The sequence below is a fragment of the Methylobacterium sp. Leaf108 genome (genome assembly GCF_001423265.1).
Lineage (GTDB): Bacteria > Pseudomonadota > Alphaproteobacteria > Rhizobiales > Beijerinckiaceae > Methylobacterium.
On record NZ_LMND01000001.1, the window covers coordinates 1 to 449,357 of the forward strand.

Annotated in this window: 422 protein-coding genes, 6 tRNA genes and 1 riboswitch (1 of these 429 running past the window's edge); of the genes, 240 read left to right on the plus strand and 188 right to left on the minus strand. The window is 70.3% G+C overall.

The window, feature by feature from the left end:
* The first annotated feature begins 58 nt into the window (after positions 1-58).
* The 7 genes from dxs to ASF39_RS00035 all read left to right on the plus strand — a co-directional run bounded on the left by dxs (position 59) and on the right by ASF39_RS00035 (position 9,427).
* Positions 59-2,053: a 1-deoxy-D-xylulose-5-phosphate synthase gene (dxs, locus tag ASF39_RS00005; RefSeq protein WP_056280071.1), complete on the plus strand. Its 1,995-nt coding sequence runs from the start codon at positions 59-61 to the stop codon at positions 2,051-2,053.
* A 351-nt stretch (positions 2,054-2,404) separates the two neighbouring features.
* On the plus strand, positions 2,405-3,430 hold the full coding sequence (gene hpnA, locus ASF39_RS00010; RefSeq protein WP_056280074.1) for a hopanoid-associated sugar epimerase: 1,026 nt from the start codon (positions 2,405-2,407) through the stop codon (positions 3,428-3,430).
* Entirely contained in the window at positions 3,427-4,341 is a 915-nt protein-coding gene (hpnC, locus tag ASF39_RS00015; RefSeq protein ID WP_056280077.1) for a squalene synthase HpnC, read from the plus strand. Before hpnA ends, hpnC begins: the two co-directional genes overlap by 4 nt.
* Positions 4,338-5,189 (plus strand): presqualene diphosphate synthase HpnD, encoded by an 852-nt coding sequence (gene hpnD / locus ASF39_RS00020; RefSeq protein WP_056280079.1) that lies wholly within the window; start codon positions 4,338-4,340, stop codon positions 5,187-5,189. The genes hpnC and hpnD overlap by 4 nt, the downstream gene beginning before the upstream one ends.
* A complete protein-coding gene (hpnE, locus tag ASF39_RS00025) occupies positions 5,190-6,464 on the plus strand; it encodes a hydroxysqualene dehydroxylase HpnE (RefSeq protein WP_055878547.1) in 1,275 nt (424 codons plus the stop codon). It begins immediately after the preceding gene.
* A gap of 230 nt (positions 6,465-6,694) precedes the next feature.
* Entirely contained in the window at positions 6,695-8,692 is a 1,998-nt protein-coding gene (gene shc / locus ASF39_RS00030) for a squalene--hopene cyclase (RefSeq protein ID WP_055878552.1), read from the plus strand.
* A 24-nt stretch (positions 8,693-8,716) separates the two neighbouring features.
* The gene (locus tag ASF39_RS00035; protein ID WP_055878555.1) at positions 8,717-9,427 is read left to right on the plus strand and encodes a phosphorylase; all 711 of its coding nucleotides are present in this window, start codon (positions 8,717-8,719) and stop codon (positions 9,425-9,427) included.
* A gap of 58 nt (positions 9,428-9,485) precedes the next feature.
* Here the strand turns inward: ASF39_RS00035 and ASF39_RS00040 are convergent, their stop codons facing one another.
* Positions 9,486-10,217, minus strand: coding sequence for a superoxide dismutase (locus tag ASF39_RS00040; RefSeq protein WP_056280082.1), 732 nt, complete (start codon positions 10,215-10,217; stop codon positions 9,486-9,488).
* A 203-nt stretch (positions 10,218-10,420) separates the two neighbouring features.
* Positions 10,421-11,656 carry a hypothetical protein gene (locus ASF39_RS00045; protein ID WP_056280085.1) on the minus strand — a complete coding sequence of 412 codons (1,236 nt, stop codon included), beginning with the start codon at positions 11,654-11,656 and terminating at the stop codon, positions 10,421-10,423.
* Between the two features lie 95 nt (positions 11,657-11,751).
* Here ASF39_RS00045 and ASF39_RS00050 point away from each other — a divergent pair, with 95 nt between their 5' ends.
* The 3 genes from ASF39_RS00050 (at position 11,752) to der (ending at position 14,675) form a co-directional block, all read left to right on the plus strand.
* Positions 11,752-12,360, plus strand: coding sequence for an NnrU family protein (locus ASF39_RS00050; protein WP_055880973.1), 609 nt, complete (start codon positions 11,752-11,754; stop codon positions 12,358-12,360).
* Between the two features lie 119 nt (positions 12,361-12,479).
* Positions 12,480-13,190: a tetratricopeptide repeat protein gene (locus tag ASF39_RS00055; RefSeq protein WP_055878565.1), complete on the plus strand. Its 711-nt coding sequence runs from the start codon at positions 12,480-12,482 to the stop codon at positions 13,188-13,190.
* A 135-nt stretch (positions 13,191-13,325) separates the two neighbouring features.
* The gene (gene der, locus ASF39_RS00060) at positions 13,326-14,675 is read left to right on the plus strand and encodes a ribosome biogenesis GTPase Der (protein WP_056280087.1); all 1,350 of its coding nucleotides are present in this window, start codon (positions 13,326-13,328) and stop codon (positions 14,673-14,675) included.
* A gap of 9 nt (positions 14,676-14,684) precedes the next feature.
* Here the strand turns inward: der and ASF39_RS00065 are convergent, their stop codons facing one another.
* The 7 genes from ASF39_RS00065 to alr form a co-directional block, all read right to left on the minus strand.
* Positions 14,685-15,818 (minus strand): carboxylate-amine ligase, encoded by a 1,134-nt coding sequence (locus ASF39_RS00065; protein WP_056280090.1) that lies wholly within the window; start codon positions 15,816-15,818, stop codon positions 14,685-14,687.
* Between the two features lie 194 nt (positions 15,819-16,012).
* The gene (locus ASF39_RS00070) at positions 16,013-16,423 is read right to left on the minus strand and encodes a dihydrofolate reductase (protein ID WP_055878573.1); all 411 of its coding nucleotides are present in this window, start codon (positions 16,421-16,423) and stop codon (positions 16,013-16,015) included.
* Positions 16,424-16,464: 41 nt separating this feature from the next.
* Positions 16,465-17,217: an SDR family NAD(P)-dependent oxidoreductase gene (locus ASF39_RS00075; RefSeq protein WP_056280094.1), complete on the minus strand. Its 753-nt coding sequence runs from the start codon at positions 17,215-17,217 to the stop codon at positions 16,465-16,467.
* A gap of 7 nt (positions 17,218-17,224) precedes the next feature.
* Positions 17,225-18,715, minus strand: coding sequence for an amidophosphoribosyltransferase (gene purF, locus ASF39_RS00080; RefSeq protein WP_055878580.1), 1,491 nt, complete (start codon positions 18,713-18,715; stop codon positions 17,225-17,227).
* A 130-nt stretch (positions 18,716-18,845) separates the two neighbouring features.
* The gene (locus tag ASF39_RS00085) at positions 18,846-19,466 is read right to left on the minus strand and encodes a CvpA family protein (RefSeq protein ID WP_056280097.1); all 621 of its coding nucleotides are present in this window, start codon (positions 19,464-19,466) and stop codon (positions 18,846-18,848) included.
* A gap of 153 nt (positions 19,467-19,619) precedes the next feature.
* Entirely contained in the window at positions 19,620-21,047 is a 1,428-nt protein-coding gene (radA, locus tag ASF39_RS00090) for a DNA repair protein RadA (protein ID WP_056280100.1), read from the minus strand.
* Between the two features lie 34 nt (positions 21,048-21,081).
* The gene (gene alr / locus ASF39_RS00095; RefSeq protein ID WP_082494258.1) at positions 21,082-22,173 is read right to left on the minus strand and encodes an alanine racemase; all 1,092 of its coding nucleotides are present in this window, start codon (positions 22,171-22,173) and stop codon (positions 21,082-21,084) included.
* A gap of 201 nt (positions 22,174-22,374) precedes the next feature.
* Between alr and ASF39_RS00100 the strand changes: the two genes are divergently transcribed.
* Positions 22,375-23,517, plus strand: a complete 1,143-nt coding sequence (locus ASF39_RS00100; RefSeq protein WP_056280103.1) for a hypothetical protein — start codon at positions 22,375-22,377, stop codon at positions 23,515-23,517.
* A gap of 24 nt (positions 23,518-23,541) precedes the next feature.
* Here the strand turns inward: ASF39_RS00100 and ASF39_RS00105 are convergent, their stop codons facing one another.
* The 5 genes from ASF39_RS00105 to rpsF form a co-directional block, all read right to left on the minus strand.
* The gene (locus ASF39_RS00105; RefSeq protein WP_055878593.1) at positions 23,542-25,029 is read right to left on the minus strand and encodes a replicative DNA helicase; all 1,488 of its coding nucleotides are present in this window, start codon (positions 25,027-25,029) and stop codon (positions 23,542-23,544) included.
* Between the two features lie 286 nt (positions 25,030-25,315).
* Entirely contained in the window at positions 25,316-25,879 is a 564-nt protein-coding gene (gene rplI, locus ASF39_RS00110; protein ID WP_055878596.1) for a 50S ribosomal protein L9, read from the minus strand.
* 77 nt (positions 25,880-25,956) lie between these two features.
* Positions 25,957-26,994 (minus strand): DUF2232 domain-containing protein, encoded by a 1,038-nt coding sequence (locus tag ASF39_RS00115; protein ID WP_055878598.1) that lies wholly within the window; start codon positions 26,992-26,994, stop codon positions 25,957-25,959.
* A gap of 195 nt (positions 26,995-27,189) precedes the next feature.
* Positions 27,190-27,483, minus strand: a complete 294-nt coding sequence (gene rpsR / locus ASF39_RS00120) for a 30S ribosomal protein S18 (RefSeq protein WP_055878603.1) — start codon at positions 27,481-27,483, stop codon at positions 27,190-27,192.
* Between the two features lie 3 nt (positions 27,484-27,486).
* A complete protein-coding gene (gene rpsF, locus ASF39_RS00125) occupies positions 27,487-27,969 on the minus strand; it encodes a 30S ribosomal protein S6 (RefSeq protein WP_055878607.1) in 483 nt (160 codons plus the stop codon).
* A 471-nt stretch (positions 27,970-28,440) separates the two neighbouring features.
* Between rpsF and ASF39_RS00130 the strand changes: the two genes are divergently transcribed.
* Both ASF39_RS00130 and ASF39_RS00135 read left to right on the plus strand, forming a co-directional pair.
* On the plus strand, positions 28,441-29,364 hold the full coding sequence (locus ASF39_RS00130) for an ABC transporter permease subunit (protein ID WP_056280106.1): 924 nt from the start codon (positions 28,441-28,443) through the stop codon (positions 29,362-29,364).
* Positions 29,361-30,470, plus strand: coding sequence for an ABC transporter permease subunit (locus ASF39_RS00135; protein WP_056280110.1), 1,110 nt, complete (start codon positions 29,361-29,363; stop codon positions 30,468-30,470). The genes ASF39_RS00130 and ASF39_RS00135 overlap by 4 nt, the downstream gene beginning before the upstream one ends.
* Before the next feature lie 50 nt (positions 30,471-30,520).
* Here ASF39_RS00135 and ASF39_RS00140 read toward each other — a convergent pair whose 3' ends face one another.
* Entirely contained in the window at positions 30,521-30,712 is a 192-nt protein-coding gene (locus ASF39_RS00140; protein WP_056280113.1) for a hypothetical protein, read from the minus strand.
* Positions 30,713-30,831: 119 nt separating this feature from the next.
* On the opposite strand from ASF39_RS00140, the gene ASF39_RS00145 reads away from it, so the two are divergent.
* Positions 30,832-32,301, plus strand: coding sequence for an MFS transporter (locus ASF39_RS00145; RefSeq protein WP_056280115.1), 1,470 nt, complete (start codon positions 30,832-30,834; stop codon positions 32,299-32,301).
* A 37-nt stretch (positions 32,302-32,338) separates the two neighbouring features.
* Here the strand turns inward: ASF39_RS00145 and ASF39_RS00150 are convergent, their stop codons facing one another.
* The gene (locus ASF39_RS00150) at positions 32,339-32,812 is read right to left on the minus strand and encodes a nucleoside deaminase (RefSeq protein WP_055878621.1); all 474 of its coding nucleotides are present in this window, start codon (positions 32,810-32,812) and stop codon (positions 32,339-32,341) included.
* 191 nt (positions 32,813-33,003) lie between these two features.
* Here ASF39_RS00150 and ASF39_RS00155 point away from each other — a divergent pair, with 191 nt between their 5' ends.
* From ASF39_RS00155 to rsmD, 4 genes are all read left to right on the plus strand, one after another.
* The gene (locus ASF39_RS00155; protein WP_056280119.1) at positions 33,004-33,207 is read left to right on the plus strand and encodes a CsbD family protein; all 204 of its coding nucleotides are present in this window, start codon (positions 33,004-33,006) and stop codon (positions 33,205-33,207) included.
* Positions 33,208-33,321: 114 nt separating this feature from the next.
* Entirely contained in the window at positions 33,322-33,498 is a 177-nt protein-coding gene (locus ASF39_RS20110; RefSeq protein ID WP_082494260.1) for a DUF1328 domain-containing protein, read from the plus strand.
* 124 nt (positions 33,499-33,622) lie between these two features.
* Positions 33,623-35,797, plus strand: a complete 2,175-nt coding sequence (locus ASF39_RS00160) for a pseudouridine synthase (protein WP_082494261.1) — start codon at positions 33,623-33,625, stop codon at positions 35,795-35,797.
* Positions 35,794-36,354: a 16S rRNA (guanine(966)-N(2))-methyltransferase RsmD gene (gene rsmD, locus ASF39_RS00165; RefSeq protein WP_056280121.1), complete on the plus strand. Its 561-nt coding sequence runs from the start codon at positions 35,794-35,796 to the stop codon at positions 36,352-36,354. The genes ASF39_RS00160 and rsmD overlap by 4 nt, the downstream gene beginning before the upstream one ends.
* Before the next feature lie 6 nt (positions 36,355-36,360).
* Here rsmD and ASF39_RS00170 read toward each other — a convergent pair whose 3' ends face one another.
* Complete coding sequence (locus tag ASF39_RS00170; RefSeq protein WP_056280123.1) at positions 36,361-36,759, minus strand: phage holin family protein; 399 nt, start codon at positions 36,757-36,759, stop codon at positions 36,361-36,363.
* 267 nt (positions 36,760-37,026) lie between these two features.
* Here ASF39_RS00170 and dnaN point away from each other — a divergent pair, with 267 nt between their 5' ends.
* Positions 37,027-38,148, plus strand: a complete 1,122-nt coding sequence (gene dnaN / locus ASF39_RS00175) for a DNA polymerase III subunit beta (RefSeq protein ID WP_055878633.1) — start codon at positions 37,027-37,029, stop codon at positions 38,146-38,148.
* 17 nt (positions 38,149-38,165) lie between these two features.
* On the plus strand, positions 38,166-39,341 hold the full coding sequence (recF, locus tag ASF39_RS00180; RefSeq protein ID WP_056281064.1) for a DNA replication/repair protein RecF: 1,176 nt from the start codon (positions 38,166-38,168) through the stop codon (positions 39,339-39,341).
* A gap of 31 nt (positions 39,342-39,372) precedes the next feature.
* Here the strand turns inward: recF and pbpC are convergent, their stop codons facing one another.
* The 4 genes from pbpC to ASF39_RS00200 all read right to left on the minus strand — a co-directional run bounded on the left by pbpC (position 39,373) and on the right by ASF39_RS00200 (position 48,780).
* Positions 39,373-41,439: a penicillin-binding protein 1C gene (gene pbpC, locus ASF39_RS00185; RefSeq protein WP_244472215.1), complete on the minus strand. Its 2,067-nt coding sequence runs from the start codon at positions 41,437-41,439 to the stop codon at positions 39,373-39,375.
* Positions 41,440-41,544: 105 nt separating this feature from the next.
* Positions 41,545-46,857: an alpha-2-macroglobulin gene (locus ASF39_RS00190; protein WP_056280129.1), complete on the minus strand. Its 5,313-nt coding sequence runs from the start codon at positions 46,855-46,857 to the stop codon at positions 41,545-41,547.
* Positions 46,858-46,978: 121 nt separating this feature from the next.
* Positions 46,979-47,638 (minus strand): methyltransferase, encoded by a 660-nt coding sequence (locus ASF39_RS00195; RefSeq protein ID WP_156648234.1) that lies wholly within the window; start codon positions 47,636-47,638, stop codon positions 46,979-46,981.
* Positions 47,635-48,780 (minus strand): glycosyltransferase family 4 protein, encoded by a 1,146-nt coding sequence (locus tag ASF39_RS00200; RefSeq protein ID WP_056280131.1) that lies wholly within the window; start codon positions 48,778-48,780, stop codon positions 47,635-47,637. Before ASF39_RS00200 ends, ASF39_RS00195 begins: the two co-directional genes overlap by 4 nt.
* A gap of 84 nt (positions 48,781-48,864) precedes the next feature.
* On the opposite strand from ASF39_RS00200, the gene ASF39_RS00205 reads away from it, so the two are divergent.
* Positions 48,865-50,019: a DNA topoisomerase IB gene (locus tag ASF39_RS00205; protein WP_055878651.1), complete on the plus strand. Its 1,155-nt coding sequence runs from the start codon at positions 48,865-48,867 to the stop codon at positions 50,017-50,019.
* 13 nt (positions 50,020-50,032) lie between these two features.
* On the opposite strand, the gene ASF39_RS00210 is transcribed toward ASF39_RS00205, so the two are convergent.
* Positions 50,033-50,707: a response regulator transcription factor gene (locus ASF39_RS00210; RefSeq protein ID WP_055878656.1), complete on the minus strand. Its 675-nt coding sequence runs from the start codon at positions 50,705-50,707 to the stop codon at positions 50,033-50,035.
* Positions 50,708-51,322: 615 nt separating this feature from the next.
* Here ASF39_RS00210 and ASF39_RS00215 point away from each other — a divergent pair.
* Together ASF39_RS00215 and ASF39_RS00220 are read left to right on the plus strand one after the other, a co-directional pair.
* Positions 51,323-52,051, plus strand: a complete 729-nt coding sequence (locus tag ASF39_RS00215) for a response regulator transcription factor (RefSeq protein WP_056280134.1) — start codon at positions 51,323-51,325, stop codon at positions 52,049-52,051.
* A gap of 97 nt (positions 52,052-52,148) precedes the next feature.
* Positions 52,149-52,225, plus strand: a tRNA-Arg gene (locus tag ASF39_RS00220).
* Positions 52,226-52,238: 13 nt separating this feature from the next.
* Here ASF39_RS00220 and ASF39_RS00225 read toward each other — a convergent pair.
* Positions 52,239-53,117, minus strand: coding sequence for an SDR family oxidoreductase (locus tag ASF39_RS00225; RefSeq protein WP_056280136.1), 879 nt, complete (start codon positions 53,115-53,117; stop codon positions 52,239-52,241).
* A 110-nt stretch (positions 53,118-53,227) separates the two neighbouring features.
* Between ASF39_RS00225 and ASF39_RS00230 the strand changes: the two genes are divergently transcribed.
* Both ASF39_RS00230 and ASF39_RS00235 read left to right on the plus strand, forming a co-directional pair.
* Positions 53,228-53,878 carry an SOS response-associated peptidase family protein gene (locus tag ASF39_RS00230; RefSeq protein WP_056280141.1) on the plus strand — a complete coding sequence of 217 codons (651 nt, stop codon included), beginning with the start codon at positions 53,228-53,230 and terminating at the stop codon, positions 53,876-53,878.
* A 94-nt stretch (positions 53,879-53,972) separates the two neighbouring features.
* A complete protein-coding gene (locus ASF39_RS00235; RefSeq protein WP_056280146.1) occupies positions 53,973-54,248 on the plus strand; it encodes a hypothetical protein in 276 nt (91 codons plus the stop codon).
* 156 nt (positions 54,249-54,404) lie between these two features.
* On the opposite strand, the gene ASF39_RS00240 is transcribed toward ASF39_RS00235, so the two are convergent.
* The 10 genes from ASF39_RS00240 to ASF39_RS00285 form a co-directional block, all read right to left on the minus strand.
* A complete protein-coding gene (locus ASF39_RS00240; RefSeq protein ID WP_056280149.1) occupies positions 54,405-54,815 on the minus strand; it encodes a DUF1236 domain-containing protein in 411 nt (136 codons plus the stop codon).
* A 158-nt stretch (positions 54,816-54,973) separates the two neighbouring features.
* Positions 54,974-55,273 (minus strand): hypothetical protein, encoded by a 300-nt coding sequence (locus tag ASF39_RS00245; protein ID WP_056280152.1) that lies wholly within the window; start codon positions 55,271-55,273, stop codon positions 54,974-54,976.
* A gap of 53 nt (positions 55,274-55,326) precedes the next feature.
* Entirely contained in the window at positions 55,327-55,656 is a 330-nt protein-coding gene (locus ASF39_RS00250) for a hypothetical protein (RefSeq protein ID WP_055878683.1), read from the minus strand.
* 71 nt (positions 55,657-55,727) lie between these two features.
* Positions 55,728-57,125 (minus strand): dicarboxylate/amino acid:cation symporter, encoded by a 1,398-nt coding sequence (locus ASF39_RS00255; RefSeq protein WP_056280155.1) that lies wholly within the window; start codon positions 57,123-57,125, stop codon positions 55,728-55,730.
* Between the two features lie 252 nt (positions 57,126-57,377).
* Positions 57,378-58,253: a hypothetical protein gene (locus ASF39_RS00260; protein ID WP_056280159.1), complete on the minus strand. Its 876-nt coding sequence runs from the start codon at positions 58,251-58,253 to the stop codon at positions 57,378-57,380.
* Between the two features lie 289 nt (positions 58,254-58,542).
* Entirely contained in the window at positions 58,543-58,968 is a 426-nt protein-coding gene (msrB, locus tag ASF39_RS00265) for a peptide-methionine (R)-S-oxide reductase MsrB (RefSeq protein WP_056280162.1), read from the minus strand.
* A 76-nt stretch (positions 58,969-59,044) separates the two neighbouring features.
* Entirely contained in the window at positions 59,045-60,136 is a 1,092-nt protein-coding gene (locus ASF39_RS00270; protein WP_082494262.1) for a YihY/virulence factor BrkB family protein, read from the minus strand.
* A 169-nt stretch (positions 60,137-60,305) separates the two neighbouring features.
* Complete coding sequence (locus ASF39_RS00275) at positions 60,306-61,826, minus strand: malonyl-CoA synthase (protein WP_056280170.1); 1,521 nt, start codon at positions 61,824-61,826, stop codon at positions 60,306-60,308.
* 48 nt (positions 61,827-61,874) lie between these two features.
* A complete protein-coding gene (locus tag ASF39_RS00280) occupies positions 61,875-63,281 on the minus strand; it encodes a malonyl-CoA decarboxylase (protein WP_055878709.1) in 1,407 nt (468 codons plus the stop codon).
* Positions 63,282-63,417: 136 nt separating this feature from the next.
* Positions 63,418-63,621 (minus strand): hypothetical protein, encoded by a 204-nt coding sequence (locus tag ASF39_RS00285; RefSeq protein ID WP_055880989.1) that lies wholly within the window; start codon positions 63,619-63,621, stop codon positions 63,418-63,420.
* A gap of 349 nt (positions 63,622-63,970) precedes the next feature.
* Between ASF39_RS00285 and ASF39_RS00290 the strand changes: the two genes are divergently transcribed.
* Entirely contained in the window at positions 63,971-65,194 is a 1,224-nt protein-coding gene (locus tag ASF39_RS00290; RefSeq protein ID WP_082494263.1) for an MFS transporter, read from the plus strand.
* 6 nt (positions 65,195-65,200) lie between these two features.
* Here ASF39_RS00290 and cobD read toward each other — a convergent pair whose 3' ends face one another.
* A complete protein-coding gene (gene cobD, locus ASF39_RS00295) occupies positions 65,201-66,190 on the minus strand; it encodes a threonine-phosphate decarboxylase CobD (RefSeq protein ID WP_055878712.1) in 990 nt (329 codons plus the stop codon).
* Positions 66,191-66,211: 21 nt separating this feature from the next.
* Between cobD and cbiB the strand changes: the two genes are divergently transcribed.
* Positions 66,212-67,204, plus strand: coding sequence for an adenosylcobinamide-phosphate synthase CbiB (cbiB, locus tag ASF39_RS00300; protein WP_056280173.1), 993 nt, complete (start codon positions 66,212-66,214; stop codon positions 67,202-67,204).
* Positions 67,205-67,214: 10 nt separating this feature from the next.
* Here cbiB and ASF39_RS00305 read toward each other — a convergent pair whose 3' ends face one another.
* The 5 genes from ASF39_RS00305 to cobU form a co-directional block, all read right to left on the minus strand.
* Entirely contained in the window at positions 67,215-67,685 is a 471-nt protein-coding gene (locus ASF39_RS00305) for a hypothetical protein (RefSeq protein WP_156648236.1), read from the minus strand.
* Between the two features lie 13 nt (positions 67,686-67,698).
* Positions 67,699-69,147: a cobyric acid synthase gene (locus tag ASF39_RS00310; RefSeq protein ID WP_055878720.1), complete on the minus strand. Its 1,449-nt coding sequence runs from the start codon at positions 69,145-69,147 to the stop codon at positions 67,699-67,701.
* Positions 69,148-69,238: 91 nt separating this feature from the next.
* Positions 69,239-69,943, minus strand: a complete 705-nt coding sequence (locus ASF39_RS00315) for a hypothetical protein (RefSeq protein ID WP_082494264.1) — start codon at positions 69,941-69,943, stop codon at positions 69,239-69,241.
* Complete coding sequence (gene cobO / locus ASF39_RS00320) at positions 69,944-70,546, minus strand: cob(I)yrinic acid a,c-diamide adenosyltransferase (RefSeq protein ID WP_055878723.1); 603 nt, start codon at positions 70,544-70,546, stop codon at positions 69,944-69,946.
* Positions 70,543-71,076 carry a bifunctional adenosylcobinamide kinase/adenosylcobinamide-phosphate guanylyltransferase gene (gene cobU / locus ASF39_RS00325; protein ID WP_244472216.1) on the minus strand — a complete coding sequence of 178 codons (534 nt, stop codon included), beginning with the start codon at positions 71,074-71,076 and terminating at the stop codon, positions 70,543-70,545. The genes cobO and cobU overlap by 4 nt, the downstream gene beginning before the upstream one ends.
* An 86-nt stretch (positions 71,077-71,162) precedes the next feature.
* Positions 71,163-71,359, plus strand: a riboswitch (cobalamin riboswitch).
* A gap of 37 nt (positions 71,360-71,396) precedes the next feature.
* On the opposite strand from cobU, the gene ASF39_RS00330 reads away from it, so the two are divergent.
* From ASF39_RS00330 to cobJ, 10 genes are all read left to right on the plus strand, one after another.
* Positions 71,397-71,573, plus strand: coding sequence for a CbtB-domain containing protein (locus tag ASF39_RS00330; protein WP_055878730.1), 177 nt, complete (start codon positions 71,397-71,399; stop codon positions 71,571-71,573).
* A 36-nt stretch (positions 71,574-71,609) separates the two neighbouring features.
* A complete protein-coding gene (locus tag ASF39_RS00335) occupies positions 71,610-72,344 on the plus strand; it encodes a CbtA family protein (protein WP_056280184.1) in 735 nt (244 codons plus the stop codon).
* A complete protein-coding gene (locus tag ASF39_RS00340) occupies positions 72,337-72,726 on the plus strand; it encodes a DUF1636 domain-containing protein (protein ID WP_055878736.1) in 390 nt (129 codons plus the stop codon). Before ASF39_RS00335 ends, ASF39_RS00340 begins: the two co-directional genes overlap by 8 nt.
* Positions 72,723-73,757, plus strand: coding sequence for a cobalamin biosynthesis protein CobW (cobW, locus tag ASF39_RS00345; RefSeq protein ID WP_056280187.1), 1,035 nt, complete (start codon positions 72,723-72,725; stop codon positions 73,755-73,757). The genes ASF39_RS00340 and cobW overlap by 4 nt, the downstream gene beginning before the upstream one ends.
* 173 nt (positions 73,758-73,930) lie before the next feature.
* Positions 73,931-74,374: a hypothetical protein gene (locus ASF39_RS00350; RefSeq protein WP_156648238.1), complete on the plus strand. Its 444-nt coding sequence runs from the start codon at positions 73,931-73,933 to the stop codon at positions 74,372-74,374.
* On the plus strand, positions 74,365-77,769 hold the full coding sequence (gene cobN, locus ASF39_RS00355) for a cobaltochelatase subunit CobN (protein ID WP_056281070.1): 3,405 nt from the start codon (positions 74,365-74,367) through the stop codon (positions 77,767-77,769). Before ASF39_RS00350 ends, cobN begins: the two co-directional genes overlap by 10 nt.
* Positions 77,766-79,049, plus strand: coding sequence for a hypothetical protein (locus ASF39_RS00360; protein WP_056280192.1), 1,284 nt, complete (start codon positions 77,766-77,768; stop codon positions 79,047-79,049). Before cobN ends, ASF39_RS00360 begins: the two co-directional genes overlap by 4 nt.
* A complete protein-coding gene (locus ASF39_RS00365; RefSeq protein ID WP_055878748.1) occupies positions 79,046-79,690 on the plus strand; it encodes a precorrin-8X methylmutase in 645 nt (214 codons plus the stop codon). Before ASF39_RS00360 ends, ASF39_RS00365 begins: the two co-directional genes overlap by 4 nt.
* Positions 79,690-80,478, plus strand: a complete 789-nt coding sequence (locus ASF39_RS00370; RefSeq protein WP_056280195.1) for a precorrin-2 C(20)-methyltransferase — start codon at positions 79,690-79,692, stop codon at positions 80,476-80,478. The genes ASF39_RS00365 and ASF39_RS00370 overlap by 1 nt, the downstream gene beginning before the upstream one ends.
* Positions 80,475-81,233 (plus strand): precorrin-3B C(17)-methyltransferase, encoded by a 759-nt coding sequence (gene cobJ, locus ASF39_RS00375; RefSeq protein WP_056280199.1) that lies wholly within the window; start codon positions 80,475-80,477, stop codon positions 81,231-81,233. The genes ASF39_RS00370 and cobJ overlap by 4 nt, the downstream gene beginning before the upstream one ends.
* A 182-nt stretch (positions 81,234-81,415) precedes the next feature.
* On the opposite strand, the gene ASF39_RS00380 is transcribed toward cobJ, so the two are convergent.
* Positions 81,416-82,156 (minus strand): cobalt-precorrin-6A reductase, encoded by a 741-nt coding sequence (locus ASF39_RS00380; protein WP_056280202.1) that lies wholly within the window; start codon positions 82,154-82,156, stop codon positions 81,416-81,418.
* Positions 82,157-82,170: 14 nt separating this feature from the next.
* Between ASF39_RS00380 and ASF39_RS00385 the strand changes: the two genes are divergently transcribed.
* From ASF39_RS00385 to ASF39_RS00400, 4 genes are read left to right on the plus strand one after another with little or no spacing between them, the layout of a single operon-like run.
* Positions 82,171-83,400 (plus strand): bifunctional cobalt-precorrin-7 (C(5))-methyltransferase/cobalt-precorrin-6B (C(15))-methyltransferase, encoded by a 1,230-nt coding sequence (locus tag ASF39_RS00385; RefSeq protein ID WP_056280205.1) that lies wholly within the window; start codon positions 82,171-82,173, stop codon positions 83,398-83,400.
* Entirely contained in the window at positions 83,379-83,804 is a 426-nt protein-coding gene (locus tag ASF39_RS00390; protein ID WP_056280208.1) for a cobalamin biosynthesis protein, read from the plus strand. The genes ASF39_RS00385 and ASF39_RS00390 overlap by 22 nt, the downstream gene beginning before the upstream one ends.
* Positions 83,801-84,583, plus strand: coding sequence for a precorrin-4 C(11)-methyltransferase (gene cobM, locus ASF39_RS00395; RefSeq protein WP_056280211.1), 783 nt, complete (start codon positions 83,801-83,803; stop codon positions 84,581-84,583). Before ASF39_RS00390 ends, cobM begins: the two co-directional genes overlap by 4 nt.
* Positions 84,580-85,890 (plus strand): cobyrinate a,c-diamide synthase, encoded by a 1,311-nt coding sequence (locus tag ASF39_RS00400; protein ID WP_056280217.1) that lies wholly within the window; start codon positions 84,580-84,582, stop codon positions 85,888-85,890. The genes cobM and ASF39_RS00400 overlap by 4 nt, the downstream gene beginning before the upstream one ends.
* A 131-nt stretch (positions 85,891-86,021) precedes the next feature.
* Here ASF39_RS00400 and ASF39_RS00405 read toward each other — a convergent pair whose 3' ends face one another.
* Positions 86,022-86,480, minus strand: a complete 459-nt coding sequence (locus ASF39_RS00405; RefSeq protein WP_055878769.1) for a helix-turn-helix transcriptional regulator — start codon at positions 86,478-86,480, stop codon at positions 86,022-86,024.
* Positions 86,481-86,973: 493 nt separating this feature from the next.
* On the opposite strand from ASF39_RS00405, the gene ASF39_RS00410 reads away from it, so the two are divergent.
* The 5 genes from ASF39_RS00410 (at position 86,974) to ASF39_RS00430 (ending at position 91,512) form a co-directional block, all read left to right on the plus strand.
* Entirely contained in the window at positions 86,974-87,309 is a 336-nt protein-coding gene (locus ASF39_RS00410; protein WP_055878772.1) for an antibiotic biosynthesis monooxygenase, read from the plus strand.
* A gap of 224 nt (positions 87,310-87,533) precedes the next feature.
* The gene (locus ASF39_RS00415) at positions 87,534-89,039 is read left to right on the plus strand and encodes an exopolysaccharide biosynthesis polyprenyl glycosylphosphotransferase (protein WP_055878775.1); all 1,506 of its coding nucleotides are present in this window, start codon (positions 87,534-87,536) and stop codon (positions 89,037-89,039) included.
* A gap of 321 nt (positions 89,040-89,360) precedes the next feature.
* Positions 89,361-90,953, plus strand: a complete 1,593-nt coding sequence (serA, locus tag ASF39_RS00420; RefSeq protein ID WP_056280221.1) for a phosphoglycerate dehydrogenase — start codon at positions 89,361-89,363, stop codon at positions 90,951-90,953.
* Between the two features lie 32 nt (positions 90,954-90,985).
* Positions 90,986-91,240, plus strand: a complete 255-nt coding sequence (locus tag ASF39_RS00425) for a DUF1902 domain-containing protein (protein WP_244472217.1) — start codon at positions 90,986-90,988, stop codon at positions 91,238-91,240.
* A 77-nt stretch (positions 91,241-91,317) separates the two neighbouring features.
* On the plus strand, positions 91,318-91,512 hold the full coding sequence (locus tag ASF39_RS00430) for a type II toxin-antitoxin system HicA family toxin (protein WP_055878780.1): 195 nt from the start codon (positions 91,318-91,320) through the stop codon (positions 91,510-91,512).
* Positions 91,513-91,541: 29 nt separating this feature from the next.
* Here ASF39_RS00430 and ASF39_RS00435 read toward each other — a convergent pair whose 3' ends face one another.
* The gene (locus tag ASF39_RS00435; protein ID WP_055878782.1) at positions 91,542-91,856 is read right to left on the minus strand and encodes a DUF2853 family protein; all 315 of its coding nucleotides are present in this window, start codon (positions 91,854-91,856) and stop codon (positions 91,542-91,544) included.
* 144 nt (positions 91,857-92,000) lie between these two features.
* On the opposite strand from ASF39_RS00435, the gene mtnA reads away from it, so the two are divergent.
* On the plus strand, positions 92,001-93,098 hold the full coding sequence (gene mtnA / locus ASF39_RS00440; protein ID WP_056280224.1) for an S-methyl-5-thioribose-1-phosphate isomerase: 1,098 nt from the start codon (positions 92,001-92,003) through the stop codon (positions 93,096-93,098).
* A 3-nt stretch (positions 93,099-93,101) separates the two neighbouring features.
* Here mtnA and ASF39_RS00445 read toward each other — a convergent pair whose 3' ends face one another.
* Positions 93,102-93,626, minus strand: a complete 525-nt coding sequence (locus ASF39_RS00445; RefSeq protein ID WP_055878788.1) for a TIGR02281 family clan AA aspartic protease — start codon at positions 93,624-93,626, stop codon at positions 93,102-93,104.
* A 383-nt stretch (positions 93,627-94,009) separates the two neighbouring features.
* Here ASF39_RS00445 and ASF39_RS00450 point away from each other — a divergent pair, with 383 nt between their 5' ends.
* From ASF39_RS00450 to ASF39_RS00475, 6 genes are all read left to right on the plus strand, one after another.
* Positions 94,010-94,705 carry a 50S ribosomal protein L25/general stress protein Ctc gene (locus tag ASF39_RS00450; protein WP_055878790.1) on the plus strand — a complete coding sequence of 232 codons (696 nt, stop codon included), beginning with the start codon at positions 94,010-94,012 and terminating at the stop codon, positions 94,703-94,705.
* Between the two features lie 116 nt (positions 94,706-94,821).
* On the plus strand, positions 94,822-95,430 hold the full coding sequence (gene pth / locus ASF39_RS00455) for an aminoacyl-tRNA hydrolase (protein WP_056280226.1): 609 nt from the start codon (positions 94,822-94,824) through the stop codon (positions 95,428-95,430).
* Between the two features lie 45 nt (positions 95,431-95,475).
* The gene (locus ASF39_RS00460; protein WP_056280231.1) at positions 95,476-95,709 is read left to right on the plus strand and encodes a hypothetical protein; all 234 of its coding nucleotides are present in this window, start codon (positions 95,476-95,478) and stop codon (positions 95,707-95,709) included.
* Entirely contained in the window at positions 95,702-96,148 is a 447-nt protein-coding gene (locus tag ASF39_RS00465; protein ID WP_210168647.1) for a PIN domain-containing protein, read from the plus strand. Before ASF39_RS00460 ends, ASF39_RS00465 begins: the two co-directional genes overlap by 8 nt.
* A gap of 8 nt (positions 96,149-96,156) precedes the next feature.
* Complete coding sequence (gene ychF, locus ASF39_RS00470) at positions 96,157-97,254, plus strand: redox-regulated ATPase YchF (protein WP_055878804.1); 1,098 nt, start codon at positions 96,157-96,159, stop codon at positions 97,252-97,254.
* A 142-nt stretch (positions 97,255-97,396) separates the two neighbouring features.
* On the plus strand, positions 97,397-98,386 hold the full coding sequence (locus tag ASF39_RS00475; protein WP_056280237.1) for a MaoC family dehydratase: 990 nt from the start codon (positions 97,397-97,399) through the stop codon (positions 98,384-98,386).
* Between the two features lie 36 nt (positions 98,387-98,422).
* Here ASF39_RS00475 and glp read toward each other — a convergent pair whose 3' ends face one another.
* The 6 genes from glp to ASF39_RS00505 all read right to left on the minus strand — a co-directional run bounded on the left by glp (position 98,423) and on the right by ASF39_RS00505 (position 104,852).
* Complete coding sequence (glp, locus tag ASF39_RS00480; RefSeq protein ID WP_056280241.1) at positions 98,423-99,652, minus strand: gephyrin-like molybdotransferase Glp; 1,230 nt, start codon at positions 99,650-99,652, stop codon at positions 98,423-98,425.
* Positions 99,649-100,146 carry a cyclic pyranopterin monophosphate synthase MoaC gene (gene moaC / locus ASF39_RS00485; protein ID WP_056280244.1) on the minus strand — a complete coding sequence of 166 codons (498 nt, stop codon included), beginning with the start codon at positions 100,144-100,146 and terminating at the stop codon, positions 99,649-99,651. Before moaC ends, glp begins: the two co-directional genes overlap by 4 nt.
* A 2-nt stretch (positions 100,147-100,148) precedes the next feature.
* Positions 100,149-100,979 carry an indole-3-glycerol phosphate synthase TrpC gene (trpC, locus tag ASF39_RS00490; protein ID WP_056280247.1) on the minus strand — a complete coding sequence of 277 codons (831 nt, stop codon included), beginning with the start codon at positions 100,977-100,979 and terminating at the stop codon, positions 100,149-100,151.
* A gap of 10 nt (positions 100,980-100,989) precedes the next feature.
* The gene (gene trpD, locus ASF39_RS00495; RefSeq protein WP_056280252.1) at positions 100,990-102,003 is read right to left on the minus strand and encodes an anthranilate phosphoribosyltransferase; all 1,014 of its coding nucleotides are present in this window, start codon (positions 102,001-102,003) and stop codon (positions 100,990-100,992) included.
* 51 nt (positions 102,004-102,054) lie between these two features.
* Complete coding sequence (locus ASF39_RS00500; RefSeq protein ID WP_056280254.1) at positions 102,055-102,669, minus strand: aminodeoxychorismate/anthranilate synthase component II; 615 nt, start codon at positions 102,667-102,669, stop codon at positions 102,055-102,057.
* Positions 102,670-102,758: 89 nt separating this feature from the next.
* Complete coding sequence (locus ASF39_RS00505; RefSeq protein ID WP_056281072.1) at positions 102,759-104,852, minus strand: ATP-binding protein; 2,094 nt, start codon at positions 104,850-104,852, stop codon at positions 102,759-102,761.
* Between the two features lie 253 nt (positions 104,853-105,105).
* Between ASF39_RS00505 and ASF39_RS00510 the strand changes: the two genes are divergently transcribed.
* The 7 genes from ASF39_RS00510 to ASF39_RS00535 all read left to right on the plus strand — a co-directional run bounded on the left by ASF39_RS00510 (position 105,106) and on the right by ASF39_RS00535 (position 109,116).
* Positions 105,106-106,377: a pilus assembly protein TadG-related protein gene (locus ASF39_RS00510; RefSeq protein ID WP_056280257.1), complete on the plus strand. Its 1,272-nt coding sequence runs from the start codon at positions 105,106-105,108 to the stop codon at positions 106,375-106,377.
* 362 nt (positions 106,378-106,739) lie between these two features.
* Positions 106,740-107,369 carry a TadE family protein gene (locus ASF39_RS00515; protein WP_056280261.1) on the plus strand — a complete coding sequence of 210 codons (630 nt, stop codon included), beginning with the start codon at positions 106,740-106,742 and terminating at the stop codon, positions 107,367-107,369.
* Positions 107,366-108,004 carry a TadE/TadG family type IV pilus assembly protein gene (locus ASF39_RS00520; protein WP_162240564.1) on the plus strand — a complete coding sequence of 213 codons (639 nt, stop codon included), beginning with the start codon at positions 107,366-107,368 and terminating at the stop codon, positions 108,002-108,004. The genes ASF39_RS00515 and ASF39_RS00520 overlap by 4 nt, the downstream gene beginning before the upstream one ends.
* Before the next feature lie 163 nt (positions 108,005-108,167).
* Entirely contained in the window at positions 108,168-108,488 is a 321-nt protein-coding gene (locus tag ASF39_RS00525; protein WP_156648240.1) for a hypothetical protein, read from the plus strand.
* 74 nt (positions 108,489-108,562) lie between these two features.
* Positions 108,563-108,736: a hypothetical protein gene (locus tag ASF39_RS21705; RefSeq protein ID WP_165700230.1), complete on the plus strand. Its 174-nt coding sequence runs from the start codon at positions 108,563-108,565 to the stop codon at positions 108,734-108,736.
* Positions 108,736-108,915: a ribosome modulation factor gene (locus ASF39_RS00530; RefSeq protein ID WP_082494265.1), complete on the plus strand. Its 180-nt coding sequence runs from the start codon at positions 108,736-108,738 to the stop codon at positions 108,913-108,915. Before ASF39_RS21705 ends, ASF39_RS00530 begins: the two co-directional genes overlap by 1 nt.
* A 15-nt stretch (positions 108,916-108,930) precedes the next feature.
* A complete protein-coding gene (locus tag ASF39_RS00535; RefSeq protein ID WP_055878843.1) occupies positions 108,931-109,116 on the plus strand; it encodes a hypothetical protein in 186 nt (61 codons plus the stop codon).
* A 46-nt stretch (positions 109,117-109,162) separates the two neighbouring features.
* Here the strand turns inward: ASF39_RS00535 and ASF39_RS00540 are convergent, their stop codons facing one another.
* From ASF39_RS00540 to ASF39_RS00560, 5 genes are all read right to left on the minus strand, one after another.
* Positions 109,163-109,327: a hypothetical protein gene (locus ASF39_RS00540; protein WP_244472218.1), complete on the minus strand. Its 165-nt coding sequence runs from the start codon at positions 109,325-109,327 to the stop codon at positions 109,163-109,165.
* 128 nt (positions 109,328-109,455) lie between these two features.
* Complete coding sequence (locus ASF39_RS00545; protein WP_244472219.1) at positions 109,456-109,890, minus strand: hypothetical protein; 435 nt, start codon at positions 109,888-109,890, stop codon at positions 109,456-109,458.
* 114 nt (positions 109,891-110,004) lie between these two features.
* Positions 110,005-110,256, minus strand: a complete 252-nt coding sequence (locus ASF39_RS00550; RefSeq protein WP_056280278.1) for a hypothetical protein — start codon at positions 110,254-110,256, stop codon at positions 110,005-110,007.
* Between the two features lie 226 nt (positions 110,257-110,482).
* A tRNA-Arg gene (locus tag ASF39_RS00555) sits at positions 110,483-110,559 on the minus strand.
* Between the two features lie 58 nt (positions 110,560-110,617).
* Positions 110,618-111,985, minus strand: a complete 1,368-nt coding sequence (locus ASF39_RS00560) for an O-antigen ligase (RefSeq protein WP_082494266.1) — start codon at positions 111,983-111,985, stop codon at positions 110,618-110,620.
* Between the two features lie 409 nt (positions 111,986-112,394).
* Between ASF39_RS00560 and ASF39_RS00565 the strand changes: the two genes are divergently transcribed.
* The gene (locus ASF39_RS00565; RefSeq protein ID WP_056280281.1) at positions 112,395-113,711 is read left to right on the plus strand and encodes a lipopolysaccharide biosynthesis protein; all 1,317 of its coding nucleotides are present in this window, start codon (positions 112,395-112,397) and stop codon (positions 113,709-113,711) included.
* Between the two features lie 280 nt (positions 113,712-113,991).
* Entirely contained in the window at positions 113,992-115,125 is a 1,134-nt protein-coding gene (locus ASF39_RS00570; protein ID WP_056280285.1) for a GNAT family N-acetyltransferase, read from the plus strand.
* Between the two features lie 544 nt (positions 115,126-115,669).
* On the opposite strand, the gene ASF39_RS00575 is transcribed toward ASF39_RS00570, so the two are convergent.
* From ASF39_RS00575 to ASF39_RS00605, 7 genes are all read right to left on the minus strand, one after another.
* Positions 115,670-116,869 carry a glycosyltransferase family 4 protein gene (locus ASF39_RS00575; RefSeq protein ID WP_056280288.1) on the minus strand — a complete coding sequence of 400 codons (1,200 nt, stop codon included), beginning with the start codon at positions 116,867-116,869 and terminating at the stop codon, positions 115,670-115,672.
* Between the two features lie 5 nt (positions 116,870-116,874).
* The gene (locus ASF39_RS00580; RefSeq protein ID WP_244472220.1) at positions 116,875-118,158 is read right to left on the minus strand and encodes a glycosyltransferase family 4 protein; all 1,284 of its coding nucleotides are present in this window, start codon (positions 118,156-118,158) and stop codon (positions 116,875-116,877) included.
* Entirely contained in the window at positions 118,155-118,982 is an 828-nt protein-coding gene (locus tag ASF39_RS00585; RefSeq protein ID WP_082494269.1) for a polysaccharide deacetylase family protein, read from the minus strand. The genes ASF39_RS00580 and ASF39_RS00585 overlap by 4 nt, the downstream gene beginning before the upstream one ends.
* Positions 118,983-119,263: 281 nt before the next feature.
* Complete coding sequence (locus tag ASF39_RS00590) at positions 119,264-120,784, minus strand: GumC family protein (protein ID WP_162240565.1); 1,521 nt, start codon at positions 120,782-120,784, stop codon at positions 119,264-119,266.
* Positions 120,777-122,120, minus strand: coding sequence for a glycosyltransferase (locus ASF39_RS00595; RefSeq protein ID WP_348271502.1), 1,344 nt, complete (start codon positions 122,118-122,120; stop codon positions 120,777-120,779). Before ASF39_RS00595 ends, ASF39_RS00590 begins: the two co-directional genes overlap by 8 nt.
* A gap of 313 nt (positions 122,121-122,433) precedes the next feature.
* A complete protein-coding gene (locus tag ASF39_RS00600; RefSeq protein ID WP_056280296.1) occupies positions 122,434-123,327 on the minus strand; it encodes a class I SAM-dependent methyltransferase in 894 nt (297 codons plus the stop codon).
* 198 nt (positions 123,328-123,525) lie between these two features.
* Positions 123,526-124,830 (minus strand): cellulase family glycosylhydrolase, encoded by a 1,305-nt coding sequence (locus ASF39_RS00605; RefSeq protein WP_056280299.1) that lies wholly within the window; start codon positions 124,828-124,830, stop codon positions 123,526-123,528.
* 187 nt (positions 124,831-125,017) lie between these two features.
* Between ASF39_RS00605 and ASF39_RS00610 the strand changes: the two genes are divergently transcribed.
* A complete protein-coding gene (locus tag ASF39_RS00610; RefSeq protein WP_348271506.1) occupies positions 125,018-125,479 on the plus strand; it encodes a GNAT family N-acetyltransferase in 462 nt (153 codons plus the stop codon).
* 258 nt (positions 125,480-125,737) lie between these two features.
* Positions 125,738-126,193, plus strand: coding sequence for a DUF3280 domain-containing protein (locus tag ASF39_RS00615; RefSeq protein ID WP_244472250.1), 456 nt, complete (start codon positions 125,738-125,740; stop codon positions 126,191-126,193).
* A 33-nt stretch (positions 126,194-126,226) separates the two neighbouring features.
* Here the strand turns inward: ASF39_RS00615 and ASF39_RS00620 are convergent, their stop codons facing one another.
* The 3 genes from ASF39_RS00620 to hmpA form a co-directional block, all read right to left on the minus strand.
* The gene (locus ASF39_RS00620) at positions 126,227-128,779 is read right to left on the minus strand and encodes a PAS domain-containing sensor histidine kinase (RefSeq protein ID WP_055878893.1); all 2,553 of its coding nucleotides are present in this window, start codon (positions 128,777-128,779) and stop codon (positions 126,227-126,229) included.
* 314 nt (positions 128,780-129,093) lie between these two features.
* On the minus strand, positions 129,094-130,500 hold the full coding sequence (ahcY, locus tag ASF39_RS00625; RefSeq protein ID WP_156387538.1) for an adenosylhomocysteinase: 1,407 nt from the start codon (positions 130,498-130,500) through the stop codon (positions 129,094-129,096).
* 271 nt (positions 130,501-130,771) lie between these two features.
* Positions 130,772-132,013, minus strand: coding sequence for an NO-inducible flavohemoprotein (hmpA, locus tag ASF39_RS00630; RefSeq protein ID WP_056281082.1), 1,242 nt, complete (start codon positions 132,011-132,013; stop codon positions 130,772-130,774).
* Positions 132,014-132,108: 95 nt separating this feature from the next.
* Here hmpA and ASF39_RS00635 point away from each other — a divergent pair, with 95 nt between their 5' ends.
* On the plus strand, positions 132,109-132,633 hold the full coding sequence (locus ASF39_RS00635) for an Rrf2 family transcriptional regulator (RefSeq protein WP_082494271.1): 525 nt from the start codon (positions 132,109-132,111) through the stop codon (positions 132,631-132,633).
* 76 nt (positions 132,634-132,709) lie between these two features.
* Here the strand turns inward: ASF39_RS00635 and ASF39_RS00640 are convergent, their stop codons facing one another.
* A complete protein-coding gene (locus ASF39_RS00640; RefSeq protein WP_056280301.1) occupies positions 132,710-134,329 on the minus strand; it encodes an AMP-binding protein in 1,620 nt (539 codons plus the stop codon).
* A gap of 11 nt (positions 134,330-134,340) precedes the next feature.
* Positions 134,341-134,940 (minus strand): nitroreductase family protein, encoded by a 600-nt coding sequence (locus tag ASF39_RS00645; protein ID WP_055878904.1) that lies wholly within the window; start codon positions 134,938-134,940, stop codon positions 134,341-134,343.
* 176 nt (positions 134,941-135,116) lie between these two features.
* Here ASF39_RS00645 and ASF39_RS00650 point away from each other — a divergent pair, with 176 nt between their 5' ends.
* Positions 135,117-136,409 carry a sensor domain-containing diguanylate cyclase gene (locus ASF39_RS00650; RefSeq protein WP_056280304.1) on the plus strand — a complete coding sequence of 431 codons (1,293 nt, stop codon included), beginning with the start codon at positions 135,117-135,119 and terminating at the stop codon, positions 136,407-136,409.
* 29 nt (positions 136,410-136,438) lie between these two features.
* On the opposite strand, the gene ASF39_RS00655 is transcribed toward ASF39_RS00650, so the two are convergent.
* From ASF39_RS00655 to ASF39_RS00665, 3 genes are all read right to left on the minus strand, one after another.
* Positions 136,439-136,759 (minus strand): YnfA family protein, encoded by a 321-nt coding sequence (locus ASF39_RS00655; protein WP_055878909.1) that lies wholly within the window; start codon positions 136,757-136,759, stop codon positions 136,439-136,441.
* 162 nt (positions 136,760-136,921) lie between these two features.
* Positions 136,922-137,161: a DUF2188 domain-containing protein gene (locus ASF39_RS00660; RefSeq protein WP_055878913.1), complete on the minus strand. Its 240-nt coding sequence runs from the start codon at positions 137,159-137,161 to the stop codon at positions 136,922-136,924.
* A gap of 63 nt (positions 137,162-137,224) precedes the next feature.
* Complete coding sequence (locus ASF39_RS00665; protein WP_244472221.1) at positions 137,225-137,467, minus strand: hypothetical protein; 243 nt, start codon at positions 137,465-137,467, stop codon at positions 137,225-137,227.
* 64 nt (positions 137,468-137,531) lie between these two features.
* Here ASF39_RS00665 and ASF39_RS20890 point away from each other — a divergent pair, with 64 nt between their 5' ends.
* Both ASF39_RS20890 and ASF39_RS00670 read left to right on the plus strand, forming a co-directional pair.
* Positions 137,532-137,696 carry a hypothetical protein gene (locus ASF39_RS20890; protein ID WP_156387489.1) on the plus strand — a complete coding sequence of 55 codons (165 nt, stop codon included), beginning with the start codon at positions 137,532-137,534 and terminating at the stop codon, positions 137,694-137,696.
* A 327-nt stretch (positions 137,697-138,023) separates the two neighbouring features.
* Positions 138,024-139,817, plus strand: a complete 1,794-nt coding sequence (locus ASF39_RS00670; RefSeq protein ID WP_210168648.1) for an AsmA-like C-terminal region-containing protein — start codon at positions 138,024-138,026, stop codon at positions 139,815-139,817.
* Here the strand turns inward: ASF39_RS00670 and ASF39_RS00675 are convergent.
* From ASF39_RS00675 to ASF39_RS00690, 4 genes are read right to left on the minus strand one after another with little or no spacing between them, the layout of a single operon-like run.
* Positions 139,805-140,590, minus strand: coding sequence for an ABC transporter permease subunit (locus ASF39_RS00675; protein WP_056280310.1), 786 nt, complete (start codon positions 140,588-140,590; stop codon positions 139,805-139,807). The two genes, ASF39_RS00670 and ASF39_RS00675, sit on opposite strands and share 13 nt — an antisense overlap.
* Positions 140,587-141,492 (minus strand): ABC transporter permease subunit, encoded by a 906-nt coding sequence (locus ASF39_RS00680; RefSeq protein ID WP_056280314.1) that lies wholly within the window; start codon positions 141,490-141,492, stop codon positions 140,587-140,589. The genes ASF39_RS00675 and ASF39_RS00680 overlap by 4 nt, the downstream gene beginning before the upstream one ends.
* Entirely contained in the window at positions 141,489-142,556 is a 1,068-nt protein-coding gene (locus tag ASF39_RS00685) for an ABC transporter ATP-binding protein (protein WP_244472251.1), read from the minus strand. The genes ASF39_RS00680 and ASF39_RS00685 overlap by 4 nt, the downstream gene beginning before the upstream one ends.
* Positions 142,557-142,575: 19 nt before the next feature.
* Complete coding sequence (locus ASF39_RS00690; protein WP_055881017.1) at positions 142,576-143,268, minus strand: Crp/Fnr family transcriptional regulator; 693 nt, start codon at positions 143,266-143,268, stop codon at positions 142,576-142,578.
* Positions 143,269-143,580: 312 nt separating this feature from the next.
* Between ASF39_RS00690 and ASF39_RS00695 the strand changes: the two genes are divergently transcribed.
* The 6 genes from ASF39_RS00695 (at position 143,581) to ASF39_RS00720 (ending at position 150,053) form a co-directional block, all read left to right on the plus strand.
* Positions 143,581-144,150 (plus strand): BA14K family protein, encoded by a 570-nt coding sequence (locus tag ASF39_RS00695; RefSeq protein WP_082494322.1) that lies wholly within the window; start codon positions 143,581-143,583, stop codon positions 144,148-144,150.
* A gap of 128 nt (positions 144,151-144,278) precedes the next feature.
* Positions 144,279-146,150 (plus strand): ABC-F family ATP-binding cassette domain-containing protein, encoded by a 1,872-nt coding sequence (locus ASF39_RS00700; RefSeq protein WP_056280324.1) that lies wholly within the window; start codon positions 144,279-144,281, stop codon positions 146,148-146,150.
* 251 nt (positions 146,151-146,401) lie between these two features.
* Positions 146,402-147,412: an alpha/beta fold hydrolase gene (locus ASF39_RS00705; RefSeq protein ID WP_056280327.1), complete on the plus strand. Its 1,011-nt coding sequence runs from the start codon at positions 146,402-146,404 to the stop codon at positions 147,410-147,412.
* A gap of 80 nt (positions 147,413-147,492) precedes the next feature.
* Positions 147,493-147,927 (plus strand): heme-binding protein, encoded by a 435-nt coding sequence (locus tag ASF39_RS00710; RefSeq protein WP_055878941.1) that lies wholly within the window; start codon positions 147,493-147,495, stop codon positions 147,925-147,927.
* A 13-nt stretch (positions 147,928-147,940) separates the two neighbouring features.
* On the plus strand, positions 147,941-149,539 hold the full coding sequence (locus ASF39_RS00715) for a peptide ABC transporter substrate-binding protein (RefSeq protein WP_056280330.1): 1,599 nt from the start codon (positions 147,941-147,943) through the stop codon (positions 149,537-149,539).
* Positions 149,540-149,756: 217 nt separating this feature from the next.
* The gene (locus ASF39_RS00720) at positions 149,757-150,053 is read left to right on the plus strand and encodes a hypothetical protein (protein WP_055878948.1); all 297 of its coding nucleotides are present in this window, start codon (positions 149,757-149,759) and stop codon (positions 150,051-150,053) included.
* A 62-nt stretch (positions 150,054-150,115) separates the two neighbouring features.
* On the opposite strand, the gene ASF39_RS00725 is transcribed toward ASF39_RS00720, so the two are convergent.
* The gene (locus ASF39_RS00725) at positions 150,116-150,490 is read right to left on the minus strand and encodes a PH domain-containing protein (RefSeq protein ID WP_055878952.1); all 375 of its coding nucleotides are present in this window, start codon (positions 150,488-150,490) and stop codon (positions 150,116-150,118) included.
* Between the two features lie 107 nt (positions 150,491-150,597).
* Between ASF39_RS00725 and ASF39_RS00730 the strand changes: the two genes are divergently transcribed.
* The 22 genes from ASF39_RS00730 (at position 150,598) to lpxB (ending at position 173,425) form a co-directional block, all read left to right on the plus strand.
* Positions 150,598-151,344 carry a pyridoxine 5'-phosphate synthase gene (locus ASF39_RS00730; protein WP_056280335.1) on the plus strand — a complete coding sequence of 249 codons (747 nt, stop codon included), beginning with the start codon at positions 150,598-150,600 and terminating at the stop codon, positions 151,342-151,344.
* A complete protein-coding gene (gene acpS, locus ASF39_RS00735; protein ID WP_056280338.1) occupies positions 151,341-151,769 on the plus strand; it encodes a holo-ACP synthase in 429 nt (142 codons plus the stop codon). Before ASF39_RS00730 ends, acpS begins: the two co-directional genes overlap by 4 nt.
* Positions 151,770-151,922: 153 nt before the next feature.
* On the plus strand, positions 151,923-152,723 hold the full coding sequence (gene lepB, locus ASF39_RS00740) for a signal peptidase I (RefSeq protein ID WP_055878963.1): 801 nt from the start codon (positions 151,923-151,925) through the stop codon (positions 152,721-152,723).
* Between the two features lie 13 nt (positions 152,724-152,736).
* The gene (gene rnc, locus ASF39_RS00745) at positions 152,737-153,543 is read left to right on the plus strand and encodes a ribonuclease III (protein WP_156648246.1); all 807 of its coding nucleotides are present in this window, start codon (positions 152,737-152,739) and stop codon (positions 153,541-153,543) included.
* Positions 153,536-154,549 carry a GTPase Era gene (gene era / locus ASF39_RS00750; RefSeq protein ID WP_055878966.1) on the plus strand — a complete coding sequence of 338 codons (1,014 nt, stop codon included), beginning with the start codon at positions 153,536-153,538 and terminating at the stop codon, positions 154,547-154,549. The genes rnc and era overlap by 8 nt, the downstream gene beginning before the upstream one ends.
* A 355-nt stretch (positions 154,550-154,904) precedes the next feature.
* Positions 154,905-155,831, plus strand: coding sequence for a class I SAM-dependent methyltransferase (locus tag ASF39_RS00755; protein ID WP_156648248.1), 927 nt, complete (start codon positions 154,905-154,907; stop codon positions 155,829-155,831).
* Between the two features lie 16 nt (positions 155,832-155,847).
* Positions 155,848-156,606, plus strand: coding sequence for a pseudouridine synthase (locus ASF39_RS00760; RefSeq protein ID WP_056280343.1), 759 nt, complete (start codon positions 155,848-155,850; stop codon positions 156,604-156,606).
* Positions 156,607-156,857: 251 nt separating this feature from the next.
* Positions 156,858-157,925 carry a 30S ribosomal protein S2 gene (locus ASF39_RS00765; protein WP_055878972.1) on the plus strand — a complete coding sequence of 356 codons (1,068 nt, stop codon included), beginning with the start codon at positions 156,858-156,860 and terminating at the stop codon, positions 157,923-157,925.
* A 128-nt stretch (positions 157,926-158,053) separates the two neighbouring features.
* Positions 158,054-158,974, plus strand: coding sequence for a translation elongation factor Ts (tsf, locus tag ASF39_RS00770; protein WP_055878976.1), 921 nt, complete (start codon positions 158,054-158,056; stop codon positions 158,972-158,974).
* 389 nt (positions 158,975-159,363) lie between these two features.
* A complete protein-coding gene (pyrH, locus tag ASF39_RS00775; protein WP_055878979.1) occupies positions 159,364-160,086 on the plus strand; it encodes a UMP kinase in 723 nt (240 codons plus the stop codon).
* A 96-nt stretch (positions 160,087-160,182) separates the two neighbouring features.
* On the plus strand, positions 160,183-160,677 hold the full coding sequence (locus tag ASF39_RS00780) for a BLUF domain-containing protein (protein WP_055878983.1): 495 nt from the start codon (positions 160,183-160,185) through the stop codon (positions 160,675-160,677).
* Positions 160,678-160,807: 130 nt separating this feature from the next.
* Positions 160,808-161,371, plus strand: a complete 564-nt coding sequence (gene frr / locus ASF39_RS00785) for a ribosome recycling factor (RefSeq protein ID WP_055878987.1) — start codon at positions 160,808-160,810, stop codon at positions 161,369-161,371.
* A gap of 207 nt (positions 161,372-161,578) precedes the next feature.
* On the plus strand, positions 161,579-162,394 hold the full coding sequence (locus ASF39_RS00790; RefSeq protein WP_244472222.1) for an isoprenyl transferase: 816 nt from the start codon (positions 161,579-161,581) through the stop codon (positions 162,392-162,394).
* The gene (locus tag ASF39_RS00795; RefSeq protein ID WP_056280346.1) at positions 162,394-163,266 is read left to right on the plus strand and encodes a phosphatidate cytidylyltransferase; all 873 of its coding nucleotides are present in this window, start codon (positions 162,394-162,396) and stop codon (positions 163,264-163,266) included. The genes ASF39_RS00790 and ASF39_RS00795 overlap by 1 nt, the downstream gene beginning before the upstream one ends.
* Positions 163,267-163,279: 13 nt before the next feature.
* Positions 163,280-164,443, plus strand: coding sequence for a 1-deoxy-D-xylulose-5-phosphate reductoisomerase (dxr, locus tag ASF39_RS00800; protein ID WP_056280349.1), 1,164 nt, complete (start codon positions 163,280-163,282; stop codon positions 164,441-164,443).
* Between the two features lie 228 nt (positions 164,444-164,671).
* The gene (gene rseP / locus ASF39_RS00805; RefSeq protein ID WP_056280352.1) at positions 164,672-165,829 is read left to right on the plus strand and encodes an RIP metalloprotease RseP; all 1,158 of its coding nucleotides are present in this window, start codon (positions 164,672-164,674) and stop codon (positions 165,827-165,829) included.
* Between the two features lie 312 nt (positions 165,830-166,141).
* Positions 166,142-168,724, plus strand: coding sequence for an outer membrane protein assembly factor BamA (bamA, locus tag ASF39_RS00810; RefSeq protein ID WP_055879001.1), 2,583 nt, complete (start codon positions 166,142-166,144; stop codon positions 168,722-168,724).
* A gap of 46 nt (positions 168,725-168,770) precedes the next feature.
* Positions 168,771-169,862 (plus strand): UDP-3-O-(3-hydroxymyristoyl)glucosamine N-acyltransferase, encoded by a 1,092-nt coding sequence (lpxD, locus tag ASF39_RS00815; RefSeq protein WP_056280355.1) that lies wholly within the window; start codon positions 168,771-168,773, stop codon positions 169,860-169,862.
* A 204-nt stretch (positions 169,863-170,066) separates the two neighbouring features.
* Positions 170,067-170,549: a 3-hydroxyacyl-ACP dehydratase FabZ gene (fabZ, locus tag ASF39_RS00820; protein ID WP_055881024.1), complete on the plus strand. Its 483-nt coding sequence runs from the start codon at positions 170,067-170,069 to the stop codon at positions 170,547-170,549.
* Positions 170,546-171,352, plus strand: a complete 807-nt coding sequence (gene lpxA / locus ASF39_RS00825) for an acyl-ACP--UDP-N-acetylglucosamine O-acyltransferase (RefSeq protein ID WP_055879007.1) — start codon at positions 170,546-170,548, stop codon at positions 171,350-171,352. Before fabZ ends, lpxA begins: the two co-directional genes overlap by 4 nt.
* A 16-nt stretch (positions 171,353-171,368) precedes the next feature.
* On the plus strand, positions 171,369-172,262 hold the full coding sequence (lpxI, locus tag ASF39_RS00830) for a UDP-2,3-diacylglucosamine diphosphatase LpxI (protein WP_056280358.1): 894 nt from the start codon (positions 171,369-171,371) through the stop codon (positions 172,260-172,262).
* Positions 172,259-173,425, plus strand: coding sequence for a lipid-A-disaccharide synthase (gene lpxB / locus ASF39_RS00835; RefSeq protein ID WP_056280361.1), 1,167 nt, complete (start codon positions 172,259-172,261; stop codon positions 173,423-173,425). The genes lpxI and lpxB overlap by 4 nt, the downstream gene beginning before the upstream one ends.
* 19 nt (positions 173,426-173,444) lie before the next feature.
* On the opposite strand, the gene ASF39_RS00840 is transcribed toward lpxB, so the two are convergent.
* From ASF39_RS00840 to ASF39_RS00855, 4 genes are all read right to left on the minus strand, one after another.
* Entirely contained in the window at positions 173,445-173,753 is a 309-nt protein-coding gene (locus tag ASF39_RS00840) for a hypothetical protein (RefSeq protein WP_156648250.1), read from the minus strand.
* Between the two features lie 20 nt (positions 173,754-173,773).
* Complete coding sequence (gene ptsN, locus ASF39_RS00845) at positions 173,774-174,241, minus strand: PTS IIA-like nitrogen regulatory protein PtsN (RefSeq protein WP_055879022.1); 468 nt, start codon at positions 174,239-174,241, stop codon at positions 173,774-173,776.
* A 134-nt stretch (positions 174,242-174,375) separates the two neighbouring features.
* Positions 174,376-174,978 carry a ribosome-associated translation inhibitor RaiA gene (raiA, locus tag ASF39_RS00850; protein ID WP_055879025.1) on the minus strand — a complete coding sequence of 201 codons (603 nt, stop codon included), beginning with the start codon at positions 174,976-174,978 and terminating at the stop codon, positions 174,376-174,378.
* 111 nt (positions 174,979-175,089) lie between these two features.
* Positions 175,090-175,464, minus strand: coding sequence for a hypothetical protein (locus ASF39_RS00855; RefSeq protein WP_156387493.1), 375 nt, complete (start codon positions 175,462-175,464; stop codon positions 175,090-175,092).
* 323 nt (positions 175,465-175,787) lie between these two features.
* Between ASF39_RS00855 and ASF39_RS00860 the strand changes: the two genes are divergently transcribed.
* From ASF39_RS00860 to ASF39_RS00880, 5 genes are read left to right on the plus strand one after another with little or no spacing between them, the layout of a single operon-like run.
* On the plus strand, positions 175,788-177,161 hold the full coding sequence (locus ASF39_RS00860) for an SWIM zinc finger family protein (protein WP_056280369.1): 1,374 nt from the start codon (positions 175,788-175,790) through the stop codon (positions 177,159-177,161).
* Positions 177,161-178,723, plus strand: a complete 1,563-nt coding sequence (locus tag ASF39_RS00865; RefSeq protein WP_056280371.1) for a DUF5691 domain-containing protein — start codon at positions 177,161-177,163, stop codon at positions 178,721-178,723. The genes ASF39_RS00860 and ASF39_RS00865 overlap by 1 nt, the downstream gene beginning before the upstream one ends.
* Positions 178,720-179,814, plus strand: coding sequence for an AAA family ATPase (locus tag ASF39_RS00870; protein ID WP_055879034.1), 1,095 nt, complete (start codon positions 178,720-178,722; stop codon positions 179,812-179,814). The genes ASF39_RS00865 and ASF39_RS00870 overlap by 4 nt, the downstream gene beginning before the upstream one ends.
* 10 nt (positions 179,815-179,824) lie before the next feature.
* On the plus strand, positions 179,825-182,146 hold the full coding sequence (locus ASF39_RS00875; RefSeq protein WP_056280374.1) for a DUF5682 family protein: 2,322 nt from the start codon (positions 179,825-179,827) through the stop codon (positions 182,144-182,146).
* Positions 182,143-183,300: a VWA domain-containing protein gene (locus ASF39_RS00880; protein ID WP_056280376.1), complete on the plus strand. Its 1,158-nt coding sequence runs from the start codon at positions 182,143-182,145 to the stop codon at positions 183,298-183,300. Before ASF39_RS00875 ends, ASF39_RS00880 begins: the two co-directional genes overlap by 4 nt.
* 21 nt (positions 183,301-183,321) lie before the next feature.
* On the opposite strand, the gene rpoN is transcribed toward ASF39_RS00880, so the two are convergent.
* Positions 183,322-184,890 carry an RNA polymerase factor sigma-54 gene (gene rpoN, locus ASF39_RS00885; protein WP_082494274.1) on the minus strand — a complete coding sequence of 523 codons (1,569 nt, stop codon included), beginning with the start codon at positions 184,888-184,890 and terminating at the stop codon, positions 183,322-183,324.
* Between the two features lie 655 nt (positions 184,891-185,545).
* On the opposite strand from rpoN, the gene ASF39_RS00890 reads away from it, so the two are divergent.
* A complete protein-coding gene (locus ASF39_RS00890; RefSeq protein ID WP_082494275.1) occupies positions 185,546-186,502 on the plus strand; it encodes a CatB-related O-acetyltransferase in 957 nt (318 codons plus the stop codon).
* Between the two features lie 149 nt (positions 186,503-186,651).
* Here ASF39_RS00890 and lptB read toward each other — a convergent pair whose 3' ends face one another.
* The 5 genes from lptB to ASF39_RS00915 all read right to left on the minus strand — a co-directional run bounded on the left by lptB (position 186,652) and on the right by ASF39_RS00915 (position 190,303).
* Entirely contained in the window at positions 186,652-187,497 is an 846-nt protein-coding gene (gene lptB, locus ASF39_RS00895; RefSeq protein WP_056281088.1) for an LPS export ABC transporter ATP-binding protein, read from the minus strand.
* A 47-nt stretch (positions 187,498-187,544) separates the two neighbouring features.
* Positions 187,545-188,252, minus strand: coding sequence for an LptA/OstA family protein (locus ASF39_RS00900; protein WP_056280386.1), 708 nt, complete (start codon positions 188,250-188,252; stop codon positions 187,545-187,547).
* Positions 188,249-188,995, minus strand: coding sequence for a hypothetical protein (locus tag ASF39_RS00905; RefSeq protein ID WP_056280394.1), 747 nt, complete (start codon positions 188,993-188,995; stop codon positions 188,249-188,251). Before ASF39_RS00905 ends, ASF39_RS00900 begins: the two co-directional genes overlap by 4 nt.
* A 198-nt stretch (positions 188,996-189,193) precedes the next feature.
* Positions 189,194-189,820, minus strand: coding sequence for a ribonuclease D (locus ASF39_RS00910; protein ID WP_056280397.1), 627 nt, complete (start codon positions 189,818-189,820; stop codon positions 189,194-189,196).
* 102 nt (positions 189,821-189,922) lie between these two features.
* Positions 189,923-190,303: a helix-hairpin-helix domain-containing protein gene (locus tag ASF39_RS00915; RefSeq protein ID WP_056280400.1), complete on the minus strand. Its 381-nt coding sequence runs from the start codon at positions 190,301-190,303 to the stop codon at positions 189,923-189,925.
* A gap of 273 nt (positions 190,304-190,576) precedes the next feature.
* Here ASF39_RS00915 and rpmF point away from each other — a divergent pair, with 273 nt between their 5' ends.
* Complete coding sequence (gene rpmF / locus ASF39_RS00920) at positions 190,577-190,765, plus strand: 50S ribosomal protein L32 (RefSeq protein ID WP_003601373.1); 189 nt, start codon at positions 190,577-190,579, stop codon at positions 190,763-190,765.
* Between the two features lie 398 nt (positions 190,766-191,163).
* Here the strand turns inward: rpmF and phaR are convergent, their stop codons facing one another.
* From phaR to ASF39_RS00935, 3 genes are all read right to left on the minus strand, one after another.
* Positions 191,164-191,811, minus strand: a complete 648-nt coding sequence (phaR, locus tag ASF39_RS00925) for a polyhydroxyalkanoate synthesis repressor PhaR (protein ID WP_055879064.1) — start codon at positions 191,809-191,811, stop codon at positions 191,164-191,166.
* A gap of 157 nt (positions 191,812-191,968) precedes the next feature.
* Entirely contained in the window at positions 191,969-192,685 is a 717-nt protein-coding gene (locus ASF39_RS00930) for a cytochrome c biogenesis protein CcdA (RefSeq protein ID WP_055879067.1), read from the minus strand.
* Positions 192,686-192,800: 115 nt separating this feature from the next.
* A complete protein-coding gene (locus tag ASF39_RS00935; RefSeq protein ID WP_244472223.1) occupies positions 192,801-193,205 on the minus strand; it encodes a thioredoxin family protein in 405 nt (134 codons plus the stop codon).
* Positions 193,206-193,497: 292 nt separating this feature from the next.
* Between ASF39_RS00935 and ASF39_RS00940 the strand changes: the two genes are divergently transcribed.
* Positions 193,498-193,698, plus strand: a complete 201-nt coding sequence (locus ASF39_RS00940; protein WP_156648254.1) for a hypothetical protein — start codon at positions 193,498-193,500, stop codon at positions 193,696-193,698.
* A 115-nt stretch (positions 193,699-193,813) separates the two neighbouring features.
* On the opposite strand, the gene ASF39_RS00945 is transcribed toward ASF39_RS00940, so the two are convergent.
* From ASF39_RS00945 to ASF39_RS00965, 5 genes are all read right to left on the minus strand, one after another.
* Positions 193,814-194,404, minus strand: coding sequence for a DNA-3-methyladenine glycosylase (locus ASF39_RS00945; RefSeq protein ID WP_056280403.1), 591 nt, complete (start codon positions 194,402-194,404; stop codon positions 193,814-193,816).
* Complete coding sequence (gene rnhA, locus ASF39_RS00950; RefSeq protein ID WP_056280408.1) at positions 194,401-195,075, minus strand: ribonuclease HI; 675 nt, start codon at positions 195,073-195,075, stop codon at positions 194,401-194,403. The genes ASF39_RS00945 and rnhA overlap by 4 nt, the downstream gene beginning before the upstream one ends.
* Before the next feature lie 100 nt (positions 195,076-195,175).
* A complete protein-coding gene (locus tag ASF39_RS00955) occupies positions 195,176-195,781 on the minus strand; it encodes an urea carboxylase-associated family protein (RefSeq protein WP_056280411.1) in 606 nt (201 codons plus the stop codon).
* Positions 195,771-196,508, minus strand: coding sequence for a guanitoxin biosynthesis heme-dependent pre-guanitoxin N-hydroxylase GntA (gntA, locus tag ASF39_RS00960; RefSeq protein WP_056280414.1), 738 nt, complete (start codon positions 196,506-196,508; stop codon positions 195,771-195,773). Before gntA ends, ASF39_RS00955 begins: the two co-directional genes overlap by 11 nt.
* A 152-nt stretch (positions 196,509-196,660) precedes the next feature.
* Positions 196,661-198,088: a PLP-dependent aminotransferase family protein gene (locus ASF39_RS00965; protein WP_156648262.1), complete on the minus strand. Its 1,428-nt coding sequence runs from the start codon at positions 198,086-198,088 to the stop codon at positions 196,661-196,663.
* 356 nt (positions 198,089-198,444) lie between these two features.
* On the opposite strand from ASF39_RS00965, the gene ASF39_RS00970 reads away from it, so the two are divergent.
* The 8 genes from ASF39_RS00970 to ASF39_RS01005 all read left to right on the plus strand — a co-directional run bounded on the left by ASF39_RS00970 (position 198,445) and on the right by ASF39_RS01005 (position 205,515).
* Complete coding sequence (locus tag ASF39_RS00970) at positions 198,445-198,927, plus strand: MSMEG_0572/Sll0783 family nitrogen starvation response protein (protein ID WP_055881039.1); 483 nt, start codon at positions 198,445-198,447, stop codon at positions 198,925-198,927.
* A gap of 76 nt (positions 198,928-199,003) precedes the next feature.
* On the plus strand, positions 199,004-200,122 hold the full coding sequence (locus tag ASF39_RS00975; RefSeq protein WP_056280417.1) for a Nit6803 family nitrilase: 1,119 nt from the start codon (positions 199,004-199,006) through the stop codon (positions 200,120-200,122).
* Positions 200,067-201,155, plus strand: coding sequence for an MSMEG_0568 family radical SAM protein (locus ASF39_RS00980; protein WP_056281091.1), 1,089 nt, complete (start codon positions 200,067-200,069; stop codon positions 201,153-201,155). The genes ASF39_RS00975 and ASF39_RS00980 overlap by 56 nt, the downstream gene beginning before the upstream one ends.
* Positions 201,156-201,160: 5 nt before the next feature.
* Positions 201,161-201,721, plus strand: coding sequence for an MSMEG_0567/Sll0786 family nitrogen starvation N-acetyltransferase (locus tag ASF39_RS00985; RefSeq protein WP_056280421.1), 561 nt, complete (start codon positions 201,161-201,163; stop codon positions 201,719-201,721).
* Complete coding sequence (locus ASF39_RS00990) at positions 201,718-202,701, plus strand: sll0787 family AIR synthase-like protein (protein ID WP_056280424.1); 984 nt, start codon at positions 201,718-201,720, stop codon at positions 202,699-202,701. Before ASF39_RS00985 ends, ASF39_RS00990 begins: the two co-directional genes overlap by 4 nt.
* 18 nt (positions 202,702-202,719) lie before the next feature.
* The gene (locus ASF39_RS00995; protein WP_056280427.1) at positions 202,720-203,901 is read left to right on the plus strand and encodes an MSMEG_0565 family glycosyltransferase; all 1,182 of its coding nucleotides are present in this window, start codon (positions 202,720-202,722) and stop codon (positions 203,899-203,901) included.
* Between the two features lie 11 nt (positions 203,902-203,912).
* The gene (locus tag ASF39_RS01000) at positions 203,913-204,194 is read left to right on the plus strand and encodes an MSMEG_0570 family nitrogen starvation response protein (protein ID WP_056280431.1); all 282 of its coding nucleotides are present in this window, start codon (positions 203,913-203,915) and stop codon (positions 204,192-204,194) included.
* 37 nt (positions 204,195-204,231) lie between these two features.
* Positions 204,232-205,515 carry an MSMEG_0569 family flavin-dependent oxidoreductase gene (locus ASF39_RS01005; protein ID WP_056280434.1) on the plus strand — a complete coding sequence of 428 codons (1,284 nt, stop codon included), beginning with the start codon at positions 204,232-204,234 and terminating at the stop codon, positions 205,513-205,515.
* Between the two features lie 109 nt (positions 205,516-205,624).
* Here ASF39_RS01005 and ASF39_RS01010 read toward each other — a convergent pair whose 3' ends face one another.
* The 5 genes from ASF39_RS01010 to ASF39_RS21800 all read right to left on the minus strand — a co-directional run bounded on the left by ASF39_RS01010 (position 205,625) and on the right by ASF39_RS21800 (position 209,120).
* Positions 205,625-206,194 carry a hypothetical protein gene (locus ASF39_RS01010; RefSeq protein WP_056280438.1) on the minus strand — a complete coding sequence of 190 codons (570 nt, stop codon included), beginning with the start codon at positions 206,192-206,194 and terminating at the stop codon, positions 205,625-205,627.
* Between the two features lie 80 nt (positions 206,195-206,274).
* On the minus strand, positions 206,275-207,393 hold the full coding sequence (locus tag ASF39_RS01015) for a hypothetical protein (protein WP_056280441.1): 1,119 nt from the start codon (positions 207,391-207,393) through the stop codon (positions 206,275-206,277).
* Between the two features lie 133 nt (positions 207,394-207,526).
* Positions 207,527-208,150 carry an adenylyl-sulfate kinase gene (gene cysC / locus ASF39_RS01020; protein WP_055879108.1) on the minus strand — a complete coding sequence of 208 codons (624 nt, stop codon included), beginning with the start codon at positions 208,148-208,150 and terminating at the stop codon, positions 207,527-207,529.
* A 165-nt stretch (positions 208,151-208,315) separates the two neighbouring features.
* Complete coding sequence (locus ASF39_RS21795) at positions 208,316-208,699, minus strand: hypothetical protein (RefSeq protein ID WP_200938128.1); 384 nt, start codon at positions 208,697-208,699, stop codon at positions 208,316-208,318.
* Positions 208,700-208,781: 82 nt separating this feature from the next.
* Positions 208,782-209,120 (minus strand): hypothetical protein, encoded by a 339-nt coding sequence (locus tag ASF39_RS21800; RefSeq protein ID WP_200938130.1) that lies wholly within the window; start codon positions 209,118-209,120, stop codon positions 208,782-208,784.
* A 186-nt stretch (positions 209,121-209,306) separates the two neighbouring features.
* Here ASF39_RS21800 and ASF39_RS01035 point away from each other — a divergent pair, with 186 nt between their 5' ends.
* The gene (locus ASF39_RS01035; RefSeq protein ID WP_055879111.1) at positions 209,307-209,585 is read left to right on the plus strand and encodes a hypothetical protein; all 279 of its coding nucleotides are present in this window, start codon (positions 209,307-209,309) and stop codon (positions 209,583-209,585) included.
* A gap of 55 nt (positions 209,586-209,640) precedes the next feature.
* On the opposite strand, the gene ASF39_RS01040 is transcribed toward ASF39_RS01035, so the two are convergent.
* Both ASF39_RS01040 and ASF39_RS01045 read right to left on the minus strand, forming a co-directional pair.
* Entirely contained in the window at positions 209,641-209,823 is a 183-nt protein-coding gene (locus ASF39_RS01040; protein ID WP_055879114.1) for a DUF3606 domain-containing protein, read from the minus strand.
* Positions 209,823-210,026 carry a hypothetical protein gene (locus ASF39_RS01045; RefSeq protein WP_055879117.1) on the minus strand — a complete coding sequence of 68 codons (204 nt, stop codon included), beginning with the start codon at positions 210,024-210,026 and terminating at the stop codon, positions 209,823-209,825. The genes ASF39_RS01040 and ASF39_RS01045 overlap by 1 nt, the downstream gene beginning before the upstream one ends.
* Positions 210,027-210,132: 106 nt before the next feature.
* Between ASF39_RS01045 and ASF39_RS01050 the strand changes: the two genes are divergently transcribed.
* Both ASF39_RS01050 and ASF39_RS01055 read left to right on the plus strand, forming a co-directional pair.
* A tRNA-Val gene (locus ASF39_RS01050) sits at positions 210,133-210,208 on the plus strand.
* An 89-nt stretch (positions 210,209-210,297) separates the two neighbouring features.
* Positions 210,298-211,413: an NAD(P)/FAD-dependent oxidoreductase gene (locus ASF39_RS01055; protein ID WP_056280444.1), complete on the plus strand. Its 1,116-nt coding sequence runs from the start codon at positions 210,298-210,300 to the stop codon at positions 211,411-211,413.
* 23 nt (positions 211,414-211,436) lie between these two features.
* Here the strand turns inward: ASF39_RS01055 and ASF39_RS01060 are convergent, their stop codons facing one another.
* Together ASF39_RS01060 and ASF39_RS01065 are read right to left on the minus strand one after the other, a co-directional pair.
* On the minus strand, positions 211,437-211,937 hold the full coding sequence (locus ASF39_RS01060) for a CAP domain-containing protein (protein ID WP_056281093.1): 501 nt from the start codon (positions 211,935-211,937) through the stop codon (positions 211,437-211,439).
* A gap of 135 nt (positions 211,938-212,072) precedes the next feature.
* Positions 212,073-212,149: transfer RNA gene (locus ASF39_RS01065), tRNA-Asp, on the minus strand.
* 393 nt (positions 212,150-212,542) lie between these two features.
* On the opposite strand from ASF39_RS01065, the gene ASF39_RS01070 reads away from it, so the two are divergent.
* The 20 genes from ASF39_RS01070 to ASF39_RS20120 all read left to right on the plus strand — a co-directional run bounded on the left by ASF39_RS01070 (position 212,543) and on the right by ASF39_RS20120 (position 232,124).
* The gene (locus ASF39_RS01070; RefSeq protein WP_055879124.1) at positions 212,543-212,908 is read left to right on the plus strand and encodes an NADH-quinone oxidoreductase subunit A; all 366 of its coding nucleotides are present in this window, start codon (positions 212,543-212,545) and stop codon (positions 212,906-212,908) included.
* 51 nt (positions 212,909-212,959) lie between these two features.
* Positions 212,960-213,547, plus strand: coding sequence for an NADH-quinone oxidoreductase subunit B (locus ASF39_RS01075; RefSeq protein WP_055879127.1), 588 nt, complete (start codon positions 212,960-212,962; stop codon positions 213,545-213,547).
* 20 nt (positions 213,548-213,567) lie between these two features.
* Positions 213,568-214,215, plus strand: coding sequence for an NADH-quinone oxidoreductase subunit C (locus tag ASF39_RS01080; protein ID WP_055879131.1), 648 nt, complete (start codon positions 213,568-213,570; stop codon positions 214,213-214,215).
* Between the two features lie 7 nt (positions 214,216-214,222).
* Positions 214,223-214,642, plus strand: a complete 420-nt coding sequence (locus tag ASF39_RS01085) for a four helix bundle protein (RefSeq protein ID WP_244472224.1) — start codon at positions 214,223-214,225, stop codon at positions 214,640-214,642.
* A gap of 64 nt (positions 214,643-214,706) precedes the next feature.
* A complete protein-coding gene (locus tag ASF39_RS01090) occupies positions 214,707-215,897 on the plus strand; it encodes an NADH-quinone oxidoreductase subunit D (RefSeq protein ID WP_056280452.1) in 1,191 nt (396 codons plus the stop codon).
* Between the two features lie 19 nt (positions 215,898-215,916).
* Positions 215,917-217,206 (plus strand): NADH-quinone oxidoreductase subunit NuoE, encoded by a 1,290-nt coding sequence (nuoE, locus tag ASF39_RS01095; RefSeq protein ID WP_056280455.1) that lies wholly within the window; start codon positions 215,917-215,919, stop codon positions 217,204-217,206.
* A gap of 9 nt (positions 217,207-217,215) precedes the next feature.
* Entirely contained in the window at positions 217,216-218,517 is a 1,302-nt protein-coding gene (nuoF, locus tag ASF39_RS01100; RefSeq protein WP_055879141.1) for an NADH-quinone oxidoreductase subunit NuoF, read from the plus strand.
* Positions 218,518-218,561: 44 nt separating this feature from the next.
* The gene (gene nuoG, locus ASF39_RS01105) at positions 218,562-220,643 is read left to right on the plus strand and encodes an NADH-quinone oxidoreductase subunit NuoG (RefSeq protein ID WP_056280458.1); all 2,082 of its coding nucleotides are present in this window, start codon (positions 218,562-218,564) and stop codon (positions 220,641-220,643) included.
* Between the two features lie 12 nt (positions 220,644-220,655).
* On the plus strand, positions 220,656-221,684 hold the full coding sequence (gene nuoH, locus ASF39_RS01110; protein ID WP_055879148.1) for an NADH-quinone oxidoreductase subunit NuoH: 1,029 nt from the start codon (positions 220,656-220,658) through the stop codon (positions 221,682-221,684).
* Between the two features lie 76 nt (positions 221,685-221,760).
* Complete coding sequence (nuoI, locus tag ASF39_RS01115) at positions 221,761-222,249, plus strand: NADH-quinone oxidoreductase subunit NuoI (RefSeq protein WP_055879150.1); 489 nt, start codon at positions 221,761-221,763, stop codon at positions 222,247-222,249.
* A 209-nt stretch (positions 222,250-222,458) separates the two neighbouring features.
* Complete coding sequence (locus ASF39_RS01120; RefSeq protein WP_056280462.1) at positions 222,459-223,079, plus strand: NADH-quinone oxidoreductase subunit J; 621 nt, start codon at positions 222,459-222,461, stop codon at positions 223,077-223,079.
* A gap of 58 nt (positions 223,080-223,137) precedes the next feature.
* Entirely contained in the window at positions 223,138-223,443 is a 306-nt protein-coding gene (gene nuoK / locus ASF39_RS01125; RefSeq protein ID WP_055879157.1) for an NADH-quinone oxidoreductase subunit NuoK, read from the plus strand.
* A 72-nt stretch (positions 223,444-223,515) separates the two neighbouring features.
* Positions 223,516-225,597 carry an NADH-quinone oxidoreductase subunit L gene (nuoL, locus tag ASF39_RS01130; RefSeq protein ID WP_056280464.1) on the plus strand — a complete coding sequence of 694 codons (2,082 nt, stop codon included), beginning with the start codon at positions 223,516-223,518 and terminating at the stop codon, positions 225,595-225,597.
* A gap of 38 nt (positions 225,598-225,635) precedes the next feature.
* The gene (locus ASF39_RS01135) at positions 225,636-227,156 is read left to right on the plus strand and encodes an NADH-quinone oxidoreductase subunit M (protein ID WP_055879163.1); all 1,521 of its coding nucleotides are present in this window, start codon (positions 225,636-225,638) and stop codon (positions 227,154-227,156) included.
* 10 nt (positions 227,157-227,166) lie between these two features.
* Positions 227,167-228,609, plus strand: a complete 1,443-nt coding sequence (gene nuoN / locus ASF39_RS01140; protein WP_055879167.1) for an NADH-quinone oxidoreductase subunit NuoN — start codon at positions 227,167-227,169, stop codon at positions 228,607-228,609.
* Positions 228,610-228,616: 7 nt separating this feature from the next.
* On the plus strand, positions 228,617-229,465 hold the full coding sequence (locus ASF39_RS01145; protein WP_056280469.1) for a biotin--[acetyl-CoA-carboxylase] ligase: 849 nt from the start codon (positions 228,617-228,619) through the stop codon (positions 229,463-229,465).
* Between the two features lie 13 nt (positions 229,466-229,478).
* Positions 229,479-231,152 (plus strand): ribonuclease J, encoded by a 1,674-nt coding sequence (locus ASF39_RS01150; protein ID WP_055879175.1) that lies wholly within the window; start codon positions 229,479-229,481, stop codon positions 231,150-231,152.
* A 68-nt stretch (positions 231,153-231,220) separates the two neighbouring features.
* Positions 231,221-231,625 (plus strand): methylmalonyl-CoA epimerase, encoded by a 405-nt coding sequence (gene mce, locus ASF39_RS01155; protein WP_055879178.1) that lies wholly within the window; start codon positions 231,221-231,223, stop codon positions 231,623-231,625.
* Positions 231,622-231,957: a DUF1467 family protein gene (locus tag ASF39_RS01160; RefSeq protein ID WP_055879181.1), complete on the plus strand. Its 336-nt coding sequence runs from the start codon at positions 231,622-231,624 to the stop codon at positions 231,955-231,957. The genes mce and ASF39_RS01160 overlap by 4 nt, the downstream gene beginning before the upstream one ends.
* A 14-nt stretch (positions 231,958-231,971) precedes the next feature.
* Positions 231,972-232,124, plus strand: a complete 153-nt coding sequence (locus ASF39_RS20120; protein ID WP_200938132.1) for a DUF2256 domain-containing protein — start codon at positions 231,972-231,974, stop codon at positions 232,122-232,124.
* Positions 232,125-232,134: 10 nt separating this feature from the next.
* Here ASF39_RS20120 and ASF39_RS01165 read toward each other — a convergent pair whose 3' ends face one another.
* From ASF39_RS01165 to ASF39_RS01180, 4 genes are read right to left on the minus strand one after another with little or no spacing between them, the layout of a single operon-like run.
* Entirely contained in the window at positions 232,135-232,722 is a 588-nt protein-coding gene (locus ASF39_RS01165; protein ID WP_056281095.1) for a nucleotidyltransferase family protein, read from the minus strand.
* Positions 232,715-233,740 carry a molybdopterin-binding protein gene (locus tag ASF39_RS01170; protein ID WP_056280472.1) on the minus strand — a complete coding sequence of 342 codons (1,026 nt, stop codon included), beginning with the start codon at positions 233,738-233,740 and terminating at the stop codon, positions 232,715-232,717. Before ASF39_RS01170 ends, ASF39_RS01165 begins: the two co-directional genes overlap by 8 nt.
* A complete protein-coding gene (locus tag ASF39_RS01175) occupies positions 233,737-234,489 on the minus strand; it encodes an XdhC family protein (protein WP_056280474.1) in 753 nt (250 codons plus the stop codon). Before ASF39_RS01175 ends, ASF39_RS01170 begins: the two co-directional genes overlap by 4 nt.
* A 12-nt stretch (positions 234,490-234,501) precedes the next feature.
* Positions 234,502-234,825: an XdhC family protein gene (locus ASF39_RS01180; RefSeq protein WP_055879188.1), complete on the minus strand. Its 324-nt coding sequence runs from the start codon at positions 234,823-234,825 to the stop codon at positions 234,502-234,504.
* A gap of 186 nt (positions 234,826-235,011) precedes the next feature.
* Here ASF39_RS01180 and ASF39_RS01185 point away from each other — a divergent pair, with 186 nt between their 5' ends.
* Together ASF39_RS01185 and infA are read left to right on the plus strand one after the other, a co-directional pair.
* On the plus strand, positions 235,012-236,172 hold the full coding sequence (locus tag ASF39_RS01185; protein ID WP_056280477.1) for a branched-chain amino acid ABC transporter substrate-binding protein: 1,161 nt from the start codon (positions 235,012-235,014) through the stop codon (positions 236,170-236,172).
* Positions 236,173-236,426: 254 nt separating this feature from the next.
* On the plus strand, positions 236,427-236,699 hold the full coding sequence (infA, locus tag ASF39_RS01190; protein WP_055879197.1) for a translation initiation factor IF-1: 273 nt from the start codon (positions 236,427-236,429) through the stop codon (positions 236,697-236,699).
* Positions 236,700-237,025: 326 nt separating this feature from the next.
* Here the strand turns inward: infA and ASF39_RS01195 are convergent, their stop codons facing one another.
* The 6 genes from ASF39_RS01195 to ASF39_RS01220 all read right to left on the minus strand — a co-directional run bounded on the left by ASF39_RS01195 (position 237,026) and on the right by ASF39_RS01220 (position 243,175).
* A complete protein-coding gene (locus ASF39_RS01195) occupies positions 237,026-237,337 on the minus strand; it encodes a hypothetical protein (RefSeq protein ID WP_056280481.1) in 312 nt (103 codons plus the stop codon).
* A gap of 230 nt (positions 237,338-237,567) precedes the next feature.
* Positions 237,568-238,770 carry a pyridoxal phosphate-dependent aminotransferase gene (locus ASF39_RS01200; protein WP_056280484.1) on the minus strand — a complete coding sequence of 401 codons (1,203 nt, stop codon included), beginning with the start codon at positions 238,768-238,770 and terminating at the stop codon, positions 237,568-237,570.
* 158 nt (positions 238,771-238,928) lie between these two features.
* Positions 238,929-239,870, minus strand: a complete 942-nt coding sequence (locus ASF39_RS01205; RefSeq protein WP_056280485.1) for a class I SAM-dependent methyltransferase — start codon at positions 239,868-239,870, stop codon at positions 238,929-238,931.
* Positions 239,871-240,009: 139 nt separating this feature from the next.
* Positions 240,010-241,407, minus strand: a complete 1,398-nt coding sequence (cysN, locus tag ASF39_RS01210) for a sulfate adenylyltransferase subunit CysN (protein WP_056280488.1) — start codon at positions 241,405-241,407, stop codon at positions 240,010-240,012.
* A 2-nt stretch (positions 241,408-241,409) separates the two neighbouring features.
* Positions 241,410-242,348: a sulfate adenylyltransferase subunit CysD gene (gene cysD, locus ASF39_RS01215; RefSeq protein ID WP_055879212.1), complete on the minus strand. Its 939-nt coding sequence runs from the start codon at positions 242,346-242,348 to the stop codon at positions 241,410-241,412.
* Positions 242,345-243,175: a phosphoadenylyl-sulfate reductase gene (locus ASF39_RS01220; protein WP_056280491.1), complete on the minus strand. Its 831-nt coding sequence runs from the start codon at positions 243,173-243,175 to the stop codon at positions 242,345-242,347. The genes cysD and ASF39_RS01220 overlap by 4 nt, the downstream gene beginning before the upstream one ends.
* 233 nt (positions 243,176-243,408) lie before the next feature.
* Here ASF39_RS01220 and ASF39_RS01225 point away from each other — a divergent pair, with 233 nt between their 5' ends.
* The 5 genes from ASF39_RS01225 to ASF39_RS01245 all read left to right on the plus strand — a co-directional run bounded on the left by ASF39_RS01225 (position 243,409) and on the right by ASF39_RS01245 (position 249,107).
* A complete protein-coding gene (locus ASF39_RS01225; protein ID WP_056280494.1) occupies positions 243,409-243,915 on the plus strand; it encodes an Lrp/AsnC family transcriptional regulator in 507 nt (168 codons plus the stop codon).
* 122 nt (positions 243,916-244,037) lie between these two features.
* A complete protein-coding gene (locus tag ASF39_RS01230) occupies positions 244,038-245,822 on the plus strand; it encodes a flavodoxin domain-containing protein (protein ID WP_056281097.1) in 1,785 nt (594 codons plus the stop codon).
* Positions 245,823-245,904: 82 nt separating this feature from the next.
* Entirely contained in the window at positions 245,905-247,698 is a 1,794-nt protein-coding gene (locus ASF39_RS01235) for an NADPH-dependent assimilatory sulfite reductase hemoprotein subunit (protein WP_056280498.1), read from the plus strand.
* A 322-nt stretch (positions 247,699-248,020) separates the two neighbouring features.
* Positions 248,021-248,218 carry a hypothetical protein gene (locus ASF39_RS01240; RefSeq protein ID WP_055879226.1) on the plus strand — a complete coding sequence of 66 codons (198 nt, stop codon included), beginning with the start codon at positions 248,021-248,023 and terminating at the stop codon, positions 248,216-248,218.
* A 262-nt stretch (positions 248,219-248,480) separates the two neighbouring features.
* The gene (locus ASF39_RS01245) at positions 248,481-249,107 is read left to right on the plus strand and encodes a TetR/AcrR family transcriptional regulator (protein ID WP_055879230.1); all 627 of its coding nucleotides are present in this window, start codon (positions 248,481-248,483) and stop codon (positions 249,105-249,107) included.
* Here ASF39_RS01245 and pyrF read toward each other — a convergent pair whose 3' ends face one another.
* The 5 genes from pyrF to dapA form a co-directional block, all read right to left on the minus strand.
* Positions 249,108-249,806: an orotidine-5'-phosphate decarboxylase gene (gene pyrF, locus ASF39_RS01250; protein ID WP_056280503.1), complete on the minus strand. Its 699-nt coding sequence runs from the start codon at positions 249,804-249,806 to the stop codon at positions 249,108-249,110.
* Between the two features lie 55 nt (positions 249,807-249,861).
* Positions 249,862-250,500 carry a uracil-DNA glycosylase family protein gene (locus tag ASF39_RS01255; protein WP_056280508.1) on the minus strand — a complete coding sequence of 213 codons (639 nt, stop codon included), beginning with the start codon at positions 250,498-250,500 and terminating at the stop codon, positions 249,862-249,864.
* 57 nt (positions 250,501-250,557) lie between these two features.
* Positions 250,558-251,136 carry a peroxiredoxin gene (locus ASF39_RS01260; protein WP_056280512.1) on the minus strand — a complete coding sequence of 193 codons (579 nt, stop codon included), beginning with the start codon at positions 251,134-251,136 and terminating at the stop codon, positions 250,558-250,560.
* Positions 251,137-251,179: 43 nt separating this feature from the next.
* Positions 251,180-251,653: an SsrA-binding protein SmpB gene (smpB, locus tag ASF39_RS01265; protein ID WP_056280514.1), complete on the minus strand. Its 474-nt coding sequence runs from the start codon at positions 251,651-251,653 to the stop codon at positions 251,180-251,182.
* A 115-nt stretch (positions 251,654-251,768) separates the two neighbouring features.
* On the minus strand, positions 251,769-252,665 hold the full coding sequence (gene dapA / locus ASF39_RS01270; RefSeq protein ID WP_055879246.1) for a 4-hydroxy-tetrahydrodipicolinate synthase: 897 nt from the start codon (positions 252,663-252,665) through the stop codon (positions 251,769-251,771).
* 200 nt (positions 252,666-252,865) lie between these two features.
* Between dapA and ASF39_RS01275 the strand changes: the two genes are divergently transcribed.
* On the plus strand, positions 252,866-255,151 hold the full coding sequence (locus ASF39_RS01275) for a lytic transglycosylase domain-containing protein (protein WP_056280517.1): 2,286 nt from the start codon (positions 252,866-252,868) through the stop codon (positions 255,149-255,151).
* A gap of 151 nt (positions 255,152-255,302) precedes the next feature.
* Here ASF39_RS01275 and ASF39_RS01280 read toward each other — a convergent pair.
* A tRNA-Glu gene (locus tag ASF39_RS01280) sits at positions 255,303-255,377 on the minus strand.
* Between the two features lie 164 nt (positions 255,378-255,541).
* Here ASF39_RS01280 and ASF39_RS01285 point away from each other — a divergent pair.
* Both ASF39_RS01285 and rpoH read left to right on the plus strand, forming a co-directional pair.
* Positions 255,542-256,537: an RluA family pseudouridine synthase gene (locus ASF39_RS01285; protein WP_056280520.1), complete on the plus strand. Its 996-nt coding sequence runs from the start codon at positions 255,542-255,544 to the stop codon at positions 256,535-256,537.
* A 259-nt stretch (positions 256,538-256,796) separates the two neighbouring features.
* Positions 256,797-257,687 (plus strand): RNA polymerase sigma factor RpoH, encoded by an 891-nt coding sequence (rpoH, locus tag ASF39_RS01290; RefSeq protein WP_055879259.1) that lies wholly within the window; start codon positions 256,797-256,799, stop codon positions 257,685-257,687.
* A gap of 70 nt (positions 257,688-257,757) precedes the next feature.
* Here the strand turns inward: rpoH and ASF39_RS01295 are convergent, their stop codons facing one another.
* The 4 genes from ASF39_RS01295 to ASF39_RS01310 all read right to left on the minus strand — a co-directional run bounded on the left by ASF39_RS01295 (position 257,758) and on the right by ASF39_RS01310 (position 261,761).
* Positions 257,758-259,155, minus strand: coding sequence for a hypothetical protein (locus ASF39_RS01295; RefSeq protein ID WP_056280525.1), 1,398 nt, complete (start codon positions 259,153-259,155; stop codon positions 257,758-257,760).
* A 237-nt stretch (positions 259,156-259,392) separates the two neighbouring features.
* Positions 259,393-260,685, minus strand: coding sequence for an adenylosuccinate synthase (locus ASF39_RS01300; protein WP_056280527.1), 1,293 nt, complete (start codon positions 260,683-260,685; stop codon positions 259,393-259,395).
* Positions 260,686-260,828: 143 nt separating this feature from the next.
* Positions 260,829-261,158, minus strand: a complete 330-nt coding sequence (locus tag ASF39_RS01305; RefSeq protein WP_056280530.1) for a hypothetical protein — start codon at positions 261,156-261,158, stop codon at positions 260,829-260,831.
* Between the two features lie 87 nt (positions 261,159-261,245).
* Entirely contained in the window at positions 261,246-261,761 is a 516-nt protein-coding gene (locus ASF39_RS01310; RefSeq protein WP_082494278.1) for a pilus assembly protein N-terminal domain-containing protein, read from the minus strand.
* Positions 261,762-262,272: 511 nt separating this feature from the next.
* On the opposite strand from ASF39_RS01310, the gene ASF39_RS20125 reads away from it, so the two are divergent.
* The 12 genes from ASF39_RS20125 to ASF39_RS01365 all read left to right on the plus strand — a co-directional run bounded on the left by ASF39_RS20125 (position 262,273) and on the right by ASF39_RS01365 (position 275,632).
* On the plus strand, positions 262,273-262,443 hold the full coding sequence (locus ASF39_RS20125; protein ID WP_082494279.1) for a Flp family type IVb pilin: 171 nt from the start codon (positions 262,273-262,275) through the stop codon (positions 262,441-262,443).
* Positions 262,444-262,591: 148 nt separating this feature from the next.
* Positions 262,592-263,098 carry a prepilin peptidase gene (locus ASF39_RS01315; protein ID WP_056280533.1) on the plus strand — a complete coding sequence of 169 codons (507 nt, stop codon included), beginning with the start codon at positions 262,592-262,594 and terminating at the stop codon, positions 263,096-263,098.
* A 287-nt stretch (positions 263,099-263,385) separates the two neighbouring features.
* Positions 263,386-264,192: a Flp pilus assembly protein CpaB gene (gene cpaB / locus ASF39_RS01320; RefSeq protein WP_055879276.1), complete on the plus strand. Its 807-nt coding sequence runs from the start codon at positions 263,386-263,388 to the stop codon at positions 264,190-264,192.
* 54 nt (positions 264,193-264,246) lie between these two features.
* A complete protein-coding gene (locus ASF39_RS01325) occupies positions 264,247-265,797 on the plus strand; it encodes a type II and III secretion system protein family protein (RefSeq protein WP_082494280.1) in 1,551 nt (516 codons plus the stop codon).
* Positions 265,798-265,871: 74 nt separating this feature from the next.
* Positions 265,872-266,606, plus strand: coding sequence for a CpaD family pilus assembly protein (locus ASF39_RS01330; protein ID WP_055879278.1), 735 nt, complete (start codon positions 265,872-265,874; stop codon positions 266,604-266,606).
* An 80-nt stretch (positions 266,607-266,686) separates the two neighbouring features.
* Positions 266,687-267,931: an AAA family ATPase gene (locus ASF39_RS01335; RefSeq protein ID WP_055879283.1), complete on the plus strand. Its 1,245-nt coding sequence runs from the start codon at positions 266,687-266,689 to the stop codon at positions 267,929-267,931.
* A 123-nt stretch (positions 267,932-268,054) separates the two neighbouring features.
* A complete protein-coding gene (locus ASF39_RS01340; RefSeq protein ID WP_055879286.1) occupies positions 268,055-269,554 on the plus strand; it encodes a CpaF family protein in 1,500 nt (499 codons plus the stop codon).
* Between the two features lie 48 nt (positions 269,555-269,602).
* Positions 269,603-270,571, plus strand: a complete 969-nt coding sequence (locus ASF39_RS01345; protein ID WP_056280537.1) for a type II secretion system F family protein — start codon at positions 269,603-269,605, stop codon at positions 270,569-270,571.
* 95 nt (positions 270,572-270,666) lie between these two features.
* Positions 270,667-271,629: a type II secretion system F family protein gene (locus ASF39_RS01350; RefSeq protein ID WP_055879292.1), complete on the plus strand. Its 963-nt coding sequence runs from the start codon at positions 270,667-270,669 to the stop codon at positions 271,627-271,629.
* 62 nt (positions 271,630-271,691) lie between these two features.
* Complete coding sequence (gene uvrB / locus ASF39_RS01355; protein ID WP_056280541.1) at positions 271,692-274,445, plus strand: excinuclease ABC subunit UvrB; 2,754 nt, start codon at positions 271,692-271,694, stop codon at positions 274,443-274,445.
* Between the two features lie 69 nt (positions 274,446-274,514).
* Positions 274,515-274,847: a hypothetical protein gene (locus tag ASF39_RS01360; protein WP_156387496.1), complete on the plus strand. Its 333-nt coding sequence runs from the start codon at positions 274,515-274,517 to the stop codon at positions 274,845-274,847.
* A 68-nt stretch (positions 274,848-274,915) separates the two neighbouring features.
* Entirely contained in the window at positions 274,916-275,632 is a 717-nt protein-coding gene (locus ASF39_RS01365) for a YidB family protein (RefSeq protein WP_056280543.1), read from the plus strand.
* Between the two features lie 4 nt (positions 275,633-275,636).
* On the opposite strand, the gene mgtE is transcribed toward ASF39_RS01365, so the two are convergent.
* Positions 275,637-277,013 carry a magnesium transporter gene (mgtE, locus tag ASF39_RS01370; protein ID WP_056280546.1) on the minus strand — a complete coding sequence of 459 codons (1,377 nt, stop codon included), beginning with the start codon at positions 277,011-277,013 and terminating at the stop codon, positions 275,637-275,639.
* Between the two features lie 505 nt (positions 277,014-277,518).
* Between mgtE and ASF39_RS01375 the strand changes: the two genes are divergently transcribed.
* The 4 genes from ASF39_RS01375 (at position 277,519) to pqqA (ASF39_RS01390) (ending at position 278,834) form a co-directional block, all read left to right on the plus strand.
* Positions 277,519-278,151 (plus strand): CatB-related O-acetyltransferase, encoded by a 633-nt coding sequence (locus tag ASF39_RS01375; protein ID WP_055881063.1) that lies wholly within the window; start codon positions 277,519-277,521, stop codon positions 278,149-278,151.
* A 255-nt stretch (positions 278,152-278,406) separates the two neighbouring features.
* Positions 278,407-278,496: a pyrroloquinoline quinone precursor peptide PqqA gene (pqqA, locus tag ASF39_RS01380; protein WP_018042171.1), complete on the plus strand. Its 90-nt coding sequence runs from the start codon at positions 278,407-278,409 to the stop codon at positions 278,494-278,496.
* 86 nt (positions 278,497-278,582) lie between these two features.
* Positions 278,583-278,672 carry a pyrroloquinoline quinone precursor peptide PqqA gene (gene pqqA, locus ASF39_RS01385; RefSeq protein WP_055879303.1) on the plus strand — a complete coding sequence of 30 codons (90 nt, stop codon included), beginning with the start codon at positions 278,583-278,585 and terminating at the stop codon, positions 278,670-278,672.
* Between the two features lie 72 nt (positions 278,673-278,744).
* The gene (gene pqqA / locus ASF39_RS01390) at positions 278,745-278,834 is read left to right on the plus strand and encodes a pyrroloquinoline quinone precursor peptide PqqA (protein WP_055879306.1); all 90 of its coding nucleotides are present in this window, start codon (positions 278,745-278,747) and stop codon (positions 278,832-278,834) included.
* A gap of 141 nt (positions 278,835-278,975) precedes the next feature.
* Here the strand turns inward: pqqA (ASF39_RS01390) and ASF39_RS01395 are convergent, their stop codons facing one another.
* The 3 genes from ASF39_RS01395 to ASF39_RS01405 form a co-directional block, all read right to left on the minus strand.
* On the minus strand, positions 278,976-279,488 hold the full coding sequence (locus ASF39_RS01395; protein ID WP_055879309.1) for a winged helix DNA-binding protein: 513 nt from the start codon (positions 279,486-279,488) through the stop codon (positions 278,976-278,978).
* 162 nt (positions 279,489-279,650) lie between these two features.
* Positions 279,651-280,112 (minus strand): DUF6163 family protein, encoded by a 462-nt coding sequence (locus ASF39_RS01400; RefSeq protein WP_055879314.1) that lies wholly within the window; start codon positions 280,110-280,112, stop codon positions 279,651-279,653.
* The gene (locus ASF39_RS01405; RefSeq protein WP_056280547.1) at positions 280,109-281,233 is read right to left on the minus strand and encodes an enoyl-CoA hydratase/isomerase family protein; all 1,125 of its coding nucleotides are present in this window, start codon (positions 281,231-281,233) and stop codon (positions 280,109-280,111) included. The genes ASF39_RS01400 and ASF39_RS01405 overlap by 4 nt, the downstream gene beginning before the upstream one ends.
* A gap of 186 nt (positions 281,234-281,419) precedes the next feature.
* Between ASF39_RS01405 and hemB the strand changes: the two genes are divergently transcribed.
* The 4 genes from hemB (at position 281,420) to ASF39_RS01425 (ending at position 284,251) form a co-directional block, all read left to right on the plus strand.
* Positions 281,420-282,478, plus strand: a complete 1,059-nt coding sequence (gene hemB / locus ASF39_RS01410; protein ID WP_055879320.1) for a porphobilinogen synthase — start codon at positions 281,420-281,422, stop codon at positions 282,476-282,478.
* Positions 282,475-282,834, plus strand: coding sequence for a hypothetical protein (locus tag ASF39_RS01415; RefSeq protein WP_055879324.1), 360 nt, complete (start codon positions 282,475-282,477; stop codon positions 282,832-282,834). The genes hemB and ASF39_RS01415 overlap by 4 nt, the downstream gene beginning before the upstream one ends.
* A 73-nt stretch (positions 282,835-282,907) precedes the next feature.
* Entirely contained in the window at positions 282,908-283,396 is a 489-nt protein-coding gene (locus ASF39_RS01420) for an RDD family protein (protein WP_056280551.1), read from the plus strand.
* A 108-nt stretch (positions 283,397-283,504) separates the two neighbouring features.
* Positions 283,505-284,251, plus strand: a complete 747-nt coding sequence (locus ASF39_RS01425; protein WP_055879329.1) for an arginyltransferase — start codon at positions 283,505-283,507, stop codon at positions 284,249-284,251.
* Positions 284,252-284,254: 3 nt separating this feature from the next.
* Here ASF39_RS01425 and ybgC read toward each other — a convergent pair whose 3' ends face one another.
* The 3 genes from ybgC to ruvB are packed head-to-tail and all read right to left on the minus strand — an operon-like array spanning position 284,255 to position 286,594.
* Complete coding sequence (gene ybgC, locus ASF39_RS01430) at positions 284,255-284,659, minus strand: tol-pal system-associated acyl-CoA thioesterase (RefSeq protein ID WP_056280555.1); 405 nt, start codon at positions 284,657-284,659, stop codon at positions 284,255-284,257.
* Entirely contained in the window at positions 284,656-285,588 is a 933-nt protein-coding gene (locus tag ASF39_RS01435) for a metallophosphoesterase (protein WP_056280557.1), read from the minus strand. The genes ybgC and ASF39_RS01435 overlap by 4 nt, the downstream gene beginning before the upstream one ends.
* Positions 285,581-286,594 (minus strand): Holliday junction branch migration DNA helicase RuvB, encoded by a 1,014-nt coding sequence (ruvB, locus tag ASF39_RS01440; protein ID WP_156387539.1) that lies wholly within the window; start codon positions 286,592-286,594, stop codon positions 285,581-285,583. The genes ASF39_RS01435 and ruvB overlap by 8 nt, the downstream gene beginning before the upstream one ends.
* A 180-nt stretch (positions 286,595-286,774) precedes the next feature.
* Between ruvB and ASF39_RS01445 the strand changes: the two genes are divergently transcribed.
* Positions 286,775-287,359 carry a Uma2 family endonuclease gene (locus ASF39_RS01445; RefSeq protein WP_056280560.1) on the plus strand — a complete coding sequence of 195 codons (585 nt, stop codon included), beginning with the start codon at positions 286,775-286,777 and terminating at the stop codon, positions 287,357-287,359.
* 40 nt (positions 287,360-287,399) lie between these two features.
* Here the strand turns inward: ASF39_RS01445 and bfr are convergent, their stop codons facing one another.
* The 3 genes from bfr to ruvA form a co-directional block, all read right to left on the minus strand.
* Positions 287,400-287,897, minus strand: a complete 498-nt coding sequence (gene bfr, locus ASF39_RS01450) for a bacterioferritin (RefSeq protein WP_055879346.1) — start codon at positions 287,895-287,897, stop codon at positions 287,400-287,402.
* 63 nt (positions 287,898-287,960) lie between these two features.
* Positions 287,961-288,218, minus strand: coding sequence for a (2Fe-2S)-binding protein (locus tag ASF39_RS01455; protein WP_055879349.1), 258 nt, complete (start codon positions 288,216-288,218; stop codon positions 287,961-287,963).
* Positions 288,219-288,486: 268 nt separating this feature from the next.
* Entirely contained in the window at positions 288,487-289,104 is a 618-nt protein-coding gene (gene ruvA, locus ASF39_RS01460) for a Holliday junction branch migration protein RuvA (protein ID WP_056280564.1), read from the minus strand.
* A 90-nt stretch (positions 289,105-289,194) separates the two neighbouring features.
* On the opposite strand from ruvA, the gene ASF39_RS01465 reads away from it, so the two are divergent.
* Positions 289,195-289,815, plus strand: coding sequence for a YceI family protein (locus tag ASF39_RS01465; protein WP_056280567.1), 621 nt, complete (start codon positions 289,195-289,197; stop codon positions 289,813-289,815).
* A gap of 12 nt (positions 289,816-289,827) precedes the next feature.
* Here the strand turns inward: ASF39_RS01465 and ruvC are convergent, their stop codons facing one another.
* On the minus strand, positions 289,828-290,409 hold the full coding sequence (gene ruvC, locus ASF39_RS01470) for a crossover junction endodeoxyribonuclease RuvC (RefSeq protein WP_056280571.1): 582 nt from the start codon (positions 290,407-290,409) through the stop codon (positions 289,828-289,830).
* 278 nt (positions 290,410-290,687) lie between these two features.
* Here ruvC and ASF39_RS01475 point away from each other — a divergent pair, with 278 nt between their 5' ends.
* The 3 genes from ASF39_RS01475 to ASF39_RS21710 all read left to right on the plus strand — a co-directional run bounded on the left by ASF39_RS01475 (position 290,688) and on the right by ASF39_RS21710 (position 294,325).
* The gene (locus ASF39_RS01475; RefSeq protein WP_056281101.1) at positions 290,688-292,928 is read left to right on the plus strand and encodes a TonB-dependent siderophore receptor; all 2,241 of its coding nucleotides are present in this window, start codon (positions 290,688-290,690) and stop codon (positions 292,926-292,928) included.
* Between the two features lie 111 nt (positions 292,929-293,039).
* Positions 293,040-294,152 (plus strand): PepSY-associated TM helix domain-containing protein, encoded by a 1,113-nt coding sequence (locus tag ASF39_RS01480; RefSeq protein ID WP_056280574.1) that lies wholly within the window; start codon positions 293,040-293,042, stop codon positions 294,150-294,152.
* Positions 294,149-294,325, plus strand: coding sequence for a hypothetical protein (locus tag ASF39_RS21710; protein ID WP_165700231.1), 177 nt, complete (start codon positions 294,149-294,151; stop codon positions 294,323-294,325). The genes ASF39_RS01480 and ASF39_RS21710 overlap by 4 nt, the downstream gene beginning before the upstream one ends.
* Before the next feature lie 8 nt (positions 294,326-294,333).
* Here ASF39_RS21710 and ssuD read toward each other — a convergent pair whose 3' ends face one another.
* The 7 genes from ssuD to ASF39_RS01515 all read right to left on the minus strand — a co-directional run bounded on the left by ssuD (position 294,334) and on the right by ASF39_RS01515 (position 300,604).
* Positions 294,334-295,497, minus strand: a complete 1,164-nt coding sequence (ssuD, locus tag ASF39_RS01485; protein WP_055879364.1) for an FMNH2-dependent alkanesulfonate monooxygenase — start codon at positions 295,495-295,497, stop codon at positions 294,334-294,336.
* 40 nt (positions 295,498-295,537) lie between these two features.
* Positions 295,538-296,371, minus strand: coding sequence for an ATP-binding cassette domain-containing protein (locus ASF39_RS01490; RefSeq protein WP_056280577.1), 834 nt, complete (start codon positions 296,369-296,371; stop codon positions 295,538-295,540).
* 84 nt (positions 296,372-296,455) lie between these two features.
* Positions 296,456-297,247, minus strand: a complete 792-nt coding sequence (ssuC, locus tag ASF39_RS01495) for an aliphatic sulfonate ABC transporter permease SsuC (protein ID WP_056280580.1) — start codon at positions 297,245-297,247, stop codon at positions 296,456-296,458.
* Positions 297,244-298,203, minus strand: a complete 960-nt coding sequence (locus tag ASF39_RS01500; protein ID WP_056280583.1) for a sulfonate ABC transporter substrate-binding protein — start codon at positions 298,201-298,203, stop codon at positions 297,244-297,246. Before ASF39_RS01500 ends, ssuC begins: the two co-directional genes overlap by 4 nt.
* On the minus strand, positions 298,200-298,781 hold the full coding sequence (gene msuE / locus ASF39_RS01505; protein WP_056280586.1) for an FMN reductase: 582 nt from the start codon (positions 298,779-298,781) through the stop codon (positions 298,200-298,202). Before msuE ends, ASF39_RS01500 begins: the two co-directional genes overlap by 4 nt.
* Positions 298,782-299,109: 328 nt before the next feature.
* Positions 299,110-300,156, minus strand: a complete 1,047-nt coding sequence (locus ASF39_RS01510; protein ID WP_056281102.1) for a putative sulfate exporter family transporter — start codon at positions 300,154-300,156, stop codon at positions 299,110-299,112.
* Positions 300,157-300,286: 130 nt separating this feature from the next.
* A complete protein-coding gene (locus tag ASF39_RS01515) occupies positions 300,287-300,604 on the minus strand; it encodes a hypothetical protein (protein ID WP_055879378.1) in 318 nt (105 codons plus the stop codon).
* 202 nt (positions 300,605-300,806) lie between these two features.
* Between ASF39_RS01515 and ASF39_RS01520 the strand changes: the two genes are divergently transcribed.
* From ASF39_RS01520 to ASF39_RS20895, 3 genes are all read left to right on the plus strand, one after another.
* On the plus strand, positions 300,807-301,061 hold the full coding sequence (locus ASF39_RS01520; protein ID WP_055879381.1) for a PilZ domain-containing protein: 255 nt from the start codon (positions 300,807-300,809) through the stop codon (positions 301,059-301,061).
* 217 nt (positions 301,062-301,278) lie between these two features.
* Positions 301,279-303,447: a transglycosylase domain-containing protein gene (locus ASF39_RS01525; RefSeq protein WP_056280589.1), complete on the plus strand. Its 2,169-nt coding sequence runs from the start codon at positions 301,279-301,281 to the stop codon at positions 303,445-303,447.
* Positions 303,448-303,754: 307 nt separating this feature from the next.
* Positions 303,755-304,060 carry a hypothetical protein gene (locus ASF39_RS20895; protein ID WP_156648264.1) on the plus strand — a complete coding sequence of 102 codons (306 nt, stop codon included), beginning with the start codon at positions 303,755-303,757 and terminating at the stop codon, positions 304,058-304,060.
* A 675-nt stretch (positions 304,061-304,735) separates the two neighbouring features.
* Here the strand turns inward: ASF39_RS20895 and ASF39_RS01530 are convergent.
* Positions 304,736-305,575, minus strand: a complete 840-nt coding sequence (locus ASF39_RS01530; protein ID WP_056280592.1) for an aldo/keto reductase — start codon at positions 305,573-305,575, stop codon at positions 304,736-304,738.
* Between the two features lie 221 nt (positions 305,576-305,796).
* Here ASF39_RS01530 and ASF39_RS01535 point away from each other — a divergent pair, with 221 nt between their 5' ends.
* The 6 genes from ASF39_RS01535 (at position 305,797) to ASF39_RS01560 (ending at position 314,325) form a co-directional block, all read left to right on the plus strand.
* The gene (locus ASF39_RS01535) at positions 305,797-306,894 is read left to right on the plus strand and encodes an adenylate/guanylate cyclase domain-containing protein (RefSeq protein WP_055879394.1); all 1,098 of its coding nucleotides are present in this window, start codon (positions 305,797-305,799) and stop codon (positions 306,892-306,894) included.
* Positions 306,891-307,355 carry a YaiI/YqxD family protein gene (locus ASF39_RS01540; RefSeq protein WP_056280595.1) on the plus strand — a complete coding sequence of 155 codons (465 nt, stop codon included), beginning with the start codon at positions 306,891-306,893 and terminating at the stop codon, positions 307,353-307,355. Before ASF39_RS01535 ends, ASF39_RS01540 begins: the two co-directional genes overlap by 4 nt.
* A gap of 2 nt (positions 307,356-307,357) precedes the next feature.
* A complete protein-coding gene (gene recO, locus ASF39_RS01545) occupies positions 307,358-308,098 on the plus strand; it encodes a DNA repair protein RecO (RefSeq protein ID WP_055879401.1) in 741 nt (246 codons plus the stop codon).
* Positions 308,099-308,143: 45 nt separating this feature from the next.
* Positions 308,144-310,393 carry a DNA topoisomerase IV subunit A gene (gene parC, locus ASF39_RS01550; protein WP_056280598.1) on the plus strand — a complete coding sequence of 750 codons (2,250 nt, stop codon included), beginning with the start codon at positions 308,144-308,146 and terminating at the stop codon, positions 310,391-310,393.
* Between the two features lie 900 nt (positions 310,394-311,293).
* A complete protein-coding gene (locus ASF39_RS01555; protein ID WP_056280601.1) occupies positions 311,294-312,595 on the plus strand; it encodes a Gfo/Idh/MocA family oxidoreductase in 1,302 nt (433 codons plus the stop codon).
* 203 nt (positions 312,596-312,798) lie between these two features.
* The gene (locus ASF39_RS01560; RefSeq protein WP_056280605.1) at positions 312,799-314,325 is read left to right on the plus strand and encodes a carbohydrate porin; all 1,527 of its coding nucleotides are present in this window, start codon (positions 312,799-312,801) and stop codon (positions 314,323-314,325) included.
* Between the two features lie 121 nt (positions 314,326-314,446).
* Here ASF39_RS01560 and ASF39_RS01565 read toward each other — a convergent pair whose 3' ends face one another.
* Positions 314,447-315,847: a TAXI family TRAP transporter solute-binding subunit gene (locus ASF39_RS01565; protein WP_056281104.1), complete on the minus strand. Its 1,401-nt coding sequence runs from the start codon at positions 315,845-315,847 to the stop codon at positions 314,447-314,449.
* A gap of 98 nt (positions 315,848-315,945) precedes the next feature.
* Between ASF39_RS01565 and ASF39_RS01570 the strand changes: the two genes are divergently transcribed.
* The 4 genes from ASF39_RS01570 to ASF39_RS01585 all read left to right on the plus strand — a co-directional run bounded on the left by ASF39_RS01570 (position 315,946) and on the right by ASF39_RS01585 (position 320,709).
* A complete protein-coding gene (locus ASF39_RS01570; protein ID WP_056280608.1) occupies positions 315,946-316,515 on the plus strand; it encodes a regulatory protein RecX in 570 nt (189 codons plus the stop codon).
* 90 nt (positions 316,516-316,605) lie between these two features.
* Complete coding sequence (locus ASF39_RS01575; protein WP_055879420.1) at positions 316,606-317,817, plus strand: putative DNA modification/repair radical SAM protein; 1,212 nt, start codon at positions 316,606-316,608, stop codon at positions 317,815-317,817.
* A gap of 152 nt (positions 317,818-317,969) precedes the next feature.
* Positions 317,970-319,367 (plus strand): UdgX family uracil-DNA binding protein, encoded by a 1,398-nt coding sequence (locus tag ASF39_RS01580; protein WP_056281106.1) that lies wholly within the window; start codon positions 317,970-317,972, stop codon positions 319,365-319,367.
* A gap of 190 nt (positions 319,368-319,557) precedes the next feature.
* A complete protein-coding gene (locus ASF39_RS01585) occupies positions 319,558-320,709 on the plus strand; it encodes a YihY/virulence factor BrkB family protein (RefSeq protein WP_055879423.1) in 1,152 nt (383 codons plus the stop codon).
* 12 nt (positions 320,710-320,721) lie between these two features.
* On the opposite strand, the gene ASF39_RS01590 is transcribed toward ASF39_RS01585, so the two are convergent.
* On the minus strand, positions 320,722-321,912 hold the full coding sequence (locus ASF39_RS01590) for a PQQ-dependent sugar dehydrogenase (RefSeq protein ID WP_056280612.1): 1,191 nt from the start codon (positions 321,910-321,912) through the stop codon (positions 320,722-320,724).
* 147 nt (positions 321,913-322,059) lie between these two features.
* Between ASF39_RS01590 and ASF39_RS01595 the strand changes: the two genes are divergently transcribed.
* Genes ASF39_RS01595 through polA form a run of 3 tightly spaced genes read left to right on the plus strand, consistent with a single transcriptional unit; the run spans position 322,060 to position 325,766 of the window.
* Positions 322,060-322,374, plus strand: a complete 315-nt coding sequence (locus tag ASF39_RS01595) for a nucleotidyltransferase domain-containing protein (RefSeq protein WP_244472225.1) — start codon at positions 322,060-322,062, stop codon at positions 322,372-322,374.
* Complete coding sequence (locus ASF39_RS01600) at positions 322,364-322,714, plus strand: HepT-like ribonuclease domain-containing protein (protein ID WP_056280617.1); 351 nt, start codon at positions 322,364-322,366, stop codon at positions 322,712-322,714. Before ASF39_RS01595 ends, ASF39_RS01600 begins: the two co-directional genes overlap by 11 nt.
* A gap of 43 nt (positions 322,715-322,757) precedes the next feature.
* Complete coding sequence (gene polA, locus ASF39_RS01605; RefSeq protein WP_056280619.1) at positions 322,758-325,766, plus strand: DNA polymerase I; 3,009 nt, start codon at positions 322,758-322,760, stop codon at positions 325,764-325,766.
* Between the two features lie 360 nt (positions 325,767-326,126).
* On the opposite strand, the gene ASF39_RS01610 is transcribed toward polA, so the two are convergent.
* Complete coding sequence (locus tag ASF39_RS01610) at positions 326,127-326,540, minus strand: NADH:ubiquinone oxidoreductase subunit NDUFA12 (RefSeq protein ID WP_056280622.1); 414 nt, start codon at positions 326,538-326,540, stop codon at positions 326,127-326,129.
* Between the two features lie 511 nt (positions 326,541-327,051).
* Here ASF39_RS01610 and ASF39_RS01615 point away from each other — a divergent pair.
* Together ASF39_RS01615 and ASF39_RS01620 are read left to right on the plus strand one after the other, a co-directional pair.
* The gene (locus ASF39_RS01615) at positions 327,052-330,783 is read left to right on the plus strand and encodes a vitamin B12-dependent ribonucleotide reductase (RefSeq protein ID WP_056280625.1); all 3,732 of its coding nucleotides are present in this window, start codon (positions 327,052-327,054) and stop codon (positions 330,781-330,783) included.
* Positions 330,784-331,188: 405 nt separating this feature from the next.
* Positions 331,189-334,443, plus strand: coding sequence for a glycosyltransferase (locus tag ASF39_RS01620; RefSeq protein WP_162240566.1), 3,255 nt, complete (start codon positions 331,189-331,191; stop codon positions 334,441-334,443).
* Between the two features lie 186 nt (positions 334,444-334,629).
* On the opposite strand, the gene ASF39_RS01625 is transcribed toward ASF39_RS01620, so the two are convergent.
* The 3 genes from ASF39_RS01625 to ASF39_RS01635 form a co-directional block, all read right to left on the minus strand.
* Complete coding sequence (locus tag ASF39_RS01625) at positions 334,630-335,586, minus strand: MBL fold metallo-hydrolase (RefSeq protein ID WP_082494284.1); 957 nt, start codon at positions 335,584-335,586, stop codon at positions 334,630-334,632.
* A gap of 234 nt (positions 335,587-335,820) precedes the next feature.
* On the minus strand, positions 335,821-337,029 hold the full coding sequence (locus ASF39_RS01630) for a murein L,D-transpeptidase family protein (RefSeq protein WP_056280630.1): 1,209 nt from the start codon (positions 337,027-337,029) through the stop codon (positions 335,821-335,823).
* A gap of 273 nt (positions 337,030-337,302) precedes the next feature.
* Positions 337,303-339,846, minus strand: a complete 2,544-nt coding sequence (locus ASF39_RS01635) for an ATP-binding cassette domain-containing protein (RefSeq protein WP_056280633.1) — start codon at positions 339,844-339,846, stop codon at positions 337,303-337,305.
* Between the two features lie 137 nt (positions 339,847-339,983).
* Here ASF39_RS01635 and ASF39_RS01640 point away from each other — a divergent pair, with 137 nt between their 5' ends.
* Positions 339,984-340,400 (plus strand): HIT domain-containing protein, encoded by a 417-nt coding sequence (locus ASF39_RS01640; RefSeq protein WP_056281110.1) that lies wholly within the window; start codon positions 339,984-339,986, stop codon positions 340,398-340,400.
* A 4-nt stretch (positions 340,401-340,404) separates the two neighbouring features.
* On the plus strand, positions 340,405-341,331 hold the full coding sequence (nudC, locus tag ASF39_RS01645; protein ID WP_056280636.1) for an NAD(+) diphosphatase: 927 nt from the start codon (positions 340,405-340,407) through the stop codon (positions 341,329-341,331).
* On the opposite strand, the gene ASF39_RS01650 is transcribed toward nudC, so the two are convergent.
* The 4 genes from ASF39_RS01650 to ASF39_RS01665 all read right to left on the minus strand — a co-directional run bounded on the left by ASF39_RS01650 (position 341,301) and on the right by ASF39_RS01665 (position 347,125).
* Positions 341,301-341,927, minus strand: coding sequence for a thioredoxin family protein (locus ASF39_RS01650; protein ID WP_056280639.1), 627 nt, complete (start codon positions 341,925-341,927; stop codon positions 341,301-341,303). The two genes, nudC and ASF39_RS01650, sit on opposite strands and share 31 nt — an antisense overlap.
* A gap of 5 nt (positions 341,928-341,932) precedes the next feature.
* Entirely contained in the window at positions 341,933-344,104 is a 2,172-nt protein-coding gene (locus ASF39_RS01655) for a protein-disulfide reductase DsbD domain-containing protein (protein ID WP_056280641.1), read from the minus strand.
* A 221-nt stretch (positions 344,105-344,325) separates the two neighbouring features.
* Positions 344,326-346,155, minus strand: coding sequence for an aminopeptidase P family protein (locus ASF39_RS01660; RefSeq protein ID WP_056280644.1), 1,830 nt, complete (start codon positions 346,153-346,155; stop codon positions 344,326-344,328).
* 52 nt (positions 346,156-346,207) lie between these two features.
* Positions 346,208-347,125 (minus strand): 50S ribosomal protein L11 methyltransferase, encoded by a 918-nt coding sequence (locus ASF39_RS01665; protein WP_056280646.1) that lies wholly within the window; start codon positions 347,123-347,125, stop codon positions 346,208-346,210.
* 156 nt (positions 347,126-347,281) lie between these two features.
* Between ASF39_RS01665 and ASF39_RS01670 the strand changes: the two genes are divergently transcribed.
* From ASF39_RS01670 to ASF39_RS01690, 5 genes are all read left to right on the plus strand, one after another.
* Positions 347,282-347,515 carry a hypothetical protein gene (locus ASF39_RS01670; protein ID WP_056280649.1) on the plus strand — a complete coding sequence of 78 codons (234 nt, stop codon included), beginning with the start codon at positions 347,282-347,284 and terminating at the stop codon, positions 347,513-347,515.
* 37 nt (positions 347,516-347,552) lie between these two features.
* Positions 347,553-348,341 carry a molybdate ABC transporter substrate-binding protein gene (modA, locus tag ASF39_RS01675; RefSeq protein WP_056280651.1) on the plus strand — a complete coding sequence of 263 codons (789 nt, stop codon included), beginning with the start codon at positions 347,553-347,555 and terminating at the stop codon, positions 348,339-348,341.
* Positions 348,342-348,378: 37 nt separating this feature from the next.
* Positions 348,379-349,077 (plus strand): molybdate ABC transporter permease subunit, encoded by a 699-nt coding sequence (gene modB / locus ASF39_RS01680; RefSeq protein WP_056280655.1) that lies wholly within the window; start codon positions 348,379-348,381, stop codon positions 349,075-349,077.
* Positions 349,074-350,189, plus strand: coding sequence for a molybdenum ABC transporter ATP-binding protein (gene modC, locus ASF39_RS01685; protein ID WP_056280657.1), 1,116 nt, complete (start codon positions 349,074-349,076; stop codon positions 350,187-350,189). The genes modB and modC overlap by 4 nt, the downstream gene beginning before the upstream one ends.
* Before the next feature lie 173 nt (positions 350,190-350,362).
* Positions 350,363-351,427 (plus strand): nucleotidyltransferase domain-containing protein, encoded by a 1,065-nt coding sequence (locus tag ASF39_RS01690; protein WP_244472226.1) that lies wholly within the window; start codon positions 350,363-350,365, stop codon positions 351,425-351,427.
* Positions 351,428-351,431: 4 nt separating this feature from the next.
* Here the strand turns inward: ASF39_RS01690 and tolB are convergent, their stop codons facing one another.
* From tolB to ASF39_RS20130, 6 genes are all read right to left on the minus strand, one after another.
* On the minus strand, positions 351,432-352,763 hold the full coding sequence (gene tolB / locus ASF39_RS01695; protein ID WP_055881084.1) for a Tol-Pal system beta propeller repeat protein TolB: 1,332 nt from the start codon (positions 352,761-352,763) through the stop codon (positions 351,432-351,434).
* A gap of 185 nt (positions 352,764-352,948) precedes the next feature.
* Entirely contained in the window at positions 352,949-354,331 is a 1,383-nt protein-coding gene (gene tolA / locus ASF39_RS01700; protein ID WP_056280663.1) for a cell envelope integrity protein TolA, read from the minus strand.
* A 14-nt stretch (positions 354,332-354,345) separates the two neighbouring features.
* The gene (locus ASF39_RS01705) at positions 354,346-354,786 is read right to left on the minus strand and encodes a biopolymer transporter ExbD (RefSeq protein ID WP_055879494.1); all 441 of its coding nucleotides are present in this window, start codon (positions 354,784-354,786) and stop codon (positions 354,346-354,348) included.
* A gap of 28 nt (positions 354,787-354,814) precedes the next feature.
* A complete protein-coding gene (tolQ, locus tag ASF39_RS01710) occupies positions 354,815-355,531 on the minus strand; it encodes a protein TolQ (protein WP_055879495.1) in 717 nt (238 codons plus the stop codon).
* 320 nt (positions 355,532-355,851) lie between these two features.
* Complete coding sequence (gene murA, locus ASF39_RS01715) at positions 355,852-357,141, minus strand: UDP-N-acetylglucosamine 1-carboxyvinyltransferase (RefSeq protein WP_055879498.1); 1,290 nt, start codon at positions 357,139-357,141, stop codon at positions 355,852-355,854.
* Positions 357,142-357,211: 70 nt separating this feature from the next.
* Positions 357,212-357,400: a hypothetical protein gene (locus tag ASF39_RS20130; protein WP_082494285.1), complete on the minus strand. Its 189-nt coding sequence runs from the start codon at positions 357,398-357,400 to the stop codon at positions 357,212-357,214.
* Positions 357,401-357,783: 383 nt separating this feature from the next.
* On the opposite strand from ASF39_RS20130, the gene hemA reads away from it, so the two are divergent.
* Positions 357,784-359,073, plus strand: a complete 1,290-nt coding sequence (gene hemA, locus ASF39_RS01720; protein ID WP_244472227.1) for a 5-aminolevulinate synthase — start codon at positions 357,784-357,786, stop codon at positions 359,071-359,073.
* Between the two features lie 139 nt (positions 359,074-359,212).
* Here hemA and ASF39_RS01725 read toward each other — a convergent pair whose 3' ends face one another.
* Positions 359,213-360,394 carry a type II asparaginase gene (locus ASF39_RS01725; protein ID WP_082494286.1) on the minus strand — a complete coding sequence of 394 codons (1,182 nt, stop codon included), beginning with the start codon at positions 360,392-360,394 and terminating at the stop codon, positions 359,213-359,215.
* 387 nt (positions 360,395-360,781) lie between these two features.
* Here ASF39_RS01725 and ASF39_RS01730 point away from each other — a divergent pair, with 387 nt between their 5' ends.
* Positions 360,782-362,758 carry a CoA-transferase gene (locus ASF39_RS01730; RefSeq protein ID WP_055879500.1) on the plus strand — a complete coding sequence of 659 codons (1,977 nt, stop codon included), beginning with the start codon at positions 360,782-360,784 and terminating at the stop codon, positions 362,756-362,758.
* A gap of 75 nt (positions 362,759-362,833) precedes the next feature.
* Here ASF39_RS01730 and thrB read toward each other — a convergent pair whose 3' ends face one another.
* Both thrB and ispH read right to left on the minus strand, forming a co-directional pair.
* The gene (gene thrB, locus ASF39_RS01735) at positions 362,834-363,799 is read right to left on the minus strand and encodes a homoserine kinase (RefSeq protein WP_056280666.1); all 966 of its coding nucleotides are present in this window, start codon (positions 363,797-363,799) and stop codon (positions 362,834-362,836) included.
* 100 nt (positions 363,800-363,899) lie between these two features.
* Positions 363,900-364,898, minus strand: a complete 999-nt coding sequence (gene ispH, locus ASF39_RS01740; protein WP_055879505.1) for a 4-hydroxy-3-methylbut-2-enyl diphosphate reductase — start codon at positions 364,896-364,898, stop codon at positions 363,900-363,902.
* A gap of 189 nt (positions 364,899-365,087) precedes the next feature.
* Here ispH and ASF39_RS01745 point away from each other — a divergent pair, with 189 nt between their 5' ends.
* The 3 genes from ASF39_RS01745 to ASF39_RS01755 are packed head-to-tail and all read left to right on the plus strand — an operon-like array spanning position 365,088 to position 367,693.
* Positions 365,088-366,245 (plus strand): acyl-CoA dehydrogenase family protein, encoded by a 1,158-nt coding sequence (locus ASF39_RS01745; protein ID WP_056280669.1) that lies wholly within the window; start codon positions 365,088-365,090, stop codon positions 366,243-366,245.
* 16 nt (positions 366,246-366,261) lie between these two features.
* Positions 366,262-366,954 (plus strand): cytochrome b/b6 domain-containing protein, encoded by a 693-nt coding sequence (locus ASF39_RS01750; protein WP_244472228.1) that lies wholly within the window; start codon positions 366,262-366,264, stop codon positions 366,952-366,954.
* The gene (locus ASF39_RS01755) at positions 366,947-367,693 is read left to right on the plus strand and encodes a molybdopterin-dependent oxidoreductase (protein WP_056280673.1); all 747 of its coding nucleotides are present in this window, start codon (positions 366,947-366,949) and stop codon (positions 367,691-367,693) included. The genes ASF39_RS01750 and ASF39_RS01755 overlap by 8 nt, the downstream gene beginning before the upstream one ends.
* 272 nt (positions 367,694-367,965) lie before the next feature.
* On the opposite strand, the gene ASF39_RS21805 is transcribed toward ASF39_RS01755, so the two are convergent.
* From ASF39_RS21805 to ASF39_RS01780, 7 genes are all read right to left on the minus strand, one after another.
* Complete coding sequence (locus tag ASF39_RS21805; RefSeq protein WP_200938135.1) at positions 367,966-368,643, minus strand: hypothetical protein; 678 nt, start codon at positions 368,641-368,643, stop codon at positions 367,966-367,968.
* 2 nt (positions 368,644-368,645) lie between these two features.
* Positions 368,646-369,689, minus strand: a complete 1,044-nt coding sequence (locus ASF39_RS21810; RefSeq protein WP_200938137.1) for a DUF262 domain-containing protein — start codon at positions 369,687-369,689, stop codon at positions 368,646-368,648.
* Between the two features lie 464 nt (positions 369,690-370,153).
* Positions 370,154-371,380 carry an acyl-CoA dehydrogenase family protein gene (locus ASF39_RS01760; RefSeq protein ID WP_056280675.1) on the minus strand — a complete coding sequence of 409 codons (1,227 nt, stop codon included), beginning with the start codon at positions 371,378-371,380 and terminating at the stop codon, positions 370,154-370,156.
* 65 nt (positions 371,381-371,445) lie between these two features.
* Positions 371,446-372,102, minus strand: a complete 657-nt coding sequence (locus tag ASF39_RS01765) for a haloacid dehalogenase type II (protein WP_056280677.1) — start codon at positions 372,100-372,102, stop codon at positions 371,446-371,448.
* Positions 372,102-373,631, minus strand: a complete 1,530-nt coding sequence (gene murJ / locus ASF39_RS01770; protein WP_056280680.1) for a murein biosynthesis integral membrane protein MurJ — start codon at positions 373,629-373,631, stop codon at positions 372,102-372,104. Before murJ ends, ASF39_RS01765 begins: the two co-directional genes overlap by 1 nt.
* Positions 373,632-373,811: 180 nt before the next feature.
* A complete protein-coding gene (locus tag ASF39_RS01775) occupies positions 373,812-377,588 on the minus strand; it encodes a glycosyltransferase (protein ID WP_082494287.1) in 3,777 nt (1,258 codons plus the stop codon).
* 588 nt (positions 377,589-378,176) lie between these two features.
* Complete coding sequence (locus tag ASF39_RS01780) at positions 378,177-379,298, minus strand: ATP-dependent RecD-like DNA helicase (protein WP_056280686.1); 1,122 nt, start codon at positions 379,296-379,298, stop codon at positions 378,177-378,179.
* 152 nt (positions 379,299-379,450) lie between these two features.
* Here ASF39_RS01780 and ASF39_RS01785 point away from each other — a divergent pair, with 152 nt between their 5' ends.
* Positions 379,451-379,690, plus strand: a complete 240-nt coding sequence (locus ASF39_RS01785) for a hypothetical protein (protein ID WP_056280688.1) — start codon at positions 379,451-379,453, stop codon at positions 379,688-379,690.
* Positions 379,691-379,797: 107 nt separating this feature from the next.
* On the opposite strand, the gene hemF is transcribed toward ASF39_RS01785, so the two are convergent.
* From hemF to ASF39_RS01800, 3 genes are read right to left on the minus strand one after another with little or no spacing between them, the layout of a single operon-like run.
* Entirely contained in the window at positions 379,798-380,724 is a 927-nt protein-coding gene (gene hemF, locus ASF39_RS01790; protein ID WP_055879536.1) for an oxygen-dependent coproporphyrinogen oxidase, read from the minus strand.
* A gap of 32 nt (positions 380,725-380,756) precedes the next feature.
* Positions 380,757-381,479: an aspartate/glutamate racemase family protein gene (locus tag ASF39_RS01795; RefSeq protein WP_056280689.1), complete on the minus strand. Its 723-nt coding sequence runs from the start codon at positions 381,477-381,479 to the stop codon at positions 380,757-380,759.
* Positions 381,480-381,538: 59 nt separating this feature from the next.
* Positions 381,539-382,006 carry a tRNA (cytidine(34)-2'-O)-methyltransferase gene (locus ASF39_RS01800; RefSeq protein ID WP_056280691.1) on the minus strand — a complete coding sequence of 156 codons (468 nt, stop codon included), beginning with the start codon at positions 382,004-382,006 and terminating at the stop codon, positions 381,539-381,541.
* Positions 382,007-382,108: 102 nt separating this feature from the next.
* Here ASF39_RS01800 and ASF39_RS01805 point away from each other — a divergent pair, with 102 nt between their 5' ends.
* The 14 genes from ASF39_RS01805 (at position 382,109) to coaA (ending at position 395,593) form a co-directional block, all read left to right on the plus strand.
* On the plus strand, positions 382,109-383,974 hold the full coding sequence (locus ASF39_RS01805) for an ABC transporter ATP-binding protein (RefSeq protein WP_055879546.1): 1,866 nt from the start codon (positions 382,109-382,111) through the stop codon (positions 383,972-383,974).
* Between the two features lie 172 nt (positions 383,975-384,146).
* Positions 384,147-386,096, plus strand: a complete 1,950-nt coding sequence (locus ASF39_RS01810) for a PAS domain S-box protein (protein WP_056280693.1) — start codon at positions 384,147-384,149, stop codon at positions 386,094-386,096.
* 221 nt (positions 386,097-386,317) lie between these two features.
* Positions 386,318-386,893 carry a ubiquinol-cytochrome c reductase iron-sulfur subunit gene (gene petA / locus ASF39_RS01815; RefSeq protein WP_244472229.1) on the plus strand — a complete coding sequence of 192 codons (576 nt, stop codon included), beginning with the start codon at positions 386,318-386,320 and terminating at the stop codon, positions 386,891-386,893.
* 52 nt (positions 386,894-386,945) lie between these two features.
* On the plus strand, positions 386,946-388,235 hold the full coding sequence (locus ASF39_RS01820; RefSeq protein ID WP_055879554.1) for a cytochrome b N-terminal domain-containing protein: 1,290 nt from the start codon (positions 386,946-386,948) through the stop codon (positions 388,233-388,235).
* Positions 388,236-388,256: 21 nt separating this feature from the next.
* A complete protein-coding gene (locus ASF39_RS01825; RefSeq protein WP_056280694.1) occupies positions 388,257-389,150 on the plus strand; it encodes a cytochrome c1 in 894 nt (297 codons plus the stop codon).
* 153 nt (positions 389,151-389,303) lie between these two features.
* Positions 389,304-390,179 (plus strand): S-methyl-5'-thioadenosine phosphorylase, encoded by an 876-nt coding sequence (locus ASF39_RS01830; RefSeq protein WP_056280695.1) that lies wholly within the window; start codon positions 389,304-389,306, stop codon positions 390,177-390,179.
* 123 nt (positions 390,180-390,302) lie between these two features.
* On the plus strand, positions 390,303-390,890 hold the full coding sequence (gene hisB / locus ASF39_RS01835; protein ID WP_056280697.1) for an imidazoleglycerol-phosphate dehydratase HisB: 588 nt from the start codon (positions 390,303-390,305) through the stop codon (positions 390,888-390,890).
* A 33-nt stretch (positions 390,891-390,923) separates the two neighbouring features.
* Positions 390,924-391,409, plus strand: a complete 486-nt coding sequence (locus ASF39_RS01840) for a DUF2628 domain-containing protein (protein WP_056280698.1) — start codon at positions 390,924-390,926, stop codon at positions 391,407-391,409.
* Entirely contained in the window at positions 391,406-392,068 is a 663-nt protein-coding gene (hisH, locus tag ASF39_RS01845; protein ID WP_056280700.1) for an imidazole glycerol phosphate synthase subunit HisH, read from the plus strand. The genes ASF39_RS01840 and hisH overlap by 4 nt, the downstream gene beginning before the upstream one ends.
* Positions 392,069-392,113: 45 nt before the next feature.
* A complete protein-coding gene (hisA, locus tag ASF39_RS01850) occupies positions 392,114-392,857 on the plus strand; it encodes a 1-(5-phosphoribosyl)-5-[(5-phosphoribosylamino)methylideneamino]imidazole-4-carboxamide isomerase (protein WP_056280701.1) in 744 nt (247 codons plus the stop codon).
* Between the two features lie 49 nt (positions 392,858-392,906).
* Positions 392,907-393,380: a DUF29 domain-containing protein gene (locus tag ASF39_RS01855; RefSeq protein ID WP_244472230.1), complete on the plus strand. Its 474-nt coding sequence runs from the start codon at positions 392,907-392,909 to the stop codon at positions 393,378-393,380.
* A gap of 62 nt (positions 393,381-393,442) precedes the next feature.
* Positions 393,443-394,234, plus strand: coding sequence for an imidazole glycerol phosphate synthase subunit HisF (hisF, locus tag ASF39_RS01860; RefSeq protein ID WP_056280705.1), 792 nt, complete (start codon positions 393,443-393,445; stop codon positions 394,232-394,234).
* A 19-nt stretch (positions 394,235-394,253) separates the two neighbouring features.
* A complete protein-coding gene (locus tag ASF39_RS01865; protein ID WP_055879585.1) occupies positions 394,254-394,577 on the plus strand; it encodes a phosphoribosyl-ATP diphosphatase in 324 nt (107 codons plus the stop codon).
* Positions 394,578-394,609: 32 nt separating this feature from the next.
* The gene (coaA, locus tag ASF39_RS01870) at positions 394,610-395,593 is read left to right on the plus strand and encodes a type I pantothenate kinase (RefSeq protein ID WP_055881099.1); all 984 of its coding nucleotides are present in this window, start codon (positions 394,610-394,612) and stop codon (positions 395,591-395,593) included.
* Between the two features lie 15 nt (positions 395,594-395,608).
* Here coaA and thpR read toward each other — a convergent pair whose 3' ends face one another.
* Together thpR and ASF39_RS01880 are read right to left on the minus strand one after the other, a co-directional pair.
* Entirely contained in the window at positions 395,609-396,166 is a 558-nt protein-coding gene (gene thpR, locus ASF39_RS01875) for an RNA 2',3'-cyclic phosphodiesterase (protein ID WP_056280707.1), read from the minus strand.
* Between the two features lie 37 nt (positions 396,167-396,203).
* Complete coding sequence (locus ASF39_RS01880) at positions 396,204-398,042, minus strand: chloride channel protein (RefSeq protein ID WP_055879591.1); 1,839 nt, start codon at positions 398,040-398,042, stop codon at positions 396,204-396,206.
* Between the two features lie 162 nt (positions 398,043-398,204).
* Between ASF39_RS01880 and ASF39_RS01885 the strand changes: the two genes are divergently transcribed.
* Positions 398,205-398,281 (plus strand) — tRNA-His (locus ASF39_RS01885).
* A gap of 247 nt (positions 398,282-398,528) precedes the next feature.
* Here the strand turns inward: ASF39_RS01885 and ASF39_RS01890 are convergent.
* The gene (locus ASF39_RS01890) at positions 398,529-400,487 is read right to left on the minus strand and encodes a polysaccharide deacetylase family protein (RefSeq protein ID WP_056280710.1); all 1,959 of its coding nucleotides are present in this window, start codon (positions 400,485-400,487) and stop codon (positions 398,529-398,531) included.
* A 270-nt stretch (positions 400,488-400,757) separates the two neighbouring features.
* Between ASF39_RS01890 and ASF39_RS01895 the strand changes: the two genes are divergently transcribed.
* The 6 genes from ASF39_RS01895 (at position 400,758) to ASF39_RS01920 (ending at position 411,153) form a co-directional block, all read left to right on the plus strand.
* Positions 400,758-402,359: a hypothetical protein gene (locus tag ASF39_RS01895; RefSeq protein ID WP_156648271.1), complete on the plus strand. Its 1,602-nt coding sequence runs from the start codon at positions 400,758-400,760 to the stop codon at positions 402,357-402,359.
* Positions 402,360-402,556: 197 nt separating this feature from the next.
* On the plus strand, positions 402,557-404,782 hold the full coding sequence (locus ASF39_RS01900) for a tetratricopeptide repeat protein (protein ID WP_056280713.1): 2,226 nt from the start codon (positions 402,557-402,559) through the stop codon (positions 404,780-404,782).
* A gap of 106 nt (positions 404,783-404,888) precedes the next feature.
* Entirely contained in the window at positions 404,889-405,941 is a 1,053-nt protein-coding gene (locus ASF39_RS01905) for a HEAT repeat domain-containing protein (RefSeq protein ID WP_055879604.1), read from the plus strand.
* A gap of 19 nt (positions 405,942-405,960) precedes the next feature.
* Positions 405,961-407,397: a glycosyltransferase gene (locus ASF39_RS01910; protein WP_244472231.1), complete on the plus strand. Its 1,437-nt coding sequence runs from the start codon at positions 405,961-405,963 to the stop codon at positions 407,395-407,397.
* Positions 407,398-407,763: 366 nt separating this feature from the next.
* Positions 407,764-409,839, plus strand: a complete 2,076-nt coding sequence (locus ASF39_RS01915) for an EAL domain-containing protein (protein ID WP_056280714.1) — start codon at positions 407,764-407,766, stop codon at positions 409,837-409,839.
* Between the two features lie 162 nt (positions 409,840-410,001).
* A complete protein-coding gene (locus ASF39_RS01920; RefSeq protein ID WP_055879616.1) occupies positions 410,002-411,153 on the plus strand; it encodes a diguanylate cyclase in 1,152 nt (383 codons plus the stop codon).
* Positions 411,154-411,189: 36 nt separating this feature from the next.
* On the opposite strand, the gene ASF39_RS01925 is transcribed toward ASF39_RS01920, so the two are convergent.
* Positions 411,190-414,333: an ATP-binding protein gene (locus tag ASF39_RS01925; RefSeq protein ID WP_162240567.1), complete on the minus strand. Its 3,144-nt coding sequence runs from the start codon at positions 414,331-414,333 to the stop codon at positions 411,190-411,192.
* 353 nt (positions 414,334-414,686) lie between these two features.
* On the opposite strand from ASF39_RS01925, the gene ASF39_RS01930 reads away from it, so the two are divergent.
* Complete coding sequence (locus tag ASF39_RS01930) at positions 414,687-415,073, plus strand: response regulator (protein WP_055879619.1); 387 nt, start codon at positions 414,687-414,689, stop codon at positions 415,071-415,073.
* Here the strand turns inward: ASF39_RS01930 and ASF39_RS01935 are convergent.
* Positions 414,995-415,561, minus strand: coding sequence for a VCBS repeat-containing protein (locus tag ASF39_RS01935; protein WP_055879623.1), 567 nt, complete (start codon positions 415,559-415,561; stop codon positions 414,995-414,997). The two genes, ASF39_RS01930 and ASF39_RS01935, sit on opposite strands and share 79 nt — an antisense overlap.
* 642 nt (positions 415,562-416,203) lie before the next feature.
* Between ASF39_RS01935 and ASF39_RS01940 the strand changes: the two genes are divergently transcribed.
* From ASF39_RS01940 to ASF39_RS01965, 6 genes are all read left to right on the plus strand, one after another.
* The gene (locus ASF39_RS01940; protein WP_055881106.1) at positions 416,204-416,953 is read left to right on the plus strand and encodes an FkbM family methyltransferase; all 750 of its coding nucleotides are present in this window, start codon (positions 416,204-416,206) and stop codon (positions 416,951-416,953) included.
* 141 nt (positions 416,954-417,094) lie between these two features.
* Positions 417,095-418,234, plus strand: a complete 1,140-nt coding sequence (locus ASF39_RS01945) for a transglycosylase SLT domain-containing protein (RefSeq protein ID WP_055879628.1) — start codon at positions 417,095-417,097, stop codon at positions 418,232-418,234.
* A 327-nt stretch (positions 418,235-418,561) separates the two neighbouring features.
* Complete coding sequence (locus ASF39_RS01950; RefSeq protein ID WP_055879631.1) at positions 418,562-419,107, plus strand: response regulator; 546 nt, start codon at positions 418,562-418,564, stop codon at positions 419,105-419,107.
* 196 nt (positions 419,108-419,303) lie between these two features.
* Positions 419,304-420,224 carry a transglutaminase family protein gene (locus ASF39_RS01955; RefSeq protein WP_055879634.1) on the plus strand — a complete coding sequence of 307 codons (921 nt, stop codon included), beginning with the start codon at positions 419,304-419,306 and terminating at the stop codon, positions 420,222-420,224.
* Positions 420,225-420,299: 75 nt separating this feature from the next.
* Positions 420,300-421,106, plus strand: coding sequence for a transglutaminase family protein (locus ASF39_RS01960; RefSeq protein WP_055879639.1), 807 nt, complete (start codon positions 420,300-420,302; stop codon positions 421,104-421,106).
* A gap of 183 nt (positions 421,107-421,289) precedes the next feature.
* The gene (locus tag ASF39_RS01965; protein ID WP_082494291.1) at positions 421,290-422,801 is read left to right on the plus strand and encodes an aspartate ammonia-lyase; all 1,512 of its coding nucleotides are present in this window, start codon (positions 421,290-421,292) and stop codon (positions 422,799-422,801) included.
* A 66-nt stretch (positions 422,802-422,867) separates the two neighbouring features.
* Here ASF39_RS01965 and ASF39_RS01970 read toward each other — a convergent pair whose 3' ends face one another.
* Both ASF39_RS01970 and ASF39_RS01975 read right to left on the minus strand, forming a co-directional pair.
* On the minus strand, positions 422,868-425,195 hold the full coding sequence (locus ASF39_RS01970; protein WP_056280716.1) for a glycogen debranching N-terminal domain-containing protein: 2,328 nt from the start codon (positions 425,193-425,195) through the stop codon (positions 422,868-422,870).
* 210 nt (positions 425,196-425,405) lie between these two features.
* A complete protein-coding gene (locus ASF39_RS01975; protein ID WP_055879644.1) occupies positions 425,406-426,545 on the minus strand; it encodes a glycosyltransferase family 4 protein in 1,140 nt (379 codons plus the stop codon).
* Positions 426,546-426,919: 374 nt separating this feature from the next.
* Between ASF39_RS01975 and rpmI the strand changes: the two genes are divergently transcribed.
* The 7 genes from rpmI to ASF39_RS02010 all read left to right on the plus strand — a co-directional run bounded on the left by rpmI (position 426,920) and on the right by ASF39_RS02010 (position 433,024).
* On the plus strand, positions 426,920-427,120 hold the full coding sequence (rpmI, locus tag ASF39_RS01980) for a 50S ribosomal protein L35 (RefSeq protein WP_055879647.1): 201 nt from the start codon (positions 426,920-426,922) through the stop codon (positions 427,118-427,120).
* A gap of 45 nt (positions 427,121-427,165) precedes the next feature.
* Entirely contained in the window at positions 427,166-427,549 is a 384-nt protein-coding gene (rplT, locus tag ASF39_RS01985) for a 50S ribosomal protein L20 (protein ID WP_055879650.1), read from the plus strand.
* 148 nt (positions 427,550-427,697) lie between these two features.
* Complete coding sequence (gene pheS, locus ASF39_RS01990; protein WP_055879653.1) at positions 427,698-428,780, plus strand: phenylalanine--tRNA ligase subunit alpha; 1,083 nt, start codon at positions 427,698-427,700, stop codon at positions 428,778-428,780.
* Between the two features lie 207 nt (positions 428,781-428,987).
* On the plus strand, positions 428,988-429,272 hold the full coding sequence (locus ASF39_RS01995) for a hypothetical protein (RefSeq protein WP_156387506.1): 285 nt from the start codon (positions 428,988-428,990) through the stop codon (positions 429,270-429,272).
* Positions 429,273-429,276: 4 nt separating this feature from the next.
* A complete protein-coding gene (locus tag ASF39_RS02000) occupies positions 429,277-429,750 on the plus strand; it encodes a hypothetical protein (RefSeq protein WP_055879661.1) in 474 nt (157 codons plus the stop codon).
* Positions 429,747-432,167 (plus strand): phenylalanine--tRNA ligase subunit beta, encoded by a 2,421-nt coding sequence (pheT, locus tag ASF39_RS02005; protein WP_056280718.1) that lies wholly within the window; start codon positions 429,747-429,749, stop codon positions 432,165-432,167. The genes ASF39_RS02000 and pheT overlap by 4 nt, the downstream gene beginning before the upstream one ends.
* A 14-nt stretch (positions 432,168-432,181) precedes the next feature.
* Complete coding sequence (locus ASF39_RS02010) at positions 432,182-433,024, plus strand: DUF1186 domain-containing protein (protein WP_055881113.1); 843 nt, start codon at positions 432,182-432,184, stop codon at positions 433,022-433,024.
* Positions 433,025-433,031: 7 nt separating this feature from the next.
* Here the strand turns inward: ASF39_RS02010 and ASF39_RS02015 are convergent, their stop codons facing one another.
* Positions 433,032-434,345 (minus strand): leucine-rich repeat-containing protein kinase family protein, encoded by a 1,314-nt coding sequence (locus ASF39_RS02015; protein ID WP_056280719.1) that lies wholly within the window; start codon positions 434,343-434,345, stop codon positions 433,032-433,034.
* Positions 434,342-435,118 (minus strand): molybdopterin-synthase adenylyltransferase MoeB, encoded by a 777-nt coding sequence (gene moeB, locus ASF39_RS02020; RefSeq protein WP_055879672.1) that lies wholly within the window; start codon positions 435,116-435,118, stop codon positions 434,342-434,344. Before moeB ends, ASF39_RS02015 begins: the two co-directional genes overlap by 4 nt.
* Positions 435,119-435,186: 68 nt before the next feature.
* Here moeB and dapE point away from each other — a divergent pair, with 68 nt between their 5' ends.
* Positions 435,187-436,407 (plus strand): succinyl-diaminopimelate desuccinylase, encoded by a 1,221-nt coding sequence (gene dapE, locus ASF39_RS02025; protein ID WP_056280721.1) that lies wholly within the window; start codon positions 435,187-435,189, stop codon positions 436,405-436,407.
* On the opposite strand, the gene truA is transcribed toward dapE, so the two are convergent.
* The 7 genes from truA to ASF39_RS02060 all read right to left on the minus strand — a co-directional run bounded on the left by truA (position 436,380) and on the right by ASF39_RS02060 (position 443,664).
* Positions 436,380-437,150: a tRNA pseudouridine(38-40) synthase TruA gene (truA, locus tag ASF39_RS02030; RefSeq protein ID WP_056281115.1), complete on the minus strand. Its 771-nt coding sequence runs from the start codon at positions 437,148-437,150 to the stop codon at positions 436,380-436,382. The two genes, dapE and truA, sit on opposite strands and share 28 nt — an antisense overlap.
* 34 nt (positions 437,151-437,184) lie before the next feature.
* Complete coding sequence (gene fmt, locus ASF39_RS02035) at positions 437,185-438,099, minus strand: methionyl-tRNA formyltransferase (protein WP_200938147.1); 915 nt, start codon at positions 438,097-438,099, stop codon at positions 437,185-437,187.
* 46 nt (positions 438,100-438,145) lie between these two features.
* On the minus strand, positions 438,146-438,664 hold the full coding sequence (def, locus tag ASF39_RS02040; RefSeq protein ID WP_056280725.1) for a peptide deformylase: 519 nt from the start codon (positions 438,662-438,664) through the stop codon (positions 438,146-438,148).
* Positions 438,665-438,792: 128 nt separating this feature from the next.
* Positions 438,793-439,506, minus strand: a complete 714-nt coding sequence (locus tag ASF39_RS02045) for an ABC transporter ATP-binding protein (protein ID WP_055879688.1) — start codon at positions 439,504-439,506, stop codon at positions 438,793-438,795.
* A gap of 123 nt (positions 439,507-439,629) precedes the next feature.
* Positions 439,630-440,934 carry a lipoprotein-releasing ABC transporter permease subunit gene (locus ASF39_RS02050; RefSeq protein ID WP_082494292.1) on the minus strand — a complete coding sequence of 435 codons (1,305 nt, stop codon included), beginning with the start codon at positions 440,932-440,934 and terminating at the stop codon, positions 439,630-439,632.
* A gap of 121 nt (positions 440,935-441,055) precedes the next feature.
* Entirely contained in the window at positions 441,056-442,381 is a 1,326-nt protein-coding gene (proS, locus tag ASF39_RS02055) for a proline--tRNA ligase (protein ID WP_055879692.1), read from the minus strand.
* A gap of 416 nt (positions 442,382-442,797) precedes the next feature.
* Positions 442,798-443,664: a formyltransferase family protein gene (locus ASF39_RS02060; RefSeq protein WP_055879696.1), complete on the minus strand. Its 867-nt coding sequence runs from the start codon at positions 443,662-443,664 to the stop codon at positions 442,798-442,800.
* 132 nt (positions 443,665-443,796) lie between these two features.
* Here ASF39_RS02060 and ASF39_RS02065 point away from each other — a divergent pair, with 132 nt between their 5' ends.
* Positions 443,797-444,531: an SDR family oxidoreductase gene (locus tag ASF39_RS02065; protein ID WP_056280727.1), complete on the plus strand. Its 735-nt coding sequence runs from the start codon at positions 443,797-443,799 to the stop codon at positions 444,529-444,531.
* A 4-nt stretch (positions 444,532-444,535) separates the two neighbouring features.
* Complete coding sequence (locus ASF39_RS02070; RefSeq protein WP_056280729.1) at positions 444,536-446,143, plus strand: cryptochrome/photolyase family protein; 1,608 nt, start codon at positions 444,536-444,538, stop codon at positions 446,141-446,143.
* Here the strand turns inward: ASF39_RS02070 and bcsS are convergent.
* Positions 446,079-446,828 carry a cellulose biosynthesis protein BcsS gene (gene bcsS, locus ASF39_RS02075; protein WP_244472232.1) on the minus strand — a complete coding sequence of 250 codons (750 nt, stop codon included), beginning with the start codon at positions 446,826-446,828 and terminating at the stop codon, positions 446,079-446,081. The genes ASF39_RS02070 and bcsS overlap by 65 nt on opposite strands.
* A 331-nt stretch (positions 446,829-447,159) precedes the next feature.
* On the opposite strand from bcsS, the gene ASF39_RS02080 reads away from it, so the two are divergent.
* Positions 447,160-447,762, plus strand: a complete 603-nt coding sequence (locus ASF39_RS02080) for an exopolysaccharide biosynthesis protein (protein ID WP_055879706.1) — start codon at positions 447,160-447,162, stop codon at positions 447,760-447,762.
* 18 nt (positions 447,763-447,780) lie between these two features.
* Here ASF39_RS02080 and ASF39_RS02085 read toward each other — a convergent pair whose 3' ends face one another.
* Positions 447,781-448,605 carry a metal ABC transporter permease gene (locus tag ASF39_RS02085; protein ID WP_156387543.1) on the minus strand — a complete coding sequence of 275 codons (825 nt, stop codon included), beginning with the start codon at positions 448,603-448,605 and terminating at the stop codon, positions 447,781-447,783.
* A 38-nt stretch (positions 448,606-448,643) separates the two neighbouring features.
* A protein-coding gene (locus tag ASF39_RS02090; RefSeq protein ID WP_056281119.1) for an ABC transporter ATP-binding protein crosses the window boundary here: on the minus strand, positions 448,644-449,357 show its 3' portion. It continues 144 nt past the right edge of the window; the window shows 714 of its 858 coding nt (coding positions 145-858); the start codon falls outside the window, past its right edge; its stop codon occupies positions 448,644-448,646.

The following is a 449,357-nucleotide window of genomic DNA, read 5'->3' on the forward strand; positions in this document are numbered from 1 at the left end:
TGGACCCCTCGCGAACGAGCGAGGGACAAGCGAACGAGCGGATAGAGCATTGGTGGCGATGGATMCCTCGATTCTGGACGGTCTTGTCGAGACGTCGTCGCTGCGGGCCCTGCCCGAGGGCGAGTTGCAGGCTGTGGCCGATGCGGTGCGGCGGGAGATGATCGACGCGGTCTCGGTGACCGGCGGGCATCTCGGCTCGGGGCTCGGCGTGGTCGAGCTGACGGTGGCGCTGCACTACGTGTTCGACACGCCCGACGACAGGATCGTGTGGGACGTCGGCCACCAGGCCTATCCGCACAAGATCCTCACCGGGCGGCGCGACCGCATGCGCACCCTGCGCCAGGGCGGCGGCCTCTCGGGCTTCACCAAGCGCTCGGAGAGCGAATACGACCCCTTCGGCGCGGCCCATTCCTCGACCTCGATCTCGGCCGCACTCGGCATGGCGGTGGCCCGCGACCTCGACGTCGCCGCGGCCAAGGCCAAGGGCGAGGCCAAGGGGGGCGAGGGTAAAGGCGATGCAGGATCGAGCGCGGACCGGCTCCCGCGACGCAACTGCGTGGCGGTGATCGGCGACGGCTCGATGTCGGCGGGCATGGCCTACGAGGCCCTCAACAACGCCGGCGCGCTGCACTCGCGCCTGATCGTCATCCTCAACGACAACGACATGTCGATCGCGCCCCCGGTCGGCGCGATGTCGGCCTATCTCGCGCGGCTCGCCTCGGGCGATACCTACCGCTCCCTGCGCGAGACCGCCAAGCAGCTCGGCAAGCTCCTGCCCAAGGGCATCTACCAGCGCGCGGCCCAGGCCGAGGAGTTCGCCCGCGGCCTGATCGTGGGCGGCGGCACCATGTTCGAGGAGATGGGCTTCCACTACGTCGGCCCCGTCGACGGGCACAACCTCGACCACCTGCTGCCGGTGCTCAAGAACGTGCGCGACTCCGAGCAGGGCCCGATCCTGCTCCATGTCGTCACCCAGAAGGGCAAGGGCTACGCCCCGGCCGAGGCCAGCGCCGACCGCTACCACGGCGTCGTCAAGTTCGACGTGATCTCCGGCGTGCAGGCCAAGGCCAAGCCCAACGCCCCGGCCTACACCCGGGTGTTCGGCGAGAGCCTGATCAAGGCGGCGGACGCCGACCCCAAGGTGGTGGCGATCACCGCCGCCATGCCCGGCGGCACCGGCATCGACCTGTTCGGCAAGGCCCACCCCGACCGGACCTTCGACGTCGGCATCGCCGAGCAGCACGCGGTGACCTTCGCCGGCGGCCTGGCGACGGAGGGCTACAGGCCGTTCGTGGCGATCTACTCGACCTTCCTGCAGCGGGCCTACGACCAGGTCGTCCACGACGTGGCGCTGCAGAACCTGCCCGTGCGGTTCTGCCTCGACCGGGCCGGGCTGGTGGGGGCCGACGGGGCGACCCACGCGGGCGCCTTCGATCTGGCCTACCTGTGCTGCCTGCCGAACATGACGGTGATGGCGGCGGCCGACGAGGCCGAGCTCGTCCACATGGTGGCGACGGCCCATGCCCACGATTCCGGGCCGATCGCGCTGCGCTATCCGCGCGGCGAGGGCGTCGGCATCGACCTGCCCGAGCGGGGACAGGCGCTGCCCATCGGCAAGGGCCGGATCGTGCGCCGGCCCGAGGGGGCGCGGGTGGCGCTGCTGTCGCTGGGCACGCGCCTGGCGGAAGCGCTCAAGGCCGCCGACCAGCTCGAGGCGGCCGGCGTCGGCGTCAGCGTGGCCGACGCCCGCTTCGCCAAGCCGCTGGACGAGGCGATGATCCTCGACCTGGCCGCGACCCACGAGGTCCTGATCACGATGGAGGAGGGGTCGGTGGGCGGCTTCGGGGCGATGGTGCTGCATCTCCTGGCCGAGAAGGGCGCCCTCGACGAGGGCCGGGTGCGGGTGCGCACCCTGACCCTGCCCGACGTCTACCAGGACCACGACACCCCCGAGCGCATGTACGCCCAGGCCGGCCTCGACACCGACGGCATCGTCAAGGCCGTCACCGGCGCCCTGCCCGAGCGGAAGTCCGGCCGCCTCCGGCTCGCCTGACCCGCGCCGCGAGATCGCGCGGGGGTGTGCCCGTGCGATCCTTGTCGGCGGCGGTTTTCGATGACATGAGGCCNGTCTACCAGGACCACGACACCCCCGAGCGCATGTACGCCCAGGCCGGCCTCGACACCGACGGCATCGTCAAGGCCGTCACCGGCGCCCTGCCCGAGCGGAAGTCCGGCCGCCTCCGGCTCGCCTGACCCGCGCCGCGAGATCGCGCGGGGGTGTGCCCGTGCGATCCTTGTCGGCGGCGGTTTTCGATGACATGAGGCCGGGCCGCGGCGGACGCGCCCCGGCGTTTTTCCTGCGGTCCCCCGGCCGCCACCGATCGTCCTGACGATTAAGAGAGACATGGCTGAGGCTGATCCATCCGCCCCCTGGGGCGTCGGTCCGGTCCTGATCACCGGCGCCAGCGGTTTCCTCGGGGCCGCCCTCGTCGACGTGTTCCGCAAGGCGGGCTTTCCCGTACGGATCATGGTGCGTTCGACGAGCCCGCGCACCAACCTCGTCTGGACCGACGTCGAAGTGGTGGAAGGCGACATGCGCGACCGGGACGCCGTCGCCGCCGCCTTGCAGGGCCAGCGCTACCTCGTCCACGCCGCGGCCGACTACCGGCTGTGGGCACCGGACATGGAGGAGATCGTCCGGACCAACCGCGACGGCACCCTCATCATGATGGAAGAGGCGTTGCGCGCCGGGATCGAGCGGATCGTCTACACCTCCAGCGTCGCCACCATCAAACCGCACGACGACGGGACGCCCGCCGACGAGAGCCGGCCGCTCACCCCGGGCACCGCCATCGGCGCCTACAAGCGCAGCAAGGTCGTGGCCGAACGCGTCGTCGAGGAGATGGCCGCCCGCAACGGCCTGCCCGTGGTCATCGTCAACCCCTCGACGCCGATCGGCCCGCGCGACGTCAAGCCGACGCCCACCGGCCGCATCATCCTGGAAGCGGCGCTGGGGCGGATGCCGGCGTTCGTCGACACCGGCCTCAACCTCGCCCACGTCGACGACGTCGCCGCCGGGCATCTCCTCGCCCTGCGCAAGGGCCGCACCGGGGAACGCTACATCCTGGGCGGCGAGAACGTGTTGCTGTCGCAGATGCTGGCCGACATCGCTGGCCTGATCGGGCGCAAGCCCCCCACCGTCAACCTGCCGCGCGCCGCGGTGTATCCGATCGCTTATCTCTCCGAGCAGATCGCGCGGGTGACCGGCAAGGCCCCCTTCGCGACGATCGACGGCATCCGGATGTCGCGCTACCGCATGTTCTTCACCGACGCCAAGGCGCGGGCCGAACTCGGCTACACCGCCCGCCCCTACCGAGAGGGCCTGTCCGACGCGATCGCGTGGTTTCGCCAGGCGGGGCTGATCCGATGAGCGCGACCCTGGACAACGCCACGCAGGCCCGCTCCGGCAAGGGCCACAAGGACGAGAACTTCCCCGTCGCCTCGCACCTGATCCATCCCAGGAATCGCGGGGCGATCCTCGCCTTCTACGATTTCGTGCGGGCGGGCGACGATGTCGCCGACCATGCCGAGCTGTCGCCCGAGCGCAAGATCGCGCTCCTCGACCGGCTCGCCGACGCCCTGACCGGCGAGGGCCCGCCCGACCCGGAGGCCGAGCCGCTGAAACGCGAACTCGCGACGCGCGGCCTGACCCCGACCCATGCCCTCGAGCTCCTCGACGCCTTCCGCTTCGATGCCCGCAAGACCCGCTACGACGACTGGGAGGACCTCATCGCCTATTGCCGGCTCTCGGCGATGCCGGTGGGGCGCTACGTCCTCGACGTCCACGGCGAGGATCCGGCCGTGGTCTGGGGACCGTCCGATGCGATCTGCGCGGCCCTCCAGATCGTCAACCACCTCCAGGATTGCGCGAAGGACTATCGCCGCAACGACCGAGTCTACCTACCCCGGGACGTGCTCGCTCGCCACGGCGTCACCGTCGAGGCCCTGGCCGCCGACAGGGCGTCTCCTGCCCTACGCGCCGTGATCCGGGAGCTGGCCGAACGGACCATGGGGCTCCTCGACGAGGGTGCGGTACTGCCCGACCTCATCGCGGACCTGCGCCTGAGCCTCGAGATCGCCGCGATCCATCGCCTGGCGGTGGTGCTCTGCCGCGGCCTGATGGAGCGCGACCCGCTCAGCGAGTCGGTACATCACGGCAAGGCCGGCTTCGCCCTCACCGCGCTCGGCGGCATCATTGCGACCCTGGCGCGGCGTCCGTTGCGAGGCCGGGTGCTTCGGGCGCAGGCGCTGCGCGTCGCCAACCAGGAGGGACGCCGATGAGCGCCACCGCCACGCCGCTGCCGGCGGACGCCGCCGAAGCCCCTGCCCTACCCGCGAAATCCTCCTCGTTCTACACCGCCATGCGGCTGCTGCCGAAGGATCGGCGCGAGGCGATGTATGCGGTCTACGCCTTCTGTCGGGCGGTGGACGACGTCGCCGACGACGGCGGGGCGGCCGAGGTCCGTGCGGCCGAACTCGACCGCTGGCGCGCCGACATCGACGACCTCTACGCCGGCCGGCCGGCGGCCCGGGTGCGCGACCTCGTGGTCCCGATCGCGCGCTACGCCTTGCGCCGCGAGGATTTCCAGGCGGTCATCGACGGCATGGCGATGGATGCCTTCGAGGATATCGTCGCCCCCGACGAGGACACCCTCGACCTCTATTGCGACCGCGTCGCCAGCGCCGTCGGCCGCCTCTCGGTCCGCATCTTCGGCCTGCCCGAGGATCTCGGCATCCGGCTGGCCCATCACGAGGGCCGGGCGCTGCAGCTCACCAACATCCTGCGCGACATCGACGAGGACGCGGAACGCGGCCGCCTCTACCTGCCGCGCGAGCGGCTGGCCGCCATCGGCCTGCCGACGCCGACGCCGCAGGCAGCGATGGCGCATCCGCGCATCGGCGAGGTCTGCGCGGCGGTGGCCGCCCAGGCCGAGGCGCATTACCGCGAGACCTGGGCGATCATCGCCAAAAGCCCGAGGGCGGCCACCAAGGCCCCCCGGCTGATGGCGGCCGCCTACCGGCTCTATCTCGACGAGCTCCTGAAGCGGGGGTGGTCGCCCCCACGCGCCCGCGTCAAGCCCGGCAAGCTCGCCCTGCTGTCCGTCGCCCTGCGCCACGGGATCGTCTGAATGGCGGGAACCGTCCATGTGGTCGGAGCGGGCCTCGCCGGGCTCTCCGCGGCGGTGTCGCTGGTGGAACGCGGCGCCCGCGTGGTGTTGCACGAGGCCGCCAAGCAGGCGGGCGGACGCTGCCGCTCGTACTACGACCCGAGCCTCGGGCTCACCCTCGACAACGGCAACCATCTCCTCCTGTCGGGCAACGCCTCGACGCTCGGCTTCATGCGCACCATCGGCGCTCCGGCCGACGCCCTGCAAGGACCGGCCGAGGCGGCCTTCGACTTCGCCGACCTCGCCACGGGCGAGCGCTGGCGCCTGCGCCCGAACCGCGGCCGGTTGCCGTGGTGGGTGATGAGCCCGTCGCGGCGGGTGCCGGGTACCCGGGCGATCGACTACCTCGCCCCCCTCGGCATCATCCGGGCGGCGGCCGGCAAGGGGCCGGGCCTCGGCGGCACCATCGGGCAGAGCATGACCTGCTCCGGCACGCTCTATGAGCGCCTGTGGCACCCGGTGCTGCTGGCCGCGCTCAACACCGAGCCGGCCGAGAGCGACAACGGCCTGGCCGCCAAGATCCTGCTCGAGACCCTGGGGGCGGGTGGCGAGGCCTGCCGGCCACTGGTGGCGGTGGCCGGCCTCTCCTACGCCTTCGTCGACCCGGCCGTGGCCCATCTCACCGCACGGGGGGGCGAGATCCGGTTCGGGCGCCGCCTGCGCGGCCTCGGTTTCGGTGCCGGGCGGATCGACAGCCTCGACTTCGGCGACGGCCCCCTCGCCCTCGGGCCGGACGATGCCGTGGTTCTGGCCCTGCCACCCTGGGTGGCCGCCGACGTCCTGCCCGGCGTCGCGAGCCCGCAGGCCTACCGATCCATCGTGAACGCCCATTTCGCGATCGTTCCTCCACCGGGATCGCCTCTTCTTCTGGGTGTGGTGAACGGACTGACGGAGTGGCTGTTTGCGTATCCGGATCGTCTATCGGTGACCATCAGCGGTGCCGATCGGCTGCTCGATACACCACGGGAAGACTTGAGTGCCCGGATCTGGGCGGAGCTCTCGACTTTGACGGGACTTGCGCCCGAAAGGCCAAGCTGGCAGATCGTCAAGGAGAAGCGGGCGACCTTCGCAGCGACGCCGGCCGAGGCCGCGCGGCGCGCAAGCGCCGTGACCGACCACAAGAACCTCGTCCTGGCGGGCGATTGGACTGCCACCGGCCTGCCATCGACGATCGAGGGGGCGATCCGCTCTGGAACCACGGCTGCGCACGCGCTCCTCGACGGAGCGCGGGCCTAGGGCATCGGACCGAAAGGCGGCTGCCGCCTTTGGGTCCGATGCCAGGACGAGAGATGGGCGCATCGTCCTGGAGCCAGATCCAGGACGGTGCGCTCGCAGAAACCTGCGCGGCGTCGGCCCATCCGGGCCGCTCGCCGCGCAGCCGAGACGTGTGATCGGTCACGGATGCGGCGGACGGGACGGTCTAGTCCCGACGCACCGTGGTCGCGGATGGTTCAAGGCGGAGATCGATGCGCGAGGCATTCAAGAAGGTCGAGACGCTGCAGCGTCCCAAGACACAGGAAATCTCTCTCTCCGACGTGGAGCGCGGCATCGTCCGGGCGACGCAAGGATTGACGGCCCTGTCGCATGCCGACGGGCACCTGTGCTTCGAGCTCGAAGCCGATGCCACGATCCCATCCGAATACATCCTGTTCCACAACTTTCGCGCCACGCCGATTCCCAACGGTCTCGGGCCGAAGATCGGCAACTACCTGCGCCGGACGCAGGGCAAGCACGGCGGCTGGTCGCTGGTCCATGAGGGGCCGTTCGACATCAGCTGCAGCGTGAAGGCGTATTTCGCCTTGAAGCTCATCGGCGACTCGATCGAGGCGCCCCACATGCGCAAGGCCCGCGAGGCCATCCTCTCGCGCGGCGGGGCGGCCAATTCCAACGTGTTCACCCGCTTCTTCCTCGCCCTCTACGGCGAGGTGCCCTGGCGTGCCATCCCGGTGATGCCGGTGGAGGTGATGCACCTGCCGCGCTGGTTCCCGTTCCACCTCGACAAGGTGTCGTACTGGGCGCGCTGCGTGATGGTGCCCCTATTCGTCCTCCAGGCCAAGAAGCCGCGCGCCCGCAACCCCCTCGGCATCGGCATCCCCGAGCTGTTCGTGACGCCGCCCGAGCACGTGCGCAACTGGCCCGGCAGCCCGCATGCGACCTGGCCGTGGACGCCGATCTTCGGCGGCATCGACCGGATCCTCCAGCTGACGGAGAACTGGTTTCCCAAGAAGCGCCGCCAGCGCGCCATCGACAAGGCGGTGGCCTGGGTGAGCGAGCGCCTCAACGGCGAGGACGGCCTCGGGGCGATCTACCCGGCCATGGTCAACTCCGTGCTGATGTACGAGGTGCTGGGCTACCCGGCCGACCATCCGCAGATGCGCATCGCCTGCGAGGCGATCGAGAAGCTGGTGGTCGACAAGGGTTACGAGGCCTACGTCCAGCCCTGCCTGTCGCCGGTGTGGGACACGGCGCTGGCGAGCCACGCGCTCCTCGAGGCCGGCGGCCCTCAGGCCGAGCATCAGGCCCGGCGCGGCCTCGACTGGCTGCGGCCCCTGCAGGTCCTCGACATCAAGGGCGACTGGGCGGCGGGCCGGCCGAACGTGCGGCCGGGCGGCTGGGCATTCCAATACGCCAACCCGCACTTCCCCGACCTCGACGACACCGCCGTGGTGGTGATGGCGATGGACCGGGCGATGCGCCAGCACGGCCTCGTCGCCGACATGCCCGACTACACCAACGCCATCGCCCGCGCGCGCGAATGGGTCGAGGGCCTGCAGTCGAGCGACGGCGGCTGGGCGGCCTTCGACGCCGACAACAACCACCACTACCTCAACCACATCCCGTTCTCGGACCACGGCGCGCTCCTCGATCCGCCCACCGCCGACGTCACGGCGCGGGTGGTCTCGATGCTGTCCCAGCTCGGCGAGACGCGCTCCAGCTCCAAGGCGCTCGACCGCGGCGTCACCTACCTCCTGGCCGACCAGGAGGACGACGGAAGCTGGTACGGCCGCTGGGGCATGAACTTCATCTACGGCACCTGGTCGGTGCTGTGCGCCCTCAACGCGGCGGGCGTCGATCCGGCCTCGCCGGAAATTCGCCGCGCCGTGGCCTGGCTCATCCGCATCCAGAACCCGGACGGCGGCTGGGGCGAGGACGCCTCGTCCTACAAGATCGATCCGGCGTTCGAGCCCGGCTATTCCACCGCCTCGCAGACCGCCTGGGCGCTGCTCGCCCTGATGGCGGTGGGCGAAGCCGACGACCCGGCGGTGACCCGCGGCATCAATTACCTGACCCGGACGCAGGGGGCCGACGGCTTCTGGGCCGAGGAGCGCTACACCGCCACCGGGTTCCCGCGGGTGTTCTACCTGCGCTACCACGGCTACCCGAAGTTCTTCCCGCTCTGGGCGATGGCGCGGTTCCGCAACCTCAAGCAGAGCAACACCCGCCAGGTGGCCTTCGGGATGTAGGCCGGTCCGGCGGAGCGCATCGCCATGTCGGCAGGGACCGAACGGTCCGTCCTCGCCGTGGTCGGCCTCTCCAAGGAGGCGCGCCTCGCGGCCGGTCCGGGGGTCGTCGTGGTGGGTGCCGGCGGCGATCCGCACCGCCTGCGCGCGGCACTCGCTCACCAGGCCCCCGGCGCCGTCCGCGCCGTGATCAGCTTCGGCATCGCCGGCGGTCTCGACCCGGCGCTCCTCCCCGGCGATGTCGTGGTGGCGACCGGCGTCCGGTCGGACGGCGAACGGTGGGACGCCGATCCCGGCATCGTCGCTTGCCTGAGAGACCGTCTGGAGCGCAGCGGACTGAGGATCACCGCGGCCGACCTCGCCGGGGTCGACGCCGCGGTCCTCGCCGTCGCAGATAAATCGGCGTTGCGCGGCCGGACCGGCGCGGCGGCGGTCGACATGGAATCGCATGTGGCGGCCGGCTTCGCGCGGGCGCACGGCCTGCCCTTCGCGGCGCTGCGCGTGGTCTGCGACCCGGCCGACCGGGCCCTGCCGGCCTTCGTGGCGAGCGCCCTCAAGCCAAACGGCGATCCCGACATCCTCGCCGTGCTACGCGCCCTCGTCCGTCGCCGGGCGAGCCCCGGCGACCTGATGAGGCTCGCCAGGGACTCGGGCGCCGCCTTCCGGAGTCTACGCCGCGCACGCGCCTGCCTGGGAGATGGGCTCGGCGTGCCGTCGTCCGCAGGCCCGAGGGCCTGACGGCTCGGGCTCCCCGGGCCGGAGACGAGCCTCCGGCCAGGGGACGAACGGCGAAGCCTCAGATCGCCAGCGTGCCGGCCTTGGCGGCCGCGTAGCGGTCGCTCACCTTCGACCAGTCGACCACGTTCCACCACGCCTTGAGGTAGTCGGCGCGGCGGTTACGGTAGGTCAGGTAGTAGGCGTGCTCCCAGACGTCGTTGCCGAACACCACCGGGGTGCCGTCCATCAGCGGCGAATCCTGGTTGGGGCGGCTGGTGAGGGCGAGCTTGCCGTCCTTGCCGAGCACCACGAACACCCAGCCGGAGCCGAACAGCTTGGTGCCGGCGGTGTTGAAATCGGTCTGCAGCTTGGCGAAGCCGCCCAGATCCTTGTCGATGGCCGCCTTGAGGTCGCCGGTGGGTTCGCCACCCTTGCCGCCCATGATCGTCCAGAACATCGTGTGGTTGGCGTGTCCGCCGCCGCTGTTGCGGATGGTCCCGCGCACCGCCTCGGGCAGCGACGACAGGTTGGCGAGCATCTCCGGCAACGGCTTCTTGGCGAGGTCCGGCTTGTCGGCCAGCGCCGTGTTCAGGTTCGTCACGAACGCGGCGTGATGCTTGCCGTGGTGCAGCTGCATCGTCTCGGCGTCGATGGTCGGGGCGTTGCGGTCGGCCGGATAGGGCAGCGGTGCGAGGGTGAAGGGACCCGACGGAGCCGGGGCCGGCGCTCCTTGCGCGACGCTCGCCTGCGCGCGAAGGGCGATGAGGCCTCCGCCGATGGCGGCCAGGGTGGTGCGACGGTTGAGGTTCATGGTGGCGTTCTCCCGTTGTCCGGAGCGATGGGTGCGAGCACCGTCATCGACACGACGGCTACGCTAGCGCTTGCGCGATGGTTTCAACCATAGCCGACTTGGACTCTGCGTCACCTTCGCCGGAACGGGCTCGGCCCATCGAAGGCCGTCGGGACGGATCGTCCGCTGGCGGCGCGCGAGCACTCTCGATTCGGCCGGCGACCCTACGGCCAGACCTTGATCGACAGGCGCTGGCTGAGGAGATCGCGGTCGGAGGTGACGGTGCAGCCCTCGGTCCTCAGAGTCACATAGGTGAGGAGCGCGGCGTCTCCGGCGTCGTCGAAGTTGCGGCCCTCGGCGGCCGGGTCGAGGAGCGATGGATAGGCGATGAGGCGTCCCGACGCGGTGCAGGCATCGTCGTAGAGGGTGGCACCCGCCATCAGCAACCGCGGCTGGTCCCAGGCCAGGAGATCGCGCGAGCTCGTCCAGTAGAAGCCGGATCGCGGGAAGACCGCACTCGCCTTGGCCATGAAGACGGCGATCCACGCCCCCGTAGCCCGGTGCCGCACCACCGCGCCGACCGGGGTCGGAAAGGGTGCGACCGGCTTGCAGGCATCCGGTCCCGGCCGGGCCTTGCCGTAGGGGCCGGGGAAGCGGGCCTCGAACCCGATTCCGGTCCAGGCGCGCCAGCGGGCCGGATCGGAGGGGTCGTCGCTGCGGAACAGGCAGACGCCGGCCTCCTGCGTCCGGCCGGGCTGCGACCAGCCGGTGGTCGAGGCGAAGACGTAGCGCCAGCGCCCGTCCGCGACGATGTTCGAAGGGTTGAAGAACCCGCGATGCCGGTCCTGGTCGACCTCCTGCGCGAAGGGCGCTGCGGCCACCACCACCGGCGGCGTGGCGCGCCGGATGGTGCGACCGCCGTCCGTGGAGGAGGCCGCCACGATGCTGTTGTACCAGCACGCGAGATAGGCCGGCAGCCGGCAGCGCCCGGCGTGGGTGTTCGCCTGATATTCGTGGTGGAGCAGCGCCGCCACCGCCGTTCCGTCCTCGGTCCAGGTGGCGGTGACCCAGGAGCGGTCGTCGTAGCGGGCCGGATCGGCGTCACCCGCCGAATCGAGGACGACGGCGCAATCGAGTTTCAGCCGGTCGAAGTCGGGGCCGCGCAGGGCGCGGTTGCGATAGTGCATGCCGAATAGCACGACCGTGCCGGCGGCATCGCGAAAGGCGCGGGCCGAGGCGTCGGGCACGTCGACCCCGTCGCAGGCGTCGCGCGTCGCGCGGAACAGGGGCTTGGGTGCGCCGATCAGGGTGAGGGCCGACAGCGGCGGGTCGCCCCTTGCCCATCCGGCATCGGGCCAGACGAGGTTTGCCAGGGCCACGACGAGGGCCGCGACGAGGGCCGCGACGATCCTCGGGGAACGACGAGCGCGCGCGGACGATCGGGGAAGCGGGCGCGTCATTCTTGACCTGGAGCGGTTCCAGCCTGGACTTGCGCCCGAGTTTGCGGTCTGAACCCTTAACCTTCCGATTGGCCGACCACCGCCCCGAGACCTCCATGACCTTCCTGATCCTCGGCCTCGTGCTGTTCCTGGGCACCCACGCCTTCACCATGCTGCGCTCCAAGCGCGCCAAGGTCATCGGCGAGGTCGGGGAGACCCGCTACAAGCTCGGGTACATGGTGCTGTCGCTGCTGGGCCTGGTGCTCGTCGGCTACGGTTTCGGCGTGTACCGGCAGGAGGGCATGATCCAGGTCTGGAACCCGCCTGTGTTCACCCGCCACCTCGCGCTGGTCCTCAACCTCCTGGCCTTCATCGCCCTCGCTTCGGCCTACCTGCCCGGCCACATCCGCGCCAAGGCCAAGCACCCGATGCTGCTGGCCGTGAAGATCTGGGCGACCGCCCATCTCCTCGCCAACGGCGACCTCGGCGGCATGCTCCTGTTCGGGGCCTTCCTCGCCTGGGCGGTGATCGCCCGCATCAGCGCCAAGCGCCGGGCCCGCAACCCCGCCGAGGCGGTGGCCCAGCACGGCGGCGCGGTGGCGGCACCGGCCGGCTGGCGCAACGATGCTATCGCCGTGGCGGTGGGCCTCGTGACCTGGTTCGTCTTCGCGAAGTACCTGCATCCGCTGCTCATCGGCGTCGCGGCCTGGCCGGGGATGGCCTGAGCGCGGCCGGCGTCGCGTCTGTCGCCAAGCCGCCCATGGTGTGCTAGGCGCAGGCCCCGACCATCGTGAGGTCGCCCGCCGCGGATGCCGCGGCAGGAGCTGACCTGTTATGAGACGACATGGCTGAGAACAACGAGTTCATCCGCGAGGTCAACGAGGACTATCGCCGCGATCAGGTCGCCGAGATCTGGCGCCGCTACAGTGCGCTGATCATCGCCCTGGCGGTGCTGGTGGTGGCCGGCGTCGGCGGCTGGCGCTACTGGCAGTCCGAGCAGCGGAGCCGGGCCGAGACGGCATCGGAATCGTTCGAGACCGCCAACCGGCTGGTGCGCGACGGCAAGGCCGAGGAGGCCGACAAGGCCTTCGCCGCGATCGAATCCCAGGCGCCGGCCGGCTATGCCCTGCTTGCACGCTTCCGCTCCGCCACCGAGACCGCCAAGCGCGACCAGGCCGCGGGTGCCGCCGAATACGAGGCGCTGGGCGCCGACGCCAAGCTGAGCAACGGGCTGCGCGACCTCGCACGCCTGCGGGCGGCCCTGATCCGCCTCGACCTGCCCAACCCCGATCCGGCGCTCGCCAGCCTGCAGGGATTGGCCGCCCCCACCGGCGCGTTCCGGCACACCGCCCGCGAGATGCTGGGCCTGTCCGCGCTCAAGCGCGGCGATTACGACGGGGCCGGCCGCTGGTTCGACCAGATCAGCGCCGATCCGCAGACGCCGCAGAACCTGCGCCAGCGCATCGAAGTCTATTCCGCCCTGGTGGCCGGCGGTCCGGTGACGGTGACCGAGGCGGTCCCGGCGCCGGCGGCCCCTCTCCCCGCGACGCGCTAGGGCACTCCGCCTCTCCCTTGAGCCGATTGGCAAAATCGGTTTACCTGCTCCGTCGGCGGTCGAGAACCGGTCGGTCCCGCACCGGCCGTTTTCGCGTTTCCCGACCGACCGCCCCAACCTGAACTGGCCCACCCCATGGATATGCCGACCGTCGCGATCATCGGACGGCCGAACGTCGGCAAGTCGACGCTGTTCAACCGGCTCGTCGGCAAGAAGCTCGCCCTCGTCGACGACCGGCCCGGCGTCACCCGCGACCGGCGCGAGGGCGACGTGAACTTCGGCGGCCTCGTGTTCCGGGTCATCGACACGGCCGGGCTCGAGGATGCGGATGCGGGCACGCTGCTCGGGCGCATGCGCGCCCAGACCGAGGCGGCGATCATGGAGGCGGACGTCGTCCTCTTCGTGATCGATTCCCGCGCGGGCGTGCTGCCCGCCGACCAGCCCTTCGCCGAACTCGTGCGCCGGGCCGGCTGCCCGGTCATCCTCATCGCCAACAAGGCGGAGGGCGGCGCCGGGCTCGGGGGCGCCTACGAGGCGTTCTCGCTGGGGCTCGGCGACCCGATCCCGTTCTCGGCCGAACACGGCGAAGGCATCGGCGAATTGCACGACGCCCTCATCGCCGCCCTCCCCGAACAGGACGAGGACTATGACGAGGAGGGATCGGAGAAGTCGCTCAAGGTCGCCATCGTCGGCCGGCCCAACGCCGGCAAGTCGACCCTCATCAACACCATGCTCGGTGAAGACCGGCTTCTGGTGGGGCCCGAGGCCGGCATCACCCGCGATTCGATCTCGCTGGACTGGGACTGGCGCGGCCGCCGGATCAAGCTCCACGACACCGCCGGGATGCGCCGGCGCGCCCGCATCGACGACAAGCTCGAGAAGCTCGCGGTCTCCGACGGCCTGCGTGCGGTGCGGTTCGCCGAGGTGGTGGTGGTGCTCCTGGACGCCACCATCCCGTTCGAGAAGCAGGACCTCACCATCGTCGACCTCGTCGAGAGCGAGGGCCGCTCCCTCGTCATCGGCCTCAACAAGTGGGATCTGGTGGCAGACCAGAACGGCCTGTTGAAGACCCTGCGCGAGGATTGCACCCGGCTGCTGCCGCAGGTGCGCGGCGTCTCCGTCATCCCGCTGTCGGGCCTCGCCGGCCAGGGCATCGACAAGCTGATGCAGGCGGTGGTGGACGCCGCCGATGTGTGGAGCCGGCGCATCTCGACCTCGCGGATCAACGACTGGCTCAACGAGGCGACCCAGCGAAACCCGCCCCCGGCCGTGGCGAGCCGGCGCATCAAGATCCGCTACGCCACCCAGGTGAAGGCGCGCCCGCCGCATTTCGCCCTGTTCGGCAACCAGCTCGACGGCCTGCCGAAATCCTACACCCGCTACCTCGTCAACAACTTGCGCGAGGCGTTCGACCTGCCCGGCACCCCGATCCGCCTGTCGCTACGGACGTCGAAGAACCCGTTCGACAAGGAGAACAAGGGCTAGACGGGCGGCTCAGGCGGCGGTCGCACCGGCCGTCGTCTTCGCCAGCCAGTCCACTACGGCGTCGAGGGCCTGCCGGTCGCTGCGGTCGCCCTTTCGGGCCGCCTCGAACACGCCGATCTGGTTCTCGGCGCTGGTGCCCTCGGTCAGGATCGCGCGGGTCCTTTCGATCTCCGGGCCGCAGCCCAAGGCGTCGGCGTCCGCATCGACGAGGGCGAGGACGCGGTCCAGGGCCTCGGCGAAGGGTAGGGCGTCCTCGCTCGCCTCGTCGATCAATTCGGCGTCGGTGCCGCTGCGCTGGGCCCGCCACAGGTTCTCCTCCGCCAGCGCCCGCGAGACCCCGTCGAGGGAGTCGTTGAGGTCGGGCCGGCGGATTACGAGGCGCACGAGGCAACGGAACAGGGCGGCGATGGCCAGCGCGTCCTCCAGCCGCGTGCAGGAATCGGCGATGCGCAGTTCCAGGGTCGGGAACTTGATCGAGGGGCGCAGGGACCACCACAGGAAGCTTGCGTCCGCGATCGACCCGGCCGCGGTCATGATGCGCAGATAGCGTTCGTAATCCTGCGGGGACCCGATCAGCGGCGGCAGCCCGGTGCGGGGCAACTCGCCGAAGGCGCTCAGGCGATAGGCGGTCAGCCCCGTCGGGGCCCCTTGCCAGAACGGCGAGGAGGCCGACAGCGCCAGCAACAGGGGCTGGAACGGCAGCAGCCGGTTCATGAGGTCGATGCGCGCCTTCGGGTCGGGCACCTCGACATGGACATGCATGCCGCAGATCAGGCTGCGCCGCCCGGCGAGCCCGACATCGCGCAGGATGCCGCGGTAGCGGTCGCCCTTCGTGGGCACCTGCCGCGCCCATTCGGCGACCGGGTGCGTGCCGGCGGCAAAGACCAGAAGGTCGTGCCTGCCAGCGAGGGCGGCGAGTGCGGAGCGCCGGCCGGCCAGGATCTCGCGTGCCTCTCCGAAATCCGTGGACGGCGGCGTGCAGACCTCGATCTGGCTCTGCAGCAGCTCCTGCCCGATCTCGGGCAGCCTGTCGCCGGCCTCCTCATGGAAGGCCGTCACCGACCGGCGCGGGGTGCCGCGGGTCTCGGCATCGGCCAGGAAATATTCCTCCTCGATGCCGAAGCGATAGCTGTGTGCGGTCATGGGGAACCTTCGCGTATGGCCTGAGCGTCAACTCGGGACGATGGCCATCGTGCCGCGCGGCACCGAAACCCAATTCAGTCGGACTGGCTCATGCAAAATCCGTTCGATTGCTTCGCAATGCGGATTTCGGCTTCGCTCAGGCGCCGCATGGGCTTGCCGATACGGTCACCGCTTTCATCAAGCGGCAGACCGCATCAGCCCTCCCGCAACGCCCCGCCCACCAGCCAGGCCGGGTCGAACCAGCGGTCGGCCTCGCCGTCGTACGGCAGGCGCGTGACGTCCCAGTGCTGGATGTAGCGCGCGTAGACGTTCCAGACCGCGATGCCGCCGCCCACGAAGATGCGCCGGCCGGGATAGCGGGCCAGCACCGCCTCGGGGTCTTCGTGGCTGCGGATCACGTCGATGGTGCGATCCTGAAAGGCGAAGGCCGGCACCGACGCGATGGTCTTGGGGCCGGCGATCAGCACATGGCCCATGGTGAGGGCGAAGAACCGCGTCACGTCCTCGACGAACAGCGGGTCGGTGTTGCCCTCCCAGGGCAACTGCCCGTTCAGGCCGAGCTGGCCCCGCAACCCGATGGCACAGATGCAGCGGACGTCGATCATCGTGGGGACCTGGCTAGCCTGTCGTCGTGGAACACCACCGGTCAGGCCGGCGGCTGGAACGCCACGACACGGTCGGTGGGAAAGTCGTAGATCTTGCCGGAGTCCGACCAATCGGGCCGCGCCAGCCGCACGAAGGCCGGGGCGAGGTCGTCGGGCGTCTTGAGGGTGGCGGCATCCTCGCCCGGCATCGCGGCCTTGCGCATGGCCGTGCGCAGGGGGCCGGGATTGAGGAGCATGGCCCGCACCGGCGTCGTCTCGGTCTCGGCGGCGTAGGTCCGCACCAGGGCGTCGAGGGCGGCCTTCGACACGGCATAAGCCCCCCAATAGGCGCGGCACTTGTGGGCCGCGCCGGAGGTCACGAACACCGCCCGCCCGGCATCGGAGGCCCGCAACAGGGGATCGAGCGAGCGGAGCAGGCGCCAGTTGGCCGTCACGTTGATGGCCATCACCTGGTCCCAGGCCTTGGGCGTCACATGGCCCAGCGGCGTCAGGTTGCCGAGGATGCCGGCGTTGCCGACCAGGATGTCGAGGCGCCGCCAGCGCTCGTAGATCGCCGCGCCCAGGCGGTCGATGCCGTCGTAATCGGTGAGGTCGAGCGGCACCAGGGTGGCGCTCGATCCCGCCGCCGTCACGGCGTCGTCGAGCTCCTCGAGGCCGCCATGCGTACGCGCCACGGCGACGACATGCGCGCCGGCCTGCGCCAGGGCCAGGGCCGCCGCACGGCCGATGCCGCGGGAGGCACCGGTGACGACGGCGACGCGGCCGGAGAGCGGCTTGTCGGAGGACGCGGTCATGGGGATCTCAATCGGCTTCGGCGAGCATGGCCAGGCGCCGCGGCCCGGCTACCGCCAGATCGGTCAGGGCGGTGGGATAGTCGCCGGTGAAGCAATGGTCGGTGTACTGCGGACAGGCGGGGTCGCGCGCCTCCTCCCCCATCGCCCGGTAGAGTCCGGCGATGGACAGGAAGGCCAGCGAATCGGCACCGATGTAGCGGCGCATGCCCTCGAGGTCGTGGGTGGCGGCGAGCAGCTTCTCGCGCTCGGGCGTGTCGATGCCGTAGAAGTCGGGGTAGGTGATCGGCGGCGAGGCGATGCGGAAATGCACCTCGCGGGCGCCGGCCTCGCGCATCATGCGCACGATCTTCACCGAGGTGGTCCCGCGCACGAGGCTGTCGTCGACGAGCACGATGCTCTTGCCCTCGACGGCGGCCCGGTTGGCCGAGTGCTTCATGCGCACGCCGAGCTCTCGCACCGACTGGGTCGGCTGGATGAAGGTCCGTCCGACGTAGTGGTTGCGGATGATGCCCATCTCGTAGGGCAGGCCGGTCTCCTGCGCGAAGCCCAGCGCCGCCGGCACGCCGGAATCCGGCACCGGGATGACGATGTCGGCATCCGCCGGCGACTCGCGGGCGAGTTCGACGCCGATGTTCTTGCGCACCGCGTAGACGCTCTTGCCGTTCACGACGGAATCGGGCCGCGCAAAATAGATGTACTCGAAGATGCACGGGCGCATCGGCTGGGGCGGAGCGAACCGGATCGACTCGATCCCCTCTTCGGAGATCACCACGATCTCGCCGTTCTCGATGTCGCGGATGAACTTGGCGCCGATGATGTCCAGCGCGCAGGTCTCGGAGGCGAGGATATAGCGGCCGTCGAGTTCGCCGAGCACCAGCGGACGGATGCCGAGGGGGTCGCGGGCACCGATGAGCTTCTTGTTGGTCAGCGCCACGATGGCATAGGCGCCTTCGATCCGACGCAGAGCCTCGGTGAAGCGCTCGACGATGCGCGGGGCGCGCGAGCGCGCGGCCAGATGCAGGATCACCTCGGTGTCGGAGGTCGACTGGGTGATGGCGCCCTCGCGGACCAGGTCGCGGCGGATGGTGAGGGCGTTGGTGAGGTTGCCGTTGTGCGCCACAGCCAGGCCGCCGCTGGCGAGTTCGGCGAAGAGCGGCTGCACGTTTCTGAGGATCGTGCCCCCTGTCGTCGAATAGCGGACGTGGCCGATGGCGGCCGAGCCCTCCAGGTGCTCGATGGTCGAGCGGTCTGAGAACGAGTCGCCGACGAGGCCGGGGCGCCGCTCGGAATGGAACACCGCCCCATCGAAGGAGACGATGCCCGCCGCCTCCTGGCCCCGGTGCTGCAGGGCATGCAGCCCCAGCGCCACGATGGCCGAGGCGTCCGGGTGCCCGAAGATGCCGAAGACGCCGCATTCCTCGCGCAGCGTGTCGCCGTCGCGGTCCATCCCGTCCACCGTCCGGTGGGAGGAACGGGAAGTGGCTGATCGATCGGACATGCTGTTGCCGTTTCCCCGTCGGCCGCGCGGCTCACCAGGACAGGCGGCCGGGCGCAGCCTCAAGACCTTGCGTCACGAAACCGTTATGTCGTCGATCGGTAGGGCGCAACCAAGCCCGGTTTCTTGCAGGTCAGCGTCGCGTCGCGGGCGCGGCTTGAGCCGGCTTCTCGGCATCGCTGCGGCGCTGGACCGGCGCCTCGCCCTCCGCAGCCGCATCGGCCGGCTCGGTCGCCCCATCGGCCTTGGGCTTCTTGAACTGCTTGAGGATCCCCTCCGGATTCTCCGGCAATTGCGCCACCAGCGCGTCGCCGGACCTCTCGAGGAGGGGGCGGCTCTTGGCGGTGGCGGCCCAGTCCGGCATCTTGCCCTGCACCAGCCAGGCCAGGAACACCCAGCCGATCACGCAGATCAGGAAGCCGCGGCCGGCGCCGAAGATCAGCCCCAGCGAGCGGTCGACCGCGCCGATCCGCGAATCGAGGATCATGTCCGAGATCTTCACGGTGATGATCGAGACGACGATCAGGGTGCCGAGGAAGATCGCGGCGATGGAGGCGACGAGGGCCACCGTGGCGTTGGTGACGTGCTGGCCGACCATCGGCAGGACGAGGGGGTAGAACTTCCAGGCCACGGCCGCCGCGGCGACCCAGGCGATGATCGCCAGGACCTCACGGGTGGCCCCCCGCACGGCCGCGAGGAGGGCGGAGATCGCGACGATCCCCAGAACGGCGAGGTCCAGAATGGAAAACGGCATCGACGACGCTGGTCACAAGGGGGCAGAGCGGCGACGATCGATGGCGTTGCGGCTGCCCCGTGCCGCGCCGACTGTATACCGTGCCGGATCAGGCCCGTCACCCTCCGCCGCGAAACGCAGGCGGGAGGGTCGTGGCCGAACGGTCGCGAAGGTTCAGTCGTCGTCGTACTCGTCCCGCCCACGCCCGCCCTTGCCGCGCCCAGGCGCTCCGCTGGCGATGCCGGCGACGAGGTCGGCGATATGGCGCAGGGCCTCGGTCTGGAGGGCACCGTCGCCGCCCTCCCCCCGGTTCTGCGGTGTCACGGCCTTGGCGAACCCGAGTTTCACCGCCTCCTTGATCCGGGCCGGCGCCTGCGCCACGGGGCGGATCGCCCCGGACAATCCGATTTCGCCGAAGTAGACGGTCTCCGGCGGGAGAGCGGCGCCCGACAGCGACGAGACCAGGGCCGCGGCGACCGCGAGGTCGGCCGCCGGCTCGGTGATGCGCAGGCCGCCGGCGACGTTGAGGTAGACGTCGTGGGTGCCGAGGCGGATGCCGCCGTGGGCCTCGAGCACCGCCAGCACCATCGACAGGCGGTTGGGGTCCCATCCCACCACGGCGCGGCGCGGCGTGCCGAGGGAGGACGGGGCGACGAGCGCCTGGATCTCCACGAGCAGCGGCCGCGTCCCCTCCATTCCGGCAAAGACCGCCGTACCCGGCGCGGCATGGTCGCGCCCGGCCAGGAACAGGGCGGAGGGGTTGGGCACCTCGGCCAACCCCATGTCGGTCATCTCGAACACCCCGATCTCGTCGGTGGGGCCGAACCGGTTCTTGACGGCGCGCAGGATGCGGAAATGATGGCCCTGGTCGCCCTCGAAGGACGCGACGCAATCGACCATGTGCTCGACCACGCGCGGGCCGGCGATCTGGCCGTCCTTAGTGACGTGGCCCACCAGGATCACCGCCGTGCCCGTGGTCTTGGCGAAGCGGATCAGGCTCTGGGCCGAGCCGCGCACCTGCGTGACCGTGCCGGGCGCCGATTCCACCGTCTCGGTCCACATGGTCTGGATCGAATCGATGATGGCGAGCGCCGGCGGGCGCCCCTGCGACAGGGTCTCGACGATGTCCTCGACGTTGGTCTCGGCGGCCAGCTCCACCGGCCGGCCGGCGAGGCCCAGGCGCTCCGCCCGCAGGCGCACCTGCGCCACCGCCTCCTCGCCGGAGATGTAGACGACGCGTTCGCCGGTGCCGGCCATGGCGGCGGTGGCCTGCATCAGGAGCGTCGACTTGCCGATGCCGGGATCGCCGCCGAGCAGGATCACCGAGCCGCGCACGAAGCCGCCTCCGGTGACCCGGTCGAGCTCGGCGATGCCGGAGGGGATGCGCGGCGCCTGCTTGGCCTCGCCGGTCAGCCCTTCGAGGGGAAACACCCGGCCGCGTGCCCGGCCCGGACGCGTCGCCACCGGGCCGGCCTGCGGGCCGCTCGCCCCCGTCTCCTCGGCGATGCAGTTCCAGCCGTTGCAGGCCTCGCAGCGCCCGCGCCAGCGGTTGTAGACCGCCCCGCAGGACTGGCAGACGAAGGTCTGGTGGATCTTGGCCATTCTGCTTCCGGGTCGGGCGCGGCGCTCCGCCCCGTCACACTACATAATGGCGAACATAGCGTGAACCCAGGCCCGTCAGGATTTCGTAGCCGATGGTGCCCGCCGCCTGCCCGACGGTGTCGACGTCGAGGCCGTCGCCGATCAGCACCGCCGGCGCACCGCGGCGGGCGGCCGGCGCATCGGTGACGTCGAGGATGATGAGGTCCATCGAGATCAGCCCGGCGATGGGACAGGCGACACCGCCCACGAGGGCATGGCCGCGCCCGCTCGCCGCGCGGGGATAGCCGTCGGCATAGCCGATCGAGAGGGTGGCGAGCCGGCGCCGGGACGGCGCGGTCCAGCGGGCGTTGTAGCCCGCACTCTCCCCCGCCTCGACGGTGCGGACCTGGGCGATGGCCGCCTCCAGGCGCACCACGGGGCGCATGGGGTTGGGCGAACCCGGCATGGGGTTGCCGCCGAACAGGGCGTAGCCCGGCCGCAGGAGATCGTTGGGAACGCCGTCCCCGAGAAAGCAGCCGGAGGAATTGGCGAGCGAGGCCGGGAGGCCGGGATAGGCCGCCCGCACCCGCGCGAAATCCGCGACCTGGCGGGCGTTGATCGCCTCGCCGGGCTGTTCCGCGCTGACGAGATGGCTCATCAGGAGGTCGAGTCCCGCCCCCGTCACGAGGGAATCGCCGGCGAGCGCCAGGGCCTCGGGCACCGACAGGCCGAGCCGGCTCATGCCGGTGTCCACATGCAGCGCCGCCGGCCCGCGACCGGCCCATTCGGCGAGTTCCTCCCGCGATCCGAGCACCGGCCGCAGGGCGTTGGCGATCAGGGCCTCGCCGGTTCCGGGCAGGAGCCCGTTGAGGATGTAGATGGCCGCCTCCGGCAGGAGCGCGCGGGCCGCGATGCCCTCGCTCAGGTGCGCCACGAAGAAAGTGCGGCAACTGGCCCGCCACAGGGCCGGGGCGACGGCGGCGAGGCCGCAGCCGTAGGCGTCGGCCTTCACCACAGCGGCGCAGGGGATGTGGGGCGCTTGCGCACCGAGCCGGCGCCAGTTCTCGACGATGGCGGAAAGGTCGATCGTGAGGCGGGCACCATGGCCGATCGAGGCCGCATCAACCGATCCGATGACATCCTCCATCCAACGACACAGCCACCGGCGGTTGCCGGCGCGGGCGAGGCCGGGAACCGGCCCGCGTCCTCGCCCTACCTATGCACGATCGCGGCCCAATGCGGCCACACCGCTCGCGAAAACCGCCGGCATGCGGCCGGGTGACCGGCATGGCCCGGGTGGTCTATCCCGCCCCCGAGCGGTCCGAAACGGGGCGGGCGAGGAGAGACCATGATCGTGAAGCTCGGCGGCAAGCGTCGACTGCGTCCCTCGCGCCAGGGGCCGACTACCGGGCTTTTGGGCGGTCTCGGCGTCTCCGACCGGATCGCGGCCTTCCGCAGCCTCGGCGGAAACTGCGAGTTCGGGTTCGTGCAGCGCTATTGCGGTGCCGAGCCCTCCGGGCTGTTCCGGTTCGCCTATGCGGATGTGGAACCGCTCACGCACGCGATCGCCGACAACCTGGACAAGTATGGCGCGCCGGGCGACCTGAGCCTCGAAGAGACCGAGAGCGGAACCTATTACTGCAGGAGCGGATGCTACAATTTCTGGTACAACACCCAGACGCATGCCGACGCGGTCGACAAGAGCGCCTTCCTCGAGCGGCAGTACGGCAAGGTGGCCCACCTCAAGCGGGCGCTCCTGAGCGACCTCGCAACCGGCGAGAAGATCCTCGTCCGCAAGCCGCAGCAGGGCGAGGACGATGCCGCCTTCATGGCCCTGGCGCAAGCGATCTGGCGGCACGGACCCTCGACGGTGCTGCGCGTCACCGAGGGCGAGCCGGGCCTCCGCCGTACCTCGGGGCGGCTGCTGGAGGGCACGGTCAGACGGATCTCGCAACCGGAGCGCAACTACGAGACCGACCTCGAATCGTGGATCGGGCTCTGCGACGCCGCCTATGCGGCTCACCATGGCTTGCGTCCCGCGCCCGCGGGGCCCCTCGCCCGCCCGACGAGGCTGGCCCGCCCGGCCCGGCGCCACGACACCGGACTGCCCGGTGAGGTGTTGAACTCCTACACGACGCTCCTCGACATCCGCGCCTTCGATCCCCGCACGGTCTACGTCTTCTCCGCCTGGGTCTGGATCCCGGCGGACTTTTCGGCCGCACGCATCCTCGCCGTGATGGGAACCGAGCGCCTGGGCTGGTGCGATGCGGACCTCGGCCTGCGGGACTGCTGGCAGCGGGTCTGGGCCGCCGGCCGTGTCGCGCCCGTGGACGGAGAGCGCCCGTGCGCGGGCCTCGGCATCGTCGGCGAGCCTGGCCAGCATGTCTGGTCCTGGGGATGGGAGCTTCGCCGAGGCCCGATCCCCGCCGCGGCCGGGACGCCGACGGTTCCGGTCGAGGGCTCGTTCCTCAAACGATTGCTCGGCCGCTGAGGGCCGGCCGGGCGCGGCGGCGTCCTACATCCGCGCCGGCGTCCGGTCCTCGGCCGCCAGGTTCGAGAACCGGGTGATGTTGGCGTCGAACTGCAGTTCCACCGTGCCGGTGGGGCCGTGGCGCTGCTTGCCCAGGATCACCTCGGCCTTGCCGTGGACGCGGTTCATCTCCGCCTCCCAGGCGAAGAACTCCTCGGTGCCCTCGCGAGGCTTCTTGTTGTTGACGTAATATTCCTCGCGGAACACGAACATCACCACGTCGGCGTCCTGCTCGATGGAGCCGGATTCGCGCAGGTCCGAGAGCTGCGGGCGCTTGTCGTCGCGGTTCTCCACCTGGCGCGAAAGCTGCGACAGGGCGATGATCGGCACCGAGAGCTCCTTGGCGAGCGCCTTCATGCCGGTGGTGATCTCGGTCATCTCCTGCACGCGGTTGTCGCTGCGCTTGCCCGAGCCCGAAAGCAGTTGCAGGTAGTCGACGATGAGCACGTCGAGGCCCTTCTGGCGCTTGAGGCGGCGCGCGCGGGCGGCGAGCTGGGCGATCGAGATGCCGCCGGTCTGGTCGATGTAGAACGGGATCGACTGCATGTCCCGGGCGGCGTCGGTGATCTTGTAGAAGTCCTCCGGGCGGATGTCGCCGCGGCGGATCTTGTAGGAAGGCACGCCCGACTGCTCGGCGATGATGCGGGTGGCGAGCTGCTCGGCCGACATTTCCAGCGAGAAGAACCCGACGATGCCGCCGTTCTTGGTCTCGATGCGGCCGTCGGGCTGCTTCTCGCCCTGGTAGGCCTTGGCGATGTTGAAGGCGATGTTGGTGACGAGCGAGGTCTTGCCCATCGCCGGGCGTCCGGCGAGGATGATGAGATCCGACGATTGCAGGCCGCCCATCTTGGCGTCGAGGTCGGTGAGGCCGGTGGCGATGCCGGAGAGCTTGCCTTCGCGCTGGTAGGCCTTGGCCGCCATGTCGACGGCGGTGGTGAGCGCGTCGGAGAACTTCTGGAAGCCGCCGTCGTACTTGCCCGATTCGGCGAGTTCGTAGAGCCGGCGCTCGGTGCCCTCGATCTGGTCGCGGGGCGAGGATTCCACCGGCGCCTCGTAGGCCCCGTTGACGAGATCCTCGCCGATGGTGATGAGCCGGCGGCGGATGGCGAGATCGTAGATGGTGCGGCCGTAGTCGCCCGCATTGATGACCGTCGTCGCCTCGGCCGCGAGGCGGGCGAGGTACTGCATCACCGTCTGGCCGCCGAGATCCGCATCGCCGAGGTAGGTCTTGAGCGTGATCGGGGTCGCGAGCTTGCCCGCCTTGATCAGGGAAGTCGCCACCTCGAAGATCTTGCGGTGCACGTCCTCCATGAAGTGCTCGGGCAGGAGGAAGTCCGAGATCCGGTAGTAGGCGTCGTTGTTGACCAGGATGGCGCCGAGCAGCGCCTGCTCCGCATCGATGTTGTGGGGCGCGACGCGGAATTCCTGGGTGACGGCCTGGAGGTTGGCCGTCAGGGCATTGGGCAGGGCCATGGGCTGACTCGACGCTCCAACTCGTCAAAACCGCGCGGTCGCCGCCGCGCATCGTCGCTACCCGAAGACCATGGCCCCGGCATGGTTAGCCGATCCTTAGCCGATGGGCGCGACACGCGCCTCGCGTCTCCGGCCCGGTCACCTCAGGATGAGGGATCGGGATAGGATCTAACGCAGGAACGCCCGCCGGCTCCTTCGAACCGGCGGGCGTCCATGCTGGAACAAATGCGGAACGTGTCAAGCCCGAAGGCCGACCGTCCCCGTTGTCCACCGGGGCGAGTGGGACCTACTCGCGGTCGTCGCCGGCCTCGGCGAGCGCCGCGCCGACCTCAAGACCGAGGTCGTCGAGGTTGAAGGCCTCGCGCTCGGTGGTCGATTCGCCACGCGCCTGACGCTCGGCCTCTTCCGGCGAACGGGCGACGTTGACGGTCACCGTCACTTCGACCTCGGGGTGCAGCACCACCGGGACGACATGGAGGCCCAGCGTCTTGATCGGCGCGTTCAGGGCGAACTGGTCACGGCCGACGGTGAAGCCCTCGGCGGTGACGACTTCGGCGAGATCGCGGGTGGAGACCGAGCCGTAAAGCACGCCGGTCTCGCCGGACTGGCGGATCAGCACGAAGCTCTTGCCCTCGAGGGTCTCGGCGACGCCCTGGGCCTCGGACTTGCGCTCGAGGTTGCGGGCCTCGAGCTGGGCGCGCTGGGTCTCGAAGTGCTTCTTGTTGTTGGAGGTGGCGCGCAGGGCCTTGCCGCGGGCCAGGAGGAAGTTGCGGGCGTAGCCGGGCTTGACGTTGACGGTCTCGCCCATCTGGCCGAGCTTGGCCACGCGCTCGAGGAGGATCACTTCCATGGTCTTTTGTCCTTGTCCGGTGGGTGGGAGATGGGCCGCCGTCCGGTGCCGGAGCGGCGGGGTTTGAGCGGGGTGTCTCAGGTCGGGCCCGCGCCTTCCTTGGGACGGCGGAGGTTGAGCGCGGAATCGGCGACGCCGAACAGGGTCAGCGCCACGAAGGCGACGCCCTGGGTCACGAACAGGATCATGTAGAGGCCGATCAGGAGCGCCCCCCGGCCCTTGCGGCCGCGGCTGCGGTCGTGGAAGGCGGCGAGCCCCTGCAGGGCGAAGGCGGCACTCAGGGCCCCCGCCAGCGCGATCCCGAGGACACCGAAGTAGCCCGGCATCAGCGCCAGGACGGCCCCCGCCCCGAGGAGGATCAGGACACGGCGCGGCATCGCCGTGGCGGGCAGGTCGGGCCACGGCCGCGGCAGGCGCCCCGAGATCTGGACGATCCGGGCCGCGGCCCAGAGGTAGAAGGTCAGCAGCAGCGCCAGTCCCTGCGCGGCCAGCCCCGGCGCGATCGCCGCCAGCGCATCGGCGACCTCGTCGGCCGAGACGGTGATCGGCGTCGTCCCGTCCGTGGCCGGGGTGGCGGGAGCATCCTGCGCCGGAGCGGAGCGATCCTGGGTCTCGGACGAACCGGGTGCGGCCGGGGCCGGGGCCGGCGTGATGCGCGCGTCGCCGCGCGTCTTCACGAGGGTGCGGGTCATCCCGCGCAGCTGGTTCTGGAAGGTCTCGTAGTTCGGAGACGCGATCACCGCGATGGCGACGAAAGCCAGGGCCGCCGTGCTCGCCGTCCAGGCCAAAAGGCGCCCGGTGGGATACCATTCCATGGTGCCGTCGGCACCGGGACGGCCGAGCAGCGTCAGATAGGCGAGCCACCAGGCCGGCAGGGCGAGATAGGCCAGGAACCCGAGGCCGAGGAACGGCGCGATCACGAGGGCGAGCGCCAGGCTGCCCGAGACGGCGGCGGCCAGGGCGGCCTTGTGGCTCCAGCCGAGCCCGACGATGAGGATCGGCAGCGGGGCCAGCAGATAGAGCAGGATGGAGAGGGCCGTCGCCTTCAGGAGCACGCCGAACAGGAGTGCCGAGACTAGGCCCGCGCCGATGCCGATACCGAGTGACTGTTTCATTGAATCCCGCTGTCCCGCTGTCCCGGATGGGGCAGGGTTAGAGGCGAACCGCGTCGCCCCAACGACTCCCGGCGTTCCACCATGAACGCCGGTACGAAAAACCCCTCGCCGCCCCTATGCGGCGCAAGCGTGACTACGCACCGCCGCGCGTGCGGCGGACGCCCTGGCTCGGCAAAGCCGGGCCAGGGCAGCCAACTATTTGATCACGTAGGGGAGGAAGCCGAGGAAGCGGGCGCGCTTGATCGCCTGGGCGAGCTCGCGCTGCTTCTTGGCCGACACCGCGGTGATGCGCGACGGCACGATCTTGCCGCGCTCCGAGACGTAGCGGGAGAGCAGCTTGACGTCCTTGTAGTCGATCTTGGGCGCATTCACGCCCGAGAAGGGGCAGGTCTTGCGACGACGGAAGAACGGACGACGTCCGCCGCCGGCTCCGCCAGCAGCAGCACCACCGGCCGCAGGGGCCGCACCAGGTCCAGCACCGAATGCCATGACTTAAGCCTCCCCGCCGAAGCTGCGCTCGGGCCGGTCGCCACGATCGCCACGGTCGCCGCGATCACCCCGATCGCGGTCGCCACCGAATCCACCACCACCGCCACCGAAGCCCTCGTCGTCACGACGACGGCCGCGCTCGCGGTCCTTGCGATCGTCGCGATCGCGCTTCTGCATCATCGCAGACGGCTCGGCCTCGAGGGCCTCGACGCGCACGGTCATGAACCGCAGCACGTCTTCGGAGATCTGCATCTGGCGCTCCATCTCCGTCAGCGCCGCCGGGGGGGCGTCGATGTTCAGGAGGGTGAAATGCGCCTTGCGGTTCTTCTTGATGCGGTAGGCGAGGGACTTGACGCCCCACATCTCGATCTTCTCGACCGTGCCGCCATTGGCTTCGATGACGCCCTTGTAGGTCTCGATCATGGTCTCGACCTGCTGGGATGTCACGTCCTGGCGCGCCAGGAAGACGTGTTCGTAAAGAGGCATTGTAACGGGCCCTTCATGTCCATAGGGACCCGACGGCACCAGAAGTGCTGGAAGACGCGTCGGGCCGGCTCACACGTTCACCCGGCGCCAAGCCCTTCGAGCCGTAATGGAGGCCCGAGCGGTTGATCGAAGGCGGAGACACGGGACGACGGGAACGACTCCGGTTCGGAACCACCCCCTGTTGCCGGCAAGCCGACACCGTCCGTTCAGCCCCCAGCCGGAGCGAACGCGAAACGGGCGGATAGACGGGTTCGAACGGAAAGGCAAGTTCTGGCAGGGCAGACGCGCGGCGGGACGCGTTCGAAGGGTGCTTGTGCGCGGATGGTGTTTGCGAGCGGATGGTGTTTGCGCGGGTCCGGCCGTGGCGTCATCATCGCGGGCGGCGGTGACGGAGAGCGATGACGTGAGGGGCCGGCGCGAGCCAACGGGGCGGCGACGGGCCGGCGCGATCCACTTGGGGCGACGGGCCCGGTGATCGGCCTCGTCCTGCACCGGCTCGTCCAGGCGGTCCCGACCCTGTTCCTCGTGGTGGCGGGCAGCTTCTTCCTGATGCGCCTGGCGCCCGGCGGTCCGTTCGACCTCGAACGCCCCCTCCCCCGCGCGGCGATGGAGAACCTGTCGCGCACCTACGGGCTCGACCAGCCGCTGGCGGTCCAGTTCCTGCGCTATTGCGCGGCGCTGCTGCGGGGCGACCTCGGGCCCTCGTTCTCGTTCCGCGACCTCACCGTGGCGGAACTGTTCGCCCGCGGCCTGCCGGTGTCGATGACCCTGGGCGCGCTGGCGCTGGTGCTCGCGGTCTGCGCCGGCCTCGGCCTCGGGTCGCTGGCCGCCTTGCGGCGCGGCAGCGGTTGGGACCGGGCCGTGGGTCTCATGGCCGGCACCGGCCTGTCGGTTCCCGGGTTCGTGGTGGCGCCGCTCCTGCAGATCGTGTTCGGGCTCGGGCTGGCCTGGCTGCCGGTGGGCGGCTGGGAGGGTGGCGCACCGAGCCATCTCGTCCTGCCGGCGATCACCCTGGCGCTGCCCCAGGCCGGGGCGATCGCCCGCCTCGTCCGCTCCGCCCTGGTCGAGACCCTCAACGCGCCGCACGTGCGCACCCAGCGCGCCATGGGCCTGTCGCCGGCGCGCATCGCCCGCCACGCGCTGCGCGCCGCCCTGATCCCGGTGGTGGCCACCCTCGGCCCCACCGCGGCGGCGCTGCTGACGGGGTCGGTGGTGGTCGAGACGATCTTCGGCCTGCCCGGCATCGGCCGCTACTTCGTCGACGGCGCGCTCAACCGCGACTACACGCTGGTGATGGGCACGGTGGTGCTGGTGGCGGTCTTCGTGATGGTCCTCAACCTCGTCGGCGACATCGCGGCGGCCATGCTCGACCCGCGCACGCGGTCGATGCGATGACGGCGGGCGGGTCCCTCGGGCGGCTGGCGGCCGGGCGCCTCCTGCGCCGGCCCGTCGCCGTCGCGGCGGTGGCGGTGCTGACCGCCGTGGCCCTGGCCTGCCTCGTCGGCCCGCTCCTCACCGGCCACGCGCCGGGGCGGATCTACCCCGACCTCGTGCGGGTGGCGCCCGGGCCGGCGGCACACCCGCGCGGCGACGACCTTCCGGACATCCTCGCACGCCTCGCCTTCCGCATGCGCGTGCGCCTCGAGGCCGTGGTGCGGGAACCGGGCACGGTGCGCCTGACGCTCGCCGCCGACCGGCCGATCGACCCGCGCGTGCTGACCGCGCTGCCGCGCTCGGACCTGTTCGGTACGCCCGTCGTCCTGTCGCGCGCGGAGGACGGGCGCGGCCTCGTCGTCTCGGTCCCCGTGCGCCGGCTCCACTTCCTCCTGGGCACCGATGCGCTCGGGCGCGACATCCTCTCCCGCAGCCTGGTCGCCGGCCGGGTCTCGCTGCTGATCGGCCTCGTCGCCACCGCCGTCGCGCTCATCGTGGGCGTCGTCTACGGCGCCGTGGCGGGGTTTTCCGGCGGCACGCTCGATGCGGTGATGATGCGGATCGTCGACATCCTCTACGCGCTGCCGTTCGTGTTCTTCGTGATCGTCCTGCTGGTATTCTTCCGGGCGAACCTCGTGCTCATCCTGGCGGCCATCGCGGCGGTGGAATGGCTCGACATGGCCCGGCTGGTGCGCGCCCAGACCCGAGCCCTGCGCCACCGCGACTTCGTGCGCGCCGCCGAGGCGCTCGGCCGGTCGCGGGCCGCGATCCTCGCCCGCCACGTCGTCCCCAACACCCTGGGGGTCGTGGTGGTGGCCGCGACCTCGCTGGTGCCGCGGGTGATCCTGCTGGAGAGCTTCCTCTCGTTCCTCGGGCTCGGGGTCCAGGAGCCCGAGACGAGCTGGGGCGCCCTCGTCGCCGACGGTGCCCGCTCCCTCGAGACGGCGCCCTGGATGCTGGCCGGTCCGACCGCCTTCCTGGTCGCGACGCTGGTCTCGCTCAACCTGATCGGCGACGCCCTGTCCGACGCCCTCGATCCGCGCCTGCGCGACCTCGGCGCGACGTGATCTCGGCGCGACGTGATCTCGGCGCGACGTGATCTCGGCGCGACGTGATCTCAGCGCGGTGTGACCAGGGGCTGGTAGACGATCCGCACGACGCGGCCGTCGGTGTTTCCCGGCACGGCGGTGGCGCCCGTCGCGGCGGGATCGTCGGGCGGCGGCTTCGCCTCGCCGCCCCTGAACGCGGCGGTGAAGAGAGCGGCCAGGACGACGACGAACAGGATTTCGGAGGAGCGTGGACGCGGCATGGGGCGGACCCGTGGGGATGCCGCCAGCATGAGCCGGACCGGTGAAGGCAAAAGCGGAACGAAAGCGATTCGCCTCGACTTCTCCACCCGTCTCTCACAGCAGCGTTAACGAGGTGTCGATGGCGACCAGGGCTGAAACGGCGGCGAGCCCGGAGCGCGTCCCGATGGGGACGGTGATCGACACCGACGTCTCGGCCCGTCTCGACCGGCTGCCCTGGGGCAGGTTCCACGTCCTCGTCATCGTGGCGCTCGGAATCACCTGGGTGCTCGACGGCCTCGAGGTGACGCTGGCCGGTTCGCTGGTGGGCGCGCTACGCAAGGAGCCGATGAGCTTCACCGAGTTCGACGTCGGGCTCGCGGCCAGCTCCTACCTCATCGGCGCCGTCACCGGCGCGCTCGGCTTCGGCTGGCTCACCGACCGGATCGGGCGCAAGAAGCTGTTCTTCATCACCCTCGCCCTCTACCTCGTGGCCACCGCCGCCACCGGCCTGTCGTGGGACATCTACAGCTTCTGCATCTTCCGCTTCCTCACCGGCGCCGGCATCGGCGGCGAGTACACCGCCATCAATTCCACCATCCAGGAGCTGGTGCCGGCCCGCGTGCGCGGCTGGACCGACCTCGTCATCAACGGCTCGTTCTGGATCGGTGCGGCGGGCGGCTCCGTCCTGTCGATCGTGCTGCTGCGCGCCGACGTGATCGACCCGAACTGGGGCTGGCGCGTCGCCTTCTTCATCGGCGGCGGCGTCGGACTCGCCATCCTTCTCCTGCGGTCGTGGATTCCCGAGAGCCCGCGCTGGCTCGCCACCCATGGCTACATCGCCGAGGCCGACCGGGTGGTGTCGGGCATCGAGAAGCGCTTCACCGACGAGGGCCACACCCTGCCCCCGATCGACGAGGCCAAGCGCTACAAGATCAAGACCCGCAGCCACACGCCCCTGTCGGAGGTGTTCGGCACCATGCTGGTGGGCCACCGCAAGCAGACCTTGGTCGGCCTCGCCCTGATGATCGCGCAGGCGTTCTTCTACAATGCCCTGTTCTTCACCTACGCGCTGGTGCTGCAGCGGTTCTACGGCGTGCCCGGCGAGCACGTCGGCTGGTACCTGCTGCCCTTCGCCCTCGGCTCCTTCCTCGGGCCGGTGCTGCTGGGGCGTCTGTTCGACACGATCGGGCGGCGGCAGATGATCGCCTTCACCTACGGCATCTCGGCGGTGTTGCTCGCCGTCACCGGCTACCTCTTCAAGATCGAGGTGTTCGGGCCGGTCGGCCAGACCGCGGCCTGGATGGTGGTGTTCTTCTTCGCCTCGGCCGCCGCGAGCGCGGCCTATCTCACCGTGGCCGAGACCTTCCCGCTGGAAATCCGGGCCCTGGCCATCGCGGTGTTCTATGCGCTGGGCACCGGCATCGGCGGGGTCTCGGGCCCGCTGCTGTTCGGCGCCCTGGTGGAGACCGGTTCGCGCGACAACGTGCTGATCGGCTACGGCATCGGCGCGGCGCTGATGCTGTTCGCGGCCATCGTCGGGGGAATCTGGGGCACGGCCGCCGAGGGCAAGTCCCTGGAGGAGGTCTCCAAGCCGCTGGCGGCGGCCTGATCCGCGCCGCCGGGGCCGGGCGGCCCGCCGTCCCGCCTCAGCGGTCGCGCCGGTGCGCGAAGAAGGTTCGCAGCAACGCCGCGCCCTCGGCCTCGCGAAAACCGCCGTAGACCTCCGGCGCGTGGTGGCAGGTCGGCTGGTTGAACACCCGCGGCCCGTGCTCGACGCCGCCGCCCTTGGGGTCGGACGCCGAGAAGTAGAGCCGGCGGATGCGCGCCAGCGAGATCGCGCCCGCGCACATCGGACACGGCTCCAGGGTCACGTAGAGGTCGCAGCCTACCAGGCGCTCGTCGCCGACGGCGGCGCAGGCCGCGCGGATCGCCAGGATCTCGGCGTGCGCGGTGGGATCGGCCAGGGCGCGGGGCCGGTTGCCCGCCACGGCCAGCACCGTGCCGCCGCGCAGCACGACGGCACCCACCGGCACCTCGCCGGCATCGGCGGCCGCGCGGGCGGCCGCGAAGGCCAGGTCGAACGGATCGTTGCCGGAGGAAAAAGGGATCGGATCGCTCACGGGCACGTTCCTAAGCCCCGGTCGGTGTCCGGGCAAACCCGCCGGCCGAACCGGCCATCGATCTGCGACAGGCAATGTTAATCCCCGGAACATTGCCGGCCCGACTGGGTTGACCCGACGACGCGGCCAAGTCTTCGACGACAGACGTCGACCAGGACCAGGGCCCGCCAACGACAGTTGAGGAGCGCATCATGAGCAGCACCACCGACAAGATCAAAGGTCTCGCCAACGAAGCCGTCGGCAACGTCAAGCAGGGCATCGGCAACGTCACAGACAACGACAAGCTGAAGGCCGAGGGCAAGGCCCAGGAACTCAAGGGCGAGACCCAGAAGACGGTCGGCGACGCCAAGGACGGCGTCAAGAACGCAGCCGACGCGGTCAAGAGCAAGATCTGATCGTACCTCGAACAGCCCGGCTCAAACGGTCCCATGCCCTGAGCCGGGCATCCTGATCCTCGGATCATCGCAGCGCCGTTCGTCAGCGACGGCACGAACCGAACGGAGAACACCATGATCGGTTGGGCAGTCACCTTCCTCGTCGTCGCGCTCGTCGCGGCACTCCTCGGCTTCGGTGGGATCGCCGGCACTGCGATGGAGGCCGCCAAGATCGTCTTCTTCGTGGCGATCGCGCTGTTCCTGATCTCGGCGGTGTTCGGCGTCATCCGCGGGCGCTCGCCCAGGATCTAGTGTCGGTCTTCGGCCGACGGAGTGGGACAGAGGCGGCTTCGGCCGCCTTTTTCTCGTCCGGCTCGGCCGTTCGTCGCGTCGTGGCCATCTCGCAACCGTGAACCCTCTCTGTTATGGGGCGGGGATGAGCGACGACACAGACGATACGACGGGCGGGTCCGACGACACGCGCGATCCCACCACGACGCCTCCGGCGGTCGAGCGCGAAGACGCTGGCCGCGAAACCGCGACGGCGCCTTGGGCCCCGACCACCGATGCCGGCGTGCCCGGCGATTCGGCCGAGGAGAAGCCCAAGCCCCGCAAGGCCGCAACCCCCGCCCGCGGCGGCGACGCGCCCCTGCGGCGCCGGACCGAGCCGGCGCCCAAGCCCAAGCCGGCCGCCTCCGACGAGCCGACGCCGGAGGGTGACCGCATCGCCAAGGTGGTCGCACGGGCCGGCATCGCCTCCCGCCGCGACGTCGAGGCCATGATCGAGCAAGGCCGCGTCAGCCTGAACGGCCGGGCCCTCGACTCGCCGGCGATCAACGTCACCGATGCGGACGTCATCACCGTCGACGGCGAGCCGCTGCCGATCCGCGAGCGCACCCGGCTCTGGATCTTCCACAAGCCGCGCGGCCTCGTCACCACGGCCCGCGACCCGGAAGGTCGCCAGACCGTGTTCGAATCGCTGCCCGAGGACCTGCCGCGGGTGGTGGCGATCGGCCGGCTCGACATCAACACCGAAGGGCTGCTGCTGCTCACCAACGACGGCGGCCTCGCCAAGGTCATCGCGCATCCCGACACCGGCTGGCTGCGGCGCTACCGGGTGCGGGCCCACGGCGACACCAGCCAGGCCGAACTCGACAAGCTGCGCAAGGGCGTCACCATCGACGGCATGGACTACGGCCCGGTCGATGCCGTGCTCGACCGCTCGTCGGGCGACAACCTCTGGATCACGTTGGGCCTGCGCGAGGGCAAGAACCGAGAGGTCAAGCGCATCCTCGAACACCTCGGGCTGGCCGTGAACCGGCTGATCCGGCTGTCGTTCGGGCCGTTCCAGCTCGGCGACCTCGAAGTCGGCCTCGTCGAGGAGATCAAGACCAAGGTCCTCAAGGAGCAGCTCGGCCCGGCGCTGTCCGAACAGGCCGGCGTCGATTTCGCGAGCCCGGTGCGCGAGCCGATCGCTCCGTTCGGATCGCCCAAGCCGCAGGCCAAGCAGCCCGCCCGTTCGGCCTCGGCCGCCCGGGGCGCCGAACGGCGCCAGTCCGACGACGAGGCACCGCGCCCGGCGCGATCCTACGGCGAGCGCGCGCCCTCCCGTGGCGGCGACCGCCCGGTCCGCGGCCCCGCCGCTCCCGCCAGGGTTCCCACCGGAGGCTCCGGTGCCGGGCCGCGCCGCTCGGTCTGGCGCTCCGAGGAGGAGGCACCGGCGCAGGACGGCCCCCGCCGCGTCAAGGTTCCCCGCCGCGGAGCGGACCCGAAGGTCGAGCGCGAGACGGCGGCCGCCCGCGGTCGCGAGCGCGTCGGCGCCATCCAGACCGGCGAACGCCGGGTGCTGGTGGAGCGCCTGAAGGCGACGCCCCAGGAAGCCGCGCCCGAGCCGCATCGCCGCGACCGTGGTGCGCGCCGCGATGCGCCGGAGGGCGATGCCCGCCCGCAGCGCGCGCGGACAGACGGTCACGAGCCGGCCCGCGCGCCGCGGGCTTTCACGCCCAAGCCGGCGTTCCGGCGGGACGACCGCGACGACCGTCCCGCCCGCCGATTCGAGGGCGACGCCCGCCCACCGCGGCGGGACGACCAGCCCCGAGGCGCCGGCCGACCGGAGGGCGACGCACGTCCGCCCCGCCGCGATGCCGGACCACGGCCGTTCGGCCGCGACGGTGCGCCGGGCGCCCCCCGCCAGGATCGCGGCGGGGAGCGTGGCGAACGCCGCGGCCCGCCGGCCGGCGAGCGTCCCCGCAGCTTCGCACCCTCGGGTGACCGCGACGGCGCCAGGGACCGTGGCGACCGTCCCGGTGGCGGCGATCGCGGCGGCTACAAGGGTGCCGGCGCCAAGCCCGGTGGTTTCAAGACCGGTGGATTCAAGGCGGGCGGCGAGCGACCGGGCGGGGACCGTGGCGGCTTCAAGGCCGGCGGCAAGCCGGGGGGCTTCAAGGCCGGCGGGGCCAAGCCGGGCGGCTTCGGCGCCAGGCCCGGGGGAGCCAAGCCCGGAGGTTTCGGGGCCAAGCCCGGAGGCTTCGGGGCCAAGCCCGGAGGCGCCAAGCCGGGTGGCCGTCCCGGCGGCGGGGCGGGTCGTCCGCCGCGCGGTGGTTCGCGGTGAGGATCGTCGGCGGCGCCCATCGCGGGCGCCGGCTCGCGACCCCGAAGACCGATGCGATCCGTCCCACGTCGGATCGCCTGCGCGAGGCCGTCTTCAACGTCCTGATGCATGCCTACGACGACCCCGTCACCGGCGCGCGGGTGCTCGACCTGTTCGCCGGCACCGGGGCACTCAGCTTCGAGGCTCTGTCACGCGGAGCCGCCTACGCCCTGCTGGTCGACGACGGCGCCGAGGCGCGCGGCCTGATCCGCGACAACATCGAGGCGTTCGGGGCTGAAGGCGTGACACGCCTGTTCCGGCGCGACGCGACCAAGCTCGGACCGGTGGGCACCAGCGGCACGTTCTCGCTCGCCTTTTGCGATCCGCCCTACGGCCGCGACCTCGCCCCTGCGGCCCTGGCGTCGGCGGCCGAGGGCGGCTGGCTGGCGCCGGGCGCCCTCGTGGTGGTGGAGGAGGCCGCCAGCGCCATGGTCGGACTACCCGCCGGCTTCACGGAACTCGAACGGCGCCTCTATGGAGAGACGGCGATCGCCGTCGTCCGGTTCGCGACAGGCTGACGGGCCTTAACGGGGCGCGTCGGTGCCCAGCACCACGCGGGCGTCAGCGGCCAGTTGCCGTTCGGTCCGTCGCGGTTCCAGGTTGTCGAGCGCCATGCGGCGCAGGCCGAGCCACAGCAGGACGAGCGAGGCCAGCAGGAAGGGACCGGCGACGATGACCGCCGCAAGCGGCTCCGACCCGACGAGGACGGAAAGCCCCTTCACCACGGCGGCGAGGACCAGGAAGAAGCTAACGATCACCAGGAGGACGGCCATGCCCAGGAGGGTGACGAGGCCGAGGATGGCGCGGATGTTCCCCGTGGTCTCGATCTGCGCCAGGGCCAGGGTCTGACGCAGATGCTCGGCGCCCAGGCGCAGCGCCTGCCCGAGGAGGGCAGGAAGGGACTCCGAGGGCCGCTCCGCCATGATCCGTCCCACCCTCGCCCGTCACCCACCGCCCGAATTGCGGCCACGCTCGCTCAACGAACCCCGGGCGTCGCCGTTCCCGGGTCGTCGTCATCCCGGACCCGTCTGCCACAAGCCTGTGCAAGGACGCGCGCCGTGGGCGCGGGCGGCGAAGACCGGGGCCTGTCCCGCCCTTGCCTTCCGGGGGGCGCTTCGCCAAGTTGAGTCCCCGTCCTCGGGCCCTCGCGGCTGCGGCGAGCTTTTTTTCAAAGACCACGAGTTTTCGAGATGAGAGTCACAGTCGAGCGTGCGGCCCTGCTTCGGTCGCTCGGCCACGTCCACCGGGTGGTGGAACGCCGCAACACGATTCCGATCCTCTCGAACGTGCTCCTGCGCAGCGGCCCCGAGGGCCTGCAACTCAAGGCGACCGACCTCGACATCGAGGTCACGGAAACGATCGCCGCGGACGTCGCCGATCCCGGTGCCACCACGGTTCCCGCTCACGTCATCTACGACATCGTCCGCAAGCTGCCCGACGGCGCACAGGTCTCCCTGGAGACGAGCGGCGAGACCGGGCAGATGACCATCCGCTCGGGCCGTTCGCGCTTCTCGCTCGGCGCCCTGCCCGAGGGCGACTTCCCCGACCTCGCGGCGGGCGAGCTCCCGCACGGCTTCGCGCTGGCGGCCTCCGACCTCAAGCGCCTGATCGAGAAGACGCAGTTCGCGATCTCGACGGAGGAGACGCGCTACTACCTGAACGGCATCTACCTCCATACCCTCGACGTTGACGGTGCGCTCAAGATGCGCGCCGTGGCCACCGACGGCCACCGCCTGGCGCGGGTCGAGATCGATGCGCCGGAGGGCAGCCGCGGCATGCCCGGCATCATCGTGCCGCGAAAGGCCGTGGCCGAGATCATCAAGCTCGTGGAGGACGGTGGCGAGGGCGTCGAGATCGACCTGTCGCCAGCCAAGATCCGCTTCCGCTTCGCCAGCGGCGTGGTGCTGATCTCCAAGCTCATCGACGGCACCTTCCCCGACTACCAGCGGGTGATCCCGGCCGGGAACGACAAGTTCCTCACCGTGGAGCGCGAGCCCTTCGCCCGCGCGGTCGACCGTGTCTCGACGATCTCCTCCGAGCGCGGGCGGGCGGTGAAGCTCAGCGTGCAGGAGGGGCGCCTGGCGCTGTCCGTCAACAACCCGGACTCGGGCAGCGCCACGGAGGAGCTCGACGTGGACTACGAGGCCGGGGCCCTCGATATCGGCTTCAACGCCCGCTACCTTCTCGACATCACGGGCCAGCTCGAAGGCGACACTGCCCTGTTCAAGCTCGCCGACCCCGGCTCGCCGACCCTGATCCAGGACCGCGAGGGCGCGGCCGCCCTCTACGTTCTGATGCCGATGCGGGTGTGAGGGGGAGCCAGCCGCCCATCGCGCCGGACCAGGATCGACCGACAGACCAGGGCGGGAAGCTTCGGCTCACCCGGCTGACCTGCCGGGACTTTCGCAACCACGCCGACCTCGAACTCGGGCTGAACCGCCGCTTCGTGGCGCTGGTCGGCGAGAACGGTGCGGGCAAGACCAACCTCTTGGAGGCGATCTCGCTGTTCTCGCCCGGCCGCGGCTTGCGCCGGGCCGAGTTCGCCGGCATGGCCCGCACCGGCGGCACCGGCGGCTTCGCCGTTTCGATGGGTCTCACGAGCGGCGAGGACGAGCACCGGGTCGGTACCGGCTACGAGCCGGCCGGGCTCGACACCCGCGCCACCCGGCTGTGCCGGGTCGACGGGGGAAGCGTGCCATCCCCCATCGCCTTCAGCGAGTTTCTGCGCGTGGTCTGGCTGACCCCCGACCTCGACGGGCTGTTCCGCGGGCCGGCCGGCGACCGCCGCCGCTTCCTGGACCGGCTGGTGCTCGCGGTCGATGCCAGTCACGGCGCCCGCGTCGGCGCTCTGGAACGGGCCCTGCGCTCGCGCAACCGCCTGCTCGACGAGCGCCCGGACGACGGGCGCTGGCTCGACGCGATCGAGCGGGAGGTAGCCGAACTCGCCGTCGCCGTGGCACTGGCCCGCCGCGAGACCGCCGAGCGCCTCGACCGCCTGATCGCGGAGGGCCGCGACGACGGCCAGCCCTTCCCCTGGGCGGGCGTGCGGTTGGAGGGCGACATGGACGACCTCGTCGCCGTCTGGTCGGCCATCGAGGCGGAGGACCGCTACCGGCAGACGCTCCGGCAGGGTCGCCAGCGTGACAGGGCCGCCGGCCGCACCCTCAACGGCCCCCAGACCACCGACCTCGTCGTCCGCCACGGCCCCAAGGACGTGCCGGCCGCCACCGCCTCCACCGGCGAGCAGAAGGCCCTGCTGATCGGCCTCGTGCTCGCCCATGCCCGGCTGGTCCAGGCGATGTGCGGCCTGGCGCCGGTCGTCCTCCTCGACGAGGTCGCCGCCCACCTCGACCCGCGCCGCCGCGCCGGCCTGTTCGACGCCCTCGACGCCCTGCCGGGCCAGGTCTGGATGACGGGGGCGGACCCCGCCCTGTTCGCGGATCTCGACGGCAGGGCGGACGTGATCCGGGTGGTGGACGGGCGCGTGGTGCAGGGCGGAGCCTGACGCGGCCGTTCGGGGTGTGGGCACCTCCGGGTCACTCCAACCGCACCACGACGCTGTCGCTGGCGCCCGCGGCATCCATCACCGAGATCCGGGCGAAGCCGGTACCGTCGGGCACCCAGGCGGATTGGCGCCGGGCGCTGTCGGCCACCGGCAGGCCGTTGGCCATCCAGGTCAGCGGCGGCACCCCGCCCAGCGCCTTGAGGGCCAGCGGCGCGGCAGCGGCCTCCGCCAGGCCGAGGTCGATCCGCGCCCCGTCGGGCGGGTAGGCGATGCGCAGGGCGGCGCCCTGGCTCGCCGCCAGGGTCTTGGGCACGTCCCTGCGGATGTGGCGCAGGGGCGGGGGCAGCGACAGCGTGGTGGCCACCAGCGCCTCGCGGGCGAGCGGCACCGGCTCGGGCTCGCCGCCGTAGCGGGAGAAGGCGTCGAACAGGATCGGTGCGGCCACGAGGCGCCCGACGAGGCCGGGCACGGCGTTGCCGTCCGGCCGCCCGACCCAGACGGCGATCGTCACGCGCCGGTCGAACCCCACCGCCACGGCATCGCGATAGCCGTAGGAGGTGCCGGTCTTGTAGGCGATGCGGTTGGGCAGGGCGTTCTCGGGCGGCGGCGCCCCGCGCAGGATGTCGGCGACATAGGAAGCCGCCACCGGCTCGGCGATCCGCGTCTCGGGGCCCGGCACCTCGCCGAGGCGGCGCAGGAGAGCCGGCACGCCGCCGCCGCGGGCGAGCCCGGAGAACAGCCGGGCGGTATCGGCGAGCGTGATGCCGAGACCGCCGAGCGCCACCGGCAGGCCGGGCGCGGTGTCGCGCGGCAGGTCGATCCGCGCGCCCGCCGCGCGCAGGCGGGCGACGAAGCGCGCCGCGCCCACCGCCTCCAGCAGGTCCACCGCCGGCACGTTGAGGGAGAGTTGCAGCGCGCGCCGGGCCGTGACCACGCCCTGGTAGCCGAGGTCGAAGTTCTCGGGGGCATAGGAACCGGCAAAGCGCACCGGCCGGTCTTCGAGCAGCGTCTCGGGATGGGCGATCCCCCCCTCGAAGGCGAGCGCGTAGATGAAGGGCTTGAGGGCGGACCCCGGCGAGCGGATGGCACCCGTCATGTCGATGGCGCCCATGCGCGAGGCATCGGTGTAGCCGGGGCTGCCGACCTGGGCGATCACCGCGCCGGTGGCGTTGTCGATGGCCAGGATCGCCGAAGAGATCCCCGGCCCGATCGCGGCGGCACGCTCGGTCGCCAGGGCTTCGAGGCTGGCCTGCAGGCGCCCGTCGAGGGTCAGGCGCACCACCGGTGCGGCGGGTTCGGCCGCGAGCGCCGCGTCGGCGGCATGGGCCGCGAGCATGGGAAACAGCCGTCGGCCGGCGGGCACCGGCTCGGCCTTGGCCGCCCGTGCTTCGGCCGTCGTGATGATCCCTTGGGCCGCGACCCGATCGAGGACGCGGTCGCGGGCGCGTCCGGCGCGCTCGGGGGATCGGTCGGGCCGGCGGGTCTCGGGAGATTGCGGCAGGCCGACCAGGAGGGCGGCTTCCGCGAAGGACAGGCGCGCCGGCTCGCGGCCGAAATAGGCCAGGCTCGCCGCCCGCAGGCCCTCCACCGGGCCGCCGTAGGGGGCGAGCGTGAGGTAGAGGTCGAGGACGCCGGCCTTGCCGAGTCGGCGCTCCAGTTGCACCGCGCGGACCATCTGCCGGAGCTTGGCCGACAGCGACCGCTCGGGTCGCGGCTCGACGAGGCGGGCCACCTGCATCGACAGGGTCGATCCCCCAGATACGATGCGGCCGGCGACGAGCCATTGCCAGGCCGCGCGCAGGGTCGCGGCCGGGTCGAGGCCGGGGTGGTCGGCAAAGCGCTTGTCCTCGTAGGCCACCAGCATGGCGAGCATGCGCGGATCGACCTCGGCGGCGGTCAGCGGCAGCCGCCAGCGTCCGTCGGCGGTGGCATAGGGGCGCAGCAACCGTCCGTCGCGGTCGAGGACGACGGTGGAGCGCTGCGCGGCTTGCGCGAGGTCGAGGGGCGGGAGGGTGGCGACGAAGCGCCAGAGGACGAGACCCGCCGCCATGGCGGCGACCACGACCAGCAGCGCCAGACCGTGGAGGATGCGGCGCATCCCTCCCCCCATCAGATCTCGGTCAGACTCGAAATCCGCGCGCCATCGCCCGAGTCGGGCAGGCCCGACTGGGGCGGGGGAAGGTTGCGGTGCCAAGCGCCCACCCTACTTCGCCGTCACCTCGACCGTGCCGAAGCCGGTGCGGCCGAAGCGGTCGGGGCGGTACATGTCCTCGATGGTGGCGGCCGGGTGCACGTAGGTGCCCGGCGAGACCACCCGCACCGTGTAGGCCGCGCCGAAGAAGGCCGATTGCTCCGGAGTGCGGTCGAAGGCGGCCACGAAGCGGTCGTCGCGGAACTCGGTGTGGGCCGGCGCCACCTCGCTCTTGGCGAAGCCGAGGCCGGTGAGGGTGTCGGCGTCGAGGAGCTTAGGATTGTCGATCTCGAGCCCCGCCGGCAGGCGGTCCACCAGCAGGAGGCGCCCGGCCGAGGCCTTGGCCTCCGTCACCTTCAGCACCACCACGAGGCGGTCGTTCTGGCGCAGTCCCTGGGCGAGGTCGACGGCCGTGCCGTCGAGGCGGTGGTAGGTGCGGGCGATGGCGTAGCCGCGCGATTCCGCAGGCTCCGGGCTGATCGGATGGCCCGAGACGCTCACCGACGCCTGCACCGCGCTGCGCCCGTCGTTGGTGATGGTGACGGGTTTCGCATCGAGGGCGGGGCCGCGATAGAGTCGTGTCAGCGCGCCGGTCTGGGGCACGTCGTCGACGCGAAAGCTCAGGGCCTCGGCGTCCTTGGCGAGGCCTTGCGCGGCCAGCACCATCCAGGCGTTCTCCTGGGTGCTGGTGGTGCGGCCGGTGGCGCGCTCCTGTGTGATCACGGCGCCGAGCGGCGCCAGGGTCTGGGCGGTCAGCCCGGTTTCGGCCGCGAGCGTGAGCAGGCCGGCGCCGTCGCGCAGGCGCGAGCCGTAATCGGACCGGTAGGTGCCGTCGTCGGCAGCGCCCTTGAGGGCGGTCACCGCCGAGTCGAAGGCCCTGGCCGCGCGGCCGCGGTCGCCGAGCAACGCCAGCGCCGCCGCGATCTGGCCGCGCCCCAGCGGTGTGGCGAAGGCGTCGAGCTTGGTGTCGGCGAGGTAGCGCAGGTCGCCCATCACCGGCCGGCCGTTGCGGGCGAGCACGTAGGCGGCATAGGCGATGTCCATGCCGCCGTCCTTGACTTCCGTGGTGTTGGCCACCGTGTTGCGCAGGCGGTCGAGGGCATTGGAGAAGGCCGTCTGCGGCACCGCGAAGCCGCGCTCGCGGGCCCGGGTGAGGAAGTCGGTGACATAGGCGTTGAGCCAGGTGTCGCTCGACCAGTCCGAGGTCCACAGGCCGAAGTCGCCGGAGGCGTTCTGGCGCGCCAGTACCCGGTCGATGGCCTCGCGCACCCGCTCGTCGGCCTTGTCGTCGAGACCGAGGCGGTCGAGGGCCGCCAGCTTGTTGACGTAGAGGAGCGGCATCGCCCGGCTCACGGTCTGCTCGGAGCAACCGTAGGGATAGCGGTCGAGGGCCTGCAGCAGCGCCGGCACGTCGAGGGCCGCCAGCGACGAGGCGGTGACCGAGACCGAGCCGGTGCCCGGCAGGATGTCGGCCAGGAGCGCGTTCGTCACCTGGAGGCTGGCGCCGGGCTCGAGGGAGCGGACCGTGCGCCGCACCAGCGGGCCGGTGCCGGGACCGATGGCCAGCGCGAAGCTCTGGCCGACGGGCGAGGCGAGGCCGGGCCCGCTGAGGTTCACGTCGAGGCGGGTGAGCCCCGGGCCGGCGGCGGTGATCGGGATCACGAAGGATCCCTTGGCCCCGGCCTCCAGCCGCATGGTGCGGTGCGCGGCCTCGGCCGAGACCAGGGCCGGCCCCGAGAGGTCGAGGTCGATGGTGTACTCGCCGGCCTGTCCCTCGACGTTGTCGACCGCCACGAAGAAGCGCGAGCGGTCGCCGACATTGAGGAAGCGCGGCAGGGTGCCGGTGAGCACCACCGGATCGCGGATGATCACGTCGGCCTGGGCGGCGCCGACCCTGGCCTTGCTCCAGGCGGTGACCATCACCCGGCCGGTGCCGTTGAAGGCCGGCAGCGGGAAGGTGACGCTGGCGCGCCCGTCCGGGCCGACCGTGACCGGCCCCGAATAGAGCGCCAGCGGGGCCTGGGTCGGGGGGGCGTCGGAGAGTTCGGTGCCGGCGCCGTCGCCGCCTGAGCGGATCGCGCCCACCGTCCCCTGCATGCCGTCGATGAGGTATCCGTAGAGGTCGCGGATCTCGGGCCCGAGCGCCTTCTGGCCGAAGAAGTAGCCGACCGGGTTGGGCGATTCGTAGCGGGTCAGGTTGAGGATGCCGACGTCCACGAGCGCCACCGTCACCCGGGCCTCCTCGCCCGCACCGAGGCCGGCGAGGCGGATCGGGAGGGTCAGGTTCTCGCGAGGCTTGGCCTTGGCGGGCGCCTCCACGGTCACGTCGATCTGGCGCCGGTCGCGGTCCACCGAGAACCAGGCGAGGCCGAGTGCCCGGCCGGGCAGGCGCTTGGCCGCCTGGTCGAGGGGCCGGTAGGCGGTGGCGACGAGGTAGGCGCCCGAGCCCCATTCGGCCTTGACCGGGATCGTCGCGTCGGTGCCCCCGGCCGAGACCGGGATGTCGAGGATGGCGTGGACCTTGTCGCTCACCACCGCCAGCGTCGCCATGCCCCTGAACTTCGGCTGCAGGCGCACGCGCAGGGTCTCCCCGGCGGCATAGGCCGCCTTGTCGAGGCGCAGGTCGAGGAGGTCTGGCACGTCCGCGGTCTCGCCCCCGCTCCAGCCGACGGTGAAGCTCACGCTCGCCGTTGCGGCGGGCCTGCCGGGCGCCTGCACCTCCAGGCGATAAGTGCCGTAGCTCACCGCCTGCGCGATCCGCGCGGGCGCGTCCGTGCCGAGGTCGATCCGCCCGTCGGCGATGCGGCGGGTCGCGGTCACCGGCTCGAACGCCCAGCGCCCGCCCTCGCGGTACCATTGGTAGCTCTTCTCGACCTTCGAGAGGGTCCAGGTCGCACCGCCCTGCGACAGCCGCGTCCCGTCCGGGGCTGCCATCACCACGTCGAAGCCGGCCGTGCCGCCCTCGGGGAGGTCCCCCGAGAAGGTCTTGCGGATCGCCACCACCGGCCCCTCGGGCAGGATCGGCAGGGTGAGGCTGCGGCTGAGCGCCCGCCCGCCGGGCTCGCCGACCTGCAGGGTGATCTTGGCTTCGAGGGGCCTGGGCGCCGCCACGACCGGGACCGGCACGTCGAGGACGGCGGCGCCCTTGGCGTCGGTGGTGGTCCGCGCCTCGATCTCGGTGGAGGAGGCCTCGACCCGCTCGTCGTCGAGGCCGATCGCATAGCCCTCCAACCCCTTGATGCCGCTGTCCGCGGCCGCCTGGACCAGGATGGTGCCCGAGACGTCGAGCCCGGCGCCCGGCGCGCCGTAGAGGTAGCGCGCCGCCACCGCGACCCGGGCCGGCTCGCCCCTGGTGAGCGCGGGCGTGGTGCTCGACAGGCTCACCTCCAGGCGCTCGGGCACGTAGTCCTCGACGAGGAAGCTCGCCTCGCCCACCGCCGGGGCCTTGGGGTCGGTGTAGGCGGCAACGCGCCAGGTGCCGTGGGCGGCGCCCGGCAGCAGCGCCACCGGCAGGGCGCGCCCGCCCAAGCCGGCGTCCGCCACCTGGACGCGGCGGTACTCGACGCCGTCCGGGCGCTTGACCACCAGGGTCAGCGGCAGGCCCGAGAGGGCCACGCCCTGCGCGTCGCGCAGGATGGCGGTGAGGTTCACGGTCTCGCCGGAGCGGTAGACCCCGCGCTCGGGGAAGACGTAGGCCTCCACCGCGCCGGGCGCCGGGCGCCCCTTCACGCCGCGGTCGGTGAGGTCGAAGGCCGATTGGGCGAGATCGAGGAAGCCGTAGTCGCCCCCCGCCTCGGCCACCACGAGGCCGGGCGCGATGCCGCCCTCCCCCCGCGCCAGGCCCGGATCGAAGGCGACGTGGCCCATCGCGTCGGTGCGGGCAGTGGCCAGCACCTCGTTGTTGCGCGCCACCAGGCGGATCTCGGCGTTCGCCACCGCCGCCGCGCTGGCGAGCGAGCGGGCGAAGACATGGACGCCGTCGCGGCCCTTGAACACGGTGAGCCCGAGATCCGAGACCACGAACCATTGCGTGGCCATGGCCTCGTAGCCGCCCTCCTCGTCGGCGGCCGGCGCGGTGCCGGTCGCCTGGGCGGTCATGACGTAGAGGCCGGGCTCGAGCTTGCCGACCGCCTGCATGACCGGGAAGGCGGTGATCGCCTCCTGGTTCAGTTCGGCCTTGGCGGTCTCGAGGCTGCCCTTCCAGACGCTGCGGCCCTTCTGGTCGGCGATGGTCCTGGCCGAGGCCCCGTTGAGCTGTCCCAGAAATTCCTCGGAACGCAGCGACGGCAGCAGGCTGCGGTCGCCGATGCGCAGCACCTCCACGTCGAGCTTGGCCGCGTTCACCGAGACCAGGGGCACCCCCGCCTGGCCGGTACGCGGCAGGACGTAGTTGCGACCGGTGAAGCGGACCTGGGGCGAGCGGTCGCGGACGTAGACCTCGTAGTCGGCGGCCTTCAGCAGGGCCTCGCCCACCGCCGAGGGCAGGCCCTGGCGCAGGACGAAGGCGTAGCGTTCGCCGTGGCGCAGGCCGTCGACGCAGAGCTGCTGGCCGGTGGCGGTGACGGCGGCGGTGGCGCTGCCGGAGACCGCCACGAAGGGCGTGAAATCGGTCTTGGCCGCCAGCCCTTCCGAGAACTGGAAGCACACCCGCGGGGCGGCGGCGTCCGAATCGACCTTGTAGTCGAGGATGCGGAAACCGTGCTCGGCGCGCAGGGCCTCGTAGGTCTCGCGCACGGCCTCGTCGTCGGCGAATGCCAGGCTGGCGCGATAGGCTTCGAGGGAGGAGCGCCAGTCCGAGGAGCCGGCATGGACCGCGCCGAGCTGGGCCAGCGCCTGCGCCTCCACCGCCGGGGTGCGGGCACGAAGATAGGCCTGGTAGGCGGCGGCCCTGGCATTGGCGCGCAGGCGACTGCGCAGGGTGTAGTCGCGGTTGTTCTCGTCCTGGCCGACGGCGGCGGCGGCCTGCGAATAGGCGATCCAGGCGGCGGGGTTGCCGGAGTCCCCGGCCACCGCTGCCGTGAGGGGCTTCAGGGCGTCAGCGGGTTTCTCCGCCTCGATCAGCGCCTCGCCCTCGGCGAGCCACTGCGCAGGTGTCCTGGCCACGCCCGCCGGCTTGGCCTCGGCCCGGAGGGCCGCTTCGAGGCGCACGGCGTCGCTCGCCAGGGTCTCGCGGACGAAGGTCTTCTGGGCCGCCGCCGGCTTGGCCGTCGCCGCTTTCGGCGCGGGCTTGGTGGCGGGCGCCTGGGCCGATGCCGGCGCACAGAACGCCGTCAGCATCACGGCGAGAAAGGTGGCCTGCCGCCCGAGCCGCGTCGATCCCGACATCACCCACCCCCGCCGTCGACGCCGACCGATCCGCCGCCGGCGCCGACACGGACCCTAGCAGGTCACCGGGTGGCCGCAACGGATCTCGCAGGGTCGTCCGGCACCGGCGCGGGCCCTCGCCTCACGCCACGAAGCGCCAGACGCCGCTGTGCTTGATCTCGGCATCCTCGAGAGCGCGGCTCACCGGAACCTCGTAGGTCGCCAGGTTGGTCAGGCGCTCGCGCGGCAGGTAGGTGCGGCCGGGGTCGCCTATGAGCACCACCGCCCCCCTGGCATGGAGGCCGCCGAGCCACTCCGTGACGCGGGCGGCGATGTCGCGCTCGTAGAAGATGTCGGCGGCCAGCACCACCGCATCGCCCGGATCGGTGCCGACGAGGTCGGCGCGCACCGCCGTGATCCGCTCGGCGACGCCGTTGGCGGCGGCGTTGAGGCCGATGGCGGGGATCGCAAAGGGATCGAGGTCGCTGGCCGTCACGCCTCGGGCCCCCGCCATGGCCGCGGCGATGGCGACGAGGCCCGAGCCGGAGGCGAAATCCAGCACCCGTCGCCCGGCCACCACCTCGGGGTTGTCGAGGACATAGCGGGCGAGCGCCTGGCCGCCGGCCCACGCGAAGGCCCAGAACGGCGGCGGCAGGCCGATCTCGGCGAGTTCGTCCTCGGTCTTCTGCCAGAGCACCGTGGCCTCGTCGGCCACATGCAGGACGATCTCGGGCGTGTAGGGCACCGGCAGCAGCCGGGTGTTGGCGCGGATGAAGGCCAGGGTCTCCTCGGGCGCGATCACGACCCGAGTTCCGCATAGAGCGCGCAGACCGCGTCGGTCACGGCGGCCTCGGTGTAGCCGCCGGTCTCGATGCGGGACCGGGCCGCCGCCCCCATCCGGGCGACGAGGGCAGGGTCGCCCGCGAGCCGCGCCAGGGCTTCGGCCAGCGCCGCCGGATCGCCGGGGGGGACGAGCAGGCCCTCGGTCCCGTCGCGCACGAGGTCGCGGCAGCCCGGCACGTCGGTGGTCACCAGCGCCCGGCCGCAGGCGGCGGCCTCCAGCAGCGTGCGAGGCAGGCCCTCGCCGCCGCGCGAGGGCAGGCAGCCGACGTGGTGGCCCGCCCAGACGCCCCGGACATCGTCGGTCGCGCCGTGCCAGGCGATCCCGTCGCCGGTCCACCCGCGCAGGGTCGCCTCGGGAATGGCTCGGCGGTTCGAGGGGTCGGGTGCCCCGTAGAGGGACAGCGCGACGGCGGCGCCTTCTGCGCGGGCGCGGCGCACGGCCTCGACGGCGGTGTCGACGCCCTTCGACCACAGCATCCGCGCCACGAGTGCCACCCGCAGCGGCGGGATCGCGACGAGGGGCGCGACCGGATAGGCCGCAGGATCGATGCCGGCCCCGCCGACGATGGTCACCCGCGTCTCCGACGGATCGAGGCCGAGGGCATGGGCGTCGTGCGCATTCTCGAACAGGAACCGCGTCTTCTTCGACGCCAGCGGCCCCCGGATGAGGTGGCGCAGGCCGAGCCGCGCCATGCGTCCGACCCGGTCCTCCCGAGCGCCGATGAGGCCGAGCCCCGTGAGCGCGTAGACCCGCGCCGGGATGCCTGCCATCGCCGCGGCGGTGCCGCCCACAAGGATGCCGCGCAGGGCGATGCAATGGACGATGTCGGCCCTCAAGGCCTTGAGGATGGCCGCGAGCTGGCCCGCGGCATAGCCCGCCGCCATCGGGTTCAGGCTCGACCGCTCGGCCTCGAGCGCCACCACGCGGGCACCGGTGGCCTCGATGACCGCCCGGTGGTCGCGCACCCGCGTGACCACCGCCACCGCCAAGCCCATGGCGACCGCCGCACGGGCCATCGGCAGGAAGTGCGAGGCGAAGAACCAATCCTCGGTGACGACGTAGACGAGGCAGGTCGGTTTGGGAGGAGCGGGCTGGTCCATGGGACGGCGTGTAGCACGGACGCCGCAGGAACAGCCCGCCGGACACCTCGGTTGAAGCTCGCAACGAACGAGGGGAGCCCGAGGATGGCCACGCCGCAGGAGTCAGACGCGCCCTCCGGCATCGCCGATCCCCGCGAGGCCGCCGAGGAAGCCGGCCTCGTCTACGTGGACGATGCGCGCCCCGGCTTCACGCGGCGCAAGAGCGGCAAGGGGTTCAATTACCGCGACACGAAGGGCGCCACGCTACGCGATGCCAAGACCCTGGCCCGCATCCGCTCCCTCGCGATCCCGCCGGCCTATACCGACGTTTGGATCTGCCCGCGCGCCAACGGCCACATCCAGGCCACGGGGCGCGACGCCAAGGGACGCAAGCAGTACCGCTACCATCCCGATTTCCGGCAGGCCCGCGACGCGACCAAGTTCTCCCGCATCATGGCCTTCGCCGACGCGCTGCCGGGCATCCGCACCCGGGTCGACCGTGACATGTCCCGGCGCGGCCTGCCCCGCGAAAAGGTGCTCGCCACCGTGGTCCATCTCCTCGAGACCACGCTGATCCGGGTCGGCAACGACGACTACGCCCGCACCAACGGCAGCTACGGCCTGACGACGCTCAAGGACCCGCACGTGCGGGTGGACGGCTCCGAGCTGACGTTCCGCTTCACCGGCAAGAGCGGCAAGGAGTGGAACCTCTCGCTCAAGGACAAGCGTGTCGCCAGGATCGTGAAGGCCTGCCAGGACCTGCCCGGCCAGGAGCTGTTTCAGTACCTCGACGACGACGGCGCGCGCCGGGACGTCACGTCGTCCGACGTCAACGCCTATCTGCGCGACATCACGGGGGACGACGTCACCGCCAAGGATTTCCGCACCTGGGCGGGCACGGTGCTGGCGGCCCTGGCATTGCGCGAGTTCGAGGCCTTCGACAGCCAGGCCAAGGCGAAGGCCAACCTACGCGCGGCGATCGAACGGGTGGCCGCGCGGCTCGGCAACACCCCGACGGTCTGCCGGTCCTGCTACATCCACCCTCGCATCCTCGACTGCTACGTGGAGGGTGCTCTCCTGCTCCAGATCAAGGACGCGGTGGAGGACGAACTGCGCGACGATCTCGCCCGCCTGAGGCCAGAGGAGGCGGCCGTGCTCGGGCTGCTGCAATCGCAACTCTCCGCGAACGCAGACGACGGTCCGGGGCGGCGCCGACCGGCGCGCGCCCGCACGACGGCCGGACGGACCACCGCAGGCTGACCCACGTGAGCGCTCACCAAGGGGCGGCGGCGTTCATGGTGGGCCGGGACACGGAGACGGCCCCATCGGTGCCACTGCGGCGCGTGTCGGCGTCCACCACCGGCTTGAGGCCGAGCTTACGTGCCAGGGCGACGAGGTCCTTCAGCCGGCCGGTCTGGGTCTTGCGGCGCAGGTTGAGGCGGTGGGTCTCGACGGTGCGCACGCTCAGGCTGAGGCGGCGGGCGACTTCCTTGTTGCTGAAGCCGGCGCTGAGGAACCGCAGGATCTCGGCTTCGCGCGGCGTCAGCCCCTCGGCGCCGTCGAGGCTTTCGGCGCCGTCGCGATCGTCGGCGACGGGCCGCTGCGCCGGCTGCATCAGCCCGAGCAGGGCGGCGCAGACCTCGCGGGGCGTCGAGTGGCGCGCCACCACCGCATCGGCCCCGGCGGCCAGGAGCGAGCTCAGGGTGGCACTGTCGAGGGACTGGAAGGCCAGCAGCACCTTCACGTCGGCCCGGGCGCGCTTGAGCGTGGCGAGTCGCTCCAGGGTCGGGGTGAAGCCGCTGTCGGGCAGGACGACCAGGGCGACGGCGGGCACGCTGCCGGTTTCCCCGACCGTATAGAGCGCCGGTTCATGCTCCAGGGCGGCCCGCAGGGACGGGTCCAGCGCCTCTGATTCGTCGATGATCACCACCCCAACCGCTGCGGTCATGCCGCTCCCCTTGATCGTGTCCCGTCGCGAGACGTCGCGACTGGGATAGGGGGACAGTGATCAAGACCCGTTCCAGGCTTTCCTTAACGAGGACTTGGCTGCACTTGCGATCTCGAATATGGTGAACTCGACAACACTCGCAGCCATTTCACCGGGTTCGGCGAGATCATCGAAAACGTCCCTCTCCCTCGAGTTCGTAGCCAAGCCCTTGATCGAGGCTCGTGTTTTTCGCCCGGGGACGGCGAGCGCCAGTCGGGCGGTGGAGGCACGAGGCCCGTCGCAGGCTCGCGACCGGTCGTCATACGGTCCGTCCCGTCCCCGAACCCGGGACGGGGCCGATCCCAAAACGATGCGGTCGGCAGGCGTGCGGGTGGCAGGCGCCCCTGGACGGCGTGCCGGTCGGGGACGGGCGTCGTCCCGATCGGCCGGGTCGCAGGTTCGGGGCCTGCCCCCTGACACGGAGAGCGTCGACCTCCCGCACAGCGGGGATGAACGGGCTCTGGCATCCGCTCGAACGTCACCGGCGTTCCGGCACGCAGCCAGCGGATCGAGGCTGGACATTCGGGCCGCCCGCCGCGATGGCGCTCCGCCGCGCCTTCCAATACGAAACCGACGATGACCTCACCTTCTTTGCAGCGTCGATGCGCAATCGTGGCCGACGACGACGAGTTCTTCCGGCTCGCCATGAGCGCCATCCTGTCGCGACGCCTGGGCTTTGCCGAGGTGATCGAGACGGGCTCCCTCGACGAAGCCCTGGCGCGGCTGGGCGAGCGCGACGGCGGGGTCGATCTGGCCTTGTTCGACCTCGACATGCCGGGAATGGCCGGCGCGAGATCGCTCGGCGCGGTGCGCGAGTGCTTCCCGGACGTCGTGGCGGCCATCGTCTCGGCATCGGCGCGGCGGCACGACATCCTCCTCGCCCTCGAAGCCGGTGCGCACGGCTACGTCCCCAAGGGGCTCGGCGCCGCCGAGATGACGCGGGTGATCGAGATGATCCTGTCGGGCGTCCTCTACGTGCCGCCGAGCCTCGCGCAGGCGCCGCCGTCCGGCCCGTCCTTTGACCGACCACCGCCGGCGTTCCGCCGCTGCGGCGAGGACGGCGGACCGGCCACGGTGCTCGCCAACCTCACCCGCCGCCAGCGTGACGTGCTCGCCCTCATCGTCGGCGGCAAGGCCAACAAGGAGATCGCCCGCGCCCTGTCGCTCAGCGAGGGCACCGTGAAGGTCCACGTGGCCGCACTCCTGCGCGCCCTCCACGTGAACAACCGGGCCGCGGCGGCGGTCCAGGGCGCCCGCCTGCTGGAGGCGCGCCGGGTGCACTCCGGCGCTTTCTCGGACGGATGAGGCGAACGCCTTCCGATAGGGGTTGCCAAGCCGAAACGGAGGCCTTAGACACCGCCTCCGACCGGCACGGCATCCAACAGCCCGCCCGTCGCACCGCGCGCCCGTAGCTCAGCTGGATAGAGCACCAGACTACGAATCTGGGGGTCAGGAGTTCGAATCTCTTCGGGCGCGCCATTCAAAATCAGCTTCAATACATCGGCGTCCCGCCCGTGACCGGGACGAGTGCTCCGGACATGTAGCTGCCCTCGCGGGAGGCCAGCAGCACGTAGGCGGGGGCGAGTTCCGCCGGCTGTCCGGCCCGGCCGAGAGGCGTGTCGGCGCCAAGCTGAGCGATTTCGTCGGGGCTCTTCACGATGGGCTGGATCGGCGTCCAGATCGGGCCGGGCGCCACGCAGTTCACGCGGATGCCCTTCGGAGCGAGGAGGTTGGACAGCCCGATGGTGAGGCTCGCGATGGCGCCCTTCGTGGCGGCGTAGATGAGCATGGTCCGGTCGGCGATCTTGGCCTGCTGACTCGTGGAATTGACGATCGCCGACCCCGGCTTCATGTGCGGCACGGCCGCCCGGGCGAGGTAGTACATCGCGAAGACGTTGGCGCGGAACGAGCCTTCCAGGTCTTCTGCCGTCACGTCGTCGAGGCCGTCGTTGACGGTCTGCGCGGCGGCGTTGTTCACGAGGATGTCGATGCCGCCGAGCCCCGTCACGGTCCGCGCGACGAGATCCCGGCAATGGGCCTCGTCGCGGATGTCGCCCGGCAGCAACAGGGCGCGGCGTCCGGCCTTCTCGATCCACCGGGCGGTGTCCTCGGCGTCGGATTGCTCGACCGCGAGATAGGAGATCGCCACGTCCGCCCCCTCGCGGGCATAGGCGATGGCCACCGCACGACCGATGCCGCTGTCGCCGCCGGTGATGAGGGCGACCTTGCCCTTGAGGAGGCCCTTGCCGACGTAGCTGTCCTCGCCGTGGTCCGGCGCGGGTGTCATCCGAGAGGTCAGGCCCGGCCGCTCCTGCTGCTGGTCTCCGGGAAACGGCGGGCGCGGGCCGGCGTCGCGTGGATCCGATGTCATCGTTGGTCCCTTTACCGAAGCGGGTCTCTTCCGAGGACTCGGGCTTGTCCCGCAACCTTGGGCCAACGTGGGCAGGGCCGGGTTCGTGGCTGCGACAGAATGGGGCCGGCATGTGCAACCTCTTCGGCCTCGTCACGCCGCAGGCTGAGATCCGCGCACTCTTCGGCGTCGCGCTCGACCGGGCCGGCAACCCGCCGGCGCTGCCGGGCATCTTCCCGGACCAGCGCGCGCCGATCGTTCGGCTCGAGGGTGACGAGCGGGTACTTGAGATGGTCCGGTGGGGCATTCCGAGCCCCAAGCAGTTCGGCGAACACCCGGTCACCAACGTGCGCAACGTGAAAAGCCCGCATTGGCGTCCCTGGCTCGAGCCGGAGTATCGCTGCCTCGTGCCGGTCTCCTCGTTCTCGGAATACGCCGATACCAAGCCCGGGAAGACGCCGACGTGGTTCGCCCTCAACGAGGACCGGCCGCGGTTCGCCTTCGCCGGCATCTGGCGGCCCTGGACGGGCGTTCGCGGCACCAGGGCGGAGAAGCCCGACCGCGAGGAGGCCGAACACCGGCTGTTCTCATTCCTCACCTGCGAGGCGAACGGGATCTTCGGCCCCGTCCATCCCAAGGCCATGCCGGTGCTGCTGACGACGCCCGAGGAGTGGCGCACCTGGCTGGAGGCCACGACCGAGGTCGCGCTGGAACTTCGGCGGCCGTTGCCCGATACCGCGATGACGATCGTAGCCGCAGGTGCGAGGCAGGACCCGGCGTGACGATCGCGAGCCGATGGCGTCTCCCGGGACGACCGCGGTCGATGCCTTGCGCGGACGTCGTGGCGGTCAACAGAGATCCGGTCGAGGAGATACGATGGCGTTCAAACCGAAGTCCGCATCCGAGACGAAGGCCGCGGACCTGGCCTCCGCCATCGTTCGGATCGCGGATCGCGACGGTGCACCCCTCACCATCGGCGTGGACCGGCTGCGGCAGGGCAATCCGCGGCTGACGCCCCTGGCGATCGGCCAGATGTTCCGCAAACACCGCGACACCCTCGACGCGGCCCTGGCCGAACGTGGGTACGCCCTCGTCGACTACTCCGACCAGGGACCGGGACGGGGGATGGCGTTCGAGATCGCCCCCGCCTGAGCGCGGGGGCCTCATCCCATTTCCGGGTGATCACTTCGTGATAAGGAAATGGGCTTCGCTCAGTCGCCGCGCGGGCTCGGTGAAACGGTTCCCGCTTGATCCAAGCGGAAACCGCATCACTCACAAAAGCCGCCGGGCGTCACGGCCGAACATCGTTCACTCGATGATCTCGACGATGCGACGCGTGCCGGGATCGACCAGGACCGGCCGCCCGTTGACGATGGTGTAGTTGAGGCCCTGCAGGGCGAACTCGGGCGGAACGTCGTAATAGACCACGCCCTCTCTGGGCAGGACTGTCCCGACGCGGACGGTGCCCTTCAGCGCGAACGACGGGCGCGGCTCGGCGAGGGTATAGATCCGGAAGCGCTCGCGCCGGTCGATGCCCAAAATCTCGTTCGCGGTCCCGACGGCCCCGCCGATCGCGCTCCCGACCGCCGCACCGAGGGGGCCGGCGATATTGCCGCCGCGCTCCGCGCCGTCTTGCGAACCGCGCGCGAGCCCCTGCCCCTGGGCGGCCGTGGCGAGGCCTACGGCCAGGGTGAGGGCGAGAGAGAACGTCGTTCGCATGGGGATTCCCGAAAGCTGGACCGAAACCGGCGCCCCCATCCGGCGGCCGGATTGGCCGAACCGCCGAGGAGGCCCACGGGTCTCCTAGACCCATCCGTGCCCGGCGGCAGCATCTTCGATCCGGATGCGGCTCGGCCGGCCCGCCGCCGGCAGGGGGCTCAGGACGCGATCTCGCCGTGATAGGTCTTCAGCGACGACACCACCGCCTCGACGCTCGCATCGTCGACCCGGACCGAGACCTCGACCTTTCCGGCCAGGGCCGGCTCGCCGTCGGTGCCGGTCTTGGGGTGCCCGTCCTCGATGTCGGCCCTGGCCGCTTCGGTCCCGGCGGTGTTCTCACCGGACGCAGCGCCGACCTCGACGGCGGTCCGGTCGACGCCGTGCTCCTGCACGATGTGCTCCACGGCCATCTCCGCGTCGCGGCGCGACTTGAACTGCGCTGAAATCGTCTTCGACATGATCGCTCCGGCCTGCGGGTGTGAGCGTCAAACCGGCCGCGTGCCCGAAAGGTTCAACCGTCACCGGAGCGGTGATCGGCCTCGTTTTCGTACCAGGCGGCGTAGCCGGTGTTCCCGACCAGTCTGCGGTTGAGGTCCGGCGCGCCGTCCGTCCACCACACCGGGCCGCGTTCGCCGAGGCCGTGCTTTGCGGCGTCGACGGCGGCCCGGGCCCGCGCGATGGCGGCCTCGTCGCCGGCGCGCCTACCCGCCTTCACGGCGCGGCGCGCATCCATGAGGTCGTGCACCAGGCGGTCGCGGACCGGGCCGGCGAGGTCCGGCCGCTGGCGGCGCCAGAGCCGGCCGCGCACGACGATGTAGCGGCCGTCCGGCGTCTCGAGCACCCGCTTGGCTGGATCCTCGCCCTGGACACCCGGCCGGTCGGCGGTCGGGCCCGACCGCGCTCGCGGCCCGGTCAGCGCGGGCCTGCCGCCGCCGTCGGCGACGGAGCGACCGCGTCGTCCATATTCGGCGCATGGTCCGAGATATCGGTGCCGATCGAGACCGGATGCGCCATGACCTGGGCGAGCTTCTCCTTGTCGAGTTCGCCCTCCCAGCGGGACACGACGATGGTGGCGACACCGTTGCCGATGAGGTTGGTGAGGGCGCGGCACTCCGACATGAACTTGTCGACGCCGAGCACCAGGGTCATCGCCGCGACCGGAACGGGATTGCCGGGGATGGCGGCGAGCGTCGCGGCCAGGGTGATGAAGCCCGCACCCGTCACGCCGGAGGCGCCCTTCGACGTCAGCATCGCGACGAGGAAGATCGTCGCGTACTGCCCGACCGTGAGGTCGGCGCCCACCGCCTGCGCCAGGAACAGCGTGGTGAGCGTCATGTAGATGTTGGTGCCGTCGAGGTTGAACGAGTAGCCGGTCGGGATCACGAGGCCCACCACCGAGTCCGAGGCGCCGAGGCGCTTCATCTTCGTCATCATGTGCGGCAGCACGGTCTCGGACGACGAGGTGCCGAGCACGATCAGCAACTCGTCCTTGATGTAGGCCAGGAACTTGATGATCGAGAAGCCGGCGAAGGCCGCGATGCCGCCGAGCACGACGAAGATGAACAGGAGCGAGGTGGCGTAGAAGGTGCCCACCAGCCACGCGAGGTCGATGACCTTGCCGATGCCGTACTGGCCCACCGTGAAGGCCATGGCGCCGAAGGCGCCGATCGGGGCGAGCTTCACGATGAGGCCGATGATGCGGAAGAACATCTGGCCGACCGCGTCGATGCCGCGCGTGATGCCGGCGCCCCGCTCGCCCATGCCGGTGAGCACGACGCCGGTCAGGATCGAGATCAGGAGCACCTGCAGCAGGTCTCCGGTGGCGAAGGCGTCGAAGAAGCTCTTGGGAATGATGCCGAGCAGATGGGCGACCGTGGAATCGGAGGCCGCCTTGCTGGCGTAGCCCTCCACCGCCTTGGCGTCGAGCTTGCTCACGTCCGCTCCGAAACCGGCGCCGGGCTGGACGATCTCGCCCACCAGGATGCCGACGAGCAGGGCCACGGAGGACACCACCTCGAAATAGATCAGCGCCTTCAGTCCGACCCGGCCGACCTTCTTGAGGTCGCCGATCGAGGCGATGCCATGGACGATGGTGCAGAAGATGATCGGCGCGATCATCATCTTGATCAGCGCGATGAAGCCGTCGCCCATCCATTTGAAGGACTTGCCCCACTCCGGGTACAGCCAGCCGACCAGGATGCCGAGGGCGATCGCGATCAGGACCTGGATGTAGAGGACCCGGTACCAGGGCTCCTTCGACGTCGGCGTGGCCACCGCTGGCGCGGCGGGGGAGGTGATCGTCTGGGCCATGTTTCCTCGCCTGCGCACGCTTGATCCGCGTGTCGCATCCCGTTCATCGGTCGCGTTGGTTGCAACGCTAGCGATTCTGGTGCGCCCGCTCAATCGCCGAAGACGGCGGTGGCGATTTTAATCCCGGCCCTTCGGGAGGACCGACGCCGGCGGCGGCACGCGGATCGCATGTCCCCGAGAGAACGAGCGCACCGCTACCCGCACGGGCCGTCCGGCTCGCGATACCGCGAGCCGGACGGCCCACGCTCGACCCTACTGCTGCGTGCGGCGCGGCCGGACGGTCCAGCGCTCGAAGGAGCCGTCCTCGTCGCGGGGCGGCTCCTGGGGCGGATGAACGGCGGCGCCGAGCGCCTGCGACAGGCTCTCGAACACGTCTTCCATCCGCGTGTCCGGCGGCGGCTGTGGCTGGTCGGACTCGTGATCCTCGGCCGGGGCGGGGTCCGTGAAGGGAATATGCGCGGGCGGCATCGGCGCAGCCGCCGCCGCGGCGACCGGCGCGGCCGCTGCGACCGGAGGAACGCTCCCGACGATGCGGCGCAGGGTGTTGGCGACGCTGCCGTCTTCGGAGGCCTTGGGCGCCGTGTTGTAGCGACCGAAGCCGAAGCGCGGCTCGACGAGGTCGAGCACGGCATCAAGGGCCGCGTTGCTCAGGGCGATCTCGCCGGGCTGGGGCGCGCCGTTGATGCCGACCGCGTGCCGGTCGAAGGCCGGGTCGGCCGTCACCTCCGGGCCGAACCACGACGGAACCGCGAAGGCCGCGGCCTCCTCGGCCCCGTCGAAGGCGACGCTGACCATGTCGAGGGTCGCAGGGGCGACGTAGCGGTCGAGCAGGATCTCCCGCCCCGCCGGAAGCGCGATCACCGTGCGGTCGTAGGCGGCCTTGCCCGAGCAGACGTCGAGCAGCGCCTCGCCGTGGGCGCGGGGCACCTCCGTGCGTTCCTCGCTGGTCCCGCCGTCGGGCGCCGCGGTCACGAGGACGAGGTGGCAGTTCTGACCGTCGACGCGAACGTAGGAGGTCCGTCCCCCCTGGGGAGGGAAATAGCCCTCCGAGATGCGAGACCCGCCCCGCTCCTTGCGGATCAGGCGGACCAGGGACGAGGCGACGAGGAACCGGCGGACGACGCTCATACTCACTCCTCACGGCACTATCGGCCGGCCTCGGGCGATGGTGGCGCCGGACGTCGCGCCCTCTCCCGTCCCTCCATCGATCCGCGGCCCTCGCGGGACCGCCGTCGACATCCGGGACGAAGACCGTCGTCCGATGCATAGCCTCGGAATCGCCCGCGGGCGGTCCCGCCGACCGTCGTCATGGCCTAAGGGAAAAGGCGTCGAAATCAAGACGCGGCTCCTCGGGGGAGCGGGACGGTGCTGCATTTGCTCCGCCACCGAGGGCCTTGGCGGTCTCCGATCCCCTGCGTCAGGCGTTGGGTTCGAAGCGCAGCGAGAGTCCGTTCATGCAATAGCGCAGGCCTGTCGGGGCCGGGCCGTCGTCGAATACGTGGCCGAGGTGGCCCTTGCAGCGGGCACAGTGGACTTCGGTCCGCGTCATCCAGTGGCTGCGGTCGACCTGCGTCTCGACGGCATCCTCGATCGGGTCGAAGAAACTCGGCCAGCCGCTGCCGGACTCGAACTTGGTGCCGGTCTGGAACAGGGGCAGGTCGCAGCCGGCGCAATGGAAGGTGCCGGGGCGCTTCTCCGCGTTGAGACAGCTCGTCCCGGCGCGCTCGGTGCCGTGCTCGCGCAGGACGCGGTACTGCTCCGGCGTCAGGATGCGACGCCATTCGGCGTCCGTCCGTTCGATGACCGTCGCGTCGGTGCCGGTCCCCTCGGCGGTATCGCTCATGGTGCCCTCCCCTCGTTGTCTCGCCCATGAGATGGGGCGCAGGGCCGTCTTCTTCGAGATGGCGCGGCCAAAACCGTCAGGTGGCGGCGCCCAAGGTATCGGCCATGCGAGCCTGGCGCAGCCCCATGGGCAGTTCCGGGCCGGTGGTGGTGTCGCGCGCGGTCTGGTGTTCCATCTCGGCGTTGATCTCGGCCCCGAGCAGGACGATCGTCACCGAAATCCAGATCCAGGTCATGAAGCCGATCACCGCTCCCAGCGAGCCGTAGGTCTCGTTGTAGTTCCCGAAGCCCGCCACGTACCAGGAGAACAGGATCGAGGCGACGAGCCAGAGGACGCCGGCCACCACGCTGCCGGTGCCGACCCAGCGCCAGCGTGCCCGCTCGCGGCTCGGGCCGTAGCGGTAGAGGAGGGAGAGGCCGCCCAGCAGCACCACCAGCATCGCCGGCCAGCGCAGCTGGGCGAGAAGCCAGGCGTTCTCGCCGAAGCCGACGAAGGTGAGGACGACGGGCAGCACCACCACCCCGGTGAGCGCCAGGATGACGAAGACGAGGGCGCCCACCGTGAAGGTCAGCGAGCGCAGGTTCAGCATCACGAAGGAGCGCTTCTCCTCTTCCTCGTAGACGATGTTGAGGGCGTCGAAGATCGCCTTCACCGCCGCGTTGGCGCTCCACACTGACAGAACGAGCGAGGTGAAGAAGGTCAGCCCGAGGGATTCGTTGCTCTTGCTGGCGATGCGCTTGATCTGCTCGCCGACGATCTCCACCGCCCCCGACGGCAACACGCCCTGCATCGCCGAGACGTGTTCGTTGATCACGTTGGCGTCGGCGAACAGGCCGTAGCAGCTCACCAGCGCCGCGATGGCCGGCACCAGCGACAGCAGGGTGTAGAAGGTCACGCCGCCGGCCACCGACAGCACCCGGTCCTTGTTGAACTCGACGAAGACCCGGTAGCCGATGTCCTTCCAGCCCGAGGCCGGGATCTCGGCGGGAGTGCTGGCAGCCCGTCCTCGATGGACCTCGGCGGCGGCCACGCTGCGCGCCTCGCTGCCGCTCAGGGACAGGGCGCCCTCCCCCTCGGGCTGCGGCGGCCCGGGCCTCGCACGCGCCGGATCGGCGCCGCCCCTGGCGCGGAGGGAGGCCGCAGCCAGGCCGATGAGGGCGACGCCCATCACGCCCGTCCAGAGCCACGCCGCGGCTGTCTCGGGGCGGGTTTCGGGTCGAGGGGGCGATGACATGGGGCAACCGGGATCGACGGGGGCATGCGCCCGCCCTGCCTCGGGGCAGAACGGTGCGGTGGGCAGGCCCGCATCCGCGCTCGAGGCAGATACCGGTTTTCGGTCAGCCCCGGTAGAGCCCCGCGTGGGTGTCGCGCAGGAGGTTCTTCTGGACCTTGCCCATGGCGTTGCGCGGCAGTTCGTCGGCGAACAGGATGCGCTTGGGGCATTTGAAGCGGGCGAGCCGCCCCTCCAGCGTGCGCAGGATCTCCGCCTCGCCGGGTGCATCGGGCCGGGCCACGACGACGGCGGTGACGCCCTCGCCGAAATCGGCGTGGGGCAGGCCGATCACGGCCGATTCGACGACGCCGGGCAGGGCGTCGATCTCGTTCTCGACCTCCTTCGGGTAGACGTTGTAGCCGCCGGTGATGATGAGGTCCTTGCCGCGCCCGACGATGTGGACGTAGCCGCGGGCGTCGATCTTGCCGAGATCGCCGGTGATGAAGAACCCGTCGGTCTTGAACTCGGCCGCCGTCTTCTCCGGCATGCGCCAGTAGCCCTTGAACACGTTGGGGCCCTTGACCTCGATCATGCCGACGGCGTCGGCCGGCAGGTGCGCCCCGGTCTCGGGGTCCACCACCCGCACGGCGACCCCGTCCAGGGGCAAGCCCACGGTGCCGGCGATGCGGTCGCCCTCGTAGGGGTTGGAGGTGTTCATGTTGGTCTCGGTCATGCCGTAGCGTTCGAGGATGGCGTGGCCGGTGCGCGCCTGCCAGTCGCGGTGCGTCTCGGCGAGGAGCGGCGCCGAGCCCGACACGAACAGGCGGATCGCGGCGGTCGCCTCGGGCGTCAGGCCCGGCTCCTTGAGGAGGCGGGTGTAGAAGGTCGGCACGCCCATCATCGTGGTGGCGCGCGGCATCAGGGCGAGGATCTGCTTGGCGTCGAACTTCGACAGGAAGATCATCCCGGCGCCGCTGGCGAGCACGACGTTGGTCGCCACGAACAAGCCGTGGGTGTGGAACACCGGCAGGGCGTGAATCAGCACGTCGTCGGCGTCGAAACGCCAGGTCTGCGCCAGGGTCACCGCGTTCGAGGCGAGGTTGGCATGGGTCAGCATCGCGCCCTTGGAGCGCCCGGTGGTGCCGGATGTGTAGAGGATGGCGGCCAGATCGTCGGGGTCGCGGGCGACGTCGGCGAAGTCGGGATCGGCCGCGTCCGCCGCCTCGGCGATGGCCCCGCGTCCGGAGGCGTCGAGGGTCGTCACGCGGCCGACGCCGGCGGCGGTGGCCACCGGCTCCAGGCTCTCGCGCCGGGCCGGATCGCAGACGAACAGGGCGGGTTCGGCGTCCGCGAGGAAATACGCCACCTCGGCGGCGGTGTAGGCTGTGTTCAAGGGCAGGAAGACCGCGCCGGCCCGCACGGCGCCGAGATAGAGGAACACGACCTCGGCGCTCTTCTCGACCTGCACCGCCACGCGGTCGCCGGGCCCCACGCCGAGACCGACCAGGGCGGCGGCATAGGCGCCGGACCGCGCGACGAGATCGGCATAGCTGTAGCGCGTGCCCTCGCCGGTCTCGATCACCGTCTTGGCGGCGGGATCGGCCGGCAGGTTCGCGCGGACGAGGTCGAACAGGGTCTGGCTCATGGGCGGCGATGCTGACTCGTTAAGACCGGCGGTCCCGACGCGGGGCACTCAGGCCTCCGCGAGGGCGACGGCGCGCGGCGGCGGCAGGTTGGCGCGCAACTCCCGGGTGACGGCGCTGGACGCCGAGACGGTGCCGAGGTTGGCGTAGGTTTCGTGGTTCTTCTCGATGGCGGCAAGGTCGTAGAGGTAGTTGACCATCAGGCCATAGGATTGCGCCAGCCCCTTGCCCGAGACGTCGCCGAGGAAGTTCATGCGTTCGAGCCGGGCGCCGTTGCCGAGGTGGAACCGGGCGACCGGATCGACGGGGCGGGCGCGATCGGTCTTGGCCCGCAGGAAGTAGGCGGCGGCTGCCGGCAGCAGCGCCTTGCGCACCGCCTCGGACTTGGTCTTGTCGGTGGCCCAATCCGGGGCGTCGAGCAGGCGCAGGGCCTCGACGTCCTCGCGGGTGAGGCTGAGCGGCGCCTCCGCCCGGCGCTCGCGGTCGAGCCATTTGGCGAAACCCGGCACCGGCGACAGGGTGACGAAGGTCTTGAGGCTCGGGATGTCGCGGGCCAGGTCCTCCACCACCTGCTTGATCAGGAAGTTGCCGAAGGTGACGCCGGCCAGGCCCTTCTGGCAGTTCGAGATCGAGTAGAAGATGGCGGTGTTGGCCGCCCGCAGCGGCAATGCCTGGCGGTCGTGCGCCAGGATCGGCGCGATCGCCGGGGCGATGCCGGCGGTCAGCGCCACCTCCACGAAGATCAGGGGCTCGTCGACCAGGGCCGGATGGAAGAAGGCGAAGCAGCGCCGGTCCTGCGGCTCGATCCGGCGGCGCAGGTCGTCCCAGCCGGCGATCTCGTGCACCGCCTCGTAGCGGATGATCTTCTCGAGGATGTGCGCCGGCGTCGTCCAGTCGATGTGCCGCAGGACGAGGAAGCCGCGGTTGAACCAGGACGCGAACAGGTGCTCGAAATCGTTGTCGAGACTGTCGGCCGCCTCGATCAGGGCGTGGTCGTCACCGGCCGCGCGCAGGTCGCGGCGTAGGGTCATCAGGTCCTCGCGCATCCGCACCAGGGCGAGCGTGCCGTCGCGGGCGAGGTTGAGGCGCCGGATCAGTTCCTGGCTGCGCGGCTCGGCGGACTTGTGGAGGACGCCGAGGGCCGCCCGCGTCGGATTGGCGCGGTACGTCGTGATCGCGTCCTCGATCCCGGTGTGATCGGCGCCGAACTCCATGGCCACGAGGCGCAGGAACGTCCCGCGCTCCTCGCGAGACAGGGAGGTGTAGCGTTCGAGGATCAGGCGCGCGAGCGCGACCCCGGATGCCTCGCCGCGCCGCGAGATCAGATCCTCGCACAAGCCGACGAGTTCGATGGCGTTGGCCCGGGCGGCAAGGTCGCCCCGCCCGAAGCCGATCAGGTCGCGCCCGCGATCGCTGATCGTTTGAATGAGGTCGCCGAAGAAGGAGATCGCCGCCATGCCGAGTCGCCTGAGCCTTCACCCCTGGAGCGATGCCGACCACGACGGAAGAGGGTGTCCGACCGGCATCGCACTCTAGGATGCCTCGCGTGCGAGGGCCAGTCTCAAGCCGCGGCGGCGACCGTGGCCGGCGGCGTCAGCGGTGCCCGCCCGCGAGGCCTTCGATGCGGGCGCAATCGGCCCGCAGGCGCCAATCATCGATGCCGTGCTGGCGGGCGAACCGGATTTCGGCCGCGCGCAACGCACGGCCCGCATCCCGCGCCCGGGCGATCTCCACGGATCCGATCGTGAACGGAACGCCCATGATCTCCCTGGCGAAAGCGACACGGTAGCTCGGCATGGCAAACTCCATGGTTCGGACGAACGGGACACGCGGTGACGCAAACCACACATCAGCGCGACACGACGTATCCCGTCCATCAAACGCGATGACCGGCCACCTGCCAAGCACTGGATGGCGGGGGCCGGGCCGTTCGATCAGTGATCGACAACACAACCTATATGGGTTGTGTCAAATCGATCGACAAGTCCGGCTCCATGGCGAGGCTTAGTTCATGGCGGGTCCGGCTCCATGGCGAGTCCGGCTCCATGAGCGGTCCGCAGCCTCGGCCCTCCGCGCGCGCGGGTTGTTCGTGCCGGCCAGGACGCGTACCCCGCCGCGACCGAACCAAGGCGGGCACCGACATCCCATGGACACCCCATCGCCCAAGGACGACCCCGGGCGGGCGCCGAGCGCCGCCCCGGTCCGGCACGGTTTCACCGCCAGGACGCGATTCGGCCTGACGCTGATCGCGGGCGGCGCCGTCGCCAACATCTACTACAATCAGCCGTTGCTGGCCCTCCTCGTGGCCGAGTTCGGCGAACGGGCGGCACTCCTGGTGCCCGCCGCCTCCCTGATCGGCTATGGCCTCGGCATCGTCGGGCTGGTGCCGTTGGGCGACAGCCTGCCACGGCGCAGCCTGATCATCTGGCAGTTGCTCGGCCTGAGCGTCGCCCTGCTGGCCGCGGCCCTGAGCACCTCCCTGGCGATGCTGGTGGGCGCCTGCCTCGTCATCGGCTTCCTCTCTTCCGCGGCGCAGCAGGCGGTGCCCTTCGCGGCGGAACTCGCCCCCGATGCCAGCCGCGGCCGCATCGTCGGCCAGGTCATGACCGGGCTCCTCAGCGGCATCCTGCTCGCCCGGACCATCAGCGGGTTCGTGGGGGCGCAGTTCGGCTGGCGCATCGTGTTCTTCGCCGCCTGCGGGGTCGCGCTCGCCATCGCGGCGGTGGCGGCGGCGACCCTGCCGAGGACACCCCAGACCGCCCCGCTGCGCTACCGCGCCCTGATGCTGTCGATCCTCGACCTCCTGCGCACCCAACCGGTGCTGCGCAGCGCGACCCTGTGCCAGGCGTTCCTGTTCGCCAGCTTCAACGCCTTCTGGGCGACCCTGGCCCTCCTGGTGGAGGCGCCGCCCTTCGACCTCACCGCCGCCGGGGCGGGCCTGTTCGGCGTGATCGGCGTGTGCGGGGCCGTGGTGGCGCCGTTGTCGGGCCGCTTCACCGACCGGCGCGGGGCGCGCCCGGTGGTGCTCGCCGGCGGCGTCTGCGTCATGGCCGCCTTCGCGGTGCTGTGGCTGGCCGGCACCGGGTCGCTCGTCGCGGTGGCGGTGGGCGTGCTGCTCATCGACATCGGCATCAACGCCGCCCTCATCGCCAACCAGACCCGGGCCTATGCCCTGGTGCCGGGCGCGCGCGGACGCATCAACACGGTGCTGTTCACGGGCATCTTCCTGTTCGGGGCGATCGGCGCCTTGGCCGGCTCGCAGGCCTTCCTCAGCTACGGCTGGTCCGGCGTCTGCGCCGTCGGGATCGCCCTGGCCGGGGCCGGACTGCTGGTGGCGATCGTCGAACCGCGGCGTCCGGTCGAGGCGTAGCGGTCCTCACCGCAGGATGCGCGAGAGCCGGCACCATTCGCCCCGGTCGGCCGGCAGGCCGAAGCGCAGACGATGGGGCATCGCCTCGAACCGGCGCACGTAGATGCCCGCCTCCCCGAGGCGCCGGAACACGCCGGGGCCGTCCTCGAAATCCGCCGTGCGGAACAGGCTGGTCCCGCCGACCACCCCCCCCCCGGCCCGGCCGATCATGCGGTCGAGGCGGGCGGCATCGGCCGCGCGCGCCGCTCGGGCCGCCTCGCGCCAGGACCTGTCGCGGAGCGCGGCGCGGCCGATGGCGAGCGCCGGGCCGGCCACCGCCCAGGGTCCGAGGGCCTCGGCGATCCGAAGGGCCAGCGCCGGCTCGGCGAGGGCGAAACCGAGGCGCAGGCCGGCGAGCCCATAGGTCTTGCCGAAGGAGCGCAGGACCACGAGCCCGGGGCCGACCTCTGCGCACAACGAGCCCGCGGGCTCGAAGTCGGCGAAGGCCTCGTCCACCACGAGGAGACCGCCACGGCGCCCCAGGGCATGGGCCGTGGCCACAAGATCGCCGGCGGGCACGATGCGTCCGTCGGGGTTGTTGGGATTGACGACGACGACGACATCGCAGCCCTCCGCACCGGACAGGTCGGCGACCGCGACGACGTGATGACCACCGCGGGTCCAGGCCGCCGCATGCTCGGCATAGGTCGGCGACAGCACCGCGACCCGCGATCGAGGGCGCAGCCGCGGCAAGGTCTCGATCAGGATCTGCGTGCCCGGCGCCGCCGCCACCGTCGCCGGATCGGCGCCGTAGGCGTCGGCCGCCGCGGTCCGCAAGGCGGTCAGGTCGGCCGGGGACGGCAGCCGCGTGAAGGCGCTGGCCTCCAGCGGTGGACACGGATAGGGCACCGGGTTGATGCCGGTGGACAGATCGACCCACGGCTCGGGGCCTGCGGGAAACAGGCGCCGGGCCGCGTCGAGATCGCCGCCGTGGGCGATTCGCGTGCCTTCCCCCATCAGAGAGTGTTCCGCCGCAGAATGCCCTGGACCGTCCTCGCCCATCCGCCCGACACGCTTCCGATCCTGGTCGTCGCCCTCGCCGTCGAGGCGGCCGCCGGCTATCCGGACGGGCTCTACAGGGCGCTCGGCCATCCTGTCACCTGGATCGGCCGGCTGATCGGCGCCCTCGACGTCGGCCTGAACCGGGGAAGCGCCCGCCGGCGGCGCCTGGCCGGCGTGCTCGGCCTCCTCGTGCTGATCGCCGTGGTCGGCGGCATCGCGCTGGCGGTCGGCGCGCTCCTCGGTCTCGCCGGTCCGGTCTCCGGGATCGTCCTCGCGGGAATCGCCTGCGCCGCCCTGCCGGCGCAGCGAAGCCTCCACGAGCACGTCGCACGGGTGGCGCAGGGAATCCGGCGGGAGGGGCTTCCCGGCGGGCGCGCAGCGGTGGCGATGATCGTCGGTCGCGATCCCGAGAGCCTCGACGAAGCCGGGGTCTGCCGCGCGGCCATCGAGAGCCTCGCCGAGAACTTTTCCGACGGGATCGTGGCGCCGGCGGTCTGGATCGGGGTCGGCGGCCTGCCCGGCGGCGCCCTCTACAAGGCGATCAACACCGCCGACAGCATGATCGGCCACCGCACCGAGCGCCACGAGGCCTTCGGCTGGGCTTCGGCCCGCCTCGACGACCTCGTCAACCTGCCGGCCTCGCGCCTCTCCGCCGGCCTGATCGTCGCCGCGGCGGCCTGCCACCGCGACGCCTCGGCGACCGGAGCCTGGCGTGCCCTGCACCGCGATGCCCGCCGCCACCGCTCGCCCAACGCCGGCTGGCCCGAGGCCGCCATGGCCGGCGCGCTCGGCCTGCGCCTGGCCGGACCGCGGGTCTACGGCGCCGTGAGGGTCGAGGACGCCTGGATGGGCGACGGCCGGGCCGAGGCGGGGCCGGCCGACGTGGAGCGGGCCCTCGCCCTCTACCGCAGCGCCTGCCTCATCCTGTTCGGCTTCGCCGTGCTCGCCGCCACCGCGGCCCTCGCCTGATTCGGCGCCGTCACAGGCAGGGGGTGAGAATGGTGCCGCCCCGGTCCTGCAGCGCATCCCTGACGCCGCCCAGCGAATAGGCCTCCGATACATTGAGGCTCGGATAGGCGATGGTGAAGCGCGCGGCCTTGCTCGCCAGCATCGCCTTGGCCATCGCCTCGAGGGCGAAGCGCCCACCCCGCGCGTCGACGGCGCCGTAGCCGTCCGTCACGGCGAAGGGAAAGGTCCGGCCGTCGACGACGACCCGGACGTCCAGGGGCCGTCCCTTCGGCGCCGTCTGCGCCAGGCCTTCGAGGACGACCCCCATCCGCCGCCCGCCGGTCCCGCCGCCGCAGAAGACCCGAAAGATGCTGCCGGTCCGGCTGCGGATGCTGGCCTCCGCGGTGCCCTGACCGAACCCAGCGGTCCAGCGATCGTCGACGGAAAGCGCCGGGGTCGCGATCAGGATCGCGACGACACCCGTCAGGACGGAGCGAGGCATGCGGGTCATCCCTTCAGGGTCGGGCGTTCGCGACGGCGAGCACGGCGTCGCAATCGACATGAGCCTCGATATGCGCGGCCAGCCGGTCGAGCACCGCCTCGATCCCGGCCTCGTAGCCCTCTCCGCTCGATACGGTGCCCAGGCGCGCGAGCCAGGCCGCGCGCTGGCGGTCGTCCGAAAACAGGCCGTGGACGTAGGTTCCGCAGACGCGTCCGTCACCCGAGACCGCGCCGTCCTGGCGCCCGTCCGCGAAGCGGATCAACGGCCGGATGGTGTCGGGGCCGGCGGTCTCACCCACATGCATCTCGTAGCCGCAGAACGGAACGCCATCGGGCAGGGTGACGCCCGTCACCCGCTCGAGACGCTTGAGCGGTGTCATCACCGTCTCGACGTCGAGGAGGCCGAGGCCGGGCACCGACCGCGGCGTCCCCTCGATCCCGTGCGGGTCGGCGATGGTGCGCCCGAGCATCTGATAGCCACCGCACAGGCCGAGCACCCGGCCGCCGCGCCGGACATGGGCGCGGATGTCGATGTCCCAGCCCTGCTCGCGCAGGACGTCGAGGTCGGCGATGGTGGTCTTCGACCCCGGAAGCAGGACGAGATCGGCATCTCCCGGAATGGCCTCGCCGGGCCGCACCAGCACCACGGCGAGGCTGGGCTCGGCGCGCAGGGGGTCGAGGTCGTCGAAATTGGCGAGCCGCGGCAGCACCGGCACCGCGACCACGCGCTTGCCCGCGCCCGGCGCCGAACCGGCCAGACCGAGGATGTCCTCGGCCGGGAGCCGGGCGGCGGCGGGAAAATGCGGCACGAGGCCGAAGGACGGCCAGCCGGTGCGCCGCGCGACGATGGCCATGCCGTCGGCGAACAGGCTCGGGTCGCCGCGAAACCGATTGACGATGAAGCCGCGGATCATCGCGGCGTCCTCGGGCGCGATCACCGCCTGGGTGCCGACGAGGCTGGCGATGACGCCGCCGCGGTCGATGTCCCCTAGCAGGATCACCGGCACGCCGGTGGCGCGGGCAAAGCCCATGTTGGCGATGTCGCCGGCGCGCAGGTTGACCTCCGAGGCCGATCCGGCGCCCTCGACGACGACGAGGTCGGCCTCGGCTCCCAGGCGCGCGAAGCTCTCCAGCACCGACGCGAGAAGGCGCGGCTTCCAGGCCTGGTAGTCCCGCGCCGCCGCCTGCCCGACCATGCGGCCCTGCACGACGATCTGCGATCCGGTCTCGCTCTGGGGCTTGAGGAGGACCGGGTTCATGTGGACGGAGGGCGCCACCCGCGCGGCACGGGCCTGCAATGCCTGCGCCCGCCCGATCTCGCCGCCGTCGTCGGTGACGGCGGCGTTGTTCGACATGTTCTGCGGCTTGAACGGGCGCACCCTCAGCCCACGGTTGGCGAACGCACGGCACAGGCCGGCGACGATCAGCGACTTGCCGACGTCCGAGCCGGTGCCCTGGATCATGATGGCGGGGGTCGGGGTTCTCATCGGGTCGGAGCCGGGGATGCCTGGACGTGGCGTGGAGCGGGCTGGCGTAAAAGCCTGTGCGAGCGTCTCATCGGGGCGTCCCGGCACAGGCGGGATCGGTCGGACGCTCGGCCCGGCGGAAGGCGAGGATCGCCGCACCGTAGGTCTCGACCACCTCGGAGAAGGGCACCCGTTCGGCGGTGAACAGCACCGCACGGTGGCTGAACAGGCGCTCGGGGATCGGCAGCATCGCGCAGGTCGTGGGCGGCACGGGCGCCTGGTCCCAGCCCTCCGGCAGCGGCCGCCACAGGATGTCGGCCGCCACGGTCTGGCGCGTGGTGCCGAGCGCCTGGACGACACGGCCGAACGGCGTGTCGGTGGTGTCGAGGAGGCGGTTCATCTCCGGCGTCAGCCGCTCGGGCACGTACCAATTGTCCGCCTCGGAGAGGAGGTGGTCGCCGCAGGCGAGGCGGACGCGCCGGTGGCGCAAGGGCGTGTCGGGGGCAATGGCGAGGCGCTGGCGGGTCTCGGGCGTCGCAGGCACGTCGACGCCGCGCTCCAGGCGCGCCGCCAGGACCGGGCGCGATGCCATGCCGTGCTCGGCGCACCAGCTTTCGAGGGTCGTGGTGGCGCTCCGGGCCGCGAGCAGGCGGGCGTTCAGGGTCTGGACCACCGCCGTCGCCTCGACCCGGCCGAGGTAGCTGTCGGGCCAGGGCCCGCCCGGCTCCGAACGGACGCCGGGCGTGTCCACCACGACGAGGAGGGCGAACGCCCCGGCAACGATCCGCCGCATCTAGAATTCGATTCCCGCCTGTGCCTTCACGCCGGCCGAGAAGTGGTGCTTCACCACCGTCATCTCGGTGACGAGGTCGGCGGCCTCGATCAGCGCCGGCTTGGCGTTGCGGCCGGTCACGATCACGTGGAGGTCGGGCCGGCGGGCCTGGAAGGCCGCGATCACCTCGGCCAGCGGCAGGTAGTCGTAGCGCAGGGCGATGTTGAGTTCGTCGAGGACCACGAGGCGGATGGTCGGATCGGCCATCAGGTCGAGCGCCTTGGCCCAGGCGTGCTCGGCGGCGGCGATGTCGCGGGCCTTGTCCTGCGTCTCCCAGGTGAAGCCCTCGCCCAGCGTATGCCAGGCGATGCGGTCGCCGAAGGGCCCGAGCGCGTGCTTCTCGCCGGTGTCCCAGGCGCCCTTGATGAACTGGACGACGCCGACCCGCCAGCCATGGCCGAGTGCCCGCAGCATCAGCCCCAGGGCCGCCGTGGTCTTGCCCTTGCCGGGGCCGGTGTTGACGATGAGGAGCCCCTTCTCGATCGTCTTTTCGGCCACCTCCGCGTCCTGGACGGCCTTGCGCTTCTCCATCTTCTCGCGATGGCGGGTCTCGTCGTCGGTCATGCATCGGCTCCGGTTTGCGGTTTCACGATCATCGGCAGGCCCGCCACCATGAAGACCACACGGTCGGCGCGCACCGCTAGACGCTGGTGGAGGCGCCCGGCCTCGTCGCGGAAGCGGCGGGCCAGGGCGTTGTCCGGCACGATCCCGAGGCCGACCTCGTTGCCGACAAGGACGACCGGGCCGAGCGCCGCCGTGCAGGCCTCGACCAGGGCCGAAACGGCCCTCGGGATATCGGCCTCCGACAGGATCAGGTTGGTCATCCATAGTGTCAGGCAATCGACCAGGACCGGGCCGGCGGCCGCCGCCACCGCCTCCGGGAGATCGATGGGCGCCTCGCGCGTCGTCCACTCCGACGAGCGCCGCTCCCGATGCAGGGCGATCCGCTCGCGCATCTCGTCGTCGAAGGCCTGGGCGGTGGCGAGATAGAGCCACGGCGCCGGACAGGCCTCGATCAGGCCCTCCGCATGGGCGCTCTTGCCCGACCGGGCACCGCCCAGCACCAACGTCATTCGTGAAAGAGCTTGCCGCATCGACGCTCCTTAACCCGAAACCGGCCGCGCCGGTCAAAGAAGCGCGAATACGGCCGGGGGCGCGTTGTAAGCGGCGGCGCGGAAGCGTAGAAGGCGAGATGGACGGTGCCCCGGCGACGGGGTGAAAAGGGAATGCGGTGAGAGGGGACACCCTCGATGCCGCGGCTGCCCCCGCAACTGTAAGCGGCGACGTGCCTGCCATCGGCCACTGGAGCGATCCGGGAAGGCGGTGGGCATGCGAGACCCGCGAGCCAGGAGACCTGCCGTCCACCCGCATTTCCTCGAACGCCGCCGGCGGGGCGGCCGGAGACCGTGACACGATGTCGACCAGCACGCTGACCCTTGCCGGCACCCGCACCACCGAGCGCCTCGGCGCCGTCCTGGTGGCCGCCTTCCTCGGCCTCGGCCTCGTCTTCATGGCGGGCTTCGCCCCCTCGATGACGCTGCACAACGCGGCCCACGATTTCCGGCACGCGCAGAACTTCCCCTGCCACTAGGCCGTCCCCTCAGGGACCGTTGAAGGCAGCATTCCCATGATCATCCGACTCCTGTCGGCGGCCCTGGTCGCCGGCTTCCTCGCGGCCGTCGTGGCCACGGGGCTTCAGCTCACGTTGACCTCGCCGCTGATCCTCGCCGCCGAGCGCTACGAGACGCAGGCCTCCCACGAGGCTCCGACCTCCCTCGTCGTGCGTGTCCACGCCCATGGCGACGGCCATTCGGCGACGGTGCAGGCGGACACCGCCTGGGAGCCGGCGCCCGGCTTCCAGCGCATGGCCTTCACCGGGCTGGCCACATTGGTGGGCGGCGTCGGCTACGCCCTGCTGCTCGGCGCGGTCCTGCTCGCCTGCGGCCGCGAACCGACGGTGGAGACGAGCCTCGGGTTCGCCGTCGCGGGCTTCCTGGCGGTGTCCCTCGCGCCCGCCCTCGGGCTGCCGCCGGAGCTTCCGGGCATGCCGGCCGCTCCCCTGGAGACGCGCCAGATGTGGTGGGTGATGACGGCGCTCGCCACGGCGGTCGGGCTCTACCTCATCGCGATCCGGAGGGTGCCGATCACCATCCTGGGCGGGCTGGTGCTGATCGTCGCGCCGCACTTGGCCGGCGCGCCCGACACCGACCACACGGCCTCCGCCCTGCCGGCGGGATACGCGGCGCAGTTCGCCGCCCGCTCGCTGGGGATCGCCTTCGTGTTCTGGGCGGTGATCGGGCTGGCCTTCGCCTACGCCTGGTCGACCTTCGGCCGCGGCCGACCGGAAGTCGCCCGTGGCTGAGGTCGTCCTCTACGTCTGCACCACCTGCCGCACGGCGGGTGATGCCACCGAGCCGCGCGCCGGCGCCCGGCTGCTGACGGCCCTGCGGGAGGCCGCCGCGACCGACATCGTCCGCGTCGAAGGCGTCGAATGCCTCTCGGTCTGCAAGCGGCCGTGTACCGTCGCGGTGGCCTCGCAAGGCCGCTGGACCTACGTCTACGGCGACCTCGACCCGGTGTCGTCCGCGCGGACGATCCTCGACGGCCTCGGGCTCTACGCCGAAACGCCGGACGGGATCGTGCCGTGGAAGGCGCGGCCGGAGGTTTTTCGCAAGGGCGTCGTCGCCCGCATCCCGCCGTTCCCGCCACCCGGCGGCCACCCCCTTTCGGACGCCGCCGAATGAGCATCGTGCCAAAAATTCCCTGCACCATCGTCACCGGCTTCCTCGGGGCCGGCAAGACGACACTGGTGCGCCACATCCTCGAGAACGCCGGCGGCCGGCGCCTCGCCATCGTCGTCAACGAGTTCGGCGACATCGGCTTCGACGGGTCGTTCCTGGCGGCCTGCGGCATCGAAGGCTGCGGCGACGAGGACATCGTCGAACTCGCCAACGGCTGCATCTGCTGCACGGTGGCCGACGACTTCGTGCCCGCCCTCAACAAGCTCCTCGACCGGGCCGATCCGCCCGAGCACATCCTGATCGAGACATCCGGTCTGGCTCTGCCCAAACCCCTGGTCCAGGCGTTCCAGTGGCCGGCGATCCGCTCGCGGGTGACCGTCGACGGCGTCGTCGCCGTGGTGGACGGGCCTGCCGTCGCCGCCGGGTTCTTCGCCGACGATCCGGCCGCACTGGCGGCGCAGCGGGCGGACGACGCCAGCGTCGACCACGACAATCCGCTCGAAGAGGTGTTCGAGGACCAGCTCCTCTGCGCCGACCTCGTGATCGTGAACAAGGCCGACCTCCTCGACGAGGCCGGCCGGGCCTCGGTGCGCGCCGAGATCGAGCGCCACCTGCCGCGCGCCGTGAAGATGGTCGAGACCGAGCACGGCCGCATCGACCCGGCCGTGCTGCTCGGGCTCGGTGCCGCGGCCGAGGACGACCTCGCCTCCCGCCCCTCGCACCACGGCGACGGCGAAGACCACGACCACGACGACTTCGACACGGTGGCGATCCCGGTGCGGGCCAGCGCCAGCGCCGACGACCTCGCCCTGCGCGTCGCCCGCGCCACCGAGACCGCCGGCGTCCTGCGCATCAAGGGGTTTGCCGAGATCGCCTGCAAGCCGATGCGCCTCGTGGTCCAGGGCGTCGGCACCCGCGTCAGTCACCACTACGACCGGCCCTGGCGCGGCAACGAGCCCCGCGACGGGCGCCTGGTGGTGATCGGCCTCAAGGGATTCGACCGGAACGCGGTCACCGCCGCGCTGGCGGGATAGGGTCGGCCTCGTCCAAGCGGGTTCGCGTCGGCAGGCCGACGCCTCACCCTGCTCAGGTTCGTGGTCCGTCGCAGGTTTTCGGCGCAAGACCGGTGACCGCTTTCGCGAAGCCCGCTGAGGGTCATGGCCGTGATGGACACGTTGTCGGGATGTTGGATCGCAGCACGCAGCCGATGAGCATCGAAGCGTTCTCCGCTTGGCAGGAACGCCAGGCGGACCGCTGCGGGCTCGTGGCCGGCGCCCGCGACGTCCACGCCGACATCGTCGCCGTGCTGCGCGACGTCCGGCGCGGCAGCGGTTGGCATCCCTTCACCGGCGACGGCAGCGTGGAGACGCTGGCCGGACGGATCCGGCGCCCGGATGCCGGCGTCGATTGCGGCGCGCGCGGCCCCGACGCCACGAACGCCGCCGAGGTCACGCCGTGGTCGCGCGACGGTACGGGTACCTGGGTCGAGGCGCGTCGTGCCGGGCTCGATCTCGATCGACGGGCTCGGCATCGGCTGGGCGGTCGCCGACCTCTACGACGGCGCCACCTCTCCCGCCCGGCCGCGCCGCATGCAGGACGAGGAGCCGGATGCCACGCCCGGCCCGTCCGCTCGAGCCGGCCATGCATCTGATCCGCATCGACACGGTCTCCCTCGACGAGGGCGAGGCGGCGATCGACCTCGGGCAGGCGCCCGGGGACATCGTCTTCCTGTCGTTCACCGATTCCGACCTCGTCGGCGTGGCGGCCGCGCATGCGGCAGAAGCTTCCGAGTCGCGAGGGGGCTTCCCCACCCTACGCCTCGCCAAGCTCGCGCGGCTGCGCCACCCGATGTCGGTGGACCTCTACGTCGATGCGGTGATCGCCAAGGCGCGGATGGTGGTGATCCGCTGCCTCGGCGGCCTCGACTACTGGCGCTACGGCGTCGAGCGGGCGGCCGCCGCCGCCCGTGCCAACGGCGTCGCCCTGGCGGTGCTGCCGGGCGACGACAGGCCGGATTCCCGGCTCGACGCCTTCTCCACGGTCGCGCCCGAGGTGGCCGGAACCCTCGACGCCTATTTCCGGGCGGGCGGCGGTGCCAACCAGCGCCGGATGCTGCGCCGGGTCGCGGCCGAGATCGGCTGGTCGATCACCGCGCAGCCGCCGGAGCCGCTGCCCCGCGGCTTCCTGTGCTGCCCCGGCTGCGGCCCCGTGTCCTTCGAGCATGCCCGCGACGTCGGCCGCAGCCCCTTGGCCGAGCTTTCCCAGGGCGCGCCGCCCCTGGCGCTGCTGCTGGTCTACCGCTCCGCGATCCTCGGCGGCGACGGCGGGCCGGCCGCCGTGCTGGCCTCGGAACTGGGCGCGCGCGGCATCGCATCCCTCGCGGTGGCGGTGTCGAGCCTCAAGGACCCCGACGCACTGGCGCCGCTGCGCGAGGCCATCGCCCGGCACAAGCCCGACGTGATCGTGGCGGCCACCGCGTTCTCGGCCCGCGAGGACCGGAACTTCGTCCTCGACGCGGCCGATTGCCCGGTGATCCAGGCCTTCACCATCGGTGCCCCGCGGGACGCCTGGGCAGCCTCCGCCCGGGGCCTGAGCGCCTCGGACCTCGCGATGCAGGTGGCGCTACCGGAGTTCGACGGACGCCTGTCCGGCTTCCCGATCTCGTTCAAGGAAGAGGCGCCGGAGGTCGAGGGGTTCGGCGAGCGCCGGGCCCGGCCGGATGCGACCGGCATCGCGGCGCTGGCCGACCGGGCGGCGGCCTGGATCGGCCTCGCCCGCAGGCCGCGACCCGACCGGCGCCTCGCCCTCGTCCTGTCGGACTATCCCGCCCGCGGCGGCCGGGCGGGCTTCGCGGTGGGGCTCGACACCCCGGCGAGCGCGCGGGCCATCGCCGCGACCCTGCGGCTGGAGGGCTATTCGGTCGGCGACCTGCCCGACGCCGAGGCCCTGATGCACGGCCTCACCGAAGGCCCGCCCGACATCGCCGTCCCGCTGGCCGCCTATGAGGCCTGGCTCGCCGGGCTGCCGGATACCCTGCGCGCGACCCTGGACGCCCGCTGGGGCAGGCCGGCCGACGACCCGTCGTGCTCGCACGGTGCGTTCCGGTTCCGCTCGGTCGACGCCGGCGCCCGGCCGGGGCCGACCCTCGGGACGGCGACGCCCCGCGGCGGCCTGACCGTCTTCCTCCAGCCCGACCGCGGCCGGTCGGCGGATCGTAAGGCCGGCTACCACGACCCCGACGAGCCGCCGACCCATGCCTACCTCGCGTTCCACCTCGGCCTGCGCACCCGCTTCGACGCGCTGATCCATCTGGGCACCCACGGCACCACCGAATGGCTACCGGGCAAGGCCGTGGCGCTCTCGCCCGCATGCTGGCCGGCCCTGGCGGTGGGCGCGCTGCCGGTGGTCTATCCCTTCATCGTCGACGATCCCGGCGAGGCCGCTCCGCTCAAACGGCGGCTCGGCGGCATCGCGCTCGGCCATCTCACGCCGCAGACGGTGGAGGCGGGCCTGACGCCGGAGGCCGCCAGCTTGCGAGAATTGGTGGAGGAATACGCCGGCGCCAGCGTTCTCGACCCGCGCCGGGCCGCCATCCTCAGCGCGACGATCCTCGAGGAGGCCGAGAGCGCCGGGCTGCTGGCGGGGGCCGGCATCGACGCCGACACGCCGATGGCCGACGCGCTGGCCGCACTGGACGCGCATCTGTGCGACCTGTCCGAAGTCACCACCCGCGACGGGCTCCACGTCTTCGGGCAGGCGGCGCCCGAGGCGAGCGAGGCCGTGGCGGCCTGCGCGACGGCCGAGCGGGCGGGGCTGCTCGCCGCCCTCGACGGCCGCTTCGTTGCCCCGGGACCGGCGGGCTCGCCCTCGCGCGGGCGCAGCGACGTGATGCCGACGGGACGCAACCTCACCACCCTCGATCCGCGCGCGCTCCCGACCCGGTCGGCCACCCTGCTCGGCACCAGGGCCGCCGCGGCGGTGGTGCTGCGCTACCTGCAGGACGAGGGCGAATACCCCGCCCGCATCGTGATGGACCTGTGGGCCTCGCCCACCCTGCGCACCGGCGGCGAGGACATCGCCCACGCGCTCGCCCTGATGGGGGTGCGCCCGACCTGGGACCATGCCTCGACCCGCGTCACCGGCTTCGAGGTGTTGCCGCTCGCCATGCTCGACCGGCCGCGCATCGACGTGACGGTGCGGGTCTCGGGCGCGTTTCGCGACACCTTTCCCGAGACGCTGGCGCTCCTCGACCGGGCCGCCCGCGCGGTGGCGGACCGGGAGGAAGAGGACGACGAGAACCCGCTCGCCGCCGCCCGGCGCCGCGGCGAGGCACCCGCGCGCATCTTCGGCGGCGCGCCCGGCCGCTACGGGGCCGGGGCCGGCGAGCGCGCCCTCGACGGCGCCTGGGACCACCGCGACGACCTCGGCCGCGCCTATCTCGACGCCACCACCCATGCCTATGGCGGTGCCGAAGACGCCCCGGACGACGGCTTTTTCGACCGGGTCGCCAAGGCCGACGCCTATGTCCACGCCTTCGACGTCGCCGAGCGCGACCTGCTCGATGGGGACGCCGCGGTGGAGGCGATGGGCGGGTTCGCCGCCGCCGCCGCCCTCAAAGGTGCGCAGCCCGCCCTCTACAGCCTCGACGTCTCGAAACCCGAGGCGCCGCGCGCCCGCACCGCCCGCGAGGATGCGGCGCGGCTGATCCGGGGCAAGCTCGCGCATCCGGCCTGGATCGCGGCGCAGTTGCGTCACGGGTACCGCGGCGCCCAGGAGCTGGCGCAGGGGGTCGACGCGGTGTTCGTCCTGGCCGCCACCACCGACGCGGTCGCGCACGCCGACCTCGACCGGCTCTACGGCGCCCTCATCGCCGACGACGAGACCTTCACGCAGTTGCGCACCGCCAACCCGGCCGCCACCCGCGCGATCCTCGAACGCTTCGACGAGGCCCGCAACCGCGGCCTCTGGCTCTCCCGCCGCAATGCGATGGCCGCCGACGAACTGATGCCGGCCACAGCCGCGATCCTGCCCGAGGCGGCCGAATGACCGCCCGCCGCGCGCTGCCGCAGGCACCGAGCCGGCGCGGCTGGTGCCCGAGCCTGTCCCGGCCGATGCCCACCGGCGACGGACTCCTGGCCCGCGTCCACCCGCCGCTCGGGATCCTGACGCCGGCGCAGGCGCGGGCGGTGGCGGAGGGCGCACGCCGGTTCGGCAACGGCCATGTCGACGCCACCGCCCGCGCCAACTTGCAGATCCGCGGCGTCACCGAGGACACGCGGGCACCGCTGGCCGCCTTCCTCGACGCCGCCGGTCTCGGCGACATCCGCAGCGACGGCGGTCCGCAGCGGCTGACGTTGACGGCGCCCCTGGCGGGGCAGGCGGTGAGGGACCTCGCGCGGGCGATCGAGGCGATCGGGCTCGCCATCCCGGGATTGCCGGCCAAGGCGCTGGTGAGCGTGGAGGACGTGGCGTTCGTGGGCTCCGGAGACGGTGAGGCCGACATCCGCCTCTGCGTTCTCAACGACGCTACTGCACCCGTCGCGGAGAGGCGAGCCCTCCGGATCGCGATGGCATTGGCCGGCCCTGACGGCCCCGAATGGTTCACGGCGGCCGAGCCGCTGGAAGCGGCGGGCCTTGCGCTGCGGACCCTGGCCGCCAGTGGAGTGCGCCGGATGCGGGACCTCCCGGCGGGCGAGAGGAGTCGGCTGATCGCCGACCTCCGCCCGACGGCCGTGGCGACGCCCGCAGCCGCCGCGCCGAGGCTCCGCTGCGGGATCGGCGACCTCGGTGACGGACGCACCGCCCTCCTCCTCGACGCGCCCTTCGGCCGCTGCGATTCCGGCGCTCTGCATCGGCTCGCCGACGCGGCCGAGGCCCTGGCCAGCGACATCCATCTCTCGCCCACCCGGGGCTTCGCCCTCGCCGGCACGGATGCCGGCGCCCTGCGCCGGGCCCGCGATGTCCTGACCGGCTTCGTCACCGAGCCCGACGATCCGCGCGGGGCCGTCGCCGCCTGCCCCGGCGCGCCGGCCTGCGCCTCGGGCTCCACCCCCACCCTCGACCACGCGGCGCGGCTGGCGCAGGCGTTCGGCCCCTTCGCGGCACGCGGGTTGCGGGGGCATGTCTCGGGCTGCGCCAAGGGCTGCGCCCATCCCCAGGCGGCCGACCTGACCCTGGTGGGGAACGGCGGTCTCTACGGCATCGTGATCGGCGGCGCGCCCTCCGACCTGCCGGCGATGCAACTGACTTTCGAGGCGGCGCTGGAGCGTCTAAGGAGGGCCGACCCGGCCCTTCCCCTCGAACGGGCTTTCAGGATTCAGCCATGACCGCGCCGACCCATTCGCGCGTCGATTACCTGCGCGACGGGCAGGCGATCTATGCCCGCTCCTTCGCGATGATCCGCGCCGAGGCCGATCTCGCCCGCTTCCACGGCATCGCCGAGCGGGTGGTGGTGCGGATGATCCATGCCTGCGGCATGACGGACCTGCCCGCCGACGTGGCGATCTCGGAGGATTTCGCCGACTCCGGTGCCGATGCCCTAAAGCGGGGCGCCCCGATCCTGTGCGACGTGCGCATGGTCGCCGACGGCGTCACCCGGTCGCGCCTGCCCGCCGACAACAAGGTGATCTGTACCTTGAGCGATCCACGCGTGGCGGGCTTGGCCGCCGAGATGGCCACCACCCGCACCGCCGCCGCCATGGAGCTGTGGCGCGAGCACCTGCCCGGCAGCATCGTAGCCGTCGGCAACGCCCCCACCGCCCTGTTCCGGCTGCTCGAACTCCTCGACGAAGGCATCGCACCGCCGGCCGCCGTCATCGGCATCCCCGTCGGCTTCGTCGGCGCGGCGGAATCCAAAGACGCCCTGGCGCGCGACGGCCGTGTGCCCTTCGTCGTCGTCCACGGCCGGCGCGGCGGCAGCGCCATGACGGCGGCCGCGATCAACGCGCTGGCCTGCGAGGTCGAGTGATGGACGCGACCGAGCGGCCTTCGGTCCTGCCCGACGAGCCGCGGGCGGCCCCGCGCAGCGTCACCACCGGCACGCTGTTCGGCGTCGGCATGGGGCCTGGCGACCCGGACTACCTCACCGTGCGCGCCATGAATGTGCTGTCGCAGGCGCCGGTGCTCGTGCATTTTTGCAAGAAGGGAAAGCGCGGCAACGCCCGCACTATCGCCGATGCGGTGATGCGCGACCCCGCCCGCGAGTTCCCGCTGGTCTACCCCTACACCACCGAACTGCCGCCCGATCACGCCGAATACGTCTCCGCGCTCGCCGACTTCTACGATGATGCGGCCGGGCGCCTCGCCGACCATCTCAGCCTGGGCCGCGACGTGGCGATCCTGTCGGAGGGCGATCCGTTCTTCTACGGCTCCTTCATGCACCTCTGGCGCCGGCTGAAGGACCGCTTCCCGGTGGAGGTGGTGCCCGGCGTCACCGGCATGTCGGGCTGCTGGACCCGGGCGGGCACCCCCATCACCTGGGGCGACGACGTCCTCACCATCCTGCCCGCCACCCTCCCCCACGACGCCCTGGTGCAACGGCTCGGCATCACCGATGCCGCCGTCATCATGAAGCTCGGCCGCCATTTGCCGAAGGTGCGGCGCGCGCTCGCCGAGACCGGTCTCCTCGAGCGTGCGGTCTACGTGGAACGCGGGACGATGGCCGGCGAGAAGGTCGTGGCCCTGGCCGAGAAGCCCGACGACGTCGCCCCCTATTTCTCGATGGTGCTGGTGCCGGGCGAGGGCCGCCGGCCGTGACCGGCTCGGTCACGGTGATCGGCCTCGGCCCCGGCGACCCCCGCCTGCTGACGCAGGCGGCGCAGGATGCGCTGGCGCAGGCACAGGACCTGATCGGCTACATCCCCTACGTCGCCCGCGTGCCCGAGCGGCCGGACCTCGTGCGCCATGCCTCCGACAACCGCGTCGAGGTCGACCGGGCGCGCCAGGCCCTGGAACTCGCCGCCTCCGGCCGCCGCGTCGCGGTGGTCTCAGGGGGCGATCCCGGCGTCTTCGCCATGGCCGCGGCCGTGTTCGAGGCGGTGGAGGCGGGCGATCCGGCCTGGCGCCGCCTCGACATCCGGGTGGAGCCCGGCATCACCGCCATGCTCGCGGCCGCCGCCAGCCTCGGGGCGCCGCTGGGCGGGGATTTCTGCGCGCTGTCGCTGTCGGACAACCTGAAACCCTGGCCGGTCATCACCGCCCGGCTGGAGGCGGTGCTGCGGGCCGATTTCGTCGTCGCCCTCTACAACCCGATCTCCTCGGCGCGACCCTGGCAGCTCGGTGCCGCCCTGGGGCTCGCCGCCGAGATCCGGGCGCCCGGCACCCCGGTGATGCTCGCCCGCGCCGTGTCGCGCCCCGACGAGGCGATCCGGGTGCTGACCCTGGCCGAGGCCCGCGAGGCGTCGGCCGACATGGCGACGCTGGTCATCATCGGCGCATCCGCGACCCGGCTGATCCCGCGCGGCGACGGCGAGCGACCGTTCGTCTACACCCCGCGCAGCGTGCCGGCGTGAGAGCCATGCACGCTCGAAACCCTCCCCTCCCTGCGGGGGAAGGTGGCCCTCCCGTCAGCGAGGGTCGGGAGAGGAAGGCTCAGGTTCGTTCGGGGAGGTCGCTTGCCCCCCTCCCGCAGCGCATCCGCAAGGCACCCTCCCCCGCAGGGGGGGATGGGTTTCGCACGCGCGATGCGGCGCGTTCATCGCGTCGAAAAAGCTTCGATCCACGCCAGAGCCTGCGCCGCATCCGCAACCCGCGCCACCTCCGGCTTCTCGGGCTGGCGGACGATCACCACCGGAACAGCCAGCGCCCGCGCCGCGGCGACCTTGCCGTAGGTGGCCTCGCCGCCGGAGTTCTTGGTCACCAGCACCTCGATGGCCGCCTCGCGCATGAACCGCGCCTCGTCGGCCTGTGCGAACGGGCCACGGGCGGCGATGGTGGTGAGGCGCGGCACCGGCAGGGCGTCGCCCACCGGCTCGATGGTGCGCACCACGTAGTCGTGCTGGGGGGCCGCGGCGAAGACCGGCAGTTCGAGGCGGCCGACGGTGACGAACACCCGGCGCGGCACCGGCCCCAGGGCCGCGACGCAATCGGCCACGCTCGCCACCTCGGTCCAGAGGTCGCCGGGCCGTCGCGGCCAGGGCGGCCGCCGGACGGCCAGGATCTTGATGCCCACGCTCTGGGCGGCCACGGCCGCGTTCACGCCGATGCGGGCGGCGAAGGGATGGGTCGCGTCGACCAGGAGATCGGTGGCCTCCGCCCGCAGCCAGGCCGCCAGGCCCTCGGCGCCGCCGAACCCGCCGACGCGGGTGCGCACGGGCTCGACCCTGGGCGCCGTCGTGCGGCCGGCCAGGGACAGGGTGACGGCGTGCACGGTGCCCGCGAGCCCGGCCACCAGGGCGCTCGCCTCGCCGGTGCCGCCGAGGATGAGGATACGCATGCGGGCCTTGTTCCATGACCCATGAACCGCTGTCGAGCGTCGGCCCCTGGCTCGCCATCGTCGGGATCGGCGAGGACGGCCACGCCGGCCTCCACCCCGCCGCCCGCGCCGCCCTCGATCGGGCCGAGGTCGTCTACGGCGGGACGCGCCACCTCGATCTCGCCGCGCCGCTGACCGGCGAGGGACGGCCGTGGCCACGGCCGATCACCGACGCCTACCCCGAGATTCTGGCGCGGCGCGGCCGGCCGACCTGCCTGCTCGCCACCGGCGATCCGTTCCACTACGGCATCGGCGCCGAGATCGCGCGGCTGGTCGCTCCGTCCGAGATCGCCGCCTACCCCCAGCCCTCCGCCTTCAGCCTCGCCTGCGCCCGCCTCGGCTGGCCGCTGGCGGAGTGCACCTGCCTCACCCTGCACGGCCGGTCGCTGCCGCGGATCGTGCCCGCCCTGCAGCCGGGCGCCCGACTGCTCGTGCTGGCCTGGGACGGGACCACGGCGGCCAGCGTCGCCGCGCTCCTCGCCGAACGCGGGTTCGGCGATTCCCCCATCACCGTGCTCGAAGCGATGGGCGGCCCGCGCGAGCGGATCCGCACCGCGCCCGCCGCCCGCTTCGCGATTGCCGATATCGATCCGCTCAACACCGTCGCCATTGCGGTCGTGGGGTCCGCGCGGGCGCAGGTGGTCACCTTGAGCCCCGGCCTCGACGACGCCTGGTTCGAGAACGACGGGCAACTCACCAAGTCCGAGATCCGGGCGGTGACGCTCTCGGCCCTGCGGCCGGCCGCCGGACAGGTGTTGTGGGACGTCGGCGCCGGGGCGGGCTCGGTCGCCATCGAATGGTGCCTGCGCCATCCCGCCAACCACGCCTTCGCCGTCGAGGCCAGGGCGGAGCGGGCCGCGCGCATCCGGCGCAATGCCGACCGCCTCGGGGTGCCCGACATCGCCATCGTCGCGGGCAGCGCCCCGGCCGCGCTGGCGGGTCTGCCCGAGCCGGACGCGATCTTCATCGGCGGCGGCGTCTCCGATCCGGCGATCCTGGCGGCGTGCCTGAAGGCCCTGCGTCCCGGCGGGCGGCTGGTGGCCAACGCCGTCACCCTGGAGGGAGAAGCCGCCCTGCTCGCGGCCTTCGCGCAGGAGGGCGGAAGCCTGCGCCGGCTGTCGGTGGCCCGGGCCGATCCGGTCGGCGGCATGCACGGCTGGCGCAGCGCGATGCCGGTGACGCAATGGGCCTGGACCAAGCGGTGACACACCTCGTCGCAGGCGTCGGCTTCCGCCACGCGACGCAACCCAAGGAGATCGCGGCGCTCGTCCGCGCCGCCCTGGAGGCGGCCGGCGCCGATCCCGGCGATCTTCGTGCTTTGGCCACCGCGAGCGACCGGGCCGGCGAACCCGCCGTCGTGCGGGCCGCCCGCCTGCTCGGCGTCGCCCTTGTCGCCATCGCGCCGGCCGACCTCATCGCGGTCGACGACCGGGTGCCGACCCGCTCCGCCAGGATCGCGGCGAGCCGAGGGGTCGGGTCGGTGGCGGAAGCCGCCGCCCTGGCGGCCGCCGGCGCGGGCGGGCGGCTCGTGGTGGCGCGCATGGTCGGCGCCGGGGCGACGTGCGCCCTGGCGTCGGTGCCGGTTTCGGGGCAAAGCCCGTCGCCATGACCATCCATTTCATCGGCGCCGGGCCGGGTGCGGCCGACCTCGTGACCGTGCGCGGGCGCGACCTCATCGCTCGCTGCCCCGTCTGCCTCCACGCCGGCTCCCTGGTGGCGCCCGAGATCCTCGGCTGGTGCCCGCCGGGGGCGCGCATCGTCGACACAGCGCCCCTCGACCTCGACGCGATCATGGCCGAATGCGCCGCCGCCCACGCGGCCGGGCAGGACGTGGCGCGGCTGCATTCGGGCGACCTCTCGATCTGGAGCGCGCTCGCCGAACAGACCCGGCGCCTCGACCGCCTCGGTATCCCCTATACGGTGACGCCGGGGGTGCCCTCATTCGCCGCCGCCGCAGCGATCCTGCGGCGCGAACTGACCGTGCCGGGGGTGGCCCAGACCGTGGTGCTGACGCGCACCTCCGGGCGGGCGAGCGCCATGCCCGAGCGCGAACAACTCGCCGCCTACGCCGCCACCGGCGCCACCCTGGCGCTGCATCTCTCGATCCACGTCGTCGACAGGGTCGTCGCCGAGTTGACGCCCTTCTACGGCGCCGACGGCCCGGTCGCGGTGGTGTTCCGGGCGACCTGGCCGGACGAGCGCGTCCTGACGGGCACGCTCGCCACCATCGCCGCGCAGGTCGCGGCGGCCGGTCTCGAGCGCACGGCGCTGATCCTGGTGGGGCCGGCGCTCGCCGCCGACGGGTTTCGCGAGAGCGCGCTCTACGCAGCCGATTACGACCGGCGGTTCCGGCCCACCGCCACCAACCCGGAAGGCTTGGCGATATGACCCCCGGCCTCCTCGTCGCCGCCCCCCGTTCGAGTTCGGGCAAGACCACCGTCACCCTCGCGTTGATGCGCGCGTTGCGACGGCGCGGCCTGCGGGTCCAGGGCGCCAAATGCGGGCCGGACTACATCGATCCCGCCTTCCACCAGGCCGCGACGGGGGCGCCCAGCGTCAACCTCGACAGCTTCGCGATGCCGGACGCGCTCCTCGACGGCGTCGCGGATCTCGCCATGACCGACGCCGACCTCGTGGTCGCGGAAGGCTCCATGGGCCTGTTCGACGGGATCGTGGCGCAGGAGGGCGTCACCGGCGCCAACGCCGACATCGCCGCCCGCTACGGCTGGCCGGTGATCCTGGTGCTCGACGTCTCGGGTTCGGCGCAATCGGCCGCCGCGGTGGCGCTCGGCTGCGCCGCCTACGACCCGCGCATCCGCATCGCCGGCGTCATCCTCAACAAGGTCGCCAGCGCCCGGCACCGCCGCCTGGTGGAAGCCGGCCTGAGCCGGATCGGGATGCCTGTGCTGGGGGCCCTGATGCGCGATGCCGGCCTCAGCCTGCCCGAGCGCCACCTCGGCCTCGTCCAGGCCCGCGAGACCGGCGACCTCGACGCCCGCCTCGACCGCCTCGCGGATCTGGCGGAGGCCGGCATCGACCTCGACGCCGTCCTGGCGGCGGCGGCCTCCACCGGACTGCCGGGCGGACCGACCGCCCTGCCCCGTCCACCGGGCCAGCGCATCGCGGTGGCATCGGACGCGGCGTTCTCGTTCCTGTATCCGCACCTGGAGATCGGATGGCGCCGCGCCGGGGCCGAACTCGTGGCGTTCTCGCCGCTGGCCGACGAGGCGCCCGGTTCGGATTGCGACGCCTGCTGGCTGCCGGGGGGCTATCCCGAACTCCACGCCGGCACCCTGGCCACGGCGCAGGGCTTCCTCGACGGGCTGCGTGCGTTCGCGAAGGACAAGCCGGTTCACGGCGAGTGCGGCGGCTACATGGTGCTCGGCCGCAGCCTGGAGGATGCCGAGGGTGTCACCCACCCCATGGCCGGGCTCCTGCCGGTGGAGACCTCCTACCGCGCGAGGCGGCTGCACCTCGGCTACCGCGTCGCGACGCTGGTGGCCGGTTGCGTTCTCGGGGAGGCCGGGGCCCGGCTCGTGGGGCACGAGTTCCACTATGCGAGCGAGCTGACCGACGCTCCCGCGCGCGAAATCGCCCTCGCCGAGGCCACCGATGCGGAGGGCGTTCCCCGCGGACTGGCGGGCCACCGCGACGGCCATGTCACCGGCAGCTTCTTCCACCTGATCTCGGGGTAGGACCCCGCCGGACCGGACGAGGGCGCAAGCCGTCGCATTCTCTGGGCCGCGTCGTCGCGGCAGCGGCACCGAGGCGGGCCTCGATCCCAGGAATGGCTGAAGTCAGCACACGTCGGCGAAGGCCGGGCGGCTCAGGCGACGGCGTCGGGTTCCGGAGCGGGTGCCTGCGACGCGGCGGCCACGACGGCGGGGACGGCCACGGGCACCGCGGCCGCGGCGGGCTGCTTGCCCATCTTCGACGCGGTCCGCACCAAGGCGAGCACGTCGCGGCGCAGCTGGTCGTCCTCGATCAGGGCATAGGCCCGAAGCAGCTCGATCGCGCCCTGGGTCCCGAGGAAACCGAAGGCGTCGTTCTGGCTGCCGCCCTCCTCGTCCTCGAAGAAGGCCGTGACCGGAACCTCCAGCAGGCGGGCGATCTCGCGTAGGCGACCGGCTCCGACGCGGTTCTGGCCCTTCTCGTACTTCTGGACCTGCTGGAACGTCACGCCGACGGCCGTGCCCAGGGCCGTCTGGCTCAAACCGCGCGCCTTACGCAGCGCGGTGATCCGCAATCCAACCAGTCGGTCGACGTCCGTGGTCTGTTTAGGCATCGTCACTCGGCTCAGTCCGACTGTTACGCTGTACGCCGCCCCGGACCTCGTTGAGCGGGCGTCCATCCTTGATCGCGCTGCCGATCCTGGAGCCGTCCGCCGGTCATGATCCACCGGGACGGCTCGGGCGCAGGATTCTCGACACCACACCGGCTTTGGATAACGTATTGGAGCGCGATAGCAATCGCCTAGGGCGCATTGCCTCGCCATCCGCAAGTATCACGCACCCGAGCTTGACCACGAACGACCAACCTATGGCAAGTGCGCCCCACCGGGGAATCCTCGAAAGACGGGCGCAGGGACGGCAATGCTCTGCCTGGTAAATGAAGACCTTCAACAATCATCGACAGTCGTCGCCGTAGTCATCCTTATAAGCTCTCCGGTATCTCTGGGTCGACATCATGCCACATCCACCAGCGGCGACGCGTCGTGTTTCGGTCCGCGTCGCTTCGCCCTACCGTGGCCGCAGACCCAACCCAGGAGGGAAATTCCGATGTTCATCGCCATGAATCGCTTCAAGGTCGTCAAGGAATCGGCCGCAGACTTCGAGCAGGTCTGGCTCGGCCGCGACAGTCACCTCGGGGAGATGGCGGGGTTCGTCGAGTTTCAGTTGCTCAAGGGGCCCGAGCACGAGGACCACATCCTCTACGCCTCCCATACGATCTGGCGCTCGAAGTCCGACTTCGAGGCCTGGACCCGCTCCGAGCAGTTCCGCAAGGCCCACAGCCGGGTCCCCACCACCAAGCCGCTCTACGTCGGGCACCCGCAGTTCGAGGGTTTCGAGGCGGTCCAGACGCTCGGCCAGTCGGCGTCCGACGCGGCCGCCTGAACGAGGACGGGCCGACCACGGGCGGCCGATCGAACCTGGACATCCCGACCCCCTTCATGGGCCGGGTCGCGACTCGTCTGCTACGGCGTCCGCTCCCGGAGAGCGGGCGCCGTCTCGTTTTCGGGGGTGCGGGAATTGCGCAGGACAGATGGCAGGTGACGATCGTGTGGATCGATCGGTCATTTTGAAACAATTCCCGGCCCAAGACGGTACACAGCACCACCATGCTCCAGGAACCGCCCCCGAAGGTCTATCACCGGCTGCCCTCCCTCGGCGCGCGCCGCCGCGACGTGTGGGCCTCGCTTCTGCCGCGTCGCAACCGTGCCGCCTTCCGCGTCGGGATCTCCGGGGCCGTGGCGATGACCGATCTCCTGGTCATCGTCGGCACGGCCTATGCCGTCGATATCGCGTATTGCTTCGCCACCGCCCGGATCTTCATGCCGGCGGGCACCGGCACCTGGCTGCACATCTCCGGCCTGCTGGCCCTGATCATCCTCACCACCAACATCGTGCGCGAGGACTACGGCATCGAGGCGCAGATCGCGCAGCGTCCCCACCTGCGCCGCACGGCTACCCTGTGGCTGGCGGCCTGGGCGCTGACCCTCGTCGTCGGCTTCGCCACCAAGACCTCGAACGATCTCTCGCGGGCGGTGACCGCGGGCATCTTCGTGGCCGGCCTGCCGGCGATGCTCGTCGTCCGGTTCGGGATGGTCCGGCTGCTGCGCCACGGCATCACCTCCGCATCGGCCTCGATCAGCCGGGTCCACCTCGTCGGCTACGAGGAGGACATCGCGCGGTTCTACGACGGCAAGGACGCCGATGCCCTCGGCCTACGGATCATCGGGACGAGCTATCTGCGCCGGGTGGCGCCCGAGGCCGACGAGGCCGCGCGTCGGACGCAGGTCGCGGAGGATCTCGACCTCGCCGTCTCGGTGATCCGCTTCCTCCAGCCCGACGACGTGTTCATCCTGGTGCCGTGGACCGACACGGCGGACGTGGAACGCTGCGTCGACGCCTTCCTGCGCGTGCCGGCCACCCTGCACCTGCGCCCCGGCTCGATCATGGACCGCTTTCCCGATCTCCAGGTCGGGCGGATCGGCCAGCTCTCCGGCATCCGGGTCGGACGCAAACCGCTCCAGGCCGGAGAGATCTTCGTCAAGCGGGCGATGGACATCGGCCTGTCGCTCCTCGCCCTGGTGATGCTGGCGCCGCTGTTCGTGGCGGTGGCGATCCTGATCAAGCTCGACAGCCCGGGGCCGGTGTTCTTCCGCCAGCGCCGCTACGGGTTCAACCAGCAGGCCTTCGGGGTCTACAAGTTCCGCAGCATGAAGACCGAGCGCAGCGCGGTGTTCCGGCAGGCCTCGCGCAACGACAGCCGGATCACCCGGGTCGGCGCCGTGTTGCGGCGCTCCAACATCGACGAGCTGCCCCAGCTCTTCAACGTGGTGCTGGGCGAGATGTCCCTGGTCGGCCCCCGCCCGCACGCCCTGGCCCACGACCGCAGCTTCGAGCGCCGGATCGCCCTCTACGCCCGCCGCCACAACGTGAAGCCCGGCATCACCGGCTGGGCGCAGGTCCACGGCCTGCGCGGCGAGACGCTGACCGACCTCGACATGGAGCGGCGGGTCGCCCACGACCTGCATTACATCGACAACTGGTCGGTCTGGCTCGACATCCAGATCATGGTGCGCACGGTGGTGTCGCCGCGGGCGTATCGCAACGCCTATTGATACGGGTTCCGCTTGAATCGAGCGGGAACCGTATCACCGAGCCCGCGCGGCGCCTGAGCGAAGCCATTTCCGCATCACGAAGTGATCAATCGAAATGGTATGAGACCGGATGCCTGCGCGGGATCGCGGCGGTCGCCTCCCCGCCGAGGTTTCCTGTCAGACCGGCGGAATTGTCCGGTGGGAGCGGGTTTGCGCAGGGTGGCTCTGTGGCTATGAAAGCGCGCGTCCCCTCGCCGAGGACGGCGCCACGAGAGGGAGCGCGCCGTCCCCCCTCGGCGGAGCGACAGGCCCCGCGCCTATCCACCCGAGCCGGAGACACCGATGCCCGCTCCCAAGGTCCTGATCTCCGACGCCCTGTCCGATGCCGCCGTGCAGATCTTTCGCGACCGGGGCATCGACGTCGATTTCCGCCCCGAGCTCGGCAAGGACAAGGACGCCTTCGCGGCCATCATCGGCAATTATGACGGGCTGGCGATCCGGTCCGCGACCAAGGTGACGCAGAAGGTGCTGGACCGGGCCGGCCGCCTCCGGGTGATCGGCCGGGCCGGGATCGGCGTCGACAACGTCGACGTGCCGGCCGCCACGGCCCGGGGCGTCATCGTGATGAATACGCCCTTCGGCAATTCGATCACCACCGCCGAACACGCCATCGCGATGATGTTCGCACTCGCCCGCCAGATCCCGCAGGCCGACCTCTCGACCCAGGCCGGCAGGTGGGAGAAGAACCGGTTCATGGGCGTCGAGCTGACGGGCAAGACCCTCGGCATCATCGGCTGCGGCAACATCGGCGCCATCGTCGCCGACCGGGCCATCGGCCTCAAGCTCAAGGTCGTCGCCTACGATCCCTACCTGTCGCCCGAGCGGGCGATCGAGATCGGCGTCGAGAAGGTCGACCTCGACGTGCTCCTGGCGCGGGCCGACGTCATCACCCTGCACGTGCCGATGACCGAGAAGACCCGCAACATCCTCTCCGCCGAGAGCCTGGCCAGGACCAAGCCCGGCGTGCGGATCGTCAATTGTGCCCGCGGCGGGCTCGTGGACGAGGTCGCCCTGCGCGCCGCCCTCGACTCCGGCCACGTGGCGGGGGCGGCCTTCGACGTCTTCGTGGAGGAGCCGGCGACGGAAAACCCGCTGTTCGGGCACCCGAATATGATCTGCACGCCGCATCTCGGTGCGGCCACCAGCGAGGCGCAGGAGAACGTGGCGCTTCAGGTGGCCGAGCAGATGGCCGACTACCTGCTCCAGGGCGCCATCACCAACGCCATCAACTTCCCCTCGATCACCGCCGACGAGGCGCCCCGGCTCAAGCCGTTCGTGGCGCTGGCCGACAGGCTCGGCTCGTTCCTCGGCCAGCTCACCGAGGCGCCGATCAAGGGCATCCGCATCACCTACGAGGGGGCGGTGGCCTCCATGAACACCCGCGCCCTGACCTCGGCGGCGGTGACCGGCGTGCTGCGGCCGTTCCTGGCCGACATCAACATGGTCTCGGCCCCCATCGTGGCCCGCGAGCGCGGCATCGTGGTGGAGGAGGTCAAGCGCGAGGGTGCGGTCAGCGACTACGAATCGGTCGTGCGCATCACGGTGGACGCAGAGGACATGCCGCGCGACGCCGCCGGCACCGTCTTCCACGACGGCAAGCCGCGGATCATCGAAATCCGCTCGATCCCCATCGACGCCGCCTTCGCGCCGCACATGCTCTACGTGCGCAACCACGACAAGCCGGGCTTCATCGGCCGGCTGGGTAGCGTGCTCGGTGAAGCGAACGTCAACGTCGCCACCTTCAGCCTCGGCCGCGAGGAGGAGGGCGGCAACGCCATCTGCTTCTGCGCCATCGACGCGCCGATCTCGGAGTCCGTGATGGCCGAGATCGCGGCGATCCCGCAGGTGAAGCGGGTGCGGGCGGTGAGCTTTTAAGTACCTTGTCTCGAGGAGCCCGCCGGGCGAACGTGCAGATCAGTCCGGAGACCATGTCGATGATCCGTCACGCCGTTATCCGTTGCGCCTGGGACAACGACGCAGGGGTATGGTTCGTCCAGGAGACCGATATCCCCGGTCTGATGACGGAAGCTCCGACATTGGATGCGCTGCGTCGCAAATTGCCGATCATGATCCGAGACCTCGACGCGTTCGCGTCCGGGACCGAGGTCGAGCTCGATCTGATCGCCCATGCGCATGAACGGATTCGCTTCGAGGCGGCGTGATCTTGTTTGCGCCCGCCCAGCACAGAAGGATTGTGCTCTATCCTCGCAGGCAGAGTACTTTATGAGGCCTGCGCTACGTGACGGACTTTACCCCAGCATTGAAAAAGCTGTTGCGTCTGAATGGCTTCGCGTTCTGGCGTAGCGGTCGCGGCGACCATGAGATCTGGCGGCAGGACGAGACCGGCCTGAAAGTCGTCGTCGATAACGCAATCAAATCGCGTCACACCGCCAACGGCGTCCTCAAACAAGCGAAGCTTCCAAAGGCGTTCTGACCGAACGACCGAATGCGTCCCCGATCCCCTCACGCGAAGGTAGCGAGCTTCCCGTAACGCTCGGCCAGCAGATAATAGAACGTCAGCCGCGACTTCGAGCGCGAGGCCTTCATCGTCTCGCAGACGTCCTTGATGGCGGCGTCGAGGTCGTCGCCGGACAGGCCGAGCTTCTTCTTGAGGAAGTTCTCACGCACCGTGTCGAGTTCGGCCTGGTCCGAACAGGCGACGAACTTCGTGTCGGGCTTGGATAGGACCAGCCGGTAGGTCTTGGCCATCGCCTCCACCACCGCCTCGTCGACGGGGCCTTTGGCGTATTTCTTCACGTCGGCGAGATGATCGCTCATGATCTGACGCTCCCGATGCCACCGATTCGGGCGGCTGCGACCGGGGTAGCTTGGCCGAGAATCGCATCCTTGCAAACCGCCATGGGTCGGGGGTGGCGGGATCGCCGCTGGCCGTCCGCTGCGGATTGTGCGAGAGGCCCGCGCATGAACATCGACGGTCGCTCCTACCGCACCATCCTCCCCGAGGCCGACGGCCTGTCGGTCCAGGTCATCGACCAGACCCGGCTTCCGTTCGCCTTCGAATTGAAGCGCCTGGCGACCCTGGACGATGCGGCGGTGGCCATCCGCACCATGGTGGTGCGCGGCGCTCCCCTCATCGGCGTCACCGCCGCCTACGGGATGGCGCTGGCGATGCGCGCCGACGCCACCGCAGCCGGCATCGACCGGGCCGTGGCCACCCTCGCGGCGACCCGCCCCACCGCGATCAACCTGCGCTGGGCGCTGGCGCGCGTCGCCGCCCTCCTGCGCGCTGCGCCCGAACCGGAGCGTGCCGCCCTGGCCTTCGCCGAGGCCGGCCGCATCGCCGAGGAGGACGTCGAGAGCTGCCGGGCCATCGGCGAGCACGGCGCGCGGCTCCTGGCCGACATCCACCGGAAGACCGGCCGGCCGGTCGACGTGCTGACCCATTGCAACGCCGGCTGGCTCGCCACCGTCGACTGGGGCACGGCACTCGCGCCGATCTACGCGGCCCACGAGGCCGGCGTGCCGGTCCATGTCTTCGTGGACGAGACGAGGCCGCGCAACCAGGGTGCCGCGCTCACCGCGTTCGAGCTCAACGGCCACGGCGTGCCCCACACCGTCATCGCCGACAACGCCGGCGGCCACCTGATGCAGCACGGGCGGATCGACATCTGCATCGTCGGCTCGGACCGGACCACCGCCACCGGCGACGTCTGCAACAAGATCGGGACCTATCTGAAGGCGCTCGCCGCCCACGACAACCGCGTGCCGTTCTACGCCGCCCTGCCCTTCTCGACCATCGACTGGACGCTGCGGGACGGGGTGCGCGAGATCCCCATCGAGGAGCGCGACGGCCGCGAGGTCTCCCACCTCACCGGGCGCCTGGCCGAGGGCGGGTTCGCCACCATCGAGGTGGTGTCGCCCGGTAGCCCCGTCGCCAACCCCGCCTTCGACGTGACGCCGGCGCGCCTCGTCACGGGGATCATCACCGAGCGCGGCATCGCGCAGGCGGACGAGGCCGGCCTCCTGTCGCTCTACCCAGAGCGGCGCAGCGCGGCCTGAGCCTCACCCGCGCAGGGTCAGGCGCCCGCGCGCCATGCCGACGTCGGACAGGCGCCGCAGGAACGACATGCCGAGCAGGCTCGTGGAGAGCTTGCCCCGCGGCACGATGACGGCCTCCACGTCGCGCACGGTGATCGCGCCGATGCGGATGGCCGGGATGCGCACGGGTGCCACCGCGACGGTGCCGTTGGCGGTCTGGGTCCTGGCGGTGAAGTCGCGTTCGTAGACACGGATGCCGACCCGCTCGGCGTCCTCCTGCGAGAAGGCGCACAGGGTCGCCCCGGTATCGACCATCATCGAGAGGCGGTTTCCGTCGATCTGCACCTGCGTGAAGAAGTGCCCCTGCGCATTGGCCTCCAGCACGAGCGTGGTCGGCGCCAGGGCCACCGGTGCGGGGGTGTGCATCATGACCTGCCCGCCGTCCGGAGCCGGCGGCGGCGCCCGTTGGTCGAGGCGGTCGGCGAGGCCGACGCCCCACAGGGTGGCGGCCGCGGAGATACCGAGCGCCCACAGGATCGGTCGCGTCATGAGGTGGACTTCCCGGTGGGCGCGGTCTGGACGCCGCAGGGTGCTGCCGATCCGGCGGTCCCGCCGTCCGGCTCGATGAAGGTGGGTCGGTCGTAGACCGGCGTGGTTGAGGAACTGCCGCATGTCGGCCGACCGGATTCGGCCAGGGCCTGAAAATCGCGACGGATGGTTTCTCGACGGTCGCCGGAACCGCCGGCATTGGCGCCATCCCGGCCGGCACCTTGCCGTTGCATGGGGCGGCCTCAGCGATTACACAGCGCCTTGCGCTCGCCAGACACCCCTGGAGGCACGGGCGCATCCATCAGGATCGGTGCTGGGCCGTCCGTTTCGGGCGGCTTTCGTCGTTCCGTCCCTAGCAATCGCATTTTTATGAGGATCACGTCATGAGCGCCGTCAAGCCGCTTGAGGCCGTGGCACGCGACCGGGTCGGCAAGGGGGCCGCCCGGGCCGTTCGTCGCCAGGGTCAAGTTCCCGCCGTCATCTATGGTGGCGGCAAGCCTCCCCAGGCCATCGCCATCGACCTCGTCCGGGCTCGCACCCTGATCTACGCCGGCGGCTTCAAGACCACGCTGTTCGAGATCGATGCCGGCGGCAAGAAGACCCGTGCGATCCCGCGCGACTTCCAGCTCGACCCGGTGAGCGGCGTGCCGCTGCACGTCGACTTCCTGCGCGTCGTCGCCGGCCAGACCCTCGAGGTCGAGGTGCCCGTGCACTTCGTCAACGAGGACGCGGCCCCCGGCATCAAGCAGAACGGCGGCACCCTCAACATCGTGATGCACACGATCCCGCTCGAAGTCCCGGCCGACGGCATCCCCGACGCCATCGAGATCGACCTCACCGGTCTTCAGATCGGCGACACGATCCACATCGAGTCGGTGAAGCTGCCCGCCAACGCCACCTACAACGGCGAGCCCGAGGCGCCGGTCGCCAACGTGGTGCCGCCGACGGTCCTGGGTGCCGAGGTCGAGGCCGAGGAGGCTGCGATCGCCGAGGCCCAGTCGGCCGAAGCCGCCGAGGAGAAGGCCGAGGAAGAGGCCGAGGCCGAAGAGGCCGCCGACGAGGCCAAGAAGGAGGATTGAGGCGACGGGCCCATCGCGGCCCGCCCTCGTTCCGTTTCGACAGATGCTCCGGCCGCGAGGCCGGGGCATCTTTGCGTTGATGGCCGCCTGACCGCCGGCCCGTGGAGCGTTCGGCCATGCATCTCATCGTCGGCCTCGGCAACCCCGGTCCGCGCTACGCCAAGAACCGCCACAACATCGGTTTCCTCGCCCTCGACGAGATCGCACGGGTCCACCGTGCCGGCCCGTGGCGGCGCAAGTTCCAGGGCGAGATCGCCGAGGCGACCCTCGGCACCACGCGCGCGATCCTGCTCAAGCCCCAGACCTTCATGAACGACTCCGGCCGCGCGGTCGCCGAGGCGCAACGGTTTCACAAGATCGCCCTATCCGACGTCGTCGTCCTGCACGACGAACTCGACCTCGCCCCCGCCAAGCTCAGGCTCAAGCTCGGTGGCGGCAACGCCGGCCACAACGGCCTGCGCTCGATCACCGCGCTCTGCGGCAACGATTACCGCCGGGTGCGCCTCGGCATCGGCCACCCCGGCGACAAGGCGTTGGTCCACGCCTACGTCCTCAACGACTTCGGAAAGGGCGAGGCGGCCTGGGTCGACGACCTCTGCCGCGCCATCGCCGACCACGCCGCGCTGCTCGCGTCCGGCGACGACGCCGCCTTCCAGAACAAGGTCCACCTCGCCATGTCCGGGCGCGGCTGGGACGACGTCAAGAAGGTCAATGCCCGCGATTGACACGAAAACACGAGGACACGATACGCAGGGCGTCGGAGAATCGTGATGAAGAACGTGACCGTGACGATGAGCGAGGCCCTCTTGCAGAGAGCCCGTATCGCTGCGGCACGCGACGGAAAAAGCCTGTCCCGTTTCGTGGCCGAGGCCGTCGAAGACCGCGTCGGCAGGCCGTTGACCCAGCGGGAGGCTCTCGATCAGTTTCTATCGGGACCGTCCTGGCACGTTCTCGACGAGAATGGGCGGGCGCCCACGCGCGATCACATGTACGACGATGACTGAGCGCGTGTTCGTCGACACGAACGTCTTTCTTTATGCGCGGGACGACCGTTTTCCGGAAAAACAGGCACGAGCGCGACACTGGCTTTCCGTCCTGGCGAATCGCGATGTCCTAGTGATCAGCCCTCAGATCCTGGGCGAAATCCACAGCGTCGTCCTGCGTGGCAAGGTGCCGGGCGGACTCGCTGACATCCGCGACGCGACGCGCCTTTTGGAAAGATGGTCGCGCGGAACGACCGACCTCGAATTGCTCTCGGGCGCTTGGTCGATCCGGGAGGAAACAGGGTTTCAATGGTGGGATTGCGTGATCCTGGCTGCAGCGATTCGCGCCGGGTGCCGCTATCTCCTCTCGGAAGATTACGAACACGGGCGCGAGGTTCGTGGAACGACGATCCTGAGCCCTTTCCAGGTCGCGCCCGACATGCTGACGATCGAACATTAGGAAACATCATGGGCTTCAAATGCGGCATCGTCGGCCTGCCGAACGTCGGCAAGTCGACCCTCTTCAACGCGCTGACGCAGACGGCCGCCGCGCAGGCGGCGAACTATCCGTTCTGCACCATCGAGCCCAACGTCGGCGAGGTCGGCGTACCCGACCCGCGCCTCGACGACCTCGCCCGGATCGCCTCCTCCAAGGAGATCATCCCGACCCGGCTCACCTTCGTCGACATCGCCGGCCTGGTGCGCGGCGCCTCCAAGGGCGAGGGGCTCGGCAACCAGTTCCTCGCCAACATCCGCGAGGTCGATGCCATCGCCCACGTGGTGCGCTGCTTCACGGACGGGGACGTCACCCACGTCGAGGGCAAGGTCGACCCCAAGGCCGACATCGAGACCATCGAGACCGAGCTGATGCTGGCCGACCTCGACAGCCTCGAGAAGCGCCTGTTCGCTCTGGAGAAGAAGGCCAAGGGCGCCGACAAGGAGGCCAAGGAGGCCCTCGACCTCGTCAACCGCGCCCTGCCGCTCCTGCGCGAGGGCAAGCCGGCCCGCCTCGTGCCCCGCAAGCCCGAGGAGGAGGCCCTGTTCCAGACGCTCGGCCTGATGACCGCCAAGCCCGTCCTCTACGTCTGCAACGTCGACGAGGCCGATGCCGACAAGGGCAACGCCTATTCCGAGGCCGTGATGGCGCAGGCCAAGGCCGAGGGCGCGCGCGCCGTGGTGGTCTCGGCCAAGATCGAGAGCGAGATCGCGGTGATGCCGGTGGCCGACCAGGGCGACTTCCTCGAGGCGGTCGGCCTCACCGAACCTGGCCTCAACCGCGTCATCCGCGCCGGCTACGAGCTTCTGGGCCTCATCACCTACTTCACCGTCGGCCCCAAGGAGGCCCGCGCCTGGACCATCGAGAAGGGCACCCGCGCCCCCGCCGCGGCCGGCGTGATCCATACGGACTTCGAGAAGGGCTTCATCCGCGCCGAGACCATCGCCTTCACCGACTACACCACCCTCAAGGGCGAGAGCGGCGCCAAGGAGGCCGGCAAGTTCCGGCTCGAGGGCAAGGAGTACGTGGTGCAGGACGGCGACGTGCTGCATTTCCGGTTCGCCAACTGATACGGTTTCCGCTTGGATCAAGCGGGAACCGTATCACCGAGCCCGCGCGGCGCCTGAGCGAAGCCCATGTCCGCATCACGAAGTGATCACCCGGACATGGTATGAGCCGCGCCGGGCGCCGCGGCCGGCACGAGGGACCCGCATGACAGAGATCGCCTTCGAGGATTTCTCCCCCGGCGAGGTGATCGAGGGTGGCCCGATCACCGTGACCCGAGACGAACTCGTCGCCTTCGCGGCGGAGTTCGACCCGCAGCCGTTCCACCTCGACGAGGAGGCGGCCAAGGCGACCTTCGTCGGCACCCTGATCGGGTCCGGCTGGCAGACGACCGGGTTCGGCATGCTGCTCCTGCAGCGCCACGCCTTCCGCGGCGGAACCTCGATGGGTTCGCCGGGGGTGGCGCAGCTGCGCTGGCTGCGGCCGGTCATGCCCGGCGACAGCCTGCGCGCCGTCATCAAGGTCGAGGATTGCCGGACCTCCGGCTCGAAGCCGGACCGCGGCTTCGTGCGCTTCGGCCTCACCGTCATCAACGGCCGCGACGAGACCGTGATGAGCCAGGCCTTCACGGTGATCTTCCCCCGCCGGGGCCGCGAACCGCTGCCGCCGCGCAGGGTCGTCCTCGACGAGCCGGTCCCGGTGGTCGAAGGGGATGACGCCGAGATCCTGCACTTCCTGAAGGATGCCGTCGTCGGCCACGCCCGCGATCTCGGGCGCCATGTCTTCACGCAGGCCGACATCATCGCCTTCGCCCGCACCTACGATCCGCAGGCCTTCCACATCGACCCCGAGGCGGCGCGGCACACACATTTCGGCGCCCTGTGCGCCTCGGGTTGGCACACCACCGCCGCCTGGATGAAGCGCCTCCACATCACCCGGGCGCGCGACGCGGCGTTCACGCAGGCCCGCGGTCCGGTGCCGCAACTCGGACCCTCGCCGGGGTTTCGCGACCTGCGCTGGCTGCAGCCGGTCTATGCCGGCGACACCATCCGCTACACCTGCACCCTGGCCGAGGCCCGCGCCACCGCCTCGCGCCCCGGCTGGGGTCTCGCCACCCACCACAACACCGGCCACAACCAGCGCGGCGACAAGGTGTTCGAATTCACGGGGTCGGTCTTCTGGCAGTGGTCGGCGTGAGGGACACCAACCTCGGCCGACCGTCCCGGAGTGCGGTCAGACGAGCGCCCGGTCCAGGCGCAGGATGCGGCAGGGCTCCCCGCTGACGGCGGCAGGCGCATGGGGGGGGCGGATCAACAGCGCTTCCGCCTGGCCCAGCACCGACAGCATCGAGGAATCCTGGCGGTTCTCCGGAAAGACCAGGGGGAGGCGGTCGGACGCGGTCTCGATGCGGGCCCGCATGTAGTCGGCGCGGCCGTCGTTGGCGGGCAGGTCGGTGGCCAGGGTGCCCGGCTCGCTCCGGTCGGCGCCGGCGGTGGGGTCGCCCAGCATGGCGCGGACCGCCGGCACCACGAAGAGCAGGCCGCAGACGATGGCCGAGACCGGGTTGCCCGGCAGGCCGATCACCATCATGTCGCCGAGGCGCCCGTGCATCAGCGGCTTGCCCGGCCGCAGCGCCACCCTCCAGAACCCGAGTTCGAGCCCCTGGCGATGCAGGGCCGACTGGACGAGGTCGTGGTCGCCCACGGATGCCCCGCCCAGCGTCACGAAGAGGTCGGCGCGCACGTCCCGTGCCCGCTCGATCGCGCCCTCGAGGGCGTCCAGGGTGTCGCCGGCAATGCCGAGGTCGACCGGCTCGCCGCCCGCCTCCCGTACCAGGGCCGCCAGCGCGAGGCCGTTGGAGGCGACGATCTGGTCCCAGGCGGCTGGCGCCCCCGGAGCGACCAGTTCGTCACCGGTGGCGAGGATCGCCACCCGCGGCCGGCGACGCACGGCGAGGGTCGGGCACCCGGCCGCGGCCGCCAGGGCGAGGCGGCGTGGGTTCAGGGTCTCCCCGGCGTGCAGCAGGCGGTCGCCGTCCTTGAAGTCGAGACCGCTCGGGCGGATGAAGCGGCCCGCCGCCACGGTCTCCCGCGCGGTGATCCGATCCTCCGCCGCGTTGGCGTTCTCCTGGATGAGGATAGCGTCGGCCCCCTCCGGCACCGGCGCCCCGGTGAAGATCCGCACGGTCTCGCCCGCCGCGATGGCGCCGGTGTAGCCGTGCCCGGCCGTACTGACACCGACCCGGCGCAGGCTCGCCGGAACGGCGGCGACATCGACGCTGCGCACCGCATAGCCGTCCATGGCCGAGGCCGGGAACGGTGGTTGCGTGCGCGTCGCCGTCACCGCCTGCGCCAGGGTCCGGCCCGCGCACGCGGCGATGGGCAGCGTTTCGGCCTCCACCGGGTCGCGGACGTTTCCCAGGATGCGGGCCAGCGCCTCGGCGACCGGGATCAGGCCGCTCACGGCCCCATGCCCGCATCGTGCTCGGCCCGGAAGGCACCGGAGCGCCCGCCGTCCTTGGCGAGGAGGCGGATGCCCTCGATGCGCATGCCGCGGTCCACCGCCTTCACCATGTCGTAGACCGTGAGGCAGGCGACCGAGACGGCGGTGAGCGCCTCCATCTCGACGCCGGTGGGGCCCTGCACCTTCACCTCGGCCGTCACCCGTACCCCGGGCAGCGCCTCGTCGATCTCGCAGTCGACGCGGACCTTGGAGAGCAGCAGCGGGTGGCAGAGCGGGATCAGCTCGTGCGTGCGCTTCGAGGCCATGATCCCGGCCAGACGCGCCGTCCCGATGACGTCGCCCTTCTTGGCGTCGCCCTCGCGGATCAGCGCCAGGGTCTCGGGCCGCATCACCACGTGGCCGGCGGCGACGGCGGTGCGGGCGGTGGCGGCCTTGTCGGAGACGTCGACCATGTTGGCGGCGCCGGCCGCGTCGAGATGGGTAAGGCCGGTCATGGTCAGGCCTTCGCGCCGAACAGGAGGCTGCGGGTGGCCGCCGCCACGTCGGCCTGGCGCATCAGGCTCTCGCCAACCAGCACGGTGTGCAGGCCGTGTTCGGAGAGGCGCACGACATCGGCGTGATCGGAGATGCCGCTCTCGGCCACCGCGATGCGATCGGCCGGGATGCCCCTGGCGAGATCGATGGCGGTCTCGAAGGCGACTTCGAAGGTCTTGAGGTTGCGGTTGTTGACGCCCACGAGCCGGGTGCCCAGCGGCAGGGCGCGGGCGAGTTCGGCCGCGTCGTGGACCTCCACCAGCACGTCCATGCCGAGATCGCCCGCGGTCTCCACCAGGGCCTGCGCCTCGTCGTCGTCGAGGCAGGCCATGATGACGAGGACGCAATCGGCGCCCCAGGCGCGGGCCTCGTAGACCTGGTAGGGCTCGAACAGGAAGTCCTTGCGCAGCACCGGCAGGGCGCAGGCCGCCCGCGCCGCGGTGAGATATTCGGGCCTGCCCTGGAACGATGGCGTGTCGGTGAGCACCGACAGGCAGCTGGCGCCACCCCGCTCGTAGGCCTCGGCGATGGCGGCCGGGTCGAAGTCGGCCCGGATCAGGCCCTTCGAGGGCGAGGCCTTCTTGACCTCGGCGATGAGGGCGGGGCGCCCCTGCGCGACATGGGCCGCGATGGCCTCGGCGAAGCCCCGGACCGGACCGGCCTTGGCGGCGCGCTTCTCGAGGGTGGCCAGCGGCAGGCGCAGCTTGGCCTCGGAGATCTCGCGGCGCTTGTAGGCCTCGATCCGGGCGAGCACGTCGGAACGCGGAACGGGCGGGGCGTCGGTCTCGGACATGGGGCGCCTCTCAGGCGTTCGAGATCTGGACGAGGCGGTCGAGGGTCGTTCGCGCGGCACCGGAGTCGATCGCGGCCGACGCCCTGGCGACGCCCTCGGCGAGGGTGCCGGCGGCCTGCGCCACCACCAGGGCGGCCCCGGCATTGAGCACGGCGATGTCGCGGTAGGCGCCTGCCCGGCCGTCGAGGACGCCCCGCAGGGCGAGCGCGTTGTGGTCGGGGTCGCCGCCGCGCAGGTCGTCGAGGGTCCACAGCGGCAGCCCGACCTCGCGCGGGTCGATGGTGAAGCGGTCGATCCGGCCCTCGTCGAGGGCGACCACGGCGGTGGGACCGGTCACGGTGATCTCGTCGAGCCCGTCGCTGCCGTGGACGGTCCAGACGCGGCGGCTGCCGAGTTCGGCCAGCACCCGGGTCAGCGGCTCGGCCCAGGCCGGGCTGGAGACGCCGAAGAGCTGGCGCTCGACGCCGGCCGGGTTCGAGAGGGGGCCGAGCAGGTTGAAGATCGTCCGGGTCGGCAGCTCGGCCCGGATCGGGGCGACGTGGCGCATGGCGCCGTGGTGGGTCTGCGCGAACATGAAGCACAGGCCGGCCTGCGCCAGGCAGCGCGAGAGGCCGTCCGGATCGAGCCCGAGCTTCACCCCGAGGGAAGCGAGCACGTCGGCCGCGCCCGAGCGCGAGGTGGCGGCGCGGTTGCCGTGCTTGGCCACGGGCACGCCGCAGGCGGCGGTGACGATCGCGGCGAGCGTCGAGACGTTGTAGCTGCCCGAATGGTCGCCGCCGGTGCCGACCACGTCGATGGCGCCGGCCACCGGCGCGACCCGGACCATGCGGGCCCGCATCGCCTCGACGGCGCCGACGATCTCGTCATCGGCCTCGCCGCGCACCTTGAGGGCGATGAGGAAGGCGCTCGCCTGCACGGGCGTCACCTCCCCCGACAGCAGGTGGTCGAAGGCGGCGCGGGCCTCGCCGCGCGAGAGCGCCCGGCCGGCCGCGACCGTCGCGAGGAGGGCTTTGAACGAATCCATCGTCGTGGCGCGGTGTCCGCTCCGGTTCCGCCGGTCCGGCGATCGCCGCCGTCAATGCACGCCGGTGCGCGCCTTGTCACGCCCTGCGTTCCAGGCGGCGGCGATGTCGAGGAAGTTGCGCACGAGATGGGCGCCGTGGTGCGAGAGGATGCTCTCGGGATGGAACTGCACGCCGTGGACCGGCAGCTGCGTATGCGCGAGCGCCATGATCAGACCGTCCGCCTCAGCGGTGACGGCGAGCGTGCCGGGGCAGGTGGCACGCTCGACCACGAGGGAATGGTAGCGCGTCGCCTCGAACGGGCCGTTGAGCCCGCGGAACAGGCCCGTGGCCCCATGCGTGATCACCGAGACCTTGCCGTGCTTCGGGACGGGTGCGCGCACCACCGCCCCGCCGAACGCCTGGCCGATGGCCTGTAGCCCGAGGCAGACCCCGAAGATCGGGATCTCGCCGGAGAGTTCGCGGATGACGTCGAGGCAGATGCCGGCCTCGTTGGGCGAGCAGGGCCCGGGCGAGAGCACCACGGCGTCGGGCGCGCGCGCGCGGATGCCGTCGATGGTGATGCCGTCGTTGCGCACCACGTCGATCGATCGGCACAGGGGGCCGATGAGATGGACGAGATTCCAGGTGAAGGAATCGTAGTTGTCGATGACGAGGACGTCGGACATCGGCTCACGCGGTCGAGAGTGTCGCCTCGATGTGACGACAGCCACCCGATGGGTCAACCCTATGGCGACCGCCGGGGGGCGCGACGCCGTCAGCCGCCCATCTCCCCGGGCGCCCTGACGGCGACCGAGCGCAGGATCCGTCCGAGCTGGTCGGCGGAATAGGGCTTGTGCAGCAGCACGACGTCCTGCGCGCCCTCCTGGGCCAGCACGTGGCTGTAGCCAGAGGCCAGCACCACCGGCAGGCCGGGCAGGCGCTCGGCCAGGAGCCGGGCCAGGGCGATGCCGCCCATACCCGGCATCACCACGTCCGAGAACACGGCGTCGAAGCCGGCCCCGTCGGTGCCGAGGATGTCGAGGGCGGCCTCGGCATGGGCGGCCAGGATCGTCCGGTAGCCGAGGTCTTCGAGCACCTGCGTCGCGAACCGGCCGACCTCGACGTTGTCCTCGACCACCAGGATGCGCCGACCGCCACCCCCCATCGGGGACGCCTCCTCGATCGGGGCGGCGAGCGCGGCCGGCGAAGCGGAGGCGACTTCGGGCAGGTAGAGCGTGAAGGTCGTCCCCGCCCCCGGCACGCTCTCCACAGCGATGTCGCCGCCCGATTGCCGGGTGAAGCCGAACACCTGCGACAAGCCGAGGCCGGTGCCCTTCCCGACCTCCTTCGTCGTGAAGAACGGCTCGAAGATCCGGCAGATCCGGTCCTCCGGGATGCCGCTGCCGGTGTCGGTCAGCGACACCGCCGCGAACGGGCCCTTCCCCGTGGCCGGGCTGCGCACCGAGGGGATGTCCCCCTGGCTGGACAGGCGGATGACGAGGGTACCGATGCCGTCCATGGCATCGCGGGCATTCACCGTCATGTTGACGAGGGCGGTCTCGAACTGGTTGAGGTCGGCCTCGACGAAGCAGGGCCGTTCCGGCGTCTCGATCGTCAGGCGGATGCGGGCGCCGATGAGGGTATCGAGCATCTCGGCGACGCTGCGCAGGCGCTCTCCGACCTCGAACACCTGCGGCTTGAGGGTCTGGCGTCGCGCGAAGGCCAGGAGCTGGCCGGTGAGCTTGGCGGCCCTGTCCACCGTGTCGGAGACGGCGTCGAGGTAGCGCGCCCTGCGGTCCTCCGGCAGGGACGGACGCCGCAGCAGGTCCACCGAGGACCGGATGATCGTCAGGAGGTTGTTGAAGTCGTGCGCGACGCCGCCGGTGAGCTGGCCGACCGCCTCCAGCTTCTGCGACTGACGGAGCTGGTCTTCGAGGCGCTGGCGGCTCGCCTCGGCCTCCAGCTCGGCGGTGACGTCGCGGCCGACCGCGTTGAAGCGATCGCGGCCCGGCTCGGGGACCAGCGACCAGGCGATGCTGCGCCAGGAGCCGTCGGCGTGGCGCAGGCGGTTGACGTAGCGGACCGGCTGCCGGTCCTTTTCCAGGTGCGCCAGGCAGCCGGCGACGGCAGCGACGTCGTCGGGATGGACGAGCTGCATGTAGGGGGTCGTGACGAGGATTTCGGCGTCGTGGCCGAAGGTCCGCACCCAGGACGGGCTCACCCTGAGGATGCGCCCCTCGAAGTCGGCATAGGCGAGGAGGTCCTCGCTGCTCTCCCACAGGTGGTCGCGCTCGGCGGTGCGCTCCTCCACCCGCCGCTCCAGGCTCTCGTTGAGGCTGCGGACTTCGGCCAGAGCGGTCTCGAGCCGCCTCTGGCTCTCGGCCAGGGCGGCATCGGCCAGGACGCGGCCCGTGGTCTCGTTGGTGAAGATGAACAGGCCCGCCACGGCGCCGTCGGCATCGAGCACCCGCGAGTAGGAGAACGTCCACCACGTCTCCTTGGCGCCGCGGTCGGTGTCGAGGGTCCAGGGCAGGTCGACGAAGCGGCGGCTGCGGCCCGCCATCGCCTCGGCGATGATCGGCTTGGCCTGCTCCCAGCCGTCGGCCCAGACCTCGGCGAAGGTCGATCCCATCGCCCAGGACAGCCGCGGCCCGAGCAGCGGGAAGTAGGTCTCGTTGAAGAAGAAGTGCAGGTCCTCGCCCCAGCACAGGATCATTGATTCCGGCGAGTTCAGGACCAGCGACAGCGCCACCTGCAGGGCTTCGGGCCACGCGTGCGGGGCACCGAGGGGATGGCCCGACCAGTCGCGGGCGCGGATCATCTGCGCGGCCCTGCCGCCGCCCGCCAGGAACCCCGGCTCGTCGGTCATGCGGCCACCGCGCGGCACGAGCGGAACCGCGGGCGATCGGACGGCCGGTGCGGTTCGCGGTGCTCCATCGGATACGATCTACAGGAGACACGCGCCACATGCGACGGCATTGGTCCCGCGGTCGCGGGCCGACCGCCGGGGCGGGACGCTCTTCGGGTGGGTCACAACCGAATCTCAAGCATTCGCGGTCCATCGATCGGCAGACCCGTCGCGCCCTCGGCAGCGACCGCCCTGACCAGAAAGACGTGCGGTGATGACGCCGAAGTCCCTCCGCCTCGCGTTTCGGGCGTCGACGTCGGGGGGCACGCTCGTCCTGTTCGCCCTCGCCCTGCCGGTGCTGATGGGGATCGGAGGGGTCGCCGTGGACTACGGCACGTGGGTCAAGCAGCGCTCGCAGCTGCAGGCCGCCGCCGATGCGGCGGCGATGGCGGCCGCCCGCGAGCTCGCGGTGAACGCCTTCGAGCCGCTGCGGATGCAGGCCGTGGCGGAGAACTGGGCGAAGAAGGCGTTTCCGGCCGACGGCGCCGAGATCGGCCTTGCCACCACCGTCTCGTCGCTGGACGACGGGCGCAGCGTCCAGGTCCGGCTGACATCGGAGCGCCAGCAGACCCTGTCGGGCATGCTGGCGATCGTTCCGGGCACGATCGAGGCCTCCTCGGTGGCGACCCTGCGCGGCCAGCGCAAGGTGTGCGTGATCGCCCTCGACCCGGCCAGCAGCGCCACCATCCACCTCAAGTCGAACGCCTGGCTCACGGCCAAGGGTTGCGACGTCCACTCGAACGCCGTCAGCAGCAGCGGCATCGCCTCGGACAGCGGCATCCAGGTGACGGCGGCGCGGGTATGCTCCGGCGGCGGCTTCTCGGGCCAGGGGACGTTCTACGGGTCGCGCATCGGCGATTGCCGCGGCATCGACGACCCCCTCGCCGACCGGCTGGCGCCCTCCCCTTCCGCCGGATGCACCGCGACCAAGGCGTCGGTCGTCGACAAGGGCACCGCCGGGGGGCGCCACCTGCTCCAGCCCGGCACCTATTGCGGAGGGCTCTTCATCGGCGGCAACTCCTACGTGAGCCTCGCGCCGGGGGAGTACGTGATCAAGGACGGCCCCTTCGTGGTCGATTCGAACGCCGACGTGCGCGGCGACGGGGTCGGGTTCTACCTCACGGGGACGGGCAGCACCTTCCAGTTCCTCAGCAACGCCCGCGTCGACTTCAACGCGCCGCGCTCCGGGGCCATGGCCGGGCTGCTGTTCTTCGAGGACCGCGCCGCTCCGCTGCTGCGCAACCACGAGATCAAGACCAACTATGCCTCGAACATGACCGGGACGGTCTACCTGTCGCGCGGGCGGTTCGTGGTGGACGCCACCAACGACGTCGCCCAGCAATCCGCCTTCACGGTCATCGTCACGCGGCAGATGCTGCTGACCGCCAACCCGAAGCTGACGATCAACACCAATTACGGCGCCACCACGGTGCCGGTGCCCAAGGGTCTCGGACAGACCGACGGGGACGTGCACCTGATCCGTTAAGCCCAATCGCGATCCGCCGTGCGAAGACCGGTCATACCATTTCCGGGCGATCACTTCGTGATGCGGACATGGGCTTCGCTCAGGCGCCGCGCGGGCTCGGTGATTCGGTTTCCGCTTGATTTAAGCGGAAACCGAATCACGGGCCGCGACCATGCGAGGTCGACGAAAGGTTTGAACAAGGACCGCGTGCTATCGCTCGAGACGGCGACAAGACGTCCCGACGATCGCACAGCATCGCGCACGATGGTCCGGACGGGACAGGGACGGTTTCTCGTGGATGCGCGGCATGCTCCGCTGGACGACACGGAGACGGCTCCGGCATCCGGCCTGACCATCAGCCCCCCTCGGCGGATTCCCGGCCGATGACGACCGCCGGTTCCGCGGTCGCGAGGACGGGCGCCGCCCTGCGGCGATGCGCGACGCGAGGACGCTCGATCGGCTCGGACCGCACAGGAGCGGCGGCGGTCGAATTCGCGATGATCGCGCTGCCGATGCTGATGACCTTCCTCGTGATCCTGGAAGTGGCCCTGATGTACTGGATGGGGCACGCCATGGACAACGCCACCGAGATCGCCGCCCGCAAGATCTCCAGCGACACGCTCGTGGCCGCCCCCAGCGGCCAGACGCCGTCGACGTCCGCCCTGCGCACCGAGATCTGCGGGCAGATCGGCGCCCTGTTCAACTGCGATTCGATCCGGATCCACCTGCGGACGTTCGACACGCTCTCCACCGCCTCCGTCGCCCTGCCGATCGACCCGGCGACCCGCGCCTGGAGCGAGGGCTTCGGGACCACCTCCGACTGTCCGCGCGACGGCGCCATCGCCGTGCTTCAGGTCGCCGCGGAGTTCGTCGGACTGTCAGGGTTGAGCCTGGGCCACGAGGAACTCGCCAACGGCAACCGCGTCCTCCAGGCGGCCTACACCTTCCGCATCCAGGACGGCCTCGGCCTTCCCGCCGAATGCGCGGCCCCGGGAACGACGCCCGCGCCATGACGGTCCGGGGGCCGCGTGCCGGGGATCGGCCGGGCGCACGCTCCCTCGCGGGTCGGTTCCGCGCGGCCGAGGACGGGATCGCGGCGGTCGAATTCGCGATGTTCGCGCCGATCCTCATCCTGATGATCGTCGGATGCGCCGAGCTCTCGCATTTCGCCAACAATGCCCGCAAGGTCGGTTTCCTGGCCCGCGCGATCGGCGAGATCGCAAGCCACGGCGAGACCCTCGACGCGGCGGCCGCCGCCAAGCTGTTCGGTGCGGCCGGCCTCATCCTGCCGCCGTTCGACGGGACGACCGCCAAGGTCAGGCTGAGCACGATCGGGGCCGCCGCCAAGGACGGCGCCGTCACCGCCAAGGTCTGCTCGACGGCCGCCACCGCCAATGCCGCCCCGCGCGCCGTCGGCGAGGACGTGACCCACCTCTTCTCGAATGAGGAGGCCGGCACCCGCTTCCTCTACGTCGAAGTCGAGATGCCCTATCGCATCCTCTTCGCCAGCGGGATCCTGAGCCCGGACCACGGCAGCGACAGCCTCACGATCCGCAAGACCCTGAAGTGGCCGGTCCGCAAGGGCGTCCGCAAGAACAGCCGCTACCCGGAAGTCGTGCTGCCCATCGGCGGCGCCTGCACGGCCTGATCGCCCGGATGACCGGCGCCAGTTGCGGGGTCGCCCCGATCGGGTCGCGGCAGGACGACCTAACCGTTATGAGCGCGGGAGAAACCGGTGCAAGCTGGCGGCGCAAGTCGCCGAACGGGACGGGTCGCCGCCGTGCGATCGGGTCTCCTGGAGGATCGTCGCGATGCCGGAGCGTACTCTCGATGATCGGCCGGCACCGGTCGACGTGGGCGGAGCCCGCCCGTCCGTTCGCACCACCCGCGTGACCGGCGCGGCGGCGACCGGGGCAGCCGCGACCGGTGCCGAGGCGACCGGCGCCCTGGCCTTGGGCGCGATCGCGATCGGTGCCCTGGCCCTTGGGGCGGTCGCCGTCGGCGCCTTCTCCATCGGCCGCCTGTCCGTCCGGCGGGTCTCGATCCGCGAGGCGCACATCCGCCGCCTGCGGGTCGACGAGCTGACCATCGGGACGGTGACGGACCTGCGCGCGGATCCGACGGACCGATAGGCCGGGCTTTTCCGATCGCCCGGCCCTACATACTCGGTAGGCGCGTGCGAGGCGTGCCGAAGAGGAGTGCTAGCATGAACTTCGTGTCGACCACCGTGATGAACGAGGGCAAGGTCGCGAAGGGCGCCGGCAAGCCCGCGGACGCGAACCCCTATCCCGCCGGATCGCAGGAAAGCGCCGACTGGCTCGAGGGCTACACCTTCGACGAGGCCGAGATGAACGTCGACATCGACAGGGACGACGCCTGATGGAGTCGCCGGACGACAACCTCGACCATTTCGCGCTCGGGTATTATGCGCCGGGAAAGGGCCTGGCCCGGGAATCGGTGCCCTACGCCGAAGGCACGCAGGCGCATGCCCAGTGGCTGGCGGGTTACGACGCGGCCGTCAGGGGCGACCCTGCGCCGGCCGGCACCGGGCGGTCTTGAAGGAGCGACACGCGAATGCCCTGGTACGTCGGCGGATTGCTCGTGGGGGCGCTGGCCCCCCTCGCCCTGTGGTCGCTCGGAATTCGTGAGGCCTTCCAGAGCGGCGTGTACGCCGGGCTCGCCCGTTATGCCGACACGATGGTCGTCAGCGTGCCGGTCGCCCTCCTGGGGGCTTATCTCGTCCACCTCGTGAGCGGATAGGCGCGGCGCCGTCAGCGGCGACACCTCGCCGAAAACGCGGGGCGCCCTAACCCGCCTGCTCCGCGCTCGTCGTGACGGTCAGGCCGTTCTGGTCGGTGATGGCGAAGAAGACCGTCGCCGGATCGCGCGGCAAGCCGGCGATATGCGCCTCGGCCGCGGCCTTGGCATCGCCGACCGTATCGAAGGTGTCTGGCAGCAGGTACATCGGCAAGGCGTCGTCACCGTCCGCGGACGGTGGTTCGGCCAGGGTGATCTCGACCGCGTATGGCATGGACCGACCATGCCATACGCACCGGACCTCACCAAGACCGGATCAGCCGATCGGACGGCGACCCCGTCCTAGACCTTCAGGGGACAGGTGAGCTTGCGCCCTTCGCGACGACCGAAGGTTCGGTAGTGCAGGGCGCCGGACTCGAGATCCCCACGCTCGACGGCGCGGCGGACGTCCGGATGGCAGCGCAGATACTCGTCTTCGTCGAATCGCGCCCGCGGCGCCCGCTGGTCCCCGCGATCGCGCATGCGATCGTCGTTGTCGTAGCGTCGCGGGCGCCGCACATCGCGATCCTCGTCGGTCTCGCGATCACGCTCGGCGTTGCGGTCGATCTCGTCGGTGCGATCGCGGTATCGGCGCCGGTCGTCATCGTTGTCGCGGCGGCGGCGATCGCTACGGTTGCGGTCATCGCCCTCGTCGGTGCCGTAGCCGTAGTCGGGGCCGCCGCGCTGCGCCACGGCCTGATCGATCGCAGCGACGAGGCTCAGCCCGGCGAAGCTCACGCCGACGAGTGCCGAAACCCAAAACGTCTTCATGCCGGCATCCTCGTGTCGGCGACGTCAAACGTTTGCGGAGGCCGATCGTTCGACCTCCGGCGGTGATCCGCTCGGACGGCCTCAGCCACAGGTCCGGCGGTAGCGCCGGCAGTTGCCCTGGCCCTCTTCGGCGTAGAGATCCTTGTTCTCGCAGCGGTCGCGAAGCTCGCGGCACATGCGGCGGAAGCGGCGATCGTCCCGTTCTTCGCGGTAGCCGCGCCCGTCGTCGACCTCGACGCCGCCGGGACCGATCCGGAACCCCTGCGCGAAGCTCGGCGCGTCCTGCAGCATCAGGGCCCCCAGGGCAGCCGTCACCACGAGTATCTTGCGCATTGAAACCTCCACGCGTCCGGATGTTCGAACGGCATGACAAACGCGCATGCGTCGAAATGGTTCGCGCTCGGGGGTTGCAAATGGTCGGCGAGGTCGGGAGGTCACATGCGGCCGGGGCCGCTCAGCCGGGCACGTCGACGGAGGCGATGGGGCGAAGAGGGCTTCGCCGCCGGTGGCCACCGACCCATGGCGACGCGCCAACTCATTGACGATACGCCGGAATGCCTGGCGACCCCGGTTGGGCTCGAACCAACGACCTGCCGCTTAGAAGGCGGCTGCTCTATCCAGCTGAGCTACGGAGTCGGGGGCGTCGCGCGCCCCAGAAGCCACGGCTCCCGCCGTGGGTCAAGCGTTTCGCCCGTCAGGCGCTTTCCGCCCCGGGACGGGGGCCGGACGGGCGGTGCGGGGCGCTTCCCGTGTCGTCGACCGGGGTGGCCCGTCCCTGGAGGCGCAGACCCGCGATCGCCACCAGCATCATGAACCACAGGACGCTTCCGGAGCTGAAGAAGATGCTCTCCACGCAGGCGGTGAACAGCGCATAGAGCCAGATGTCGACGTAGAGCTTGTTCAGCGGCGTGTACCGCGTGGCGTGCGTGCGCGCGAGGCCGCGGAGCGGGACCCCGATCACGAACAGCAACGTCAGGATCAGCCCCGGAATGCCAGTGGTGATCGCACTGTCGAGATAGGCGTTGTGGCCGTTGAAGGCGGCCGCGGCCCAGTCCTGGCCGCTGCCGGCGCGGTAGACCATGTCGCCGGTCTGCCAGAACAGCTGGAAGCCGTGTCCGAACACCGGTTTCTGCGCCACCGCATCGACGCCGATCCTCCAGATGTCGCTGCGGTTGGTGAAGGTCGGGTCGATGCCGATGGCGGCGACCAGGTCGCGGATCGCGGGTACCGTCGTGGAACCGAGGGTGAGGGTGTTGATGGCCACCACGCCCCCGACCACGATCGGGATGCGCAGGAACCGCCAGCGTTCGAACATCCACGACAGGATGAGGATGGCGGGCAGCGCGGCGGTGGCGGTCTTGCCGCCGGCGTGGAGGAGGAACACCACGGCAAAGACGAAGACCGTCGCCCCCAGGAGCCTCAGGCCCTTCCGGAAGGCATAGAGACCGACGAAGCTGATCACGACCATCACCGTCGAGGCCGCGTTCTTGTGCGGGAAATGGCCCCGCCAAAGCCCGGCGTTCATCGGCTCGCGCAGCTCGGAGAACTGGTGGATCGACAGGTTCGGCAGGAACAGCACGCCGAAGAAGGCGATGGCGAGGGTCGCCGCGACGCAGAGCGCGAGGATGCGGGCGAACTGCGCCTCCGAGCGGGGCAGGAACACGATGATGCTGGCGTTGACGCAGGTCAGGATCGCCAGGACGGTCCTCTTGATCGCCAGATCGGGATGGTCCGAGATGGCCGAGGCCATCAGGAACCAGATCGTGAGCGCCACGAGGAGCGTGCGGGGCTGGCCGATCTCGCCCCGCATCGGCGCGGCCAGGGCGAACAGCCAGAGCCCGGCCGTGAGGGACAGAAACACGATCTGGTTGAGGGTGTTGGACTTGTCGGTGGCCGGATCGACCGCCGCCGCCGCCGTCAGGTCGACGAAGGGGTTCGTCGACACGAAGTAGAACAGCAGCGTCGCCACCAGGAGGCACACGCCGACGAGGTGACCGCCGGCATGCGCCCCCGTCCGGTCCCGGTGATCGCTAGCCGATAGGGGGATGCTGCCGTCGCTCATGATCGGCTCCTCGTCGCGACCGTCGATCCCCCGCCGCCGGTCGCACGCGCGCGCGCGAGCCGGGGCAGGCGGGGTCGGGGAGCCGGACGCGACGATCCGCCGGGCGCCCTTACCTCCCGGTTAATCGCCTCCCGGTTAATCGATCGCCGACCGGCTCGGTGAAACCGACGCCGGCGGCGGATTTCGCGGGACGGGAGCACCCTGGGATCGCCTCGGGAGCAGGCACCGGTCGCCCGTCGCGCCTACCACCGGTGATCCCTCGGTTATCCGGGCTCGATTGCAATCGCGCGTTAAGCGCATCGCCCGGAAACACCCTGACAACGCCGCCCCGAAGGCAGACGGGGGCGGCGCGACGCGGTATGCCGCATCGCACGGAAGACCCGAAGCCAGCCGTGCGAAAAGGGCGTTTGTGGCCATTGCAACCTCCTCGGATGGCCCGCGCCCGCGCAGGTTCGCCGTCACCCTGAGCTACCTGTTCTCGACCAGCACGCTCGTCGTCAGCAACGCGGCGCAGCTCATCACGTTCGCGCTGCTCGCCCGCGGCCTCGGGCTCGAACAGTTCGGCCTCCTGATGTCGGTGATCGCGGTCACGAACGTCGCCGTGCAGATCTGCGGGCTGGGCGCCGACGAGACCCTGGTGCGGCGGGTCGCGGCCGATCCCGGTCTCTACGCGAACGCCCTCGGGCACCACCTCATCCTCCTCTGCGGCACCGGCCTCGTCCTCTGCCTGGTCCTCGGCATCGCGCTGCCGAGCTTCATCACCCTGTCACCGGACCCTCTGACGAACGCCCTGGCGCTGAGCGCGCTGGTGGTGACGAACGTCGTGCTCGTGCGCGTCATCCTCCTCGCCGAGCGCGTCTACATCGCCCGCGGGCAGATGGGCGGCGCCAATGCGATCAACATCGGCTTCGCGCTCGCTCGGACCGCGGCGGCCGGCCTGGCGTGCGGGCTCATCGGGGTCGACCGGGCCGGCGAATGGGCGTTCTGGATGCTCGGTTCGCACGTCCTCATCGCCGGCGCCTGCGTCGTGGCGATGCGCCGGTTCGGCCGGCCGCACTGGGGGATCCTGCGCGGCGAGGTCCGGCAGGGGATCTACTTCACGACGCCGTTCCTGTTTCGCGCCTTTCGCCAGAACATCGATTTCCTGATGCTGAGCATCGTCGCCGGGCCCGAGGCGATCGGCGCCTACAGCGTCGCCCGCCGCATCGTCGACACCAGCATCCTGACCACGGAGGCGTTGCACAGGGTCATGTACCCGCGCCTCGCCAGGGCGGCGGTGGGCGGCTACCACGCCATGAGGCCCCTGATCGCCGGGCTGGCCGCGCTGGCTATCGCCATCGGCGTCGTCACCGCCGTGGCGACCTGGCTCGTCGCCCCGGCGATGCCGTGGCTGTTCGGGGCGCAATTCTCCGCCATGGTCTACGATCTGCGGATCATGTGCTGGACCGTGATCCTGGTGGCGATCCACGATGCCGCAGCCGAGGTTCTGGGTGCCTCGGGCCGGCATGGCATCCGGGCGGCGATCTACAACGTCGGCAACCTCATCGGGGCGGCGGTCTCGGCGGTCCTGACCTACTACCTCCTCCTGCCGGGCGTGTTCCTCAGCCTGTACATCACCGAAGTCGGCCTGGCCGTGGCCTTCTGGGTCGCGCTCTTCGTCCTGATACGGCGCGACCGCGAGCGGGCCGTCGGCGCGAGCTTCCGTCCGGCGGAGCAGGCGCGGTGACGACGACCGTGGCCCCGCCGGCCGGCCGCATCACCCCGGACCGTCGCGACCGCGCGTTACCCGGACGACGGCCGAGCCGGCGCTCCCCTCGTGTTTCGCAGACCGGCGTCACGTCTGAGTAAGGCAAAGAGCACGAAGCCCGTGTGCAGGCACCATCTGTAAACGACGTCCACGATACAGATCCCGATCAGTAGAAGGCGCGCGATAAATGACGTCGGTCGACATGCATGAAACGTCAGCGGTTCCTGCCCGAGAGACCGCCTCCGCGCAGCGCCGGGACATGACCGTCGCCTCGCTGGTGATCACGGTCGGCAGGTCGCCGGCCGATTTCGCCGAGTGGCCCCGCACCGACCGGCTGGGCGAGGCGCGGTGCCACGTCTTTCAGTGCGCCGACATCCTCGACATCTGGATCGATACGATCGGCCGGGCGCGGTCGATCAGCGTCCATTGCGTCGGGGTCCATGACGCGGCCGGCCGGCCGGTCATGCTGCTCGCCCTTGGCATCGAGCGAAAGCGCGGCGTGCGCGTCCTCGGCTTTCTCGACGGCAGCGTCTCGGACTACTGCCAGCCGGTCCTTTTTCCGCCCAGCGCCGACATCGATCCCGGCATGGCCGGCGAGATCTGGGCGCGGATCCAGACGGCTCTGCCGCACTTCGACATCGCCGTGCTCGACAAGATGCCGCCCGAGGTCGGCGACCTGCCCAATCCGCTGATCCACCTCGGCGCGGTGCTCATGCCGGAGGCCGGCCACGTCATGAGCCTGCACGGCAGCCGCGCCGAGGTCGAGGGTCGCATTCCGGCCTCGAAGCGCCACAAGCGCTATCAGCGCCAGTTGATGAAGGAGCGGACGGTCTCCTTCTCGGCTGCCGACACCACCGACATGGCCAACGTCTATTTCGACGCCATGGTGGTCAACAAGACGCGGCGCTTCGCGGAGACGCGGGTGCCCGGCTTCGAACTGCCGGGGAAGCTGGAGTTCTTCCGCGAGGCGACGCGCCGCCTGCCCCAGCTCGCCCCCGTCCACCTCTCGGCCGTGCAGGCGGACGCGGAGATCATCGCGAGCCATTGGGGCCTCGTGATGGGTGACCGCTTCTACTTCCTGATGACCGCCTATGCCGATGGCACCTGGCGCAAGTTTTCGCCGGGCCGCATCCTAAACGACGAACTGATCCTTTGGTGCCATGCCAACGGCTACCGCTGGTTCGACTTCGGGATCGGCAACGAGGACTACAAATACGAGTATTGCGACGTGACGATCCCGCTGTACGAGGCGCGCATCCCGGTCACGTGGCTCGGCCGCCTGTCCCTGCGTGCCGGCGCGTTCCTCGCCTGGCTTCGGACCCTGACGGTCTGGCAGAGGCTGCGGCCCTACAAGTGGGCGCTCATGCGCAGGTTCGCCAAGAAGCCGGACTGACGAACGGGGGTGTGGGGCATCGTCCGTGACGCGCGGTGCCATCGCACGATGGGGCGGCCCCACCCTCCGGAGCGACGGAGGCCGGCGACCGTCGTCGACGTGACGGCCTGACAAACCACGTCCCGTCGATCACGCCGTCATGCGGACGTGGGCTTCGCCCGGGGCGCCGCGCGGGCCGGGTCACACGGTTCCCGCTTTGCTCTCCTCGCCCACGGCGCCCGGACATGCCCGAGATCTGCCCCCACGTACCCGGACCCACTCGGATGCGGTGAGGAGGTGGCCGGGTGTCCCATCGCGGAGGCCAGCGGAACCGGCCCCACCCCGAACCTTTCTCCGCAGAGGGGACCGGACGCGCTTCACCGAACGGAGCGGGCGCCCGTATCCGGCACGCCTGCCGGCGCGTCGGCGCGATCACGCCGGGAGCGGCGCGGCCTGCAGGGCGTCATCGGAGCTGTGGGCGCTGTCGTCGAGCCGGGCTCGGGCCACCGTCGCGGACTGCGCGCGCCGCAGCCCGGACGTCAGCGCGCTCAGGGTCCCCGAGCGCTCAGGGGCCCGGGCGGGAGAGCGGCGCCCGGCCGGGAGCCCGCGTGCGCGGGGAAGGGGCGTCGCGGACGGTGATGTAGAGTTCGCGGGTGCGCGCGGCGATGACGTCCCAGTCGAAGACGCGGCGGATCCGCTCGCGGCTCTCGGTGCGCTCGGCCTCGTCCAGCAGGCGGTTGCAGGCCCTGACCAGGCCGTTCGTCAGCGCGCCGATGTCCCTGACCGGAAAGTAGCAGGCCTCGGGCAAGCCGACCTCGCGGTTGGGCGGGATGTCGCTGGAGAGGGTCGGCACTCCGTAGGACAGGGCCTCGAGAAGCGCGATCGGAAGCCCCTCGTGGCTCGACGGCAGCACGAACAGGCCGGCATGGGCCAGAAGCTCCTGTAGCGCCGGACCGGTCTGGAAGCCCGTGGTGACGACCCCCTTCGTCCGGTTCGCCCGGTCGAGCACCTGGCGCGAGTAGCTGTCCGCGTGATCGGCGCCGCCCACGAGGGCGAGTTTCCAGCCGGGCAGGTCGGCCCTGGCGAAGGCCTCGATCAGGTCGAGGTGGCGCTTCTCGGGCACGAGGCGGCTCACCATGACGACGTAGCGGCCGCGTTCGAGGCCGAAGCGGTCGAGCGTGCCGGCCTCCGGGGGCACGGGATGGACCGTGACGCCGTTGGGGATCGGCGACACCGCCACCGCGTGGCGGGCGGTGACGACCGAGGCGATGTCGCGCGAGACGGCGATGCGGCCGTGGGCAAAACGCATCCCGGCCCATTCCCCGAAACGGAGCATCGCGCGCGCCAGGCGGCCCCATTTCTCGCGGTCGTAGTCGAAGCCGTGATGGGTGACGACGACCCGCAGACCGAGGCCGCGCGCCAGCGGCACGAGCAGGCTCGGACCGATGGCGTGGATGTGGAGGATGTCGGGCCGGACCCACGCGGCGTAGAGCACGCCGAGGAACGTATGCACGAGCGCCTCGAGGACGGTCATGCGCGGGCACGGCAGCGGCGTGACGCGCACACCGCGCCATTCGAAGGGACGCCGCGACGGGAGGTAGCGCGCCCGTCCGATCACCTCGACCGCACAGCCCGAGCGCACGAGGCGCTGCGCCAGTTCCTGGACATGCCGTTCGACCCCGCCCTGCAGGTCGGGGATGCCGCGCAGGCCGAGCATCATGATGCGCAGCGGCACGCGGGGCGAGGAAGACGGCCGGCTCGTCATGGCGCTCACGTCGGGCCTCGCGCGATGTCTGCATAGAGGGACAGGATGCGGCTGCGGTAGCGCTCGACCGAGAACTCGTCCTCCACGAGGGCGCGGGCGGCCCGGCTCATGGCCGCGGCAGGCTCGGCCGGCATGGCGGCGAGCCGCGCCATCGCCGCCGCGAGGGCATCGGCGTCGCTGGGGGGCACGATCAGGCCGGTGACGTCCTCGCGGACCATCTCCGGGATGCCGCCGATGCGCGTGCCGATGACGGGGCGCCCGAGGGCGTAGGCCTCCATCAGGCTGATCGGTCCGTTCTCGTACCAGGTCGAGGGCAGCACCACGGCCCGGCTCGACCGGATGGCCTCGTGCAGGCCCTCGCCCGTGAGGTAGCCGAGGAAGCGCACGTCGCCCCCGGTCTCGGCGGCGAGGCTGCGCAACTGCGGCTCCATGGCGCCGCTTCCCACCAGCGACACCCGCTGCCCCGCCTTGGCGGCGGCCTTGATGAGCGTGTCGAGACCCTTCTCGGGGCTCAGCCGCCCGACGTAGAGGAACCCCTCCCCCGGCAGATGGCTCGGGGTGAAGTCGTTCACGTCGACGAAGTTCGGGATGTGGACGAAGCGCTCGCGGGGCCAGCCCCATTCGACGAGCTTGTCGATGTAGAACCGGCTCGGCACGACGAAGCGGTCGACGTTGCGATCGTAGATGTCGAGCATCCGATGGATGAGCGTCTCGACCATGACGAGCCCGCTCAGGGCGATGGAATTCTTGACGCAGCGTCGCACGGCGACGTTGTAGATCCTGCCGCCGCGACAGCGTTCGCAGACCTTGCCCTGACTCAGCATCGTATAGGCCGGGCAGGCGATCTTGAGGTCGTGGAGCGTCATCACCACCGGAATGCCCGCCTGCTTCAGGAGCGGCAGGAAGGAGGGCGAGATGTGATGGTAGATGTTGTGCACATGCGCCACGTCGGGGCGCTGCGCGGCGATGAGGGGGCGCAGCTTCGCCCTGGCCTCGAACGAATAGATCAGCGTCGCGGCCTGGCGCAGGGTGCGCAGCATTCCGTAGCTCTGGCCGAACTCGATCTCGTCCACGAAGGAGGCTTGCGAGTCGGAGGGCAGGTTCTTGGGATGCTTCATCGCGAAGCTCGTGACGTCCCACCCGGTCTCGCGCATCAGCCGGTTGTGTTCGAGGAACACGACCTCGGCGCCGCCACGGCGATAGTGGTAGTTGTTCACCGACAGGAGGCGCATCGGCTCGGTGCCGGCATGCGCGCGCTGCCGCGCGGGCTCGGTCAGGACCGCGGTCATGAGTGGAATGCCCTTTCCGGCTCGGCGGTCGTCCCCCCGGCGGCACGGCGAACGGCCTCGGCCACGGGAACGATGCGGGCGCCCTGCGTCCCGGCCTCCGCCACCGCGAACCGCAGGAGGTCCGGGTGGCAGCCCCACGGCTCGGGCACCTGCGCGATGCCGTGGCTGAAGAAGATCAGCCAGCCGCGCTCGCGCACGGCGCGGGCGATCCAGGCCCGGATCGCGGCGCGGTCGGCGAAGCCGTCCGCCAGTTCCACGGCGCGCAGGTAGCCGAGGTCGATCCTGCCGGCATTGACGCCGGGGACGCCGGCGCGGCAGGTCGCGAACGATCGCTCCAGCTGCCGTTTGGCGCGCAGCGACGTGGTGTTGAACGGATAGGCGAAGTTGGAGAGCGCCATGTCCGGCGCGAGCCCCGAGAAATGCGCCCGGTTGCGGGCGAGGTCCGCCGCCAGCGCTTCGCGCGACAGGTCCGACACCGCCCGGTGCGTATAGGTGTGGCAGCCGATCTCGTGGCCACGGCGATGCAGGGCGACGACCTGATCGGGCGATGCCAGCGCCGGTCCGGTCCAGCCATCGTGAAGATGGCCCGCGCAGTAGAACGTGCCCCGCGCCCCGGCCTCCTCCAGGATCGGCGCGCCGACCGTGCAGGCCGTCTCCAGCACGTCGTCGAAGGTGAACGAGACCAGCGGCTCGGAGAACCGGACGAGCTGCGTGCGCGTCCGCACGAGCCGGGCCGCCGCGCGCCGGAGGCGCAGTCGCAACGGTTCGCCGGCCGGCGCGCCCGGACGCTCGGACGGGGTTCGGACTCCGCTACGCTCGGACATGGCACGTCGTCCGGGCCGCGCGATCACGGCGGGCGATCTCCCGCAGGGGGCCGCAAGCGAGAGGCCCGGAGTGGGTGGGGTGCCGTTCGATGGTCGTCGTCATCCGCCTCGCTCCTCTTCTCGCATTCCGCCCGGAATCGTCGGATCGTCGCCCCGCGCGGGCCGAGGCCCGGTGCGGGTATAGGGACAGCGACCGGACGAACCCGTCGCGGACATCGGTGCCTCGGACGGCGACACGTCTTCCCACCCCGCCCTCGGTCGCCGCCGTTCCCGCGGGCGCTCTACGACCGCCGGATCGACAGGGCGCCGGGCATCCGGTTCGGCCGCAGCGTGATCCCGCTCTTGCGGATGAGGCCCCGCGCGATGGCGATCCCGACCCCGAGGGCCAGCCCCGCCACCAAGCCGACGATGACGAGAAGGAGGGTGCGCGGCGGATACGAACGCCGCTCCGGCACCTGGGCCCGCGAGATCACGCGGATGTTGGCCTCGTCGATCTTCGTCTGCTCCGAGACCTCCTTGGTCCGGTTGAGGAAGGTCTCGTAGACCGAGCGGCTGGCCTGGAGGTCGCGCTCGAGTTCGCGCAGGCGCACGCTGGCATCGTCCTTCGTGCTCACGGCGGCCTTCAGCGTCTCGTATGTCCGCTGGTTCTCGCGCTCGTCGGCCCGGGCCCGGTCGAGGTCGGTCTTGGCGGCCACCGCGATCCGGCCGAGTTCCTCGTTCAGGGCCCGCCGCACCGTGGCCTCCTGCGCGGTCATCTCGATCACCTCGGGGTGGCGGCGGCCCCGCGTCGCGGAGAGGTCGCTCAGGCGCCGCTGCACCTCGGTGACCTGGCTGCGCAGGTTCATCACGGTGGCGGACTGGAGCGCGTCGGGAATCGCACCGACATCGCCGCTGCCGCGGGCCTGCATGACCTGCTGGTAGCGCGACTGCGCCTGCGTCACCGCGTTGGCCGCGGCCTGGTAGCGGGTGCTCGCGGCGACGAGCTGCTGCTCGGTGACGCTCGAGCCCACGGCCGAGACGATGTTGTTGGCGCGCTTGTAGCGTTCGATCCGCTGCTCGGCCTGCTCCACCGCGCTCTTGAGCTCCGCGATGCGGTCGTTGAGCGAGCCGGCGATCTTGCGGCTGACCTCGTCCCGGGTCTGGGCCGTCTCCGTGACGTAGGCGTCGACGACGGCGTCGGCGAGCCGCACCGCCTTGTCCGGATCGCGACTCGTCGCGCCGATGGTGACCACGTAGGTGCGCTCGTCGCGCTTGGCGCTGACGACCTTGTCGAGCGCGCGGAGCGCCGTGAGCGCGGGTGCGGGCTGGCGCTGCGGCTCGGCGGCGCCGAACAGGCCGCGCACGGAGGTCGCGATCCCCGACAGGAGGCCGGGCGACCCCTTCGGGACGAACTCGTCGTCGCGGTCGAGCCGTTCCGCTCTGACCACCCGGTCGAGCACCGAGGACGAGGTGATGACGCGGATCTCGTTCTCGACCTGGGCGATGAGCGCGTCGCTGTATTGGCTCGCCGTCCGCAGGCTGCGGTCGGTGACGCGAAGGTCGGTGGGATCGATGATGAGTTGCGTGAAGGCCGCATATTTCGCGGGCGCCAGGACGCCGAAGGCGAGACCGAGCAGAGCGAACACGAGCCCGAAGACGGCGACCTGGATCCGATGGCGCCAGACCATGAAGGCGAGCACCATCGGCGTCAGCGGCGGCAGCGTGACGGTGTAGGGTGCCACGGCCGGCACCGCCGCGCCGCGCGGCCGTGCCGGACCCCGCGCCGGCGGCATGTCCCGCGAGGGCTCCGAATACTTATACATCGGCGTCGTCCGAGGACGTGAGAACCGCATGGCGACGCCCACCGTCCGATGAGGGCGACGCGAGGCCGCGGACGCCGCCGATCTGCGTGCGGAGCGCATCGCCGTGCCGTTCCGGGCCGGCCGTCGTGTGGCCGGCCATCGTCACGCACAGGATGCAGGCACCCAGGGCCGACGCCGTTGCACGTGAAACATCGCTCCTGCCGGACCTCGCCCCTTCCGCGGGCAGGGCCGTCCGCGCCGTGGCGGGCTCGCCGGACGGCCGCTCTCCGGAGACGGTCTTGCCCGGCACGAAGAGGGCGTCGATCGGCAGGTCCGGCGCGACCCTGGGCCGGAGGAAGCCGCGCGCCATGCCGAAGGCGTGCGCGTTCCAGGCGACGAAGGCATAGAGGCCGAGGGCGAGCGAGCGGTAGCGCAGGCTCATCCCCGCCACCGGCACCAGGACGAGCGCACCGAGGGCCGCGAGCGCCAGGGCGGCCGGCAATGCGATCACCGCCAGGAGCCCGAGCGCCCAGCCGAAGTAGACCGCCAGCCACAGCCGGATTTCCGGCAGGTCGCGCAACGTGGTGCGAAGGTGCGGCTTGCCCAGGGCACCGCGCAGGAGTTCGCCGATCCCGTCGAGGTAGCGGCTCGTGATCCGGCGCATCAGCAGCGGGTATCCGCCGATGGTATGGCCGTAATGATCCACGAAGGGTGTGGCTAGGCGATGCAGCGACCAGCCCGCCGTGCGCAGGCGGACGGCGAGGTCGAACTCCTCGTAGCCGTGCAGGTTGCGATCGCTGAAGTAGCCCACCGACGCGATGGCACTGCGCCGGTACAGGCCGCCGCCGTTGAGCCGGTCGACCGGGCCCGGTCGCAGGTCCGGCGCGCCGCGGCGGGCACGACGGTCGAACTCGAGGTTGACGACGTTGACGTCGCGCACCGTTCCGCCGACGCCGGCGACGGCGGGATGCTCGCGCAGGAACGCGAGGGCCGCCACCAAGAACCCCGGGGCGAGCGCCATGTCGCCGTCGATCAGGCACACCATGTCGCCGCGCGCGTGCTGGTAGCCGAGCTGGGGACCGATGCCGCAGCTACGCGGCACAGCATCCGACAGGCGCGCGACGGCAATGCCGCGCGCCGTCGCGATCGCGACGGTCCTATCCGCGGAGCGGCTGTCGGCGAGGATCACCTCCCCGTCCGTGACCCCCGCGGCGGCCAGCGCCGCCATCGCGCTGTCGATGGCGCGGGCGATGCAGCGCTCCTCGTTGAGAGCCTTGATGACGATGGTGACGGACGGAGCGTTACCGGATGTCGGACCGGGCTCCTGAATGTCGTCGTTCCTGTCGGAGCTCATCATCACATCGGTCCTGCCTAGTGCAACTCTTGCCATCCCAACGGCCTTACGCAAAGCCCAGGATCGAGACGAGGTAAATTTATGCGATATTTCGACCGATCATTGTCGTTACTTTGCCGAGTTAAACTGTCGTTAATCGGCGTTCACGGGTTCATTTTGTCCATGACTGCCGTGAACGCTCCGTCGTGAGGGTTCGTTTCTCTAAAATGCGAGACATGATTACCGAGATCCACCGGTCACGGGCCATGGCAACCGGGGTCGCAGGACGGCCGGGCGTGACGGCCGGCTCGCGACTCGCCCGGCCTGGCATGAGCGTTCAGGGCTTTCGCGCGGTGACGATCCCGGTCAGCACGTCCATGCGGGCCTCGTCGTCGCGATAGTCAGCGGCCAGCGAGCGTCGGCTCCACGCGAGGTAGTCCGGGGGCGCCCGGTCGACGGGATGCACCTGCGCGTCCCTCCAGCCGTGGCGGGCGAGGGACTCCAGGTAGTCTCGCGGCCGCAGGCGGTTGGGCTGCCCCGGGAACGTCATGGCGCGATAGAGGGACGGGCCGATGCGGTAGATGCTGTTGGGATCGACGCGGCGGACCCAGCGGGAATGGGTCTGGAAATCCACCATCGCGATGAAGACCGCCCCCGGCCTCATGACCGGGCCGAGGTCGGCGATCACCGCATCGACGTCGTCGAAGTGCTCGAACGCCGCGTTGCTGACCACCACGTCGAAGGTCCGGCCGGCCGCCGCACGCACGATGTCGAAGTCCGGGTCCGTCGCATAGCCGACGCCCGCCTCCCGGCCCTGCGCGAGAGACTCGGCGACGGCGCGCACGATGGCGGGATCGCATCCGTCGGGGAGCGGCGCCTCGGCGATCATGCGGTAGAAGGCCGAGGGCGTCTGCGCGGCCAGCTCGTTGACGTCGACGGCGAGGTAGGACGAAGCGCCGAATCCCCGGAGCAGGACGCCGGTGCCGAGGGTGGCCCCGGGCCCGAGTTCCAGGACGTCGAGGCCACGGACGCTGCGTGGATGCGTGCCGAGGCGGGACAGGGTGTCGTTCCAATCCTGGACGATCCCGACGACATGCGCGATCGCCTGCGTCAGGTCTTCCGACGCAAAATCGGTGGGCCTCCGATAGCCGCCGATGCGGTGACGGGCGGCCGCGAGGCCCATGGCGCCAAGGCCGACACCATGGAAGATCAGGTTCTTGACGGCGTGCATCTCGATGTCTCGTCGCTGATGGGGATGCCGGCCGCATCGACGCGTCACGGCCGGACGGGACCGTGCCGTTTCGAGACTGACCCGGCCCTTCGATGGGCCCATGCCGCAATCGCCGCGCCGGGACCGCGATGCGAGGATCGGTGCCGGCGCCGGACGGGAATCGCGGTCAAGAAACCGTTGCCGCGATCCGCGCTGCGATCAGGGACGCGTCGGGTTCGCACCGCTCGCGGCGAGGCCGAGCGCGTCGGCGGTGGCCGGGTCGAAGCCGGGGCCGATCTCGCTGTTGGCCAAGGCGAAGCCGCCGCTCCCGACGTAGGTCCAGGCGGCCCAGGCGAACCCGTGCTCCTCGGCGAGGTTCCGCATGTCGTGCAGCCAGCGGGTGCGCGCCGCCGCTCCCTCGTCGGTGCGCTGGTAGGGCGTGAGGTGAGCCCCGAACTCGCCGAGCAGGATCGCGTGGGCGGGCAGCTTTTGCGCCTGTCGCCAGGCGCTCACCCTGCGGAAGATCGCGTCGAGGGCGGCCCGGTCGAAGCCGGACCGGCTGTAGCGGCGCAGGGCGTCGCCGGCCGCCGCCGCCCCGCCCGCAGCCCGCAGCGCATCGCTCGGGAGGCCGGCGATCCGCAGAGCGGTGGCCCGCTCCATCGCCGGCGACCCCGCCGGTGCCGGATAGGGCACCGCGTCGAACGGATAGGCCGGGTTGCCCTGCACGCCCTGGTGCGTGAACTGCCAGGGCTCGTAGCTGTGGAACGTGTACAGCACCGCCGGATCGTCCGCGAAGGGGCGGATGTCGAGGGCGTCCAGGGAGGCGGCCGCGTTCTGCTCACCGCCACCGAGGACGAGCGGCAGCGTGGTGGAGCCCTGGCGCGCCGCCTGGTAGGCCGCCTCCAGCATCGGCTGCCATGCGGCCTGCGACATCTCCGGCTCGTTCATCAGCTCGAACGCGAGCCGCGGCGCCGACACCGGGCGCCGCCGTGCGACCAGCGCGGCGAGGCTGGCGGCCGTGCGGGTCACCAAACCCAGGTAGGCGAGAAAGGCCGGCGCCGTGGCGCCCGCGGTCAGCGCGGTCGGCGTGTAGGCCGGATGCATGTCGCTGGGATGGAGATCGACCACGACCCCGAGGCCGTCGTCGAGCAGCGCCTCGACGGTCTCGACGAGACGGCGGTCGATGCGCGCCCGCCTGGCTGCGTCCGCGGCGAGGAACGGGCCGACGTCGACGGCGAGCCGGACGAAGTCGAACCCGGCCGTGCGGATCGCCCTGCGCTGCGGCCCGTCGAAGCGGAAGCGCGGCCCCGAGAACGGCGGCTCGGCATAGGAGCCGTCGTCAGCGACCTCGGCCCAGCCCATCGCGTGCGAAACGCCGATGCCGCGCCGGAACACGGGGATGGCGGAGCCCGGCGGCGCCAAGACCTGGGCGCTCAAGACCGGGGCGCTCAGGGCGGCGGGGGCAAGGCAGGCCAGCCCTGCGAGCGGCAACAGAACGGCGCGGCGGCTCGGAGGGGCGGACATGAGGGTCCTGCGATCGGTGGCGGTTGTGCCGACGCCCTATAGGCGGCCCGTGTCCGATAGCGCAACGCCTTGAGCCGCGCGCGGACCCGTCGCCGTGCGGGCCCGCTCCGCCTATATGGTCGGGAGGCTCGGCGACCGGCGCGCGCCCGGACCGGCGACGATGGCCGGCGCCCTTTCGCGGTCGGAGATGGGCTTGGGCACACGATACGGCCTGGAGATCCGCGCCGCCGCGGCCGGCGACGCCCCCGGGTTGTCGCAGCTGTTCGACGCCTGCGGCCTGACGCTGTCGGCCCGCGACGCGGCGGACCGTCTCGAGACGCTGCGGCGCGAGCAGGCCGCGGCCCTCGTCGCGGTGGAATGGGGGCCGCCCTCCGGGCTCGTGGTGATGAACTGGTACCGGACCCTCCTATCCGGCGCCCCGGTCGCCCAGATCACGGTGCTCCTGGTGGCACCCGACGACCGCCGCCGGGGCATCGGCCGGCTCCTCCTCAAGGCCGCGGCGCAGGCGGCGCGGATGGCGGGCTGCGCCAGCCTGGAAGCCCTGGTCGATGCCGACCGGCCGGAATCGCGGGCCTTCTGCCTCGCCACCGGCTTCACCCTCACCGGCCAGCGTTTCGCCAGGCCCCTGCGCAAGGCCGCCCAGCCCTGAGCAGGCTCCGCGAAGGCCCTCGCTCGAGCGTATCGGGAGGCCGTCCGGAGCGTTCTCGGCCCGGCGGCTCGCCGATCAGGGACGGGTCGATTGGAGGTCTCGATGAGAGAGTTTCCCGGAACATGAGGTCGATCGACCGTCACGCGCGTTCATTGAGAACCCGAATACCGTGAAGGACCGCCCATGACGATCTCTCGCACGTTGTCGATCTCTCGCACGCTGTCGATCTCTCGCACGCTGACGATCTCCATCGGGGCCATGCTGGCGACCATGACCGGCGCCCATGCGGAGCCGCCCAAGGCCGCGGTCTTCGACTTCCAGCTCGCGAACCTCGGAATCCAGGGGCCGACCGAGGCGGATGTGGCCCGCCTGAAGCCGCTGAGCGACCAGCTTCGGTCGCTGCTGTCGGAGAGCGGTCGCTATGCGATCGTGTCCACGGGCCCGGTGGAGGACCGGGTCACCCGGGGGGCGGGCCTGCGCAACTGCAACGGCTGCGCCGAGGACTACGCCAGGACGCTGGGTGCCGACGTCGCCGTCACGGGCGAGATCCAGAAGGTCTCCAACCTCATCCTGAACATCAACGTCTACGTGAAGGATCTCAGGAGCGACAAACCCGAGCAGGCCTACAGCGTCGACATCAGAGGCGACAACGACGTCTCGTTCGACCGTGGCCTCAAGTACCTCGTCAAGAACAGCCTGCCACCGACGCCGTAGGTCCGAGGATCGGCGACCCGAACCGCCGGGCCGTCATTCGGCCGCGGCGCGGTGGGCGAGGGGATCGGTGACCGGGAAGGTGCAGGTGACGCGGGTGCCGGCGCCGGGGGCCGAGTCCAGGGCGACGCGCCCGCCGTGCAGCTCGACGAAGGAGCGCACGATCGACAGGCCCAGTCCGACGCCGCGATGGCGGGTGCCCAGGGTATGGCTCTCGAACCGGTCGAACACCCGCGCGGCGACGTCGACGGGCATGCCGCGGCCGTGGTCGGCCACCGACAGCACGAGTTCGTCGCCCTCGCGGCGCGCCTCCACCCGCACGGTCTGGCCCGGCGCGGAGAAACCCACCGCGTTGGAGAGGAGGTTGAACAGGATCTGGCGCACCCGCTTGCCGTCCGCGACGAAGCTGCCGATGTCGTCGGGCACCGCGAGGTCGAGGGTGATCGCCGATTCCGCGAACCGGTCCTCGAGGCCGCGCACCGCCGCCTCCACCGTGGCGCGCACGTCGACCACTTCCCGCGACAGTTCGAGGGAGCCCGCATCGATCGAGGCGAGGTCGAGGATGTCGTTGATCATCACGAGGAGGGCGCCGGACGAGCGCATGATGTGGTCCGAGTACTCGCGCTGGCGGTCGTTGAGAGCGCCCACGGTCTCGTCGCCGAGGAGCTGGGTGAAACCGATGATGTTGGTGAGCGGCGAGCGCAGCTCGTAGGAGACGTGGTGGACGAAGGTGTCGCGCAGGAGCGAGGCGCGCTCCAGGGCGTCGTTCTTCTCGGTGAGCGCCCGCTCCACGTTGACGCTGGCGGTGACGTCGATGAGCGTGAGCAGGGTGGCGCCCTCCGGCAGCGGCTGCGTGGCGCAGTCGAGCACGGTGCCGTCGACGATCTCCAGGCGGCAGGTGAGCCCGGCGCGGGTCTCGAGGTCGGTCACGGCGGCACGGATGTCGAGCCAGGGCTCCTCGTCCGGGGACAGGATGCGGCAGGCCGCAATCACCGCGTCGACCCGCGGCCGCTCCACCAGCATCGCCGCGTCGAGGCGCCAGGCGGTGGCGAAGGCGCGGTTGGCGAAGGTGAGGCGGCCATCGGCCCCGAACACGGCCACCGGCTCCTTGAGGGTGTCCAGCGTCTCGGCCTGCACCCGCATCAGGGCGTTGTAGCGGGATTCGAGCTTCACGCTCTCGGAGACGTCGTCGAACAGGTAGGTCAGGCCGCCCTGGGGGTTGGGGTCGGCGACCACGCGCAGGGAGCGACCGTCGGGCAAGTACCACCAGGTCTCGTTGGCCTCCACCGCCCGGTAGGCGGCGAGCACGTCCGATTTCCAGGACTTGAAATCCGCCTGCTCGGGAAGCTTTCGCGAGGCGCGCAGGTGGTCGAGGATCTCGCCGTCGAGGGGCCGCTGCTCGAGGAAGGATTGGTCGAGGCCCCACAGGTGCCGATAGGCGGCGTTGTGGAAGATAAGGCGCTGGCGGGCGTCGAACATCGCCACGGCGGTGGGCAGCTGGTCGAGGGTGCGGACGTTGGCGTCCATCTGGCGCTGCAGGTCTGCGCGCACGCTCTCGAGCTCGGAGACGTCCACGGCGATGCCGACCCGGCCGCCCTCGATCACCGATTCGGTGACGTCGAGGTTGCGCCGGCCGCCGGCCACCACCGCCGACAGGCGGAAGGCGCCGCGCGCGCCCGAGCCCGGCCGCGCGCCGTCGTGCCGGGCGATCATCTCGCGGGCCTGCCGGTCCAGGAGCTCGATGCCGGCGACGACGGCGCCCTCGCGGCTTGGGGCCTCCACGGCGGCGACATAGGCGGTGTTCACCCAGGCCAGGGCCCCGTCCTGGTCGCGCTGCCAGACCGGTTGGGGAATCGCGTCGAGCAGGTTCGAGAGGGCCGAGAGGCCGCGCTTGGCCTCGTCGAGGCGGTGGCGCAACTCGTTGAGCTGGCGGCGCTCCTCGCTGGTCTCGCGCAGGCGCAGCAGGGCGCGGCCGGCGAGCGCCTGGCCGTGCGCCTCCATGTAGCGGCCGTCCTGGGCGCGCAGGCTCAGGCGAAAACCGGTCCCGCGCTCGCGCAGGGCGAGCACGGCGGCATCGAGGGCTCCGGCGTCGCTCGCCGCGAGCCAGGTCGAGAAGGCGAGGATGCGCTCGGACCCGCCGGCGAGGCTACGACCCTCGGGCAGGGCCAGCGTCACGTCGCCCTCGATCACGGGATCGCCCCGCCCGGCCCAGGTCACGATGACCTGGCGCTCGGCGTTGAGCAGCAGTTCGGCGAGGTCGTGCGACCCGTGCAGGCGGGCGAGCTCCGAGGCGAGGTCACCCTCGCGCCGGGTCCAGCGCGACCGCTCGCGCATGTGCAGCAGCGAGAGGATGGTGGCGAACACCGTGAGGCCGATCAGGATCGCGAGACCGGCGGCGTTGTGGGTGTGCTGTATGACGTCGGTGGCCCAGGTCGTTCCTAGGGACGTGGTTCCCGGGGCCGCGGTTGCCGGGGCCGCGGTTGCCTGTGTCGTCGCGCCCGGGCCAGCGGCCAGGGCGGAAGCGCCGGACGCACCGACGAGCAGAGCGCCGATGCAGACCCTGATCTGCACCGCTCGATCGACCCACATTTCGCCCCGCCTCCACGACCTGCCGATGAGGCGCCACCACGTCGCAACAGACCGACCCCGTCATCGGCTGGCGACTCGCCGTATCCGGCGACTCCGACCCACACTAGCGCGAGCCGGAATCCCGCAGGAAGGGGGCGAAGCTTAACTTTGACCCGAACCGGATCACGTGCCGCCGGGAGGCCGCAGAAAAGACACACCGGACGCCCTCGCCCGCCCCCGGCGGCGCAGCCCCGGACACGAAAAAGCCCGGCATCGAGCCGGGCTTCTCCGTCACGCAGCGGACCGAGGCGGCCGGGGCCGCCCCACCGTCAGTATCAGTAGCGGTAGTGATCCGGCTTGAACGGGCCGGTCTGCGACACGCCGATATAGGCGGCCTGATCGGGGCGGAGCTTGGAGAGCTTCACGCCGATCTTCTCGAGGTGGAGCATGGCCACCTTCTCGTCCAGCGCCTTGGGCAGCGTGTAGACCTGACGCTCGTACTTGCCCGGGTTGGTCCAGAGCTCGATCTGGGCGAGCGTCTGGTTGGTGAAGGAGGCCGACATCACGAAGGACGGGTGGCCGGTGGCGTTGCCGAGGTTCACCAAGCGCCCCTCCGACAGGAGGATGATGCGGTGGCCGTCGGGGAAGGTGATCTCGTCCACCTGCGGCTTGATGTTGGACCAGGTCATGTTCTTCAGGCCGACGACCTGGATCTCGTTGTCGAAGTGGCCGATGTTGCACACGATCGCGCGGTCCTTCATGGCGCGCATGTGGTCGATCGTGATGATGTCCTTGTTGCCCGTGGCGGTCACGAAGATGTCGGCGCGGGGGGCCGCGTCTTCCATCGTCACGACCTCGTAGCCTTCCATGGCGGCCTGGAGGGCACAGATCGGGTCGATCTCCGAGATCAGGACGCGGCAGCCGGCGTTGCGCAGGGAGGCGGCAGACCCCTTGCCGACGTCGCCGAAGCCCGCGACCATGGCGACCTTGCCGGCCATCATGACGTCGGTGCCGCGACGGATGCCGTCGACGAGCGACTCCTTGCAGCCGTAGAGGTTGTCGAACTTCGACTTGGTGACGGCGTCGTTCACGTTGATCGCCGGGAAGAGCAGCTTGCCCTCCTTGGCGAGGTTGTAGAGGCGGTGGACGCCGGTGGTGGTCTCTTCCGAGACGCCCTTGATCGACTCGGCCAGGCCCGCGAACCAGCCCTTGGGCTTCTCGGCGAGCTTCTTCTTCAGGAGGGCGAAGAACACCTCCTCCTCTTCCGACTCGGGCTTGTCGAGGAAGGCGGTGTCGCCGTTCTCGGCACGCAGGCCCAGGTGGACGAACATGGTTGCGTCGCCGCCGTCGTCGAGGATCATGTTCGGCATGCCGCCGCCGTGCCAGTCGAACAGCTTCGACGTGTAGTCCCAGTACTCCTCCAGGGTCTCGCCCTTGATGGCGAACACCGGGATGCCGGCGGCGGCGATGGCCGCGGCGGCGTGGTCCTGGGTCGAATAGATGTTGCAGGACACCCAGCGGATGTCGGCGCCGAGAGCCTTGAGCGTCTCGATCAGCACCGCGGTCTGGATCGTCATGTGCAGCGAGCCGGCGATCTTCGCGCCCTTGAGGGGCTGCGACGCACCGTATTCCTCGCGCGTGGCCATCAGGCCGGGCATCTCGGTCTCGGCGATCGAGATCTCCTTGCGGCCGTACTCGGCCAGGCCGATGTCCTTGACGATGTAATCCTGGGCCGGGGAAATCTGGGCCATGTGGTTCGCTCTCTCGTCTCGCGTTGCGCTTGGGCTGAGCCTCTAGCAGGCGCCGGGGTAGGAAGCAATCAAGACATAAAGATGTCTTTATGCGAGCTTCGAGGTCGGCGGGTCGGCGGGTCGGCGGGTCGGCGCAGCGGGTGCCGGCCGGCGTGACGACGCGGCCGGTCCACGAACGAGACGCACCGGGCGGCAGCGACGAAAGAAGGGACCGGACCGCCCGGCCCGATCCCCTCGCGGACGATCCGCCGTGCCGCCGGAGTCACGCGGCCTGGCGGGGCTCCTCCAGCAGTTCGTCGGCGGGGCCGAAGAACTCGAATTTCACCCGCTCGGCGGGCACGCCGTGGCGGGCGAGGCCGTTGACGAGGGCCGCCAGGAACGGCTTGGGGCCGCACAGGTAGTAGGTCGCCTCGCCGAGCGGCGTGCGGGCCGCGAGCCAATCGGCGGTGACGAGGCCGGGGACGTCGTAGTCGACGCCCGGTCGGTCGCCGGCCTCCGGCGCGGCGTAGAAGGTCTGCAGCCGAACGTTGCCCGACCGGGCGGCCAGGGTGCGGACATGCTCGCGCATCGCGTGGACGCGCCCGTTCAGGGCGCCGTGGACGTACCAGACCGGACGCGCGTCGCCGCTCTGCACCAGCGTCTCCAGCATGCTCAGCATCGGCGTCAGGCCGACGCCGCCGCTGACGAGCACGACCGGTGCGTCGCTCGAACGGTCGAGGAAGAACTCGCCGGCCGGTGGCGCCACCCGCATCGCCGTGCCCGGCCCGGCCTGCGCGTGCAGCCAGTGCGAGACGATCCCGGCGGGCTGGCCGACGCCGCCCTCGCGCTTGACCGTGATGCGGTAGGCGCGGTCGTTCGGCGCGCAGGAGATCGAGTAGTTGCGCTTGAGCACCCCCCGCCCCGGCAGGTCGAGGAGGAAGCCGAGGTACTGCCCGGGCTCGTGGCGCAGGACGGGCAGGCCGTCGCGCGGCGCCAGCACGAAGGAGCGGATCGTCTCGCTTTCCTCGGCCACCGATTCGATGACGAAGTCGCGCCACCCGTTCCAGCCGCCGGGCTTGTGCGCCAGGTCGCGGGCGATGGCGGCCTCCCGGCCGATCAGGATATGCGCCAGGAACCAGTAGGCCTCGCCCCAGGCCGCGCAGATCTCCGCCGTGGCGGCGTCGCCGAGCACGTCCTGGATCGCGCCGAGCAGCGCGTCGGCCACGAAGGGATAATGCTCGGGCAGGATGTTGAGGGCGACATGCTTCTGGGCGATCCGCTCCACGGCCCCGCTCATGGCTCCGAGGTCGTCGATGTGTCGGGCATAGGCCAGGACCGCCAGGGCGAGCGCCTTGGGCTGCGAGCCGTTCTCGCCATGGTGCGACTGGTTGAAGAGGTCGCGCATCGCCGGGTCCTGGAACAGGCGCTCGTACATCCGCTTCGTGATGGTGAGGCCATGGGCCTCCAGGGCGGGAACGGTGGCCTTGATGAGGGCGACGGTGGCGGGCGTCAGCGGCTGGGACACGGCGAGCTCCAAAGGTTCATTTACAATGAACCTTTGGAGCCGAGATGCAAAAGATGCAAGCAGAATGTATCTTCGAAAGCCTGTAGGAGGTGGCCATGCGCCTCACTCGCTACACAGATTACTCCCTCCGCACCCTGATCTATCTCGGGCTCAACGACACCGGCTTGAGCTCGATCGCCGAGATCGCGCGCGCCTATAGGATCTCGGAGAGCCACCTCACCAAGGTCGTGCACCAGCTCGGGCGGCTCGGCCTCGTCCACACCCTGCGCGGCCGCGGCGGCGGCCTGCGGCTCGCCCGTCCGCCCGCCGAGATCGTCGTGGGCGCCGTCGTGCGGCAGACGGAGGAGGACCTCGCCCTGGTGGAGTGTTTCTCCGGGGGCGCCTGCGCCATCACGGCGCCATGCCGCCTGCGCCGTGCCTTGGGCGAGGCCCTGGCCGCCTTCCTCGCCGTGCTCGACGGCTACACCCTGGCCGACCTGCTCGGGGACGGCGCGGCACCGGATCTGGCCATGCTTCTCGGGTTGCCGGTCGTCGGCGGGAAGGGCGCCACGGCGCCCCGATCCGGCACCGGGGGCACCGCGCCGACGCCCAATACGGGATCGCGTGACGAGCGTGGATGAAAGCGAGCGCCTCGCTTCCGCCTCGTAGGGAGGGGTATGAAGGTCCGGTCGAACACACCGCGGCGACCGAGATCGCTCACCCCTCGTCGCGCAGCTGCCGCCGGATGATCTTGCCGGTGGTCGTCATCGGCAGGCTGTCGCGAAACGCGATCTCGCGCGGGTACTCGTGGGCGGAGAGCCGGGTGCGCACGAAGGCCTGGATCTCGTCCGCCATGGCGTCGCTCGCCGAAAATCCGTCGCGCAGCACCACGAACGCCTTCACGATCTCGGTGCGCAGCGCATCGGGCTTGCCCACCGCCGCCGCCAGGGCGACGGCCGGGTGGCGCAGGAGGCAGTCCTCGATCTCGGTGGGGCCGATGCGGTAGGCGGCCGAGGTGATGAGGTCGTCCTCGCGGCCGACGAAGTGGACGTAGCCGTCGGCGTCGCGCCGGGCGGTATCGCCGGTGAGCATCCAGTCGCCGCGAAACTTGGCGGCGGTGGCCTCGGGCTGGTTCCAGTAGGACAGGAACATCACCGGGTCGGGCCGGGCCACCGCGATCTCGCCGACTTCGTCGACCTCCGTCTCGCGGCCGTCGGGGCGCTGGATCATCACGCGGTGGCCCGGCACCGGGCGCCCGGTGGACCCCGGCCGCGCCACGCCGGCGGCCCGGCACGCGGCCAGCACGAGGTTGCACTCGGTCTGGCCGTAGGCCTCGCCGATGGTCAACCCGAGTTCGCTGCGCGCCCAGGCGAAGGTCTCGGGCCCCAGTGCCTCGCCGGCCGAGGCGATGTTGCGCAGGGCCGAGAGGTCGAAGCGCCCGCGTGGATCGGGCACGCCGCGCAGCATCCTGAGCGCGGTGGGGGGCAGGAACACGTTGGTGATGCCCTGGTCGGCGATGAGCCGGAACGCGCCCTCGGGATCGAACCGGGCGGTGGGGCGGGCCACCACCGGCACGCCGTGGTGCAGGCTCGGCATCAGGACGTTGAGGAGGCCGCCGGCCCAGGCCCAGTCCGAGGGCGTCCACATCAGGTCGCCGGGTCTCGGGGGGAAGTCGTGCATCATCGCCCAGCCCGGCAGGTGGCCGAGCAGCACCCGATGGGCGTGGAGCGCACCCTTGGCGAGGCCGGTGGTGCCGGAGGTGTAGATCATCAGGGCCGGATCGTCGGCCAGGGTGTCGCGCGGGCGGAACCCCGCCGGCGCCGAAGCGAGGAGGTCGTCCCAGCCGAGGACGCCCTGCGCCGCGCCGTCCGTCGAGACGACATGGGCCAGAGCGGGCAGGTCGGCGCGGATGGCGGCCAGCTTGGCGAGGCCGGGCGCGTCGGTGATCAGGACCCGCGCACCCGCATCGGCGAGGCGGTATCGCAGCGCCTCGGGGCCGAACAGGCCGGCCAGCGGCAGGGCGATGGCGCCGATCTTGTAGGCCGCCGCATGGGCCACGACGACGGCGGCCGATTGCGGCAACAGAATGCCGATGCGCTCGCCCGGCGCGATCCCCACGGCCACCAGGCCAGCGGCCAGGGCGTCGGACCCCGCCTTGAGCGCGCCGAAAGTGGTGGCCGCCACGGTGCCGTCGCCGCCAACCTCGACGATCGCCGGGCGCTGCGGCTCGCGCAGCCCCCAGCGGTCGCAGACGTCGACGCCGATGTTGAACCGCTCCGGGATCGCCCAGGCGAAGCCGGCGACGAGGCGGTCGTAATCGGGCGCGCTGGCCAGCATGGCGGAAGCGCTCACGTCCCGGCGGGCTTGAAGCCGCCGGCATGGACGAAGTCGGTGATCGGCCGGCGTCCGTTCGGCGTCTCCTTGGCGACCTGCTCGGGCGTGAGCTCGGCCCGCGCCACCGCGCGCCCGACGCCGTAGGCCGCCTCGACCCGGTGGTCGGCGGGCACGTTGAGGGCGGCGACCGCCCGCTCCCGGTCGAACCCGGTCATGCCGTGGGCGTGCCACCCCTGGCGGATCGCCTGGAGCTGGAAGTTGGCCGAGGCCGCGCCGGCATCGAGGGAATGGCTCCAGGACGGCTTCAGCTCGTCGCCCGCCTTCATGTGCGTGCTCGACACCAGGATCACGATGGCGCCGGTGTCCTTCACCCACTTCTGGTTTCCGGGCACCAGGAGGTCGAAGAACACCGGCCAATGGGCCGCGTCGCGCAGGGCGTAGAGGAAGCGCCAGGGCTGCGAGTTGTAGGCCGAAGGCGCCCAGCGCGCCGCCTCGAACATCCGCAGCAGCTCGGCCTCCGGCACCGCCTCTCCCGTGAAGGCGCGAGGCGACCACCGCTCGATGAAGAGCGGATCGATCTCGTGGTCGGGCCGGCGCGGGTTGGAAGACGTCACGGGCGATCTCCGGATGGCGGCCGCGCGATGCGGCGGGGTCGACGGGACACCGCATGCACGACATCCGCCCCGGAGCGCAAACCCCGTGCGGATCGCGCCGTTCCCGTTAGCGATATCGTCATCTTATGGGCCCAGGCTCCCGCCTCCCGCGGCCGAACGCGAGACGAGGTGACGGCGTGCCATACGGCTCTGGCCAGACCGAACGGCCGGCGGGAGGCCCCGCCGCCGCCAACGATTCGGCGACCCTGGATGCGGTGCTGCTCGATGCGGCCGACCGCTGCCTGCGCTCGGGCCGCTTCCTCGACAGCTTCGGTCCGGTCCTCGAGGCCCGTTTCGAGGCCGACACCCGCCAGGACCGCATCCGCCAGATCCGGTACGCCGTCTTCATCGGCATCCTGGTGTTCAACATCTACAACCTGACCGGGCTCGTCACGCTGCCGGATTGGTGGGTGCTCAACCTGGTCCTGAGGGCCGCCGTGGTCACGCCGGTCGGCCTGTTCGTCTACTGGGCGTCGAGCCGGGTGGGAGGCGGCCTGCGCGAGATGCTGTGCGCCGGGGCCATGGTGGGCGCCAACGGCGTCCCGATCCTGCTGATGGCCCTGGAGGGCGGGCCGCGCATCTATCTGTGCACGGCCGAGATCATGCTGAGCATCGTGTTCGGCAGCAACGTGCTGCCGCTGCGCTTCTCCTGGGCCTGTATCGTCTCCGCGGTCACCGCCGTCCTGGCGACGACGGTGGTGCTGACGAAGTCCGACATCCCGATCGAGCTCGGGCTCGTCATCGTGATCGACCTCCTCGTCATGATGAACTTCACGCTCATGGCCGCCCGGCGGACCGAGGCCGCGAACCGGCGCGACTATCTCCTGACCCTGCGCGAGACGCTGCGCGGCAGGCGCCTGGCCGAAGACAACACGATGCTCGCACGCCTATCCACCACCGATTCCCTCACGGGGCTCGCCAACCGTCGACGGTTCGCGCGCAGCATGGGCGACCTCTGGCAGGGCGCCGTGGAAGGTCGCCGCTTCGCGTTGATCCTGCTCGATGTCGACCACTTCAAGCTCTTCAACGACCGCTACGGTCACAGCGCGGGCGACGACTGCCTGCGGGCGATCGCCGCCATCCTCGCCCGTCACGCCACCGGCCCGTCCGACGTCGCGGCCCGCTATGGCGGCGAGGAATTCGCCGTCCTGCTGCCGGGCCGGACCCTGGCGCAAGCCCTCGAGGTCGCCGAAGCGCTCCGCCGCGGCGTCGAGGACCTGGCGGTGCCGCACGCGGCCCGCAAGGACGGCCTCGGCCGCGTCACCGTCAGCCTCGGCGTCGCGATCAGCAGCCAGGCGGCCTCCGAGGCCGCCCTGGTCGAGGCGGCCGACCTCGCCCTCTATGCCGCCAAGGAAGCGGGGCGCAACCGCATCCAGTCCCCGGCCGGCCCGCGCCGGCGCGACGACCCGGCCGTGATGCCGGCGGCCTGACGGGTATTCTCCGGGAGACACGGTCGTCGTCAGTGCCGAGGTCCGAACAGGATCACCGCGGTGCCCAGAAGGCAGATCGCTCCCCCCGACAGATCCCACCGGTCGGGCTGGCGCCCCTCGACGGCCCATAGCCAGGCCAGGGACGCGGCGACGTAGACGCCGCCGTAGGCGGCATAGGCCCGGCCCGCGGCCTCGCTCTCGACCCGCGTCAGCAGCAGCGCGAACAGCGCCAGCGCGGCGAGCCCCGGCAGCAGCCAGAGCGCGGAGCGATCGAGGCGCAGCCACGCCCAGAACGCGAAGCACCCGGCGATCTCGGCGAGCGCCGCCCCCACGAAGATGATTGCCGTCATGACGGGGCTCCCCAACCGCGGGCACCCGCATAGCCAGGCCCCCCGGCGGCGGTATCCCTTTTCGACCCTGCCGTCACAGCCTTGGGCCGCAGGCTCGCCTCGCCACCCGCGAAGGGTGCCCCCCGGACACCGGCAGGTCGATGTCCGGGGGGAGGTCGAGACCTATTCGGTGACCTTGGCCCGCGGCCGGTCGTCGCCGCGCGCGGTCTCGTCGTGCCAGGCGCCGCTGCCGTCCTGGTAACGGATGCCCTCGGTGGAGCCGGGGACCTGCTGCTCGGCGGCCGCCGCCTGGGCGGCCTGGAGGGCTTCGTCGCGGCTCGGGAACGTCTCGGAGAACACGTCCCCGACCTTGTAGGCGTAGCCGCCGTCGTGCTCGACGATGTGATAGGTGACGTCCGTCATCGGTTCGGTTCCCGTGTACGAGGATATGACGGCGAACGGACCGGGCCGTGCGGGAGTTCCGCTTCAGTGCCGCGTCGTACCGGCCCAGCCGAGGGTGGCGACCGCCGCCCGGCAGCCGGCGATCAGCGAATCGCGCACGTCGTCCGGGTCGAAACCGGGCCCGTCGGGGAAGGCCAGGACCTGGACCGTCCCGTCGCTCTCGCGTCGCAGCCGGCAGATCCAGCCGTCGGGCGAGCGCTCGAAGGCGACCGCGAAGCGGTGACCGTCTTCCTCGAATTGATGGGGTTCCAGATCACGGGGTTTCATGAGGCCTCTTCCTCGCTAAGGAGCTGCGGGCGACATCCCGCGTCGCCCATCCTTTAGGACCGTCATGCTGATCCGCGCCATCGTCGTCCTCGTCCTGTCGACTCTCGCCGTGCCCCTGGCCGGCTGCGGCTCGTCCCGCGAGCGGACCCTCGGCTCGGGCACTCCGACCAACCCGTTCGCCTCGAATTTCGCATCGCGTCAGATGGAGGCGGAGCCGCCGCGGCGCTAGGGGTAGGCCGTCCGAGCCGCCCGTGCCGGCGCCGAAACACGGCCCTCCGGCAGCGCTCGACAGGGCTTTCCCCGGCCCGGCGCGCCCGGGCGGGACCGGCGTGGAGACAAAGCGGGTGCGAGCCGGTAAGGAAGGTCGTGTCCGCACGGTCGCGGCCGACGTCGGGACACCCCCTGGGACCGTCCCTCCTCCCGGAGCGAAATGTCGCCGCGCCCCTCGTCGCCAGAGCTTACCGAGCCCGTCCGCACGCGGACCGGGACCGGTGCGCGCGTCCTCGCGGTCGCAGCCCTCGGCGCCGGTGTGGTCGCGGCCTGCCTGCCCTGGAGCGTGACCTCCCCTCGCCTGCTCGCGATGGTCGCCGACGATCTGGCGCGGTCCTACGGCATCGCGCTGACGGCCGACGGCCCCACCGAGATCGCGCTCCTCCCGTTTCCGCGCCTCAACGTCTCCGGCACGCGCCTGACCGCCGGCGGTCCGGACGGGGCGATCCTGGCCGAGGGCGGCCAGTTGAGCCTCCAGCTCAGCCTCGTCGCCCTGGCCATGGGGCGCATCGACCTCGACGCGGTCTCCCTCGACGGCGCCGCCGTGACCCTGCCCCTGTCGGAGACGGACGACCGCTGGCGCGGTCCGATGGAGAGGATTGTCCGGCGTTTCGGCAGCGACGCGGAGTCCCGCCCCCTTCGGCTCGGCCTGACCCGCGCCACGGTGACGGTGCGCGATCCACGCGACGGCGCGATCCAGACGGTGAGCGACGTGACCTTGGGCCTCACCTCGCCGTTTTGGGGAACCCGCGCCGAGATCGTCGCCCGCGGCATCTGGCGGGAGCGGGACGCCCAGCTGCGCCTGTCGGGCCTCGACCTGCCGGCCCTGCTCGATGGACGTGTCAGCCGCTTTGCCGCGACCGCGTCCTGGCCCGCCGCCACCTTTGACGCGAAGGGCAGCGTCGTCCTGGGCGCGCGTTACGCCGTCTCGGGCCACCTGCGGCTCGCCAGCCAGTCCCTGCCGGAAATGCTGGATTGGAGCGGCGTCACGGTCGCCCTCGCTCCCCTCCTCGATGCGTTGGTCGTCGAGAGCGATTTCACCACCGAAGCCGGAACGCTGATCCTGCCGCGCCTGCGGGTGGAGATGGGTGGAAACCGCCTCGAGGGCGCCGGGTCGCTCGCGCTTGCCGGGGGGCGTCCCGCGATCCAGGCGACCCTCGCCGCCGAGACCCTCAACATCGCGCCGCTGGTGCGCGATCTCGCCACCGCCTTCGGCATCGAGGGCGATGCCCGGCCCGCCTCGGAGTGGACGGGGCGCTCCCTGTCGCTGGCTGCGGCGACGATGGGCGACCTCGACCTGAGGCTCTCGGCCGCCGAGACGCGGGTCGGGCCGCTCCTGGTGGAGGACGTCGCCGCCGGTCTCATCGTCCGCTCCGGCAACGTCGAGGCGTCGCTCGGGCGCGCCAATCTCCAGGGTGGCACGCTCAAGGGCCGCGTCGTGCTCGGCGATGCGGGGGAAGACCGGGGCACGGAGGTGAAGGCCCAGGGCGCGTTCGAGGGGGTCGATCTCGGCGCGCTCCTCACCGCCTTCGGCGAGGAGCGGTGGCTCGTCGGCCCCGCCAAGGGCAGCTTCGCCATGGACAGCCGCGCGGCGACGATGGGCGACCTCGTGGCCAATGCCAACGGCCGCGCGGGCCTCGCCGTCGAGGGCGGGACGATCAGCGGGCTCGATCTCGGCGCCCTCCTGCAGCGCCCGGCGGACGCGGCGGCCGGATCGCCGCAGCAGCGGATCGGGCGCACCGATTTCTCCAGCGCCGCCGTCACCCTGCGCTTCAAGGACGGACAGGGCACCGTCACGCAGGGCCGGCTGGCCGCGCCGACCGTCGCCGCCTCCCTCGCCGGGACGATCTCGCTCGACCGGCGCCACCTCGACATCCGGGCGGGATTGTCGCCGGCCGAGACCGAGGTTCCACTCCGGCAGTTCGGGATCACCGGCCCCTGGGACGCCATCGTCGTGCGCGCGCTGCTCGCCGATGCGTCCGAGGCCGGCCCGCGCGGGCTGGCGGTCATGAAACCCGACCTCCTGCGGTTGCCGGCCAAGGCCGCCCTTCCGGCCACCGCCCGCTCTTATGCGCCCTGACCGGGACGCGCATCGCGTCCCATCAGCCGGCTGGCGGTGAGCGCGACCACCGTCACCACCCCGATCAGCAGCGTCGAGGCCGCGTTGATCTCCGGGTTTACCCCGAGGCGGATCTGGCTGTAGAGCCGCATCGGCAGGGTCGTCGCCCCCGGTCCCGAGACGAAGCTCGCCACGACGAGGTCGTCCAGCGACAGCGTGAAGGCGAGGAGGAAGCCCGCCGTGAGGGCCGGGGCCGCCAGCGGCAGCGTCACCGTGAGGAACACCCTGACCGGACCGGCGCCGAGATCCCGCGCCGCCTCCTCCAGGGACGGATCGAGGCCCTTCAGCCGGGCGCCGACCACGACCGCGACGAAGCCGGTGGCGAGGGTCGCATGGGCGATGACGATGGTGGCGATGCCCCGGTCGAGCCCGAGCCCGACGAACAGGAGCAGCAGCGCCAGACCCGCGATCACCTCCGGCATCACCATCGGGGCATGGACGAGGCCGGTGAAGAGCGCGCGGCCGGGGAAGCGGCCGCTGCGCGTCAGGGCGAGGGCGGCCAGGGTGCCCATGACGGTCGCGATCAGGGCGGAGGCGAGCGCCACGCGCAGGGACACCAGGGCGGCCGCCATGAGCGGCCCGTCGGACAGGAGGACCCCGTACCACCGCGTCGAGAACCCGCCCCACACGGTCACCAGCGCCGAGGCGTTGAAGGAATAGACCACCAGCACCGCGATGGGCGCGTAGAGGAAGGCAAAGCCCAGAATCAACGCGCCTTTGGAGATAGCGCTCATCGCGCCGCCTCGCCGCGCCGGGTCTCCGCCTCGCGAAACACGACGATGGGTCCGACCACGATGACGAGGAGCAGGATCGCCACCGCCGAGGCCAGCGGCCAGTCGCGGTTGGAGAAGAACTCGCTCCACAGGACCCGCCCGAGCATGAGCGTGTCCGACCCGCCGAGCAGGTCGGGGACGATGAACTCGCCCACCATCGGGATGAAGCACAGGAGTGCCCCGGCCACGAGCCCGTGGCGGGCGAGCGGCAGCGTCACCGTCCAGAACACCCGCGTCGGCGAGGCCCCGAGATCGGCGGCGGCCTCCCGCAGGCGCGGATCGGCCTTGGCCATCACAGCGTAGAGCGGCAGCACCAGGAACGGCAGGTAGGCGTAGGTCAGCCCGACCAGCACCGCCGCCTGCGTCCCCAGGATCTCCAGCGGCCGGTCGACGAGCCCGAGGCGCATGAGGCCGGCGCTCAGGAGCCCCTCGGGCTTCAGGATCGCGATCCAGGCGTAGATGCGGATGAGGAAGCTCGTCCAGAACGGCACGATCACCAGGGCGACGAGGACCGGCTGAACCTTCGCCGGAGCACGCGCCATGGCATGGGCGATGGGCGTGCCGACGAGGGCGAGGATCAGCGTGGCCACCGCCGCCAGGGACAGCGACGACAGGGCGGCATCGCGGTAGAGGCTGTCGTTGGCCAAAGTCTCGTAGTTGGCGAAATCGAGGGCCTCGAGGAAATGGGCCCAGCCCTGGGGTCCGGTGCTCCAATCGAGCACGGGCAGGTAGGGCGGCTGCGCGGTGGCCGGCTCCGACAGGCTGATCTTGAGGGTGATCAGGACGGGCAGCAGGAAGAACGCGCCGAGCCACAGGAACGGCAGCACCGGCAGCAACCGGAGGAGGCGCGGCCGCGGCGTCATGGCGGCAATATCGCGGCGGCGCGCGGATCGATGTCCACGGCCACCGTGTCCCCGGGGACGAACGCGGATGCCGCCGGGCGCATCACGCGGATGAGGGTGCCGTCCGACAGCCGCACGCCGTAGCGGATGCGGTCGCCGAGGTAGGTCCGGTCCGCCACCGTCCCGGACAGGCGCGTCGCCGGATCGGCTTGGGCCAAATCGATCCGCTCCGGACGAAGGGCCACGACGACGGCCTCGCCCTCGGCCCAGGCCCGGTCCGAGGTCGCGACGTCGAAGGGCCCGAAGCCGGCCTCGACGCGGTGAGCGCCCTCCCCCCTGCCGGCGATGCGCCCGTCGACGAGGTTCACGTCGCCCAGGAGCGCGGCGACGAAGCGGTCCGCCGGCCGTTCGTAGAGGTCCGCCGGCGTCCCGATCTGCACGAGGCGGCCGCCGCGCATCACCCCGATGCGGTCGGCCATGGTCATGGCCTCGCCGGCATCGTGGGTGACGACGACGAAACTCGTGCCGAGCCGGCGCTGCAGCGCGCGCAACTCCCCTTGCGTCTCCTCGCGCAAGGCGCGGTCGAGGGCGCCGAGGGGCTCGTCGAGGAGCAGGACCCTGGGTTCGCGGGCGAGCGCACGGGCCAGGGCCACCCGCTGGCGCTGGCCGCCCGAGAGGGTCTCGGGCAGGCGCGCCTCGAAGCCCTCGAGGCGCACGAGGCGCAGGAGCGTGGCGATCCGCTCGGCGATGGCGCCGCGCCCGAACCCGAGGCCTTTCAGCCCGTAGCCGACGTTGCGGCCGACGCTGAGGTGGGGAAACAGGACATAGGACTGGAACATCATGTTCACCGGCCGCCGGTGCGCCGGTAGGGCGGCAAGGTCGTCTGCGCCCAGGTGGATCGTGCCGGAGGTCGGCGCCTCGAAGCCGGCGACGAGGCGCAGCAACGTGCTCTTGCCGCAGCCCGAGGGGCCGAGCAGGCACACGAACTCGCCGGGCGCCAGATCGAGGGAGACGTCGTCCACCGCCGTGAAGGCGCCGAACCGCTTCGTCAGGCCGGCGATGCGCAACAGGGTCGGGGTCGGCACGGTCACGGGCCCCGGCCGATCAGGAATCCTCGCGCAACGCCTCGGCGACGCGGGCCTCCAGCAGGTCGGGCCTGCGGATCACGAGGGCGCCGCGGGTGCGGTCGATGAGCCCGTCGGCGGCCATGACCGTGAACTCGCGGGTCACCTGCTCGCGACGGCACCCGATGCGGGCGGCGAGCACGTGATGGTAGGGCGGCGGCGTGACCACGCGGGCGCCGTCGCTGCCCGCGCGCGGCACCGAGAGGCGCAGCAATTCGGCATAGAGGCGGTGGCGCAGGTCGAGGAGCGCGTGCTCCATCAGCCGGGTGTTCAGTTCGCGCACGCGCTTGGCCAGCAGCCGGAACAGGCGGTCGGCGATCGGCTCGGAAGCGAACACCATCTGCCGGAAGACCGGGGCCGGGACCACGCAGACCTCGCCGCGGGTGAGCGCGGTGACGTTGGCCGAGCGGCCGATGCCGTCGAGCGCGGCCAACTCGCCGAAGAAGGCACCGCCGCGCATCTCGCCGAGGATGACTTCCTTGCCGGACTGCGACCGGTTGAGGATTCGCACCTCGCCGGCGATGATGAAATAGACGTCGGTGGAGACATCGTCGTAGTCGACCAGAACCTCGTTCTCGTCGAACTTGCGCCAATGACAACGGGTCTCGTAGGCCGACAGTTCGATCCCCGGCTCCTTGAAGAACGGGATCCCGGTCAGCCGCCCTGCACTCACGTCGTCCACCTTCCGTTGCCGGACCGATCGTTAAGCCCTCGCCCGGGCGGGTCAAGCCGGATGGGCACCGGGCCGGCGGATAGAGGTGGATGCCGTCGGGACGACGCGACGACCCCTCGGACCGAACCGACCCGCACCGCCGCGCCCGTGTCGATCTTTCCGCGATGAGGCGATGAACACCGGCCGGCCGAGCGCGTTGAGTTCCATCGCCCCAAAAGTAGATCCCTGCTCCGGGCCTCTTTTCGAGAAATGGAATTCGCCATGGTCAAGGTTATTCTTCCGTCGCTCATCGCGGGAGGTCTTGCCTCCGCCATGCTCCTGACCGCACCCGCGCCGGCTTCGGCGGCCGAAGTCTCCGCACGGCCGACCTTCGATGCCCTGCAGCGCAGCGGCGCGCCGACCGGATACATGCAGTTTCGCGGTGGACGCGGTGGCTTTGCCGGCGGCGGCATCGGCGGTGGCCGGGGCTTCGGCGGCGGACGCGGATTTGGAGGAGGACGCGGATTCGCGGGCGGCCGCGGCTTCGCGGGACGCGGCTTCGGCGGCGGTGGCTATCGCCGTGGCGGGATCGGCGGCGGCGCCGTGATCGGCGGTCTCGCCGCGGGCGCATTGCTCGGCGGTGCGATCGCCAGCCAGTCGGGTGGCGGCTACTACGGCTACGGCGGACAGCCGGGATACGGCTACGGATACGGGGCACAGCCCGGTTACGGATACGGCTATCAGGTCCAGCCGGGCTATGGGTACGGGGTGCAACCGGTCTACGAGGTGCAATCCGAGGATCCGCGCAATACGGTCGCCTATTGCGTCCAGCGTTTCCGCTCCTACGACCGGGCCTCCGGCACCTATCTCGGCAATGACGGCCTGCGTCACGCCTGTCCCTAGAGCGAATCGATCCGGTCCGGAGGGGTCCCGCGCGCTGCGGGGCCCACCGGGCCGGGCCCACGATCCTGCCGGGGGTCTCGAACTTCGGCGGGCTTGCCTCGCACGGGCCGCCACCGCACAAGCGCGCCATGCTGCGCGTCAACGACCTCACCTATCGCATCGGCGAGCGCCTGATCCTCGACGGCGCCACCTTCTCGATCCCCGACCGGGCTCGCGTCGGGCTCGTGGGCCGCAACGGCGCCGGCAAAACCACCCTGTTCAGGGCGATCCTGGGAGAACTGCCCACCGAGGGCGGCACCGTCTCGATGCCCAAGGGCATGCGCATCGGCGCCGTGGCCCAGGAGGCGCCGGCCGGGCCCGAGACGCTCCATTCCGTCGTCCTCGCGGCCGATACCGAGCGCACCCGCCTGATGGCGGAGGCCGAGCACGCCGACGGCCTGCGCCGCGCCGAGATCGAGACCCGCCTCGTGGACATCGAGGCGCATTCGGCCCCCGCCCGCGCCGCCGCCATCCTGCACGGCCTCGGCTTCGACGCCGTCGCGCAGGGCCGGCCGTGCGCGGATTTCTCCGGCGGCTGGCGGATGCGCGTGGCGCTGGCCGCGGTGCTGTTCTCCGAGCCCGACCTGCTGCTACTCGACGAGCCGACCAACTACCTCGACATCGAGGGCACGATCTGGCTCTACGACTACCTGGAGCGCTATCCGCGCACCGCCGTCATCATCAGCCACGACCGCGATCTGCTCGACGAGTGCGTCGACCACATCCTCCACCTCGACCGCGGCAAGCTCGCCATCTACCGCGGCGGCTACACCTCCTTCGCGCGGCAGGTGGCCGAGAAGAGGGTGCTGCAGGCCAAGGCCAAGGTGAAGCAGGACGCCGAGCGCGCCCATCTCCAGAGCTTCGTCGACCGCTTCAAGGCCAAGGCGACCAAGGCCCGCCAGGCCCAGTCCCGCGTCAAGCGCCTCGCCAAGATGGAGATCATCGCCTCGGTGATCGAGGACGACGTGCCCGTCTTCCGCTTGCCGAGCCCGGAGCGGCCGCTCTCGCCCCCCATTGTGGCGATGGAGCGGGTGCAGGCGGGCTACGCCGACCGCATCGTGCTCTCGGGCCTCAACCTGTCGCTGGCCCCCGACGACCGGGTCGCCCTGCTCGGCGCCAACGGCAACGGCAAGTCGACCTTCTGCAAGCTCATCGGCGGGCGCATGGCTCCCTTGAGCGGCGAGATGAAGCGGTCCTCGAAGATGGAGGTCGCCTATTTCGCCCAGCACCAGCTCGACGAGCTGCGCCCGGCCGAGAGCGCCTACGCCCATGTCCGCGACCTGATGCCGGACGTGCCCGAAGCCAAGGCCCGCGCCGCGGCCGCCCGCCTCGGCTTCTCGGGACCCAAGTCCGAGACGCCGGTGTCGCAGCTCTCGGGCGGCGAGAAGGCCCGGCTCCTGATGGGGCTGGCCGCCTTCAACGGTCCGCACCTCCTCATCCTCGACGAGCCCACCAACCACCTCGACATCGAGAGCCGCCAGGCCCTGGTGGCGGCGATCAACGACTACGAGGGCGCGGTCATCCTGGTGAGCCACGACCGCTTCCTGGTGGAGGCCTGCGCCGACCGGCTCTGGCTCGTGGCCGACGGCAGCGTGAAGGCCTTCGACGGCGACATGGACGACTACCGACGCTTCGTCCTCTCCGGCCCCGAGCGCGAGGCCGATAAGGCCGCCGCCGAACCGGCCGGCGGCGCCAAGGCGCAGGAGCGCCGCTCCAACGCCGAACGCCGCAGCGCGCTCGCTCCCCTGCGCAAGAAGCTCGACGGCGTCGAGGCGCGGATGACGAAGCTCTCCGACGCGATGGCCAAGATCGACGCGGCCCTCTCCGACGGCTCGGCCTTCCAGGCCAATCCCGCCAAGGCGGCGGAACTGATGAAGATGAGGTCTGATGCCGCGGTGGCCCTCGAAGCCGCGGAGGAGGAATGGCTCGGCCTGAGCGCGGAGATCGAAGGCGAGGGGTGATGGCTCGCCGGCTCGTGCCGTCGGCGTGTTCGAGCCGAACGCGATCCCCTCCCCGTTGCGGCGATCGGCAGGGGTCGGTTGCGCCTGGCGCGATACGGGCTCACCCCGCCACCCCCACCTCCAACTGATCCCCGCAAGCGGAGAAGAGCCGCGCCGCACACTCCAGTGGCGATCGTCCCGCAGGGGGCTGCGCGGCAACATTCCGCCCCCACCCACGTTGCCGGTGCTGACCATTCCTCCGGGACGACACCATGACGACACCACGCCGCCGGACCCTGTCGAAGCGACGCCTCGGTATCGGGCTCGCCCTCGCCCCCCTGGTCGCGGCCGGCGGATGGATCGCCTACAGCCACCTCGCGCTCGACCGTGCCGTGGCCCTGCCGCCGGCCCTGCCGGGTCCGCGCGACGAGATCGACAGCCCCGCCGGCCGCCTGAGCTACTACCGCACAGACGAGACGGCGGGCGTGCCGCTTCTCCTGGTCCACTCGATCAACGCCGCCGCCAACGCCTACGAGGTCCGCCCGCTCTACGTGCACTACCGGACGCGCCGGCCGGTCTACGCGATCGACCTGCCGGGGTTCGGGTTCTCGGAGCGCAGCGACCGCACCTACACGCCAAGGCTGATGACCGATGCGATCCATGCCATGGTCGAGGCGATCCGCGCCCGCCACGGCGGGGGTGCGGTCGACGCCGTGGCGCTATCGCTCTCGGCCGAATACCTCGCCCGCGCCGCCGTCGAGCGGCCGCAGGACTACCGCAGCCTCGGCCTGATCAGCCCGACCGGCTTCGACGCCCGGTTGTCGGGCTCGGGGCCGGACCAATCCACCCGCGGCAGCGACACCGCCCGCTCGATCGTCGCGCAGCCGCTCTGGGGCCGGCCCCTCTACGACCTCCTCGTGAGCCGGCCGAGCATGCGCTTCTTCCTGGAGAAGACCTGGGGGTCGACAGACATCGACGAGGGCCTGTTCGCATACGACCAGGCCTCGGCCCACCAGCCCGGCGCCGAGCACGCCCCGTTCTCGTTCCTGTCCGGCCACCTGTTTCCCGCCGACATCACCCGGGTCTACGCCCGCCTCGAGGGGCCGGTCTGGATGGTCCACGGCACCCGGGGCGACTTCGTCGACTACCGTCACGTCGACGACGTGCGAGGCAAGCCGAACTGGACGGTAGCGGTGCTGCCCACCGGCGCGTTCCCGCATTTCGAGCGGCTTGCCGAGGTGACCGCGGCTTACGACGCCTTCCTGGCCGGGCTCGGCGGCTGAGGGCCGCTGGCTCCCGCCCCCCGGCCGTACTATTCCTCGGCGCGACCGCCGCGTGACCGGCGGTCGGCACCGGAGTCCCCATGACCGACCTCACCCTCGCCGCCGCCCAGGCCATCGTCGCCACCGCCCTCGCCACCGCCCGCGAGCGCGGCCTCAAGCCGCTGGCCGTGGCGGTCTACGACGCCCGCGGGGCGCTCAAGGCGTTTGCCGCCGAGGACGGCACATCCCTGCGCCGGGCCGAGATCGCCATGGGCAAGGCTAACGGCTGCCTGGCGCTCGGGCTCGGTGGGCGCGCCATCGCCAAGCGCGCCGAGGAACAGGCGTATTTCGTGGCCGCCGTCAGCCACCTCGTCGGCCCGGCCGCGATGGTGCCGGTGCCGGGCGGCGTGCTGATCCGCCAGGGCGACGTGCTCGTGGGTGCGGTCGGCATCTCGGGCGACACCTCCGACAACGACGAGGTCTGCGCGCTGGCTGGCATCGAGGCGGCGGGCTTTTCGGCCCAGACCGGCGCCTGACGCAGCCGGCCGGATGCCGCTCCACCGCCGCCACTGCCTGACGGGGGGCGGCGCCCTGCTGGCCGGAGCCGCGCTCGGCCAGGGAGCGGCTGCGGCGACCGCGCTCTACCGGCGCGGCAACGACGCGGACCCCGAGACCCTCGACCCGCATCGCTCCTCGACGGTGGCGGAAGCCCACATCCTGCGCGACCTGTTCGACGGGCTGCTCACCTACGACAATTACGGCGCCATCGTTCCGGGCGCGGCCACCCGCTGGAGCGTCTCCCCGGACGGCCTCACCTACACCTTCATCCTGCGCGAGGACGGGCGCTGGTCGAACGGCGACGCCGTGACCGCGGGCGACTTCGTCTTCGCCCTGCGCCGGATCATGGCCCCGGCCACCGCCGCCAAATACGCCGAGATCCTGGCGCCGATCCGCAACGCCGGCGCGGTCAACGACGGCAGCGCCCCGCCCGAGGCGCTCGGCGTCGGCGCCCCCGACGAACGCACCCTCGTCGTCACCCTGGAGCGGCCGACCCCCTACGTCCTCGAACTCCTGACCCACCAGACCGCCCTGCCGGTGCATCCGCCCTCCGTCCTGCGGTTCGGGGATGCCTTCACCAAGCCCGGCAACCTCGTCTCGAACGGCGCCTACCGCCTGTCCGAGGTCGTGCCCAACGACCGCATCACCCTGGTGCGCAACCCGCACCACCACGCCGCCGCCACCGTGGCGATTTTCGCCGTCGCCTTCGTACCGACGCCGGATCTCGCCAGCGCCGTGCGCCGCTATGCGGCCGGCGAGATCGATTCGCTGGCCGATCTGCCCGGCGACCAGATCGCCTCCCTGGAGCGTCGCTTCGGAAACCAGGTCGTGCTCGGCCCGGCGCTCGGCCTCTATGCCCTGGCGTTCAACGGCCGCAAGGCGCCCTTCGACGACGTGCGGGTACGCCGGGCCCTGTCGCTCGTCATCGACCGCGAGTTCCTGAGCGAGGTCGTCTGGGGCCGGACCATGGCCCCGGCCTATTCGCTGTGCCCGCCCGGCCTCGACAACGCGAGGCCGCCGCCGCAGCTCCCCGGTCGCGACGCCCTGCCCATCGACCGCGAGGACGAGGCCCGCGCGCTCCTGGCCGGCGCCGGGTTCGGCCCCGAGCGGCCCCTGCGCGTCGAATACCGTTTCAACACCACCGACAACAACCGTAACACCGCCATCGCCATCGCCGACATGTGGCGGGCCATCGGGGTCGAGACCCGGTTCGTCTACACCGACGCCAAGACCCATTTCGCCCACCTGCGCGACGGCGGCGACTTCGACGTGGCGCGGATGTCGTGGATCGCCGATTACTCGGACCCGCAGAACTTCCTGTTCCTGCTGCAGGCGGACAACCTCGGCTTCAACTGCGGACGCTACGCCAACCCGGCCTTCGACGACCTGATGCGGCAGGCGGCGGCCGAGCGCGACCTGGCCCGGCGCGCCGAGATCCTGGTGCGGGCCGAGGCTATCCTGCTCGACGACCTGCCCTGGATCCCGGTGATGCACACCCGCGCCAAGGCACTGATCTCGCCCCGCCTGTCCGGCCATCACCCGAACCTGCGCAACGTCGCCCCGACGCGATTCCTCACCCTGAAGGCGTGACGATCCGTTCGCGATCCGTGGAAGGAAAAAAGGGCGGCGACCATCGCCGGACGACGGGATCGTGCGTTGCGACACGCGCCTTCGGGTCAAACCTCGCCCCGCACGGACTTATGAAGAAATCGTCGTGCTGTCGCGCACCGAAGACTGATTTTTCTTGCCGCAACGTCTGGTCATGGCCGGACGCGAATGGATCCGGACCAGTCTTGAGGAGGGTGTCATGCAGGGTATCGTTCGTCGGGCCGCCATCGTCGTCGCCACCGCCGCCGTTCTGGGCGCATCGCTGATCGCGTCGTCCGCCCCCGGCCAGGCCGCGGGCTACAAGGTCAAGACCGGCTACTGGCCGGGCGCCGTGGCCGCGGGCATCGCCGGCACCGTCGTGCTCGGGGCCCTCGCCGCCTCCGCCGCACCCGCCTACGTCTCCGTCGAGGACGAAGACGATTGCTACACCGCCAAGCGCCGCTTCATCGACGCCGACGGCTACAGCGTCGTGCGCCGCGTGCGCGTCTGCGAGTAGGGCCAGACCTTCCAGAGGCTCACCGCCGCCCGTCGTCGTGGATGACGGGCGGCCTTGTCGCGTCAGCGGATCGACGAGGCGATGGCCTTCTGGATCGCCATGACGTTGGCGCCGCGCTTGAGCGTCTTCTGGATCGGGTCGACCCGGCCCGAGACCCACACCTTGAGTTCCGAATCCATGTCGAAGCTGCCGGCGGTCTCCACCGAGAACGAGGTGATCGCCCGGTAGGGCACCGTGAGGAACGAGACCTTGCGGCCGGTGATGCCCTGCTTGTCCACCAGGATCAGGCGGCGGTCGGTGAACACGATGAGGTCGCGGATCAGCTTGAACGCGATGCTCACGGTCTCGCCGTCGGTGAGCACGCCGTCGAGCTGCCGGTCGATCTCGCCCGCCGTGAGGTCGCTGCCGTGCCCGAGCAGGCCGTCGAGAAGTCCCATCCGCCGTTCCCCCTATCCCGCCGACGCCCGGCGCCCCTATCTAATGGTGGCGGCATCCGGGCTTTACCAGTCGGAACGCCGCTCCCGTGTCCGGAGCCTCAGCGACGATGCCCAGCCCTCCCTTGCGTCTCGGCGTGAACATCGACCACGTGGCCACCGTGCGCAACGCGCGCGCCGGCCACCATCCCGATCCGATCCGGGCGGCCCTCGCCGCCGTCGAGGCGGGCGCGGACGGCATCACCGCCCACCTGCGCGAGGATCGCCGCCACATCCGCGACGCCGACGTCGAGGCGCTGATGCGGGTGTTGAGCGTCCCCCTCAACTTCGAGATGGCCGCCACCGACGAGATGGTGGCCATCGCCCTGCGCCTGAGGCCGCACGCCGCCTGCCTCGTGCCGGAGAAGCGCGAGGAGCGCACCACCGAGGGCGGCCTCGACATCGTCGGCACCCGCGCGCATCTGGCGCCCCGCATCGGCGCCCTGTCGGAGGCCGGCATCCGCGTCTCGCTGTTCGTCGAGCCCGAGGAGGCGGTGATGGACATGGCCCGCCGCCTCGAAGCGCCGGTGGTCGAACTGCACACCGGGCGCTACTGCGAGGCGGTGGCCGAGGGCGATGCCGCCGGCACGGCCCGCGAACTCGCCCGCATCGCGCGGGCGGCCGAATACGGCGCGGGTCTCGGCCTCGAGGTCCATGCCGGCCACGGGCTCGCCCTCGACAGCGTCGCGCCGGTCGCCCGCCTGCCGCAGATCGCCGAGCTCAACATCGGCCACGCCCTGATCGGCGAGGCGATCTTCGTGGGCCTCGCCCGGGCGGTCGCCGACATGCGCGCGGCGATGGCGGCGGCGCGGACATGATCGTCGGGATCGGATCGGACCTGTGCGACATCCGCCGGATCGAGCGCTCGCTCGACCGCTACGGCGACCGCTTCACGCACCGCATCTTCACGGAGGGGGAGCGGCGCAAGTCGGATGCGCGGGCCGCCCGCGGCCCCTCCTACGCCCGCCGCTTCGCCGCCAAGGAAGCCTGCGCCAAGGCCCTGGGCACGGGCATGAGCGAAGGCGTGTTCTGGCGCGACATGGAGGTGGTGAACCTGCCCGGCGGCCGGCCGACCCTGCGCCTCACCGGCGGCGCGCTGACGCGGCTTGCCGCGATGATGCCTACAGGCCACGTCCCCCGCATCCACGTCTCCCTCACCGACGATCCGCCGATGGCGCAGGCCTTCGTCATCATCGAGGCCGTGCCCGACAGCGCAGGGGCGGGCCTCGGCGCTCCGGCGTAGCGGCGACGGCATCCGCGTTGCGGGCGGGCGGCGGTTGGTATACCCCCCGCTCTTCGCCGGGCGAATGGACCGCGGCTTGGGTATCGGGGACGGACGTCCCGAAGATCTGCGCGGGCGAGGATCTGCGCGGGCGAGCCGGAGACGACAGCGAAGATGGAACGTGCGCGCGTGGATCACAAGACGAAGCGTGACCTGAAGGTCGCCGAGACCGGCACCTGGGCCAGCGTCAAGGAGACGCTCAAGGTCGGCCTCCAGGCCCTGCTGATCGCCCTCGTGGTGCGCACGCTGCTGTTCCAGCCCTTCAACATCCCATCGGGTTCGCTGGTGCCGACGCTGCTGATCGGCGACTACCTGTTCGTCTCGAAATACGCCTACGGCTATTCCAAATACTCGCTGCCCTTGAGCGAATACCTCCCGTTCGAGGCCAACGGCCGGATCTGGGAGGCCGCCCCGAAGCGCGGCGACATCGCCGTGTTCAAACTGCCCAAGGACAACGCCACCGACTACATCAAGCGGGTGATCGGCCTGCCCGGCGACAAGGTGCAGATGAAGTCGGGCCTGCTCCACATCAACGACGTCCCGGTCAAGCGCGAGAAGATCGCGCCCTTCGAGACCACCGGGCCCTACGGCGAGCAGGCCAAGGCCGAGCAGTACCGCGAGACCCTGCCGGGCGGCGTCACCCACCTGGTGATCGAGCGTGACGGCGACAGCGGCTACTGGGACAACACCGAGCCCTACGTCGTACCCCAGGGCAAGTACTTCATGATGGGCGACAACCGCGACAACTCGACCGATTCGCGCGATCTCGCCAACGTCGGCTTCGTGCCCTTCGAGAACTTCGTCGGGCGCGCCGAGATGATCTTCTTCTCGATCGACGAGGGGACGCCGGCCTGGCAGATCTGGCACTGGCCGGCCAAGGTGCGCTGGAACCGCCTCTTCAGCGCCATCAACTAAGGTCATGCCCACGATGGACGAAGGCGCGCCCCTGTCCAACCGGGCGCGGCGCGCGCCGCGTCCCAGGCCGGGGCTCGACCTCCTCGAGGCCCGGATCGGCCACGTCTTCACCGACAAGACCCTGCTCGTGCGGGCCCTGACCCACGTCAGCAAGGCCGGCGGCGTCGGCCGCAGCGGCAGCTACCAGCGCCTCGAATTCCTCGGCGACCGCGTGCTCGGCCTGGCCACCGCCGACCTCCTCTACGCCGCCTTCCCCGCCGCCGACGAGGGCGACCTCTCGCGGCGCCTGGCCGGTCTGGTGCGCCGCGAGACCTGCGCGACGGTGGCGCTGGCCTGGGATGTCGGCCCGCATCTGGCGCTGGGGCCGGGAGAGGTCCAGGGTGGCGGGCGGCGCAACCAGACGATTCTCGCCGACGTCTGCGAGGCGATCCTGGGGGCGGTGTTCCTCGATGCGGGCTACGAGGCGGCGCGGGCGATCGTGACCGCGGCCTTCGCGCCGTCGCGGGAAACGTCCGCCCCGCGCGGGCGCGACGCCAAGTCGGCGCTGCAGGAGTGGGCGATGGCTCGGGGGCTCGCCATCCCCGTCTACGAGGTCGCGGCCCGCTCCGGGCCGGACCACGCCCCGCAGTTCCGCATCGCCGTGCGGGTCGACGGGATCGAGCCCGGCTTCGGCGACGGGCCGTCCAAGCGCCTCGCCGAGCAGGAGGCGGCCCGCTGCGTCCTGGCGCGAGAGGGCATCGCGCTCAACGACACGACACGAACCCCGGAGGCTCCGGACGCGTCGACCGACACCGATGAAGGACGTAGCCCCGATGCCTGACCACGACCCGGATATCGAAGACGGCGCCGACCGCGACGACGGCCCGGAAGATGCCGCCCCCGAGACGGAGGCGACCGCGCCCCGCGCAGGCACGATGCCGGGAGCCTCGCGGGACTCCCGCGCCGGCTTCGTCGCCCTGATCGGCGTACCCAACGCCGGCAAGTCGACGCTTCTCAACAGCCTCGTCGGCACCAAGGTGTCGATCGTCTCGCGCAAGGTGCAGACGACCCGCGCCCTGGTGCGCGGCATCGTGATGGAGGGCTCGGCCCAGATCATCCTCGTCGACACCCCCGGCATCTTCGCGCCCAAGCGCCGGCTCGACCGGGCGATGGTCCATTCCGCCTGGAGCGGGGCGGCCGACGCCGACGCCGTCGCGCTGCTGGTGGATGCCCGCAAGGGGATCGACGACGAGGTCGAGGCGATCCTGGCGCGCCTGCCGGACATCGGCCGCCCCAAGATCCTGATCCTCAACAAGATCGACCTGATCCTGCGCGAGACGCTGCTCGCCCTGGCGGCCGCCCTCAACGAGCGGGTGCCGTTCGCCCACACCTTCATGATCTCGGCGCTGAAGGGCGACGGCATCGCGACCCTGCGCGTGGCGCTGGCCGGCATGATGCCGTCCGGCCCCTGGCTCTACCCCGAGGACCAGGTCTCGGACGCGCCGCTGCGGATGCTCGCCTCCGAGATCACCCGCGAAAAAATCTACGACCGCCTGCACGAGGAGCTGCCCTACCGCTCCACCGTCGAGACCGACCAGTGGCAGGTGAAGCCGGACGGCTCGGTGCGGATCGAGCAGACGATCTTCGTCGAGCGCGAGAGCCAGCGCTCGATCGTCCTCGGCAAGGGCGGCCAGACCATCAAGGCGATCGGCCAGGCGGCCCGTATCGAAATCTCCGAGGTCGCCGAGACCAAGGTGCATCTCTTCCTGCACGTGAAGGTCCGCGAGAACTGGGCCGACGATCCGGCCCGCTACCGCGAGATGGGATTGGAATTTCCGCGCGGTTGAACGCCGGTTTCCCAGATCAGACAATGGCTTGCGCCGCGAGCCAAGCAGCGCTGTCCCAGTATTGCGCTGCAACGCCGGCGTCTTTCCACGAACCCGGGAAGCAAATCACCGATCCGATCGGCCTTCATAACAAAGCCGATCCGTCAATAACCTGACATTGTCCGACGCGACGATTCGGTGGGCATCAGAAATATCGTGGATGCGACCTCGTCGAACTTCCCCTCGACGCTCTCGCCGGCTACCTATCGCGGTGTCGGGATTCGAGTCCGAGTCGCGGCCGCCCCACCCATTCCCGCTTACGCCCTGAGCCTCGAGGCGCGTGCGCCGTCGCGCCGGATTCGTCATGATGTTGGCCATGTCTCCCCCCACCATGCCTCCTCCCGATGCCGTCTATGGATCGCCGCCGCCGGACCTCGCCGAGATCCCGGCTGACGCCGCCCAGGTCTCGCCGCTGATTCCCGGATCGGCCCGTCTCGAAGACCTCGCCGAGGCCAGCCTCGACCGGATCGTCGTGCTCGCGCCCCCCGGGACGCTGGAGCGGCGCTATGCGCTGTCCCTGTCGCTGCGGGCGCTGCGTCCGGGCGGACGCCTCACCGCGCTGGCTCCCAAGGACCGCGGCGGCGCGCGCCTGGGGCGCGAACTGAAGGCGTTCGGCTGCGAGCCGGCCGAGACGGCCCGCCGCCACCACCGTATCTGCGAGGTCGCCAGGCCCGAGGCCCTGGCGCCCCTCGACGCGGTGATCCGCGAAGGCGCACCGCGCCACATCGACAACCTCGCGCTCTGCACCCAGCCGGGCGTCTTCTCCTGGGACCGGCTCGACCCCGGCACGGCGCTGCTTCTCTCCACCCTGCCCGTCCTCTCCGGCAAGGGAGCCGACTTCGGCTGCGGCATCGGCGTGCTGGCCAGGGCCGTCCTCGCCTCGCCGGCCGTCACCGCGCTGACGCTCATCGACATCGACCGGCGCGCCGTGGAGATGGCACGGCGCAACGTCGCCGATCCGCGCGCCGTCATCCGCTGGGCCGACATCCGTGCGCCGGACGCGGCGCTGTCCCGCCTCGACTTCGTGGTGATGAACCCGCCCTTCCACGACGGCGGCACCGAGGACCAGATGCTGGGCCAGGTCTTCATCCGCCGGGCGGCCGAATCGCTGCGGCCGGGCGGAACCCTGTGGCTCACCGCCAACACCCACCTGCCCTACGAGGCGCCGCTCAACGCCGCCTTCAAGTCCGTGACCCTCAAGGCCTCGGCGGGGGGCTACAAGATCTACGAAGCGCGCACGTGATCCCGGCGGCATTGCGATGAGCGGCACGGCCAAGGCAGCCACCCTGCGTCTCGACCGGCTGCTGGCCAACCTCGGCTACGGTTCGCGCCGGGAGATCGGCCAGCTCGCCAAGGCGGGACTCGTCGTCCTCGACGGGGCGCCGGTCCGCGACGCCGATCGCCGTATCGCCGTGAGTGCCGACCTCAGCGCGCGGATGACCGTGGACGGCGAGGCCCTCGACCCGCCCCCAGGCCTGGCCCTGATGCTGCACAAGCCGCTCGGCGTGACGTGTTCGCACAAGGAAGCGGGACCGCTGGTCTACGGCCTGCTGCCGGAACGCTGGCGCCGGCGCGACCCGGCCCTCTCCACGGTGGGCCGCCTCGACAAGGAGACCTCCGGCTTCCTCCTGCTCACCGACGACGGCGCCCTGCTGCACCGGATCATCGCGCCCAAGTCCAACGTCGCCAAGCGATACCAGGTGACCCTGGACCGCCCGCTCAAGGGCGACGAGGCGGCGATCTTTTCGTCCGGCACCCTCATGCTGGAGGGCGAGGACAAGCCGCTCCTCCCCGTCGAGACGCAGGTCCACGACGCGACCCATGCGGCCGTGACCCTGCACGAAGGCCGCTACCATCAGGTCCGGCGCATGTTCGCGGCGGTGGGCAACCACGTGGTCGCGTTGCACCGCGACCGGATCGGCGGGCTCGCGCTGCCGGAGGATTTGGAGGCGGGGGCGTACCGGATCCTGGGCGAAGCCGAGATCCAGGCCGTCTTCGCCGGGCCTCGGCCAGCCTGACCCGTTTGCGGGCCCTGTCCTGGCCGGACGGGAAAGAAGCCTCCGTCACACGGATTGCCGGTGGCCACCGGCGCGGCGATGCCGTTGGGGTCGGGCGAGGTGTTGCCTCCCACCCTCCCCTCTGCTAAGGCCCCGCCCATTCCACACGCGGAGCCGGCCTCATGCCTGAATGAGGCGTTTCCGGTGATCGTGCCTTTCGGGGCGGGATCGCTTCCTCCGCGGCGGCATCAACCGGAAGAGAACAGAGAATCATGGCCGTCGATTTCACCATGCGTCAGCTCCTCGAAGCGGGCGCCCACTTCGGACACCAGGCCCACCGCTGGAACCCGAAGATGCAGAGCTACATCTTCGGAACCCGCAACAACATCCACATCATCGACCTCGCCCAGACCGTGCCGGCCCTCCACCAGGCCCTTCAGGCGGTGAGCGACACCGTGGCCAAGGGCGGCCGCGTGCTGTTCGTCGGCACCAAGCGCCAGGCCGCCGACACCATCGCCGAGGCCGCCAAGCGTTCGGCCCAGTACTACGTGAACTCCCGCTGGCTCGGCGGCATGCTCACCAACTGGAAGACCATCTCGGGCTCGATCCAGCGCCTGCGCAAGGTCGACGAGACCCTCGAGGGCGGGGCCCAGGGCCTCACCAAGAAAGAGCGCCTGATGCTCGCCCGCGAGAAGGACAAGCTCGAGAAGGCGCTCGGCGGCATCAAGGACATGGGCGGCGTGCCCGACCTCCTGTTCGTGATCGACACCAACAAGGAGCAGCTGGCGATCAAGGAGGCCCAGCGCCTCGGGATCCCGGTGGCGGCCATCGTCGACACCAACTGCAACCCGGACGGCATCACCTACGTCGTGCCCGCCAACGACGACGCCGGCCGCGCGATCTCGCTCTACTGCGACCTGATCGCCCGCGCCGCCATCGACGGCATCTCGCGCGGCCAGGGTTCCAGCGGCGTCGACCTCGGCGCCTCCGAGGAGCCCCTCGCCGAGGAGCTTCCGGCCAACGACGACGTGGCGCTGTCGGTGGAATCGGATTCGATCACGCAGGCCGACGTGGCCGCGCTCGTCGAATCCACCGAGCATTTCGAGCTGCTCTCGGCCCCCCGCGGCGCGCCCGACGACCTGTCGAAGCTCCACGGCGCCGGCCCGCAGATCGTGCAGAAGCTGAACGATGCCGGCATCTACCACTACTGGCAGATCGCCGCGATGACCGACGCCGAGGTCGCCAAGACCGATACCGACCTCAAGCTCAACGGCCGCATCGTCCGTGACGGCTGGGTCGACCAGGCCCGTGGCTTCGTCGAGGCCGCCGCCGCCGCGTGAGGCGCGCGACGGTCCGTCGCCGGGCCGTCATACACGGATTGGACTTTGACCGGGAAGCCCGGCGCCACCCCGGCGCCGGGCTCCTGACCTTCTGAAGACCTGCTGAACACCTGACGAGAGGACTGGCCATGGCCAACATCACCGCCGCACTGGTGAAGGAGCTGCGCGAGAAGACCGGCGCGGGCATGATGGACTGCAAGGGCGCGCTCAACGAGACCGACGGCGACATCGAAGCCGCGGTGGACTGGCTGCGCAAGAAGGGCCTCGCCAAGGCCGCCAAGAAGGCGGGCCGCGTCGCCGCCGAAGGCCTCGTCGCCGTCGAATCCTCCGGGCACCACGCCGCCATCGTCGAGGTGAACTCCGAGACCGACTTCGTCGCGCGCAACGACAGCTTCCAGGGCTTCGCCCGCGAGGCCGCCAAGCTCGCCCTCGACACCGACGGAACCCTCGAGGGACTCGAGACGGCGCATTATCCCGGCGCCACGGAGACGGTGAAGGAGACCCTCTCCAACCTCATCGCCACCATCGGCGAGAACATGACCCTGCGCCGCGTCGCCAAGCTCGACGTGCAGAAGGGCGTGATCGCCTCCTACGTCCACTCGCCCGTCAGCGCCGGCCTCGGCAAGATCGGCGTGCTGGTGGCGCTGGAGTCCGAGGGCGACGTCGAGGTGCTGTCGACGCTGGGCCGCCAGATCGCGATGCACATCGCGGCGACCAACCCGGTGGCGCTCGACGCCTCCGGCGTCGACCAGGCGACCCTGGAGCGCGAGAGCAACATCCTGCGCGAGAAGAACGCCGGCAAGCCCGACCACGTGCTCGCCAAGATCGTCGAGAGCGGCCTCAAGAGCTACTACAAGGAGGTCACCCTCCTGGAGCAGCCCTTCGTGCACGACGGCTCGAAGACCGTCAGCCAGGTGCTGAAGGAGGCCGAGGGCAAGGCCGGGTCGCCGGTCAAGCTCACCGCCTTCGTGCGCTACGCGCTCGGCGAGGGCATCGAGAAGGAAGAAGGCCCCGACTTCGCCGCCGAGGTCGCCAGCCTCTCGCGTTGAGGACGGTCCGGGCCGCGAGCCGGCCGGGGTTGTAGCAGCATCCGTGGGAGCGGCGCCTTGGCACCTCCCACGGATTTTTTCGGTCTGGAACCGGTCCGTCACGAGCTGACGACCCGCCCGCGAGCGACGTCCTCTGCGCATGGCGCGGCGACGGACGCCGAGGCTCGCCCTCGACCGTACATCGACGGGCTGCCGGGGTGGGCGTGCCTGCGCAACCTGGTGCCATGACTTCGGGGCGCCATGACATCGGGGCGCCACGACGTCCGGTCCCGTGCCCGTCATTCCCCCAATGGTGCGGCCCGGCCCTCGACGCCACGGCGTCGGGTCACGTATGTGCACGGGCGACGGCCGGACCGGCGACGCGGTCCGGCGACGGAAGAGGTTGGGTGATGCCCGAGACGACGTCCTTCCGCCGCGTGCTCGTAAAACTGTCCGGCGAGGCCCTGGCCGCTCCCGACGGCTACTGGCTGCATCCGCCGACCCTGGCCAGCCTGGCCGCGGACATCGCCCGTACCCTCGAGACCGGGGTCCAGGTCGCGCTCGTGGTGGGGGGCGGCAACATGATCCGCGGGGCGCGGATTTCCTCCGCCGGCTGGATCGACCGGGCCACCGGCGATTCGCTGGGCATGATCGCCACGGTGATGAACTCGCTGGCCCTGGAAACCGCCCTGAACGCGGCCGGCGTCACCGCCCGCACCATGTCGGCGGTGTCGATGCCCACGATCTGCGAGACCTTCGCGCGCCAGCCGGCCCTGCACCACCTCGACAAGGGCCAGGTCGTGGTCCTCGCCGGCGGCACCGGCAACCCGTATTTCACCACCGACACCGCGGCGGTGCTGCGCGCGGCGGAGCTGCGCTGCGAGGCGGTGCTCAAGGCGACGCAGGTCGACGGGGTCTATTCGGCCGATCCCAAGACCGACCCCGACGCCGTGCGCTACGACCGCCTGACCCACGACGAGGCGATCCGGCGCGACCTCAAGATCATGGATACCGCCGCCTTCGCCCTGGCGCGCGAGAGCCGCCTCTCCATCGTCGTCGGCTCGGTGCATGCGCCGAGTTCGATCCGGGCGATCCTGACGGGGGCCGCGCCGAGCACGCACGTCGTTCCCTGACCGGCACGCACCGAAGAGACGAATTCTTCAGCTTCGTGAGGTTGGCTCGCGTGCCCCGGGCCGCAAGCAGCGCGCCGGGCCCGAGACGCCGCAGCGATGTGCCTGGCCCAGATCGTCTTCTACAGCCACAACCGGGTCGCCATGACCGGTGGGTCCATGCGCGACATGGTGCGGGACATCCTGGCCTCGTGCAGCCGCTACGACCACACCACCGGCATCACCGGCACCCTGATCTTCAACGAGGCGTACTTCCTGCAGGCGATGGAGGGCGACCGGGCGGCGATCTCCGAGCAGCTCTGGCGCCTGGCCGAGGACGACCGCCAGAGCGGCATGGTGCTGCTGTTCGCCGGTGCGATCGATCGCCGTGACTTCGAGGGCTGGACGGTCGGCTTTGCCGGCCACACCCCGGCGCTCGACGCGCTCTACCTCCTGCACGGCACCCAGGCGAAACTCGATCCGCCGCCGATGACCGCCCGCGGTGCCGTCGGCCTCCTGCGCGCGGTGTCCCACCTCGACGGCACCCACTACGTCCAGAAATCGACGCCGCTCGCCGGCGCCGCCCGCGAGCCCGCGCGGCGCCCCACGGCGTAACCGGCCGGACGCGGGGGTGCGGGCCGGCGGCCGAGTCATTTGCGAGCGCCCGGATTTTGGTTCATGGAAGCCCACGAACCGGCCCAGCGGCCTGGCTTTCCTCCCCTGTTCGCGTCGGGACTCTTCACGCATGGCCATTCCGGACTTCGATCTGAACGATATCAAGCGCCGCATGCAGGGCGCCGTCGCCTCGCTGAAGGGCGATCTCGGCTCCCTGCGCACCGGCCGCGCCACCCCCAGCATCCTCGATCCGATCACCGTCGACGCCTATGGCGCCGCGATGCCGATGTCCCAGGTCGCCACGGTGAGCGTGCCCGAGCCGCGCCTCCTCAGCATCTCGGTATGGGACCGCGGCATGGTCAGCGCCGTCGAGAAGGCGATCCGCGAATCCGACCTCGGCCTCAACCCGCAGACCGAGGGCCAGACCATCCGCCTGCGCATCCCCGAGATGAACGAGCAGCGCCGCAAGGAGATGGTCAAGGTCGCCCACAAGTACACCGAGGAGAGCCGGGTCGCCGTGCGCCACGTGCGCCGCGACGGCCTCGACCACCTCAAGAAGCTCGAGAAGGACGGCGCCATCAGCGAGGACGACGAGAAGCGTCAGGCCGCCGAGGTGCAGAAGGTCACCGACCAGCACATCGCCGAGATCGACGGCGTGCTGGCGTCCAAGGAAAAGGAAATCATGCAGGTCTAGGGCCCTCCGCTCGGGGGCCTGCCGCCGGACGCGCGACGGGCGTGGTCTCGCCGGCTCGACGCCGGGGGATCGGCGAGAACGATGGGGCCGGTCCGGCGGGCGTCGGAGGGCCCCGGCACGACGGGGCCGCGTGGTCGACCGGTCCAGGGACGGTGAGGGAGAGACGCGGTGGATCGCCTAACGCGCGCGCGTCGGATCAAGGCAGGGATGACGTCCGACGCCGAGGTGATGGCTTGCACCGGTACGGGACCGGATTCGTCGCGGATCGAGGCCGCGACGCCCTCGCCCGGGGCCGCCGCGCGTGAGCGCCCGGCCGTGCCCGCCCATGTTGCGATCATCATGGACGGGAACGGCCGCTGGGCCGCCCGGCGCGGGTTGCCCCGCGTCGAGGGCCATCGCCGCGGCGTCGAGGCGGTGCGCCGGGCCGTCCGTTCGGCGATCGAACTCGGGGTGAGCTACCTCACGATCTACGGCTTCTCCTCGGAGAACTGGCGTCGCCCGCCCGCCGAGGTCGCCGACCTGATGGGGCTCCTCAAGCTGTTCGTGCGCCGCGACCTCGCGGATCTCCATGCCAGCGGGGTGCGCGTGCGCATCATCGGCGACCGCGAGAGCCTCACCCCCGACATTGCCGGCCTGCTCGTCGAAGCCGAGGAGCGGACCCGGCACAACACCGGCCTGACCCTGGTGGTGGCCTTCAACTACGGCGGCCGCCAGGAGATCCTGCGGGCGATGCGGCAGCTGGCGCAGGCGGTCCTCGAGGGCCGCATGAGCCCGGGCGAGATCGGGATGGACACCATCACCGCCGCCCTCGACACCACCGGCATCCCCGATCCGGACCTCGTCATCCGCACCTCCGGCGAGCAGCGCCTGTCGAACTTCCTGACGTGGCAGACGGCCTATGCCGAATACGTGATGGTGCCGGAGTTCTGGCCCGACTTCGACCACGACGCCTTCCGCGCGGCCATCGACGAGTACAACCGCCGCGACCGCCGCTTCGGCGGCTTGAGCGACAAGGCCGGCTGATGGCGGGCACGGGCGGCCCGGCACCCGCGGCCGTGCGCCGGCGCGACCGCCTCGGCGGACGCGAGTTCCGGCTTCGCGCGATCTCGGGGCTGGTGATGGCCGTCGCGGTCGTGGCGGGCCTCGTCGTCGGCGAATGGCCCTTCGCCGTGATCTGGCTCGTCGCGGCGGTCATCGCCACGGGCGAATGGATCGCGATGACGCAGCTCTCCCCGACCCGGCCCCTCGTCGCGGTGACGGCCGCGGCCCTCGTCGGCGCGGTGGTCTGCGCACGGGTCGGCACGTCGCCGGCGACGATCGCCATGGTGCTCGCCGGTGCGGGCCTCGTCCTCCTCGTCGTCGCCCGCGACAGCGCCGCTCGGGTTCGCGCCCTCCTCGGCCTCGGCGGCGGCGCCGTGATCGCCCTCGTCCCCACGGCGCTGCGCGACGATCCCGCCATCGGCATCGTCGGTCCCGCCTGGATGTTCGCGGTGGTGTGGTCCACCGACATCGTCGCCTACGTCACCGGCCGCATGCTCGGCGGCCCGAAGCTGATGCCGCGGGTGAGCCCGAACAAGACCTGGTCGGGCGCGCTCGGCGGCCTCGCCGCCGGCACGCTGGCCGGCGCCGGCTTGGTCATGGCCGCGCGCGCGCAGGGCTGGAGCGGCGCCGCCTCCGCCTCGCTGGGCATCGTGGCGCTGGCCAGCGCCGCCGCCTCGATCTGCAGCCAGAGCGGGGATCTCGCCGAGTCCGCCCTGAAGCGGCGGTGGGGCGTCAAGGATTCCGGCCGCTCCATCCCCGGTCACGGCGGCGTCATGGATCGCCTCGACGGCTTCTTCGCCGTGGCCGTCCTCGTCGGCTTCTATCTCGTCCTGCGCCGCCTGGCGGCCGCCTGAAGGAATCGTTCGCGTGAGTCTCACCGTCACCGTCCTGGGCGCCACGGGCTCCATCGGCCGCTCCACCACCGATCTCATGCGCCAGCACTCCGGCCGCTTCCGCGTCGGGGCCCTGGTCGGCGGGCGCGACGCCGCCTCCCTGGCGGCGCTGGCGCGGGAGATGAGGCCCGCATTCGTGGCCCTGGCCGACGAGGCCGCCGGACCCGCCCTGCGCGAGGCCCTGGCCGGGTCCGGCATCGCCCACGGCGCCGGGGAATCGGCGGTGATGGAGGCGGTCGCCCGCGAGGCCGACATCGTGGTCGCGGCGGTCAGCGGGGCCGCCGGCCTGCGCCCGACCCATGCGGCGCTGCGTCTCGGGCGCACGGTGGCGCTGGCCAACAAGGAGAGCCTCGTGTGCGCCGGCGACGCCTTCATGCGCGATGCCGCCCGCTACAAGGCCCGGCTGCTGCCGGTGGATTCCGAGCACAACGCCCTGGCCCAGGCGCTGGGCGACGGCCGTGTCTCGGATGTCGCCAAGATGACGATCACCGCCTCGGGCGGCCCGTTCCGGACCTGGGCTCGCGAGCGGATCGCCGCCGCCTCGCCGACGGAGGCCGCCGCCCACCCGACCTGGTCGATGGGCATGAAGATCAACATCGATTCCGCCTCCCTCATGAACAAGGGGCTGGAGCTGATCGAGGCGCACCACCTGTTTTCCATCGAGCCCGGACGCCTCGACGTGATCGTGCACCCGCAGTCCATCGTCCACGGGCTGATCCACTGGCGCGACGGCGCCGTCACGGCGGGGCTGGCCATGCCCGACATGCGCGTGCCGATCGCCCACTGCCTGGGCCTCGGCGACCGCCTGACGATCGAACGCGGCCGGCCCCTCGACCTCGTGGCGGCGGGCAGCCTCACCTTCGAGGCGGCGGACGAGGAGCGGTTCCCGTGCCTGCGCATCGCGCGGGCGGCACTGGCCGAGGGTGGCGCGGCCCCCACCGTGATGAACGCGGCCAACGAGATCGCGGTCGCGGCCTTCATCCGCGGCGCCATCCCGTTCTACGGCATCGCCGAGCTCGTCGAGCGGACCTGCGCGCATTTCGCGCCCACCTACCGCACGGCTCCCGCGGACGTCGACGAGGCCCTGGCCATCGATGCGCATGCGCGGGCCTGGAGCGCGCAGGCGCTCGCGGCCTGAAGGGCCGCGGCCCGGTCACCATGATGCGACATGGGCGTGCCGTCGCACCGAATTGCGTTGGCGGCCGCAAGACACGATCTGCTAGACAGGGTCGACAAGCGTGCAGCGGTCGTACGACCGGGCCCTGGGGCGGATCGAAGACCCGAGCGGGCGACGCGTTGCCCTGCCGACCCGGACCGGCTTAGGGTCTGAACAATCGGTCGAGAGACCGGCATCAAGGACGGACCGATGGAATTCCTCAGCGCCATGGGCGGAACCGCGAGCGGGTTCTTCGGCGCCGTCATCCCCTTTCTCATCGTCCTGACCATCGTGGTCTTCGTCCACGAAATGGGGCACTTCCTGGTCGGGCGCTGGTGCGGCGTCGGCGTCCATGCCTTTTCGATCGGCTTCGGGCCGGAGCTCGTCGGCTTCAACGACAAGCACGGCACCCGCTGGAAGCTCTGCGCCATCCCGCTCGGCGGCTACGTCAAGTTCCACGGCGACATGAACGGCGCCAGCGTGCCGGACGCGCAGGGCGTGGCGCAGATGAGCCCGCAGGAGCGGGCCACCAGCTTCCCGACGCAGCCGGTGGCCAAGCGGGCGGCGATCGTGGTGGCGGGGCCCGTGGCCAACTTCATCCTCGCCATCCTGGTCTTCGCCGGCGCGATCTACTTCGGCGGCCGCTACGAGACGCCGGCGCGGGTCGAGGCGGTGATCGCCGGCAGCGCCGCCGAGCGTGCCGGCTTCCAGCCCGGCGACGTCATCCGCTCCATCGACGGCGCCCCGGTGGGCAGCTTCACCGACATGCAGCGCACCGTGACCGGCAGCGCCGGCAGTTCGCTGAAGATCGTGGTGGACCGGGCGGGCGTCCCCACCGACCTCGTCGCGATCCCCGATATCGTCCAGGAGCGCACGCCCTTCGGACAGCACCGCTTCGGCCGCCTCGGCCTCCAGGGCCCCAAGGGCACCGAGGCGAGACTGGTGCAGTACGGCGCCCTGCAGTCGCTGTCCCTGGGCGTCTACGAGACCTACTTCGTGGTCGACCGCACCATGGACTACCTCGGCAAGCTCGTGACGGGCCGCGAATCCCCGGACCAGCTCTCCGGCCCCATCGGCATCGCCCGCGTTTCCGGCGAGGTCGCCAAGGTCGGGGGCGTCGGCGGCCTCATCAGCCTGGTGGCGCTGCTGTCGGTCTCGATCGGTCTCCTCAACCTGTTCCCGGTGCCGATGCTCGATGGCGGCCACCTGATGTTCTACGCCTACGAGGCGGTGCGCGGCCGCCCGTTGAGCGAGAAGACCCAGGAGATCGGCTTTCGCATCGGTCTCGCCCTCGTCCTGATGCTGATGCTGTTCGCGGGTTGGAACGACATCCTCAACCTCGCGGCCTCCTGGACGCGCGCCACCTGAGTCGTCGCGAAAACCAGTCGTCGCGAAAACCCGCCCGCGCCCTGAAAAAGCCCGAGGCCCGCCATCCTCCCGCCGGGGGGTGGCGGGCCTCTTTACGGTCCGTACACCCTGATTCCGGGTCGTCGGGAACCGTTAAGTGACCGGAAGGCCACGTCCCCCCAAAATCCCCAGGAGCCGGGGGACCCGAGCGTTTGCTTCGCTTCCGAAACTCGGTAGAAGCTGGGCTAGAGACCAGGTGTCGGGACGGCCGGTAAACGGTCGCTCGTCTGCGGGTGAGAGCCCGTGCTGATAATAAAAGAGACGGGCTTTTACATGATGTCGATGACGACGAAGCGCCGGCGCAAGTCGGCCGAACAGGCCATCGTCCTTGTCGCCACCGCGGCAGCCGGGCTGGTCCTGGTCGGTCCCGCTCAGGCGCAGCAGATCGTCGTTCAGGGCAACCAGCGCGTCGATTCGGACACGATCCGCTCCTACGTGACGGGCACCGCATCGGGCTCCCCCGAAGAGGCCCGCCGCAACCTGCTCGCCACCGGCCTGTTCTCCGACGTGAAGGTGTCGCGCAGCGGCGCCGGCACGGTGGTAAGCGTCCGCGAGAACAACGTCGTCAACCGCGTCGTGTTCGAGGGCAACAAGAAGGTCGAGAAGGCCACCCTCGAGGGCCAGGTCGAAGCCAAGGGCCGCAGCGGCTTCAACAAGGCCGTGGTCGAGGCCGACCTGCAGCGCATCCGCGAGGTCTACCGCCGCGCCGGGCGCGGCAGCGCCAAGGTCAGCTACCGCACCGTCGACCTGCCCAACGGCCGCATCGACGTGATCTATGTCATCGACGAGGGCGACAAGACCGGCATCAAGTCGATCAAGTTCGTCGGCAACGAGGCGTATTCGGAAGGCAAGCTCAAGGAGCTGATGTCCTCCTCCGAGATGAACTTCCTCAGCTTCATCAAGACCTCCGACGTCTACGATCCCGACCGGATCACCAACGACCTCGACATGGTCCGCCGCTACTATCTCAAGAACGGCTACGCCGACTTCCGGATCGTGAACGCCGACTCCCGCTACGTGGAAGGCGAGGACGCCGGCTGGGCGATCACCGTCACCGTGGAAGAGGGCGCGCAGTACCGCGTCGGCGCCGTGGCCATCGACTCCCGCCTGGCCGGAGTCGACACCCAGGTGCTCGACGGCGAGGTCCGCACCGCCGTCGGCGACGTCTACAACGCCGAGGACGTGGAGAAGACCCTCACCGGCGTGACCAACCAGGTCGCCCGCCAGGGCTACCCCTTCGCCCAGGTGCGCCCCACCGGCCAGCGCGACCGCGCCACCCAGACCGTCTCCCTCGGCTTCGTGGTCGAGGACGGCCCGCGCGTCTACGTCGAGCGCATCAACATCCGCGGCAACACCCGCACCCGCGACTACGTCATCCGTCGCGAGCTCGATATCACCGAGGGCGATGCCTACAACCGCGTCCTCACCGACCGGGCCGAGCGCCGCCTGAACGGCCTCGGGTTCTTCAAGAAGGTCCGCTTCTCGAACGAGCCGGGCACGTCGGCCGACCGCGTGATCATCAACATCGACGTCGAGGATCAGCCCACGGGTTCGTTCTCGGTGGCTGGTGGCTACTCGACCCAGGACGGCATCATCGCCGAGGTCTCGGTCTCCGAGTCGAACTTCCTCGGCCGTGGCCAGTACGTCCGCGTCGCCGGCACCGCCGGCCAGTACTCCCGCGGCGTCGACTTCTCGTTCACCGAGCCCTACTTCATGGGGTACCGTCTCGCCGCAGGTTTCGACGCCTTCTACAAGTACAGCGACCAGACCCGTTACTCGCGCTACGAGACCACCGTCTACGGCGGTCAGCTCCGCGTCGGCCTGCCGATCACGGAAGAGTTCGGCGTGACCCTGCGCTACTCGCTCTACAATACCGAGCTGAAGGTCCCGAACACGATCCGTCGTCCCTACAACGACTGCTCGAATCCGATCCCCGGCTATACGCAGACCTACGGGCCCAACACGTTCAGCCAGAGCGTCGGCGGGCGCAGCGTGAGCGGCCTCTCCGCCTACCCGGCCTGTGCCTTCGACGGCGAAGCGTCGATCGCCCTCAAGGGCTCGCAGGGCAACACCCTCACCTCACTGGCCGGCGTGACCCTCGCCTACTCCACCCTCGACAGCCTCCAGCTCCCGCGCAACGGCCTCTATGCCGAGTTGAAGCCTGACGTGGCGGGTCTCGGCGGCGACTCGAAGTTCTTCCGCGTGACCGGCGACGCCCGGTACTACAAGGAGCTCTACGAGGACGTGGTCGGCTTCGTGCGGTTCCAGGGCGGCCACATCTCGGCGCTCAACGACGAGCCGCTGCGCATCACCGACCAGTTCTTCCTCGGACCGTCGCTGGTCCGCGGCTTCGCGCCCAACGGCATCGGCCCGCGTGACGTCGGCATCGCCGACAGCCGCTCGAACGCGGTCGGCGGCACCACCTACGTCGGTGGCACGGTCGAGGTTCAGTTCCCGATCTGGGGCATCCCTCGCGATCTCGGCCTGAAGGGCGCGGTCTTCGCCGATGCCGGTACGCTGTTCGGCTACAACGGCCGCTCGCAGTTCAACGTGAACGGCGACGCCTTCATCAACGGCATCGCACCGGGCGGCGGCTGCAACTACTCGTCGGTCGGCCCCAACGCCATCGCCGTCGAACCCGAGTGCGTGAACGTCCGCGACAAGGCCGTGATCCGCTCCTCGATCGGCGCCTCCATCCTGTGGAACTCGCCGCTCGGACCGATCCGCTTCGACTACGCCTACGCCCTGTCGAAGGACGAGGGCCAGAAGGTGTTCGGTCCCGACGGAACCTTCTACGGCCGAGTCGGCAAGGACCAGCTCCAGGCCTTCCGCTTCTCGGGCGGCTCCCGGTTCTGAGCGACGGGCTCCGCCCTCCCCACCGGGGGGCGGAGCCATTCGTGGCATGACCGATCCGATCTTCTTCAGAACCCGCACCACCCTGAGCCTCGGCGCCATCGCCGGGGCTTGTGGCGTCGGCGTGCCCGATGGAGCCGATGCCGAGGCCGCCTTCGCCGGCGCCGCGCCGCTCGAATCGGCCGGCCCCGGCGACGTCGCCTATATGGACAACGCCCGCTACATCGACGCGCTGGCCGCGACGCGGGCCGGCCTCTGCCTCGTCTCCCGCCGCTTCTCGGCGCGCGTGCCGGCCGCGACGGCGGCGCTGGTCCTGCCGGATCCCTATCGGGCCTATGCCGGCATCCTGGCGCTGTTCCATCCCGACGCCATGCGGCCGGGTTCGCTGTTCGGTTCCGCCGGGGTCTCTCCGGGGGCTCACGTCCACCCGGACGCGCGCCTCGAGGCCGGCGTCCGCGTCGATCCCGGCGCGGTGATCGGCCCGGGGGCCGACCTCGGGTCGGGCACCGTGATCGGCCCGGGCGCGGTGATCGGTCCGGAGGTCCGGATCGGTCGCGATTGCGCCGTCGGTGCGGGAGCCACCCTCACGCACGCGCTTCTCGGCAACCGGGTCATCGTCCACCCGGGCGCGCGGATCGGGCAGGACGGGTTCGGCTTCGCCATGGGCCCGGGCGGCCATCTCAAGGTGCCGCAGATCGGCCGGGTCATCATCCAAGACGATGTCGAGATCGGCGCCAACACCACCGTCGACCGCGGCGCCAGCCGCGACACGGTGATCGGCGAGGGCACCAAGATCGACAACCTCGTGCAGATCGCCCACAACGTCGTCATCGGGCGCCACTGCGTCATCGTCTCGGGCGTCGGCATCTCGGGGTCGACGACCCTGGAGGATTACGTCGTCCTCGGCGGCCAGGTCGGCGTCGTCGGCCACATCCGCATCGGCATGGGCGCGCAGATCGCCGGCTCGTCGAACGTCAACCGCGACGTGCCCCCCGGCAGCCGCTGGGGCGGCACCCCGGCCAAGCCCGTGCGCGCCTGGTTCCGCGAACTGACGACCCTGGCCCGGCTCGCCGAACGGACGGGTCGCGACGGCGACGGCCCGGCCGGGACCGGCGGCACCCCCCCGGCGCAGGGAAGCTGAGGCCCGCCTTCGGGTCGCCGGACCGTGCATCTGCGATCCGGCCTTGCATTGGCCCCGATTTCTTCACAAGAGGGCCGCTCGCCGTGAAGCGCCCGTGCCGATCCTGAGGCGCGGGCCGATCCACGGCCATCGATCGAGGCGGGCAGCGGGCGTTCGGAGGCGCCGGCACGCGCGAAGTTTGGGGTGTAGGATTCCATGAACGAGATGCCGCGAGAGTCCGGCGGACGCGATGCCGGGCAGGAACTCGCCTCGGCCGACATCCAGAAGGTGCTCGAACTCCTGCCCCATCGCTATCCCTTCCTGATGATCGACCGGATCGTCGAGATCGACGGCGACAAGTCCTGCATCGGCATCAAGAACGTGACGATCAACGAGCCGCAGTTCACGGGGCATTTCCCGGGCCTGCCGGTCTTCCCCGGCGTGCTCCTGATCGAGGGCATGGCCCAGACCGCCGGCGCGATCTGCTGCCGCCACATCATGTCCGAGGCGGTCCGCACCAAGCAGGTCTTCTTCATGACCATCGACAAGTGCAAGTTCCGTAAGCCCGTCGTCCCGGGCGACACGGTGCGCTACCACATGACCAAGATCAGCCAGCGCAAGACGATGTGGTGGTTCCGCGGCGAAGCGCGGGTCGGCGACACGCTGGTGGCCCAGGCCGAAATCGGCGCCATGCTGGTGACCGAGTGAGCGCCGCGATCCATCCGAGCGCGGTCGTCGAGGACGGGGCACGGCTCGGCGAGGGCGTGCGGATCGGGCCGTTCTGCCACGTCGGCCCGCAGGTCTCCCTGGCCGACGGGTGCGAACTCGTGAGCCACGTGGTCGTGGCCGGCCGCACCAGCGTCGGCGCCCGGACGACGATCTATCCCTTCGCCTCGATCGGCCACCCGCCCCAGGACCTCAAGTTCCGCGGCGAGGCCTCGACGCTCACCATCGGCGCCGACTGCATGATCCGCGAAGGCGTGACCATGAATCCGGGCACCGAGGGCGGCGGCCTGGAAACGGTGGTGGGCGACCGCTGCGCCTTCCTCGCCAATTCCCACGTCGGGCACGATTGCCGGGTCGGCGACGGCGTCGTCTTCTCCAACAACGTCATGCTGGCCGGCCATTGCACCGTGGGCGACTACGCCATCCTCGGCGGCGGCGCGGCCATCATCCAGTTCGCCCGCGTCGGCGCCCACGCCTTCGTCGGCGGCCTCTCCGGCCTGGAGAACGACTGCATCCCCTACGGCATGGCGCTGGGCAACCGCGCCTATCTCTCCGGCCTCAACATCATCGGCCTGCAGCGGCGCGGCTTTTCGCGCGAGGACATCCACACCCTGCGCCGGGCCTATCGCCTGCTGTTCGCGCCGGAGGGCACGCTTATGGAGCGGCTCGAGGACGTGGCGGCGGAGTTCGAACCGCATGCGGCGGTGGCCGACATCATCGCCTTCATCCGCGCGGGCGGAAAACGCTCGCTGTGCACCCCGCGCGGAACCCCGGGCGCGGCGTGACGGGCCGGGCCGGACGATGAGCCTGTCCGCATCGGCCGTGGCGCCCGCGCCGGCCGCGCCCCCGGCCCCCGAACGCCCCCTGGTGCTGGTGGCCGGCGCCGGGCGCCTGCCAGAACTGGTGGCGGCCTCCCTAGAGCGGTCCGGGCGCCCGTTTCGCGTCCTCGCCATCCGGGGGTTCGCCGAGGGCCCGATGCGGGCGCGGGCCAAGGCCAGCGTCGACCTCCTCGACGTCGCCGGCGTCCTCAAGATCCTCGATGCCTGGGGCCCCGCGAGTGTCGTGCCGGCCGGCGGCGTCTCCCGGCCGAGCCCCGCCGCGATCCTCAACGCCGCCGCGGCCCTGCGCAACCGTGAAGTCCTGCGGGCCATGGCCAACGGCGGCGACGACCGCCTGCTGCGCGGCGCCCTGTCCCTGCTGGAGGAGCGCGGCCACAGCGTCGTCGGCGTCCACGACGTGGCGCCAGACCTCCTGAGCCCGGAGGGGCAGCTCGGCCGCCATGCCCCCGACGAGGCGGCCGCCCTGTCGATCGCCACCGGCCGGGCCCTGCTCGGCGCGCTGTCGCCCTACGACGTCGGGCAGGCGGCGGTGGTCGCGGCCCTGCGGGCGGTGGCCGTCGAAGGCCCGGAAGGGACCGACCGGATGCTCGCCCGCGCCCGGGCGCTGGGGCGGAGGCCGTTCGGGCTGGGGCGGGCGCAGCCCGGTACCGTCCTCGTCAAGCTCGCCAAGGAGGGACAGGACCTGCGGGTCGACCTGCCGGCGATCGGGCCACGCACGGTGACCAACGCGGCGGCCGCGGGTTGCGCCGGCCTCGCGATCCAGGCCGGCCTGACCCTGATCATCGACCGGGAGGCCACCGTCGCCGCCGCGGACCGTGCCGGCCTGTTCGTGGTCGGGCTGAGGATCGACGGGTGAGCGCCGCCCCCCGAAAGATCTGGCTGGTGGCCGGCGAGGATTCCGGCGACCAGCTCGGCGCCAAGCTGATGCGCGGCCTGTCCGATCTCTCCGAGCATCCGCTCGTCTTCGGCGGCGTCGGCGGCGAGGCGATGATCGCCCAGGGGTTCGCGTCCCTGTTCCCGATCGACGACGTGGCGGTCATGGGCTACCTGCCGGTGGCCGCGCGCCTGCGCACGCTCCTGCGCCGCATCCGCCAGACGGTGCGCGACGTCGTCGAGGCCCGGCCCGACATCCTCGTCATCATCGACAGCCCGGGCTTCACCCATGCGGTGGCCTCGCGGGTGCGCAAGCGGATGCCGGGGTTGCCGATCGTCGACTACGTCTCCCCCAGCGTCTGGGCCTGGCGGCCGTGGCGCGCGGCCAGGATGCGGCCGTTCATCGACCATGTCCTCGCCCTCTTGCCCTTCGAGCCGGAGGCGCATCGGCGCCTGGGCGGCCCGGCCTGCACCTACGTCGGGCACCCGCTGATCGAGCGCCTGTCGGAATTGCGTCCCGGTCCCGACGAGGCGCGGCTGCGCGCCGCCGACCCGCCGACGATCGTCGTCCTGCCCGGCTCCCGCCGCTCGGAGATCGAGCGGCTGATGCCGGTGTTCGGGGCGACGCTGGCGGATCTCGCGCGGCGGATCGGCCCGGTCGAGGCGATGCTGCCGGCGGTGTCCCGGCACCGCGCCATGATCGAGCGGCTGGCGCTCGCCTGGACGGTGCCGGTCCGGCTCGTCCACGGCGAGGCCGCGAAATACGCCGCCTTCCGCCGGGCCCGGGCGGCGCTCGCCGCCTCGGGCACCGTCACCCTCGAACTGGCGCTCGCCGGCGTCCCGATGGTGGTGGCCTACAAGGTCTCGCGGATCGAGGAGACGGTGGCGCGCCGCCTCATCCAGGTGCCGACCATCGTGCTCCCCAACCTCATCCTCGGGGAGAACGCGATGCCGGAGTTCGTGCAGGCCGATTGCACCGCCGGGCGCCTCGCCACCGCCCTGGCGCCGCTGGTCACGGGAGGCGCCGAGCGCGACGCCCAGATCGCGTCGCTCGACCGGATCGACGGCCTGATGCGCCTCGCGCACGACGACATCCCGAGTCGCAGCGCCGCCCGCATCGTCCTGGCGCTGATCCCGACGGCGTAGGCGCCGGATCGGCGAGGCTCTAGCGGCAGCGGGTCCTGATCAGCCCGGAAAACTCCTTCTCGGAGCCCTGGACCTCGGCGAGGCGGGCGCCGCGTTCGGCTCCCGACAGGCAGCGCCCGTAGACGCTGGCCGTGCGCCGCATGGTTTCCACGTGGCGCCGCCAGACCCGGCATCGGTCGGCATCGTCGCCGCCCGCCTGTTCGAGCTGTTCGAGGGCCTGGCGCTGCATCGAGGTCGCCACGAGGACGTCGCGGGCGCAGGCGGTGTCGGTCTGCGCCTGGGCGACCGAGACGGACGACGGCAGGACCACGAGGCAGCCGATCGCCATCGCTCTGGCCAATCCCGTCATCATGCCGCCTGCGAGGCGGAGGTGTGGGTCAAAAGCGCATAGAGGGCGGTGGCGTCCCGCGCCGCGCGGATGCGGTCGAGGATGCCCGGCTCGCGCAGGACCCGCGCCACCTGGGCCAGCGCCTTGAGGTGGTCGGCCCCCGCCCCCTCGGGCGCGAGGAGGAGGAAGGCGATATCCACCGGCTGGCCGTCCAGGGCCTCGAAGTCCACAGGCTTTTCCAGTCGGGCGACCAGACCGAACAGCCGGTCGAGCCCCGGCAGCTTGCCGTGCGGAATGGCGACACCGTCGCCGATGCCGGTGGAGCCCAGCCGCTCGCGCTGCTGCAGGGTGTCGTAGACCGCCTGCTCGTCCAGGGCCGGAAGCCGGCGCACGGCATGCGCGCTCAGCTCCTGCAGGATCTGCTTCTTGGCACGCGCACGCAGCGAGGGCACGACGGAATCCGGACTGAGGAATTCCAGCACTGGCATGGAGGACCATCGCCCCGTCGGCGACGCCCCGCAGGACACCGCACGTGAATTGAAAGACCGCAGACGAGCAGGCGGCGCCCACCCCTACGGCCTCATGACCCGCCTCCCCGAAACGTCCCCGGCGCCGGCGCCGCTCAGGCGGCGGCCTCGGGCGGGTCGATCCAGCCGATCGCGCCATCGCTGCGGCGGTATACGACGTTGAGGCGCCCCGTACCAGCGTGAACGAAAACGATCACCGGCGCCCCCGTCATGTCGAGAGCGGTGACCGCCTCGCTCACCGAATGGCGCTGGAGGGTCTTGGTGCTCTCGGCCACCACCGGCGGATGGGCGTCGCCATCCGGGATCTCGTCGTCGTAATCGTCGTCGTCGTCGGGCGCCGCGATCACGGCATAGGCCGCTTCGACGGCGGCCCCGTCGTGGAGGGCGGCGCCATGGTCCTTGAGCCGGTTCTTGTAGCGGCGAAGGCGTTTGTCGAGCTTGTCGGCCGCCTGCTCGAAGCTGGCGTGTGGGTCGTGGGCGCTGCCGGCGACTTCCAGCGTCAGGCCGGTGACGAGGTGGATGACGCAGTCCGTCCGATAGGCGGTCCCGTCCCGCCGCAGGGTCACGTGCCCGTTGGCGCTGGCGTTCATCGCGGGATCGAGGAACTTGCCGAGCGTTGCGGCCATCCGGTCCTCGACGCGCCCTCGCAGGGCCTCGCCGAGGTCGAGGCCATGGCCCGTGACGCGTAATGACCCCATGATCCCTCCGGTTCTTCGCCGTGTCGATCGTATGGAGTTAAGGATTCTTGGCCGGCGAAGTCAACGCGGGCCTCCCGGCGCCAATCGGCGTGCCGCACGCACCGTTTTCTCTCACGCGCCCTTGGCGGGGGCGACGTGCCTCAGCAGCGTCACCTTCCGGCCGGCGTCACCGTAGTCCGCCCAGAGCCGCTCGCAGGTGGAGGCCGGCTCCGTCGCCAGGGCCTCGGTCGTGCGGGCGACCTCGGCCTTGAGGCGCGCGGACCGCTTCTTCATGAAGAAGTCCTCGTGGCTCAGCCCATGCTGGCGGGCGAAGCTCCGGAAGTGTTCGGGGTCGATCTTGACGCCGGTGCAGTGGCGCCCGGCGAGATCCGCCTCGATGCCGGCGACCATGGCGGGGCTGTCCGCCTGGCGGACCTCCCGGCGCGCTTCGGCCCAGGTCCCGACCGCGATCCAGGCCATGCCCGCCAGAGCCAATCGCTTGATCAAGGTCGCCTCCTACGAGATCACGGGTTGCCCAGCCTGGACAAGCGCGTGCGATGTAACCGGTTCCCGAGCCGGCGCTCCGGTGTCGTCGCCGCGCTGGAGACAGGAGCCGTGCTCGACCCTGACGATGTGGGGCGCACCTCCCGTGCGGCGGTGTCGCCGTCGCGGCTGCACCGTCCCATCGAGAGAAGAGCCGGGTCGACGCCGGCTATAGCCGCAGAGGTCTCGATCCGTTGCTTGCAACGGCCCACGCGGTTTTGGGCTTTTCCTCGTCGTCCTGTCGCCGCTAGTCTGTCGTCCGGCCGATGCGACGAACCGGGCGCCCCATGAGCCTCACCCCCGCCCAGATCCTCGACCTCGCGCCCGACGCGCCGAGCCGGAAGGCCGGGCAGGAGCAGGCCAAGCCCGGCAGATGGAGCGGCCTCGCGCGGGCCGGGGACGTGGTCTGGGGCGAGATCAAGGGCAGCGGCGCCAGCCCCTATCGGACGGTGGCGGACCTGTCAGGGCCGGCCTCGAAATGCACCTGCCCCAGCCGCAAGTTCCCCTGCAAGCACGGCCTCGGGCTGATGCTCGCGCATGCCGCCGGGCCGGAAGCGTTTCCCGAGGCGGCGCCCCCCGATTGGGTCGGCGCCTGGACGACGGGGCGGGCCGCCCGCGCAGCGGCACCCGCGGCCGATGCGCCCGCAAGACCGGTCGACGAGGCGGCACAGGCCCGCCGCCGCCGGGCGCGCGAGGACAAGGTCGCCTCGGGACTGGCCGAGCTCGACCTGTGGCTGCGCGACCTGATGCGGCGCGGCACCGCGAGCCTGCGCGGCGAGCCCTACGCCTTCTTCGACCGGATGGCCGGGCGCCTCGTGGATGCCCAGGCCCCCGGTCTCGCCCGCCGGGTGCGGGCACTGCCGGGCCTGCTCGCGGCGGCCCCGCGCGAGGGCGCCGCATCCGGCAACGAGGCCGTCGCCCTGGCGGTCGGCCGGCTCGGCCTGATCCTGCGCGCCGCCCATCGCCTCGACTCTCTCGATCCGGGGCGGCAGGCGGCGGTACGTGCCGCCATCGGCTTCCCCGTGAGCGCCGAGGAGATCGCCCGCCGACCCGACGAGACCGACACCTGGACGGTGCTCGCCCACGAGATCGAGGAGGAGGACAAGCTCGTCGCCCGCTCGGTCTGGCTCGCCGGGCGAACCGGCGGGCGCCTGGCGCAGGTGCTCGACTACGGCACGCCGGGCTCGCCGCTGCCGCCGGCACCGGTGCCGGGGCAGGCGTTTTCCGGGGCGCTCGCCTTTCTTCCGGCCGCCCCCGAGCTGCGCGCGGTCCTGCGCGAGGGACGCTCGGTCGCGGTCCAACCGGCGAGCCTGCCGGAAGCGGGCGGCATCACGGACGCCCTCGACACCTGGGCCGGGGCACTGGCTGTGACGCCCTGGATCGACCTGTGGCCGATGCGGCTGTCGGGCGTGTCCTTCGGGCTGTTGAGCGCATCCGAACCGGGCGTGCCCCGGTTCGGAGTCGGCGATGCCGGTGGCTGCCTGGCGTTGCGCGACGACCCGCGCATCCGCTCCTTCGTGGCGGTGGCGGCCGGCCGGCCGATCGACCTGTTCGGTCTCTACGACGGCTACGGCCTGCGCCCGCTCGGCCTGGTCGCGCAAGGGCGGCTCTACGTGGCGCCGGCGCAGGACGCGCGTCCGCTGCTGCGGCGGGCGGCCTGATGGCGCATCCGACCGCGGGACCTTCCCCTGGCGATCCCTGGCGCGCGACCCTGGCCGCGACGCTGCTGGGAGCCGAGCGTGCCCCGTTGCGCTCGATGGCGGACGGACCGCTCGATCTCCCGGCCACCGGGGATGCGGGCGCCGACCTCCTGGCCGGGATCGGGGGCTACGGGGCCTACCACCTCGCCGGCAGCGGCCTCACAGGCGATGCCCTGCGGCCGTTCCCGCACCGCGAATCGGCCGGGCCGCCCTGCCCCACGGCGGCGGCCGACCGCCTCGCCGGGCTGATGGCGGAGAACGGACCCGCCGAGCGGATCGAGGAATGGTGCCGGCTCGCCGCGGCGCGCGGCTTTCGCGCCCCGCCCGAACTGCTCTGCGTCCTCGACCGGCGGCGTGACGGTGCGACCGGCTCCGCGACGATCGACCCGGTCGCCGCCGCGGAGCTCGCCTGGCTGCACCGGGTCTGCTCCGGGCGGGACGAACCGGACGTCGCCGCCGACGACTGGACGGTGGGCGACGCCGGAACGCGGGTCACCGCCTTCACGGCCCTGCGCCGGCAGGACCCCGCCGGCGCCCGAACGGCTCTGGAGGCGGCCTTCAAGGGGGAGAAGGCCGACATGCGCGCGGCCTTGGTCAGGGCGCTGGACGAGGGCCTGTCCGCGGCCGACGAGCCCTTCCTCGAAGCCTGCCTCGACGACAGGGGTAGCGGCATCCGCACGGCGGCCCAGATCCTGCTGGGCCGCTCGCCCGGGAGCCGGTTCATCGGCCGCATGGCCGGGCGCGCCGCCGCGGCCCTGCGGATCGTGGAGACCAAGCGGTTGCTGCGTGCCCCCAGGCACGATCTCGTCGTCACCCTGCCGGAGGAATCCCCGGAGCTGGCGCGCGACGGCATCGCACCGAGCCCCTATGCCGTCCACAGCACCGGCGGCCCGCGCGCCCAGCTTCTGCGGGAGATCGTCGCCCTGGCGCCGCTCTCGGGCTACGCCGGCCACCCTCCCCGCCTGTGGATCGAACGCGCCCTGGCGAGCGAATGGCACGAGCCGCTGCTCGCCGGCCTCACCGCAGCGATCCGCCGGGCGGGCGATCCGGCCTGGACGCAAGCGACGATCGACGTCCTGACGACCGCCTGCGCACACCGCCTCCCGGGCGTGACGGCCACCGATGCCACCCGGCGGGCGCTCGCCACGGTGGTCGGCACGCTGCCCGACGATCAGTGGGAGCGCGCGATGACGGCCGCCCTCGCGGGACCGCTCGACCTCGTCCCGACGATGCTCGACGAGGCCCCCGAGGCGTGGTCGCCGGCCTTCACCGCCGCGCTGCTCGATTGGCTTGCCCCGGTCGCAGGGGGGCCGGTGGCCGGTCGCGACGTCCTGCGCCGCGGCGGCCTGCCGCGGCAGATCGCCGAGCGCGGCCATGCCGACCGGGACGCCGCCGCCGCGGCCGCGGCCATCGCCGCCCGCCTGCCCGACGACGCCGACGCCTCTCTGCGCCGGCAGATCACCGCGATGGCCGAGACCCTCGACCTGCGCGCCGCCATGAGACGGGAGTTCGATCCGACATGAGCCAGACCGCGATCCCCTCCGCGCAGCTGCGCCGCTCGGCCGAGGACGCCTTCGCCGAGGAGCTGGAAGCGCTGAAGGCCGCCGACACGCGGCCGAGACCGCCGAACTGGCGGCTCTCGCCCCAGGCCGTCGTCACCTACCTGATGGGCGGCGAGGCCGGCGCTTTGGCGATCACCCCGAAGTACATCGGCGACCGGCGGCTGATGGAGGTGGCGGTGGCCACGCTGGCCACCGACCGGGCGCTGCTGCTACTCGGCGTGCCCGGCACCGCAAAGAGCTGGGTGAGCGAACACCTGGCGGCGGCCATCTGCGGCACCTCGCGTCTCGTGGTGCAGGGCACCGCCGGCACCAGCGAGGAATCGATCCGCTACGGCTGGAACTACGCCCTGCTGCTGTCCAAGGGCCCGAGCCGCGAGGCGGTGGTGGCGAGCCCGATCGTGCGGGCGATGGAGGAGGGCCGCATCGCCCGCGTCGAGGAGCTGACCCGCATCCCCTCCGAGACGCAGGACAGCTTCATCACCATCCTGTCCGAGAAGACGATGCCGATCCCCGAGCTGAACGAGGAGGTGGCGGCGCAGAAGGGCTTCAACCTCATCGCCACCGCCAACAACCGCGACCGGGGCGTCAACGAGCTGTCGAGCGCGCTCAAGCGCCGCTTCAACACCGTGGTGCTGCCGCCACCCGCCACCATCGAGGCCGAGATCGCCATCGTCGAGACCCGGGTGGCCGCCCTCGGCCGAGCCTTCGAGATCCCGGCCGAGCCGCCCGGCGCCGACCAGATCCGCCGAGTCGTCACGATCTTTCGCGAGCTGCGCCTCGGGGTGACCGAGGACGGCAAGAGCAAGGTCAAGCAGCCGTCAGGCACCCTCTCCACCGCCGAGGCGATCAGCGTGGTCGGCAGCGGGCTGGCGCTCGCCGCCCATTTCGGCGACGGCCGGCTCACCGCCCACGACCTCGTCTCAGGCATCGCCGGCGCCGTGGTGAAGGACCCGGTTCAGGACGCGGTGATCTGGCGCGAGTACCTCGAGACCGTGGTCAAGGAACGGGCGGAGTGGACGGATTTCTACCGCGCCGCCCGCGCGTCGGCCTGACCGGGCGGGCATGAGCGAAATCCGCATCTTCGGCATCCGCCATCACGGGCCGGGCTCGGCCCGCAGCCTCGTGCGCGCCCTCGACGCCTTCGCCCCCGATTGCCTGCTGGTGGAGGGGCCGCCGGATGCCGAGGCGCTGCTGGCGCTCGCCGCCGACCCGGAGATGCGCCCGCCGGTGGCGTTGCTCGTCTACCGGGCCGACCGGCCGCGCGACTGCGCCTTCTTCCCCTTCGCGGCGTTCTCGCCCGAATGGGTCGCCCTGCGCCACGCGCAGGAGCGCGAGGTGCCGGCCCGCTTCATCGACCTGCCCCACGCGATCCAGCTCGCCGACGGCTTCGGCGAGCCGGCAACCGAGGGACCGGCCGCCATCGAGGACGAGGCCGAGAAGGATCCGGAGACGGGCCCGGCCACGGCCGCCATGCGGCGCGATCCCTTGGGCGAACTCGCCCGGGCGGCGGGCTACGACGACGGCGAACGCTGGTGGGACGCCTTCGTCGAGAGCCGCTCGGAGGCGGGCGAGGACGTTTTTTCCGCGATCGCCGAAGCGATGGCCGCCCTGCGCGAGGCCGAGGACGCCATGTCCGAGAACGCCATGTCCGAGAACGCCTCGCCCGACGCCGAGCGATTCCGCGAGGAAGCGCGCGAGGCCCACATGCGCACCGGCCTGCGCAGGGCCGCCAAGGACGGGTTTTCGCGCATCGCCGTCGTCTGCGGCGCCTGGCACGCCTCGGCGCTCGCCCGCCACCACGCCAAGGGCCAGTCGGTGCGGGATGCGGCGATCCTGAAGGGCCTGCCCAAGACCAAGGTGGCAGCGGCCTGGGCGCCGTGGTCCTACGAACGCCTCGCCACCGCCAGCGGCTACCGGGCCGGCGTGCTCTCGCCGGAATGGTACGACGCGGTCTGGCACCACGGCGACCGCGTCGCGGCGCGCTGGCTCTCCCGGGCCGCAGCACTCCTGCGCGGGGAAGACCTCGACGCCTCCTCCGCCACCGTGATCGAGGCGGTGCGGCTGGCCGGCATGCTGGCGGGCCTGCGCGGGCGCTCGCGCCCCTCCCTGGACGACCTCGACGAGGCCGCCGCCTCGACCCTGTGCTTTGCCGACCCCGCCCCGATGAGGCTGATCCGCGCCAAGCTCGTCATCGGCGAGCGCCTGGGCGCCACCCCAGCCGGCAGCGCCCGGACGCCGGTGGAGCTCGATTTCGCCGCCCAGTGCAAGCGCCTGCGCCTGTCGCCGGAGGGCGGGTCGCGCGAGATCGTGCTCGACCTGCGCAAGGAGGGCGACCTCGCCCGCAGCCACTTCCTCAACCGCCTCGCCCTCGTCGGCATCCCGTGGGGGACGCGGCGCCAGGCCGGCGGACGCGGCACCTTCCGCGAGGCCTGGGTGCTCGCCTGGCAGCCGGAATGGGCGGTCGACCTCGTGGCGGCCTCGGCCGATGGCGGGACGGTGGCCGACGCGGCGGCGAGCCGGATCCGGACGCTCGCCCATGCCACCACCCGCGTCAGCGACCTCTCGGACCTGATCGGGACGCTGCTCGACGCCGACCTCGCGCAGGCGTCGGCGGACGTGGTCCAGGCCCTCGACGACCGCGCCGCGGTCTCCTCCGACGTGTTCGACCTGATGCAGGCGCTGCCGGCCCTCGCCGAGCTCGCCCGCTACGGCTCGGTCCGCTCCTCGGACACCGAGCCGGTGCGTCGGATCGTGCGCGGGATCGTTCCGCGCATCGCCGCCGGCCTCGTGGTGGCCTGCCAGAGCCTCGACGACGATGCGGCCGCCCTCGCCAAGGGCCATGTCGAGGGCGTCCACCGGGCCGTGTCGCTGCTGGAGGAGAGCGACCTCGGCGAGGTCTGGCGGGACGCCCTGCTGTCGCTGGCCGGCCAGGACCACGTCCATGGCCGCGTGGTCGGGCGCGCGGTGCGGCTGCTGTTCGACGCGCGCGCGATCTCGGCCGAGGATGCCGGCACGCGCCTGCGCCTCGCCCTGTCGCGGGCGAGCGGCGCCGGGCCGGCCGCGGCCTGGATCGCCGGGTTCCTGGAGGGCGGCGGCACCGCGCTGATCCACGGCGACGGGCTGCTCGGCATCCTCGACGACTGGCTCGTCGGCCTCGACGCGGACCTCTTCACCGACCTCCTGCCGCTGGTCCGCCGCAGCTTCGCGACGATCCCGCGGCCCGAGCGCCGGGCCATTGGCGAGGCCCTGCGCCGGCCCGGCGGCACGACGCCGGACGCCACCGGCCACGGGCACGGCTTCGACGCCGCGCGGGCCGCCCGCGTGCTGCCGGTGCTGCGGCTCCTGCTGGGACCCGAGCCGGCGCCCGGCGGAGACGCCCGATGAGCGAGACCGAACGCCTGCGCCGCTGGCGCCTCGTCCTCGGGGGCGACGAGGCCGACGGGACCGGCCATGTCCTCGCCGGCCGCGACGCCGGGATCGACCGGGCGCTTGGCGCCCTATACGATTCCGACCGCAAGGCGGGTCTGGGCGCCTCCGCCCCGTCGGTGCCGCGCTGGCTGGGCGACATCCGCGACTATTTCCCGACCGCGGTGGTGCAGGTGCTCCAGCGCGACGCCTTCGAGCGCCTCGACCTCGAGAGCATGCTCACCGAGCCGGAACTCCTGGAGGCGGTGACCCCGGACGTCGCCCTGGTCTCGACGCTGATCTCCCTGCGCGGCATCCTCGGCGGCAGGACCAAGGACACCGCCCGCCTCGTGGTGCGCAAGGTCGTCGAGGCCCTGATGAAGCGGCTGGAGGAGCCGATGCGCCGGGCGGTGGCCGGGGCGATCGACCGGGCGAGCCGCAACCGGCGCCCGCGCCATGCCGAGATCGACTGGAACCGCACCATCCGCGCCAACCTGCGGCACTACCAGGCGGACTACGGAACTATCGTCCCCGAAACGCGCATCGGCTACGGCCGGCGACAGCGCGCCAGCCTCAAGGACGTGATCCTGTGCATCGACCAATCGGGGTCGATGGCCCATTCGGTGGTCTATTCGAGCATCTTCGGGGCCGTGATGGCGTCGCTGCCGGCGGTCTCGACCCGCCTCGTGGTGTTCGACACGGCGGTGGTCGACCTCACCGAGGAAATCGAGGACCCCGTCGAGGTGTTGTTCTCGGTGCAGCTTGGGGGCGGCACCGACATCAACCGCGCCGTCGCCTATTGCGAATCCTGCATCACCCGGCCGGACGACACCATCCTGGTGCTGATCTCCGACCTCTACGAGAGCGGCGTCGAGGCCGGGCTTCTGGCCCGCGCCCAGCGGCTCGTCGCCTCGGGCGTGCAGATGATCGCGCTGCTGGCGCTGAGCGACGAGGGCGCGCCCAGCTACGACCGGGCGCTGGCCGGCCGCCTCGCCGCCCTCGGCGTCCCCTCCTTCGCCTGCACGCCGGATCTCTTCCCCGACCTGATGGCGGCGGCCATCCGTAAGGGCGACGTCACCGCCTGGGCAGCGCAGGCCGGCATCGCGGCGGTGGCGGCAGCGCCCGGGGCTTGATCGGCCAGCCGGGCTCTCGCGTCACCGGGCGTAGGCGAAATGCTCGCGCCGTCGCTCGATCGAGGAGGGAATCCGCAACGACTCCCGGTACTTCGCCACGGTGCGCCGGGCGATGTCGATGCCCTCGTCGCGCAGCTTCTGGACCAGGGCGTCGTCGGAGAGCACGTCGCCGGGGGCCTCGCCGTCCACGAGCTGCTTGATGCGGTGGCGCACGGCTTCCGACGAATGGGCCGCGGTGCCCGCCGCCCCCGGGATCGCGGCGGTAAAGAAGTACTTCATCTCGAGGGTGCCGCGGCTGGTCCCGATCGACTTGTTCGAGGTCACCCGCGACACGGTCGATTCGTGCATGCCGATCGCCTCGGCGACCGTCTTGAGGTTGAGCGGGCGCAGGTGCGCCACCCCGTGCAGGAAGAACGCGTCCTGCTGGCGCACGATCTCGGAGGCGACCTTGAGGATGGTGCGGGCGCGCTGCTCGAGACTGCGGGTGAGCCAGTTGGCGGTCTGCAGGCATTCGGACAGGAACGCCTTGTCCCCGTCCGCCTTCGCGCCGCGCGAGACCCGGGCGTAGTAGCTCTGGTTGACCAACACCCGGGGCAGCGCCTCGGCGTTCAGCTCCACCAGCCACGACCCGTCCGGGGCGGCCCGCACGAACACGTCGGGGATCAACACCTCCACCGCCCGCGAGCCGAAGGCGCGGCCGGGCTTGGGATCGAGGCGGCGCAACTCGGCCAGCATCTCGACGAGGTCCTCGTCGTCGACACCGCACAGGCGCCGCAGGCTCGCGAAGTCGCGCTTGGCCACGAGGTCGAGGCGCGAGACAAGGGCCTGCATCGCCGGGTCGAACCGATCCTTGTCGCGCAGCTGGATGCTCAGGCACTCGGCGAGATCGCGGGCGGCGATGCCCGGCGGGTCGAAGGTCTGGATCAGCTTGAGGACGCGGGCGACCGTGTCGAGGCCGGTGCCGAGCCGCTCGGCGACCTCGTCGATCTCTTCGCGCAGGTAGCCCGCGTCGTCCACCGCGTCGATCAGGAAGCCGGCGACGAGGCGGTCCACCGGATCCTTCGTGGCGAGGTCGAGCTGCGCCACGAGGTGGTCGCGCAGGGACATCTCGGAGGTCAGCGTCGCCTCAAAGTCGGGGGCGTCGCCGTCGAAGCTGCCGCCGGTGTTGCCATAGGGCGCCGGGGTCAGGGAGAGCATGTCGCCCCCGGCGGGGGCTTCGCGCCCGAGGCTCGGGGCGTCGTCGGAGAACACGTTGTCGAGGCGGGTGTCGAGGTCGCTCTCGATCTGGGCCTGGCTGGCACCGAGCTCGGTGGCGATCCACGGCTCGGTCTCGCCGCCCTCGAACCCGTCGCCGCCGAACCCCTCCGCCGGCTCCGCACCGGGGGCCTCGGGCACCGCATCGGCGCCGCGCCGCTCCGGGTCGGCTTCGCCCTCGACACGCTCCAGCAGCGGGTTGCGTTCCAGCTCGGCGTCGACGTAGGCGGCCAGATCGAGCTGCGAGAGTTGAAGGAGCTTGATCGCCTGGAGAAGCTGTGGCGTCATCACCAGGGCCTGGCCCTGGCGCATTTCCAGCCGTTGCAGCAGACTCATCGCTTGGCCCCGAACCCCGTGAAGACCACGATCCGACAGGCCGCGTTAACCGCGTCCGGCTGCCGGCATCATTCTTGCTTCCTTTAGTCCGTGACAGGTCTAGCGCCATCGCGGCGGCAGGTCAAAGCACCTGTACGGGCATGGTGCCGAGCGATGGTCGCAAACGGTTTATGACTGTGGATGCGACGCCAGTCCTCGCATCGACGCGCCTTGCATAGGCGGTGCCTCAGATAGAATCGCTCCGGTCGTCACACCGATAGTCCACGCGAGGATCGCGCAAGAGGGCTCAGTAAGCGGCGACCAAAGCCGCCCCCAGCGCCCACCTTAAGCCTGTCGTACGGTGAATAGGTCTTTTTCCGTTTAGATCGCATAAACAAATCTGGTAAATTTAAGATTGTGTAGATTTGATATTCATCGTTTTATATTACTCAACGCCATCTCGATTGGCTGATTACACGCCACTTGAGCGTCATCGCAATCGAATCTGGCCGCATTCGTCGCGGCCCTGCGTCCTACGGATTAAAGAGCGTGGCGGATGCCGTCCGTCCGTCCATGGTCGATCGTGGACATTCGTACGATGAAAGGGCATTCATCAACGCATATTTCCGTCGGGAGTTAATCGTTGAAAGCCCGTTTAAACCTAGCCATCAAGTCGATGCGTCAGCGCCTGCTCAGGGAAGATGTAGGGACCGTCCACGCGCAGCAAACAGGCATCGTACCATCCAATCGAGAAGACGCGGTACCCGCTCGAATTCGGAACGAAATGCCTCCCGCCCAATCCGAAGGCATCGGTCTTGTCCAGGCGGAAATCGCCGACCCGGCGAAATCAGCCGGTATCGTCGCCGCTCAATCGACGCCCCCCACACTCGTACATGGGCGCTATCTACTGACTGCAGATCTAAAGAATAGGCTTCGCGAACGCGGCGTCGAAACCTCTCATGGGCCCGGCGGCATGTGGATTCCGCAGGAAGCGGGCTTCGAGGGACCGTGCAGTCTCAAGTGGATGGATTTGTACGGCTTTCTGAAGATGGGGGCGTTCAGCTACGCCGTCAGCGGACACTACAACAACGTGGAGATCGGACGTTACACCTCGATCGGGGACGACGTTCAGATGGGCCGCGGCGATCATTCGATCAGTTGGATCAGCACAAGCCCGCACTTCTACCTGAATGAAAAGCTTTTCGATGTCGGCCATGACTTCGCCGGTGCGGCCGAGTACGACACCTTCCGGCCCGACACTACCGGCGCTCAAGGCTTCGTCATGGGGAGCCGGATCACCGTGGGACACGATGTCTGGATCGGGCACCGGGCCTATATCCGGCAGGGCATCACCATCGGTACGGGTGCCATCATCGGAGCCTATGCGGTGGTGACCCGGGACGTTCCGCCCTATGCCGTCATGGTCGGAAACCCCGCCCGCGCCGTCCGCTTTCGGTTTCCCGAGCCTCTTGTCGCGCGACTGCTGGCGAGCCGCTGGTGGACCCTGGCGCCCTGGCAGCTGACGGGTATCGACCTGTCTCGACCAGAGGTGTCGATCGATGCCCTGGAGCGCCGGGTCGCGGAGAGTGAGCCCTTCGCGCCGAGCGTGTTCCGGGTTACCGATCTGCTGTAAAGCAGCCGATCCCAGCGCCTGAAGATCGCATCGTGCGACCGTGGCCATCCGAAAGTTCGACGGCGGGAGATCGGGGTGTCGGTCCGATCAGACCCCGCGGCTCGCAGAGAAGCCCGGCGGGTGGTGGATTTTCGCCGGCCTGACCCCGATCAGAGCCGGAAATCCTCGCCGAGGTACAACCGCCGCGCATCCTCGTTGGCGACGATCTCCTCGGGCGTTCCTTCGGTGAGGATGCGGCCGGAGTGGGCGATGTAGGCCCGGTCGATCAGGCCGAGGGTCTCGCGCACGTTGTGGTCGGTGATCAGGACGCCGATGCCGCGCTGCTTGAGATGCTTGACGAGGTCCTGGATGTCGCCGACCGCGATGGGGTCGATGCCGGCGAAGGGTTCGTCGAGGAGCATGAACGTCGGGGAGGAGGCCAGGGCGCGGGCGATCTCGCAGCGCCGCCGCTCGCCGCCGGAGAGGGCGATGGAGGGCGACTTGCGCAGGCGCGCGATGTCGAACTCCTCGAGGAGCGAATCGAGCTTGCGGTCGCGTTCCTTGCGGTCGGGCTCCACCATCTCGAGGACCGCGCGGATGTTGTCCTCGACGGAGAGGCCGCGGAAGATCGAGGCCTCCTGCGGCAGGTAGCCGATGCCGAGGCGCGCGCGCTGATACATCGGCAGATGGGTGATCGGCAGGCCGTCGAGGCTGATCGAGCCGCGATCGGCCGAGACGAGCCCGGTGATCATGTAGAAGATCGTGGTCTTGCCGGCCCCGTTGGGGCCGAGCAGGCCCACGGCCTCGCCGTTGCGCACGGTGAGGCCGGCCTCGTGGACGACGGTGCGCGCGCCGTAGCTCTTGCGCAGGCCGCGCACCGAGAGGATGCCGGGGCCGCCGCCGTCCTCGGAGGGGCCGTCGGCCACGACCGCCTCGGCCCCGTGGTCGGAGGGCTTGCGGCGACCCAGCAGGCGGCCGAACAGGGAGGGACCGCGGGCGGCCGCGACCCGGCCCATGAGGCGGGAGGGCACCGCCTCGACGGAGGACGACGGCAGGGCCGCGCTCAATTCGCCTGGGCCCGGGGCTTGCCGGCCGCGGCCGGCGTCGCGCAGCCCTTGGCGCCCTTGGGGCCGTCTTCCCGCTGCGGCACGAACAGCGCCGAGACGCGACCGCCCGCCACCGGGTCCATGTTCGCGCGGCCGGTGGACATGTCGTAGACGAGGCGGGAGCCGCGGGTGACGTTCTGGCACTGGCTCAGCACGACGTTGCCGGTGAGCACGATGCGCTTGGCCTCCTGGTCGAACACCGCGCTGTCGCCGGTGGCGACCTGGTCCTTCTGCACCACCGTCACCGGCCCGGCGCATTCGACCCGCTGGATGCCGTTCTCGCCCATGGCGCCAACGGGTTTCGGGGCCTCGCCTTCGGGCGATTCGGCCTTCTCGCCCTTCTCCTTGCCGCGCTTGTAGCGCACGGTCATGGTCGAGCAGCGGATGGTGCTGTCACCCTGCACCGCCACCACGTTGCCGGCGAACACCGCCTTGTTCTCGCGGTCGAACACGTCGAGGCGGTCGGCGTCGATCTTGATCGGCTCCTTGCCGCCGCCGAGCGCACCGACGGCACCGCCGCGATCCTTGTCCTTCTTGGGCTGCGCCGCCGTCGCGGACGCGGCGGGAGCGGCCGCCTGCGCCAGGACCGCGCCGACCGAGAGGAATACGAGCACGGCCCCGAGGGGGAGCGCGGCCGCGATCGCGCGTCCCGTCGCCCGCGTCATGGCCGCTCTCCGTCGGCCGCCGCGACGGCTTCCGTCGTGCGGATGCGAAGGCCGGCGGCATCGGCCTTGCGCGGCGCTTCGGCGGCATGAAACTCGGTACGGACGTTGCCGACGAACGAGATCACCCGGCCGTTGTCGACCACGTCGAGGCTGTCGGCCACCACCGACCCGCTCGGGACCGTCACCGTCACGGTCTCGTGCGAGGCGATGCTGCCGGTCTTGAAGTCGACCGCCGCGGACTTCAGCCGGACCTCTTCGCCCTTGTCCGTCCACAGGCGGATGTCCCGGTCGAGGGTGAGGGATTCCTTGGCGGTGTCGAACAGGCCGGTGGCGGCCTCGATATGGGCGAGTCCGCCCTTGTCGTCGGTGTCGAGGCGGCCCTTCATGGCCTGCAGCTCGATGAGGGTCGGCTTGCGCACGTCCTGCAGGGCGGCGTCGGCGGTGACCTCGTAGCCGCGCGTGCCTTTGCGATAGCCGGACAGCCGCGGGCTCTCCATCTTGACCTTCGTGCCCGAGAGGCTGACCGGGCCGATGGTCACCCCAGGCGCGATATGGCCGAAGGGATTGAACAGGGTGACGGCGGCGAGCGAGCCCAGCGACAGGATCGCCGCGGCCGGGATCAGCACGCGCAGGCGGCGCACGCGGGCGCTGTGGTTGCGCGCACGGGCATGGGCGCGGGTACGCGAGGCGTTGCCGCCAGCCCCCGTCAGCCCCGTCGTCCCGATGGCCTCGAGCCCCTGCATGGATGTCCTGAGAAAACCGGCGCGGATGCCCCCCGCGATACCGGGCGGGTCCCGGCCGGCCGCGGATGCGCGCGGCCCATGGCGAAGTTATGACCTCCTCGTTGAGGAATGATCAATGGCCGGCGCCGGCAGGAGCGCGAGGGCCGCACTCGATGTGCGGCGGCGCACCCGATCAAAGGTCCGACTACGCAGGTCCCGTCATGTATGCGCGAAGATGTCGGTCTCCGGCCAGCCGGCGAGGTCGAGGCGCGCGCGGGTCGGCAGGAAGGCGAAGCAGTGGCGCGCCAGCTCGGTCCGTCCCTCGCGGGCCAGCATGGCGTCGAGCCGCGCGCGGGCGGCGTGGAGGTAGAGCACGTCGGAGGCCGCGTAATCGACCTGCGCCTGGCTCAGGGTCTCCGCGCCCCAATCGGAGGATTGCTGCTGCTTGGAGAGATCGACGCCGACGAGTTCGCGGACGACGTCCTTGAGACCGTGACGGTCGGTGTAGGTGCGGGCGAGCTTCGAGGCGATCTTGGTGCAATAGACGGGGGCGGGCATCACGCCGAGCGCCTGGAACAGGACCGCGAGATCGAACCGCCCGAAGTGGAAGATCTTCAGGACGTCGGGGTCGGCGAGCACGCCCGCGAGCACGACCGGGGTCGGACCGCCCGGCACGATCTGGACTACGTCGGCCTCGCCGTCGCCGCGGGAGACCTGCACGACGCAGAGTCGGTCCCGCTGCGGGTTGAGGCCCAGGGTCTCGGTATCGATGGCGATGGAGGGGCCCGGCCGATAGCCGGAGGGCAGGTCGCCGCGGTGGAGGCGGGTGATCGGCGGGGGCGGCATCGGGAGGGGTCTGACCTCGGTTCCGGCCGGCGGCTGCAGCCATGGGCGCGCCTAACATCCCACCGGGGGGCGGACAAGACCGGCTCGTCCGCCCGAACCGCGTCACTTCTGCTTGGCGATGACCTTGTCCTTGATGCCGGCATAGACGCTCTCGGAAAGGATCTTCTTGGAGACCAGCTCGTCCTTGCCCTTGTAGGGGCGGCCCTTGACGATCGCCTCGGAACGGGCGGCGCCGATGCCGGGCAGCGCGTCGAGTTCGGCGGCGGTGGCGCTGTTGAGGTCGATCAGGGCGTGCTTGCCCGCATCGTGCTTGCCTGCATCTTGCTTGGCGACCTCGGGTGCGACGGGCGCCTTCGGCGGGGCGACGGGGGCCACCGTCGGTGCGGTCGGGGCCGGCGCGGAGGGGGTCTGCGACTGCGCCAGGGCGGGGGCCGCCACGAGGCATGACAGGACGGTGAGGGTACGCAGAAGCGAGGACGTCATGGGGTTTCTCCCGAAGCGACGACGCAAGCGCGCTGCCGCGCCGTCCGTGGACGATAAGGGATCCCCGCGGTTGAACCGTCGCTTAACGCCGACGATGGCTGCGGTTGAGCGAACGGACGGCGGACGGCCACCGACCGAACGGCCGGGCCTAGCCAGCGGCCCCGCGCCACGCTATAGGCTGGCGACGAATCTTCTTTCGAAGACGGTGCTGCGGCTTTTCTCTCCCGGAGGGGAAGGCGCCCGGGCACCCTTTTGCCGTAGCAGGACCCGACCATGGCCGTTCCGAAGCGTAAAACCTCTCCCTCGCGGCGCGGCATGCGCCGGTCCGCCGACGCCCTCAAGGCCCCGACCTACGTCGAGGACAAGGACTCGGGCGAGCTGCGCCGTCCGCACCACATCGACCTGAAGACCGGCATGTACCGGGGCCGTCAGGTCCTCAAGGTGAAGTCGGCCGAGGCCTGAGGCGCGAAACGCCCGTCGCGCCACCGCGACGGGTTTCGGTTGCCGTTCGTTATCGTGAAAGCCGCATCCGCGCCGCTTCGGCGTAGCAGGATGCGGCTTTTTGCGTTCTGTCGCCCCGCGACGGCCTGAGGCCCGGGTCGGCGCTGACGATGAGCTGGGCGAGGAAGCCCGCGAGCGGCCGGCCGCGCGGCGGCCGCTGTGCCGCGCTCGACCCACCCTGGACGACCAGGGCGCCGGTTCGTGCCGGTTCGGAACGTCGATCTGTCTCAGGCTGCCACATCGCATCCGCCTTCCGCGTGAATGCGGTGGGATGCGCAAGGCTTGGGCCGCCGTTAACCTTTCGTCAACCTTTCGCGCGGACGGCCTCGCCGCGCGAGCCGCCGGACCGGGCGACGACCCTACTTCTTGGCAAGGTCTTCCAGGCGCGACTGCATCTCGGCCATCTGCCGCTTGAGATCGTCGAGGTCGCTGGCCTGGGCGGGCGTTGCCGCCTGGACGGCGGGCACCTGGGCCCCGGACACCTGGCCCCCGGACACCTGGGCGGCGCCGCCGGGCAGCTTGTTCATCCCCGAGAGCGGGCCGGTGCCGAAGGCCGTGAACATCTTCATGGCATCGCCGAAGAAGCTCATATTGGCCCGCACCTGCTCTTCCATGGCGTTCTGGAACACGCTCGGGGCGAAGCTCTGGGTCATCTTCTCGCGCAGGCCCTGCTTGTCGCTGGCGAAGTTCGCCATCGAGAACTCCAGGAAGCTCGGCACCATGGTGCGCATGCTGTCGCCGTAGAAGCGGATGAGCTGGCGCAGGAACGCCACGGGCAGGAGGTTGTCCTCGCCGGCCTTGTTCTCCTGCTCGAAGATGATCTGCGTCAGCACCGAGCGCGTGATGTCGTCGCCGCTGCGGGCGTCGTAGACGAGGAAGTCCTCGCCCCCCTGCACCATCCCCGCAAGGTCTTCGAGGGTCACATAGGTCGAGGTGCCGGTGTGGTAGAGACGCCGGTTGGCGTATTTCTTGATGACCGTGTGATGGGCCTTGCCGTTTTCCGCCATCTGCGGTCTCTCCCGACGCAATCTCTCCCCGGCCCGGTCGCGGGTGACCGGCATGGATGCGTGTCCTGTCCGAGACCTTAAGGCTTTCGTGTGGCGACGAAAACAGCAATTTGTCGCCCATCCCCGCAGAATAGTGCCGGACGCGAAAGCGGCGGCCTCAGAACCGGGTGGTCAGGGCGGTCAGCCAATCCGGCGAGGCGGCCACGAGGGCGGCCTCGAGGCGCTTGTCGAGGCCGAGCAGGATGGCGCCGGCCGTGACCGCGAGGACGAGGCCGAGGGCGGCCTTGAGCCCCCTGCCCGCCGCCATCATCCGGTTGCGCCAGGCCATCATCACCTCGCGCGAGATGAGGCCGAGCAGGAGGAGCGGCACGGCCGCCCCCAGTCCGAACGACAGCATGGTGAGGGCGACGAGGCCGAGGTCCCGCCCCTGCGCCGCCAGCAGCGAGGCGGCGCCGAGCGTCGGGCCGACGCAGGGGCTCCAGACGGCACCGAGCAGCAGCCCGACGCCGAACTGTCCCGACAGGCCCGTCGTCGAGAGGCCGCCGAAGCGGGCCTGCGCACGGTCGCTCACCGGCCCGGCCGCCACCGCGAGCCGGGTCTGGGCGGCGGGCACCATCAGCACCAGCCCGACGAGGAGCATCAGCACCGCCGCGACGGTGCGGAAGACGTCCGTGTCGAGGCCGAGGGAAAAGCCGACCAGCGCGACGAACAGCCCGATCCCCGTGAAGGTCACGGCGAGACCGGCCGCGAGTGCCACGGGGCCGTAGCGATGCTCGGTGGCCGCCGCCCCCAGCACGAGCGGCAGCAGCGGCAGCACGCAGGGCGAGAGGATGGAGAGGCAGCCGGCGAGGAAGGCGAGACCGAGGGTGCCCATGGCAGCGTCGGCCCTAAACAGGCACGCGTGGGTCGCCCCACGAATGCCTGTTTAGATCTCCTTGATAGGGCATCATTTTCTCCTGCGAACCGCAGACCATTTCGCAGAGTGATGCTTAGAGGACCTTCTCCAGCAGGCCCTCGATCCATTCGGGCTGGGTCTCGCCCACGGAGCGGCCGGTCTCCGTCGCGCCCTTGAAGACGATCAGGGTGCTCTGCATGCGCGCGTCGAAGCGGCGCAACACGTCCTTCTGGCTGTCGAAGTCGACGTCGAAGATCCGCAGGTCCTTGAAGCGCGGATCGCGGCCGAGCTTGGCCAGGACGGCCTTCTGCGACCGGCAGATCGGGCACCACGGCGCGCTCACCTCCACGAGGATCGGCTTGCCGGCCGCCTGGGCGGCGGCGAAGGCCTCGGGCGTGAAGCGCACGCTCTCGGCGGCAAAAGCCGGCCCGCCCGGGAGGGCGGAAAGAAGGGCAAGGGCGAGGAGCGAGCGGCGCAGCATCGGGAACGGCCTTGTCATGACGAGGGCGGGGGCCCGTGAAACGGTGGTTCCGGGCGGTCGGCGGGCCCGCCGGCCAGCCAGTCTCCGGCATCGCGGCAAGTCACCTCGCTGGACCGTTCGCGGCGGCTCACGGTAAGTTACATACGCCCTGGCGCCGCATCCGTCTGCGACCGGGGCCGGCGTCTCCCGTCACGGCTGCGTGCGTGGCCGCACCTGCGGGTTCCCGCGCCATCGCCCGGAAACATCCGGGCAATACGGACCGGCCATCGTTTCCCGACTGCAACGGCCGAGCCCGGAACGAGCCATGACCATGACGCCTCTCCTTCAACGCCTGGGATTCGTCCTGATCGGCGTCGGCCTGGTGATGGGGCCGATCGCCGACCCGCTGCATGTGGCCGTCGCCCACGGGACCGCGGTCCTGCTGTTGGGTGCGGCCAGCCTGTCGGGCCTGATCGTCGCCGGCCGCACGCGCCGGGTCGCGACAGCGGCGGGATCGCCGGCCCGACGCTGAAACCGGCACCTCATCCCATTTCCGGGTGATCACTTCGTGATGCGGAAATGGGCTTCGCTCAGGCGCCGCGCGGGCTCGGTGATAGGGTTCCCGCTTGATTCAAGCAGAAACCCTATCAGGCCGCACCGTCGCCGAATGGCACACGGAAGCGGGACGGCGGCCGGCTCACGAAGCGCGAGCCTTCGGCGAGGAACCGCCACGGCCGTTCCACCGCCCGGCTGATGCCGATGCGGCGGTCGGCGACCACGCGGACCGGCGTCGGGGACCCGAGCAGGTGAAAACCGTCGTTGTCGAGGGGGCGGGCGTCGAAGGCGCCGGTGATGCCCAGCGCCTGGGTCAGGCGGCCCGGCCCGGCGCAAAGGAGACGCAGGGCCGACAGGCCGCGCCGGGCTTCCATCGCCGCGATGCCGGCGCGCGGCTCGAGGGCCCGGATCAGGACCGCGCTGCCCGGCTCGCACACGAGGTTCAGGCACCAGTGCAGGCCGTACGAGCGGTAGACGTAGGCGTGGCCCGGCGGGCCGAACATCGCGGCGTTGCGCCGGGTCTGCCCGTTGACGCTGTGCGAGGCGGGATCGGTGCGGTCGTAGGCCTCGGTCTCGACGACGATGCCGCCCACCCCCTCCACCGACAGCAGGCAGCCGACGAGATCGGCGGCGACCGTGACGACGGGCCGGTCGAAGAAGGCTGGCCCGAGGGGTGCGGTCACGGCCCCTTGGCGCCGGCGGCCCTGGCGCGGGCGATGCCCTCGGGCCCGAGCTCCAGGGCGAGCCGCACCGCATCCTCGACGAAGGCCCGCGGCGTCACCCCCGCGAGCTTGCAGCGCCGGGAGATCTCCAGACCGAGCCCGGCGTCGATCGCCACCGGCGTCGTGCGCGGCTCGCGCGGGGGCGCCGCCTCGGCCGGCGCGGCGGCGGCGGGCAACACCGGCGCCAGCGGTTCGACGGCGAGGCCCAGGGCCTCGCGCCGGCCCCGGGTGGCGAGGCGGTCGGCACGCTCGTTTCCGTCCTCGCCGGCATGGCCGCGCACCCAGGTCCAACGCACGTCGCGCCTGGCCGCCAGCGCATCGAGCTGCTGCATCAGGTCGATGTTCTTGACCGGCCCGGTGGCGGTGCGCCAGCCGCGGGCCTTCCAGCCCTTCATCCACTCGGTGACGGATTTGACGACGTACTGGCTGTCGCAGCGCATCTCGATCGCGGCACCCTCGGGGAAGTGCTCCAGCGCCCGGATCGCGGCGGTGAGCTCCATGCGGTTGTTGGTGGTGCCGCGCTCGCCGCCGCACAGTTCGACCGGCCCGTCGGGGCCGGCGATGACGACGCCCCAGCCGCCGGGGCCGGGGTTGGGATCGCAGCCGCCGTCGGCATAGACGATGGTTCGCATGGGTAAGACATCGACCTGTTGGGCGCTTCGCGTCTGCGCAGGGCGTCGCCCTTAGCACGGACGGACGAGCGCGACAGGCCATCGGCCGCGCCGCCCCCGGTCAGGCCGCCCGTTCGATCTCGTAGCGGATCGGCTTGAAGGCGTAGTTGTTCGACTGCAGCGCCGAACACGCGGTGAGGCCGATGACGAGGTCGGTCTCGGCCAGGAACGTCACGCTGTCGCCCGCGCGGCTCAAGGGGGCCTCGACGCGCAGGGCCCCGGTCGTCCCGTCGACGACGACGTTCATGAACACGTTGAAGGCCACCGGGATGCGGTCGGGCGCGATGCCGTAGGGCGCGAGCGCCGCCGCGAGGTTGCCGAAGCAGCCGCGGTGGGGCGCCTCGTCGCCGTAGATGATCCGGAAGGTGTCGGCCGAGCACGGCGTCAGCAGGAAGTCGTGGCGCCCGACGGTGTCCTCGACGATGCGCAGGAGCACGGTCGAGCGGTTGGAGTAGATCGGGTCGCCGGTGGTCAGGTAGATGCGGCTGGCGTAGTCGAGGGTGCGCCCGGAGGAGATCACCTCGTCGAGGTCGGCGCGGGCGAAGGCCAGCAGGTCGGCGACCTGCTCGCCCTCCGGGTCGATCACCCGCAGCCGGTCACCCTTGTCGAGGGTGAAGGCGGTGCCGGAGCGGGGCGGGATCTCGCCGCGGACGGTTTCACGCGGCATCTCGGCCCCCCTTGGCACGCTCGTCGGCCCCGGACGTGGCCCGACCCGAGATATCTCTGCCCTTGAACGGGCACTCCCAATCCTCGCCCACCGCGCGCCCGCTGTACTGCCGGGCCTCCGAGGCCTCGCCGTGGCGGGCGATCATCGGGTTCATCGAGCCGGCGAGAGCCACGTCCCGCGACAGGATCGAGGAGCGCAGGGTCTCGTAGCGGCCCTCCTGGCGCAGCTGCTCGAACTGGGCGCGCAGGTTGAAGACGATGACCGGCCGCGAGAACCGCCGGGCCGGGCGGCTGGCGCCCGGATGCAGGCCGACGAGGAAGACCGCCTCGCCACCGAAGGAAAGCGAGAAATGCGGGTTCTCGGGGTCGGGATCGACGCTGGCGTCGTAGCGCTGCCCGAGGAAGCCGTCCTTGTCGGAGAGCGATTGGGCGCGGGCCCAGAGATGCCGCTCGAACGCCTCCTCGGAGGTCGCGTCGGGCCCCTCGAAGATCACCGCGAAACTCTGGAACAGGTCCGGCCGCGCCCGGTACCGGCAGATGAAGGCGAGAAGGGCGGGGTAGATCCGCATGTCGTCCCAGCCGGAGGCGATGTCCCGGGCCACGAGGATCCGCAACTGCCCCCGCGCGATCGCCGATTTGGCACCGACGCAGGGAAAATCCGGCGCCTTGATGAACGCCCGCAATTCGACCGCGAGGGGATGCTCGCCGTCGTTGGTGGGGATCGTCATCGCGGACGTTGGCAGAACGCAGGAACGCAGGTGGTCCATGGTGGAACGGGTCGCTCGTCGTTGGCTGTCGGGAGTCGCCAACCGGGGGAGGCGAGCGATGTTCCGACGCCGCGTCGGTGCGGCACAGGCCGGGTAGGCCATGGCAAGACCGCTCAGATATAAGCCGAGGCGAGCGCCGGCGATCGGCCCAGCGCGTGGGCGATGACCTCCAGGGACTGGGCGATCTCATCCCGGCCGGCGATGCCGCCGAGGCAGATCCGCACCGCCTCGGGCGGCGGCCCCAGCGCCGTGAAGGCGTCGCTCGTCACGGTGCCGAGGCCGGCGGACCGGGCCTGGCTGGCGAAGGCCGAGCGCGTCCAGCCCTCGGGCAGCGACAGCCAGAGATGGAAGCCCTCGGGATCGGCGGTGACGCCCTCCCCCGGCAGGATGGCGGCGGCGATGGCCTGGCGGGCCCGGGATTCGGCCCGCACGAACGCCAGGACGGCGGCGGCCGTCCCGTCCTCGATCCAGCGGGTGGCGAGCGCCGCGGTGATCGGCGAGGCCATCACCGTCGCGGCGCGCAGGGCGGCGGTGAGCGGCAGGGCGGCCCGGGCGCTCGGGGCCAGGACGTAGGCGAGGCGCAGGCCGGCCCCGAGGCACTTCGAGAGGCCGGCCACATGGTAGGTGATCTCGGGGGCCAGCGCGTAGAAGCTCGGCGGCGGCGCCTCCGGCACGAAGCCGTAGGCGTCGTCCTCGACGATGGCGACGTCGTAGCGCCGGGCCACGGTCACGATCGCCTCCCGCCGCTCGCGGGTGATCGTGCGCGTCGTCGGGTTCTGCAGGATCGGGTTGAGGTAGAGCGCCTTGGGGGCGAGCCGGGTGCAGACCGCCGCGAAGGCATCCGCGTCGATGCCGTGCGCATCCATCGGCAGGCCGGCGACCTTGAGGCCCTGGTGGGCGGCCAGCGCCCGCAGGCCGGGGTAGGTGAGCGCCTCGGCGCAGATGGTGTCGCCGGGCCTGGCGACGAGGCCGAGGATCGCGGCGAGCGCCGCATGCGCGCCGGGGCAGAGCAGCAGCCGGTCGCGCGGCGCGACCATGCCGCGCTGGGCGAGCCAGGCCGCGGCGGCCTCCTTGTCCTCGAGGGTGCCGCCGAACCCCTGGTAGCGCAGCAGGTTGGGCAGGTCGTGCGAGACCGCCTCCAGCCCCGCCTGCATCCGCGCGAGCAGGGCCGGGTCGTCGGGCTCGGGCGGCAGGTTCATCGTGAAGTCGACGGGGCCGAGGCGGCGCTGGCTCGCCTCCCGCCTTTGGCTCGGCGCGGCGGCGGGCCCGCGCACGAAGGTGCCCTGGCCGACCCGCGACTCGACGAGGCCGCGGCGCTGCGCCTCGACGTAGCCGCGCGCCACGGTGGTGAAGTTGAGGCCGAGACGCTGGGCCAGCACCCGTTGGGGCGGCAGGCGCCGGCCCGCCGCGAGCCGCCCGGTGCGGACGTCGTCGGCGATGGCCTCGACGAGGGCGAGATAATGCGGCTTGCCCCAGGGGCGCAGATCGGGCGTCCACGCTCCGGCGGCGGCTCCGGTGTCCGGTCGTGCGGTCCTGGTCATCCTGCTTGGTCCGGTCATCATGCGATCAATCATACATTGACCGGATCGCAATCGCCGTGCCGGCATGTCGACCCCATGGAACGACGACCGAACCGTTCGATTCATACAAGTATATCCGATGACAATCTCCGTGACAGTGCCACACGATGCAGCAGACGCCGTGTCGTTGTGCATCGCTGCCGAATCCGCGATCACGCCGCGTCCTCCGATATTGACCGGCCGATTGACCGCATTTCCCAAGGCACCATCGCCCGGACGCGACGACCGCGGCGGCTGGCACACGCCTTGCCACTCCCGGTGACGCCGCCGACTCGGCCGATGTCGCGGTCAAGACTGGTCTTCCGGGAGTGGAACCGATGCCCGCCGTCAGCGCCGAACACCACAAGAAGGGCGATTACTTCGTCGACTACGAGGAGAAGGTCTTCGAGGACGTGAAGGCCGAGCCGGGCCAGAAGGCGCTGGTGACCTTCCACACCGTCGCCTTCGAGGGCTCGATCGGCTTCGTGAACCTGCTCCAGGCGACCCGCCTGCTGCGCAAGGGCTTCGAGACCTCGGTTCTCCTCTACGGCCCCGGCGTGACGCTGGGCATCCAGCGCGGTTTCCCGACGCTGGGCGACGAGGCCTTCCCCGGCCACATGAACATGAACAACCAGATCGCCAAGTTCATCGCGGAGGGGGGCAAGGTCTACGCCTGCCGCTTCGCGCTCCAGGCCCTCTACGGCCACGGCGAGCCCTCGCTGATCGAGGGCATCCGCCCGATCGCCCCCACCGACGTCCTCGACCTCGTCCTGCTGCACAAGCGCGACAACGCGGTGGTGATCGACACCTGGACGGTCTGACGCGCGACCGAACCCTCCCCCGCAAAAAGGGGGAGGGACAGGCGCACCACGGAGCTCAATGCCGAGGACCCCACCCATGTCCGAACAACGCATCGTGCGGGCGGCGGCGGTCCAGATCGCCCCCGACCTCAACGATCCGGCCGCGACCCTGGACCGGGTGCTCGCGGCGATCGACGAGGCGGCGGGCAAGGGCGCGCGGTTCATCGTGTTCCCCGAGACCTTCGTGCCGTACTATCCGTACTTCTCGTTCATCGCCCCGCCGGCGGCGCAGGGGCCGGCGCACCTCAGGCTCTACGAGGGCGCGGTGACGGTGCCCGGCCCGGTGACGCAGGCGGTGTCGGCCGCGGCGCGCAAAGCCGGTGCGGTGATCGTGCTCGGGGTGAACGAGCGCGACCACGGCTCCCTCTACAACGCCCAGCTCGTCTTCGACGCCGACGGCGCGCTGCTGCTGAAACGCCGAAAGATCACGCCGACCTACCACGAGCGGATGGTCTGGGGTCAGGGCGACGGGGCCGGGCTGACCGTCGTGGAGACGGCGGTGGGCCGCGTCGGGGCGCTGGCCTGCTGGGAGCACTACAACCCGCTCGCCCGCTACGCGCTGATGGCCCAGCACGAGGAGATCCACGCGGCGCAATTTCCCGGATCGATGGTCGGCCAAGTCTTCGCCGACCAGATGGAGGTGACGATCCGCCACCACGCGCTGGAAGCCGGCGCCTTCGTCGTCAACGCCACCGGCTGGCTCAGGGACGACCAGATCGCCGCGATCTGCCCGGACGAAACCCTGCGCGGGGCGCTGCGGGGGGGCAACTGCACCGCCATCGTCTCGCCCGAGGGGCGGCACCTGGCGCCGCCCATGACGCAGGGCGAGGGCATCCTGATCGCCGACATGGACATGGCGCTGGTGACCAAGCGCAAGCGGATGATGGATTCGGTCGGGCACTACGCCCGCCCCGAACTGCTGAGCCTCAACCACGACGCCCGCCCCGCCCGCACCGTCGTCACCACCCGCGACGCGCCCCCTCACGACCGGAGCCAGACCCATGAGCGACAGTGCGATGAGCGACGGTTCGATGAGCGACAGCCCGCTTCTGACCACTCCGGCCATCCCGGCCGTCACCTGGGGCCTGCCCCATCCGGGCATGCCGACGGAGCGCCTGATCAACGCCTTGCAGTCGTTCGGGGTCAGGCTGGCTGACACCCGCCACGGCGTCGAGAGCCGGCGCGGCGGCGCGGGGCCGAGCGACCACAAGGCGCTGACCATCGCCGGCCGCACCGTGATGGTGCCGGTCCATACCGCCGGAGCCTTCGAATCACCCTACCTGGTGCGACGGCCGGACGCCGACGGGTCGAGCGCGATCGAGCACGACGGCGAGGTGATCGGCCGGGTGAGCTTTCCCGGCAAGCCGCGCTTCCATGCGCTGCAGACCCTCGACGGGGTGCCCTATTCGCAGATCGCGGTGCTGCACGGGCGCGACGTGCTCGCCACCACCGTGCTGCAGACCTGCATCCGCTACGCCAGCCGTACCAAGACCTGCCGGTTCTGCGCCATCGGCCAGTCGCTGGCAGCCGGCCGCACCGTCGCCCGCAAGAGCCCGCAGCAACTGGCGGAGGTCGCCCGCGCCGCCGTGCTGCTCGACGGCGTCAAGCACATGGTCATGACCACGGGCACGCCCAACGCCACCGACCGCGGCGCGGAGGTGCTCTGCGAGAGCGCCTTCGCCGTGAAGGCCGCCGTCGACCTGCCGATCCAGGCGCAATGCGAGCCCCCCGACGACGACCGCTGGTTCGAGCGGATGAAGGCCTCGGGCATCGATGCCCTCGGCATGCACCTCGAAGCGGTGACGCCGGAGGTGCGCGCCCGCATCATGCCCGGCAAGGCCGACGTCCCGCTCGAACGCTACGACGAGGCCTTCGCCGCCGCCGTGCCGGTGTTCGGCCGCGGCCAGGTCTCCACCTACATCCTGGCCGGTCTCGGAGACACCCGCGAGGCGGTTCTCGCCATGGCCGAGCGGCTGATCGCCATGGGCGTCTACCCCTTCGTGGTGCCGTTCGTGCCGATCTCGGGAACCCCGCTGGAGAGCCACCCCGCCCCCTCGCCGGCGTTCATGCACGACATCCTGCAGCCGCTCTCGCGGATGTTGGCGGCGGCCGGCCTGCGCTCCACCGACATCAAGGCCGGCTGCGGCCGCTGCGGCGCCTGCTCGGCGCTCTCGGCCTACGAGCGGTGAGCCCGATGTTCGAGCCGGTCCCGCCCTATCGGCCGAGCCACTTCCGCATCAAGTTCGCGACCTCGGACTGGGAGCGGGCCGGCACCGCCGCCCTGCGCCGGCGGGTCTTCTGCCAGGAGCAGGCGGTGTTTCCGGGCGACGATGCCGACGCCGTCGACGCCCGGGCGATCCCGATCTGCGCCCTCTCCACCCTCGGCGGCGAGGCCGATGCCGTTGTCGGCACCGTGCGCATCCACGCGGACACGCAGACCCCCGGCGAATGGTGGGGCTCGCGCCTGGCGGTGGCGGCAGACTACCGGCGGATCGGGGCGCTGGGGGCCGGGCTCATCCACGTGGCGGTGGCCTCCGCCCATGCGCGCGGCTGCACCCGCTTCCTCGCCCACGTCCAGGGCCGCAACGTCGCCCTGTTCGAGGCCCTGCACTGGGTCGCCCTCGACACCCTCGACCTTCACGGCCTGCCGCATGCTCTGATGCAGGCGGATCTGACCCGCTACCCGGCCATGGCCGACCCCGAGACCGGTCTCGTGACGCTGCTGCGGCGGGCGGGCGGCGGGGGACTTGGATGACCGTCGTGCCGACCCTCGCCGAGATCGCCCGCGGCATCCGCGAAGGCCGCGGCGTCGCCCACAAGCGCGACATCGACGCGGTGGTCGCGCGCCTGGGCCTCGGCGGCCGGGACGCGGCGGTGCCGCTGGGCGACGATTGCGCCGCGATCCCCGACGGCGACGGCTTCCTGCTCCTGGCCATCGAGGGCTTCATGGACGGCTTCGTCGCCGCGGACCCGTATTTCGCGGGCTTCTGCGGGGTGATGGTCAACGTGAGCGACATCGCGGCCATGGGCGGCCGGCCGATCGCGGTGGTGGACGCCCTGTGGAGCCGCGACCAGCCACAGGCCGAACCGATCCTGGCGGGCCTGCGGGCCGGGGCCGAGACCTACGGCGTGCCGGTGGTGGGCGGCCACACCAACGCCCGCGCCGGCGCCGAGCACCTCGCCGTGGCGATCCTCGGCCGGGCCGAGCGGCTCCTGACGAGCTTTGCCGCGAGACCCGGCGACCTCCTCGTCGCCGCCATCGACCTGCGGGGCCGGTTCCGGGAGCCGCATCCCTATTGGGACGCCGCCACCGGCGCCCCGCCCGGGCGCCTGCGCGCCGACGTCGGCCTGCTGGCGCAGATCGCCGAGGACGGCCTCGCGGAAGCGGGCAAGGACATCAGCATGGCCGGCGTCGTCGGCACCGCGCTGATGCTGCTCGAATGTTCGGGCGTCGGGGCGGCCATCGTCCTCGACCGCATCCCGCGCCCCCCCGACGTCCCCCTCGCCCGCTGGCTCACCGCCTTCCCTAGCTACGGCTACCTCCTGAGCGTGGCGCCCGACCGGCTCGGAGCCGTCCTCGACCGGTTCACGGCCCGCGGGATCGCGGCTTCCGCGATCGGCACGGTCGATGCGAGCCGGGTGGTGCGGATCGTCGCGGGCGAGGAGGAGGCCGTGGTCTGGGACTTCGCCGGCAGTCCCCTGATCGGCTGCGGCGGCATGAGCGCAGGATCATGAGCGCATGAGCATGAGCCCATGAGAGAGCGTCCGTTGCGCATCGCGATCCTCACCCATTCCACCAATCCGCGCGGGGGCGTGGTCCATGCGCTCTGCCTCGGCGAGGCGCTGACCGAACTCGGCCACGACGCGGTGGTGCATGCGCCCGATCCCGGCGGTCAGGGCTTCTTCCGCGCCGCCCGCTGTCGCACCGTCCCGGTGGCGGCCCGGCCCATGGCCGGTTCCACCGCCGAACTGGTGGGCGCGCGCATCGCCGACTACCAGCGCCACTTCGCCTCGCCCGCGGCCTGCGATTTCGACGTGTTCCACGCCCAGGACGCGATCAGCGGCAACGCGCTGACCACCCTGATGCGCCGCCGGCTGATCCCGGCCTTCGTGCGCACCGTGCACCACCTCGACCAGTTCGCCGAACCGCAGCTCGCCTATTGGCACGACCGCGCGATCTACGAAGCGACGACGCTGCTGTGCGTCAGCCGCCTGTGGCAGGAGACCCTCAAGCGCGACTACGGGCTCTGCGCCGACAGCGTCGGCAACGGCGTCGACACCAGCGCCTACGGTCCCGTCCCGAGCGAGCGCGACGCGGCCCTGCGTGCCGAATGGGGCATCGGGCCCGGACCGGTCTATCTCTCGGTGGGCGGGTTCGAGGAGCGCAAGAACGCCCTTCGCATCATCGAGGCCTTCGCCCGCGTCCGCGCCGACAGGCCGGAGGCGCAGCTCGTGGTGGTCGGCGGCGCCTCCCTCCTCGACCATGCCGGCTACCAGGCCCGGTGCCGGGCGGCCCTCGACCGGGCCGGGCTCGACGTCGGCGTGGGCCAGGCGGTGATCCGCACCGGCCCGGTGCCGCAGGAGGCGATGCCCGCGTTCTACCGCCTCGCCGACGCCCTGGTGTTCCCCTCCCTCAAGGAGGGGTTCGGCCTGAGCGTGCTGGAGGCGATGGCGAGCGGGACCCCGACCATCGTCGCCGATCTCGCCCCCTTCACCGAGTACCTGACGCCCGGCGACACCCTGTTCGTCGACCCCGAGGACGTGCCGGCCATCGCGACGGCGATGCTGGCGGTCCTCGCGCCCGATCTGCGCGCCCGCCTCGTCGCGGCGGGCCCCGGTATCGCCGGACGCCACTCCTGGCGCGCCTGCGCCGCCAAGCACGTGGCGGCCTACGCCACCTGCGGCGACCGCAAGCGCGCCCTTTCCGATGCGTGAGAGGCCAGACCATGCCCGAGATGCACTTCCACATCCGCTGGCCCGACGGCCGGCGCGAGGCCTGCTACTCGCCCTCCCTGGTCATCAAGGAGCACCTCACGGTCGGGCAGGCCTATCCCCTCGCCGAATTCGTGGCGCGCAGCCGCACCGCCCTCGTCATCGCCAGCGACCGGGTCGCGGCCCGCTACGGCTTTCCCTGCAGCCTCGCCATGAGCCAGCTCGCGCGCATCGAAGCCGGTGCCGGGTCGCAGGCGCCCGACGGCGACGTCCTCGTCGAGCGCTTCGAGGGCTGAAGGCGCCACCACGACCGACACTCCGAGGAGAGACCGCATGACCGAGACCCGAGCGGATTCCGCCGCGCGCCACCTCCCCGCGATCGTGGTCGGCGGCGGCCAGGCCGGGCTGTCGATGAGCCGTCAGCTCAAGGAGCGCGGCATCGAGCACCTGGTCTTCGAGAAGAGCGGCGTCGCCAGCGCCTGGAAGACCCAGCGCTGGGACAGCTTCTGCCTCGTCACCCCGAACTGGCAGTGCCGGCTACCGGGGTTCCCCTACGCGGGCGACGATCCCCACGGGTTCATGGGCAGGGACGAGATCGTCGCCTACATCGAAGCCTATGCCCGGTCGATCGAAGCGCCCCTGATGACCGGCGTCGGCGTGACCGCGGTCCGCCCCCGGCCGGAGGGCGGGTTCACCGTCGACACCGAGGCCGGCACCTATCGCGCCGACGCGGTGGTGATGGCGATCAGCGGCTACCACGCGCCAGCGATCCCGGCCTTCTCCGCCGGGCTGCCCGCCGACATCGCGCAGGTCCACTCCTCGGCCTACCGCAATCCGGCGCAGCTGCCGGCGGGCGCGGTGCTGGTGGTGGGCTCGGGCCAATCGGGCTGCCAGATCGCCGAGGACCTGCATCTGGCCGGGCGCCAAGTGCACCTCGTGGTCGGCAGCGCGCCGCGCTGTCCGCGCCGCTACCGTGGCCGCGACGCCGTCGATTGGCTGGCCGAGATGGGCCAGTACGATCTCTCGGTCGATGACCATCCCCTCGGGCAGGACGTGCGGCGCAAGGCCAACCACTACCTCACCGGCCGCGATGGCGGCCGCGACATCGACCTGCGCCGCTTCGCGCGCGACGGCATGGCCCTGCACGGGCGGCTCACCGGCATCGAGGGCGGCACCCTCCGCTTCGCTGACGACCTTGGGAAGAACCTCGACGGCGCCGACGCGGTCTACGTCGGCATCCAGGGGGCCATCGACCGGCACATCGCGGCCAAGGATATCGCCGCACCGGCAGAGGCGCATTACCGGCCGGTCTGGCAGCCTGCGGCGGCTCCCCGAACTCTCGATTGCGCGGCCGCCGGCATCGGCGCCGTGGTCTGGGCGACGGGGTTCCGCGCCGACTTCAGCTTCGTCGACGCCCCGGTCTTCGACGACCGCGGCCTGCCGGTCCACAGGCGCGGGGTCACCGCCGTGGAGGGCCTGTCCTTCGTCGGGCTGCCCTGGCTCCACACCTGGGGCTCGGGCCGCTTCTCCGGCATCGCCCGGGATACGGAGTACCTGGCCGAGCGGATCGCCGAGCGCCTGGTGCCCCGCGCGGTGGCGCTGTCGCTCGCGAGCTGACGAGGCTCCCGCTCGGATCGGTCGGCGACTGTATCCTGGAGCGCTTCTCGTCCCGCCGGCGCGTGCCTCGCGCATCGGGACGGTCACGGCCGAGCAGCGGCCGGCCCGGTCAGAGGACGGCCTCGATCAGCCCGAGGCCACGCGCCTCCTCGGCCTCGATGTACCAATTCGAGGGCGCGCGATCGAGCACCTCGTTCATGGTGACGCGCGAGCCCTTGATAAGGTGGGCGAAGCCCTCGTTCTGGATGGCGATGGAGGCTTCGATCTCGTGCAGGGCCGCCTTCACGGTGGCGACGCAGGTGGTGAGCGGCCCGTTGATCTTGAGCTCCTTCGAGAGCTTGCGCTCGTGGATCATCAGGCGCGTGCCGCGGGTGAGGTAGCGGTTGTGGCGCGCGAAGAAGCTCATGAAGGTGGTGCCGGCGGAGTAGATCGCGGCCTTGCCGAGGAAGGCGAACCGGCGCTCGGGGGCGATCTCGCTGTTGAAGCGGATGTCCTCGCCCATCATGCGCGCCACCTCCGGGTCGCCACCGAGTGTGGAGAGTTCGACCACCACGAGGGTCCGCTCGGCGGCGGCGTCGAGCTGGCGCCGGAACTGCCGGTACATGTCGTGGTCGACGGGGCCCGACAGCAGGACGGCCGGCGCATGGAAGGTGGTGTGGGGAAGCGGCGTGGTGTCCATCGTCATGTCCTCGCGGGGCGTCAGGGCGCGGTGCCAGCGCCGTCAACGGGCAAGGATCGCGCCCGATCCCGCGCGATCGGTCAGGTCACGCGCCAGCCGCGGGTGCGGACCAGCGGCGCCAGGCGGGTGGCCCCGTCCTCGAGCCGGTTCATGGCCTGGCACCACCACCGCGGCGGCCGGCGAAAGCCGTGGTGCGCCATGGTCCGGTCCATCAGCCAGGCGACGGCCTCCTCGGTTTCGGCCGGGATCGGCCGCCCGGCGAGCTCGTTCGGTTCGCGGTCCGTGGCGTCCCTGGCCACGGCCGCCCACGGCGCCCCCCAGACGCGCCGGGCGAAGCGGTCGTTGGTCGGGCCGTAATGCGCGTCGATGAGACGGAGCAGATCCGGGGCGTCGCCGAGGAAGGGAACCGGATCCCATCCCCTCGCCCAGGCGTGCTCGTCGATGAAATGGCCGATCGCGCGGGTATGGACGCGGGTCTGGCGGTGGACGCGCAAGCTGCGCAGGCGGCGGCTCGCCTCGACGGCGATCGGCCCGGGGGAGCGATTGCGCACGAGGCCGTGGTCGGCCGGGCCGATCAGGTCGCCGATCCGGTCGAAGAGACCGATGCCGGTCAGGACACGCTCCAGCAGGGACGCGTCCGAGCGGCGGTCGCGCAGGGGGATGGCGGTGATGCGCCCCTGCGCCGCCGCGACCCAGGGCTCCACCAGGGCATCGTAATCGAACCAGCCCGAGGGCCAGGCCCGCTCGGCGTAGGCGCGGAAGCCGCGCGTCTCGTGGATCAGCTGGGCGCGATGGCTGTAGACCGAGTTGAGCTGCTCGGACGGGGCCTTCACGACCACCGCGATCTCCATGGCGAAGCCATGCGCCGACAGGATGGAGGCAAGCAGCTCGGGCACGCCGAGACGCGGATGGTACTGGGCGAAGTTCTCGTACGACAGGATGACGGTGTCGGCCCGCGTCTCTGCCAACGTCCGCGCGAGAAGCGCCAGGCACTCGGCCCTCTCGTGGGCCGGCCGACGGCCCTCGAAGGTTTCGCCCAGAACCTGATGGTTGGGGGAGACCCAGGCGACGGAACGCGGCTTGATCTCGGGGTAGAGGATGCCGCGGGCCGGCAGGTGGGGCCTCAGGTGGGTGAGGACGACCTGCAGCGAGGTCGAGCCCGTGCGGGGCATCCCGATGTGAACGATTCCGCGGCGCATGAGGAGGTCGGGTCGTCCTTGGGTTCGGTGGCGAGGCCGCTCCGGTGAGCGAGGTACGGCGAACGCATTGAGTTGGGGCCATCGGTCGTGAGGCTTGGCCGCGATGGATTTGCGATGCGGATGGCGCGGTCGCTCAGGGGCCGCGGGGGCCCTCCCGCACCGTCGTCCACGCACTCAGCCCCAGGATCTCCGCGACGAGCGGGCCGGCCGATTCGGCCGCCGTGCAGCCCTGGGTCGCCAGCGTGAGGTCGGGATCGATGGGCGGCTCGTAGGGTGCCGAGATCCCGGTGAAGTCCTTGACCTGCCCCGCCCTGGCCCGCCGGTAGAGCCCCTTGGGGTCGCGGGCCTCGCAGACCGGCAGCGGCGTGCTCACGAAGACCTCGAGGAAGGGGATATCGCCCGCGATGCGCCGGGCGGTCTCGCGCTCCGCCCGCAGGGGCGAGATCAGGGACACGATGCAGACGAGGCCCGCCTCGGCCATCAGCGCCGCCGTCTCGGCCGCGCGGCGGACGTTCTCGTTGCGGTCCTGCGTGCTGAAGCCCAGATCGCGGTTGAGGCCGCTGCGGAGGTTGTCGCCGTCGAGCACCATGGTGTGGCGCCCGGCCACGGTCAGGGCGCGGTCGGCGGCGTTGGCGATGGTCGACTTGCCGGCACCGGACAACCCCGTGAACCACGCGATGACCGGCCTCTGACCGAGGCCGGACCAGCGATTCTCCCGCGGCTGCAGCACGGTCCAGGTGAGATCGTCGATCGACATTCCGCAAAAACCGAGGACAGAAAACCGAGGACAGGAAACCGAGGGTCAAGACGATCGAAGACTTGCCCCCTCCACCCTTAAGGTACGCCGGCGTGCGGCCACAAGGCACGTCGTGTATCCGATGGTTTCCGGCGGTTCGCGACGGCGGCTCTGCGAGGGACGGAGTCAGGCGACACGAGACCGGCTGGTCCCGTCCACCTTCGTACCGGCCTCCTTGGGGACGATGTCTTGGGCGCCGACGTCTTGGGCGACGATGTCTTGGGCGCCGATGTCTTGGGCGACGACGTCTTGCGGGACGACCGCGCCGCGGGCGGCGACATCGCGCAGGGCCGCCACCAGGGCATCCGTCCGGCGCTCCTCGTCATGCCCGTCGCGGCCGTTCCGGTCGACCGCATCGGCACCGTGGCGGGTCAGGTAGACGGCCGCCAGGAGGGCGCACAGGCTGCCGCCGAACGGGGCGCCGACCGCGGCGAGGGTGGCGCCGAAGGGCGACAGGATCGACGCCGTCGCGAGGCCGCCGCCGATGGCCGCAAACATCAACAGGAACATCGCGCGTCTCCGACTCGGCCGGCAGTGTGCCCGACGGGGGCGACTGCGATCCGATCCGTCCGCCGGAATGGTTAGCGGCGGCTTAAGCGCCGGGGGCTTCGAACGTCGCGGCGTCGAAGATGGCGCCTTCGATGGCGGCGCCTTCGATGGCGGCGGCATGGGGCAGGAGGGCGAGCAGGCTGGCCGGCGTGAGGATGAGCCCGCTGTCGGTGATGATCCACGGCGAGCCGGTGGCCGCCCTCAGGGCGGCGAAGGCCTCGTCCAGGGCCTGTCGCAGGCTTGGCATGTCGCGGGGTTCGACCCCCTTGGCGCCACCACCGTCGGCGCCGGCCACGCAGAACGGCCAGATCGTCAGTTGTGCCGGCCGGTCGAGGTCTTCCCCGAAGATGGCGATGCCGATCAGATCACTCTCCGGTGTCATGCCGGCGCCCGCCAGTATCGGCATGACACCGTCAGCACAGCTCATGCCAAATCGGGACCGCACCGGGCGAGTGCCGGCATCGGAACCGCCGATGACAGCCGCCGTTGACATGGTCGGAACGGCGTTTCGCCAGGCGGCCGGGTGGACGCCCCATCGAGGCGTTCTTCCCGAGCAGAGGAGACTGCCATGCGCGTGTCGTCGACAGTACGAATCGTCCTGGCGGCGGCCGTCGTGGGCGCCCTGGCATCGCCCGCGTTCGCGCGGGGTGGAAGTGGCAGCGGGAGCGGGCTGTCACCCTATGCGGCCGAGAGCGGAAACGACCGCTCCGCCGGCGTCAACAACGGCAACTACCGCAGTCCCCGGCTCGACCCCTATCTCGGTGCCTACGAAGGGCGCGGCGACCGTCCCGTTCGCTACGACCGGCGCGGCCCGCGGCCTTCGCCGCCCTACGGCTATCCGTACTGAACCCGTCCGGTTCGAGGACGCGGTTCAGCCTCTCCGATCACCGGTTCCGGTCGGATCACCGCTTCTTGCCGAGCTCGGCCGCGATGTCCTTGACCATGTGTCCGGCCTTGCGGTGGGCGGTGACGATCTGATCCTCGCTCACGCCCCAGCGCTTCATCCAATGGGCGACCGCCCTGCGCTCGGAGAGATCGAGCCTGTCCTTGTCGATGAAGCCGCGCTTCTCCTTGAGGCCAGCCATCACACCGTCTCCATCGCCGTCGTCATCTGAGGGTCGGCCGCCATGGCTTTCGCCTTCCACTGGTCCCGGTCCGCTTCCATCGCCTTCAGCGCGGCTTCGGCACGCGCGGCCCTGGCCGATTCGGAGCGAGCGAGCGCCTGGGCCCGCTCCCGGGCCCGCGTCTCGGCCGCCATCTGAACCTTGAGATCTCTCGGGCTCGACACAGGTCGCTCTCCATCATGACCGCGGGCAGACCTCGGTCCCGCCGGCGACCGATCCGCCGGGGCTTGCACCCGCACACCCGCATCCGGTACGAGCCCGGGACGATGCGGGCGGTTAGCTCAGTTGGTAGAGCGTCTCCTTTACACGGAGAGGGTCGGCGGTTCGAGCCCGTCACCGCCCACCATATCCTTCGCGGATCACGGCCGCAGGACGTTTGCGGATCATGGCCGCAGGTCCTTCGCGGACCACGGCCGCAAGTGAGGCGATCGCCCGATGGAGACCGTCGAGTGCGTCGTGGTGGGGGCCGGGGTCGTCGGCCTCGCCTGTGCCCGTGCCCTGGCTCTCGCCGGGCGTGAGGTCGTCCTCCTCGAAGCGGCCCTGGCGATCGGCACCGAGACCTCGTCGCGCAACAGCGAGGTCGTTCATGCCGGGCTCTACTATCCTCAAGCGAGCCTGAAGGCGCAAAGCTGCGTGAGCGGACGCCACAGGCTCTATGCCTATTGCGAGGCGCGCGGCATCGCCCACCGGCGCTGCGGCAAGCTCGTCGTGGCCTGCGACGAGGGCGAGGTCGCGCGGCTGGACGCGCTCTACGCCAACGGCCTCGCCAACGGCGTCGAGGGCCTGGACCGGCTTGGCGCGGCCGCCGTCGCCGGCCTCGAACCGGCGTTGCGGTGCCGGGCCGCGCTCCTCTCGCGCGAGACCGGCATCGTCGATTCGCACGGATACATGCTGGCGCTGCGGGGCGACTTCGAGGACGCCGGCGGGATGATCGCTTTCGGCACCACGGTCGTCGGCGGCGAGATCGGTGCGGACGGGGTGATGCTGCGCGCCAGGGATGCCGGCGGCGGCGAGACGCGGCTTCTGGCCGAAACCGTCGTCACCAGTGCCGGCCTGCACGCCGACCGGTTGTTGGCGGGGCTCGACGGTTTTCCAGCCATGCACCGGCCGCAGCTGTCCTATGCCAAGGGCAGCTACTTCACCTATGCCGGGCGCTCGCCGTTCCGGCACCTCGTCTATCCGGTGCCGGAGGCGGCGGGCCTCGGGGTGCACATCACCATCGACCTGGGCGGCCAGCTGCGGTTCGGGCCGGACGTGGAATGGGTCGACTCCCCCCTCGACTACGCCGTCGATCCCGCCCGCGCGGACGGGTTCTACGCCGCCGTGCGGCGCTATTGGCCCGCGTTGCCGGACGGCACGATCCAGCCCGGCTACGCCGGCATCCGCCCCAAGCTCGGCCTCCGCGGCGAGCCGGCGCGCGATTTCCTGATCCAGGGACCGGAGACCCATGGCATCGCCGGTCTCGTCAACCTCCTGGGGATCGAGAGCCCGGGACTGACCGCGTCGCTGGATCTGGCCGACCGGGTGGCCGCCTGCATCGCGAAGGACTGACGGGCAAGACCGGCGGCGATGGGTCAGCCGCTCGCCAGGACCAGCGCCCAGAACCGCTTGTAGCGCGAGCCCGGCGCATCGACCCTCGCGATGCCGACCCGCTTGAGCTGCGGGATCAGCATGTTCTTGTTGTGCTCGGAGGAGGCCTTCCAGCGGGCGAAGGCCTCGTCGAAGGTGGTGGCCCCGGCGCCGAGGTTCTCGGCCGCATAGGCCCTGCCGGCTCCGGCCGCTGCCATCCGCGCATGGAAGCCGCCGCCGAGGTCGTGGCTGAGGCGCCCGGCCTCGGCGTTGACCCGCGCCTGGAGCGAGGCGGCCCGCACCAGACCCGAATCGACGGTGACCGGCCCCAGGCCGTGCCGCGCCCGGTATTGCGAGATCGCGGCCGCGGCGGCCTCCTCGTCGAGGATCACGACGCTGGTGGGAAGGGCCGGCTCGCCGAAGATCGCGGGTGTCCCGCACCCTGCCAGCCCCAGCACGAAACCGAGGGCGAGGATGCGACGGGCGATCTTCGGAACGGACGTCATCGTGAGGATGGCCCACCTGTTCGGACGGTCCCACCCATTGCACGCATAAAGCACGATGAGGGCACGGGTCAGCGTTCCGTGGAGACGGAGAAACCTGCGATCGATCGCGAGGGGACTGAAGTTCATCGAGAAACGTGGCGCGGGCGACGGGGCTCGAACCCGCGACCTCCGGCGTGACAGGCCGGCACTCTAACCAACTGAGCTACGCCCGCGTGGCGTTGCGGCGCCCCTCGGGGCGTCGGTGGGCGGGGTTTAGGGACGGGGGTGGGGGCTGTCAAGCATCGGAATCGCCGGGGCGACGATTGAGGGACGACGCCGGTCCGGACGATCATTCGCGGAGAGGCTCGTGCATTCGTGGCAGGGCTCGTGCGGCAAGGCTCGGGCCATCTGCGCCGATCCGTCGTGTTGCCAGTCGCGCCGCGCCTCCCATCTGCATGACAGCACTCGATTTGTGCGGCGCAGGGTGCCCTTGTTTCACCCAGGGTGCTCGTCTAAGCCGGGTCTCGCAGTCTGACACTGGACCAGTTCCACATCGCCGTCGGTGCCTTGGCAAGGGTCATATGCCAGGCGTCGCGACGACCCCAAAAGAGCGCGAGAGGCGTCCCATGACCGGTCTGCTGGCGGATTACCTGCCCCTCATCGTCTTCATCGGCGTGTCTCTGTTCATCGCCGCCGCCCTCCTCGTGGCGCCGTTCCTGGTGGCCTACAACAGCCCCGACCCGGAGAAGCTCTCGGCCTACGAGTGCGGCTTCAACGCCTTCGACGACGCGCGCATGAAGTTCGACGTGCGCTTCTACCTGGTGGCGATCCTGTTCATCATCTTCGATCTCGAGGTCGCCTTCCTGTTCCCCTGGGCCATCACCTTCGGAGAGCTCGGCTGGTTCGGGATGTGGTCGATGATGGCCTTCCTCGGCGTGCTCACCGTCGGGTTCGTCTACGAGTGGCGCAAGGGCGCCCTGGAGTGGGACTAGCGCCCGCGCCCTTCGCTCCCGCCCCGACCGAAGCCTGATCCCGAGAAACCGATGGCCTTCAGCCCCGACATCTCCCGCGCCCCGCAGGTCGCCCCGGCCCCCAAGGGGATCATCGATCCCAACACGGGCCAGCCCGTGGGCGCCAACGACCCGACCTTCCTGTCGATCAGCAGCGAGCTCGCCGACCGCGGCTTCCTGATCACCTCCACCGACGACCTCATCAACTGGGCCCGCACCGGCTCGCTGATGTGGATGACCTTCGGGCTCGCCTGCTGCGCCGTCGAGATGATGCAGATGTCGATGCCGCGCTACGACTGCGAGCGCTTCGGCTTCGCGCCGCGCGGAAGCCCGCGCCAGTCCGACGTGATGATCGTCGCCGGCACGCTCACCAACAAGATGGCTCCCGCGCTGCGCAAGGTCTACGACCAGATGCCGGAGCCGCGCTACGTCATCTCGATGGGAAGCTGCGCCAACGGCGGCGGCTACTACCACTATTCCTACTCGGTGGTCCGCGGCTGCGACCGCGTCGTGCCGGTGGACATCTACGTTCCGGGCTGCCCGCCGACGGCCGAAGCGCTGCTGTACGGCGTCCTGCTCCTGCAAAAGAAAATCCGCCGCATCGGCACCATCGAACGCTAGAGGCGGGGGGACGTCATCGCATGAGCAACGGCATCACGATCCTGCGCCATACCCAGGCGCCCACCGGCGAGGCGGCGCTGCAGGCGCTGTCCGACCATGTCGCCGCCGGTCTCGGGGCGGCGGTGGTCTCCCGTTCGATCGCCTTCGGCGAACTGACGCTGGTCGTCCCGGCCGACGCCATCGTCGCCGCACTGACCTTCCTGCGCGACGACCCGGCCTGCGCCTTCCGCTGCTTCATCGACATCTGCGGCGCCGATTATCCGAGCCGGGCCAAGCGCTTCGACGTGGTCTACCACCTGCTCTCGCTGCGCCATAACAGCCGCATCCGCGTGAAGGTCGAGACCGACGAGACCACGCCGGTGCCTTCCGCGATCGACGTGTTTCCCGCCGCCAACTGGTTCGAGCGCGAGACCTACGACCTCTACGGCATCCTGTTCTCGGGCCACCCCGACCTGCGCCGGCTGCTGACCGACTACGGTTTCGAGGGCCACCCGCTGCGCAAGGACTTCCCCCTGACCGGCTTCGTGGAGGTCCGCTACGACCAGGACGAGGCCCGGGTGGTCTACGAGCCGGTCAAGCTGACCCAGGAATTCCGGAACTTCGACTTCCTGTCGCCGTGGGAGGGCACGGAGTACGTGCTGCCTGGCGACGAGAAGGCGAAAGCGTAAGGGGCGAATGGCGAATGGCGAATGGCGAATGGATGGCGACAGGCCCATCAGCTCGTATCGCGACCTCGACGTCTGGCAGGATGCCATGACGCTCGCCGAGTCGTGCTACGGGTTCACGAAACCATTTCCGCGTGAGGAGATGTTTGGCCTGTCGTCGCAGATCCGCCGCGCGGCGACCTCCATCGCGGCCAACATCGCGGAAGGTCATGGGCGCGAAAGCACCGTGTCGTTCGTTCATTTCCTGCGCATTTCACAGGGCTCGTTGAAAGAGCTTGAAACGCATCTGCTCCTGAGCGGGCGCGTCGGCCTCGCCGAACACGATCATGTCGGCGTCATCCTGAAGCGCTGCGAGTCCGTAGGACGTCAGCTGCGGGCCTTGATCAGGTCTCTGCAACGACGCGTCGAGATCGAGAAGGGATCGCGCTGATGCCGGCAATCCATTCGCCATTCGCCACTCGCCATTCGCCCTCCGGCGCAGCCGGAGACGCCCGATGACCGAGCACAACATCCGCAACTTCGCGATCAACTTCGGGCCGCAGCATCCGGCGGCGCACGGTGTGCTGCGCCTCGTGCTCGAACTCGACGGCGAGATCGTCGAGCGGGTCGATCCGCACATCGGCCTGCTCCATCGCGGCACCGAGAAGCTGATCGAGTACAAGACCTACCTGCAGGCGACGCCGTATTTCGACCGGCTCGACTACGTCTCGCCGATGAACCAGGAGCATGCCTTCTGCCTCGGCATCGAGAAGCTGCTCGGGCTCGAAGTTCCTCGCCGCGCCCAGCTCATCCGGGTGCTGTTCTGCGAGATCGGCCGCATCCTCTCGCACCTCCTCAACGTCACCACGCAGGCGATGGACGTCGGCGCCCTCACGCCTCCGCTCTGGGGTTTCGAGGAGCGCGAGAAGCTGATGATCTTCTACGAGCGCGCGTCCGGTGCCCGCCTCCACGCCAACTACTTCCGGCCCGGCGGCGTCCACCAGGACCTGCCGCCCGCGTTGATCGACGACATCGAGGCGTTCATCGACCCGTTCCTGCAGGTGGTCGACGACCTCGACAACCTCGTCATGGGCAACCGCATCTTCAAGCAGCGCAACGTCGACATCGGCATCGTCACGGTGGACGAGGCCATGGCCTGGGGGTTCTCGGGCGTGATGGTGCGCGGCTCGGGCATCCCGTGGGACCTGCGCAAGTCGCAGCCCTACGAGTGCTACGAGGAGATGGAATTCGACATCCCCGTGGGAAAGAACGGCGACACCTACGATCGCCAGGTCATCCGCATGGAGGAGATGCGGGAATCCGCCAAGATCATGCGGCAGTGCTGCGCCAAGCTGCGCGAGCCCGCCGGTCAGGGTCCGATCGCGGCCACCGACGGCAAGGTCGCGCCGCCGCCGCGCCGCGAGATGAAGCGCTCGATGGAAGCGCTGATCCACCACTTCAAGCTCTACACCGAAGGGTTCCACGTGCCCACCGGCGAGGTCTACGCCGCGGTCGAGGCCCCAAAGGGCGAGTTCGGCGTCTATCTGGTGTCGGACGGCACCAACAAGCCGTACCGCTGCAAGATCCGCGCTCCGGGCTTCGCCCACCTCCAGGCGATGGATTGGATGTGCCGCGGGCACATGCTGGCCGACGTGTCCTGCGTGCTCGGCACGCTGGACATCGTGTTCGGCGAAGTGGACCGGTGAGGATCAAGGTTCAGGACTGATGGCCAACCGTCGACTCGCTCCCGCTGCCGAGCAGCCCGCCTCGTTCGCGTTCTCGCCCGAGAACGCCGAATGGGCCAAGGGCCAAATCGAGAAGTACCCCGAGGGCCGGCAGGCCTCGGCGGTGATCCCGCTTCTGTGGAAGGCGCAGGAGCAGAACGGCGGCTGGCTGCCGCAGAAGGCCATCGAGGCGGTGGCCGACGAGCTCGGCATGCCGCACATCCGCGTGCTCGAAGTGGCGACCTTCTACACGATGTTCGCGCTGGAGCCGGTCGGCCGGTTCTGGATCCAGCTCTGCGGTACGGTGCCGTGCGATTCCTGCGGCGCGCGCGAGTTGAAGGACTACCTCCAGGGTCGCCTCGGCCCCCCCGGCCACGTCAGCGCCGACGGCAACTTCTCCTGGCTCGAGGTCGAGTGCCTGGGTGCCTGCTGCAACGCGCCGATGGCCCAGATCAACCAGGATTACTACGAGGATCTCACGCCCCAATCCCTCGGCGTGCTGATGGACGACCTCGCGGCGGGGCGTCCGGTCAAGGTCGGCTCGCAGGTCGGGCGGGTCTCGTCCGAGCCGGCGGCCGGGGCGGCCACGCTCACCGATGCGAGCCTGTTCGACGGGTCGCGGGTCGGCGCCTGGCGCAAGCGGTTCGAGGACCAGGCCGCCGACGAGACCGATGCCAAGGGCAAGGACGAGGCGGCCTCCTCCGAGCGGCGCGCGGCCGTCGATCCCAAGCCCGCGCGGCCCGATGCCGGGCGCGCGGTCGGCACCAATGCCATCGATGCGCCGGCCCAACGTGCCGCCGCCGGACAGACCCCGGTGCCGGCGAGCACCCATACGGAGTCGTCCGGCGTCGTCGCATCGGGCGAGGCGTCGGGCGGCGAGGCGGGAACGCAATCGTCGCTGCCGCGCGGCGAGCCGCCGCCCCAGCCCGTGGCCTCGGGTGCCAGCGACGGCGAGGTCGCGGCGGAAGCCGAGGAAGCCCGCGTCGCGAAAGCCATCGCGGGCCTGCCCAAGGACGCCAGCCCGGAACAGAGGGCAGACGCCGTGGGCAGACGGCCGCCGGGCCTCGACGCCGCACGGGGCGGCCGGGCCGATGAGCTGACCCGGATCAAGGGGATCGGACCGGGCAACGCGGCGCGTCTTCACGCGCTCGGGATCCACCATTTCGACCAGATCGCCGCCTGGACCCGCGACGAGGTCGCCTGGGTCGGCACCTATCTCGCGTTCCCGGGCCGCATCGACCGCGAGGGCTGGGTGGCGCAGGCTGCGGCCCTCGCAGCATCCGACAAGTGAGGCGCTGACATGCTCTCCGATCAGGATCGCATCTTCACCAATCTCTACGGCCTGCATTCGCCGGGCCTGGACGAGGCCAAAAAGCGCGGCGCCTGGGACGGGACCAAGTTCCTGCTCGAGATGGGCCGGGACTGGGTGATCGACGAGATGAAGGCGTCCGGCCTGCGCGGACGCGGTGGCGCCGGCTTCCCCACCGGCCTCAAGTGGTCGTTCATGCCCAAGAAGTCGGATGGCCGTCCGCACTACCTCGTGGTCAACGCCGACGAATCCGAGCCCGGCACCTGCAAGGACCGGGAGATCATGCGGCACGATCCGCATCTGCTGATCGAGGGCTGCCTGCTCGCCTCGTTCGCGATGGCGGCGCACGCCTGCTACATCTACATCCGCGGCGAATACGTCGCCGAGAAGCACGCCCTGCAAAAGGCCGTCGACGAGGCCTATGCGGCCAAACTCGTCGGCCAGGACAACGTCCACGGCTATCCGTTCGACATCTACGTCCACCACGGCGCCGGCGCCTACATCTGCGGTGAGGAGACGGCGCTGCTGGAGTCCCTCGAGGGCAAGAAGGGGATGCCGCGCCTCAAGCCGCCCTTCCCCGCCAACATGGGCCTCTACGGCTGCCCCACCACCGTGAACAACGTCGAGTCGATCGCCGTGGCCGGCACCATCCTGCGCCGCGGCGGCGCGTGGTTCGCGGGCTTGGGAGGCAAGAACAACACCGGCACCAAGCTGTTCTGCGTCTCGGGCCACGTCAACACGCCCTGCAACGTCGAGGAAGAGCTCGGCATCACCTTCCGCGAGCTCGTCGACAAGCATTGCGGCGGCATGCGCGGCGGCTGGGACAACCTCCTGTGCTCGATCCCCGGCGGCTCCTCGGTGCCGCTGGTGCCGGCCGAGCAGATCATCGACGCCAAGATGGACTTCGACACCCTGCGAAACCTCGGTTCGGGCCTCGGCACCGCCGCCGTCATCGTCCTCGACAGGTCCACCGACATCGTCGCGGCGATCACGCGCATCTCGTACTTCTACAAGCACGAGTCATGCGGCCAGTGCACGCCCTGCCGCGAGGGCACCGGCTGGATGTGGCGGGTCATGAAGCGCATGACGGAAGGGCGTGCCCAACGCCGTGAGATCGACATGCTCCTCGATGTCACCAAGCAGATCGAGGGTCACACCATCTGCGCGCTCGGCGACGCGGCAGCTTGGCCGATCCAGGGGCTGATCCGGCACTTCCGGCCGGAGATCGAGCGCCGTATCGACCGCTACAGCGCCAACCCGCATTCCGATCCGGTGCCGATGGCGGCGGAGTGATCCGCAGCCCGCACCACCCGTAGTTTCGAGACCGAGACGCACGCATGACCAAGCTCATCGTCGACGGCACCGAAGTCGATGTTCCGGCCGACTACACCCTTCTGCAGGCCTGCGAGATCGCGGGCGCGGAAATCCCGCGCTTCTGCTTCCACGAGCGGCTGTCGATCGCCGGCAACTGCCGCATGTGCCTCGTCGAGCTGAAAGGTGCCCCGAAGCCGGTGGCGTCGTGCGCCTATGCGGTGAAGGACTGCCGGCCCGGCCCCAACGGCGAGCCGCCGGAGGTGCTGACGCGCTCGGGCGCCACGAAGAAGGCCCGCGAGGGGGTGATGGAGTTCCTCCTCATCAACCACCCCCTCGACTGCCCGGTCTGCGACCAGGGCGGCCATTGCGACCTGCAGGACCAGGCGATGGCCTACGGAGTCGATTCGACCCGCTACGGCGAGAACAAGCGCGCCGTCGAGGAGAAATACATCGGGCCTCTGGTGCGCACGGCCATGAACCGCTGCATCCATTGCACCCGCTGCGTCCGCTTCCTGGCGGAGGTCGCGGGGGTGCCGGACCTCGGCGCGATCGGGCGCGGCGAGGACATGGAGATCACGAGCTATCTCGAATCGGCCATGGGCTCGGAATTGCAGGGCAACGTCGCCGACCTCTGTCCGGTCGGGGCGCTGGTCCACAAGCCGCAGAGCTATCAGGTCCGCCCCTGGGAATTGTCCAAGACCGAATCCGTCGACGTGATGGACGCGGTCGGCTGCGCGATCCGGGTCGATGCGAGGGGCCGCGAGGTCATGCAGATCGAGCCGCGGGTCAACGAGGACATCAACGAGGAGTGGATCTCCGACAAGACCCGCCATGCCGTCGACGGCCTGCGGACCCAGCGCCTCGACCGGCCGTACCTGCGCGAGAACGGGCGCCTGCGCCCCGCCACCTGGGCGGAGGCCTTCGGGGCGATCGCCGCCCGGATGAAGGGCGTCGACCCGACGCGCGTCGGCGCCATCGTCGGCGACCTCGCCGGCGTCGAGGAGATCTATGCGCTGAAGGGCCTGATGACCTCGCTCGGCGTCGCCAACCTCGATTGCCGGCAGGCCGGCGAGGCGGTCGATCCGGCCTGGGGCCGGGCGTCCTACACCCTCGGGACGACCATTCCGGGCATCGAGGAGGCCGACGCGATCCTGCTCGTCGGCACCAACCCGCGGCTCGAGGCATCCCTCCTCAACGTGCGCATCCGCAAGCGCTGGCGCATGGGGCCGCTGGCGGTGGGCGTCATCGGCGAGGCCGCCGATCTCACCTATCCCCATACCTATCTCGGTGCCGGCCCCGAGACCCTGGCCGAGATCGCGGGCGGCAAGCACAGCTTCTTCGAGATCCTGAAGGGGGCCAGCCGTCCACTCGTCATCGTCGGCATGGGCGCGCTGGCCCGGCCGGACGGCGCTGCGATCCTCGCCGCCGCCGCGGCGCTGGCCAAGGATATCGGCGCGGTGAGTGCCGAATGGAACGGTTTCGGCGTACTCCAGACGGCCGCCGCCCGCGTCGGCGCCCTCGATCTCGGCTTCGTGCCGGGCGAGGGTGGTCTGACCGTCGCGCGCATGGTGCAGGCGAACGCCCTCGACGTGCTGTTCAACCTCGGCGCCGACGAGGTCGCGGTCGAGCCGGGCGCCTTCGTCGTCTACCAGGGCACCCACGGCGATCGCGGCGCCACCCGCGCCGACGTGATCCTGCCGGGCGCCGCCTACACCGAGAAGAGCGCCACCTTCGTCAACCTCGAGGGCCGGGTGCAGACGACCAACCGCGCCGGCTTCCCGCCGGGCGACGCGCGCGAGGATTGGGCGATCCTGCGTGCGCTCTCGGACGTGCTCGGCAAACGGCTCGCCTTCGATTCGCTGACGGCCCTGCGCCGGGCGCTCTACGCCGATCATCCGCATCTGGCGGGTGTCGATGCGGTCGCGCCGTGCGACGCGGTCGCCACCGTCGACCGGCTCGCGGGCCTCGGCGGCGAGCCGGAGCGCACGCCGTTCGTGTCGCCGATCGACGACTTCTACCTCACCAACGCCATCGCCCGCGCCTCGCGCGTGCTTGCCGAATGCTCCAAGCTCGCCCGCGGGCGCGCCCTCGAAGCCGCGGAATAAGGGCCCGACCCGATGACCTGGGAAATCCTCGGCAGCGTGTTGCTGATGGTGCTCAAGAGCTTCGTCCTGCTCTCGGCACTGCTCGTCTTCATCGCCTATGCGCTGCTCGCCGACCGCAAGATCTGGGCGGCGGTGCAGCTGCGGCGGGGGCCCAACGTGGTCGGGCCGTGGGGGCTGTTCCAGTCCTTCGCCGACCTGCTCAAGTTCGTCCTGAAGGAGCCGGTGATCCCGGCGGGTGCCAACAAGGCGCTGTTCCTGCTGGCCCCCCTGGTGTTCGCGACCCTGGCGCTGGCGGCCTGGGCGGTAATTCCCCTCGCCGAGGGCTGGGCCATCGCCGACCTGAACGTCGGCATCACCTACATCTTCGCGATCTCGTCGCTGATGGTCTACGGCGTCATCATGGGCGGCTGGGCATCGAACTCGAAATACGCCTTCCTCGGGGCGCTCCGCTCCACCGCGCAGATGATCTCCTACGAGGTCTCGCTCGGCTTCGTCATCATCTGCGTGCTGCTGTGCGCGGGCTCCCTCAACCTCTCGCGCATCGTGATGGCGCAGGACACCTCGCTGGGCATCTTCGGCTGGTACTGGCTGTGGCTGTTCCCGATGTTCATCGTGTTCTTCATCTCGGCGCTCGCCGAGACCAACCGCCCTCCCTTCGACCTGCCGGAGGCCGAATCGGAGTTGGTGGCCGGATACATGGTCGAATACTCCTCGACGCCCTACCTGCTGTTCATGCTCGGCGAATACGTGGCGATCATGACCATGTGCGCGCTCGGCACCGTGCTCTTCCTCGGCGGCTGGCTGTCGCCGATCCCGTTCGCGCCCTTCACCTGGGTGCCGGGGCTGATCTGGTTCGCGCTCAAGGCCAGCTTCCTGTTCTTCATGATCGCCATGGTGAAGGCCATGGTGCCGCGCTACCGCTACGATCAGCTCATGCGGCTGGGCTGGAAGGTGTTCCTGCCGATCTCGCTCGTCTCCGTCGTGGTCGTCGCCTTCGTCCTCAAGCTCACCGGCCTCGCGCCGGTCGCCGTTCCGCTCTAACTCCCTGTTCCTTCGCGCTTTCCGGCGGAAGACGGCCGGCCTGTCTCCACGAGAGCGCTTCAACGGAGATCGCGCCATGCAGCTCGATCAGGTCGCCAAGGGTCTGCTCCTCAAGGAGTTCGCGTCGGGGTTCGTCCTCGCCATGAAATACTTCTTCAAGCCCAAGGCCACGATCAACTATCCCTTCGAGATGGGCCACAGGGGGCCGCGCTTTCGCGGCGAGCATGCCCTGCGGCGCTACCCCAACGGCGAGGAGCGCTGCATCGCCTGCAAGCTGTGCGAGGCGATCTGTCCGGCCCAGGCCATCACCATCGAAGCGGGACCGCGCCGGAACGACGGCACCCGTCGCACCACCCGCTACGACATCGACATGGTCAAATGCATCTATTGCGGCATGTGCCAGGAGGCTTGCCCGGTGGACGCCATCGTCGAAGGCCCGAACCTGGAGTTTTCCGTGGAGACGCGCGAGGAGCTCCTCTACGACAAGGACAAGCTCCTCCTGAACGGCGACCGTTGGGAGCGCGAGATCGCGCGCAACCTCGCGGTGGACGCGCCCTACCGCTGACACGGGACAAATGGCGAGTGGCACGGTGGGAAGTTGGCCCTCTCTCCGCGAGGGCCATCCTGCCAAGCCTCTATTCGCTATTCGCCCTCGCGAAGCGGGAACCGGTTGTGCCTCCCCGCAGCGGGTTCTATAGACGGCCGGCTTGCACGGGCCACGCTTGAGTTTCGGAAGAAGGGGTCGTCCTCGGGGCGACTGATCTCGACAATCGCATGAGCGCAGCCGCAGCCTTCTTCTACCTCTTCGCCGGCCTCGCGATCGCGTCGGGCTTCATGGTGATCGCCTCCCGCAATCCCGTGGCCTCGGTGCTGTTCCTGATCCTGGCCTTCGTGAACGCCGCCGGCTTGTTCGTCCTGATGGGCGCCGAGTTCCTGGCGATGATCCTGGTCGTGGTCTACGTCGGCGCCGTCGCGGTGCTGTTCCTCTTCGTCGTGATGATGCTCGACGTCGATTTCGCCGAGCTCCGGCAGGGCTTCCAGCACTACCTGCCGGTGGGGGCGCTCGTGGGCGTGATCTTCCTCATCGAGCTGGTGCTCGTGGTCGGGTCCTGGACGATCGACCCGGGCCTGGTCCAGGCGCCCCTGAGCAACGTCGCCAGAGCGGAGGCGGTCACGAACACGCAGGCCCTCGGGCGGGTGCTCTATACCGACTACGTCTTCTTCTTCCAGCTCGCGGGGCTGGTGCTGCTGGTGGCGATGATCGGGGCCATCGTGCTCACCCTGCGTGACCGCCCCGGCGTCAAGCGCCAGAACATCGCCGTGCAGAACGCGCGCACGCAGGGAATGGCGGTGGAGACGGTGAAGGTGCCCTCGCGCCAGGGCGTCGAGGTTTGAGGTTCGCCGCTCCTCCTGCGAGGAAGCCACGAGAACGCAAAAGGGTCGAGGGACGCCGATGATCGGTCTGAGCCACTACCTCACGGTCGCCGCGATCCTGTTCACGCTCGGCGTGCTCGGCATCTTCATCAACCGCAAGAACGTCATCGTCATCCTGATGTCGGTCGAGCTGATCCTGCTCGCCGTCAACATCAACCTCGTCGCCTTCTCGACCCACCTCAACGACATCGTCGGCCAGGTCTTCGCCCTGTTCGTGCTGACGGTGGCGGCGGCGGAGGCGGCGATCGGGCTCGCGATCCTGGTGGTGTTCTTCCGCAACCGCGGCTCGATCGCGGTGGAAGACGTGAGCATGATGAAGGGTTGATCCGCCCTGATCCCCAACCGAACACGACGTGGTAGGGGCGCAGGCGCGCCCCGCGAGGCCGGACCGAGATAGATGTACCACGCGATCGTCTTCTTTCCCCTTATCGGCGCCCTCGTCGCCGGACTGCTGGGGCGTCAGCTCGGCCCGCGCCTGTGCGAGTGGATTACCACCGGCTGCCTCGCCTTCTCGGCGCTGCTGTCCTGGGGCGTCTTCCTGGACGGGGGCGGCGAGAGCCTTCGCGTCCAGGTGGCGACCTGGTTTTCCGCCGGCGACCTGAGCGTCGACTGGGCCTTCCGCATCGACACCCTGACCCGCGTCATGCTGGTCGTCGTCACCACGGTCTCGACCCTCGTCCACCTCTATTCGGTCGGCTACATGCACGAGGATCCGCACCGGCCGCGGTTCTTCGCCTACCTGTCGCTGTTCACCTTCGCCATGCTGATGCTGGTGACGGCCGACAACCTCGTGCAGATGTTCTTCGGCTGGGAGGGCGTCGGCCTCGCCTCCTACCTGCTGATCGGGTTCTGGTACGAGAAGCCCTCCGCCAACGCCGCGGCGATGAAGGCCTTCATCGTCAACCGGGTCGGCGATTTCGGCTTCTCGCTCGGCATCTTCCTGGTGTTCGTCCTGTTCGGCTCGGTCGCCTTCGACGGCATCTTCCCGCGCGTGGCCGAACTGAAGGACGCCAGCTTCCACTTCCTCGGCTACGACTGGCATGCGCTGACGCTGGCCTGCCTGCTGCTGTTCATGGGCGCCATGGGCAAGTCGGCGCAGTTCCTGCTGCACACATGGCTGCCGGACGCCATGGAGGGGCCGACCCCCGTCTCGGCCCTCATCCACGCCGCCACCATGGTGACGGCCGGCGTGTTCATGGTGGCGCGCCTGTCGCCGCTGTTCGAACTGGCGCCCGACGCGCTCGTCGTCGTCACGGTGATCGGCGGCATCACCGCCTTCTTCGCGGCCACGGTCGGGCTGGTGCAGAACGACATCAAGCGGGTCATCGCCTATTCGACCTGCTCGCAGCTCGGCTACATGTTCGTGGCGCTCGGCGTCGGCGCCTATTCGGCCGGCGTGTTCCACCTCTTCACCCACGCCTTCTTCAAGGCGCTGCTGTTCCTCGGCGCCGGCTCCGTCATCCACGCCCTGCACCACGAGCAGGACATGCGGAACATGGGCGCGCTGCGGCGGCACATCCCCTTCACCACCGCGATGATGGCGATCGGGACGCTCGCGCTGATCGGCTTCCCGTTCACCGCCGGCTACTACTCGAAGGACGCGATCATCGAGGCGGCCTACGCCTCGACCCGGCCCGGCCACACCCTGGCCTTCATGGCCACCGTGGTCGCGGCGCTGATGACCTCGTTCTATTCCTGGCGCCTGTTCTTCCTCACCTTCGAGGGGCCTGCGCGCTGGGTCTCGCACGAGGCCCACCACGACGACCACGCGCATGCGGCCGTGGCCCACCAGGCCGACGGCGCCCGCGGCCACCACGAGGGCGTCGCCCACGACGATCGCGGCCACGACGTCGAGCCGGCCTCGCACAGCGCCATCGAGCACCACGACCACGCGCCCCATAAGCCGCACGAAAGTCCGCTGGTGATGACGATCCCGCTGGCGATCCTCGCCTTCGGTGCGCTCTTCGCCGGCCTGATCTTCAAGGACCGCTTCATCGGCGAGGGCATGGAAGCGTTCTGGGGGCCGGCCCTGGCGCACGGGCCCGACAACCACATCATGCACGACATCCATTCGGTGCCCAAGATCGTGGCCTATTCCCCCGCGATCATGATGCTGATCGGTTTCGTCCTGGCGTTCTGGATGTACATCCGCCGCCCCGAATTGCCGGGCGCCCTCGCGGACCAGCAGCCGGTGCTGTACCGCTTCCTCCTCAACAAGTGGTACGTCGACGAAATCTACGAGCGCATCTTCGTGCGCCCGGCCAAGGACTTCGGCAAGTTCCTCTGGAAGGAGGGCGACGGGCGCGTCATCGACGGGATGGGGCCGGACGGCATCGCCGCCCGCGTCGCCGACGTCACCCGCGGGGTCGTGCGCCTGCAGACCGGCTACGTCTACCACTACGCCTTCGTGATGCTGGTCGGCGTCGCCGGGCTGATCTCCTGGTACATGGTGTCGGGCGTGCCCAAGGTCGGGCACTGATGGCCCACCTGGTCTTTCCGCTTCGGAGCCCCCGCTAGATGTTCGGCCTCGGTATCCTCTCCGGCCTGCTCATCGTGCCGCTCTGCGGCGCCGCCTTCATCCTCACCCTCGGCGACGAGACCGAGGCGGTGCGCCGCAATGCGCGCTGGGCGGCGCTCGCGACCACGATCGTCACCTTCGTGCTCTCGCTCGTGGCCTGGAGCCGCTACGACACCTCGACAGCGAGCTTCCAGCTCGTCGAGACGCATGCCTGGCTCACCGAGACCATCCGCTTCAAGCTTGGGGTCGACGGCTTCTCGATGCCGCTCGTCCTGCTCACCACCTTCCTGATGCCGTTCTGCATCGCCGCCTCGTGGAACTCGATCGGGACGCGGGTGAAGGAATACTTCGTCGCCTTCCTCGTCCTCGAGACGACGATGATCGGGGTGTTCTGCTCCCTCGACCTGGTGCTGTTCTACCTGTTCTTCGAGGCCGGCTTGATCCCGATGTTCCTCATCATCGGGATCTGGGGCGGCAAGCGACGCATCTACGCCAGCTTCAAGTTCTTCCTCTACACCCTGCTCGGCTCGGTGCTGATGCTGCTCGCCATCATGGCGATGTACTGGCACGCCGGCACCACCGACATCCCGACGCTCCTCACCACCCGCTTCCCCGTGGGCATGCAATGGTGGCTGTGGCTGGCGTTCTTCGCCTCCTTCGCGGTGAAGATGCCGATGTGGCCGGTCCATACCTGGCTGCCCGACGCGCACGTGGAGGCGCCCACCGCCGGGTCGGTGATCCTGGCCGGCATCCTCCTCAAGATGGGCGGCTACGGCTTCATCCGGGTCTCGCTGCCGATGTTCCCGGATGCCAGCCAGGCCTTCGCGCCGCTGGTGTTCGCCCTGTCGGTCATCGCGATCATCTTCACGTCGCTGATCGCCCTGATGCAGACCGACATCAAGAAGCTGATCGCCTATTCCTCGGTCGCCCACATGGGCTTCGTCACGCTCGGCCTCTTCACCCTCAACGAGCAGGGCATCCAGGGCGCCCTGTTCCTGATGATCTCGCACGGCATCGTCTCGGGTGCGCTCTTCCTCTGCGTCGGCGTCGTCTACGACCGCATGCACACCCGCGAGATCGCGGCCTACGGCGGGCTCGTGAAGCGCATGCCGCTGTTCGCCGCCGCGATGATGGTGTTCACCATGGCCAACGTCGGCCTGCCCGGCACCTCCGGATTCGTCGGCGAGTTCCTCGCCATGATGGGGGCGTTCAAGGCCAACCCGACCGTGGCGTTCTTCTCGGTGTTCGGCATCATCCTCTCGGCCGGCTACGCCCTGTGGCTGTATGCGCGGGTGATCTACGGCAAGCTCGAGAAGCCGGCCCTGATGGGCATCCTCGACCTCGACCTGCGCGAGAAGATCATCATCGCGCCGCTGGTGGCGCTGACGATCTACTACGGGGTCCACCCGGCTCCGATCCTCGACACCTTCGCCCCCTCGACGGAGGCGCTGATGCAGAGCATGAAGACCGCGCTCTCGACCACGCAGACCGCGGCCGTCGTGCCGCCGGTCGCGCGCTGAAGGTGAACCGATGAACGCCGCCCAGATCGTGATGCCGGCCCTCGGGCCGGCCCTGCCCGAACTGATCCTCGCCGTCGGCGTGCTGGTGCTGATCCTGTACGGCGCCTTCAAGGGCGAGCGCTCGGTGGAGGGCGTCAACGTCGGTGCCCTGCTGCTTCTCGTGCTGGCACTCTTCGTCGTGGTCTCGCAGACCGGCCTCAAGGTCACCACGCTCAACGGCTCGTTCATCGTCGACGGGTTCTCCCGCGTGATGAAGGCCCTGGTGCTGATCGGCTCGGCCGCGACCATCCTGTTGTCGCGCGACTACTTCCAGCGCGAGCGCATCGACCGGTTCGAGTTCCCGATCCTGGTCGTGTTGTGCACCATCGGCATGATGGTGATGGTCTCGGCCAACGACCTCATCGCCCTCTACCTCGGCCTCGAACTGCAGTCGCTCGCGGCCTACGTCATCGCGGCCTTCCATCGCGACAACCTGAAGTCGACCGAGGCGGGCCTGAAGTACTTCGTACTCGGCGCGCTGTCGTCGGGGATGCTGCTCTACGGCGCCTCGCTCGTCTACGGCTTCACCGGCACGGTCTCGTTCCCCGGCATCGTCTCGGCGCTGCACGAGGGCGCCGGCTTCGGCATCGTGCTGGGCATCGTGTTCGTGGCGGCCGGCGTCGCCTTCAAGATGTCGGCGGTGCCGTTCCACATGTGGACACCCGACGTCTACGAGGGCTCGCCGACGCCGGTGACCGCCTTCTTCGCCTCGGCGCCCAAGATGGCGGCGGTGGCGATGACGGTGCGGATCTTCATGGGCGCCTTCCCCGACGTCACCGCGATCTGGCAGCAGATCATCGTCTTCGTGTCCATCGCCTCGATGACGCTCGGCTCCTTCGCGGCCATCGGCCAGACCTCGATCAAGCGGCTGATGGCCTATTCCTCCATCGGCAACGTCGGCTACGCGCTGATCGGCCTCGCCGCCGCCTCCGAGGAGGGCATCCGCGGCGTGGTGATCTACATGATCATCTACCTCGCCATGACGCTGGGCGCCTTCGCGGTCCTGCTGTCCCTGCGCCGGGGCGGCCGGATGTTCGAGACGGTGGACGACCTCTCGGGCCTGTCGCGGACCCATCCGGTGATGGCGTTCTGCCTGGCCGCGATGATGTTCTCGCTGGCCGGCATCCCGCCGCTCGCCGGCTTCTTCGGCAAGTTCTACGTCTTCGCCGCCGCCATCAAGGCCGACCTCCTGGCGCTCGCGGTGATCGGCGTCGTCACCAGCGTGATTGGCGCGTTCTATTACATCCGCCTCGTCAAGGTGATGTACTTCGACGAGCCCAAGGCCCCCTACGAGGCGATGGCCCCGGGCCTGCGCATCGTGCTCGGCCTGTCGAGCGTCGTGGTGATCCTGTTCTGGCTCCTGCCCGCACCGCTGGTCGGCGCCGCCGGGGCCGCGGCCAAGTCGTTGTTCTAGCGCGCGGATGGACTACCGGCTCGGGGCCGCCGCCACGGCGGCCGGTCATCGTCTCGTCGTCCACGACAGCCTCGGCTCCACCAACACCGAGGCCCTGGATCGTGCGCGCTCCGGCGAGGCCGGGCCGCTCTGGGTGGTCGCCCGGCGCCAGGAGGCCGGCCGCGGCCGGCGCGGCAACGCCTGGACATCGCCGCCCGGCAACCTCGCCGCCAGTCTCCTGCTGGGCGTGGACGACGTCGATCCCGGCAGGCTCGCGACCCTGGGGTTCGTGGCCGGGGTGGCCCTCGTGGATGCACTGGGCGCGGTGTGCGGCGACGCGCGCGAATGCGTTTCGGCCGACGCGACGCCTCGGGACGAGGTCGAGGGATCGAGACCGACCGAGGTCGGCGGCCCGCGCTTGAAGTGGCCCAACGACGTCCTCCTCGACGGCGCCAAGCTCGCGGGCATCCTGCTGGAGGCGGAAACGCTCCGCGACGGCCGGAGAATCGTGGTCGTCGGCTTCGGCGTCAACGTCGCGGCGGCCCCGGAGGGATTGCCTTATGCCGCGACGTGCCTCAGGCAGGCGGGATGCGTGGTCGACGCGCCGGACGTGCTACGGGCCTTGTCCGACACGATCGTCGCGGCGATGCGGCTGTGGCACCAGGGCGAAGGCTTCGGGCATGTGCGCGCGCGGTGGCTCGCGAGCGCGGCCGGGCTCGGTAGGCCGGTGTCGGTGAGCCTCGGCACAGGCCGGGTGCAGGGAATTTTCGAGACGATCGACGACGCCGGACGGCTCGTGGTCGTCTCGGACGACGGAACGCGACGGACCGTGACGGCGGGCGAGGTGCATTTTGGGACGGCCGCGACGGCGGCTTGAGGTTGTGACAGCTATGACGACAAGGCAAGACGAGCTCGTCTTCGTGCCGCTCGGCGGCGTGGGCGAGATCGGGATGAACGCGGCGCTCTACGGCTTCGGGCCGGAGAAGGGTCGCAAATGGATCATGGTCGACTGTGGGATGGGCTTTGCCGGCGAGGAGGGTTTCCCCGGCATCGACCTCATGTTCCCGGACCTCAGCTTCATCGAGGAGCGCCGCGACGACCTGCTGGCGATCTTCATCACCCACGCGCACGAGGACCACATCGGGGCGATCGGCGAACTCTGGCACAAGCTCAAGGTGCCGGTGTACGCGACGCGCTTCGCCAAGAACCTGCTGGAGGCCCGCCGCCTCAGCGAGCCAGGCGCGCCCAAGGTGGTGCTGCGCGAGATCGCGGCCGGAAAGCGCGTCGTGGTCGGCCCGTTCGACATCGAGTTCGTGCCGGTCTCGCACTCGATCCCGGAAGCCAACGCCGTGGCGATCCGCACCCCTTCGGGGCTCGTCCTCCACACCGGCGACTGGAAGCTCGACCTGACCCCGATCCTGGGCGACGTTACCTCGGCCGCCGCCTTCACGGCGCTGGGTGACGAGGGCATCCTGGCGATGGTGTCGGATTCCACCAACGTCATGCGCACCGGCAGCAGCCCGAGCGAGGCCGAGGTCGCCAGCACGCTGGCAGAGTTGATCGCCGAGGCCCCCCATCGGGTCGCCGTCACCACCTTCGCCTCGAACGTCGCCCGCATGCGGGCCGTCGCCCTGGCGGCCAAGGCCTGCGGCCGCGAGGTCGTCGCCGTCGGCCGGGCGATGGACCGGGTGATCGAAGTGGCCAAGGAGTGCGGCTTCCTCGACGGGCTGCCCGATTTCCGGCCCGCCAGTGCCTACGGCTACCTGCCCCGCGACAAGGTCGTGGTGCTGCTCACCGGCTCGCAGGGCGAGGACCGCGCGGCCCTGGCCCGCGTTTCCCGCGACGACCACCCCGACGTCACCCTGGCCGCAGGCGACCGCGTGATCTTTTCCTCGCGCGCCATCCCGGGCAACGAGCGTTCGGTCGGCGCGATCATCAACGACCTGATCAACGCCGGCATCGAGGTCGTCACGGACCGGACCGCCCTCGTCCACGTCTCGGGCCATCCGCGCCGCGACGAGATGGCGGAAATGTACGCCTGGACGCGACCGAACACGGTGATCCCCGCCCACGGCGAGGCCCTGCACCTCGACGAGCATGCGCGGTTCGCCCGCGAGCAGGGCGTGCCGAACGTGGTCAAGGCCCGCAACGGCTGCGTCGTGCGCCTCGCACCCGGCACGCCGGAGATCGTCGACCACGTCAAGTCCGGCCGCCTGTTCAAGGACGGCAACGTGCTGGTGGACGCCAAGGACCGAGCGATCCCCGAGCGCCGCAAGCTCTCGCAGTCGGGCATGGTCTCGGTGGCCATCGCCATCGACGATCAGGGCACCGTGCTGGGCGAACCGGCCATCGACATCATGGGCCTGCCCAACCGCGGGCGCACCGGCCAGCCGATGCTCGACGTCGTGGTCGAATCCGTCTCGCGGACGCTGGCCGGGCTCTCGAAGGGCAAGCGCCGGGACTCGGAGGCGGTGGAGAACGCCGTCGACCGCGCCCTGCGCTCGGCCGTCAACGAGGCCTGGGGCAAGAAGCCGGCCTGCCACGTCCAGGTGGTCGAGGTGTGAGATGTCGGACCCTCCCCGCTCCGGGGAGGGAGCCGGCGGCGGATGTTCGAACGAGAGAGGAGCGACACATGATCGGGCGTCTCAACCACGTGGCCATCGCGGTGCGCGATCTCGATGCGGCCTGCGCGATCTATCGCGATACCCTGGGTGCCACGCTCACCGAGCCGCTGCCGCAGCCCGAGCACGGCGTCACGGTCGTGTTCGTGGAACTGCCCAACAGCAAGGTCGAGCTGATGGCGCCGCTCGGTGAAGGCTCGCCCATCGAGAGCTTCGTGGAGCGCAATCCGAACGGGGGCGTCCACCACGTCTGCTACGAGGTCGACGACATCATCGTCGCCCGCGACAAGCTCAAGGCTCAGGGTGCGCGGGTGCTGGGCACCGGCGAGCCCCGCATCGGCGCCCACGGCAAGCCCGTGCTGTTCCTCCACCCGAAGGATTTCCTCGGCACACTCGTCGAGCTGGAGCAGGTGTGAGCGCGCTGCTGCAGACGCTGACGACCTCGACCGGGCGGACGCTGGGCGCCGTGCTCGCCCTCGGCGCCGCCACGGTGGCGATCGCGGTGGCGTTGTTCGGGCTCTCGATCTTCGGTGCGGTGGCGCTGTATTTCGTGGTGTGGTGGACGCTGCTGTTCGCCATCCTGCCGTTGCGCAACCAGGCCGAGACCGATCCCGCGCGGCTGGTGCCGGGCCAGGACCCCGGCGCTCCCGCGAGCCCGCGCCTGCGCGAGAAGGCGATCTGGACCAGCCTCGTGGCCAGCGTCGTCTTCGTGGTCACGGTGGCGGTGCTGCCGCTGGCCGGCCTCTAGGACTCCGGCCGGCCATGGCCCGGATGCGCAAGAAGGCCGACCTGCCGACCAAGATCTGCGCCCATTGCCAGAAGCCGTTCGCCTGGCGAAAGAAGTGGGAGCGGGTCTGGGACGAGGTCCGCTATTGCTCGGACCGGTGCCGGACCGAGGCCAAGCGGTCGGGCTGATTCCGTCCGCTCAGGCGCGATCCAAGGCGTCCGGCGTATCGACGTCGTAGCGCACCGCCGCGTCCATCGCGATCTCCACCACATCCCCGCGCCCGGCCAGCAACCGCCCGGCGCCGCGGTCGCCCGACAGGCGCGCGATGTCCTGCCCGAGGCGGGCGCGATCGAGCAGGACCGGATTGCCGCGCCTGCCGCCATGGATCGGAACGACGGCCGCCGGCCGGGGCTCCCCGGCCGCATAAGCCGCCGCGAGAGCGGCCAGATGGTCGGGCCGGATGCGCGGCATGTCGGCGAGCATGACGATGATCCCGCCGGTCCCGGCCGGGACCGCGGCGAGCCCGAGCCGCAGCGAGCTCGCGAGGCCGTCCTGCGGTGCCGGGTTCGTGAGACAGGCGAGGTCCAGGCCGTCGAGGGCGGCGCGGATGCGCGGACCGTGGGTGCCCAGCACCACCGTCACCGGCCCGAGCCCGCTCGCCAGTGCGGCCTCGGCGGCGTGGCGCACCAGGGGCTTGCCCTCGAGGAGGGCGAGGAGTTTGGGCGCCTCGCCGAAGCGGCTGCCCCTGCCGGCGGCGAGCAGGAGGATGGCGATGGTCTCAGGCATCGTCGTCGGCGCGTTCGCCGCCGTCACGCGGCTGGGGCCGCGAGACGATCTCCGTGAGCAGGCCGCCGACGCCCATGGCGACGATGTCGGAGCGCGCCACAGCGAGATCCGCCAGATGCCGCTGCAGCACCCAGTCGAAGCCGTTCTCCTTGGGCGAGCGGGCGCAGCCCGGCGCCCCGATCACCGGCACGTCGCCGCGCGCGCCCACCAGGAGAAGGTTGCCGGGGTCCACCGGCATGCCGAGGTGGACGACATGGCCGCCCGCCGCCTCGATACCCATCGGGATCACGTCGCGGCGGTCGGCGATGGCCGAGGCGCCGAAGATCAGGACGAGGTCCGCGCCGCTTTGCTCGACGAGGGTCGCCACCGCCTCGGCCACCGCCCCGGGCTCGTGGGGAATGCGGACGTCGCCGATCACTGCCGCACCGGTGGGCGCCAGACGGTGCCGGAGGTTGCGCAGGGTCTTGTCGACCGTGGCCGGTTTCAGGCCCGGCAGCAGGGTCGAGACGACCCCGACGCGGCGGCGGCGGTAGGGCGCGATCCGCAGGGGCGGCTCGCGCACGGCGGCGCAGGCCATGGCCAGGACCGGCCCGGGGACGGCGTAGGGAATGATCTTGACCGTCGCCACCATCTCGTCCGCGGCCACCGGCCGGAACGGCGCCAGGGTCGCCACGGTGATGGCCTCGTCGACGCCGTTGATCGCATCGATGCCGGCGCGCTCCACGAGAAGCAGTCCCGCGAGCCCGGCGAACAGGTTGCAGCGCCCGGTGAAGGCGGGCTCCCGCCGCAGCCCGTCCCCGGCGATGCGCTCGGCCAGATGCGAGGCGGCCTCGTCCTCGCCGATGTCGCCGGGCTCCAGGCTCGCCGCCACCACCTCGTCGAGCCCCGCCTCCTGGAGGTGGTGCAAATGCTCGGGCCGGAGGCGGCTGCCCTTGCGCAGGGTCAGCGATCCGGCGCGCAGGGTATGGGCGGTGATGAGACCGGCGGCCCGAGCGGTCGGAACGCGACCGAACTTCACGCGCCGCCCGAAACTTGGCTAGAGCTGCCAGCGGCTTGACCCGGCGTGCCAGCGACTTGCCCAGCACTACTCTTGCGCTGGCTCGCGACGATCTGGGCGAGGATCGAGACCGCGATCTCGGCCGGGCTGACCGCCCCGATGTCGAGGCCGATCGGGGCCGCGATCCGTCCGACCTCGGCCGCCGAAAACCCGGCCTCCGTCAACCGCTCCACCCGCCGGGCGTGGGTCTTACGCGAGCCCAGCGCCCCGACGTAGAAGCACTGCGCCTTCAGGGCGGCGATCAGGGCGGGGTCGTCGATCTTCGGGTCGTGGGTGAGGGCGACCAGGGCGCAGTAGCGGTCGAGCGGCGGCACCGACGAGGCGAAGGCCTCGTCCGGCCATTGCGTCACCAGGGTGGTGCCGGGAAAGCGGTCGGGCGTCGCGAAGGCGGTGCGCGGGTCGATGACGCTGACGGACAAGTCGAGGGCCGCCGCCATCGGGCAGAGGGCCTGGCTGATGTGCACCGCCCCGATCACCACCAGGCGGACCGGCGGCACCTGCACGGTGAGGAACACCTGCCGGCCCTCGATGGTGACGAGGCCGCTCTTGCCCGACAGGAGGTGGCGCGTGAGGAGGTCGGCGAGGGGATCGTCGCCGATCTGCGCCTCGCGCACCACGCGCTGGCCACCGTCGTCGAGGTCGCTGAGCAGGATCGCGGCCCGGCGGGCGGCCCGCTCGGCGTTGAGGATGGCGAGGGTCTCGAGCTTCATGACGCGGCCGGTTCAGTCGATCCGTTCGACGAAGACGCGGATGCGCCCGCCGCAGGAGAGGCCGACCCGCCAGGCGGTCTCGTCGGCCACTCCGAATTCGATCACCCGGGGGTGCCCGTCGGCGATGGCCTCGAGCCCCTCGGTGATCACCGCGCCCTCGACGCACCCGCCGGAGACCGAGCCGAGGAAGTTGCCGTCCTCGTCCACCACGAGGTGGCTGCCCACCGGGCGCGGGGCCGAGCCCCAGGTCTCGACCACGGTGGCCAAAGCCACCTGCCGCCCGTCGCGCCGCCAGGATTCGGCCGCCTTGAGGATGTCGGTCTCGGCCGAGAGCATGGATCGCCTCCGCTGCGGTCCGCACGCCGCCGCCCCGCTCAAGGTAGGCCCTCTTCACGACAGAACAATCTGCAATCGACGATTCCGCCACGCGGCACCGGCCGGCACACCCCGTCCGGCTGCGCTTTCGCACCGGCGCGCCCGGCGCTATCCTCGCATCGGGACCGGCGGATCGGGCGGGCTTTCATGGGCGGAGTTCTTTGGGCGGCCCTGGCGTTCGCCGTGCTGACGATGTCCGGGTGGGGGCTCGCGGCAGAGGCGCAGACTGTCGTCAGGATCGGGCTGTCCGCCCCCCTCACCGGCCCCGATGCCGCCTTCGGGCAGGGCATGCGGCTGGCGGCCGAGCAGGCCGTGGCCGATCTCAACCGTACCGGCGGGCAGACGTTCGCCCTGGTCGTCGCCGACGACGGCGGCGACCCGCGCCAGGGGCTCGCCGCAGCCAAACGCCTCGCCGCCGACAAGGTCGGATTCGTGGTCGGCCCCCTCACCCCCTCCGTGGCCGCCCTCGTCGCCCCGGCCTACGAGGCCGCCGGCATCGTCCTGGTCACGCCCGGCGTCTCCTGGGCGCCGCTGACCGCCCGCGGGGCCTGGAACGTCTTTCGCACCGGCGGCAGCGACGCCGAACAGGGCCGGATCGCCGGCACCCATCTCACGCAGGCCTACGGCGGCCGGCGCATCGGGATCGTCCACGACAAGTCGGCGTTCGGACGCGGCCTCGCCGACGAGGTCTCGCGGGTCCTGAAGGCCTCCGGGCGGACGGATGCCGCCTTCGAGGGGTTCGACCGCGGCGAGCGCGACCTGTCGCGGCTGGTGGCGCGCCTCGCCCGGGCGCAGGTGGAGGTGGTCTATCTCGGCGGGCTCGCGGCGGACGCCGCCGTCCTGGTCAAGGCCCTGCGAAACGCGGGCCTCACCGTGCCCCTCGTCGGCAGCGACGGCCTGATCGACAGGGATTTCGCGCCCGATGCCGAGGGCACGCTGATGACGGCGCTGCCCGAACCGCGCAAGCTTCCCGATCCCAAACTTCCCGATCCCAAGCAAGCAGACCTCAAGCAAGCAGACCTCAAGGGGGCCACCGCGCGGTCCCCGCGCAGCCCCGAGGCCGAGGCGATCGCCGGACGGACCTACGCGGCGGTGGAGGTGCTCGCGCGGGCGATGGCGCAGGCGAAGTCGACGGACGGGCGCAGGGTCGCCGCATGGCTCCATGCGGGCCGGCCCGTGAAGACCCTGATCGGCGACGTCAGCTACGACGCCCGCGGCGACCTGACCGCCTCGGGCTACGCCCTCCACGCGTGGCGTCGCACCGGCGACGGCCGAGTCGACTACGTCGGGAATCAGATCACCCCGTGATGGCGCGGCGTGCGCCAGACGTTCGGGCCGGCGACAGCTGTCGAGAGAAGCGACTCGGCAACCCTGTCGCGGAACTGTCCGGGTGAGGCCGGCGCTAAAAGCTTGCGTGGATACGGCGCGAACATTATGTGCAAGACACGCTTGCCGGTGATGCGCATCCGATTCTTTCGGACCCGCCGCCCCCAGCGTCTCGCCGAACGGGTCGATTGTGGTGTCCCGGCCGCCTCGTTCGGGCGTCCGGCTGGAGATGGTGAATGGCGAAAGAAGAGTTGATGCAGTTCGACGGTCTCGTGATCGAGATCCTGCCGGATGCGCGCTACCGCGTGCAGCTCGACCAGGGTCACGAGATCGTGGCCTACACGGCCGGCAAGATGAAGAAGAACCGCATCAAGACCCTGGCCGGGGACCGCGTCACCGTCGAGATGTCGCCCTACGACCTCGAGAAGGGCCGTCTCGTGTTCCGCCACAAGGACGAGCGTTCCGCCGGTCCGCGTCCGCCGATCCGCGGCCAGTTCCGCCGTCGCTGAACGTCTTCGTCTCCGTCGCCCCTTTCCCGACCACGACACGACCCCGGACCGGCCTGCCCTCGCGCCGCCCGTCCGGGCCGATCTCCACCGTCCGTTCGGTCACGCGGCGGTGATGTCCCCTGTATCATGAGTGCGCGACAGCCGGTGGCTTTTGCCGTCGGCGGGGCTCGATGGCCTGCGCGCGCTTCGAGATAGCGTTTTCCCGACCCCTGGTGCCGGCTCCGGAACCTCCCGTCATGCGTGGCACGGTCTGGGCGGTCATTCCCGCCGCGACGGCTCGGGGAGGCTCATCGGACCCCGATGCAGGCCGAGCGAACGATGGCCGATCAGCGCTTGGCCGTCTCGGCGCGCTTGGGCTTGGCCTTCTCCGGCGCCGTCCCGGCGATCAGCTCCGAAAGCCGGCGCTGGTCGAATCCGGCGGCCCCGTCCTTGCCGCTCGCCTTGGTCGCCTCGACGCTCGTCCGGTCCCCGCCCCTGGGCGCGATCGAGCCGGTGGTCACCGGGTCGGCCGGGGCGGCGGCGGCGGCACGCGCCTCCGCGGCCGGCTCGCGCTGGACCCTGAGCGCCCAGTGCGCGGCGGTGGACAGTGCGGCGATCGCGAGGATCGCCTTGATCCCGCCCGTCAGAAGGCGTCGCATGATGGTCTCGTCCGGATCTGCACGATGGTCGGGGAACGGTTTCCCGTCCGAGCGCCACTCTGCGCAAAGATCCCTAATGGATGCTTGCCCGACGCAACGTATTCAGTCTCGGAACGATGCAGGGATGAATATTCTGCGTATGGCGGCCGAACGGACAGGGCCGCGCGACCCTTTCTGAAGTCGCGCGGCCCTGTGTCGTCGTTACGCGTTCGGCCCTCGGCCGATGGGGTTCAGCTCAGGGAGCCGCAGAACCGCTGGATGCGGTTGCAGGCTTCCTCGAGGGCGCTGTTCGAGGTGGCGTAGGAGATGCGCAGGTTCGGCCCCAGCCCGAAGGCCGAGCCGTGGACGGCGGCGACGCCCTCGGCCTGGAGCAGTTCCACCACGAAATCCTCGTCGGTCTCGATCACCTTGCCCGACGGGGTCTTGCGCCCGATCGTCTCGGCGCAGGACGGATAGACGTAGAAGGCCCCCTCCGGCGTCGGGCACTTCAGGCCCTTGGTCTGATTGAGCATCGACACCACGAGGTCGCGGCGTTCGTGGAAGGCGGCACGGAACTGGGCGAGATGGTCCTGCGGCCCGTCGAGCGCGGCCACCGCCGCCCATTGCGAGATCGACGAGGCTCCCGAGGTCTGCTGGCCCTGCACGAAGTCCATCGCCTTGATCAGGTGCTCGGGGCCGGCGGCGTAGCCGATGCGCCAGCCGGTCATCGCATAGGCCTTCGAGACGCCGTTCATGGTGAGCGTGCGCTCGTACAGGCCCGGCTCGACCTGGGCCGGGGTCACGAACGCGAAATCGCCGTAGCAGAGGTGCTCGTACATGTCGTCGGTGAGCACCCAGACGTGCGGGTGGCGCATCAGCACGTCGGTGATCGCCTTGAGCTCGTCGCGGGCGTAGGCCGCCCCCGAGGGGTTCGAGGGCGAGTTGAGGATGATCCACTTGGTCTTTGGGGTGATCACCCGCTCCAGCTCCTCGGGCTGGAGCTTGAAGTCGTGCGCCATGTCGGTCTCGGCGAAGACGGGCGTGCCGCCGCACAGCACCACCATCTCCGGGTAGGAGACCCAGTAGGGGCGCGGGATCACCACCTCGTCGCCCGGGTTCAGGGTGGCGAGCAGCGCGTTGTAGATGACGTGCTTGCCGCCGGTGCCGACGATGGTCTGGCTCGGCTTGTAGTCGAGCCCGTTCTCGCGCTTGAACTTCTTGGCGATGGCCTCGCGCAGGGGCACGATGCCCGAGACCGGCGGATACTTGGTCTCGCCGCGCCGGATCGCTTCGATGGCCGCGTCCTTGATGTGGTCGGGCGTGTCGAAGTCGGGCTCGCCCACCGACAGGCTGATCACGTCCATGCCCTTGGCTTTGAGCTCGCGCGCCTTCTGCGTCATCGCGATGGTCGCGGATGGCTTCACGCGGGAAAGGGCGTCGGACAGAAAGCCCATGGCGGCATGCTCCTGGTCATCGGGTTTGGCGCGGTGCGAGGAGACGAAAAACTCCCCTGCGGCGGCGGGACCGTAGTGATGCAAGCCAACAGGGGCAAGATCTCGGCCGGCCCGTACAGAACAACCCTGCCTCGCGCTGCCGTCTCGTGCGAAAGCGGTCACTTCCTGGCGAAAAGTACCGTCGCACAGGCGAGTTCGAGGAGCTTGTCGTGGGAGAGACCGCGGCAATGGGCACCGTCGAGCTGTTCCATCGGCGCGCGCAGCAGGTCGGCGACGGTCATCTTCTTGAAGCGCTTGCGCAGGTCGGGCGGCAGGCCCGCGGCCCAGGAGGCCAGGATCCAGTTCAACGCCCAGACCGGATGGGTGGAATCGATCACCGTCACATCCTCGACGGTGATGTGATCCTCGAAGAGACGCCGCAGGCCCTGCGGCGTCGCGTTAAAATAGTGATGCGGGTAGCCGTGATAGGGCTGTAGAAACGGCATGCCGCAATAGAGCCGCCCGCCGGGCTTGAGCACCCGCGTCAGCTCCCGCGCGCAGGTGAAGGGGTCGCGGACATGTTCGAGCACGGCCACCGAGATGACGGCATCGAAGCTGTCGTCCCGGAAGGGCAGTTTCTCGCCCACCCCCAGCACATCGGTGGAGGGGTAATCGACGATCTCGTAGTTGACGACGTTCTCGAAATAGACCGGACGGTTGCCGGCACCGCAGTCGAGGACGAGCCCGTCCGGGTAGCTCTCGACGAGTTCGAGGCCGTGAGCGTCGTAGGCGTTCGAGGACACCGAGTTCGTCGCGACGATGCGGTTCTCGTCACGCAGCTCGCGCGTCAGGAAATTGGCGAGATCGCCTTCCCAGGTGCACGCCATGTCGTCCCGCAGGAGCGGCCGGACCCGCGCCATCTTGGCCGCGCGCGCCGCCGCGAGGTCGGGATTGTGGACCGCGATCGGACGGCCCTCGCGCAGGCCGAAGCGCTTGACGTGGTCGTAGGTGGAGGCGAGCCGGCCATCGGCCACGAACGCCCGCACATCGGGATTGCAGGAGAGGTATCGCCCCTCGTCGTAATTCTCTTCCGTGACGGGAACCATGAGGGCGAGCGGCATGGGGCATCCGATGGCGGGAATCCGCGCCGGCGATCGCCGGCGTGAAGGTCGCCCGGTCTAGCCGGTTCCAGGCCGGGCCGCACCCCAGTTGCTCGCCGGCGCGGCGGGCGGACCCGCCTGCGCACCCGCGGCGGGTCGGTCAGATGCCGCCGAACACCCAACGGAACTTCGACAGGAAGCCGCCACCCGACTTGGCCGCACGCGCCTCGGCCGGCTCGTCCTTCGCCTTGGCCTCCACCTCCGGCTGGACGAGACCGAGAGCGGCCGTATCGGTCGTCTCGCGGTCGATCAGGATGAAGCCGCCGGTGTCGCGGTTGTCGCGATAGGCGTCGACGGCGACGGGACGGTCGAGGGTGAGGCTCACGTCGGCGATGTCGTTGGCCACCAGCCGCGCGGCGGGCTCGGGGCTCCCCGTCTCCAGGTCGATGCGCGTCCGGATCTCGGTGACCACGGCGTTCACCGTCACGGTGCCGATCTTGGCGAGCAGGCTGGCGCCGGGCAGCAACTCCCGCTCGGCCGCCCAGAACAGGCGGGCGTCGAGCCGGTCGGTCACCCGCATCGGCGCGTCGGCCGCCGCGATGACCGAACCGCGCGAGGCGTCGATCTCGTCGGACAGGACCAGGGTGACCGACTGGCCCTCGCGGGCCTCCGGCAGGTCGCCGTCGGCGGTCACGATCCGGGCGATGGTCGAGGTCCGGCTCGAGGGCTCGACGACGATCGCATCGCCGGGGGCGATGCGGCCGCTGGCGACGAGCCCCGAGAACCCGCGAAAGTCCGAGTTCGGGCGGTTGACCCACTGGACCGGCATGCGGAACGGCGCGGCCTGCTCCTCGACGCGCACCGGCACCTCTTCGAGGTATTGCAGCAGCGGCGTGCCGCGGTACCAGGGCACCACCGCGCCCGGCAGCACGACATTGTCCCCGTTCTTCGCCGACAACGGAATGGCACGGACCTCGGCAAAGCCGAGCGGTGCCGCGAAGGCGTCGAACGCCTGCGTAATGGAATCGAACTTGTCCTGGGACCAGCCGACCAGATCCATCTTGTTGACGGCCAGCGCCACGCGCCTGATGCCGAGCAGCGAGACCAGGAGGGCGTGCCGGCGCGTCTGCCGGGTCAGGCCGGCGCGGGCGTCCACCAGGATCACGGCGACATCCGCCGTGGAGGCGCCGGTGGCCATGTTGCGGGTGTACTGCTCGTGGCCGGGTGTATCGGCGACGATGAAGGACCGCTTGTCGGTGGAGAAGAACCGATACGCGACGTCGATGGTGATGCCCTGCTCGCGCTCGGCCTGGAGGCCGTCGACGAGGAGAGCGAGGTCGATTTCGGCGCCCTGGGTCCCGTGCTTGCGCGAATCGCGCTGGAGAGCGGTGATCTGGTCGTCGAAGATCTGCTTGGTGTCGTGGAGGAGGCGGCCGATCAGCGTCGACTTGCCGTCGTCGACGGAGCCGCAGGCGATGAAGCGCAGGACCTCCTTGTGCTGGTGGGCGGCCAGGAAGCTGTCGTAGCCGAAGGCTTCGGGTGCGTGATGGATGGTCATCTCTAGAAATACCCCTCCTGCTTCTTGCGCTCCATGGCACCCGACCCGTCCTTGTCGATCACCCTGCCCTGGCGCTCGGAGGTACGGGCGGCCAGGGTCTCGCCGATGATTTCGGGAAGGGTCACGGCCGGGCTCTCCACCGCGCCGGTCAGCGGGTAGCAGCCGAGCGTGCGGAAGCGGACCTTGCGCATCTGCGGCGTCTCGCCGGGCGCCAGCGGCAGCCGCTCGTCGTCGACCATGATGAGCTGGCCGTCGCGCTCCACCACGGGGCGCTCGGCCGCGAAATAGAGCGGTACGATTGGGATGCCTTCCTGCTCGATGTAGAGCCAGACGTCGAGCTCGGTCCAATTGGAGAGCGGAAAGACGCGCAGGGATTCGCCGCGCTTCTTCTTCATGTTGTAGATGTGCCAGGGCTCGGCGCGCTGGCGCTTGGGGTCCCAGCGGTGCTGGGCGGTGCGCAGGGAGACGATGCGCTCCTTGGCGCGCGACGCCTCCTCGTCACGGCGGGCGCCCCCGAAGGCCGCGTCGAACTTGTGCGTGTCGAGGGCCTGACGCAGCCCTTGCGTCTTCATCACGTCGGTGTGGACTTCCGAGCCGTGGCTGATCGGGCCGACGCCGCGGTCGAGCCCGTCCTGGTTGGTGTGGACGATTAGGTCGAGCCCGAGTTCCTTCGCGCGGGCGTCGCGGAACGCGATCATCTCCTTGAACTTCCAGGTGGTGTCGATGTGCATCAGCGGGAACGGCAGGCGTCCCGGCGCGAAGGCCTTGAGCGCCAGATGCAGCAGTACCGAGGAATCCTTGCCGATGGAGTAGAGCATGACCGGGTTCTCGGTCTCGGCGACCGTCTCCCGCATGATGTGGATGCTCTCGGCCTCGAGGCGCTGCAGGTGGGTCAGTCGCCCTGACCGCGTCGCGGCCAGGGTCGGGGAAGCGGCACTCATCGGGCCATCTCCGGGCTCGTGTTGCGGGTGGTCGTCTCGAAGACACGGGGCTCGGAGCCCGGTGCGGCGGACGGGTGGAGATGCAGGCCGCATTCCTTTTTCGATTCCTGCTCCCACCACCAGCGCCCGGCCCGCTCGCTCTCGCCGATCCGGACGGCGCGGGTGCAGGGCGCACAGCCGATCGAAGGAAAGCCCCGGTCGTGCAACACGTTGTAGGGCACGACATTGTCCAGCACGAAGCGGTCGACGTCCGCCCGGCTCCAGTCCGCGAGCGGATTGATCTTGATGAGCCCGTGCGCCGCGTCGGCCTCCGCCAGGGGCGTCTCGGCCCGGTTGGCGGATTGCCCGGCACGCAGGCCGGTCAGCCAGCCGGCGGCACCGGCGAGCGCCCGCCCGAGGGGCTCGACCTTGCGCAGGCCGCAGCAGGCCTGGCGCGCGGCCACCGACTGGCGAAACCCGTTGATGCCCTCGCTCGCGACGAAGGCCTCCTCGGCCACGCGCTCGGGCGCATAGGCCATGATGCGGATGCCGTAGGCCGCTTCCGTCTCCGCCCAGACGTCGTAGGTCTCCGGGAACAGACGGCCGGTGTCGAGGGTGACGATCTCGATCCGCCCCGGCTCCGACTGGCTCCGGCCGAGGCTCTTGGCGTCGAGGCTCTTGGCCATGGCGAGGGCGTGGGTGAGCGCCTGATCCTCGATCCCGAGGCTCGTGGTGAACACGAGGCGGCCGGGGACGGTCGCCCCGACGAGGCGGATGCGGCCGGGGAGATCGAGGGGGGCCATCGCCGCCGCGAGGTCGCGGGCCGCCCGGTCGAGGGGAATGCTCATGAGGGTGATCGAAGAAGCCTGTTGTCGTGAGCCTGAGATGTTCGCTATAACGAACGGTGTCAAGGCATGGCGGCCATGGCGCGGGGGTATTCCGGCCCCTTGCCAGGTCCCGACGCCAACGATGCGGAGGCGGATCGGTTGCCTCCGACTGGAAGATCCTTCTCAATACCCCCGATCGCGCGGTGCTCTCGCACACCCGGCCCGCGCGGACGGCCCGACATCAAGAGGCCCGTGTGGATTCGATAGACCTCAAGATCCTCGGCCTGCTGCAGACCGATGCGACCCTCTCCATCGCCACGATCGGCGAACGGGTCGGCCTGTCGCAGACCCCGTGCTGGAAGCGCATCCAGCGCCTGGAGTCCGACGGCGTCATCGACCGGCGGGTGGCGGTGCTCGATCCGGTCAAGCTCGGCCTCGGCCTCACCGTCTTCGTCTCCATCGAGACGGCGGACCATTCCCGCGAGTGGCTGGAGCGGTTCGCCGCCACCGTCTCGGCGATGCCCGAGGTGCTCGAGTTCTACCGCATGGCCGGCGATGTGGACTACATGCTGCGCGTCGTCGTAGCCGATATGCGCGCCTACGATACCTTCTATAAGCAACTCATCGCGACGCTGCCGCTCAAGAACGTCACCTCCCGTTTCGCGATGGAGAAAGTCAAATCGACCACGGCGCTGCCGCTGCCCTCCCTGCCGGCGCAGGGGCGGCTCATCCCCATGGCGGCGGCGACGCTGGAAGAATAAAATTCTATTTTGCACTGCAAACGTAGGCAGGTCCTTCTATCGAAGCGTCGTTCTGTAAAACGGACGTTCCGCCGACGGCCCGGCCCTCAGGACGACGCGACCAGGACGATATGGCGACCCTCATGGCCCGACACGCGCTCATTCCCCGCAACTCCCCCTTCGACGACACCGCCCGCGCGAGCCTCGACGCGGTCCTCGGTGCCGCCTCGCCGACGCAGCGGGCCTGGCTCGCCGGGTTCCTGGCCGGCCTCGATGCGGCCGGTCCGCAGGCGGCGGCGGCTCCGGCCGCCCCGCCCAAGGCGGCCGAGCCCCTGGCGATCCTCTACGCCAGCGAATCCGGCAACTGCGAAGCCCTGGCCGGCACCATCGCCAAGCTCGCCAAGAAGAGCGGCTTCAAGCCGAAGGTGATCGATTTCGCCGATCTCGACGTGGCGAGCCTCGGCCAGGAGAAGCGGATCGTCGCCATCGCCGCCACCTGGGGCGAGGGCGAGCCGCCGGCCCGCGCCGTGCGCGCCTACAACGAACTGATGGGCGAGGGCGCCCCGCGCCTCGAGGGCGTCACCTTCGGTGTCCTGGCCCTGGGCGACACCTCCTACGCGGAGTTCTGCGCCACCGGAAAAGCGCTGGATGCCCGGTTCGAAGCGCTCGGCGCCAAACGCGCCGTGGACCGCGCCGACCTCGACCTCGACTTCGAGACGCCCGCCGCCGCCTGGATCAGGGACACGCTGAAAGCGCTGGCGCCGCCCCCGTCCGCCGACAACGTGGTGGCCGTGGATTTCGCCGGCCGGGTCGGCACCGATGACGCCGAGGACGCCGAGCCGAGCCGCGAGCCGGTCCTGGCCGAGGTCGTCGACCACGTGAACCTGAACTCGTCGCGCTCCGACAAGGAGACGATCCACCTCGCCCTCGAGTTCGCGGAGGGCGCGCCCGCCTACGAGCCGGGCGATTCCCTCGAGATCTACCCCGAGAACGACCCGGCCCTCGTCGACGACATCCTGGCGGCCGCCGGGCTGACCGGCGACGACGCCCTGCGCCGCTCGCTCATCGCCGAGCGCGACGTCACCACCCTGTCGGCCACCACGGTCGAGCGGTTCGTGAAGGCCACGGGACAGTCCGAGGCCAAGGCGCTGATCGACAGCGGCGAGGTCCGCAGCTGGATCGAGGGGCGCCAGCTCGTCGACCTGATCGGCGCCTTCCCCGCGGCCCTGACGCGCGAGCATCTGGAGGCGATCACCCGGCCGCTCCCGCCGCGGGCCTACTCGATCGCCTCATCGCGCAAGGAGGTCGGCGACGAGGTCCATCTCGCCATCGTCGCGGTGCGCTACGAGAGCCACGGCCGCGCCCGGTCCGGCGTCGCCTCGGTCCATGTCGCCGACCGGATCAGGAACGGCGCCAAGCTCAAGGTGAAGCTCAAGCCGAACCGGCACTTCAGGCTGCCGAACGACCCGGCGCAGGACATCATCATGGTGGGGCCCGGCACCGGCGTCGCCCCGTTCCGCGCCTTCGTGCAGGAGCGCCGCGCCATCGAGGCCGGCGGCCGCGACGTCGGACGATCCTGGCTGTTCTTCGGCGACCGCCACTTCACCCACGACTTCCTCTACCAGCTCGAATGGCAGGAGGCCCTGGAAGACAAGTCGCTGACCCGGATCGACGTGGCCTTCTCCCGCGACCAGCCCGAGAAGGTCTACGTGCAGGATCGCCTCTACGAGCATCGCAAGGAGCTGGTGGACTGGCTCGACGGCGGCGCCAGCTTCTACGTCTGCGGCGACGCCACCCGGATGGCCAAGGACGTGCGCAACGCCGTCGTCCGGGCCTATGCCGAGGTGAAGTCCCTCGGCGACGCCGATGCCGAGAGCGCCGTCGCCGCCCTGGAGCGGAGCCATCGCTACCAGCAGGACGTCTATTAGCGTGACCCGAGCCCTCCCCCCGACGAGGGGAAGGAACGCACCGAACGCTGCGACCACACCTCGAAATCACCGGAATCCCGCCATGGACGATCACACCCCTCCCCGCTCCTACGAGACCCCGCCGACCACGCGGCCGATCGACGAGGCCGAGGCGGCCCGCGAGGCCGGGCTGTCGCACAACGAGCACATCAAGATCGCCAGCGGCTTCCTGCGCGGGACGCTCGCCGACGGGCTCCTCAAGCACGCCACCGGCGCGATCTCCGAGGACGACGGCCAGCTCGTGAAGTTCCACGGGATGTACCTGCAGGACGACCGCGACCTGCGCCCCGAGCGGACCAAGAAGAAGCTCGACAAGGCCTACAGCTTCATGATCCGCCTGCGCATCGCCGGCGGCGTCGTCACTCCCAAGCAGTGGCTGGTGCTCGACGACATCGCCACCACCTACGCCAACGGCACTCTGCGGGCGACGACGCGCCAGACCTTCCAGTACCACGGCGTCATCAAGTCGAACCTCAAGCGCACCATGGCCGCCATCGACGCGGCGCTGCTCGACACCATCGCCGCCTGCGGCGACGTCAACCGCAACGTCATGGCCGCCACCAACCCGGACCAGTCGGGCGCGCACAAGGCGGCCTACGAGCTCGGCAAGACCATCTCCGACTCGCTCCTGCCCAAGACCAACGCCTGGCGCGAGATCTGGCTCGACGGCGAGCGGGTTGTCGGCGGCGAGGGCGAGCACGAGCCGGTCTACGGCAAGACCTACCTGCCGCGGAAGTTCAAGATCGTGGTGGCGGTGCCGCCCTCCAACGAGGTCGACATCTTCGCCCATGACCTCGGCTTCATCGCCATCCTCGATAAGAAGGGCCAGGTCACCGGCTGGAACGTCACCGTCGGCGGCGGCATGGGCATGACCCACGGCGAGACCGACACCTTCCCGCGCACCGCCGACGTGATGCTGTTCTGCAAGCCCGACGAGGCCGTCCGGGTCGCCGAGGCCGTGATGACGGTGCAGCGCGACTGGGGCAACCGCAAGGTTCGCAAGAACGCCCGTCTCAAGTACACCATCGAGCGCTACGGGCTCGCGGCCTTCCGCGCCGAGGTCGAGAAGCGTCTCGGCAAGACCTTCGCCGACCCCAAGCCCTTCACCTTCACCAACAACGGCGACCGCTACGGCTGGACCGAGGGCGACGACGGCCGCCACCACCTCACGCTCTACGTGGCGAGCGGCCGGATCAAGGATTACGACGGCGACGGCCCGAAGATCCTCACCGGTCTGCGGCGCGTCGCCGAGATCCACGACGGCGACTTCCGCCTCACCGGCAACCAGAACGTCATCATCGCCAACGTGTCGGCCGAGAAGCGTCCCGCGATCGAGGCGCTGGTGGAGGAATACGGGCTGCTGAAGGGCGCCGGCGCCCTGCGGCGCAACTCCATGGCCTGCGTCGCGCTCCCCACCTGCGGCCTCGCCCTGGCCGAGAGCGAGCGCTACCTGCCCGACCTCATCACCGACCTGGAGGAGAGCCTGGCCTCGCACGGGCTGTCGGAGGACGAGATCACCATCCGCATGACCGGCTGCCCCAACGGCTGCGCCCGGCCCTTCATCGCCGAGATCGGCCTCGTCGGACGCGGCCCCGAGCGCTACCACCTCTACCTCGGTGCGGCCTTCGACGGCTCGCGCCTCGGCAAGCTCTACGCCGAGGACGTGACCGCGGCGCAGATCCGGACGACCCTCGATCCGCTGTTCGCCGCCTATGCCGCCCGCCGCCAGCCCGGCGAACGCTTCGGCGACTTCCTGATCCGGGACGGCGTGGTGGCCAGGACCCACAACGGGCCGGACTTCCACCTCGCCACGGGAGCGCTCAGGAACGTCGCCTGAGGGCGGCGGCATCCCCGTCATCCATGCCGGCTCGGGATCGTTTCCGAGCTGGCTTGAATGGTCCCCGGCGTCGCGGGCATCGCACCCTCGACCCGAAATCGCGTTCTGGACCCTATGACGGGCGATGCGTGGTCTGGACGTCGAACAATACACTTCGCCAGGTATGACCTGCCAAGACCGAGCCTCTTTTGTTGCAATGCGACAAGAACGAATGCATCGCGGCACGAGGGCCGGTGTTTAAGCTTTTTGCAAGATCGTCCACTTTACGATGAACCGATTGTCGGCATGGCCGTTAATGGGCCACACCCGATGAGAGGCGGCCATGGCCAAGCACGAACTCCTCAGCTACTTCGAGCATCGCCGCGACGGTGCCTGGATCTGCGTGAAGCCGTTCACGCTGACCACCAAGGTCAGCAGCGTCGATATCCGCCAGGGCATGCGCTTCGACTACGGCAAGCGCATCGGTGGCGTCGATCTCGCCGAGTATCTCGAGCAGCTGGGCTGTCAGTTCGGTTCCTAGACCGCCTGGGCATTCTGTGTCGTCGTTTCGCGGCGGAGATTTTTCTCCGCCGCTTTTTGCGCGGATGTGCCCCGGGTCGCGATGGAAGCGCGGCGATTGCCGGAGATTGCGCTCGCGGACCTGGAAAAAGTGGTCCGTCCTCATCCTGAAAGAGTAGGACTCTTCGACGTGCCCGCCCCTCTTTCAACGGAGACGGGAATGGATGGCGCGGACGACGCACGGTCGTTTTGACGGACGCGGGCGGGCGACCTAGGGTCTCGCGATGACGAACGATGCCGACGCGGCGACCCTGGTGCCGGACGAGACCGCACCCACGACCCGGTGCCGTATCCTGGCGACGGCCGAGCGCTTCTTCCACGAGATCGGCTACCAGAAGACGACCGTGGCCGACATCGCCAAGGCCCTGCGCATGAGCCCGGCCAACGTCTATCGCTTCTTCGAGTCGAAGAAGGCGATCAACGAGGCCGTGGTCGCCCGCGTGATCGAAGACATCGAAGCGCTGATCGCGACCATCGCCGATGCGCCCGGGCGCAGTGCCACCGACCGCATCGCCGACATCGTCCGGGCCCTGCACCACGACTGCGTCGAGCGTTGCCGCGCCAATCCGCGCATGCACGAGATGGTCGAGGCGGCCATGAGCGAGAGCTGGGAGGTCTGCGGCCGGCACGTCTCGCGCATCGGCGCCGTCCTCGTTCGGGTGGTCGGCGAAGGCATGCGCGACGGCGAGTTCGGCGTGGCCGATGCCGAAGTGGCGGCCCTCTGCGTGCAGGCGGCGATCGTGCGCTACTGCAACCCGTTGCTCGTCAGCCTCTATCCCAACATCCCGGGTCCGCCCCTGGAGGACATGATCGGCTTCCTCCTGAGGGGCCTGCGCGCGCCCTCCTCGTGATCAGGCCAGATCGGCGACGATGGCCTGGACCACCGCGCGCGGGTCGAACGCCGCGGTGATCGGCCGACCGACCACCACGTGGTCGATGCCCGCCGTCCTCGCCTCACGGGGCGTCATCACCCGCTTCTGGTCGCCGGTGGCGGAGTCCCTCGGGCGGATGCCGGGCGTGACGATGCAGCGGTCCGGCCCGATCGCGGCCCTGACCGGGCCGGCCTCGAAGGCCGAGCAGACGATGCCGTCGATGCCGGCCTCGGCCGCCTGGCGGGCACGGCGCTCCACCAGTTCGGCCACCGGCAGCGCATAGCCAGCCTCGTCGAGATCGGCGGCGGCGTAGGAGGTCAGCACGGTCACCGCCAGGATGCGCGGTCCGTTGGCGCCCCGTCCGCGCACGGCCGCCCGCATGGTCTGGGGATAGGCGTGGACGGTGAGGAAGGTGGCGCCGAGGTCCGACAGGGCCGCGACCCCCTCCTCCACCGTGTTGCCGATGTCGTGCAGCTTGAGGTCGAGGAACACCTTGAGCCCGGCCGCCGCCAGACGCGGCACCAGGGCGAGGCCGCCGCCGTAGGCCAGCCGATAGCCGATCTTGTAGAACGTGGCGGCGTCGCCGATGCGCTCGACGAGGCCGAGGGCCTCGTCCGGGGTGGCGACGTCGAGGGCGACGATCAGACGGTCACGGGGGTCTGCGATCGTCGTCGGCATCGGGTTCTCCGTGTGGCGGCGGGAGGAATCCCGCCAAAGCCCGGCCCTGTCAACGTCACGGGCTGGGCCCGGGCGCCATCACCGCCGCCACCTCGGCCCTGAGCGCCGGCAGCAGCTCCCGCTCGAACCAAGGATTGGCCTTCAGCCAGCCGTTGTTGCGCCAGGAGGGATGCGGCAGTGGCAGGGCGCGGGGTCGCCGCGGCTCGTCGAGGATGGCGCGCCAGCGCTTCACCGTCCCCGTCAACCCGTCCGGTATCGCCCCGAAGTGCCACGCCTGGGCATACTGGCCGATGACCAGGACGAGATCGAGCGCCGGCAGGCCCGCGAGGAGTTCGTCGCGCCAGCGCGGCGCGCATTCGCGCCGAGGCGGCCGGTCGCCACCCTTGGCGTCGAGTCCGGGAAAGCAGGCCCCCATCGGCAGGATCGCGACGCGGTCCGGATCGTAGAAGGCCGGCTCGTCGAGCCCGAGCCAGTCGCGCAGGCGAATGCCGGACGGATCCTGGAACGGGATGCCGCTGCGGTGGGCGCGGGTGCCGGGCGCCTGGCTGGCGATGCAGAGGCGAGCCCTGGCGGTGCCCTGGACGATCGGAAGCGGCTCGTGCGGCAGCGGTGCACCGAAGCGCGGCGCGTCGCGGCAAAGGCGGCAGGCACGCAGGGCGGCGGCGGTGCGATCGAAACCCGTGGATGGCGGCATGGCGGGGAGGTAAGGCGCGGCCCCCTCCCCGGCGAGGTCTGGCGGCCTACGGTGGGATCACGTCGCCGGCGACGGCGCCCTCTCGAGCCACGCCAGCACCTCGGCCGCGCTGCGGTCGGGCGGGAACACCGGGTAGAACACCTTGGTGACGCGGCCGTCGTCGACGACCATCGTCAGGCGCTTGAGCAGGATCTGGCCGGCCGCTTCGAAGGTCGGCAGGCGGATCGCCATGGCGAAGGCGCGGTGGGGGTCGGCCAGCAGGGTGAAGGGTAGGTGCAGCCTTTGCGCCACCTCCTGCTGGTAGGCGCTGGTCTGGGTCGACAGGCCGTGGACCTGTGCGACGCCGCGGGCGACCAGCTCGGCATGGTGGTCGCGAAAACCGCAGGTCTGGGGCGTGCAGCCGCGCGCGCCGGGGATCGCGTCCCAATCGGCCACCAAGTTGGGCTGTCCCGGCTCGCCGGTGCGCGGATAGGCGTAGACCACCGTGCGCCCGGCGAGTCTCGCCAGCGAGACCCGGCCGCCGTCGGTGGCCGAGAGCGAGACGTCGGGGAGGCGAATGCCCTCGAGATGCCGGGCGGCCCCGTCGTCGGTCGGTGCCGGCAGGTCGTCGGGGAGTGCCGTGTAGTCCTGCGCCATCGCAACCTCCTTCGCCTTCCGGGCCTATCGGCGGTCCCGGTCCCTACCCGCGGTCCCGCAGGATCCTCGCGCGGTCGCGGTCCCAGTCCCGCTGCTTCGAGGTCTCGCGCTTGTCGTGGAGCTTCTTGCCACGGCCCAGACCGAGCTCGATCTTCGCCCGGCCCTGGTCGTTGAAATAGATCTTCAACGGCACGACCGTGTAGCCCTCGCGCTGGGTGGCGCCGATCAGCTTGTCGATCTGGCGGCGGTGCAGCAGCAGCCGGCGCGGGCGCTTGGGCTCGTGGTTGAAGCGGTTGGCCTCGAGATATTCCGGGATGTAGGCATTGAACAGCATCAGGTCGTCGCCCGACGGCCCGGCGTAGGCCTCGCCGATCGTCGCCTTGCCCTTGCGCAGGGATTTCACCTCGGTCCCGGTCAGCGCGATGCCCGCCTCCATGACGTCGGAGATCTCGTAGTGGTAGCGCGCCGCACGGTTGTCCGCGACGATGCGACGGGAGGGTTCGGGTTTGGGAGCCATCTCGATGCCGGTTGGGGCCGGGTGCGCCGTGCCACCGGGTCTTGGGGTAGGATTCGGGATATGGTTTGCCGCGTCGCGTTCTGCGAGGGCGGCCGGGGCCGTCGGTGCCGGGCGATCAGGCCTCGATCAGTCCCGCGTGCTGAAGGGCCGCGTCGACGATGGCCCTGGTGCCCTCGCTCACCGTGAGGAGCGGCAGCCGGACCTCGTCGCGCATGAGGCCGAGGCGCGACAGGGCGTATTTCACCGGCGACGGGTTCGATTCGGCGAACAGCCCGACGTGCAGCGGCAGGAGCACGTCCTGCAGCTGCAGCGCCTTGGCGTAATCGCCCGCCAGGGTCGCCTCCTGGAAGGTCGCCGAGAGCCGCGGGGCGACGTTCGAGACCACGGAGATGCAGCCGACGCCGCCCTGGGCATTGAATCCGAGCGCCGTCGCATCTTCGCCCGAAAGTTGGATGAAGTCTTCGCCCATGGCCTGTCTCTGGAGACTGACCCGGTCGAGCTTGGCCGTGGCGTCCTTCACGCCGGCGATGTTCTTGAGCTCGAACAGGCGCGCCATGGTCTCGACACTCATGTCGACCACCGACCGCGCAGGAATATTGTAGATGATGATCGGGATGCCGACCGCGTCGTTCACGGCCTTGAAATGGGCATAGAGCCCGTCCTGGGTCGGCTTGTTGTAGTAGGGCGTCACCACCAGCACGGCGTCGGCGCCCACCGCCTCGGCGTGGCGCGCCCGCGCCACCGCCTCGGAGGTGGAGTTCGAGCCGGCGCCGGCGATCACCGGCACCCGGCCGGCGGCCTCCGCCACGCAGGCCTCGACCACCCGGTCGTGCTCGTCGTGGGTCAGGGTCGGGCTCTCGCCGGTGGTGCCGGTGGGCACGAGGCCGTGGATGCCCTGGTCGATCTGCCAGTTCACGAAGGCGCGGAAGGCGGCCTCGTCGAAGACGCCGTCCTTGAAGGGCGTGGCGAGGGCGGTCATGGCGCCCTTCAGGCGTCGTGTGGTCTCGGTCATCCTGGCGTTCCCGGCCGTCGATCTCTCACGCTCGCGGGCCCATGGCGGCGTCGCGGCCCCGGCAGCCGGGCAGACATAGGCCGTCGGCTGCGCCCGCGCAAACGCTTCGGCCCCGCGGTTAACGCGTCCTTAACGGGGCTTGGCTCAGCCTGTCCCACGGCCGCGCTCCAAGCCCGATTCACGATGGGACCAGACGCACGATGACGGTCACGCTCGTCCCCTTCCGCGGCCTGTCCACGGCCTGCCTCGCCCTCGCGCTCGGCCTCGCCGCCGCGGGGCCCGGGTTTTCCAACGAGGCGGTGCCCGTCAGCGATGCCGTGGCAGCCGCCGGCCAGCGCGAGGAAGACAAGGCGATCTCGGACCCGGTCTCGGCCGATGCGGCCAAGGTCGAGCTGACGGCGCCGGAATCGGCCGCCAAGCCCCTGTCCACCGGCCCGCTCCCGATCAGGGGCAGCGCGGCGTCCGCCTATGCCTCGGCCGATGCCGATGCGCCGATCGCCTTCCCGCTTCCCGACGCGGCGGTGACGCCGGCCGCCCCGGTGCCGGAGCTGCCCGATCCCGCCCGGCTGTCGCGCTCGGGCGACACCGACATCGACGCCCTGCGCCAGGCCGTCGACGCCTACCGCAAGGGCCGCGTCGGCGACGGCGACCGCTCGGCGCAGGCCTTCAAGGACCCGGCCGCGCGCGCCCTGCTCGAATGGGTGGCGATCCGCGCCGGGGCCGGCATCGGCTTTGAACGGACCGTGGCGTTCATGCGCACGACACCGGACTGGCCGGCGGGTGCCCTGATCCGGCGACGCGCCGAGGAGGCCCTCCTCACCGAGAAGAAGAGCCCGGCGGTGGTGCGCGCCTATTTCGCCGCCGCCAAGCCCGCCAGCGTGCCGGGCAAGGTCGCCCTGGCGCTGGCCTTCAAGGCCGACGCCCTCGACCAGGACGCGGTGGCCCTGGTGCGCGACCTCTGGCGATCCGACAGCTTCGGCAAGTCCCTCGAGACGCGCATCCTCGATGCGTTTCCCGGCGCGATCACCCGCACCGACCACCGCTTCCGCATGGAGCGGGCCCTCCTGAAGGAGGATTGGGAGCTCGCGGCCCGCGCGGCGGGCTATGCCGGCGCCTCCTACGTCACCCTGGTGAAGGCGCGCCGGGCGGTGGAGGACAAGAGCGCGGGCGCGGGTGCGGCCCTCAACGCGGTCCCCCTCGTCCTGCGCAACGATTCCTCCTACCTGATGTCGCGGGCCCAGTTCCTGCGCCGGGCCGACAAGACCGTCGAGGCCGCCGCCATGCTGGCCGCCGCCCCCACCAACCCGGACGTGCTCGCCGATGGCGACGAGTGGTGGGTCGAGCGCCGGATCGTGGCGCGCAAGCTCATGGACATGGGCGACGCCAAGACCGCCTATCGGGTCGCCAGCGGCCACAGCGCCCGCACGGTGGAGAAACGGATCGAGGCCGAGTTCCACGCCGGCTGGATCGCCCTGCGCTTTTCCGGCGACGCGGCGACGGCCGCAGGGCATTTCGCCACCGCCGCCGCCATCGCGGAGACGCCGATCTCGCTGGCACGCGCCGCCTATTGGCAGGGCCGCGCCGCCGAGATCCTCGGGGGGGCGGAGAGCGCCCGCCCGTACTACCAGCGCGCCGCCCTGCAGCCGATCGCCTATTACGGCCAGCTCGCCCGGGTGAAGCTCGGCGAGGCGAGCCTGCCCCTGCGCAGCGTCGTCCCCCTCGAGTCAAAGGCCAGGACCGCCTTCGACGACCGGCTCTGCCTGCGTGCCCTGCGCCTGCTCGAGGCGGCCTCCCTCAAGGAACTGGCGCTGCCGCTCTACATCGACATCGCCACCCGCCTCACCGACCCGGCCGAGATCACCGCGCTGGGGGACCTCGCCGTGGAGATGCGCGACTCGCGGGCGCTGGTGGCGATCGGCAAGCTCGCGGTGCAGCGCGGCCTGCCCCTCGACGCCCACGCCTATCCCACCATCGGCATCCCGGCCTACGAGGCGTCCGCCGCGGTGCCGCTGGTGGAGAAGGCGATGGTCTTCGCCATCGCCCGCCAGGAGAGCCAGTTCGATCCGCGCGCGCAATCGAGCGTCGGGGCCCGCGGCCTGATGCAGATGATGCCGGCCACCGCCCAGCGCACGGCCCGGCGGGTGAGCGCATCCTACGACCAGGACAGGCTCACCAGCGATCCGGCCTACAACGCACGGCTGGGGCACGCCCACCTCGGCGAGCTGATGGAGGACTGGCGCGGCTCCTACATCCTCGCCTTCGCCTCCTACAACGCCGGCGGCGGCAACGTGAAGAAATGGATCGACGCCTACGGCGACCCGCGCCGCAGCGGCGTCGACCCGATCGACTGGGTCGAGCGCATCCCCTTCACCGAGACGCGCAACTACGTGCAGCGGGTGATGGAGAACCTGCAGGTCTACCGCAACCGCCTCGACGGCCGCAGCGCCCTGCTCATCGAGAACGACCTCCAGCGCGGCGCGCGCTGAAGGCGGCCGGCGCGAGGCGCGGTCTCGCGGCGAGGGATCGGGGAAGGCGGAGCCGCAGCGTCGCGTGGCCGCCCCGTCGCGGTTTGGCCACGCGGAAGCGGACTCCGTCGCTCGCAAGCCACGCGACGATCACGATGTGACGAAAACTGAATGGCGCGCCCACGGGGAATCGAACCCCGGTCTGATCCGTGAGAGGGACCTGTCCTAACCGCTAGACGATGGGCGCGGGGTCGGGGCCTGGGCCCCGACGCTTGTTCCGGCGCGAGACGACTTGCGTCCGGAGGGCGTTGCTATAGCGAGGGCGGTGGGCGGGAGCAAGGCCCCGGGGGGCGAGAAAAACGCGCCCCGCGCGGTTTCGTGGCCCGGCCTCGTGGAGCGAAGGGAGCAACGGTGCAGGATTCAGAGATCCGGCGTGTGACGCTGGATGCGGACGCCCCCCCGGAACGCCTCGACCGGGTTTTGGCGAGGGCGCTGCCGGACCTGTCGCGTGTCAGGCTCCAAGACCTGGTCAAGTCGGGGCAGGTGCGCCGCGAGGGCGTCGTGATCGTCGATCCCTCGATTAGGGTCGGGCGCGGATCGTCCTTCGAGGTGGTCGTCCCGCCCGCGGTGGCGGCCGAGCCGCTGGCCGAGAGCGTCGCCTTCGCCATCGTCCACGAGGACGACGACCTCATCGTCGTCGACAAGCCGGCCGGCCTCGTGGTCCACCCCGCCCCTGGGCACGAGGGCGGTACGCTCGTCAACGGCCTGATCGCCCACTGCGGGGCGAGCCTATCGGGCATCGGCGGTGTCCGGCGTCCGGGCATCGTCCACCGCCTCGACAAGGATACGAGCGGCCTCCTGGTGGTCGCCAAGAACGACCGGGCCCATCACGGGCTCACCGCGCAATTCGCCGACCACGGCCGCACAGGACCCTTGGAGCGGGCCTATCTCGCCTTCGTCTGGGGCGCACCGGAACCGCGCAGCGGGACGATCGACGCGCCCCTGGCACGCAGCCAGCGCAACCGCGAGAAGATCGCGGTGGTCCGGCCGGAGGTGGGACGCGAGGCGATCACCCACTACCGGGTCGAGCGCATCCTCGGCTCGGCGGCCCCCGTCGCCCTGGTGCGCTGCGAACTCGAGACCGGGCGCACCCACCAGATCCGGGTGCATCTCAGCCATCGCGGACATCCACTCCTGGGCGATGCGGTCTATGGCGGTGCCTTCAAGACCAAGGCCGCACGGCTCGGACCCGGGGCGCGGGCGGCACTAGTCGACCTCGGGCGGCAGGCGCTGCACGCCACGCTGCTGGGGTTCGCGCATCCGCGCACCGGGCAGACCCTGCGTTTCGAAAGCCCGCTCCCGCCCGACCTCGCGGCCCTCGCCGCGGCCCTGGAGGCCGATGGGTGAGGCGCCGTGGCGCCACGGCAACGGTCAAGTCCGTTCGTCGCGTCGGTGCGAAACGGCACTCGCAGGCGCGGCCAATCGTGCCACCTTCGGCCCGAGTCCGTTTCCGCGCGTTATCGCTTCGGTTCGACTCGTGAACCGGCTACCGGCCCGATCCGTTACCCACTAGAGATGGGGGCGCAGGTCGCCGGCTCAATGGGAGCGGTGTCGCGCTCCCTGAAATCCGCCCGTATCGGGGGATCGTCGAAGGAGGATTGAGACCATGGCAGGCGCATTGCCCGTGCTCGCCAACGAAGGCGGCCTATCGCGCTACCTCGACGAGATCCGCAAGTTCCCGATGCTGGAGCCGAACGAAGAGTTCACCCTGGCCAAGGACTGGCGCGAGAAAGGCGATCGCGAGGCGGCCCATCGCCTCGTGACCTCGCACCTTCGGCTCGTCGCCAAGATCGCCATGGGCTACCGCGGCTACGGCCTGCCCATCGGCGAAGTGGTGTCCGAAGGCAACGTCGGCCTCATGCAGGCGGTCAAGCGGTTCGAGCCCGACAAGGGCTTCCGCCTGGCGACCTATGCCATGTGGTGGATCAAGGCGGCGATCCAGGAGTACATCCTGCGGTCCTGGTCCCTCGTGAAGATGGGCACCACGGCCAACCAGAAGAAGCTGTTTTTCAACCTGCGCAAGGCCAAGGGCAAGATCTCGGCCCTCGACGAGGGCGACCTCAAGCCGGATCAGGTGGCGCAGATCGCCGTCAAGCTCGGTGTCCCCGAGCAGGACGTGATCGACATGAATCGTCGCCTGTCGGGAGACACCTCCCTCAACGCGCCCCTGCGCGAGGAGGGCGAGGGCGAATGGCAGGACTGGCTGGTGGACACCACGCCGAGCCAGGAGACGGTGCTGGCCCGCGAGCAGGAGGGGCAGAACCGTCTGTCCGCCCTGCGCGACGCCCTCTCGGTGCTCAATCCGCGCGAGCGGCGCATCTTCGAGGCTCGCCGTCTGGCCGACGACCCGATCACGCTCGAAGACCTCTCCGGGGAGTTCGGCGTATCCCGGGAGCGGGTGCGCCAGATCGAGGTGAGGGCGTTCGAGAAGATCCAGGAAGCGGTCAAGCGCAACCTCGCCAGCCGCGAGGCACCCCGGGCCGACGCGCACGCCTGAGCCGACGTTTCCGTGCCGGGTCCGGGTGTGACGGTCACACCCGGACCGGTCGCTCAGGGTGATTACCCCGTCAGCGACGCCACTGGTTGAAGGCGTTCTGGATCACCTGGATGCCGGACGATCCCTTCTCGAAGGTGATCACCGCACGCGGCCCGGCCGAGAACTTCAACGCGAGATCGAACCAGCCCTTGTGAAGCAGCAGGTCGGTGTTGCGCTCGACGTCGTTGCGCAGCGACGACAGCCCGATCAGGAACAGGTTCTCGCGGACCTTGACCGGCAAACCCGACAGGGGCGAACCGCGGGCGTTCTCCTCGTCCTTGGCCTGGATCAGGCCGACATCCTGCACCGCCCGCGCCGACCCGGCCGGACCGGTGTTCGTGAAAGCCAGCTCGATCGTATGCGAGGCCGGCAGCGTCGCATCGAGGTTGCGCCGCATCGTCATCGCGAGGCTCAGGCCCGCGTCCGGAAAATCGATGGTGGCACGAACGGCGGTCTCGAGCGGCTGGCCCTGCTCGCCGTTCACGACATCGAGGCGCCAGACGGCCCTCCCCTGGGTGACCGCGGGCGCCGCGCTCGGGTTGTCGCGGTTCTCCTCGATCAGTACCGCGCGTTGCGCCACCGCGACCTCCGGCTGGGTCGGCAGGGCGGGCGGTCCCGAATTGGCGGCGGGCGCGGTGGCGGGGCGCTCGATGGGTGCGGCCTCGCCGCCGATGCGGTCGGCGAACTTCGTGTCGGCCCCGTCGGCGGGGGCACCCTGGCTGTCGCCGGCCACGGGCTGGAGATCGCTCGGGCGGTCCCGCAGCAGGTAGGCCGCCGTGGCGATCAGCCCGATGACGATGGCGAGGACGCTGCCGACGAAGACGTTGCGCAGCAGGCGGGCATTGCTGCGCCGGGGCGCGACCACGTCGATGCGCGGCCGCTGCCGGCCGTTTGCGGCATCGGCGGGCAGGGTCCCGGCCTCGCTCTCCTCGTCGAGACGGGCGGCGGGGTCGATGGCCGCGGCCGCGTCGTTCCGGGGCGCGTCGACCGGGGCAGGCTGCGGCGGCGTCCCGTCCGTATCGCGAATCGGCTCGACGGCGACCGGGGCCTTGAGGGCGCGCGGCGGCAGCGGGATGACGGGGGCCACGGCCGGGGGCAGGACCGACGGTTCCGGCAGGACCGGATCGGCCGGCGGCAGGACAGGAGCCGGCGGCTCGGGCGGCAACGGCTCCGGCATCGGATCGTCGGCGGGGACCGGAGCGGCAGGAGCGATCGCCGCCCCGCCGTAGTCGACCTCGAGCCGCTCGATGGCGGCCTCCAGGGCCGACCGCTCACGGTCGATGTCAACCTCCGAGAGCGGCGGTACGATGGAACGGAGCTGGCCGATCAGGGCCCCGCGCGCGCGGTCGTACACGGCCTTGCGCAGGTCCGCGGAACGGTCGGGCAGGGCGTCGAGCGCGCGCGCCAGCAACGGGTAGTAGTCGGCCATCGTGCGTTTTCGTCCGCTTCTCCCGTGGCCACGCGAACGGGTGTGTCGCGGGGCCGGCCTTCGCTCGTCGATGGAGCATCGGATCGTGGCCGGACCGAACGCCAGGGTCCGGGCCGGTGGTCCTAGTCAGGTTCACGTCGGCACGCCGCCGCTTCACCCTGCCCGTCGTCTTCATGAGCCGCAGGTTTTCGACGTGAACCCGGCGACCGCTTTTGCGAAACCCGCTCCGCGATGCGGCTAATCCTCGAAGGGATTGTGCATCAGGATGGTGTCGTTCCGCTCGGGCGAGGTCGACAGAAGGGCGACGGGCGCGCCGATCAGCTCCTCGATGCGACGGACGTATTTGATCGCCTGTGCCGGCAGGTCGGCCCAGGAGCGCGCGCCGGCGGTGGTGCCCGACCAGCCCTCGACGGTCTCGTAGATCGGCTCGACCTGGGCCTGCGCCGCCTGGTTGGCGGGAAGGTGGTCGAGGATCTCGGAGCCGAGGCGATAGCCGGTGCAGACCTTGATGTTCTCGAACCCGTCGAGGATGTCGAGCTTGGTCAGGGCGATGCCGTCGATGCCCGACGTCTTCACCGTCTGGCGCACCAGTACCGCATCGAACCAGCCGCAGCGACGCTTGCGCCCGGTGTTCACCCCGAACTCGCGGCCCTTGGTGCCGATGGTCTCGCCGATCTCGTCGAACAACTCGGTGGGGAACGGGCCTTCGCCGACGCGGGTGGTGTAGGCCTTGGCGATGCCGAGCACGTAGCCGATCGCGGAGGGACCCATGCCCGAGCCCGTCGCCGCCTGGGCCGCCACGATGTTGGACGAGGTGACGAAGGGATAGGTGCCGTGGTCGACATCGAGGAGCGCACCCTGCGCGCCCTCGAACAGGATGCGCTTGCCCGCCCGGCGCTGCTCGTCGAGGAGCGACCACACGGCGGAGGCATAGGGAAGGATGGTCGGCGCGATGGCCTTCAGCTCGGCGAGCAGCCCCTCGGCATCGACCTCGTCGATCCCGAGGCCCCGGCGCAGGGCGTTGTGATGCGCCAGGACCCGTTCGATCTTGCCGGCAAGCGTCGATTCGTCGGCGAGGTCGACGACGCGAATCGCGCGCCGCCCGACCTTGTCCTCGTAGGCCGGGCCGATGCCGCGCTTGGTCGTACCGATCTTGAGGCCGGGCGCCGAGGTCTCGCGGAAGTGGTCGAGCTCGCGATGGAGCGGCAGGATCAGCGTGGCGTTGTCGGCGATACGCAGAGATTTCGGCGAGATCTCGACGCCCTGGGCCTGCAGCCGGGCGATCTCGTCCACGAGGTGCCAGGGATCGACCACGACGCCGTTGCCGATCACCGAGAGCTTGCCGCCGCGCACGACCCCCGAGGGCAGCAGCGCCAGCTTGTAGGTCACGCCGTCGACCACGAGCGTATGCCCGGCATTGTGGCCGCCCTGGAAGCGGACAACCACGTCGGCCTGCTCGGAGAGCCAGTCGACGATCTTACCCTTGCCTTCGTCGCCCCACTGGGCGCCTACGACGACGACATTCGCCATCCGTGATCAACCTGTCCTGATTCAGCCCACGCGAAAAACCCCGGGCCGGGCCGGGGCTTAATGTCGCCGCTGTCTTGGGCGATCTCATCGTCGATTGCAAGGCGACGCCCGGACCGTCCGGGATGCCCTGCTTGGCCCCGCCCCTACTTGGCCTCGCCGTTGCCGGGCAACTGGCCGGGCTTGATCACGGGCATGCCGCCCGGATCCTTCACCGGCGGCGCGACCGTCATGTCGGGGCTGATGCCGGCCGGCGGCTTGATGACGCCGTCGCTCTTTTCGAGCTTGTCGCTCAAGGTCGAACCGGTGGCGTCGCCGGATTCGGGGCGGATCTTGTCGGGGATGGTCTGGTTCGGCGGCGGCAGGGCCGGGTCGGTGTCGCGACCCTTGAGGGGAGCGTCCGGGGACTGGGCAAAAGCCGCACTGCTGATCAGTCCGGCGAGAAGGAGCGTGGCGGTACGGGTCAGGCTCGGCATGGGACCTCCAGGTCTTGGAGGAGGAAACCGCCGGTTGCCGACGAGGTTCCGATGCCCGCGAGCCCCGGCCGAGGGATCGGCGGGCCGCTACTTGCCGCCGCTGGTCGCCAGGTTGCGGCGGGTGTCGGCCTGGCCGCTGACCTCGCCGAAATACTTGGAGGAATCGCCGAGCTGGACCGAGGGCTGGCAGTTCGGCGTGCAGGAATAGGATTCGCGGTCGAGCCCGCGCTGCACCATCACCACCGAGGCCTGCGGGGCCTGCACGCTGATGGTGGATTCGGCCAGCATCTCGCCGGTCCCGTCGAGGGCGATCAGGTTGGTGGCCCCGAAGCTCTTGCCGGTCAGGATCAGGACGCCGTTCTTCTGGAGCGACACGTCGGCGACCATGGGATTGCCGACGATGACGGTGCGGGTCTTCTCGGGCAGCCGCATCACCTTGGCGTTGTCGACCGTCACGGTGATCACCGCGGGAACGCCCTGAGCCGCGCCGTCCCGGATATCGGCCACCGCCGACAGCGCGATCGCCCCGGCCACGACGAGGGCCGCGCGCCACGCCCGGCGGGCGGGCGAGGGGCGGGAGGTGGTAGCGAGCCGATCGGACATGGGAAACACGACTCTTGCGTCAGGAGGCGACGATCGGCCCAAGCGTGCCGGCGGCCGGATCGTCCGGGCCGGACGACCGAGACTGCTCTCGATCTCGCGGCGACCGGAACGACGGTGCCGGGCAAGAACATCATGGAAGAGTGAACGAACCGCTAAATCCGGCGCTGGCGGCGATCGGACGGCCCCGAGGGCGGTGGCGCGAGGACGACCGCACTTCATAAGTGTGCGTCGCAAAATCTCCCCCCGCGGCCCCATCGATCACGTGTTCGTGTAGCCGAACCTTGGCATGCACCCCCGCGGCGGGGTCGATAGTCTCGACCTAGCCTCCGACCCTGCGCCGCCAGGCGATTAAGCGCAATTTTACCACAGAAACGTCCCTACCGGCCCGATCCCGTTTCGGTGACCGATTTAACCTAATCTCAAGGCGCTCCTGACAATCTGCACCTGTCACCGAATGAGCCGCGACGGTCTTCGAGGACGCATCGTAGATCGTCAAACAAGGACGCACCCCATGACCAGCATCTTCAAGCGCTTCGCTTCCGACGAGTCCGGCGCCACCGCCATCGAGTACGGCCTCATCGCCGCCCTCATCGCCGTCGTCGTGATCACCGCTCTGACCACCATCGGCACCAACCTGAACGCGACCTTCGTCAAGATCGGTTCGAACATCAAGGGTTCGTAAGCCGGACATCCGACGATCGCTTCGTACGATCGTCCGGTCCTGGGGTGATGGAAGGGGCCAGGCGAGTGTCTGGTCCTTTCCTCGTTTCCGTTCTTCGTCTCCATGTCGCCCGATCCGTCGCCGACCTCCACGTCATGGGAAGACCGCCATGGGCACGCTGGGACTCCTCGTCGTATTCCCGTTCCTGATGGCCTACGCGGCCTCCAGCGATCTCCTGACGATGACGATCCCCAACCGGGTGTCGCTCATCTTGCTTATCGGGTTCTTCGCCTTCGCGGCCGCCTGCGGCTTCACCTGGACCGAAGTCGGGCTGCACGTCGGTGCCGGCAGCCTGGTGCTCGCGGTCACCTTCACGCTGTTCGCCCTCGGCGTCATCGGCGGCGGCGATGCCAAGCTCGCGGCCGCCACCGCCCTCTGGCTCGGGTTCGACCACCTGGTCGATTATCTGATCGTGGCTTCGATCGCGGGGGGTGCCCTGACGCTGCTGCTCCTGGTGTCCCGCAGCTATCCGCTCCCCTTCATCGCCGGCCGTCTTCCCTTCGTCCTGCACCTCCACGACCGCAAGACCGGCGTTCCCTACGGCATCGCCCTGGCGGCATCGGCCCTGGTGGTGCTTCCCGAGACATTAGTCTGGTCGCGCGCCCTCGCCGCGTGAAACCATCGGTCCGGCCGCTGGCCGGGCGTGACCGTGCACCGCCCCTCCCGCGGTGATCCGGCATCCCCTGCGCGACGTCGACATCCGCATTGCGACGCCGTCGACGCGATGTCGTCCACGTCCGCTCGACGGATCGCGTCCGCGCACGGGATCGGCCGGGGCCCGGTGTCAAGTCGGCATCGAAGACCCAGCAGGGATCCTACCAAGTGTTAACCGTAATTTGAGGATTCCCGGAGCATCGTCCTGATCGGCGGCGAGTGGTCGCCCTAGCAGGTTGAAGCCCGGCAATGAAACCAGCGCGCCTTGCCGTCCTCGGGATTGCCCTCGCCACGGGTGGCGCTGCCGCTTACCTCATGAGCGGTGGCGAAGCGCCCGCGCCGCAACCCATCGCCTCGGCCCCCCCGCCGCCCAGCATGCCCGTGGTCGAGGTCCTCGTGGCCGCCGCCGAGCTGCCGATGGGGCAGACCATCCGGCCGGCCGACCTGCGCTGGCAGGCCTGGCCGGAGCAGGGCGTGACCGCCGGCTACATCACCCGCACCGCCTCGCCCAAGGGCCTCGAGGAGATCGCCGGATCGGTGGTGCGCACCGCCTTCCTTCCCGGCGAGCCGGTGCGACCACAGAAGCTGGCGCGGTCCGACGGCGGCTTCATGGCCGCGATCCTGCCCGCGGGCATGCGCGCCGTCGCCGTGGTGATCGACACGCGCGGGTCGAGCTCGGCCGGCGGCTTCATCCTCCCCAACGACCATGTCGACCTCATCCGCACCTTCCGCGAGGAGGAACCCGGCAATTCCGGCGACGGCCAGGTCTCCGAGACCCTGCTGACCGACGTGCGGGTTCTGGCCATCGGCCAGATCGTCCAGGAGAAGAACGGCGCCACCGTCGTCACCGGCGAGACCGCGACCCTCGCCCTGACGCCCGCCCAGGCGGAACTCGTCACCCTGGCGCAGAAGGTCGGCTCCCTGTCCCTGTCGCTGCGCAGCCTCGTCGACTCCGGTCGAACCACGACGGAGGCCGAGGCGCCGGTCGAGACGCGCTCCGACGCGGCCCTCACGGTGGTGCGCTTCGGCGTCTCGAAACAGCAATCGCGGCGCTGAGCCATGTCTCACCGAAACGTCATGTCTCGCCGAAACGTCACGAAGGATTCGTCGATGACCAGCAGATCCCGTGGCCCGTCGCAGCGCGATTCCCGCGCCCCAGTCGTCATCGGCCGCGTCGCGACGGGTCACGCCCTCGTCGCGGCCGTCGCCCTGGCCGGGGCCATCGCGGCAGCCGGCCCGGCACTGGCGCGCCCCGCCGGGGTGCTCACCGCCGCACCGGTCCTCGACGTCGGCAGCGACGAATCCGCCACCTCGCGCAAGCTCGACCTGACCATCGGACGCTCACTGATCATCGATCTGCCGCGGGACGCCAAGGAGGTGTTCGTCGCCAACCCGAAGGTCGCCAACGCGGTGGTCCGCTCCACCCGCAAGGTGTTCATCATCGGGATGGAGAACGGCGCCACCTCGATCTTCATCATGGACGCCGAGGGGCGCCAGATCACCGCCCTCGACGTCACCGTGGCGCGCGACCTCAACGTGCTGCGCCAGACCCTCAACCAGAGCATCGCCGGTGCCCGCTTCGACGTGCGCGCCGCCGGCGACTCGATCCTGCTCACGGGCACGGTCAACTCGGCGGCGGAGGCCGCCCAGGCCCTCGACATCGCCAACGCCTTCGTCGGCCTCGGCGCCGGCGGGGGAGCGGGGGGCCTGCGCGGCACGGTCGTCAACAACCTCACCATCCGCGGCAAGGACCAGGTGATGTTGCGCGTCACCGTGGTCGAGGTTTCGCGCACGGTGCTCAAGCAGTTCGGCATCAACGTCAGCGGCAGCTGGTCGGGCCTGCGCCTGGCCAACACCGCGCCGCTGGGCATCAACGGCGGCCGGTTTCCGGCCGGCAACCGGATCGGCGGCGTGATCGGCGCCACCGACGCGTTGGGAAACCTCACCGGGAACGGCATCTCCGCGACGCTGCAGGCGTTCGAGCAGGCCGGCGTCTCGCGCATCCTGGCCGAGCCGACCCTGACGGCGATCTCCGGCGAGGCGGCCAAGTTCACGGCCGGCGGCCAGCTGCCGGTGCCCGGCGCCCTCGCCTGCTCGGCGTCGACCACCGGCGTCCAGAGCTGCCAGCCCAGCATCACCTTCAAGCCCTACGGCGTCAGCCTCAGCTTCACCCCGGTGGTGCTGGCCGACAACCGCATCTCGATCCGCGTCGGGACCGACGTCACCGAGATCGACCAGCAGAACACCCTCAACATCAACTTCAGCGGCACGACGACCGCGGTGCCCGGCTTCACCGTGCGCAGTTCGGAGACGACGATCGAGCTCGCCTCCGGCGCCACGATGATGACCGCCGGCCTGATCCAGCAGAAGAACAGGGCGGCCATCACCGGCCTGCCCGGCCTCATCAACCTGCCGATCCTGGGCGCCCTGTTCCGCTCGCGCGACTACCAGCGCGACGAGACCGAACTGATGATCATGGTGACGCCCTACATCGCCAAGCCGATGGAGGCCAAGCAGGTGGCGCGCCCCGACGACGGGTTCGTCGATGCCTCCGACAGCCAGGCGATCCTGCTCGGGCGCGTCAACCGCCTCTACGGCGGCGCGGGCGCCGCGCCGCTCGGCCCGACCTATCGCGGCCGGGTCGGCTTCATCACGGACTGACGGCGGCCCCGTCCGGCTCCAGGCCCAGCGCGGCCATCCCCGTCAACGCTCCGGCGCCACCAGGATCTCGACCGATGACCTCGAAACCCGTCAAGACCGCGTTCGTCCTCACGGCCCTCGTGGCCCTGCCCGGTCTGCTGGGCGCCTGCCGCTCGGAGCGGGTGATCACCACCGGCTCGGTCGCGCCGGCGGACTACCGGGCACGCCATCCGATCGTGCTCACCGACAACCAGCGCAGCCTCGACGTCTTCGTGACGGGCACCGGCCATCTCGACCCGCGCCAGACGGCGGACCTCGACGCCTTCGTCCTCGAATTCCGCCGCTTCGGCCGCGGCGTCCTCGTCCTCGACATGCCCCGCGGCGTATCGCCGGCGGTGGGCGCGGGAGTCGAGCGCACCGCGGCGTCGATCCGCCGGGTGGCGGCCGAGGGCGGGGTGCCCCCGCGCCAGATCGTGGTCGAGAACTACGCGGTGGCCAACCCCGCGCTGTCGGCGCCGGTGCGGGTGAGCTTCCAGCGGATGGAGGCCAAGGTCGCCAGCCAGTGCGGCACCTGGCCGGGCGACCTCGGCGTCAGCGATCCCGTCACCAGCAACCGCAACGAGCCGTCCTGGAACTTCGGCTGCGCGTCCCAGACGAACTTCGCCGCCCAGGTCGCCGACCCGGTCGACCTCGTGCGCGGCCGCCCGGAGGGTCCGGTCGACTCCGTCCGGCGCACCCTGGACATCGGAAAACTGCGCCAAGGCAAGGATCCGTCAACCAGATGGAATCAAGATGGGCAGACGAGCGTGAAGTCGCAGGTCGGCAACTGAGCGAGACGCGGGTCGCGCATGTCGGGACCACCGCGAGCCTCGCCGTCTTCACCGCGGCAACCTGAACCGGATCACCGACCATGGCGGACCTGCACGAGACATCCGAGCGCCTGATCGCACCGGTGCCACGCATCACGATCCAGGCCTTCTGCGAGACCCAGGACGCGGCGGGCATGATCGAGGCCGCCTGCCTCGACAGGCGCATGCAGAAGGCCCACGTCAAGGTGCAGATGGGTGGCGGGCCGGCCGCGGTGGAAGCCTACCGCCACGCCCCCACCCCGAACGTCATCATCATCGAGACGCAAGGGGCCAAGTCGCGCCCCCTCGAATGCCTCGATTCCCTGGCCGAGGTCTGCGACGAGGGCACCAAGGTCATCGTCATCGGCCACGTCAACGACGTGCAGCTCTACCGCCAGTTCCTGCAGCGGGGGGTGAGCGAATACCTGATGGCGCCCGTCGACCCGATCACCCTGATCCAGTCGATCTCGGACCTGTTCACGGCGCCCGGCGCCAAGCCCGTGGGCCGCACCATCGCGGTGGTGGGAGCCAAGGGCGGCGTCGGCTCCTCGACCATCGCCCACAACCTCGCCTGGACCATCGCCCGCGGCCACGGCACCGCCACGGTGATCGCCGACCTCGACATCGCCTTCGGGACCGCGGGCCTCAACTTCAACCAGGACCCGCCCCAGGGCATCGCAGAGGCGGTGTTCGCGCCCGAGCGCCTCGACGGCAACCTCCTCGACCGCCTGCTCTCGAAATGCAGCGACAACCTCAGCCTGCTCTCGGCGCCCGCGATCCTCGACCGCACCACCGACCTGTCCGAGCCGGCCTTCGACAACCTCGTCGATCTGCTGCGCGCGGCGGTGCCCTGCATCATCCTCGACGTCCCCCACCAATGGTCGGCCTGGACGCGGCGGCTGCTGATCGCCGCGGACGAGATCGTCATCGTGGCGGCTCCCGAGCTCGCCTCCCTGCGCAACGCCAAGAACCTGCTGACCCTGCTCCAGCAGAACCGCCCCAACGACGCGCGCCCGCGCATCGTCCTCAACGGCGTCGGCGTGCCCAAGCGCCCCGAGATCGGCGCGGCCGACTTCGCCAAGGCCCTCGATGCGCCGCTCACGGCCAGCATCCCCTTCGATCCGGCCCTGTTCGGCACGGCCGCCAACAACGGCCAGATGATCGCCGAGATCCAGCCCGGCGCGAAGGCGTCGGAGGTCTATGCCGACCTCGCCGCCAAGCTCACCGGCCGTCCCGAGGTCAAGCGCGGCCGGGCGAACCTGCTCGAGCCGTTCCTGGCCAAGATCGCCCGGCGCAAGGCCTCGTGATGCCCGCGGTCGTCGATCCCGCGATGCCACGGCGTCGCGCCCGGGGCACACCCAACGGCGCGAAGCCGGCATCCCGCATCACGATGACCGCCCGTATCACGATGACCGCCGAGGTTTGCCGTCATGTTCGGTAGGAGAAACGGCGCGGCCGCCGCGCAGGCCCCAGCGCCGGGCCCGGCCCGCACGCAGGTGCCGGTGTCCGTGCGCGAGGAGAAGCCCCAGCCGGCGCAGCGCCAGGACGTGACGCGCCCGGACGGGTCCCGACAGGACGGCGCGCGTCACGAATCCTCGCGTCGGCCCGAGCCGGTCGCGGTGCAGGAGGCGCAGAAGTCCGAGGACTACTACCGCACCAAGAGCATGATCTTCGGGGCGCTGATCGAAGCGATCGATCTCGCCCAGCTCTCGCGCCTGGACGCCGAGACCGCCCGCGAGGAAATCCGCGACATCGTCTCGGAGATCATCGGCCTCAAGAACATCGTCCTCTCGATCGCCGAGCAGGAGGAACTGCTCGACGACATCTGCAACGACGTCCTCGGCTACGGCCCCCTCGAGCCGCTGCTGGCCCGCGACGACATCGCCGACATCATGGTCAACGGCGCCAACCGCGCCTTCATCGAAGTCGGCGGCAAGATCCAGCTCACCAACGTGCGCTTCCGCGACAACCAGCAGCTGATGAACATCTGTCAGCGCATCGTCAGCCAGGTCGGCCGGCGCGTCGACGAATCCTCGCCGATCTGCGACGCGCGCCTGCCGGACGGATCGCGCGTCAACATCATCGCCCCGCCGCTGGCCCTCGACGGGCCGATCCTCACCATCCGTAAGTTCAAGAAGGACAAGCTGACCCTCGACCAGCTGGTGAAGTTCGGCGCGATCTCGCCGGAGGGCGCCAAGATCCTCCAGATCATCGGCCGGGTACGCTGCAACGTCGTGATCTCCGGCGGCACCGGCTCAGGCAAGACGACGCTCCTGAACTGCCTCACCCGCTACATCGACGAGGACGAGCGCATCATCACCTGCGAGGACGCGGCGGAGCTGCAGCTGCAGCAGTCCCACGTCGTGCGCCTCGAGACCCGCCCGGCCAACATGGAGGGCTCGGGCCAGGTCACCATGCGCGACCTCGTCAAGAACTGCCTGCGCATGCGGCCCGAACGCATCATCGTCGGCGAGGTGCGCGGACCCGAGGCCTTCGATCTGCTCCAGGCGATGAACACCGGCCACGACGGCTCGATGGGGACGCTCCACGCAAACTCCCCGCGCGAGGCCCTGGCGCGTATCGAATCGATGATCACCATGGGTGGCTTCACGCTGCCCTCGCGCACCCTGCGCGAGATGATCTGCGGCTCGATCGACGTGATCGTGCAGGCGACGCGCCTGCGGGACGGCTCGCGCCGCATCACGCACATCACCGAGGTGATGGGCATGGAAGGCGACGTGATCATCACCCAGGACCTGTTCGTCTACGACATCAGGGGCGAGGACGCGAACGGACGCCTGATCGGACGGCACCGCTCCACCGGCATCGGCCGCCCGCGCTTCTGGGAGCGCGCCCGCTACTACGGCGAGGACCAGGCGCTCGCCGCCGCCCTCGACGCCGCCGCCGCCCTCGACGGAGATCCGATGTGACCCGCGATGGTCCGCCCGACATGAGTTCCCTGCCGTGAGAACCCTGCCATGAACGGGACGAACCTCGCCCTGACCGGCGCCCTCATGGCGATCGCCGCCGGCGGCGTCGCCTATGCGTTCCTCGCCCCCTACATCGCCGGCGAGAACCGGGCCGACAAGCGGCGCAAGGCCATGAGCGTGGTGACGACGCCGGCCGCCCGCGCGGCCACGGTCAACCGTCGCGACCAGGTGGCGCGCAGCCTCAAGGAGATCGACGCCAAGGCCAGCGGCGGCAAGGTCAGCCTCGATCTCAAGATCGCCCGCGCCGGCCTCGATTGGTCGAAGCAGAAGTTCTACCTCGCCTCGGCCGCGATGGGCATCGTCTTCGCGCTGGTGATCTTCCTCGTGACCAAGACGCCGATCGCCGCCCTCGGGGCGGTGTTCGCCGGCGCCCTCGGCCTGCCGCAATGGATGCTGAACCACCTGCGCAAGCGACGCATCAAGGCCTTCATCAAGGAACTGCCGACGGCGATCGACATCATCACCCGCGGCATCCGGGCCGGCATCCCCCTGGGCGACTGCTTCCGGATCATCTCCCGCGAGACGGAAGATCCGTTGCGCTCCGAATTCCGGCAGGTCGTGGAGGCCCAGACTCTCGGGTTGCCGATCGGCGAGGTGATGCAGAAACTCTACGAGCGCGTGCCGGTGGCGGACGTGAACTTCTTCGCGATCGTCATCAGCATCCAGTCGAGCTCGGGCGGAAACCTGTCGGAGGCCCTCGGCAACCTCTCGCGCGTCCTGCGCGACCGCAAGAAGATGGCCGGCAAGATCCAGGCGATGAGCATGGAGGCGAAGGCCTCGGGCGGCATCATCGCGGCCCTGCCGTTCGTGGTGGCGATCCTGACCTACCTCTCCAGCCCGGACTACATCTCGCTGCTCTGGACCACCGACATGGGCCGCGTCGCCCTGGTGGTCTCGGCGCTGTGGATGTCGCTCGGGGTCTTCACGATGAAGAAGATGATCAACTTCGACGTCTGACGCCGGCCGGGGACGGACCGCGTCGCCGCGAACCGCCCCCGTCCCGCGCCGCGCCCGGCGCAGCCCACCGACCTTCGTCCGCACGGACCGCCAGCATGATCACCGCCATCGCCGACAAACTGATCGACCCCCGCTTCATGGCGATGGTGCTCGTCGGCATCGCCTCGGCGGCGACGGTGTTCGCCCTTCTCCAGCCGATCATGGAGCCGGACCGCCTCAACAAGCGCATGAAGATGGTCGGCAACGAGCGCGAGGAGATCCGGCGGCGCGAACGCGAGAAGCTGGGGGCCAAGGCCTCCCTGCGGGTGGCGCCCAAGGCCTACATGAAACGCGTGGTGGAGCAGTTCAACCTCAGCCGCTGGCTCGGGACCGAGAGCGCCAAGCGCCAGTTGCTGACGGCCGGTTTCCGGTCGCCGGGGGCGGAGACCGGGTTCCTGTTCTTCCGCCTGATCATGCCGATCGTCCTCCTCGTCCTCAGCATCTTCTACCTGTTCGTGCTGCAGGTCCTCGACCAGCCGGTCTTGATCCGGGTGATGATCGTCATCGTGGCGGCCTTCCTCGGCATCAAGGCGCCGGAGATCTACCTGTCCAACCGGACCGCCAAGCGGCAGACCGAGATCCGGGCGGCCTGGCCGGACGCCCTCGACCTCAGCCTGATCTGCGTCGAATCCGGCATGTCGGTGGAGCACGCCTTCCGCAAGGTGAGTTCCGAGATCGCGATCCAGTCCGTCGCCCTGGCCGAGGAACTGGCGGTGATGACGGCGGAGCTGTCCTATCTGCCCGACCGGCGGGTGGCCTACGAGAACCTCGGCAACCGCATCGGGCTCGACGCCGTCAAGTCCGTGACCACGGCGCTGATCCAGGCGGAACGCTACGGCACGCCGGTGGGCCAGGCCCTGCGCGTGCTCGCCCAGGAAAGCCGCGACATGCGCATGAACGAGGCCGAGAAGAAGGCCGCCGCGCTGCCGCCCAAGCTGACGGTGCCGATGATCCTGTTCTTCCTGCCGGTGCTCTTCGTCGTGATCCTGACCCCGGCCGCGATCCAGGTCATGCGCTGACGCCGACGGCCCGACACCGCCCTGCCCTTCCACTCCGAACGGCTGGGCGCCATATTGCGGTCATGGCTGCACCCAAGACGCCCCGCACCCCATCCGCCGAGGGATCGGCAGGCAAGACGACGGCGGCCGGGAAGCCCAAATCGTCCGCTTCCAAATCGTCCGCTCCCAAGCCGTCGTACTCGAAGGCGTCGAAGCCCGAGTTGAAGCCCCTCGACCCGTTCCTGGCCGAACTCCTGAGCCCCGCCCTCAATCGCAACCGGCTGCCCGAGATCGAGGCTCCGAAAGCCGCATCCGGCAAACAGGCCCCGGCGAAACGGAAGGCGAAGGCGCCCGAAGGATTCGGCGAGGCGCCGCAATCGGGCTTCGTCGTCGCCGACGCGGCGGAGGTGGACCCGCGGCTCGCCCAGGCCCTCGGCCTCGGCGAGGGCGATGCGGCCGAACCCGAGACGTCCCTGGCCGCCGACGGCGTCTCGGCCACCGTCGACGCGCTGTCGCGCCTGCTCACCGAGGGCAACCCGCTCTTCAAGGACGGGAAGACCTGGGCGCCGCACCGGCCCGACCGGCCGCAGAAGTCGGAGGGCGGCGTGCCCTTCCGGCTGCAATCGGAGTTCGAGCCGGCCGGAGACCAGCCGCGCGCCATCGCCGAACTGGTGGACGGCGTGACGAAGGCGGAGCGCGACCAGGTCCTGCTCGGCGTCACCGGCTCGGGCAAGACCTTCACGATGGCCAAGGTCATCGAGGCGACCCAGCGCCCGGCCCTGATCCTGGCCCCGAACAAGACCCTGGCGGCGCAGCTCTACGGCGAGTTCAAGAGCTTCTTTCCCGACAACGCGGTCGAGTATTTCGTCTCCTACTACGACTACTACCAGCCCGAGGCCTACGTGCCGCGCTCGGACACCTTCATCGAGAAGGAATCCTCGATCAACGAGCAGATCGACCGGATGCGCCACGCCGCCACCCGCGCCCTGCTGGAGCGCGACGACGTCATCATCGTCGCCTCGGTATCGTGCATCTACGGCATCGGCTCGGTTGAGACCTACACCGCGATGTCGTTCACGGTGTCGCTGAACGAGCGCATCGAGCAGCGCCAGCTCGTGGCCGACCTCGTGGCGCTGCAGTACAAGCGCATCCAGTCCGATTTCGCCCGCGGCACCTTCCGGGTGCGCGGCGACGTCATCGAACTCTGGCCGGCCCACCTGGAAGACCGCGGCTGGCGCATCGGCCTGTTCGGCGACGAGATCGAGAAGATCACCGAGTTCGATCCGCTCACCGGCAAGACCCTCAACGAGCTCAAGTTCGTGAAGGTCTACGCCAACTCCCACTACGTCACGCCGCGCCCGACGCTGCAGCAGGCGGTCAAGGGCATCAAGTCCGAGCTCAACCAGCGCGTCGAGGAACTGACCCGGATGGGCCGCCTCATCGAGGCACAGCGCATCGAGCAGCGCTGCACCTTCGACATCGAGATGATCGAGGCCACCGGCGCCTGCAACGGCATCGAGAACTATTCGCGCTACCTCACCGGGCGCAAGCCGGGCGAGCCGCCGCCGACCCTGTTCGAATACCTGCCCGACAACGCCATCGTCTTCACCGACGAGAGCCACGTCACGGTTCCGCAGATCGGCGGCATGTACAAGGGCGACTTCCGCCGCAAGGCGACGCTGGCCGAATACGGCTTCCGGCTGCCGTCCTGCCTCGACAACCGCCCGCTGCGGTTCGAGGAATGGGACGCGATGCGCCCGCAGTCGATCCACGTCTCGGCGACACCCTCGAAATGGGAGATGGAGCAGACCGGCGGCGTCTTCGCCGAGCAGGTCATCCGCCCCACCGGCCTCGTCGACCCGGTCATCGAGATCCGCCCGGCGCGCTCCCAGGTGGACGATCTTCTGGGCGAGGTCCGCGAGGTCGCCCAGGCCGGCTATCGCACGCTGGTCACCACCCTGACCAAGCGCATGGCCGAGGACCTCACCGAATACCTGCACGAGAACAACGTCCGTGTCCGCTACATGCACTCGGACATCGACACGCTGGAGCGCATCGAGATCATTCGCGACCTGCGGCTCGGGGCCTTCGACGTGCTCATCGGCATCAACCTGCTGCGCGAGGGGCTCGACATCCCGGAATGCGCGCTGGTCGCCATCCTCGACGCCGACAAGGAGGGCTTCCTGCGCTCCGAGACGTCGTTGATCCAGACCATCGGCCGGGCGGCCCGCAACGCGGACGCCCGCTGCATCCTCTACGCCGACCACATCACCGGCTCGATGGAGCGGGCGATGGCCGAGACCGAGCGCCGCCGCACCAAGCAGGTCGCCTACAACACCGAACACGGCATCACGCCACAGAGCGTCAAGCGCGGCATCAGCGACATCCTCGACAGCGTCTACGAGCGCGACCACGTCCAGGTGGACACGGGGCTGGCCAAGAACGCCGTCACCATCGGCCACAACCTCAAGGCGGTCATGGCCGACCTCGAGAAGCGGATGCGCATGGCCGCCGCCGACCTCGACTTCGAGGAGGCCGCGCGGTTGCGCGACGAGCTCAAGCGCCTCCAGGCCACCGAGCTCCTGGTCTCCGACGACCCGATGGCGCGCCAGGGCGACGTCGAGCGCGAGGCCGGGAAATACGGAGCCAAGCGCAGCCGCATCTCCAAGCCGAGCCTCGACGACATGGGGCCCGGCACCGATCGCGAACGGCCGGTCGATGGCGTGGCGCCGGTCTGGCAGGAGCGGCCCAAGGCCCGCTCGACCCAGGGGCTCGGTGGGCAGAAGCCGAGATACCGAGGCCGCGGCAGCGGCGGTTCACGCTCGCGTGACGGCTAGGAGGAACCGGCCGGGCAAACCGGGCTTTTCCTGTTCATCAGCGTCGCTACCCGATGAATGGAGATGTCGATGACGACCCGTCCCGGTTCCCGCCCCGCCGCCGGCCTGGCAGCCCTGGCCGTCCCCATCGTGGTGGGTCTCCTGGGCTTCGGGGGCTCCGCCCTCGCGCAGACCGTCGAGAGCCGCCGCGACCAGCCGACGCCCGCGACCCTGCCCGATCCGGAGGAGGTCCGTCAGCGGGAGGGCAACCGCCCGATCGGCCAGGTGGCGCCCCCCGAGGCCATCACCTCCTCGACGGCGGTGATGAATTCCGACCGCAAGGGCAAGGCGAGCTACACCAACCCCCTCGACCATCTGCCCGCCAAAGACCGTGCCGGCACCGGTGGCGGCCGGCGCGAATAGGCGACACGATACGGCGCCGGCACATCCGTGACGGCGCCGGCGGAGACACGGCAACAGGAGCGATGGACATGGGCCTACTCGATCAGGTCATCGGCGGCGTGCTCGGCCAGATGATGGGCGGCGGCGGTTCCCAGCGCCAGGAGGGCGGACAGGGACAGGGCGGCGGCTTTCCCGGAGGCCTCGGTGGCGGGATGTCCCCCATCGTCCAGGCCCTGCTGATGCTCCTGATGCAGAAGGGGATGAGCGGCGGCCTCGGCGACATCTTCGGTGGCGGCGCACGCCAGCCGCCTCAGGAGGGGGACCGGCGCGAGCGGCAGGACCCGCGCGACGACGGTGACCTCGGCGGGTTCGGACAGGGCGGGGATCGCGGGCCCGACCGGTACGACGAGCCCGAACGCCGCGGCGACGGCGGCGGCGAATTCGGCGACCTCTCCGGCATGCTCGACGGACCTGGGGGACGCTCGTCCGATCGGATGGGCCGTCACGACTGGCAGGACGGCTCCGGCGACGGGCCGGGCGGCCTCGACGGGCTGGTCGACCGGTTCCAGCGCGGCGGGCTCGGCGACGTCATGGAATCCTGGATCGGGTCCGGCCAGAACCGGCCGGTCGAGCCGAACCGGCTCGCCGACGCCCTCGGGCCTCAGACCGTCGACACCTTGGCGAGCCGGACCGGGCTCGACCGCGACACGCTGCTGTCCCAGCTCGCCCAGGCGCTGCCCGGCGTCATCGACGGGCTGACCCCCCAGGGGCGGCGACCGACCCCGGAGGACCGGCGCGGCTGGTAGCCCCCTACAGCAGCGTCCCCTTCAGGATCACCATGGCGACGCTGAAGTAGATCACGAGCCCGGTCACATCCACCAGCGTCGCCACGAAGGGCGCCGAGGCGGTGGCCGGGTCGAAGCCCAGCCGCTGCAGCACGAACGGCAGCATCGATCCGGTGAGCGAGCCGAAGGTGACGATCCCGACGAGGGCCGCGCCCACGGTCGCCGCCACCAGCATCCAGTGCTCGCCGTAGTCGTAGAGGCCGGCCTTCTGCCAGACGACGATCCGGACGATGCCGATCAGGCCGAGGATGGCCCCGAGCAGGAGCCCGGTCGGCAGTTCGCGCAGCGCCACCTTCCACCAGTCGCGCAGGCGCACTTCGCGGAGGGCGAGCGCCCGGATCAGCAAGGAGGTCGCCTGCGAGCCGGAGTTGCCCCCCGAACTCATGATGAGGGGGATGAACAGGGTCAGCACGATGGCCTTTTCGAGTTCGCCTTCGAAGCCCTGCATCGCGGTGGCGGTCATCATCTCGCCGAGGAACAGGGCGCAGAGCCAGCCGGCCCGCTTCCGGATCATCGTCGGAAAGCCGATGTCCATGTAGGACTCGGGCAGCGCCTCCATGCCGCCGAACCGCTGCACGTCGCGCGTCTGCTTCTCGACCATGGCGTCGATCATGTCGTCGACGGTGACGATCCCGATCAGATGGCCGACGGCATCGATCACGGGCAGGGCCAGGAGATCGTATTTCGAGATCAGGCGGGCGGCCTCCTCGCGGCTGGCGGTGGGCGAGACCGCGAGCGGATGTCGCCCCGGTGCGACGCTGAGGACGTTGTCGTCGGGATCGCCGCTGATCAGCCGGCGCAGGGGCACCGCCTTGGTCAGGGCCTGGGTGCGCGGGTCGAGGACGAAGATCGCGTAGATGGTCTCGCGGGTCTTCTCGACCTTGCGAAGGTGGTCGAGGGTCTGGCCGATGGTCCAGGTCCCCGGGACGGCCACGAACTCGGTGGTCATCAGGGAGCCGACGCTCTCCTCGCCGTAGGCGCTGAGCCGGTCGACGGTGCCACGGGTCTCGGCGTCCAGGCGCGCGCGCAGATCCGAGCGGCCCGGCTCCTCGATCTCGCGGAACACGTCGGTGACGCGGTCGGCCGCCATGCCCGAGAGATACGAGGCGACGCGGTCGCGCGGCAGCATCTCGATGATGTCGGCGGCGGCATCGAGCTCGGGCTGGTCCAACACCTCGACGGCCCGGTCGTGCGGCAGCCCGAGGATGATGGCGGCGGCGACCTCGGGCGCCTCCTCGTTGAGGGCCTCGACGATGTCGGGGGCGCGTTCGTCGGAGAGGCGGGCCGCCAGGACGGAGGGATCGACGGAGCCGAGCGAGTCGGCGACTTGAAGGGCGTTCATGGGCTTAACCTCGCACGGCGGGGACGCGGCCGCCGTGGGTGGCGCCGGTCGCCGGGGCCGCCGCGGCCCGGTGCGAGCCTTCAGGCGGCCATGGCGGCCGGGACACCGTGCGGCGGCGTCGATCGACTGTGACTGTCGCTGGTCATGGGGTTCGGGTCTGGGTCTGGGGTCTGGGGTCCGTATCGTCCCCGCCCGCATCGTCGGATGCGGGCACCGGGAGCGCCGCGCCTGTGCACCCGACGGATGAAGGCGTCAAGCGATTTCGCGCGGTGGATCTCCGGCCGGCCGACGCCACCGCCCGGACCTGACACGAGGGGCCTGCGACGGCCTGAAGGGACCGCGAATTTTGGGTTCGCGCGAATTCCTGATCCAAAGGACGCCGAGGTCGCGCGGGACCGGGGTGCGCCTGCGCGGACCCGCTCCCGGCACGAATGGCCGCGCTCCCGCCGATCTGGTACGCACCGGCGACGCGGCCCGGGACACCCCCGGCGTGTCCGGAGGCGAGATGTCCATTCCGCAGACCAAGATCTTCCCGAACCTGACCCGCCTGCTGATGGCCTGGGAGATCGCGGAGTTCGGCTGGGAGATCGGCGAGCATACCTACGGTCGGCCGACGGTCCTGGAAGCGGGTGCGGCGGCACTCAGGATCGGCCGCTACTGCTCGATCGCGTCCGACGTCGTGATGGTCCTGGCCAACCACCGCATGGACCTCGTCACCACCTATCCGTTCAAGACCCTGTCCCACCTCTGGCCGAGCGCGGCGGCGGGCGAGGACGACCACGCCAGCCACGGCGACATCGTCATCGGCGACGACGTCTGGATCGGCACCGGCGCCATGATCCTGTCGGGAAGCGACATCGGCACCGGCGCCGTCGTCGCGGCGCGGTCGGTGGTGCGCGGCGTAGTGCCCCCCTACGCCATCGTGGCCGGCACCCCGGCGAGGGTCATGCGGCGGCGGTTCGACGACGACACCGTCGCCCGGCTGCTCGCGACGGCCTGGTGGTCCTGGCCGGAGGACAAGCTCGGCGCCTACCTGCCGTTGATGCTGGGGACCGACATTCACGCCTTCCTCGCCCGGGCCGAGGCGGAACGCGACGGCGGCGAACCGTCTCCGGAGGGACACCCGCCCACGCCGTGAACGGATGCGATGGCTGCCACGGAATCGCGCGACAAAGTTGGCGTGACGTCGCGTATGGAACCATAGCGCAGGGCGAGACGTCACGGCGTCCGACGGAAGGCCACCGACCGCCGTCGGGGTGGTGGTATATTGCATGAACGCCGCATCAGGCTTGCATCTTATCGCCATCCTATGAGAAATATAAGTGTAGCGCCCACTTGTATTGCGCCCAACGGATCGCCTATGTCAGGGTCGTTAGCGAGAAGGAGTTTCGCCATGACGTGGTCTGCCCCCATCGTTCAAGAAGTTTGCGTCGGCATGGAAGTGACGAGCTACGAGTCTGCCGAGATCGACACCTTCAACTGAGGGTCTCGCAACTGACGGTCTCGAGCTCCCGCCTGGGACGACTCGTAACGTTCGAATTCCCCAACACCCCTTCAGAGGAAAACGCCATGACCTGGTCTGCCCCCATCGTTTCGGAAGTCTGCGTCGGCATGGAAGTCACCAGCTACGAGTCCGCCGAGATCGACACCTTCAACTGAGGCGTCGACGCTCCGTGACGGAGCGTCTCGCACCGGTTCACCGTCATTCATCATCATTCCAAGGATATCATCATGACCTGGTCTGCCCCCATCGTTTCGGAAATCTGCGTCGGCATGGAAGTCACCAGCTACGAGTCCGCCGAGATCGACACCTTCAACTGAAGGTCGGTCGGCCGACAGGCCGATGGGGCGGCACCCGCGAGGGTGCCGCCCTTTTTCATGCCCGATCAATGAAACGACGAAGGGCCGGACCGCAGACGCGGTCCGGCCCTTCGTGCGTGGCGGCGCCCGCTGCCCCGGGGATTAGAGCCGGTAGCGGATCTGGTCGGTCCAGAAACGCTCCAGGCGTCCGAGCGCGACGTTGAGACGCCCGAAGTCGTCGTCCGAGATGCCGCCGATCGGCTGGATGGTGCGGGCGTGCTTGTCGTAGAGCGTCTGGATGATGTCGTGGACCTGCTTGCCCTTCTCGGTCAGGCTGATGCGCACCGAGCGGCGGTCCGTCTTCGAGCGGGCGTGGTGGAGATAGCCGGCCTCGACGAGCTTCTTGACGTTGTAGGAGACGTTGGAGCCCAGGTAGTAGCCCTTGGTGCGTAGCTCGCTCGCGGTCAGTTCCTTGTCGCCGATGTTGTAGAGCAGCAGCGCCTGGACGCTGTTGACGTCCTCGCGGTCGCGGCGCTCGAACTCGTCCTTGATGACGTCGAGGAGGCGGCGGTGCAGCCGCTCGACGAGGTGCAGGGCCTCCAGATAGGAACCCGCGGACGTGCCGGCCTCGGCGGAGGGGGTGCTGTCGACGATCTTGGCGGCCTTGGATGACATGGGTGCCTCGCGGGAGTTCGGGTGCCGGGCGCCGGCTTGATCGGCACCGCCTATGAACCCAACCTAGATCGGCCGAATGAAAAGCAGTTTAAGCGACAAGATGAATTTGCAATTTACCCGCTTGGGTAAATGCAAGATGAAACCACTACCGTAAGATTCGATTTACCGAGCCTCGTTCGCCGCTAGTGAAGACAAGATGAAGTAGATCACGACAATACTACCTTGTATCGCGATCAGCGGCATCGACATCGCCAGCAGCTGCGGCGTCAACAGCGCCAGGGTGATGGCGCTGGTGGCGGCCAGCAGCCAGACGACGCCGCCCCAGGCGCTGGTGAGCCACAGGCCGACGGCGGCCGTGAAGTCGATCACCGAGAAATAGACGATGACGGTCTGGCGGCCGAACGGCTCGTCCTCGAACGGTGCCGCGTTCGGCCAGACGTCGAGGATCCGCATCCACGACCACACCCCCTTGGCCAGCCACAGCAGGGCCACGAGGCGCATGAACCAGACCAGCACCATGTCCCAGCCGGTCTGGCTGGGGGCCGCGACGCGTTCGATCCTGTCCGCATTGCGCTCGCCGCCGCGGGCCTGGCGGGCCGAGCCCAGCTTGATCAATCCCTTCACGGTCTCGGGTCCCGTCCCATCGCCGGGCCGAAATCGGGCTCCGGACCGTCGAGCGGCGCAAAGAAGGCGGCGATCGCGGCCGGGTCGACGGCCTCCGGGGTCGCGGGCGACCAGGCCGGCGTCCCGTCCTTGTCCACGAGAACCGCGCGGACGCCCTCGAAGAAGTCGTGGCTGGCCGTGACCCGCAGCGCCAGGCGGTATTCGAGGGCGAGCGCCTGCGCGACGTCGAGCCCGACGCCCCGCCGCATCTGTTCGTGGGCGATGGCCACGCTGGTGGGCGAGCGCGTGCGGATCAGTGCCGCCGTCTCGGCCGCGAAGGTCGAGTTGGCGATGCTCGAGCCGGCGGCCGCCCGGTCCAGCGCCGCGAGGACGGCGAGGACGGAATCGGCGGCGAAGGCCCCGTCGACGAGGCCGCGGGCCGCGGCCAGCGGTCCGGGCGCGGGCGGCGGCGCGGCATGGGCGGCCAGGACATCGTCCACCGGTCCGCCCTCGGCCAGGGCCGCGATCACGGCCTCGATGTCCTGGGGGGCGACATGATGGGTGGCGAGGCCGAGGGCGAGGGCGTCTCCGATCCCGATCCGCGAGCCGGTGAGCGCGAGATAGGTGCCGGCCCGACCGGGCAGCCGGGGCAGCGCGTAGGTCATCCCGACGTCGGGAAAGAACCCGATGCCGACCTCCGGCATCGCGAACCCGTAGTTCCCGGAGGCGACGCGGTGGCTGCCGTGCAGGGAGATCCCGACGCCGCCGCCCATCACGATCCCCTCGATCAGGGAGACGACGGGTTTGGGGTAGCGCTTCACCGCGGCGTTCAGCCGGTATTCCGACGACCAGAACGCGCGCACCGCCTCGTCCTGCCCGGCCCGGCACTGGTCGTAGACCCGACGGATGTCGCCTCCGGCGCAGAAGGCCCGACCGCCGGCGGCGCGGATCACCACGCGGGTGACGGCGGCGTCGCGCTCCCAGGCGTCGAGCGCGGCATGCAGCGCCGCGATCATCGCGAGGGACAGCGCGTTGAGGGCCTTGGGCCGGTTCAGGGTCACCAGACCCGCGGCACCGCGGCGCTCGAACAGGATCTCCGGCTCTGCCCCTCGCTCGGCCCCTCGCTCGGCCCTTTGCGTCATCGACCCCACTCGGACTCCCCGCGGACCCCTCTTGCCCGTCCAGGCGCCGTTAGACGAACTCTTGGCGCCCCGGTCAATCGGACCCTCGGAAAGGGCCGGTCCGCCGGCATCGGCCCCGGGTTACCGGGCGTTCGGCGGATGTGATAGGCCCCTCCGGCACAGCCCAATCGATCCGAGGCTCAGCCCATGACCGACGAGTCCCCGACCCCGCGCCCGCTTGCCGTCGAGAGCGCGCGCGCGACGAGCCCAGGGGGACCCTTGAGTCTCACCCAGCGGCCCCGGCGCAGTCGCAAGAGCGACTGGTCGCGCCGGCTGGTGCGCGAGCACAGCCTGAGCGTGGACGACCTGATCTGGCCGCTGTTCGTCATCGCGGGCGAGAAGCGGCGCGAGCCGATCGCCTCGATGCCCGGCGTCGAGCGCCTGAGCGTCGACGAGGTGGTGCGGGAGGCCGAGCGGGCGGCGCGGCTGGGCATCCCGGCGATTTCGTTCTTTCCCTACACAGAGGCGTCGCTGCGCGATCCCACCGGCTCGGAATCGCTCAACCGCGACAACCTGGTGTGCCGGGCGGTGCGGGCGGTGAAGGCGGCGGTGCCCGAGATCGGCATCATGACCGACGTCGCCCTCGACCCCTACACCAGCCATGGCCACGACGGACTTCTGGAGGACGGCGCCATCCTCAACGACGAGACCGTGGCGCTGCTGGTGGAGCAATCCCTGATCCAGGCGGAGGCCGGCACCGACATCATCGCCCCCTCGGACATGATGGACGGGCGTGTCGGCGCCATCCGCTCGGGCCTCGACAAGGCGGGATTTCGCGACGTCCAGATCATGGCCTACGCGGCCAAGTACGCGAGCGCGTTCTACGGCCCGTTCCGCGACGCCATCGGCACCAGCGCCGCCCTGGTCGGCGACAAGCGCACCTACCAGATGGACCCCGGCAACGGCACCGAGGCCCTGCGCGAGGTCGCCCTCGACATCCAGGAGGGTGCCGATTCGGTCATGGTGAAGCCCGGCCTGCCCTACCTCGACATCATCCGGCGGGTGAAGGACGCCTTCGGGGTGCCGACCTTCGCCTACCAGGTGTCGGGCGAATACGCGATGATCGAGGCCGCCGCCCGCAACGGCTGGCTCGACGGCGAGCGTGCCATGGTCGAAAGCCTGCTGGCCTTCAAGCGGGCGGGCGCCGACGGCGTGCTCAGCTACTACGCTCCGCGGGTGGCCGAGCGGCTGCGCGACCGGGCGTGAGGCCGGCCGGCCCGCTGCTGGCCGCCCTCCTCCTGGTTCCGGCCGGCTGCTCGAGTTCGGTGGACCGGCAGCGGGCCACCACCTGCCGCAGGGCGGTGCCGGCCCTGGCCCCTCCGGAGGGGGCGGTGACCATCCTGCGCGTGGCGCAGGGGCCCGGGGCCGACAGCGTGCGCGTGGACTACGGGCTTGGCCAGCGCGACGGCCGCCAGCGCTGGCTGGTCTGCCGGTTCGGGACCGGCGCCGTGCTCGACGCCATCTCCACCGAGCAGGGTCCGGTGAGCGGAGCGGCCCTCTACCTGCTGCGCCACTACTACCTCGACACCTCCGAGGCCGTGGCGGCCGACCCGCAGCCCTGAGCGGGATCTTGAGACCGGCCGGAGCGGCTCCCATCTCAAGACCTTCGCAATCGCCCCACGAGGGAGCGCGGTGATGCTCGACAACCCGACCGGCTATTCCGACCGCCTCGGCACCCCCGGCTACGGCCTGCCGGCGCGCCTGCCGTACGTGCGGGCGAGCCTCGGCGCCCGGTTCGTGGCCTATCTCCTCGACATCATGTTCATCTTCGGCTTCACCGCCCTGCTGACCGTGGCGATCACGCTGATCGGCGTCATCACGTTCGGGCTCGGCTGGACGCTGTTCGCGGTGCTGCCGGCCAGCGGCATCCTCTACAGCGCCATCACGGTGGGCGGCGCCGGCCAGGCCACCTGGGGCATGCGGATGATGGGCCTGCGCGTGGTGACGCCCGAGACAGGCACCCGGGTCGACGTGATCACCGCCGGCGTCCATGCGCTCCTGTTCTACGTGGCGATCTCGACCTTCCTGCTCTGGTTCGTCGACATGCTGTTCGGCTTCATGCGCTCCGACCGCCGCCTCGGCCACGACCTGCTCCTCGGCCTCGCCGTCGTGCGCGCCCCGTGACGACATGGTGAGGGCGGCGAGTTGCAAGGCCATTGAGCGCGACCGTATTGCCGTTACACTCAAGCGATCCGGTGCCTCGCGCCGGGTCCATCGAGGGCCACGGCCAGCGTGACCAGCCATCCGCGCGACACCCCGCAGTTCTACCTCACCGCGCCCTCGCCCTGCCCGTATCTACCGGGCCAGGAGGAACGGAAGGTCTTCACCCATCTCGTCGGGCGCCGCGCCCGCGACCTCAACGAAATCCTGACGCAAGGGGGGTTTCGCCGCTCGCAGACCATCGCCTACCGGCCGGCCTGCGAGACCTGCCGGGCCTGCATCTCGGTGCGGGTGGTGGTGGCCGATTTCGTCGCCTCGGCCAGCCAGCGGCGCATCCTGCAACGCAGCGCCGATCTCGTGGGCGCGCCCGAGCCGAACCGGCCGTCCTCGGAGCAGTACACCCTGTTCCGTCGCTACCTCGACGCCCGCCACGGCGACGGCGGCATGATCGACATGACCGTGCTCGACTACGCCATGATGATCGAGGACAGCCACGTCGACACCCATCTCGTGACCTATCGCCGGCGCGGCCCCGACACCGCCATCAACGGCCGCGGCACCGGGGCGCCGCTGGCGCTGTGCCTCACCGACGTCCTCTCGGACGGGCTGTCGATGGTGTATTCGTTCTACGATCCCGCCGAGGCTGCCCGGTCGCTCGGCACCTTCATGATCCTCGATCACATCCGCCGGGCGGCCGCGCTCGGCCTGCCGTATCTCTACCTCGGCTATTGGGTCGATGGCTCGCGCAAGATGGACTACAAGGCCCGCTTCAAGCCGCAGGAGCGCCTGTTCGGGCCGGGCTGGCAGCGGGTGGAATAGGCCTCACGGTTCGGGCGGGCGGGACAGGGCCTGCCTCAGGGCATCCGGCAACCTGACCGCGCGACCGTTGCGGACGGCGGCCACGACGACCTCGGCCCTCACCAGAACCTCGTCGCCGCGCCGCACCTCCTGGGTCATCGGCATCGAGGCGCCGCGCAACGCCCCCGGCATCGTCACCACGTCGAGCACATCGTCCATGCGGGCGGGCTTGAGGAAGTCGAGCCCCATCCGGCGCACCACGAAGACGAGGTCGGCCTCGCGCTGGAGGTCGGCCTGCTCCATGGCCAGCGCCCGCAGCAGTTCGGTCCGCCCGCGCTCCATGTAGCGCAGGTAGTTGGCGTGGTAGACGAAGCCGGAGAAGTCGGTGTCCTCGTAATAGACGCGGACGGACAGGCGGTGCGCGCTCATGCCGGCGCCTGCGAGGACAGGTCCACCACGACGATCTCCGGGGGGATGCCGAAGCGTACCGGGGCGATGCTCATGCCGAGACCGCCCGAGACCACGAGGTCGCCCTGCTCGCGGACATGGCCGTAGGCGTAGCGGCCGCGGTAGCGCGACGGCACCACCGGGGCGTAGCCGAACATGCGGATCTGGCCGCCGTGGGTATGGCCGGACAGGGTCAGCGCGACGCGGGCCGGTACCTCGGGAAAGATGTCGGGCTCGTGCGCCAGCAGGATCGCGGGCTTGTCCTGCGGGATCTGCGCCAGGGTCGCGCCGAGGTCGTCGACGCCCAGGCGTGGATGCCCGCGCCGCCGGCTCGGCAGGAAGGCGAGTTGGTCGCCCAGGCCCGCGAGCCAGACCTCGTGCCCGCCGGCCCGCAGGGCCAGCGCCTCATTCTGCAGCACGCGGATGCCGGCGGCCCGTAGCGCATCTCCGGCAATGGTCGGGCCGGCCCCGCGGCGCTGGGCCGACGTGTCCTCCCACCAGTCGTGGTTGCCGAGGATGGCGTGGGTGCCCAACGGCGCCCGCAGGCCGCCCAGCACGGGCCCCCATTCGGCGGCATCGACGTAGCGGGTGACGAGGCGCATGCCCGAGACGTAATCCCCGAGCAGCACGATGACGTCGCCGCCGAGCCCGTTGGCGGTCTCGACGATGGCGCGGATGCGCGCCACGCTCATCCAGGGCTCGCAGGCATGGAGGTCGGCCAGGGCGACGATGCGCAGGCTCAAGCCCTCCGGCCAGGGGCCGAGCGGCTTGATCCGGTAGCGGGTGACGGCGAGCCGGAACGGCTCGATCCCCGTCGCGTAGGCCGCCGTCCCGCCGCCGGCCAGCGCCACGGATCCGAGGCCGGCGAGCAGGGTGCGGCGGGTGATCCGGACCGGGGCCCCGTCAGGCATCCGGCTCCCCGCCCCCGAACAGGCCGAACTGCGTGCCCGGATCGCGCCTGGGTTCGGCGAAGCCCATGTGCTTGAAGGCGTGGGGCGTCAGCATGCGGCCGCGCGGGGTACGCTGGACGAAGCCCTTCTGGATCAGGAACGGCTCGATGATGTCCTCGATGGCGTCGCGGGGCTCGGACAGCGCCGCCGCGATGGTCTCGATCCCCACCGGACCGCCGCCGAAGGAGGTGGCGATCATGGTCAGGTACTTGCGGTCCATCACGTCGAGGCCGACCGGATCGACGTCGAGGAGCTGCAGCGCACGGTCGGCGATTGCCCGGGTCACGGTGGGCGCATCGGCCACGATGGCGAAGTCGCGCACCCGGCGCAGCAGCCGCCCGGCGATGCGCGGGGTACCGCGCGCGCGCTTGGCGATCTCGTTGGCGCCCTCGGCCGACATGCCCAGGCCCAGCACCCGCGCCCCGCGCGACACGATCAGCTCGAGTTCGTCGACGTCGTAGAATTCGAGCCGGATCGGGATGCCGAAACGGTCGCGCAGCGGCGTCGTGAGGAGGCCGGCACGGGTGGTGGCGCCCACCAGCGTGAACTTCGGCAGCTCGATCTTCACCGAGCGCGCCGCCGGCCCCTCGCCGATGATGAGGTCGAGTTGGTAGTCCTCCATCGCCGGATAGAGGATCTCCTCCACCGCCGGATTGAGACGGTGGATCTCGTCGATGAAGAGCACGTCGCGCTCTTCAAGGTTGGTGAGCTGGGCGGCCAGATCCCCCGCCTTGGCGATCACCGGCCCCGAGGTCGAGCGGAAATTGACGCCGAGTTCGCGCGCCACGATCTGCGCCAGCGTGGTCTTGCCGAGACCCGGCGGGCCGACGAACAGGACGTGATCGAGGGCCGAGCCGGTTTTCTTCGCCGATTCAATGAAGATGCCCATGTTCGCCCGCGCCGCGCGCTGGCCGACGAACTCGGACAGGCTGAGCGGCCGGATCGACGTCTCGGCGTCGTCCGCCATCTGGCGCTCGGGGGTGAGGAGGGCCTTGGGGGTGAGAAGGGCCTTGGGCTTGGTCAAGCGGGCTCGCGCGGCCTCGATCGAGGGGGGACAGGCCGCCGGATGTCGCACACCCGCGAGGATCGCGCTACACTCGCGGCCGCCGGGGTGCGAGCCCGGCGCCGCTCGCTTGCGAGGTCCGCCATGGGTGACGCGTCACAGCTCTTCGAGACGATGAGCCTCGACGATTTCGAGGAGATGCTGGCGGACAAGCCGCGCAACGAGCGCTGGGAGCTCATCGGCGGCCGGGTCGTGCGGATGATGGTCGGCGCCCGCTGGGAGCATGGCCGCATCGTCCAAAACATCGCGCGGCACCTCGAAAACGGGTTCGTGGCGGCGGGCTCGTCCTGCCAGACCTTCACCGAGACCTTCTTCATGAAGAACCGTGCGCTCGACGCGGCGATGCTGCCCGACGTCCTCGTGGTCTGCGGCGACCTCGAACCGGGCGCCACATCGGTCGATGACGCCACCGTGCTGTTCGAGGTGCTCTCGCCCGGTACCGAGGCACGCGACCGTTTCGAGAAATGGCGCGTCTACCAGCGGCTCGCATCGCTGCAGCACTACGTGCTCGTCACCCGCGACCGGGCGAGGGTGGAGGCGTTCGATCGCACCGACGGCAGCTGGAGCTGCTACCGCGCCCTGGAGGGGCTCGACGCCACCCTCGACCTGCCGGCGATCGGTGCGTCTCTTACCCTGCGGGACATCTACCGCAGGGTCATCGTCGATTGAACCCGCGGCGCCGGGGCGCCGCGGGCCGTGATGCCAAAGCTCAGTCGGCTTCCGGGGCGATCGGCTCGAGGCCGCCGATGTGCTTCTGGGCGTAGAGCGGCAGGCCGATCTGGGAGATCAGGGTCTGCTGCGTCTCGAGGAAGTCGATGTGGCCTTCCTCGTCCGCGGCCAGCGCCTCGAACAGCTGCTTGGAGACGCGATCGTTGATCGAATCGCAGTACTGCGCGGCCTCGAGGTAGAGGGCGCGGGCCTCGGTCTCGGCGGCGAGATCGCAGGCGATGATCTCCTCGACGTTCTGGCCGATGCGCAGGGGATCGAGTTCCTGCAGGTTGGGGAAGCCGTCGAGGAACAGGATGCGATCGACGAAGCGATCGGCATGGTTCATCTCTTCGATCGACTCCTTGCGCCAGAACTTGGCGAGGTCGATGTAGCCCCAGTCGTTCAGCATGCGGAAGTGCAGCCAGTACTGGCTGACCGCCGTCAACTCGCTGCGCAGGCCGCGGTTGAGGTACTCGACGACCTTGGTATCACCCTTCATGTGCCCGTCTCCCTGAGCGTCACGCCTACGAGGCGTGACATCGCCGCGAGAGCCGGGCCCGGCTCACGCGGCGATGTCCGCCTCCGCTGGTGCGACCTTGACCAGAGAGCAGCCGGTTGCGCAACCCGTCGCGCAGGTATGCGCGGCCTCCGCGAGGGCCGTCTGCATGATCGCCCGGATGGTGCGGGCGCATCGGCCGCACTTGGGGCTGCATCCGAGGCAGGCGTGGACCTGGGCCGGCGTGCGCGGGCAGTCGGCACCCCGGTCGAGGCAGGCGCGCACGGCGCCGTCGGACAGGACGTTGCAGGAACACACGATCATGTGCGGCCCCTCAAGCGAGACGCACGGAGGAGGACACCCCTACGGACCGGCCTTTTCTGAGCACCGACATTCACTTGCCCGTCTTTTTAGAACGATTGAAATCTACTGTTCTTTCAACAACTTAGCGGGTCTCTGCGCGGCCCGCAAGCCGATTGGGGGCCCTCATGCCGAGCCATGAGCCGCACGCAGGGTCCGCATCGGTGTGGACGCAGGACGAAGGGATACCGGCGCGGGCACAACCCGGCCGACGCCGGCCGGCGACAATCCGTCAGCGGGCGAGTTCGCGCAGGCCGAGGCGGATCAGCACCTTGGTCTCGGCGCCCTCCCCGGCCTCGCGCAGGGCGGCGGCGATGGCGGAGGAGGCCTGGACCGGGGCGTAGCCGAGGTTGACCAGGGCCGAGACCGCATCGGCCGCCGGTTGCGGCGCGGTCCGGTCCTCGACGGCGCCGGCGAGGGCGAGGACGGCGGGGTCGAGGGACGCGAAGGCCGGCGCCTTGTCCTTGAGTTCGGCGACGAGGCGGGCGGCGAGGCGCGGTCCGACGCCGGGTGCCCGGCTGATGCCGGTCTTGTCGCCCGTGGCGATGGCGGTGGCTAGCGCCGGCGGCTCGAGGACGGACAGCACCGCGAGCGCCACCTTGGCCCCCACCCCCTGCACGCCCTGGAGCAGGCGGAACCACTCGCGCTCGGCGTCGGACCGGAAGCCGTAGAGGCGGATCATGTCCTCGCGGACATGGGTCTCGATGGACAGGGCGGCGGCCTCGCCGACGGCGGGCAGGCGCTGGAGCGTGCGGGCGGAGCAATGCACCACGTAGCCGACCCCGTTCACGTCGAGGATCACCACGTCCTCGCCGAGCGAATCCACCACGCCCTTCAGCTTGCCGATCATGCGTTGTCCCTTACCCTCGCCGCACGTTCCTGTAGATCACCCCCACAGGACTTCCAGCCACACTCAGACACGCTCTTCGAGGATGCCCGCATGATGCGCCTGCCCGTGATCGCCCTCGTCCTGCTCGCCACGGCGGGTGCCCGCGCGCAGGAGGACGCCGCTCCGAGCGCCGACCCCACCAAGGTTCGGGCCGGGGCCTACGTCCTCGATCCGGCGCACGGCAAGATCACCTGGTCGGTCAGCCACCTGGGGTATTCCACCTATTACGGCCAGATCACAGACGTGGCCGCCAAGCTCGACCTCGACCCGAAGGAGCCCGCCAGGAGCCGCCTCACCGCCACCATCGGCATGGCCAGCATCAGCGGCATCAACGCGGCGCTGGACGCCCACATGCGCGGGCCCGACTTCTTCGCCGTCGCGGGCTTTCCCGCCGCCACCTTCACCGGCACCGGCATCGAGCCCACCAGCCCCACCACCGCGCGCGTCACGGGAGATCTCACCCTGAAGGGCGTCACCAGGCCCGTCGCCTTCGACGCCACCTTCAACCAGTCCGGCGTCAACCCGATCGACCGGCGCTACACGGTGGGCTTCGACGGACGCGCGGTGATCAAGCGGTCGGAGTTTGGCATCACCGCCTTCCTGCCGGCGGTGGGCGACGAGGTGACCCTGCGTCTCGAGGGCGAGTTCAAGGCCGCGACCCCGACGCCCTGACCTCGGCGCCGGTCAGCCTTTCGCCACCGCCTTGGCCAGGGCCGCCGCGATGCGCGCCGCCCCCGGCCCGGCCACCGCGCCGGGCGCGTGCCGCCGCCGGATCGCATGCGCGCCGCGATGGCTTGCGTGGGTCACGGCGATGGCGAGGGCGTCGGCGGCGTCGGCGGTCTTGAACTCCGCCTTGGGCATCAGGAACATCACCATCGCCTGGATCTGCGCCTTATCGGCGTGGCCCGAGCCGACCACGGTCTTCTTCACGAGGTTGGCGGCGTATTCGAACACCGGCAGGCCGGCCAGGGCCGGCACCAGCAGGGCGATGGCCCGCGCGTGCCCGAGCTTGAGCGTCGCCTGCGCGTCCTTGTTGACGAAGGTCTCCTCCACCGCGACCTCGTCGGGGGCGAACCCCTGGACGATCCGGCTGATCCCCTCGTGCAACTCGCGCAGTCGCAGGGCCAGCGGCAGGTCGCCGTTCGAGGTCACGACCCCGCAGTCGACGTAGGCGAGCTTGGTCCCGACCACCGAGATCAGGCCCCAGCCGGTTCGGCGCAGGCCCGGGTCGATGCCGAGGATACGGGTCGGGGCCTGGCTGGTCATCACACTCTCCCTGCCACGCGGACCCTGCCGCTGTCTTTCGAAACATACCATGAACGGATGCGGATCCCTGAGTCGACCGGGGTGATACGCGAATGTCACGGCGGGCCGCCCCGAACCGGACGCCCGAGCGACGCGGCTTGCCTTCGGTGCGGTGCATACATAAAACGCGATTCGAAAATGCCTTTTAAAACAGTACTTTAGTTTCATTCAAAAGAACGGAGCCCGAGCCCCTCGCCGATCGCGCGAGCCCGTTCGGCTGCCGAATGCGGAGCCTTCCCATGCCATCCCACCCCCTCGTGCGACGTGCGGCCCTCGGCGCCCTGCGCCGGTCGGCCCTGGCGGCGTCGATCCCGCTGGCCGTCGGCGTCGCGCAGGCGCAGGAGGCCCGAGCGCCTGCTGGCGGCAGCGTCACCCTCGACGAGTTGCGCATCGAAGGCGACGGCCGCGGCGGGGCGGGGATCGGCACACCGGGCACGCCACGGGGCATCGAGACGGCCAAGGGTCCGGTCAGCGGCTACGTCGCCACCACCAGCGCCACCGCCACGAAGACCGACACGCCGCTGATCCGCACGCCCCAGTCGATCAGCGTGGTCGGCACCGAGCAGATCCGCGCCCAGGCCGCCCAGACGGTCTCGGAGGCGGTGCGCTACACGCCCGGCATCTTCGCCAACCAGTTCGGCCAGGACCCGCGGGTGGACTGGTTCATCATCCGCGGCTTTTCGGCCACCGAGGGCGGGCTGTACCGGGACGGGCTGCAGCTCTTCCAGACGGGGTTCGCCAACTACAAGGTCGACGCCTTCGGCGCCGAGCGCATCGAGGTGCTGCGCGGCCCCTCCGCCACCCTGTTCGGCGGCAGCCCGGTGGGCGGCCTCGTCAATATCGTCTCGAAGCGCCCGCCCCTCGACCCGCTCCGCTACGTCGAGGTCGGCGGCGGCTCGTTCAACCAGGTCTACGCGGCGTTCGACGTCGGCGGCCCGGTCGATCAGTCGGGCCATTGGTTCTACCGGGTCACCGGCCGGGTGCAGAAGGCCGACGCCCCCGTCGCCCTGGCGGGGGACGACCGCTACTACATCGCGCCCAGCCTCACCTATAAGCCGGACGGGGCGACCACCTTCACCCTGCTCACGAGCTTCCAGCGCGACGAGGCCGGCGGTATCGCGCAGTTCCTGCCCTACCTCGGCACCGTCCGGCCCCAGGCGCTCGGCATCCGGATCGACCGCCGCTTCAACTCCAGCGACCCCCTCGTCGACGGCTACAGCCGCAATCAAGCCAACGTCGGCTACGAGTTCGAGACCCATCTGAGCGACGTCTGGACCGTTCGCCAGAACCTTCGCTACGCCTTCACCGAGGTGCAGGATCGGCGCTACGTCGGCAACGGCTACGTCGCAGGCGACCCGACCCAGACCGAGCTCAGCCGCTACGGTTTCCGCACCACGCCGCATGCCGGCACCTTCGCGGTGGACAACCAGGCCGAGGCGCGTTTCTCGGACGGGCTGTTCGGCCACACCGTGCTGATGGGCATCGACTACAAGAACTACAATCTGTTCGACAATCAGGCCTCGACGCCGTTTCTCAGCCCGTTCCAGGTGCCGCCGATCAACATCCTGTCGCCGCGCTACAACCAGACCTCGGCGACGCCGCTGCCCTACCTCGTCACCAACCAGAACCTGCAGCAGCTCGGCCTCTACGCCCAGGACCAGATCCGCCTCACCGAGCGGCTGACCCTGCTGGTCGGCGGCCGGCAGGATTTCGTCACCAACGACGTGGTCAGCAAGCTCGGCGCCCCGGCCGTGCGGGGGAACGACCAGGCCTTCACCGGTCGCCTCGGGTTGATCTACAACTTCGACAACGGGCTGGCGCCCTACGTCACCTACGGCACCTCGTTCAACCCGATCGTGGGCACGGATGCTGCCGGCAACCCGTTCAAGCCCGATCGCGGCGACCAGATCGAGGTCGGCGCCAAGTTCCAGCCGGTGGGGTGGAACAGCTTCTTCACGGTGGCGGCCTTCGACCTGCAGCGCTCGAACGTGCTGACGCCCGACCCAAACAACGTCTTCACCAACATCCAGATCGGCGCGGTGCGCTCGCGCGGCGTCGAGGCCTCGTTCACCGCCAACCTCGTCGAGGGCCTGAACGTCGTGGCGGCGGTGACGAGCTACGACCTCAAGACGGTGGAGGGCACCACCCTCGACCTCGGCAAGGTGCCGGTGGGCATCCCGCAGACCTTCGCCTCGCTGTGGGGCGACTACACGATCCCCTTCGGCGAGTGGAAGGGCTTCGGCTTCGGCGGCGGCGTGCGCTACGTCGGCGAGTCCTTCGCCGATGTCGCCAACACCCTGCGGGTATCCGAATACGTGCTGTTCGACGCCGCGGTCCATTACGAGCGCGACGGCTGGCGGGCGGCGCTGAACATCCAGAACGCCGGCGACCGCCGCTTCGTCTCGTCCTGCTCCACCGCCACCGCCTGCTTCTACGGCGAGCAGCGGCGCATCACGGCCAGCCTCGGCTACCGGTGGTGAGAGGGTGAGCAGAGAAAAGGATCCGGTGGTCCGGCTCGCGCCGCTCTCCTCCTCCTGGTGGGGAGGGGAGCGCCTTCCGGGTGAACACACTAGGTGGATATCGGTGACCGCATGAAACCAGCCACCACCCGTGCCTGGGCCGTCGTCCATACCTGGACGAGCCTCGTCTCGACCGTGTTCATGCTGCTTCTGTGTCTCACCGGGCTGCCGCTGATCTTCCACCACGAGATCGACGGCTGGCTCGGGGTGGCCGCCCCGGCGCCGCTCACGGCGGGCGCCCCGGCCTCCGTCGACACCCTGGCGGCCAGAGCGCTCGCCGATCATCCGGGCCGGGTGATCCAGTACATCGGCTGGGACGAGCACGAGCCGGGCCTCGCCTTCGTCATCCTCAACGCGACCGCCGGCAGCCACCCCAACGACTCGATCACCGTGAACTACGACGCGGCGCGGGCGGAAAAGCTCGGGCCGGCGTCGAGCGCGCTGATGCAGGTGGTGCTGCGCCTCCACGTCGACCTGTTCGCCGGCCTGCCCGGCAAGCTCTTCCTCGGCGCGATGGGAACGTTGCTCGTGGCGGCGATCGTGTCGGGGGTGGTGCTGTACTGGCCGTTCACCCGGCGCCTGGCCTTCGGCACCATCCGGCCGCGGCGGCGCATCGCCTGGCTCGACGTCCACAACCTCATGGGCATCGTCACCGCGACCTGGCTCGCGGTGGTGGGGCTCACCGGCGTCATCAACACCCTGTCCGAGCCGCTGATCGGGCGCTGGAAGGCCACCGAACTCGATGCGATGACACAGGCCCACCGCGGCGAGCCGGCGGTGGCGGCCAACACTTCCCTCGACCGCGTGCTCGCCACCGCGCGGGAGGCGGCACCGGGCATGGAGGCGGCCTTCATCGCCTTTCCCGGCAGCGGCTTCAGCACCGCCCGCCATTACGGCGTGTTCCTGAAGGGCTCGACGCCGCTGACCTCGAAGCTGCTCCAGCCGGTGCTCCTCGATGCCGGCACCGGGGCCGTGGCCGATACCCGGACCCTGCCGTGGTATCTCACCGCGATCCTGGTGTCGCAGCCGCTGCATTTCGGCGACTACGGCGGAATGCCCCTCAAGCTGATCTGGGCGGCCCTCGACATCGTCGCGATCGTCGTGCTGGGCAGCGGCCTCTACCTCTGGTGGACCCGCCGGCGTAGCGCCGGGGCCGCCGCCTTCGCCCTGGCGGAGGCGCGGTGAGGCGCGTCTTCGCGATCCCCGCCCTCGTCGCGGTCCTCACCGTGGCGGGCCTGCTGAGTGCGCTGCTGTTCGAGGAGGCCGGTCCGCCGATCTCCTGGCTGGCCCTGGGCGTGCCGCTGCTGCTCCTGGCGTGGCACCTCCTGCGCTTCGCGAGGCGCCGCCGCCCCGGCTGAGTTGCCGTTCAATGAGCGGCGATGCGCCGGCTCGGGGCGATGTCGTTGGCCATGACCTCGCCGAACGGGCCGTCGTTGCGCGCGCCGCTGGCGGGCACGCCGGTGGTGGCGCGCAGGGGGAGCTTGGGGAAGACCAGTTCGGCGAAACGATAGGCTTCCTCCAGATGGGGATAGCCCGACAGGATGAAGCGATCGATCCCCAGATCGATGTACTCCTTCATCCGGTCGGCGACCTGATCGGCCGAGCCGACCAGCGCCGTGCCGGCGCCGCCGCGCACGAGGCCGACACCGGCCCAGAGGTTGGGCGAGACCTCGAGCTTGGTGCGGTCGCCGCCGTGCAGGGCCATCATCCGGCTCTGGCCCACCGAATCCTGCCGCTTGAGGGTCGCCTGCGCCTTGGCGATCGTGGCGTCGTCGAGCCGCGAGATCAGGTTCTCGGCGGCATTCCAGGCCTCGCCCTCGGTCTCACGCACAATGACGTGGAGGCGGATGCCGTAGGAGAAGGTTTTTCCTTTCCGGTCCGCCGCCTCACGCGCCTTCGCGATCTTCTCCGCCACACCGGTGGGGGGCTCGCCCCAGGTGAGGTAGACCTCGCAATGCTCGGCGGCGACCTCGATGCCGGCCGGCGAGGAGCCGCCGAAGTACAGCGGCGGATACGGCTTCTGCACGGGCGGGAAGATCACCCGGCCCTCCTCCACCTTGAGGTGCTTGCCTTCGAAGGAGACCGTCTCGCCCGCCATCAGCCCGCGCCAGATGTGCAGGAACTCGTCGGTGACGACATAGCGCTCGTCGTGGTCGAGGAAGACGCCGTCGCCGCGCAGCTCCACCGGATCGCCGCCGGTGACCACGTTGATGAGGAGGCGCCCGTCCGAGATCCGGTCGAGGGTCGCGGCCATGCGCGCGGCCATGGCGGGCTCCTGCAGGCCCGGGCGCACGGCCACGAGGAAGCGCAGGCGCTTGGTCAGCGGTACCAGGGACGAGGCCACCACCCAGGAGTCCTCGCACGAGCGGCCGGTGGGCAGGAGCACGCCGTAGTAGCCGAGTTCGTCGGCCGCCTGCGCGATCTGCCGGAGGTAGGACTGCGTGACGGCGCGTGCCCCCTCCTGGGCGCCGAGGTAGCGGCCGTCGCCGTGGGTGGGCAGGAACCAGAGGACGTCGGTCTCGGCGGTCATGGGGATTCTCCGTTGGGGTGGCCGGGAACGCGCGGCGAGCTCAGGTGCGAGCCGGCGCGCGCTCGCGCAGCAGGTGATCGAGGATGCGGCCCTCCAGCGCCGCCAGGGCGGCGTCGCCCCGCCGCCGCGGACGGGGGACGTCCACCGTGAGGTCGAGGGCGATGCGGCCGTCCTCGACGACGAGGATGCGGTCGGCCATCGCCACGGACTCGGCGACGTCGTGGGTCACGAGGATCGCGGTGAAACTTTGCGCCCGCCAGATCCGCTCGATCATGTCCTGCATGTCGATGCGGGTGAGGGCGTCCAGCGCCCCGAGCGGCTCGTCGAGGGCGAGCAGGCCGGGCCGGCTGACGAGGGCCCGGGCCAGGGCGACGCGCTGGCGCTGGCCGCCGGACAGGGTGGCGGGCCAGTTGCCCGCCTTCTCGGTCAGGCCGACCTCGGCCAGGGCCGCCTGCGCCCGGGTGCGGCGCTCCGCCCGCGGGACGCCTTCGCCGAGGCCCACCGCGACGTTGTCGACCACCTTCGCCCAGGGCAGCAGGCGCGGCTCCTGGAACATGATGCGCTTGGTGGGTGCGCGCAGGGCCCCGGCGGTGTCGAACGCGATGCGGCCGGCGCTGGGCTGCTCCAGCCCGAGGACGAGACGCAGCAGGGTGCTCTTGCCGCAGCCCGAGCGCCCGACGACGGCCACGAACTGCCCGGCCGGAATGTGCAGGTCGAGGCCTTCGATCACCCGGTGCCCGTCGAAGGATTTGGCGAGGCCCCGCAGGGTGACGGCGACGCCGGTGGCCGACGCCGCGGGCCCCGTCTCCTGCGGACGGGGGGCCGTGCGGACGGCCGGTGCGTCGATCGTGCGCGACAGGGTCGTTGCGGTCATGGACGGGGTCCGGCTGTTGGTCGAGGCGAGGAGAAGGGGGCTCGTGTCGGCTGGGGCGGGCACGCGCCGCTCGGAATCGCGTCGTCAGATCGTCCGGTAGGCCGGGTTCCAGGCGAGGAAGGTGCGCTCGAGGACCCGCGTCAGGGTGTCGGCGATCTTGCCGAGCAGGGCGTAGATCACGATGGCCAGCACCACGACGTCCACGAGCATGAACTCGCGCGCCTGCATCGCCATGTAGCCCAGCCCCGAGGAGGCCGAGATCGTCTCGGCCACGATCAGCGTCAGCCACATGATGCCGAGCGCGTAGCGCAGACCCACGAAGATCGACGGCAGGGCGCCGGGCAGCACCACGCGCCGGAACAGGGTCAGGGGCGACATGCCGTAGGTCCGCCCCATCTCCACCAGCTGCGGGTCCACCGAGCGGATGCCGTGCAGGGTGTTGGCGTAGATCGGGAAGAACACGCCAATGGCCACGAGGAAGAGCTTGGCCTCCTCGTCGATGCCGAACCACAGGATGACCAGCGGGATCAGCGACAGGTGCGGGATGTTGCGCACCATCTGCAGGGTGGTGTCGGTGAGCTTTTCGGAGAGCTGCGACAGGCCGTTGGCGAGGCCCAGGGCGAACCCGATCGTCCCGCCGACGAGGAAGCCGCTCGCCGCGCGCAGGAAGCTGACCCAGAGGTTGGTCCAGAGCTCGCCGCTGCGTCCCGCCTGCCAGCCGGCCGCGACGACGTCGGTGGGGGCGGGCATGAACCGGGTCGAGACGAGCCCGGTCGAGGCCGCGGCCTGCCAGCCGAGGATGATCGCCGCCGGCACCAGCCAAGGTACGAAGCGGGCCGCGTGAACGCGCAGGCGAGGGAACGACACGGCGCTCATCCTCGGCCGAACCTGGCGTCGGCGGGTGGAGTCCAGACCGCGTCCGCGACGCGGACGGGCCTGGCGATGAGCCCGAGGCCGTGGAAGCGGTCGGCCACCCTCTGCTGGTCGGCGATCGTTCCCGGCGCCATCGGCGCGATGGTGAAGCGGATGCGCTCGACCGCGCGCTGCGAGGCGTCGAGGGGCACGTTCGTCACCTTGGAAAGGGCGGCGGCGACCTCGGAGCGGTTGGCCTCGCACCAGGAAGCGACCTCCGCCAGCACGTCGAGGACGGCGGCGAGGACCGCCGGCTGCTGCCGGGCGGTGTCGGCGTTGGCCAGGAAGTAGTTGTGCGTCTCCATCAGGTCCGAGACGCGCTGGAGGATGCGGGTGGTCGGAGCCCGCTCGGCGATGGCGAAATACGGGTCCCACACGGTCCAGGCGTCGACTGCGCCGCGGCTGAAGGCGGCCGCCCCGTCGGCGGGGGTGAGATGGACCGGCTCGATGTCGCCGTAGCCGAGACCCGCTCTCTCGAGGGCGACGACGATGAAGTTGTGGGCGCTCGACCCCTTGGCGAAGGCGACGCGCTTGCCCTTGAGGTCGGCGACCGTGCGGATCGGCGAAGCGGCGGCCACCAGGATCGCCGAACCCGAGCCGCCGCCGGGCTGCGCGGCGGCATAGACGAGGTTGGCGCCGGCGGCCTGCGCAAAGACCGGCGGGGCGTCGCCGGTCTGGCCGAGATCGATGCTGCCGAGCCCGAGCGCCTCGAGGAGCGGCGGCCCGGCGGAGAACTCCGACCAGCGCACGCCGACGCCGAGCGGTTTCAGGCGGGCCTCGATCACCCCCTGCTGCTTGGCGACGACGAGGATGCCGTTCTTCTGGTAGCCGATGCGCAGGACGCCGGTCTCGGCGGCCCGAAGGGGCGAGGCCGCGGCCGCCGACAGGCCCATGGCGAGGAGGAGGCGCCGGTCGATCATCGCGCGGCGCTCCGGAGCGCGAGGCTGTCCTCGACGGAGGCGGACCGGCTCAGGATGGCGCGGGCGAGTTGCCCGCCCGCGTCCGCGACGCGCTGGATCACGCCATCGTCGCGCAGCACGCCGTCCTGGAAGTCGGCGTCGCTGGCATAGACGGCGGTGGGGATCGTCTGGGCGCCGAAGAAGCCGAACAGCGGACGAAAGGCGTGCTCGACGACGAGGGCGTGGCGGGGGCCGCCGCCGGTGGCCGCGATCGCCACGGGCGTGTCGATCAAGGCGTCCGGCCCGACGAGGTCGAACAGGTGCTTGAACAAGCCGGTGTAGGCGCCCTTGTAGACCGGCGAGGCGACCACGAGGGCATCGGCCTCCTCGATGGCCTCGACGATCCTCCGGGCGGGCAGGGACAGGGCGTCGCGCGACCAGGCCGATCCCAGCGCGGGGCCGGCATCGACCATGTCGAAGAGACGGATATCGAGGGCGACCTCCCCCGCCGCGCGATCGGCGATGGCCTCGACCAGGGTGCGCGTCTTGGAGGGCCGTTGGATGTTGGCACTGAAGCCGACGAGTCTGGGACGGGCCACGGGGCGTGCCTTTCGGACTGGAACGGGACGACGTCGGGACGGACCGGGGCGTCGGCGACGCCGCCGCTCGCCCGCGTCTCGATGGCCCCGATTGTCGCGAGGTCGCGCCTCACCGTCAATGAAAAGTCCTTTCGAAAGAACGCCGTTTGAGAGAGCGCTGATATCCCGGGCGGCGATCCGCCAGAACTTTCTCCCGAAACCGAGGAAAACGTGACGCCAACCCGGTCATCGGCCACAACACGGACGAAAACCACCATCTGATCCGAGGGCGTTGCGTTCGCTAAAAAGAACACGGTGGAGGCGGGTCCGCAGCGCGCTGTCGCTTCGGTCAGTGGATTCCCAGGATGGCCAGAAGCCCGAGGCTGAGGGCGACGAGCACGAGGAGCGAGCCGACGACGGCGAGCGTCACCCGCGGCCCGGCGCCGGCCACGACGCGGATGTCGACGCCGAGCCCCAGGGCCGCCATGGCGACCACGGTCAGATAGGCCGCACCGTCGGCGATCGGCGGCAGCGCCGGCTCGGGGATCGCCCCGGCCGAGCGCAGGCCCGCCAGGGCGAGGAAGCCCAGGATGAACCAAGGCACGAGGGGGCGGATCGGGAGGCCGTTCGGCCGGCCCTTGCCGCCGGTGCGCAGGGACAGAGCCAGCACCACCGGGCCGAGCATCAGCACGCGCACCAGCTTCACGAGGGTGCCGATGTGGACGCTCGCCAGCGAGACCGGTGCCGTGGCGGCCAGGACCTGGGGCACGGCGTAGACGGTGAGACCGGCCAGGGCGCCATAGGCCTCCGGCGACAGGCCGAGCAGCGGCACCAGCACGGGGAGGCCGAGCACGGCCAGGACGCCGAACACCGCCGTGAAGGCGATGGCGGCGGCCACGTCGTCCGCGTCCGCGCCGATCACCGGTGCCACGGCGGCGATGGCGGAGTTGCCGCAGATCGCGTTGCCGCAGGCGATCAGCGTGGCCATGCGGTGCGGCAGGCCGAGCGCCCGGCCGATGGCGTAGCCCGACGCGATCGCCACGGCGACGACCCCGGCAATGCCGACGAGCAGCCCCGGCCCCGCCGCCGTGAGCGTCCCCAGGCTGAGGGAGGCGCCGAGCAGCACCACGGCGATCTCCAGCACCGTCCTGGCGCAGACGTCGATCCCCGCCTGCCACCGCGCCGACGGCGTCCGGAGCGACCGCAAGGCCGTTCCCAGCAGGATGGCCAGCACGACCGCGTCGAGCCAGGGACGCCCCCACAGCCGGACCTGGAGCGCGGCCGCCGCCGAGGCCGCGGCGGCCACCGCGAGGCACAGGCCGAGCCCGGGGGCGATGGCACCGAGGGCGGCGAACGGGCGCAGCCGCAACGGTGGCGCGGAGGGGACTACGAGCATCGGGCGCGGCATCGTCATGGACGTTCCTTTCGGAACGCCACGATGGCACCGCGCACTCATGCACTCCAATGGAACGTTGCGATGCTTTCGATCGCGTAGATCGATCGATCGGGCCGGCGAGGCGCCGGTCTCAGGCCCCGCGGGGCGGCACCGTTTCGACCTCCACGAGGCTGAGCGCCCGCAGCACCGCCAGGGCGACGAGCTCGGCGTCGGTCTCGCCGGCCTCGGTCGCCGGCAGGATCGCGACGGTGCTGACCTCCATGCCCGTGGTCAGCCCGACGGCGACCTTGAGCACGTCGCCCTCCGGGGCGTCGTCGCCCCGCACGAGGCAGACCCGGTAGCCGTGGGCCTCGCCGTAGACCCGCTCCGTGGTGACCTGGATGCGCGGCTCGGGACGCTGTGGTTCGGGGCGCGGCGCTCCGAACGTGGGGCGGATGATGTTGTCCATGGCCCCATTATACCCGAACGGCCGGGTTTTGCAGCCGCAAGCCCCGGCCGCGAGGCAATTCGCGGCCCGCGAGCCCCCGGTCCGCCACCGCATCGCGGGGTGGGCCGAACCGGCATGATACCGACAAGACGACGCTTTTCCCGCGCCATTCCTTAAATGCACGGGTGACATGCTGAGGATCAGACGCGACAGGATCCTCGACATGCTCGACCGCCGCCAGTCCCCGCGCTCCCGTTTCGACGAGGTCGGTTCGATCGCCGTCGACGAACACACCTCCCTGCCCTGCATCGTCTACGACCTTTCCCAGTCGGGGGTTCGCCTGACGCTGCCGGGTACCGACGCGGTGCCGCAGACCTTCGTCCTCACCGCGCCCTGCATCGAGGGCGCCCGGATCTGCATGGTGGCGTGGCGGGACGACGAGACCATCGGCGCGCACTTCCGCCAGCGACCGCTCTGACCGGCCCGCGCGGGTCGTCCGCCCGGCCCGAGCCTCGGGAACCGGATGCTTAAGACCCCTTAAACCTGCCGCATTTACCACTGCGTCTGCGGGTCAATTCGGCGCGCGATGCAGCATCGGGGGGCTCGCGCCCCGGCCCGTCGCGGCGCCGATCCGGCCGAACCTTTCGAGGCGAGACCTGTCGGGGCGAGACCTTTCGGGGGGACGACGAAGGCGCATGGCGAATGGACGCGGACGCGGCGACAGGGGCGAACCGAATTTCGACGTGCCGGAGGGACGCCATCCCGGTTCGTCGCGGCTCGACCTGCGCCTGTCGCGGGACGATCGCGCCGGCGGGGCCGGGCGCAGGGATAAGCCGGACATGAAGCCTTCCCCGCGCCGGACCCCGGCCATCAAGAAGGGGCGGCGCCGTCGCTCCTTCCTCGGGCGGATCGTCTATGCCGGCGTCGTACTGGGGCTGTGGGGCGTGATCGGGCTGGCCGGGCTCATCGCCTACCACGCCTCGCGCCTGCCGCCGATCGACCAGCTCAAGGTGCCCAAGCGCCCGCCCAACATCGCGATCCTGGCCAGCGACGGCTCGCTGCTGGCCAACCGGGGCGAGACCGGCGGCCGGGTGGTGAGCATCAAGGAACTGCCCCCCACCCTGCCCCGCGCCTTCGTGGCGATCGAGGACCGGCGGTTCTACTCGCATCTGGGCGTCGACCCCGTCGGCATCGCCCGCGCCATGGCGCAGAACGTCACCCGCCGCGGCGTCTCGCAGGGCGGCTCGACCCTCACCCAGCAGCTCGCCAAGAACCTGTTCCTGACCCCGGAACGCTCCGCCTCGCGAAAGATCCAGGAGGCGATCCTGGCGCTCTGGCTGGAGCACACCTACACCAAGGATGAGATCCTCGAACTCTACCTCAACCGGGTCTACTTCGGGGCCGGCGCCTACGGCGTCGAGGCGGCGGCGCAGCGCTACTTCGGCAAGCCGGCCAAGGCCGTCACTTTGGCCGAAGCCGCCATGCTCGGCGGCCTCGTGCAGGCGCCCTCGCGGCTCGCACCCAACCGCAACCTGCCCGCCGCCCAGGCGCGGGCCGCCCAGGTGCTCGCCGCCATGGAGGACCTGGGTTTCGCCAAGCCCGCCGACGTGAAGCTGGCCCTGGCGAACCCGGCCCGGCCGGCGCGCTCGGGCGGGGGCGGCTCGGCCAACTACGTCGCCGACCTCGTGATCGACGTCCTCGACGACTACGTGCCGAAGTTCGAGAGCGACATCGTCGTCCAGACCACCGTCGACACCGGCCTCCAGGGGGCGGCCGAGAAGGCCCTGGTGGACGAGCTCACCCTCAAGGGCGCACGCTACAACGTCGCCCAGGGCGCCCTGGTCTCGATGAAGCCCGACGGGGCGATCCGCGCGCTGATCGGCGGGCGCGACTACGCCCTGAGCCAGTTCAACCGCGCCACCACCGCCAAGCGCCAGCCGGGCTCGGCCTTCAAGCCGTTCGTGTACCTCGCGGCGGTGGAGCGCGGCCTCTCCCCCGACAGCGTGCGCGACGATTCCCCCGTCAGCATCAAGGGCTGGTCGCCCGAGAACTATTCTCGCGACTATCGTGGGCCGGTGTCTTTGCGCGAGGCGCTGGCGCTCTCCCTCAACACCGTGGCGGTGCGCCTCGGCCAGGAGGTCGGCCCGAAGGCGGTGGTGCAGACGGCCCAACGCCTCGGCATCGCCTCACCGCTCCAGGCCAACGGCTCTATCGCGCTGGGCACCTCCGAGGTGACGCCGCTCGAACTCGTGGGCGCCTACGCCGCCTTCGCCAACGGCGGCACCGGCGTCATCCCCTACGTGGTGTCGAGCGTGAAATCGGCCGAGGGCAAGGTGCTCTACAAGCGCCCCGAGGGCGGCCTCGGCCGGGTGATCGAGCCCAACGCCGTCTCGATGATGAACGCGATGATGCACGAGACCTTCGTCTCGGGCACCGCCAGGAAGTCCGAGATCCCCGGCTGGGATCTCGCCGGCAAGACCGGCACCAGCCAGGATTTTCGCGATGCCTGGTTCATCGGCTATTCCGCGACCCTGGTGACCGGCGTCTGGCTCGGCAACGACGACGGCGAGCCGACCAAGAAGGTCTCGGGCGGCAATTTGCCCGGCGAGGTCTGGAAGACCTACATGACCACCGCCCTCAAGGGCCAGAGCCCGACGATGCTGCCGGGCGCCGGCCGCTGGCGCCAGCGCGGCCCGGCCGAGGCGCCCGCCGTCACCGGCAGCACCCCGGGCGGCCTCATCGGCGCCCTGCTCGGCGAACCACAGCCCGCCCCGGCCAAGGTCGCCGCCGCCAACCAGCGCGCCCGCGGCCCGAGCCAGGACGACCGCAACTTTTTGGAGAAGCTTTTCGGGGTGGGCGAGTAGCGGCGGGGCGATCGCGCTTCTACGCAGTATTACCACTTCCGGTTGATCACTTCGTGATGCGGACATGGGCTTCGCTCAGGCGCCGCGCGGGCTCGGTGATGCGGTTCCCGCTCGATCCAAGCGGAAACCGTATAAGCCATCCCGTCGAAGCGGAACGGCGGCGGCGCAGCGCCTGAGGATCTGACCTCAATCAGGTTGCCTCTGCGATGGCTGCTTGCGACCCTAAGCGGACTTTCCGAGAGTGCATGGTAGCCTGCCCGGAATAGCCTCCGAACCGATGTAGCTATGGACTTCAGCGAAAGTTCGTATGCCTGTGTTTCCAATATTTTCTGCTTTCGTCAGTACAATTTTAGTAGTGTTTCTATTTGCGCTCGCAGCTTATGGGGCACCGATAGCCTATGCCGATGCAAAGATTGATGCGGGTCATATACCAGAACTCTCATTCTACGTTGGCGTACTTACGATCACACCGCTTTTGTTAGCTGGAATATGGACATCGGGTATTGCATTTGCCGTCGGCGCTCGACCGCTGTTCAAATGGGCTGGGCTCTGCTTCTTTGTCTCAGCAGTAGCTGTATTTTTGCTTATGTTCGTTCAGAAGCCGGATATTTAATGTCTATGGAAGCGGCCAGATTAAACGTCAGCTTTCCACCGAGGCTGTGTGAAAACGCCGAAGTCTTTGGTCAGTGAAGAAGGATTTTGTCCAGAGCGCTCTCTACAGGACTGCCACCAGACTGCCCGCCGTGTATAAAGCGCTATCCCATTTCGTGTAGGCCTTTAACATGAACAACTATTGCAGGGCACAAGCGCCTAAGACGCCTGCAGTCAGCGCAGCTGATATCTGGCACTGATAATCATGCTTGGACAGCTTCTCCTTCTATTGCTATCGATGTTTTGTGTATACCATATGTTTAAGCAGGTTGGACATGCAATCACCTACAAGAAATTTCTTGCTAGAAATGGTATTTGGTCAAAAACAGATAAACCAGTGAGATATTGGTTTGGTATATCATTTTGTTCGCTGATTGGCCTTCTGTTCGCCATGATGGCCTTAATATCAATATTTATTATCATTCGCGATATAATTAACTAATATTACTGTCGCTGCATCTGCTCACAGGTATTGTGCCCCAAGACCGGAACGGCGGCTAACCACCAAAGCCGTGTGAAAACGCGAACGCCACGCGCAACCGAAGAAGAACCTTCTAACGCAATTGGAACTCTTGGCGTTTTCACACAGCCTCCACCGATTCCAGTCGCTCGGCCGCCACACCGATCGAGCTTCACCCTAAAGCATCGGCAAACTACGCGGCTGCGTCCCACGCGGAAAAGCCGCGTCGATGGCCATGAGGTCGTCCCGGTCCAGAACCAGCGCGGCGCCCGCCGCGTTCTCGACGGCGCGGTCCGCCCGTGCGGTCTTGGGGATCGTGAACACGCCCTCGAGCCGGGTAAGGAACGCCAGGGCGACGGCGTGGGGCGTGGTGCGGTGGCGGGCGGCGACCTTGGCGAGGACGCGGCCGCCGGTGGTGGCGGGACGCGGGAAGGAGCCGCTGCCGAAGGGCGAGTAGCCCACCACCGCGACGCCGTTGGCCCGGCACCAGGGGATCACCGCATGCTCGATCGCCCGCTGCCCGAGGTGGTACAGCACCTGGTTGCAGGCGATCACGCCGGGGCCGGCGATCCTCAACGCCTCGTCGAGCTCGGCGACATCGCAATTGCTCACGCCCCAGGCCAGGATCTTGCCGGCCGCCTTGAGGTCCTCGAACCCGGCGATGGTCTCGGCGAGGGGATGCCGGCCTGGCCAGTGCAGCAGGTAGCAATCGAGCCGGTCGGTGCCCAGGCGCCCGAGGGAGGCCTCGCAGGCCTTCACCACGCCGGCCCGGGTGGCGTGGTCCGGCACCACCTTCGAGACCAGGAAGACCGCGTCGCGCCGGCCGGCGATGGCCTCGCCGACGATGGCCTCGGCGCCGCCGTACATCTCGGCGGTGTCGATATGGGTCAGGCCCGCGTCGAGCCCGGCCCGCAGCGCCGCCACCGCCTGGTCGCGCGGGCCCGCGTCGATGCCCCAGGTGCCCTGCCCGATTATCGGGACGCGCGGTCCGCCCCGTCCGAATTCCCGTTCCGCCATCGGTTCAAGGCTCCGTCCATCGCCGACCCCGGGACGCCCCGCGGCCTTATTCACGCCATCATGCGCCGGTGATCAAGGAACCGGCTTGGATGCAACGCACAGGGCGGCGTATCGCAGCATCACCGAGGACCGACCGTGAGATTGCCCGCCCCGCTCCAACGTCGCGACGGCCGGCCGGGCGGCGCACGCGTCGGGGCCCGGCCCGCTCGGGCGGTGTCCTGATGCTGCCGCAGCACCGCTGGTTCTGGGTCGTGATCCTCCTCGCCTGCGGCGGGGCGGGGCTGCTCTACAACATGCTGTTCGCCGCCGGGGCGACGCCGCTGGCCGGCCTCGCCTACGGCCTGGCCGTCGGCGGCACCGTGCTCGCCTTCGACCGGGGGTTGATCCTGGCCGGCCTCCAGGCGCGGATGCGCCGGCTCCCGGCCTGGTTCTACGTGCCCGCGGCCGAGATCGCCTACGTCCTGATGATCGCGCTGGGCATCGCCGTCGGCGGCGTCGTGGTCTGGGCCCTCGGGCTCACGCACGACAGCCTGGCCGACGCCGTGCGGATCACCCCGCGGGTGCTGGCCTATTCGCTGGCCGTCTCGGCGCTGCTGGTGTTCGTGATCCGCATGCGCGACCTCATCGGGGGCGAGGTGTTCGTGAACTTCCTCGTCGGGCGCTACCACCGGCCGGTGCGCGAGGAGCGCATCTTCCTGTTCCTCGACGTGGTCGGCTCCACCGCCTTCGCCGAGACCCACGGCGACCTCAAGGCCCAGGCCTATCTCGGCGCCATCTTCGCCGCCATGGCCGAACCGGTGCGACGCAACCTCGGCTCCACCGACGACTACATCGGCGACATGGCGATGATCACCTGGCCGATGGAGCGCGGCCTCAAGCGCGGGCGCTGCGTGGCCTGCGTGTTCGACGTGCTCGACCGGCTGGAGGCGGAGGCGGAGATCTGGAAGGCCCGCTTCGGCACCGTGCCGCGCCTGCGCGCCGCCCTCCACGGCGGCTCCGTGGTGACGGCCGAAGTCGGGGTCGACCGGCACAAGATCGCCTATTTCGGCGACACCGTGAACGTCACCGCCCGGATCGAGACCCTGTGCCGGCCGCTCGGCACCGAGATCCTGATCTCGGACGACCTGCTCGCACGTTTGGGCGGCCTGCCGCCGGGCATCAGCGCCCGCTCGCTCGGCGCCCATGCCCTGCGCGGGCGCGGCGCCCCGCTCAGCGTCTCGACCCTCGAGCGGGGCGCCCCCGCCCAGCCGGAGGCGATCGCCGCGCAGGGGCGGGCGGAGGAGGTCGTCCCCTCCCGGATCGCGGCCTCGGCCCGATGAGCGCCATCGTCGTCTACATCGACGCCGACGCCTGCCCCGTGAAGGACGAGACCTACCGCGTCGCCGAACGCTACGGCCTGCGCGTGGTGGTGGTCGCCAACAGCTACATGCAGCTCCCCCGAGCCGACTGGATCGAGCGGGTGGTGGTCTCCGACGGGTTCGACGCCGCCGACGACTGGATCGCCGAACGGGCGCGGCCGGGCAGCATCGTGATCACCTCCGACGTGCCGCTGGCCAGCCGCTGCGTAAAGGCGGGCGCCGAGGTGCTGGCCCCCACCGGCAAGCCGTTCAGCGAGAACTCCGTGGGCATGGCGCTCGCCACCCGCAACCTGATGCAGGACCTGCGCGAGGCCGGCGCCATCACCGGCGGCCCCAAACCGTTCTCGGCGCGGGACCGCTCGGCCTACCTCGGCGCCCTCGACCGTACCGTGGTGCGCCTGAAGCGCGGCGGCTTTGGCTGACGATGCAGTGGACCGACGAAGGGCTTGTGATCGGCCTGCGCCGGAACGGCGAGACCGCCATCGTCCTCGACGTGCTGACGCCCGGCCACGGCCGCCACCTCGGCCTCGTCCACGGCGGCCGCTCGCGGCGGATGCAGCCGGTGCTGCAGCCGGGCAACCACGTCCGGGTGACCTGGCGGGCACGCCTCGACCAGAGTCTCGGCGCCTTCGCGGTCGAACCGATCGCCGCCACCGGCCTGAACCTGATCGGGTCGGCGCTGGCCCTCTACGGCATCGGCCACATGACCGCCCTGCTGCGGCTGCTGCCCGAGCGCGACCCCCATCCCGACCTCTACGCGGCGGCACAGGTGCTGCTGGCGCACCTCCAGGACGAGGTGGTGGCGCCGATCCTGATGGTGCGGTTCGAACTCGCCATGCTCGCCGAACTCGGCTTCGGCCTCGACCTGTCGGCCTGCGCCGCCACCGGCGGCAACGACGCCCTGATCTACGTCTCGCCCCGCAGCGGACGCGCCGTCAGCGCCTCGGCCGGCGAGCCCTACCGCGAAAAACTGCTCGCCCTGCCGGCCTTCCTGCGCGCACGCGGCGAGGACGCGCGCATCGCAGCCCCCGACGCGCGATCCGTTACGGAGGGGTTTACCTTGACGGGATACTTCCTCGACCAGCACGTCTGGGGACCGCGCGGCCTGAGGCCGCCGGAGGAGCGGGCGCGATTCGTCGCGCTCGGCAAAGCCGCGGACCGTTGATGTTCATGCTATGTTCCACGTGAAACACACGCCCCGGAGTCCATGATGGGCCAGCCCTTCGAGCCGCGATCCGGCGACGGCATCGAGAGCGTCGAACTGAAGTCGGCGCTGGAAGAGCGCTACCTCGCCTATGCGCTCTCCACGATCATGCACCGGGCGCTGCCGGACGCCCGCGACGGGCTCAAGCCCGTCCACCGGCGCATCCTGTTCGCCATGCGGCTCCTGAAGCTCGACCCGACCTCGGCCTTCAAGAAATGCGCCCGCATCGTCGGCGACGTCATCGGCAAGTACCACCCCCACGGCGACACCGCCGCCTACGACGCCCTGGTGCGCATGGCCCAGGACTTCGCGCAGCGCTATCCGCTCGTCGACGGCCAGGGCAACTTCGGCAACATCGACGGCGACAACCCGGCCGCCCAGCGCTACACCGAGGCGCGGATGACCGAGGTCGCGCGCCTGCTGATGGAGGGGCTCGACGACGATTCCGTCGACTTCCGGCCGAACTACGACGGCCAGGAGGAGGAGCCCATCGTCCTGCCGGCGGCCTTCCCGAACCTGCTCGCCAACGGCAGCCAGGGCATCGCGGTGGGCATGGCGACCTCGATCCCGCCCCACAACGCCGCCGAACTCTGCGACGCGGCCCTCTACCTGATCGGGCACCCGGAGGCGACCTCGGGCCAGCTCCTCACCTTCGTGAAGGGGCCGGACTTCCCCACCGGCGGCATCCTGATCGATTCCGCCGAGGCCATCGCCGAGGCCTACCGCACCGGGCGCGGCGGGTTTCGCGTGCGCGCCCGCTGGGCCAAGGAGGACCTCGGCCGGGGCACCTGGACCATCGTCGTCACCGAGATCCCCTACGGCATCCCCAAGGCGCGGCTCATCGAGAAGCTGGCCGAACTCCTCCAGGAGAAGAAGCTGCCGCTGCTGGCCGATGTGCGCGACGAATCGGCCGAGGACGTGCGGGTGGTGCTGGAGCCGCGCTCGCGCAGCGTCGATCCGGTCATCCTGATGGAATCTTTGTTCCGGCTCACCGAGCTCGAAGCCCGCGTGCCCCTCAACATGAACGTGCTGGTGGGCGGCCTCGTCCCCCGGGTGATCGGCCTGGCGGAAGCCCTGCGCGAATGGCTCGACCACCGCCGCGTCGTGCTCCAGCGCCGCTCGCGCCATCGCCTCGGGCAGATCGAGCGGCGCCTCGAGATCCTCGGCGGCCTGCTCGTCGTCTACCTCGACCTCGACGAGGTCATCCGCATCATCCGCGAGGAGGACGAGGCCAAGCCCGCCCTGATCAAGCGATTCGACCTCACCGAGGTGCAGGCCAACGCCATCCTCGACACCCGCCTGCGCAGCTTGCGCAAGCTCGAGGAGATGGAGCTCAAGCGCGAGCGCGACGCCCTCACCAAGGAGAAGAACGGCCTCGACGAGTTGCTCGGCTCGGACAAGCTGCAATGGTCCGACATCACCAAGCAGATCCGCGCGGTGAAGAAGACCTTCGGCCCCGAGACCAAGCTCGGGTCCCGCCGCACCACCCTGGAGAACCCGCCCGACACCGCCGGCATCGACTTCACCTCCGCCATGGTCGAGCGCGAGCCGATCACCGTGATCGTCTCCACCAAGGGCTGGATCCGGGCGCTCAAGGGCCACGTCACCGACCTGTCGGGGGTCGCCTTCAAGGGCGACGACGCGCTCAAGCTCAGCTTCCTCACCGAGACCACCGCCAAGATCCTGGTGCTGGCCTCCAACGGCAAGGTCTTCACCCTGGAGGCGGCCAAGCTGCCGGGCGGACGCGGGTTCGGCGATCCGATCCGCCTGATGGTGGATTTCGACGACGGTACCGAGATCGTCGCCGCCCTGCCCTACCAGCCCGGCGGCCGGTTCCTGGTGGCGGCCAGCGACGGGCGCGGCTTCCTGGCGCCGGGCGATGCCCTCGTCGCCAACACCCGCAAGGGCAAGGGCGTGATGGGCCTCGACGCGCCCGCCACCGCCGCCCTGCTGGTGCCCGCGCAGACCGGCGACCACGTCGCCGTGTGCAGCGCCGACCGGCTGCTCCTGGTGTTTCCGATCACCGAGATGCCCGAACTCGTGCGCGGCAAGGGCGTGCGCCTGCAGCGCTGCCGCCAGAGCACGCTGTCGGACGCCTGCGTCTTCACCCTGGCCGAGGGCCTGCCCTGGCGCGACGCCGGCGGCCAGCCGCGCCTCGCCAACGCCGCCCTCCTGGAGCGCTGGATGGGCCACCGCGCCGACGCCGGCACGCTGATGACGCGAAGCTTTCCGAAGTTCGAGCGGTTCGGGAAGTGAGGGTGGGGTGACGTCGCTGCGGCAGCGATTTTGCCGGTATGGAGGGTCTACATTTGGGAGGTGCTTTGGACGTCCGGTGTGGGTTGGGAACCCGACGTTGACTCTTCGCCCTGAAGCGAACGTCCCGCCTTTGACCCTCAAGAGCACCGTTGATCCTTAAGAGCAATTGGCGTGCTAGTGGTGGAAATCTGACAGATGGTACCCACGCCCACCGTCCGCGATGGGTGGAGAACTGCCGTCCGCTACTCTATTGGTGGTGCGTCACCGGAGCCGAAGGGTGCGATTTTCTGAGACTTGCATATGTTGATCTTCGATGTGCTGCTTGAATGGGTCGGGCATCGGACCGCTCGGTGGCTTCTCCCAACCATAAGTCTAGGGATCATAACGGCGGACGACATTCTTTCGAACAAACTCGGGTTTAATTGGTTCGGCTTTCAGCAGACAAAGGAAGGCTCACTTCTATGTTCGGCTACTATGTCAGCCTGGATAGGTTTGATCTTCTGGGCCTTGGTGCTCGTTCTAGTTTTAGCCCTTCTTGGCGCGAGTTGAATGTGCATCCTACTGACCGCTTTGGGTCGATTTCGCTGAAAAACCCAGGACCGGATAAAAGCAGCATCGCGGGCTGCTCCAGACGTAGAAGATCGTACCATCGCATCACTTGGAGACCGCCGCGTTATTGGGATTGCACCGGCAATGAGAGACGAACTTTCTCCGAATTGCAACCTTAGATGACGCCTATTGTGCTATATCCGAGTTTTTCAAGAAAATCGGTCGAAAGCCGCCATCCAAATTCGACGTTATGCCAACCTCGTCTTCCGCTCCAGCATCTCGACGGTGCCGGAACTCGCCCTCCGCGCCCGAGGTTGACCGAGCCTCTCCCAAAACAAGCGGCACAGGTTCATGGCGAGCGATTCGACTCTTTCACGACGCCGTCTCATCCAGGCCGGCTCGGCGGCAGTCACCGGGGTGGCGCTGGGCGCGGCGGCTCCGGCCCGTGCCGCCGGGCCGTCGAGACCGGCCGATACCGGTGTGGTCGAGGACGGGCGGGTGACCTTTCCGAACTGGCGCGGGGGCGGCGACATCACCCCGCCGCCGCCGCCGGCCCCGATGCCGCCGGGCGAGCGCGTCGGCTTCGCCGTCGTCGGCCTCGGGCGCCTGAGCCTGGAGGAACTGCTGCCGGCCTTCGCCCAGACCAGGAAGGCCCGCGTCGTCGCCCTGGTGTCCGGCTCGCCGGACAAGGCGCGGCTGGTGGCGGTCCAGTACGGCATCGCTCCCGATGCGGTCTATGGCTACGACGAATGGGAGCGCATCGCGAAGAACCCGGCGATTCGCGCGGTCTACGTCGTGACGCCCAACGGCCTCCACCGCGAGCATGTCCTGGCCGCGGCCGCCGCCGGCAGGCACGTGCTGTGCGAGAAGCCGATGGCCAATTCCTCGGCCGAGGCGCGGGAGATGATCGCGGCCTGCGAGGCGGCCAAGGTCAATTTGATGATCGCCTACCGCTGCCAGTACGAGCCCTTCAACCGCGAGGTGACGCGCCTCGCCCGCTCGGGCGAGTTCGGCAAGCCCCGGATGATCCAGGCGTTCAACGGCCAGACCACCGGCCTGCCCGAGCAATGGCGCCTCAGGAAGGATCTCGCCGGCGGCGGCGCCCTGCCCGACATCGGCCTGTACTGCCTCAACGGTGTGCGTGCGATCCTAGGCGAGGAGCCGGTGTCCGTCAGCGCTCGGCTGCATTCGACGCCCGGCGACCAGAAATTCGCCGAGGTCGAGGAGAGCGTCGCCTTCACCCTCACCTTCCCCTCCGGCGTCATCGCGCAATGCGCCACCAGCTACGGCGTCCACGAATCGCGCCGGCTGCAGGTGCATACCGAGCGCGGCGACATCGACCTGCGCAATGCCTTCGCCTACCGCGGCCAGCGGCTCGTGGTCTCGCACCCCGACGGCAAGGTCGAGGCCCGCGACGAGCGGGTGCTGGCGCAGAAGAACCAGTTCGCCCTCGAGATCGACCACATGGCCGACTGCATCCTGAGCGACCGCCGCCCGCACACGCCCGGCGAGGAGGGCCTGCAGGACCATGTGGTGATGGAAGCGATCTACGAGGCCGCCCGCACCGGGGCGGTGGTGACGGTGGCGCCCCCCGCCGGGGCGGCGGCCGGGCTCGACGCGACGCGGGGGCCGCAGCCCGAACCGGCGGGCTGATCCCGACCGTTTCGCGCATGGCGGCAGGGGCGCCGCCCGTCCGGTCGACCCTGTGGCACGTCGGCACTGGCCGCGTGAAAAACGCCCGCGCGGCGCTGCGAGGCGGATAACGGCGGTCAGGCCGGTTGCCGATCTGTCACGACGGCGTGATAGATCGACGCGACCGGCGGTTGTCGCCCTTCCACGAGCCGTTTCGAGAGACGATGAGGCGCTTCTTCCGGTTGCGGGTGCTTGCCGTCGCAGCGCCCCTTCTCTGGCTCGCTCTCGCGCAGACCCCCGTCCTCGCCCAGAACGGCGCTGACGCGGCCGCCGCGCGGCTCGCGCGTGTCGCTCGCGAAGGTGTGCGCATCGGCTCGCCGCTCGGCGCCGGCGACGATCCGCAGACCTCGGTGGCCCAGCCCGAAGCCTCCGGCAAGCCCTCGGCCAACCTGAACACCTCCATCGAGGGGAGTCTGGGCGCCTACGGCGATCCCCTCGGCCTGCGCGCGTTCCTGCGCACCCGGGGGATCGAGTACAGCCTGACCTACATCGGGGAGAGCCTGGGCAACGCCACCGGCGGATCGCGCCGCGGCGCGATCTACCAGGGCCGGCTCGACGTCCAGTTCGACGCGGATCTCGAAAAGCTGATGGGCTGGCAGGGCGCGAGCTTCCACACGAACTACTACCAGATCCACGGCACCGGCCTGTCGCGCTACTTTCTCAACAACATCATCGCCGTGAGCGCGATCGAGGCGCTGCCGTCATCCCGCCTCTACGAGCTCTGGCTCGACCAGAGGCTCTTCGACGGTCAACTCAGCCTCAAGGTCGGCCAGATCGCCGCCGACACCGAGTTCGCGGTCAGCCAGACCGGGACGCTGTTCGTCAACTCGACGTTCGGCTGGCCCAACATCATGGCCGACGTCCTTCCCAGTGGCGGTCCGGTCTACCCGCTCGCCGTTCCGGCGGTGCGGGCGAAGTATGTGCCGAACCAGAACTTCTCGCTCCAGGTCGGCATCTTCGACGGCGACCCGTCCGGCCCGGCCCGGCCCGACAACAATCCCGATCCGCAGCGCCGCAACCGCACCGGCACCAACTTCCGGACAAACGACCCCGCCCTGGTGATCGCGGAGGCGGCCTATGCCTACAACATCATGAGCGGCGATCTCGGCGAGCCGGGCACGGTGACGCTGGGCGGCTGGCACCATTTCGGCCGCTTCGACAGCCTGCGGTTCGACGATGCCGGCGGCCGGCTCGCCGACCCCGCCACCACCGGCATCGCCAGGCGCTTCCGGGGCGACAGCGGGATCTACGGCATCGTCGACCAGACCCTCTACCGCGAGCCCGACGACCCCAACGACGGTGCCAGCGCCTTCGTGCGCGTCTCGGGATCGCCGGGCGACCGCAACCTCGTCGACCTCTACGTGGACGCCGGCATCGCCTACAAGGGCCTGTTCAAGGGCCGCTCCGACGACACCGTCGGCATCGCCTTCGGCCTGTCGCGGTTCTCGCGCAGCGCACGGGGCTTCGACCTCGACACGATCCTGGCCACCGGCGTCCCGGGCTCGCGCCGCAGCAGCGAGGCCGTCATCGAGGCGACCTATCAGGCCGTGCTCGGCCCCGGCGTGACGGTGCAGCCGGACGTCCAGTACATCTTCCGTCCCGGCGGCGGCATCGCCAACACGCGCGATGCCAACGGCGCGCGCATCAGGAACGCCGCCGTGTTCGGCCTGCGCGCCATCGTCCGGTATTGACGCGGGCGCTAGCCCGTCATGCCATTTCCGGCTGATCACTTCGTGATGCGGAAATGGGCTTCGCTCAGGCGCCGCGCGGGCTCGGTGATACGATTCACGCTTGATCCAAGCGGAAACCGTATCACTCCGCGGCGGGCAGCTGGAGCGAGACGAGACGCGTCCTGCGCAGGCGGCTCCCGTCGCCCGCCTCCACGCCGTCGAGGACGCGCCGCGCGTCGGCGATGGCGGCATGGACGGCGTCGATGGCCAGGATCAGGGCACTGACCGTGCGGTTATCGATCGCCCGCTCGCGCGCCTGCCGGACCACGTCGGCCACGAGGTCGTCGGTCTCGGTCACCAGCCCGTCGAGGTCGGAGGGAAAGCGCGCCGTGCGGACCTCCTTGAGGATGTCGAGGAGGCGGTCGAGCACCACGTCGATGCGCTCGCGGCGCTTCCTGGCGAGGCGCTGGCCGAGCCAGGCGACGCCGGAGCCCAGCGTGCCGCCGAAGAAGGCGACCAGGTAGATGTAGTCCTCGTAGCGCTCGAAGAGGGTCTGCTGCTCGCGCTCGAAGTAATCCACCGCGCCGGGGTGGTTGGGCAGCCGGGCGCTGGTGGCGGCCACCGTGCTGTCGAACTCGGGCGCCTTCATCTGGTTGGCGAGGGGGGCCGCCGTGGCGAGTTTCGATCGCCATTCGAACAGGTGCTGGACGACGGAGGCCACCGAGACCCGACTGATGCTGCCCCGGGCCATCAGGCGATAGGAGGCCCCCACCGTCTTGATGTCGTCGTCGGGGCGCTTGGGCCGTCCGCCGAAGGTCCCGGCCGGGATGATGGTCGCCTGCAGCTCCGGCATCCGCTGCACGATGGCCTCGCCGTCGGGCACCGCGACGAAGCCCACCGCCTTGTCGGCGGAGGCCATCTCGACGGCGCGCACCGTCGAGATGGCGGCCTTCGAGGCCGGGGCCGCGATCACCGCGACGGCATCGACCCGGTTCTCCTGCACCGCCTTCGTCACCTCGGACGGCTTGAGCGGCACCAGCACGACATGGCTCGCCCCCAGGAGGGCGCCGCCTTCCGGCTCGGCCGCCGCGGTGAGGTCGTAGAAGCCCAGGAGGCTCGTGAGGAACGGGATGTCCGCCCCGTGTCGCTCGACGATGCCCAGACGCTTGCGGGCGAGATCGGGAAAGCTCTCCAGCCCCTGCGCCTGCGGCGCGACGATGAGCAGGGCCTCGTCGTGGAGGATCGCCAGGGTCAGGCCGTTGTCGGGCAGGAGCACGTCCGGGCGCACCACGGCGAGGTCGGCGCGGCCGGACTGCAGCGCCCTGGCGCTGTCGCGCACGTCGTCGAAATGCTGGACCTTGAGGCGCACGTCCTCCCGGGCTCGCGCCAGGGCCTGGGCGTAGACGTCGAGGAGCGCCGCTTCGGCGCCGTCGCGCGGGCCGACCGCGACCACGAGGGTGTTGGGACGCGACAGGTACACGATGGCGCCGGCCACCGCCGCCAGCCCCAGGGCCAGCAGGAAGAGGACCCATTCGCGCCTCAGGAGGATTGACGGCGTGCCCAGTGGTCGGCCCTTCCTCGGTTGCCTCGCCTCACCCTCGTCCATCAGCCCGCCGAACCCGTCAGGATCATGATGAAACCATGGCCGATGATGAACCCCTGACCCGGCGGAACGTTGCGCCGCCCAAACCGGTCACCCCGGCCTATCTCGAGCGCGTCGCCCTGGACTACCTCGAACGCTACAGTGCCTCCGTCGCGATGCTGCGCGCCGTCCTCCTGCGTCGCGTCAAGACCCGCTGCCGCCTGCGCCGCGAGGAGCCCGGCGCCTTCGCCGACCTCGTGGAGGCGACGGTGGCGCGGGCGGTCGCCGCGGGTCTGGTGGACGATTCGCGCTTCGCGCAGGCTCGGCTCGCAAGCTTGCGCCGGCGTGGCGCTTCCTCACGCATCGTCCGGGCCAAGCTCGCGGCCAAGGGCGTGCCTCGCGACCTTGTGACGGACGCCCTCGGCAACGAGGCGACGACGGCGGAGGAGGACGGGGTGCCGATCGAGGAGGAGGCCGCCCATGCCTACGCCAAGCGCCGGCGCCTCGGCCCGTGGCGCCGGCCGGACCTGCGCGGCCCGTCGCGCGACCGCGACATCGCGGCCATGGCGCGGGCCGGCTTTTCGTATTCGCTGGCGAGCCGGATCGTGGATGCGGAGACGGAGGAGTGACGGGCCTTCTGCCGCCCGCAAATGGTCGCACGCGGGCCGCCGCGGCGATCGGAGCTTGAACGAACCGGGAACGGGGAGCATCTTCGACCGATGGACGAAGCCCTCGCCAAGAAGCTGCGCATCCTGGCCGATGCGGCCAAATACGATGCGTCTTGTTCCTCGTCCGGTGCGCCCCGGCGCAAGGCCGGCGCGGGCGAGCTCGGCTCGACTACCGGCGCCGGCATCTGCCATGCCTACACACCGGACGGGCGCTGCATCTCGCTCCTCAAGATCCTGCTCACGAACTACTGTCTGTTCGATTGCGCCTATTGCATCAACCGGCGCTCCTCGAACGTCGCCCGCGCCCGATTCAGCGTGGCCGAGGTCGTGACGCTCACGGTGGAGTTCTACAAGCGCAACTACATCGAGGGGCTGTTCCTCTCGTCCGGGATCATCAAGTCGCCCGACTACACCATGGAACTGCTGACGCGGGTCGCGAAGTCTCTGCGACGCGACCACGGCTTTCGCGGCTACATCCACCTCAAGTCCATCCCCGAGGCGAGCCCGTGGCTGATCGAGGAGGCGGGGCTCTACGCGGACCGGCTGTCGATCAACCTCGAACTGCCCACCGAGGCGAGCCTCGAACGGCTGGCGCCGGAGAAGAGCGGCCCGGCGATCCAGGGCGCCATGGCGCAGATCGGCGAACGCATCGTCGAGGCCAAGGCCGAGAAGCGCCGCTTCTCGCCGGCCGGGCAATCGACCCAGGTGATCGTCGGTGCCGATGCGACCACGGACGAATCGCTGATCCGCAAGAGCGCGCACCTCTACGGCTCGTACAAGCTCAAGCGGGTCTACTACTCCGCCTTCAGCCCGATCCCCGAGGGCTCCTCGATCCTGCCGCCGTCCCCGCCGCCGCTGCAGCGCGAGCATCGGCTGTATCAGGCCGACTGGCTGCTGCGGTACTACGACTTCTCCCCCGACGACGTGGCGGACGCCACCGACGAGGGCATGTTCGCCCTCGACATCGACCCCAAGCTCGCCTGGGCCCTCAAGAACCGCCACCGCTTTCCCGTCGACGTGAACACGGGCGAGCGCGAGATGCTGCTGCGGGTGCCGGGGCTCGGGGCGCGGGCCGTGGACAAGATCCTACGGGCACGGCGCCACACCCGCCTTCGCCTCGACGACGTGGCGAGGTTGACCTCCAGCCTGAAGCGGGCGCGGCCCTTCCTCATCGCCGCCGACCATCGCCCGACGCAGCTCACCGACAGGCTGGACCTGCGCAGCCGGCTCGCCGAACCGGCAAAGCAGCTGAGTTTGTTTTGAGCGAGCACGGGAAAGTCCGCGCCTCCCCTTCCCCTTGCGGAGGGGGATCGAGGTCGGGGGCGTTTCCGCTCGGTGAGCGGCAAGGTCGCCCGCCCGCCACCACCTCCGACTCTTGCCCGCAGGGGGGAGGACCTCACGTTTCGCTCCGCGCGATCACCCTGCGCCCCGGCGCCGATCCCGACGGATTTCGCGACGCCGCCCGCCGCCTCGTCGCGGAAGGGGTGCCGCCGGATTCCGTGTCCTGGCACCTGGGCGGTGCGCTCGATCTGTTCGGGACGCACGCGAGCGACACGCCGGCACCGCCCCTCGCCCTGCCGCGCGGTGTCGGCGACCTCGTCAGGATGGTGGTGCCGCACAGCGACCCGGAGCGCTACGCCCTGCTCTACACCCTGGTCTGGCGCATCCTGCACGGGGAACGGCGGCTCCTGGAAATCTCGAGCGATCCGCTGGTCCACCGGCTCGAGCGCATGCGCAAGGCCATCGCGCGCGACCTCCACAAGATGCACGCCTTCCTGCGTTTTCGCCGGAGCGAGGACGCCGGCATCGAGCGCTTCGTCGCCTGGTTCGAGCCCGACCACCACATCCTCGGTGCCGCCGCGCCGTTCTTCGTCGATCGCTTCCGCTCGCTGACCTGGTCAATCCTGACGCCGGAGGGCTCGGCCCATTGGGACGGCACGGCGCTGTCGTTCGGGCCGCCGGGCCGGCGCGAGGACGTGCCGGCGAGCGACGGCTTCGAGGCCGGCTGGCGCGACTATTACGAGAGCACCTTCAACCCGGCCCGCACCAACCTGCGGGCGATGCGCTCGGAGATGCCCAAGAAGTACTGGCACAACATGCCCGAGACGGCCGCCATTCCCGGCCTCGTCCGCGCGGCCGCCGCCCGGACGGAGGCGATGATCGAGCGAGGACCGCAGATGCCCGTCAAGCGCAACCCGGCCCGCGCCGTCGCCGCCATGGGCGACCAGGAACCCAAGAGCCTGGAGGCGCTGAACGCGATCATCCGGCGGTCGGAGCCGCTGGTGCCCGGCGCGACCCAGGCGGTGCTGGGCGAGGGCCCGCCGGGAGCCATCGTCGCCTTCGTCGGCGAGCAGCCCGGAGACCAGGAGGACCGGCAGGGACGCCCCTTCGTCGGGCCGGCCGGCCAGCTGCTCGCCCGCGCCATGGCGGAGGCCGGGATAGACCGGGGCCATGCCTACCTCACGAATGCCGTCAAGCACTTCAAGTTCGAGGAGCGCGGCAAGCGCCGCATCCACCAGAAGCCCACCGCCGGGGAGGTGAGCCATTACCGCTGGTGGCTCGACCGCGAGCTCGACTTCGTGGCGCCCAGGCTCGTGGTGGCGCTGGGGGCCACGGCGGTTCTCGCCCTGACCGGCAAGGCGATCCCGGTGACGCGGGCGCGCGGGCCGGCCGATTTCGCCAAGCCCTATGCGGGGTTCATCACGGTGCACCCGTCCTACCTCCTGCGATTGCCGGACGAGGCGAAGGAGGAGGCCTACGGCGATTTCGTCGCCGACCTGCGCCGTATCCACGACATCGCGGCAAGTCTGTAGGACCACCTCCGGTTGCCGGCATCTGATCGTCCACCGGGGGCGGCGGGCCGGAATCTTGCCGGACCGAACCGAGACGTGCCTTTCCCGACGCGAGATCGCACCGTTACGGACGGAAACATTGCCTGAACGGTCGTGTTGACTGGCGATCAAGCCCGGCCCGCGGCGGCCGGCGTCAGCGACAGGCGGCGGCATGGCCCATTCGAACGACCCACGACCTTCTCCCGATTCCTCGCTCGGTTCCTCGACGGTCTGGAGTCTCGCCATGGCGACGGCCCTGATCGGCCTCGTCGTACTGCCGCGCCGATCCGCTCCCGCCGGTGCCGTCCCCGCTCCGGCGGGGCCGGTGCGCGAACCCTCCCCGTCCCATGCCGGAGCCGACGCCGAGCAGGTGGCCGCCGAGGAGCCGGATCGCGGCCGCGGTGCGCAGACCCCCTCCGCGATCCCCGTCAAGGGTTGGAAGGACATCGCGATGCGGGTCTACGGCGACATCAAGGAGAACCGGATCGTCTCCGTGGCCGCAGGCGTGACCTTCTACGTGCTGCTCGCGATCTTCCCGGCGATCGCGGCGCTGGTGTCCTGCTACGGGCTCGTCGCCGATTCCGCGACCATCAACGAGCAGATCGCCAGCCTGCAGGGCATCCTGCCGAGCGGGGCCCTCGAGATCGTCGGCGAGCAGGTCAAGCGCATCAACGAGAAGGGCGACACCACGCTCGGCCTCACCTTCTTCACCGGCATCGTGCTGTCGGTGTGGAGCGCCAACGGCGGCATGAAGGCGGTCTTCGATGCCCTCAACGTCGTCTACGAGGAGCGCGAGACGCGCAATTTCGTCTGGCTCAACCTGCGCTCGCTCACCTTCACCGCCGGGGCACTGCTGTTCGTCGTGCTGGCCCTGGTGGCCATCGTCGTGCTGCCCGCGGTCTTCGCCCTGGTGGGTCTCAGCGAGAAGGCCTGGTTCATCGCGCTCCTGCGCTGGCCGGCCCTGCTGCTGGCGGTGCTGGGCGGGCTGGCGCTGCTCTACCGATACGGCCCCAGCCGCGACGCGCCGAAATGGCGCTGGGTGACCTGGGGCAGCGCCGTCGCCGGCATCCTCTGGCTGGCGGCCTCACTGCTGTTCTCCTGGTACGTCTCGAACTTCGGCAAGTACAACGAGACCTACGGCTCGCTCGGTGCGGTCGTCGGCTTCATGACGTGGATCTGGCTCTCCACCACCATCGTGCTGGTCGGGGCCGAGATCAACGCCGAGATGGAACACCAGACCGGCGCCGACACCACGGTGGGCAAACCGCAGCCCCTCGGAACCCGCCGCGCCCGCATGGCCGATACCATCGGGGCGGCGAGCTGACCGGACGCCGGATCAGCCCTCGTGGCTGATCCGGTAGACGATGCCGTGCTGGTCGTCGCCGAGGTAGAGGCTGCCGTCCTTGGCCACCGCGAGGCCGAACGGGCGGGCGAAGCGCGACCAGCCGCTCGGCCCGCCCTCGGTGAGGAAGCCGGACACGAAGGGCTCGATGGAGACCGGCCGCCCCTTGTCGAACCGCACCCGCAGCACCTCGTAGCCGCTCGGGGGCTTGCGATTCCATGAGCCGTGCATCGTCACGAAGGCGTCGCCGCGGTACTCCGCCGGGAACTGGTCGCCGCGATAGAAGGCGAACTGCATCGAGGAGGCGTGGGCGGTCCAGGTGAGCACCGGCCGCTCGCTGTCCTTGTCCCACTGCTCGAGCGAACTCTTGGGTACCTCGCGGTAGAGGTTCTTCATGCCGTTGCCGAAGATGTAGGGCCAGCCGTATTTCTTGCCGGGCTCGATCCGGTTGAGCTCCTCGGGCGTCTCGTCGTCACCGTGCCAGTCGACCCCGTCGTCCCAGCCGTAGAGGGCCTTGGTGGTGGGCTCCCAATCGAAGCCGATGGTGTTGCGCAGGCCCGAGGCGACGATCTCGCGGCCCGAGCCGTCTGGCTTCATGCGGACCATGGTGGCGTTCTCGGGGTTGCGCTCCTCGCATTCGTTGCAGGTGGAGCCGAGGCTGGCATAGAGCCAGCCGTCCGGCCCGACCGCGATGGTGCGGTTGGGATGCTGGCCGGCGTCGGGCAGGTCGGCGACGAGCCGCCGCTCCGGTCCGAGCCCACCGTCTGCCATGAGCGGCGCGGAAAAGATCTCCTTGACGGTGACGTAGAACAGGTGGCCCTCGTGGATGGCGAGGCCGTGCACGTCGGGCTTCGTCAGGACCACTTTCCGTTTCGCGCCGTCGCCGGCCTCGATCCGGGTGACGGTGCCCGCATCGCGGTCGCTGACGTAGAGCGCGCCGTCCGGGGCCACCACGATGACGCGCGGGGCGCCGAGGCCGGTGGCGAAGGGCGCGATGCGAAAGCCCGGCGGCAGCTTCAAGGATGCGATGCGCTCGGGCGTCGCCTCCAGGGGTGCGGCCTTGACGACGTTCGCCTCGATGCGCGTGCTGCCGGGGGTCTGCAGCGCCTGGGCCAGGGCGGGCAGGGATGCGACGGAGAGGGTGAAGGCAAGGGCGAGGCGGGTCGGACGGCGGGCCGGTGTCATGGAGATCCTGTCGGATGGTGGGTTTGGAGATCCAAAACGGGAACGCCGCTCGAAAATCCGCTGTTCCGCCACGCGACATCGGGGCTCGCGGGACCCGTTTCGATCGGGAGGCGGCGCGGCGCGGATGCCCTTCTTCGGGACCTCGATATGGGTTATCACCGCCTTATGGATCGAGAGACGGCCATCGCCATACTTCGCAAGCACGAAGGCGAACTCCGCCGCCGCGGCGTGCGCCATGCCGCATTGTTCGGATCCACGGCACGGGGGGAGGCATCGATGTCGAGCGACGTCGACGTCATGGTCGCCCTCGACCGCGAGACGGTCCGCGATCTCTACGATTACGTCGGGGTGGTCCACTTCATCTCGGATCTGTTTCCGATTGCCGTGGACGTCGCGAATCGTGATGTCCTGAAAGCCTCCATCCGCGACAAGGTCGAGCAAGACGCGATCCATGCTTTCTGAGCGGGAGCGCGATGCACTGATCGATATCATCGAGAATGCGAAGGCGGCCGAGGAATTTACCACCGGCATGACCTTCGAGGCATTCGCCGTAGACCAGAAAACGGCCTATGCCGTGGTTCGGTGCTTGGAGATCATCTCTGAAGCGAGCCGGCGCCTCAGTTCCGAAACGAAGGCGCGCCATCCCGACCTCCCTTGGCGGATCATTGCCGATCTCGGGAACGTCTATCGTCACAGCTACCATCGCGTCGAACCGGACATGGTCTGGTTGACGCTGAAAGACCGTCTCGGTGCCCTCGTCGCTGCCTGCCACAGCGAAGTGGCGCCTCCGCCCGAGGTTTGAGCAAGACCGCTCACGCCTTTGAAGACACGAGCGTTCTGATTCGATGACTGGCGTTTCCGCAAACTCTCCCGTCGGCCCCGGCGACCAGATCATCCTGGTGGACGGCTCGTCGTTCATCTTTCGCGCCTACTTCCAGTCGATCAACCAGGACCAGAAATACAACACCCGGCCCTCGGACGGCCTGCCCACCGGGGCGATCCGGCTGTTCTGCACCAAGATCGCGCAGTTCGTGCAGGAGGGGGCGGCGGGCATCATGCCGACGCACCTGGCCATCGTGTTCGACAAGTCGGAGGGCTCGTTCCGCAAGGAGCTCTATCCCGACTACAAGGGCCACCGGCCCGATGCGCCCGACGACCTCAAGCGGCAGATGCCGCTGATGCGCGAGGCGGTGCGCGCCTTCGGCCTCGAGCCGATCGAGCTTGAGCGCTACGAGGCCGACGATCTCATCGCCACCTATTCGCGCCAGGCGGAGGCGCGGGGGGCGGGCGTCATCATCGTCTCCTCCGACAAGGACCTGATGCAGCTCGTGGGGCCGCTGGTGCGGTTCTACGACTTCGAATCGGGCGTGAAGGGCAAGCCGGGGCACCGGCCGGAGCGCAACCTCGACCTCGAGGCCATCGTCGCCAAGTGGGAGGGCCTGCAGCCCCACCAGATCGGCGACGCCCTGGCGCTCATCGGCGACACTTCCGACAACGTGCCCGGCGTGCCCGGCATCGGCCTCAAGACGGCGGCGGCCCTCATCAAGGAATACGGCAGCCTCGACGCGCTGCTGGAGCGGGCGGGCGAGATCAAGCAGCCCAAGCGCCGCGAGACCCTGCTGGCGAGCATCGACCAGGCCCGGCTGTCGCGAAAGCTCGTGGCCCTCGAAGAGAACGTGCCGCTGCCGGTGGCGCTGGACGACCTGCGCATGCCCGCCCCCGACCCTCAGAAGCTGGTGGGCTTCCTCAAGGCGATGGAGTTCAACACGCTGACCCGGCGCATCGCCTCGATGCTGCACGTGGACCCGGAGACCGTGAAGCCCGATCCGGGGCTCCTGCCCGGCAAGGACGGCGGCGAGGCGGCCCCGTTCGAGGCGGCGTCCCCCGGCGGCGAGGTCGATCCCTTCGCCGACCTCGGCCTGCCCGACGGGACGCCCAAAGCCCGCATCCCGGGCGAGGCGACGCCCTCCGCCCTGGTGGCGGCCCGCGCGGCCGAGGCGACCAACCCGATCGACACCACCGCCTATGAGACGATCTCGACCCTGGAGCAGTTGGACGCCTGGATCGCCGAGGCGCGGGAGGCCGGCGTGGTGGCGGTCGACACCGAGACCGACGCGCTCGACGCCAACAACGCCGGCCTCGTGGGCGTCTCGCTCGCCGTGGCGCCGGGGCGGGCGGCCTACATCCCCTTGAAGCACACCGGCGGCGACGACCTGTTCGGCGAAGGCCTGCTGCCCGGCCAGATTCCCTTCGAGGCGGCGCTCGAAGCCCTCAAGCCGCTCCTGGAAGACGAGGGCGTGCTCAAGGTCGGCCAGAACCTCAAGTACGATTGGGTGGTGCTGGCGCGCCACGACATCCGCATCGCGCCCCTCGACGACACCATGCTGATCTCCTACGTGCTCGACGCCGGCAAGGGCGGCCACGGCATGGACGAGCTCGCCCGGCGTCACCTCGGCCACCAGCCGATCGCCTTCTCGGAGGTGACCGGCACCGGCAAGGCCAAGATCACCTTCGACCGGGTGCCGCTGGACAAGGCCACCGCCTATGCGGCCGAGGACGCCGACGTCACCCTGCGCCTGTGGCGGATGATGAAGCCGCGCCTCGTCGCCGAGCGGCGGGTCGCCGTCTACGAGACGCTGGAGCGCCCGCTGGTACCGGTGATCGCGCGGATGGAGGCGCAAGGCATCCGCATCGACCGGCAGATGCTCAGCCGCCTGTCGGGCGACTTCTCGCAGATCCTGGTCCGCCTGGAGGAGGAGATCCAGGAGGACGCCGGCGAAAAATTCCAGGTGTCGTCGCCCAAGCAGATCGGCGACATCCTGTTCGGCAAGATGGGCCTGCCCGGCGCCAAGAAGACCGCCAACGGCCAATGGGCGACGCCGGCGACCCTGCTGGAGGAACTCGCCCAGGCCGGACACGAGCTTCCCAAGAAGATTCTGGAATGGCGCCAGCTCGCCAAGCTGAAGTCGACCTACACCGACAGCCTGCAGCAGCACGCCGACCGCCGCACCGACCGGGTCCACACCTCGTTCTCGCTGGCGGCCACCACCACGGGCCGGCTCTCCTCCTCGGACCCGAACCTGCAGAACATCCCGATCCGCACGGAAGAGGGCCGGCGCATCCGCCGCGCCTTCGTGGCGGCCGAGGGCAACCGGTTGATCTCGGCGGACTACAGCCAGATCGAGCTGCGCATCCTCGCCCACATCGCCGACATCCCGCAGCTGCGCCAGGCGTTCGAGGACGGCATCGACATCCACGCGGCCACCGCCAGCGCGATGTTCGGCGTCGCGCTGAAAGACATGACGAGCGACCTGCGCCGGCGCGCCAAGACCATCAACTTCGGCATCATCTACGGCATCTCGGCCTTCGGGCTGGCCGACCGCCTCGGCATCGGCCGCGAGGAGGCGTCGGCCTTCATCAAGCAGTATTTCGAGCGCTTCCCCGGCATCCGCGCCTACATCGACGACACCAAGGCGCTGTGCCGCGACAAGGGCTACGTCACCACCCTGTTCGGGCGCGTCTGCCACTATCCGCAGATCCGCTCGAACAACCCCAACGAGCGCGCCTCCGTCGAGCGCCAGGCCATCAACGCCCCGATCCAGGGCTCGGCCGCCGACATCATCCGCCGGGCGATGATCCGCATGGAGGACGCGCTTCGCGCCGAGCACCTGAACGTCCGGATGTTGCTCCAGGTCCACGACGAACTGGTGTTCGAGGCCCCCGAGGACGAGGTCGCCGCCGCCCTGCCGGTGATCTCGCGGATCATGGTCGAGGCGCCGGCCCCGGCGTTGACGCTACGGGTGCCGCTGGTGGTGGAGGCGCAGGCGGCCGGGAATTGGGAGGAGGCGCATTGACGAGCGATCGGTCGAGCCGTCGCTGATCGGTCAGCCGTCGAACGCCCTGTCGTCGCCAAGGAAGTGCCGATTCGCAGCGATGGGAGCACTTCGCAGAACTGGGAGAAACGCCCCTCGGTGCGCGGTTCCTCCGACCGATCCGCCTCATCCTGAGGGGTACGGAGCGACGCGGAGGCCTCGCAGGAGGATTCCAGGAAGCGCATCGGGTTCTGGAGCCCTCCTTCGAGGCCGCTGTCGCGGCACCTCAGGATGAGGTCGCAGATGGGAAGGACGACATCGAAGCGGCCAGGTGTGTCGGACGATCGGCCGTCGTCAGTCTTGCCCGGATCTTCGGTCAGCCAAGGCGCCCGCTGAGGCCTGTTAGTTCGGCGTCCACGGCACGTAATCGCCCGCCGATACCGGCCGGCCGTCCGGGTTGAGCTGCGAGCCCTTGGGGCGATAGGCGGCCACCGTGCCGGTCAGGTTCTCGACATGGGGTTTCTGCCACTCGCGCGGGCTGTAGGTCTCCTCGCTCGGGGCGACGTCGCCGTTGTGGCAGAGCCAGGCGCGCCAGCCGGGCGGGACCTTCGAGGCGTCGGCGTAGCCGTTGTAGACCACCCAGCGCCGCTCGGTGCCGACCGAGCGGTCGATCAGGGGGCCTTGCGCCTTGTAATAGGTGTTGCCGGCCTCGTCGGTGCCGACGAGCTGGCCGCTGCGCGCCGTGTAGAGCGCCAACGACATCGTCTGCCCGTTCCACCAGGTGAAGATGCGCAGGAGCGTGTCCTTGAGAGCCATCGCCGTCGCCTGAAGGGGGCGTAGGCGCCCCGTCTGTGTGATCGCGCGGGACTATGGTGAGGGGGGACGGGGAAGTCCAGTCGCGGCCCGCCCCCGACCCCGGCTGCGACCGGAATCCCACACCCGGCCGTTAACCAGGCCCGGAGCCCGGCCGATGTCGTCCCGGCCTGTGCGCCGACAATTTTTCCGCGCGGATTCCGCCAAGCGAAAACAGCACTTACCGGCGGCCTCGCGATATCCACAGGATTTGCATCGGCGACACAACATCTAGTCGGGAACGTAGCCGGCGCACACTAGTTGTTGACGCAAGCGGTCCGGTCGCGATACGGTCCTCTCGTCGCCGAAGCGGTCGTATCGAGCGGGCGGCACAACGGTCTTCGTCGTTTTTACAAGAACGGCGCATCGCGCTTTCGCCGATGCGCGGCGTCGTCACGCCATGACCGCGGCACCGGCCGCGTCGGGGCGCGGCGGCATCGTCGATGGTCCTCGACACCTTAAGGAACACAGGTACATGCGGTTCGAGCGGCGCCACACCACGGCCGGGCAGTCCCCCTACGCCACGATCCCCTTCCGCAAGACCCTGAGCGAGATCCGCAACCCGGACGGCTCGGTCGTCTTCCGGCTGGAGGGCATCGAGGTCCCCGAGAGCTGGAGCCAGGTCGCCAGCGACGTGCTGGCCCAGAAGTATTTTCGCAAGGCCGGGGTGCCCGCGCGCCTCAAGAAGGTGGAAGAGAACGACGTGCCGTCGTTCCTGTGGCGCTCGGTCGCCGACGAGGCGGCGCTCGCTTCGCTGCCCGAGGCCGAGCGCACCGGCTCCGAGACCTCCTCGACGCAGGTGTTCGACCGCCTGGCCGGCTGCTGGACCTATTGGGGCTGGAAGGGCGGCTACTTCACCTCTGAAGAGGACGCGTCGGCGTTCCTCGACGAGCTGCGCTTCATGCTCGCCCGCCAGATGGTGGCGCCGAACTCGCCGCAGTGGTTCAACACCGGCCTGCACTGGGCCTACGGCATCGACGGCCCGGCGCAGGGCCACCACTACGTCGACTACCGCACCGGCGAGCTGACGAAGTCTGCCTCGTCCTACGAGCACCCGCAGCCGCACGCCTGCTTCATCCAGGGCGTCCAGGACGACCTCGTCAACGAGGGCGGCATCATGGACCTGTGGGTCCGCGAGGCGCGCCTGTTCAAGTACGGCTCGGGCACCGGCTCGAACTTCTCGATGCTGCGCGGCGAGAACGAGAAACTCGGCGGCGGCGGCAAGTCGTCGGGCCTGATGTCCTTCCTCAAGATCGGCGACCGGGCGGCCGGCGCCATCAAGTCCGGCGGCACCACCCGGCGCGCGGCCAAGATGGTCATCGTCGACATCGACCACCCGGACATCGAGCAGTACATCGACTGGAAGGTGAAGGAGGAGCAGAAGGTCGCCGCCCTCGTCACCGGCTCCAAGATCGTCTCGAAACACCTCCAGGCGGTGATGAAGGCCTGCACCCAGTGCGAGGCCGAGGGCGACGCCTGCTTCGACCCCGAGCGCAACCCGGCCCTCAAGAAGGCGGTCAAGGCCGCCCGCAAGGAGATGGTGCCGGACGCCTACACCAAGCGCGTCATCCAGTTCGCCCGCCAGGGCTTCACCAAGATCGATTTCCCCGTCTACGACACCGATTGGGATTCGGAGGCCTACCTCACGGTGGCCGGCCAGAACTCCAACAATTCGGTCTCGCTCACCGACGACTTCCTGCGCGCCGTCGATGCGGATGCCGATTGGGAGCTGAAGGCCCGCACCACCGGCAAGACGACAAAGACGCTGCCGGCGCGCGAGCTGTGGGACAAGATCGGCGAGGCCGCCTGGGCGTCCGCCGACCCGGGCCTGCACTTCAACACCACCATGAACGACTGGCACACCTGCCCGACGGCCGGCCGGATCCGGGCCTCGAACCCGTGCTCGGAGTACATGTTCCTCGACGACACCGCCTGCAACCTGGCATCCGCCAACCTTCTGACGATGTTCGACCGGGGAACCGGCCAGTTCGACGTGGAGGCCTTCGAGCACCTCAACCGCCTCTGGACGGTGGTGCTCGAGATCTCGGTGATGATGGCGCAGTTTCCGTCGCGTGAGATCGCCGAGCTGTCCTACCGCTACCGCACGCTGGGGCTCGGCTACGCCAACATCGGCGGGCTCCTGATGAGCATGGGCCTGCCCTACGACTCGGACAAGGGCCGGGCCATGGCCGGGGTGCTCACCGCGATCATGACCGGCGTGGCCTATGCCACCTCCGCCGAGATGGCGGGCGAACTCGGGGCCTTCGCGGGCTACGACGAGAACGCCGACGCCATGCTCAAGGTCATCCGCAACCATCGCCGGGCGGCGCATGGCGAGGCGGGCGGCTACGAGTTCCTCTCGATCGCCCCGGTGCCCCTCGACATCGCCAACGTGCCCCAGGCGAACCTGGTCGACCGGGCCAGGGCCGCCTGGGACCGCGCCCTCACGCTCGGCGAGGAGCACGGCTATCGCAACGCCCAGGCGACGGTGATCGCGCCCACCGGCACGATCGGCCTGGTGATGGATTGCGACACCACCGGCATCGAGCCGGACTTCGCGCTCGTGAAGTTCAAGAAGCTGGCCGGCGGCGGCTATTTCAAGATCATCAACCGGGCGGTGCCGGACGCCCTGCGCTCGCTCGGCTACCGCGAATCGGACATCGCCGAGATCGAGGCCTATGCGGTCGGTCACGGCTCGCTCGGCCAGGCGCCGGCGGTCAACGCCGGTTCCTTGCGCGCCAAGGGATTCACCGACGACAAGATCGCCGTCATCGAGGCCGGACTGAAGTCGGCGTTCGACATCAAGTTCGTGTTCAACCGCTGGACGCTGGGCGACGACTTCCTGAAGGACGTGCTCAAGGTCCCGGCCGACAGGCTCGCCGACCCGACCTTCGACCTCCTGTCCTTCCTCGGCTACGCGAAGAAGGACATCGAGGCGGCCAACACCCACATCTGCGGGGCGATGACGCTCGAGGGAGCCCCCTTCCTCAAGCCCGAGCACTACGCGGTGTTCGACTGCGCCAACCCGTGCGGGCGCATCGGCAAGCGCTACCTCTCGGTGGAGAGCCACATCCGCATGATGGCGGCGGCCCAGCCGTTCATCTCGGGCGCCATCTCCAAGACCATCAACATGCCCAACGACGCCACGGTGGAGGATTGCAAGAACGCCTACCGGCTGTCCTGGACCCTGGCGCTCAAGGCCAACGCCCTCTACCGCGACGGCTCCAAGCTGTCCCAGCCCCTGAACTCGGCCCTGATCGCCGACGAGGAGGAGGACGCCGAGGAGGCCATCGAGGCGCTGGTGGCCCAGCCCGCCACCGCCAAGGCGGCGCAGCTCGCCGAGAAGATCGTCGAGCGGGTGATCGAGCGCGTCGAGCGCATCCGCTCGCGCGAGAAGCTGCCTGACCGGCGCAAGGGCTACACCCAGAAGGCGGTCGTCGGCGGGCACAAGGTCTACCTGCGCACCGGCGAATACAACGACGGCCGCATCGGCGAGATCTTCATCGACATGCACAAGGAGGGCGCCGCCTTCCGAAGCCTGATGAATAATTTCGCCATCGCGATCTCGATCGGCCTGCAGTACGGCGTGCCGATGGAGGAATACGTCGACGCCTTCACCTTCACCCGCTTCGAGCCGGCGGGTTTCGTGCAGGGCAACGACGCCATCAAGAACGCCACCTCGATCCTCGACTACGTTTTTCGCGAGTTGGCGATTTCGTACCTGGGTCGGATGGACCTCGCCCACGTCGACCCCTCCGAGATCGGCAACACCGTGATGGGTAAGGGCGAGGGCGAGGGCACGCGGGCCGGCGACAAGCCCGAGCAGGCCGCCTCCACGGTGGTCTCGCGCGGCCTCGTGCGCGGCTCGGCCGACCGCCTCACCCTGATCCAGGGCGGCCCGGCCGGCGGCAGCGTCGGAATCGGCTCGCCGGCGGCCGGCGTCACGGCTCCGGCCGGCGGCGTGGTCCATGCCCTGCGCGGCGCCACGGCCCTGAAGGCGGAACCGGTGGCGGCGGGCCACGCCGAGGCCCTCCTCGACGCCCTCCCCTTCGCCAAGGCGGAGCGCACGGTCTCCGACCGGCGCGCGGAGGCCAAGATGAAGGGCTATGTCGGGGAATCCTGCCCCGAGTGCGCGAACTTCACGCTGGTCCGCAACGGCACCTGCCTGAAGTGTGACACCTGCGGCGGCACGACGGGGTGTTCGTGATCGCCGCCACTCGTCGGAACGCCGTCTGACACGCACGTCCCGTGTCGCGTTCGGACCATCGGTCCGGCGACCCATGACAGACGAAGGGCGCCGATCCATCGGCGCCCTTCGTCTGTCGCCGGGGACGACCGCCGCGGGAATGGGGACTGTCTCGAAATAGCTCGGCACAGTCCCCGGGCGAGGGGTCGGCTCACGGCCAACCCGCGAATCGGAAACGGTGCCCGGGCGGGTCGTCGGGCGACGGGCGGTCGCCACCCGGCCGCGGCCCGCAAACTGCGCCGCCGCCCCTACCCGTCGATGTGCGAGCGCCCTATTGCGCTGGTAATCGGCAGTCGATAGCACGTGATGCCACCAATGTGTCACGTAGCGCGCATAGACGCTCTTGCGTGCAGAATCGACTCAGGATTGGGTTTCGCCGATATGACTTTGCCGTACTCCTTTGCAAGAGCATACGACGGACGTGCTTTAGTCATTTCGGATTTGAACGGCTTTTCTGACACATATTCCATCCAGGCCGGCAACAGCATTTACCCGTTGCATCCGACCAAGGAAAATCTACCGCGCCTGCTGACGGGAGGAAACGTTCTCCTCAACCATGATTTTTCGAATGGCGTCGACAACTGGATAGCCCCCGCCGCTCTTCCGCCGACCGTCAATTTCGGGACCGATTTTTCCGAAGACACGCGCCTCGTCGAAATGTCGGCGGCTTACTTGACCGGCTCTACCGCAAGCCCCTCCTTCAGCGTCGTTTATCGCGACCCCCTGTTCGGCGAAGACATTCCGATCGATGCCGGCAGGATGTACGGCTTCACGGGTTTCTTCGCGGCCCATCGCGCACTGGCGCGTGTCGAAGTCGCGTTCTTGAACGCGGACCAGCACGTCATCGACGTCGTTTCCAGCACGGTCAACGAGCACCTGGGTGGCCCGGACCGTGAGAACTGGCAGTTCGTCGATCTGAGGGGCCAGGCACCTGCCGGCGCGGAAACGCTGCGCCTCGGCATTCGTTTCCTTCGCCATCACAACGGCGTGCGGGGAATGAACTTCTTCGTTTTCTTCACCGACCTCGGTCTTCGCATCGGCAACCAGCCCACGTCGGGTGACGGCGGTGGCTTGGAGGACGGCTGGACCCGCAACCTGCTCGCCGTCATCGGCGGCCAGTCGGATGCCAAGGTCTATCAGGCCGAGCTCGACCTGGATCGGATCAACAGCGAGAGATCGACGGTCTATCTTGTCGCGAATCATCAAAGCCAGGCTGAGCAGGCCGTCGTCTACGACGCCATCTCCATGCAGGATCAGAGCAAGGCGGCGCTGACCATCCTCGGGGGTCGAACCCTCAGGGTGAATCTGGACGGCGTGTCGAACTGCAGCCTGTACTGCGATGGCCTGCGATTGGACGGTCTCGTCAGCTGGGGCGAAATCTCGGAACGATACTTCGTTCTGCCGGAACGATTGCTGGACGGGCAGGTCCATCTCTTCGACGTTCGAGACTTCGCCGGCATCGCGTTCCTGTATCGCGACTACCAGTTCGTCCCCTGCCACGTCACCCCCTGGCACATCCTCCAGGAACATACGGCACCGCGCCTGCCGACCCATCTGGCCCCGGCGGCGGCGGACCGGTATCGCGCGCTCCAGGCCCACCTCAGGCATGGGATGGACGCGACGTTCCAGGGGCGCCTGCACCACGTCCATGGCGTGGTCGTCCAGGGCTTCGATTTCAACAAGAACTTCGCCGAGATCGAATTTCCGCGGCACGCCGACCCGCAGGTCACGATCGTCATTCCGGTCCACAACAAGTTCGAGGTCACGTATTTCTGCCTGTGCGCGCTCCTGCTCGCCCACAACAAGACGTCATATGAAGTCGTGGTGGTCGACGATGGCTCGAAGGACCGAACGCTGAAGCTCGACGCCGTCGCCAAGGGCATCACGATCGTCAGGAACGAGATCGGCCTCGGCTTCATCGGCGCCTGCAACAGGGGCGCGCTCGAAGCCCGCGGCAAGTACGTCCTCTTTCTCAACAACGATACCGAGCCGACGGTCGGCTGGCTCGACGAACTCCTGGCGAGCTTCGATCTCTTCGACACCGTCGGGCTGGCGGGCTCCAAGCTCGTCTATCCCGACGGATCGCTCCAGGAAGCGGGCGGCATCGTCTGGGGAAGCGGCAACCCGTGGAACTACGGGCGCAGCCAGAACCCCCACGAACCGCGCTACTCCTACACGCGCCAGGCCGATTACCTCTCCGGCGCGGCGATCATGCTGCCGCTCACCGTTTGGAACGAAGTCGGCGGGTTCAGCGAGGAGTTCAAGCCGGCCTATTTCGAAGACACCGACCTCGCGTTCAAGGTCCGCAAGCACGGCTACAAGACGCTGTATGTCGCCACCTCGGTGGTCTACCATTTCGAGGGCGTCACGGGCGGCACCGACGTTTCGTCGGGGGCCAAGAAGAACCAGGAGATCAACCGGCCGAAGTTCAAGAGCAAATGGGTGAGCGACTATCGCAAGAACGGGCGCGAGGGCGAAACCCCCGACCTCGAGAAGGATCGCGGCATCATCGGCCGGGTCCTGTTCATCGATTTCCAGACGCCCAAGCTCGACACCGATGCCGGAAGCTACGCCGCCATCCAAGAGATGAAGATGGTCCAGGCGCTCGGCTACAAGGTCTCGTTCCTGCCGCAGAACCTCGCCTACCTCGGGCGGCATACCGAGACGCTTCAGCGCCTCGGGATCGAGACCTATTACGCGCCGTTCTACCAATCCATTTCGGAAGTCCTCGAACGGCACGGGCGCGAGTTCGATGCCATCTACATGACCCGTTACTATGTCGCGAGCCATTGCGTCGAACTCGCCCGCCGTCTCGCCCCGCAGGCGAAACTGATCATGAACAATGCCGATCTGCATTTCCTGCGCGAACTCCGCGCCGGTATCAACCTGGGCGATCGCGCGCAGGTGGATCGGGCGCTCCAGGTTCGTGACGACGAACTGGCGGTGATGCGCGATGTCGATCTGACCTTGAGCTACAACGGCGTCGAACATGCCGTCATCATGAGCCACAACCTCGATTCCACCCGCGTCATGTACGTTCCGTGGGTCGAGAAGATCGCGACAAGCGTGGCGCCGTTCGAGGGCCGCTCCGGCGTGGCGTTCCTGGGGGGCTTCAACCACCACCCGAACCGCGAAGCCGTGGCCTTCTTCGTGAAGAGCGTGATGCCGAGACTGAGAAACCTGTCGCCGGCGATGGATTTCAACGTCTACGGAAGCAACGTGTCACCCGACGTCACGGCTTTGGCCGCAAAGGATGTCGTCATCCAGGGATATGTCGAGGACGTCTCCGAAGTCTACGATCACTGCCTCGTGTTCGTCGCCCCTTTGACCAGCGGCGCGGGCATCAAGGGCAAGGTCCTCGGTGCCCTGGCGCACGGCGTACCGTGCGTGCTCTCGCCGTTGGCGGCCGAGGGAATCGGGCTTCGCCACGGCTATGACTGCTTGATCGTCGACGATCCGGCCGATTGGGCGGACGCCGTCACCCGCCTGTCCAAAGACAAGGACCTGTGGACCTTGATGTCCCAGAGGGGACAGGACCTGATCCGCTCGACGTATTCGTTCGAACTGGGCGTCAAGACGATGCGCAAGGCCTTCGAGGCGGTCGGCCTCTACATGCCCTGACCCGTCCCCCGGGGTCCGCCCCGGTTCGGACGCGCTGGTGGAGGGCGCCGGATCCGGCCGGTTGGAAGATCGGCCGGAGTGATTCCGTTTCCGGTCGATCACGTCGTGACGTGGGACATGGGCTTCGTTCGAGCGCCGCGCGGGCTCGCCGATAGGGCCACCGCTTTCATCGGGCGGTGTCCGGGTTCAGCCCGTCCGCGCCAGCGGCGGCGTCCCCCACCCCGACGCGAGGGCGCCCACCTCGACCATCTGGCGCTCGCGGGCGATGAAGGCGGTCGGCATCACGCCCTGCATCTCGGCCTCGATCCGCCGCAGCATCGGGTCGGTGTGGGCCGGGTGCAGGTGGATGATCGCCATGGCGGCGACACCGGCGGCCTGTGCCAGTTCGGCCCCCTTCTGCCAGGTGGAATGGCCCCAGCCGCGGCAGACCGGGTATTCGCCCTCCGTGAACATGCCGTCGTAGACCATCAGGTCGGCGCCGCGCACGAACTCCGTCAGGGCGGGGTCGGGCCAGGGGTCCGAATGCTCGATGTCGCTGATGATGCACAGGCGGCGTCCGCCGTGCTCGAAGCGGTATCCGGTGGAGCCCTGGGGGTGGTTGAGCAGGATCGTCTCCACCCTCATCCCGTCGGAGAACACCAACGGCTCGCCGGCCCGGAAGCCGTGGTGCGCCAGCTTGGCCGGCATGCAGGCGAGGGTGACCGGGAACAGCGGCGGCGAGAACAGCCGGTCGAGGGCGGCGGTCGCGCAGGCGCCGTCGAGGTTGCCGCAATAGGTGTTCACGGTCCGGGTCGGGTCGAGGATCGCCGGCTTGAAGAACGGCAGGCCGGCGGTGTGGTCGAGGTGGAGGTGGCTGAACAGGAGATCGATCTCCTGCGGCAGGCCGGCGCGGTGGTGCAGCCCGCAGGCGTTGAGGCCCGAGCCGGCATCGAGGATGAACAGGCGCTGCCCGCAGCGGATCTCGAGGCAGGGCGTGTTGCCCCCGAACTCCTGGTAATCGGGCCCGCTCACCGGCGTGGAGCCACGCACGCCCCAGAACCGGAGCGACAGGCTACGGTCCCCCAGGGCCGCGACTTCGGCGGCGGCCGCCTCGGCCCGATGATCGCCGAAGGGACCTGTCTCGATGGCGTTGCACTGCGTCATGGACCGTCAACCACTCGCCGCGATCCGTCCGGTCGCGGTCCCATATCCGGTGTTCCGGGCTCGGCCTCTCCTGTGACGGGCGCCGGTGCTGCGACGGGCCCGGGCACGTCGCACTCCGCCCATCATTGGCCTCATCGGTTTCGTCGTCCTGAGGTAGTGATCCGGCCATGCCGCCGATGTGCGTGACCGCACACGGGCCGGAGGCCGGGCGGCGGCTGGCATACCACACGGCCGTCACCGTTGCGCAAGCACCTCCACCGCCCGCGCGGGCGCCGGGGCCGCCGGGGGCACCTGTCCGGCCAGGGTGGCGGCCACCACGGTGGGCAGGGTCTGGGCGTAGCGGGTGAGGAGCGGCGCGAACGGCGCGGGCGCCGCGTCGTAGGCGGGCACGAAGGCCGGCGCCCGCCACGGGGCATGGCGCGAGTTGCGCGCGATCCAGAGCGACCACACCGCCTCGGCGACCTGCACCGGCGCACGCCGGGCGGGGATCACCACCACCTCCTGCCCGGCGTAGGCCAGGGCCTCGGGCCGGCTGAGCATGCCGACGGCGCCGCCCCGGGCCGAGAAGGCGGCCCAGAACGGATGCTGGCCCCCGTCCGAATAGGTGGTGCGCACGGCCGCCACCCCGTCGGCGACGAGGCCGGCGATGCGCGCGTCCTCCTCGGCGCGGCGGGCGGCCACCTCGCGTTCGCGCTGCGGGTCCCTGGAGGGGGCGAAGACGTAGCGCCCGGCCGCGACCCCGGTCACCAGCTCCTCGCCCGAGGCCTCGAACCGGTCCGACCCCTCCTTCAGCTGGCGCCAGAACGGATACTCCGGGTCGGTGCGGTGGCGGGCGAGGTTGGCCGCCGTCATCCGGAAGGGGAAGGATTGGAACTGGAAGGCCGCCTGGCCGCCGGCCAAGGCATCACGGGCGATGGCGAACAGTTCGCCGGCGACCGCATCGGTCATGGCGAAGCACCCCATCGAGGAGCACACGCCGTGCACCATCACCGCCGAACCGGTGTAGCCGTGGGCGCGGTCGTAGGCGTTGGGATAGCCGACGTCGAAAGACAGATAGTAGGCCGAGTTCGGGTTCATCTGCGACTTGGCCACCGTGTAGAACCCCTCGGGGGTCTGGCGGTCGCCGGTCTTGCGCTTGGGGCCGAGCTGGCCCGACCAGCGGCAGATCGGATAGGTCTTCACATGCACGAAGCGACCGCTGCCGGCCCGCTTCCAGACCTCGATCTCGGCTTCCTTCTTGTAGGCCCGGAACAGCACCGGCGCCGCGGCGGTGGTGCCCTTGGCGGCCATCAGCGCCAGGGTCGCCCCCGGGATCGGCGCCAAAGCCTTGGCCGGCTGCGCCGCCGCCTCGCGCGCCAGGCCGGCGACCAGGATCAGCAGCGCCCCCACGGCGACCCGCCCGAGCCGGGCCCACGCCACCGCCGCCTGTGAAGAGGAATCCATACGGGCCCTGGGGGAGAAGCGAACCGCCGGCCCGACACCGGACCGGCCCACGCGCGAACGACTTTTAGGTCTTGCATCCCATTGGGGCGGGAAATGGACGGGGGACGTCGCCTAGCGTGCGTGGTTCATGGCATCCAATAAAGGTTCGGAGCCGGCCTCGTTCCACTTCTTCCCGGACGGTGTCAATCAAGGCTTTTTATCGACCGGATTTCTAAAAACGGACAGACTAAAGAGCGGTTCAAAATCAAATCGCCGATCAAACGTTGAGCCAACTCACCCCACCACCGAAACCACCCCCCGCTCCACCCCCAACACCCGGTCGAACGGCGTGTCCGCATCCAAGAACCCCGCGTCCGGCAGGCAGACCACGAGGCCGGTGCCGGCGCGGGCCGTGCGCAGGGCGGTGAGCTTGGCGCGGACGCTGTCGGGCTTGCGGTCCTCGAAGGCGATGGCGACCACCACGATGTCGGGGCGGCGCACGAGGCAGCGGGCGAGGTCGATGGCGATGCGGGTGCGGGCGTCGATGGCGTTTTCGCCGAGACTCGCGCCGCCGCCGCCGAGACCCGGCTCGACCCGGCTCGACAGGCCGAGCCGATAGACGCCGGGCTCGAGCCCCTGTTCGGAGAGGACGCGGCGCACCAGGGCACGCACCCTGACCTCGGCGCCGGCCTCCTCGCCGTTGATGCGGCCGAACAGGATGTTCTCCTCGAAGCTGGCGGCGGGGTTGAGGAGGGCCGGATCGTAGAAGGCGATGCCGGGGCGCAGGTGCGCCGGCATCATCGCCCGGAACGAGTGGCGGGCGGCCACGATCCGGTCCTCGAAGGCGGCGTCGACGAGGCCGAAGCGGTGGCGGGTCTCGCTGTAGAGGAGGGCGAGCCCGATCAGGCGCTCGCGGTCGCGCTGGCCGGCGGGGCCGCGCCGCCAGCCCCGCGCCTCCGGCTGGCGGGCGACGAGGTCCTCGAAGAAGCCGCGCTCGGCCGCGGGAAACAGCGAGAACGCGTCGAACAGGGGGTGGTCGTCGGGCAGGTCGGCGAAGATCTCGACGGTGGAGCGCGCCACCTGCAGCCCGACCTCCACGAGGGGGCGGGTCAGGTCCTCGGCCTCCAGCACCGCGCGGAGGTAGGGGTGGCGGCAGAGGGCGCCTCCGATGAAGGCGGGGTCCACCGGCTCGCCGAACAGGATGTTCTCGCCCACCGTCGCCTGATGGCCGTAGCGGGCGGGGTCGAACGGTTCGACGAAATGCGCCGCCCCGTCGGCGGCGAGCGCATCGCGCACCGCCTGGCGGGCGGCGACCACGGCCTGCGACAGCAATGGATCGGCCACCGGATCGACGGTACCCTCCAAGCCGCGGGCGTAGACGAAGGCGTCGAGCCCGGTCTGGTGCAGGATGGCGACGAGTTCGGTCTCGGAGGGCACCGCCTCGGGGGCGGCCCCGTAGAGCAGGTTCTGGCGCAGGGTGCCCTCGATCAGGATCGCCTCGGCGCCGGCGAGCGCGATGCGCCGGGCGCGCTCGGCGGGGTCGAGGGCGCGCAGGTCGGTGCCGGCGTAGAGCACCGCGCCGGCGGTGGGCTCGAGCTGGCCCGCCAGGAGGGCGGCGAGCACGCGGCTGCCGCTGCCGGCGCCGCCCAGGATCGCCACGTGGCCGGGCATCGGTACCGTGACGGTGACGCCGGTGAGGCGCTCGCCGGTGACCGGGTCGTAGGCGCCGGCCCCGGCCACCGCCAGAGGCCCCGCCTCGGGAAAGGCCGCACCGGCCGCGCCGGGGGCCAGCCGCGCCTGGAGGCCGCGCAGGCTCAGGGCGATCTCCAGGAACACCGGTGCGGCGGCGACGTGGACCAACCAGAGGCGCAGCACCACCGAGATCGCGACGACGGCGAGCACGAAGGCGCCGCCGGTGGCGGCGAGCGCGCCGACGTCCACGCTCTCGCCCTCGGCCGCCGGCCCGCGCCACAGGGAGGCGGCGAGCGCGATGGCCGGCAACAGGATGCCCAACGCCACGGAGGGCGCCCGCGCGTAGGCCAGGGCCGATTCGGACGCGGTCAGGGCCTCGCGCGCCACCCGCCCCTTGGCGCCGATGCGGGCCCGCTCGAAGGCCGCCGCACCGTGCGCCCGCACCGCCGGCATCCGCCGCACGAGGTCGGCCAGCGCGCGCTCGGCCGCCGCGCTCTCCCGGCGGCGCAGGGCCGAGCGGGCCTCGCTGCGGCGCAGGATCAGCGCCCGGGCGAGCCCGGCCGCGAGCAGACCGAGGGTCACCGCCGGCACCAGGCGCGGCGCGGCGAGATAGGCCAGGATCAGGGTGAGGAGAATCGCGCCGAGGGCCAGCGCCGGGGCCAGGATGCCGAGGCCCAGCAGCATGTCCATCCGCGCGAGCAGCTGGCCGACGAGCTGGGTCAGGCCGCGCACCTCGTCGCGGGCGGCGGCCGGCGCGCGCAGGATCGCATCGGTGACGCGACCGTTGAGGCGCTGGAGCGCCCGCGTCTGCGCGCGAAAGCACAGCCGCCCCACCGCCCAGCCCAGGGCCGCGGCGAGGGTGGCGGCCAGGGCCAGCCCGACGAGGGCGGCCAGGGTGAGCTCGGCCACGGGCAGCGGCCAGCCCGGCACCAGCACCGTCGGCTCCGCCCGCCCCGGCCAGGCGACGACCACCCGCAGGAACGGCACGATGCCCGCCTTGGGCGAGACCAGCACGGCGACGAGGTCGCGCAGGCACAGCAGGGTCGCCAGCGCCAGCGGGCCGCCAGCCCCCAGGGCGAGGGCGAGGGCGAGGGCGTGCTGGCGTCTCGCGGAATGCCAGGTGAAGAGGATCGGCCCGCGTTCCATCCCTGCCCCTGAGCGCCGCTGTCAGGGCCCCTTAGTGGATTGCGGGTGGGGGGAAAAGCGTGTCGGCGCACCTGACCCGCGCGCCGGTCGCCTCGCGGCATCGCCCCGGGCGCGGTTTCGCCCTACATCGCGTCGTCATGACCGATGCCTTCGCCCTCGACCCGCGCCTCTCCGCCGACACCGTACACCTGGGCGATCTCGCCCTGTGCAGCGTCCTCCTGATGGACGACGCCCGGTTTCCCTGGCTGGTGCTGGTGCCGCGCCGGGCGGGCGCCAGCGAGATCACCGACCTCACGCCGGAGGACGGCGCCGCTTTGATGGCCGAGATGCGCCTCGCGGTGGGCGTGATGCTCGCCCTGGCCAAGCCCGACAAGGTCAACGTCGCCGCCCTGGGGAACGTGGTGCCCCAGCTCCACGTCCACGTGGTCGGGCGGTTCCTGTCGGACCCGGCCTGGCCGGCCCCGGTCTGGGGGGTGGGCACCGCCTCCCCCTATCCGGCCCATGCCCGCGCCCAGATGGTCGAGCGCATCGCCACCCTGTTCGCGGCGGCCTGAGCCGATGGCCGATCGCCCCGACCACGGCCTCGGCTATGCCCGGAGCCGCCTCGTGCGCCACTCGGCCGAGCGCGAGGCGCCGCCGTTTCCGCCCGAGGCCGCCGAGGCGCTGACCGTCTGCGTCGCCCCCGACGGCATCGTGCTGTCCGGCGACACCGCGCTGCTGAGCCACGACCTCGCCCCCGGCGCGGGCGAGCGCAGCCTGACGATCTACCTCGGCCGGGTCGACGGGCGCCCGGTCTTCGCCGCCGCACTGACGGCAGAGGCCGGTGGGCGCTTCGACGTCGTGGACCTGCGCTCCCTCGCCTCGGCCGGCCGCGTGGCGCCGGACGAACTCGGGGTGGTGGCCACGGCCCGGTCGTTCCTCTCCTGGCACGCCAGGAACGGCTTTTGCGCACACTGCGGCACCGCGACCGCGGTGGTGGCGGCCGGCTTCAGGCGCGACTGCCCGGCCTGCGGCGCGCATCATTTCCCGCGCACCGATCCGGTGGCGATCATGCTGATCACCCGCGGCGACGCCTGCCTGCTCGGCCGCGGCCCGCATTTCCCGCCGGGCATGTACTCGTGCCTCGCCGGCTTCATCGAGCCGGGCGAAACCATCGAGGACGCGGTCCGTCGCGAGAGCTTCGAGGAGGCCGGGGTGAGGATCGGCGCCGTGACCTACCTCGCCTCACAGCCCTGGCCGTTCCCGTCCTCGCTGATGATCGGCTGCGTCGCCGAGAGCCTCACCGAGGCCATCACCCGCGACGCCGCCGAACTCGAGGACGCGCGCTGGTTCTCCCGCGACGAGGTCACGGCGATGATCGCCGGGGCCCATCCCGGCGGCCTTTCAACGCCGCCGCCGATGGCGATCGCGCATCTCCTGATGCGCAGCTTCGTCGCGGGAACGACCGTCGCCGCTTACGAGGAATACTTCACCGAGCAGCCGTAGGGCTTGGAGGTCTTCACGCTCACCGGCTTGCCGGCCGCGACCTCGGTCAGCGCCGCGTCGACGTAGTTCTTGGCGGTCTTGAGGTCGTCGAGGTTGGCGGTGGGCTTGTCGTCGATGGCCCCGTTGTAGACGAGAGTGCCGTCCCCGGTGATGACCACCATCTGCGGCGTGGTGCGGGCGTCGTAGGCCTTGCCGACGGTGCCCGTCGTGTCGAGCACGACGGCGGTGGGCGCGGCACCGCGCTCCTGGGTCAGGCGGTTGGCCTCCTGGCCTTCGACCGCGCCCTGCTCGCCGGGGGCGGAGGAAATCACGGTGAGCCAGACCACGCCGGCCTCGGTCCACTTCTTCTGGAGGGCCTGCATCGCCTGCCCGCCGTACATCTTCTTCACGAACGGGCAGTCGTGGTTGGTCCATTCGAGCACGACGGTCTTGCCGGCGTAATCGGACAGCCGGACGGCCTTGCCGTCGGCATCGGTGGCGGTGAAGACCGGGGCCGGTTTCCCGATCTGGGGGCCCGCGGCCTTCGCGGCAAGCGGCAGGGTCAGCAGGGCGGCGGCAACGGTCAGGGTCAGGCAGCGGCGGCGCGTGGTCGTCATCACTCTCACCTCGTCAAGGTCGCATCGAAAGCCGCGCTGCGGTCGGCGACGGCCAGGGGCAAAGGCTCCAGGGCGGCAAGGACCGCGCCCTGGGTGAGGATCTGCGGCAGCACGGCCGGTGCGGCTCCGCTGCCGTAGAGGAGATAGAGCGGCACGCCGTTGCGGCCATGCTTTTCCAGAAGCCGGGTGATCTCGGGGTTCTGGTTGGTCCAGTCGCCCTTGAGGTAGGTGACGCCGCGCGCCTTGAACGCCGCCTGCACCGCGTCGGTGCGCAGCGCCGTGCGTTCGTTGACCTGGCAGGTGATGCACCAGGCCGCCGTCATGTTCACGAACACCGGCTTGCCCGCGGCCACCAGGGCGTCGAGGCGGCTCTGGGTGAACGCTTCCGTGCCGCCGGCGACAGCCGTCCCCTCCGCCCGGTCCCGGTCGAGCCCGAGGGTGAGGGCGGCGACCGCCACCAGGGCGGCCACGGCCGCCCCGCGCCCGATCGCCCGCCCGGTCGGGGCGGCCGCGCCGGCCTTCTCCCAGGCCCAGGCGGCGAACCCGACGAGGACGAGGCCGAGGAGGGCCGAGAGCAGCCCGGTCGAGCCGACCTGCTGGGCCAGCACCCAGATCAGCCAGGCGGCGGTGGCGTAGAGCGGGAAGGCGAAGGCGCCCTTGAGCACGTCCATCCAGGCGCCGGGCCGGGGCAGGCGCCGCACCGCCGCCGGCCAGGTGGTGAGCACGAGGAACGGCAGGGCGAGGCCCAACCCCAGGCTCGCGAACACGGTCAGCGCGACGCCGGCCGGCTGCGTCAGGGCGAAACCCACCGCCGAGCCCATGAAGGGAGCGGTGCAGGGGGTCGCCACCACGGTCGCGAGGACGCCGGTGAAGAACGAGCCCGACAGGCCGGACTTGCGGGTGAGCCCGTCGCCGATCCCGGCGACCGAGCCGCCGAGGTGGAACACTCCGGACAGGCTCAGGCCCATGGCGAACAGGAGGTAGGCCAGGCCCGCCACCACCAGGGGCGATTGCAGCTGGTAGCCCCAGCCGATCGACGCCCCCGCGCCCTTCAGGGCGATGAGCAGGCCGGCGAGCCCCAGGAACATCGCCAGCACCCCGGCGGTATAGGCCAGCCCATGCAGCCGCACCCGCGCCGGCGGCTCGCCGGAATGGCGCACGAGGCTGAGCACCTTGATCGACAACACCGGGAAGACGCAGGGCATCAGGTTGAGGATGATGCCGCCGAGGAAGGCGAGTCCGGCCGCCCCCCACAGGGTCAGGTCCGCCTCGGCGGGCGGGGGCGTCGCCACGGCGGTGTCGGCGGCGGCGGGCACGGCCGAGGCGGGCGGCGGGGGTGCCTCGCCGAGGGCGAACGACCGGGCCAGGGTCCCCTCCGGCGTCACCTCGTCGAAGGTGAGGACGCCGGGCAATTCGGCCGGGGGGGTCGCCTCGATGGTGGCGCGCGTCAGCGTCAGGCGCAGGCCGCTCCCGTCGACCGCGACATCCTGCGGGGCGGCGTGTTCGACGGCGGTCTCGGCATAGGGGAAGAAGGCGACGTTGCGGATCGCCTCGGGCGTCAGGCCGGGAGCCTCGAGGCTCACCACCAGCCGCTCGCCGTCCCGGCTCAGGGACGAGGGCCACGGCGAGGGTTTGGGCAGCGCCGCGCGGGCCTTGGCGAACAGGGCGCGGTTCTGCGGGTTGGGCGCGGCACTCGCCCCCTCCGGTGCGACGGGGACCGTCAGGCGCAGGTCGGCGGTGCCGGGCACGCATTCGCGCTCGCACACCAGGTAGCTGAGGCGGCCCGACATGGTCACGGGCTTGCCCGGCGCGAGATCGGCCGGGGGCGTCACCGTCGCGAGCAGCACGACCTCGTTCTCGAAGCCGAAGTTGACGAGGTGTGCCACCGGGATGCGGCTCGGGGTCGGCCAGTCGATGGCGCCGGCCGAAAATCCCTGCGGCAGGGTCCAGGCCATCTCCGGCGGCAGGCCGGAATCGCCGGGGTTGCGCCAGTAGACGTGCCAGTGCTCCCGCATCGCCATGCGGATGCCGATCGCGAACGGCTCGCCCGCCCGGATCGCGCCGGGCTCGGCCACCAGGCTGGCCTTGACGAGATCGGCCGGGAGCTTGAGGCCCTGGGCCGAGGCGCCGGACAGGCCGGCGATGGCGATGAGCAAGAGGGCGAGAAGCCGGGTCATCCGCGTCCTTCGGTTACACGCCTCTCCTCCCCCTTGCGGGGAGGAGTTGGAGGTGGGGTGGCCGGGGGACCCTGCGTCGAGACCGGGCGAACCACCCCGACATCCCCGCCCCCTCCCCGCAAGGAAGAGGGGGAGCGCCGTCAATCACCGCGACGTGTGACTTTGTACATAGGCGCCGCGATTCTGCCGGCCAACGCGAGACGGCGGGGCTGCGGCAAAGCCTACCGCTCCTTCGCCGCTCCGAGCGGCCGGGTTACGTCGTCGAGCCACGCCCGCGTCGCCGGCTCGAGGCCGGGGGAGAGCGCCGCGCGCACCCGGGCGTGATAGGCGTCGATCCAGGCGATCTCGCCGGCATCGAGGAGGCCCGTGTCGATCAGGCGCGGGTCGTAGGGGGCGAGCGTCAGGGTCTCGAAGCCGAGCATCGGCCGCTCGGCGCCGGCGATGGCCCGGGTCTCCACCAGGATCAGGTTCTCGATGCGGATGCCGTAGGCACCGGCGCGGTAGTAGCCCGGCTCGTTCGACAGGATCATGCCCGGCACCAGGGCGACGTGCCCGGTCTTGGCGATGCGCTGTGGCCCCTCGTGCACCGAGAGGAAGGCGCCGACGCCGTGGCCGGTGCCGTGGTCGAACTCGAGGCCGGCCTGCCACAGGGGCTGGCGCGCGAAGGCATCGATCTGCGCGCCGGTGGTCCCCTGCGGAAACACCGCGCGGGCGATGGCGAGGTGGCCCTTGAGCACCCGGGTGTAGCGGTCGCGCATCTCCTCGCTCGGGGTGCCCACCGCCAGGGTGCGGGTGATGTCGGTGGTGCCGTCGGCGTATTGGGCGCCGGAATCGATCAGGAACAGTTCGCCGTCCCGGACCGTGCGGTCGGTGCCCCGGGTGACGCGGTAGTGGACGATGGCGCCGTTGGGGCCGCTGCCCGAAATGGTCGGGAACGAGACGTCGCGCAATTCGCCGCCCCGGTCGCGAAAATCCTCCAGCGCCTCCACGGCGGCGATCTCGGTGAGGGAGCCGGCCGGCCGCGCATCGACCCAGGCGAGGAAGCGGGCGACCGCGAGGCCGTCTCGGTGGTGGGCGGCCCGGGCGCCGTCGATCTCGGCGGCGTTCTTGGCGGCCTTCATCGCCGCGATCGGATCGGGACCGAGATCGACGCTCGCACCCGCCGCCTCGATCCGGCCCTTGAGCGCCACCGCCGCCGTGGCGGTGTCGAGGCGGATGCGTCCCGTCGTCAGGCCGGCGAGGGCGGCGGCGAAGGCGGCACGCGGATGGATGTCGGCCAGCCCCGCCAGGGCGTCGCGCAGGTCGGGTGCGATGTCCTGCGAGGTGAGGAACAGCGCGGGCCGGCCCTCGCGGGGCAGGATCGCGTAGCCGAGCGCCAGCGGAGTGTGGGCGATGTCGGCCCCGCGCAGGTTGAACGCCCAGGCGAGGTTGTGCGGATCCGAGACGACCAGAGCGTCGCAGGCCACCGTCTCCAGCGCCGCGCGGATGCGTGCGAGCTTGCCCGCCACCGGCTCCCCGGCCAGGGCCTCGGAATGCAGCACCACCGGCCCGGCGGGTGCCGCCGGCCGGTCCGGCCAGACCGCATCGACGGGGTTGGACTCCACCGCCCGGATGGTAGCGCCGGCCTTGGCCGCCGCCTTCTCCAGGCGGCCGACACCTTCGGCGGTGTGAAGCCAGGGGTCGTAGCCGAGCAGAGCGCCGGCCGACAGATGGCCCGAGATCCAGGCCTCGACGGTGGTCTCGGCCAGGGCCACCGGGGTGATGTGGGCGGTGTCGACCTGCTCGGGGGCCTGCAGCGTGTAGCGCCCGTCCACCACCAGGGCCGCGGCATCCAGGAGGACGATGGCGGTGCCGGCCGAACCGGTAAAGCCCGTGAGCCAGGCGAGGCGCTCGGCGTTGGCCGGCACGTATTCCGACTGGTGCTCGTCGGCGCGCGGCACCACGAACCCGTCGAGGCCGGCCCCGCGCAGGGCATCGCGCAAGGCCCCGAGGCGGGCGCCACCCTCGCGGTGGCCCGGGTCGTCGAAGGTCTGGAAGCGGCGGCGGCTCATCCCGCCAGGGTTAAGGCCGGCGTCCGCCACCGGCAAGCCGGCGAGGACGGTCTCAGAACGGCCGCGCCGCCGCACCGCCGCGACGCAGGACCAGGGTCGCCCAGCCCTCGATCAGGCCGTGTTCGGCCAGATGAAAGCCGCGGTGGCGGTAGGTGGAGAGCACGCCCGGCACATCGCGCTCGATCAAGCCGGACAGGATCAGCACGCCGCGGCCGGAGACGGTGGCGGTGAGCGAGGGGGCGAGGCGCTTCAACGGCCGGGCCAGGATGTTGGCGAAGACCACGTCGAACCGGCGCGGGCGGTCGGCCAGCGCATGGCGCACGCCCGGCCCCTGGTAGAGCCGCACCAGGGGACCGAGCCCGTTGAGACGGGCATTGCCGCGGGCCGTGAACACCGCCTCCGGGTCCAGGTCGCCGGCGATCACCGGCTTGCGCAGGGCCTTGGCGGCGGCGAAGGCGAGGATGCCGGTGCCGGTGCCGACATCGAGCACCTGCCCCGGCCGGCCGCGCTTGAGCACGGCGGCGAGCGCGCGCAGGCAGCCCAGCGTGGTGCCGTGGTGCCCGGTCCCGAAGGCGAGCGCCGCCTCGATCTCGATGGCGAGGTCGTTGACCCGCACCGTGTCGCGGTCGTGCGAGCCGTGGACGAGGAAGCGTCCGGCCCGCACCGGCTTGAGGCCCTCCAGGGAGGCGCGCACCCAATCCTGCTGGTCGATGGTCTCGAAGCTCGCCGCATCCGCCTGGTCGCCGACCACCGGGCGGATCATGTCGCGGATCATGGCCTCGTCGGGGGCGTCGGCGAAATAGGCCTCCAGGCGCCAGGTGCGGCCATCCTCGGCCTCGAAGGCGGCCACCGCCGTCTGGGTCGGATCGAACATCTCGCCGAGGAGATCCGTCATCGCCCGCGCCGAACCCTCGTCGGTCATCAGGCGCAGGACGTGTGTCGGGCGGTGGGGGGGCAGGCCTTCGAGCATGGTGCCGGCTCTATCACCGGCGAAGCTCCGCCGCCACCGGCGGCTTGCGTTCTTGAAACGTTCCAATCTTGCGGCGGCGCCGGAACACGGCAACGGGGGTCCGCGTTTTCGGTGGCTTCTCCGAGGTCGACCCGACATTCGAGGGTGCGTGTGCGTATGACGAACAAGAAAGCCGGCCGCAAAGCGTCGGTGGTGCTCGCGCCCGGGTTGTCGCTGCGGCGGCGGCGGGGACGCAAGACCGGGATGGAAACGTTGGGGGCACAGGCGCTGGCGGCGCCGGTGCCCGGGCCGCTGCTGGTTCTCCTGAGCCGGCTGCATCGCCGCGAGGACGTGTCCCATGACGAGGCCGAGGCGGCCGGCGGCTTGCCGCCGCGCAACCGCGACCTATGATGCCGCCGCCCCGCCACCGGGGCGACGGAGACGCTCGATGACGACTGCCACGCGACGACTCTGCCTCGCTGCCCTCCTCGCGATGACGCTGGGCGCGACACCGGTTCGCGCGCAGACGCCCGTGGTGGTGTTCGCCGCCGCCAGCCTGAAGAACGCCCTCGACGAGGCCGTCGCCGCCTGGTCGAAGGAGACCGGCAGGACGGCGAGGGTCTCCTATGCGGCCTCGAGCGCGCTCGCCAAGCAGATCGAGGCCGGGGCGCCGGCCGACCTGTTCTTCTCCGCCGACCTCGCGTGGATGGACGACGTGGCGGCCAAAGGCGGCATCCGACCCGAGACCCGCGTCGACCTCCTGCGCAACGCCCTCGTCCTGATCGCCCCCAAGGACGGCCCGGAGGCGATTCCCCTCGTGCCCGGCCTCGACCTCGCCGCGCGCCTCGGCGGCGGCCGGCTCGCGGTGGCCAACGTCGATGCGGTGCCCGCCGGCAGGTACGGCAAGGCGGCGCTGGAGAGCCTCGGGGCCTGGGCCGGCGTCAAGGACAGGCTGGCCCAGGCCGAGAACGTGCGCGCCGCGCTTCTTCTCGTCTCCCGCGGCGAGGCGCCGCTCGGCATCGTCTACGCCACCGACGCGGTCTCGGATCCGAGCGTGCGGGTCGTGGGCACATTCCCGACCGGCAGCCATCCCCCCGTGATCTACCCGTTGGCGCGCACCAGGGACTCGACCCACCCGGACGCGGCGGCACTGCTCGGCTACCTGCGCAGCGCGCCGGCGCGGGTGTTCTTCGAGCGGCAGGGTTTTGGCGTGATCGGCGCCGAGAACAGGACGTGAGCGCTTCGCGCGCTTTGTCATCACCACGCCGACCATCGTGACGGCCTGGCTCGGCCTCACGCCCGACGAGACCACCGCCATCTGGCTCAGCGTGAAGGTCGCCTCCATCGCGACCCTGGCGAGCCTCGGGCCGGGGCTGGCCGTCGCCATGCTGCTGGCGCGGGGAAAATTCGTCGGGCGAGCGTTCCTCGACGCCCTCGTCCATCTTCCGCTGATCCTGCCGCCGGTGGTGACCGGCTACCTGCTGCTGCTGACGTTCGGCCGGCGCGGCTGGGCGGGCGGGGTCCTGGCCGATCTCGGCATCGTGTTCTCGTTCCGCTGGACCGGGGCGGCGCTGGCCTGCGCCATCATGGGATTCCCACTGATGGTGCGCGCGATGCGCCTGTCGATCGAGGCCGTCGACCGGCGCCTCGAGCAGGCGGCGGCGACGCTCGGCGCCCGGCCGCTCGCGGTCTTCCTCACGGTGACGCTGCCCCTGAGCCTGCCCGGCATCCTCGCCGGGGCGGTGCTGGGGTTCGCCAAGGCGATGGGCGAGTTCGGCGCCACCATCACCTTCGTCTCGAACATCCCCGGCGAGACCCAGACCCTGCCCTCGGCGATCTATACCCTGACGCAGGTCCCCGGCGGCGAGGCCGGCGCCCTGCGCCTCACCCTGATCGCCGTGGCCATCGCCCTCGCCGCGGTGCTGGCCTCCGAGGTGCTGGCGCGGCGCCTCGCAGCGCGGATCGCGGGATGACCCTGTCCGTCGCGGCCGGCCTGACGCGGAGCGCCTTCGCCCTCGACGTGGCGTTCGAGACCGGCCCGGGCCTCACCGCGCTGTTCGGACGCTCGGGATCGGGCAAGACCACGGTGATCGACCTCGTCGCCGGCCTCGTGCGGCCCGACCGCGGCCGCATCGTCCTGTCCGGCGAGACGCTCCTCGACACGCAAGGCGGCGTCAGCGTGCCGGCGCACCGGCGCGGCATCGCCACCGTGTTCCAGCAGGCCCGTCTCCTGCCCCATCTCACGGTGCGCCAGAACCTCGGCTACGGGCGCTGGTTCGCGCGGGCGCGGCCCGAGACCACCGGCCTCGACCCCGATACGGTCGTCGCCATCCTCGGCATCGGCCATCTCCTCGCCCGCCGTCCCGCCGGCCTGTCCGGGGGGGAGGCGCAGCGGGTCGCCATCGGCCGGGCGCTGCTCAGCCGACCGCGCCTCCTCCTGATGGACGAGCCGCTGGCCGCCCTCGACGAGGCCCGCAAGGACGAGATCCTGTCCTGCATCGAACGCCTGCGCGATGCGGCCGGGATCCCCATCGTCTACGTGAGCCACGCCGTCGCCGAGGTGGCGCGGCTGGCCGATACCGTGGTGGTGATGGAGGCCGGCCGCATCGCCGCCTCCGGCCCGGCCGATGCGGTCCTGCGCCGGACCGACCTCGTCCCGGTCGGCGACGGCGAGGCGGGGGCGGTCCTGGACCTCGTCGTGGCCGCCCACGACGCGGACTCCGGCCTGACGCGGATCGACGGGCGCGTCGGCACGCTGACGGTGCCGCGTCTCTCCCGGCCCGTCGGCAGCGCGGTGCGGCTGCGCATCCCGGCGCGCGACGTCCTCGTCGCGCTGGCGCCACCGGTGGGCCTGAGCGCGCGCAACGTCCTCCGGGGCCATGTGCTCGGCCTCGTGCCCTCGGTAGCGGCCACGGTGCTGGTCGAGATCGACTGCAACGGCGCCGTCCTCGCCGCCCGCCTCACGCGCGCCTCGGCACGCGACCTTCGCCTCGAACCGGGCCGACCGGTCTTCGCCATCGTCAAGAGCGTCGCCTTCGACCCGCAGGATGTGGGTCGCGGCCGGCCGCCGGTGATCGAGATCTGACGGGCGGCGCACTGGGGCTCGCCCACTTACCCTCCCAGCAGCGCCGATGAATTATCCCTTTTTGATCGCGTTCGGCGTCAAAAAGGGATAATCACAATCGAGACAAAGGCTTGCAGCTGACGACGGACGATCATTCGTTCCCTGGGCTCGATCGGTACGGCTGGGGGGATAGCATGCGGCCCTACAGTGAGTTGAACGGAGACCAGGCCCGCCAGGCGATCGATGTCGAGCAGGTGCTCGCCGCCTATCGCACTGCTTGGGAGCGACACCACCGTAGTTTTACGGGTTCGATGGCCTGGAAGTCCGTCAGCGGTCATCGCTACCTCTACCGGAAGCGGCAGGGCATCTGGTCCTCGCTCGGAGCACGCAGTCCGGAGACCGAACGGATCCATCGCCAGTTCCTCATCGGACGCCTGCAGTCTCGCTTTCGCGTCGCTCGGCTGGCCAAACGCCTCGATGCGATGGCCCCGGTGAACCGCGCCCTTGGCCTTGGGCGCGTACCGGTCATAGCCGGACGGATCCTGCGGCGGATCGATCAAGCCAAGCTCGGAGACGCCGCCCTCACGGTCGTCGGCACCAACGCCCTGTTCGCGTACGAACGCTTGTGTGGCGTTCAGGTCGCGGGCGGCCATCTGGCGACCGAGGACATCGACCTTCTCTACGACGCAAGGGTACGCCTGAAGCTCCTCGCGCCCGACATCGCCCGTGAGGGAGTGGTGGGCCTGCTGAAGAAGGTCGACCGCTCCTTCGACATCCTGGGCAAGGGCGGGTTTCGGGCCGTGAACCGCGATGGCTACATGGTCGATCTGATCGCGCCGATGCCGAGGAGCAGGATGGCATCGATCCATCGTGCTCGATTGGGATCGGACGACACCGATCTTCAAGCCGTCGAGATCGAGGGCCTCGCCTGGCTCGTGAACAGTCCGAAAACCGCCGTCACCGTCGTCGATGAGCGCGGCTATCCCTTGACGATCACAGTGCCGGACCCTCGCGCCTTCGCCCTGCACAAGGCGTGGCTCGCAAAGCGCCCCGATCGTGATACCTTCAAACGATCACGCAACGCCGCCCAGGCCAGCCTGGTGGCCGAGCTCCTGATGACACGCCTACCGCACCTCCGGTTCGACGATCCGGCTCTCGGCGCCCTTCCCCTCGCCCTTCGCGACGAGGCGGAGGGGCTGATCGGCGGTCTTGCCGCCGCCCACGAGGAGGAGGACGGCGCGCTGACCCCGGGTTGGTGAGGCCCTACTTCCCCGCCAGCAGCGGCGACCAGCTCGGGTCCGAGGCGTAGGAGGGGGTCGGCACCGGCTGTTCGACCTTGCCGGTGATGTCGACCATGTAGAGCTTGCCGCCGCCCTCGCCGCCCGGATCGCGGAAGAACACCACGTACTGGCCGTTGGGCGCGAAGGTCGGGCCCTCGTTGTGGAAGCCCTCCGTGAGCACGCGCTCGCCCGAGCCGTCCGGCTTCATCACGCAGATCGCGAAGGAGCCCTTGCGCTGCCGGGTGAAGGCGATGAGATCGCCCTTGGGCGACCAGGCCGGCTGCGAGGCCGAGCCGTCGCCGAAGGAGATCCGGGTCGGGTTCGAGCCGTCCGCCCCCATCACGTAGATCTGCTGCGAGCCGCCCCGGTCCGATTCGAACACGATCCGGCCGCCGTCCGGCGAGTAGGTCGGCGAGGTGTCGATGGCGTTGCCGTTGGTGATCGGCGTCTGCGCCTTCGAGCCGAGGTCCATGCTGACGATGTCGGCGTTGCCGCCCTGCTGCACGCTCATCACGATGCGCCGGCCGTCGGGCGAGAAGCGCGGGCTCGTGCTCATCGAATCGGCCCGCCCGATGGCCTGGCGCGCGCCGGTCTCGAGGTTGACGACCTGGATGCGCGGCTGCTGGCCCGTCGCCTGGGTCATGTAGGCGATGTCCTGGGTGGCCGGCGAATAGCGCGGCGCCACCACCGAGGTCTCGCCGCTGGTGAGCGCGCGCACGTTGGCCCCGTCCTGGTCCATCACCATCAGGCGCTTGCGGCGGTTCTCCTTGGAGCCGGATTCGTCGACGAAGGCGATGCGGCTGTCGAACCACGGCCCGAGGCCGGTGATCTTGGTGTAGACCGAGTCCGACACGAGGTGCCCGGTGCGCCGGGCGTTGGCCGGGTCGGTGCCGTACTGCTGGCCGGTCATCTGCTGGCCGCTCGTCACGTCCCACAGCCGGAACTCGACCTTGAGCCGCCCCGAGGCGTCGCGCCCGACCCGGCCGGTGACCAGGGCCTGCACGCCCGCCGCCCGCCATTTGTCGAAGCCCGGCACCGCATCGAAGCCCGGCGCCTCGGGGAACTTGCCCTTGTCCAGCGGCGTGAAATAGCCCGAGCGCCGCAGGTTGTTGGTCACCACGCTCGACACCAGCAGGCCGAGGCTGGCGTCGCCGGAAAACTCGGTGATCGCGATCGGCATCGGCTGGAACGCGCCGCCGCCGATGCGCAGTTGCAGCTGCGCCTGCGCCGGGGCGACGAATCCCAGGCAGACGAAGGCCAGGGCGGCGAGGAGCGTCGCGAGGGCGAACGGGCGTCGGTGAGAGCTGTGCGGCATGGTCCAATCCGAGAAGGTGTCGAAGCATCGCACGAGCGTGAGGCTGGCGCGTCGCACTCGCCTCCCCCGTATGGGGAGGAGTTGGAGGTAGGGGTGGTCCGCTGGTCGGGGGCGGCAGGGTCAGCCGGCCACCCCCACCCGCGATCCCTCCCCACGCGGGGAAGGGACGAGCGAGACACCGGCGCTCACGCCCGGGAGAACTCGAACTCCGCGTTGATGGCTTTCCAGTCGTTGTAATAGGGCGCGTATTGGGCCGGGATGCGGTAGGGCGCGCAGCGCCGCACCGCGCGCAGGGCCGCCTGCGCGATCGACTGGTCGATGGCGTTGGCGCCGCCGCGCAGGAGCCGCGGCTCGGTGGACAGGGTGCCGTCCTGGTTCAGGCGGATGTCGAGCATCGGCAGCACGACCCCCTGCGCCGCGCCGGGAGGCGCCGAATAGCACCGCTCGATCTGCTGCTGCAGCATGCCGACCAGCGCTTCGCGCAAGGACGGTGACAGGCGCTGCGAGGTGCCCGTGGCGGCGCCCAGGGCCGCCGTGCGCTGGACGTCGCGGCCGGTGGCACCGGTGGATTGCGAGGCCGCCTTCGAGGCGAGCAGCTGCTGGATGTCGCCGGCGCTGAACTTCTCGGCGAGCTCGGCCTGCTTGCGCGCCTTGGCCTCGGCATCGGATTTCGCTTTTGCCTCGGCCAGGGCCTTGGCCTTCGCCTTGGCGGCGGCCTCGGCCTTGGCCTTGGCGGCCGCTTCGGCCTTGGCCGTCGCCTCGGCCTCGGCGGCCTCCTTCTGGCGTTCGGCCTTGGCTTCGGCCACGGCCTTCGCCTGTTCGGCGGCCGCCCTGGCCTGCGCCTCCGCGACGGCCTTCGCCTGGGCGTCCGCCTTCGCCTTGGCGGCTTCTCTGGCCGCTTCCTTGGCCGCCTCTTTCGCGGCTTCCTTCGCTGCTTCCTTGGCGGCTTCGGCCTTGGCCTGTGCCTCGGCCCGCTCCATCAGTTCGGCCATCTGCTCGCGCTTGACCGCCTCGGCCTTGGCGGCTTCCTTGGCCGCTTCCTTGGCGGCCTCTTTCGCAGCCTCCTTGGCCGCGGCCTTCGCGGATTCCTTGGCGGCCTCCTTGGCGGCTTCTGCCTTGGCGGCGGCAGCCTTGGCCGCGGCCTCCCTGGCGGCTTCGGCTTTCGCGGCCTTCTCCGCCGCCTTGGCGCGCTCGGCCTCCTCCACGGCGGTGGGATCGGGCTCGCTCACGCGCAGGGGCATCTCGTCGGCGGCGGCGACCTTCATCTCGGGCGGGCGCTTGGGAGGCGCCGGTGCATCGACCGCGGCGTTCTCGGGCTCGCGCTCCTCGGGCTTGTCGGAGGCACGGTCGGCGCGGGGTTTCGCCTCCGGCTGCGGCGTCTGTCCGTCGCGCGCGCCCTTGGTCAGTTCGGAGAACTGCTGCTCGGTCATGACCTCGACGGGCACGCCCTCGTCGGCATCCGGCAGGGCCGGCGCGGCGACGGCGAACAGCGCGGCGGCCAGCAGCGCCACATGGGTGGCGGCCGAGATCCAGACGCCCGGCTGGCTGCGGTCGAAGGGGAGCTGCACCGGTGCCGCGCCCGCTACTTCTGGTCCGGCTCGGTGACGAGGGCGACCTTCTTGAAGCCGCCTCCCGTCACGATCGCCATCACCTGGGCGACCCGGCCGTAATCGACCCGCTTGTCGCCGCGCACGAACACCCGCTCCTCGAATCCGGCCTTGGCGGTCTCGGTGAGCTTGCCCACGATGGTCTCGTCGGTGAGTTCGTCCTCGCCGAGGAAGATCTGGCCGCTCTGGCGGATCGACAGGGTCACGGGCTTGGTGTCCGAGTTGAGGGGGCTCGCCTTCGATTGCGGCAGGTCGAGGGGCACGCCCACCGTCATCATCGGCGCGGCCACCATGAACACGATGAGCAACACCAGCACGACGTCGATGAACGGCGTCATGTTGATCTCGTTGATGGCGCCGCCGCGACGGGCGCGCCGCCGGCGCTTGCCGCCGCCCTGTACCGCTCCGTGGGCCATGATCGTCGTCCTTCGGGGCTCTTCAGGGTCAGGCGACGAGGGACAGCCGCTCGTCGATCTGCCGCGAGAGGATGGCGGAGAACTCGTCGGCGAAACCCTCGAGCCGCGACTGGAACTTCGAGACCGAGGATTGCAGCTTGTTGTAGGCGAGCACCGCGGGGATGGCCGCGAACAGGCCGATGGCGGTGGCGAACAGGGCCTCCGCGATGCCCGGCGCCACCACGGCCAGCGACGTGTTCTTCGAGGCGGCGATGGCGGTGAAGGCGGTCATGATGCCCCAGACCGTGCCGAACAGACCGATGTAGGGGCCCGCCGAGCCGATCGAGGCGAGGAACAGGAGGCGAGATTCGAGGCGCTCGACCTCGCGCTGGATGGTCACGTCGAGGACCTTGTCGATGCGCTGCGACAGGCTCTGGATCTGGCGGCCCGAGCCCTCGAACGAGCGCTTCCACTCGCGCATGGCCGCCACGAACAGGGCGCCGAGCCCGATCGGCTGGCGGTCGTTGAAGGAGCGGTAGAGCTCCTCCAGCGAGCGGCCGGACCAGAACGCCTCCTCGAAGGCGTCCATCTCGGCCTTGGTGCGGCGATACAGCAGCGTCTTGTCGACGATCACCGACCAGCTCCAGACGGAGGCGCCGATCAGGCCGATCATCACCGCCTTCACGACGAAGTGGGCCTGCCAGAACAATCCGAACAGGCTCATGTCGGCTGCGGGCAACGCCTGCATGGCATCGGCGGAGGTCATGGCGGGTCCTCGTCCAGGGTCGCCGGTACGGCCGTCCCTCGCGCTCTCGACGATCCGAGCGGTCGATCCGCCGAGCGGCCGATCCCTTAGGATCGATGCACTTGGAATCGCGCGGGATTCTGTCGAAAGTATGGGTCGGCCTCCGGGCGGTCTCGCCACCCTGCATGACGGCATAGGGTTAACGCTCCCTTGCCGGGGCTCGGGATGCCGCCCGCGAACGCTGCATCGCAGCATCGGCGAGCGCCCGGGCCTCGAACCTCAGCCCGCCAAGCCCCGGACCGCCGTGCGCGAAACGTCCGGGGCCACGAGGGACGGCGGGATCAGCTCCGTTCGCGCCGGATCTGGGCGCCGCAGCGGCCGAGCTTGGCCTCCAGGGCCTCGAAGCCGCGGTCGAGGTGGTAGACCCGGTTGATCTGGGTCTCGCCCTCCGCCGCCAGCCCGGCGATGACGAGGGAGACCGAGGCGCGCAGATCGGTGGCCATCACCGGCGCGCCCCGGAGGCGCTCGACGCCCTCGACGATGGCCAGGTCGCCCTCCAGCCGGATCCTGGCGCCGAGGCGGGCCAGTTCCTGCACGTGCATGAACCGGTTCTCGAAGATGGTCTCGCGGATGTGCGAGCGGCCCTTGGCGAGGGTCATCAGCGCCATGAACTGCGCCTGCAGGTCGGTGGGGAAGCCCGGGAACGGATCGGTGGTGACGTCCACCGCGGCGATGCCGCCGCCGTTGCGCCGGATGCGGATGCCGTCGGCGGTGGAGGTGACCTCGGCGCCGGTGGTGGTGAGGATGTCGAGGGCGCTGTGCAGGAGGTCGGCGCGGGTGTTCTCCAGGGTGACGTCGCCGCCCGTCATCGCCACGGCCATGGCGTAGGTGCCGGTCTCGATCCGGTCGGGCAGCACCTCGTGGCGGGCGCCGTGCAGGCGCGAGACGCCCTCGATGGTGATCCGCGGCGTGCCGGCCCCCTCGATCCTGGCGCCCATCTTGGTGAGGCAGGCGGCCAGATCCACCACCTCCGGCTCGCGGGCGGCGTTCTCGATCAGGGTCGAGCCGTTGGCGAGCGCGGCCGCCATCAGGGCCACATGGGTGCCGCCCACCGTGACCTTGGGGAAGTCGATCTCACCGCCGCGCAGGCCGTTCTTGGCCTTGGCGATGACATAGCCGCCGTCGATCTCGATGGTGGCGCCCAGGCGCTCGAGCGCCATCAGCAGCAGGTCCACCGGGCGCGTGCCGATGGCGCAGCCGCCCGGCATCGAGACCTTCGCCTCGCCGAAGCGCGCCAGCAGCGGCGCGATCACCCAGAAGCTCGCCCGCATGGTGGAGACGAGGTCGTAGGGCGCGGTGGTATCGATGACGTTCGAGGCGGTGAGCCGGATGGTCTGGCCCGTCTCGGTGGTCTGGCCCGGGCGCTTGCCCACCACCATGTGGTCGACGCCGTGGTTGGACAGGATGCGCAGCAGCGCCTGGATGTCGGCGAGCCGCGGCACGTTGACGAGTTCGAGGGACTCGCCCGTCATCAGGCTGGCGATCATCAGGGGCAGCGCCGCGTTCTTGGCGCCCGAGATCGGGATCACCCCGTGGAGCGGCGCGCCGCCGGTGATGTGGATACGGTCCATCGTCGTCCCTTGTGGGCGGGTGGCGCGCTCGGGCGCCGGTCGCCGGTTCCTTCAAGCTCGATGCGCCGAGCTATACGGTATTTCGTGGTCGAAAAGGGGAAGCCGGCTCGTCACCGGCATCCGGCGGGTCGCGGCGGCCCCCGTCCCGCCCCGGCGGCGGGGCCTCGGCACGGGCCCGCGACTGATCCTTGCGCCGCCGCAGGTTGTCGCGCAGGGCCGCCTTGAGTCGGTCCGCCCGGTCGTCGGTCTTGTCGGCCATCCGTCGGTCCGTGTGGCTGAAATGCCCTGCCCGAGGCCCTCGCGATGCCGGCCTCGCGCGACCCTTCGTCGCCATGACGCCGTAGCGGCTTTCGCGCGATCCCTCAACGGATGCACACCAGGGCCGCTTGACGCGACTTGAACCAATTCCAGATTGGCCTGTATCGTCAGGAGCGCCGGAGACCCCGGCACACCGATCGAATGTTAACGTCAGCCGAGGCAGAATCAGACGGCGCCACCCTCTTCCGACGAAGACCGCCGGCGCCGCGGCTCCCGACTCCCGGGGGCCAACACTGTGAGAGATCTGCCCGACCGGCCGCGCGAGAGCACCGCACGGCCCGACACAGCCCATAAGGACGGTTGCCCGTGAATCGGATGCCCGCGATGACCCAGATCGTCCCGATGACGACTCTGACACAGGACTCAGGCTCCAGCCGCACCGACTACGACGCCTACTTCCGGTCCGCCCTCGACCGCCTGCACGGCGAGCGCCGCTACCGCGTCTTCGCCGACATCGAGCGCATCGCCGGCCGCTTTCCCATCGCGCACTGGCGCCGGCCCGACGGGGCGACCTCCGAGATCACGGTGTGGTGCTCGAACGACTATCTCGGCATGGGCCAGCACCCGGACGTGGTCGGCGCCATGACCCAGACGGCCGCGCGCTGCGGCGTCGGGGCCGGCGGCACCCGCAACATCGCCGGCAACAACTCGCCGCTGGTGGACCTCGAGCGCGAACTGGCCGACCTGCACGGCAAGGAGGCGGGCCTCGTCTTCACCTCGGGCTACGTCTCGAACCAGGCCGGCATCTCCACCATCGCCAAGCTGCTGCCGAACTGCCTCATCCTGTCGGACGCCTTCAACCACAATTCGATGATCGAGGGCGTGCGCCATTCCGGCTGCGAGAAGCGCGTCTTCCGCCACAACGATCTCGCCCATCTCGAGGAGCTGCTGCGCGCCGCCGGCGACCGGCCCAAGCTGATCGCCTTCGAGAGCGTCTACTCCATGGACGGCGACGTCTCCGACATCGGCGCGATCTGCGATCTCGCCGACCGCTACGGCGCCATGACCTACCTCGACGAGGTCCATGCGGTCGGCCTCTACGGTCCGCGCGGCGCCGGGATCGCCGAGCTCCACGGCGTGATGCACCGGGTCGACGTGATCGAGGGCACGCTCGCCAAGGGCTTCGGCTGCGTGGGCGGCTACATCACCGGATCGACCATCCTGTGCGACGCGGTGCGCAGCCACGCACCGGGCTTCATCTTCACCACCGCGCTTCCCCCCGCCATCGCGGCGGCGGCCCACGCCTCGGTGCGCTACCTCAAGCGCTCGGGCACCGAGCGGGCGGCGCACCAGCGCCAGGCGGCGCAGACCAAGCGCGCCCTCGAGGCCGCGGGCCTGCCGGTGCTGCCCACCCAGACCCACATCGTGCCCCTGATGGTGGGCGACGCCGAACTGTGCAAGGCGGCGGCGGACCACCTGCTCGAGCGCCACGCCATCTACATCCAGCCGATCAACTACCCGACCGTTCCCAGGGGCACCGAGCGCCTGCGCATCACGCCCTCGCCCTTCCACGACGACGCCCACATCGCCCGCCTGACGGCGGCGCTGGTCGAGACCTGGGACACCCTCGACCTGCCGCGGGCCGGCACGGTGTTCGTCGAGGCGGCGGAATAGGCGGTCGATCCGCCGCCCGCCGCCCCGGGGCTCCTCATCCCATTTCCGGTTGATCACTTCGTGATGCGGACATGGGCTTCGCTCAGGCGCCGCGCGGGCTCGGTGATACGGTTCCCACTTGATTCAAGCGGAAACCATATCAGTACTGCCAAAAAATCCGCTGCAGCTCCTTGCTGTCCTGGGTCTTCGTCAGCGCCACCGCCGCCAGGATCTTGGCCTTCTGCGGGTTGAGGTCGTGGGCCACCACCCAGTCGTATGTGTCGTCGGGCTGCTCGGCGTTGCGCAGCACGAAGCCGTCGCCGACCCGCGACGAGCGGATGACCTGCACGCCCTTGGACCGGATGTCCTTGAGGGTGTCCACGAGGTAGCCCGCCACCGAGCCGTTGCCCGTCCCGGCGTGGACGATCGCCTTGGCGCCGCCGGCCACGGCGGCGGCGTAGGGCGCCGGGTTCATGTTGCCCGAGCCGTAGACGATGGCGACCTCCGGCAGCGTCTCGATGGCGTCGATGTCGAACTCCGAGGTGGTGCCGTGGCGCTTGACCGGTGCGCGGAACCAGTAGGTCTTGCCCTCCACCACCATGCCGAGCGGACCCCACTGGCTGAAGAAGGCCGAGGGCTTGATGTTGACGCGCTTGGTGGTGTCGCGGCCGGCCTGGATCTCGTCGTTCATCGTCAGCAGCACGCCCTTGGCCCTGGAATCCCTGGCCGCGGCCACCACAACGGCATCGAGGAGGTTGAGCGCCCCGTCCGCCGAGATCGCGGTGGAGGGGCGCATCGAGGCGACCATCACGATGGGCTTGTCGGTCTTGACCACGAGGTCGAGGAAGAAGGCGGTCTCCTCCACGGTATCGGTGCCGTGGGTGATCACCACGCCGTCGACGTCGTCGCGCTTGACCAGGGCCGACACCTGCTTGGCGAGCTGCACCAGCTGGACGTTGGTGAAGCTTTCCGACGCGATCTGGAAGGCCTGCTCGCCGCGGACCTCGGCCACCTGGGCGATGGCGGGCACGGCGGCGATCAGCTTGTCCACCGGCACCTTGGCGGCCTGGTAGGTGGCGCTGTTGGCGGCATCCGCCCCGGCGCCGGCGATGGTGCCGCCGGTGGCGACGATGACGACGCGGGCCTTTTGCCCGGCCGCCGCGGGCTTGTCCGTCGCCGCCGCGGGCCTGTCCGTCGCCGCCGCGGGCCTGTCCGTCGCCGCCGCGGGCTTGCCCGGATCAGGCCCCTCGAGGGCACGGGCGCCGCCGCCGGCGAGGAGGAGGGCGGCGAGGCTCGCGCTCGCGAACAGGCGGAGGTGGGGGGCGGGCGCCGAACGAGTCATGCGAGGGTCTCCTGGAGCGTGTCACGGCGCCGGGCCGCAGGCCGCGCGGCGCAGGCCAGCCATAGTGCAAAAACGTGGCCGCCGGCACCAGCGGCCCGACGCGAGCGGGCGGCTTCCACGGACCGGCCGGCGCGTCGAGCGTCTCCGGCCAAGATTCGGCCGGTCACATACTGCGCCGCACCATGAACTGGCGGCATCGTGGCACTATAGTCGCGATGTCCGCGCCGTTCTGCTGGTCGACCAGGCAAGCAGGGGCGGTTCTTTACGGTCCGGTGAAGAAATTTGACTGGACTTCCCGCCGGCCTGCGGCAAAACCTCATGCCCTTGAGCGATTGTGCCGGCGCTCGCCCCGAGGGTGGACGTGCGGCGAGTGAGGGCGTCTCGCCGATGAAGAAGAACAAGGTGATCTCGGCCGAGGAAGCGATCGCGCTGATCCGGCAGAACGACGTGGTCACCACCACCGGCTTCGTCCAGAGCTGCATTCCGGAGGCCCTGCACGCGGCCCTCGAGAAGCGGTTCGTCGACACCGGTGCGCCGCGCGACCTCACCCTGATCATGACCGCCGGCGCGGGCGACAGCAAAGGCCTCGGCACCGGGCGCCTGCACCACGAGGGCCTGCTCAAGCGCGTCATCGCCGCCAATTTCGGGCGGATGCCGAAGGTCGCCAAGGCCGCCCAGGAGAACAAGATCCTCGGCTACAACCTGCCCCAGGGCGTGATCTCGCAGCTCTACCGGGCTTGCGCCGCCGGCCAGCCGGGGCTATTCTCGAAGGTCGGCCTGCAGACCTACGTCGACCCGCGCCACGGCGGCGCCAAGGTCAACACGGTGACCAGCGACGACATCGTCAAGCTCGTGGAGGTCGATGGCGAGGAGTGGCTGTTCTACACCGCCACCAAGATCGACGTGGCCTTCATCCGCGGCACCTCGGCCGACCCCTCGGGCAACATCTCCTTCGAGAAGGAGGCCCTGACCCTCGACTGCCTCGCCCAGGCGATGGCGGCGCGCAACAACGGCGGCATCGTCATCGCGCAGGTGGAACGCATCGTCGAGGACGGCTTCCTGCTGCCCAAGGACGTGCGGGTGCCCGGCATCCTGGTCGATTGCGTGGTTCTGGCCGAGCCCGAGATGCATCGCATGAACTACGGCGTGCAGCACGATCCCGCGCTCGCCGGCCAGATCCGCGTGCCGGTGACCGGCATGAAGAAGATGGCCCTCGACGCCCGCAAGATCGTGGCGCGCCGCGCCGCCTTCGAGCTGCCGCCCAACGGCGTCGTCAACCTCGGGGTCGGCGCGCCCGAGGGCATCGCGGCAGTCGCCAACGAGGAGAAGGTGACCCCCTACATCACGCTCACCACCGAGGCCGGTGCGGTGGGCGGCGTGCTCGCCTCCGGGTCGAGCTTCGGGGCGGCCACCAACGCCGACTGCGTCATCGACCAGAACCAGATGTTCGATTTCTACGACGGCGGCGGCCTCGACATGACCTGCCTCGGCTTGGCCGAATGCGACCAGCACGGCAACGTCAACACCAGCATGTTCGGCGGCCGGCTCAACGGCTGCGGCGGCTTCATCAACATCAGCCAGAACGCCCGCTCCGTGGTCTTCGCCGGCACCTTCACGGTGGGCGGGCTCGAAATCGCCATCGAGGACGGCAAGGTCCGCATCGTCCAGGAGGGACGCTCGCAGAAATTCCTGCCGGCGGTGGAGCAGATCACCTTCAGCGGCCCCTACGCGCAGTCGCGCTCGCAGCCGGTGATCTACGTCACCGAACGCTGCGTCTTCCAGTTGCGCGAGGAAGGCCTCGAACTCATCGAGGTGGCGCCGGGCATCGACATCGAGCGGGACATCCTGCCCCACATGGGCTTCCGGCCGATCATCAACCAGCCCTCCCTGATGGACGCGCGCATCTTCCGCGACGAGCCGATGGAGCTGTTGTCCGACCTCCTCAACCTCAACCTGCCAGAGCGGGTGAGCTACGACAGCGAGCGCAACATCCTGTTCCTCAACCTCGAGGGCTGGCACTGCCGCGTGAAGAGCGACATCGACGACCTGCGCAAGGTGCTGGTCGACGCCTGCAAGAAGGCGGGCAAGCGCGTCAACTCCGTGGTCAACCACGACGGGTTCCGGATCAACGAGAACCTCTACGACGACTATGCCAGCATGATCCAATACCTGTCGGCGAACTACTACCTCACCACCACCCGCTACGCGACGAGCGCGTTCCTGCGCCTGAAGATGGAGGAGGCACTGAACCGCCGCGGCCTCGCCCCGCACGTGTTCGAGCGCAAGGAAGACGCGCAGGCCTTCCTGGAAGGCGCCGACCGCAAGATAAGGCGCGCTTCGACCATCATCGCATCGGCGGCGTAAGGGACCGAATCCTCCCGTGGGGCGGGGAGCCGCCGTTCCCCTGCCCCACGGAGACGAGGGAAGAGCGACCGGCGGCTAATCCCTCCAGCCGTAGTCCTCGGCCCGCGTCGCGCCGCGGTGGAACGTCAGCCTGCGATCGTATTCGAGGGGATCCTTGGGCTGCACCAGGGCGCCGGGCGGCACGTTGAGCCAGTCCACCAGCCGGGTCAGCATGAAGCGCAGGGCCGCACCCCGGCACAGGATCGGCAGGGCCGCGACCTCGGCCGGCTCCAGCCGGCGCACCGCCTGGTAGCCGGCGATCAGGGCCTCGCCCCTGTCGCGATGAAACCCGCCCTCGGCATCGAAGCACCAGGCGTTGAGGCAGATCGCCAGATCGTAGGCGAAGGCGTCGGTGCAGGCGAAGTAGAAGTCGATCAGCCCCGACAGGGCGTCGCCGATGAAGAATACGTTGTCGGTGAACAGGTCGGCGTGGATGACCCCGCCGGGCAGGCCCTGCGGCCAGCCGGCCTGGAGCACGGCGAGGTCGGCGCGGGTGCGGGCGGCGAGGCCGGGCGCCACCGAATCGGCCTGCGCCTCGGCCTGGGCGAACAGCGGCCCCCACGCCTCCACCGACAGGCCGTTCGCGCGGGCCATGGGAAAGTCGGCTCCGGCCGCGTGCAGGCCGGCCAGCGCGCGGCCGAGTTCGGCGCAATGGTGCAGGCCGGGGCGCTTGACCGACACCCCTTCGAGGAAGCTCACGATGACCGCCGGCCGGCCGCACAGGCGCCCGAGGGCCTCGCCGTCGCGCCGGCGGATCGGCTGCGGGCAGGCGAGGCCGCGGGCGCAGAGGTGCTCCATCAGGTTGAGGAAGAACGGCAGGTCGCCCTCGTTCACCCGCTTCTCGTAGAGGGTGAGGATGTAGGAGCCGGCGGTGGTGTGCAGGAAGAAGTTGGTGTTCTCGACACCCTCCGCGATGCCCTTGAAGGAGAGCGGCGTGCCGATGCCGTAGCCGGCCAGGAAGGCGGTCAGGGCCTCGTCGGAAACCTCGGTGTAGACGGCCACGGCGCGAGTCGCTTCAGTTGTCCGGTCTGCCAAAACGAAGGGGCGCCTGAGAAGGCGCCCCGGGGCTATTCCGGCCGAGGCCGGCAGAGGGACTGCCGCGTCAGGCGGCAGCGTCGCTGCGCAGCTCGCGCGGCAGCGGGAACGACATGTCCTCGACCACCGTCGAGACCGTGTCCACCGTCACCTCGTAGCGGGCGGCGAAGGCGTCGATGATCTCCTCCACCAGCACCTCGGGCGCCGAGGCGCCGGCGGTGAGGCCGAGGCGGCGGATGTTGGTGAAGGCGTCCCAGTCGATCTCCTCGGCCCTGAGCACCAGGCGGGTGATGGGGCAGCCGACCCGCTCGGCGACCTCGCGCAGGCGCTGCGAGTTCGAGGAGTTCGAGGAGCCGACCACGATCACCGCATCGACGAGCGGCGCCACCTGCTTGACCGCCTCCTGGCGGTTGGTGGTGGCGTAGCAGATGTCGTCCTTGTGCGGCCCGGTGATGCTCGGGAATTTCTTCTTGAGCGCCTCGACGATGTGGTGGGTGTCGTCGACCGAAAGCGTGGTCTGCGTCACCCAGGCGAGGTTTTCGCGGTTCTCCGGCTCCAGGGCGGCGATCTGCTCCAAGTCCTCGACCAGGGTGATCGAGCCCTTGGGCAGCTGGCCCATGGTGCCCACCACCTCCGGGTGGCCGGAATGGCCCACCAGCAGCACGTGGCGGCCACGCTTGTGGTGGATCTCTGCCTCGCGGTGGACCTTGGTCACCAGCGGGCAGGTGGCGTCGATGGTGGTCAGCCCGCGCGCATCGGCGTTGTTGGGCACGGTCTTGGCGACGCCATGGGCGGAGAAGATCACCGGAGCGGAGCCGTCCGGCACCTCGTCGAGCTCGCGCACGAACACCGCACCTTTGCGCTTCAGGCTCTCGACCACGTACTTGTTGTGGACGATCTCGTGCCGCACGTAGACCGGCGGCCCGTAGATGGCGAGCGCCCGCTCCACCACGTCGATGGCCCGCACCACGCCGGCGCAGAAGCCGCGCGGCGCGCACAGCAGGATTTCCAGCGGGGGCTTTCCCGATCCGGAGGCAGGCGCAGTCAGTGTGGTGATATCGCTCATGATAACCGGGATGTGGCGAGGCGGGGCCGCCCCTGTCAACCGCTTATAGCGGGAAACCGCGCGCGGGGCACCGTCGCCTTCTCCAAACGCATGGCGAGGCTCACCGCGGCGGGAAACGGCAGGGTCGGCTCGGGGCGAAATCCGCACCTCCGCCTGGACCTCTCGGCCGCCCGCCCATGTTACACTGGGATGAACGACGCCGTTCCCATCCGAATCCCGGGCAGCGCCATGCGGATCGCCGCCAGCGCCCGAACGGTCGGCATCATGGCCGCCGAGCGGGCCGATGCCCTCGACCGGTCCGGCGCGTTTCCGTCCGAGGACGTGGCGCTCTGCCATGAGGCCGGGCTGCTGGCGGCCCCCCTGCCCGCCGACCTCGGCGGGCTCGACCTGTGCGCCCCTCGGCACGCCCCGATCCTCCTCGACGTGCTGGCGCACGTCGGGCGCGGCAGCCTCGCGCTGGGGCGGCTCTACGAGGGGCACGTCAACGCGCTGGCGCTGGTGCTGCGCTACGCGCGGGGGCCGGTCGCCGAGCGCCTGGCGGCGGACGCCCGCGCCGGGCACCTGTTCGGCGTCTGGAACACGCAGCCGCCGGAGGGCGGGCTCGCCATCGACGGGCCGGCGGCGGCACCCCGGCTCGTCGGCTGCAAGTCGTTCGCCTCCGGCGCCGGCTCGGTCACCCGCCCCCTCGTCACCGCCCGGCTGCCGGACGGGCGCCAGCAGATGCTGGTGGTCGATCTCGAGGCCGGCACCCGGATGGACCTGTCGGGCTGGCGGGCGCACGGCATGCGCGCCTCCGCCTCCGGCACCCTCGACTTTTCCGGCATCCCGGTCGATCCTGCCATGACGGTCGGCGAGCCGGACGACTACTTTCGCGAGCCGGATTTCTCGGGGGGCGCCTGGCGCTTCACCGCCGTGCAACTCGGGGGGATCGAGGCGGTGTTCGACGCCATGCGCGCCCATCTCGTCGCCACCGGCCGCGGCGGCGACCCGCACCAGCGCGCCAGGGTCGGCGAGGCCGCCATCGCCGTCGAGACCGCCCGCCTGTTCGTCGGCCGCGCGGCCGACCTGATCGCCGAGGGCACGGCCGCGGCCGACCGGCTCATCGCCTACGTCAACCTCACCCGCCTCGCGGTGGAACGGGCCGGCCTCGACGTCCTGGAGAAGGCGCACCGCTCCGTCGGCCTTTCCGGCTTCCTGCAGGACCATCCCCTGGAGCGGCTGAGCCGCGATCTCGCGACCTACCTGCGCCAGCCGGGGCCGGACCGGGCGCTCACCGATGCCGCCGCCTACGTGCTCGCCGACCCCTCCCCCGCCGATGCCCTATGGCATGGGCGGGACACGGCCTGAGGCCATGGGCGGGACGATGACGGACACAGCGACCGTCCTGCGTCACCCGCTCTGGCTCCGCTTGACCCATTGGGTGAACGCGGCCGCGTTCCTGGCGCTGGTGGTCAGCGGCGTCGCGATCCTGCTGGCGCTGCCGCGCCTGTTCTGGGGCGAGACCGGCGCCAACGGGGCGCCCGCCGCCTTCGACCTGCCGCTGCCCGTCAACCTCGAACAGACTGGCTGGGGCCGCAACCTGCATTTCCTCGCCGGCTGGGTGCTGGTGCTCAACGGGGCGGTCTACCTCGTCACCGGCGCCCTCACCGGCCGCCTGCGCCGCGCGGTGGTGCCCGACCGCGACCAGATCGCCCCCGCCCACCTCGCCCGCGAGATCGCCGACCACGCCCGGCTCACGCCCGCCCGCGGCCGCGAGGCGCTACGCTACAACGCCCTGCAGCGGATGGCGTATTTCAGCGTCATCGCGGTCCTGATCCCGACCATGATCCTCTCCGGGCTGACCATGTCGCCCGGCATCACCGCCGCCTACCCGGAGCTCTTCACCCTGTTCGGCGGCCGCCAGTCGGCCCGCACCGTCCATTTCATCGCGGCCTGCCTGCTCGTCCTGTTCCTCGTGGTCCACGTCGCGCAGGTCTTCGTCGGCGGCGCCCGCAACCTGATGCGGTCGATGATCACCGGCCGCTTCACCGTCCCGCCGGAGCGCGCCGATGCCTGACCCCTTGCTGTCGCGCCGGCGCCTGCTCGCGGGCGCCTCCACCCTGGCCGGCGCCGGCCTGCTCGGCGGATGCGAGGCGCCCGTGCTGGGCCGGCTCACCAGCCCCTACGACCTCAGCAACGGCCTCACCTTCGCGGTCCAGCGCTGGCTGCTGCGCGGCCAGCCCCTGGTCCGCGAGTTCGGCCCCGAGGCGATCTCGCGCGTCTTCCCCACCATCAACACCACCGACCCGGACAATGCCGACTACCGCCGCTCGAAGGCGCAGGCGTTCGCGGATTGGCGCCTGCCGGTGGGCGGCCTCGTCGAACGCCCCGGTACCTTCTCGCTGGCCGAGCTGAAGGCGATGCCGGCGCGCACCCAGATCACCCTGCATGCCTGCGAACAGGGCTGGTCGGCCATCGCCAGCTGGACCGGGGTCCAGCTCCCCCACCTCCTCGCCCACGTCGGGCTGAAACCCGAGGCCCGCTTCATCGTCATGCGCAGCGTCGACGGGTGGTGGGACAGCTACGACCTGTTCGACGCCCTCCACCCCCAGACGATCCTGGCCTACGGCATGAACGGCGCCGATTTGCCGGTGGCCCACGGCGCCCCCGTGCGGCTGCGGGTGGAACGCCAGCTCGGCTACAAGAGCCTCAAGTACCTGTCGCAGATCGAGGCGGTGGACCGCGTCGACGGGTTGGGCCAGGGCCGCGGGAGCATGGTCGCGGAGCTGGGGTTTCCTTGGTACGCGGGGATTTAGCGTTCGTTGCTGATTTTAATACAGACTCCCCTCGGCTGGCTGCATCTCTATATTTCGATTTAACGGAACTTCAGCGCATTCTATCAATTCCCCTCGAATCACAACTCGAACGAATGCGACAAAAATTCATTCTATTTATTATTGCTTGATTAATTGATATAAAACTCAGACAAACAGGTTCGATTTTAAGTTTTGCCATCGCGTCACTTAAAGCGTTCAAAAAGAGGGCCCATGCGTTCGGGGGGCACGTTTTTGACTTGGGCACCTTGTCGCTATGGCCATTTTCCTCCCAAATGAGAAGGAATTTCCTGGCCAACCACCTCAAAAACAAAAACAGTTTTGTCATAATATTTTACGCACTTAAGATGCGAGTTAATGTATGATCTTAATGGCTCCGAAATTTGAGAACGTCCGACACGTTCTGTAATATCTTGAAACATCTGATCGAGGCTCTTGCCGGCGCGATCTGCTTCATGATCTACTCCAGTTACATAAAAACCACCAAATGGAAGAGATTGGCTTCCGAAAATCTCTTGTACTCTAGCTGCGGTTTGGGCATTCTCAGCAACTCCGACGAGTACGTAACCTTTATGGCCCTTGCCAATATTAGAAATCGCAACGCAAGTCTCCATGATCTTGTCAAATGACCCTTCATCAAAAGATGGATGTGGGCTAAGAGTATAAAATCCCTGTTTAAAATCATAAGCCGCTTGCTCAGTTATTGAATTGGTAAGTAAATTTTGAAACTTGGTAACCCAGTGCACCTTAGCAGGGTCTGGGTTTTTATCCTCTTCAAAAAACCCTTGGATCCAGCCAACTACAGAATCCACCGTCTTACTACGATTGTCGGCGCCCCATCTCCCGCCGTCTTGGATCTGTATGTTTTTTCCGCAATCAAATAGCCTCGTTATTAAACCTGTGCTGTTTGATACTACCATACTTTTTTTCACGACTAATTCGTGAAGGGCAAGGAATACCGCCTGAAAATAACGGGGCACTGGGTTTCCACCGTTCCCTTCGTAAAAATCAGTCCGGTAAAAGTTGTGTTGGCCTGACCAAGAAGCAGAATTAGAACATCATGCACGCGTTGATAATCTAAATCGACAAGCTCCGAACTTCGCCTTCTGATTGCCTGATCGACCAAGTCAAACCGCGCCGTGCTATTTGCTGTCATTGGGAACGTAGCGCTGTAGTAGTCATCAAACAGTTCTGTACGCGAGGCTACAGGCTCATCTGACACCATGTATGCGAAAAGATCAGCAACCATTTCTTCGTCACGACTCTGTCGGAGCTGATCTTTCGTCAGGACCCCATTTGCAACCCAAAAAACACCGTCTGCATTGATGCCGTAATCCAACTCTTTATTAGTAATGCTGATCTTACGCATTTCACTTAACAGCAGCAGATCTGAATTCGACGTATCACCACGTACACGCGCCGAGATTTTTCGAACGCATTCCGCAAATGCACACGTCGCACCTGCTGCCCGGAGCTCTTGCCGAGAAAGCTGGCGACCCCCAGAATTGATGCGGCGAAAAACCTCTTCAACCGACTCTTTATAGGCGGCTTCATAAATTGAGAGTGGAACTGGATAAGACGCGATTGCAAGACACAGATCTCGGTCGAGGATCGGCGTTTTCTGCTTGATCACCTTTCGGTCAAACAAATCTTTCGTTGTCGCAAATGTGTTCAGGTCAAAATAGCCGCCATTGACCGAAAAGTCATTTCCAATGAACGACGTAATGGCATTCATACGCTGCATCCCGTCGATAATTTCCAGAGTTCCGTCTTGTCTCCCGACTGGCTCGGCAAGCAAAATGATTGGGATAGGAAACCCCTGTATGATCGAGTCTATAAAATTTTGTTTTTCCTCGATCGTCCAAATTAACTTGCGCTGATACTGTCGATTTACGACGTATTTGTTATCCTTGAAATTAATAAATACTCGCTCTACCTGCTCGCCGCGAACGATAAGCTCCTGCTGTGCCGCTGCCATTTTTCCCTACCATCCAATTCATTGCTTGCTGCGTGCAGTGATAATGCAGAAGATAGAAAGCTCTTGTATATTTGAATCATCATAAAATTTATATTTGTCAATAATAGACAAAGTTTAAGTTTTTTGCTTCTTAGTTAAATTTTTGAAATGATGCTACAGATCTTAGCTAATAAATATAATACATTAAACGGAAAGTCAGTATCTACTTTTAAATAACTAGCCTAGCCCTCTACATGCACGTTAATTACCCGGTATGGCAAATCTATACTACCCTATTAATCAACCATCGAAAATTAATTATTAATTAAATAAATAAGATGCTCTATCTATAAATTGTATTTATTGTAAATAAATAATATTATAACAAACTTTCATAGTAAATATTGAATTCTTAGATTTTATATTTAAATTCGACAAGATTGATAGTTGCCAGAGCTTATTTAATTTTAATTGCTTAGCAAGCCTCACCCCTTCGGCAACATCCGATCGCTGATGATCCGCTTCTGGATCTCGCTCGTCCCCTCGAAAATCGTCGTCAGCCGCGCATCGCGCCAATAGCGCTCCACCCGCCGCTCGGTGGTGTAGCCGTTGCCGCCGTGGAGTTGCATCGCCTGGTTGGTGACCCGCACGGCCATCTCGGTGGCCAGGAGCTTGACCATGGCGGATTCGCTCTCGGCCGGCTCGCCCTCGTCGAGGAGGTGGGCGACCTGTTGCCAGTAGGCGCGGGCTTGGTTCACCTCGGCGGCCATGTCGGCGAGCGCGAAGCGCAGGGCCTGGAATTCGCCGATGGGGTGGCCGAACTGCTCGCGCTCCTGGAGGTAGGCCTGGCTGTCCTCCACCGCCGCGCGGGCGACGCCGACGGCGCGGGCGGCTGTGTGGACGCGGGCGATGTTGAGGCCGCGCTGCACCGAGGCGAAGCCGCCGGAATCGGCATCGGCGCCGCCGTCGCCGTAGAGGCCGGTGAGGCGGTCGCCCTCGGGCACGCGCACGCCGTCGAGCGCGAGTTCGAAGGTGAGGAAGCCGTGGTAACCGATCTTGTCGATGACATGGCCGGTCATCCCCTCGGGGAAGGTGCCGGGCTGCTTGACCACGAGGAACGGCTCCAGCCCGGCCGAGCGCGGCTCGCCCTCCTCGGGGTCGCGGGTGCGGGCCAGGACCTCGACGAAGTCGGCCGCCAGCGCGAAGCCGGCCCAGCGCTTGGTGCCGGTGAGCACCCAATGGTCGCCCTCGCGCACCGCGCGGGTCTGGACGCCGGCCAGATCCGAGCCGGCGGTGGGCTCGGACAGCGCGATGCCGCCGATCCATTCGCCGCGGGCGGACTTGCGCAGGAGGGCGATGCGGCGCTCGTCGTCGAGGGTCTGGGTGCCGAGCCCCTGGCCACGCGCCAGGATGCTGCCCACCGAGAGCCAGGCGCGGGCGAGTTCCTCGGAGACGAGGCAGTACTCGAACACGCCGAGCCCCAGGCCGCCGTGCTCCTTCGGGATGGTGAGGCCGAACCAGCCCTTCTGCGCCATCGCGTCGATGAGGGAGCGCGGCATCTCGGCCTTCTGCGGGTCGAGTTCGTCGGCGATCGGCATCACCACGTCGGCGGCAAAAGCGCGGGCCTCCGCCTGCAGCGCGACCCGTGCCTCCGTGCGCCAGGGCGAATGCAACTCCGGGGGGCGAGACGCGTAGCGCTCCGGCTTCGACATGTGTCCTCCAGATTGTTTTTCGACGCGACAGGTGCAAGCGCCGATCCGACCGGTCGGTTCCCGCGTCAGGCCAGGGCGTCGAGGGTGGCGATCACGGAAACGGGCGGGAAATCGGGATATTCGTCCGCCAGGCCGGCCCGGTTCACCCAGATCGCCTGGAACCCGAAGGCGGCCGCGCCGGCCACGTCCCAGCGGTTCGAGGAGACGAAGCGCACCGCCCCGGGCGCCACCCCGAACCGTTCGGTCACGAGGGCGTAGGCCGCCGGCGCGGTCTTGAAGGTGCCGGCGGGCTCCACCGAGAGCACCGCGTCGAGGCGCGCGCCGATGCCGGCGGCGTCCACGGCGCGGGCCAGCATCGCCGCGTCGCCGTTGGAGAGGATGGCGGTGCGCCGCCCGGCCGCGCGCAGGGCGTCGAGGGTGGCGGCGACCTCCGGATAGGCGTCGAGGTCGCGGTAGGCGTCGAGGAGGCGCTCGCGCAGGCCCTTATCGACGGCGGGGTGCCGGGCGAGCGCATGGTCGAGGGCCCGCTCGGTGAGGGTCCAGAACGGGCAATAGCGGCCCATCAGGGCATGGACCCAGGAATACTCGAGTTGCTTGGCCCGCCAGACCTCGGAAAGCGTCGCGGCGTCGGGGCCGATGGCGGGGGCGTGGCGGGCCACCGCCGAATGGACGTCGAGCAGGGTGCCGTAGGCATCGAACACCACGAGCGGGGCCTCGGTCATCATCGTCTCCTCAGGCGCAGGCCGCACAGGCGCAGGGTCGCCAGCAGCAGCGCCCCATAGACAACGCTGCCGGCGAGCCCGAGGGCCGCGAGGACGGCCAGATCCCGGAACCCGAGGCCCGCCGGCATCCAGCGCTCGGCCAGCGGCAAACCGTAGACGGCGGTGGCCGTCAGCCCGAGGCAGGCGACGGCGACGCCGACGAGGGTGATGCCGAAGGTCCGGTCGGGCGCGGTCCACCCCCGCCGCCAGGCGAGGCCGACGAGGAGGGCGAGGTTGACCCACTGGCCGATGGCGGTGGCGAGTGCCAGCCCGGTGACGCCGTAGGGACCGGTGAGCACGATCTTGAGGCCGACGTTGATGGCGATGGCGGTGAGCGAGGCGTAGAGCGGCGTCGTCGTGTCCTGGCGGGCATAGAAGCTCGCCACGGCGCTGCGCACCAGCACCACCGCCGGCAGGGCCAGCCCGTAGGCCGCGAGCACGGAGGCGGCGCGCGCTGCATCCTCGCCCGAGAAGGCGCCGCGCTGGAACAGGGCGGTCATGATCAGGCCGGGGATGACCAGGAAGGCGACGGTGAAGGGCGCCGACAGGGCCAGCGAGAACCCGGCCGCCCGGTTCTGCGCCGCATGGGCGCCGGCCACGTCGCCGCCCGCGATGCGGCGGCTCATCTCGGGCAGGAGCACGGTGCCGGCGGCGATGGCGATGACGCCGAACGGCAGCTGGTAGAGCCGGTCGGCGTAGTACAGCGCCGAGACCGCGCCGGTGGCGAGGTAGCTCGCGATGATGGTGTCGGCGAAGGAGGCGATCTGGAACCCGGCCGAGCCGATCACCGCCGGACCCAGCACCGTGAAGAATTTCTTCATCGCCGGATCGGTCAAGGACGGGTTGCCCAGGCCCGGTGCGATGCCCGCCCGGCGGCAGGCGGCCCAGACCAGGGCGAGCTGGAGCACGCCGGAGACCGCCACCCCCCAGGCGGCCGCATGCGCCACGCTCGGGAACAGGAAGGCGAGGCCGAGGGCCGCCAGCATCGAGAGGTTGAGGAGCACCGGCGCGCCCGCGGCCACGGCAAAGCGCCGGTGGGCGTTGAGGATGCCCGAGAGCAGCGTCACCAGGGTCATGCACAGCAGGTAAGGGAAGGTGATGCGGGTGAGCGCCACGGCGAGGTCGAAGCGGGCGGGGTCGTCCGCAAACCCCGGCGCCAGGGCCCGCACCACGTACGGCATGGCCGGCAGGGCCACCGCGAGGAGAACGATCTGGCTCGCCAGCATCAGCGTGAAGACGCGGGTGGAAAAGCGCCGGGCGGCCCCCGCCTCGGCGGTCTCCGACAGGCCGGCATAGGCCGGCACGAAAGCGGTGTTGAAGGCGCCCTCCCCGAAGATCGCCCGGAAGTGGTTGGGCAGGCGGAAGGCCACCACGAAGGCATCGGCCACGGGGCCCGCCCCCATCACCCCCGCCATCACCACGTCGCGGGCAAAGCCGGTGATCCGGGAGACCAGCGTCCAGCCGCCGACGGAGAGGATGGAGCGAATCATGGGCGGCCGATCGCGAGGAGCCGGGGCGCGGACCCGACCCGCCGGAGGACGGGCCAGGCAGGCCTGGGCGGGGCCGCTGGTTAGCACGATCGCTTTCGGGAAGACGACGGGCTTCGCGACCGCGCCGTCGCGGCCCGGGCACCGGCGCGAGCGGCCGGCCGCCCGACGATCACCGCTCCTTCAGGCGGCGGTGATCGTCGCGTAGAGGGCCAGCAGGTCGTCGCCCTGATCGGCGGCGGTCCGCTCGGGAACCTCCAAGGGAGGCGGGCTTCGGCCGAAGCGATCCGGATCGGCGTCGATGCGAGCCAGGACGTCGCGCAGGGCGTCCGGGTGGCCGACGTCGATCCGGAAGCCGTCGACGCCCTCCCTGATTCCGGTTCCGATCCCACCCCGGTCGCTGGCGACGACCCAGAGACCCGCGGCCCTGGCCTCGCGGGTGACGAGACCGAAGCTCTCCGGCCAGATCGAGGGCGCGAGCAGGACATCGAGGTTGGCGTAGGTCTCCGGGACGCGGTCCTGCGGGATTTGGCCGATGATCCGTACCGGCGTCTGGCCCCAGATCTCGGAGCGGACGTCACCGGTCGGCCGGGCGTGGTCGACGATGGTGAGATGCAGGTTCGCGAAGGCCCCCGCACGCAGAACGACCTCGATGAGCGTGGCGCCCTTGTGGGTGCTGCGTCCGCCGATGTGTCCGAGGCGGACGGTTCCCTTCGGACCCGCCACGCGCGGAAGTCGCGTCATGGACGGCACCCCGTTTGCCAGGACGGCCGTCCGGGGATGGCCGGCGGCACGATAGATGTCGGCAAAGCTGTCCGACACCGCGAGCAGCGATCGCGCATCGTCCAGCAGCCCGGCCAGAGCCCGGCGCCGGGCCAGGGAGGCGAACGGTCCGTGTGCCGGGTCCATGGCGCTGGTCAGATGGTCGGACGTCGGTGCGTGCACCTGGCCGTCGTCGTCGACCAGGAACTGGAAATCCGAGATCCACCACGCGTCGTGCAGGGTGATGACGTAGGGGATGGCGCGCGCCCGGACCGCTTCCACGATCGTGCCGGTGAGCTGCTGAATGCAGTGCAGATGGACGAGGTCGGGCTCGAAGTCGTCGAGGAGCCGATCGAACGGCGCCCGCATCTCCGGGTTCAGGGGACGCCAGTCCATGTGCATCGCGCGCGGGGCCGCGATCCGGTAGATCGGGACGCCGCGGTAGTTGTCGATCCGTGTCCCGTAGACCGGGTCGGCGCCGGTGTCCGTCGCGGCCACGGCAAAGTCGAAGCGGTCGCCGGCGTGGTCGAGGAAGTGGTCGAGATTGTTGCGGGCCACACGGGTCGCACCGCCCACGAGCTGGGGCGGGAAGTAGACGTTCACGAGGAGGATTCGCGGCTTTCGCCCCGGAACCCTGCGGTACGGCGGCGGCGGCGTCTCCGGGCGCGGCAGGAGACCGTCGGCCGGGCGCTTTCGCGACGACGGCGCAGGCAAGGCCTCGGACAGCACCGCCACGGCCTGATCGAGCCCGTACTCGGACGCCGCCTTGGCGCGGGCGCGGCGGCCGATCTCGCGCCGCAGGGCGACATCCTTGATCAGCCGTTCGAGAGCGCGCGACCACTCCGCCGCCGTATCGGCGAACACCGCCGTCTCCCCGTCGACGAGGAGTTCTTTGTAGGTCCGCGTGCCCGAAACGATGGAGGGAACGCCGCACATGGCCGCCTCCAGCCATTTGATCTCGCTCTTGGCATCCGCCATCGGCGTCTGCGCCAGGACGGCGAGATTGATGTCCGCGCCGGACAGGACCTGCCAATAGGCGGCGACATCGCTGGAAAATCCGAGCTGCCGCACCCGGTTCGCGAACGGCGCGAAACGCGCGTCGAGGTGGAGGTATCCGGCGATGACCAGCCGCACCCGAGGATGGCTGGCCAGCGCCTTGAGCAGTCCGGGCGCCGCAAGCTCGGTGAAGTCGCGATTGTGCGCTTTCGTCCCCGTCCCATAGAAGATCGTCAGCGCATCCTCGGCGTAGGGCACCCAGGACTTGTCCAGGAACGGCGCGTTACGCCGATCCAATCCGTTGCGCAGGACGTGGCACACGCCGGTGCGCAGGTGGGGCCGCATCGCCTCGGCCAGGGCCGGCGTCGAGGCGATACCGGCGTCGCACATCTGCAAGGCGTAGCGGAAGAGCGGCACCCCGTACTGGAGGGAGACGTAGTCGTGATGGCTGATCTGCCCCTCGAAACTCTCGAACGGATCGGGATAGACGCTAGGCTCGAAGATCAGGTCGTCGATATCGTAGATGGTCGGCACGCCGAGGGCGCGGGCATAGAGGATCGCGTGCACCGTGCCCGGAAGGGCCGGAACACGGTAGAAGACGACCGCCGCCGCCCGGTCGAGGCTCGGCCGGCAGCGATGGACCTGATCTTGCGCGAAGAGCTCGACCTCCCATCCGCCGGCCGCGAGTTGCGCGCACTTCTGCACGACCCGGTAATGGTCGCACTGGGGAAGGTCGCGGTTGGCCACGAGGACGATATGGCCTTTCGGCGGGGCCGGGCGTCGTCCGGGCAGCGGATCGACGATTTCGATCATCTTCGCGATGAGATCGAGGCAGGCGACGAGATGGGCGTCGGCCTCCCGTCGTTTTCCGACGAGGTAGAGGGCGCGTGCGTCGGCGCTGGCGATGTCGAAGACCCGAGCGATCGTTCGATGGGCCGCGGCCAGCCATATCGCCGATCCCTGACACGTCTTCGCGGAGTGCACGAGGAGATCGAGTGCCGCCCCGATCCCATTCGGCGAGGAGGTGAGTCCGTCGACCGCGTGGATGTGGCTCCAGATATTGGCGTCCGATGCATTGACGGTTACCGCCAACACGTACGCGCTGGTCGATTCGGCCGGTTGCCCCAGATTACGCAAGACGTCGCCGCGGCAGTGGTGGATCGAACTGTTGGCTGGATCGATTGTCAGAGCCTGGTCGCAAGCCTTGAGCGCGATATGAAAGTTGCGTCGGATATTGTGATAATCTGCCAGTTGTTTGAGCAGCTTTGCGATTCCGTTGCCGCGAAGGGCGGCGATATCGCGCGAAAACCCGTGTTCGAAAAAGTGCACCAGGGCACTGAATCGATCTGAAAAGACATGTCCGTCGGCGTTTTTGATGATCGTTCGATACAGATTTTCATCGAAACACGAAGGAAACGTACTTTCCCCGATGATGTTGACCAGAGCCGCACCTTCATTGCACGCGATTCCGTCGACGATCCCTTGGTTGAGCCAGGCCCGATAAAGGTCTGCGTCGGAAAGGGTTTCGAAGGAAGCCGGAGCTTGAGACCGATAGAAGACGGGATCGAACCTCAACTGCATGGCGATGGGTGCGAGACGGTCCACCCCGTGCGTGAGGAACAGCTGGATGCCGTCGGTCCGGGAGAAGGGGACACGCGGCAGCCATCCGGCGTTGAGGATCGTGAATTCGTACAACATGAATCGGTCGAGCCAGGGGCCCAGCGTCATCCCGGCAGCGGCCAGGATGTCGGCGAAGCGCAGGTGCGGCCCGGCGATCGCGTGTCCATGCTTGTCGCGCAGGCTCTTCAGGTCGGCATCGTACGATTCATGAAGAATGACACCGTATTTTCTTTCCTCGAACTGCCCGAAGCGGAGATAATGCTCCTGCAATCGCCACGGTTCATCGAGATTCCTTAGATCGTTATGCAAGAGCTTGTAGTGGCCGGGAACGAAATCCTCCGGCAGGGGGCCGAATTGATCTTCAAGTGATGCGATGAACGCATCGGCGCTGGCAAAGCGCCCCTCCGACAATCCACTGGCCTGATAATGCTTGATCAACGCCGCGTCGTCTGGAAGATCCTTGAGATCCGCATAATAGGCGCGGTAAAATTTACAGTCGATATCGACGGCGGCAACAGCGGGGACGTCTTGCCGAGAAGAAATACGCAACTTGTTTCGTATCTTACGAAGCGCGTGCAGCATTCGACTATCCCACCCTCTAATCAATCGCCGACACAATGATTTTCAATTCAGCTTTTGGTCCGACCCGCAAAACGGAGCGAGAAACACCGATAAAAACTGCATTGATGCATTAAAAGACAGTTAGAGCGTGCCATACACGAGCAAAGCGCAATCGCCAAGACCCGATACATCATGGCAGACCAGACAGATCCGAACGGCTCGCCCAGATCTTGACCGACATAGGCCTGACATATTGCCGACGTCCACAGTCACCGACACGATCAGGCAGCCAAAAATCCGATTTCCGCAGATCGTATCGCCACCTCCCCCGCACAATGACACCGACCGATCTCGATAAGCTGCGCGCGATACCTGGATCTCGGCCTCGCGAAGCGTGTCCGAAGAGCAATGCCATTCCAGTCGACACCGGCACGCAGGCGGAATTGCACCTTTCGCGCTACAAGATCGATATTATACTAATCCAGGTTGCACGGAGTTTCTCGAGATCCCTCGGTATCTCTGCGCATGCTCGCCGGCCTTCGCGGAACTCCCTTACGTCGCCGATGTGTCCGTCCGAAGACTGGGTCCTTGAAGCAAGGACCGCTCCACTCACACCACCACGGTGATCGCCCGCGCCGCCCGGGTGAGGCCGGTGTAGAGCCAGCGGGCCCGGTGCTCGCGGAACGCGAAGGATTCGTCGAACAGTACCACGTCGTCCCATTGCGAGCCTTGCGCCTTGTGGACGGTGAGGGCGTAGCCGTAGGTGAACTCGTCGGTCTCGCGCTTGAGGGCGAAGGGGATCTCCTCCTCCGAGCCGGCGATGATCGCGCGCAGGACGGTGATGTCGATGGGGCGCCGGCGCAGGGCCGGGTCGTCCTCGGGCACCACGTCGAGGCGGATCGCGTCGGGGCGGGCGGCGCCGCGCAGGGCGTGGACGGTCCAGGTCGAGCCGTTGAGGAGGCCCTTGGTGCGGTCGTTGCGCAGGCACACCAGCTTCTCGCCCACCGCCGGCATCGGGTCGGTATGGCCCGCGAGCTCCCGCAGGCGGTTGTTGTAGAGGCGGCGCGTCTTGTTCATGCCGACCAGCACCTGGTCGGCCTCCAGCACCAGGGTCGGGTCGATCTCGCGGCGCGAGACCACGCGGCTGAGGCCGTACGTGCCGATGCTCAGGCGCCCGCCCTCGCGCACCGTCATCGCCATGCGCACGATCGGGTCGTCGGCGGCCTGGCGATGGACGTCGGTGAGCATCACGTCGGGTTCGGCCTCGGTGAAGAAACCGCCCCCGCGTACCGGCGGCAGCTGGGCCGGGTCGCCGAGCACCAGCACCGGCTTGTCGAAGGACAGGAGGTCGTTGCCGAGGTCGGAATCCACCATCGAGCATTCGTCGATCACCACGAGGTCGGCCTTGGCCACCGGCCCGGCCCGGTTGAGGGTGAAGGCGGGGCCGCCGTCCTCGGTCTCCTTGGTGCGGTAGATCAGGCTGTGGATCGTCGCGGCGTCGTGGCAGCCGCGCGCGCGCATCACCGAGGCCGCCTTGCCGGTGAAGGCTCCGAACACCACGGCCCCGTCGACGTCGTCGGCGATGCGCCGGGCCAGCGTGGTCTTGCCGGTGCCGGCATAGCCGAACAGCCGGAACACCTGGGCGCCGCCGCCCTTTCGCCAGGCGGAAATGGCCTTGAGCGCGTCCTCCTGCTGGGGGGCGAAGCGCGTCGGGAGATCGGTGCCGCTCATGGGGCCGGGGCGCCCGCCGCCTTCGTGCGGCCGCGCACGCCGCGCGAGGCAAGGCTGCGAGATGCGCTCGCGGGACACAAAGAAGCAACGAAGGCGGTCGAGGATGCCGACGGCCGCGGTGCGCGTTGCCCCGTCGCCGAGGAGATCGCACCATGGGTGTCGTCGTCGAGATCGATCCGGCCGCCGGTCGCGCCCAGGGTCCCGCCCCGATGACGGCTGAGGGCCACGCCGCCCGGATGCTGGCGGATGTGGAGATCGCCCGGGCCCGCCTGGAACTCGACGCCGTGGCGGGGAAGCCGAGCGATCCCCTCGCCCTCGAGATCCATGCGATCCGCCGTGCCCTGGCGCGCCTCGACATCACGCTGCACACGGGCCTGGGGCCACGCCGGTAGCGGCGGCGGTCGGCGCGGGGCTCCTGCGACCATCGCAACTTCGATCCGCCGAACGGTTGCGGACGGACGCGCGGCGCGAGGCGAAGCAACGATGGTCGTGGGGACCCTCACGGCCAGCGCACGGTGGGGGGCAGCGACGACAGGATCGAGGCGACGTTGCCGCCGGTCTTGAGGCCGAAGATGGTGCCGCGGTCGTAGAGCAGGTTGAACTCGACGTAGCGCCCGCGCCGCACCTGCTGCTCGAGCCGGTCGGCCTCGGTCCATGCCTCGGCGAGGTTGGCGCGCATGATGGCCGGATACGCCTTGAGGAAGGCCCCGCCGACGTCGCGGGTGAAGGCGAGGTCGGCGCCCGGGTCTCCGGTCCAGTGATAATCGTAGAAGATGCCGCCGATGCCGCGCGGCTCGTTGCGGTGCTTGAGGTGGAAGTACTCCTCGCACCAGGCCTTGTAGCGGTCGTAGTCGGCGGCCGGGGCGTGCGCATCGCAGGCCGCCTTCATGGCCGCATGGAAGGCGAGGCTGTCCGGGTCTTCCTGGTTGCGCCGGCGCTCGAGCACCGGGGTGAGGTCGGCCCCGCCGCCGAACCAGGCCTTTGTCGTCACCACGAACCGGGTGTTCATGTGCACGGTGGGGGCGTTGGGGTTCCACGGGTGGGCGATCAGCGAGATGCCGGTGGCGAAGAAGCGCGGGTCTTCGGCCGCTCCGGGCATCTGCGCCCGGAACTCGGGCGCGAACTCGCCGTGCACCGTCGAGATGTGGACGCCGGCCTTCTCGAACACCCGGCCCTTGAGCATCGCCATGGTGCCGCCGCCGCCGTGCTCGCCGGTGTGGTCGGTGCGCGTCCACGGCGTCTTCACGAAGGTCCCGGGCTCGGCGGGCGCATCCTCGTGGAACGGCCCGGTCGCCTCCGCCTCCAGCGCCTCCAGGGCGGCCACGATCCTGTCGCGCAGGGTCGCGAACCAGGTCTGGGCCTGCCCCTTGAGGGCGGTCAGATCCGCGTCGGGGAGCGTATGGGCGGCGAGGTCTGGCTTCGTCATGGACCGGGATGTCCCATCCCCTCGCGCAGGCGTCAATCGCCCGACAGGCGCCGGGTCAGGGCGGGGCCGAGGCCGATGCTGTCGAGGGCGAGGGCGGGCGGCTGTCGGTCGCCCGACGAGGCCGCGGCGATCGCCGCCTCGGTGCCGACGGCGACCGAGCAGAGGACCGGCACCGGCACGTCCGCCTGGATGCGCGCCGCCAGACCGGCCAGCGCCGCCCCGCCGAGGATGACCACCCCGGCATCGTCCTCCTCGGCGCACCTGCGGCAGGCCGCGGCCAGGTCGGCCAGCGCCGCGTCGGGATCGTTCGCGATCCGGTCGCCGGTGGGCGCGATGGTTCGCACGCCCGTGAAACGCTCCCCGAGGCCGAGGCTCCCCACGAACTCGGTGAGCATCGGCGCCCACGCCGCTCCTCCCGTCACGATGCCGAAGCGCCCGCTCGCGGCGGCCTTGCCGCACGAGGCCTCGGCCATGCCCACCACCGGCACCGGCGAGATCTCGCGCAGCGCCGCCAGCCCCGGATCGCCGAAACAGGCGAGGTAGACCGCGTCGCAGCCCGTGACGTGCTCGGCCAGGGCGTCGAGGGCGGCGTGCCCGGCGATGCAGGCCGCCGCCCGGCTGGCGATGTAGCGCGCCCCGAACCGACCGGTCACCGGCACCACCTCGGCGCGGTTTCCCGCCACCTGTCGGACATGGGTCGCCACGAGGTCGGTGACGGAGGCGAGGGTGTTCGGGTTGATGACGAGGATGCGCAAGGGAAGACTCCGGCTCGCTCGGGCGGGTCAGGCAGGCGTCGTGCCAGGGACCGGTCGCGTCATGATCCCTCGCGCCCGCTCCCCGTCTGCCGGATCGCCTCCCCCACGATCATGCCCGCGCAGACGGCGACGTTGAGGGAGCGCAGCCCGGGGCGGATCGGGACCACCACGCGGGCGTCGACGTCGGCATGGACGCCGTCGGGCACGCCGGCCGATTCGCGGCCCATCAGGATGCAGTCGCCGGGAGCGAAGGAGAAATCGGTGTAGGGCAGCGCGCCGGCGGTGGTGGCGAGCACGAGCCGGACCCCGGCCTGTTTGCGCCATTCCGAGAAGGCGGCCCAGGAGCGGTGCCGGGTCAGGGCGACGTGGTCGAGGTAGTCGAGGCCCGAGCGGCGCAGGTGCCGGTCGGAGACGTCGAACCCGGCCGGCTCGATGATCTCGACGGCGACACCGAGGCAGGCGGCCAGCCGCAGCATCGTGCCGGTGTTCTGCGGGATGTCGGGCTGGTAGAGGGCGAGACGGAGCATGGCTGCCGGTGGGTCCGCGGGAGGATGCGGCATCGCCCCCCGCTTGGTCCTTCGTCAAGGCGGCCTATATCGCATTGCAGCATCCACATCTGGCAGACCCGCATGTTCCTCGACTGGCTCGAGCGCCGCATCGACCCTTTCGCGCCGTTCGACGAGGAGCGGATGCCCCCCAAGAGCGTGACGGGGTTCGCCGGCTTCTACCTGCGGCCGATCCGCGGCGCCCTCGTCGTCCTGTTCGTCATCGCCCTCGTGGCGGGCGTCGTCGAGGCCTCGCTCTACCTCCTGATGGGGTGGTTCGTGGATCTGCTCGCCACCGCCGACCGGGCGACCCTGCTGGCCGACCACGGCGGCGCCCTCGCCCTGGCCGCCGCCATGGTGCTGGTGGTGCGCCCCATCTCGATCTGGCTGCACGAACTCGTGTCCAACCAGCTCATCGTGCCCCAGGCGACCAACCAGATCCGCTGGCGCACCCACCTCTACACCCTCGGCCACTCGCTCTCGTACTTCCAGGCGGATTTCGCCGGGCGGCTCGCCAACCGGGTGGTGCAGGTGGGGCCGGCGGTGCGCGAGCTCGCCGTGGTGTTCATCGACACGCTCCTCTACGTGGCGATCTACGCGGTGACGGCGATGGGGCTGTTCGGCTCGATCTCCCTCTGGCTCGCCCTGCCGGTGGTGGTGTGGGTGGTGGCCTACGGCCTGCTCACCCGCTGGTTCGTGCCGCGCGCCCGCTCGCGGTCGCTGGCCACGGCCGACACCCGCTCGGCGCTGATCGGCCGAGTGGTCGACAGCTACACCAACATCCTCACCGTCAAGCTGTTCGCCCGCACCCGCGAGGAGCGTGCGGCGGTGCGCGGGGCGGTGGACGTCCACACCAAGGCCTACCTCCACCAGTTCCGCCTCGTCACGCTGACGACGACGATGCTGGGGCTCCTCAACAGCCTGCTGATCGTGGCCACCGCCGGCATGTGCCTCGTCCTGTGGCAGCGGGGCGGGCTGACCACCGGGGAAGGGGCCGCCGGCCTCGCCCTGGTGCTGCGCCTCATCGCGATGTCGGGTTGGGTGATGCAGACCGTGCGCGGCATCTTCGAGAACGTCGGCGTGATCCAGGAGAGCATGCAGACCATCGCCCGGCCGCACGGCATCGTCGACCGGCCCGCCGCCGTGCCCCTGACGGTGACGGGCGGCGAGATCCGGTTCGAGGACGTCGGCTTCCACTACGGCCGGGGCGACGCCAGCATCATCGACGACCTCAGCTTTCGCATCGCTCCGGGCGAGAAGGTCGGGCTCGTGGGCGTCAGCGGTGCCGGCAAGACCACCATCACGTCGCTGCTGCTGCGCCTGCACGAGGTCGAGAGCGGGCGCATCCTGGTCGACGGCCAGGACATCGCGCAGGTCACCCAGGATTCCCTGCGCGGCGCCATCGCCATGGTCACGCAGGACACCTCGCTCCTGCATCGCTCGATCCGCGACAACATCGCCTACGGCCGGCCGGACGCGACGCAGGAGGAGATCGAGCGGGCCGCCCGCCTGGCGCAGGCCGACGTGTTCATCCGCGATCTCGTCGACCACAAGGGCCGCACCGGCTACGACGCCCAGGTCGGCGAGCGCGGCGTCAAGCTGTCGGGCGGCCAGCGCCAGCGCATCGCCATCGCGCGCGTGCTGCTCAAGGACGCGCCGATCCTGATCCTCGACGAGGCGACCTCGGCGCTGGACAGCCAGGTCGAGGCGGCGATCCAGGACAGCCTCGACACGCTGATGGCCGGCAAGACGGTGCTCGCCATCGCGCACCGGCTCTCGACCATCGCCGCCCTCGACCGCCTCATCGTCATCGACAAGGGCCGCATCATCGAGGAGGGCCGGCACGCCGACCTGGTCGCGGCAGGCGGCGTCTATGCCGGCCTGTGGCGGCGCCAATCGGGTGGCTTCCTGCCGGCCCGGGATGCGACGTTGAGGGATGCCGCCGAATAACGAAGGGATTTCGAGAATAATATTGTATTCAACTCTACTCGACCTGAAAGCGGATGGCTTTATTCGAGCGCCATCAATGACTTGGGCTGAGAGAAGACAGTAAGCAACCCAAAATTAACCTATGTTTGCGAGGCTGCCGGGCGTTAAAGACACCGAAGGCGCGGCAGGGTCGATGCTTCTCTCAACGTACCGTCGATCCCATGAGCAGAAGGCCTGGCTCAGCGCCATCGACAGATCGCGCGGAACGATCGAGTTCGCGCTGGATGGGACCATCCTCAACGCGAACCGCAACTTCCTCGCCGTCGTCGGCTACGGCCTCGACGAGATCCGCGGGCGACACCACCGGATGTTCGTCTCCCCCGCCCATGCGGCGAGCGCGGAGTACGCGGCGTTCTGGGAGTCGCTCAGGGCCGGAACGTACCAGTCCGCGGAGTACGAGCGGGTCGCCAGGGACGGTCGCACGATCTGGCTGCAGGCGACCTACAACCCCATCCTCGACCGGCGCGGCAGGCCGGTGCGCATCGTCAAGTTCGCCACCGACATCACCGCCCAGAAGCGGCTGAGCGCGGAGTTCCTGGGCGAGACCCAGGCGATCGGCAAGTCGCAGGCGGTGATCCATTTCGACCTCGACGGCACGATCCGCGAGGCCAACGCCAACTTCCTCGGTGCGGTCGGCTACACCATCGAGGAGATCCGCGGCCGGCATCACCGGATGTTCGTGGGGGCGGCCGAGGCGGCGAGCCCGGAGTATGCCGATTTCTGGCGCCGTCTCGCCGCGGGTGAGTTCCAGGCCGCCGAGTACAAGCGCTACGGCAAGGACGGACGCGAGATCTGGCTCCAGGCCACCTACAACCCGATCCGGGACATCGACGGACGGCCCTTCAAGGTCGTGAAATACGCCTCCGACGTGACGCGGGACAAGCTGGTGCGCGCCGACGCGTCCGGGCAGCTCGCCGCGATCAACCGGGCCCAGGCGGTGATCCAGTTCGATACCCAGGGCCGCATCCTCGAGGTCAACGAGAACTTCCTGAACGCCGTGGGCTACGGCCGGGAGGAGGTCCTGGGGAAATCCCACAGCCTGTTCGTGGCGCCCGACTACGCCGCGAGCGACGGGTACAAGGCGTTCTGGGACCGCCTGCGCAGCGGCGACTTCGTCGCGGGCCTGTTCCAGCGGATCGCCAAGGACGGTCGCCCGGTCTGGATCCAGGCGAGCTACAACCCGATCTTCGATCCCGACGGGCGGCTGATCAAGGTCGTGAAATTCGCCACCGACGTCTCCGCCAGCATGACCGCGCGGAAATCCGCCATCGATGCCGCCGACCGCACCCTCGACAACGTCCAGGCGGTGACGACCTCGGCCGAGGCCATGAACACGGCGGCCCTGGCGATCTCGCAGACCATGGCCCGGTCACGGGCGGCGGTGGACGAGATCCACGGCCGCACCCACGAGGCCGACGCCGCCACGGCCCGCCTGCGCACGGCCGCCCAGTCGATGGGGAACGTGGTGCAGCTGATCACCGACATCGCCGAGCAGATCAACCTGCTCGCCCTCAACGCCACCATCGAGGCGGCGCGGGCGGGTGCGGCCGGGCGCGGCTTCGCGGTCGTCGCCGCCGAGGTCAAGGGATTGGCCAGCCAGACGACGGCGGCCACCGCCAAGATCGCCGCCGACATCGCGGGCATGCAGGACGTGTCGGACGCCGTGGGCGGACAGCTCGCCTCGATCACGGAATCCATCGGCACCATCCGCCGCTTCGTGGCAGAGGTCGCCGATTCCACCGACGCCCAGAGCGAGGCGACCGGCGAGATCCTGAAAAGCATGCGCCAGGCGTCCGGGGGCGTCTCCAGCATCAGCCTCAGCCTCGACGACTGGACCGCGGGCATCGAGGAGCGGCGCGCCGATCACCGCACCCGCGTGCTGATGCCGGCCGCGATCCTGGCCGCGGGTCGGACGATCCAGGCGACGGTCAGGAACCTCTCGCGCACGGGCGCCAAGCTGCACGTGTCCTCGCCGGACGCGGTCCCGGACCGGTTCGACCTGCACGTGGAGGAGACCGGGCGACGGATGAGCTGCGCCGTGGTCCGCCGGGCGGCGAGCGAGATCGGCGTCCGCTTTCTCTGATCCAGTTCGTCCGCCCTGCGTCGCCGTCCCGCCCCGCGACGACGGCGCGGGCCCGTCTTGACTTCTGGTGACGTGCGGTCGCATTGCACGAAATCGCGGGATGGTGCTTTCCTCCCGCGACGTTGCTTCCGGGGCGACGGTTGTGCGATGTCGCGGTGGCCTCACCGGCCCGCGCCTCCCTCCTCCGATCCGGCGCCCTCCGTAGACCTGGAGTCTCCACCTTGGCGAACACCGTGCCGACACCCGACACCGCCACCGGCGCAGCGGACGGCTCACGTCGTGACTTTCTCTACCTGGCGACCGGCTCGGCCCTCGCCGTCGGCATGGCAGCCGCCGCGTGGCCGTTCGTCGCGTCGATGGCGCCCGATGCCGCCACCGTGGCGGCCGGCGCCCCCCTCGACGTCGACCTCGCCCCGATCCAGGACGGGCAGATCGTCAACGTGTTCTGGCGCGGCAAGCTGATCTTCGTCCGGAACCGGACCGAGAAGGAGATCAAGGAGCTCTCCGAGGTCAAGCTGGCCGACCTCATCCAGCCGCAGGCCGATTCCGACCGCGTCAAGGAGGGCCACGCCAAGTGGCTCGTGGTCTACGGCAACTGCACCCACCTCGGCTGCGTCCCGATCGGGCACCAGGGCCAGTACGACGGCTGGTCGTGCCCTTGCCACGGCTCGCTGTTCGATGCGTCCGGGCGCGTTCGCCGCGGCCCGGCGCCGTCCAATCTGCCGATCCCGCCCTATGTGTTCGAGGGCGACACCAAGATCCGCATCGGCGAAGAGGCCGGGAAAGCCGTCGCCTGACGCCACGTCGGTCGTCCGATGCCACAGTCACAGCATTTGAGCGGGTAGCCTCATGAGCGCACACGGCACTGCCTACGTCCCCAAGAGCCGGCTGGCGAAATGGTTCGAGACGCGCCTGCCGCTGGTGGGGCTCGTGCATTCGTCGTTCGTGTCGTTCCCGGTCCCGCGGAACCTGAACTACTTCTGGACCTTCGGCGCGATCCTGATGCTGATGCTGGGCGTCCAGATCGTGTCGGGCATCTGGCTCGCCATGCACTACGACCCCTCGGCGACCGCTGCGTTCAACTCCGTCGAGCACATCATGCGCGACGTGAACTACGGCTGGCTCCTGCGCTACATGCACGCCAACGGCGCCTCGATGTTCTTCGTGGCGGTCTACATCCACATGTTCCGTGGGCTCTACTACGGCTCGTACAAGGCCCCGCGCGAGGTGCTCTACATCCTCGGCGTGATCATCTACCTCCTGATGATGGCCACCGCCTTCCTCGGCTACACCCTGCCGTGGGGCCAGATGAGCTACTGGGGCGCCACCGTCATCACCAACATCCTGGCGGCGATCCCGGTGGTCGGCGACACCATCCAGAGCCTGCTCTGGGGCGGCTACTCGGTGGGTAGCCCGACGCTGAACCGGTTCTTCTCCCTGCACTACCTGATGCCGTTCATGATCGTCGGCGTGGTCGTCCTCCACGTCTGGGCGCTTCACGTCACCGGCCAGAACAACCCCACCGGCATCCCGATCAAGTCCGGCAAGGACGCGGTGCCGTTCACGCCCTACGCGACGATCAAGGACGTGTTCGCCGCGACCGTGTTCATGGTGTTCTTCGCCTACTGGATCTTCTACCAGCCGAACTACCTCGGCCACGCCGACAACTACGTGCCGGCCAACCCGGGCGTGACGCCGAAGCACATCGTGCCGGAGTGGTACTTCCTGCCCTTCTACGCGATCCTGCGCGCGGTTCCGGACAAGCTCGGCGGCGTCATCCTGATGTTCGGCGCGGTGCTGATCCTCGCCTTCGCGCCCTGGCTCGACACCTCGCGCGTGCGCTCGGCCAACTACCGCCCGATCTACCGTCAGTTCTTCTGGCTCTTCGTCGTCGTCTGCATCGTGCTGGGCTGGCTCGGCGCCAAGCCGCCCGAAGGCGGCTACGTCATCGCCTCGCAGATCTGCACGTTCTACTATTTCGCTCACTTCCTCATCGTCATGCCGCTCGTCGGCCTGTTCGAAACACCGAACCGACTCCCCGGCTCGATCCTCGAGAGCGTGACGGGGCCGGGCAAGCAGGTCCACGGCGGCTCGGGCATGCCGGTGGGCGCGGCCGCCGCACCACCGTCCAAGGGCTGAGGGCAGGGATACGCAACGACCATGAAAACGACTCGCGTCCTCGCCGCGTCCCTGCTGGCGGTCGGCCTCAGCTTTACGGCCGCCCGCTCGGAAACCGCGCACAGCCCGAACCCGCCCCGTGAGAGCTGGAGCTTCGCCGGCATCTTCGGGAAGTTCGACCAGGCCCAGCTCCAGCGCGGCTTCCAGGTCTACCGGGAAGTCTGCTCGAACTGCCACAGCATGAACCTCGTGCGCTTCCGCAACCTCGCGGAATCGGGCGGGCCCGGTTTCAACGCCGGCCAGATCAAGGCCCTGGCGGCCGAGTACAAGGTCAAGGAGCTGAACGACAACGGCGAGGAGATCGAGCGCAACGCACGCCCCGCCGACGCCTGGCCCTCCCCGTTCCCCAACGAGAAGGCCGCGGCTGCCGCCAACGGCGGCAAGGCCCCGCCGGACTTCTCGGTGCTGGCCAAGGCCCGCACGTTCGAGCGCGGCTTCCCGCTCTTCGTCGTCGATGCGATGCCCTTCGTCGGCTATTCCGAACAGGGCGTCGACTACATCCACGCGCTTCTGAACGGCTACGAGGAGCCCCCCGCCGGCAAGGACGTTCCCGACGGCGCGCACTACAACAAGTACATGGACGGCAACCTGATCGCGATGGCCAAGCCCCTCAGCGACGGTCAGGTGACCTACGCCAAGGGCGCCAACGGCGAGCCGGTGGTGCCCGAGACGGTCGAACAGTATTCGCGCGACGTCGCGGCCTTCATGGCCTGGGCGGCCGAGCCGCACCTCGAGGCCCGCAAGGCGCTGGGCTTCCGGGTGATCCTGTTCCTCATCCTCCTGTCGGGCCTCCTCTACTACGTGAAGAAGAGGGTCTGGGCCGACGTCGGCGGCGAGGTCCACGGCCTCCAGCCGGAACTGCACAAGGCCGGCTGAAGCGTCGAACGGTCGCGACGAACGACGGACGGGCTCGCGCAGGCGGGCCCGTTTTCGTAAGGGCGTGACCACGGGCGCGAAGCAAGCGCCGCAGGCGGCCCTCCTCGACCGTGCGGGGCCATCCACAGCGGATCTCATAGAAGGACGATCGCCATGACGACAGCCGTGCTCGGGGTGATCGGCGGTTCCGGGGTCTACGACCTGCCCGGCCTGGAGGAGGTTCGCGAAGAGGTGGTGGAGAGCCCCTGGGGCGAGCCCTCCGACGCCCTGCGGATCGGCAGGATCGGCAGGACCAAGGTGGTGTTCCTTGCCCGCCACGGCCGCGGCCACCGCCTCTCGCCCTCGGGCATCAACTACCGCGCCAACATCGACGCCCTGAAGCGGGCCGGGGTCACCGACCTGGTGTCGATCTCGGCCTGCGGCTCGTTCCGCTCCGAACTCCACCCCGGCCTGTTCGTCCTCGTCGACCAGTTCGTGGACCGTACCTTCGGGCGGGAATCCTCGTTCTTCGGAAACGGCTGCGTCGCCCACGTGCCCTTCGCGCACCCGGTCGGCCCCGTCCTCCAGGCCCGCATCGCGGCGGCCGCGGCGGCCGAGAACCTGCCGGTCCACAAGGGCGGCACCTACGTCTGCATGGAGGGACCGCAGTTCTCGAGCTTCGCCGAATCCAAGACCTACAAGGGCCTCGGCTACGACGTCATCGGCATGACCAACCTGCCCGAGGCCAAGCTCGCCCGCGAGGCCGAGATCACCTTTGCCACCATCGCGATGGTGACGGATTTCGACTGCTGGCATCCGAGCCACGACGACGTCGACGTGGCCGCGGTGGTGGCGGTGGCCCGCGCCAACGCCGACAAGGCCGCCCGCCTCGTCGCCCGCCTCGCCCGCGACTTTCCCGCCGAGCGCGAGGATTGCCCGGCCGGGTCGCATCGCGCGCTCGACGGTGCCGTGATGACCGCCCCGTCCCACCGCGACCCCGATCTCGTCGCCAGGCTCGACGCGGTGGCCGGGCGCGTCCTGCGCGGCTGATCCGCCGGAGGATGCGTCCGGACGGCAGGATTATGCCGGTGACAGCCTTTCCATCGGGCGAAGGTTCGCACTAGAAGGCGGGCACGTCATCCGTCACCCGTCACCATGAGCGAGCCTGTCACGATGCGCGCCGCGAGCATCAGCCGCCGCACCGCCGAAACCGACGTCGCCGTCACGGTGGCGCTCGACGGCACCGGTCGCTGCGCGATCTCCACCGGGGTCGGCTTCTTCGACCACATGCTGGAGTTGTTCGCCCGCCATTCTCTGTTCGACCTCGACGTAGCCGTGACCGGCGACCTCCACGTCGACCACCACCACACGGTGGAGGACACCGGCATCGCCCTCGGCCAGGCCTTCGCCAAGGCGCTGGGCGACAAGCGCGGCATCGGCCGCTACGCCGACATCCACCTGCCCATGGACGAGGCATTGACCCGCGTGGCGGTGGACATCTCGGGCCGCCCGTTCCTGGTGTTCCGCACCGCCTTCCGCGTCGAGAAGATCGGGCAGTTCGACACCGAACTGGTGCGCGAGTGGTTCCAGGCCTTCGCGATGAACGCCGGCATCACCCTGCACGTCGAGACGCTCTACGGCGACAACGCCCATCACATCGCCGAGAGCTGCTACAAGGGCTTGGCCCGCGCCTTGCGCGCCGCCGTGGCGATCGATCCGCGCGAGGACGGCCGCGTGCCCTCCACCAAGGGCTCGCTCTGACCGTTCCGCCCCAGGGCCGCGAGGTTTGACAGGATGCGCACCTACACCCTCCACCTGCCCGAGCACACGCTGGCGGGCGAGACCCAGGAGATCGACCGGGCCCAGGTGGTGCCGGACGGGTTCTCCTGGCCGGCCTTCGCCTACGGGCCGCTGTGGTTCCTCTACCACCGCCTGTGGGTCGCCGCCCTCCTCGTCACCGTGTTGCTGGTGGGTGCTGTCGTCCTCGGCCAGATCCTGAACCTGCGGCCGGTGGCCGGCGCCGCCGTCGCCCTCCTGATGCAACTGCTGATCGGCCTCGAAGCGTCGAGCCTGCGCCGCTGGACCTACGCCCGCCAGGGCCGGCCGGTGCGCGACGCGGTGGTCGCCGGCAGCGCCGAGGAGGCCGAGATCAAGGTCGTGGGCCGCTGGCTCGATCCGGCCCGGGCGGCACGCCCCCCGGCCGCGCCGTTCCCGTCCGCCTCGTCGCGCGTTTCGGAGGGTGTGATCGGCCTGTTCCCGTTCAGCGAGGACCGGCGGTGAGCGGCGAGACCGTCGCGATCATCGACTACGGATCGGGCAACCTGCATTCGGCGGCCAAGGCGTTCGAGCGCGCCGCCCGCGAGGCCGGCCTCGATGCGACGCGGATCACGGTGACCGACGATCCCGAGACCGTGGCGGGGGCCGACCGCGTGGTACTGCCGGGTGTCGGCGCCTACGCCGACTGTCGGCGCGGCCTCGACGCGGTGCCCGGGATGGTCGAGGCGATGACCCATGCCGCCAAGGTGCGCGGCCGCCCCTTCCTCGGCATCTGCGTCGGCATGCAGCTCCTGGCGACCCGAGGCCTCGAGCACGGGACGACGCCGGGCCTCGATTGGATTCCCGGCGACGTCGCGCCGATCAGCCCGTCCGATCCCGACCTGAAGATCCCGCACATGGGCTGGAACACGCTGGTCGCCGACCGCGACCAGGCGTTGCTCGCGAACATTCCCACTGGCGAGACCGGGTGGCACGCATACTTCGTCCACAGCTACGCCCTGCGCCCGCGCGAGGCCGGCGACGTGGTGGCGCACGCCGTCTACGGCGGTCCGGTGACGGCGCTCGTGGCTCGCGACAACGTCGCGGGCACGCAGTTCCACCCCGAGAAGAGCCAGCGACTGGGCCTCGCCCTGATCGCCAATTTCCTGCGCTGGGCGCCCTGACCCGGCCCCCTGTTCTCCGACCGCGACCGATGGCGAGCTGACCCCGTGATCCTGTTTCCGGCAATCGATCTGAAGGAAGGGCGCTGCGTTCGCCTCGTCCAGGGCGACATGGCCCAGGCCATCGTGTTCAGCGACGACCCCGCCGCCCAGGCCGCGGTGTTCGAGGAGCAGGGCTTCTCCTGGCTGCACGTGGTCGACCTCGACGGGGCCTTCGCCGGTGCGCCGATGAACGCGGCCGCCGTCGATGCGATCCTGGCGCGGGTGAAGCTGCCGGTGCAGCTCGGCGGCGGCATCCGCGAGATGCGCACCCTCGAATCCTGGATCGCCAAGGGCGTCAGCCGCGTCATCATCGGCACGGCGGCGGTGCGCGATCCCGCCTTCGTGCGCGAGGCCGCCCGCCTCCACCCCGGCAGGATCGCGGTGGGCATCGACGCCAAGGACGGCCGCGTCGCGGTGGAGGGCTGGGCCAAGACCTCGAGCATGACCGCCGAGGAGCTCGGCCGTCGCTTCGAGGACGCAGGCGTCGCCGCGATCATCTACACCGACATCTCGCGCGACGGCATCCTCAAGGGCCTCAACATCGAGATGACCCTGGCGCTCGCCCGTGCCGTGACGATCCCCGTCATCGCCTCGGGCGGCCTCGCCTCCATCGCCGACGTGCACCGCATGCTCGAACCCGATTGCGCGGTCCTGGCCGGCGCGATCACCGGGCGCGCCCTCTACGACGGCCGCATCGACCCCAAGGAGGCGCTCGCCGCGATCCGCCGGGCGAAGGGCGGCGCGCTGTGATAGAATGCGGGCCGATGCAGTTGCATGGTGCGAGGCTGAGATGACGGCCGTGACGAAGACCGCGCCCCTCCCGGCCGCCGGTGTGTCCTACACACAGGACTTCTACACTTGGACGCAGGAGCAGGGCGCACGGCTGCGGGCGGGCGACCTCGACGCCCTCGACCGCGAGAACCTGGCCGAGGAGATCGAGAGCTTGGGCCGCAGCCAATTCGACAGCCTGGTGAGCGCGTGGCGGATCGTGATCCTGCACATGCTCAAATGCGATCACCAGCCGTCGAAGCGCACGCGCAGTTGGGCGATCTCCATCGCGACGCATCGTTCCAACGCTGGCTTCGTCCTGAAGGACAGTCCCGGACTGAAAAGCAGGCGTGAGGAAGCTTTGGCACGTGCCTACCATGGAGCACGCCTCGAAGCTTCGAAGGAGACGCGCCTGCCCTTGAAACGCTTCCCCCTCGACTGCCCCTATACCCTGGACGAGGTCCTGACCCGTCCCTTCGCCATCGACCCCGACGACACTCCCTAGAGGGGACGCGGGTTTCGTCGCGAAACCGGCGTCCACGTTCCTGAAACCTGCCGAGAGGCCGCGTGCTCAAGACCCGCATCATCCCCTGCCTCGACGTCAAGGACGGGCGCGTCGTCAAGGGCGTGCAGTTCCTCGAACTGCGCGACGCCGGCGATCCGGTCGAGGCGGCCAAGGCCTACGACGCGGCCGGTGCCGACGAACTGTGCTTCCTCGACATCACGGCGAGCCACGAGGCCCGCGGCACGCTGCTCGACGCCGTCAGCCGCACGGCCGAGGCCTGCTTCATGCCCCTCACGGTGGGGGGCGGGATCAGGACCGTGGCCGACATCCGCACGCTGCTGCTGGCGGGTGCCGACAAGGTCTCGATCAATACGGCCGCCGTGAACGACCCCGACTTCGTGGCCGCGGGTGCCATGAAGTTCGGCAGCCAGTGCATCGTCGTGGCCATCGACGCCAAGCGCACCTCGGGCGAGGGCGAGCCGCCGGCCTGGGAGATCTTCACCCACGGCGGCCGGACCCGCACGGGCATCGACGCCATCGCCTTCGCCCGCACGATGGCCGCGCGCGGGGCGGGCGAACTCCTCGTCACCTCGATGGATCGCGACGGGATGCGCTCGGGCTACGACCTGGCCCTCACCCGGGCCATCACCGATGCGGTCTCGATCCCCGTCATCGCCTCCGGCGGCGTCGGCAGCCTCGACGACCTCGTGGCGGGGGTCCGCGACGGCGGCGCCAGCGCGGTGCTCGCCGCCTCGATCTTCCATTTCGGCCAGCACACGGTGCGGGAGGCCAAGCGCCACATGGCGGCGGCCGGCCTGTCGATGCGCCTCGACGACGGCGAGGCCGCGCCGTGATTCCAGGGTTCGGAGCCGCATGACTGAGTTCACCCTCGGCGATCTCGAAGCACTGGTGGCGGTGCGGGCGCAGGCCCCGCCGGACCGATCCTACACGGCCAAGCTCCTGGCCGGAGGCCCGGCCAAGGCCGCCAAGAAGCTCGGCGAGGAAGCGGTCGAGGCGGCCATCGCCGCCGTCCAGGGCGACCGGGCGGGCCTCGTCGCGGAGGCGGCCGACGTGCTCTACCATCTCCTCGTCGTTCTCAAGGGCGCCGAGATCGGCCTCGACGAGGTGCTCGCCGAGCTGGAGCGCCGCACCGTGCAGTCCGGGATCGCCGAGAAGGCGGCGCGGAGGCCGGCGTGAGCGAGCGCGACGCGATCCGGCCGACGCCGGCCCTGGGGCAGCCCCTGGGGCAGGACCCCGTCACCGGAGACGGGCCCGAACGGCTCTCCCCCTATCGCATCTTCCCCCGCGAGGATTGGGCCCGGCTGCGCGCGGACACGCCCCTGACGCTCACCGCCGAGGACGTGACGCGGCTGCAGTCCCTCAACGACCCGATCTCGCTCGAAGAGGTGGTGGCGATCTACCTGCCGCTCTCGCGCCTGCTCTCGCTCTACGTCGCGGCGACGCAGGGGCTGTTCAAGGCGACGCAGCGCTTCCTGCTCGCCGAGCAGGATGCCAAGGTGCCCTACATCATCGGGGTGGCCGGCTCGGTGGCGGTGGGCAAGTCGACCATGGCCCGCGTCCTCAAGGCGCTGCTGGCGCGCTGGCCCAACACGCCAAAGGTCGACCTCGTCACCACCGACGGCTTCCTCCTGCCCAACGCCACCCTGCAGCGCATGGGCGCCATGGACCGCAAGGGCTTTCCCGAGAGCTACGACACCGCCGCCCTCCTGCGCTTCCTCACCGACATCAAGGCGGGCAAGAAGCGGGTGGCGGCGCCGCTCTACTCGCACCTCGTCTACGACGTGGTGCCCGGCGAGGAGCGGGTGGTGGAATCCCCCGACATCCTGATCGTCGAGGGCCTCAACGTGCTCCAGCCCGCCCGCCTGCCGCGGGACGGCACCGCGATCCCGTTCGTGTCGGACTTCTTCGACTTCTCGATCTACCTCGACGGTCACGAGGACGACCTGCACCGCTGGTACCTCAACCGCTTCCTGCGCCTGCGCCTCACCGCCTTCCGCGATCCGCTCTCCTACTTCCGCAAGTACGCCGAGGTGACGGAGGCCGAGGCCCTGGAGATCGCCGACCGGCTGTGGACGACGATCAACCTGCCCAACCTGCGCGACAACATCCTGCCCACACGCCAGCGGGCGAGCCTGATCCTGGCCAAGGGCGCCAGCCACCGGATCGAGAGCGTGGCGCTGCGCCGGTTGTGAGCCGGGGCCGGCTTTTCAGGACGCCTCGGTCCCCGAGCCGAGCGGATACGCAGCCTCCACGACATAGGGCCCGCCGCCCTTCGACTCCCGCGCCGAGAACAGCGCGACGCGGCTCGCGGTGAAGGTGAGCGGCGGGAAGAAGCCGGCCTCGGCGAGATAGGCGGCCACATCCATCGCCGAGACCTCGCGGCGCAGGCGCGCCAGGGTGACGTGCGGTGTGAAGGCGCGGCGCTCGGGCTCGGCGCCGGCCTGGCGGCAGATCCGCTCGTGCTCGGCCTGGAGCGCGTCGAGCTCGCGGCAGGGGGCGAGCGTGGCGATGATCGCGCGCGGCTTGTCGCCGCCGAAACTCGCGAGGCCCGACAGGGTGACGGACAGAAGCCCGCGCGGGCGCGACCGGGCGAGGAGGTCGTGGACCTCCTCCGCCAGGGGAATCTCCACGTCGCCGAGGAAGCGCAGGGTCACGTGGAAGTCCGGGGGCGCGATCCAGCGGGCGCCCGGCAGCCCGGCCTGACGGCGCGCCAGCGCATCGGCGATGTCGGGCGGGATCTCGAGGCCGGTGAAGAGGCGGGGCATCGCGGGGCGACTCCGGGTTCGGGTGTGGGCGGGCCGGTCAGACCGTCTCGCCGACCATCGCCCGCCGCTGGCGGTCGAGTTCTTCGCTGTAGCGCTTGAGCGTATGGCTCTCGGTGAGCAGCCCGACGACCCGGCGGGTGTCGCGGGCGTCGAGCACGGCCAGGGCCTCGCTCTCGCTGCGGTCGAAGGCAGCTGCGGCGGCCTTGGCGTTCATCTCTGGCACGAGGAAGGCGTCGCGGTAGCGCACCAGGTCCGACAGCGGCGGCGGGGTCTCGGCCGAGGCCCGCGCCGCGGCGTGGGCCTCGGGCACGAGAACGATGCCGGCATAGCGCCCGGTGACGTCGACGGTCACCACCCGAGAGACCGAACCGAGGGGATGGGCGACGAGGAAGGCGTCGAGCGGCGTCGCGACATCGATCGTGGCCACGTCCCGGCGCATCAGCGCGCCCACCGTGAGGCTGCGGATCCAGCCGATGTCGTGGGCGCTGCGGATGCTCTCGCCGCGCAGGTGGAAGCGCCAGGTGGCGAAGGAATAGCCGAAGGTCTTGCGCACCGTCAGCGAGGAGGCGATCACCGCCGCGAGGACCAGCCCGGTGATGGGCAGGCTGCCGGTGAGTTCGAGGGCCAGGAAGGTCATGGTGAGGGGGCCGCCGATGACGGCGACGGCCAGAGCGCTCATGCCGACCACCCCGTAGGCCAGCGGAGTCAGGCCGAAGCCGGAAAGGCCCGGCAGCATCTCTGTCATCAGGACGGCGAAGACCTTGCCGGCCAAGGCGCCGAGGAACAGCGAGGCGAAGAACAGGCCCCCGCGAAAGCCCGAGCCGATCGAGATCGCCGACGCCATCGCCTTGGCCGCGAACAGCACCATCAGGGCGAGGGCACCGGCCTCGGGCACGGCGTGCCCGAACTGCAGGTGGAGGGCGCCGTGACCGCCCGAGAGGACCTGGGGCGACACCGCCAGCGCCAGGGCGCCGACGCACAGGCCGCCGAGGATCGGGGCGAGGGCGGCCGGCAGGCGGCTGGCGCGGACCCCGGCCTCGACCAGCGTCACGCCGCGCATGATCGCGATGCCGAGGCCCGCGCAGATCAGCCCGAGGGCGAGGCTCGGCAGGATGTCGAGCGCGCTCAAGGGGGCGGTGGTGAAGGTCTCCGGCAGGGTCGCGGCCACGAGGGGCGGCTGCGCCAGGACCGCCTTGGCGACGAGGCTGCCGCACAGGGCCGCCACCACCACCGGCGTCAGGATCGCGATGGAATAGGTGCCCACGATCAGTTCGAAGGCGTAGAAGGCGCCCGTGAGCGGCGCCCCGAAGGCCGCGGCGATGGCGGCGGCCGAGCCGCAGCCGACGAGGGTGCGCAGGTCCGAGCGCCGCAGCTCGAAGGCGAGGCCGAGGCGCGAGGCGAGCCCGGCGCAGAGCTGGGTGTAGCCGGCCTCCAGGCCCACCGAGGCGCCGCTGCCGTTGGAGATCACGTTCTGGAGCGCGAGGAGGCCGGAATCGCGCACCGACATGCGGCCGCCGTGCAGGGCGTTGGCCTCGATGGGATCGATCATCGCCCGGCGCGGCCGCTCGCGCCGCCACGACATCCACACCAGCAGCACGCCCAGTCCGACCCCGCCGACGGCCGGGCCGAGGATCGTCACGACCGGGTCGAGGTCGGTGGCCGCGCTCAGGCGTGCCCCGGCGGGCAACCGATAGAGGGTCTCGCGCAGGGCCTGGGCCGCCAGGCTCATCGCCGCCACGGCGAGGCCCGCGACGCAGCCGACCACGGCGGCCAGGATCACGAGCCCGATCTCGCCCCCGCGCACCAGCGCCCTGAGCCGGGCGGGCACGCGGTTCACGGCCGCCTTCGGGGCGGGTGACGGTGCGTGGATCGTCATGACCGACGGCCCGACCGACCCCGATCGATCCCCTGGTTCCTACACTCTGCTGTCGGCATGGCCCCATGAGGCGCCAACCCGATCGATCGTCAAGGGCGGCCCCGAAGAAGACGCGGCTTGCGCTTGAAAAGCCGGCACGGGCGGGATACACGCCCCTCATGTGCCGCCGTAGCTCAGTTGGTTAGAGCACCAGATTGTGGATCTGGGGGTCCCCCGTTCGAGCCGGGGCGGTGGTACCATAGGTTTCTCGAATTGACCGAAGGGGTTGGCTTGTTGCCGGCCCCTTTTGTCGTTCGGCATCGCTGACGGGAGAGGCTGCTTGGCGAGCGCACGGTCAGCGGCGGTTGCCAAGCCCGTCGCTGATGGACGAGCACGTCTCGAGCTCGATGGTCACCTGCCTCGCGTCGACCATGCGCTTCCCGTAGCTTCGCATGTCGGCTTCGCCCGCAGCCGCGCGGAGACTTTCCGGCCGACGATCACCCAGGGTCACGGTGAAGCGAGGCCGCCTGTTCTCAGCTTGAAATCATCGGACCGCGCTCCGGTGCCCCTCGGGGCGGTGCGGAACCGGAGCGTGGTGGTGCCCACGGGAAGCGGGAGCGTGACCGCGCCGGGGCGCTGCCGAATGCGGGCGTCGGTGACCTCGGAGCCGTCCAGGAACCAGTGCGGCGGGATCTCGACCGTGAGGCCGTCCAGGGCGCGCGGCGCGGTCAGGCGAACCGTGACGCCGTCGCCCTCGCGCCGGGCATCGAGGGCGACGCCGTCCCGGGCCGCCCACCAGGCGCCGAAGTCGTCGACGCTCCCGAACCAGGCCCGGTCCCGCATGGCCCTGGTGAAGCCTCTCACGAACTCGAGCTTGTGGCCGAGGATGTTGGGATGGACCAGGACGGGATAGATGCCGCCGTCGCGGGCGATCTTGCGGGCGACCTCCAGGGATTGCGGCAGGCGCAGGCCCATGAGGGGCGCCCGCTCGTCCTCCACCGTGAGGGGTAACTCGAAGATTCCCGTTTCGGCCTGCGCCCCGCGGCCGTAGGTGAGGCGGACCGGCAGGTGCGAGAGCGCGTTGCCCGCGGTCACGGACGAGCTGTAGCGATACCCCGTCGCTTCGAGCGCCTGGGGCAATCCGCCCGGGTTCGACAGGTGGCCCGGGCGAAAGCTGACCACCTTGGCCGGCGGCGCCAGGGATTCGACGAGGAACTTGCTGACACGCAGTTCCCCCAGGATGGTGCCGTCGCGGGCCTCGTTGCGGTTGACGACGATCGGGCGGTAGGCGGGATATTGCTCCTTGCCGTCGCCCATGGCGAAATTCCGGAAGATCCAGGAGTGGGCGACGGTGTGGCTGCCGAGTTCCATCCCGAGCTCCCCGAGCCGCCTGAGATGGGCGGCGGATTCGTCCGTCAGGATGATCTCGTCGTTGTAGTCGCGCAGGTACTTGGTCTGGATGAAGAAGGTGCCCCGCACGCCGAACTCCTTGAGCAGTTCGGCATAGGCGACCGCGTTGGGCAGGGAGCGGGTGAAGTCCACGTCGAAGGTCATCATGACGGCGAGCGCCTTGCCGTCCGGCACCCGTCCGAGGCTCACCGCCAGCGGTTCGCCCTCGCGCCAGACCTGCCGCAGGAAGCGCAGGACGAGGTCGTTCTGCGGCGAATAGGCGTTGACGTAGTCGCGCTCGATGTCGGCGCCGCGGGCGTTCTGGCCGATCAGCAGCAGGAAGCCCGGATCGAAGCCGAGGGCATAGGCCGCCCCGCCGGTGGGGAAGCGCCGCCGTGTGATCGCCGCCGTGCCGTCCTCGAAGGAGGCCAGCGCGTCCGCTGCCTGGCCGTAGCCGTGGGTGCCGAGTTGCGCCTCCGGATTGCGGGCGGGATCGCCGAAGCGCACGGTCTGCTCCTCGGGCTCGTCGAAACCGAGCCAGGTCCGGCTGGCCCCCGAGAAGCTCATGGCGAAGCGCTTTCGCGAGGGCTGGACGTCGCCGAAGCCGAACACCTCCTTGAGGCCTCCCCCGAGGACGTTGGCCGCCAGGAGCGTTCCGCCGCCCTGCGGATGAGCGGCCAGGGCCCTGAGTTCGTCGGGCTTGAGCACCAGCCCCGAGACGTAGGGATACACCAGCACGACCTTGGACCGAACCGCCTCCGCCACGTCCCGGGTGAGCGTGAAGGGCACGCCCAGGCTCTTCAGGCCGTGGACGAGGCCGAGCCAGGCCGATGCCTCGTCCGTGAGCAGGATGGCGAGGCGGGCGGTGTCCCCGCCGCGGTAGCTGCGCCAATCCGCGGGGCTCGGCGGCTTCACCACCGAGGTTCCGGCCGGGCCCGACAGGCCGCCGAAGATGAAGATCCGCGACCGGTAGTACAGGACCCCGAGGGCGATCGGTGTGAGGAAGACGAGGACGAGAAGACACAAGCCGACTTTCCGCCACAGGTCGCCCTGCTGCCTCGAGGCGCCGTCGCTCATGGTCCACCGTCATCCAGCCCGCGGGCGAGGCTAAGCCCGCAGGGTCAACGGGGGGTTAAGCGCGATCACCGCCCGCCCCGAAGGCGCGATGGCGGCAGCGTTCCTTAAGCGAGCGCCAACCCTCGGGCGCATACCCTGGCGGCGGTCCTCGCGTGAGGCCGCGCGGCACAGTGGATGACAGCGAAGATGAGCCCTCGGGCAAGGCGTATGGCAGGCTCCTTCTCCGCCGTGACCCTCGCGCTCACGATCCTGCAGCAGGGAGGTCCCGCCATGAGCCGAACGGTCGATGGCGGGTCGCCGTACCGGTCAACCCTTTGCCGCACCGGGGACGGCCGGCTGACGATCGCCGATGCGCCGGCCGGATCGACCCCGGCCGAGGGCTGCCGCACGCTTTCCCTCCCGGTGCCGCCGGCCAGCGTCGCCTGGGTCGGCGCGGTGGCGCGATCCGATCCGCCGGGACGCGACCGCCTCGTCCTCTCCGGGACCGGGCAGGGAGCCGGCTTCACGGCCTCGGGTGCCGGTTTCGAGGAGCCGCCGGCGCCGTCGCGCGCCACCCCGCTGGCCCTCGACCGGTCCCTGATCCCGGCGATGACCGCGCGGACCTTCGGCGTCGAGGAGCGCGCCGTCGTGAGCCGCACCGAGGAGGCGGTGACCCTGCGCTGCGGCCCCGGCGTCAGGCCGGCCGGCGTGGTTCTCGATCCCGGCCCGGCGCGACTGCCCGACGGGGCCCGCCTCACCCTGCGCTGGCACGTCACGGGCGATCCCGGTTTCTCGGCGTCCGTGGCCGGTCCGGCGAGCGAGGGAGAGGCCGCCGCTCTTCCCATGGACGGCCGCCTCGACCGGACACCGCCGGCGGGGGACTCGCCACGGTTCGTCCTGGCCTGTCCGCCGTCCGCCGGCACGACGACCCTCCTCGACCTGCGTCTCGTTTCGCAAGCCGCGAACGGCGAGGCCGTCCGGCCGCCGCTGTCGGCCTGGGCCTGGCGCCCGCACCGCTGGCGCGAGGCGCCGGACGACCTCGTGGCCGAAGCCCTGGCGCGCCGGATCACGCGCCTGTTCGTCAGCGTCGCGATCGCCGAGGACACCATCGGCGAGGAGGCGCGGTTCTCGACGTTCGTCGGGCTCGCCCGGGCATCGGGCATCGCCGTGGCGGTGGTGGAAGGAGATCCCGGCATGGCGCTGGACGAAGGCCGAGCGGCGGCACTTCGCCGGCTCGGCGCTCTCGTCGCCTATCAGCGGCGCGCAGCCCCCGAGAGCCGCCTGGCGGGCGTGCAATACGACATCGAGCCCTATCTCCTGCCCGGATTCCAGGCCGACCCGGATGCCATCCTGCGCGGCTGGGCCACCACCCTCGACGCCCTGTCGGCGGCCGCCGACCCCCTCGACCTCGACCTCGTGCTGCCGTTCTGGCTGCCGCTCCACCCTGCCGCCGGCCTCGTGATGCCGGCGGTCGGGCGCGGGGCGAGACGCGTCACCGTGATGGCCTACCGCACGACGCCGGCCGAGATCGTGGCGGCCGCCGAACCCCTGCTCGCCTGGACCGCCTCTGCGGCGCTGTCGCTGCATGTCGCCCTCGAGGCCGGGCCGGTGGCCGACGAGACCGCGCGGACCTACCGCCCCGCCGACAGCGGCGATCTCCTGCTGCTGCCGCAGGCCGGAGGCGATGCCCTCGCCCTCCTCCTGACGGCGCCGATCGGATCGCCTGCGTCAGGTCGAATCTACGCCCTGGAGCGTGAAAGCGTGGCCCCGGCCTCGCGCGTGAGTTTTCTCGGCGATCGCCAGCGACTCGATGACGCCGTCGCGCAGATCTCGACCGGCCTCTCGGCGTGGCCGAGCTTTTCCGGCCTCGCCCTGCATGGGGTGATCGACTGAACGCGCGCGCCGGCTGCTTCACGGCGAGTTAACCACCATCGGACAAAGCTGTGACCTCGTCAGACTATCCTTGAAGGCCCCCAGGGTCGGCGTCGCGTGATCGCGGCGGTGGTCCGCGTCCCAAGCGGGTTCGTCGCGTGAGTTGCCAGCCTTCGCCTTCCCGACGCCGACCGCTCCGACCGCTCCTGCTCCTCGCCGTGGCGAGCCTGTCCGGGATCGCGGCCGCCGCACCCGTGCGGGCCCAATCGACCGACGACGTCACCGCCGAACGCCTGTCGCGCGAGGGTACGAGCGCGCGCCAGGAGGGGCGCGTCGACGAGGCGATTACCGCTCTGCGCCGCGCGACCGCGCTGCGGCCGGCGGACACCGACACCCGGCTCCAGCTCGGCCTCGCGCTGTTCGCCAAGGGCCGCTTCGACGAGGCGGGTGCCACGTTCCGCACGGTGCTGGCCGAAGCCCCCGCCTACGACGACGCGCGGGCCGGCCTGGTGCGGGTCTCGCTGGCCACCAAGGACCTCGACGGGGCCGAGCGGGAGTTGGCCACCCTGAGGCGGAATTCGCCGAACGACCCCGATGTGAAGGCCCTCGAAGCCCAGTTGGCGGCCGCGCGAAAGCCGCCGCCGGAGGCGCGACCGGCGATGCCTGCGAGTGCCGCGACGACGCCGGGGCCCGAGGCCGCCCGCACGGAAGCCCGGAGGCCCTTCGTCGAGGGTCAGGCGGCGCGCAAAGCCGGACAGTTCGACCGGGCCATCGCGCGCTTCTCCGACGCCGTCGCCCTCGATCCCGACGACGTCGACGCGCAGGTGGAACTCGGCCTGTCGCTGATCGCCCGGAACCGCTTTCCCGAGGCGCGCGCGGCCTTCCTCAAGGCGCTGGCCCGCACGCCGGACTACGGCGACGCCCGCCTCGGGCTCGCCCGCATCGCCTATTACGAGAAACGTCCCGCCGAGGCCGCCCGCGAAATCGGCATCCTGCTCGCCCGCGAGCCCAGGAACCGAGAGGCGCTCGACCTCCAGGCCCGGATCGCCCGTGCGAGCGCGGACCTCGTCGCGGCGGCCGAGAAGGCCGCCCGCGACCGCGAGGCCCAGCGGATCGAGCGCGCCAGGAAGCAGGTGCAGGAGGCCGAGAGACGCAGCCGGGACGAGGCCCAGGCCCTGCGCAAGGCGGGACGGTTTCCCGCCGCCGAGGCGATCTACCGGACCCTGCTGCGGGCCCACCCGCGGGATGCCGACCTCCTCGTCTCGGCGGGCGCGATGGCCGCCTTCCAGGGCAAGGCCCGCTTCGCCGACGCCCGCCGCGACTTCGAGGCGGCGGAGGCGATCGCCCCTGACTCCGCCGATGCGATCCTCGGCCTCGCCCGCGTCGATCTCTACGAGAGCCGCCTCGACGATGCTGCGGCACGCATCGCCCGCGTGCTCACCCGCCGGCCGGAGAACACCGAGGCACAGGCCCTGTCGGCGCGGGTGATCCTCGCTCGAGGGGAGCCGGCCGAAGCGGAAGGGATCTTCCGTCAGCTGCGCACACGCCTGCCGCAGGACCCCGACATCCTGCTGGGACTGGGCGATTCCCTGCGCGGAACGTTGCAGGACGACGAGGCCCGCGTCGTCTACCGCGACGCCGCCGCCGTCGATCCGGCCTCGGCCGAGATCGAGGCCCGGCTCGCGCAGGCGATCCGCCCGCGCTGGCGGCTCGACCTCGACGGGTCGGTGAGCAGCCTCACCCGCGACGGCGACGGTTGGCAGGAGGGCAGCGCCCGCCTCGGCTACGCCCTGAACGAGCGCACCACGATCTCGGGCGGCGTCGAGGTCACGAACCGCTTCAGAATCGTCAACACGCTCATCGACGCCCGCCTCGACCATCGCTGGTCGGATGCTTCGACGAGCTACATCCGCCTCGGCGGATCGCCGGACGCGGTCTACCGGCCGATCGTCTTCACCGAGGCCGGCGGATCCTTGCGCGTCTGGAAGGGCAACGCGCATCTCGGAGCGACCCTGCTGACCCTGGACGCCGGCTACGCCAAATACGACGCCACCGAGGTCGAGACGGCGAGCCCCGGGCTGCAGCAGTATTTCCTCGACGGACGCCTCTGGATCTCGGGCAGGGTCATCGGCACGCTGGCGAATTCGCGGGTGACGACGCGCGCACCCGACGGGTTCGCCTTCGTGCGCGACCGCCTCGACAAGTTTGGCGGCTATTCGGTGCGGGTGGACGGCATGCCCACCGACCGCCTGACGCTGTTCGTGGGCTGGGCGGATGCGCCCGACACCTCCGACGGCCGGGTGATCCCCACCCGGGCACTCTACGGCGGCGGCATCTACGACATCGACGACACCGTCAGCGTGAAACTGTCGGCCTCGCACGAGGACCGGGTCAAATCCTTCGATCGCACCAGCGTGAGCGTCGGCCTCACGACGCGCTTCTGATGGCGCGTCCGGGCCCCCCTCCCCCCGCGCGCACGACGCGACGTCCTCACGAAGGCGCAACGGTTCCGTGCCAGGGTCGGGCGGACGGACATTTCGGGCCTCGCACGTGTTCCTGACCCTCATCTGGGAGATCTCGCTGGGTCTCGCGGCCCTCTCGCTGGCGACGATGACGGTCCTCGTCGGGCTGCGCCTGAAGAGCGTCGGGCGCCTGCGCGACGAGGCGCAGCGGCGCGAGACCCTCCTCGGCCTGATGCTGGAATGGACCGAGACCGGCTACGCCAGCCAGGCCGCCGCGATCACCGAGGCCCTGTCGCGGGACCAGAAGCTCGCGACGGACCTCCTCGTCGAGGTCTTCGAGATCGTGCGCGGGGAAGGCCAGCAACGGCTGGCGGCCCTGGCCGAAGCGGCCGGGATCGGGGACCGCCTGCGCCGCGAGCTCGCGACGGGGCCGGTGCGCAACCGCCTCGCCGCCGCCGAAGGCCTCGCCTGGTTCCCGTCGGCGGCGACCTCGCAGGCCCTGGGCAAGGCCGTCCTCGACCGGCACGACGACGTCAGCTTCACCGCCGCGACGACCCTCTCGGCCCACGGCAGCGACCTCATCTTCGATACGGCCCTGATCGCCCGGCTCGCCCAGGCCAACAGCTCCCGCCGCATCGAACTGGTGCTGGCCCAGTTTGCGCAGACGCGGCCGGAAGCCCTGCTCGACCTCGTCGTCGACCCTCGGCAGAGCGACCGCATCCGCACCGCGGGCCTCGACGCGCTGACGCAGACCGGGATCGAGGGCATCCTCGAACTGATCCTGTCCCTGGAACACGCGCCCTCCACCGACATGCGGGTGGCGGTGGCGCGCAACCTCGGCAGCCTCGGGCACCCGGACGGCTACGGCACCATCGCGCGCTACCTGTCCGACGAGCGCTGGGAGGTCCGCTGCAAGGCGGCCGAGGCGGTGGGGCGCGTGGGGCTGCTCGAACTCGGGCCGCAGCTCTGCGACCTCCTGCTCGACGACAACTGGTGGGTGCGCCACCGCGCCGGCGAGGCCCTGGCCCGGCTCGGCGACTTCGGGATCGGCGCCCTGCAGGAAATGGTGGCGCTGGCCGGCCAGACGACGCTCGGCCAGACCGCCGAGCACGTCCTTGCCGAACGCAAGCGACGCGCGTGATGGATCGGGAGAGCGCGTGATGGACCTGACCGGCTTCGACCTCTCGATGGGGACGATCGTCACCTCGACCCTCGAGATCGTCCTGCTCATCGTGATCGGCACGGGCCTCATGCAGAACGGGCTCTACGTGCTGCAGCTCGTCCTGGCGATGCGGGAACTGGCGACGCAGCGCCCGGAGAAGCGCGCGAGCCTGCTCTGGCGGCGCTACGCCGAGATCAGCCCGCCGATCTCGCTGCTGGTGCCCGCCTACAACGAGGAACTGTCCATCGTCGACTCGCTGCGCTCGATGCTGGCGCTCAACTATCCCGACTTCGAGGTCATCGCCGTCAACGACGGCTCCAAGGATTCGACCCTCCAGACGATGATCGACGGGTTCGGGTTGAAGCCGATCCTGCGTCACTACACGGAGGTCGTGCCCCACGAGCGCGTGCGCGGGCTCTACGGCTCGCCGGACTATCCCCGGCTGCTGGTCGTCGACAAGGGCAACGGCGGCAAGTCGGACGCGCTGAACGCCGGCATCAACCTGTCGCGGTTCCCGATCTTCTGCGCCGTGGATGCGGATTCCATCCTCGAGAGCGACGCCCTGCTCCGGGCGGTCCAGCCCTTCATCGACGATCCGGTGCGGACGGTGGCGGTGGGCGGGACCATCCGCATCGCCAACGGCTGCCGGATCGAGCGGGGACGGGTGCTGTCCTTCGGCCTGCCGCGCAACCTCCTGGCCCTGTTCCAGACGATGGAATACCTGCGCGCCTTCCTGATGGCGCGTCTGGCCTGGAGCCGCCTGCGGACCCTGACCATCATCTCCGGCGCGTTCGGGCTGTTCAAGCGCCAGACCGTGATCGAGGTCGGCGGCTACAGCCACCGAACCGTGGGCGAGGACATGGAACTCGTCGTCAAGATCCACCGCCACCTGCGCGAGCGCGCCCAGGACTACCAGATCGTGTTCGTGCCCGAACCCGTGTGCTGGACCGAGGCGCCGGAATCCTGGACGGTGCTGGGCCGTCAGCGCAGCCGCTGGCAGCGCGGCGCGCTGGAGACCTTCTTCCGCCACCGCGACATGCTGTTCCGCCCCCGCTACGGCCGCATCGGCCTCTTGGGCTTCGGTCACGTCCTCGTCGTGGACGTCCTGGGGCCGCCCATCGAGGTGCTCGGCTACCTGCTGGTGCCGATGCTGTGGATGCTCGGCCTGCTGTCGGTGGAGTACCTCCTGGCGTTCCTGGCCCTGACCTTCGTGTTCGGAATCTTCGTGAGCGTCGCCTCGCTCATCCTCGAGGAGATCGAGTTGCAGCGCGTCCCCCGCGTCATGGACCTCGTCCTACTCACCGGCATCGCGGTCATCGAGAACTTCGGATACCGCCAGATCTCCAATTTCTGGCGCCTGCGCGGCATGTGGCAGTACCTGCGCGGCGCCCAGGGCTGGGGCGTGATGAGCCGCGTCGGCTTTCGCGGGGCCTGAGGCCGGCCGTGGACGACAGTGTCGCGACGGGTTGCCCACAACAATCGATCCGGATCTCACCTGATCTTTCGACGCGGCAAGGAATCGCAAAACCGTCGTCAAGACAACGCTTTATCGCAAGGATACCGTCATATGATCCAACGGTATCTTCAATGTGCTTGATATTTATCATGTATATAGTGAACTTCTTATCGGACGACGGAAATCTTTATCGACTTCGGCGCGCGACGACGTTGAAGTTAATTTAACGAACCGCCCGCACTCTCGGGCCGATAGGCGACCTCGTCGAGGAGCGGCGGTTCAGGCAGGATGGGGATGGCTCGAACCTCACGGCGTCTGTCGGAACCGCGTCATCCGGAGACCGGGATGCAACCGGCGATCGACCGTCTTCGGACCCTGTGCGGACTCGCGGCCGAGACGTTCCGGGTCCCCGTCGTGCGATTGATCTTCGACGACCCGGCCCTGGCCCTCCTCGAAATCCGCATGGGCGCGGACCACCCCGAGACCGAATCGGAACGCGAGGCCTGCGCCCGGATTCGTGGGTGGTGCACGAAGGCATTGCCGCCCGGCCTTCCGTCGAGCCCCGGCCTCCGCCTTCTGGCCCGCGCACCGGTCGCCATGGCGGACAGGGGCGCAATCGGCAGCCTGTGCCTGTTCGACGACGCCCACCGCCGGGTCTCGCAGAGCGAGGAGCGGCACTTGGCCGACCTCGCGGCCCTCGTCTCCGAATGGCCGGACCTGCGGGAGGAGGTGGCGGGTGAGGCCCATCCCCCCTACCGGCAGATCCTGGAGATCGCCCAGGACGCCTTCGTGGGAGTCGATTCCGAGGGCGCCATCGTCGAGTGGAACGCGGCCGCCGAAGCGGTCTTCGGCTGGACCGCCGCCGAGGTGCGCGGCCGCCCGATGGCCGAGATCATCATCCCCGAGCCGCTACGGGCCCGGCACGCGGTCGGCATGGCGCGCTACCTCGCCACCGGGGCGAGCGCCGTCGTCGGCCGGTCCCGCCTCGAACTGACGGCCCTGCACAGGAACGGATCGACCTTTCCCGTGGAGATGGCGATCTCCCAGTCGGGCGAGAACGACCGCATGCGGATCTCGGCCTTCCTGCGCGACATCTCGCAGGTGAAGGAGCGGGAGCGGCAGATCGCGCACATGGCCCAGCACGATGCGCTGACGGGTTTGACCAATCGGAGCCGGTTCCATGCCTGCCTCGCCGAACGGCTCGAGCGCCTGGAGCGCGACGGCATCCCCTTCGCGCTGCTCTACCTCGACCTCGACCGCCTCGTGGTCATCAACGAGACCCTCGGCCACAGGGCGGGCGACGCCGTGCTCGTCGAGGTGGCCGCGCGCCTGCGCGGCGCGCTCCGCCAGGAGGACGTGGTGGCGCGCCTCGGCGGTGACGAGTTCGCCATCCTCCAGATCGGGGCGGCCAGCCAGCCCGCCAGTGCCGCCGCCCTGGCCCAGCGCCTCATCGACGCGGTGACGGGGCCGACATGGGTCGAGGGCAAGCTCGTCGAGATCGGGCTCAGCATCGGCATCGTGGTGGTGCCGACCGACGGGCGCGACAGCCGGACCGTGCTCAAGCGGGCCGACCTCGCCCTGGCCCGCGCCAAGGCCGACGGCCGCAACACGCGGCGGTTCTACGAGACCGACATGGATGCCGCCGCGGAGGCCAAGCGCAACCTGGAGATCGACCTGCGCGGCGCCCTCTCCCGCGGCGAATTCGAAGTCTACTACCAGCCGCTCGTCGATGCGCAGAACTTGCGTCCGTCGGGAGCGGAGGCCCTGGTGCGCTGGCGCCACCCGCGCGTCGGCCTCGTCTCGCCCGCAGCCTTCATCGCCCTGGCCGAGGAGACCGGGCTGATCGTGCAACTCGGCGAATGGGTGATGCGCACCGCCTGCCTCGAGGCTGCCGGGTGGCCCGCGCACATGCGGATCGCGGTCAACATCTCCGCCATCCAGTTCCGGCAGGCCCGGTTCGTGGAGATCGTGATGCACGCCCTGGCGGAGACCGGCCTCGCCCCCGAACGGCTCGAACTCGAGATCACCGAGACCGTCCTGATGCAGAGCCTGCCGCAGGTGGTGGACGCGCTCCACCTGCTGCGGCGGTTGGGCGTCCGCATCTCCCTCGACGATTTCGGGACGGGCTATTCCAGCCTGTCGTACCTGCGGAAATTTCCGTTCGACAAGCTCAAGATCGATCAGTCCTTCGTGCAGGACCTCGCCAACCCGGCCACGGCCTCCATCGTCCAGGCCATCGTCGCCCTCGGCCGCGGCCTCGGCATGACCGTCACCGCCGAGGGGGTCGAGACCGAGGAGCAGCGGGCCACGGTCACGCAGTACGGCTGCACCGACCTCCAGGGCTACCTGTTCGGCCGCCCGGGGTCCAAGGACGACTTTTCGCGCGAGCACCTCACCGGCTGCAACCAGCATGCTGCCTGACAGGGGTTCACGCCCCTGCTAAGCAGGCTGTGCGCATGCGGCCTTCCGCTCGAAGAGCGGAGCCGACCGAACGTTCGACCCTGGCCGGCGGTCCCGTTCTTCCTTCCCGGACCAGCCCCGCCGGACGGGACCGGCCTGTCAGCAAACGGATGTGACGACCCGATGGCGAACGACCTCGCGCAACGGCCGTTGCGGCAACGCCAGACCCTGCTCGTCTATCTCGGCACCGTCGCCTTGGCGGTCGTCGCCCTGGCCGCGATGCATGTGGCCACCGCGACGGCGCTCGCCACCCGCCGCGACGCGGTCGTCCTCCTCGACCTCGTGCGCGAGCAGCAGGCCCAGGCCCAGCGGATCGCCTACCTCGCGGCCCGAGCGGCGACGGGGGATACCGCTTCGGAATTCCAGGGCGGACAACTCGTGACGCGCTTTGCGCGCACGCACGAGCAACTGCGCCAGGCCGACCGGGCGCTCGGCGTGTCGCCGGCGTCGGCCGAGGCGTTCCAGGCCCTCTATGCCGCGGGGGAACGTCCCCTGGTCGGGCAGGTCCAGGAGTTCCTGACCCAGGTCCGTTCCGCCGAGGACGGCGCCCGGCAGGATCCGAACAAGGCCGACCGGCTGTCGGCGATCGCGCGGTTCGCCGGCGAGACTTTCCCGTCCGGCCTCGACCCCGTCGTCAAGGCGTACCAGCGCAGCGTCGCAGCCAGGGCCGACTCCCTCGAATGGACCGCGCTCGGCCTCGGTGCCGTCGTCCTCGTCGCCCTCCTGACCCAGGGTCTCGCCGTGGCGAGGCCGACGTGGCGCCGGCTGGGCGCCCATGACGAGGCGTTCACCGCCCTCGGCGCCACGGACCCGGCCGGCGGCGCGCTATCGGCACAGAGCTTCGCCAGGCGCGCAGTCGCGGAGATCCGGCGGGCGCGACGCTATCGCAGGCCCGTCTCCGTCCTGGCGATCGCCACGGGGACCTCGGGCGAAGCCACCGATGGCGCGGTCCTTCGGACTCTCTACGGCGAGTTGTCCGAGACCCTGAGACCCAGCGACATCGTCGGGATGCACGAAACCGGCGTCTTCTCGCTGGTCCTGCCCGAGACCGATCTCGAGGCGGCGGAACTCGCCGGCCATCGCATCCTGCGCGTTCTCGACGGGCGCTCCATGCCGGTCGACGGTCGGGTCGTGACGGTCGCCGTCAGGATCGGGGTGGCGCAGATCCGCGCCGACGAGGCGGTCCCCGACGAGGCCTTGGGGCGGGCCATGGCCGCCCTGCGCGACGCTCGGGCGGGCGGCGGGGACCGCGTGGCGGTCGGCGCCACGCGCTGAGCGATGATGCCCGTGGATTACGGAAGGGCGCTGGGATCAGCCGGCGATCCGGACCGGCACCGCGGCCTCGGCGACCGCATGGGTGTGCGCGATTCGACCGCAGGCGGCGATGGCGCGCTGTGCCTCGACGCGGCAGCGGTCGATCGCCTCGCCGATGTCGCCGCCGGACCGATGCGCGGCCTCGACCGCCTGGCAGGCCTCGGACAGCGCGGTGAAACCGAGCATGCCGGCCTGCGAGATCAGGGTGTGGTTGTCGGCCATGAAGTGGTCGGCGACCTCGATCGTCCCGGCGGCGGGATAGATGTAGGCGATCCGTCCCCGGACATCGTCGAGCCACGCCAGCACCTGCGCGAGGCCGGCGAGGCCGATCAGCTCGTCGAGGACCAGAGCGTCGGGGGCGTCACCGGAGGCGGCAGGCGGGCCCGGCGCCTCGACCGGAGCGTCGTCGATGTCGGATCGGCAGCACCGCTCGATCGCCTGGAGGAGGTCGGCACGGCGGAAGGGCTTGCCGACGTGGTCGTCCATCCCGGCTGCGCGCAGCGCCTTGACCTGATCTGAGAGCACGTTCGCGGTCAGCGCGATAATCGGGATGCGGGCGGCCTCCCCCGGCAGCTTGCGGATTTCGGCGGTCGCAGTCAGCCCGTCCATGACCGGCATCTGCACGTCCATGAGGACGGCGTCGTAGTCGCCGCCGGCGACGGCCTGCACGGCGGAGGCCCCGTCCTCGACGACGTCGACGCTGTGGCCCGACGCCTCCAGGATGATGCGCACGATCTCCTGGTTGGCCGGGAGATCCTCTGCCAGGAGGAGCCGGCGCGGTCGCGCCGGCGCGAGCAGGACCGGCTCGGGCGCCGCCAGGCTCGCCGCGTCGGCGAGGTCGAGGGACAGCGAGAACGAGAAGGTCGAGCCCTTCCAGGCCTCGCTCGATACGGTGATCTCGCCGCCCATCAGGCCGACGAGGCGCTGCGAGATGGCGAGGCCGAGCCCGGTGCCGCCGAACTCCCGCCGGATCGACCCGTCGACCTGGCTGAAGCGCTTGAACAGGCGGTCGATCTTCTCCGGCGGGATGCCGATCCCGGTATCGGTCACCGAGACCACGACGCGCTCGCAGGTCTCGGTCCGGTCGAGAAAGGCGACGCGCAGGGTCACCGACCCGTCGCGGGTGAACTTCACGGCATTGTTGACGAGGTTGAGCAGGACCTGCCGCAGGCGGTCCTCGTCGCCGACGTGGCAGGGCGAGAGCCGCGGGTCGATCTCGAGGGTGAGGACGAGCCCCTTGTCGTCGGCGAGGCTGGCGACGATCGCGAGGGCATTGTCGGCGAGGCCCCGGATCGAGAACGGGCGCGGCTCGAGCTCGATGGCCCCCGATTCGATTTTGGAGAAGTCGAGCACGTCGTTCACGACCGTGAGCAGGGCGTTGCCGGAGGTCTGGATCGTCAGGACCTGGCGCGCGAGGTCGGGCGGCAGGTCGGTGCGGGCGAGGATGATGCCGGTAAAGCCGATCACCGCGTTCAGCGGCGTGCGGATCTCGTGGCTCATGGAGGCCAGGAAGGCGGACTTCGCTTCGCTCGCCGCATTGGCTTCGGTCGTCAGCCGCTGCGCCTCCGCCGTCGCCGCACGCTCCGTCTCCGCCTGCGCGTGTTCGATCGTCCGGTCGCGGATGATGCACAGGACCCGTTCGACGTGGTTGTGGCCGTCGTGCATGAAGCTCACGAGCACGCTGAGCCATTGGCCGGAGCCGGTCTTCGAGGGGCAGAAGATCTCGGTCTCGACGACGGGGGTCTCGCAGGCCTGCAGCATGGCCGCCTGCAGGTCCTCCACGCTCGTCCTGGGGAAGAGCGAGAACAGGCGGCGACCGACCAGGGCATCCGCCTCGGGCATGTTGTGGAGCCAGTGGGCGCTGCGGCTGGCGAACTCGACTTGGCCGTCGGGGCCGGCCACCAGGATCACGTCGGGGCTGTTCTCCATGATCTTCTGAGTGAAGGCGGAGGCCTCGCGCAGTGCCAGGGTGCGCGTCTCGACGCGATTCTCGAGCGCCCGGTTGTTGGCTTCGAGGGCGGCATCGCGCGCGGTCAGGTCGGAGATCAGGCGTTCGAGCGAGGCGCTCAGCACGTTGGCTTCCCGATAGCCACCGGACGGCACCGCCGTGCTGCGGTCGCCGAGGCGGTGGCGCTGGGCGAAGGCGACGAGCGCCAGGAGCGGACGCGTCGTCATCCGGGCGACGAGGAGCCCCAGCACCCCGAACAGGAGCGCGAGGGCGAGGCCCCAGAAGAGGATCGCACGACGCAGGTCCGTCACCGGCGCGAGGGCGGTGCGGGTCGGCTGCCGGATGACCACGGTCCAGTCCATGCCCGCATAATCGGCCGCGCCGACGGACCGGCTGGCCGAGACGAGGAAGGATTGGTCGTCGCCGAAGGATACGACGGCGGAGCTGCCCTTGCGGGACGTGGAGGCGTCCGCGATGGCTTTGATGACGTCGGGGGCGAGGCGCTTGCCCATGATATCGGACGGCCCGAGCAGGACCTCGCCGTCGTCGCGCAGGATCAGGCTTTCGATACCGCTCTGCCGCTCCTCGAACGGTGCCAGGATCGAGCGCTCGATCCGACGCGCCCAGGTCCAGCTCATGTGACCGCCGAGGACGCCCACCAGCCGCCCCTGCCCGTCGTGGACGGGCGTCGAGACGTCGACGAAGCGCAGGGGTTCGCCGTCGGGCAGCGGCGGAAGCTTCTGGGCCAGGAGAAGGGCTTCGTGGACATCGCCGGCGTAGGGCTTCAGCAGCGCCTCGCGAAACCAGGGCCGCTCGCGCACGCTCTTGCCTTCGAGCAGACCGCCCGAGCTCGCCATGACCACGCCGTTGGTATCGGCGATGCCGAGCCAGGCGTATTCCTTGTGGTCGGCCTGGACCGTGTCGATCCACTTGCGCCACGTCGCCGGCGTCGCCGACACGCTCTGGCCCATCGTGGCGAGGGTGCGCACGAGGAGCAGGTTGTCGTGCATCACGGCGTCCAGGCGGCCGCGCAGGTGCTCGACATAGCCCGACAGCTCGTGCCCGATCTGCTCGCGGAGTTGCGGGGCCGCGATCCGCTCCGCCGCGAGGCTGACGCAGAACGTCAAGGCGAGCGCCAGGAAGCCGAAGACCGAGGCGAGCAGCGCCTGCAAGCTGATGGAGCGCTGTGGCACGCGTACGATCCTGACCGACACCCTCCACCACAAAGGCGAAAAATCCTTAGTTTTTCGCTACGTCTCACCGCTCGACGAGCGCTGGCCCATCGCAACCGATTGCGTGAAGCCAAACAGACCACCAGACGTCATGGACGATCGAGGCATTGTGTCGATGTCGATATCCGTCATCGGTCCGGCGGATCAGCTGATACCGCGCCGGGAGCCTGCAACTTTCAGTATTCTGACGAAGCGCAGGACAGGCCGCGTCTTTCGAAGAGCCTTTAACGCCTCATAGACACATTTTGGATTTCATCACGGCCACGCTGCCGCCCTTCCGCATGCACGCTGTTGCTCACCTCCGGAGATCGACGATGTCCACCGCCCCCCTCGTCGTCGTCGCCGACGACGACACGATCACGCGCTCGATCATCAACCTGAAGCTGAAGAGCCGCGGCTACACCGTCATCACGGCCTCGGACGGCAGCGAGGCGCTGCGGATCATCGAGGCGGAAAACCCCGCCCTCGTCGTCCTCGACGCGATGATGCCGGGCATCAACGGCTTCGAGCTCCTGCGGCAGATCAAATCGACGCCCAAGACGGCCGACACCCTGGTGGTGATGCTCACCTCCCGCAAACTCGAACAGGACATCGTCGGCGCCCTGAACGCAGGAGCGAGCGACTACCTCGTCAAGCCGTTCATCCCCGAAGAACTCGCCGTGCGGATCGCCCGCCTGTTGCCGATCGGCCGCCCACAATAGGCCTCCTCCTGGAGTGGGCCCGTCGGGGTCGACGGGATCAGCCTGCTGGTTTGACCGCCTGGGTGAGCCGCGATGGTGCCGGGGCCGAAGGTGCCCGGCGCGGCGGACGCGTTCGGCAGCGTGACCACCTTGCCGTCAGCGCCGGTCGCGACCATGTCGGGCCGCCCGTCGCCGTTCGCGTCCACCGCCGAGAGTGCGACCAGCGGCGAGGTGCCGGCGCGACTGCGGATGGGACCGCCGAAGGCACCGGCGCCGTTGCCGATCAGCACGTTGATCGTGCCGAACAGATCGGAGACGGCGAGGTCGAGCTTGCCGTCGCCATTCAGGTCGGCGGCGGCGATCGCCAGGGTGCCGATGCCAGAGCCATAGGCGACGGCCGACCGGAAGCCGCCGACGCCATTCCTGATCAGGACCGAGATGTCGCCGCTCGACCCGTTCGCGACGATGAGGTCCGGCGTGCCGTCCCCGTTCGCGTCGGCCGCCAGCACTGCGCTCGGGGCGGTCCCGGCGCCGTAGCTGATGCACGCGTGGGGTCATGGGGTGTCTTGCCTTCGGGTCGTCGAGCGGAGGAGGCGCCGTATGGGAACGTCAATGCCGCAGACAATTCTGTCGGAATTTGTATTGGAAATCATATTGTATCTGGATATAAATAAAGACTTTGATTTATATAAATCCTACGAATTATCGACTTAATCGATTCGTGATTACACATCGATAAAAGCCGACCATCCCCAAACCAAGCAGTCGCACCTGACTTTTTCGGATTTTTACTATCGGATGATTGGGCATGACGGACCGCCAGGGGCGACAAGACCTCGGATCGCAGCGCGGCGCATTTTGGGCTCGCAATGAGACGCGACGCCAAGCATTTCTGCGGAACCCGCCGGCCGGCCCTGTTCGTCGGCCCCGCGTCTCGATCGATCGCGGACGGCGATGCGCGGAATCGTCGGATACCACCCGAACGAGGATGAAGGCCCCGTTCGCCGCATCGACCGTTCCGGAGGATCGTTGACACGTCGGCTCGCGCTGTCGAGGATTCCGACGCCATGGCGGTCGAACCGGCCGTCGCCGCCCATCCCCTGTCGGGACCGGGCGAGTTCAGATCCGCGCCGTCGACGGATAGAGGTTCCATGCATCCAGCCGTGGCCGCCGCCAACACGCTCCGGAGCGTGCATCGGACGGGACAGATCCCCGACTACGAGGACATCCTGACCCAGGGCTACGGCCGCCTCCTGAAGCCGGGCGACGTGGCGATCGACGTCGGGTGCCACGCCGGGCGCCATCTCGAGCACTTCGTCGACCTCGTGGGCCCCGAGGGGCACGTCCACGCCTTCGAGCCGATCCCCTTCCTGATGGAGAACCTGCGGGCCCGCTTCGGCGCCCTGCCCGAGGTGACGCTGCACCCCTGCGCCCTGTCGGCCGAGGCCGGGGAGACGGATTTCACCGTGGCGAGCGCGCTCGGCGAGAGCGGATTGCGGCCGCGCCATTTCAGCCAGCCCACCGTCACCGCCCGCACGATCCGGGTGCGCGTCGAAACCCTGGACGCCGTGCTGGGCGCGGTGCCGGCCGTGGCCTTCCTCAAGCTCGACATCGAGGGCGGCGATCTCGATTGCCTCACGGGCGGGCAACGGCTGCTGGCGCGCTGCCGTCCCTTCGTGAGCATCGAGTACGGCTGGGCCGGCTACTCGGTCTACGGCCATAGCCAGCGCAGCCTGTTCGATGCCGCCACCGCCGCCGGATACGTCTGCGCCGACCTGATCGGGAACCTCGTCGAGGATCTCCCGACCTGGCTGCAGGTGTCCGACACCGTGACCTGGGACTTCTTCCTGGTCCCGCTGGAGCGCCGGGCGGAATGGAACGCGGCCTTCGCCCATGACTGACACGGTGGCCGGCCGGGGCACTCGCCGGGGGAGACTTGCCCCGGGATCGCCACAGGCTCGGCCGTGTTGTCGCCACAACTGTCAACGCATGTTTCCCCGGAGAAGCGCGCTCGGCGCGGAATCACGGAGCATGGGTTGGAAATGCAGGGACGCAGGGTCGGATCGCAACGGACTGTCCCGGCTCACCGCAACGCGGGACGGCCGGCCGGCGATGCCATCATCGTCTCGGCCCGCGTCGGACGCGACCACGGCAGCCGCCCCGCCCTGACCCGGTCGCTGATCGCGATGTCGCTCCTCGCCGCCGGCCTCGGCGCCCTCGTGGTGCGCAACGGCGGCGACCTCGGCGCCGTCGGCATCGGCAAGGCCGTGGCCTCGTCCTCCACCGAGGCGACGCTGGCGATGCCCCGTCCCCGGATCCAGGCCGTCGCGCCCGCCATCCTGCCCCCGGCACCGATCGTGCTCACCGCCTCGTCGGCCTTCGCGCCGATCCACGACCTCGACACCGAGATCGGCTCGAACGCGGTCGACCGGGTCTCCTACGACTACCTCCTCACCGAGAGCGCGGTGGGCGACCCCAACGACATCCTCGAGTTCGGGCCGATGAAGATCCGGCGCCACCTCGTCCAGAAGATCGTGCGCGCCGCCCAGGCCGTGGCCACCGACCCGGTGCTGCTGATGGCGGTGGCCGACAAGGAATCGAGCTTCATCACCGAGGTGCAGGCCAAGACCTCCTCGGCGACCGGGCTGTACCAGTTCATCGAGCGGACCTGGCTCGGGGTGGTGCGCGACTTCGGCCCCAGGTACGGCCTGGCCCAGGACGCCGCCCTCATCCTCACCGCGGAGAACGGCCGCCCGAGCGTGGCCGATCCGGCCGAGCGCACGCGCATCCTCGAACTGCGCCGGGACCCCTACCTGTCGGCCCTGATGGCCGGCGAGATGCTCAAGCGCGACGCCGCCCGCATCTCCCTGCGGATCGGCCGCGAGTTGTCCCTCGGCGAGGTCTACCTCGCCCACTTCCTCGGACCGGACGACGCCGAGGACTTCCTGGCCACCGTGGCCGACAAGCCCAAGGCCGCCGCCGCGCAGATGCTGCCGGGTCCCGCCAAGGCCAACCGCTCGATCTTCTTCGCCGCCCAGCGCGGACGCAAGAAGGCCGCGAGCCTGTCGGTGGCCGAGGTCCACGAGAAGTTCGAGAGCATGATGGCCAAGCGCGGCGACCGCTATCGCGACGTCCGCTCCGTCGCCGGCATCCTCGCCTTCGCGGATGCCGCCACCGAGTGAGCGTCGCTCGGCCCGGTCCCGCGACCGGGTGGCGAACGACGGGTCGCGGACGAATCCCGGCTCGCGAATCCCGGCCGACGAATCTTTGGCAACCGATCCCTGCCGGCGTGATTTAACACGCATCAATCCGTCTTGGCGCGGACGGCAGCGCGGGCAGCGTTAAGGAGATTCGACTTGGGCGATCGGAAAGGCATCGTGCCGGATACTCCGCCATCGGCGCGGGTGAGCCCATCGACCGAGAGTACGGCAGCGGCACGTCCCGGCCTCCATCAGATACCGGTTCGGACCGGGCCGGGCCCCGGCGGCGACAACACCCTGGCGCCCTCCTTGTCCCTCGACCGGATCGGGCAGGCCCTGGCGGCCTTCTACGACGACCTCGTCGCCGAAGGCCTGCCCGAGCATCTGGCCGCCCTGGTCCGCCAGGTGAAGCCCATCGAGGCGTCCGCTCCCCCGCCCGTACCGGCCCCCGCGCCGGCCGCGACCGCCTGGAAATCCGGGCGGATCGCCTTGATCGTCGAGGACGACGTCGCCACGCGCGCGCTCGCGGAATCGCTGTTCGAGGTGACGGAACTGGAGGCGGTGGGCTGCGACAGCGCCGAGGCGGCCCTCGACATCCTGCGCGAGCGCGGCACCGACGTGGCGCTGGTGTTCGCGGACGTGGCCCTTTCCGGCGCCATGGACGGATTGCAACTGGCGCGGGCCGTCTCCACCCTGTGGCCGCGCGCCCGCATGGTCGTGACCTCCGGCCGACCGGCGCCGCGGCCCGACGCGCTGCCACCGCAGGCCGTCTTCATCCCGAAGCCCTGGCGGCCGTCCGACGTGCTGGTGGAAGCCGATCTGGCCGTCACCGAGCCCCCGCCGATCCAGCCCTGACCCGGCGGGTGCGCTGGCGCGGGACGCGAGGGCGGGGCACGGCAAATCCCTGCCTGCAAAGCGGAACACGCAACCGCAGAGCTTTGTTTGCACGGCAAGCTCCGGTCATCCGGTTCGGCCGTCGGGCGCCGTGGGCTCACCTCTTGCATTCCCCGGTCCAAGGGGCCGCGCATGGGCGCGGTGGAGCGTTTCAGCCGTGCCGATCCTGTCCGTCCGCCATGTCACCACCTATCGCTACCGGCAGCCGGTGGGGTTCGGCGAACACCGCATCATGTTCCGCCCGCGCGACAGCTACGACCAGCGGTTGATCGCGGCGAGCCTGTCGATCACCCCCGAACCGCAGGGGGTGCGCTGGCTGCACGACGTCTTCGGCAACTGTGTCGCGGTGGCGGGTTTCACCGGGCGCTCGTCGACCCTGCGCTTCGAATGCGCGATCACCCTCGACCACACTCCGGAATCGACCCCGCACTTCGCCCTGGCGCCCAATGCCGCGTTCTATCCGTTCGGCTACGGCGTCGACGACATGCCCGATCTCAGCCGCTCGATCGAGCGCCAGCACCCCGACCCGCGCAACGAGGTCGATGCCTGGGCCCGCAGCTTCGTGCCCCCGGAAGGCCGGATCGCGACGCAGGACCTCCTGGCCAACATGACCCGCAGCGTGCGCCGGAACTTCGCCTACCTCGCGCGCTCGGAAAAGGGCGTCCAGGACCCGGTGACCACCCTGCGGCTCAAGCGCGGGAGCTGCCGCGACTTCGCGGTGCTGATGATCGAGGCGGTCCGGGCGCTCGGCATGGCGGCGCGGTTCGTCTCCGGCTACCTCTACAACCCGCGCGACGACCGCGACCGGCACGTCGGCGGCGGCTCCACCCATGCCTGGGTGCAGGTCTACCTCCCCGGCGCCGGCTGGGTCGAGTTCGATCCCACCAACGGCATCGTCGGCAACCGCGACCTCATCCGCGTGGCCGTCGCCCGCGATCCGCGCCAGGCGGTGCCCCTGCACGGCTCCTTCTTCGGATTTCCCGCCGACGACCTCGGCATGACCGTGGAGGTCGACGTGGTCGAGGTCGCCACGCCTGCCCCGGAGACGCGGGGGCCGGATCCGATCCTGTCCCGATGACGAGACGTGAACCCGGGGCGGGCCGCCCCGGTTTCTCCCTGTGACGAGTGTGGCTTCGAGATTCAGGTGAGCGCGATGAAGATCAGGACTGGGTTCGACATTGCCTTCGAATCGGTTCAACCGACCCCGATGATCCTCGAGCTCAGCGTGCATCCCACGCGGATGCCCGATGTCCTGACGCCGCACGAGATCAGGTTCGATCCGCCGATCCCTTGGCAGGAATATCGCGACGTCTACGACAACATCTGCACCCGCATCGTCACGCCGCCGGGGCTCCTGACCATCTCGGCCGACTTCACGGTCCAGGATTCCGGCCTTCCCGACGTCTATGCGCCCTACGCCCAGCAGATCCCGGTGCAGGACCTGCCCCAGGACGTGCTCGTCTACCTCCTCGGCAGCCGCTACTGCGACACCGACAAGCTGTCGGAGACGGCCTGGTCCCTGTTCGGAAACGCGCCGATGGGCTGGGGCCGGGTCCAGGCCATCGTCGACTACGTCCACGACCGCATCCGCTTCGACTACCTGTGCGCCGACGCCACCCGCACCGCCTGGGACGGCTTCATGCAGCGCCAGGGCGTCTGCCGCGACTTCGCGCATCTGGCGGTCGCGTTCTGCCGCTGCATGAACATCCCGGCGCGCTACTGCACCGGCTACCTCGGCGACATCGGCGTGCCGCGCGTGCCCGACCCGATGGATTTCTCGGCCTGGTTCGAGGTCTATCTCGACGGCGGCTGGTACACCTTCGACGCCCGCCACAACACGCCGCGAATCGGGCGCATCCTGATGGCGCGCGGACGCGACGCCACCGACGTCGCGATCACCACGAACTTCGGCTACGCGCACCTCGCCCGCTTCGAGGTGCATACCGACGAGGTCTATTGAGCGGGGCCGATCCACGACGCCGTCGGCGGCCTTCGGCCGAAAACCGGAGTCCCTTTCTGCCGCCGATGCTCTAAGACCGAGGGTGACGTCACGAGGGCCGGGCATGGTGTCCGGCCCAGTGGCCTCGGGGGCGCGGGCCGGATGCCGGCGCCCTGGGGCGCGTCGCTGCCGAGGGATCAGCCCATGTCAGGCGAGACGAGCGCGGAGGGCCGGCCCGCCGGGTCGTCCGACAACATCGCGGTGGCCACCGTCCGCACGGTCGAGATGGAGGGTGCCCGCACGCGCACCGAACACGACCTCCTCGGCTATGGCGAAGTCCCCACCGACGCCTATTGGGGCATCCACACCAAGCGCGCGGTGGCGAACTTTCCCATCACCGGCGTGCCGATCGGGCATTTTCCCGACCTCGTGCGCAGCCTCGCCCTGGTGAAGCAGGCCGCGGCCAGGGCCAACCACCGCCTCGGCTACCTCTCGGCCGAGAAGGCAAAAGCCATCGACGACGCCTGCACGCGCATCGCCACCGAGCCGCATTTCGCGGAATCCTTCGTGGTCGACGCGATCCAGGGCGGGGCCGGCACCTCCACCAACATGAACGCCAACGAGGTGATCGCCAACGTCGCCCTCGAAGGCATGGGCAAGGCCCCGGGCGACTACGCCAGCCTTCACCCCAACGACGACGTCAACATGGCCCAGTCCACCAACGACGCCTATCCCACCGCCCTGCGCTTGGCGGTGATCTTCGCGACCCAGCCCCTCATCGCCGCGCTGGACGACCTCGCCTACGCCTTCAAGGGCAAGGCGGTGGAATTCGCCGACGTGCTCAAGATGGGCCGCACCCAGCTGATGGACGCGGTGCCCATGACCCTCGGCCAGGAGTTCGACGGCTTCCACGCCACCATCAAGGAGGACGTGGCGCGCCTGTCCGAGATCGTCGGCCTGTTCCGCGAAGTCAACCTCGGCGCCACGGCGATCGGCACCGGCATCAACGCCGATCCGCGCTACGCCTCCCTGGCGGTGGAGGAGCTCTCGCGCTCGGCCGGCCAGCACATGGTGCTCGCCTCCAACCTCATCGAGGCGACCTCGGATCTGGGCGCCTTCGTGCTGTTCTCCGGCGTCCTCAAGCGGGTGGCCGTGAAGCTCTCCAAGATCTGCAACGACCTGCGCCTTCTCTCCAGCGGGCCGCGCACGGGCTTCGGCGAGATCCGCCTGCCCGCCGTCCAGGCCGGCTCCTCGATCATGCCGGGCAAGGTCAACCCGGTCATCCCGGAGGTCGTCAACCAGGTCGCCTACATGGTGATCGGGCAGGACCTCACCGTGACCCTCTGCGCCGAGGGCGGGCAGCTCCAGCTCAACGCCTTCGAGCCCACCATCGGCTACTGCGTCCTGTCCTCGCTCAGGATGCTGACGGCGGCGGTGGACACCCTCACCAAGCGCTGCATCGAGGGGATCGAGGCCGACCGCGAGCGCTGCCGCAGCCTCGTCCACGGCTCCATCGGCCTCGTCACCGCCCTGGTGCCGGCGCTGGGCTACGAGGCCTGCTCGCGGGTCGCCCAGAGGGCCCTGGCCGAGAACCGCCCGGTGGCCGACGTGGTCCTCGAAGAGGGGCTGCTGACCTCGGCACAGCTCGATTCGCTGCTCGAGCTGGAGGCGATGACGCGGCCCTCCCGCGTGCGCCGCGTCGGCCCGGTCGGCTGACCGCCCAAAACGCCAGACCGCCCGAGACGCCGGCACGGCGCCGGCGTCTCGGGCGGGGCGCGGCGTTCACTTCACCACGGAGACCTGGGCGTCGCCGGTACGGCGCAGGACGTTGACGGTGACGTCGTCGCCGTAGCGCTGCAGGCGCAGGTCGATGCGCGAGTCGCGGATCTTGATGTTGAAGATCGAGACCCCGTCGAGGAAGGCCGGCAGCGTCGGGTTCTTGAGCCGGATGCGGTTGCGGTCGTGCTGGATCTCCAGGCCGATGCACGCGGCCAGGAACGCGAAGGGAGCCGCTGCCGCCCAGGCCTGCGGCGAGCAGGCGACGGGGTAGGAGACGGGCCCGCGCTGGTTGCGCCGCATGAAGCCGCAGAACAATTCCGGCAGCCGCTTCTGGTCCTGGTAGAGCGCCGTGTCGAACATCCCCTCGAAGATCCGCGAGGCCTGGGGTTTGAGGTCGTAGCGGGCGAGTCCCATCGCGATCAGGGCGTTGTCGTGCGGCCAGATCGAGCCGTTGTGGTACGACATCGGGTTGTAGCGGGCCTCGCCGCGGGCGATGGTGCGCACGCCCCAGCCGTTGAACCCGTCCTTGGACAGGAGCGTGGCGGCCACCCGGCCGGCCCGCTCCGGCAGGGCGATGCCGGTGAACAGCGCGTGGCCGGCGTTCGACGAGCGCACCGCGCACGGCCGCTTCTCACCGTCCAGCGCCAGGGCGTAGGTGCCGATCTCCTCGCTCCAGAACGCCGTGTCGAAGGCCGCGCGCAGGGCCGTCGCCTCGGCCTCGAGGCGGCCGGCGAGGTCGCCGTGCCCGAGCATCGTGGCGAGCTTGGCCATGCCGTTCTTGGCGGCATAGACGTAGCCCTGCACCTCGCAGAGCGCGATCGGGCCCTTGGCCATCTGGCCGTCGGCGTGGAAGATCGAATCGTGGCTGTCCTTCCAGCCCTGGTTCTCCAGGCCCTTGTCGGTGTCGCGGGCGTATTCCACGAAGCCGTCGCCGTCGCGGTCGCCGTAGCGGTTCATCCAGTCGAGGGCGAGTTCGAGGGCCGGCCAGATCGCGGCGATGGTCTCGCGGTCGCCGGTAACGGCGTAGTATTCGGAGGCCAGCATCACGAACAGCGGCGTGCCGTCGATGGTGCCGTAGTAATGGCGGAACGGCACCTCGCCGAGCATCGCCATCTCGCCGCGCCGGGTCTCGTGCAGGACCTTGCCGGGCTGGGCGTCGGCGGCGGGGTCGATCGCCTTGGCCTGGGTCGAGGCGAGGTAGCGCAGCACGCCCTTGGCGAAGTTCGGGTCGACCCACAGCGCCATCATCGCGGTGATGATGCCGTCGCGCCCGAACACGGTGGAGTACCAGGGGATGCCGGCGAACGGATAGATGCCCTCCGGGGTGCGGCTCGCCAGCATATAGAGATCGGCGGTGGCCCGGCAGGCCGCCTCGTTGAACTGGTCGTTCGAGGAGATGATGGTGGTGATGCCCGCTGTCAGCTGCCTGAGGTCGCGGCGGGAATCGCGGTAGGCGCGCGCGAAGATCACACCCTCGGCGAGGCCGCGGGGATGGCGCGGGCCGGGGCTGCTGCCGGCGGCCCGCGAGAGGCCGGCGGCGGCGTCCTCGCCCACCTGCTCGGCGGCCGGGGCGCTGGTGAAGGCGCGGTGGCACTCGAACACGGTGCGCACGAACAGCGAGGCGCGGCCGCCGGGCGCCAGCGTCACCTCGAAGATCGCTTGGCCCGGGGCGATGTGATGGGGCTTGGGCCCGAAGTGCAGGCTCGTGGTGCGCACCATCTCGTCGAGGCCGACGTAGCGGAACTGGACCTCGGTCTCGCTGGCCACCTGCACGCTGCGCTTGCCGCGCAACGCGCGGTCCATGCCGCGCACCTCGAACAGGTCGCGGTAGTCGGCGTCGAAGGTCAGGCCGACCCGCAGCTTGCGGGTGCGCGAATCGTAGTTGCGCAGGCCGATCCGGTCGTAGCACGAGCCCTTGAACAGGAACTTGGTACGCTCGATGGCGATGAGTTCGCGCGGGATCGTGGTCTCGTCGTGGGCGTCCACCCGGATGTCGGGCGTCGTCATGTCGACGCTGAGCGCGCCGTTGTCGTCCTGCATCACCGAGGACAGCAGCAGCGGGCGCTGGTCCTCGATCGTGAAGTGCAGGCGCGAGAGGTAGCGCGTGTCCTGGAAATAGAGCCCCTCGGGCCCCGGCAGGACACCGATGTCGCCGTAGCTGTCGAGAACGGCGAAGGCCTCGCCGTACTTCAGCGAGCGCAGGGGCCGCTCGACCAGCGAGGTCTGCGCCTCGATGTGGTACTGGGGCAGGACCTCGTCGGCGTCCTGGAACCCCTTGTTCCGCGCGTCCCGCTCCGATTCGGCCGTGGCCGTCACATCGTCTGCCGCCATGCTCGCGCATCTCCTGGACTCGAGGATCCGATCCGCCGGTCACGAATCGAACGACCGCCCCGACGCGCCGAGCGTCGGGGCGGCCTTTGGTTAGGCAGCGTCAGTGAAGCGATCTCGGCCTCTTCGCAACCCCGCGCCGCGTGGGAAAACACGTGCCGCGTGAGCCGCGTCGCAAGGCGGATGCCGCGTGGGCGGCCGGACCGGGAGCGGTCAGGCCGGCATGGCGGCGGCTGCGGCCAGCGACGGGCGGGCCGAGCCGTTCAGGTCGCCGTAGTGCGGCACGAAAGCCGGCATGCCGTTGGGGACGGTGATCAGGTCCGGCCTGCCGGCGAGCAGCATCTCGTAGGCGGCGACGTACTTCTTCACCATGCGTTCGGCGGTGAAGTTGCCCTCGAAGTGGCGGCGCACGCCGGCGCGGCTCATGGCCTTGACCTTGGCCACCGCGGCGACGGCATCGTCCATCGTATCGCACAGGACGCCGCTGACGCCGTCGGCGATCACTTCCGGCACGGAACCGTTGCGAAACGCGATCACCGGGGTGCCCGAGGACATCGCCTCGATCATCACGAGGCCGAAGGGCTCCGGCCAATCGATGGGGAAGGCCAGGGCCAGGGCGTTGCCGAGAAAATCCTTCTTCTGCTCCTCGTTGATCTCGCCGATGAACTCGACGAGGGGATGATGGATCATCGGCTCGATGACCTCGTCCCAATAATCCTGGTCGGCCTTGTCGACCTTGGCCGCGATCTTGAGCGGCGTGCCCGAACGGATCGCCATCTCGATCGCCCGGTCGGGACGCTTCTCGGGCGAGATCCGGCCGAGGAACGCGAGATAGCCGCCCTTCGCCTCCGGGTAGAAGGTGCAGTTCTCGGGCGGCAGGCCGTGGTGGATGGTGGAGAGCCAGTTCACGGTCTTGGGCATCGGCTCGCGCTGGTTGTCGGAGATCGACACCAGGGGCATGCCCGTGAACGTGCGGTACACCGGCATGAAGTCCGGCACGTCGAGACGGCCGTGCATCGTGGTCAGGCACTTGTGGTTCAAGTCTTCGAACATCGGGTACTGAAGCAGATCGATGTGGAAGTGAAGCACATCGAACTCGTGCGCACGCCGCCTGATCTGATGGAGCATCGCGAGATGGCTCGCGGTATGGTCCCTGTAGCCGAGGAGACGCAGGCCTTCCGGCGTGCAGGCGGCCAATTTGGCGGACGTTTCCGAATCGCCGCTCGCGAACAGCGTCACGTCGTGTCCCTGACGCACGAGCTCTTCGGTGATCCAAGACACGACACGCTCGGTGCCGCCGTAGAACTTGGGAGGAACGGCTTCAGAGAGCGGAGCGATCTGGGCAATGCGCACGAAGTGTCTCCTGTGAGGTCGAATGTTGCGCCGATAAAACGCCACCCGGCCTGAGTGGGACATGAACGAAACCCACGGCCAAGGTTATGGTTCCGCACTGCACGCGTCCGCCAGGGAATTTTGGTTGTACCTCCGGGATGTCCCCGAAATCCCGCGATTCGCGCGAGCCCTGCGGCCCACCGCGGGTCGGTGGCGCACCCGGCGTCGGCCGCGCCCATTGAAGGCACGTCCCTTTTCTGTCATACGCCCCTCGCGTCGAACCGCCCGGCCGATCAGGGCTGCCGTGGCGGTTCGTGCTGCTCCACCAGAAGCATCAATCGAGCGCATCCTCCGATCCTTGCCCGATCGGACGAAATGCGCGTCAGGAGAGCCAAATGCCCAAGCTGAAAACCAAGTCGGGCGCCAAGAAGCGCTTCAAGATCACCGGGACCGGCAAGGTCATGTACGCCCAGGCCGGCAAGCGGCACGGGATGATCAAGCGGACGACGAAGCAGATCCGCAACCTGCGCGGCACCACCACCCTGTTCGAGGGCGATGCCGCCAACGTGAAGAAGTACTTTTTGCCGAACGGCTGAGAGCCTTCACCGACAGACTGCTTTTTCTAACCCAGGAGATCTCACATGGCCCGCGTCAAACGCGGCGTGACCAGTCACGCAAAGCACAAGAAAGTCCTCAAGGCCGCCAAGGGCTATTACGGCCGGCGCAAGAACACCATCCGCATCGCCAAGCAGGCGGTCGAGAAGGGCATGCAGTATGCCTACCGCGACCGCAAGAACAAGAAGCGCACGTTCCGCGCCCTCTGGATCCAGCGCCTCAACGCCGCGGTCCGCGAGCACGGCCTGACCTATTCGCGCTTCATCAACGCGCTCCTCAAGGCCGGCATCGTCGTCGACCGCAAGGCGCTGTCGGAACTGGCCATCCACGAGCCGGCGAGCTTCGCCGTCGTCGTCGAGAAGGCCAAGGCCGCGATGACCGACACCGCCCAGACGGCCAAGGCCGCCTGAGGGTCGATCACGACGCACGCGACGTTCGCTTGAGAGGCGCGGCCCGACGGGTCGCGCCTTCTCGTTTTCCGGCGCCGATTCGTCTATGGCCCGCGCCAGGAAGCCGTTACCCGTGCCCGACGCCGAGCCCTGAACCGAGTCCTCCCCGATGACCGACCTCGATACCCTCGAAAGCGATCTCCTTGGCCGCGTGGCCGCAGCCGCCGACGAGGCCGCCCTCGACGCGGTGCGGGTTGCGGCCGTCGGCAAGAAGGGCTCGGTCTCCGAACTGCTGAAGACCCTGGGCGCCATGACCCCGGAGGAGCGCAAGGACCGCGGCCCTCTCATCAACGGGCTGCGCGACCGGGTCCAGTCCGCCATCGGCGCCCGCCGGGAGGCCCTCGCCGAATCCGCCCTCGAAGCCCGCCTGTCGGCCGAGCGCATCGACGTGACCCTGCCGGTGCGCGAGGCGCCCGAGGCGCGCGGGCGCATCCACCCGATCAGCCAAGTCCTCGACGAGGTCACCGCGATCTTCGCCGACATGGGCTTCTCGGTGGCCGAGGGGCCCGACATCGAGACGGACGACTACAACTTCACCGCGCTCAACTTCCCGCCCGGCCACCCGGCCCGCGAGATGCACGACACCTTCTTCCTGGCCCCCGACCGCAACGGCCAGCGCAAGGTGCTGCGCACCCACACCTCGCCGGTGCAGATCCGCACGATGCGCGCGCAGCAGCCGCCGATCCGGGTGATCTGCCCCGGACGCACCTACCGCCACGATTCCGATCAGACCCACACCCCGATGTTCCATCAGGTCGAGGGGTTGGTGATCGACAAGGCGGCCAACATCGCCAACCTGAAATGGGTGATCGAGGAGTTCTGCCGCGCCTTCTTCGAGGTCGATGCGGTCACCATGCGCTTCCGGCCGTCGTTCTTCCCGTTCACGGAGCCGTCGGCCGAGGTCGACATCCAATGCTCGCGCAAGGGCGGCGAGATCCGCTTCGGCGAGGGCACGGACTGGCTCGAGATCCTCGGCTGCGGCATGGTCCATCCCAACGTGCTGAGGAACTGCGGCCTCGACCCCGACGCGGTCCAGGGCTTCGCCTTCGGCGTCGGGATCGACCGGATCGCGATGCTCAAATACGGCATGCCGGACCTGCGCCCGTTCTTCGAGGCCGACGTGCGCTGGCTGGATCATTACGGCTTCCGGCCGTTGGATATCCCGAGCTTGGTGAGTGGGTTGACGGGGTAGTGCGGCCTACGAATTCTCCGGAACTCAGACCTGGATCGAGGACGCAGACCTGGATCGAGGACGCAGACCTGGATCGAGGACGCAGACCTGGATCGAGGACGCAGACCTGGATCGAGGACGCAGACCTGGATCGAGAGCGCAGACCTGGATCGAGGACGCGACGGCGTTCGCGTTTTGCCGGGTTTGCATAAACCAATGGAGGCTTCGATGACCGACAAGGAAATCCAGGAGGTCGTGTTCTCCGTCCTCAAAAGCCGGGTGCCGGAAGCCGAATTTCAGGGTGCCGACGTTCGTTCGGACATCGATTTCGACGGCGAGTCCATCATTCGGGTCACCGCCCGATACGAACGCAGGCCGGCTGAGCGCCGCGAAGCCTTGATCGGTGCGATTCACGATCTTAGGGACGCGCTGATCGCGAAGGGCGAAGAACGCTTCGTCTTCCTCACGAACCAGGTCGCCAGCGAGCGGCAATCTGAGCCGGACCTCGATTAAGGCAATGGGCACCTATGTTGAACGCCTCCTGGATCTGGCCGATGCACTGATCGACCAGCATCCGCGTAGTTCCGGGGTCAAACGACGGGCGGTCAGCACCGCCTACTACGCTGCCTTTCATGCTCTGATGAAGGCATCTGCCGATGCGCTTCTGCCGGAGGGTAGCCGGGACACCGCGGAATACGAACGCGTTTATCGCGCGCTCGATCATGGTTCGATGAAGAACGCCTTCCAGGCGGCCGGGAGCCCGCTGCGGCAGGACAACAGGCTCAGCAGGATCGGTGAATTGATTGTCCCTCTGCAGAGCGCCAGAATGCAAGCCGACTACGCCCCTCCCAGGGCCAACTTCTACGAGGACGATCAGGCGCGAGATCTCGTCGGTCAAGCGAGAGAAATCGTTTCCAAGCTCGACGCCCTCCCGGTCGAAACAAGACTGGTTCTCGCCATCCATCTGATCTTCAAAGACAGAAGCAAATGAAATTCACCCTCTCCTGGCTGAAGGATCACCTCGACACCGGGGCTTCCCTCGACACGATCGCGCAGACGCTCACGCGGATCGGGCTCGAGGTGGAGGGCGTCGAGGACAAGGCCGCCGCCTTGAAGCCCTATGTGGTCGCGCGCATCCTCTCCGCCGAGCAGCACCCCAACGCCGATCGCCTGCGGGTCTGCAGCGTCGATGCCGGCGACGGCGCGCCGGTGCAGGTGGTCTGCGGCGCGCCCAACGCCCGGGCCGGGCTGGTCTCGGTGTTCGCGCCACCCGGCACCTACGTGCCGGGCAAGGACATCACCCTGGCGGTGGGCACCATCCGCGGCGTCGAGAGCCGGGGCATGCTGTGCTCGGGCGCGGAACTCGGGCTCGGCGACGACCACGACGGCATCATGGAGCTGCCCGACGACGCGCCGGTGGGCCGGCCCTATGCCCTCTACGCCGGGCTCGACGATCCCGTCATCGAGATCAACCTGACGCCCAACCGACCCGATTGCACCGCGGTCTCCGGTATCGCGCGCGATCTGGCCGCCACCGGCCTCGGCAGCCTCACGCGCGAGCCGTCGAAGCCGGTGCGTGGCGAGGGCGCCTGCACGGTGCCGGTCACGCTCGCCTTCGCCCCCGAGGATCGCGGGCTCTGCCCCCTGTTCGCCGTGCGCCTGGTGCGCGGGGTCTCCAACGGCCCCTCGCCCGACTGGATGCAGGCGCGGCTGCGCGCCATCGGCCTGCGGCCGATCAATGCGCTCGTCGACATCACCAACTACCTCACCTTCGACCGCGGCCGGCCGCTGCACGTCTTCGATGCCGCCAAGGTCCAGGGCGGACTCGAGGTCCGCCTGGCCCGCGAGGGCGAGGAGTTGAAGGCGCTGGACGGCAAGACCTACCGGCTCGAGCCGGAGATGGTGATCATCGCCGATGCCGCCGGCCCCGAATCGATCGGTGGCATCATCGGCGGCGAGGCCACCGGCTGCGATGCCGGCACCGTCGACGTGCTCGTCGAGGCGGCCCTGTGGGACCCCGTCAACATCGCCCGGACCGGGCGCCGGCTCGGCATCGTCACCGACGCGCGCTACCGCTTCGAGCGCGGGGTCGATCCCGCCTTCGCCCTGCCCGGCCTCGACCTCGCCACCCGCATGATCCTCGACCTGTGCGGCGGCACCGCCGGCGAGGCGCTGGTCTTCGGCGAGCCGCCCGAGACCGACCAGATCATCGACTTCCCCTGGTCCGAGACCCGGCGCCTGGCGGGGATGGAACTGTCGCGCGCCGAGATGAAGGTGACCCTGGAGACCCTGGGTTTCCACGTCTCCGGCAGCGGCGACCGCGTCAAGGTCCTGCCGCCGTCCTGGCGCCCGGACATCGGCGGCAAGGCCGACCTCGTGGAGGAGATCATCCGCATCGCCGGCCTCGACCAGATCGAGGCCAAGCCCCTGCCGCGCGCGCCCAGCGTCGGCAAGCCCGCGCTCACGGTGCTGCAGCGGCGCACCCGCCACGCCAAGCGGGCCCTGGCGGGCCGCGGCCTCGTGGAGGCGGTGACGTGGTCCTTCATCGGCCACGACGACGCGGTGCTGTTCGGCGGCGGCGGGGCCGATCTGGCCCTGGCCAACCCGATCGCGGCCGATCTCTCGGACATGCGCCCGAGCCTGGTGCCGGGGCTCGCCCGCGCCGCCCAGCGCAACGCCGACCGCGGCAACGGCGACGTCGCCCTGTTCGAGGTCGGCCAATGCTTCGCCAGCGACCAGCCCGAGGGACAGACGATGCGGGCGGCGGCGCTACGACGCGGCACCGCCGGGCACGCGGGCGCCGGCCGCCATTGGGACGGGGCCGCAAAGGCCGTCGACGCCTTCGACGCCAAGGCCGACGCCATGGCGCTGCTGGCCAGCCTCGGCGTGCCGGTGGGCGGCCTGCAGGTGGTGACCGGCGGCCCGTCCTGGCTTCATCCCGGCCGCTGCGGCACGCTGCAGTTCGGGCCCAAGATCGTGGTCGGACATTTCGGCGAGCTGCATCCGCGCGCCATGAAGGCCCTCGACCTCAAGGGACAGGTGGTCGCCTTCGAGATCGTGCTCGATGCGGTGCCGCTGCCGAAGTATCGTCCGACCAAGGTCAAGCCGGCCCTGGCCCTGTCCGACTTCCAGCCGATCTCGCGCGACTTCGCCTTCGTGGTGGGCCGCGACGTGGCGGCCGGCGACATCGTCAAGGCGGCGCAGGGGGCCGAGCGCAAGCTCATCACCGGGATCGACGTGTTCGACCTCTACGAGGGTGTCGGCATTCCGGAGGGCGCCAAGTCCGTCGCCATCGCGGTGCGCCTGCAGCCCTCGGAGCGGACGCTGACCGATGCCGAGATCGAGGCGGTGAGTGGCCGCATCGTGGCGGAGGTCGCCCGCAAGACCGGCGCGACGCTCCGGTCGTGACAGGCGAGGTGAGCATGGTCGATCCGATCCTCGTCGCCGACCTGTCGGCGGAGAACCACCTGCCGGCGGGCGCCCTGCGACGGGCCCTGAAGGCGCCCGCGAGCATCGCCGAACCGGTGCTCGCCGTCCTCGATGCGGCCGCCTCGGAGGCGGAGCTGATCGAGGAGGACGTGAACCTCCTGTTCTGGGGTGTCCACGTGCTCGCCGCCGCCCGCGACAGCCGGGCCTACGCCCCGCTGATGCGCCTGCTGCGCCAGGACGGCGACAGCCTGGAAGCCATCCTCGGCGATGCCCTCACCACGACGCTCGCCAAGGTGGTGGTGAGCGTCTTCGACGGCGACGTCGCCCCGATGCACCGCCTGATTCTGGACAGCACCACCGACGAGTTCGTGCGCTACGAGCTCCTCACGGCCCTGGTCTTTCTCACCCACGCGGGCCGGATCGACCGCGCGCAGACCCACGACCTGCTGGTGCGGTTCGACGACAAGCGGGTCTCGGTGGAGGCCGAGATCGGCTGGACGGGGTGGGAGGAGGCGATCGCCCTGCTCGGCTTTGCCGACCTCGCGCCCCGCGTCGAGGCCGCACGCAAGGACGGCCGCATCACCGACGAGATCAGCGACCTGCCGTGGTTCAGGACGACCCTGCGCCAGGCACTGGCCAAACCCGACGACCCGAGCCGCTTCGACCCGCGCCGCTACGGCCCCCTCGACGATCCCATCGCCGAGCTCGCCTGGACGGCCGAGGATGCCGGCCAGCCCCTGCGCAACCCGCTGAAGGACGTCGGCCGCAACGATCCCTGCCCCTGCGGCAGCGGCAAGAAGTTCAAGAAATGCTGTCTGGGCGCCACGCCGGCCTAGCCTCGCGTCAGGCTCGGGCACCCGCCAGGGCCGCCGCGACCGCGTCCATCGGCGGGCGGGCCGCCGGATCGGGCTGGGTGCAGGCCCGCTCCAGGTCGCGAAGGCCCGGCGGATCGCCCGCACAACGGTCGAGCAGCTCGCCGAGCAGCAGGCCGTAGGCCCTCACGTCGAAGGCCGTCCACGGATGGTCTCCGACATCTGGCGGTAGCAGGCCGGCCGCCCCGAAATCGCCGAGCACCGCCCGGCCGGCAGCGCCGTCCCACAGGACGTTGTGGGCGTAGAGATCCCCGTGCACGAGGCCCCGGGCATGGAGATGCGCCGCCCCCGCGGCGACGCCGGCGGCGATCGCGACGGCGACGTCGGGCTCGAGGCGAAGGGCCGGGTCGTAGACGTCGCGGCTGCAGCTCTCCAGGCTCGGCGGTCCGGCCAGGACCCGCCAGTGAGCCGGCAAAAGAGGCATCAGCAGGCCGTGGCGTCCCTCCGCGCGATCGCACGTCCGACCGAGCGCGCCGGTGAGGTTGGGATGCGCGCCAGCCCGGAGGCAGGCCGCCATCTCGCGCTCCGGCAGCCCGTCGCTGGTGATCGCCCCCTTGAACAGCTTGAGCGCCACCGCGGTCGCCGGCCCTGTCCCGTCTTCGCGCCAATCGGCGCGGTGGATCCATCCCGATGCACCTTCGCCCAGACGCTCGCCGAGGGCGAGCTCGTCCCAGGGCACCTCGCGGACGAGGCCTGGCATCGACCCCACATCGAATGAATTGCCGGCAAACGAGAGCCAGGCCAGGCGTGGAAGGGTGTCGATCCAGGCGGGCAGTCGATCGAAGCGGTTGGCCGACAGGCGCAGCAGTTCGAGGTTCGAGGCTCCGGCCAGCGTGTCCGGCAGGGCCGATAGGCGGTTGCCGGCCAGCATCAGCTTCCGCAGGAGCGGCCGCTGCCCGATGGCGGCGGGAAGCGTCTCGATCCGGTTGTCGGTGAGGGTCAGCCAGCGCAGCAGCGGCGGCAGGGCCTCGCCCGGCACCTCGCGCAGGCCCGTGCCGCGAAAGCCGACCTGGCTCAGCGCCGGACAATCCCCGAGCACCGGCGGCAATCGTGAAAAACGGGTGCCCGAGCAGAACAGCACGCGCAACCGCGTCAGGCGGCCGAGATCGTCGGGCAGCCGGTCGAGGGGACCGTTGCCGAGATCCAGGATCTCGAGGGTCTCGGCGAGCCCAAGGATCTCGCGGGGGAATTCCGCCCCGCCCGGCAGCCGCAGTTCGCGGGTGCCGGCGAGGTCGCCCCGGCGCAGGGCCGCGAGCCGCGCGAGGGTGGGATCGGGACCCGTCACGGGCCCGTGCCGGAGAGCGGGTTCGCCTCGTCCCAAGCGTAGCTCAGGGTCTCGAACCGCATCGCGGCGGCATCGACCATCAGCAGGCGACCGACCAGGGACTCGCCGAACCCGGTCACCGCGCGGATCACCTCCATCGCCATCAGCGAACCCATCACCCCGGCGAGCGCCCCGAGCACGCCGGCCTCGGCGCAGGGCAGGACGCTGCCGGGCGGCGGCGGGTTCGGGAACAGGCAGCGATAGGTCGGGTTCGGCCGTCCGTCAGGACCGGTCTCGTGGGCGCGGATCGTGGTCAGGGTTCCGTCGAACCGGCCCAGCGCCGCCGTCACCAGGGGGCGCCGGGCATGGAAACAGGCGTCGGAGACGGCGTAGCGCGTGGCGAAATTGTCCGAGCCGTCGGCGACGACGTCGTAGCGGGCGATGAGATCGGCGGCGGTCTCCTCGCTCAGGCGGATCGGATGCGCCTCCACGACCACATGCGGGTTGAGCCGGGCGACGGCGTCGGCCGCGCTCTCCACCTTCGGGCGCCCGAGATCGGGGGTGCCGTGGATCACCTGCCGCTGCAGGTTGGACAGCGAGACCGTGTCGTCGTCGACGATGCCGATGGTGCCGACTCCGGCCGCGGCGAGATACTGGATCAGCGGCGCCCCGAGCCCGCCCGCGCCGACCACGAGCACGCGGGCCGCCTTGAGCCGCCCCTGGCCCGGCCCACCGACCTCGCGCAGGACGAGGTGGCGGGCATAGCGTTCGATTTCGTCGCCGGAGAGAGCCATGGATGCCCGCTTAAACGCTGGCGGGCGTCGCCGGAAGACATGGGTTTGCCGGATACCCGGGTCACGCTATGCCCGGGGCACCACTCGAAGGGCCGTTTCCCGTGCTTGACCCGATCATCGCCCCCTCTCCCCTCGCCCTCGCCCAGGCCCTGATCCGCTGCCCGTCCGTGACGCCTGCGGAGGGCGGCGCCCTCGGCCATCTCGCGACGGTCCTGGGTGCGGCGGGTTTTCACGTGGAACGTCCGGTGTTCTCCGAGCCGGGCACGCCGGACATCGAGAACCTCTACGCCCGCTTCGGCAGTGGCCGCCCGTACCTGCTGTTTGCCGGCCATACCGACGTGGTCCCGACCGGCGACGTCGCGGCCTGGCGCCACGGGCCCTTCGCGGGCATGGTCGAGGACGGGCTGCTCTACGGGCGCGGCGCCGTCGACATGAAGGGCGGCATCGCCTGCATGGTGGCCGCCGCCCTCGCCCACCTCGCCGCCCATGGCGAGGCCTTCACCGGCTCCATCGGCTTCCTCATCACCGGCGACGAGGAGGGGCCGGCGGTAAACGGCACCGTCAAGCTCCTCGACTGGGCGCGGGCGCGCGGCGAGCGGTTCGACCATTGCCTGCTCGGCGAGCCGACCAACCCGGGCCGGCTGGGCGAGATGATCAAGATCGGGCGGCGCGGCTCGCTCACCGGCCACCTCAAGGTGCACGGCCGCCAGGGCCACGTCGCCTATCCGCACAAGGCGGAGAACCCGATCCCCGGCCTGTTGCGCCTCGCCTCGGCGCTGCTGGCCGCGCCCCTCGACGGCGGCACCGCGCATTTCGATGCCTCGAACCTCGCATGGACGACGCTCGACGTCGGCAACCCGGCCACCAACGTGATCCCGGCCGAGGCTCGCGCGACCTTCAACGTGCGCTTCAACGACCTCTGGACCGCGCAGACCCTGGGTGCCGAGATCCGCCATCGGCTCGACGCGGCGGCGGGGAGCGAGGTGCGCTTCACCCTCGACCTGCTGCCGTCGAACTCACCGGCGTTCCTGACGACGCCCGATGCCTTCACGACACTGGTCTGCGCCGCCATCGAGGCCGAGACCGGCCTCGTGCCGGCGCTCTCCACCACCGGCGGCACCTCGGACGCCCGCTTCATCAAGGACGCCTGCCCGGTGATCGAGTTCGGCCTCGTCGGCGAGACCATGCACCGCACCGACGAATGCGTGGCGGTGGCGGATCTGGAGAGGCTGACGGCGATCTACGGCCGGGTCCTGACCGCCTATTTCGGTGCGGCGTCCTCGTCGTAATCCACCCCCACGAACGTCAGCCCCTGGGCCGGGGCCATCGGCCCGCATCGGCTGCGGTCGCGGCCGGCCAGGATGGCGGCCACGTCGGCCGGGCTGAACCGGCCGCAGCCGGCCATCATCAGGGTGCCGGTCATGGCGCGGACCTGGTGGTGCAGGAACGAGCGGGCCGCGGTGGTGATGACGATCTCCTCGAACAGGCCCATCGTCGTCACCGCCACGTCGAGGCGTTCGAGGGTGCGCACCGGGCTCTTGGCCTGGCATTCGGCGGCGCGAAAGGCAGTGAAGTCGTGGCGGCCCAGGAGCGTCTGCGCGGCCTCGTGCATCGGCCCGGCATCGAGTTTCCAGGGCACGTGCCAGACGTGGGCGCGGGTGAGGGCCGCCGGGCTGCGCCGGTTGAGGATGCGGTAGCGATAGTGCCGGCGGATCGCCGAATGGCGGGCGTCGAAGCTCTCGGGCACGACCTGCGCACTCACCACCGCGACGGGATGCGGCCGCAGGTGGGCGTTGAGGGCGTCGCGCACGGTGTCGGTGCGCCAGGCCTTCGTCAGGTCGAGGTGGGCGACCTGATGGATGGCATGGACGCCGGCATCGGTGCGCCCGGCGCAGGTGAGGCGTGACGCCTCCCCCGAGAACCGCGTCACCGCCGCCTCGATCGTGCCCTGGACGGTGCGGTCCTCGGCCTGGCGCTGCCAGCCGCAGAACGGGGCGCCGTCGTATTCGATCACGAGCTTGTAGCGCGGCATCAGCGACACGCCGCCGCGACGGCCGGGTGTCGGGTCACGGCAGCCGGAATCCGGGCGCCAGCCGGGCGCCGCCGACGAACTCGGGCCCGGTGGACACGCCGCCCTTGCCGGCGCGGCGCAGTTCCAGCAGCTCGACGGCACCCTCGCCGCAGGCGACGGTGCAGACCTCGTCGAGCAGGGTCCCCGGCGCCCCCGCCCCCGGCGCGACCCTGGCGCGCAGCACCTTCACCCGCTCCGGGCCCTTGCCGAGGTCGGCTTCGAAGAACGCGCCGGGGGCGGGCGACAGCCCGTTGATGTGATGGGCGACCTCCTCGGCCGGCAGGTCCCACCGGATGCGGCTCTCCGCATTGGTGATCTTGTGGGCGTAGACGACCCCGTCCTCGGCCTGTGGTGTCAGGGCGAGGCCGTCCCGGGCCAGGACCGCGAGCGCACGGGCCATCAGATCGGCGCCCGCCGGCATCAGGGCGTCGTGCAGGGCGCCGGCCGTCGTGCCCGGAGCGATGGGGATGCGGTGCTCCATCGCCACGGGGCCGGTGTCGAGGCCCGCCTCCATCCGCATCACGCCGACGCCGCTCTCGGCATCGCCCGCCATGATGGCCCGCTGGATCGGGGCGGCCCCGCGCCAGCGGGGCAGCAGGGAGGCATGCAGGTTGAGGCAGCCGTGGCGGGGAGCGTCGAGGATCGCCTGCGGCAGGATGATGCCGTAGGCCACCACCACACCGACGTCGGCGTCGTGGGCGCGGAAGGTCTCGGCCGCCTCCTCGCCGCGCAGGCTCGACGGGGTCCGCACCGGCAATCCGAGGCGGTCGGCCAGCGCATGCACCGGCGAGGGGGTGAGGGCCATGCCGCGCCCGGCCTTGGCCGGCGCGCGGGTGTAGACGGCGACGACCGAGTGGCCGTCGGCCGCGAGCCGTTCGAGGGTCGCCGCGGCGAAGGCGGGAGTGCCCATGAAGACCAGTCTCACGCGCGCTTCCCCTCGGGCGGTCGCGGCACGCTCAGGCGGCCTCGCCGCGCTTGGCCGCCTTGGCGAACTTCTTGGTGACACGGTCGCGCTTGAGCTTCGACAGGTGGTCGATGAACAGGACGCCGTTGAGGTGGTCGATCTCGTGCTGGATGCAGGTGGCGAGCAGCCCGTCCGCCTCGATCTCGCGCGTCGCGCCCTCGAGGTCGCGGAAGGCCACGCGGACCCGGTCCGGCCGCTCGACCTCGCCGTAGAACTCGGGGATCGACAGGCAGCCCTCGTCGTAGATCCGCTTCTCCTCGGACGCCCATACCACCGTCGGGTCGAGGAAGACCTGCGGCTCGCGGGCGTTCTCGTCCTTCGAGGTGTCGATGGTGACGATGCGCTTGGCCACGCCAATCTGGATGGCGGCCAGCCCGACGCCGGGGGCGTCGTACATCGTCTCCAGCATGTCGGCGACGAGGGCGCGGACCTCGGGGGTGACGGCGCCCACGGGCTCGGAGACCAGACGCAGGCGCGAATCCGGCAGGATGACGAGGGGACGAATGGCCATGACGTAACCGGACTGGAAAAAAGGGGTCGAACCGCGGGATCGCGGGCCGTCGCCGTCCGCCGTCGCGTCCCTGCCGCAGATAGGGTTTGACGGATCGCCGGTCAAATCGAGCGCCCGGGTACCGCCCCTCAGGCCAGCTGCTCGATGAGACCGTCGCGGATGGTGACGCGCCGGTCCATGCGGGCGGCGAGATCGAGGTTGTGGGTGGCGACCAAAGCGGCGAGGCCCGAGGCCCGCACCAGCGAGAGCAGGATGCCGAACACGTGGGCGGCGGTGTGCGGGTCGAGGTTGCCGGTGGGCTCGTCGGCCAGCAGCAGGCGCGGCCCGTTGGCCACGGCGCGGGCGATGGCGACGCGCTGCTGCTCGCCGCCCGAGAGTTCGGCCGGGCGGTGGATCAGGCGGTCCTTGAGGCCGAGGAAGCTCAGGAGCTCGGTGGCGCGGGCCTTGGCGTCCTTGCCGCTCAGGCCGCGGATGAGCTGGGGCATCACCACGTTCTCCAGCGCCGAGAACTCCGGCAGCAGGTGATGGAACTGGTAGACGAAGCCCATCTGCTCGCGGCGCAGGCGCGTGCGCTCGGAATCGGCGAGCGTCGCGGTGGGGGTGCCGCCGATGTAGACCTCGCCCCCGTCGGGCCGCTCCAGCAACCCGGCGATGTGCAGCAGCGTCGACTTTCCGGCGCCCGAGGGCGCCACCAGGGCGACGAGTTCTCCCGGCCAGATCGCCAGGTCGGCACCGCGCAGGATCTCCAGGGCGCCATGGCCCTGGCTGTAGCGACGCACGACCTGCGAAAAGAACAGGGCCGGGACCGGCTGGTCGCCGGCCGCCTCGGCTGATGGGGGCATGGGAAGTGTCCTCTCGTCCGCTCGGCGGGCAAGGCGTCGGCAAACCGACACCTCGCCCGCTCAAGTTTTTGGTTTGGCGCAGGTTCTGATCGCAAAACCGCGGGGCACTTTTGCGGACCCTGCTCAGCCGTAGCGCAGGGCCTGCACCGGATCGAGCCGGGCGGCGCGCCACGAGGGATAGAGCGTCGCGATCAGCGACAGGGCGATCGAGGTGACCACCACGACGGTGATCTCGTTGGCGTTCATCTCCGCCGGGATCTCGGCGAGGAAGCGCACCGTCGGGTCCCAGGCGGTGGGAAACAGCACCCGCTGGATCGGCTTGATGTTGAGGGTGATGAGCGTGCCCAGCGCCAGCCCGCCCAGCGTGCCGACCACGCCGATGAGCGCGCCGTTGATGAGGAACACCCGCATCACCGTGCCCGGCGTGGCGCCCATGGTGCGCAGGATCGCGATGTCGCTCGACTTGTCGCGCACAAGCAGGATCAGCCCGGAGACGATGTTGAGGGTCGCCACCACCACGATCAGGCTGAGGATGAGGAACATCACGTTGCGCTCCACCTCCAGCGCCCCGAAGAAGGTGCGGTTGCGCTGGCGCCAGTCGGTGAGCACCACCGGCCGCTCGGCGGCCATCTCCAGGTCGGAGCGCAGGGCGCCGACCGCGTCGGCGTTGTCGACGTAGACCTCGATGAGGCTGACGTCGCCCTCGCGGTTGAAGTAGGCCTGGGCCTCGGCCAGCGGCATGAAGACGAAGGTGGCGTCGAACTCGGTCATGCCGATCTCGAACACCGCCTTGATCGTGTAGGCCTTGGTGCGCGGGGCCGTGCCGAACGGGGTGGTGGCGCCCTTCGGGGTCGAGAGGGTGATGTTGTCGCCGGCCTGCAGGCCCAGCGCCTCCGCGAGGCGGCGGCCGACCGCGACGCCGGTGCCGTCGTCGAAGCCGGCGAGCGTTCCCGCGCGCAGGTTCTTGGCGATGGCGCCGATCTTGTCGATGTCCTCCGCGCGGATGCCGCGCACCAGCACGCCGCTGCCGCCATAGGGCGAGGAGGCGAAGGCTTGGCCCTCGACGAGGGGAATCGCCGAGCGCACGCCGGCCACCTTGGACAGGCGGTCGGCGAGATCGGCGTAATCGGTGAAGGCGGTGTCCACCGGCGTGACGAAGACGTGGCCGTTGATGCCGACGATCTTGGACAGGAGCTCGCTGCGGAACCCGTTCATCACCGAGAGCACGATGATGAGGGTGGCGACCCCGAGGGTGATGCCGAGCACCGAGAAGAACGCCACCACCGAGACGCCGCCGCCGCGGCGGCGCGCCCGCAGGTAGCGCCCGGCGAGGATCCACTCGAACCCGGCGAAGGGGGGCGTGTCGCCCCGCTTGAAACGGGACGGCAGGTCCTTGAGGCGGGCCGTGACCTTGGCGAGCGCGCTCATGCCGGTCCCGTCGTACCGGTCGAACGCCGCGAAAGCCGCGACGTGCGCGTTCCGGAGGTCATCGGGAACGCGGCGAGCCGCTCCCCGTCTTCGCGCGTCGCGTCCTGATCCTGCGCTCGCATCAGACCCGCTTCAGGCGAGCGAGCAGGTCGATCGGGGCCAGGGTCTCGCGCTCGCCGCCGGCGCGGCGCTTGACCTCGACCTTGCCCTCCGCGAGCCCGCGCGGGCCGACGATGACCTGCCAGGGCAGGCCGATCAGGTCGGCGGTGGCGAACTTGGCGCCCGGCCGCTCGTCGCGGTCGTCATAGAGGACGCTGAGGCCGCCGGCCTCCAGCATCGCCTGAATCTCGGTGCAGGCGGCGTCGGTGGCCCCGTCGCCGGTCTTGAGGTTGATGAGCGCCACGTCGAAGGGCGCCACCGCGTCCGGCCAGACGATACCGGCCTCGTCGTGCGAGGCCTCGATGATCGCCGCCACCAGACGGCTCGGGCCGATGCCGTAGGAGCCCATGTGGACCGGCCGGTCGACGCCGTCCGGCCCCGTCACCTTGGCGCCCATCGCCTCGGAGTACTTGGTGCCGAAATAGAAGATGTGGCCGACTTCGATGCCGCGGGCCGCCATCCGGCGCTCGTCGGCGACCTCGGCGAAGGCCGCCGGCTCGTGCATCTCGCTGGTGGCCGCGTAGAGGGAGGTCCAGCGGTCGACGGTCCCCTGCAGGCCGGCCACGTCCTCGAAGTCGGTGGTGGCGGGAGGGATGTCGAAGGCGAGGTAGTCGCGGTCGCAGAACACCTCGCTCTCGCCGGTCTGGGCGAGGATGATGAACTCGTGGCTGAGGTCGCCGCCGATGGGGCCGGTGTCGGCCCGCATCGGGATCGCCTTGAGGCCGAGCCCGGCGAAGGTGCGCAGGTAGGCGACGAACATGCGGTTGTAGGCGTGGCGTGCCGCCGCCTGGTCGATGTCGAAGGAATAGGCGTCCTTCATCAGGAACTCGCGCGAGCGCATGGTGCCGAAGCGCGGGCGGACCTCGTCGCGGAACTTCCACGAGATCTGGTAGAGGTTCTTGGGCAGGTCCTTGTAGGAGCGCACGCTGCCGCGGAAGATCTCGGTGACGACCTCCTCGGCGGTGGGGCCGTAGAGCATCTCGCGGTCGTGCCGGTCCTTGATGCGCAGCATTTCCTTGCCGTAGGCGTCGTAGCGGCCGGACTCCTTCCACAGCTCGGCCGATTGCACGGTGGGCATCAGGAGTTCGATCGCCCCGGCGCGGTCCTGCTCGGCCCGCACCACGTCGCAGACCTTGTTGAGGACGCGCAGGCCGAGCGGCAACCAGGCGTAGATGCCGGCGGCTTCCTGGCGGATCAGCCCGGCGCGCAGCATCAGGCGGTGGGAGACGATCTCCGCTTCCTTGGGCGTCTCGCGCAAGGTCGGCAGGAAGTAGCGGGACAGACGCATGGACGGCCTTGACGAGAAAAGCTCGCGACGGCCCGGAGGGCGCACGCCGGCGCACACAACACATTGCCCTGGAAAAACACAAGCGTAGACGGGCAACGGTTTCGGTTTGCGGCCGCCTCGGCGCCGATGCCGGGGCCCTCCCCCGTCCGCGACCGATGCCGGCGACGGGGCATGACAGTTTGTCGCGTCCGTTGCAGAAAAACGCAAGGAACCTTCTCTGCCCGCGTGACAATACGAATTCTTGTTCCTATAAGCGGCGCCGCGATGGTCGCGTTGCTGTCCAGAGGCAATGCGCGGTCCGAGTCTCGGGAGGAACAGTCAGCCGCCGCGCCAGCAAGGCGTGAGATAATTCAAGGCTGAAACGAGAGCACCGTCTTAAAAAGCAAGGCATTCGCCTTGCTTTTTTTATTGTCCGCTCACCGACCGATCTGGCCGACGTCGCTCGCCGCCACCGGGCTCCAGCGCAGGATCTGGACGTAGCCGTCCCTGGCGGCCACCACCACCTGCCGGCGGTAGCGGTTGACGATGGTGCCGGGCGTATGGCGATGCGCCTCGTGCCAGCCCTCGGCCTGCGCGACGTAGACGCGGCCGTCGCCGAGGCGGGCGATGGTCTCGATGGTGCCGAAGGCCCGGACCCGGCGCAGGACCGCGTCGACCCCCGCCCGGAAATCGAGGGTGCGGTCGGCATCCGTCACCCGCGCCCAATAGGAGCCCTCCCCCTGCGGCTCGGCCGCCCGCCAGCGGGCGGGCAGCTCCCGGGCGACCGGCCCGAGCGCGATCCGCCGCGCCGCCATCTGGCATTTGGCCAGCAGGGTCTCGTGGGTGTCGGCCGGCGTGAGCGGGAAGTGGTCGCGGGCCAGGATGTCGCCGGTGTCGAAGCCGGCCTCGCCGAGGACATGGGCGGTCACCCCCCAGCGCTCGTGGCCGTCCGCGATGGCGCGGAACAGGGGATAGGGTCCGCGCCCGACCGGCAGCGGCGACGGGTGGACGTTCAGGGCGTAGGCCGCCCGCCCCTGCCAGCCGGTCACCAGCCAGGGATAGCCGGCCACCACCAGGGCCCAGTCCCGCCCGTGGACCTGGGCCAGGGCGTCCAGATCGGCGACCTTGAGGCGGGAGAGCTGCATCGGCACGCGGTGGCGCCGGGCCTGGGCCACCACCGCCTCGTTGTGGTCGTAGAGCCCGTCGCAGGGCCGGGTGAACAGCTTGATCGGTGTCCAGCCCGTCTCGATCAGCGCATCGAACACGCCCCCGAGGAAATCGATGCCGGCGAAGGCGAACTTCATGAGGTGTCTCGATCGGTCGATGGAGGGTGGCCGTCGCCTGCGACGCCGCAACCGGGTGTCGCGGCGCGGGGTGGGGTCCCCAGCGGACGCTTGCGCCTTACCTAGCCTGTCTGGACGGGAATGGGAGCGGGCATGAAGCGAGTGGTGATCTACGGGGGCACCGGAGGCATCGGCGCCGCCACCGCGCGGGCCCTGCGCGCCCGCGGCGTTCCGCTCCACCTCGCGTCCCGCGATGCGGCCCGCCTCGCCGAGCTCGCCGAGGCACTCGGGGACACCACCGTCACGGCCGGCGACGTCACCGATCCGGCGTTCTTTTCGCGGGTGACCGAGGAGGCGGGCGGCGAACTCGGCGGCCTCGTCTATGCGGTGGGCACCATCACCCTGCGCCCGCTGGCACGGCTGACGGCGCAGGACGCGGAGACCGACTTCCGCATCAACGCGCTGGGCGCCTTCCTGGCGGTCCAGGCCGCGGCACCCGCCCTCAAGGCAGGCGCCGGCGCGGCGGGGGCCGGCGTCGTCCTGTTCTCCACCGTGGCGGTCTCTCAGGGCTTCACGGCGCACGCCTCGGTGGCGATGGCCAAGGGCGCGGTCGAGGGGCTGGCCCTGTCGCTGGCCGCCGAGCTCGCGCCGCAGGTGCGCATCAACGTGGTGGCGCCGTCGCTGACGCGCACGCCGCTGGCCACGGCCATCACCGCCAACGAGACCCTCGCCTCGGGCATCGCCGCGATGCACGCGCTCCAGCGCCTGGGCACGCCCGAGGACGTCGGCGCGCTGGCCGCCTTCCTGGTCTCGGAGGAGGCCGGTTGGATCACCGGGCAGGTGATCGGGGCCGACGGCGGCCGCTCCACCCTGCGCACCAAGGGCTGAGCCCTTGGGGACCCTGCGCTTCGTCCTCGGCGACCAGCTCCATCGCCGGATCTCGACCCTGACCGATTGCGACCCCGACCACGACGTCGTCCTCATCGTCGAGGTGATGGCGGAGGCGACCTATGTCCGCCACCACAAGCAGAAGATCGCCTTCCTGTTCTCGGCCATGCGCCATTTCGCGGCCGAGCTCGAGGCCGAGGGGCTGAGGGTCGACTACGTCCGCCTCGACGACCCCGGCAATAAAGGATCCTTCACCGGCGAGCTGGAGCGCGCGCTCGCACGCCACGCCTGCGACCGCGTGGTGGTCACCGAGCCCGGCGAGTGGCGGGTGCTGTCGATGATGGAGGCCTGGCGCGAGGACCTCGCCGTGCCGGTGGAGATCCGCCCCGACAACCGCTTCCTGTGCCCGCGCGCCGAGTTCGCCGATTGGGCCGGCGACCGCCGCAGCCTGCGGATGGAGACGTTCTATCGCGGCATGCGCAAGCGCACCGGCCTCCTGATGGAGAACGGCGAGCCGGCGGGCGGGCAGTGGAACTTCGACCACGACAACCGCAAGCGCCTGCCCAAGGGCCACCGCCCGCCCGAGCGCCCGCGCTTTGCCCCCGATGCCGTCACCCGCGAGGTCCTGGCGCTGGTCGAGGCCCGCTTCGCCGAGCATTTCGGCGACCTCGACGGGTTCGGCTGGCCGGTGACGCGGCAGGACGCCTTGAGCGCGCTGGCGCATTTCATCGCCGACTGCCTGCCGACCTTCGGCGACTACCAGGACGCCATGAAGACCGGCGCGCCGTTCCTCGCCCACTCGCTGATCTCGCCGGCCCTCAACGCCGGCCTGCTCACGGCGGAGGAGGTCTGCCTCGCGGCCGAACGCGCCTACAAGGAGGGTGCGGCGCCCCTCAACTGCGTCGAGGGCTTCATCCGCCAGATCCTCGGGTGGCGCGAGTACGTGCGCGGTCTCTACTGGGCGCGGATGCCCGAGTACGCGGCCACGAACGCCTTGGCCGCCAAGCGCGACCTGCCGTGGTTCTACTGGTCCGGCGAGACACGGATGAACTGCCTCGCCCAATGCATCGGCGAGACCAGGGCCCACGCCTACGCCCACCACATCCAGCGCCTGATGGTGACGGGCAACTTCGCGCTCCTGGCCGGGATCGCGCCCGCCCAGGTCGAGGAATGGTACCTCGTCGTCTATGCCGACGCCTACGAATGGGTGGAACTGCCCAACGTCCACGGCATGGCGCTCTGGGCCGACGGCGGCGTCATGGGCTCGAAACCCTATGCGGCGTCGGGCGCCTACATCAACCGGATGTCCGACTACTGCGGCACCTGCACCTACGACGTATCCGCCAAGGCCGGGCCCGAGGCCTGCCCGTTCAACTATCTCTACTGGAACTTCCTGATCGAGAACGCGGAGCGCCTCGAACCCAATCCGCGCATGGGGATGCCCTATCGCAACCTCGCCCGGATGGACGAGGCGCGCCGGGCCGAGATCGTGGCCGATGCGCAGAGGTTCCTCGACGGCCTCGAGAGCCGGCCGCCCCCGGGAGACCTCACAACGGCCTCCAAAGGGTCAGCGACACGTAGGGGCCGGCGCTCGCCCGCCCGCTCTCCATGAGGACGCCGGCCGAGACGCGGCAACGCAGATCGCCGACTTCGAGATCGGTGGCGTGGAGGCCGAGGCTGGTCTTGCGGTAGCCGGTCTCGTCGACGTAGAACGCCGCCTCCGGCCCGACGGAGGCGCCCCAGGCGCGCCACCCGTACGACAGCCGGCCCCAGGCATGGCCGCGGGCCGAGCCGAGGATCAGCGTGGCGGTGAGCAGGGTGTCCTCGCTCGGACGGGCCCAGACCTCGCCGTGGATGCGCAGGCCCGGCCGGGCCGGCAGGAACGCGGCTCCTCCCGGACCCGACAGGCTCTCGATCGACCCCTCCGGTCCGGCGAAGAGTGCGACGACGCCCCAGTCGGCGACCCATTGATACCCGGCGAGGGCCGCTCCCAGCATCGTCCAGCGCGTCAGGATGGTCGGCCGAGCCCCGGCGAGAGAGGGTCCGCGCTCGCCTCGGCGCCCGGTCCCGAGGCTGGCGAGGGCCACGAACCCGTCGCGGTCGATCCGGTCCGCGGCGACCTTGGCGCCGACCGTGACGAATCCCGACGGCCCGGCCTCGAGGCTCCCGAAGATCACCGTCGACAGGGGATACTCCCCGGCCCGGGCCGAGGCCGCCCCGCCGAGGACGGGGGCGACGATCAGGAGAGTCCTCAGGGCCCGGCGGCGGGATCGGCGACGGACCGTCGGTGCGGCCACGGGAACGATGCTCCTGGCAGAGGCCGCCGCGGGACGGCCGACCTCCAGATTGCATCGTATTTCTCGTTGCAACTCAATCGATATCGCGTTTTTCTGCGGTACACGCTGTGCCGAACCGGCGGAACGCAGACAAACTCACCGCCTTTATTGACCTGATCGATATTTGTCTTGTTTCTATACCTCAGGTTGCGTCACCCGGTTCCAATGACCGCCCGGTCCCGGATCGCCCGCCGAATCGGTACCGGGCATGGCCGACCGGCGGCCGCCGCTTGGCGTCGGGGCCCGACTAGGATAGAGCCCGCGCCGGGACAGCAGCCGATGGCCGATCTTCTTGACTTCAGGCGCACGAACATCCGACGTCCTCACCGTCCTGGCGGCGCAGGAAGGTGACAGGCTGACCGTCGGCGACATCGTCGCCGTCCTGCGGGACCGCGCCTTCGCCCTCCTCATCGTCATCCTCGGCCTGCCCAACTGCCTGCCGATGCCGCCGCCGATCCCGCTGGTGTGCGGTCTGCTGCTCCTCCTCGTGGCGTTCCAGATCATGATCGGCATGGCCGCGCCGTGGCTGCCGAAGATGCTGCTCGGGCGCTCGGTGGCGCGCAGCGACGTCGAGCGCGCAGCCAAGCGGGCGGTGCCGCTGCTGCGGCGGCTGGAGCGGTGGTCGCGGCCGCGCCTCAGCCTGTTCGAGACGCCGCTGGGCATGCGCACTGTCGGGCTGATCGTCCTGACGCTGTCGCTGGCCTTGATCGTGGCCGCACCCTTCATCGGCCAGATCCCGCTGGGGATCGCGATCTGCCTCGTGGGCCTCGGCCTCGTCGAGCGCGACGGCCTCGTGGTGATGGTCGGCCTCGGGGTCGGCGTCATCGGCGTGCTGTTGAACGCCGGCTTCGTCTACGCCATCGTGACCGGGATCATGGAACTGCTCAGCCTGTAGCGATCGGACGCCGGGCCCTCAGGCCTCCAGGTGGCGCCGGCGCAGGAGCCTGAGGAGCAGGCCGCCGCGGGTGCCCACCAGCAGCGAGACGAGGTAGAGCGCCCCGGCCGACAGCACGATGGCCGGGCCGGTGGGAAGGTCGGCGTGGTACGACAGGCTCAGGCCCGTCAGGCTGGCGATCATCGCGAGACCCATCGAGACCGGGATCAGGCCGCTGAGGTCCGCCGCCCAGAGGCGGGCGGTGATCGCGGGCAGCAGCATCAGCCCCACCGCCAGCAGCGTGCCGAGCGCCTGGAAGCCGCCGACGAGGTTCATCACCACGAGGCCGAGGAAGGCGTAATGCACAGGCCCGCCGGCGCGGCTGACGCTGCGCAGGAACAGCGGGTCGACGCATTCCATCACCAGCGGCCGGTACAGGGCGGCCAGCGCGAACAGCGTCACCGTGGCGATGCCGCCCAGCAGTAGCAGCGCCGGGTCGTCGAGCGCCAGCACCGTGCCGAACAGGATGTGCAGGAGGTCGATCTGCGAGCCCCTGAGCGACACGAGCAGGACGCCGGCGGCCAGGGAGATCAGATAGAAGGCGGCGAGACTCGCGTCCTCCTTGATCACGGTGGAGCGGGTGACGAACCCGGCGAGCAGCGCCACCGCGAGGCCGGCGGCCAGCCCCCCGAGCGTCATCGCCGGCAGCGACAGGCCGGCCACGAGGAAGCCCACCGCCGCCCCGGGCAGGATCGCGTGGCTCATCGCCTCGGTCATGAGGCTCATGCGCCGCAGCATCAGGAACACCCCCACGGGGGGGGCCGACAGCGACAAGGCGAGGCAGCCCACGAGGGCGCGGCGCATGAACGCGAATTCGAGGAACGGTCCGAAGACGAGGTCGATCACGCGGCGTGCCCGTGGTCGTGCCGATGCGGGCCGTGCCCGTCCCCGTGTGAAGGCCCGTGCGAATGGCCGTCTCCGGCAGCGCCGGGGGGAAGCGGGCCGTGGCCGTGGTGGTCGTCGCGCGCGCAGATCGCCGCCCCCTCGTCCCAGGCCTCGGACAGGCTCTGGGCCCGGGCGAGGTTGCGGGGGGTGAGGACGCTGGCGGTGGGCCCCCAGGCCACGGGCTCGCGGGCGAGCAGCAGGGTGGTGGGAAAATGCGCCGTGACCTGGCCGAGGTCGTGCAGGGCCGCGACGATGGTGCGGCCCTGGCCGTGCCAGGTCCGGATCAGCGCCAGCAGGTCCTGCGTCGTGCGACCGTCGACCCCCGAGAACGGCTCGTCGAGGAGGATGACCGAGGCCTCCTGCAGGATCAGCCGAGCGAACAGGGCGCGCTGGAACTGCCCGCCCGAGAGCGTCCCGATCGGGCGATCGGCGAAGCCGTCGAGGCCGACCGCCGACAGGGCGGCGAGCAGGTCCGGCCGGTGCCGACGCAGGCTCCGCCACGGGCCGAAGCGCCGCCACAGGCCCATGGCGGCCAGATCGAGCACCGAGAGTGGAAAGCTGCGGTCGATCTCCGCCGCCTGCGGCAGATAGGCGATGGTGTCGGCCCGGCCCGGCCGCGCGATCGCCCCGTCGAGGCAGGCGATCTCGCCGACGATGCCCTTCAGGAGCGT

Excerpts from the sequence above, each read along its gene's own strand:
- hpnA (WP_056280074.1), top strand. The coding sequence starts at position 2,405 with ATGGCTGAGGCTGATCCATCCGCCCCCTGGGGCGTCGGTCCGGTCCTG.
- hpnC (WP_056280077.1), top strand. The coding sequence starts at position 3,427 with ATGAGCGCGACCCTGGACAACGCCACGCAGGCCCGCTCCGGCAAGGGC.
- hpnD (WP_056280079.1), top strand. The coding sequence starts at position 4,338 with ATGAGCGCCACCGCCACGCCGCTGCCGGCGGACGCCGCCGAAGCCCCT.
- hpnE (WP_055878547.1), top strand. The coding sequence starts at position 5,190 with ATGGCGGGAACCGTCCATGTGGTCGGAGCGGGCCTCGCCGGGCTCTCC.
- shc (WP_055878552.1), top strand. The coding sequence starts at position 6,695 with ATGCGCGAGGCATTCAAGAAGGTCGAGACGCTGCAGCGTCCCAAGACA.
- ASF39_RS00035 (WP_055878555.1), top strand. The coding sequence starts at position 8,717 with ATGTCGGCAGGGACCGAACGGTCCGTCCTCGCCGTGGTCGGCCTCTCC.
- ASF39_RS00040 (WP_056280082.1), bottom strand. The coding sequence starts at position 10,217 with ATGAACCTCAACCGTCGCACCACCCTGGCCGCCATCGGCGGAGGCCTC.
- ASF39_RS00045 (WP_056280085.1), bottom strand. The coding sequence starts at position 11,656 with ATGACGCGCCCGCTTCCCCGATCGTCCGCGCGCGCTCGTCGTTCCCCG.
- ASF39_RS00050 (WP_055880973.1), top strand. The coding sequence starts at position 11,752 with ATGACCTTCCTGATCCTCGGCCTCGTGCTGTTCCTGGGCACCCACGCC.
- ASF39_RS00055 (WP_055878565.1), top strand. The coding sequence starts at position 12,480 with ATGGCTGAGAACAACGAGTTCATCCGCGAGGTCAACGAGGACTATCGC.
- der (WP_056280087.1), top strand. The coding sequence starts at position 13,326 with ATGGATATGCCGACCGTCGCGATCATCGGACGGCCGAACGTCGGCAAG.
- ASF39_RS00065 (WP_056280090.1), bottom strand. The coding sequence starts at position 15,818 with ATGACCGCACACAGCTATCGCTTCGGCATCGAGGAGGAATATTTCCTG.
- ASF39_RS00070 (WP_055878573.1), bottom strand. The coding sequence starts at position 16,423 with ATGATCGACGTCCGCTGCATCTGTGCCATCGGGTTGCGGGGCCAGCTC.
- ASF39_RS00075 (WP_056280094.1), bottom strand. The coding sequence starts at position 17,217 with ATGACCGCGTCCTCCGACAAGCCGCTCTCCGGCCGCGTCGCCGTCGTC.
- purF (WP_055878580.1), bottom strand. The coding sequence starts at position 18,715 with ATGTCCGATCGATCAGCCACTTCCCGTTCCTCCCACCGGACGGTGGAC.
- ASF39_RS00085 (WP_056280097.1), bottom strand. The coding sequence starts at position 19,466 with ATGCCGTTTTCCATTCTGGACCTCGCCGTTCTGGGGATCGTCGCGATC.
- radA (WP_056280100.1), bottom strand. The coding sequence starts at position 21,047 with ATGGCCAAGATCCACCAGACCTTCGTCTGCCAGTCCTGCGGGGCGGTC.
- alr (WP_082494258.1), bottom strand. The coding sequence starts at position 22,173 with ATGGAGGATGTCATCGGATCGGTTGATGCGGCCTCGATCGGCCATGGT.
- ASF39_RS00100 (WP_056280103.1), top strand. The coding sequence starts at position 22,375 with ATGATCGTGAAGCTCGGCGGCAAGCGTCGACTGCGTCCCTCGCGCCAG.
- ASF39_RS00105 (WP_055878593.1), bottom strand. The coding sequence starts at position 25,029 with ATGGCCCTGCCCAATGCCCTGACGGCCAACCTCCAGGCCGTCACCCAG.
- rplI (WP_055878596.1), bottom strand. The coding sequence starts at position 25,879 with ATGGAAGTGATCCTCCTCGAGCGCGTGGCCAAGCTCGGCCAGATGGGC.
- ASF39_RS00115 (WP_055878598.1), bottom strand. The coding sequence starts at position 26,994 with ATGAAACAGTCACTCGGTATCGGCATCGGCGCGGGCCTAGTCTCGGCA.
- rpsR (WP_055878603.1), bottom strand. The coding sequence starts at position 27,483 with ATGGCATTCGGTGCTGGACCTGGTGCGGCCCCTGCGGCCGGTGGTGCT.
- rpsF (WP_055878607.1), bottom strand. The coding sequence starts at position 27,969 with ATGCCTCTTTACGAACACGTCTTCCTGGCGCGCCAGGACGTGACATCC.
- ASF39_RS00135 (WP_056280110.1), top strand. The coding sequence starts at position 29,361 with ATGACGGCGGGCGGGTCCCTCGGGCGGCTGGCGGCCGGGCGCCTCCTG.
- ASF39_RS00140 (WP_056280113.1), bottom strand. The coding sequence starts at position 30,712 with ATGCCGCGTCCACGCTCCTCCGAAATCCTGTTCGTCGTCGTCCTGGCC.
- ASF39_RS00145 (WP_056280115.1), top strand. The coding sequence starts at position 30,832 with ATGGCGACCAGGGCTGAAACGGCGGCGAGCCCGGAGCGCGTCCCGATG.
- ASF39_RS00155 (WP_056280119.1), top strand. The coding sequence starts at position 33,004 with ATGAGCAGCACCACCGACAAGATCAAAGGTCTCGCCAACGAAGCCGTC.
- ASF39_RS20110 (WP_082494260.1), top strand. The coding sequence starts at position 33,322 with ATGATCGGTTGGGCAGTCACCTTCCTCGTCGTCGCGCTCGTCGCGGCA.
- ASF39_RS00160 (WP_082494261.1), top strand. The coding sequence starts at position 33,623 with ATGAGCGACGACACAGACGATACGACGGGCGGGTCCGACGACACGCGC.
- ASF39_RS00170 (WP_056280123.1), bottom strand. The coding sequence starts at position 36,759 with ATGGCGGAGCGGCCCTCGGAGTCCCTTCCTGCCCTCCTCGGGCAGGCG.
- dnaN (WP_055878633.1), top strand. The coding sequence starts at position 37,027 with ATGAGAGTCACAGTCGAGCGTGCGGCCCTGCTTCGGTCGCTCGGCCAC.
- pbpC (WP_244472215.1), bottom strand. The coding sequence starts at position 41,439 with ATGCGCCGCATCCTCCACGGTCTGGCGCTGCTGGTCGTGGTCGCCGCC.
- ASF39_RS00190 (WP_056280129.1), bottom strand. The coding sequence starts at position 46,857 with ATGTCGGGATCGACGCGGCTCGGGCGGCAGGCCACCTTTCTCGCCGTG.
- ASF39_RS00200 (WP_056280131.1), bottom strand. The coding sequence starts at position 48,780 with ATGGACCAGCCCGCTCCTCCCAAACCGACCTGCCTCGTCTACGTCGTC.
- ASF39_RS00205 (WP_055878651.1), top strand. The coding sequence starts at position 48,865 with ATGGCCACGCCGCAGGAGTCAGACGCGCCCTCCGGCATCGCCGATCCC.
- ASF39_RS00210 (WP_055878656.1), bottom strand. The coding sequence starts at position 50,707 with ATGACCGCAGCGGTTGGGGTGGTGATCATCGACGAATCAGAGGCGCTG.
- ASF39_RS00215 (WP_056280134.1), top strand. The coding sequence starts at position 51,323 with ATGACCTCACCTTCTTTGCAGCGTCGATGCGCAATCGTGGCCGACGAC.
- ASF39_RS00225 (WP_056280136.1), bottom strand. The coding sequence starts at position 53,117 with ATGACATCGGATCCACGCGACGCCGGCCCGCGCCCGCCGTTTCCCGGA.
- ASF39_RS00230 (WP_056280141.1), top strand. The coding sequence starts at position 53,228 with ATGTGCAACCTCTTCGGCCTCGTCACGCCGCAGGCTGAGATCCGCGCA.
- ASF39_RS00235 (WP_056280146.1), top strand. The coding sequence starts at position 53,973 with ATGGCGTTCAAACCGAAGTCCGCATCCGAGACGAAGGCCGCGGACCTG.
- ASF39_RS00240 (WP_056280149.1), bottom strand. The coding sequence starts at position 54,815 with ATGCGAACGACGTTCTCTCTCGCCCTCACCCTGGCCGTAGGCCTCGCC.
- ASF39_RS00245 (WP_056280152.1), bottom strand. The coding sequence starts at position 55,273 with ATGTCGAAGACGATTTCAGCGCAGTTCAAGTCGCGCCGCGACGCGGAG.
- ASF39_RS00255 (WP_056280155.1), bottom strand. The coding sequence starts at position 57,125 with ATGGCCCAGACGATCACCTCCCCCGCCGCGCCAGCGGTGGCCACGCCG.
- ASF39_RS00260 (WP_056280159.1), bottom strand. The coding sequence starts at position 58,253 with ATGAGCGTCGTCCGCCGGTTCCTCGTCGCCTCGTCCCTGGTCCGCCTG.
- msrB (WP_056280162.1), bottom strand. The coding sequence starts at position 58,968 with ATGAGCGATACCGCCGAGGGGACCGGCACCGACGCGACGGTCATCGAA.
- ASF39_RS00270 (WP_082494262.1), bottom strand. The coding sequence starts at position 60,136 with ATGGGCGTCGCCCTCATCGGCCTGGCTGCGGCCTCCCTCCGCGCCAGG.
- ASF39_RS00275 (WP_056280170.1), bottom strand. The coding sequence starts at position 61,826 with ATGAGCCAGACCCTGTTCGACCTCGTCCGCGCGAACCTGCCGGCCGAT.
- ASF39_RS00280 (WP_055878709.1), bottom strand. The coding sequence starts at position 63,281 with ATGGCGGCGATCTCCTTCTTCGGCGACCTCATTCAAACGATCAGCGAT.
- ASF39_RS00285 (WP_055880989.1), bottom strand. The coding sequence starts at position 63,621 with ATGCCGAGCTACCGTGTCGCTTTCGCCAGGGAGATCATGGGCGTTCCG.
- ASF39_RS00290 (WP_082494263.1), top strand. The coding sequence starts at position 63,971 with ATGGACACCCCATCGCCCAAGGACGACCCCGGGCGGGCGCCGAGCGCC.
- cobD (WP_055878712.1), bottom strand. The coding sequence starts at position 66,190 with ATGGGGGAAGGCACGCGAATCGCCCACGGCGGCGATCTCGACGCGGCC.
- cbiB (WP_056280173.1), top strand. The coding sequence starts at position 66,212 with ATGCCCTGGACCGTCCTCGCCCATCCGCCCGACACGCTTCCGATCCTG.
- ASF39_RS00305 (WP_156648236.1), bottom strand. The coding sequence starts at position 67,685 with ATGCCTCGCTCCGTCCTGACGGGTGTCGTCGCGATCCTGATCGCGACC.
- ASF39_RS00310 (WP_055878720.1), bottom strand. The coding sequence starts at position 69,147 with ATGATCCAGGGCACCGGCTCGGACGTCGGCAAGTCGCTGATCGTCGCC.
- ASF39_RS00315 (WP_082494264.1), bottom strand. The coding sequence starts at position 69,943 with ATGCGGCGGATCGTTGCCGGGGCGTTCGCCCTCCTCGTCGTGGTGGAC.
- cobO (WP_055878723.1), bottom strand. The coding sequence starts at position 70,546 with ATGACCGACGACGAGACCCGCCATCGCGAGAAGATGGAGAAGCGCAAG.
- cobU (WP_244472216.1), bottom strand. The coding sequence starts at position 71,076 with ATGCGGCAAGCTCTTTCACGAATGACGTTGGTGCTGGGCGGTGCCCGG.
- ASF39_RS00330 (WP_055878730.1), top strand. The coding sequence starts at position 71,397 with ATGTCGACCAGCACGCTGACCCTTGCCGGCACCCGCACCACCGAGCGC.
- ASF39_RS00335 (WP_056280184.1), top strand. The coding sequence starts at position 71,610 with ATGATCATCCGACTCCTGTCGGCGGCCCTGGTCGCCGGCTTCCTCGCG.
- cobW (WP_056280187.1), top strand. The coding sequence starts at position 72,723 with ATGAGCATCGTGCCAAAAATTCCCTGCACCATCGTCACCGGCTTCCTC.
- ASF39_RS00350 (WP_156648238.1), top strand. The coding sequence starts at position 73,931 with ATGAGCATCGAAGCGTTCTCCGCTTGGCAGGAACGCCAGGCGGACCGC.
- cobN (WP_056281070.1), top strand. The coding sequence starts at position 74,365 with ATGCATCTGATCCGCATCGACACGGTCTCCCTCGACGAGGGCGAGGCG.
- ASF39_RS00360 (WP_056280192.1), top strand. The coding sequence starts at position 77,766 with ATGACCGCCCGCCGCGCGCTGCCGCAGGCACCGAGCCGGCGCGGCTGG.
- ASF39_RS00365 (WP_055878748.1), top strand. The coding sequence starts at position 79,046 with ATGACCGCGCCGACCCATTCGCGCGTCGATTACCTGCGCGACGGGCAG.
- ASF39_RS00370 (WP_056280195.1), top strand. The coding sequence starts at position 79,690 with ATGGACGCGACCGAGCGGCCTTCGGTCCTGCCCGACGAGCCGCGGGCG.
- ASF39_RS00380 (WP_056280202.1), bottom strand. The coding sequence starts at position 82,156 with ATGCGTATCCTCATCCTCGGCGGCACCGGCGAGGCGAGCGCCCTGGTG.
- ASF39_RS00385 (WP_056280205.1), top strand. The coding sequence starts at position 82,171 with ATGACCCATGAACCGCTGTCGAGCGTCGGCCCCTGGCTCGCCATCGTC.
- ASF39_RS00390 (WP_056280208.1), top strand. The coding sequence starts at position 83,379 with ATGGGCCTGGACCAAGCGGTGACACACCTCGTCGCAGGCGTCGGCTTC.
- cobM (WP_056280211.1), top strand. The coding sequence starts at position 83,801 with ATGACCATCCATTTCATCGGCGCCGGGCCGGGTGCGGCCGACCTCGTG.
- ASF39_RS00400 (WP_056280217.1), top strand. The coding sequence starts at position 84,580 with ATGACCCCCGGCCTCCTCGTCGCCGCCCCCCGTTCGAGTTCGGGCAAG.
- ASF39_RS00405 (WP_055878769.1), bottom strand. The coding sequence starts at position 86,480 with ATGCCTAAACAGACCACGGACGTCGACCGACTGGTTGGATTGCGGATC.
- ASF39_RS00410 (WP_055878772.1), top strand. The coding sequence starts at position 86,974 with ATGTTCATCGCCATGAATCGCTTCAAGGTCGTCAAGGAATCGGCCGCA.
- ASF39_RS00415 (WP_055878775.1), top strand. The coding sequence starts at position 87,534 with ATGCTCCAGGAACCGCCCCCGAAGGTCTATCACCGGCTGCCCTCCCTC.
- serA (WP_056280221.1), top strand. The coding sequence starts at position 89,361 with ATGCCCGCTCCCAAGGTCCTGATCTCCGACGCCCTGTCCGATGCCGCC.
- ASF39_RS00435 (WP_055878782.1), bottom strand. The coding sequence starts at position 91,856 with ATGAGCGATCATCTCGCCGACGTGAAGAAATACGCCAAAGGCCCCGTC.
- mtnA (WP_056280224.1), top strand. The coding sequence starts at position 92,001 with ATGAACATCGACGGTCGCTCCTACCGCACCATCCTCCCCGAGGCCGAC.
- ASF39_RS00445 (WP_055878788.1), bottom strand. The coding sequence starts at position 93,626 with ATGACGCGACCGATCCTGTGGGCGCTCGGTATCTCCGCGGCCGCCACC.
- ASF39_RS00450 (WP_055878790.1), top strand. The coding sequence starts at position 94,010 with ATGAGCGCCGTCAAGCCGCTTGAGGCCGTGGCACGCGACCGGGTCGGC.
- pth (WP_056280226.1), top strand. The coding sequence starts at position 94,822 with ATGCATCTCATCGTCGGCCTCGGCAACCCCGGTCCGCGCTACGCCAAG.
- ASF39_RS00460 (WP_056280231.1), top strand. The coding sequence starts at position 95,476 with ATGAAGAACGTGACCGTGACGATGAGCGAGGCCCTCTTGCAGAGAGCC.
- ASF39_RS00465 (WP_210168647.1), top strand. The coding sequence starts at position 95,702 with ATGACTGAGCGCGTGTTCGTCGACACGAACGTCTTTCTTTATGCGCGG.
- ychF (WP_055878804.1), top strand. The coding sequence starts at position 96,157 with ATGGGCTTCAAATGCGGCATCGTCGGCCTGCCGAACGTCGGCAAGTCG.
- ASF39_RS00475 (WP_056280237.1), top strand. The coding sequence starts at position 97,397 with ATGACAGAGATCGCCTTCGAGGATTTCTCCCCCGGCGAGGTGATCGAG.
- moaC (WP_056280244.1), bottom strand. The coding sequence starts at position 100,146 with ATGACCGGCCTTACCCATCTCGACGCGGCCGGCGCCGCCAACATGGTC.
- trpC (WP_056280247.1), bottom strand. The coding sequence starts at position 100,979 with ATGTCCGAGACCGACGCCCCGCCCGTTCCGCGTTCCGACGTGCTCGCC.
- trpD (WP_056280252.1), bottom strand. The coding sequence starts at position 102,003 with ATGGATTCGTTCAAAGCCCTCCTCGCGACGGTCGCGGCCGGCCGGGCG.
- ASF39_RS00500 (WP_056280254.1), bottom strand. The coding sequence starts at position 102,669 with ATGTCCGACGTCCTCGTCATCGACAACTACGATTCCTTCACCTGGAAT.
- ASF39_RS00505 (WP_056281072.1), bottom strand. The coding sequence starts at position 104,852 with ATGACCGACGAGCCGGGGTTCCTGGCGGGCGGCGGCAGGGCCGCGCAG.
- ASF39_RS00510 (WP_056280257.1), top strand. The coding sequence starts at position 105,106 with ATGACGCCGAAGTCCCTCCGCCTCGCGTTTCGGGCGTCGACGTCGGGG.
- ASF39_RS00515 (WP_056280261.1), top strand. The coding sequence starts at position 106,740 with ATGACGACCGCCGGTTCCGCGGTCGCGAGGACGGGCGCCGCCCTGCGG.
- ASF39_RS00520 (WP_162240564.1), top strand. The coding sequence starts at position 107,366 with ATGACGGTCCGGGGGCCGCGTGCCGGGGATCGGCCGGGCGCACGCTCC.
- ASF39_RS00525 (WP_156648240.1), top strand. The coding sequence starts at position 108,168 with ATGCCGGAGCGTACTCTCGATGATCGGCCGGCACCGGTCGACGTGGGC.
- ASF39_RS21705 (WP_165700230.1), top strand. The coding sequence starts at position 108,563 with ATGAACTTCGTGTCGACCACCGTGATGAACGAGGGCAAGGTCGCGAAG.
- ASF39_RS00530 (WP_082494265.1), top strand. The coding sequence starts at position 108,736 with ATGGAGTCGCCGGACGACAACCTCGACCATTTCGCGCTCGGGTATTAT.
- ASF39_RS00535 (WP_055878843.1), top strand. The coding sequence starts at position 108,931 with ATGCCCTGGTACGTCGGCGGATTGCTCGTGGGGGCGCTGGCCCCCCTC.
- ASF39_RS00550 (WP_056280278.1), bottom strand. The coding sequence starts at position 110,256 with ATGCGCAAGATACTCGTGGTGACGGCTGCCCTGGGGGCCCTGATGCTG.
- ASF39_RS00560 (WP_082494266.1), bottom strand. The coding sequence starts at position 111,985 with ATGAGCGACGGCAGCATCCCCCTATCGGCTAGCGATCACCGGGACCGG.
- ASF39_RS00570 (WP_056280285.1), top strand. The coding sequence starts at position 113,992 with ATGACCGTCGCCTCGCTGGTGATCACGGTCGGCAGGTCGCCGGCCGAT.
- ASF39_RS00575 (WP_056280288.1), bottom strand. The coding sequence starts at position 116,869 with ATGACGAGCCGGCCGTCTTCCTCGCCCCGCGTGCCGCTGCGCATCATG.
- ASF39_RS00580 (WP_244472220.1), bottom strand. The coding sequence starts at position 118,158 with ATGACCGCGGTCCTGACCGAGCCCGCGCGGCAGCGCGCGCATGCCGGC.
- ASF39_RS00585 (WP_082494269.1), bottom strand. The coding sequence starts at position 118,982 with ATGTCCGAGCGTAGCGGAGTCCGAACCCCGTCCGAGCGTCCGGGCGCG.
- ASF39_RS00590 (WP_162240565.1), bottom strand. The coding sequence starts at position 120,784 with ATGTATAAGTATTCGGAGCCCTCGCGGGACATGCCGCCGGCGCGGGGT.
- ASF39_RS00595 (WP_348271502.1), bottom strand. The coding sequence starts at position 122,120 with ATGATGAGCTCCGACAGGAACGACGACATTCAGGAGCCCGGTCCGACA.
- ASF39_RS00600 (WP_056280296.1), bottom strand. The coding sequence starts at position 123,327 with ATGCACGCCGTCAAGAACCTGATCTTCCATGGTGTCGGCCTTGGCGCC.
- ASF39_RS00605 (WP_056280299.1), bottom strand. The coding sequence starts at position 124,830 with ATGTCCGCCCCTCCGAGCCGCCGCGCCGTTCTGTTGCCGCTCGCAGGG.
- ASF39_RS00610 (WP_348271506.1), top strand. The coding sequence starts at position 125,018 with ATGGGCTTGGGCACACGATACGGCCTGGAGATCCGCGCCGCCGCGGCC.
- ASF39_RS00615 (WP_244472250.1), top strand. The coding sequence starts at position 125,738 with ATGCTGGCGACCATGACCGGCGCCCATGCGGAGCCGCCCAAGGCCGCG.
- ASF39_RS00620 (WP_055878893.1), bottom strand. The coding sequence starts at position 128,779 with ATGTGGGTCGATCGAGCGGTGCAGATCAGGGTCTGCATCGGCGCTCTG.
- ASF39_RS00635 (WP_082494271.1), top strand. The coding sequence starts at position 132,109 with ATGCGCCTCACTCGCTACACAGATTACTCCCTCCGCACCCTGATCTAT.
- ASF39_RS00640 (WP_056280301.1), bottom strand. The coding sequence starts at position 134,329 with ATGCTGGCCAGCGCGCCCGATTACGACCGCCTCGTCGCCGGCTTCGCC.
- ASF39_RS00655 (WP_055878909.1), bottom strand. The coding sequence starts at position 136,759 with ATGACGGCAATCATCTTCGTGGGGGCGGCGCTCGCCGAGATCGCCGGG.
- ASF39_RS00660 (WP_055878913.1), bottom strand. The coding sequence starts at position 137,161 with ATGACGGACGTCACCTATCACATCGTCGAGCACGACGGCGGCTACGCC.
- ASF39_RS00665 (WP_244472221.1), bottom strand. The coding sequence starts at position 137,467 with ATGAAACCCCGTGATCTGGAACCCCATCAATTCGAGGAAGACGGTCAC.
- ASF39_RS20890 (WP_156387489.1), top strand. The coding sequence starts at position 137,532 with ATGCTGATCCGCGCCATCGTCGTCCTCGTCCTGTCGACTCTCGCCGTG.
- ASF39_RS00675 (WP_056280310.1), bottom strand. The coding sequence starts at position 140,590 with ATGAGCGCTATCTCCAAAGGCGCGTTGATTCTGGGCTTTGCCTTCCTC.
- ASF39_RS00680 (WP_056280314.1), bottom strand. The coding sequence starts at position 141,492 with ATGACGCCGCGGCCGCGCCTCCTCCGGTTGCTGCCGGTGCTGCCGTTC.
- ASF39_RS00695 (WP_082494322.1), top strand. The coding sequence starts at position 143,581 with ATGCTCCTGACCGCACCCGCGCCGGCTTCGGCGGCCGAAGTCTCCGCA.
- ASF39_RS00700 (WP_056280324.1), top strand. The coding sequence starts at position 144,279 with ATGCTGCGCGTCAACGACCTCACCTATCGCATCGGCGAGCGCCTGATC.
- ASF39_RS00705 (WP_056280327.1), top strand. The coding sequence starts at position 146,402 with ATGACGACACCACGCCGCCGGACCCTGTCGAAGCGACGCCTCGGTATC.
- ASF39_RS00710 (WP_055878941.1), top strand. The coding sequence starts at position 147,493 with ATGACCGACCTCACCCTCGCCGCCGCCCAGGCCATCGTCGCCACCGCC.
- ASF39_RS00715 (WP_056280330.1), top strand. The coding sequence starts at position 147,941 with ATGCCGCTCCACCGCCGCCACTGCCTGACGGGGGGCGGCGCCCTGCTG.
- ASF39_RS00720 (WP_055878948.1), top strand. The coding sequence starts at position 149,757 with ATGCAGGGTATCGTTCGTCGGGCCGCCATCGTCGTCGCCACCGCCGCC.
- ASF39_RS00725 (WP_055878952.1), bottom strand. The coding sequence starts at position 150,490 with ATGGGACTTCTCGACGGCCTGCTCGGGCACGGCAGCGACCTCACGGCG.
- ASF39_RS00730 (WP_056280335.1), top strand. The coding sequence starts at position 150,598 with ATGCCCAGCCCTCCCTTGCGTCTCGGCGTGAACATCGACCACGTGGCC.
- acpS (WP_056280338.1), top strand. The coding sequence starts at position 151,341 with ATGATCGTCGGGATCGGATCGGACCTGTGCGACATCCGCCGGATCGAG.
- lepB (WP_055878963.1), top strand. The coding sequence starts at position 151,923 with ATGGAACGTGCGCGCGTGGATCACAAGACGAAGCGTGACCTGAAGGTC.
- rnc (WP_156648246.1), top strand. The coding sequence starts at position 152,737 with ATGGACGAAGGCGCGCCCCTGTCCAACCGGGCGCGGCGCGCGCCGCGT.
- era (WP_055878966.1), top strand. The coding sequence starts at position 153,536 with ATGCCTGACCACGACCCGGATATCGAAGACGGCGCCGACCGCGACGAC.
- ASF39_RS00755 (WP_156648248.1), top strand. The coding sequence starts at position 154,905 with ATGTCTCCCCCCACCATGCCTCCTCCCGATGCCGTCTATGGATCGCCG.
- ASF39_RS00760 (WP_056280343.1), top strand. The coding sequence starts at position 155,848 with ATGAGCGGCACGGCCAAGGCAGCCACCCTGCGTCTCGACCGGCTGCTG.
- ASF39_RS00765 (WP_055878972.1), top strand. The coding sequence starts at position 156,858 with ATGGCCGTCGATTTCACCATGCGTCAGCTCCTCGAAGCGGGCGCCCAC.
- tsf (WP_055878976.1), top strand. The coding sequence starts at position 158,054 with ATGGCCAACATCACCGCCGCACTGGTGAAGGAGCTGCGCGAGAAGACC.
- pyrH (WP_055878979.1), top strand. The coding sequence starts at position 159,364 with ATGCCCGAGACGACGTCCTTCCGCCGCGTGCTCGTAAAACTGTCCGGC.
- ASF39_RS00780 (WP_055878983.1), top strand. The coding sequence starts at position 160,183 with ATGTGCCTGGCCCAGATCGTCTTCTACAGCCACAACCGGGTCGCCATG.
- frr (WP_055878987.1), top strand. The coding sequence starts at position 160,808 with ATGGCCATTCCGGACTTCGATCTGAACGATATCAAGCGCCGCATGCAG.
- ASF39_RS00790 (WP_244472222.1), top strand. The coding sequence starts at position 161,579 with ATGACGTCCGACGCCGAGGTGATGGCTTGCACCGGTACGGGACCGGAT.
- ASF39_RS00795 (WP_056280346.1), top strand. The coding sequence starts at position 162,394 with ATGGCGGGCACGGGCGGCCCGGCACCCGCGGCCGTGCGCCGGCGCGAC.
- rseP (WP_056280352.1), top strand. The coding sequence starts at position 164,672 with ATGGAATTCCTCAGCGCCATGGGCGGAACCGCGAGCGGGTTCTTCGGC.
- bamA (WP_055879001.1), top strand. The coding sequence starts at position 166,142 with ATGATGTCGATGACGACGAAGCGCCGGCGCAAGTCGGCCGAACAGGCC.
- lpxD (WP_056280355.1), top strand. The coding sequence starts at position 168,771 with ATGACCGATCCGATCTTCTTCAGAACCCGCACCACCCTGAGCCTCGGC.
- fabZ (WP_055881024.1), top strand. The coding sequence starts at position 170,067 with ATGCCGCGAGAGTCCGGCGGACGCGATGCCGGGCAGGAACTCGCCTCG.
- lpxI (WP_056280358.1), top strand. The coding sequence starts at position 171,369 with ATGAGCCTGTCCGCATCGGCCGTGGCGCCCGCGCCGGCCGCGCCCCCG.
- ASF39_RS00840 (WP_156648250.1), bottom strand. The coding sequence starts at position 173,753 with ATGGCGATCGGCTGCCTCGTGGTCCTGCCGTCGTCCGTCTCGGTCGCC.
- ptsN (WP_055879022.1), bottom strand. The coding sequence starts at position 174,241 with ATGCCAGTGCTGGAATTCCTCAGTCCGGATTCCGTCGTGCCCTCGCTG.
- raiA (WP_055879025.1), bottom strand. The coding sequence starts at position 174,978 with ATGGGGTCATTACGCGTCACGGGCCATGGCCTCGACCTCGGCGAGGCC.
- ASF39_RS00860 (WP_056280369.1), top strand. The coding sequence starts at position 175,788 with ATGAGCCTCACCCCCGCCCAGATCCTCGACCTCGCGCCCGACGCGCCG.
- ASF39_RS00865 (WP_056280371.1), top strand. The coding sequence starts at position 177,161 with ATGGCGCATCCGACCGCGGGACCTTCCCCTGGCGATCCCTGGCGCGCG.
- ASF39_RS00870 (WP_055879034.1), top strand. The coding sequence starts at position 178,720 with ATGAGCCAGACCGCGATCCCCTCCGCGCAGCTGCGCCGCTCGGCCGAG.
- ASF39_RS00875 (WP_056280374.1), top strand. The coding sequence starts at position 179,825 with ATGAGCGAAATCCGCATCTTCGGCATCCGCCATCACGGGCCGGGCTCG.
- ASF39_RS00880 (WP_056280376.1), top strand. The coding sequence starts at position 182,143 with ATGAGCGAGACCGAACGCCTGCGCCGCTGGCGCCTCGTCCTCGGGGGC.
- rpoN (WP_082494274.1), bottom strand. The coding sequence starts at position 184,890 with ATGAGTCTGCTGCAACGGCTGGAAATGCGCCAGGGCCAGGCCCTGGTG.
- ASF39_RS00890 (WP_082494275.1), top strand. The coding sequence starts at position 185,546 with ATGCGTCAGCGCCTGCTCAGGGAAGATGTAGGGACCGTCCACGCGCAG.
- lptB (WP_056281088.1), bottom strand. The coding sequence starts at position 187,497 with ATGGGCCGGGTCGCGGCCGCCCGCGGTCCCTCCCTGTTCGGCCGCCTG.
- ASF39_RS00900 (WP_056280386.1), bottom strand. The coding sequence starts at position 188,252 with ATGACGCGGGCGACGGGACGCGCGATCGCGGCCGCGCTCCCCCTCGGG.
- ASF39_RS00905 (WP_056280394.1), bottom strand. The coding sequence starts at position 188,995 with ATGCAGGGGCTCGAGGCCATCGGGACGACGGGGCTGACGGGGGCTGGC.
- ASF39_RS00910 (WP_056280397.1), bottom strand. The coding sequence starts at position 189,820 with ATGCCGCCCCCGCCGATCACCCGCCTCCACCGCGGCGACCTGCCCTCC.
- ASF39_RS00915 (WP_056280400.1), bottom strand. The coding sequence starts at position 190,303 with ATGACGTCCTCGCTTCTGCGTACCCTCACCGTCCTGTCATGCCTCGTG.
- rpmF (WP_003601373.1), top strand. The coding sequence starts at position 190,577 with ATGGCCGTTCCGAAGCGTAAAACCTCTCCCTCGCGGCGCGGCATGCGC.
- phaR (WP_055879064.1), bottom strand. The coding sequence starts at position 191,811 with ATGGCGGAAAACGGCAAGGCCCATCACACGGTCATCAAGAAATACGCC.
- ASF39_RS00930 (WP_055879067.1), bottom strand. The coding sequence starts at position 192,685 with ATGGGCACCCTCGGTCTCGCCTTCCTCGCCGGCTGCCTCTCCATCCTC.
- ASF39_RS00935 (WP_244472223.1), bottom strand. The coding sequence starts at position 193,205 with ATGACAAGGCCGTTCCCGATGCTGCGCCGCTCGCTCCTCGCCCTTGCC.
- ASF39_RS00940 (WP_156648254.1), top strand. The coding sequence starts at position 193,498 with ATGACGCCTCTCCTTCAACGCCTGGGATTCGTCCTGATCGGCGTCGGC.
- rnhA (WP_056280408.1), bottom strand. The coding sequence starts at position 195,075 with ATGCGAACCATCGTCTATGCCGACGGCGGCTGCGATCCCAACCCCGGC.
- ASF39_RS00955 (WP_056280411.1), bottom strand. The coding sequence starts at position 195,781 with ATGCCGCGTGAAACCGTCCGCGGCGAGATCCCGCCCCGCTCCGGCACC.
- gntA (WP_056280414.1), bottom strand. The coding sequence starts at position 196,508 with ATGACGATCCCCACCAACGACGGCGAGCATCCCCTCGCGGTCGAATTG.
- ASF39_RS00965 (WP_156648262.1), bottom strand. The coding sequence starts at position 198,088 with ATGACCAGGACCGCACGACCGGACACCGGAGCCGCCGCCGGAGCGTGG.
- ASF39_RS00970 (WP_055881039.1), top strand. The coding sequence starts at position 198,445 with ATGCCCGCCGTCAGCGCCGAACACCACAAGAAGGGCGATTACTTCGTC.
- ASF39_RS00975 (WP_056280417.1), top strand. The coding sequence starts at position 199,004 with ATGTCCGAACAACGCATCGTGCGGGCGGCGGCGGTCCAGATCGCCCCC.
- ASF39_RS00980 (WP_056281091.1), top strand. The coding sequence starts at position 200,067 with ATGCCGACGGAGCGCCTGATCAACGCCTTGCAGTCGTTCGGGGTCAGG.
- ASF39_RS00985 (WP_056280421.1), top strand. The coding sequence starts at position 201,161 with ATGTTCGAGCCGGTCCCGCCCTATCGGCCGAGCCACTTCCGCATCAAG.
- ASF39_RS00990 (WP_056280424.1), top strand. The coding sequence starts at position 201,718 with ATGACCGTCGTGCCGACCCTCGCCGAGATCGCCCGCGGCATCCGCGAA.
- ASF39_RS00995 (WP_056280427.1), top strand. The coding sequence starts at position 202,720 with ATGAGAGAGCGTCCGTTGCGCATCGCGATCCTCACCCATTCCACCAAT.
- ASF39_RS01000 (WP_056280431.1), top strand. The coding sequence starts at position 203,913 with ATGCCCGAGATGCACTTCCACATCCGCTGGCCCGACGGCCGGCGCGAG.
- ASF39_RS01005 (WP_056280434.1), top strand. The coding sequence starts at position 204,232 with ATGACCGAGACCCGAGCGGATTCCGCCGCGCGCCACCTCCCCGCGATC.
- ASF39_RS01010 (WP_056280438.1), bottom strand. The coding sequence starts at position 206,194 with ATGGACACCACGCCGCTTCCCCACACCACCTTCCATGCGCCGGCCGTC.
- ASF39_RS01015 (WP_056280441.1), bottom strand. The coding sequence starts at position 207,393 with ATGCGCCGCGGAATCGTTCACATCGGGATGCCCCGCACGGGCTCGACC.
- cysC (WP_055879108.1), bottom strand. The coding sequence starts at position 208,150 with ATGTCGATCGACGATCTCACCTGGACCGTGCTGCAGCCGCGGGAGAAT.
- ASF39_RS21795 (WP_200938128.1), bottom strand. The coding sequence starts at position 208,699 with ATGTTCCTGTTGATGTTTGCGGCCATCGGCGGCGGCCTCGCGACGGCG.
- ASF39_RS21800 (WP_200938130.1), bottom strand. The coding sequence starts at position 209,120 with ATGACACCGGAGAGTGATCTGATCGGCATCGCCATCTTCGGGGAAGAC.
- ASF39_RS01035 (WP_055879111.1), top strand. The coding sequence starts at position 209,307 with ATGCGCGTGTCGTCGACAGTACGAATCGTCCTGGCGGCGGCCGTCGTG.
- ASF39_RS01040 (WP_055879114.1), bottom strand. The coding sequence starts at position 209,823 with ATGGCTGGCCTCAAGGAGAAGCGCGGCTTCATCGACAAGGACAGGCTC.
- ASF39_RS01055 (WP_056280444.1), top strand. The coding sequence starts at position 210,298 with ATGGAGACCGTCGAGTGCGTCGTGGTGGGGGCCGGGGTCGTCGGCCTC.
- ASF39_RS01060 (WP_056281093.1), bottom strand. The coding sequence starts at position 211,937 with ATGACGTCCGTTCCGAAGATCGCCCGTCGCATCCTCGCCCTCGGTTTC.
- ASF39_RS01070 (WP_055879124.1), top strand. The coding sequence starts at position 212,543 with ATGACCGGTCTGCTGGCGGATTACCTGCCCCTCATCGTCTTCATCGGC.
- ASF39_RS01075 (WP_055879127.1), top strand. The coding sequence starts at position 212,960 with ATGGCCTTCAGCCCCGACATCTCCCGCGCCCCGCAGGTCGCCCCGGCC.
- ASF39_RS01080 (WP_055879131.1), top strand. The coding sequence starts at position 213,568 with ATGAGCAACGGCATCACGATCCTGCGCCATACCCAGGCGCCCACCGGC.
- ASF39_RS01085 (WP_244472224.1), top strand. The coding sequence starts at position 214,223 with ATGGCGAATGGCGAATGGCGAATGGATGGCGACAGGCCCATCAGCTCG.
- ASF39_RS01090 (WP_056280452.1), top strand. The coding sequence starts at position 214,707 with ATGACCGAGCACAACATCCGCAACTTCGCGATCAACTTCGGGCCGCAG.
- nuoE (WP_056280455.1), top strand. The coding sequence starts at position 215,917 with ATGGCCAACCGTCGACTCGCTCCCGCTGCCGAGCAGCCCGCCTCGTTC.
- nuoF (WP_055879141.1), top strand. The coding sequence starts at position 217,216 with ATGCTCTCCGATCAGGATCGCATCTTCACCAATCTCTACGGCCTGCAT.
- nuoG (WP_056280458.1), top strand. The coding sequence starts at position 218,562 with ATGACCAAGCTCATCGTCGACGGCACCGAAGTCGATGTTCCGGCCGAC.
- nuoH (WP_055879148.1), top strand. The coding sequence starts at position 220,656 with ATGACCTGGGAAATCCTCGGCAGCGTGTTGCTGATGGTGCTCAAGAGC.
- nuoI (WP_055879150.1), top strand. The coding sequence starts at position 221,761 with ATGCAGCTCGATCAGGTCGCCAAGGGTCTGCTCCTCAAGGAGTTCGCG.
- ASF39_RS01120 (WP_056280462.1), top strand. The coding sequence starts at position 222,459 with ATGAGCGCAGCCGCAGCCTTCTTCTACCTCTTCGCCGGCCTCGCGATC.
- nuoK (WP_055879157.1), top strand. The coding sequence starts at position 223,138 with ATGATCGGTCTGAGCCACTACCTCACGGTCGCCGCGATCCTGTTCACG.
- nuoL (WP_056280464.1), top strand. The coding sequence starts at position 223,516 with ATGTACCACGCGATCGTCTTCTTTCCCCTTATCGGCGCCCTCGTCGCC.
- ASF39_RS01135 (WP_055879163.1), top strand. The coding sequence starts at position 225,636 with ATGTTCGGCCTCGGTATCCTCTCCGGCCTGCTCATCGTGCCGCTCTGC.
- nuoN (WP_055879167.1), top strand. The coding sequence starts at position 227,167 with ATGAACGCCGCCCAGATCGTGATGCCGGCCCTCGGGCCGGCCCTGCCC.
- ASF39_RS01145 (WP_056280469.1), top strand. The coding sequence starts at position 228,617 with ATGGACTACCGGCTCGGGGCCGCCGCCACGGCGGCCGGTCATCGTCTC.
- ASF39_RS01150 (WP_055879175.1), top strand. The coding sequence starts at position 229,479 with ATGACGACAAGGCAAGACGAGCTCGTCTTCGTGCCGCTCGGCGGCGTG.
- mce (WP_055879178.1), top strand. The coding sequence starts at position 231,221 with ATGATCGGGCGTCTCAACCACGTGGCCATCGCGGTGCGCGATCTCGAT.
- ASF39_RS20120 (WP_200938132.1), top strand. The coding sequence starts at position 231,972 with ATGGCCCGGATGCGCAAGAAGGCCGACCTGCCGACCAAGATCTGCGCC.
- ASF39_RS01165 (WP_056281095.1), bottom strand. The coding sequence starts at position 232,722 with ATGCCTGAGACCATCGCCATCCTCCTGCTCGCCGCCGGCAGGGGCAGC.
- ASF39_RS01175 (WP_056280474.1), bottom strand. The coding sequence starts at position 234,489 with ATGAAGCTCGAGACCCTCGCCATCCTCAACGCCGAGCGGGCCGCCCGC.
- ASF39_RS01180 (WP_055879188.1), bottom strand. The coding sequence starts at position 234,825 with ATGCTCTCGGCCGAGACCGACATCCTCAAGGCGGCCGAATCCTGGCGG.
- ASF39_RS01185 (WP_056280477.1), top strand. The coding sequence starts at position 235,012 with ATGGGCGGAGTTCTTTGGGCGGCCCTGGCGTTCGCCGTGCTGACGATG.
- infA (WP_055879197.1), top strand. The coding sequence starts at position 236,427 with ATGGCGAAAGAAGAGTTGATGCAGTTCGACGGTCTCGTGATCGAGATC.
- ASF39_RS01195 (WP_056280481.1), bottom strand. The coding sequence starts at position 237,337 with ATGCGACGCCTTCTGACGGGCGGGATCAAGGCGATCCTCGCGATCGCC.
- ASF39_RS01200 (WP_056280484.1), bottom strand. The coding sequence starts at position 238,770 with ATGGGCTTTCTGTCCGACGCCCTTTCCCGCGTGAAGCCATCCGCGACC.
- ASF39_RS01205 (WP_056280485.1), bottom strand. The coding sequence starts at position 239,870 with ATGCCGCTCGCCCTCATGGTTCCCGTCACGGAAGAGAATTACGACGAG.
- cysN (WP_056280488.1), bottom strand. The coding sequence starts at position 241,407 with ATGACCATCCATCACGCACCCGAAGCCTTCGGCTACGACAGCTTCCTG.
- cysD (WP_055879212.1), bottom strand. The coding sequence starts at position 242,348 with ATGAGTGCCGCTTCCCCGACCCTGGCCGCGACGCGGTCAGGGCGACTG.
- ASF39_RS01220 (WP_056280491.1), bottom strand. The coding sequence starts at position 243,175 with ATGAGCATTCCCCTCGACCGGGCGGCCCGCGACCTCGCGGCGGCGATG.
- ASF39_RS01230 (WP_056281097.1), top strand. The coding sequence starts at position 244,038 with ATGGCCCGACACGCGCTCATTCCCCGCAACTCCCCCTTCGACGACACC.
- ASF39_RS01235 (WP_056280498.1), top strand. The coding sequence starts at position 245,905 with ATGGACGATCACACCCCTCCCCGCTCCTACGAGACCCCGCCGACCACG.
- ASF39_RS01240 (WP_055879226.1), top strand. The coding sequence starts at position 248,021 with ATGGCCAAGCACGAACTCCTCAGCTACTTCGAGCATCGCCGCGACGGT.
- ASF39_RS01245 (WP_055879230.1), top strand. The coding sequence starts at position 248,481 with ATGACGAACGATGCCGACGCGGCGACCCTGGTGCCGGACGAGACCGCA.
- pyrF (WP_056280503.1), bottom strand. The coding sequence starts at position 249,806 with ATGCCGACGACGATCGCAGACCCCCGTGACCGTCTGATCGTCGCCCTC.
- ASF39_RS01255 (WP_056280508.1), bottom strand. The coding sequence starts at position 250,500 with ATGCCGCCATCCACGGGTTTCGATCGCACCGCCGCCGCCCTGCGTGCC.
- ASF39_RS01260 (WP_056280512.1), bottom strand. The coding sequence starts at position 251,136 with ATGGCGCAGGACTACACGGCACTCCCCGACGACCTGCCGGCACCGACC.
- smpB (WP_056280514.1), bottom strand. The coding sequence starts at position 251,653 with ATGGCTCCCAAACCCGAACCCTCCCGTCGCATCGTCGCGGACAACCGT.
- dapA (WP_055879246.1), bottom strand. The coding sequence starts at position 252,665 with ATGACCGAGACCACACGACGCCTGAAGGGCGCCATGACCGCCCTCGCC.
- ASF39_RS01275 (WP_056280517.1), top strand. The coding sequence starts at position 252,866 with ATGACGGTCACGCTCGTCCCCTTCCGCGGCCTGTCCACGGCCTGCCTC.
- rpoH (WP_055879259.1), top strand. The coding sequence starts at position 256,797 with ATGGCAGGCGCATTGCCCGTGCTCGCCAACGAAGGCGGCCTATCGCGC.
- ASF39_RS01295 (WP_056280525.1), bottom strand. The coding sequence starts at position 259,155 with ATGGCCGACTACTACCCGTTGCTGGCGCGCGCGCTCGACGCCCTGCCC.
- ASF39_RS01300 (WP_056280527.1), bottom strand. The coding sequence starts at position 260,685 with ATGGCGAATGTCGTCGTCGTAGGCGCCCAGTGGGGCGACGAAGGCAAG.
- ASF39_RS01305 (WP_056280530.1), bottom strand. The coding sequence starts at position 261,158 with ATGCCGAGCCTGACCCGTACCGCCACGCTCCTTCTCGCCGGACTGATC.
- ASF39_RS01310 (WP_082494278.1), bottom strand. The coding sequence starts at position 261,761 with ATGTCCGATCGGCTCGCTACCACCTCCCGCCCCTCGCCCGCCCGCCGG.
- ASF39_RS20125 (WP_082494279.1), top strand. The coding sequence starts at position 262,273 with ATGACCAGCATCTTCAAGCGCTTCGCTTCCGACGAGTCCGGCGCCACC.
- ASF39_RS01315 (WP_056280533.1), top strand. The coding sequence starts at position 262,592 with ATGGGCACGCTGGGACTCCTCGTCGTATTCCCGTTCCTGATGGCCTAC.
- cpaB (WP_055879276.1), top strand. The coding sequence starts at position 263,386 with ATGAAACCAGCGCGCCTTGCCGTCCTCGGGATTGCCCTCGCCACGGGT.
- ASF39_RS01325 (WP_082494280.1), top strand. The coding sequence starts at position 264,247 with ATGACCAGCAGATCCCGTGGCCCGTCGCAGCGCGATTCCCGCGCCCCA.
- ASF39_RS01330 (WP_055879278.1), top strand. The coding sequence starts at position 265,872 with ATGACCTCGAAACCCGTCAAGACCGCGTTCGTCCTCACGGCCCTCGTG.
- ASF39_RS01335 (WP_055879283.1), top strand. The coding sequence starts at position 266,687 with ATGGCGGACCTGCACGAGACATCCGAGCGCCTGATCGCACCGGTGCCA.
- ASF39_RS01340 (WP_055879286.1), top strand. The coding sequence starts at position 268,055 with ATGTTCGGTAGGAGAAACGGCGCGGCCGCCGCGCAGGCCCCAGCGCCG.
- ASF39_RS01345 (WP_056280537.1), top strand. The coding sequence starts at position 269,603 with ATGAACGGGACGAACCTCGCCCTGACCGGCGCCCTCATGGCGATCGCC.
- ASF39_RS01350 (WP_055879292.1), top strand. The coding sequence starts at position 270,667 with ATGATCACCGCCATCGCCGACAAACTGATCGACCCCCGCTTCATGGCG.
- uvrB (WP_056280541.1), top strand. The coding sequence starts at position 271,692 with ATGGCTGCACCCAAGACGCCCCGCACCCCATCCGCCGAGGGATCGGCA.
- ASF39_RS01360 (WP_156387496.1), top strand. The coding sequence starts at position 274,515 with ATGACGACCCGTCCCGGTTCCCGCCCCGCCGCCGGCCTGGCAGCCCTG.
- ASF39_RS01365 (WP_056280543.1), top strand. The coding sequence starts at position 274,916 with ATGGGCCTACTCGATCAGGTCATCGGCGGCGTGCTCGGCCAGATGATG.
- mgtE (WP_056280546.1), bottom strand. The coding sequence starts at position 277,013 with ATGAACGCCCTTCAAGTCGCCGACTCGCTCGGCTCCGTCGATCCCTCC.
- ASF39_RS01375 (WP_055881063.1), top strand. The coding sequence starts at position 277,519 with ATGTCCATTCCGCAGACCAAGATCTTCCCGAACCTGACCCGCCTGCTG.
- pqqA (WP_018042171.1), top strand. The coding sequence starts at position 278,407 with ATGACGTGGTCTGCCCCCATCGTTCAAGAAGTTTGCGTCGGCATGGAA.
- pqqA (WP_055879303.1), top strand. The coding sequence starts at position 278,583 with ATGACCTGGTCTGCCCCCATCGTTTCGGAAGTCTGCGTCGGCATGGAA.
- pqqA (WP_055879306.1), top strand. The coding sequence starts at position 278,745 with ATGACCTGGTCTGCCCCCATCGTTTCGGAAATCTGCGTCGGCATGGAA.
- ASF39_RS01395 (WP_055879309.1), bottom strand. The coding sequence starts at position 279,488 with ATGTCATCCAAGGCCGCCAAGATCGTCGACAGCACCCCCTCCGCCGAG.
- ASF39_RS01405 (WP_056280547.1), bottom strand. The coding sequence starts at position 281,233 with ATGACGCAAAGGGCCGAGCGAGGGGCCGAGCGAGGGGCAGAGCCGGAG.
- hemB (WP_055879320.1), top strand. The coding sequence starts at position 281,420 with ATGACCGACGAGTCCCCGACCCCGCGCCCGCTTGCCGTCGAGAGCGCG.
- ASF39_RS01420 (WP_056280551.1), top strand. The coding sequence starts at position 282,908 with ATGCTCGACAACCCGACCGGCTATTCCGACCGCCTCGGCACCCCCGGC.
- ybgC (WP_056280555.1), bottom strand. The coding sequence starts at position 284,659 with ATGAGCGCGCACCGCCTGTCCGTCCGCGTCTATTACGAGGACACCGAC.
- ASF39_RS01435 (WP_056280557.1), bottom strand. The coding sequence starts at position 285,588 with ATGCCTGACGGGGCCCCGGTCCGGATCACCCGCCGCACCCTGCTCGCC.
- ruvB (WP_156387539.1), bottom strand. The coding sequence starts at position 286,594 with ATGGCGGACGACGCCGAGACGTCGATCCGGCCGCTCAGCCTGTCCGAG.
- ASF39_RS01445 (WP_056280560.1), top strand. The coding sequence starts at position 286,775 with ATGGGTGACGCGTCACAGCTCTTCGAGACGATGAGCCTCGACGATTTC.
- bfr (WP_055879346.1), bottom strand. The coding sequence starts at position 287,897 with ATGAAGGGTGATACCAAGGTCGTCGAGTACCTCAACCGCGGCCTGCGC.
- ASF39_RS01455 (WP_055879349.1), bottom strand. The coding sequence starts at position 288,218 with ATGATCGTGTGTTCCTGCAACGTCCTGTCCGACGGCGCCGTGCGCGCC.
- ruvA (WP_056280564.1), bottom strand. The coding sequence starts at position 289,104 with ATGATCGGCAAGCTGAAGGGCGTGGTGGATTCGCTCGGCGAGGACGTG.
- ASF39_RS01465 (WP_056280567.1), top strand. The coding sequence starts at position 289,195 with ATGATGCGCCTGCCCGTGATCGCCCTCGTCCTGCTCGCCACGGCGGGT.
- ruvC (WP_056280571.1), bottom strand. The coding sequence starts at position 290,409 with ATGACCAGCCAGGCCCCGACCCGTATCCTCGGCATCGACCCGGGCCTG.
- ASF39_RS01475 (WP_056281101.1), top strand. The coding sequence starts at position 290,688 with ATGCCATCCCACCCCCTCGTGCGACGTGCGGCCCTCGGCGCCCTGCGC.
- ASF39_RS01480 (WP_056280574.1), top strand. The coding sequence starts at position 293,040 with ATGAAACCAGCCACCACCCGTGCCTGGGCCGTCGTCCATACCTGGACG.
- ssuD (WP_055879364.1), bottom strand. The coding sequence starts at position 295,497 with ATGACCGCCGAGACCGACGTCCTCTGGTTCCTGCCCACCCACGGCGAC.
- ASF39_RS01490 (WP_056280577.1), bottom strand. The coding sequence starts at position 296,371 with ATGACCGCAACGACCCTGTCGCGCACGATCGACGCACCGGCCGTCCGC.
- ssuC (WP_056280580.1), bottom strand. The coding sequence starts at position 297,247 with ATGAGCGCCGTGTCGTTCCCTCGCCTGCGCGTTCACGCGGCCCGCTTC.
- ASF39_RS01500 (WP_056280583.1), bottom strand. The coding sequence starts at position 298,203 with ATGATCGACCGGCGCCTCCTCCTCGCCATGGGCCTGTCGGCGGCCGCG.
- ASF39_RS01510 (WP_056281102.1), bottom strand. The coding sequence starts at position 300,156 with ATGCTCGTAGTCCCCTCCGCGCCACCGTTGCGGCTGCGCCCGTTCGCC.
- ASF39_RS01515 (WP_055879378.1), bottom strand. The coding sequence starts at position 300,604 with ATGGACAACATCATCCGCCCCACGTTCGGAGCGCCGCGCCCCGAACCA.
- ASF39_RS01520 (WP_055879381.1), top strand. The coding sequence starts at position 300,807 with ATGCTCGACCGCCGCCAGTCCCCGCGCTCCCGTTTCGACGAGGTCGGT.
- ASF39_RS01525 (WP_056280589.1), top strand. The coding sequence starts at position 301,279 with ATGGCGAATGGACGCGGACGCGGCGACAGGGGCGAACCGAATTTCGAC.
- ASF39_RS20895 (WP_156648264.1), top strand. The coding sequence starts at position 303,755 with ATGCCTGTGTTTCCAATATTTTCTGCTTTCGTCAGTACAATTTTAGTA.
- ASF39_RS01530 (WP_056280592.1), bottom strand. The coding sequence starts at position 305,575 with ATGGCGGAACGGGAATTCGGACGGGGCGGACCGCGCGTCCCGATAATC.
- ASF39_RS01535 (WP_055879394.1), top strand. The coding sequence starts at position 305,797 with ATGCTGCCGCAGCACCGCTGGTTCTGGGTCGTGATCCTCCTCGCCTGC.
- ASF39_RS01540 (WP_056280595.1), top strand. The coding sequence starts at position 306,891 with ATGAGCGCCATCGTCGTCTACATCGACGCCGACGCCTGCCCCGTGAAG.
- recO (WP_055879401.1), top strand. The coding sequence starts at position 307,358 with ATGCAGTGGACCGACGAAGGGCTTGTGATCGGCCTGCGCCGGAACGGC.
- parC (WP_056280598.1), top strand. The coding sequence starts at position 308,144 with ATGGGCCAGCCCTTCGAGCCGCGATCCGGCGACGGCATCGAGAGCGTC.
- ASF39_RS01555 (WP_056280601.1), top strand. The coding sequence starts at position 311,294 with ATGGCGAGCGATTCGACTCTTTCACGACGCCGTCTCATCCAGGCCGGC.
- ASF39_RS01560 (WP_056280605.1), top strand. The coding sequence starts at position 312,799 with ATGAGGCGCTTCTTCCGGTTGCGGGTGCTTGCCGTCGCAGCGCCCCTT.
- ASF39_RS01570 (WP_056280608.1), top strand. The coding sequence starts at position 315,946 with ATGGCCGATGATGAACCCCTGACCCGGCGGAACGTTGCGCCGCCCAAA.
- ASF39_RS01575 (WP_055879420.1), top strand. The coding sequence starts at position 316,606 with ATGGACGAAGCCCTCGCCAAGAAGCTGCGCATCCTGGCCGATGCGGCC.
- ASF39_RS01585 (WP_055879423.1), top strand. The coding sequence starts at position 319,558 with ATGGCCCATTCGAACGACCCACGACCTTCTCCCGATTCCTCGCTCGGT.
- ASF39_RS01590 (WP_056280612.1), bottom strand. The coding sequence starts at position 321,912 with ATGACACCGGCCCGCCGTCCGACCCGCCTCGCCCTTGCCTTCACCCTC.
- ASF39_RS01595 (WP_244472225.1), top strand. The coding sequence starts at position 322,060 with ATGGGTTATCACCGCCTTATGGATCGAGAGACGGCCATCGCCATACTT.
- ASF39_RS01600 (WP_056280617.1), top strand. The coding sequence starts at position 322,364 with ATGCTTTCTGAGCGGGAGCGCGATGCACTGATCGATATCATCGAGAAT.
- polA (WP_056280619.1), top strand. The coding sequence starts at position 322,758 with ATGACTGGCGTTTCCGCAAACTCTCCCGTCGGCCCCGGCGACCAGATC.
- ASF39_RS01610 (WP_056280622.1), bottom strand. The coding sequence starts at position 326,540 with ATGGCTCTCAAGGACACGCTCCTGCGCATCTTCACCTGGTGGAACGGG.
- ASF39_RS01615 (WP_056280625.1), top strand. The coding sequence starts at position 327,052 with ATGCGGTTCGAGCGGCGCCACACCACGGCCGGGCAGTCCCCCTACGCC.
- ASF39_RS01625 (WP_082494284.1), bottom strand. The coding sequence starts at position 335,586 with ATGACGCAGTGCAACGCCATCGAGACAGGTCCCTTCGGCGATCATCGG.
- ASF39_RS01630 (WP_056280630.1), bottom strand. The coding sequence starts at position 337,029 with ATGGATTCCTCTTCACAGGCGGCGGTGGCGTGGGCCCGGCTCGGGCGG.
- ASF39_RS01635 (WP_056280633.1), bottom strand. The coding sequence starts at position 339,846 with ATGGAACGCGGGCCGATCCTCTTCACCTGGCATTCCGCGAGACGCCAG.
- ASF39_RS01640 (WP_056281110.1), top strand. The coding sequence starts at position 339,984 with ATGACCGATGCCTTCGCCCTCGACCCGCGCCTCTCCGCCGACACCGTA.
- nudC (WP_056280636.1), top strand. The coding sequence starts at position 340,405 with ATGGCCGATCGCCCCGACCACGGCCTCGGCTATGCCCGGAGCCGCCTC.
- ASF39_RS01650 (WP_056280639.1), bottom strand. The coding sequence starts at position 341,927 with ATGACGACCACGCGCCGCCGCTGCCTGACCCTGACCGTTGCCGCCGCC.
- ASF39_RS01655 (WP_056280641.1), bottom strand. The coding sequence starts at position 344,104 with ATGACCCGGCTTCTCGCCCTCTTGCTCATCGCCATCGCCGGCCTGTCC.
- ASF39_RS01660 (WP_056280644.1), bottom strand. The coding sequence starts at position 346,155 with ATGAGCCGCCGCCGCTTCCAGACCTTCGACGACCCGGGCCACCGCGAG.
- ASF39_RS01665 (WP_056280646.1), bottom strand. The coding sequence starts at position 347,125 with ATGCTCGAAGGCCTGCCCCCCCACCGCCCGACACACGTCCTGCGCCTG.
- ASF39_RS01670 (WP_056280649.1), top strand. The coding sequence starts at position 347,282 with ATGACGAACAAGAAAGCCGGCCGCAAAGCGTCGGTGGTGCTCGCGCCC.
- modA (WP_056280651.1), top strand. The coding sequence starts at position 347,553 with ATGACGACTGCCACGCGACGACTCTGCCTCGCTGCCCTCCTCGCGATG.
- modC (WP_056280657.1), top strand. The coding sequence starts at position 349,074 with ATGACCCTGTCCGTCGCGGCCGGCCTGACGCGGAGCGCCTTCGCCCTC.
- ASF39_RS01690 (WP_244472226.1), top strand. The coding sequence starts at position 350,363 with ATGCGGCCCTACAGTGAGTTGAACGGAGACCAGGCCCGCCAGGCGATC.
- tolB (WP_055881084.1), bottom strand. The coding sequence starts at position 352,763 with ATGCCGCACAGCTCTCACCGACGCCCGTTCGCCCTCGCGACGCTCCTC.
- ASF39_RS01705 (WP_055879494.1), bottom strand. The coding sequence starts at position 354,786 with ATGGCCCACGGAGCGGTACAGGGCGGCGGCAAGCGCCGGCGGCGCGCC.
- tolQ (WP_055879495.1), bottom strand. The coding sequence starts at position 355,531 with ATGACCTCCGCCGATGCCATGCAGGCGTTGCCCGCAGCCGACATGAGC.
- murA (WP_055879498.1), bottom strand. The coding sequence starts at position 357,141 with ATGGACCGTATCCACATCACCGGCGGCGCGCCGCTCCACGGGGTGATC.
- ASF39_RS20130 (WP_082494285.1), bottom strand. The coding sequence starts at position 357,400 with ATGGCCGACAAGACCGACGACCGGGCGGACCGACTCAAGGCGGCCCTG.
- hemA (WP_244472227.1), top strand. The coding sequence starts at position 357,784 with ATGACCCAGATCGTCCCGATGACGACTCTGACACAGGACTCAGGCTCC.
- ASF39_RS01725 (WP_082494286.1), bottom strand. The coding sequence starts at position 360,394 with ATGACTCGTTCGGCGCCCGCCCCCCACCTCCGCCTGTTCGCGAGCGCG.
- ASF39_RS01730 (WP_055879500.1), top strand. The coding sequence starts at position 360,782 with ATGAAGAAGAACAAGGTGATCTCGGCCGAGGAAGCGATCGCGCTGATC.
- ispH (WP_055879505.1), bottom strand. The coding sequence starts at position 364,898 with ATGAGCGATATCACCACACTGACTGCGCCTGCCTCCGGATCGGGAAAG.
- ASF39_RS01745 (WP_056280669.1), top strand. The coding sequence starts at position 365,088 with ATGAACGACGCCGTTCCCATCCGAATCCCGGGCAGCGCCATGCGGATC.
- ASF39_RS01750 (WP_244472228.1), top strand. The coding sequence starts at position 366,262 with ATGACGGACACAGCGACCGTCCTGCGTCACCCGCTCTGGCTCCGCTTG.
- ASF39_RS01755 (WP_056280673.1), top strand. The coding sequence starts at position 366,947 with ATGCCTGACCCCTTGCTGTCGCGCCGGCGCCTGCTCGCGGGCGCCTCC.
- ASF39_RS21810 (WP_200938137.1), bottom strand. The coding sequence starts at position 369,689 with ATGGCAGCGGCACAGCAGGAGCTTATCGTTCGCGGCGAGCAGGTAGAG.
- ASF39_RS01760 (WP_056280675.1), bottom strand. The coding sequence starts at position 371,380 with ATGTCGAAGCCGGAGCGCTACGCGTCTCGCCCCCCGGAGTTGCATTCG.
- ASF39_RS01765 (WP_056280677.1), bottom strand. The coding sequence starts at position 372,102 with ATGACCGAGGCCCCGCTCGTGGTGTTCGATGCCTACGGCACCCTGCTC.
- murJ (WP_056280680.1), bottom strand. The coding sequence starts at position 373,631 with ATGATTCGCTCCATCCTCTCCGTCGGCGGCTGGACGCTGGTCTCCCGG.
- ASF39_RS01775 (WP_082494287.1), bottom strand. The coding sequence starts at position 377,588 with ATGCTGCACGCGCTTCGTAAGATACGAAACAAGTTGCGTATTTCTTCT.
- ASF39_RS01780 (WP_056280686.1), bottom strand. The coding sequence starts at position 379,298 with ATGAGCGGCACCGATCTCCCGACGCGCTTCGCCCCCCAGCAGGAGGAC.
- ASF39_RS01785 (WP_056280688.1), top strand. The coding sequence starts at position 379,451 with ATGGGTGTCGTCGTCGAGATCGATCCGGCCGCCGGTCGCGCCCAGGGT.
- hemF (WP_055879536.1), bottom strand. The coding sequence starts at position 380,724 with ATGACGAAGCCAGACCTCGCCGCCCATACGCTCCCCGACGCGGATCTG.
- ASF39_RS01800 (WP_056280691.1), bottom strand. The coding sequence starts at position 382,006 with ATGCTCCGTCTCGCCCTCTACCAGCCCGACATCCCGCAGAACACCGGC.
- ASF39_RS01805 (WP_055879546.1), top strand. The coding sequence starts at position 382,109 with ATGTTCCTCGACTGGCTCGAGCGCCGCATCGACCCTTTCGCGCCGTTC.
- ASF39_RS01810 (WP_056280693.1), top strand. The coding sequence starts at position 384,147 with ATGCTTCTCTCAACGTACCGTCGATCCCATGAGCAGAAGGCCTGGCTC.
- ASF39_RS01820 (WP_055879554.1), top strand. The coding sequence starts at position 386,946 with ATGAGCGCACACGGCACTGCCTACGTCCCCAAGAGCCGGCTGGCGAAA.
- ASF39_RS01825 (WP_056280694.1), top strand. The coding sequence starts at position 388,257 with ATGAAAACGACTCGCGTCCTCGCCGCGTCCCTGCTGGCGGTCGGCCTC.
- ASF39_RS01830 (WP_056280695.1), top strand. The coding sequence starts at position 389,304 with ATGACGACAGCCGTGCTCGGGGTGATCGGCGGTTCCGGGGTCTACGAC.
- hisB (WP_056280697.1), top strand. The coding sequence starts at position 390,303 with ATGCGCGCCGCGAGCATCAGCCGCCGCACCGCCGAAACCGACGTCGCC.
- ASF39_RS01840 (WP_056280698.1), top strand. The coding sequence starts at position 390,924 with ATGCGCACCTACACCCTCCACCTGCCCGAGCACACGCTGGCGGGCGAG.
- ASF39_RS01865 (WP_055879585.1), top strand. The coding sequence starts at position 394,254 with ATGACTGAGTTCACCCTCGGCGATCTCGAAGCACTGGTGGCGGTGCGG.
- thpR (WP_056280707.1), bottom strand. The coding sequence starts at position 396,166 with ATGCCCCGCCTCTTCACCGGCCTCGAGATCCCGCCCGACATCGCCGAT.
- ASF39_RS01880 (WP_055879591.1), bottom strand. The coding sequence starts at position 398,042 with ATGACGATCCACGCACCGTCACCCGCCCCGAAGGCGGCCGTGAACCGC.
- ASF39_RS01890 (WP_056280710.1), bottom strand. The coding sequence starts at position 400,487 with ATGAGCGACGGCGCCTCGAGGCAGCAGGGCGACCTGTGGCGGAAAGTC.
- ASF39_RS01895 (WP_156648271.1), top strand. The coding sequence starts at position 400,758 with ATGAGCCGAACGGTCGATGGCGGGTCGCCGTACCGGTCAACCCTTTGC.
- ASF39_RS01910 (WP_244472231.1), top strand. The coding sequence starts at position 405,961 with ATGGACCTGACCGGCTTCGACCTCTCGATGGGGACGATCGTCACCTCG.
- ASF39_RS01915 (WP_056280714.1), top strand. The coding sequence starts at position 407,764 with ATGCAACCGGCGATCGACCGTCTTCGGACCCTGTGCGGACTCGCGGCC.
- ASF39_RS01920 (WP_055879616.1), top strand. The coding sequence starts at position 410,002 with ATGGCGAACGACCTCGCGCAACGGCCGTTGCGGCAACGCCAGACCCTG.
- ASF39_RS01930 (WP_055879619.1), top strand. The coding sequence starts at position 414,687 with ATGTCCACCGCCCCCCTCGTCGTCGTCGCCGACGACGACACGATCACG.
- ASF39_RS01940 (WP_055881106.1), top strand. The coding sequence starts at position 416,204 with ATGCATCCAGCCGTGGCCGCCGCCAACACGCTCCGGAGCGTGCATCGG.
- ASF39_RS01945 (WP_055879628.1), top strand. The coding sequence starts at position 417,095 with ATGCAGGGACGCAGGGTCGGATCGCAACGGACTGTCCCGGCTCACCGC.
- ASF39_RS01960 (WP_055879639.1), top strand. The coding sequence starts at position 420,300 with ATGAAGATCAGGACTGGGTTCGACATTGCCTTCGAATCGGTTCAACCG.
- ASF39_RS01965 (WP_082494291.1), top strand. The coding sequence starts at position 421,290 with ATGTCAGGCGAGACGAGCGCGGAGGGCCGGCCCGCCGGGTCGTCCGAC.
- ASF39_RS01970 (WP_056280716.1), bottom strand. The coding sequence starts at position 425,195 with ATGGCGGCAGACGATGTGACGGCCACGGCCGAATCGGAGCGGGACGCG.
- rpmI (WP_055879647.1), top strand. The coding sequence starts at position 426,920 with ATGCCCAAGCTGAAAACCAAGTCGGGCGCCAAGAAGCGCTTCAAGATC.
- rplT (WP_055879650.1), top strand. The coding sequence starts at position 427,166 with ATGGCCCGCGTCAAACGCGGCGTGACCAGTCACGCAAAGCACAAGAAA.
- pheS (WP_055879653.1), top strand. The coding sequence starts at position 427,698 with ATGACCGACCTCGATACCCTCGAAAGCGATCTCCTTGGCCGCGTGGCC.
- ASF39_RS01995 (WP_156387506.1), top strand. The coding sequence starts at position 428,988 with ATGACCGACAAGGAAATCCAGGAGGTCGTGTTCTCCGTCCTCAAAAGC.
- ASF39_RS02000 (WP_055879661.1), top strand. The coding sequence starts at position 429,277 with ATGGGCACCTATGTTGAACGCCTCCTGGATCTGGCCGATGCACTGATC.
- pheT (WP_056280718.1), top strand. The coding sequence starts at position 429,747 with ATGAAATTCACCCTCTCCTGGCTGAAGGATCACCTCGACACCGGGGCT.
- ASF39_RS02010 (WP_055881113.1), top strand. The coding sequence starts at position 432,182 with ATGGTCGATCCGATCCTCGTCGCCGACCTGTCGGCGGAGAACCACCTG.
- moeB (WP_055879672.1), bottom strand. The coding sequence starts at position 435,118 with ATGGCTCTCTCCGGCGACGAAATCGAACGCTATGCCCGCCACCTCGTC.
- dapE (WP_056280721.1), top strand. The coding sequence starts at position 435,187 with ATGCCCGGGGCACCACTCGAAGGGCCGTTTCCCGTGCTTGACCCGATC.
- truA (WP_056281115.1), bottom strand. The coding sequence starts at position 437,150 with ATGCCGCGCTACAAGCTCGTGATCGAATACGACGGCGCCCCGTTCTGC.
- fmt (WP_200938147.1), bottom strand. The coding sequence starts at position 438,099 with ATGGGCACTCCCGCCTTCGCCGCGGCGACCCTCGAACGGCTCGCGGCC.
- def (WP_056280725.1), bottom strand. The coding sequence starts at position 438,664 with ATGGCCATTCGTCCCCTCGTCATCCTGCCGGATTCGCGCCTGCGTCTG.
- ASF39_RS02045 (WP_055879688.1), bottom strand. The coding sequence starts at position 439,506 with ATGCCCCCATCAGCCGAGGCGGCCGGCGACCAGCCGGTCCCGGCCCTG.
- ASF39_RS02050 (WP_082494292.1), bottom strand. The coding sequence starts at position 440,934 with ATGAGCGCGCTCGCCAAGGTCACGGCCCGCCTCAAGGACCTGCCGTCC.
- proS (WP_055879692.1), bottom strand. The coding sequence starts at position 442,381 with ATGCGTCTGTCCCGCTACTTCCTGCCGACCTTGCGCGAGACGCCCAAG.
- ASF39_RS02060 (WP_055879696.1), bottom strand. The coding sequence starts at position 443,664 with ATGAAGTTCGCCTTCGCCGGCATCGATTTCCTCGGGGGCGTGTTCGAT.
- ASF39_RS02065 (WP_056280727.1), top strand. The coding sequence starts at position 443,797 with ATGAAGCGAGTGGTGATCTACGGGGGCACCGGAGGCATCGGCGCCGCC.
- ASF39_RS02085 (WP_156387543.1), bottom strand. The coding sequence starts at position 448,605 with ATGCGCCGCGCCCTCGTGGGCTGCCTCGCCTTGTCGCTGTCGGCCCCC.